At 63.2% G+C, this 369,826-nt stretch carries 313 protein-coding genes and 1 pseudogene; 135 read left to right on the top strand and 179 right to left on the bottom strand.

The window, feature by feature from the left end:
- Positions 1–105: 105 nt before the first annotated feature.
- From ABC383_RS28180 to ABC383_RS28155, 6 genes are all read right to left on the bottom strand, one after another.
- The gene (locus ABC383_RS28180) at positions 106–960 is read right to left on the bottom strand and encodes a sulfotransferase family protein (RefSeq protein WP_413018530.1); all 855 of its coding nucleotides are present in this window, start codon (positions 958–960) and stop codon (positions 106–108) included.
- Positions 938–1,453, bottom strand: coding sequence for a hypothetical protein (locus ABC383_RS28175; protein WP_413018528.1), 516 nt, complete (start codon positions 1,451–1,453; stop codon positions 938–940). Before ABC383_RS28175 ends, ABC383_RS28180 begins: the two co-directional genes overlap by 23 nt.
- Before the next feature lie 626 nt (positions 1,454–2,079).
- Positions 2,080–2,583, bottom strand: a complete 504-nt coding sequence (locus ABC383_RS28170; RefSeq protein WP_413018526.1) for a hypothetical protein — start codon at positions 2,581–2,583, stop codon at positions 2,080–2,082.
- Between the two features lie 273 nt (positions 2,584–2,856).
- On the bottom strand, positions 2,857–3,372 hold the full coding sequence (locus ABC383_RS28165) for a DUF1269 domain-containing protein (RefSeq protein WP_413018524.1): 516 nt from the start codon (positions 3,370–3,372) through the stop codon (positions 2,857–2,859).
- Between the two features lie 166 nt (positions 3,373–3,538).
- Positions 3,539–5,146, bottom strand: coding sequence for a gamma-glutamyltransferase family protein (locus ABC383_RS28160; RefSeq protein ID WP_413018522.1), 1,608 nt, complete (start codon positions 5,144–5,146; stop codon positions 3,539–3,541).
- Between the two features lie 134 nt (positions 5,147–5,280).
- The gene (locus ABC383_RS28155) at positions 5,281–6,306 is read right to left on the bottom strand and encodes a Bug family tripartite tricarboxylate transporter substrate binding protein (protein WP_413018520.1); all 1,026 of its coding nucleotides are present in this window, start codon (positions 6,304–6,306) and stop codon (positions 5,281–5,283) included.
- A gap of 308 nt (positions 6,307–6,614) precedes the next feature.
- Here ABC383_RS28155 and ABC383_RS28150 point away from each other — a divergent pair, with 308 nt between their 5' ends.
- From ABC383_RS28150 to gstA, 4 genes are all read left to right on the top strand, one after another.
- Positions 6,615–7,343, top strand: coding sequence for a GntR family transcriptional regulator (locus ABC383_RS28150; RefSeq protein WP_413018518.1), 729 nt, complete (start codon positions 6,615–6,617; stop codon positions 7,341–7,343).
- Positions 7,321–8,304 carry a Bug family tripartite tricarboxylate transporter substrate binding protein gene (locus ABC383_RS28145; protein WP_413019317.1) on the top strand — a complete coding sequence of 328 codons (984 nt, stop codon included), beginning with the start codon at positions 7,321–7,323 and terminating at the stop codon, positions 8,302–8,304. Before ABC383_RS28150 ends, ABC383_RS28145 begins: the two co-directional genes overlap by 23 nt.
- Before the next feature lie 33 nt (positions 8,305–8,337).
- Entirely contained in the window at positions 8,338–9,714 is a 1,377-nt protein-coding gene (locus ABC383_RS28140) for an MmgE/PrpD family protein (RefSeq protein WP_413019315.1), read from the top strand.
- An 82-nt stretch (positions 9,715–9,796) separates the two neighbouring features.
- The gene (gene gstA, locus ABC383_RS28135) at positions 9,797–10,405 is read left to right on the top strand and encodes a glutathione transferase GstA (RefSeq protein ID WP_413019313.1); all 609 of its coding nucleotides are present in this window, start codon (positions 9,797–9,799) and stop codon (positions 10,403–10,405) included.
- Positions 10,406–10,444: 39 nt separating this feature from the next.
- On the opposite strand, the gene ABC383_RS28130 is transcribed toward gstA, so the two are convergent.
- The 8 genes from ABC383_RS28130 to ABC383_RS28095 form a co-directional block, all read right to left on the bottom strand.
- Entirely contained in the window at positions 10,445–11,047 is a 603-nt protein-coding gene (locus ABC383_RS28130) for a flavin reductase family protein (protein WP_413019312.1), read from the bottom strand.
- Positions 11,048–11,135: 88 nt separating this feature from the next.
- Entirely contained in the window at positions 11,136–12,434 is a 1,299-nt protein-coding gene (locus tag ABC383_RS28125; protein ID WP_413019310.1) for a glycosyltransferase, read from the bottom strand.
- 160 nt (positions 12,435–12,594) lie between these two features.
- Positions 12,595–12,819: a hypothetical protein gene (locus ABC383_RS28120; RefSeq protein ID WP_413019308.1), complete on the bottom strand. Its 225-nt coding sequence runs from the start codon at positions 12,817–12,819 to the stop codon at positions 12,595–12,597.
- 513 nt (positions 12,820–13,332) lie between these two features.
- Positions 13,333–13,668 (bottom strand): hypothetical protein, encoded by a 336-nt coding sequence (locus ABC383_RS28115; protein WP_413019306.1) that lies wholly within the window; start codon positions 13,666–13,668, stop codon positions 13,333–13,335.
- Between the two features lie 270 nt (positions 13,669–13,938).
- Positions 13,939–15,501, bottom strand: coding sequence for a phospholipase D family protein (locus ABC383_RS28110; RefSeq protein ID WP_413019304.1), 1,563 nt, complete (start codon positions 15,499–15,501; stop codon positions 13,939–13,941).
- A gap of 66 nt (positions 15,502–15,567) precedes the next feature.
- Positions 15,568–15,846 carry a PsiF family protein gene (locus ABC383_RS28105; RefSeq protein ID WP_413019302.1) on the bottom strand — a complete coding sequence of 93 codons (279 nt, stop codon included), beginning with the start codon at positions 15,844–15,846 and terminating at the stop codon, positions 15,568–15,570.
- A gap of 14 nt (positions 15,847–15,860) precedes the next feature.
- Positions 15,861–16,217: a four-helix bundle copper-binding protein gene (locus ABC383_RS28100; RefSeq protein ID WP_413019300.1), complete on the bottom strand. Its 357-nt coding sequence runs from the start codon at positions 16,215–16,217 to the stop codon at positions 15,861–15,863.
- Positions 16,218–16,358: 141 nt separating this feature from the next.
- Complete coding sequence (locus ABC383_RS28095) at positions 16,359–17,633, bottom strand: MFS transporter (RefSeq protein WP_413019298.1); 1,275 nt, start codon at positions 17,631–17,633, stop codon at positions 16,359–16,361.
- A gap of 343 nt (positions 17,634–17,976) precedes the next feature.
- On the opposite strand from ABC383_RS28095, the gene ABC383_RS28090 reads away from it, so the two are divergent.
- Together ABC383_RS28090 and ABC383_RS28085 are read left to right on the top strand one after the other, a co-directional pair.
- On the top strand, positions 17,977–18,900 hold the full coding sequence (locus tag ABC383_RS28090) for a LysR substrate-binding domain-containing protein (RefSeq protein WP_413019296.1): 924 nt from the start codon (positions 17,977–17,979) through the stop codon (positions 18,898–18,900).
- Positions 18,901–19,379: 479 nt separating this feature from the next.
- Entirely contained in the window at positions 19,380–21,014 is a 1,635-nt protein-coding gene (locus ABC383_RS28085; protein WP_413019294.1) for an AAA family ATPase, read from the top strand.
- Between the two features lie 379 nt (positions 21,015–21,393).
- Here ABC383_RS28085 and ABC383_RS28080 read toward each other — a convergent pair whose 3' ends face one another.
- Positions 21,394–21,951, bottom strand: coding sequence for a dihydrofolate reductase family protein (locus ABC383_RS28080; protein ID WP_413019293.1), 558 nt, complete (start codon positions 21,949–21,951; stop codon positions 21,394–21,396).
- Between the two features lie 306 nt (positions 21,952–22,257).
- Here ABC383_RS28080 and ABC383_RS28075 point away from each other — a divergent pair, with 306 nt between their 5' ends.
- Entirely contained in the window at positions 22,258–22,452 is a 195-nt protein-coding gene (locus ABC383_RS28075) for a hypothetical protein (RefSeq protein WP_413019292.1), read from the top strand.
- A gap of 21 nt (positions 22,453–22,473) precedes the next feature.
- Positions 22,474–22,716, top strand: a complete 243-nt coding sequence (locus ABC383_RS28070) for a hypothetical protein (protein ID WP_413019290.1) — start codon at positions 22,474–22,476, stop codon at positions 22,714–22,716.
- 200 nt (positions 22,717–22,916) lie between these two features.
- On the opposite strand, the gene ABC383_RS28065 is transcribed toward ABC383_RS28070, so the two are convergent.
- The gene (locus ABC383_RS28065) at positions 22,917–23,849 is read right to left on the bottom strand and encodes a LysR family transcriptional regulator (RefSeq protein ID WP_413019288.1); all 933 of its coding nucleotides are present in this window, start codon (positions 23,847–23,849) and stop codon (positions 22,917–22,919) included.
- Positions 23,850–23,978: 129 nt separating this feature from the next.
- On the opposite strand from ABC383_RS28065, the gene ABC383_RS28060 reads away from it, so the two are divergent.
- Positions 23,979–25,211 carry an MFS transporter gene (locus ABC383_RS28060; protein WP_413019286.1) on the top strand — a complete coding sequence of 411 codons (1,233 nt, stop codon included), beginning with the start codon at positions 23,979–23,981 and terminating at the stop codon, positions 25,209–25,211.
- Between the two features lie 250 nt (positions 25,212–25,461).
- On the opposite strand, the gene ABC383_RS28055 is transcribed toward ABC383_RS28060, so the two are convergent.
- The 5 genes from ABC383_RS28055 to ABC383_RS28035 all read right to left on the bottom strand — a co-directional run bounded on the left by ABC383_RS28055 (position 25,462) and on the right by ABC383_RS28035 (position 32,544).
- The gene (locus ABC383_RS28055; protein WP_413019284.1) at positions 25,462–27,021 is read right to left on the bottom strand and encodes a Dyp-type peroxidase; all 1,560 of its coding nucleotides are present in this window, start codon (positions 27,019–27,021) and stop codon (positions 25,462–25,464) included.
- A gap of 485 nt (positions 27,022–27,506) precedes the next feature.
- Positions 27,507–28,430, bottom strand: a complete 924-nt coding sequence (locus ABC383_RS28050; RefSeq protein WP_413019282.1) for a hypothetical protein — start codon at positions 28,428–28,430, stop codon at positions 27,507–27,509.
- Positions 28,431–28,490: 60 nt separating this feature from the next.
- Positions 28,491–28,943 carry a hypothetical protein gene (locus ABC383_RS28045; RefSeq protein ID WP_413019281.1) on the bottom strand — a complete coding sequence of 151 codons (453 nt, stop codon included), beginning with the start codon at positions 28,941–28,943 and terminating at the stop codon, positions 28,491–28,493.
- A 904-nt stretch (positions 28,944–29,847) separates the two neighbouring features.
- The gene (locus ABC383_RS28040) at positions 29,848–31,407 is read right to left on the bottom strand and encodes a peroxidase family protein (protein WP_413019279.1); all 1,560 of its coding nucleotides are present in this window, start codon (positions 31,405–31,407) and stop codon (positions 29,848–29,850) included.
- A gap of 336 nt (positions 31,408–31,743) precedes the next feature.
- Positions 31,744–32,544, bottom strand: coding sequence for a hypothetical protein (locus tag ABC383_RS28035; RefSeq protein ID WP_413019278.1), 801 nt, complete (start codon positions 32,542–32,544; stop codon positions 31,744–31,746).
- Positions 32,545–33,194: 650 nt separating this feature from the next.
- On the opposite strand from ABC383_RS28035, the gene ABC383_RS28030 reads away from it, so the two are divergent.
- The gene (locus ABC383_RS28030; protein WP_413019276.1) at positions 33,195–34,022 is read left to right on the top strand and encodes a hypothetical protein; all 828 of its coding nucleotides are present in this window, start codon (positions 33,195–33,197) and stop codon (positions 34,020–34,022) included.
- 81 nt (positions 34,023–34,103) lie between these two features.
- Here the strand turns inward: ABC383_RS28030 and ABC383_RS28025 are convergent, their stop codons facing one another.
- The gene (locus ABC383_RS28025; RefSeq protein WP_413019275.1) at positions 34,104–35,231 is read right to left on the bottom strand and encodes a porin; all 1,128 of its coding nucleotides are present in this window, start codon (positions 35,229–35,231) and stop codon (positions 34,104–34,106) included.
- A gap of 359 nt (positions 35,232–35,590) precedes the next feature.
- Between ABC383_RS28025 and ABC383_RS28020 the strand changes: the two genes are divergently transcribed.
- The gene (locus ABC383_RS28020) at positions 35,591–35,818 is read left to right on the top strand and encodes a DUF3072 domain-containing protein (protein ID WP_194715214.1); all 228 of its coding nucleotides are present in this window, start codon (positions 35,591–35,593) and stop codon (positions 35,816–35,818) included.
- 101 nt (positions 35,819–35,919) lie between these two features.
- Here the strand turns inward: ABC383_RS28020 and ABC383_RS28015 are convergent, their stop codons facing one another.
- Entirely contained in the window at positions 35,920–37,122 is a 1,203-nt protein-coding gene (locus ABC383_RS28015) for a 3-hydroxybenzoate 6-monooxygenase (RefSeq protein ID WP_413019273.1), read from the bottom strand.
- A gap of 142 nt (positions 37,123–37,264) precedes the next feature.
- Between ABC383_RS28015 and ABC383_RS28010 the strand changes: the two genes are divergently transcribed.
- A complete protein-coding gene (locus tag ABC383_RS28010; RefSeq protein WP_413019272.1) occupies positions 37,265–38,164 on the top strand; it encodes a LysR family transcriptional regulator in 900 nt (299 codons plus the stop codon).
- Positions 38,165–38,211: 47 nt separating this feature from the next.
- On the opposite strand, the gene ABC383_RS28005 is transcribed toward ABC383_RS28010, so the two are convergent.
- The 6 genes from ABC383_RS28005 to epsL form a co-directional block, all read right to left on the bottom strand.
- A complete protein-coding gene (locus ABC383_RS28005; RefSeq protein ID WP_413019270.1) occupies positions 38,212–39,330 on the bottom strand; it encodes a GDP-L-fucose synthase family protein in 1,119 nt (372 codons plus the stop codon).
- Between the two features lie 7 nt (positions 39,331–39,337).
- Positions 39,338–40,423, bottom strand: a complete 1,086-nt coding sequence (gene gmd, locus ABC383_RS28000; protein WP_413019268.1) for a GDP-mannose 4,6-dehydratase — start codon at positions 40,421–40,423, stop codon at positions 39,338–39,340.
- Positions 40,424–40,506: 83 nt separating this feature from the next.
- A complete protein-coding gene (locus tag ABC383_RS27995) occupies positions 40,507–41,376 on the bottom strand; it encodes a polysaccharide biosynthesis tyrosine autokinase (RefSeq protein ID WP_413019266.1) in 870 nt (289 codons plus the stop codon).
- A 56-nt stretch (positions 41,377–41,432) separates the two neighbouring features.
- Complete coding sequence (gene epsF, locus ABC383_RS27990) at positions 41,433–42,788, bottom strand: chain length determinant protein EpsF (protein ID WP_413019264.1); 1,356 nt, start codon at positions 42,786–42,788, stop codon at positions 41,433–41,435.
- 137 nt (positions 42,789–42,925) lie between these two features.
- A complete protein-coding gene (epsE, locus tag ABC383_RS27985; protein WP_413019263.1) occupies positions 42,926–43,708 on the bottom strand; it encodes a polysaccharide export protein EpsE in 783 nt (260 codons plus the stop codon).
- Positions 43,709–44,213: 505 nt separating this feature from the next.
- On the bottom strand, positions 44,214–45,467 hold the full coding sequence (gene epsL / locus ABC383_RS27980; RefSeq protein ID WP_413019261.1) for an XrtB/PEP-CTERM-associated polysaccharide biosynthesis outer membrane protein EpsL: 1,254 nt from the start codon (positions 45,465–45,467) through the stop codon (positions 44,214–44,216).
- Positions 45,468–45,939: 472 nt separating this feature from the next.
- Between epsL and ABC383_RS27975 the strand changes: the two genes are divergently transcribed.
- Positions 45,940–47,271, top strand: coding sequence for a hypothetical protein (locus tag ABC383_RS27975; RefSeq protein WP_413019259.1), 1,332 nt, complete (start codon positions 45,940–45,942; stop codon positions 47,269–47,271).
- A gap of 190 nt (positions 47,272–47,461) precedes the next feature.
- On the opposite strand, the gene ABC383_RS27970 is transcribed toward ABC383_RS27975, so the two are convergent.
- From ABC383_RS27970 to ABC383_RS27955, 4 genes are all read right to left on the bottom strand, one after another.
- Positions 47,462–48,721, bottom strand: a complete 1,260-nt coding sequence (locus ABC383_RS27970) for a glycosyltransferase family 4 protein (protein ID WP_413019257.1) — start codon at positions 48,719–48,721, stop codon at positions 47,462–47,464.
- Positions 48,696–49,940 (bottom strand): glycosyltransferase family 4 protein, encoded by a 1,245-nt coding sequence (locus ABC383_RS27965; RefSeq protein WP_413019255.1) that lies wholly within the window; start codon positions 49,938–49,940, stop codon positions 48,696–48,698. Before ABC383_RS27965 ends, ABC383_RS27970 begins: the two co-directional genes overlap by 26 nt.
- Before the next feature lie 97 nt (positions 49,941–50,037).
- Entirely contained in the window at positions 50,038–51,408 is a 1,371-nt protein-coding gene (locus tag ABC383_RS27960; RefSeq protein WP_413019254.1) for an O-antigen ligase family protein, read from the bottom strand.
- Between the two features lie 148 nt (positions 51,409–51,556).
- Positions 51,557–52,414 carry a glycosyltransferase family 2 protein gene (locus tag ABC383_RS27955; protein ID WP_413019252.1) on the bottom strand — a complete coding sequence of 286 codons (858 nt, stop codon included), beginning with the start codon at positions 52,412–52,414 and terminating at the stop codon, positions 51,557–51,559.
- Positions 52,415–53,003: 589 nt separating this feature from the next.
- On the opposite strand from ABC383_RS27955, the gene ABC383_RS27950 reads away from it, so the two are divergent.
- Positions 53,004–54,341, top strand: a complete 1,338-nt coding sequence (locus ABC383_RS27950) for a polysaccharide pyruvyl transferase family protein (protein WP_413019251.1) — start codon at positions 53,004–53,006, stop codon at positions 54,339–54,341.
- 40 nt (positions 54,342–54,381) lie between these two features.
- On the opposite strand, the gene ABC383_RS27945 is transcribed toward ABC383_RS27950, so the two are convergent.
- The gene (locus tag ABC383_RS27945; protein WP_413019249.1) at positions 54,382–55,656 is read right to left on the bottom strand and encodes a lipopolysaccharide biosynthesis protein; all 1,275 of its coding nucleotides are present in this window, start codon (positions 55,654–55,656) and stop codon (positions 54,382–54,384) included.
- A gap of 164 nt (positions 55,657–55,820) precedes the next feature.
- Between ABC383_RS27945 and ABC383_RS27940 the strand changes: the two genes are divergently transcribed.
- A complete protein-coding gene (locus tag ABC383_RS27940) occupies positions 55,821–56,927 on the top strand; it encodes a glycosyltransferase family 4 protein (protein ID WP_413019248.1) in 1,107 nt (368 codons plus the stop codon).
- 235 nt (positions 56,928–57,162) lie between these two features.
- Here the strand turns inward: ABC383_RS27940 and ABC383_RS27935 are convergent, their stop codons facing one another.
- The 5 genes from ABC383_RS27935 to araD all read right to left on the bottom strand — a co-directional run bounded on the left by ABC383_RS27935 (position 57,163) and on the right by araD (position 64,787).
- Entirely contained in the window at positions 57,163–57,966 is an 804-nt protein-coding gene (locus ABC383_RS27935) for a WecB/TagA/CpsF family glycosyltransferase (protein ID WP_413019246.1), read from the bottom strand.
- A 51-nt stretch (positions 57,967–58,017) separates the two neighbouring features.
- Positions 58,018–59,520, bottom strand: a complete 1,503-nt coding sequence (locus ABC383_RS27930; protein WP_413019244.1) for an undecaprenyl-phosphate glucose phosphotransferase — start codon at positions 59,518–59,520, stop codon at positions 58,018–58,020.
- Positions 59,521–60,628: 1,108 nt separating this feature from the next.
- The gene (locus tag ABC383_RS27925) at positions 60,629–62,197 is read right to left on the bottom strand and encodes an aldehyde dehydrogenase (NADP(+)) (RefSeq protein ID WP_413019242.1); all 1,569 of its coding nucleotides are present in this window, start codon (positions 62,195–62,197) and stop codon (positions 60,629–60,631) included.
- Positions 62,198–62,307: 110 nt separating this feature from the next.
- On the bottom strand, positions 62,308–63,018 hold the full coding sequence (locus ABC383_RS27920) for a ribonuclease activity regulator RraA (RefSeq protein WP_413019345.1): 711 nt from the start codon (positions 63,016–63,018) through the stop codon (positions 62,308–62,310).
- 29 nt (positions 63,019–63,047) lie between these two features.
- Positions 63,048–64,787: an L-arabinonate dehydratase gene (araD, locus tag ABC383_RS27915; protein ID WP_413019240.1), complete on the bottom strand. Its 1,740-nt coding sequence runs from the start codon at positions 64,785–64,787 to the stop codon at positions 63,048–63,050.
- Positions 64,788–64,950: 163 nt separating this feature from the next.
- On the opposite strand from araD, the gene ABC383_RS27910 reads away from it, so the two are divergent.
- From ABC383_RS27910 to ABC383_RS27890, 5 genes are all read left to right on the top strand, one after another.
- A complete protein-coding gene (locus ABC383_RS27910) occupies positions 64,951–65,667 on the top strand; it encodes a GntR family transcriptional regulator (RefSeq protein ID WP_413019239.1) in 717 nt (238 codons plus the stop codon).
- Positions 65,668–65,932: 265 nt separating this feature from the next.
- A complete protein-coding gene (locus ABC383_RS27905) occupies positions 65,933–66,334 on the top strand; it encodes a GYD domain-containing protein (RefSeq protein WP_413019237.1) in 402 nt (133 codons plus the stop codon).
- A gap of 132 nt (positions 66,335–66,466) precedes the next feature.
- Positions 66,467–67,573: a glycosyltransferase family 4 protein gene (locus ABC383_RS27900; RefSeq protein ID WP_413019235.1), complete on the top strand. Its 1,107-nt coding sequence runs from the start codon at positions 66,467–66,469 to the stop codon at positions 67,571–67,573.
- On the top strand, positions 67,566–69,734 hold the full coding sequence (locus ABC383_RS27895) for an amylo-alpha-1,6-glucosidase (protein WP_413019234.1): 2,169 nt from the start codon (positions 67,566–67,568) through the stop codon (positions 69,732–69,734). Before ABC383_RS27900 ends, ABC383_RS27895 begins: the two co-directional genes overlap by 8 nt.
- Positions 69,735–69,777: 43 nt before the next feature.
- Entirely contained in the window at positions 69,778–70,053 is a 276-nt protein-coding gene (locus ABC383_RS27890) for a hypothetical protein (RefSeq protein ID WP_413019232.1), read from the top strand.
- Positions 70,054–70,208: 155 nt separating this feature from the next.
- On the opposite strand, the gene ABC383_RS27885 is transcribed toward ABC383_RS27890, so the two are convergent.
- Complete coding sequence (locus ABC383_RS27885; protein ID WP_413019230.1) at positions 70,209–70,796, bottom strand: BPSL1445 family SYLF domain-containing lipoprotein; 588 nt, start codon at positions 70,794–70,796, stop codon at positions 70,209–70,211.
- A gap of 314 nt (positions 70,797–71,110) precedes the next feature.
- On the opposite strand from ABC383_RS27885, the gene nadB reads away from it, so the two are divergent.
- From nadB to ABC383_RS27855, 6 genes are all read left to right on the top strand, one after another.
- Positions 71,111–72,700, top strand: coding sequence for an L-aspartate oxidase (gene nadB, locus ABC383_RS27880; RefSeq protein WP_413019229.1), 1,590 nt, complete (start codon positions 71,111–71,113; stop codon positions 72,698–72,700).
- Positions 72,701–72,738: 38 nt separating this feature from the next.
- Complete coding sequence (gene nadA, locus ABC383_RS27875; RefSeq protein WP_413019227.1) at positions 72,739–73,875, top strand: quinolinate synthase NadA; 1,137 nt, start codon at positions 72,739–72,741, stop codon at positions 73,873–73,875.
- Positions 73,872–74,738, top strand: coding sequence for a carboxylating nicotinate-nucleotide diphosphorylase (nadC, locus tag ABC383_RS27870; RefSeq protein WP_413019226.1), 867 nt, complete (start codon positions 73,872–73,874; stop codon positions 74,736–74,738). Before nadA ends, nadC begins: the two co-directional genes overlap by 4 nt.
- Before the next feature lie 195 nt (positions 74,739–74,933).
- Complete coding sequence (locus tag ABC383_RS27865) at positions 74,934–77,372, top strand: putative bifunctional diguanylate cyclase/phosphodiesterase (protein ID WP_413019224.1); 2,439 nt, start codon at positions 74,934–74,936, stop codon at positions 77,370–77,372.
- Positions 77,373–77,400: 28 nt separating this feature from the next.
- Entirely contained in the window at positions 77,401–78,261 is an 861-nt protein-coding gene (locus ABC383_RS27860; protein WP_413019223.1) for a PhzF family phenazine biosynthesis protein, read from the top strand.
- Between the two features lie 177 nt (positions 78,262–78,438).
- Entirely contained in the window at positions 78,439–78,678 is a 240-nt protein-coding gene (locus ABC383_RS27855; RefSeq protein WP_413019222.1) for a hypothetical protein, read from the top strand.
- A 666-nt stretch (positions 78,679–79,344) separates the two neighbouring features.
- Here the strand turns inward: ABC383_RS27855 and ABC383_RS27850 are convergent.
- Complete coding sequence (locus tag ABC383_RS27850) at positions 79,345–79,602, bottom strand: hypothetical protein (protein ID WP_413019220.1); 258 nt, start codon at positions 79,600–79,602, stop codon at positions 79,345–79,347.
- Between the two features lie 187 nt (positions 79,603–79,789).
- Here ABC383_RS27850 and ABC383_RS27845 point away from each other — a divergent pair, with 187 nt between their 5' ends.
- Positions 79,790–80,941, top strand: a complete 1,152-nt coding sequence (locus ABC383_RS27845; RefSeq protein WP_413019343.1) for a DSD1 family PLP-dependent enzyme — start codon at positions 79,790–79,792, stop codon at positions 80,939–80,941.
- A 17-nt stretch (positions 80,942–80,958) separates the two neighbouring features.
- Here ABC383_RS27845 and ABC383_RS27840 read toward each other — a convergent pair whose 3' ends face one another.
- From ABC383_RS27840 to ABC383_RS27825, 4 genes are read right to left on the bottom strand one after another with little or no spacing between them, the layout of a single operon-like run.
- Positions 80,959–81,273, bottom strand: a complete 315-nt coding sequence (locus ABC383_RS27840) for a non-heme iron oxygenase ferredoxin subunit (protein ID WP_413019219.1) — start codon at positions 81,271–81,273, stop codon at positions 80,959–80,961.
- Between the two features lie 7 nt (positions 81,274–81,280).
- A complete protein-coding gene (locus ABC383_RS27835) occupies positions 81,281–81,781 on the bottom strand; it encodes an aromatic-ring-hydroxylating dioxygenase subunit beta (RefSeq protein ID WP_413019218.1) in 501 nt (166 codons plus the stop codon).
- Between the two features lie 2 nt (positions 81,782–81,783).
- Positions 81,784–83,046, bottom strand: coding sequence for an aromatic ring-hydroxylating dioxygenase subunit alpha (locus tag ABC383_RS27830; protein ID WP_413019217.1), 1,263 nt, complete (start codon positions 83,044–83,046; stop codon positions 81,784–81,786).
- Between the two features lie 25 nt (positions 83,047–83,071).
- Positions 83,072–84,055: a 2Fe-2S iron-sulfur cluster-binding protein gene (locus tag ABC383_RS27825; RefSeq protein WP_413019216.1), complete on the bottom strand. Its 984-nt coding sequence runs from the start codon at positions 84,053–84,055 to the stop codon at positions 83,072–83,074.
- A gap of 97 nt (positions 84,056–84,152) precedes the next feature.
- Here ABC383_RS27825 and ABC383_RS27820 point away from each other — a divergent pair, with 97 nt between their 5' ends.
- Complete coding sequence (locus ABC383_RS27820; protein WP_413019214.1) at positions 84,153–85,067, top strand: LysR family transcriptional regulator; 915 nt, start codon at positions 84,153–84,155, stop codon at positions 85,065–85,067.
- A gap of 15 nt (positions 85,068–85,082) precedes the next feature.
- Here ABC383_RS27820 and ABC383_RS27815 read toward each other — a convergent pair whose 3' ends face one another.
- On the bottom strand, positions 85,083–85,520 hold the full coding sequence (locus tag ABC383_RS27815) for a nuclear transport factor 2 family protein (RefSeq protein WP_413019212.1): 438 nt from the start codon (positions 85,518–85,520) through the stop codon (positions 85,083–85,085).
- Between the two features lie 338 nt (positions 85,521–85,858).
- Between ABC383_RS27815 and ABC383_RS27810 the strand changes: the two genes are divergently transcribed.
- A complete protein-coding gene (locus ABC383_RS27810) occupies positions 85,859–86,662 on the top strand; it encodes a PEP-CTERM sorting domain-containing protein (RefSeq protein WP_413019210.1) in 804 nt (267 codons plus the stop codon).
- A gap of 22 nt (positions 86,663–86,684) precedes the next feature.
- On the opposite strand, the gene ABC383_RS27805 is transcribed toward ABC383_RS27810, so the two are convergent.
- The 10 genes from ABC383_RS27805 to ABC383_RS27760 form a co-directional block, all read right to left on the bottom strand.
- The gene (locus ABC383_RS27805) at positions 86,685–90,368 is read right to left on the bottom strand and encodes a pilus assembly protein (protein WP_413019208.1); all 3,684 of its coding nucleotides are present in this window, start codon (positions 90,366–90,368) and stop codon (positions 86,685–86,687) included.
- Between the two features lie 32 nt (positions 90,369–90,400).
- The gene (locus tag ABC383_RS27800) at positions 90,401–91,048 is read right to left on the bottom strand and encodes a pilus assembly PilX family protein (protein WP_413019206.1); all 648 of its coding nucleotides are present in this window, start codon (positions 91,046–91,048) and stop codon (positions 90,401–90,403) included.
- On the bottom strand, positions 91,045–92,220 hold the full coding sequence (locus tag ABC383_RS27795; protein WP_413019204.1) for a PilW family protein: 1,176 nt from the start codon (positions 92,218–92,220) through the stop codon (positions 91,045–91,047). The genes ABC383_RS27800 and ABC383_RS27795 overlap by 4 nt, the downstream gene beginning before the upstream one ends.
- Before the next feature lie 13 nt (positions 92,221–92,233).
- The gene (locus ABC383_RS27790) at positions 92,234–92,641 is read right to left on the bottom strand and encodes a type IV pilus modification PilV family protein (protein WP_413019202.1); all 408 of its coding nucleotides are present in this window, start codon (positions 92,639–92,641) and stop codon (positions 92,234–92,236) included.
- 12 nt (positions 92,642–92,653) lie between these two features.
- Positions 92,654–93,238, bottom strand: coding sequence for a GspH/FimT family pseudopilin (locus ABC383_RS27785; RefSeq protein ID WP_413019200.1), 585 nt, complete (start codon positions 93,236–93,238; stop codon positions 92,654–92,656).
- Positions 93,238–93,687: a type IV pilin protein gene (locus ABC383_RS27780; protein ID WP_413019199.1), complete on the bottom strand. Its 450-nt coding sequence runs from the start codon at positions 93,685–93,687 to the stop codon at positions 93,238–93,240. Before ABC383_RS27780 ends, ABC383_RS27785 begins: the two co-directional genes overlap by 1 nt.
- Before the next feature lie 148 nt (positions 93,688–93,835).
- Positions 93,836–94,276, bottom strand: a complete 441-nt coding sequence (locus ABC383_RS27775; protein ID WP_413019197.1) for a hypothetical protein — start codon at positions 94,274–94,276, stop codon at positions 93,836–93,838.
- Between the two features lie 42 nt (positions 94,277–94,318).
- The gene (locus ABC383_RS27770) at positions 94,319–94,483 is read right to left on the bottom strand and encodes a nuclear transport factor 2-like protein (protein WP_413019195.1); all 165 of its coding nucleotides are present in this window, start codon (positions 94,481–94,483) and stop codon (positions 94,319–94,321) included.
- A gap of 160 nt (positions 94,484–94,643) precedes the next feature.
- Positions 94,644–100,802 (bottom strand): hypothetical protein, encoded by a 6,159-nt coding sequence (locus tag ABC383_RS27765; protein ID WP_413019194.1) that lies wholly within the window; start codon positions 100,800–100,802, stop codon positions 94,644–94,646.
- A 319-nt stretch (positions 100,803–101,121) separates the two neighbouring features.
- Positions 101,122–101,631, bottom strand: a complete 510-nt coding sequence (locus ABC383_RS27760; RefSeq protein ID WP_413019341.1) for a c-type cytochrome — start codon at positions 101,629–101,631, stop codon at positions 101,122–101,124.
- 216 nt (positions 101,632–101,847) lie between these two features.
- On the opposite strand from ABC383_RS27760, the gene ABC383_RS27755 reads away from it, so the two are divergent.
- From ABC383_RS27755 to ABC383_RS27745, 3 genes are all read left to right on the top strand, one after another.
- Positions 101,848–103,152 carry a dicarboxylate/amino acid:cation symporter gene (locus tag ABC383_RS27755; RefSeq protein WP_413019192.1) on the top strand — a complete coding sequence of 435 codons (1,305 nt, stop codon included), beginning with the start codon at positions 101,848–101,850 and terminating at the stop codon, positions 103,150–103,152.
- Positions 103,153–103,279: 127 nt separating this feature from the next.
- Positions 103,280–105,145 (top strand): ATP-binding protein, encoded by a 1,866-nt coding sequence (locus ABC383_RS27750; RefSeq protein ID WP_413019190.1) that lies wholly within the window; start codon positions 103,280–103,282, stop codon positions 105,143–105,145.
- A complete protein-coding gene (locus ABC383_RS27745; protein WP_413019188.1) occupies positions 105,142–106,482 on the top strand; it encodes a sigma-54-dependent transcriptional regulator in 1,341 nt (446 codons plus the stop codon). Before ABC383_RS27750 ends, ABC383_RS27745 begins: the two co-directional genes overlap by 4 nt.
- A gap of 775 nt (positions 106,483–107,257) precedes the next feature.
- Here the strand turns inward: ABC383_RS27745 and ABC383_RS27740 are convergent.
- The 5 genes and pseudogenes from ABC383_RS27740 to ABC383_RS27720 form a co-directional block, all read right to left on the bottom strand.
- Entirely contained in the window at positions 107,258–107,413 is a 156-nt protein-coding gene (locus ABC383_RS27740; RefSeq protein WP_413019186.1) for a hypothetical protein, read from the bottom strand.
- Positions 107,414–107,479: 66 nt separating this feature from the next.
- Positions 107,480–108,243, bottom strand: a pseudogene (gene arsH, locus ABC383_RS27735) (arsenical resistance protein ArsH).
- A complete protein-coding gene (locus tag ABC383_RS27730; protein ID WP_413019184.1) occupies positions 108,236–108,925 on the bottom strand; it encodes an aquaporin in 690 nt (229 codons plus the stop codon). Before ABC383_RS27730 ends, arsH begins: the two are co-directional and overlap by 8 nt.
- Positions 108,922–109,422: an arsenate reductase ArsC gene (locus tag ABC383_RS27725; RefSeq protein ID WP_413019182.1), complete on the bottom strand. Its 501-nt coding sequence runs from the start codon at positions 109,420–109,422 to the stop codon at positions 108,922–108,924. Before ABC383_RS27725 ends, ABC383_RS27730 begins: the two co-directional genes overlap by 4 nt.
- 35 nt (positions 109,423–109,457) lie before the next feature.
- Complete coding sequence (locus ABC383_RS27720; RefSeq protein ID WP_413019181.1) at positions 109,458–109,799, bottom strand: ArsR/SmtB family transcription factor; 342 nt, start codon at positions 109,797–109,799, stop codon at positions 109,458–109,460.
- Positions 109,800–109,867: 68 nt separating this feature from the next.
- Between ABC383_RS27720 and ABC383_RS27715 the strand changes: the two genes are divergently transcribed.
- Positions 109,868–110,023: a hypothetical protein gene (locus tag ABC383_RS27715; protein ID WP_413019180.1), complete on the top strand. Its 156-nt coding sequence runs from the start codon at positions 109,868–109,870 to the stop codon at positions 110,021–110,023.
- Between the two features lie 102 nt (positions 110,024–110,125).
- Here ABC383_RS27715 and ABC383_RS27710 read toward each other — a convergent pair whose 3' ends face one another.
- Both ABC383_RS27710 and ABC383_RS27705 read right to left on the bottom strand, forming a co-directional pair.
- Positions 110,126–111,829 carry a response regulator gene (locus ABC383_RS27710; RefSeq protein ID WP_413019178.1) on the bottom strand — a complete coding sequence of 568 codons (1,704 nt, stop codon included), beginning with the start codon at positions 111,827–111,829 and terminating at the stop codon, positions 110,126–110,128.
- Positions 111,830–111,831: 2 nt separating this feature from the next.
- The gene (locus ABC383_RS27705) at positions 111,832–113,307 is read right to left on the bottom strand and encodes an ATPase domain-containing protein (RefSeq protein ID WP_413019176.1); all 1,476 of its coding nucleotides are present in this window, start codon (positions 113,305–113,307) and stop codon (positions 111,832–111,834) included.
- A 278-nt stretch (positions 113,308–113,585) separates the two neighbouring features.
- Here ABC383_RS27705 and ABC383_RS27700 point away from each other — a divergent pair, with 278 nt between their 5' ends.
- Positions 113,586–115,025 (top strand): dihydrolipoyl dehydrogenase, encoded by a 1,440-nt coding sequence (locus tag ABC383_RS27700; RefSeq protein WP_413019174.1) that lies wholly within the window; start codon positions 113,586–113,588, stop codon positions 115,023–115,025.
- 207 nt (positions 115,026–115,232) lie between these two features.
- Entirely contained in the window at positions 115,233–115,820 is a 588-nt protein-coding gene (locus ABC383_RS27695) for a hypothetical protein (RefSeq protein ID WP_413019172.1), read from the top strand.
- A gap of 59 nt (positions 115,821–115,879) precedes the next feature.
- Here the strand turns inward: ABC383_RS27695 and ABC383_RS27690 are convergent, their stop codons facing one another.
- On the bottom strand, positions 115,880–116,212 hold the full coding sequence (locus ABC383_RS27690) for a c-type cytochrome (RefSeq protein ID WP_413019171.1): 333 nt from the start codon (positions 116,210–116,212) through the stop codon (positions 115,880–115,882).
- Positions 116,199–117,452, bottom strand: a complete 1,254-nt coding sequence (locus ABC383_RS27685) for a PQQ-dependent sugar dehydrogenase (protein WP_413019169.1) — start codon at positions 117,450–117,452, stop codon at positions 116,199–116,201. Before ABC383_RS27685 ends, ABC383_RS27690 begins: the two co-directional genes overlap by 14 nt.
- 263 nt (positions 117,453–117,715) lie before the next feature.
- Here ABC383_RS27685 and ABC383_RS27680 point away from each other — a divergent pair, with 263 nt between their 5' ends.
- Complete coding sequence (locus ABC383_RS27680; protein ID WP_413019167.1) at positions 117,716–118,084, top strand: hypothetical protein; 369 nt, start codon at positions 117,716–117,718, stop codon at positions 118,082–118,084.
- Positions 118,085–118,177: 93 nt separating this feature from the next.
- Here the strand turns inward: ABC383_RS27680 and ABC383_RS27675 are convergent, their stop codons facing one another.
- Positions 118,178–118,591: a secondary thiamine-phosphate synthase enzyme YjbQ gene (locus ABC383_RS27675; RefSeq protein ID WP_413019165.1), complete on the bottom strand. Its 414-nt coding sequence runs from the start codon at positions 118,589–118,591 to the stop codon at positions 118,178–118,180.
- Positions 118,592–118,988: 397 nt separating this feature from the next.
- Here ABC383_RS27675 and ABC383_RS27670 point away from each other — a divergent pair, with 397 nt between their 5' ends.
- The gene (locus ABC383_RS27670; protein ID WP_413019163.1) at positions 118,989–120,080 is read left to right on the top strand and encodes a calcium:cation antiporter; all 1,092 of its coding nucleotides are present in this window, start codon (positions 118,989–118,991) and stop codon (positions 120,078–120,080) included.
- A gap of 112 nt (positions 120,081–120,192) precedes the next feature.
- Here the strand turns inward: ABC383_RS27670 and ABC383_RS27665 are convergent, their stop codons facing one another.
- The 11 genes from ABC383_RS27665 to ABC383_RS27610 all read right to left on the bottom strand — a co-directional run bounded on the left by ABC383_RS27665 (position 120,193) and on the right by ABC383_RS27610 (position 131,575).
- Complete coding sequence (locus tag ABC383_RS27665) at positions 120,193–120,585, bottom strand: VOC family protein (RefSeq protein ID WP_413019161.1); 393 nt, start codon at positions 120,583–120,585, stop codon at positions 120,193–120,195.
- Positions 120,586–120,874: 289 nt separating this feature from the next.
- Positions 120,875–121,270, bottom strand: a complete 396-nt coding sequence (locus ABC383_RS27660) for a response regulator (protein WP_413019160.1) — start codon at positions 121,268–121,270, stop codon at positions 120,875–120,877.
- Entirely contained in the window at positions 121,267–121,752 is a 486-nt protein-coding gene (locus ABC383_RS27655; RefSeq protein WP_413019158.1) for a GAF domain-containing protein, read from the bottom strand. Before ABC383_RS27655 ends, ABC383_RS27660 begins: the two co-directional genes overlap by 4 nt.
- Positions 121,753–121,841: 89 nt before the next feature.
- Entirely contained in the window at positions 121,842–123,008 is a 1,167-nt protein-coding gene (locus ABC383_RS27650) for an HPP family protein (RefSeq protein WP_413019339.1), read from the bottom strand.
- Between the two features lie 105 nt (positions 123,009–123,113).
- The gene (locus tag ABC383_RS27645) at positions 123,114–126,227 is read right to left on the bottom strand and encodes a pilus assembly protein (protein ID WP_413019156.1); all 3,114 of its coding nucleotides are present in this window, start codon (positions 126,225–126,227) and stop codon (positions 123,114–123,116) included.
- Between the two features lie 543 nt (positions 126,228–126,770).
- A complete protein-coding gene (locus ABC383_RS27635; RefSeq protein ID WP_413019338.1) occupies positions 126,771–127,184 on the bottom strand; it encodes a PilW family protein in 414 nt (137 codons plus the stop codon).
- A gap of 673 nt (positions 127,185–127,857) precedes the next feature.
- Positions 127,858–128,439, bottom strand: coding sequence for a type IV pilus modification protein PilV (pilV, locus tag ABC383_RS27630; RefSeq protein ID WP_413019155.1), 582 nt, complete (start codon positions 128,437–128,439; stop codon positions 127,858–127,860).
- A complete protein-coding gene (locus ABC383_RS27625) occupies positions 128,436–128,930 on the bottom strand; it encodes a GspH/FimT family pseudopilin (protein WP_413019153.1) in 495 nt (164 codons plus the stop codon). Before ABC383_RS27625 ends, pilV begins: the two co-directional genes overlap by 4 nt.
- Positions 128,931–128,938: 8 nt before the next feature.
- On the bottom strand, positions 128,939–129,391 hold the full coding sequence (locus ABC383_RS27620; protein ID WP_413019151.1) for a type IV pilin protein: 453 nt from the start codon (positions 129,389–129,391) through the stop codon (positions 128,939–128,941).
- A gap of 81 nt (positions 129,392–129,472) precedes the next feature.
- Positions 129,473–129,895: a hypothetical protein gene (locus tag ABC383_RS27615; RefSeq protein ID WP_413019150.1), complete on the bottom strand. Its 423-nt coding sequence runs from the start codon at positions 129,893–129,895 to the stop codon at positions 129,473–129,475.
- 777 nt (positions 129,896–130,672) lie between these two features.
- Positions 130,673–131,575, bottom strand: a complete 903-nt coding sequence (locus ABC383_RS27610; protein ID WP_413019148.1) for a LysR family transcriptional regulator — start codon at positions 131,573–131,575, stop codon at positions 130,673–130,675.
- A 142-nt stretch (positions 131,576–131,717) separates the two neighbouring features.
- On the opposite strand from ABC383_RS27610, the gene ABC383_RS27605 reads away from it, so the two are divergent.
- The 3 genes from ABC383_RS27605 to ABC383_RS27595 are packed head-to-tail and all read left to right on the top strand — an operon-like array spanning position 131,718 to position 134,378.
- Entirely contained in the window at positions 131,718–132,662 is a 945-nt protein-coding gene (locus ABC383_RS27605) for a hydroxymethylglutaryl-CoA lyase (protein ID WP_413019147.1), read from the top strand.
- 17 nt (positions 132,663–132,679) lie between these two features.
- Positions 132,680–133,849 carry a CaiB/BaiF CoA transferase family protein gene (locus ABC383_RS27600; protein ID WP_413019145.1) on the top strand — a complete coding sequence of 390 codons (1,170 nt, stop codon included), beginning with the start codon at positions 132,680–132,682 and terminating at the stop codon, positions 133,847–133,849.
- Between the two features lie 4 nt (positions 133,850–133,853).
- A complete protein-coding gene (locus ABC383_RS27595) occupies positions 133,854–134,378 on the top strand; it encodes a gamma carbonic anhydrase family protein (protein ID WP_413019144.1) in 525 nt (174 codons plus the stop codon).
- Between the two features lie 262 nt (positions 134,379–134,640).
- On the opposite strand, the gene ABC383_RS27590 is transcribed toward ABC383_RS27595, so the two are convergent.
- A complete protein-coding gene (locus tag ABC383_RS27590) occupies positions 134,641–135,618 on the bottom strand; it encodes a tripartite tricarboxylate transporter substrate binding protein (protein WP_413019143.1) in 978 nt (325 codons plus the stop codon).
- A 242-nt stretch (positions 135,619–135,860) separates the two neighbouring features.
- On the opposite strand from ABC383_RS27590, the gene ABC383_RS27585 reads away from it, so the two are divergent.
- A complete protein-coding gene (locus tag ABC383_RS27585) occupies positions 135,861–136,328 on the top strand; it encodes an Lrp/AsnC family transcriptional regulator (protein ID WP_413019142.1) in 468 nt (155 codons plus the stop codon).
- A gap of 104 nt (positions 136,329–136,432) precedes the next feature.
- Here ABC383_RS27585 and ABC383_RS27580 read toward each other — a convergent pair whose 3' ends face one another.
- Positions 136,433–136,645 (bottom strand): hypothetical protein, encoded by a 213-nt coding sequence (locus tag ABC383_RS27580; RefSeq protein WP_413019140.1) that lies wholly within the window; start codon positions 136,643–136,645, stop codon positions 136,433–136,435.
- A gap of 325 nt (positions 136,646–136,970) precedes the next feature.
- Positions 136,971–137,879, bottom strand: coding sequence for a LysR family transcriptional regulator (locus ABC383_RS27575; RefSeq protein ID WP_413019138.1), 909 nt, complete (start codon positions 137,877–137,879; stop codon positions 136,971–136,973).
- A 182-nt stretch (positions 137,880–138,061) separates the two neighbouring features.
- On the opposite strand from ABC383_RS27575, the gene ABC383_RS27570 reads away from it, so the two are divergent.
- Positions 138,062–139,051, top strand: coding sequence for a Bug family tripartite tricarboxylate transporter substrate binding protein (locus tag ABC383_RS27570; protein WP_413019136.1), 990 nt, complete (start codon positions 138,062–138,064; stop codon positions 139,049–139,051).
- Between the two features lie 44 nt (positions 139,052–139,095).
- Entirely contained in the window at positions 139,096–139,902 is an 807-nt protein-coding gene (locus ABC383_RS27565; protein ID WP_413019134.1) for a substrate-binding domain-containing protein, read from the top strand.
- 203 nt (positions 139,903–140,105) lie between these two features.
- On the opposite strand, the gene ABC383_RS27560 is transcribed toward ABC383_RS27565, so the two are convergent.
- The 4 genes from ABC383_RS27560 to hppD all read right to left on the bottom strand — a co-directional run bounded on the left by ABC383_RS27560 (position 140,106) and on the right by hppD (position 143,523).
- Positions 140,106–140,810, bottom strand: coding sequence for an SDR family oxidoreductase (locus ABC383_RS27560; protein WP_413019132.1), 705 nt, complete (start codon positions 140,808–140,810; stop codon positions 140,106–140,108).
- 41 nt (positions 140,811–140,851) lie between these two features.
- Positions 140,852–141,727 carry a phenylalanine 4-monooxygenase gene (gene phhA / locus ABC383_RS27555; protein ID WP_413019131.1) on the bottom strand — a complete coding sequence of 292 codons (876 nt, stop codon included), beginning with the start codon at positions 141,725–141,727 and terminating at the stop codon, positions 140,852–140,854.
- A 22-nt stretch (positions 141,728–141,749) separates the two neighbouring features.
- On the bottom strand, positions 141,750–142,073 hold the full coding sequence (locus ABC383_RS27550; RefSeq protein ID WP_413019129.1) for a 4a-hydroxytetrahydrobiopterin dehydratase: 324 nt from the start codon (positions 142,071–142,073) through the stop codon (positions 141,750–141,752).
- Between the two features lie 373 nt (positions 142,074–142,446).
- Positions 142,447–143,523 carry a 4-hydroxyphenylpyruvate dioxygenase gene (gene hppD / locus ABC383_RS27545; protein WP_413019128.1) on the bottom strand — a complete coding sequence of 359 codons (1,077 nt, stop codon included), beginning with the start codon at positions 143,521–143,523 and terminating at the stop codon, positions 142,447–142,449.
- A gap of 178 nt (positions 143,524–143,701) precedes the next feature.
- On the opposite strand from hppD, the gene ABC383_RS27540 reads away from it, so the two are divergent.
- The 4 genes from ABC383_RS27540 (at position 143,702) to ABC383_RS27525 (ending at position 146,338) form a co-directional block, all read left to right on the top strand.
- Positions 143,702–144,226, top strand: coding sequence for an Lrp/AsnC family transcriptional regulator (locus ABC383_RS27540; protein ID WP_413019126.1), 525 nt, complete (start codon positions 143,702–143,704; stop codon positions 144,224–144,226).
- A gap of 221 nt (positions 144,227–144,447) precedes the next feature.
- Positions 144,448–145,188 (top strand): TerC family protein, encoded by a 741-nt coding sequence (locus tag ABC383_RS27535; protein WP_413019124.1) that lies wholly within the window; start codon positions 144,448–144,450, stop codon positions 145,186–145,188.
- 79 nt (positions 145,189–145,267) lie between these two features.
- Positions 145,268–145,693, top strand: a complete 426-nt coding sequence (locus tag ABC383_RS27530) for a universal stress protein (RefSeq protein ID WP_413019122.1) — start codon at positions 145,268–145,270, stop codon at positions 145,691–145,693.
- A 48-nt stretch (positions 145,694–145,741) separates the two neighbouring features.
- Positions 145,742–146,338 carry a UbiX family flavin prenyltransferase gene (locus tag ABC383_RS27525; protein WP_413019120.1) on the top strand — a complete coding sequence of 199 codons (597 nt, stop codon included), beginning with the start codon at positions 145,742–145,744 and terminating at the stop codon, positions 146,336–146,338.
- Positions 146,339–146,422: 84 nt separating this feature from the next.
- On the opposite strand, the gene ftsH is transcribed toward ABC383_RS27525, so the two are convergent.
- From ftsH to gcl, 7 genes are all read right to left on the bottom strand, one after another.
- The gene (gene ftsH, locus ABC383_RS27520) at positions 146,423–148,297 is read right to left on the bottom strand and encodes an ATP-dependent zinc metalloprotease FtsH (RefSeq protein ID WP_413019119.1); all 1,875 of its coding nucleotides are present in this window, start codon (positions 148,295–148,297) and stop codon (positions 146,423–146,425) included.
- A 531-nt stretch (positions 148,298–148,828) separates the two neighbouring features.
- On the bottom strand, positions 148,829–149,110 hold the full coding sequence (locus tag ABC383_RS27515) for a hypothetical protein (RefSeq protein WP_413019117.1): 282 nt from the start codon (positions 149,108–149,110) through the stop codon (positions 148,829–148,831).
- Positions 149,111–149,368: 258 nt separating this feature from the next.
- The gene (locus ABC383_RS27510; RefSeq protein ID WP_413019116.1) at positions 149,369–149,584 is read right to left on the bottom strand and encodes a hypothetical protein; all 216 of its coding nucleotides are present in this window, start codon (positions 149,582–149,584) and stop codon (positions 149,369–149,371) included.
- Between the two features lie 202 nt (positions 149,585–149,786).
- On the bottom strand, positions 149,787–150,143 hold the full coding sequence (locus ABC383_RS27505) for a hypothetical protein (RefSeq protein ID WP_413019115.1): 357 nt from the start codon (positions 150,141–150,143) through the stop codon (positions 149,787–149,789).
- A gap of 116 nt (positions 150,144–150,259) precedes the next feature.
- Positions 150,260–151,153: a 2-hydroxy-3-oxopropionate reductase gene (gene glxR, locus ABC383_RS27500; protein ID WP_413019113.1), complete on the bottom strand. Its 894-nt coding sequence runs from the start codon at positions 151,151–151,153 to the stop codon at positions 150,260–150,262.
- Positions 151,154–151,209: 56 nt separating this feature from the next.
- Positions 151,210–151,989, bottom strand: a complete 780-nt coding sequence (gene hyi, locus ABC383_RS27495) for a hydroxypyruvate isomerase (RefSeq protein WP_413019111.1) — start codon at positions 151,987–151,989, stop codon at positions 151,210–151,212.
- Between the two features lie 17 nt (positions 151,990–152,006).
- Entirely contained in the window at positions 152,007–153,788 is a 1,782-nt protein-coding gene (gcl, locus tag ABC383_RS27490) for a glyoxylate carboligase (RefSeq protein ID WP_413019109.1), read from the bottom strand.
- A gap of 135 nt (positions 153,789–153,923) precedes the next feature.
- Here gcl and ABC383_RS27485 point away from each other — a divergent pair, with 135 nt between their 5' ends.
- A complete protein-coding gene (locus ABC383_RS27485; protein ID WP_413019107.1) occupies positions 153,924–154,832 on the top strand; it encodes a LysR family transcriptional regulator in 909 nt (302 codons plus the stop codon).
- 259 nt (positions 154,833–155,091) lie between these two features.
- Here ABC383_RS27485 and ABC383_RS27480 read toward each other — a convergent pair whose 3' ends face one another.
- The 9 genes from ABC383_RS27480 to ABC383_RS27440 form a co-directional block, all read right to left on the bottom strand.
- Positions 155,092–156,537, bottom strand: a complete 1,446-nt coding sequence (locus tag ABC383_RS27480; RefSeq protein WP_413016327.1) for an NAD(P)(+) transhydrogenase (Re/Si-specific) subunit beta — start codon at positions 156,535–156,537, stop codon at positions 155,092–155,094.
- A 5-nt stretch (positions 156,538–156,542) separates the two neighbouring features.
- Positions 156,543–156,887, bottom strand: coding sequence for an NAD(P) transhydrogenase subunit alpha part 2 (locus ABC383_RS27475; RefSeq protein WP_413019105.1), 345 nt, complete (start codon positions 156,885–156,887; stop codon positions 156,543–156,545).
- A 13-nt stretch (positions 156,888–156,900) separates the two neighbouring features.
- Positions 156,901–158,019: a Re/Si-specific NAD(P)(+) transhydrogenase subunit alpha gene (locus ABC383_RS27470; RefSeq protein ID WP_413019103.1), complete on the bottom strand. Its 1,119-nt coding sequence runs from the start codon at positions 158,017–158,019 to the stop codon at positions 156,901–156,903.
- A 206-nt stretch (positions 158,020–158,225) separates the two neighbouring features.
- Positions 158,226–158,963, bottom strand: coding sequence for a hypothetical protein (locus tag ABC383_RS27465; protein ID WP_413019101.1), 738 nt, complete (start codon positions 158,961–158,963; stop codon positions 158,226–158,228).
- A 28-nt stretch (positions 158,964–158,991) separates the two neighbouring features.
- Positions 158,992–159,186, bottom strand: coding sequence for a hypothetical protein (locus ABC383_RS27460; protein ID WP_413019100.1), 195 nt, complete (start codon positions 159,184–159,186; stop codon positions 158,992–158,994).
- Between the two features lie 222 nt (positions 159,187–159,408).
- Positions 159,409–160,419 (bottom strand): 2-dehydropantoate 2-reductase, encoded by a 1,011-nt coding sequence (locus ABC383_RS27455; protein WP_413019098.1) that lies wholly within the window; start codon positions 160,417–160,419, stop codon positions 159,409–159,411.
- Positions 160,420–160,436: 17 nt separating this feature from the next.
- Complete coding sequence (locus ABC383_RS27450) at positions 160,437–161,204, bottom strand: fumarylacetoacetate hydrolase family protein (RefSeq protein ID WP_413019097.1); 768 nt, start codon at positions 161,202–161,204, stop codon at positions 160,437–160,439.
- A gap of 223 nt (positions 161,205–161,427) precedes the next feature.
- Entirely contained in the window at positions 161,428–161,760 is a 333-nt protein-coding gene (locus tag ABC383_RS27445; protein ID WP_413019095.1) for an HAD family hydrolase, read from the bottom strand.
- A gap of 61 nt (positions 161,761–161,821) precedes the next feature.
- Complete coding sequence (locus ABC383_RS27440; protein WP_413019094.1) at positions 161,822–162,157, bottom strand: HAD family hydrolase; 336 nt, start codon at positions 162,155–162,157, stop codon at positions 161,822–161,824.
- 150 nt (positions 162,158–162,307) lie between these two features.
- Here ABC383_RS27440 and ABC383_RS27435 point away from each other — a divergent pair, with 150 nt between their 5' ends.
- The 4 genes from ABC383_RS27435 to ABC383_RS27420 all read left to right on the top strand — a co-directional run bounded on the left by ABC383_RS27435 (position 162,308) and on the right by ABC383_RS27420 (position 167,181).
- Entirely contained in the window at positions 162,308–163,237 is a 930-nt protein-coding gene (locus ABC383_RS27435; protein WP_413019092.1) for a LysR family transcriptional regulator, read from the top strand.
- A gap of 276 nt (positions 163,238–163,513) precedes the next feature.
- Positions 163,514–165,319 (top strand): oxalyl-CoA decarboxylase, encoded by a 1,806-nt coding sequence (oxc, locus tag ABC383_RS27430; RefSeq protein ID WP_413019091.1) that lies wholly within the window; start codon positions 163,514–163,516, stop codon positions 165,317–165,319.
- A gap of 68 nt (positions 165,320–165,387) precedes the next feature.
- Positions 165,388–166,656, top strand: coding sequence for a formyl-CoA transferase (gene frc, locus ABC383_RS27425; protein WP_413018588.1), 1,269 nt, complete (start codon positions 165,388–165,390; stop codon positions 166,654–166,656).
- Positions 166,657–166,743: 87 nt separating this feature from the next.
- Positions 166,744–167,181 (top strand): PAS domain S-box protein, encoded by a 438-nt coding sequence (locus ABC383_RS27420; RefSeq protein ID WP_413019089.1) that lies wholly within the window; start codon positions 166,744–166,746, stop codon positions 167,179–167,181.
- Between the two features lie 61 nt (positions 167,182–167,242).
- On the opposite strand, the gene ABC383_RS27415 is transcribed toward ABC383_RS27420, so the two are convergent.
- The 6 genes from ABC383_RS27415 to frc (ABC383_RS27390) all read right to left on the bottom strand — a co-directional run bounded on the left by ABC383_RS27415 (position 167,243) and on the right by frc (ABC383_RS27390) (position 177,417).
- Positions 167,243–168,445: an HPP family protein gene (locus ABC383_RS27415; RefSeq protein ID WP_413019087.1), complete on the bottom strand. Its 1,203-nt coding sequence runs from the start codon at positions 168,443–168,445 to the stop codon at positions 167,243–167,245.
- A 1,025-nt stretch (positions 168,446–169,470) separates the two neighbouring features.
- Positions 169,471–170,406, bottom strand: coding sequence for a histone deacetylase family protein (locus ABC383_RS27410; RefSeq protein ID WP_413019086.1), 936 nt, complete (start codon positions 170,404–170,406; stop codon positions 169,471–169,473).
- Positions 170,407–170,526: 120 nt separating this feature from the next.
- Positions 170,527–171,372: a formate dehydrogenase accessory sulfurtransferase FdhD gene (locus tag ABC383_RS27405; protein WP_413019084.1), complete on the bottom strand. Its 846-nt coding sequence runs from the start codon at positions 171,370–171,372 to the stop codon at positions 170,527–170,529.
- Complete coding sequence (fdhF, locus tag ABC383_RS27400; protein ID WP_413019082.1) at positions 171,369–174,263, bottom strand: formate dehydrogenase subunit alpha; 2,895 nt, start codon at positions 174,261–174,263, stop codon at positions 171,369–171,371. Before fdhF ends, ABC383_RS27405 begins: the two co-directional genes overlap by 4 nt.
- A 2-nt stretch (positions 174,264–174,265) precedes the next feature.
- Positions 174,266–175,972 carry an NAD(P)H-dependent oxidoreductase subunit E gene (locus tag ABC383_RS27395; protein ID WP_413019080.1) on the bottom strand — a complete coding sequence of 569 codons (1,707 nt, stop codon included), beginning with the start codon at positions 175,970–175,972 and terminating at the stop codon, positions 174,266–174,268.
- Between the two features lie 194 nt (positions 175,973–176,166).
- On the bottom strand, positions 176,167–177,417 hold the full coding sequence (frc, locus tag ABC383_RS27390) for a formyl-CoA transferase (protein WP_194714545.1): 1,251 nt from the start codon (positions 177,415–177,417) through the stop codon (positions 176,167–176,169).
- 401 nt (positions 177,418–177,818) lie between these two features.
- On the opposite strand from frc (ABC383_RS27390), the gene ABC383_RS27385 reads away from it, so the two are divergent.
- Positions 177,819–178,427: a Crp/Fnr family transcriptional regulator gene (locus ABC383_RS27385; RefSeq protein ID WP_217347778.1), complete on the top strand. Its 609-nt coding sequence runs from the start codon at positions 177,819–177,821 to the stop codon at positions 178,425–178,427.
- A 101-nt stretch (positions 178,428–178,528) separates the two neighbouring features.
- Here the strand turns inward: ABC383_RS27385 and ABC383_RS27380 are convergent, their stop codons facing one another.
- Positions 178,529–178,777, bottom strand: a complete 249-nt coding sequence (locus ABC383_RS27380) for a hypothetical protein (RefSeq protein ID WP_413019078.1) — start codon at positions 178,775–178,777, stop codon at positions 178,529–178,531.
- Positions 178,778–178,951: 174 nt separating this feature from the next.
- Between ABC383_RS27380 and ABC383_RS27375 the strand changes: the two genes are divergently transcribed.
- Positions 178,952–179,848, top strand: coding sequence for a DUF2272 domain-containing protein (locus tag ABC383_RS27375; protein ID WP_413019076.1), 897 nt, complete (start codon positions 178,952–178,954; stop codon positions 179,846–179,848).
- A gap of 237 nt (positions 179,849–180,085) precedes the next feature.
- Here the strand turns inward: ABC383_RS27375 and ABC383_RS27370 are convergent, their stop codons facing one another.
- Together ABC383_RS27370 and ABC383_RS27365 are read right to left on the bottom strand one after the other, a co-directional pair.
- Positions 180,086–181,018, bottom strand: a complete 933-nt coding sequence (locus tag ABC383_RS27370; protein WP_413019075.1) for a ParB/RepB/Spo0J family partition protein — start codon at positions 181,016–181,018, stop codon at positions 180,086–180,088.
- Positions 181,018–182,169, bottom strand: a complete 1,152-nt coding sequence (locus ABC383_RS27365; protein WP_413019073.1) for a ParA family protein — start codon at positions 182,167–182,169, stop codon at positions 181,018–181,020. The genes ABC383_RS27370 and ABC383_RS27365 overlap by 1 nt, the downstream gene beginning before the upstream one ends.
- Before the next feature lie 1,494 nt (positions 182,170–183,663).
- On the opposite strand from ABC383_RS27365, the gene ABC383_RS27360 reads away from it, so the two are divergent.
- Positions 183,664–185,010, top strand: a complete 1,347-nt coding sequence (locus ABC383_RS27360; RefSeq protein WP_413019072.1) for a replication initiation protein — start codon at positions 183,664–183,666, stop codon at positions 185,008–185,010.
- A gap of 51 nt (positions 185,011–185,061) precedes the next feature.
- Here ABC383_RS27360 and ABC383_RS27355 read toward each other — a convergent pair whose 3' ends face one another.
- From ABC383_RS27355 to ABC383_RS27310, 10 genes are all read right to left on the bottom strand, one after another.
- Entirely contained in the window at positions 185,062–185,589 is a 528-nt protein-coding gene (locus ABC383_RS27355; RefSeq protein WP_413019071.1) for a hypothetical protein, read from the bottom strand.
- A 299-nt stretch (positions 185,590–185,888) separates the two neighbouring features.
- Positions 185,889–187,331 carry a UvrD-helicase domain-containing protein gene (locus tag ABC383_RS27350; RefSeq protein WP_413019070.1) on the bottom strand — a complete coding sequence of 481 codons (1,443 nt, stop codon included), beginning with the start codon at positions 187,329–187,331 and terminating at the stop codon, positions 185,889–185,891.
- Between the two features lie 67 nt (positions 187,332–187,398).
- Positions 187,399–188,649, bottom strand: coding sequence for an ArgE/DapE family deacylase (locus ABC383_RS27345; protein ID WP_413019068.1), 1,251 nt, complete (start codon positions 188,647–188,649; stop codon positions 187,399–187,401).
- A 227-nt stretch (positions 188,650–188,876) separates the two neighbouring features.
- The gene (locus ABC383_RS27340) at positions 188,877–189,773 is read right to left on the bottom strand and encodes a formyltransferase (RefSeq protein WP_413019066.1); all 897 of its coding nucleotides are present in this window, start codon (positions 189,771–189,773) and stop codon (positions 188,877–188,879) included.
- Positions 189,770–190,729: a glycosyltransferase gene (locus ABC383_RS27335; protein WP_413019064.1), complete on the bottom strand. Its 960-nt coding sequence runs from the start codon at positions 190,727–190,729 to the stop codon at positions 189,770–189,772. Before ABC383_RS27335 ends, ABC383_RS27340 begins: the two co-directional genes overlap by 4 nt.
- Before the next feature lie 11 nt (positions 190,730–190,740).
- Positions 190,741–191,859 carry a DegT/DnrJ/EryC1/StrS family aminotransferase gene (locus ABC383_RS27330; protein WP_413019062.1) on the bottom strand — a complete coding sequence of 373 codons (1,119 nt, stop codon included), beginning with the start codon at positions 191,857–191,859 and terminating at the stop codon, positions 190,741–190,743.
- Positions 191,856–192,227: an SMR family transporter gene (locus ABC383_RS27325; RefSeq protein ID WP_413019060.1), complete on the bottom strand. Its 372-nt coding sequence runs from the start codon at positions 192,225–192,227 to the stop codon at positions 191,856–191,858. Before ABC383_RS27325 ends, ABC383_RS27330 begins: the two co-directional genes overlap by 4 nt.
- On the bottom strand, positions 192,224–193,888 hold the full coding sequence (locus tag ABC383_RS27320) for a phospholipid carrier-dependent glycosyltransferase (RefSeq protein WP_413019058.1): 1,665 nt from the start codon (positions 193,886–193,888) through the stop codon (positions 192,224–192,226). The genes ABC383_RS27325 and ABC383_RS27320 overlap by 4 nt, the downstream gene beginning before the upstream one ends.
- A gap of 178 nt (positions 193,889–194,066) precedes the next feature.
- A complete protein-coding gene (locus tag ABC383_RS27315) occupies positions 194,067–195,122 on the bottom strand; it encodes a bifunctional UDP-4-keto-pentose/UDP-xylose synthase (RefSeq protein ID WP_413019056.1) in 1,056 nt (351 codons plus the stop codon).
- A 461-nt stretch (positions 195,123–195,583) separates the two neighbouring features.
- A complete protein-coding gene (locus tag ABC383_RS27310) occupies positions 195,584–196,489 on the bottom strand; it encodes a polysaccharide deacetylase family protein (RefSeq protein ID WP_413019054.1) in 906 nt (301 codons plus the stop codon).
- A gap of 384 nt (positions 196,490–196,873) precedes the next feature.
- On the opposite strand from ABC383_RS27310, the gene ABC383_RS27305 reads away from it, so the two are divergent.
- Both ABC383_RS27305 and ABC383_RS27300 read left to right on the top strand, forming a co-directional pair.
- Complete coding sequence (locus ABC383_RS27305; protein WP_413019052.1) at positions 196,874–197,599, top strand: PEP-CTERM sorting domain-containing protein; 726 nt, start codon at positions 196,874–196,876, stop codon at positions 197,597–197,599.
- Positions 197,600–197,793: 194 nt separating this feature from the next.
- The gene (locus ABC383_RS27300) at positions 197,794–198,723 is read left to right on the top strand and encodes a rhodanese-like domain-containing protein (protein ID WP_413019050.1); all 930 of its coding nucleotides are present in this window, start codon (positions 197,794–197,796) and stop codon (positions 198,721–198,723) included.
- 88 nt (positions 198,724–198,811) lie between these two features.
- Here ABC383_RS27300 and ABC383_RS27295 read toward each other — a convergent pair whose 3' ends face one another.
- From ABC383_RS27295 to ABC383_RS27280, 4 genes are all read right to left on the bottom strand, one after another.
- Positions 198,812–199,204: a CBS domain-containing protein gene (locus ABC383_RS27295; protein ID WP_413019048.1), complete on the bottom strand. Its 393-nt coding sequence runs from the start codon at positions 199,202–199,204 to the stop codon at positions 198,812–198,814.
- Positions 199,185–201,650 carry a phosphoenolpyruvate synthase gene (gene ppsA, locus ABC383_RS27290; protein WP_413019046.1) on the bottom strand — a complete coding sequence of 822 codons (2,466 nt, stop codon included), beginning with the start codon at positions 201,648–201,650 and terminating at the stop codon, positions 199,185–199,187. Before ppsA ends, ABC383_RS27295 begins: the two co-directional genes overlap by 20 nt.
- A 216-nt stretch (positions 201,651–201,866) precedes the next feature.
- Positions 201,867–203,279 carry a M20/M25/M40 family metallo-hydrolase gene (locus tag ABC383_RS27285; protein ID WP_413019044.1) on the bottom strand — a complete coding sequence of 471 codons (1,413 nt, stop codon included), beginning with the start codon at positions 203,277–203,279 and terminating at the stop codon, positions 201,867–201,869.
- 107 nt (positions 203,280–203,386) lie between these two features.
- The gene (locus ABC383_RS27280) at positions 203,387–203,842 is read right to left on the bottom strand and encodes a universal stress protein (RefSeq protein ID WP_413019042.1); all 456 of its coding nucleotides are present in this window, start codon (positions 203,840–203,842) and stop codon (positions 203,387–203,389) included.
- Between the two features lie 110 nt (positions 203,843–203,952).
- On the opposite strand from ABC383_RS27280, the gene ABC383_RS27275 reads away from it, so the two are divergent.
- On the top strand, positions 203,953–205,155 hold the full coding sequence (locus tag ABC383_RS27275; RefSeq protein WP_413019040.1) for a family 1 glycosylhydrolase: 1,203 nt from the start codon (positions 203,953–203,955) through the stop codon (positions 205,153–205,155).
- 142 nt (positions 205,156–205,297) lie between these two features.
- Positions 205,298–206,521 (top strand): ABC transporter substrate-binding protein, encoded by a 1,224-nt coding sequence (locus ABC383_RS27270; protein ID WP_413019038.1) that lies wholly within the window; start codon positions 205,298–205,300, stop codon positions 206,519–206,521.
- A gap of 140 nt (positions 206,522–206,661) precedes the next feature.
- On the opposite strand, the gene ABC383_RS27265 is transcribed toward ABC383_RS27270, so the two are convergent.
- Genes ABC383_RS27265 through ABC383_RS27255 form a run of 3 tightly spaced genes read right to left on the bottom strand, consistent with a single transcriptional unit; the run spans position 206,662 to position 212,543 of the window.
- The gene (locus tag ABC383_RS27265) at positions 206,662–208,101 is read right to left on the bottom strand and encodes an efflux transporter outer membrane subunit (protein ID WP_413019036.1); all 1,440 of its coding nucleotides are present in this window, start codon (positions 208,099–208,101) and stop codon (positions 206,662–206,664) included.
- Positions 208,098–209,342, bottom strand: a complete 1,245-nt coding sequence (locus ABC383_RS27260) for an efflux RND transporter periplasmic adaptor subunit (protein ID WP_413019034.1) — start codon at positions 209,340–209,342, stop codon at positions 208,098–208,100. The genes ABC383_RS27265 and ABC383_RS27260 overlap by 4 nt, the downstream gene beginning before the upstream one ends.
- A gap of 21 nt (positions 209,343–209,363) precedes the next feature.
- Complete coding sequence (locus ABC383_RS27255) at positions 209,364–212,543, bottom strand: efflux RND transporter permease subunit (RefSeq protein WP_413019032.1); 3,180 nt, start codon at positions 212,541–212,543, stop codon at positions 209,364–209,366.
- A 258-nt stretch (positions 212,544–212,801) separates the two neighbouring features.
- Here ABC383_RS27255 and ABC383_RS27250 point away from each other — a divergent pair, with 258 nt between their 5' ends.
- From ABC383_RS27250 to ABC383_RS27240, 3 genes are all read left to right on the top strand, one after another.
- Positions 212,802–215,489 (top strand): bifunctional diguanylate cyclase/phosphodiesterase, encoded by a 2,688-nt coding sequence (locus tag ABC383_RS27250; RefSeq protein WP_413019030.1) that lies wholly within the window; start codon positions 212,802–212,804, stop codon positions 215,487–215,489.
- A gap of 395 nt (positions 215,490–215,884) precedes the next feature.
- Entirely contained in the window at positions 215,885–216,844 is a 960-nt protein-coding gene (locus ABC383_RS27245) for a TAXI family TRAP transporter solute-binding subunit (protein WP_413019028.1), read from the top strand.
- 87 nt (positions 216,845–216,931) lie between these two features.
- Positions 216,932–218,977, top strand: a complete 2,046-nt coding sequence (locus tag ABC383_RS27240; RefSeq protein WP_413019026.1) for a TRAP transporter permease — start codon at positions 216,932–216,934, stop codon at positions 218,975–218,977.
- A 738-nt stretch (positions 218,978–219,715) separates the two neighbouring features.
- Here ABC383_RS27240 and ABC383_RS27235 read toward each other — a convergent pair.
- Both ABC383_RS27235 and ABC383_RS27230 read right to left on the bottom strand, forming a co-directional pair.
- Complete coding sequence (locus tag ABC383_RS27235; protein ID WP_413019024.1) at positions 219,716–219,868, bottom strand: hypothetical protein; 153 nt, start codon at positions 219,866–219,868, stop codon at positions 219,716–219,718.
- A gap of 129 nt (positions 219,869–219,997) precedes the next feature.
- The gene (locus ABC383_RS27230) at positions 219,998–221,545 is read right to left on the bottom strand and encodes a UxaA family hydrolase (protein ID WP_413019022.1); all 1,548 of its coding nucleotides are present in this window, start codon (positions 221,543–221,545) and stop codon (positions 219,998–220,000) included.
- 143 nt (positions 221,546–221,688) lie between these two features.
- On the opposite strand from ABC383_RS27230, the gene ABC383_RS27225 reads away from it, so the two are divergent.
- Positions 221,689–222,561 carry a LysR family transcriptional regulator gene (locus tag ABC383_RS27225; RefSeq protein WP_413019020.1) on the top strand — a complete coding sequence of 291 codons (873 nt, stop codon included), beginning with the start codon at positions 221,689–221,691 and terminating at the stop codon, positions 222,559–222,561.
- A gap of 30 nt (positions 222,562–222,591) precedes the next feature.
- Here ABC383_RS27225 and ABC383_RS27220 read toward each other — a convergent pair whose 3' ends face one another.
- The gene (locus ABC383_RS27220; RefSeq protein WP_413019018.1) at positions 222,592–222,819 is read right to left on the bottom strand and encodes a hypothetical protein; all 228 of its coding nucleotides are present in this window, start codon (positions 222,817–222,819) and stop codon (positions 222,592–222,594) included.
- A gap of 224 nt (positions 222,820–223,043) precedes the next feature.
- On the opposite strand from ABC383_RS27220, the gene ABC383_RS27215 reads away from it, so the two are divergent.
- The 3 genes from ABC383_RS27215 to ABC383_RS27205 all read left to right on the top strand — a co-directional run bounded on the left by ABC383_RS27215 (position 223,044) and on the right by ABC383_RS27205 (position 224,134).
- Complete coding sequence (locus tag ABC383_RS27215) at positions 223,044–223,322, top strand: SWIB/MDM2 domain-containing protein (RefSeq protein ID WP_194714736.1); 279 nt, start codon at positions 223,044–223,046, stop codon at positions 223,320–223,322.
- 62 nt (positions 223,323–223,384) lie between these two features.
- Positions 223,385–223,708 carry a hypothetical protein gene (locus ABC383_RS27210; RefSeq protein ID WP_413019016.1) on the top strand — a complete coding sequence of 108 codons (324 nt, stop codon included), beginning with the start codon at positions 223,385–223,387 and terminating at the stop codon, positions 223,706–223,708.
- Positions 223,709–223,732: 24 nt separating this feature from the next.
- Positions 223,733–224,134 carry a DUF2784 domain-containing protein gene (locus ABC383_RS27205; RefSeq protein ID WP_413019014.1) on the top strand — a complete coding sequence of 134 codons (402 nt, stop codon included), beginning with the start codon at positions 223,733–223,735 and terminating at the stop codon, positions 224,132–224,134.
- A 45-nt stretch (positions 224,135–224,179) separates the two neighbouring features.
- Here ABC383_RS27205 and ABC383_RS27200 read toward each other — a convergent pair whose 3' ends face one another.
- The 6 genes from ABC383_RS27200 to putA form a co-directional block, all read right to left on the bottom strand.
- Positions 224,180–224,554 (bottom strand): response regulator, encoded by a 375-nt coding sequence (locus tag ABC383_RS27200; RefSeq protein WP_413019012.1) that lies wholly within the window; start codon positions 224,552–224,554, stop codon positions 224,180–224,182.
- Between the two features lie 19 nt (positions 224,555–224,573).
- Positions 224,574–227,063, bottom strand: coding sequence for an ATP-binding response regulator (locus ABC383_RS27195; RefSeq protein WP_413019010.1), 2,490 nt, complete (start codon positions 227,061–227,063; stop codon positions 224,574–224,576).
- A gap of 219 nt (positions 227,064–227,282) precedes the next feature.
- Entirely contained in the window at positions 227,283–229,508 is a 2,226-nt protein-coding gene (locus ABC383_RS27190) for a malate synthase G (RefSeq protein ID WP_413019008.1), read from the bottom strand.
- 43 nt (positions 229,509–229,551) lie between these two features.
- Positions 229,552–230,247: a haloacid dehalogenase type II gene (locus ABC383_RS27185; RefSeq protein ID WP_413019006.1), complete on the bottom strand. Its 696-nt coding sequence runs from the start codon at positions 230,245–230,247 to the stop codon at positions 229,552–229,554.
- Between the two features lie 158 nt (positions 230,248–230,405).
- Positions 230,406–230,828, bottom strand: coding sequence for a hypothetical protein (locus ABC383_RS27180; protein WP_413019005.1), 423 nt, complete (start codon positions 230,826–230,828; stop codon positions 230,406–230,408).
- A 152-nt stretch (positions 230,829–230,980) separates the two neighbouring features.
- Positions 230,981–234,682 carry a bifunctional proline dehydrogenase/L-glutamate gamma-semialdehyde dehydrogenase PutA gene (gene putA / locus ABC383_RS27175; protein WP_413019003.1) on the bottom strand — a complete coding sequence of 1,234 codons (3,702 nt, stop codon included), beginning with the start codon at positions 234,680–234,682 and terminating at the stop codon, positions 230,981–230,983.
- 159 nt (positions 234,683–234,841) lie between these two features.
- Here putA and ABC383_RS27170 point away from each other — a divergent pair, with 159 nt between their 5' ends.
- The 8 genes from ABC383_RS27170 to ABC383_RS27135 all read left to right on the top strand — a co-directional run bounded on the left by ABC383_RS27170 (position 234,842) and on the right by ABC383_RS27135 (position 243,544).
- Positions 234,842–235,300: an Lrp/AsnC ligand binding domain-containing protein gene (locus tag ABC383_RS27170; protein ID WP_413019001.1), complete on the top strand. Its 459-nt coding sequence runs from the start codon at positions 234,842–234,844 to the stop codon at positions 235,298–235,300.
- Between the two features lie 214 nt (positions 235,301–235,514).
- Positions 235,515–236,138 carry a hypothetical protein gene (locus tag ABC383_RS27165; protein WP_413018999.1) on the top strand — a complete coding sequence of 208 codons (624 nt, stop codon included), beginning with the start codon at positions 235,515–235,517 and terminating at the stop codon, positions 236,136–236,138.
- A gap of 209 nt (positions 236,139–236,347) precedes the next feature.
- Positions 236,348–236,647: a hypothetical protein gene (locus ABC383_RS27160; protein WP_413018997.1), complete on the top strand. Its 300-nt coding sequence runs from the start codon at positions 236,348–236,350 to the stop codon at positions 236,645–236,647.
- Positions 236,648–237,632: 985 nt separating this feature from the next.
- Positions 237,633–237,887, top strand: coding sequence for a hypothetical protein (locus tag ABC383_RS27155; protein WP_413018905.1), 255 nt, complete (start codon positions 237,633–237,635; stop codon positions 237,885–237,887).
- 72 nt (positions 237,888–237,959) lie between these two features.
- On the top strand, positions 237,960–238,151 hold the full coding sequence (locus ABC383_RS27150; protein WP_413018907.1) for a hypothetical protein: 192 nt from the start codon (positions 237,960–237,962) through the stop codon (positions 238,149–238,151).
- A gap of 229 nt (positions 238,152–238,380) precedes the next feature.
- Positions 238,381–239,133 (top strand): peptidylprolyl isomerase, encoded by a 753-nt coding sequence (locus ABC383_RS27145; RefSeq protein ID WP_413018996.1) that lies wholly within the window; start codon positions 238,381–238,383, stop codon positions 239,131–239,133.
- A 59-nt stretch (positions 239,134–239,192) separates the two neighbouring features.
- Positions 239,193–242,252, top strand: coding sequence for an ABC transporter transmembrane domain-containing protein (locus ABC383_RS27140; RefSeq protein WP_413018994.1), 3,060 nt, complete (start codon positions 239,193–239,195; stop codon positions 242,250–242,252).
- The gene (locus ABC383_RS27135; RefSeq protein WP_413018993.1) at positions 242,249–243,544 is read left to right on the top strand and encodes a sigma-54 interaction domain-containing protein; all 1,296 of its coding nucleotides are present in this window, start codon (positions 242,249–242,251) and stop codon (positions 243,542–243,544) included. The genes ABC383_RS27140 and ABC383_RS27135 overlap by 4 nt, the downstream gene beginning before the upstream one ends.
- A 4-nt stretch (positions 243,545–243,548) precedes the next feature.
- Here the strand turns inward: ABC383_RS27135 and ABC383_RS27130 are convergent, their stop codons facing one another.
- The 3 genes from ABC383_RS27130 to ABC383_RS27120 all read right to left on the bottom strand — a co-directional run bounded on the left by ABC383_RS27130 (position 243,549) and on the right by ABC383_RS27120 (position 245,106).
- Positions 243,549–244,322 carry a PP2C family protein-serine/threonine phosphatase gene (locus ABC383_RS27130; RefSeq protein WP_413018992.1) on the bottom strand — a complete coding sequence of 258 codons (774 nt, stop codon included), beginning with the start codon at positions 244,320–244,322 and terminating at the stop codon, positions 243,549–243,551.
- Between the two features lie 152 nt (positions 244,323–244,474).
- A complete protein-coding gene (locus ABC383_RS27125) occupies positions 244,475–244,759 on the bottom strand; it encodes a hypothetical protein (RefSeq protein ID WP_413018991.1) in 285 nt (94 codons plus the stop codon).
- A 92-nt stretch (positions 244,760–244,851) separates the two neighbouring features.
- A complete protein-coding gene (locus tag ABC383_RS27120; protein WP_413018990.1) occupies positions 244,852–245,106 on the bottom strand; it encodes a hypothetical protein in 255 nt (84 codons plus the stop codon).
- 335 nt (positions 245,107–245,441) lie between these two features.
- Here ABC383_RS27120 and ABC383_RS27115 point away from each other — a divergent pair, with 335 nt between their 5' ends.
- On the top strand, positions 245,442–245,660 hold the full coding sequence (locus tag ABC383_RS27115; protein WP_413018988.1) for a hypothetical protein: 219 nt from the start codon (positions 245,442–245,444) through the stop codon (positions 245,658–245,660).
- Between the two features lie 151 nt (positions 245,661–245,811).
- The gene (locus ABC383_RS27110; protein ID WP_413018986.1) at positions 245,812–245,970 is read left to right on the top strand and encodes a hypothetical protein; all 159 of its coding nucleotides are present in this window, start codon (positions 245,812–245,814) and stop codon (positions 245,968–245,970) included.
- Between the two features lie 65 nt (positions 245,971–246,035).
- On the opposite strand, the gene ABC383_RS27105 is transcribed toward ABC383_RS27110, so the two are convergent.
- The gene (locus ABC383_RS27105; protein ID WP_413018985.1) at positions 246,036–247,199 is read right to left on the bottom strand and encodes an acyl-CoA dehydrogenase family protein; all 1,164 of its coding nucleotides are present in this window, start codon (positions 247,197–247,199) and stop codon (positions 246,036–246,038) included.
- Between the two features lie 97 nt (positions 247,200–247,296).
- Between ABC383_RS27105 and ABC383_RS27100 the strand changes: the two genes are divergently transcribed.
- Positions 247,297–248,208, top strand: coding sequence for a LysR family transcriptional regulator (locus ABC383_RS27100; protein ID WP_413018983.1), 912 nt, complete (start codon positions 247,297–247,299; stop codon positions 248,206–248,208).
- Here the strand turns inward: ABC383_RS27100 and ABC383_RS27095 are convergent.
- Together ABC383_RS27095 and ABC383_RS27090 are read right to left on the bottom strand one after the other, a co-directional pair.
- A complete protein-coding gene (locus ABC383_RS27095) occupies positions 248,205–249,059 on the bottom strand; it encodes a DUF6920 family protein (RefSeq protein WP_413018982.1) in 855 nt (284 codons plus the stop codon). The genes ABC383_RS27100 and ABC383_RS27095 overlap by 4 nt on opposite strands.
- A 27-nt stretch (positions 249,060–249,086) precedes the next feature.
- On the bottom strand, positions 249,087–250,064 hold the full coding sequence (locus ABC383_RS27090; RefSeq protein ID WP_413018980.1) for a Bug family tripartite tricarboxylate transporter substrate binding protein: 978 nt from the start codon (positions 250,062–250,064) through the stop codon (positions 249,087–249,089).
- A 217-nt stretch (positions 250,065–250,281) separates the two neighbouring features.
- Here ABC383_RS27090 and ABC383_RS27085 point away from each other — a divergent pair, with 217 nt between their 5' ends.
- On the top strand, positions 250,282–251,838 hold the full coding sequence (locus ABC383_RS27085; RefSeq protein WP_413018979.1) for an AMP-binding protein: 1,557 nt from the start codon (positions 250,282–250,284) through the stop codon (positions 251,836–251,838).
- Between the two features lie 29 nt (positions 251,839–251,867).
- On the opposite strand, the gene ABC383_RS27080 is transcribed toward ABC383_RS27085, so the two are convergent.
- On the bottom strand, positions 251,868–252,854 hold the full coding sequence (locus tag ABC383_RS27080; protein ID WP_413018977.1) for a MerR family transcriptional regulator: 987 nt from the start codon (positions 252,852–252,854) through the stop codon (positions 251,868–251,870).
- A gap of 250 nt (positions 252,855–253,104) precedes the next feature.
- Between ABC383_RS27080 and ABC383_RS27075 the strand changes: the two genes are divergently transcribed.
- Positions 253,105–253,560, top strand: coding sequence for a fasciclin domain-containing protein (locus ABC383_RS27075; RefSeq protein ID WP_413018976.1), 456 nt, complete (start codon positions 253,105–253,107; stop codon positions 253,558–253,560).
- A gap of 320 nt (positions 253,561–253,880) precedes the next feature.
- On the opposite strand, the gene ABC383_RS27070 is transcribed toward ABC383_RS27075, so the two are convergent.
- The 4 genes from ABC383_RS27070 to ABC383_RS27055 all read right to left on the bottom strand — a co-directional run bounded on the left by ABC383_RS27070 (position 253,881) and on the right by ABC383_RS27055 (position 257,031).
- Complete coding sequence (locus tag ABC383_RS27070) at positions 253,881–254,129, bottom strand: hypothetical protein (protein WP_413018974.1); 249 nt, start codon at positions 254,127–254,129, stop codon at positions 253,881–253,883.
- On the bottom strand, positions 254,126–255,430 hold the full coding sequence (locus ABC383_RS27065; RefSeq protein ID WP_413018973.1) for a TRAP transporter large permease: 1,305 nt from the start codon (positions 255,428–255,430) through the stop codon (positions 254,126–254,128). The genes ABC383_RS27070 and ABC383_RS27065 overlap by 4 nt, the downstream gene beginning before the upstream one ends.
- Before the next feature lie 31 nt (positions 255,431–255,461).
- The gene (locus ABC383_RS27060; protein ID WP_413018972.1) at positions 255,462–255,971 is read right to left on the bottom strand and encodes a TRAP transporter small permease; all 510 of its coding nucleotides are present in this window, start codon (positions 255,969–255,971) and stop codon (positions 255,462–255,464) included.
- Between the two features lie 88 nt (positions 255,972–256,059).
- Positions 256,060–257,031 (bottom strand): TRAP transporter substrate-binding protein, encoded by a 972-nt coding sequence (locus tag ABC383_RS27055; RefSeq protein WP_413018971.1) that lies wholly within the window; start codon positions 257,029–257,031, stop codon positions 256,060–256,062.
- A 207-nt stretch (positions 257,032–257,238) separates the two neighbouring features.
- On the opposite strand from ABC383_RS27055, the gene ABC383_RS27050 reads away from it, so the two are divergent.
- A complete protein-coding gene (locus tag ABC383_RS27050) occupies positions 257,239–260,841 on the top strand; it encodes a hydantoinase B/oxoprolinase family protein (RefSeq protein ID WP_413018969.1) in 3,603 nt (1,200 codons plus the stop codon).
- Between the two features lie 641 nt (positions 260,842–261,482).
- Positions 261,483–261,809, top strand: coding sequence for a hypothetical protein (locus tag ABC383_RS27045; RefSeq protein WP_413018968.1), 327 nt, complete (start codon positions 261,483–261,485; stop codon positions 261,807–261,809).
- Positions 261,810–261,948: 139 nt separating this feature from the next.
- On the opposite strand, the gene ABC383_RS27040 is transcribed toward ABC383_RS27045, so the two are convergent.
- Entirely contained in the window at positions 261,949–262,695 is a 747-nt protein-coding gene (locus ABC383_RS27040; protein ID WP_413018966.1) for a GntR family transcriptional regulator, read from the bottom strand.
- Positions 262,696–262,920: 225 nt separating this feature from the next.
- On the opposite strand from ABC383_RS27040, the gene ABC383_RS27035 reads away from it, so the two are divergent.
- From ABC383_RS27035 to ABC383_RS27010, 6 genes are all read left to right on the top strand, one after another.
- A complete protein-coding gene (locus tag ABC383_RS27035; protein ID WP_413018964.1) occupies positions 262,921–264,138 on the top strand; it encodes a pyridoxal-phosphate-dependent aminotransferase family protein in 1,218 nt (405 codons plus the stop codon).
- A 48-nt stretch (positions 264,139–264,186) separates the two neighbouring features.
- The gene (locus tag ABC383_RS27030; protein WP_413018962.1) at positions 264,187–267,195 is read left to right on the top strand and encodes an FAD-binding and (Fe-S)-binding domain-containing protein; all 3,009 of its coding nucleotides are present in this window, start codon (positions 264,187–264,189) and stop codon (positions 267,193–267,195) included.
- A gap of 196 nt (positions 267,196–267,391) precedes the next feature.
- The gene (locus ABC383_RS27025; RefSeq protein WP_413018961.1) at positions 267,392–270,037 is read left to right on the top strand and encodes an EAL domain-containing protein; all 2,646 of its coding nucleotides are present in this window, start codon (positions 267,392–267,394) and stop codon (positions 270,035–270,037) included.
- An 80-nt stretch (positions 270,038–270,117) separates the two neighbouring features.
- A complete protein-coding gene (locus ABC383_RS27020; protein ID WP_413018960.1) occupies positions 270,118–271,734 on the top strand; it encodes a methyl-accepting chemotaxis protein in 1,617 nt (538 codons plus the stop codon).
- 340 nt (positions 271,735–272,074) lie between these two features.
- A complete protein-coding gene (locus tag ABC383_RS27015; RefSeq protein ID WP_413018958.1) occupies positions 272,075–273,940 on the top strand; it encodes a leucine-rich repeat domain-containing protein in 1,866 nt (621 codons plus the stop codon).
- Between the two features lie 367 nt (positions 273,941–274,307).
- Entirely contained in the window at positions 274,308–274,562 is a 255-nt protein-coding gene (locus ABC383_RS27010) for a hypothetical protein (protein WP_413018957.1), read from the top strand.
- Positions 274,563–274,580: 18 nt separating this feature from the next.
- On the opposite strand, the gene ABC383_RS27005 is transcribed toward ABC383_RS27010, so the two are convergent.
- Positions 274,581–275,639 (bottom strand): LacI family DNA-binding transcriptional regulator, encoded by a 1,059-nt coding sequence (locus ABC383_RS27005; protein ID WP_413018955.1) that lies wholly within the window; start codon positions 275,637–275,639, stop codon positions 274,581–274,583.
- Between the two features lie 138 nt (positions 275,640–275,777).
- Between ABC383_RS27005 and ABC383_RS27000 the strand changes: the two genes are divergently transcribed.
- The 4 genes from ABC383_RS27000 to hpaI all read left to right on the top strand — a co-directional run bounded on the left by ABC383_RS27000 (position 275,778) and on the right by hpaI (position 280,789).
- A complete protein-coding gene (locus ABC383_RS27000) occupies positions 275,778–276,782 on the top strand; it encodes a tripartite tricarboxylate transporter substrate binding protein (RefSeq protein ID WP_413018954.1) in 1,005 nt (334 codons plus the stop codon).
- A 48-nt stretch (positions 276,783–276,830) separates the two neighbouring features.
- Positions 276,831–278,381, top strand: a complete 1,551-nt coding sequence (locus ABC383_RS26995) for a UxaA family hydrolase (protein WP_413018953.1) — start codon at positions 276,831–276,833, stop codon at positions 278,379–278,381.
- Positions 278,382–278,460: 79 nt separating this feature from the next.
- On the top strand, positions 278,461–279,957 hold the full coding sequence (locus ABC383_RS26990) for an NAD-dependent succinate-semialdehyde dehydrogenase (protein WP_413018951.1): 1,497 nt from the start codon (positions 278,461–278,463) through the stop codon (positions 279,955–279,957).
- A 25-nt stretch (positions 279,958–279,982) separates the two neighbouring features.
- The gene (hpaI, locus tag ABC383_RS26985; protein ID WP_413018949.1) at positions 279,983–280,789 is read left to right on the top strand and encodes a 4-hydroxy-2-oxoheptanedioate aldolase; all 807 of its coding nucleotides are present in this window, start codon (positions 279,983–279,985) and stop codon (positions 280,787–280,789) included.
- Positions 280,790–281,142: 353 nt separating this feature from the next.
- Here the strand turns inward: hpaI and ABC383_RS26980 are convergent, their stop codons facing one another.
- The 4 genes from ABC383_RS26980 to ABC383_RS26965 all read right to left on the bottom strand — a co-directional run bounded on the left by ABC383_RS26980 (position 281,143) and on the right by ABC383_RS26965 (position 284,869).
- On the bottom strand, positions 281,143–282,339 hold the full coding sequence (locus tag ABC383_RS26980) for a JmjC domain-containing protein (protein ID WP_413018948.1): 1,197 nt from the start codon (positions 282,337–282,339) through the stop codon (positions 281,143–281,145).
- An 11-nt stretch (positions 282,340–282,350) separates the two neighbouring features.
- Complete coding sequence (locus tag ABC383_RS26975) at positions 282,351–283,709, bottom strand: ATP-binding cassette domain-containing protein (RefSeq protein WP_413018947.1); 1,359 nt, start codon at positions 283,707–283,709, stop codon at positions 282,351–282,353.
- Positions 283,710–283,762: 53 nt separating this feature from the next.
- A complete protein-coding gene (locus ABC383_RS26970; protein WP_413018945.1) occupies positions 283,763–284,632 on the bottom strand; it encodes an aKG-HExxH-type peptide beta-hydroxylase in 870 nt (289 codons plus the stop codon).
- A gap of 75 nt (positions 284,633–284,707) precedes the next feature.
- Positions 284,708–284,869 (bottom strand): hypothetical protein, encoded by a 162-nt coding sequence (locus ABC383_RS26965; RefSeq protein ID WP_413018943.1) that lies wholly within the window; start codon positions 284,867–284,869, stop codon positions 284,708–284,710.
- 211 nt (positions 284,870–285,080) lie between these two features.
- On the opposite strand from ABC383_RS26965, the gene ABC383_RS26960 reads away from it, so the two are divergent.
- Positions 285,081–285,731, top strand: a complete 651-nt coding sequence (locus ABC383_RS26960; protein ID WP_413018942.1) for a transposase — start codon at positions 285,081–285,083, stop codon at positions 285,729–285,731.
- On the opposite strand, the gene ABC383_RS26955 is transcribed toward ABC383_RS26960, so the two are convergent.
- Together ABC383_RS26955 and clsB are read right to left on the bottom strand one after the other, a co-directional pair.
- Entirely contained in the window at positions 285,728–286,726 is a 999-nt protein-coding gene (locus ABC383_RS26955) for a lysylphosphatidylglycerol synthase domain-containing protein (RefSeq protein ID WP_413018940.1), read from the bottom strand. The two genes, ABC383_RS26960 and ABC383_RS26955, sit on opposite strands and share 4 nt — an antisense overlap.
- Positions 286,723–287,961, bottom strand: a complete 1,239-nt coding sequence (clsB, locus tag ABC383_RS26950; protein WP_413018938.1) for a cardiolipin synthase ClsB — start codon at positions 287,959–287,961, stop codon at positions 286,723–286,725. The genes ABC383_RS26955 and clsB overlap by 4 nt, the downstream gene beginning before the upstream one ends.
- Positions 287,962–288,304: 343 nt before the next feature.
- Here clsB and ABC383_RS26945 point away from each other — a divergent pair, with 343 nt between their 5' ends.
- Together ABC383_RS26945 and ABC383_RS26940 are read left to right on the top strand one after the other, a co-directional pair.
- Entirely contained in the window at positions 288,305–288,634 is a 330-nt protein-coding gene (locus tag ABC383_RS26945) for a BON domain-containing protein (RefSeq protein WP_413018936.1), read from the top strand.
- A gap of 46 nt (positions 288,635–288,680) precedes the next feature.
- On the top strand, positions 288,681–290,093 hold the full coding sequence (locus ABC383_RS26940; RefSeq protein ID WP_413018934.1) for an MFS transporter: 1,413 nt from the start codon (positions 288,681–288,683) through the stop codon (positions 290,091–290,093).
- A 191-nt stretch (positions 290,094–290,284) separates the two neighbouring features.
- Here the strand turns inward: ABC383_RS26940 and ABC383_RS26935 are convergent, their stop codons facing one another.
- The 6 genes from ABC383_RS26935 to ABC383_RS26910 all read right to left on the bottom strand — a co-directional run bounded on the left by ABC383_RS26935 (position 290,285) and on the right by ABC383_RS26910 (position 299,496).
- Positions 290,285–293,767, bottom strand: a complete 3,483-nt coding sequence (locus tag ABC383_RS26935) for an ankyrin repeat domain-containing protein (protein WP_413018933.1) — start codon at positions 293,765–293,767, stop codon at positions 290,285–290,287.
- 470 nt (positions 293,768–294,237) lie between these two features.
- Positions 294,238–295,158 carry a LysR family transcriptional regulator gene (locus tag ABC383_RS26930; protein WP_413018931.1) on the bottom strand — a complete coding sequence of 307 codons (921 nt, stop codon included), beginning with the start codon at positions 295,156–295,158 and terminating at the stop codon, positions 294,238–294,240.
- Between the two features lie 141 nt (positions 295,159–295,299).
- A complete protein-coding gene (gene leuD, locus ABC383_RS26925) occupies positions 295,300–295,935 on the bottom strand; it encodes a 3-isopropylmalate dehydratase small subunit (RefSeq protein ID WP_413018929.1) in 636 nt (211 codons plus the stop codon).
- Positions 295,935–297,338 carry a 3-isopropylmalate dehydratase large subunit gene (leuC, locus tag ABC383_RS26920; protein ID WP_413018927.1) on the bottom strand — a complete coding sequence of 468 codons (1,404 nt, stop codon included), beginning with the start codon at positions 297,336–297,338 and terminating at the stop codon, positions 295,935–295,937. Before leuC ends, leuD begins: the two co-directional genes overlap by 1 nt.
- Positions 297,339–297,364: 26 nt before the next feature.
- Positions 297,365–298,303 (bottom strand): hydroxymethylglutaryl-CoA lyase, encoded by a 939-nt coding sequence (locus tag ABC383_RS26915; RefSeq protein ID WP_413018925.1) that lies wholly within the window; start codon positions 298,301–298,303, stop codon positions 297,365–297,367.
- The gene (locus tag ABC383_RS26910) at positions 298,300–299,496 is read right to left on the bottom strand and encodes a CaiB/BaiF CoA transferase family protein (RefSeq protein WP_413018924.1); all 1,197 of its coding nucleotides are present in this window, start codon (positions 299,494–299,496) and stop codon (positions 298,300–298,302) included. The genes ABC383_RS26915 and ABC383_RS26910 overlap by 4 nt, the downstream gene beginning before the upstream one ends.
- Before the next feature lie 233 nt (positions 299,497–299,729).
- Here ABC383_RS26910 and ABC383_RS26905 point away from each other — a divergent pair, with 233 nt between their 5' ends.
- A complete protein-coding gene (locus tag ABC383_RS26905) occupies positions 299,730–300,689 on the top strand; it encodes a Bug family tripartite tricarboxylate transporter substrate binding protein (RefSeq protein ID WP_413018922.1) in 960 nt (319 codons plus the stop codon).
- A gap of 462 nt (positions 300,690–301,151) precedes the next feature.
- On the opposite strand, the gene ABC383_RS26900 is transcribed toward ABC383_RS26905, so the two are convergent.
- Both ABC383_RS26900 and ABC383_RS26895 read right to left on the bottom strand, forming a co-directional pair.
- Positions 301,152–303,083, bottom strand: a complete 1,932-nt coding sequence (locus ABC383_RS26900) for an ankyrin repeat domain-containing protein (protein ID WP_413018920.1) — start codon at positions 303,081–303,083, stop codon at positions 301,152–301,154.
- Positions 303,084–303,539: 456 nt separating this feature from the next.
- Positions 303,540–303,668, bottom strand: coding sequence for a hypothetical protein (locus tag ABC383_RS26895; RefSeq protein ID WP_413018919.1), 129 nt, complete (start codon positions 303,666–303,668; stop codon positions 303,540–303,542).
- A 210-nt stretch (positions 303,669–303,878) separates the two neighbouring features.
- On the opposite strand from ABC383_RS26895, the gene ABC383_RS26890 reads away from it, so the two are divergent.
- Positions 303,879–304,220, top strand: a complete 342-nt coding sequence (locus ABC383_RS26890; protein WP_413018917.1) for a hypothetical protein — start codon at positions 303,879–303,881, stop codon at positions 304,218–304,220.
- Positions 304,221–304,268: 48 nt separating this feature from the next.
- On the opposite strand, the gene ABC383_RS26885 is transcribed toward ABC383_RS26890, so the two are convergent.
- A complete protein-coding gene (locus ABC383_RS26885) occupies positions 304,269–306,614 on the bottom strand; it encodes a cytochrome P450/oxidoreductase (protein ID WP_413018915.1) in 2,346 nt (781 codons plus the stop codon).
- A 150-nt stretch (positions 306,615–306,764) separates the two neighbouring features.
- Complete coding sequence (locus ABC383_RS26880; RefSeq protein ID WP_413018914.1) at positions 306,765–307,589, bottom strand: IclR family transcriptional regulator; 825 nt, start codon at positions 307,587–307,589, stop codon at positions 306,765–306,767.
- Positions 307,590–307,779: 190 nt separating this feature from the next.
- Here ABC383_RS26880 and ABC383_RS26875 point away from each other — a divergent pair, with 190 nt between their 5' ends.
- A complete protein-coding gene (locus ABC383_RS26875) occupies positions 307,780–308,706 on the top strand; it encodes a Bug family tripartite tricarboxylate transporter substrate binding protein (protein WP_413019336.1) in 927 nt (308 codons plus the stop codon).
- A 20-nt stretch (positions 308,707–308,726) separates the two neighbouring features.
- On the opposite strand, the gene ABC383_RS26870 is transcribed toward ABC383_RS26875, so the two are convergent.
- Positions 308,727–309,650 carry a LysR family transcriptional regulator gene (locus ABC383_RS26870; RefSeq protein ID WP_413018912.1) on the bottom strand — a complete coding sequence of 308 codons (924 nt, stop codon included), beginning with the start codon at positions 309,648–309,650 and terminating at the stop codon, positions 308,727–308,729.
- Between the two features lie 184 nt (positions 309,651–309,834).
- On the opposite strand from ABC383_RS26870, the gene ABC383_RS26865 reads away from it, so the two are divergent.
- Positions 309,835–311,511, top strand: a complete 1,677-nt coding sequence (locus ABC383_RS26865) for an alkaline phosphatase D family protein (RefSeq protein ID WP_413018910.1) — start codon at positions 309,835–309,837, stop codon at positions 311,509–311,511.
- Between the two features lie 31 nt (positions 311,512–311,542).
- Entirely contained in the window at positions 311,543–313,558 is a 2,016-nt protein-coding gene (locus ABC383_RS26860) for an alkyl/aryl-sulfatase (protein ID WP_413018909.1), read from the top strand.
- Positions 313,559–313,683: 125 nt separating this feature from the next.
- On the opposite strand, the gene ABC383_RS26855 is transcribed toward ABC383_RS26860, so the two are convergent.
- The 3 genes from ABC383_RS26855 to ABC383_RS26845 form a co-directional block, all read right to left on the bottom strand.
- A complete protein-coding gene (locus tag ABC383_RS26855; RefSeq protein ID WP_413018907.1) occupies positions 313,684–313,875 on the bottom strand; it encodes a hypothetical protein in 192 nt (63 codons plus the stop codon).
- A 72-nt stretch (positions 313,876–313,947) separates the two neighbouring features.
- Positions 313,948–314,202, bottom strand: coding sequence for a hypothetical protein (locus ABC383_RS26850; RefSeq protein ID WP_413018905.1), 255 nt, complete (start codon positions 314,200–314,202; stop codon positions 313,948–313,950).
- A 289-nt stretch (positions 314,203–314,491) separates the two neighbouring features.
- Entirely contained in the window at positions 314,492–315,253 is a 762-nt protein-coding gene (locus ABC383_RS26845) for a DeoR/GlpR family DNA-binding transcription regulator (RefSeq protein ID WP_413018903.1), read from the bottom strand.
- A 238-nt stretch (positions 315,254–315,491) separates the two neighbouring features.
- Between ABC383_RS26845 and ABC383_RS26840 the strand changes: the two genes are divergently transcribed.
- From ABC383_RS26840 to ABC383_RS26810, 7 genes are all read left to right on the top strand, one after another.
- A complete protein-coding gene (locus ABC383_RS26840) occupies positions 315,492–316,577 on the top strand; it encodes an ABC transporter ATP-binding protein (protein WP_413018901.1) in 1,086 nt (361 codons plus the stop codon).
- Positions 316,578–316,579: 2 nt separating this feature from the next.
- Entirely contained in the window at positions 316,580–317,662 is a 1,083-nt protein-coding gene (locus ABC383_RS26835) for an ABC transporter ATP-binding protein (protein ID WP_413018900.1), read from the top strand.
- A 1-nt stretch (position 317,663) separates the two neighbouring features.
- On the top strand, positions 317,664–318,533 hold the full coding sequence (locus ABC383_RS26830) for a carbohydrate ABC transporter permease (RefSeq protein ID WP_413018898.1): 870 nt from the start codon (positions 317,664–317,666) through the stop codon (positions 318,531–318,533).
- Entirely contained in the window at positions 318,533–319,336 is an 804-nt protein-coding gene (locus tag ABC383_RS26825) for a carbohydrate ABC transporter permease (RefSeq protein ID WP_413019334.1), read from the top strand. Before ABC383_RS26830 ends, ABC383_RS26825 begins: the two co-directional genes overlap by 1 nt.
- A gap of 1 nt (position 319,337) precedes the next feature.
- On the top strand, positions 319,338–319,622 hold the full coding sequence (locus ABC383_RS26820; protein ID WP_413018896.1) for a DUF2160 domain-containing protein: 285 nt from the start codon (positions 319,338–319,340) through the stop codon (positions 319,620–319,622).
- Positions 319,623–319,723: 101 nt separating this feature from the next.
- Positions 319,724–321,451, top strand: coding sequence for an ABC transporter substrate-binding protein (locus ABC383_RS26815; protein ID WP_413018894.1), 1,728 nt, complete (start codon positions 319,724–319,726; stop codon positions 321,449–321,451).
- Between the two features lie 206 nt (positions 321,452–321,657).
- Positions 321,658–322,782, top strand: a complete 1,125-nt coding sequence (locus tag ABC383_RS26810; protein ID WP_413018893.1) for an SMP-30/gluconolactonase/LRE family protein — start codon at positions 321,658–321,660, stop codon at positions 322,780–322,782.
- Positions 322,783–322,794: 12 nt separating this feature from the next.
- On the opposite strand, the gene ABC383_RS26805 is transcribed toward ABC383_RS26810, so the two are convergent.
- The 6 genes from ABC383_RS26805 to ABC383_RS26780 form a co-directional block, all read right to left on the bottom strand.
- Positions 322,795–324,168 carry a beta-barrel domain-containing protein gene (locus ABC383_RS26805; RefSeq protein WP_413018891.1) on the bottom strand — a complete coding sequence of 458 codons (1,374 nt, stop codon included), beginning with the start codon at positions 324,166–324,168 and terminating at the stop codon, positions 322,795–322,797.
- On the bottom strand, positions 324,134–326,713 hold the full coding sequence (locus ABC383_RS26800) for an FHA domain-containing protein (RefSeq protein ID WP_413018889.1): 2,580 nt from the start codon (positions 326,711–326,713) through the stop codon (positions 324,134–324,136). Before ABC383_RS26800 ends, ABC383_RS26805 begins: the two co-directional genes overlap by 35 nt.
- 10 nt (positions 326,714–326,723) lie before the next feature.
- On the bottom strand, positions 326,724–328,142 hold the full coding sequence (locus ABC383_RS26795; RefSeq protein WP_413018887.1) for an efflux transporter outer membrane subunit: 1,419 nt from the start codon (positions 328,140–328,142) through the stop codon (positions 326,724–326,726).
- Positions 328,139–330,082 carry an HD domain-containing phosphohydrolase gene (locus ABC383_RS26790; protein ID WP_413018886.1) on the bottom strand — a complete coding sequence of 648 codons (1,944 nt, stop codon included), beginning with the start codon at positions 330,080–330,082 and terminating at the stop codon, positions 328,139–328,141. Before ABC383_RS26790 ends, ABC383_RS26795 begins: the two co-directional genes overlap by 4 nt.
- A gap of 152 nt (positions 330,083–330,234) precedes the next feature.
- A complete protein-coding gene (locus ABC383_RS26785; RefSeq protein ID WP_413018884.1) occupies positions 330,235–330,666 on the bottom strand; it encodes a DUF4399 domain-containing protein in 432 nt (143 codons plus the stop codon).
- A 49-nt stretch (positions 330,667–330,715) separates the two neighbouring features.
- Positions 330,716–331,111, bottom strand: a complete 396-nt coding sequence (locus ABC383_RS26780; protein ID WP_413019332.1) for a DUF4399 domain-containing protein — start codon at positions 331,109–331,111, stop codon at positions 330,716–330,718.
- Positions 331,112–331,431: 320 nt separating this feature from the next.
- On the opposite strand from ABC383_RS26780, the gene ABC383_RS26775 reads away from it, so the two are divergent.
- On the top strand, positions 331,432–333,273 hold the full coding sequence (locus tag ABC383_RS26775; RefSeq protein ID WP_413019330.1) for an SUMF1/EgtB/PvdO family nonheme iron enzyme: 1,842 nt from the start codon (positions 331,432–331,434) through the stop codon (positions 333,271–333,273).
- A gap of 13 nt (positions 333,274–333,286) precedes the next feature.
- Here ABC383_RS26775 and ABC383_RS26770 read toward each other — a convergent pair whose 3' ends face one another.
- Positions 333,287–335,455 (bottom strand): serine/threonine protein kinase, encoded by a 2,169-nt coding sequence (locus ABC383_RS26770; protein ID WP_413018882.1) that lies wholly within the window; start codon positions 335,453–335,455, stop codon positions 333,287–333,289.
- Between the two features lie 221 nt (positions 335,456–335,676).
- On the opposite strand from ABC383_RS26770, the gene ABC383_RS26765 reads away from it, so the two are divergent.
- Positions 335,677–335,886: a hypothetical protein gene (locus ABC383_RS26765; RefSeq protein WP_413018880.1), complete on the top strand. Its 210-nt coding sequence runs from the start codon at positions 335,677–335,679 to the stop codon at positions 335,884–335,886.
- A gap of 31 nt (positions 335,887–335,917) precedes the next feature.
- Here the strand turns inward: ABC383_RS26765 and ABC383_RS26760 are convergent, their stop codons facing one another.
- Positions 335,918–338,551 carry a protein kinase domain-containing protein gene (locus tag ABC383_RS26760; RefSeq protein ID WP_413018878.1) on the bottom strand — a complete coding sequence of 878 codons (2,634 nt, stop codon included), beginning with the start codon at positions 338,549–338,551 and terminating at the stop codon, positions 335,918–335,920.
- Between the two features lie 241 nt (positions 338,552–338,792).
- Positions 338,793–339,458: a GntR family transcriptional regulator gene (locus ABC383_RS26755; protein WP_413018876.1), complete on the bottom strand. Its 666-nt coding sequence runs from the start codon at positions 339,456–339,458 to the stop codon at positions 338,793–338,795.
- A gap of 226 nt (positions 339,459–339,684) precedes the next feature.
- Between ABC383_RS26755 and ABC383_RS26750 the strand changes: the two genes are divergently transcribed.
- The 4 genes from ABC383_RS26750 to ABC383_RS26735 all read left to right on the top strand — a co-directional run bounded on the left by ABC383_RS26750 (position 339,685) and on the right by ABC383_RS26735 (position 343,809).
- Positions 339,685–340,875, top strand: a complete 1,191-nt coding sequence (locus ABC383_RS26750) for a CaiB/BaiF CoA transferase family protein (protein ID WP_413018875.1) — start codon at positions 339,685–339,687, stop codon at positions 340,873–340,875.
- A gap of 69 nt (positions 340,876–340,944) precedes the next feature.
- Positions 340,945–341,763 carry an enoyl-CoA hydratase gene (locus ABC383_RS26745; protein ID WP_413018871.1) on the top strand — a complete coding sequence of 273 codons (819 nt, stop codon included), beginning with the start codon at positions 340,945–340,947 and terminating at the stop codon, positions 341,761–341,763.
- 58 nt (positions 341,764–341,821) lie between these two features.
- Positions 341,822–342,841 carry a quinone oxidoreductase family protein gene (locus tag ABC383_RS26740; protein WP_413018869.1) on the top strand — a complete coding sequence of 340 codons (1,020 nt, stop codon included), beginning with the start codon at positions 341,822–341,824 and terminating at the stop codon, positions 342,839–342,841.
- Complete coding sequence (locus tag ABC383_RS26735) at positions 342,838–343,809, top strand: Bug family tripartite tricarboxylate transporter substrate binding protein (protein ID WP_413018867.1); 972 nt, start codon at positions 342,838–342,840, stop codon at positions 343,807–343,809. The genes ABC383_RS26740 and ABC383_RS26735 overlap by 4 nt, the downstream gene beginning before the upstream one ends.
- 18 nt (positions 343,810–343,827) lie before the next feature.
- Here ABC383_RS26735 and ABC383_RS26730 read toward each other — a convergent pair whose 3' ends face one another.
- Positions 343,828–344,748, bottom strand: a complete 921-nt coding sequence (locus ABC383_RS26730; protein WP_413018865.1) for a LysR family transcriptional regulator — start codon at positions 344,746–344,748, stop codon at positions 343,828–343,830.
- Between the two features lie 148 nt (positions 344,749–344,896).
- Here ABC383_RS26730 and sdhC point away from each other — a divergent pair, with 148 nt between their 5' ends.
- The 20 genes from sdhC (at position 344,897) to ABC383_RS26630 (ending at position 366,578) form a co-directional block, all read left to right on the top strand.
- Positions 344,897–345,307, top strand: a complete 411-nt coding sequence (sdhC, locus tag ABC383_RS26725) for a succinate dehydrogenase, cytochrome b556 subunit (RefSeq protein ID WP_413018864.1) — start codon at positions 344,897–344,899, stop codon at positions 345,305–345,307.
- A gap of 4 nt (positions 345,308–345,311) precedes the next feature.
- The gene (gene sdhD / locus ABC383_RS26720; protein ID WP_194715335.1) at positions 345,312–345,683 is read left to right on the top strand and encodes a succinate dehydrogenase, hydrophobic membrane anchor protein; all 372 of its coding nucleotides are present in this window, start codon (positions 345,312–345,314) and stop codon (positions 345,681–345,683) included.
- A 2-nt stretch (positions 345,684–345,685) separates the two neighbouring features.
- The gene (sdhA, locus tag ABC383_RS26715; RefSeq protein ID WP_413012651.1) at positions 345,686–347,464 is read left to right on the top strand and encodes a succinate dehydrogenase flavoprotein subunit; all 1,779 of its coding nucleotides are present in this window, start codon (positions 345,686–345,688) and stop codon (positions 347,462–347,464) included.
- A 22-nt stretch (positions 347,465–347,486) separates the two neighbouring features.
- Positions 347,487–348,197, top strand: coding sequence for a succinate dehydrogenase iron-sulfur subunit (locus tag ABC383_RS26710; RefSeq protein WP_413012650.1), 711 nt, complete (start codon positions 347,487–347,489; stop codon positions 348,195–348,197).
- An 84-nt stretch (positions 348,198–348,281) separates the two neighbouring features.
- Entirely contained in the window at positions 348,282–349,625 is a 1,344-nt protein-coding gene (locus tag ABC383_RS26705; RefSeq protein ID WP_413018862.1) for an NAD(P)H-dependent oxidoreductase, read from the top strand.
- Between the two features lie 190 nt (positions 349,626–349,815).
- The gene (locus tag ABC383_RS26700; RefSeq protein WP_413018860.1) at positions 349,816–350,598 is read left to right on the top strand and encodes a GntR family transcriptional regulator; all 783 of its coding nucleotides are present in this window, start codon (positions 349,816–349,818) and stop codon (positions 350,596–350,598) included.
- Between the two features lie 87 nt (positions 350,599–350,685).
- A complete protein-coding gene (locus ABC383_RS26695; protein WP_413018858.1) occupies positions 350,686–351,663 on the top strand; it encodes a tripartite tricarboxylate transporter substrate binding protein in 978 nt (325 codons plus the stop codon).
- A 5-nt stretch (positions 351,664–351,668) separates the two neighbouring features.
- Positions 351,669–352,955, top strand: coding sequence for a 3-isopropylmalate dehydratase large subunit (locus tag ABC383_RS26690; RefSeq protein ID WP_413018857.1), 1,287 nt, complete (start codon positions 351,669–351,671; stop codon positions 352,953–352,955).
- Complete coding sequence (locus tag ABC383_RS26685; RefSeq protein WP_413018855.1) at positions 352,952–353,461, top strand: LeuD/DmdB family oxidoreductase small subunit; 510 nt, start codon at positions 352,952–352,954, stop codon at positions 353,459–353,461. Before ABC383_RS26690 ends, ABC383_RS26685 begins: the two co-directional genes overlap by 4 nt.
- Positions 353,458–354,315: an isocitrate lyase/PEP mutase family protein gene (locus tag ABC383_RS26680; protein WP_413018853.1), complete on the top strand. Its 858-nt coding sequence runs from the start codon at positions 353,458–353,460 to the stop codon at positions 354,313–354,315. The genes ABC383_RS26685 and ABC383_RS26680 overlap by 4 nt, the downstream gene beginning before the upstream one ends.
- A gap of 844 nt (positions 354,316–355,159) precedes the next feature.
- Positions 355,160–355,462: a DUF4148 domain-containing protein gene (locus tag ABC383_RS26675; protein WP_413018851.1), complete on the top strand. Its 303-nt coding sequence runs from the start codon at positions 355,160–355,162 to the stop codon at positions 355,460–355,462.
- A gap of 195 nt (positions 355,463–355,657) precedes the next feature.
- Positions 355,658–355,837, top strand: coding sequence for a hypothetical protein (locus tag ABC383_RS26670; protein ID WP_413018850.1), 180 nt, complete (start codon positions 355,658–355,660; stop codon positions 355,835–355,837).
- Between the two features lie 444 nt (positions 355,838–356,281).
- Complete coding sequence (locus tag ABC383_RS26665; protein WP_413018848.1) at positions 356,282–357,547, top strand: TolC family protein; 1,266 nt, start codon at positions 356,282–356,284, stop codon at positions 357,545–357,547.
- Positions 357,548–357,552: 5 nt separating this feature from the next.
- Positions 357,553–358,755, top strand: a complete 1,203-nt coding sequence (locus ABC383_RS26660; RefSeq protein ID WP_413018846.1) for an efflux RND transporter periplasmic adaptor subunit — start codon at positions 357,553–357,555, stop codon at positions 358,753–358,755.
- A 7-nt stretch (positions 358,756–358,762) separates the two neighbouring features.
- Positions 358,763–361,885 carry an efflux RND transporter permease subunit gene (locus tag ABC383_RS26655; RefSeq protein ID WP_413018844.1) on the top strand — a complete coding sequence of 1,041 codons (3,123 nt, stop codon included), beginning with the start codon at positions 358,763–358,765 and terminating at the stop codon, positions 361,883–361,885.
- A 105-nt stretch (positions 361,886–361,990) separates the two neighbouring features.
- Positions 361,991–362,650 carry a response regulator gene (locus ABC383_RS26650; protein ID WP_413018842.1) on the top strand — a complete coding sequence of 220 codons (660 nt, stop codon included), beginning with the start codon at positions 361,991–361,993 and terminating at the stop codon, positions 362,648–362,650.
- A complete protein-coding gene (locus ABC383_RS26645) occupies positions 362,647–363,999 on the top strand; it encodes an ATP-binding protein (protein ID WP_413018841.1) in 1,353 nt (450 codons plus the stop codon). The genes ABC383_RS26650 and ABC383_RS26645 overlap by 4 nt, the downstream gene beginning before the upstream one ends.
- Positions 364,000–364,206: 207 nt before the next feature.
- A complete protein-coding gene (locus ABC383_RS26640; RefSeq protein ID WP_413018839.1) occupies positions 364,207–365,082 on the top strand; it encodes a helix-turn-helix domain-containing protein in 876 nt (291 codons plus the stop codon).
- 168 nt (positions 365,083–365,250) lie between these two features.
- The gene (locus ABC383_RS26635; RefSeq protein ID WP_413018837.1) at positions 365,251–366,228 is read left to right on the top strand and encodes a Bug family tripartite tricarboxylate transporter substrate binding protein; all 978 of its coding nucleotides are present in this window, start codon (positions 365,251–365,253) and stop codon (positions 366,226–366,228) included.
- Positions 366,229–366,260: 32 nt separating this feature from the next.
- Positions 366,261–366,578, top strand: a complete 318-nt coding sequence (locus ABC383_RS26630) for an NIPSNAP family protein (RefSeq protein WP_413018835.1) — start codon at positions 366,261–366,263, stop codon at positions 366,576–366,578.
- Between the two features lie 36 nt (positions 366,579–366,614).
- Here the strand turns inward: ABC383_RS26630 and ABC383_RS26625 are convergent, their stop codons facing one another.
- On the bottom strand, positions 366,615–367,244 hold the full coding sequence (locus ABC383_RS26625; RefSeq protein WP_413018833.1) for a pyridoxamine 5'-phosphate oxidase family protein: 630 nt from the start codon (positions 367,242–367,244) through the stop codon (positions 366,615–366,617).
- Between the two features lie 280 nt (positions 367,245–367,524).
- Between ABC383_RS26625 and ABC383_RS26620 the strand changes: the two genes are divergently transcribed.
- Genes ABC383_RS26620 through ABC383_RS26610 form a run of 3 tightly spaced genes read left to right on the top strand, consistent with a single transcriptional unit; the run spans position 367,525 to position 369,730 of the window.
- Positions 367,525–367,953 carry a DUF1622 domain-containing protein gene (locus ABC383_RS26620; RefSeq protein ID WP_413018831.1) on the top strand — a complete coding sequence of 143 codons (429 nt, stop codon included), beginning with the start codon at positions 367,525–367,527 and terminating at the stop codon, positions 367,951–367,953.
- The gene (locus ABC383_RS26615) at positions 367,950–368,435 is read left to right on the top strand and encodes an HPP family protein (RefSeq protein ID WP_413018830.1); all 486 of its coding nucleotides are present in this window, start codon (positions 367,950–367,952) and stop codon (positions 368,433–368,435) included. Before ABC383_RS26620 ends, ABC383_RS26615 begins: the two co-directional genes overlap by 4 nt.
- Before the next feature lie 47 nt (positions 368,436–368,482).
- Entirely contained in the window at positions 368,483–369,730 is a 1,248-nt protein-coding gene (locus tag ABC383_RS26610) for a cation:proton antiporter (RefSeq protein WP_413018828.1), read from the top strand.
- The last annotated feature ends 96 nt before the right edge of the window (positions 369,731–369,826 follow it).

Raw genomic sequence — 369,826 nt, 5'->3', positions numbered from 1 at the left:
CATTATTGCAAAACCGGCATCGTGAAATGCAGTGCCAAGGGGAGTCCCTCACTGCTTGCAAGGACATGCCCGGTGCAGCAGTTTTTCGAGGAGAGCTGCAGCGAGTCAAATGACCTGAACGCCATGCAGATTGGCCTGCGGGTGAAGCCAGAAAGCGTCATTGCCAAAGCGGTTGAATACATCGGGCGGGAGGACCGTCTGCCGGGGGATGGCCTCGATTTTCGAGCGGACCGAATGCAGGCCGGGCGTGCCGGCGCGCATGTCGAATTCATCGGCCTCGTAGGCCACGTTATTGAAGTCGTGTGGATAGGATGCCTGCCCCAGATGCCGGTACACCGCTTCCAGCACGCGTGCAGGGTTGGTCACCAGGGTTTCATATTGCACCAGCAGAAGCTTGTTCGCGTGGGGCCCATAAAAGGCTTCTTTCAGGGCGTTATAGGAAAAGCCGACGAGACCATCGCCATTGGCAAGCATCTCGGCGCGTGAGTACACGGTGCCGCTCGTCTGGTAATTGAAAATGCCCGACGGCGAAAGGGCGTTTCTCTGCGCAAGTCGTTCTATGCTGTCGACGATCCAGGACACGTTGCGCACGCAGGCAATCACGCGGCTTTCCGGAAACAGCGCATTGAGTTGCGGCATCCAGGCGCACCAGCCCCGGTTCGTGTCGATGATGACCTGGGCCGTGTATTCAGGGCCGTAGTAGTTTTCGACGATGCCGCGCAACACGCGCAGCCTCTGCTCCGGCTTGATGAACACCGCGTACTCGTTGGCCGCGCTCATGTCCCGCAGCATGGAAGCCGCCATGCCATGGACAGGGCTGCTCATCGAGGCGTGGAAGGCCGGGTTCTGTTTCAGCAGCGCCGATAGCAGCGTTGAACCGGAACGTGGCAGTCCCGAGATGAAATGTATGGGGCGAATGATGGTGCTCCGTGAGGAATCAGGAAGGATGGTGGCCGGCATCGAACGGCCGGTGCCAGATAGAGCGTCCGTGCTGGTCCGCGCCCAATCGCTGAAGGCCCAGGTTCTGCATGTGCCCGATCGATCCGGGCAATTCAAGAGCGGCATTTTCAATGATGGCCGCGACACCGGCCGGCGCGCCCCGCTCGGTCCGGTAGTACTGCGCAAGCTGTTCAAACGACGCGCTGAAAATCTCCATCGCAATCCGGGAACGCCTATGCGCCTTGCCGACAAAGGTCCGGTACATCCAGTACATCGCACCGGAAGGCGTCAGCCTGTCCATGAAGAAGGAGCTGACACCCACGATATTCCAGTCCTGGTCCACCGCGATGCATCCCACTTCAAAGCTGCGTCGCCATGCTTCGCTGTCGTCGGCAATGGCGCCGTTCTCCATCCAGAAGCGCTGCAGTGCGGCCCTGATGCCAGGCGTCATTGCACCGTAGGCCCACAAAAAGGAGATCTGGCCGGACCGCGCAACGACAGGGAGTGTTTGCATGAGAAGTGTCGGGATGGATAACGTTCTTCGGGCGCCCTATCCGGCGCCCATCAAAGCGGCCCATCTTAGGTATCGGCATCCAGGTCTGTCAATGCTTGTGTTTTGCATAACGCTCGACTGGTGCAGACGTGAAGTAACCACCGCAGGCGGGCCGCTGCGCTGAATTTCCCTCTGCCTTTAGAGCGCTTTCGGTCTGACTGGCTTAGGCGAGACCGAGGCAGTGGCCCCGGAACAAGGGGTAGGCAGGGGTTTCGCAAAGCATTGCTTTGCGCCTGCAGGCGCAGACGCGCCCAGCAAGGGTGGGAATGAGTCGTAGCGGTGCTACGGCGAAGAGCCACAACGCAGGGCCGGGGCACTGGCCGGTATCGACAAGCTGGTCAGGCCGAGAGCGCTCTGATGTTCAGGTCATCGATCGCCAGGTCGGCTGTCATGCATGGCCCGCAGTTGCCCGTGCACGATGCAGCGCTCCAACGGAGCGGGAAGCATCGCCGGCTTCCTTCGGCTTGCAGGTCGTTGATGTTTGAGGTTCACACCCGGTGTGGGTGCTGCCGGCATGACGATGAATGCATCAGGCGGGCAAGCGTCACGCGTCGATGTCCGCCTGCCCTGCACTACGGCTGCTACTGCTACTGCGTCAGCGGCGCACCAGGCGCCGGGTTGGCTGCCGACGCCTGCGGCTCGGCCTTGCCTCGCCGGGCATGCTTGACTGGCTCGGCCTGGATGTTCGTCGTCTCTCCCATGATCACGCTGATCAGCGGCGGATAATCGTATGCGGCGCCGGACCCCGTATCGATGGCGGCGCCGATCACGCCGCCGAAAATGATGTTGCCGAATGCCATGGGCTTGGTGGTGGACTTGACCGTGGCCATCCCGGGTTCGCTGTTTTCCTTCTCGCACCTGACCTTCATGTCGTCATACGCCCGATGCACGGTCACGGTGCCCGGCGTGGTGACGTAATACACGCCCTTGCCGTTTTCCAGCTTGCAGGAGGCGCCTGGCACCTGCTCGGTCTTGTTCCTGGCCTCCACCGACACAACCTGGTTGGTGCCGCTAACGATGGATGCGCACCCGGTAAGTACCAAAGACGCAGCAATGACGACGAGCGCCGCCAGGCGCATGGATGACTTCATGAACATCACTCCCTGATTGCGGCAAGATGGTGTGCCGTTGCACCTTTAATTATTGTCGGCAGTAAAGCATGCAGGGGGACAACAAACCATCCCATATCCGCGGTAATTTTTCCGCGACTGGCTAGGAGCGCGAGGGGGAAAACATTAGCTCAGGCCGACGGCAGACAGCCCGCCGGCAAGATGTCAGGCAGCATCCTGAGGATGCGTCAAGGATGACCGGCGGCATCCATCACATGGCTGCAATGGATGCCGCCGACATGGAGGAATACAGTGTCACGGGAATGTCGGTATATGCGCCTCCTCGCCGCGAAAATGCATTTCCGGATGCCGCTGTGCAAGCAGGGCTTCCAGTTCATCGACCCGGCCCGACGGCACGTCCACCATCAGCAGGATGCTGCCCTTCTGCAATTCACCGTCGAAGGCTGCCAGGCGCGAATTGGGCAGGGAAGCGCCCTGCATGCTGGATGCCCAGGCGCCGAACAGGATGCCGACCAGCGTCGCGGCGACCATGAATGCGGCCTTCATGCCGGCGCTGGCGATGTCGAAGTAGTACAGCAGGCCGACGCCGGCCAGGAGGCCGAGGGCGGCGCCCAGGGCCATGCCCATCTCGGCGCCGCGCACGACGTCGGTTCTCTGCATCAGGCTGGCGCCAGGCAGGTCCGGCGGCAGCGGCTGGCCAGCGCTCAGGAAGCGGATATACCGGGCCTCGATGCGCGCCAGCAGAAGGTCGTTCATCGTGGCGCGGGCGGCGGGAAGGTCGGGCAGCAGGTAGTACAGGCGATGTCTCATGATGGTCTCCTTCGCATCGTGGCCTGCGCCTGACCCTGGGCGGGCTGCCCCGGGCGGCCCAGGCTGCTCACTGTGCATGCGTAAGACCAGTATAGAAAGCGCGCCAGAAAAGTCCCGGATTCTTTCGGGACTTTCGCCAGCCTATCGCTCAGGCAACGGCTACACGCTACATGCCGACCGGATAACCGTCCTTGCGGTGGTCCGATGCCGCCACATAGCCGCCTTCTGTGCGCATGGCCACCTGGGCGCAGCCGAACTCGGTGTCGAAGCGCGGCGCCACCTTGACCGTGTGGCCGCGCTGGCGCAGCCCCTCGATCGCCTCGGGCGGGAAATTCCATTCCACCGCGATGGTGACGTTGTCGTCCATCACCCGCCAGCGCGGCGCATCGCTGGCGGCCTGCGGGTTCTGGCCGTGGTCGGCGAAGCGGGCGGTCATCTGCAGATGGCCCTGGGCCTGCATCGAGCCGCCCATCACGCCGAAGCTGGCCAGCGGCGCGCCGCCGCGCATCAGGAAGCCCGGAATGATGGTGTGGAAGGGCCGCTTGCCGGGCGCCACCTGGTTGGGATGGCCGTCCTTCAGGGTGAAGCCCCAGCCGCGGTTGTGCAGGGCGATGCCGGTGTCCGGCACCACCACGCCCGAGCCGAAGCCCTTGAAGTTGGACTGGATCAGCGAAATCATCATGCCGTTCTCGTCGGCCGCCGTGAGATACACGGTGCCGCCGGAATGCGGGTTGCCGGCGCGGGCCGGCGCCGCGCGCTGCGGGTCGATCAGCTGGGCCCGGCGCTTCAGGTAATCCCGGTCCAGCAGATGGCTGGCGGTGACGGTTTTCATCGCATCCGGGTCGGCCACGTATTCGGCCATGTCGGCAAAGGCCAGCTTCATCGCTTCCAGCTGCAGGTGGACGGTGGCGGCGGTGTCCAGGCCCGCGGCCTGCATGTCGAAATGCTCCAGCATGCCCAGCGCCATCAGCGCGCCGATGCCCTGCCCGTTCGGCCCGATTTCCAGCAGTTCGAGGTCGCGGTAGCGCATGCCGATCGGGTCGACCCAGTCGACGCGGTGCGCCGCGAGATCGGCTTCGGTGAGCGCGCCGCCGGTATTTCTGGCATGCGCTGCGATCGCCGCCGCCAGTTCGCCATGATAGAAGTCGTCGCCCCTGCTGGCGGCGATGCGCTCCAGCGTGCGCGCCTGGCCGGGGCAGATGAAGCGCTCGCCCGGCAGCGGCGCCCTGCCCTGCGGCGCGAAGGCTTCCCGGTAGCCGGGCTGCGGCAGCATGTCGGCCACCTGGGCCTGCCATTGCCGGTGCACCGTGGGCGAGACCAGGTAGCCGTTGCGGGCATAGCGCAGGGCCGGCTCGAACAGGTCGGCGAAGGGCAGCTTGCCGAACTTGTCCGACAGCGCGCGCCAGGCCGAGACCGTGCCCGGCACGGTGACGGCGTCCCAGCCGCGCATCGGCATGCTGTCGCGGCCGGCGAAATAGTCGGGCGTCCATGCGCCCGGCGCCCGGCCGGAGGCGTTCAGGCCGTGGATGCGGCTGCCGTCCCACAGGATGGCGAAGGCATCGCCGCCGATGCCGTTCATGCACGGCTCGACCACGGTCAGCGCGATGGCGGTGGCAAGGGCGGCGTCCACCGCGTTGCCGCCGCGCGCGAACATCTGCAGGCCGGCGGACGCGGCCAGCGGCTGCGAGGTGCTGACCACATTGGCCGCCAGCAGCGGCATGCGCTGCGAGGTATAGGGATAATCGAGCAGCGATGCCGCCAGGTTGTTCTGCATGTCTTCCTCCGTCTTGTTGGTTGCGCTGGCGCGGCGGCTTCATGCGGATGCATGCCGCCTGCGCCATGGGCCGGCCAGCATAGCGGCCCGCGCCGGAGTCGGCAATGGCGCCTGGCCCGAATGCCGGCGTTAGTTCAGTCGAGCTTGACCTTGGCGGTTTCCACCACCTTGCCCCAGGTGCTGAACTCCTGCTCCATCATCTTGCCGAACTCCGGGGCGGGCGTGAATTTCAGCTCGACGCCCTGCGCCTCCATCGCCTCGCGCACGCCGGGCGCGGCCACCGCGCTCTGGATCGCGGCCGACAGCGCCTTGATGGCCGGGGCCGGCGTGCCTTTCGGCACCACGAAGCCGAACAGGTTGTTGGCCTCGAAGCCCGGCACGCCGGCTTCCTGCACGGTGGGCACGTCCGGCATCGACGACACCCGCTTGCCGGATGCCACCGCCAGCACCCTGAGCTTGCCGGCCTTCACGTGCGGCATCGAGGCCGGGATGCTGTCGAACATCATCGCCGAGCTGCCGCCGATCAGGTCAGGCAGGGCCTGTGAGCTGCCCTTGTACGGCACATGCAGCACGTCGACGCCGGTCTTGATCTTGAACAGCTCCGACTCCAGGTGCGACAGCGTGCCCGGCCCCTGCGAGGCGAAGTTGTACTTGCCGGGCGCCGCCTTCAGGTAGCTGATCAGCTCGCCCACGTTCTGAGCCGGGGTCGACAGCGGCACCACCAGCATGTGCGGCACCGTGCCCACGCCCGCCACCGGCACGAAGTCGCGCAGCAGGTGGGCCGGCTGGGCCGAATAGGCCGCGGCGGCGATGGCGGCATTGGTGACCGCGCCGAGGTAGATGGTGTAGCCGTCCGCCGGCGCGCGGGCCGCGGCGATCAGGCCGATGTTGCCGCCGGCGCCGGGCCGGTTTTCAACGATGACGCTCTGGCCAAGCGCTTCCGACATCTTCTGGCCAATGGCGCGCGCCAGCACGTCGGTGGCGCCGGCCGGCGGAAACGACAGCAGCAGGTGGACCGGCTTGTCGGGGTAGGCGGCATGCGCCGGTGCGGCCAGCGCCATGCCTGCGGCGAGGGCGAGAAGGCCCGCTTTGGCCACGACGCGGGAGAAACGGTGAAATGGCTTGCGGACGGCAGGAGAGACGCTTGCGTTCAAATTCATGGTTATGCCCTGAGCGGTTGGTCGTTTGAATAAAGAGTTGATGTGAGACGGCGGCGCACGCGGCCGCCGCAAGTCATTTCCCTCATGCAGCTTTCATGCCTGCATTGCTGCGCCTTGCGCACCGTCCATAGTCAGGCGAAAAACCTTGCGCCCTGCGTTCCATGGCCGAACACGCACCACAGTGAACCATCGACTGCATTCCAGGGCAACACTCTTTTTTGCGATCTTTGCCTGCCGTCATGTTGTGCGATATTCGTACATCGTATACGATCTACGAAATTGATAACAAGCCGAAGCACGAAAACGCCATGCCCCTGACCATGCCCTGGACCGAAGACAGCCCCGCCGGCACCCTGCTTTCCCAGGTACGCGACGTGCCGCTGGCGCACCTGGTGCGGGACGAGATCCTGGCTTCCATCCTGCGCGGCGAGTTCAGCCCGGGGGAGCGGATCACCGAACCCACCATCGCCTCGCGCCTGGGCGTGTCACGGGTGCCGGTGCGCGAGGCGCTGCGCGACCTGGAGCACATGGGGCTGGTGGAATCGAAGAAGCATGCCGGCGTGCTGGTGCGCCAGCTGTCCAACCGCGAAACCCGCGACCTGTACCAGCTGCGCTCGGTGCTGGACGCCTTCGCCGGCCGCGAAGCCGCCGCCAGTGCCGACCCGGCGCTGCTGGCCTTGCTGGAACAGCGTCTGGCGGCCATGGATGCCGCGGTGCAGGCGCGCGACGTGATGGCCTACTACGAAGCCAACCTGCGTTTTCATTGGGACATCATCCATGCCAGCGGGAACCGCGAGATCTGCGACATCTATCGCGGCGTGGTGCAGAAGCTGCACATGGCGCGGCTGCGCAACCTGTCGACCGACGTCGGCATCCTCAATTCCATTAAAGAGCATCACGCCATCGTCGATGCCATCAAGAACAAGCGGGCCGACATCTGCGAAGCGCTGATGGCCAGCCACGTGAAAGCCGCCGGAGAGCGGCTCCAGAAAATACTATTCGAAGGAGACAATCATGAAAAGAAGACTAGCCCTTAAGACATTTGCGCTGACGCTGGGCGTCGGCGCGCTGGCCGCGCCGCACTGGGCGCTGGCGCAGGAAGCCTGGCCCAGCAGGCCGGTGAAGATCGTCGCGCCCGTGGCGCCGGGCGGCGGCGTGGACCTGGTGGCTAGAACCATCGCCGACCGCCTGACCAAGCCCTTCGGCCAGAGCTTCATCGTGGAAAACCAGAGCGGCGGCGGCGGCGTGATCGCTTCGCAGAACGTGACCCGCGCCGCGCCCGACGGCTACACGCTGATGCTGGGCTATGTCGGCACCCACGGCACCAATCCGGCGGTGCGCAAATTGCCCTACGACGCCATCAACGGCTTCACGCCCATCGCGATGGTGGGCGGCACGCCCAATGTGCTGGTGGTCACGCCCAACCTGCCGGTGAAGTCGGTGGCCGACCTGGTGACCTACCTCAAGGCCAATCCGGGCAAGGCCAGCTACGGCAGCGCCGGCCCCGGCACCCTGACCCACCTGGTGATGGAGCAGTTCAAGGAAAACACCCAGACCTTCATGGTGCATGCGCCCTATCGCGGCATCGGCCCGGCCATCATGGACGTGCTGGGCGGCCAGACGCAGGCGATGTTTCCCGGCCTGGCGGCGGCGCTGCCGCATATCAAGGGCGGCAAGCTGAAGCCGCTGGCCGTCACCGGCACCAGCCGCCACCGCCTGCTGCCGGACGTGCCCACCATGGAAGAGCTGGGCTACAAGGGCTTCGACGGCGTGCAGTGGTATGGCATCGTCGGTCCGGCCGGCATGCCGCAGCCCATCGTGGCAAAACTCAACACCGAGATCAACAAGCAGCTGGCCATGCCCGACCTGAAGGAAAAGCTGTCCGGCGAAGCGCTGGAGACGATGCCGATGACGCCCGAACAGTTCGGCGACTACATCAGGAAGGACATCGCTAAATGGTCTGAGCTGGTCAAGGTCCGCAAGCTCGATATCGAATAACCGTTTCAACCCATCCAATCAAGAAGGCAACACATGGCACGCAATACCACCGTCAAGGCCGATCACAACGCGCCTGCAATCACCGAGATGCTGGCGAAATTCGTCGTCAACCATCCGTCCAAAGGCTGGGACGATAACGTCGAGCGCGAGGCGCATCGCACCTTCGCCAACTGGGTCGGCTGCGCGATCGGCCCGTCCGGGCATGAAACCATGCAGGCCGCGCTGGCCGCGGTCAGTGAACTCGCGCCGGCGCCGCAGGCTTCGCTGCTGGGCCGCGCCGAGAAGGTGGACATGGCCAATGCCGCCATGCTCAACGGCATCAGCTCGCATACCTTCGACTTCGACGACACCCACCTGAAGACCATCATCCACCCGGCCGGCCCGGTGGCTTCCGCGGTGCTGGCGCTGGGCGAGCATATCGGCGCCTCCGGCCGCGCGATGCTGGACGCGCTGGTGCTGGGCATCGAGGTGTCGTGCCGCGTCGGCAACGCGGTCTACCCGAACCACTACGACCGCGGCTGGCACATCACCGGCTCGACCGGCATGCTGGGCAGCGCCGCCGCCTGTTCGCGCCTGCTGGGCCTGGATGCGGAACGCACCCAGATGGCGCTGGGCATCGCGGCCTCGCAGCCGATCGGCCTGCGCGAGCAGTTCGGCACCATGACCAAGCCCTTCCATCCGGGCGGCGCGGCCAAGGCCGGCCTGATGGCGGCGCTGATGGCCAAGCATGGCTATACCGCGTCGAAGCGGGCGCTGGAAGCGCCGCGCGGCCTGATGCAGGTGTTCTCGGACAAGACCGACTGGAGCGAGATCACCGAGCGCCTCGGCGAAACCTGGGAAATCGCGCTCAACACCTACAAGCCCTTCGCCTGCGGCATCGTGATCCATCCCAGCATCGACGGCTGCGTGCAGCTGCGCAACCAGCATGACCTGAAACCCGAGCAGATCACGAAAGTCACGCTGAAGGTGCATTCGCTGGTGCTGGAACTGACCGGCAAGAAGACGCCGGCCGATGGCCTGCAGGCCAAGTTCAGCGTCTACCATTCCTGCGCCGCCGGCCTGATCTTCGGCCGCGCCGGCGAGCATGAATATGACGACGCGATCGTGAACCGCCCGGACGTGGTGGCGCTGCGCTCGAAGGTCGAAGCCATCGTCGACGACAGCATCGACGAAGCCTCGGCTGATCTCACCATCGAGACCACCGACGGCCGCACCCTGCATGTGTTCGTCGAGCATGCGATCGGCAGCGTCGAGCGTCCGATGAGCGATGAACAGCTGAAGGCCAAGTTCGTCGACCAGAGCGCGCCCGTGATCGGCCAGCAGCAGGCCGAGCAGGCATTCGCGGTGGCGATGCGGCTGGCCGACTGCGCCGATGCGCAGGAACTGCTGAAGGCAGCGCGTCCGGCGTAATCGGTTCTGCGAGTGATGGATGGGCGGTCATTTAGCGAGTCTGCTAGCATGGCCGCCCATTCACTCATTTCAGGGAGGCTTCATGAAACTCTTCTATTCGCCAGGCGCCTGTTCGATGGCCCCGCATATCGTGGCACGCGAGGCCGGCATTCCGGTCGACCTGGTCAAGGTCGACATCCCGAACAAGAAGACCGAGGACGGCGGCGACTTCTGGCAGATCAATCCCAAGGGCTATGTGCCGGCGCTGCAGCTGGATGACGGCCGCGTGCTGACCGAAGTCGGCGTGATCTGCCAGTACCTGGCCGACCAGGCGCCGGCATCAAAACTGGTGCCGCCGTTCGGCGCCTTCGAGCGCTATGAGCAGATGGCCGCGCTCAACTTCGCATCGACCGAAGTGCACAAGCAGATCGGCGCGCTGTTCAATCCCAAGCTGACGCCGGAGATGAAGGAAGTGCAGATCGCCACCATCGCGCGTCGCCTCGACAGCCTGGAGAAGATGTTGGCCGGCAAGGACTTCATCGCCGGCGACAGCTTCAGCGCCGCTGATGCCTACCTGTTCACGGTCCTGAACTGGACCAATATCCACAAGATCGACCTGGCGAAGTGGCCCAACATCCAGGCCTACATGGGCCGCGTCGGCGCCCGTCCCAAGGTGCAGGAAACCCTGAAGGCCGAAGGCCTGGTCAAGTAATTGCGGTACGGGCCGGCCGGTTCCTCCGGGCCGGCCCGCTTATTCCTCGTCGGCAGCCGACAACGGCTCGCCTGTCGCATAGAAATGGCCGCCGGCGACATGATGCAGGCTGCGCCATTCCGGGCTGGCGTCTTCGAAGCGCCAGCGGCCATTCACGAACGCACGGGTATCGGCCCAGGCGCCGACGACTTCGCCGATGAACAGGTCATAGGCCTGCTGGTTGTGCGGCTCGGGGATCAGCCTGCATGCCAGCCAGGCCGAGCAGCCGGCGACGAAGGGCAGGTCGTATCCCTCCATGGCGAACAGTTCAGCGCCGGCATGCCGCAGCTTGTCGGGGTCGTCGGCCAGGCTGCGGTTTCCCAGCTGCTGGGTGAGCTTCAGCTGCGCCACCGTTGGCACCTGGATCACGAAGACGCCGCTGCGCTCGATCAGCTCGCGGGTTTTGGTGGCCTTGTCCAGCACCACGGTCAGCTTGGGCGGCGTGAAGTCCAGCGCGCAGGCCCATGCCGCGGCCATCACATTGTCCACGCCGTCATGCCGGGCAGACAGCAAGACGGTGGGGCCATGGTTGATCAGGCGGTAGGCCTTGGCCAGGTCCACCGGCGCGATGGATGGGGATGGTGTTGTGGTCGTTGCAGTCATTGGCTTCCTTGCCTTCCTTGTCATTCGTCGTTCGTCGGGCGTGCTCGGGCTGCATGTCGCACTGCGTTAGCTTGGTACGTCCCGTCGTTCATTGCGGCTGCGCGACGGCAAGACCTTGCAGCTGCAATTCAATCTCGTCACAGGCGCGCGCCACGCCGTTTTCCTGGCTGGCCCGTGCAGCCAGCCTGGCGGCATTCTCGTGCATGGTTTCATCGGCCAGCGCCGCCCGCAGCGCGCGTCCGAGCACGGCCTTGCCGAAGCGCCTGGCCGGAATCACGCTGGCCGCGCCCAGCCCGGCCAGCCGCCGCGCATTATCCGCCTGGTCGTGCGCCTGCGGCATGATGATCTGCGGCACGCCCGAGCGCATCGCCCGGAAGATGGTGCCGATGCCGCCGGCATGCACCATCACCGCCGCATGCGGCAGCACCGCGTCGAACGGCGCGTAATCGACCCGCATCGCCCAGTCTGGCAGCGGCGACGGCAGCGGCGCCGATGCCGACAGGCCGCTGGTCACCAGCAGCGCCCGCATGCCCTGCCCGGCCGCCGCGGCCAGCGCATCACGGTAAAAGTCGCCCGGGATCCCCGGCGCCGATGACAGCGTAAACACCGCCAGCGGCCTGTCGCGCCGCGCCAGGAACGCCTGCAGCGCCGGCGGCAGCGCCTGCCGGGCTTCCGCATGGACTGCCGTGCCGGTCTGTACTGCCGAGGCCGGCCAGTCAGGCCGCGGCCCGCCCAGCAGCGGGGAGAACATGGCCAGCACCCGGCGCGGCGAATGCTGGCCTTCGTACATCGGATGCGGCTCGCCGGCGATGCACAGTTCCTTCCGGAACGCCTCCACCGGCGCGATCCACTGCCGGGTGTGCTTGCGGACGTAATGAAACACCCTGGCATGGATCTCGGGATAGCGCTCGCACAGGTCGGGCAGCAGGGGCACCGGCAGGTAGCCGGGACGGTCATGCAGCGAGAACAGCGTCATGGGCTGGAACACGGCGGAAATCCAGGGCAGGCCCGTGCTGGCGGCCACCAGCGGCGCGGCCATCGCCATCAGCGACTGGCTGACCAGGAGGTCGGCATCGCGCGTGGCCCACATCAGGTCGGCGTGACTGTCCCTGATCGCTGGGGAAAGGTAGTCGCGGTAGACAAACTCGGCGCCGGTCTTCGGATGCATGTAGCGCGCGAAGAAGGCGGCCGCATCGGGCGGGCCGGGCGGGTCCGGCCGCATGTGGCGAAAGGCCAGGCCGGCCGCTTCCACCCTGGCGCGGTGCTCGCTGCTGCTGGCGATGCTCACCCGGTGGCCGCGCCGCCGCAATTCCACCCCGAGGGCGAGAAAGGGATACAGGTCTCCCAGCGAGCCGGCGGTGGCGAACACGACATGGTGCTGTTTCATGCATGCAGTCAGAGGCTGTTTGAGCCGGCTATCTTGCCTCGCGTGCAGCATTTTGTCGCGCCGGCGCGGGGCGCGGCTTGTCCGGGCGCATGCATGCCCGGCCTCCCGCGGCACAGCGCCGCCGGAAGGAAGCCTGCCGGCTCACTCCCCCTTCAGGCCGTCAGATTTCCCTGTCGATGTAGCGGCAGGCTTCCGCCTTGGCCGCGTCGGCCGCCAGCGCCGGCGTTTCCCAGCATGTCTCCTTGCTCGCCCTGGCCTTGGTGCCATTGACGATGAACGACCATGCCCATCGGCCGCCCCGTTTCTCGGTGAGGATTTCCACTCTGCAGCCCTTGTATTCAAAGCGTTGGGCGCGGTTCCTGAGTACATTGATTGGCGTATGCATATTGATTGTCGCCTCCGATCGTCAATGCAGCGTTACCTTGCTTTCCGGAGTCCGTTGCGGAGCCGGCCGGCCGTGGGCCTGTCAACCCGCGATGTTCCGGGAGAGCAAAGAAAACATCGTAGGCGCGGGCCTGCCGCCTGTCTGTACCCTGGATTACATAAGGCAAACAGTTTGCTGACGTGGGTCAGCCCGTGCGCTTTCCAGCGCCAAGAAAGTCGGGGCACGCTCGCGTTTGGCACGCTGCCGGGAATTGCGCCATGCGGCGGGGGCGTGAACCCAAGGCCTGGCGCGAAGGAAGGGAGAAATGGCGCCTTATTCGCAAGCTTGGCTTGCAGGAGAAAGCGGCGGACGGCTGTGGCGAGAGTGATGCAAGGCAAGCCTGAAAATAGGCTCAGGACATGGGCTGGCCGCGGCGCAACGCCCTTGCAGCGCTACCGATCAGAATGAACCTGCGCCGCGCACATGCCATCGCATGTGCGCCAGCGCGGGCCGTGGACGAATGCCGTGCGAAGCTTACTTCGCCGCATCCGCCTCGCATTTCTTCATGAACGACGTCTTCGCCGCGCCGGCCAGCGGCTTGCCGTTCTTGCCGACCGCCTTGGTTTCGCACGCCGCCGCCGCTGACGAAGCGCCGCCGCCTTCGCATTTCTTGATGAAGGACGCCTTGGCGGCGCCGGTCAATGGCTTGCCGCTGGACGACACCGCGCGCGCTTCGCAGCTCGATGCGGCCGGGGTGACCACTGCCGCTGGCGCACCGGACTTGGCGGGCGCTGCCGGGGCCGCCGTCTGTGCATGGGCGCTCAGGGAAAACAGGGCGGCGGCAAACAGGGCGAAGGACGTTTTCATCATGGGTATTCTCCTGGGTTTTTTTGTGATGAGCCTATGGCTCAGGGCGATTAACGGCTCAGACAGCTGATAGTTGACAGTTTTCCGGTGGAAGTTGTTTTAATTGCATCCGGCTTACGCGGCATCAAACGCGGGCGGGCGTCGCTGCCCGCGTGGATACCCTTCTCCATACCCACACGGCATCTGCTGTGCGGCAGGCAGGCGCGCAAACAAGGTTGGAAACATCCCGCCCGGGCTTGCAGCAGCACATCGATCCCAAGGCAGCGGGCCTGATCAAAGCAGCGAGTCGATCGGCAGCAGCGACAGGAACCAGACGGCGAAGCGCTGCCACAGGCTGGCGCCCGGCTCGGTGTCATAAAAGATCGTTTGTCCGCCGCGCTGCTCGGTCCAGAACAGGCGACCGTCCTTGCCCAGCTGCACCTGGTAGGCGCTGGCCGGAATGCGCCTGGCAAAGGCATCGTCGAGCTGGCCCGCCATCGCCGGACTGTCGATCACGAAACCGATCTCGGTGTTCAGGCGCGCCGAACGCGGATCGAAATTGAAGGAGCCGACGAACAGCCGGCTGCGGTCGACCGAGAAGGTCTTGGCATGCAGGCTGGTGGCCGATGAACTGCCGCGCAACGCCACTTCGGGCTCGCCGGCCGGGCGCGGCGCCAGGCGCTTCAGTTCATACAGCTTGACGCCCGCCTCCAGCAGCGGCTCGCGGTGCTTGGCATAACCGGCATGCACCGCCGCCACGTCGGTGGCTTCCAGCGCGTTGGTGAGGATATCGACCTCCACGCCGCGGTCAGCCAGTTCGCTGAAGAATTCCACGCTCTCCAACGGCACGAAATACGGCGACACCAGGCTGACCCGCGACACTGGGTCGCCAATCAGCGCCTTGAGCTTTTGCGGCACCAGCGCCGACGGTTCGGCCCGCCCCAGCGCCTTGGCCGGATCGTCGCTGACCATGCGCGTGACCGCCCATTCCAGCGGCAGCCTGGCCGAAGTCAGTTCCTGTACGAAGGAGGAAGCGCGCAGCGCCTGCATGTAGGCCGAGGTCGCCTCCTGCTGCCGCAATTGCGCTGCCTCCTCTGCCAGCGTAGCGAGCGCGCCGGGCACGGCCGGCGCCAGCAGCCGCGTCGCCGGATAGGCCGAGGCGCTGCGCCAGTACAGGTCGAAGTCGTCGGAGACCGCCTGCACCACCGCGCCCACCGCCATCACGTCGAGGTCGGAGAACAGCACGCCATTGGTGGCGCCGAAGTATTCGTCGCCCACGTTGCGCCCGCCGATGATGGTGACCTGGTTGTCAGCGGTGTAGGACTTGTTGTGCATGCGCCGGTTGGCGCGGCGGAAGTCAGTGAGGTAGTTGATCCAGCGCCAGTTGCGCGCCGCGAGCGGGTTGAACAGCCGCACTTCGATATTGGGATGGGAGCCGAGCGCCGCGAGCGTGGCGTCCAGACCGCTGGTGTTGTTGTCGTCCAGCAGCAGCCGCACCCGCACGCCGCGTTCGGCGGCGTCGCGCAGCGCGTCGAACAGCAGGGTGCCGGTAAGGTCCTTGTGCCAGATGTAGTACTGCACATCCAGGCTGCGCTCGGCCGTCTGCGCCAGGTGCACCCGCGCGGCGAAGGCGTCGCGCGCATCGAGCAGCGGATGGATGCCGGACTGGCCCGGATGGGCAGCCGCCAGCGGCGTGATGACCCGGCCAAGGCGAGTGTTGGCGGTATCGGTATAGGCATGCGACTGGCTGCGCGGCTCAAGCGGAGGCAGCGTGCCGCAGGCCCCCAGCACGCATAAGAGCGCCGCCAGCAAGACGCGGCGCAGGCAGTGGCAATGTGAATGCGGGAAGCGGTCCATGCTGACGGCAAGGGAAGTGAGGTAGGCGCATCATACCCCCTGTCCTTGCCGTCTCCCTGCCCTACCTCAGGGCTTGGACGTCTGCAGCGCCGGCTTGCTCGGGTCGCCCAGCGACTGCGGCGCCGCGGTGGCGTTGCCGACATTCTTCATGCAGCTGTTCAGGAAGGTCTTGCGCTGCTCGCCCTTGAGACCCTTGTCCTTGGCCTGCTGGTTGCATTCCCGTGAGGTATCGCGGGGCGCATCCAGCGGCGCCGCCTCGGTCTTGGATGGCTGCCCGACACGGTCAGCGGAAACCGCCGGTCCGGCCAGCATGGCCGCAGCAAGCATGATGATCAGTTTGTTCATGACTATTCTCCGGTTCAGTGCATGCCGTGCATCTGCGAGCAGCTTTCGGCGCAGCGCCGGCACGCCTGGGCGCACAGCTGCATTTCGCCGTCCGGATCTTCATGCTCCTCGCACAGCGCGGCGCAGGCGGCGCAGATCTCGGCGCATTCCCCGGCCAGGTGGGCATGATGCGGCGAGCGCCGCGCCATGAAGTCGGCATGGGTCAGGCAGATCTGCGCGCAGTCGAGCAGCGCCACCAGATGCTTGGCCTCGCTGTGCGGATGGCTGCCATGCATGACATGCGCAGCGGTTTCGGTGCAGAGCCGGTGGCAGGCAAGGCAGTTTTCCAGGCATTGCTTCATTTCAGCGGACATCGCCGACGTTTGTTCCATGGCTGTCTCCCAGTTCGTGGATGATGACGGGCATTGCGCCCAGGACAAGCCAGCCTAACGTCGCTGCCTGCCCTGTCAAGCCAATCGCACACCCGACCAAGATGCGGACAAGCCAGGCTGCCGCCAGGCAAGCCGCGGCGCTCACGCCAGCGCCGGCAGCTTGCGCAGGGAGAGCGAGAGCAGCAGCGTTGCGCCCAGGCAGGCGCCGAGCGCGGCCACCACGCCGGGCCAGCCGCCGGCCTCCCAGACCCAGCCCGCCGCCGAGCCGATCACGCTGGCGCCGAGGTAGTAGCAGGACAGGTAGAGCGCCGAGGCCAGCGCCCGGTTTTCCAGCGCGCGCCGGCCGACCCAGCTGCTGGCCACCGAATGGCCGCCGAAGAAGCCAAAGGTCAGCAGCGCCACGCCGAGCACGATCAGCGGGATCGCATGCGACAGCGTCAGCACCAGCCCGGCCAGCATGGTCAGCACCACGATCCACAGCACCCGGCGCCGGCCCAGCCGGTCTGACAGGCGGCCTATCCAGACCGAGCTGAACATGCCCATCAGGTACAGCGAGAACACCAGGCTGACCGCCGACTGGCTCAGGCCGAATTCCGGCCCGAGCAGGCGAAAGCCGAGGTAGTTGAACACGCTGACGAACACGCCCACCAGCAGGAAGCCGATCAGGAACAGCCGCGGCAGGCCACGGTCGTGGAAGTGGCCGACGGCGCCGCTGACCAGCGTGGACAGCCGCACCGCGCGCGGCCGGAAATGGCGCGACGGCGGCAGGCTGCGCCTGAATTCCAGCGCCACCAGCAAGGCCACGGCGCCGATCGCGGCCAGCGCGCCGCGCCAGCCCATGTAATCCGCCAAGAGCGCCGTGACGACCCTGCCCGTCATGCCGCCCAGCGCATTGCCGGCGATATAAAGGCCCATCGCATAGCCCAGCGAGGCGGGATCGAATTCCTCGCTGAGATAGGCCATCGCCACCGCCGGAATGCCGGCCACCGCAACGCCCAGCAGCACCCGCAGCAGCAGCAACTGGCTGAAATCGCCGACCAGGGCGCAGGCAATGGCGCACAGCGCCGAGGCCATCAGCGCCGAACTCATCGTGACGGTGCGGCCATAACGGTCCGACACCATGCTGGCCAGCAGCAGCGACAGAGCCAGCGCGGCGGTGGACGCCGACAGCGACCAGCTGCTGTGCGCCGCCGACACGCCGAATTCGCGGGCAAACACCGGCAGCAGCGGCTGCACGCAATACACCAGCGCGAAGGTGGCAAAGCCGCCCAGGAACAGCGCGCGGTTGGCATCGCGGAAAGCCTTGGTGCCGCGTTGCAGCCTGGGCGGCGCATCGGCGGCGGATGGAGACGGGGCTGGCGCGGGGATGGCGGCGGGTGCGGGCGGCAGCGGGATGGTGACGGGTGCAGACGGCATAGTGGCGGCGGATGCGGATGAAGCGAGACCCGGCGCAGGCATCGCGAACGCGGCTGAAGGGAGATTCGGCAGATTGCTGCCGCCAATGAACGAAGAGATAGCCGGCGCTTGGATGGCGGCTGCGGGCGAAGAGACAGCCGGCGCTCGGACGGCGGTTGCGGGTGTGGAGGGTTGGGGTACCGGCATGACTGGTGTTGCGAGACTGCCTGATGGATGCGGCACAGCGTGTTTCCTTGGTGAGTGATGACGGGCGGGCGATCAATGCACTCATCTTAGGATTGCGCTGTTATACCGTCCAATATATCTTTCTGGCTGTATTCATACTTTGAAAGTCTCACAGAACATGGAGCTGCGCCACCTGCGTTACTTCGTCGCCGTCGCCGAGGAGCTGCATTTCACTCGCGCCGCCGAGCGGCTGCACATGGGGCAGCCGCCGCTGAGCCAGCAGATCCGTCTGCTGGAGGAGGAAGTCGGCGCCCGCCTGCTGGAGCGCACCCGGCGCTGGGTACGCCTGACCGAAGCCGGCCGCCTGTTCCTGGCCGACGCCCGCCGCATCCTGGCCCTGGCAGACCAGGCCAGCGCCACCGCCCGCCGCGCCGAACGCGGCGAAGTAGGCGAACTGCGCATCGGCTTCACCGCCTCCACGCCGCTGACCGACGTCTTCAACCGGGTGGTGAACGCCTACCGCAAGCAGTATCCGCAGGTGACGCTGACGATGATCGACCTGACCACGATGCGCCAGCTGCAAGCCATCACCGACCGCGACATCGACCTCGGCTTCCTCCGCCCACCCGCCGGGGAGACGCCGCCGGACATCCGCATCATCAGCCTGCGCCAGGAACCGCTGGTGCTGGTGGCGCCGGTGGGGCATCCGTTGCTGACGCAGCGGGAGATTCGGGTGCGCGATCTGGCGAGTCATCCGTTCGTGACCTTCCTGCCTGATGCGGGGACGGGGATTCAGCGGCAGGTGCTGCAGCTGTGCCGGGAGGCGGGGTTCGTGCCGGAAGTGGCGCTGCAGGCGGGGGAAGGGTCGACGATTATCGGGCTGGTGGCGGCGGGGTGCGGGATTTCGATATTGCCGGAGTCGTTTTCGGTGATTCGGGTGAAGGGGGTGCGGTATAGGAGGTTGGTGGATGCGGGGGCGGTGACGGAGTTGATGCTGGCTTGCCGGGAGGGGGATGAGGGGGGGTTGGTTAGGGGGTTTTATGAGATGGCGACAGGGGGTGGCGGGGATGAAAAAGTTGGGGGTGGGAGTGGGGGATTGTAGGTAGGTTTATTGAGTTGCGGGTTGAGTATTTGGCGTTTCAAAGGGGTCTGGCGAAGGGCCATGCTGTTAAAGTTGCTGGCAGGAGCACTTAGAAGCGCTTTCTAATTTCTAATTATTTAGTGCCAACTTGGTAGTTGATTCTTATTGTTTTCCCATGCAACACGAGGGAAGTCCCCTACTTAAAATTTGAGTCTGTAATAGGATAGGAACGATTTACACACGATTCTACGGCTCACCTCAAACTATCATTCCCAATAGTTTTCAATTTTCAATTACTTTTAATTAAAAAATGCGCTGACGTCACCGCTTCCACTGTACAACGGAAGGGGACCGTTAGTGGAAGAATTTAAGTTCAAAAGATTGGTAAAAGCCAACAGAGTTTTGGACTGTTATCGGCTATAATCAACCAAAAAATTTTTCCCCTCAAAGGGAAAGATCGATTGAGGCCAGAAAATTAAGTTTGAACGAAAATAAGCTCAATGAATACAGAAAACACACCTTCCCCGCTTAGTACATTCTCAATTACCACACCTAGCTCGACTATAAGTGTTGAAGTTAAATCTCGCAACCCGATATTCATTCTTGGTAGAAATGGAACAGGCAAGTCAGCACTAGTGCATGACATATTTGGAAAATTAGGGCATGTGGCAGTATATATTCCTGGTTCGCGTCCCAGCTATTTTGACAATGAGAGTCTTTCACTAACCCCCGCAACTCGAAGGAATCTTACAAACAATTTACGTAGCTGGGACAGTTCACCAGATACTCGCTGGAAATCCATTTCAGGAACTTCGAGAAATGAAAAGGCGATTCACGATCTCCAGGCGGCAGAAGTTCAATACAAAATAGATGCCGCAAACGATATAAAAATTGGTGGCGCTGATTCGCCAGCGATAGCACGTCTTCAATCCAATAATTCACCTCTTGATAGAGTCAATGCAATTTTGGCACAGGCAAATTTGCCGGTTCAGGTAATAATTGAAAAGTCAGAACTAATGGCAGAGCGTTCCGGCAACGTCTACAGTATCGCAAAAATGTCAGACGGGGAGCGTGCCGCATTAGTATTTGCCGCTGAAGTGGTTGCTGCCCCTGATAAATCAATTTTCCTTGTGGACGAGCCTGAATTACACTTGCATCGTTCTATTGTTGTGCCATTGCTAAATGCACTTATAGCAGAGAGAAATGACTGTGGCTTCATAGTCAGTACTCACGAACTTGAGTTGCCCGGCGATTCACTTGCGGCAAAGATGATATTGGTTCGTGGCAGCGATTGGCAAGGAAATGCTGTGAGAGCGTGGGATGTAGATCTATTGGACAACTCCGAACTAATTCCTGAGTCACTGCGGACAGATTTAATAGGTTCTCGACGAAAGATACTGTTTATAGAAGGCACTTCCCTCAGCCTTGATAAACCTTTATATGCACTGCTTTTCCCATCAGTTTCTGTGAGATCAAGGGAGAATTGTAGAGAGGTAATGCGTGCTGTCGCGGGACTACGCTCGATCGAATCGCTCCATCGAGCTCAAGCTTTTGGCCTCATTGACCATGACGGCATGGATCATACGCAACTTACTAAGCTGGAGTCAGAAGGAATTTTTCCTCTTTCTATTTTTTCTGTCGAAAGTCTATATTACTCTGCAGAAGTTCTACTAGCAATTGCTTCACAGCAGTCACATCTGCTCGGCGTTCCGGCCGACCAGTTGTTAACAGAAGCAAAAAACCTAGCATTGTCAAAACTTAAGACGCAAAAGAGCGTTGAACACCTCGCTAGTAGGATAAGTGAACGTCAGATGCGAGATAAGCTATTGCTTGCCATGCCAGATCGACAAGCCATGATAGAAGGAAAAAGTTCAGCAATTAATGTTTCTATTTCATCCCCTTATCCGGCTGAACTAGGGAAAATCCAGGGCTTTATAGAAACGGGAAATATTGAAGGAATTGTTTCAAGATATCCTGTTAGGGAGTCCGGTGTTTTAGATGGACTTGCAAATGGAATGCGGTTTATTAGTCGACAGGATTATGAGAAGGCAGTTTTAGTTCAAATTGCTTCCAACAATGATTTAAAAAAGGCGTTGATAGATAAACTTGGAAAGTTGGCCACTTTACTTCTTTAAAAATGCAAACAATGACAGTTGATTTTTGTAGACTCATAGGGATCTGAACATTTATTAGAATGAATAGAGCTCTTACTTAGTGCTACATACGACATTGTATTGAGGCAGCTCTATGTGATGGACTGAAAAATTGCTGGCTGTCTCTTTTTGTTCAGGAAAGGAATGACTCAAGGTCGCACTTTGCCTTTACCTTTTTTGCCCGCTAACACGCTGAAGCGGTACTTTTCATTATGCATTTCGATGCACTGAAATGCCGCGACGGAGTCACTTTAGAGCCGTTAAAATTCAATGCTCACTGCAATTTCTGACGTTTAGTCTACCTCACTATCTAGAGAACTCGCATGCCACCCGTTGTAAGGCAACCTGGGTTATCTCCGACTCAGTTCCCGCGGCGGTAGTGCATGGCGACCGCGCCGTTTCTGAGCGGTCTCGCCGAGACCAGATCAAGCCGTCGCGTGCTAAGCAGCCCGCTTTCGTAAAGAGTCGGCCCGTGGCCGGCGATCCTTGGATGAACGAGGAACATGTACTCGTCGATCAAATCAAGCCGGTCCATCTCGGTTGCCAGCGTGCCGCTGCCAAGAAGCACGCCGTCTGGCGTTGCATCCTTAAGCTTCTTTACAGCGGCACGCAGGTTGCCTGCGATGTGGTGGCTGTTGGCCCAAGAAAAGTTACTTCGCTGCGATGACACCACGTACTTCCGCTTGGCCTCCAGCTTAACCGCCCACTCGCGCACCGCCGGCGGCGCCTCCGTCTCGCCGCGGGCGACTGCTGGCCAGTAGCTTTCCATCATCTCGTAGGTGACGCGCCCCCACAGCATCGCCCCGCTCTCGTCCATGAGACGGGTGAAGAAGGCGTGTGTCTCGTCGTCGGCGATGCCTTCCCGGTGGTCGACGCAGCCGTCCAGTGTGAGGTTGATGCTGAAGGTCAGGATTCCCATGGCGTCCTTTGCTGTAGGTACATGACAAGCCGCTTGCAGTCTGTCTGGAAGGGCACGAGTGTAATTCGCAAGGTGCCCAGCCTGAGTTGCCTGACTTGTCATTTATCGTAAAGCGCCAGATTAACACTGCGGCTTGTCTTTTAATCCGAACTCCGCCCGCGCCTGCCCCGCCGCGCACGGCCAATCGCGGCAAACAGATCAGCAAATTTTCATATTGCATGATTTGCAACTGAGACAGTTTGTCTAAGGGTAGTAAAAAAGCCCTCAAGTAAAATGCCTTGGGACGCGCAGCAACATCATCTGCACATGGCAGTCGCCGAGGTTTTCTGCGCTCTCCTCTGCATTCGGCGAATCACCATGCTGGGTGCGATTGTTATTTCATGGGCAGATGTAATGAAAGATGCGGATCAGACAAAGAGCTTCGCTGGCTTGAGCAAAACAAGGAAGCTGCAAAAGCAGCGTTTTGGGGCACTGCTCCTCACGATAGACACCGTCAAGTAACAGCCTGAAAATACGCAAAAAATGGAATGGATTCCTATCGTCCTGGTGACATTCAAGGTGCTCGTGCTAGGCACGGGCATGTTCTTCGCCATCAAGTGGCACTACGATCAGGGGAAGAAGCCGGATGAGGAGCGGCGCGCAGTGCTGCGTGCAGCCGGCAAGGTGGCCGCCGTCTTCGTGCTGTCGGCCCTGGTCCTGGGGCTCGCCACCTTCGTGCTTATCCGGGTGCTCGGGCTGGAATGGATGCTCGGTTCAAGCTTTTAATCGGCAAGCGATTAAGCATTGCCTTAAGGTTCTTCATAGCCGTTGCGCTGCGCACTGGCAGATTGCCGCTGGATTGGCGTTGGCGTCCTGTTTCCGGATCGGATCTGATTAATGTCAACTAATTGACGGCGTCCGACATGACGACGCGCGTTAACGGACACCGGACACGCTGATAAACGATACCGCGGCGGCACCCAACTTCAGCGCCTATCGACGCCAGCAGCATCCTGAAACTCAGCATGCTGCGCAAACACCTCGCTCACCCACGCAATAAAGGCGCGCACCTTGGGCGCCGATGACCTGCCCTGCGGATAGAGCAGCGACACCGGCATTGCTGCGGGACGCCACTGCGGCAGCACTTCCACCAGCGCGCCGGATGCCAGGTGCGCCGCCACCTGGTAGCGCGCCGCCTGGATCAGGCCCAGGCCCTGCAGGCCGCAGCTGACATAGGCGTCGGCATCGTCGACCGCGATGGGGCCTTTCATTTTGACCGGGACAACCCGGCCATCCACCACGAAGTCCAGGTCCAGCGCACGCCCGGTGCGGCCTGACAGGTGCACCACGGTCACATGCCGCTCCAGGTCATCGAGACTGGAGGGCGTGCCATGGCGCTGCAGGTAGGACGGCGCCGCGCAGCTGGCGAATTGCATCGCGCCGATCTGGCGGCCGACCAGCGATGAGTTCAGCAGGTCGCCCACGCGCAGCGCGCAGTCCACGCCCTGGCTGGTCAGGTCAACCAGCCGGTCGCCCAGGCTCAGAACGAGTTCGATTCCCGGATACAGCGCCATGAAGCGGCCCAGCTGCGGCAGCACCAGATTCCTGCCCAGCGTGCCGGGCAGGTCCAACCGCAGCTTGCCGCTGGGGCCGCTTGCAGCCTGGGAACGGAATGCGTTTTCCGCTTCGTCGATTTCGCCAAGGATGCGCAGGCAGGTGTCGAAGTATTCGGCGCCGTCGGGCGTCAGGGAGATACGCCGCGTCGTGCGATGCAGGAGCCGCGTGCCAAGGTAAGCCTCCAGGTTTTGCATGGTCGCGGTCAGCGACGCGCGCGGCAGGTTGAGGGTCTCCGCCGCCTTTGAAAAACTGTTCGCTTCGACAATCCGCACAAAAGTCTGCATCGCCTTGAGCCGGTCCACGCGCTTCTCCCGCCTATTGTTCATATAAAACGAATTGTAGGGTCGCATTATGCGGTAATTATCTTCATTGCCAACCGGCCTAGACTTGGCGTCATCAATTCAACCGTCATTTCCTCGAAAGGTCAGGCCATGTCACCGTTAACCCTTAATGCCGATACCGGCAAGCTGCTTTCACCGATCCGGCTCTTCCTGTTCGCGCTGGCAGCCGGCGTCCTCGTCGCCAACCTGTATTACGTCCAGCCGCTCACGGCCATGCTGGCGGCGTCGTTTCATATCAAGCTCAGTTGGGCCGGTTACCTGGTGACGACCACCCAGGTCGGCTACGTGCTGGGCGTGTTCCTGCTGGTGCCGTTGAGCGATGTCCTCGACCGCCGCTCCCTGCTGTCGATGATGCTGGGCGCGAACGTCGCCTCGCTGGCGCTTGCCGCGCTCAGCCCGAACTTCACGGTATTCGCCCTTGCCGGACTGTTCACCGGCATTTCGTCCAGCGCGGTGATGGTCATCACGTCGATGGTCGCGTCGTATGCGCCGGACCAGAGCCGCGGCCGCATGGTAGGCACCGTCATGACCGGCCTGCTGCTCGGCATCCTGCTGGCGCGCACCGTCGCCGGCGCCGTCGCCAGTTTGAGCGGCGGCTGGCGTTCGATGTATGTGATCGCCGCGCTCGGCGTGGCCCTGCTGCTGGTCGTGCTGCGGCAGATCCTGCCGGCGGAAGCACCGCGCGGCAAACTGGAATACGTCAAGCTGCTGCATTCGCTTGCCGATATCGTCCGCGCCGAGCCGCTGCTGCGCCAGCGTGCGCTGTTCTCGGCACTCGGCCTGGGCACCTTCAGCGTTTTCTGGACCGGCCTAACCTTCCTGCTCTCCGGCGCGCCCTACCATTACGGCGAAGCGCAGATCGGCCTGTTCGGCCTGGTCGGCGCCGCCGGTGCGCTTGCCGCCAATACCGTCGGCCGCCTCACCGACCGGGGCCATGGCAATGCTGCGACCTGGGCGCTGGCCCTGCTGACGCTGGCGTCATGGGTGTTCATCGGCTTTGGGGCCCATACGCTCGTCGCCTTGCTGGCTGGCGTGCTGTTGCTGGACATCGGCGTAATGGGCCTGCAGGTGGCTCACCAGTCCGTCATCTACCAGCTTGCGCCGCAGGCGCGCGCCCGCATCACGACCGTCTTCATCGGCTCGGGTTTTATCGGCGCGGCTGCCGGGTCGGGCATCGCAAGCGCCAGCTTTGCCGCCGGCGGCTGGTTTGGACTCACCCTCGCCGGCGCGGCCATGCCGCTGGCAACGCTGCTGCTTTGGGCGGTTTATAGCCTGCCAAGATTGCGCGGACCTGGCGTTCTGGGCGCCAGGGATCTTCCTTGATCCATGCGTATTAACAGATGCGCTTTTAAAGGTCTGCTTCCGGTCATTAAACTCCCACTCTGAGTCGGTAGTGAACGTCGGAAATCTCGCAATGATCCACAGCAGAAATGCGCTATTGATCGTAAAAAACGCGATCTCGCCGCAGAAAATCAGGAGAAATACTCAGAAAACTACTTTTCTGTTGCAACGAAATTTGATGCAATTTGAGTATCCAGGGGTGTCGAACCATGCGACACCCCGCATTTCATTTTTATAAATTTCGAAGATAATTCAGGCTAGGCGCGAAGAAATACTCCCCGCCCTTCATATGCACGAATCCCTTGAAATCGAAGCCCTTCCCACCGGATCCAGGATCATCCCATTTATTTGGATAAATTTGCCCGCCTCGTATATTCTCTCCCATCCCGATCACTGGATCGATTCCCGGCTCGGTACCGTCTTTTGATGTTGGAGGCGGAAACTTGGTATTGTTTGCCCACATTTTCTGGGTAAATACAAATTGCTCGTCGAGGCGGGAATTGTATGCCATGAATAGCAGGCCAACGTCTTTGGCCGGCAGATGGGGCCACACCTTTTCCTTAAATTCGTCAGTGGAATCAGTTTCCGGTAAACCATCCGGATGGGTCATACGCGCAACATCTTCATAGGTAATTCCGCGTCGAGCCATTATATGCAGGCGTTCCGCGTCAGCATTATCCGGTCGATTTCCCCCTCTGGGATTCGTCTTGCGGATATGGGCGTGGAAAGGGCAACGAGCTGCCTCAGTGTCCGCCTTGTAATTGAAATCGTTTCGAGGAATCTTGCGATCTTGCGGTTCCCCGGCGATTGTAACTGGCGTGCCATCCTCGAAACGACCAACGACATAAGCTCCTGCCTGTTCGCGCTCCTCTTTCTGCAAGTTAAGGGCATCCGCAAGCACTTGCTCGTGGAGCTTGAAACCGGCCACATCCTGTTCCAGTTTTCTGAAAATGAAAAAACTTCCAAAGGAATTTGGATCCTGTTGACCACCGCCATCGCGCGCAAGGGGATCCGGGACCAACACTGTGTTGAGCGGAAATGCCGGGTCCCAGCTTGCAATTCCTTCGTCTCTTGATTCCTGGTCGATATCCTCGAGCAGCATTAATGGTTGACTACGCCCATCCACATACCCGAAGTGTTCTAGTCCGTTTCCCATCGCGTTTTTGATGCTTTTTCCCTGCTGGGTATGAATGATCGTCGCCCCCGCTTTCGCCAAGATCATTTGAATCTTCAACGTGATAGAAGAACCTCGAGCGACATCGTCGTCAGCGACTAATATCAGGCCATCGATACGTTGCCTGAAAGCCTCTTCCCAATCCTCGAGCGGAGGATCATTAAGCGGGTCGCTGCCGGCAGAGTCTCGCATGCTCTTATTGAATGTATCGTTGTCTTGTGGAACTGTGAAAGATTCACCAATTGCCGAATAGCCATCCTTGCTGAGAAAAGCCGCACAGAAGGTGCCAGCATCCGTTTTTGTCGTTTTGAATAATTCTGTTCCAAGTAACTGGGCGTAAGCGCTAGTGACATGCGTGTTTCCAATTTCACGTAGTGCTCGTCTTGATTCGGCTACCTTATGCTGATCAAATACGAAAAAAATGTTCCATGTGTGGTCGCGCCCATGACCTTTCAGGATATTACCCTGGAGGTTCTGAAGCATTTTTTGCTCAACTGAATTCGCTTGTTTCCAGCGCAAGGGCTTCTCGAGATTAATTGCTTGATTTTCTTGAGCTGGTGGAATAACGGGCGCAGCAGGCGCCGGCTTCTGTGGAGAAATATTAGTGTCTTTGTCCATGATTTTGCCTCGGTGTAAGAGATTATTTATACGGATTTCCTTCAACCTCGACGGCGCAAAGCAAAAAAGGTGGCGCATTGAATGCCCGGCAATGGACAAACTAAAAGCCAAGTTCTTCAGCCATTAAAGAAAAATGATGCCCCGTCGTCCTCCAGGATATGCATGAAACTATTTTTGGAAAAATACGATTCCACCAACTGATACTCGATAGATTCGCAATATCTGACATTATGGGAACACTGAAATAACTATTTGAGAAATGTTAAAAGATTTGGTGTCCCTGTTGTACATCCGATGTGCATTGAACGCGGCCAAAATTCCGGCATTAAATGCGACGTTGAATTTTTTTGACAACTCGCAATAATTTTCTTTCGTATGTCGATCAGCAAAACTAAGGCCGTTCTTTTTTAGGCTGCATCAATGGGAAACATAAACTCGCTGGCTCAACCGCTGTCTTGCTATTAAATTACTCCGCTACTGGCGCATTATTTTATCGAGGCAATAAACCCTACTGCCTTTTTTCCGACTGAATCCGGCAGAGCCAGCTCACTGATACCGCAGAAAATACCAATCAGAAGCGCGACGATGGGTTCCGTCGCGATCTGACTTGCAGAAAAATTGCCTACTTTTATATCGATAATTTCGTACACAAAAAACAGTCCCAGAATCGTCGTAAAAATGCCGGCAAGCATTAATCTCGATACAGGAGTCAGTCTGTCGGTGTCCGTGACAATCAACTCGTTGATTGTGATAGAAGAGGACCTTATTGCGTAGGATAACCAGACGCCACAGAAGCATCCAGTCAACAGAAGCATAAAATTGGCCAGAACGGCAAGCTCGATGTTTAGTGCCTGCAAATAGGAGTCAAAAATAAACGTGAGCCACAATGCCAAATAGAAGGCGATGCAGGGAAGCGCTACCAGAACGGCTGCATACCCCAATCTTTTCATATGCCTGTTCTTGACATTGCCAGCTTCTTCAATCAGCAGATCTGCGATTATTTCAGAAAGAACAACTCTGGCCGTATCAGGTGAGGCGTTCGGGCCTTCCAGGCCTATCTGAGCCACTCTAAAAAGACGAGCATAGTAGATACGGAATTTCGTTCGTTTGGTTTTATTGTCAACCAAATAAATAGCCGTGACGGTTCTTAAAACCCTCGCTATTTCTGTCTGCAAATCGAGTTGTTCTTTGGGAAGAACAAAATCGTCTTTCTTCGACAAAGCGAAATAGATATCTACGGCATCCTCATCGGATGGATTGACCCTCTTGGGATCGTCATCCGTGCCATGTACAAGCCGCTCTCCCTTGATATCAGCTGGGTATATCTTGAATGCGCCACCAGTTGATCGACTACCAGCCCCTGACTGGTTACCTGCAGCTGCAGCTGAAGCCTCATTTCCATCGGGCATATTTTTCTCCTTGGAGGGCCTTGCCCCGACAATACGATCCGAGATTGATAAAACACAGTTTTACAAATCATCATCTGGTCCGACGATTTTTGGGGGGTCATCATCCCATCCCACTATGGACTTCGGAATATCGAAATTAAAGGGCCATTCTTCCTTGATATTTCCAGGAGACGGGAAAGATCCTGTAACTGAGCCACGCACGCCCGGAAGCTGCACCGAATTTAAGAAATCTTCGAAAACTGGTCCAGATTCATGTTTTACATTTGTGTCAAAAGAATTTTTTGCAATATCCTGCGCTTTCTTAAAATGGTGATTTATTTCTTCAATTTTCGGTTGAGGCGATTCATTCGTGTCGTAGGCGATGCTCTCTGCAGCCGCCTTGGCAAGGTCGAGATGCGCCAGGATATTCGGCCCATTCCCTTGTTGCGCAATATCGCCATACGCAGCCCTGACTGTGTCAACAAAAGTTACTACCACCTTTGCACTTTCGCTAAATCCATCTTTGGAAGTCATCGCGATTTCCTTGAAATTATGCCAATGCCAAATAGGCAATTCTTTGAAATATTATATTTCAAAATGGCAATAGGAATACTGCCTAAACTTGACATGTCAGCAAATCCCTATTGACTATTAAATGCTGATCCTATTTTCAAACTCCCTTTTTTGTGAACTTTGTTAAAAGTCAAACTTGTGCTAATCGCTGGCAAGCTCATTACATCAAAGCATCTGTCTCTTAATGTCGGTAAGAAGTGGAAAAAATACCGACTGTCATTCTTCTAATGAGAATCCATTTAGCGCAGCCTTCATGCCAGATGTTGCATCCTGAACCATATGCTATTTTTTCCAGCAGTTCGGTATCTTAACGGATGCCATTCCTAGCATTTATCCGGAGATGAACTAAAGAAATTATTATTACCTGGACCGGCTATATTTTTGCGAATCAGGGTGACATGGACGGCTGTTTTGATGCCTTTATATCAGCGACACTGACCAATGGTGATAATGGCTCGCCATTAAGCCCAAGCTGTGACCGGTATATAGGTTGTGAACGCGTGAGTTTGCTACCTCGCGCCGGAAGAAGGCGTATTAACTTGCATCGGGCAAGGTGGCGTGATCGCTGCCTTGCCCATTATTGAAAAGAAGGATCAGCACAGTTTTCCATATAGGCGATTTCTTTTTATGGACGCGCCCAGGACGCCGATTCCGTTAACGCAGGAGGAGCTTGCCGCTAATTCCGATGACATCGAGTGAACCGCGGTTCAAGAACGGTGTGGCCACCAATCTCATTGCGCGTGGCGACGGTGCCCCGCAGTGGCAACGTGCGCTTCCTCGATAGAACTGTGCGGAAGCGACTCGTTGTTTGCCTGCCTGGCCAAGGCAAGCAACGCCGAGCCAGGCACTGCCTGCACATATTGGATCAGTTGGCAAAGCTGAACTGGGCCCGGCGCACCCCCCTCACATTGCGCTTGGCGATATCGAGTACGGTGCTGGTCTGCTCGAACAGTTCAAAACCATAGGCCGTGAAAGTTTGCTCGTCATAGATCTCCGGCGCCAGCAGGGGATTGGTGTAGATCTGGGTGAAGGCATCGTAGCCCACCATCGTGTTGAGCAGGTCGCCGAAAAGGGCATTCTGGTCGGCATCCTCGGCGAACAAGCCGGGCAGAAACTCGACCTGGTCGACAGTGGCATAGAGCCGCCGCAATTCCTTTTGCAATTGGGGATCCCGCGTCAGCTCCTCGAAGTCTTTCAGCCGTTTCATACTGAAAGCGACACGGTAGTCGTTATAGGACTTCAAGCGAAAGCCGCGGGCCATTCGCAAGGCTGCCATTTCTGCATTTTTTAAAAACGCCGGTACGTTGTGCAAGCCTATCTTCCCGGCCGGAACGATGGACAGAGTGTGCAAGGCGCGCGCCAAGCCCCACTGTTCCAGCAGGCCATTGTTGTTGCGTGCGTCGTTCTCCACATCAACGACTTCCATATCGCCAGCATTGATATAGTCCGGGACAAGTGAGTGCCAGCGATACAGCAGGTTAAACTCAAGTGCGATCCAGTTGGTGCGATACCAGTCTTCCTTAAAGCCCAGGCCAGGGTCCAGGCTGAACAAGGGCGCGCCGGCGATGTGGTTGATGTAGTCCTCGATGACAACTTTCATCAGCAGCACGATGTTGATCATGCGTGCAGTCTGGAAAAGGCGCTCGTCGTCCCACTGCGTCGTCGCCGCGAGTTGGTCACAGATCCTGTTGTGCTCCCTAAGGAAAAGGGTGCTGATCGCCACATAGCCAATTGAAGAGTTGCCGCGCTCAAGGCCAGTGGCATAAGTCTTCAACTGCCGCTCCACGGGAACGCCGGTCATGAAAAGGGCCAGCGACTTCAGATAGGGAAGATTTTTGTAAATATTTTTCACCTCCGGCTTGCCGTCGGCGCCGGGCTCATAGAGATAATCAGGGAACACCTCGCCGTTGATTAACTGGCAGCGCAGCTTGCCCTGCTTTCCACTGCGAAGGATTCTGGCGGTTTCCTCAGTCAGACCGTATATCTGGCATAGGTCGATCTCATGGTTCGAGGTATTCTTGCGCCTGTCGAGCGGATCGGTCCGCAGAATGCTGTCGGTGAACCACTGCGCGAAAAAGCAGAATAGTGCTGACGATCTGCTTTTTCGCATCTTTTCCTGGCGCATATATAGCGCCAATACATCGTTTAAATCGGGCAAGGCATTCATTTCGGCCGCTGATGCAGGTGGCAGATGGCGTCCGGAATAACACCGGTTGACCAGCGACGGCCAGGCCGTGTAATCGACCACTTCGCCGACGCTGCTGGCATCATCGCCAGGCTGCGAAAGGGACGGTGTGTGACACCACAGGCTGTAGGCATGTGGCCGCGGAGAAGCGGATTGAGTGAAGTGGGAGATGGCAATCTTGTTTAACGTACCGGCCTGCCCGGTTATCTTGGCCAGGTCGCTGATCAGTTTCTGAAACATTGTATGCACCTTTCGCCGATGGCGTGATAGCCCGCTTGTTAGCGAGAAAAAATCTGTCGCTGCCTTAACCGCAGCGCACTGACAAAAGCCTGGTGGAGGGATATCAGATCGCTCAGTCCTGCCTCTGCAATGCATTCAGAAATAGGTTTAGAAAGCCGGCAGCATGAGTCCTTGATCGTCCTGGCAAACCGCTACAGTGCTGTTATTCAGGCATATACGAACGTTGCAACCACCTTTCGCCGGTACGCAATATGATGAACACCCTGAAGACGCAGACCGATATAAGCTCGGTCCATGTCAAAGAGCCATTCACACTTTCCATTGATCCAACCGGCATCATCCCTTTCGGATTGTCGGTGGTACTTCAATGCTCCCGCACGGATGCGCATTTCTGGCCAGAGCCAACGAACCGCCAAAAGACTTTTCAGGCGCATTAACGTTTTCGCGGTACAGTCTCCTGTATTCATCTGGAATTGAAATACCAGACAGATAATTGTCCAGCCAGCCAGCGTATTGCTTTAAACCTGTTATCGATGAATATGACAAAAAAGCATCCGCTATGGAGGGCGGCGTCAGTGTTCTGAGCGCGGCCGCCAAAACTTGATCCTGATCGGCTTTTTCAGGCAAAACACCAGGGGATGTCGAAGTGATCGTTTTCGTTTGATTCTCTTTACCTGTCTCGCTCGTGGTCGTCTGTTCCCTGGTTGTATTCTGGAGTCCGAGTTGAAGTATGCTTTTTATCCTGTCGGCATAATTGACGTCATCATACATCGTCGCTGAAAGCGCATCCCGGCGTGCCTCTTCAGTTGTAATAGCTATATTGGGTGCTAATTTTGACTGTATCGTTGCGAACGATAAGGGAGGGAATGCTTTTACTGACACCATGCCAACATCCGCCGCATTTTCCAATACAACGTCTGCGTCACCGAATGGAGATTTTTGAGGATTCGCGCAACCGAGCAGTCCACAAAGAAAAAATGTACCACTTGCCAAGAAAAGTGAAAAATGTGATTTCATATCGTCCTCCAGCGCACTGCAGCTATCGCGAAGCGATAAATAATAAATCATTGCCTCCAAAAAATTGCAATTCTGAAATAATGAAAAGTGGTTTTCATGAATGTCGAAAACTTTCTTCAATTATCTCAGCCAATAATCATGAGGCGGATATTTTGTGGGTAATAGACAGAGCATATAGCGACCTGCGGTTGACAATGACTGCGATTTTAATTACGAAGTTTTTTGATCGTGACATGCAAAAAATGGCCTATTTTGACAATTGTCAAACCTGATGAACATGCGTTCACCAATAAAACTTAGCTATTGGATTAGACCGAATAGTTGCTCCAAATACGTTAAACAGCCATTTTTTCACTCTGCCATTCCCTTGTTTCGCATGAATGGTGATATTTTTTTGACATGTATCTCAGGTCGGTAACGCTGCCTGTCTATCCGTTTATCTATCTCTTTAGCTTTCCTGACCCCGATAAAACCCATTTATCCACCCAGTCAATTTCATGCAATACAGTCGCGCTAACAAACTCGCCCGGTTTTGCGGCCGCTAGTATGCCGCCCGCGCTTATTAACCATATGTAGATGACCGTGTTTAACGATCAATTTCATCTACAGGTATTTTTCAGGGGTTTCTGCTGGACATAACATCAACGCCTTGATTAAACTTTCACATTTCTTTTTGGAAATATTTATTCCATGAAGGATCTGTTTATTAGAGGAACGGCATGCAGCCAGGCATATCAGTCAGCGAAAGAATCCGGATCCAGAACGCATTGATGTCGGAACTCGTTACCGCATGTCTTGGCGATAAGGCAAAAGCCATCCGGCTACTGGAATACGAGCGCCGCCGCGATCCGACACTGAAGACGCTGGATGCCCTCGACGCGGCGATCACCCGCCTATGCCGGGACCGCGGCGGCGCCATGCGTGCTACAGCCTTCCCTGCGCGTGGCAGCGCTGCGCCCGACTCGGCAGATTTCAGCACCGGCCACATGCAAGCGCGCAGGCAGGGGCCGCCGGACGTCAATGGCAGGATGGCGCTGGCTATCCTGCTGGCCTGCGCTGTTGTCTTGGGGTTTATGAACATCGCGTCGAAATCGATGCGCACGCAGGTCGCGCCTATGTTTCAGCCAGAGCTTCCGGTCGCGCCTGTCATCCAGCCGCCCCCGATGCCGGCGCAAGCGCCTACCAGTGCCATGCCTGCGCCCCAGGTCGATATGCCCAATGCGGGCCAGTCGTCCCAGGTCTTCAAATGCACTGTCAATGGAAAGACCGTGTATGCCGACTCGCCCTGCGGCGCGCCGACCCAGACCAGGCGACTGGCCCTGTCCGACGCTTCGTCAGGCTTTGCGAGCCCGCCGAAGGAGAATTTGGAGGATTTAACGGCACGGCGCATCGCGGCCGAGCAGGCATACCAGCGCAGCATGCAGACCCTGCAGGCGCCGGTCGCGGTCGATATGCGAAAGATGGAGTGCGAGGATCTTGCCAGGCGTATCCACTGGCTGGATGCCGCTGCCCGCGCGCCGCAGTCAGGCCAGGCGCAGGACTGGATAAAGGCCGACAAATCGCGCGTGCAATCGCGGCAGTTCGACCTGCGCTGCTAGTCGGGTTCGGGACTGCGCCGCGCGGCGATGGGCCGGGCCTGTCATCCGGTAGATGCGCAGGCCCTTGGCGAAGTTTTTAGCTTAGAACGTGTGCCTCACGCCCACCTGGAACGCCGTCGTGCTCTTGTCCGCCGCGCCGAGCAGCACCTTGTCATTGGCCACGCCGAACGGCGAGCCAAAGGTATAGCCGCTGCCGGCCTTCACGCCTGCCACCAGCGCATACAGCGTGGTGCGCTTGGAGAGGGAATAGTCGTCGCTCAGGATCAGGGTCCTGGAGTTGTCGTTGCTGCCCTCCTTGTTCTTTGAATAGTAGAACGCCAAGGTGGCGGCATTGTTTGGCGCGGTGCGGTAGTTCAGGCCCAGGCCGGTGACCTGGTAACGGGCCAGGCGGGCGTCGTTGGCCGGGTTGGTATTCTCGTTGTCCAGGTAGTTGGCGGTCAGGGTGGCGTCGCCCAGGGTGTAGCCGGCGCCGACGCTGTATTTCCTGGTCTGGACGCCGCTGCCGCCGGCGGTGGCGGTTCTGCGACCATTGTCGGCCTGGTAGGCGGCGGACAGGGTCAGCGGGCCGGTGTAGGTGGCGCCGAGCGCAATGGTGCGGTTCTCCGTACTGGAGCCGGCGACTTCGCCGAAACTGTAGGAGCCGTTCAGGTTCAGGTCGCCGACCTTGGTGCCGACCGAAATCGCATTGGCCACGAACACGTCGATCACAGAGGTTGAGTTGGCCGGCGCGGCGGCGGCGCCGGTGTTGAGCGGGACTTGCGTCAGCGCCCACGACAGCAAGCCGGAAAAGGTTTCCTTCAGGCCGCGCGGGTCGGTGGAAGCGTAGGCCAGCACCGCGGGGGAATACTGCTTGCCCAACGCGACGGTGCCCAGGTTGCTGGAAAACCCGACGTTGGCCTGACGGCCGAAGAGGCCGCCCCATTGGCTGCCGGCGCCGGAGTTGGAAAGAAAATGGCCTTCGAGGTTGAAGTTGGCCTTTAGTCCGCCGCCGAGGTCCTCGCTGCCCTTGAAGCCGAAGATGCTGGGGCTGATGCCGCCCGAGCTCAGGCCGGTCACGCTGCCGGTGTTGCCGGATGCGGCACGCTGGTTGTTCACCGATACGATGCCGGCGTCGACGATGCCATACACATTGACGGCGGTCTGCGCATGGGCTGCGCCGGCGCCGAGCACGAACATCGCGCATAACGATTTTTTGAGCTTAGGGTGCATTGTTGTCTCCTCTGGATGGATAAGGTCAGGCATCCGTAATCGGATGCGCCGCTCCTATCGCAAAAGCCGTGCCCGAGATTCCTTGCGGCATCAAGCACAGCGGAGCAAGGGCGCGCCGGCTCTTCCTGCTGTCTGAGAAACGGTAGGCCAGGCGGGACCGGGAGACCTTGCGCAAGGCACTAACACCGGCGAAGCACGCTGTGGCGCAACACAATCTGTATAAATTTGCATCACTTTTGAAGACAACTGTTCAGATGCCAGACTAATCATAAAAACGCATATTTCCGGAAAAACCCTGGAACTTTCACCGCCCCCACCCCTCGAATACTGTACATATAAACAGTAATCCGGAGAATCACATGGACAAGCACACCCAAGACCAAGCCGACCACAGCAATATGGTGAAAGACCCGAAGGACTGGACCACCGGCGACGAGCCCATGACTGGGGCGCAGAAGTCCTATCTGAAAACCCTGTCGGAAGAAGCCGGCGTGGAGATGGACGAGACGCTCAGCAAGGCCGATGCATCCAAGCGCATCGATGAACTGCAGCACAAGACCGGCCGCGGTCTGGAAGAAACGAAGTAAGCGCGGCGGCCAGGCTGGCGCGGGACGCCGTCCCGTGCCAGCCTGGCGGAAACAGCCTGCCGGGCAACCGCGCAGGTTCTCCTGGCCGGCCCGCCCTGCCCTTACCTGTCCGCCAGGCAGTTCCCCACATTCCAGCCGTACAGCCATTCCATCGCGTCGTAGAAGCGTTCCGGCGTGCGGCCCTTCCACAGGTCGTTGCGCACCAGGCGCTCCACGCCCTTGGCGTGGAAGATGCGGCCCATCTCCCTTGCCGACAGCACCACCCGCGCAGTGCGCGCTACCCGTGAGCGCTGATACAGGTCGAATGCCTTGCCGATGTCGTTGTCCTGCACCCGCAGCGCTTCGCCCAGCGTGACCGCGTCTTCCAGCGCCATGCAGGCGCCCTGGGCCAGGTATTGCAGCGTGGCATGGGCGGCGTCGCCCAAGAGCGTAACGCGGCCGAAATTCCATTGGGCGATCGGCTCGCGGTCTGCGGTGGCCCAGCGTTTCCAGTCCCTGGGAAGGTCGATCAGCTGGCGCGCCTTCGGGCAGATGCCCTCGAAATAGCTCTGCACCTCCTCGCGGCTGCCTTCGCGCACGCTCCACTCCTCCTTCTCCCGGCTGTGGAAGGTCACCACGACGTTGTACTGCTCGCCGCCGCGCAGCGGATAGTGCACCAGGTGGCAGTTGGGTCCGACCCAGATGCTGGCGGCGTTCCAGCGCAGGTCGGCCGGGAAGTTTTCGCGGTCAACCACGGCGCGGTAGACCACGTGGCCCGACACCCGCGCCTCGTCGCCGACATACTGCCGCCGCACCGCCGACTTCACGCCATCGGCGCCGATCAGCGCCAGGCCGCGGTGCCGGTTGCCGGCGCCGTCGTAGACGGTGACGCCGGTTTCGTCCTGCTCGACCCGCTGCACCGCAGTGGACGTCTGCAGTTCCACCAGGCCCGATTCCCTTACGCCTTCCAGCAGCGACATGTGGACATCGGCACGGTGGATCACCGCATACGGGTTGCCGAAGCGCTGGCGGAATGCCTCGCCGGTGGGAATGCGGCCGACCAGGCTTTCATCGAGCGCATCATGCATCACCATTTCGTCGGTATAAACCGCCCGGCCGCGCGCCTTCTCGCCGATGCCCAGCGCGTCGAACGCGGAAAACGCGTTCGGCCCGAGCTGGATGCCGGCGCCGATCTCGCCCAGCTGCGCCGCCTGTTCCAACACCTTGACCACAAAGCCCTGGCGCACCAGCGCCAGCGCGGCCGCCAGGCCGCCGATGCCGCCGCCGGCGATTAGTACGGGAAGAGATCCGGATCGTTGCTGCATGTTGTCTCCAATCGCCGCGGGAAGCGGCTTTGCGTTGCTGGCTGAATGGAGAGCGAGTTTCTGCCTGCCCTATTATTCCGTCAAGCGCGTGACTTAATATGCCGGATTGCATTTTTCAATAATGGTGGCGGAAGGAAGCGGCATGGCCAAGCTGGACCTGGAATGGCTCAACCTGTTCGACGAGATCTACAAGACCGGCAGCGTGTCCCGCGCGGCCGAGCGGCGCGGCATGGCGCAGGGCACGGCCAGCATCGCGCTCAACAAGTTGCGCCAGCATTATGGCGACAAGCTGTTTTGCCGCACATCGCGCGGCATGGAGCCGACGCCGTTCGCCAGCGAGATCTATCCGGCGCTGCGCGACGCGATGGCAATGCTGGAACGCACCCGTGGCGCCCGCGTAGCCTTCGACCCGGCCAGCGCGCGCCGCGTGTTCCGGCTGCTGATCACAGACATCAGCGAGATCGTGCTGCTGCCCACGCTGCTCAATCATTTGCGCAAGGCGGCGCCCGGCGTGCATATCGAGATCGAGAAGATTTCCACTGACAGCCCGCGCCGGCTGGAAAGCGGCGAAGCCGACATCGCGGTCGGCTTCATGCCCGACCTGGAGGCGGGCTTCTATCAGCAGACGCTGTTCACCCAGGACTTCGTCTGCCTGGCGGCGAAGAACCATCCGCGCATCGGTGAAAGACTGGGCAAGGCCGCCTTCCTGAAGGAAGCCCATATCGTGGTCGGCAGTTCCGGCACCGGCCATTCCATCGTTGACAGGACGCTGGCGCAGCAGGGCCTGCAGAGGGAAGTGGTGCTGCGTCTGCCCAGCTTCCTGGGCGTGGCCCGCATCGTGGCGCAGACCGAGCTGATGGTGATCGTGCCGCGGCGGCTGGGCAACACGCTGGCGTCGCAGGAAGCGATACGCCTGCTGGCGCCGCCGGTGGCGCTGCCCTCTTACGCGGTCAAGCAGCACTGGCATGAGCGCTTTCATGCGGATGCGGGCAATGTCTGGCTGCGGCGCGCGCTGGCCGAGCTGTTTGGTGGGCCGGGCTGAGCCGGTCATTTCATGGATGCACTCCACATCGGGGTTAACGCCGGGCCTCAAAGCGCCCGGGTGAGCCGGTCGGGTGATTCGCCAGCGCGCGATTGCATTTCATTAACTGACGTCTCTTGCGCAATGAAGTCCTGGTAGGCAATCGCGATGCCCTGCTCAAGGCTGGTATGAGCATTCCATCCGGTGTCGGCCAGCCGTGATACGTCCAGCAGCTTTCTTGGCGTGCCATCAGGCTTGCTGCTGTCGAACTGAAGTGAACCCTCTACGCCGATTACCCGCATCACCATCATAGCCAGTTCGCGGATGGACAGGTCAATGCCCGTACCTACATTGAGCAGCGGTCCGGCATAGCCGGTTTCCATCAGATGAACACAGCACTCGGCAAGGTCGTCGACAAACAAGAATTCCCTGCGCGGTGTTCCACTACCCCAAAGAATGATCGACGCTTTCGACCCGGCTGCGCCCGGACCGACCACAAGCTGGCTGTTGTCGCGCTCGCAGCCAAGGCTGGAGAGTACCTCGTCGGGAATCCGACCGTAACGCCGTTCATTGCGCCGGATACCCGCAATATCGCCTTCCATTGCCAGACGTGCGAGATGCACCTTGCGTATCAGCGCCGGCAGGACGTGGCTGGCCTGCAGGTTATAGTTATCGCCGATGCCGTACAGGTTGGTTGGCATCACTGCGGCATACTCACGCCCATACTGGGATTTGTAACTCTCACACAACTTGATGCCGGCAATTTTGCCAATCGCATAGGGTTCGTTCGTTGGCTCCAGCGGACCGGTGAGCAAATACTCCTCGCGAATCGGCTGCGCACAGTCCCGGGGATAAATACAGCTCGATCCCAAAAACAGCAAACGGCTCACACCCGCTTCATGCGCCGCTTGAATCACGTTTGTTTCGATCACCAGGTTCTGATAGATAAAATCAGCGCGATAGACATTGTTGGCATGTATGCCGCCTACCTTCGCGGCGGCGAGGAAAATGAAATCCGGTTTTTCCGACAGCACGAATGCCCGCACCGCATGCTGATTCAGCAAATCAAGTTCCTCGCGCCTCCTGAAGAGAAGGTTATCGTAACCTCTTGCCTTCAGTCTGCGCACGATAGCCGAGCCGACCATGCCGCAATGGCCCGCAACATAGATTTTTGCGTTCTTGTGCATGGTGGACCTATTCAAAATGATCGTATGCAGGATAGCCGTTCTTTTTTACTAGCTCGTCACGAGAGGCGCTCCTCAGGTCCTCCATGACCATCTCCGCCACCAGTTTGTGGAAACTCGTGCGCGGCGTCCATCCAAGCCTTTCGCGTGCCTTGGTTGGATTGCCGAGTAAGGTGGCGACTTCAGTAGGTCTGAAATAGCGGCTGTCAACTTTTACCACTTCCTTTCCGTGGCGATCCACGCCAGCTTCCCCAACGCCGCTTCCCTTCCAGCGGATCGGCATGTCAAGCGCCTCAGCCGCCGCGTTGACAAAGTCACGCACGCTGTACTGCATGCCAGTAGCGATGACGAAATCATCCGCCTGCGCCTGCTGCAACATAAGCCATTGCATCTCGACATAGTCCTTCGCATGGCCCCAGTCACGCAATGCATCCAGATTGCCAAGATACAGACATGCCTGCAGGCCCAGCTTGATACGGGCAAGGGCGCGCGTGATTTTGCGGGTGACGAACGTCTCCCCGCGAAGCGGGCTTTCATGATTGAACAGGATGCCGTTGCACGCATACATGCCATACGCCTCGCGGTAATTTACCGTGATCCAGTAGCCATAAAGCTTGGCGACTGCATAGGGACTGCGTGGATAGAACGGCGTCCTCTCTGTCTGAGGCACTTCCTGAACGAGACCATATAGCTCTGAGGTCGATGCCTGATAGAAGCGCGTCTTCTGCTCCAGGCCAAGGATGCGAATGGCTTCCAGGATGCGCAGTGTACCGATGCCATCGGCATTCGCGGTGTATTCGGGAGTATCGAAGCTGACTGCCACGTGGCTCATCGCAGCCAGGTTGTAGATTTCATCAGGCTGCACCTGCTGCACAATGCGGATCAGGTTGGTCGAGTCAGTCAGATCACCATAATGCAAGAAGAAGGAGCGATTTGTGACATGCGGGTCCTGGTACAGGTGATCGATCCGATCCGTGTTAAACAGTGAGGCGCGTCGTTTGATTCCGTGGACCTCATATCCTTTCTTCAAAAGGAATTCGGCAAGATAGGCGCCATCCTGTCCGGTGACTCCGGTAATCAGTGCTCGCTTCGTCATTAGCAACTCCCTTGGCTAAGAATAACAACACAGTGGAAATGGAGACGAGAACCAAGCAGGGCGCAGGCATCCGGTTCGTGCTACTAACTATCGACCAGCACCGTGCCAATCATGCGCGCTCCGGATTCGGAAATTAGTTGGGCCGCCGCCTGCGCTTCACACACAGCGGTTCGATCACGCCGGAGCACCAACAGCACACCTTGTGAACGCTCGGCAAGCGATAGCGCGTCGACACATACCGAAAACGCTGGTGCATCGAACAACACAATGTCGTATGCGCGCACGACGGTACGTTGCAATAAATCGTGCGCATCGCGGGCAAACAATTCCTGAGGATTCGGCGGCAAGGTACCTGCCTGGAGTAAGGACAGGCCAGGAAACGGCGCGATGCGCGTGATCGCGGCATGTGCACTGCGTCCCGCCAGCATGTCTGCCAGGCCCGGTCGTTCCTGGATGCCAAAGATTCGACGCTGGCTCGGCTGGCGCAAGTTCGCATCGACCAGCAGCACATTCCTGCCAAGCTGCGAAAACGCGATGGCCAAGTTGGCAACAAACAGGCTGACGCCCTCCCCGCCTGACACCCCGGCGATCGTAAGCGTCTTCCGGCTTTCGTTGAACCAACGCAGCATAAGCTGGCTGCGGATGCTACGGACGGCTTCCGACTGTCGGCTAAACGGTTCATAGGCCATGCTGAGTTGCGTAGCAAGACTGCCGGCTCCGACAGGCATGACCGGATAGCCAAACTGGCGCGCCAGTGCACGATCAACGGCAACGCTATCAAGCAGGCCCAATGCTTGTGCAGCCTCTCCAAACCGCAAGCCTGTGGATTGCTGCTCCAGAATCACCTGGTCTCTTTGCTGCGTACTGAGCTGCCCGGATTCGACCAGCACAGCGCCTATAAGCGCGTTCCGATCAGCAACGGCCTGGTGCAATATAAATGTCTGGTCATTCATCGGCAACTCCGGTTGCATTGTGCTTAGTCGGCCTTGATTGAACGACATCGCAGGAATCAGGCACCTTGCCGCCACTGCACCACACCAAGCAATGGCGCATCCATTAAGTCAGCGACATCGCGTGCGCTTCGGAAACGGCGATCACATGTCTCCAGCAACAGGGCCAGGCCCGTGCCCATTACGACACCGAGCACAGATGCAGCAGCGATATTGAGCAGCAGCATGGGCGAACTATGTAAGGCAGGTGGTACCGCGGGACTGAGTATCACGACATCGGTCTGGCTTGCACGCGCTTCGAATCCGGTCTGCGTGCGGCGCTGTGTGGCCAATTCATATCCCCGCTGGGCCGTCTCTATCTCGGCGTTCAGCATCTTGAGTTTGTCCCGGTCCCTGTTCAGTTGCAGCACCCGGGCTTTCTGCGCTGCAAGCGCGCTGCGCAGTTCGGCTTCGCGCTGTTCCAGTATGCGTGCATTACCTGATACACCCTGGGAAGCGATTTTGATCTGCGCGTTCAAATTCTCGCGCAGGCTCTCCACCTCCGAGCTTGCGGCCTGGTATTGCGGATGATTGCGTTCCAGCTTGTGCGATATGTCAGCGAACTTCGCCTCTGCGACAGCGAGGCTGGCACGGAGATTTTGGATCAGCGAATTGGATTGCACGTCCGGCGACGTGCTCCCGTTCCCTCGCGCTTGCCGTCCTCGGAAGGTCGCTTCTGCCGCCTGGGCCTGCGCTATCACCAGTTGTGTCGCCATGTCGTTCAGGCGTCCGGTTTCGAGATCGAACTGGGATTCCCCGTTAATGATGCCGTATTCCTTCTGGTAAGCCGACAGCGCGTTGCGGGCGTTCTCCACCCGCTCACGCAGCTCAAGAATCTGACTGTCGAAGTAATCGGCTGCAATCCTGGCCGGCTCTGCTTTCAGTTGCATGCTGATCTGCTGATAAGCGCTTGCAAAACCATTTGCCACGCGAGCGGCGAGTTGCGGATTTTGGGCGCTGAACCGAATCTCGACCACGCTGCTATCGCGAGCCGAAATGGCTTGAAGCTTCTTCAGCAAACGTTGAGACAACCAGTCCGTGATGCCTTCCTTTGGCTCCTTGGGTTCGTCATAAGCCCTTCTGAAAAGGGGATCGTCCGCCAGTTTTAGCGACTCTATTACCTGCATTGCAACTCTAGGACTCTTGATGATGTCGACTTGCGTGGCGAGGTAAGCCGGCAGTAGCTGACCTGACATCGTCATGCCGGTCACCTGATTGGCGCCGGTGTAATTTAGAACAAGCGATGTGTTCGCCGTGTAGGTCTTTGGCAGTAACAGACTCGTCACCACCGCAATAGCAAGCGCAGTAGCTATGGTCGCAAGGACGATGCCATAGCGCGCTTTCAACACCATGAACAATCCGCGAAGGCTCATCATTTTTCTTCCTGTTAAAGGCAATGCGGGCGCTTCATTGCCGATTTCATCGATACTTCTTTACTTGGCTCACAGCCCCGGTCTGACACCGCGTGCCAGGGGCCGTCCCTGCCGCAGAGAAAAATCTGCAAACGCGTCGACTAGAACAGCGCCTCCTGCACATGGACAACGTCCTGCGTTTGAATCACCTCATCGCTGCCTACATCCCGCGCCAGCATCTTGCCGCTTGGGTCACGGCGCTTGATACGTATGCCTCTTTCCGTGCCGCGTTGATTGAGCCCACCAGCTACCGACAAGGCCTGAAGCACTGTCATGTCCTTCTCAAGACGGTACACCCCCGGCTGTTTCACCTCCCCATAGATATAGAAACGCGGTGCCCGCTCGACATAGATCACGTCGCCGGGCCGAATCTCTATGCCGGACCCGCTATCAGGGGAACGAACCGACTCGACTAGATTGACCACTTCACTTTTCTTCTTTCCCGGGCCGTTATGAATCACGGTGACGATGTCGCCTCCTTCGGCGCTGATTCCGCCGGCAAGCGCGAGAATATCGGCAATTTCCGGGGTGCCGTCGAGCGGATACCTGCCTGGGCGGTTCACCTGTCCAAGCACCGACACCTGCTGGCTTTGCAGCAAGGTCGGAAGGATGCTTACCCTCGGGTTTTTGATAAATCCGCCCTTTTCAAGTAATTCCTCGACTTTCTTGCCCACAGCTTGCGGAGACTCACCCGCAACATTTATTTGACCGATCAAAGGAAGCGCTATTTGCCCGTCCGGTTGTACCTTCGTATCCAATGTCAGATCAGCGTGCTCAAATACCAGAATCCGCAGCAAGTCGCCGACCCCCAGTTTGAGTTCAGTGGAATTGGCGATAGAAGAGAACATCAATACTGATGCAACAATAAGGATCTTCAGAGCCATTGTCATTTCGCTGTACCTTTGAAATAAAGACGTATTACACCGGACAACGTTATAGAATATTTGTCATTCACTAATCAGGCAGAGCCAAGTCTCTTTCTCATTTAAATTTCCTGTCCCATACCGCATTTTGTATTTCGCATTTCCGGCGAATTCTCAGGTTTTCGACCACCTCAAGCGAACGCTCAATTGCGGCAAACAAGCAAAATCCAATCATATAACATCGAAAATTATTGCGTATTACTTTAGAACGATACGATACTCTGAAAAATTTTTATTTTGTCTTAATCGCGCAAGAAAACTTCGGAATTCATCTCGGAAAAATTTGCGCTTTCTTCATATTTTTTTGCAAAAAAATTTATTACAACGAAAACTGGCTATGCACCCATCACCTTTGCTTTAATTCAATTCTCTCGAATCATGGAATTTTTTGCATCTTAGGCGGAAAAACAATGGAATAGAATCATTCCATGAAATATTGCAAGAACTTCATTCTGACGTCGACACCTTAGAATTTCTGTTGCATGCTTACCATCACACCGTTATTGGAATATCTCGAGAGTTCTACAGCGGATGACTTAGTGTTGTGAAAGACTGCCATTTGAACCGTCATATTACGTAATGGACGATATGTAACCCCTACTGTGAGATCATTTAAAGTATCTTCTCTTACTCCTGTAAATGATGAAGCTCTAGCACTGGTGAATTCTCGTCTCTGATGTTTGAGCTCAACCGCGATGGCTAATTTCTCGGACACATTCCAATTCGGCGTAATGCTGATTCCTTTGTTGATTGCATAAAGCGCATCCAAATAGTCAACTGCACTGATTTCACGCCATGCCGTGATATTCATATTGACCTGACTGGTGGGCTGCCATGCAATACGGAGACGCGCGTTAGCACCATTAAAATCCTTGCCGGGAGCTGTCTCTACCTTTCGGTACACTTTTCCCCCAACAAATTGAAACGATGTTTTATATGAAAGATTCCACTTGACGTCGCCTTTTATTTCATATTGAGCATAATTATTCGCGCCTGCGGCTTCTTGTAACTGACCCCAGTTCGGCAGGCTACCCTTGGTATAGCCGAACATAATCCCTGTTTTGCTATCAGTACGCCCCACATAGTCCAGCCGTGCTTCGCCACGGTTCTCAACGCGATCCGAAAATTGTTGAGACTGAAGATCATGGGTCAGTTGATAGCGGCTGACACCGGTTTGGAATGCCCAACTTGGATGAAAGAGCCAACTGCCATCCAAATAATTGCGCTGCTCCGTTCGCAGGTTTTTTTCTAACTCATGGAAATCTGTGAAGGGCGCAAGTGTCCTCAGATAGGTCGCACCAAAGTTTCCCGAGAAATGACTACCTAGATTCCACTTCCAGTTGGCCATCAGGTCTACACCGTTAAAATCGAGTTGTTTAAAATCTTGGTATCTAGTCAGATTCTCTTTTATCCAGCCGGTGAAATTCTGGCGGCTGTAGTCGATATCGATCAGCACGCCCATTTCTAGTCTATGGCTGACATCCGAAAGTTTTTTCTGTTCAGTACCATTCTTCGAATGCAGCGTATCAGGCAGGCGTAAAACATTGTCTTGATAAAGAGTCGAATATTCAACGAATGGCTGGAATGTATGTGCCGTTTCGGCATATGCCATTCCAGCAACCGTCATGCCCGCTGTGATGAACATGACACTGATTATTTTGCAATGAAGAGAAACCAAATCCTGCTGCATGTGGAATGTTTTTAATTTTTCGATGCACATCTTTATGGTAGTAGAAGATTGGTATAAAAAGTTCCATATCACGAAGCATTGATGACATTGCAGATGCATCAGGATCAGCGTTTAATCCAAAAAAGCTCTTTTACCGACTCATGGCGTTCTGGCGGGAATACGAGAATGTTTGCGTTCTTAGCAGCGATTGAGCTGGACGTGGCCTAGTCATGGCTGCAGGCCACGTCTCTTTTCACCGACTGCAGTCCCGATTGCCTTATGGAATTTTCACTTTTTCACAGCACGCACGCAGCGAATCATTCTTCATTCCACGGTCGCTGAGATTTGTTTCTTTTTGTTTATTTTGTATGCCTGTCACCAGCTTGTGTTCCTGCATACATGAAATTGAATAGATTCACCAAGAACATTCATTTCCATAAGACCATTTTGTCACTAACCAATGGCTGGTCCGTAAATGTTAAATGGAATTTCTTCAATATTCGCCTTTCAAGGAAAGTTCTGGATGAATACGAGAAAAATCGAAACCGGTTACGTCCGCCTGGTGATGGTTGCGGGCCTTGCCGCGCTGCTCGGCGCCTCTGGAGCCGGTTCGGCAATTGATACGACTGCTCTAAAGAACGCAGGGCTCCCCAACGACACTAGCAACCACAATTCCGCTTCCAGCCTGGGCGCGAATCCAACGGGGCTGCCTTATAAAGCACCTGACTTGAGCGCTGTCGCTGTTCCGAGTCAATTCTTCGGGATGCATGTTATTGCCCAAAGTTACGTTGGCTGGCCCTCCGTGGCCTTCGGTACGCAACGTATTTGGGACAATTATCCCGGCACCAACTGGAAAGACCTCAACCCCGCCCCAGGCCAGTACAACTGGGCCAGCCTGGACACCCTGGTCGCCGACTCGCTTTCCCGAGGCGTAGAAATGGTTTATACCTTTGGGTATGTGCCAACGTGGGCATCGACTAATCCGACCGGCACGTGCAATGGCGCTGCGAACGGGACCTGTTTTGCACCCTACGCAGAAGCCTGGCTTCATTTCGTTACCGAAATCACCTCCCGCTATAAAGGCAAGATCAAGTATTGGGAATTGTGGAATGAACCCAATGCCGCCAACTACTGGCAGGGTTCCATGAACCAGATGGTGGCCATGGCGAGAGCCGCTTATCCCGTGATTAAAGACGCGGGAGGCATAGTCCTGACGCCGGCGCCACAGGGAACGAACGCGTATCGGTGGACCGGCGCCTACTTTGCCGCAGGAGGTGCCGCCTATAGTGATATCACCAGCTTCCACGGCTATCTTTACGGCCCGCCCGAATCTCTGAGCAATTTGATTGACAGCATGCGTGCGATTCAAAGCAGGTATGGCATATCCGACCAGCCGTTGTGGGACACTGAGCACAGTTGGGGCAGTTCCACGTGGCCCATGGGAGCTGATCCTAGCCAGCAGTCTGCGTGGCTGGCACGCTATATCGCCCTGAGCTACTCGAAAGGTGTCGCGCGCAGCTTTTGGTATGCCTGGGATTCCGCGGAATGGGGTGGTCTGTACGATAAGCTCAATAAACAGGAGCTTAAGCCCGGGGTCGCTTACCGCGAAGTCTACAAATGGATGACAGGCGCGCGCTTCACGCCTTGCGTAGCGAACGATGAGGTGTATCAGTGCCATATCACACGCGCTAACGGGTATCAGGCAGTGATGGTATGGAGCACGGGAGAAACCTCGACCTTCGTTGCCCCATCCGGTATGGTCCGCATGCGTACACTCAGTGGTCCTAGCGCGGCGGTTACCGGCGGCCAAACCGTGACCATCGGCATGGAGCCCGTCCTGCTTGAAAGTCGATAAGTCGCAATGGCGATCAAACCGATGGCATCGGGCCTTACTGCACGGCAGTATAGGATGCAGTACTGTTATTGGCCGGTGTAGGGACGTTACACGGAGCCGCGGTGCCAGCGGCTGCCCGGGAAGCAGTGCACCGGCACTCGCGCCGTCAGGCGCAGCCCGCAGTCCGTTCAGTGGCCCGGCTGTGTGCAAGTTAGCCATGTGAAGGAACGGTACTGGCTGGTGCGGAGGCGGGCTCTCCATTGGGTTGTCCTTGAATGAATGAGACGAGATGTGAAGCCACGGCATCGCTTTCAAACCTGCACAGAAATCCGCTTCGTGCCGCCGCGCCAGCGTCCGACATGCGTTCTGGAGAGCTCAGCCATTCAACAATGACCTGTGCAGCACTTGCCGGATCGGCATGCCCGATCAGGCGTCCATTGACGCCATCCTCCACTATTTCAGGCACACCGCCCGCGGGCGTGGCAAATACCGGCACGCCATACGCCAGCGCTTCTACCAAAGTCATTGGCAGATTTTCCTGCAGCGCGACATGGACGCATGCCCGATGGTGTGCAATCAAACCGGCAGCATTTGGAACAAAACCCGTGAAGCGCACCAGATGCGCTACACCAAGATCACGCGTCTTTTTCTGCAACATGGCACGGTCCGGGCCATCGCCAACAATGCTGACACGAAGTTCATGGCCAGCCCGCAGCGCGGCTGCCACAATATCGATCAGATAGCCTTGATTCTTGCGTGGTTCAAGGGTGCCGATGCAAATCAGATCTGCATCCGGCATGCCCTTGGCCGGTCCGGGGTCTTTTATGAAGTTTGGCAGGACCACATTCGGAATCTGGCATAGGTCCGGATAGCGAGCAAACAAGGTGCGCCGCATGAATTCCGATACGAAGACCAAGCCGTCTACGCGCTTCAGCACGGAGGCCTCGAACTGTCGTATCGCGCGGTACATCCTGTCAGAGCGCTTCATCAAGCCCTTTCCCACCCATTCTTCTGCCTGCGAGTCATTGAAATGCACCGCGAGTATCACCCGTTGTGAAGCACTGCTCCTTGCCCTGAGCGCGGCGCTGGCTGAGGAAAGGCACTGGGCGTAGATGGCCACGTCGGAACGCTTCATCAGTTCCCGACGCAGCACCCGCAGCAAAAATGCCTCGTGCCAAGTCATGTGCCACCAGACGCCCGCCGTCGCCATCAATGGCGCAATCAACTTGCGCATTCCAAAGACCGGATAGAGCTGCCACGCTGACGCCGCGAAAGGTGTCAGCACCACATTCGGAAGCCGGCGGGCATTCAAATAAGCCTCGAACGCCCGCACGTGCGTCTGCAAGCCGGTCGTGCCGTGGTAACGCATCAATGATGCAATTGCAATGGTGGACGCCGAATTTGCAGCTGTGGTGACGACATCCTCGTCTATGCCGTTCCCAGGTTTACTCATCATTGTCGGAATGGACATGCAGGGCTCGTGGGGTAGCTTTGCTTGCTGTACTTTCATTTGTCAGAGCGAAGTCCCGACCGCCTGACGTACCTTGAATGGCCTCGCGATAGATAGTCAGCAGCATTTGATGGTTTTTTTCCGGTGTGAACTTCTCAATGTATGTGTCGCGTGCGTTGCGCCCCATGTGCTGCATCTCATCGGGGTGCGTCTCAGCCCAGGCGATTACTCGAGCGAGGTCGCCGTCCGACCCGGGATCGAAAAGCAGGCCGTTGTACCCTTCCTGCACCAGTTCCTGCATTGCCCCAAGACGACTGGCAATGACAGGCAGACCACATGCGAACGCCTCGATCAATACCAGTCCGAAGGTTTCGTACCAGATGCTTGGCATCACAAGGAAAGCGGCGCGGCGCATTTCGGCTAGTACGTCTTCACGGCTCATCGCACCCAGCACAAGTACGCCAGGCTGCGCCTGCAAGCAAGCCATTCTGGGACCGTCCCCAATGACGCGAATCCGTTTGCCCGGAAGCCGATGCAATGCGGCGAGTAACACCTCGATGCCTTTTTCGGACGAAATTCTTCCAACGAAAAGCCCGCCGCTGCGGGGCAATGCAGATGGGGCTGCATCGACGTTAACAAAGTTGGGCTTAATCGCAATCCTTTCGGCAGGAAGCCCTCCCTCAATGAACTTGTCGCGGCAAAAGCCATTTAAAGCGATATAACGTGCGACCTTGTTTCGGTAAGTGCCCAAGCGTGCATGGAGCATCAGCATCCCTGTCACCACACCGGACTGCACCGTCGATCCGCGATAGCAGCGGTGCACCACGCTACGCCAGGGTGACCGCGCAAGACAAGCTTCGCAGATCTTTCCGTCCCTGAGAAACATCGCCTGTGGACATAAGAGGCGGAAATTGTGCAAGGTCTGCACCACCGGTGTTGCGCCAGCAGACCACAAGAGCGAAGGCGATATAAGCGGGAAGGTATTGTGCACATGGATGACGTCCGGTCGGAACGCCGGAAGCAGCTGGTCGATATCTTTTGTTGTCCGGTTAGACCACAGCGCCTGTGCTGCCATGCGCAGGTTGAAGATACCGCCGATTTCTTCATTATGCCGACGATAAACATGTACTTCATGGCCGTACTGGCGCAGCAGCGCAACTTCTGCCTGCACTACGGCGTCTTCTCCACCGTGCCACTGGTAGCTGTTGTGCGCGACGAGAATCCGTAAGGACATTTTCATTTGATCGCAATAAAGAAATGCGGATTAAGAACAGGCGGTGGCTAGATCTCGGTCGCGCTGACGAAGAACCTGGAGGATTCTCGCAGAAGCGCTCGGTTTACCACTGTCCGCTCTTGGACTTCCCGGGTAAGCGGTCGTTTCGGTCAACCGCACGCATGCCTGCTATCAATGTCTGCTCCGTTTCCTCACCCTTCAGAAGCAGCAGCACTGCCTGCAGCATGCCTACGAGCATCCAGTAGGCGCCCGCCAAGTTTGGCGCATTCAGTATGGGGTTGAAGGAACATGTGAATACACCGGCAAAGACCATGACAATAAGAGTATGCAGGTCGAACACCATTCCCGCATGCATGCGCGAAAGCGGAGTGGCAATATCGACGTACCGTCTTGCGAGACGCAGGTAAATAGCGCCCCAAAGCCCTAGTGCAATAACTCCGCCGTTGGCAAGGATGTCGAGGATATCGCTATGCGTGGGCAGCACCTGGGTATCGACGGCGACCTCGTAGACGCCGAACAATTCTGAGGCCGGCCCGGTGAAGCCATTGCCAACGACCGGCGAGGCCAGAAACTTGTTCCAAGCCCTCTCATAGGTGACTAGCCGGTATTCCGGGTTACCCGACGGTACGCCACCTTGTTTCGATTCCTTCAGATAGAGATAGCTGGCCGCCAGCGTAAGCAATAAGGCAGCCGCCACAATCAGACTGTTCCAGCATACGGCCCAACGGGTGACCGTGTCCCTCGTACTGTTCCTTAGCTCGCGCAGACGCAGGAGGGCCATGTAAGCGATGGAGATCAGGAACACCAGATAAGCGGTATTCTTCCGTGCAGCGATGGTGACGACGATCAGGAACACCATCGCTGATGCCTTGCCAAACCCCGATCGCGCCGCAAGGATCACAAACATCAAGGCCGGCAATACAATGTGCTCCGCGTTATGGAAACGAAAGATCACACCGTTCCCAATTTCAGCGATCTGCGTCAGCGCGGCAATGATGGCCCAGAATAAAAAAATATGGAGGACCATACGCACCATCTTGTGCGGGGCGCGGCTTCTTAGAATAAGCCACGCAGTGACCGGCGCCAACAGGGGAAACAGGCCCATCGTCGCAAATGAATTCGGGATTCCGTCCATGACTCTTGCGACGATGCTGCCGCCAAGTGCGAATGCTGTAAAGCAGAAAAGCACACGGTTATCGCGCCACAACTCCCTGATCATTACTTGCCGCACAGGACTGGAAAATAGCAGGGCGCCTGAAACGCTCAGGAGCAGGCCGGGAAAAAGCACAGCAAGCGGCACGTGCTTGACCAACGGCGTGTTGTCCAACCCAAGCAGCAGGGGATCTATTGCCCAGAAAACGAAAAACGCGACGCCGACCAGGAACCAGTACTCGCTCATGACGAGTTCGTTGCTGCCCGCAGCAGTCGCCTTTGCATACCGGGCTGTCGCAGCCAGCTGATGGTCAGTCATCATCCAGCCACATCTTGGATAAGCAGACGCTAAGCTTTATACGAGCCGGTACCCCAGCAACCTGCGCGAGAAGGCCGCTTCTTCGGCGCAGCGGCCGAATAGTCGATTCGATATCACGGGGAGTATAGGAAAACATCAGCGGTGCGCCCGCTCAAGACCAATTCGACAAAGCCGGCGTCTGATACCGCTGAAGCCACAGCAGCACATCAGCGGGCACCTGTGCCCAATAGCTGCCGGTAGCGCATTTGCTGATGATGCGCAGGGTTCTGGCGAACTCGTGCAGTACCGGTCTTAGGCAACGGTGGCGAGCAAAACGGCTGCCGCGCTTCGTCACCAGACTGCCTTCCCGACGCCCACGCTTTTTCCACTTTCCAGCCAGGGTTTTTTGCTCGGAATAATGGCGCATGCAAGACAGGTATTTGGGAATATGTCCAATTGCGGTGACTGCAGAAAACCTTTCCCAAAGGTCATTGTCCATCGCAATGCTGTAATAAGGCCTGATTCCCCCGACCTTCTTGTAAAGGCTTCTACGCCAGAACATCGAGGGCTGGGGCACATAGTTGTGGTCGTGAAGGAAAACGAAGCGGTTAAAGCCCATCTCGCGTTTTGGCCTAATTGGGTTGCCGTCGATGTCGATCCATATCGAATCTCCAAATGCTGCCTGAATTTCAGGATTTTCATGAAAAAAGGTGGCTACTGCATTTAAGGCACCGGGTAACAGCAGATCGTCCGAACACAGCCATCCGCAGATGTCTCCGGTAGCTTGCGCGAAACCCTTGATCAGCGCGTGCGACTGCCCCCGATCCCGTTCCGACACCCACCAGGAAAGCGCAGACGCATGGCGCTCTATGATCGCAAGGCTTCCATCCGTAGACCCGCCGTCAGCCACGATGTATTGAAGCTTTGGATAAGCTTGGTCAAGCACTGACCGTATTGTGGCGTCAAGAAAGCGGGCCTGCTGGTAGGAGCAGGTCACTAGAGAAATCGACGGCAGCGCCTTTTCATCCATGACACAACTTTCTGTTCGAGTGGGCAAAATACGGCATGCGATCTGTTAAATCGGAATCTCTTCAATGTAACTACCGACAGCGTGCAACTTCAGCTAAATGAATTACACCAATAATTTTTTGAAAAACTTTGCACTCAATCTATCATAGGGTTTTCATCAAAGCAATCAATAAAAGATCAGAGCATTAGCATTACAAATACGTTGCCATTTCACTTAATATACATCCCAAGTCAAGAAATACATTCGCTAAATGTCACAGAAATAGCCCGAAATATTTATCGTTTTCGTCAGATTTCGAAAGATATCGTAAGATAATTCCCTGAATGCACTCTTCATCTAAGTCGACCCGTCTTAGAATTTACAGAATATTGGACTAGACCATGGAGCGTTTAAATATATCAACCTATCTTACCTTCCCCGCCAAGTCGTTTTTTGAAACTCGGATGATATTAACAATGTAATAGTTTTACAAACGATCAGATCGTGCGTTGGCAAGAAATGCATATCTCATCATTGGACATGAAAACTTTCTTCCCGCAGGAATTGGCATTCGACTGAAGCTATATTTCAGGAAAGATAAAATAAACAGATGGAAAATTCACATGCTGTTGCCTTGCAATCAAGGGTTGTAAATCTCAAAGTGCTGATAAAAACATTCTGGGGAAAGAAAAAGTCTACATCTGATTGGATAAAATTCAAGATTATTGAAAAGGATCTAGATAATCTCCTCAAAAGCATACGCTGCCATAACGAAAGGAAAGTGCCAGAGCGCGTATTGATCATACCATGCGATCCATGGACTGTCGGCGGCTCAAAGGGCGATGAAGCGATGATCTGGTCTGCAGTCACGCAGATACGAAAGACGCATCCAAATATACTAATCGGCATTCCAACCGGGACGGATGCAGCAGACCAAAAAGTCAGGGCTTGGGGATTTGAAGCATTGCCGATCTGGGGAAAATACTGGCAACTCAAGAACATTCGAAAAGCTATTTATCAATTTTCTCCAGATTGCCTTCTAATACTTGGCGCTGACGTCCTTGATGGCTGCTACGGAGAATTGCAGGCACTGAAAATGCTGACGACCGCCGATTTATGCATCAGGTCCGGCATAAAAACCATCCTTCTTGGTTTTAGCTTCAACAGTCGGCCTAGCAAGAGATTGCTTTCCGTTTTTCGGAAATTAGACAAACGTATTTTGTTTAATCTGAGAGATATTATCTCGGTAAAGAACTTCGAAAACTTCACCCAAAGAGAGGCTCGCCTTGTGGCAGATATTGCCTTTCTTCTCGCGCCTGATGGCAACACCTGTTCCACGCGAACTATTCGAGAGTGGTGCGAAAGACGCCATGCAGAAGGCGACCTGGTGCTGGCAATTAACGTTCACCCCATGCTACTTGGCGAAAAATTTCGCTCAAGCTTGCCATTATTCATGCGCGCCGTAACTGAAGGAATTTCCTCCACAATAAAGAAAAGAAAAGTGAGCGTTTTGTTGGTTCCACATGATTACCGTGGAGAGTTAGGTGACAACGTTTATCTCAGTGAGATTGCTATAGCGCTGAACGGTAATTTTCCAGAAAAGGTTTTTTATCCGAAAGAACAGTTGACGGCAGCGGAACTCAAGGCCGTTGCCGGAATGGTTGATGGTATATTCACCGGGAGGATGCATTTTGCAATTGCCGGTTTTGGGATGGAAACGCCGGTAATGGCAGTTACGTATCAGGACCAGAAATTCCACGGTTTATTTGCTCATTTTGATATGCCCGAGTCGCTTTTGTTGCTGGCCAAAGACATCATCGAAGCTAACATCCTTGCTGCGGCGATAGACGATTTCCTTGGCAAGCTTCCCACGCTTCGCAGACAGATACAGAGCAGGCTGCCGACTGTGATGGCGGCGGCTCGTATGAACTTGGAAGGATTTATTTGAAAAATCTGATTGCGGATGCAGCATTTAGTGGCGCATGCGTTCAAGCCGCTAACTGATGCTGCATTCTCTCCATGGCATGTATCCGAACCAATATCATCATTGCCTGCACCGCCGCGGTAATTGCGGCGTTAAAAGAGGCAGCAATTGCGGCTCCATAGATACCGTATAAATAAACCAGACAAATTCCGCCAGTAAATGTCCATATTGCACCGGCCAGATTTGCAAAAAAAGAAGCGCGCATATCGAGCATTGCATAGGAATAGCAGCCTAAAACAGCTCCAAGAAAAAGAAAAAAAGATGCCGGCAGCAACAATCTCAAAATGGTACTTGATGAATCATAAATTCCGCCATAAATAATATTCATCAGTAAGGGAGTAAGAAGATATACAAGGACAACAAGTATTAAACCGACCAGCGCCGTTCGTATGACGGTGGCTTTCAAATGCTGCTTTAAATTTTCCACCCCGAATTCATTCAAAACCCTCGACGCTTGCAGAGGCAGATAATTATCTACCGCCTGAACCGGCAGATTGACAGCTCTCAGCACAATTGTGCACGCTGAATAGCTTGCAACCGCCGCCGGACCGAGAAACGAAATAAATATTGGATAAACTTGGGCAGACAACCATATTACAAAGATGCTGAGACAAATCCATTTCGACACAGCCCAGTGTTCCATCAATACATCTTTGATAGAGAATGCGGGGAAATTCCCAATAAAAACTCGCTTTTTTTTCCTTGCAATTATCAGATCAATGGCAAAAGCACCCAGCGATGTCATTGCCATGATGAGGAACACCTTTTCGGCACTGATTTCATAGTTAGCGATAAAAATCGCCGTTAAAATTGTTTGCCCGCCATAGCTGACGAGATCGGATAACAGGGCTAATTCAAGATTTCTGGTGCAATACCAGTATCGACGCATCGTGTCCTGAAAAAAACTGCATATTAAATAGACGGACCCGGAAAAAATTATTCCAAAATCGTTGAAAAGAAAAACTGCGGCACCAATCAGAAAAAATATACCTATTGGCGCAGTACCAAGGTTTGCTAACAATACGACGGCATGACGACTATGCATGCCCAACGCAGTGTCCTTTGCCGCCAGCATTTCCATGGGTCGTGTCAACATGGCCCGATGAAAATTTGAAAGAAAGTAAATGATCAGCATGGCTAGGCTGAAGAGGCCGAATTGTGTTGTCGGCAGATTTTTCCCGACGTAAATCAGCAAGATGAAATTACATCCTGAAACCAAGACCTGATCCGTGAAAGCAAGCGACTTATCTGATCCAAGGTATTTCAGGACTACTTTCATCGCGTCTCCACCGAAGTGTCAAATTTATCAAAGTAAGAATGGATCTGATTCGGATTTAGAAAGCGCCAGATCAACAGGAAAATAGAACTTTTCGTGAAGTTAATATACTGACATAGTCGACGGGTTTCAGGAATGTATATTTGATTCTTCCATCGGGAGCTTGAATGAAGATCCTTCTTTTTGGTCAGCATTTTTCAGAATATGTCTGGACTCTGGCTTCAGGCATGCCTGAGGATCAGCAGTGCATAGTGATGCTTTCACGTGACAATTTTTATGCGGAAGTTCCGCCCCGAATGCGTGATCAGCTGGATAGAGTCAATTTATTTACTATTGATATGCAAGGACCGCGACATATAAAAAAGTTTTTCCAGGGACTTTACTCTTTTTACAAATTTTTGCGTGATGAGCGTCCTGATATTGTGCATTTTCAGGAAATGCCAAAAGGCTTCTCCTTTGTTTGCTGGCTATTCAGCCAGCATTACAAGCGAATACTCACGGTGCATGACGTGGTTTCTCATCCTGGCCAAGACACGCAAACATCGTGGCGGCAGGAATTTATCAGGCGATATATGCGAGAAACGGCACAGGCCCTAATCGTGCACGGTGCCAGCCTGGCTGCCATGATGGAAAATATTGCCCCGCATCTTATGGGGAAGATAAACATCATTCCGCACCCGGCCATGAGGACGGTAAAAGTCTATAACGGCAATCTGACAGGAAGGAACACGCTGCTTTTCTTCGGCCGTATTGAACGCTATAAGGGGCTGCATGTACTGGCAGAGGCGTGTCTACGTTTGCAAGAGCGCGGCGTCCCTTTTACTCTTGTCGTTGCAGGAAAGGGAAACGAGTTCGAACAGAACAAGCCTCTACTCGACGCGATCGTGAACAAGCAAATCCATCATCGCCATATTGCTCCTGAAGAGATAGATCATCTCTTCGACGATGCCGATCTTGTACTCCTGCCTTATATCGAAGCTTCCCAGTCTGGGGTGGCAGCTTATGCGCTCGGTTTCGGGAAAGCATGCGTGGCCACCAGAACAGGAAGCCTGGACGAGGTTATCAAACATAATTTCAACGGCCTGCTTTGCAGCCCGAACAATCCAAATCAGCTTGCTGACTGCATTGAAACGATGTTGAGCAATCCTGATGTCATGCAGCAGTTCGGAAGGAATACGCACAGGTTGGCAACAAGCTCACTGTCGGCCGCAAACAGCGCACGGATGAGCGTAAAAGTTTACAGTGACGTGTTGAATAACCAGCTTCTTCACTAAGAACGCGATGAACAGGCAATAGACCGTCGACAAAACGCGTTTCTACATTTTTAGTCTGCACAACGAGATGAATATCTCAGTGTGTTAATACTCTTGCACGGCTGGCGCTTCAGCTTTTTAGCTGACCGCACCTTTAATGAGCCAGCGCCGTAAACGCAGGGCAGCCACAGTTAAAGTTGCTGGTTGTTTGGCTTGAGCACCAGAGACGGCAGGCTTCCTCAGGGAATCGCCGACCTCATCCATGAAACATCCGACTTAGGCGACGAGAAAGAAGTTGCCATGCAGCCCAGGCAATAAATAAGGAATTGGTCACGAGATAACGCTTCCAAAGGCGGCGCGGCTCGGCAGCCAGGCGATACAACCATTCGAAACCACAAGCTTGTATCCAGCGCGGAGCCCGACGCAAAGAGCCCGCATGATAATCAAATGCTGCACCAACCCCGATCATCACGGCGCAAATTCTTCCACGGTGCTCGGCCATCCATCTCTCTTGCTTGGGACAGCCCAGACCGACCCATATTGTTGCCGCTCCGGACGCGTTGATACGATCCACGATGGCGTGATCTTCTTCCGGCGTCAGCGCCCGAAACGGCGGAGACCAACTTCCTGCGATGATCAGGCCCGGAAAAGCTTCCAACAACCGCGCGTGCAGGGCTGCAAGAGTCGCAGGTTTGCCACCAAGCAGATAAATACTTTCACCCACAGCTGCTGCCCGCTCGCAATATTTCCACATCAGGTCAGGACCGTTAATCCGTTGTTGTCCCGCGTAGCCAGTCGCACGCAGCATTGCAGCGACAGGCGCGCCATCTGGCGCGGCCATGTCAGCCTGCTGGACAATCTGGCGAAATCCGGAATGGCGAGCGGCCGTCACAACGGAATGTACGTTGCAGATACAGACATAGCGCGACTGCCTGTGTGCTGCCCATTGGGCGATCCGGGAAAGCGCGGCGCTCCAATCCAACACGTCGATGGGTACTGACAACACTGAGCACGTTACACGCGTGGCATTGGCAAGGGATTCCGATTCTCTTTCCACCATAAAGCACAATTCCCTGGGAAATAACTGCACAGATCGAAGAAGAGAGGAAAATTAATACGCCGTGTCATGAAACCAAACTGTAACGGCGGTCATTAAGATAATTTTGAAGTCCAGCCAAATTGTCCAGTTCTCTATATAGTGAATGTCGTAATTCACCCGGCGGCACATTTTTTCCGGCTCAATTGTTTCGCCTCTCAGGCCATTAACCTGTGCCCAGCCAGTGATTCCAGGCTTTACGTTATGCCGGGCAAAGTATTCAACGATCATTGATTCATAATAGGCGTTATGTTGCAGTGCGTGCGGACGCGGTCCGACGACTGACATATTCCCGACAAGCACGTTAAAGAATTGTGGCAACTCGTCCAGGCTATAGCGGCGGAGGTACTTCCCGATCCGCGTTACCCGTAGATCATCTTTGCTTGCCTGCCTTACTTCTTTCTCAGGGACAGGCTCGACTTTCATCGACCGAAATTTGTAGATCTCAAAAATTTTATTGTTATATCCATGGCGTTTCTGCTTGAAGAATATGGGCCCCCTGCTGTCCAGCTTGATCGCGCATGCTATCAAAAGCATTAACGGAAAAAAACAAATGATGATGACTGAGGCAAGAAAAATATCCTCAATTCTTTTCAGCAAACCCTGCTGCGCATGGACCAAGCGATTGGCCACGGTGAGTACAGGAAACGCATCAAATTGTGCAACCTCAACTCGTGGGAATTGCCAGATCATTTCATTTGGCACCAAATCGATGCGAACTGGGACCGTGGAAAGCTTTTTCAAAAGACCGGTTATTCGATCAGAGCTCACAATTGGAAGCGTAACCAATATGCGGTCAACATGATGTTCTCTTATATAGGCCAAAAGGTCTGGGAACGTGCCGAGTGGTCTGACTAATTTAGTATTAGTTTCCCTTAGTTTTGCGCGATCGTCGAAAATTCCTAACACAGAAACTTTGGAGTTTCCTTTTCTCATTAAAGCGTCAATAACCTTGGCCGTCTGCTCATTTACCCCGAAGATCACGATGGACTGGTTGATTTTGTTTTGCTTCGCAAGCCTGCAGACATGGTAATGCAGCGTAACTCGACTGAGCAGCAGCAATGATGCGGACACCAGGATGCTGTACAGCATCCACAGACTGAGCATGTTGCCGAGGATACCTGAAAGAAAGCCACAAAGAAAAAGCAGGGCAACAGCACCGCCTGCTCCAGCAAGAAGTGAAGTCAGCTGTCCCGGTAGCGAACCTATGATGCGTCTGTCATACGAGCGCGCCATATGCAGAGATAAAACGGTGATGATGATGGCAAGATATATAACCAGATGATTATCATCCGGAATTGATTCATGAAATCCGAAATGTATAAAAAAACCGAGATAGCCTCCTGAAAGCAGAGACGCGAAGTCAGCAATTCTGAGCGTATTCACCAGGAGGGGAAGGTGCTTGTTCTGGGCAGATGCGACATTACCTGGATTACAGATAGAGAAAGCAGAATCGTTCTCCAGAGAAAACAGTGAAGTGTCATTGTCTGCGTACTTGCCTTCGACAGAATTCTCCATGGATCTCCTCTCACACCAATCAAGGTGGCGCTATGAAATAGATGCACTACATCAGAGCATTGACTCCATTGTCTCCATGGATGCTTATCTTTATTTTGGCTTAAAGGAAACCGTATTTTTCAAAGATACTGCCAGGCAAGTGGAAACCCTTAACAGGCAGTATTCAACTGAAATTCAGACAAGAAAATGTAAAAATTTAAATTATTAAGCAGGATCTTTTAAATCAAATGCCTTTTCCTGTTGTAGAGCGGGAGACGTAAGATTTAGAGGATCATTCCCGCCGGGACATTCTTCCATGCGCGAAGCGTTTCACTGATTGGAAGCATAAACTCATGACGTTCTCATTGAATTCGGTGAACGCTGAGGCTCATCAGTAAAATTCCGTTTGTTAAATCACATTGGAGCACTCTTTAACCAACAGCAAGGCATAAATGCATACCGGCTTATCGTCGGGTTGATTATAGTTTAGGCAATTTTATCGGTAAACTATTTTCGGTAATCGGATGAAATTCTTAGTTTTAATTATTACAAACTAACATTTATTGATGCTCTAATTAAGCAATGATAAAGCGCCTTCGGACATGCATTAATAATTTAAAAATAGAACGGTCTGTGCTTGATAAAATCAATGGAACTAATTTTTATTTTTCGCACTGCATTCAAATAGAAAGTGCAACAGCTTTTCTTTATAAGGTTGATATGAGGAATTCGAGTTGCAAGCAAATTTGGGGCAAAGGCCGCATCCCAATTGCCATACTGTTTCGTCAGGCTTGGTGGGCGAGTGCAAAAGCCCCATGGTTATGCTGGTAGGTATGCAAGATGCAGGGGCTGCTTCGGATTGAATGGCTTCACCGCAAGCTCGGTGCCAGGGGTGCGCTCTTGCTATAGGACCTGAGTTGCGGCCAAGGTAGGGTAATGAAACGCCGTGCCGAACGGACCGCCAACGCCGGCTTACATGTGTACTGTTGTTACCCACAGAGACCTTGACAGAGCCGCACCTCGGAAAACGCCAATGGCGTGCCCGCGCTGTTGAGCGGCCTGCACCTGAAATACGGCAGCACGGCGTTTATGCTCGCTGAGCCGGCGGGGAGCCGGCCCGAACGCAAGCTCAGCCCTGCGTCAGCGCGCCATCCTTCAGCCGCCACAGCCCATGCGGATTGGCATCACGCAGCGATTCCGGCAGCCACTCCTCCGGCAGGTTCTGGTAGCACACCGGGCGCAGGAAGCGGTTGATCGCGGTGGCGCCCACCGAGGTGCTGCGGCTGTCGGAAGTGGACGGGAACGGGCCGCCGTGGACCATCGCATTGCACACTTCCACGCCGGTCGGGAAGCCGTTGACCAGCACCCGGCCGGCCTTCAGCTCCAGCAGCGACAGCAGGCGCTGCGCCAGCGCGGCATCGGTGGCGCGTTCGGCATGCAGGGTCGCCGTCAGCTGCCCTTCCAGGCTGGCCGCCACCCGCATCAGCTCGGCTTCGTCCTGGCACAGCACCAGCACCGACGCCGGGCCGAACACTTCATTCTGGATCGCATGGTCGGCCAGGAAGGCCGCGCCCGTGGTCTCGAACACCACCGGCATGGCCTGGTGCGGCAGGCTGCCTTCCACGCCGCAGCCGAGCTGATGCACGCCGCCGGCCGCCTGCAGGTCCGCCACGCCGCGCTCGTAGGCGGCATGGATCTGCGAGGTCAGCATGGTGGCCGCGGCGCGGCCCTTGATCTCTTCCGCCACGGCGGCCTTCCAGGCGTCGGTGTCGGCGCCGGGCAGCGCCAGCACCAGGCCGGGATTGGTGCACAGCTGGCCCACGCCCATGGTCAGGGAATTGACGTACTCCACCGCCAGCTGCGGCGCACGCGCAGCCAGCGCGCCGGGCAGCAGGAATACCGGGTTGATGCTGCTCATCTCGGCATAGACCGGAATCGGCTCGGGCCGGCTGTTGGCCACGTTCACCAGCGCCAGGCCGCCGGCGCGCGAGCCGGTGAAGCCCACTGCCTTGATCGCCGGATGGCTGACCAGCGCGGTGCCGATCTGGTTTCCGGCGCCCACCAGCATCGAGAACACGCCTTCATGCAGGCCGCAGCGCGCCACGGCGCGCTGCACGGCGCGGCCGGACAGCTCGGAGGTGCCCAGGTGCGCCGAATGCGCCTTGACCACCACCGGGCAGCCGACCGCCAGCGCCGAGGCGGTGTCGCCGCCGGCCACCGAGAAGGCCAGCGGGAAATTGGAGGCGCCGAACACGGCGACCGGGCCCAGCGCCACCATGCGCATGCGCAGGTCGGGGCGGGCGTCGCTGGCGCTGTCGAGCGTGGCATTGAGCCAGTGGCCGCGACGCACCACGTCGGCGAACATGCGCAGCTGCTTGCAGGTGCGGGCGCGCTCGCCTTCCAGGCGCGGCCGCGGCAGCGCGGTTTCCTGCATGGCGCGCACGATCAGCTCGTCGCCCAGCGCTTCGATTTCTTCCGCGACTGCGTCGAGGAAGGCGGCGCGCTGCTGCGGGCTGGTGTTGCGGTAGCTGTCGAAGGCGTCCTGCGCCAGCGCGCAGGCGCGTTCGACATGCTGCTCGTTGCCGCCATGGAAAGGCGGTTCGAGCGCTTCATTGGTGGCGGGGTTCATGCAGCGAAGGACGGCTTCGCTGCCCTTGACGGCGCTGCCGCCGATGAGCATTTCACCTGTGATGGTCATGGGATGTTCCTGGATGTTCGTGATGGGAAGGCGCCGCCGGAGGCTTTCCGGCGCGGCGCGGCTGAATCGTGGAAATGCCGGAAGCCCGCGCTGGCCGCGCGGGCCGGGGATCAGCGGCCGTTGGCGGCGCGCCAGGCGGCGAAGTCGACGCGGGTCTGCTCGTCGGTGGCCGGGTACAGGCCGATGATGCCACGGCCTTTTTTCACTTCCTCCATCACGAAGTCCTCGAAGGCCGTCATGTCCAGCGCTTCATCGGCAATCTCGTCGGCAATCGCCGCCGGGATCACGATCACGCCTTCGCGGTCGCCCACTACCACGTCGCCCGGCCACACCGGCACGTCGCCGCAGCCGATCGGCACATTGATGTCCAGCGCCTGGTGCAACGTCAGGTTGGTCGGCGCCGACGGCCGGTGGTGATAGGCCGGCATGGCCAGCTCGGCGATCTCGGGCGAGTCGCGGAAGCCGCCATCGGTCACCACGCCGGCGGCGCCGCGCACCATCAGCCGGGTGACGAGGATGGAGCCTGCCGAGGCAGCGCGCGCATCCTTCCTGCTGTCTATCATCAGCACCGCGCCCGGCGGGCACTGCTCCACCGCCACCCGCTGGGGATGGTCGCGGTTTTGGAACACGGTGATCGGATTCAGGTCCTCGCGCGCCGGGATGTAGCGCAGCGTGAAGGCCTCGCCTACCATGTTGGCGCCGTTCGGGTTCAACGGACGCACGTCCTGGATGAACTGGTTCTTCAGGCCGCGCTTGTACAGCGCGGTGCACAGGGTTGCGGTGCTGACGGTCTTCAGCTTGGCGCGGGTTTGCTCGTTCATGGTCATGCTGTCTCCTGGATGGGTTCGGATCAGAAAATGTCGGGTTCACGCACCGGCGCGCCAAAGTCGGTGCGCAGGAAATCAAAGTCGCAGCCGGTATCGGCCTGGCCGATGTGGCGCGAGAACATCCAGCCGTAGCCGCGTTCGAAGTGGACCTCGCGCGGCGTCCATGCCGCCTGGCGCTGGGCCAGTTCCTCGTCCGGCACTTCCATGCGGATGCTGCGCTCGTCGATGTCGACCGTGATCAGGTCGCCGGTTTTCAGCAGCGCCAGCGGCCCGCCCACATGCGACTCGGGCGACACATGCAGGATGCAGGCGCCATAGCTGGTGCCGCTCATGCGCGCATCCGACAGCCGCAGCATGTCGCGCACGCCCTGCTTCACCAGCTTGACCGGGATCGGCAGCATGCCCCATTCCGGCATGCCGGGGCCGCCCTGTGGGCCGGCATTGCGCAGCACCATGATGTGGTTCTCGGTCACGTCCAGGTTCTCGTCCTCGACCGCGGCCTTCATTTCCGGATAGCTGTCGAACACCAGCGCCGGGCCGGTGTGCTTGTAGAACTTCGGCGCGCAGGCGCTGGGCTTGATCACGCAGCCGTTGGGCGCGAGATTGCCCTTCAGCACCGCCAGCGCGCCTTCATGGTAGAGCGCGGTGGCTTCGGTACGGATCACGTCATCGTTATAGACTTCCGCGCCCTCGATGTTCTGGCCCACGGTCTTGCCGGTGACGGTCAGCGCGTCGGTGTCGAGCTTGGCGCGGATGCGGTTCATTAGCGCCGGCAAGCCGCCGGCGTAGTAGAAGTCTTCCATCAGGTAGGTGTCGCCATTGGGCCGGATGTTGGCGATCACGGGCGTGGTGCGGCTGGCCTTCTCGAAGTCGTCCAGGCCGATGTCGAAGCCGGCGCGGCGGCCCATGGCGATCAGGTGGATCACCGCGTTGGTGGAGCAGCCCATGGCCATCGCCACCGTGATCGCATTCTCGAAGGAAGACCGCGACAGCATGCGCCTGGGCGTTAAGTCTTCCCACACCATCTCGACGATGCGGCGTCCGCATTCGGCGGACATGCGGACATGGTTGGCGTCGGGCGCCGGGATCGACGACGAACCCGGCAGCGCCATGCCTATCGATTCGGCGATCGCGGTCATGGTGCTGGCCGTGCCCATGGTCATGCAGGTGCCATGGCTGCGGGCGATGCCGGCCTCGACTTCCACCCATTCCTCTTCGCTGATATTGCCGGCGCGGCGCTCGTCCCAGAACTTCCAGGCATCCGAGCCGGAGCCGAGCACCTTGCCCTTCCAGTTGCCGCGCAACATCGGGCCGGCGGGCAGGTAGATTGCCGGATAACCGGCCGACAGCGCGCCCATGATCAGGCCCGGCGTGGTCTTGTCGCAGCCGCCCATCAGCACCACGCCGTCCACCGGATGCGAGCGCAGCAGCTCCTCGGCTTCCATGGCCAGCATGTTGCGGTACATCATGGTGGTCGGCTTGACGAAATTCTCCGACAGCGAGATCGCAGGCAGTTCCAGCGGCAGGCCGCCGGCCTGCAACACGCCGCGCTTGACGTCCTCGACGCGCTGCTTGAAGTGGGCATGGCAGGGGTTGATATCGGACCAGGTGTTGAGGATGGCGATGACGGGCTTGCCTTCCCAGTCGCCGGGCGCATAGCCCATCTGCATGATGCGGGAGCGGTGGCCAAAGGAGCGCAGGTCGTCGGGGGCGAACCAGCGGGCGCTGCGCAAGGTCTCGGGGGTTTTTCTGGGATGGGTCATGGCGGGTCCGGGTGTACCATGCGGCTCCGGAAGAGCCCTGCATGGACTGCAAACAAAGGGTGGAAGAATTAAAACACTAAAATATTAGTGCGTCAAGCTGGCTGCGGCGATGCCGCTCTGGTTTAATACGCCCTATCGCGCATTGCCGCTCCCAGACCAACAGATGAACGCTCAAATCACGCCTTTCCGACTGGAGAAGTCCCGTCACGCCGCGCCCCAGGTATTCGAATACCTGCGCGAGCAGATCATGTCGCTCGCCCTGGCGCCGGGCACGGTGCTGTCGCGCGCCGACCTGGTGGAGCAGTTCGGCGTGAGCCAGACGCCGATCCGCGACGCCCTGATGCGCCTGGCCGAGGAAGGCCTGGTCGACATCTACCCGCAGCATGCCACCGTGGTCTGCGCGATCAATATCGCGCTGGCCAGGCAGGCCCATTTCCTGCGCCGCTCGGTGGAGCTGGAAGTGGTGTACACCCTGGCCAGCCTGGCCGACGACAGCCGCGCAGCGCTGGTGGCCCGGCTGGAAGCCGTGCTGGCGCGCCAGACCGCGATGCTGGGCCTGGCGGACTACATGGAATTCTCGGCCCAGGACCAGCGCTTTCACCGGGAAATGTACGAAGCCGCCGCCGTGCCCGACCTGTGGCCGCTGATACGCCGCCAGAGCGGCCACCTGGACCGGCTGCGGCGCCTGCATCTGCCGATCGCCGGCAAGGCCGAGGCCATCCTGGCCGACCACCGCGCCATCCTCGACGCCATCGCCGTGGGCGATCCGGCGCGGGCGCAAAACATGCTGCGTTCCCACCTGTCGGGCACGCTGGCCAACATCGACGAGATACGGGCGCGTTATCCCGAATACTTCGACAAGGGCGCGATCGCGGCCTGAACCCGGTTGCAGCAACGAGTAGATGTAATACCCGAAGGGCATCGCACCGCAGTCGGTGGAACAGCGGTAAAGGCCGCGCCGCAACCAGGTGGGCGGCCCGCTGGAGTGCCCGGCCTCACGGCAGATGCCGCACATTTCCTGCCGCATGAAGGCAGATCAAGGTCCGCTGGATTTTCTCCCTTGCGCACGCCCGCGTTTTGCCTATAACGATTCAGTGCCGCCCGTTTCGCGCAGCGCACTCCAAGGGCGGCGGGAAAGGAAGCTCATGGGCAAGTATCTGCTGGAGGCCGACTATGTCGGTCCGGGCATCGCCGGCCTGATCAGGGAAGGCGGCAGCCGGCGCCGTGCCGCTGTCGCCGAACTCTTCCGGTCCATGGGCGGCTCGCTGGAAGCCTTCTACTACGCCTTCGGCGAGCATGACGTGCTGACCATAGGCGAACTGCCAGACGATGCTACCGCGATGGCGCTGGCGCTCCGGATCAATGCGTCCGGCGCCGCGTCATGCCGGGTCGCGGTGCTGGTGACGCCGGAAGCGCTGGACCAGTCGGTCCGTAAAACCGGCCGCTACCGCGCGCCGGGGGCCGATGTCGAGCAGGCCGAGCTGGCGAAATGGGACGCCGAAGGCGGCCATCCGCCGCCAGGGGATGCAGCCGACGACGGCCCCTGAGCATGCCGGGAGCCGGCGCGGCCGGCACTTCAGCCTGGCCGCGCAACGCCAATTCCCTGTCGCCACGGCAGGGATGCGGACAGATGAGGAAGGAAGCGCCGCGCCTGCAGAGAGGCGCGACGCGGGCTGGCCATGAGGATTGCACAGGTTTCGCCGCTCTTCGAGAGCGTTCCGCCCAAGGCCTATGGCGGGACGGAACGGGTCGTGTCCTATCTCACCGAAGAGCTGGTCGCCATGGGCTGCGACGTGACCCTGTTCGCCAGCGCCGACTCCACCACCCGCGCCAGGCTGGTTCCCGCCACCGGCGCCAGCCTGCGCGCCACCGGCCAGAATGCCACGGCGCTGGCCTGCCACACGCTGCAGCTGGGCATGCTGGCCAGCATGGCACGCAGCTTCGACATCGTCCATTTCCATACCGACTACCTGCAGTTCCCGATGGCGCGCGGCCTTGCCACCGCGCATGTCAGCACGCTGCACGGCAGGCTGGACCTGCCCGAGCTGGTGCCGCTGTACCGGCACTTCCTCGACATGCCGGTGGTGTCGATCTCCAACAGCCAGCGCGCGCCGCTGCCCTGGATCAACTGGCAGGGCACCGTGTACCACGGCCTGCCGCCCGACCTGTACGACTTCAACCCGGCGCCGAACAACACCCTGCTCTTCCTCGGCCGCATCTCGCCGGAAAAGCGGCCGGACCGCGCCATCGAGATCGCCGTGCGCAGCGGCATGCCGCTGACCATCGCAGCCAAGGTGGATGCGGCCGACGGCGACTACTTCGCCGCCCGCATCGCGCCGCTTCTGCGGCACCCGCTAGTGCATTTCATCGGCGAGGTCGGCGAAGCCGGGAAGCGGCGGCTGCTGGGCAGCGCCCGGGCGCTCTTGATGCCGATCGACTGGCCCGAACCATTCGGCCTGGTGATGATCGAAGCCTTTGCCTGCGGTACGCCCGTGATTGCCTACCGTCGCGGCTCTGTGCCCGAGATCGTGACCGACGGCGTGACCGGCTTCATCGTGGACAACCAGGAACAGGCGGTGCAGGCCGTGGCGCGGCTGGCCGGGCTGGACCGGCAGCGCTGCCGCCAGGCATTCCTGCAGCGCTTCACCGCCCGCCACATGGCGCAGGCCTACCTGCAGTTGTATGGACGGCTGCGCGAGCAGGCGCTGCACAAGCGCGCCGCGCACCCTTCGCGCCCGGCAGGCGCTGCGCGGGCGGCGGCAATGCACCAGGAGCATCATGGCTGACCGAATCCGACTGGGCGAAGAGTGGTACATCCTCGCCGCCTCCTCGCCACCCGATGAACGCCGGCGCGTCCTGAAGGAAGGCAAGGTGTTCGCCACATTCAATCGCTTCGGCGACATCCAGCCGATCGGCCTGCACGAGGACGGCATCTATCACGGCGACACCCGCTTCCTGTCGCACCAGGAACTGCGCATCAACGGCGTGCGGCCGATGTTCCTCAACTCCACCGTGCGCGACGACAACGGCCAGATGGTGGTGGAGCTGATGAACCCGGACCTGAATGTCGGCACCGGCGACCTGATCCAAAAGGGCCTGCTGCATGTGTTCCGCGCCAAGCTGCTGTGGAACGACACGCTGCACGAGCATATCCGCATCGCCAACTACGGCCTGGAGCCGGTGAACGTAACGCTGTCGATGGACATGGATGCCGACTACGCCGACATCTTCGAGATCCGCGGCGTCGAGCGCAAGCGCCGCGGCGCCATGCTCGCGCCGGAGCTGTCCGCCTCCGAACTGACGCTGGGCTACCGCGGGCTGGACCAGGTAGTGCGCCGCACCCGCATCCGCTACGATCCGGCGCCCGACACGCTGACAGCCGCACGCGCCGAGTTCAGGCTGTTGCTGGCGCCCAAGCAGGACGCGCATGTCTACCTGGCGGTGGCCTGCGAGCCCGACGCGGCGGCCGCGCCGGCGCCGGAGGACTATTTGTCGGCCTACACCCGCATGAACGGCGCGCTGGATGCCCGCATGCATGACCTGTGCCGTATCGTCACTTCCAACACGCTGTTCAACAACTGGATAGACCGCTCCACCGCCGACCTGGTGATGCTGTCGACCGCGCTGCCCGGCGGCCGCTATCCGTATGCCGGCCTGCCCTGGTATGCCACCACCTTCGGGCGCGACGGTATCATCACCGCGCGCCAGCTGCTCTGGCTGGACCCCGGCCTGGCCAGGGGCGTGCTGGCGGTATTGGCCGACACCCAGGCCGCCAGCCAGGACCCGGCGCGCGACGCCGAGCCCGGCAAGATCCTGCACGAGGCGCGGCTGGGCGAACTGGCGGCACTGGACGAGGTGCCATTCCGGCGCTATTACGGCACGGTGGACGCCACGCCGCTCTTCGTCGGCCTGGCCGGCGCCTATTTCGAGCGCACCGGCGACCTCGACTTCATCCGCGGCATCTGGGGCAACATCGAGCGCGCGCTGAACTGGATAGACCAGTATGGCGACCGCGATGGCGACGGCTTCGTCGAATATGCGCGCCGTACCGATGTCGGCCTGATCCAGCAGGGCTGGAAGGATTCGCATGATTCGGTGTTCCACGAGGATGGCCGGCTGGCCGAGGCGCCGATCGCGCTGTGCGAGGTGCAGGGCTATGTGTACGAGGCGAAGCTGCAGGCGGCCCGGCTGGCCGACTGCCTGGGCAAGGAGGCGATGGCGGTGGAATTGCGTCGGTCCGCCGAACGGCTGAAGCAACGCTTCAACGAGGCGTTCTGGTGCGAGCGCATCGGCAGCTACGCGCTGGCGCTGGATGGGGACAAGCGCCAGTGCGCGGTGCCCTCCTCCAATGCCGGGCACACGCTGTGGAGCGGCATCGCGCTGCCGGAGCATGCCGGGCGCATCGCGGCGCAACTGCTTTCCGACGAATTCTTCTGCGGCTGGGGCGTGCGCACCCTGGGCTGCGGCGCGGTGCGCTACAACCCGATGGCCTATCACAACGGCTCGGTCTGGCCGCATGACAACGCCATCATCGCCGAGGGCATGGCGCGCTACGGCAATACCGCCGGCGCGATGAAGATCTTCGAGGCGCTGTTCGACGTCAGCATGACCATGGACCAGCACCGGATGCCGGAGCTGTTCTGCGGCTTTGCGAGAAGGCCGGACGAAGGGCCGACGCTGTATCCGGTGGCCTGCTCGCCGCAGGCCTGGGCCGCAGGCAGCGTGTTCTACCTGCTGCATGCCTGCCTGGGCCTGTCATTCTCGGCGGACAAGCCGGAGATCCGCCTGCGCAACCCGCGCCTGCCGCCCTTCGTCGACCAGATCGAGATCCGCGCGCTGTCGATCTGCGGCAGCACGGTCGACCTGCTGCTGCAGCGTTACCCGAACAATGTCGGCGTCAACATCCTGCGCAAGGATGGGCCGGTGGAAGTGGTGGTGGTGGCATGATGGCCGGCGTGGCCGAACGGATGCAATTCAAGGGGAGAGCGACATGGATGCGAGACTGGATGAACTGGAACGGCTGCTGGCGGAACTGACCGACCTGGGCGCGGCGGCCGAGGAGCGCGGCATCATCGCCGCGCCGCCGCTGGAAGGGCTGGCGCAGAGGGCGCGCGACCTCGGCGTGGCGCTGCCGCCCGGCGCCAGCCTGGATGAGCTGCGCGACGCGGTGGAGGCGACCTGCGCCGGCGAGGGAAACATGCCCGGCCACAGGGTTGCCCGCGAGATCCTGGGCAACGAGCGCGGCGTGCCGGGCGAAGGACCCTGAGAGCCGACGCCGGCGGCCTTGCCGCATCGGCTTCAACGACCAGGCGGCGCGCCATCATGGCGGCGCTCCACCAACGCATGCCGGCGCTCATCAGCCGTGGGAGGACTACGGCCGACGGTTACCCGATTTCGTGGCGGCCCTTCCTGCCCCGGCCGCTACACGTCCATCCGGGTGATCTTGGTGCCTTCCAGCGTCAGGTTGGCCATCAGGCCGGCATTGGTCATCACGAAGGCCGCGACCGGCGCGGTGACGGCGTTGACGTCGATCTGGCCATTCGCGCCGGCGCGCAGCACCGCCACCGAGGCGTCGGCGCCGACCGACCAGCCCTTGGCGTTGCGGAACTGGTCCAGGCTGTCCTGGGTCAGGAACAGGAAGACGATGGCCTTGGACTGCGCGCCGATCTGCAGTCCCACCGACACCGATGCCAGGTTGTAGTAGCCCAGCACCGACCTGCCCGAACGCAGCACGCCCTCGCCATACTGGCCGCCAACGCCGAAGCCTGCCGCGATGACGGATGGGAAGATCAGCATGCCGCGCGACTTGGCAACCAGTTCGCGCGCGCCCGGCGTGGTGCCGTACAGCCTGGCCAGCGTGTCGTTGGCGCCGACATCGATCTTCTCGGTGCGCGGCGCGTTGCCGCTGCCAGGCGTGGTGCTGGCGGTCGATACGGCGCCGCAGCCGCCCAATGTCAGTACGCTGGCCGCGCCGGCGGCGGCGGTGAAAAGGAATGCGCGTCGTTCCATGATGTTCTCCTCGATCAGTGGGAATAGTGATATCAGATGACAGCTGCACGCGGGCATATTGAGCAGCATTAATGCCTTGGCGCATGCCGCAGAAAAACGCCCAGCCAGCGCTTAGGAACGGTTGTGTTGGAACAATTGCATCTTTTTTTGGCGCCATCCCGCCCCGTCCGCTGCCGCGCCCTTGATAAGCCATCCAGCCGCCCGATATGGGGCGCAAGGCGCGCCGCGCTTGCCACACAGGACAGCGCCGTTACAATGGGCGTCCTTTTTTGCCCGCAAGGGCATGGCAAACCGACCCGCGAGGCATGCTGACCATGAACTTCGATGTCGCCATCATCGGCGCCGGCCTGGCCGGCCTTTCCGTCGCGCTCAGCCTTGCGCAGGGCCGCAAGGTCGCCGTCATCTGCAAGGGCCGCCTGCCCGATGGCGCCAGCAACTGGGCGCAGGGCGGCATCGCCGCCGTGCTCGATTCCGGCGACAGCACCGCCAGCCACCTGGCCGACACGCTTGATGCCGGCGCCGGCCTGTGCGACGAGGCAATGACGCGCGATATCGTCGAGCACGGCCGCGAGGCCATCGGCTGGCTGATCGAGCAGGGCGTGCCCTTCACCCGCGATGCCGGGGCCGAGCTGGGCTTTCACCTGACCCGCGAAGGCGGCCACAGCGCGCGCCGCATCATCCACGCCGCCGACGCCACCGGCCACGCGGTGCAGGCCACGCTGGAGCAGAAGGTGCGCAGCCACCCCAACATCACGCTGCTGGAGCAGCATATCGCGGTGGACCTGATCCGCCTGCCGGATGCGCGCGGCCGCCAGCGCTGCGCCGGCCTGTATGCGCGCGACGCCGCCAGCGGCACGGTGATCGCGATTGCCGCCAGCCATACCGTGCTGGCCACCGGCGGCGCCGGCAAGGTCTATCTGTACACCACCAATCCGGACAGCGCGACCGGAGACGGCATCGCAATGGCCTGGCGCGCCGGCTGCCGCGTGGCCAACATGGAGTTCATCCAGTTCCATCCGACCTGCCTGTACCACCCGTATGCCAAGTCCTTCCTGATCAGCGAGGCGCTGCGCGGCGAGGGCGGCCTGCTGAAGCTGCCGGCCGGCGCTGGCGCGGCCGCCGGCCAGCGCTTCATGCCGGCCCATGATGAACGCGCCGAGCTGGCGCCGCGCGACATCGTGGCCCGCGCCATCGACTATGAAATGAAGAAGCGCGGCCTGGACCATGTGGACCTGGACATCAGCCACCAGAGCGCCGACTTCCTGCGCGAGCATTTCCCCACCATCCTGGCGCGCTGCCTGGAGTTCGGCATCGACATCACGAAGCAGCCTATCCCGGTGGTGCCGGCGGCGCACTACACCTGCGGCGGCGTGGTGACCGATGGCGCCGGACGCACCGACCTGCCCGGCCTGTACGCGGTCGGCGAGACCGCCTGCACCGGCCTGCACGGCGCCAACCGGCTGGCCAGCAACTCGCTGCTCGAATGCGTGGTGCTGGGACGGGCGGCGGCGCAGCACATCGCCGCCCAGGCGCCCGGCGCGCCGGCGCCGGTGCCGCAATGGGACGAAACCCGGGTCACCGATGCCGACGAGGAAGTGGTGATCGCGCAGAACTGGGACGAGCTGCGCCGCTGCATGTGGAATTTTGTCGGCATCGTGCGCACCACCAAGCGCCTGCGCCGCGCGCGCGAGCGCATCCGGCTGTTGAAGAGCGAGATCGACGAGTACTACGCCAGCTTTCGCGTCACGCCCGACCTGCTGGAGCTGCGCAACCTGGTGGATGTCGCCGCGCTGATCGTCGACAGCGCGCTGCAGCGCCATGAAAGCCGCGGCCTGCATTACAGCCTCGACTATCCGGACACCCTGCCCAAGGCCTTGCCCACCGTGCTCTCTCCGGCGGCATGAGCCCTGCCCTTTCCCTTACCTGACCTTTCGGATCCGCCATGCCCACTTCCGTGATCAAACCCGTTGAATTCGACGCCCCGTCGCAGGGCGGCGCCTGCTCCACCGCCTCCGCCTGGGCCCGCGTGCCGGACAGCCCGACGCTTCAGGAGCGCGCCGCGCTGAAGGAGCGCGCACGCCGGCTGCTCAAGGAGCGCGGCGCGGTGCTGGTGGCGCACTACTATGTCGATGCCGACCTGCAGGACCTGGCCGAGGAAACCGGCGGCTGCGTGTCGGATTCGCTGGAGATGGCGCGCTTCGGCCGCGACCATGCTGCGCAGACCCTGGTGGTGGCCGGCGTGCGCTTCATGGGCGAAACGTCGAAGATCCTGAGCCCGCACAAGACGGTGCTGATGCCCGACCTCGACGCCACCTGCTCGCTCGACCTGGGCTGCCCGGCCGACGACTTCGCCGCCTTCTGCGACGCCCATCCCGACCGCACCGTGGTGGTCTATGCCAACACCAGCGCCGCGGTGAAGGCGCGCGCCGACTGGATGGTGACGTCCTCGATCGGGCTGGACATCGTGGCCCACCTGCATGCCGAGGGCAAAAAGATCCTGTGGGCGCCGGACCGCCACCTGGGCAGCTACATCCAGCGCGAGACCGGGGCCGACATGCTGATGTGGCAGGGCTCCTGCCTGGTGCACGATGAATTCAAGGGCGTGGAGCTGGAACTGCTCAAAGCCGCGCATCCGGGCGCGAAGGTGCTGGTGCATCCGGAGTCGCCGGCGGCGGTGGTGGCGCTGGCCGACATGGTCGGCTCCACCTCCCAGATGATCGCCGCCGCGCGCGACATGGACGCCGCAGAATTCCTCGTCGCCACCGACAATGGCCTGCTGCACAAGATGCGGCTGGCCGCGCCGGGCAAGCGCTTCATCGAGGCGCCCACCGCCGGCAACAGCGCCACCTGCAAGAGCTGCGCCCATTGCCCGTGGATGGCGATGAATGGCCTGCGCAACCTGGTGCGGGTGCTGGAAGAAGGCGACAACGAGATCGTGATCGACCCCGAGACCGGCCGCCTGGCCTATCGCTGCATCGACCGCATGCTGGCCTTCGCCGCCGCGAAGAAAGCCAGCGTACGGCCCGGGCCGGACCTGGCGCGCGAACAGGCGCTGTTTGCCGGCGTGGGGCCGGCATGAGCGGCCTGGTCAATCCGCATGCGCCATTCGATGCCGCGCTGCAGGCCGCATTCGAGGCCAATATCGCCGCCGCGCTGGCCGAGGATATAGGCAGCGGCGACCTGACCGGCCTGCTGGTGCCGGCCGGTCATGACGTCGAAGCCCGCGTCATCGTGCGCGAGGAAGCGGTGCTGTGCGGCGCGCCCTGGTTCGAGGGCGTGATGACGCGGGTCGATCCGCGCATCCGCATCCGCTGGCAGCATGCCGAAGGCGATCTGATGCAGGCCAATGACACGGTCTGCATGATCGCCGGCCCGGCGCGCGCTATCCTGACCGCCGAGCGCAGCGCGCTGAATTTTTTGCAACTGCTGTCCGGCGTGGCCAGCGCCACCCGGCGCCATGTGCAGGCGGTGGAAGGCACCGCGGCCCGCATCCTCGACACCCGCAAGACCCTGCCCGGCCTGCGCCTGGCGCAGAAATATGCGGTGCGGGTGGGCGGCGGCGACAACCAGCGCCTGGCGCTGTATGACGGCATCCTGATCAAGGAAAACCATATCGCCGCGGCCGGCGGCGTGGCGGCCGCGCTGCGGGCCGCGCAGGCGCTGGGCAGCGGCGCGCCGGTGCAGATCGAGGTCGAGTCGCTGGAAGAATTGAACGAAGCGCTGAATGCCGGCGCCACCTCCATCCTGCTGGACAACTTCAGCACCGCGCTGATGCGCGAGGCGGTGGCGATCAATGCCGGCCGGGCGCTGCTGGAAGCCTCGGGCGGCGTCAGCATGGCCACCCTGCGCGCGATCGCGGAAACCGGCGTGGACCGGATCTCGATCGGCGCGCTGACCAAGGATGTGCAGGCCACCGACTACTCGCTGCGGGTGGTCGGATAAGGGAGTCGGTTGCGCCACGGCGCCGCAGTTGTTTACCGGCGGTTAATTGTCCAGATAGAGGGTTGGTGTAATGCATTGATTGCAAGCAATCGATGCGGGAAAATCCCGTCCGGGCGGAAACAATGTGTCCGAATTTTAGTAATGTTCGAAACACATGTGCTTACGCGCTCACGTGTTTCGCAACGGATCGGATCGATGGCCCAATACAGTCTGCGCACCCTGCTTGCCTTCTTTGCCACCGCGCTCGCGGTGGCGCTGACCGCCGTCCTGGTCGCCGTCATCCAGAACGCCGCCACCACCGACCTCAAGCAGGGCATCGGCGCGCGCCTGGCGCAGACATCGGCGGAACTGGCCGCCACGCTGGACCGCGCGATGTACGAGCGCTATCAGGATATTTCCCTGTATGCCGACAGCCTGACCGACTTCGACCTGCTGGACCGCCCGACGGCGATCCGTGCCCATCTCGACGACCTGCTGGATGCCCGCGAAGGCTATGCCTGGATCGGCTATGCCGACCCGGCCGGCACGGTGGTGGCCGCCACCGGCGCGCTGCTGGAAGGTCAGGACGTAACCAGGCGGCCCTGGTTCGGCGAGGCCTCGAAAGCCGCCTTCGTCGGCAACCTGCACCGCGCCGTGCTGCTGGAAAAGAAGCTGCAGGCCGATGGCGGCGAGCCGCTGCGCTTTCTCGACGTGGCCATGCCGGTGACCATGGGCGAAGATTTTGCCGGCGTGCTGGGCGCGCATATCGACTGGCGCTGGATCATGGGCCTGACCCGTTCGATGGCGTCGGCCGCGTCGTATGAAGCGCTGATCGTGGCTGCCGACGGCACCGTGCTGTTCGGCCCGGCAGCGCTGCAGGACAGGCAGCTGGCGCTGCAAAGCATACGGCGCGCGCAGCAGGGCCAGTCCGGCTACCTAGCCGAGACCTGGCCCGACGGCAAGACCTGGCTGACCGGCTTTGCCCGCAGCAAGGGCTACCAGGACTATCCTGGCCTGGGCTGGATCATCATCGAGCGCCAGCAGATCGATGCCGCCTTCGCGCCGGTGGCCGCGCTGCGGCGGCAGGTGCTGCTGTCGGGCGTGATCATTGCCGCGCTGTTTGCGCTGATGGGCTGGCTGCTGGCAAGCCGCATCTCGCGCCCGCTCAATGCGATCACCCGCGAGGCCGAGCGGCTCGACCGCGGCGAGGCCACCACCGGCATTGCGCTGCAGCGCGGGTACCACGAGGTGCAGGTGCTGTCGCGCACGCTGGCCGGCCTGATCGCCAACCTGCAGCAGCGCGAAGCGGAGCTGGAGCACCAGGCCACCCACAACAGCCTGACGCGGCTGCCCAACCGGGCGCTGGTCAAGGCGCTGCTGGGCCAGATGATCGCCGGCAGCGACGGCGAAGCGCCGCAGATCGCGGTGCTGGCGCTGGACCTGGACCGCTTCAAGACCATCAACGACACCCTGGGCTATGCGGCAGGCGACGCCGTGCTGCTCTGCGTGGCCGAGCGGCTGCAGGCCTGCATCGGCCCCGGCGCGGTATTGGCGCACCTGGGCAAGGATGAATTCGTGATCGTGCTGGAGCAGCGCGAGTCCAAGCTGGCGCAGACCGAGCTGCTGGCCGCGCGCGCCAGGGAAAGCCTGGCCCGGCCCTTCCACCGGGAAGGCACCGAACTCTTCATCAGCGCCAGCATCGGCATTGCCTTTTTCCCCAGGGACGGGCGCGACGCCGACATCCTGCTCGGCCGTGCAGTATTCGCCATGCAGCAGGCCAAGGCCGGCGGCGGCAACCGCATCGAGTTCTACCAGACCGAGACCAATGCGGCCGCGCTGGAAAGGCATGAGACGGAACGCGAGCTGCGCCATGCGCTGGAGGCGCGCCAGTTCGAGCTGCACTACCAGCCGCAGGTGGCGCTGGCCAGCGGCATGGTGGTGGGCGTGGAGGCGCTGATCCGCTGGCGCCATCCGCAGCGCGGCATGATCTCCCCGGACAAGTTCATCCCGGTGGCGGAGGCAAGCGGCCTGATCGCCGCCATCGGCGACTGGGCGCTGAAGGAAGCCTGCGCCCAGGCCGGGGCCTGGCGCGAACAGGGCCTGCCGCCGCTGGTGATGTCGGTCAACGTCGCGGCACAGCAGTTCGAGGACGGCAGGCTGGTCGACACGGTGTCGGCGGCGCTGGCCGCCAACCAGCTGGAACCGGGCAGCCTGAAGCTGGAAATCACCGAAGGCACGCTGATGCGCGATATCGACGGCAGCGTATCGATCATGGACGAGATCACCCGGCTGGGCGTGCATATCGCGATCGACGATTTCGGCACCGGTTATTCCAGCCTGGCCTACCTGAAGCGTTTCCCGCTGAGCGACCTGAAGATCGACCAGTCCTTCGTGCGCGACCTGCACAGTCATGCCGGCGCCGGCGCCATCGTGCGCGCCGTCATCGCGCTGGGCCGCAGCCTGCGCCTGTCCGTGATCGCCGAGGGCGTGGAGACCGATGCCCAGGCGCGCTTTTTGGCCGAGGCCGGCTGCGACGACATCCAGGGTTATTACGTCAGCATGCCCCTGCCCGCCGGGCAGCTGGCTGCGTTCCTGCGCGAAGGCCAGCCGCTTGCCACGCGGCGCTGGCAGGGCGCGGGCGCCGGGATAGAATGAGCGCCCGTTCATTCTTCCTGTTCGCATCATGGCCAGTTACCCGTTCCGGCTCGTCAACGTCTTCGCCGACACCACCTTCGGCGGCAATCCCCTGTGCGTGTTCGAGCATGCCAACGGCATGGACGACGCCACCATGCAGGCGCTGGCGCTGCAGTTCAACCTGTCGGAAACCACTTTCATCCTGCCGTCGCAGGAGGCCAGCGCCCGGGTCAGGGTATTCACCACCGGCTATGAGATGCGCTTTGCCGGCCACCCGACGCTGGGCACCGCTCACGTAGTGCGCGACCTGCTGGCCACTGGCGACGCGCTGACGCTGGAATTCCAGGCCGGCATCGTGCCGGTGACGGCGCAGGGCGACGTCTGGACCTTCACCGCGCCGCATCGCGGCGCGCCGCGCACCGCCGCCGCCGGCCTGCCGGATGCCGAGGTGGCGGCGCTGCTGGGCCTGCAGGAGGACGACCTGCTGTCTTCGCCAATGTGGGTAGACACCGGCGCCGACCAGTTGCTGGTGCCGCTGCGCAGCCCGGAGGCAGTGCGGCGCACCTGCCCGGACGGCGCCCGCATCGCCGACTGGCCCGTCAGCAGCCTGGGCCGCAAGACCGCCTATGTATTCGCCTTCGACCCGGCGCAGCCCGGGCAAGTGGAGGCGCGCTACTTCTTCACCAAGCAGGGCGGCGGCGTCGCCGAAGACCCCGGCACCGGCTCGGCCTGCGCCAACCTGGGCGGCTGGCTGCGCGCCACCGGCCATGCGCTGCCAGCGCGCTTCCAGGTCAGCCAGGGCGACGCCGTCGGCCGCCCGAACCGGCTGCACCTGGACGTGGCAGCCGACGGCGCGATTTGCGTCGGCGGGCGGGTGATCGAGATCGGGCGCGGCGTGGTGGAGGTGTAGAAGGCTGGCAGGATGGAAGGTGGGCAAGGGGAGGCTGTCTTTCAACCTTGCCTGAATGCGCCATCAGCACTTCACTACAAGCGCACGAAGAACTTTATCTATCAAACGCGATAGTTCATGCGGAGTGCGTGGGTCAATTAATTACGTTGGCGGGCCATGGCATCCGGATGCGTAACGATGCGGATGCAGTTGCCGTTGCAGTTGCAGTTGCCGTTGCAGTTGCAGTTGCCGTTGCAGTTGCAGTTGCCGTTGCAGTTGCAGTTGCCGTTGCAGTTGCCGTTGCAGTTGCCGTTGCAGTTGCCGTTGCAGTTGCCGTTGCCGTTGCCGTTGCAGTTGCAGTTGCAGTTGCTTTTAAGTCCCGTTGAGCGCGCCGTGACGTCGGTGCGTGGAGCGGGAAAAGGTGCGGCGTCTGTCTGAGCCAAGCGCAGCTTGGCGAGTTTAGCCGCGCCCCGCTCCATGCATCGACGGCACGGGGACCCTCGCGCAGCGAGGGCGCGATCACCGGGTCGCCTTTTCTTGCCTACTTCTTTTGGCGAAGCAAAAGAAGTAGGTCGCCTGCCGGGGCGAACTCCCGGCCTGGTCATGACGACAGTGCAGTCGGCTTGTTTCACCAGGGGTAAGGCGTCACTGCGAAGCAGCAGTTGCTCTTGAAGTTGAAGTTTGAAGTTTCAATACGGACGTCAACAACAACACCGACAGTGCTGCCCGGGCGTCGCCGGGTGACGCAAGACGGCTGCACTGCCGTGGAGACAAGCCGGGAGTCCGTCCCGGCGGCCGGGTTACTTTTTTGCTTCGCCAAAAAAGTAACCAAAAAAGGCGACCCGGTGATCGCGCCCCCGCTGCGCGGGGGTTCCCGTGCCAGCGGTACCCAGAGCGGGGCGCGGCTAAACTCGCCAAGCAAAGCTTGGCTCAGACAGACGCCGCACCTTTTCCCGCTCCGGGCACCGCTGACACGGCGCGCTCAACGGGACTTCACTGCAACGGCAACGGCAACTGCAACTCGCTGCATGCCAATCACATTAACGTAATGACGGCGCGTCAGCCCGCCCATCAAAAATATTCAGCCCACGCAAGCCGCTCAGGCTACGAAATCCACTTCGGCAATCCAGCTTGATCCCCCCGATCCGCATCAAACAGCGCATCGAGCTCCTTGGCCTTGATCGCCTTCATCGAAGCGATTGCCCGCACCAGCGTGCACATCAGCTCGGACTGGCTGGCGGTGTCCTCATCCGACGCCGCCATCTCGACGATCAGCTCCCTCAGCGCATCCAGCCGCTGCTCCAGCTCCTCGATATGGCGGTCGATCAGCAACAGATAGGCGTCGTCGTCGGCATGCGTCATCGGGCGTCACCATTTCCACTGGTTAAACACCGATCCTAGTCCCTTGCAGGATGCATGTCTGTATTGACGCTGACATATGGATGAGTTTATCGGGACGCGACCCGAGCGCAGTGCGTGCCAGGGCAGTGCGACAAACCTGCGCGGGGCGACTAGAATGGCCGCTCCATACGCTCCCATCCCGACCTTCATGACCTTGCACACCCATGCCGGCATCGACCTCGATCTGCCGCCCGCTGCCCAACCCGGCCAGGCATTGGCCGATGTCGATACGCCCTCGCTGATCCTCGATCTGGATGTCTTCGAGCGCAACCTGGAGCGCATGCAGTCGCTGGCCGACCGCGCCGGCCTGCGCCTGCGGCCGCACGCCAAGGCGCACAAGTGCCCCGACATCGCGCTGGCCCAGGTGGCGCGGGGCGCGGTCGGCGTCTGCTGCCAGAAGGTCAGCGAAGCCCTGCCCTTCGTGCGCGCCGGCATTGGCGACGTTCATATCAGCAATGAACTCGCCAGCCCGGCCAAGGCGCGCATGCTGGCTGCGCTGGCGCGGCATGCCCGCATCAGCGTCTGCGTCGACGATGCGCGGCAGGTGACGGCGCTGGCGCAGGCCTGCGGGGAGGCAGAGGCTTCGGTGACCGTGTTCGTCGAGATCGATGTCGGCCAGGGTCGCTGCGGCGTGGCCGATGCCGACGCCGCGCTGCGCCTGGTCGAACAGATCGCCATGCACCCCATGCTGCGTTTCGGCGGCCTGCAGGCTTACCATGGCGGCGCGCAGCACCGGCGCACGCGGGCCGAGCGGCGCGAGGCGGCCGCGCAGGCGGCCGGACGCACCGGCGCGGTGGTGGCGCGGCTGCAGGCGGCCGGCGCGGCCTGCGAAGTGGTGACCGGCGGCGGCACCGGCAGCGTCGAGTTCGACCTTGCCAGCGGCGTCTATACCGAAATACAGCCCGGCTCGTATGTCTTCATGGACGGCGACTATGGCCGCAATGAATGGGACCCGGCCACCGGCTTCGGCCACAGCCTGTTCATCGCTTCCACCGTGATGAGCGTGGCGCCGGCGACGCGGGTGGTGCTGGATGCCGGCCTGAAGTCGATGGCGGTGGACTCGGGCCTGCCTCTGGTCTGGCAGGGAGAAAGCCGCGCACTGCGCTATGTCGCCGCCAACGACGAGCACGGCATCGTGGAATGCGACGACGCCGCGGCCCGGCCCGGGCTGGGCGATCAGCTGCTGCTGGTCCCCGGCCACTGCGATCCGACGCTGAACCTGTACGATGAACTGGTCGGCATCCGCGATGGCAAGGTGGAATGCGTGTGGCCGGTGGCGGCGCGCGGATTGAGCCGCTAGAGCGGCCTGGCCTGCCTTCAGCCGAGGTCGACGAACACCCGGCCGCCTTCGATCTTCACCGGGTAGACCTTGATGTCTTCCGTCACCGGCGCGCACATGGCGCGGCCGTTGCGGATGTCGAAGGTACCCTGGTGCAGCGGGCATTCGATCTCGAAGCCATCGAGGAAGCCATCGCACAGCCGCGCATGGCCATGGGTGCAGATGTTGTCGCTCGCATAGACCTGCCCTTCCACGCTGTAGAGCGCGATGTCGCGGCCTTGGGTTTCCACGCCGATCACATCCTCCTGCGGCACGTCATCTTCTGCGCTTACGTCAATCCAGTTTTCTGCCATGGTGACCTCAGATCGGGTAAATCAGTGAATTGGGAATCATCTCGGTGTCATAGATGCACAGGCGCGATGCGAGCTTCAGTCCCTCGGGCGTGATCCGGATGCGGTCGATGTAGCGGCCGACATTGAACACGGTGGTCTCCTGTCCGAGCTTGGTGCGGAACACCGAGTAGTTGGCCTCGGCCTCGATCACGTCGCCATCGGCCTTCAGGATGCGCGGCAGGCCGACCACGTGGCGCTGGTAATACGGATCGTGGAACAGGGTCTCCTTGATGCCGTAGGCGCGGTCCTTCAGCATGTTGCGGCTCAGGAGCGCCAGCGTGGCAAGCGGAAAGCCGCGCTCATGGTTCTCGCGCGGCTGCACCTTGTAGACGCAGTCTTCCGTGAAGAAGTCCACCCAGGCATCCCAGTCCTCGCGGTCGACCGCTGCCGCATAGTCGGCATGCAGCTGCACCAGGGCCAGCCAGACCTGCGTCGTGATCGCCGGGTTTTCCATCATCGTGTTTTCCATCGTCAGACCTCCATCACCTTGCGCCAGTAGTGGTACATGCCGCGGATCAGCGTCTCGGTCACCATGTGGTCGGTGTTGCCGCAGTCGTAGCCGCCCAGTTCGGCCAGCGCGCGGTGGAAGGGTTTCTGCTCGAAGCCGCTCTGCGAAAATTCGATCACCTCGCCATCGTCGGCCGAGACGAAGCCGGCCGGGCCGAACAGGTTGGCCTGGATCAGCCGGCGCTCGGTCATTTCCGGCGTGTCGTCCTCGAAGCCGAAATGGGTCCAGACGAAGTCGAAGGAGCCGGTGCCGTTGGGCTGGATGTGGCGGGTCGACACGCTGTTGACCTGCTGCTGGAAGATCACGCTCGGAAACAGCGTCATCATCACCGCGGTCGGCCCTTGCCACCAGGGCTCGGGCACGATGTCGAGCAGGCGCTTGTCCTGAATCTCCATGCTTTCCTTGAAGCTGGTGACGCCGGCCGTGACCTCGGACTTGGCGCCGCCGCTGCCACGGGTGGAGATCATCGCGGCATGGCGGTACTGCTCATCCATGATGAGCTGCGACTTGTTATCGGCGCGCCACAGGCCGTAGGTGATGAACCAGGTATGCAGCAGGCCGGGATGATACGGGTCCTTGATGTTTTCCTGCATCAGCTTCCAGTTGCCCGGTATGCGCTGGCGGTTATAGCCGAGGATGGTCAGCTTGCGGCCGTTGAACAGGCGGTCGAAGTAATGCAGGATGTCCGGCCCGAGGAAGTCTTCCAGCGTCTCGATGTCGTGGTCGAAGGAAGCGAACACCACGCCGCCGCGGGCAGCCACCTTCAGCTTGTTCAGGCCGTGCTCCGCGGTGTTGAACTCCTTCGGCATGCCGCCCTGCACCTTGCCGTCCTGCTTCACGCCACGCCGGAACGGCACGCCCTGCAGGTCGCCCTTCAAGCTGTAGTTCCACTGGTGGTAGGGACAGACGAATTCGGTCTGGTTGCCGTGCCGCTTGCGGCAGAACTGCATGCCGCGATGGGCGCAGACGTTTTCCACCACATTGATGCCGCCATCGGCATCGCGCACCATGATCACCGAGCGCTCGCCGACCACGGTGCGCTTGAAGTCGCCCGGGTTCGGGATCTCGGCCTCCAGGCCGACATAGCACCAGTGTCTCTGGTAGAAGAAGCGCTCCAGCTCCTTCCTGTACAGCGCTTCATCGGTGTAGGCCCAGAACGGGATGCGGCTGCTGCCATCGCCTTCCCAGGTCGGGTCCGTTGGAAATACCGCCGGCATGTCGCCCATGCTGTCTCCTTGTTGATGGTCTGTTCTAGTCGAGCGCCGGGTAGAACGCGTCGGCATGCAGCTTGTCTGCAGTGATGCCACGGGCTTTGACCAGCAGCGCCGCCGCTTCCACCATGGCCGGCGCGCCGCACAGGTAGGCGCGGAAGTCTGCCAGGCTGGCCCAGTCCTGCGCCACCGCCTCGGTGACCAGGCCGCGCCGCACGGTACCCTCGCCGCCGCTGGCAACCACGACATGCACATGCAGGTTGGCGTGGTTATCGGCCAGCGCGGCCAGCCGGTCGGCGTAATACACGTCCTGCGGCGTGCGCACGCCGAAGTACAGGTGGATCGGATCGCGCATGCCGGCAGCGATCGCGCCGCGCACGATGGACAGCACCGGCGCGAGGCCCGTGCCGCCGGCCACGCACAGCATCGGCCCCCGATGCTTCGTGCGCAGGTAGGCGGTGCCCAGCGGGCCGCTGACCCGCACCGCGTCGCCGGGCCTGAGTTCGGTGGCGATATGACGGGTCACCCGTCCGCCCGGCACCAGCCGCACATGGAATTCGAGTTCATCGTCCTGCGGCAGGCCGGCCATCGAATAGGGCCGCACATGGGCCGGCGTGAACTGCAGGCTGGCGTACTGGCCGGGCGAGAATGCCAGCGGCTTGGCCGGCTTCAGGCGCAGCCGCAAGATGTCGTGGGACAGTGCATCGATCGCCAGCACGGTGGCCTTCAGGATGCGGGCCGGATGAGTCACGATCTCGTCCGGCTCCGGTATCTCGATCGTGCAGTCCTCGCTCAGCACGCTGGTACAGGCCAGCACGTACTCGCCTTCGCCGGGACTGGTGATCCTGGACTGGCGCCCGGTGTCCTGCACGCTGCCGGCGCTGACCCTGCAGCGGCAGGTGCCGCAGCGGCCGGCGGTACAGCTGTAGGAGACAGCGACGCCGTGCTCGCGCAGCGTGGCCAGCAGGTTGGCGCCAGGACTGGCTTCGATGACTCGGTTGGCTGGCTGCACGAGCAGTTTCATGGACGATCCCCTGGCTTGCGTTGGGCGATTATAGGCAGGGAAGTAAAATAAACGAATAAAATCCGGTGAATCCATTGTATTGATTTCATGAATAGCCATGCAGCTGAAAGACGTCGACCTGAACCTGCTGATCGTGTTCCACCAGCTTTTCACCGAGAAGAGCGTGTCAGCGGTTGCCGCGCAGCTGGGACTGACCCAGCCGGCGGTCAGCAATGCGCTGTCGCGACTGCGCCGGCTGATGAATGACGAGCTGTTCCTGCGCACCTCGCGCGGCATGGAGCCCACGCCCTACGCCATCGAACTGTCCGAGCCCGTGGCCTATGCGCTGGGCGCGCTGCATGACGCACTGAACCGCAAGACCGATTTCGACCCGTCCGCCAGCAACCGGAAATTCACGGTGGCAATGACCGACATCGGCGAGATCTACTTCCTGCCGCGCCTGATGACACGGCTTGCGCAGCTGGCGCCAGCCGTCACCGTGAGCACGGTGCGCAACCGGGAAACCAACCTGGCCGATGCGCTGCAGGCAGGGCATGTGGACCTCGCGCTGGGGCTGCTGCCGCAGTTGAAGTCAGGATTTTTCCAGCGCGGCCTGTTCCGGCAGCGCTATGTCTGCATGTTCCGCAAGGGCCATACGCTGGACCGGGAGGCGATCTCGATGGAAGCATTCGCCGCGGCCAGCCATGTGGTCGTGGTGGCCGATGGCACCGGGCATGCCACGGTGGATGAATCGATACAGCGGCGCGGCATCGCCCGCAAGGTGGTGCTGACCGTGCCGCACTTCGTTGCGCTGGGCCACATCCTGTCCAGCACCGACATGGTGGCCACCGTTCCGGAACGATATGCGCAGGCCTGCCTGGCGCCGTTCGACCTGCGCTACCTGCCGCATCCGGTGCCGCTGCCGGACATCGGCATCAACCTGTTCTGGCACGCCAGGTTCCACAAGGACCCGGCAAACATCTGGCTGCGCAACGTGCTCTTCGAACTGTTCTCTGACCAGGCGCAGCCATAGAAAGCAGCCTCGCATTCAGACCGCGCCCGCCATGTCTTCGTTGTTGAGCATCGGCGCCGACAGTGCGGCGACATAGCTTGCCGAGTTGTTGTATTGCTCGAAACGGGCGATCTTGCCGTTTTTCATCGTGAAAATATGCACCCAGGCATCGTCGAACTTCGCGCCATTTCCCAGCACCTTGCCGCGCGACATGCCGCTCACGGCAACCTTGTCGCCGTCAGCAATGAAGCACTGCGGCTCGAAGCGCTCGAACTCAATGGTTTCGGACATCAGCTGGAAGAACCGGCCAACTTCCGCCTTGCCGTGAAAGCTGCCTGAAAAGGAAATCGGTTCGGTTTTCGGGCTGACCCAGGCAACGTCCTCGGCGCAAAGGCCAATCACGCCTTCGATGTCGCCCTTCATGAACATGTCGTAGCCGCGCCTGGCCAGTTGCCGGTTCGCTTCGGTGCTCATCATCGTCTCCTTGCGCCGCGTCGACAAATCCGGCAATCGGCCGGATTCGCGGCGACGTGGATAGACATTAGGCTGGCATGCCGCGTTCGGACTGAGAGAAGTCAAACTTGGGGCGAGTTGCAGAATAGCAACGCTGTGGTCAGCGGACCAACTGGATTAGTGTCAGGAAACTTTACAATTGTCTAAAAGAAACTTAGTTACAAATTTGTAATATTTACTTAAATCATTGTTTTTAAATAACTTTAATTTCCTGGCATAAACGTTGCTCATATACAAATGATTCGCCAGTATCCAACCAAACCACTCAAATCGACGCATAACGACATCAGGAAATGACAATGAAAAAATTGACCGCCAGCTTCGCCAAGACAGCCTTCGCCGCTACGATCGCGATCGCCTCCGCCGGCGCCGCCCATGGCGCCATCATCACCCAGACCACCACCACCGGCACGATCTACTCCACGCTCGCAGTCGACGCCGATGTGAGCGGCAGCGACATGGCGGGAATGCGGGTGACCGCCACCTGGATTCAGAGCAACGGCGCCGAGGGCGGGAGCGGTGCCAAGACCTGGACTGACACCACGTTCTGGATCTACAGCAGCGGAAGCGCGACCCTGTTCAACAATCCCGGAGCCAATTCCGACTTCACTCTTTCCGTGAGCGGCAACACGTCCATTAGCAATGCCTGGGATCTGAACTTCAACATCTCCGGCGGCAATTATGGCCTGCTGAGCCTGACACTCGACGGTCGCGAAGGCGATACCGTGTTCGACATCTGCGGCACCAACAATGCCTTCTGCGGCACCCGCATCGGGACCGCGGGTTCGAGCACCGGCCTCAATTTCGCCGGATTCAGCAACTTCAGCGGCGCCATCACTGCCAATTACTCCAACGCCGTGGCGCTGGGCAATGCAGCCCCGGTCGGCGACCTGTTCACCAATTTGACCCTGACCTTCGGCGACGGCACCTACGGCAAGGCGCTCGGCGAAGGCAGCTATTCCTTCACCACCGACACCGACCAGGCCAGGCTGGCGGCCCGCGCCGCGCAAGTGCCGGAGCCGGCCACTGTCGCGCTGCTGGGCATGGGCCTCGTGGGCGTGGCGGCCGCGCGCCGCCGCAAGGCGCAGGGCAAGCGCGCCTGAAGGGCATGGACCGGGCGCGGGCTCAATCGGTCAGTTCGCGCCACGATACCCGGCGCGCGACACGGTTGCCGGCGCCCGTGCCCGGGTTGTCCACCGTGGAAATGCCGCCGCCGGTGTCAGTGACGACGGTCACTGTCTTGCCGGTGGTGAGCCTGGTCACGCGCACGCCGGCCGCCAGCGCATTGCTGCCCAGACGCACCCCCACCGCCTCATTGACCGCACCCTTGGCGAAGGAGCCGGTGCGGTTGTCCAGGTTGTACAGCCAGGCATAGCCGCCCAGTGTGCAGGCGTCGTTGCTGGGCACGTTGCCCGCGACGGTCAGCAGTCCGAGTTGCTGCTGCATGTCGACGCTGACGCGTTCCCCGGGGGTGAGCAGATCCATGTACCAGCCCGACTTGACCGACCAGTCCAGCGCGGCCGAAGCGTTGGCGACGGTGCGAGTGCTGCCGTCGGCCGATGCACGCGCCGTGCGGTTAAGCAGCTTGCCGCCGCTGCGCACCAGTCCCAGGCCGGCGTCGGACAGCGTATCCTTGAGCGCATAGATTGACTGCACGCTGGTGTCGGCCAGGTCGCTCTCGCCCAGATAGCGGCCGGTGCCGACATTGACGATCATGTAGCGCAGCCCGCCCACCGCCACCTCGGCCAGTTCCGGACGTGTGGTCACGGGCTGGATTCCCGCTCCGTTCACCAGCCCCAGTTCCGCCAGCAGGAAAGCCTCGCTGCCCGCCGGCGGCGTGGTGTCGTCGATGTCGAAGCGCCACACCTTGCCCAGCATGTCGCCGCCATAGAAGCGGTCGGCGCTGTTGGACGTGGTGGTCGGCACCCATGCATTGATCCTGGCAAGGTTGCTGGGCGTGGCGGTGTCGCCGGCGCCGGTGGCCAGCTTCTTCAGCAGCTCGCCGGTATGGGCGTTGAGCACATACAGATAGCCGCGGCCGTCGCCCGGCGACACATTGTTGTAGCCCGACGTGAACACAACCACCCAGGTGCCGTTGCGGCGCTTTGTGATGACCGGGTTGCCGAAGGTCAGGCCCAGGTTCTGGTCGTTGGCCACCGAGAAATTCCAGAGCGCCCTGGGATTGGCCGGGTCGGTTACATCCAGCGCATAGTAGCCGCGGCCGCCGCTGTTCATGCCGCCGACCAGGATGCTTTTCCACTCTCCCGCCGCGCAGGCGCTGGCCGGGGCGTTCGGGCAGATGTCGCCCACTGTCGGCGAGCCGTCGACGAAATAGGCATGGTTGGCGCTGTAGTTCTGATCGGCCAGCCGGTACAGGCTGGGCAGCGCCATGGGCGGGACATAGGCCCAGCGTTCGCGGCCGGTGTCGCCGTCGAACGCATGCAGCATGCCGTCGTTGGCGCCGACGTACACGGTCGCCGCGCGATTGCGGTTGTCGGCGCGGAAGGTTGCATAGTTGTCGTCGGCATAGGCGAACGGCGGCGCCTTCACATAGACCGGCTGCGAACCGACGATGTCGCCCAGCGCATGCTCGCGGCTGCGGTAGAGCCGGCTTTCATTGCTGGCGATGTTCTCCCTGCCCTTCTGCCCGCGCAGGAACGCCACCAGGTTCGCTCCCGAAAGCGCGGCGCGCTCGTCGCTGCCCAGCGTCGCGCATTGCGACAGCTTGCCGGCCGCGCACAGGTTGCTGAAGTGCTCGCGCTCGGCGCCGGACAGCCTGTCCCAGGTGAAGGGCTTGAGCCGGGTGGCGCTGCCGGCGTCGAAGGTATGGATGGTCCTGGCGTCGGCGAAGGCGGACACGTTGCCGTCCAGCAGGGCCTGGGCCGACCAGAGCGGCGTGGCGGCGACCGCGCCGGTGGCGGCGTTGATGGTCCTGGCCTGCAGGTCGCCGTCCCAGCTCACGGTGCGGTACAGCGCGGAATACACGAAATTGTCGCCGGACACCGGCTCGAGGTTGCTGGTCGCGGCCGCCGACGAGGCGCCGGTGCGCGCGCTGACGCCGGCCAGCGCCTTGCGCAGGCCAAGGTAGAGGCTTTCGGGACTGGCGGCATTGAAGTAGCTGCCGCGTCCGTTCACCGCGGCATGCCAGAGGTCGTCGATCCGCGCCGGCCCCTCGTCGGCGACCGGATCGGGCCAGCGCCGGGTTCCCTGGACCAGTCCGTTGAAGTCGGACGAGCCGCCGGACAGGTAGTCCTCGCTGTACTGCAGCGTGCCGTTGACGCCCAGCCCCAGCGTGAAGGTCGTCATGTGTTGCTGCGAAGCAGTGTCGGCGCCGGTGCCCGGCACATTGTCGGCACAGACCGGCGCCGCGCCCGCGCCGAGCGCGCCGGTGCAGTTCTGCAGCGCCGGCGTGCGCAGGTCCTGGGTGTAGTAATACATGGCGACGTCGGCCAGGGTGTTGGCCTTCTTCAGGCTGTCCTGCAGTGGGCGCGGCACCGTGGAAGCGCCGTCCTGGTCGCCGACATCGCTGCGCCGGTCCAGCATGCAGCCGCTGCCGCCCTGGCCCGAGCAGCCGCTGTCGTTGCCGGTGTTCCAGTAGCCGTCGGTGGAAAGGATGGCGAAATTCTGCTGGCAGGAATACTGGATCGGATCGGTCACCCGGCTGCCGTTGAGGCTCTCCCCGTTCATCCTGCCGCCATAGATCAGCCCTGCGGTCGACAGGGCCGACCGCAGCGGCGTGCCGCTGTAAGGCACGGCGGCGCCGACGCGGGCGAACCAGGATTGCTTCTGGCTGCCGCTGAAGTCGCCCAGGTTCAGGAAGTCGGCGCCGGTATTGTTGTTGATGCTCAGGTAGCCGACCCGGTAGTTGCCGCTGACCGCAGCGAAGGCGCGGGTAGCCGCGGTCTTCATCGCCAGCATGCGGGTGCGGTAATAGCTGTACCAGTTGGCAAAGTTCTGGCGCTCGTCGGTATTGCCCGGCCCCGAGGTGGCGCCGACGGTCTTGAGGGTAAACAGCGTCCTGACCCGCACGCCGTTGACCCGGTCGTCGGCATTGATGGCGGTGGCGCATTCCTTGTAGAAGGCCGAGCGGGTGTCGTTGTAGGTCCTGGCGGTCTGGCTGCCGGAGTAATCGTAGTAATAGGCTGCGGTGGCGCCGTAGGAATAGCGGGTGTAGGAACCGTAGCTGGCATACCAGCCGTTCGCGGCTTCCGGCACGAAACGGTTGACCACGAACCTGCTGCCCAGGTCCACCACCGGCGAGCTGGCGTCGAAGCCGTCGGAATACGCGGCGTTGAAGCGGGCATTCGGATAGCTGGCGCCGCCGGCGTCGAGCGGCGGCAAGTAGGTCACCGTCGGGTTGTAGTAGGCGCTGTTGCACTGGCTGCTGGCGTAGCCGTAGGCGCCGCGGAAGTCGCCGGCGGCGTCCGGCATGTAGGTCCAGGACATGCTGCCCGAATCGTCCATGATGAACAGGATGTTGGGCTTGACCGACGACGGCGACGCCGCCGCCATCGGCACGCTGGCCAGGTCGGCCAGCGCGGCCGCGCCCGGCACGGGAATGCATAGCGCCAGGACCAGCAGCAGGGACGGCCGCGGCCAGCCGCGGGCATGGCGCGCGCCACGCGCCTCAGGCGCCTGCGCGGCAGATTGGCCGGCAGCTGCAACGCGCGAGTAAACGGTCCAGTCCGGTATGGCGGCCTGCGCCCAGGAGACCATCCTGGGCTTGTCGGTGCTACCGGACTGGCCTCGCTTTTCGCACGTTTCGCTTCGCCGCCTTCCGCCGCGCAGGCTGCTGGTCAGTTTCATCATGGGTTATTCCTGTTTCCGGCGGACGGGCCGCCTCAGAAGTTGACGACGGTTTCGATCAGGCTGACCGTGTTCTTCGGTCCCTTCACCCGCGCGGTGATGCGGTAGTACTCGGCAGGCTGTCCGCCGAAGCGCTTGTCGTCGCCGTATTTCAGTTCGCCGCGCTTGGCGCTGGCGTCGCCGGACTGCAGGGCATTGGCGCAACTGTTCTGCGTGCCGTTCGGATCGAGCGGCTGCGCGCACAGGCGGTGGATCACGGTGCTCACCGTATTGCCGTTGCCGGCGTCGATGGGCGGCGACGGCGTGATGCAGCTGGCCGCCGGCGCGCCCTGGCAGCCGTTGAAGTCCCAGTCCACCCGCGCCGCGGTCGGATCGTTGGCGCCGCCGCTCATGTCCAGCGCATCCATGCTGGTGGCGTAGTAGCCGCTGGCGGCGGCATCCTGGTACAGCTCGGCGCTGCCTATCCTGGCTTCCAGCCAGGCAATCGCCGCCTCGGCGCCGATGTCGCCGGCGGCGGTCGCGCCCTGCTTGAACGACAGGTTGCCGGCCACCAGGTTGCCGGCGTCGATCGAGCGCACCATGGCCAGCGTGCCCATGGTCATGATGACCAGCACGATCATGGCAATCGCCAGCGCAATGCCGTGCTGATTCCGCGGCTGCGGCCTGCGAGGGAGCCGCTTCACGGCTTGCTCCAGACCAGGTTGCGCATCGGGACGATGGTCTGGAACACCGCATAGCGGTAGCACTGCCAGGCAGTATTGGCCGAGCCGTCGGGATTCCTGCTGACATCGATGGCCAGCTCGGCCAGCGCGCCGGTCCGCGGATCGGCGGCAGTCCATGTCGGCCGTCGCAGCGCCGCCGGGGTACGGGTGTAGTGGTCGCAGGCGCCGCCGGCGCCCGGCCGTTCCGCCTGCGCGTTGCGGGCCACCAGCGCGATGCGGGCCGCGTAGAGGCGCGCGATGTCGCCGCTGTCGCCGGTTACGCCATTGCCGTCGGCGTCCATCATCACGTCGCTCCAGGTATCGACCTGCGCGTCGGCGCTGACGGCGCGGGTGTCGAAGCCGTACTGCGCCTTCAGGCTGACCACGTTGCCGAACAGCTGCTGCCGCTGGCTTGCGTTGTCGGCGGCGCTGAAGCGGGCCAGCTCGAGGGTGTTGCCGGCCCCGATCGAATAGGTGTGGATGGCGAGGCTGCCGAGGTTGAACAGCATGCCGCCGGTGGTGTAGCCGCCGGGCGGAAAGATGTTCTGGCCGCCGGGCGGATTCCATGGGCTCTTGCCGCTGGCATGGTGGATCTGCACGCTGCCGGTCTGGCCGCCGTTGCCGGGCACATCGGTCACCTGCAGCAGGGTGCAGTCCTTGCCGGGCTCGAACGCGATCATCATGTCGCCCGGCGTGATGCCGAGCACGGTGTTGAGGAAGAAGTTGGCAGCCTGGGGCGGATGGTCGGTCACGATGCGGTACGGTACGCCGTAGCGTTCGCCATAAAGGACCTGCACGGTGTCGGGCAGACCGCCGGCGCCCTTGACGATGCGCAGCGGCTGCAGCGCCGGTGGCCCGGCAAGCGGCGACGGCGCTGCCGGCGCTGCGCCCTGGTAAGCGCTGTTGAGCCTGCATCCCAGCGCGGCGGGCAGCGCCAGGCCATGCCCGGCCATGCGGATCTCGCGCTCCACGCTGAACAGGGCCAGGGCGCCGCTGGCCTGCATGTCCGAGCCGGCCGTCAGCGCGCGGCGCGGTCCTTCGAACATGCTGAGCGACTGCAGGATGGCCGCCACGGCGAACATGCCCATCGCAAGCCCGACCATGATTTCCACCGCGCTGAATCCGCGCTGCGCTGCAACGCCATACGAATGCATAAGACCTTTCGCGCTAGGGATGGATGGAGGCCGACACCGTGTAGCGGTTCGCGACGGCCTTGCCGGGCAGGCGCCATTGCACGGTGACGGTGACGAGGTTGTCCGCGCCCACGGCCACGGTGGGCGCATGCTCGGCGGCCTGCGGCAGCGTGCCCGCCACCGCCGAGCGCCAGGCAAGGAACTTGGGTCCGTCGGGGCTGGCATAGTTGGCGCGCAGCGCGGCGTTGGACTTGTCGTCCAGCCACATCTGGCCCAGCACCTGGTTGGCGAGCATGCTTGCCTCGTTGCGATGCCTGGCGTCGGCGACCTGCTTGTAGGCCACGCCCAGCAGGCCGATCATGCCCATCAGTCCAGCCGAGAAGATGAGAAGGGCCACCAGGTTCTCGATCAGCAGACCGCCCTGCTGTTTGCGCATCGCCATTTGCCGTTCTCCCTAGCAGCCTTGCGCGCTGCTGGCGGCGCTGAGCGCCGGGTCGCACAGCCGGAACTGTCCGCCTCCGACCGCGATCACCAGGCGCCGCGCGGCGCCGGAAACCGCGCTCATGATGTCGATGCGGGCGATGTCGACGCCGGCGGCGGATGCCGGCATGCGGCCGAAGCCGTCGAAGGTGACGTCGCCGGGCAGGCCGGCGCCCGCGCGCAGCGCGACGACAAACGCCGAAGCCGGCGGCGGGCTCGATACCGGCGTGGCATCGGCGCCGAGGCGCACCCCGCCACCGCCCTCCAACGGCCGGCTCTGTATCTGGGCCGGGCAGTCGGGGCTGACGTTGACGCAGCCGACGCGCCAGACCGGATTGCCGTCGCTGTCGCCCAGCGTCAGCCGAACCCGCGCATTGCGCTTCAGGGCTTCGGCCCTGGCGATCTGCAGGCCGCTGATCACCGACTCGGCAGTGGCGCGCAGCCGCATGCCCTGGATCCAGGCCTGGAAGGAAGGCAGGCCGCCGGCCAGCAGGATGGCCATGATGGCCACACCCATCATCAGCTCGATCGAGGAAAGCCCGCGCTGCCGGCGCCGCATCAGCAGCCTCCGCCCTTGCGCACGATCCAGCAGGCCGCGGGCGTGCTGCCCCAGCCTGTATTCGGCACCCGGGTGGTCTGCCGCGCATTGGATTCATTGACCGTATAGACGAAGTTGGCCATGCTGCCCGTGCCGCTCGCCTGGGCGGTGAAGGCGGTCGCGGTCAGGGTCGGGCAACTGAAGGTGAAGTTCACGCCGCCGGGCAGCGGCGCCACCGTGCCGCTGGCGCAGGCGCCGACATAAGTGCGGTTGTCCTGGTAATACTGCTCGAGTTGCACGCGCAGGGCGCTCAGGCCGTTGGTCGCCTCGGGTATCCTGCCGCGCATGACGTATTCACTATAAGAAGGCACGGCCACCGCCGCAAGGATGGCGGCGATAGCGACGGCAACCATCAGTTCGATGAGGCTGAAGCCGGCACCGCGGCGCGGCGCATGGTGTGCGTGAGACAAGGTCTTCCTCTTTCCTCTCGGCCCGGCGCGGGCGGGCAGGCCGCCCTGGATGGCGCCTGTAGCGTCGGGGGAACAGCGTCCCGAGGAACATAGTAATCATGAGAAACATTACTCTCAAGCACGCATTCAAAGCAACCAAGTTTATTTCTCATAGGAAATAAAATGCATAGGCATGTGCCCTGCCCTCGGCTGCCGCCAGGGCCGGCCCGCGCCGGTCGGGCACGTCCGCAACCAGGGACTTGGTCGGTTGACACCATCCGGATTTTCGAATGCAGAGACGGTCCATTAATCGTAAAAACCAGACAATGCCGAGCCTGCGTAATTTTTTTCTCGAAAGATTCAATGCCTTGGAGGCGCCCTCCTGTGCCGCGTCCTGGCACGCCTCTCGCCGGCCACCGACCTGAAAACGAACGCACTGAACCTGAAGCAGTTCGTGACCCACGTCTTCACCAAGAGCATCGTCGAGTCCATGGCCAACAACGAGATCCCGTAGATCCTGGTGTTTGCGCTGTTTTTCGACGTGGCGCTGGGCAAGCTGCATGACAGCACCGCCCGCAGCCTGTTGAAAACCACGCAGGAATTCGGCCATGTGATGTTTCAATGGTCTCAAACATCAGCCGGAAAAACCGGCCTACCTCGGCCTTGCCGTGAAAGCTGCCTGAAAAGGATATCGGTTCGTTTTCGGGCTAACCCGGGCAATGTCCTCGGCGCAAAGGCCGATCACGCCCTCGATATCGCCCTTCATGAACATGGCGTAGCCGCGCCTGGCCAGTTGCCGGTTCGCGTCGGTGCTCATCATCGTCTCCTTGCGCCGCACCGACAAGTCGGGCAATCGGCCGGATTCGCCGCGACGTGGATAGACATTGGTCGGTGAAACGCCGTCCGGACTAAGAGACCTCAAACTTGGGGCAGGTTACGAGCTTGCAAACAGCAGCATTTAGCTGCGCCACGCAGCCTTACTGCTGCTGCCTAGCTGACAGCGCACGGCTGTTCCCGGCACCCGCATTTGCGGCGCGCGGCGCGGCAGTTCCGTCGGTGTCAACGCGCTGGCGTACTCGGTGTTCCTCGGGCTCTTCCCGTTTGCGCTTGTTCGCGCGCGGCGCACTGTCCGCCCTCTCATGGACGCGCTCCCGCCCATGTTCCCGCGCTTCTCGCTGTGCCAACGCGCGCCCCGTCTGCGCCCCCGTATCCGGCGCAGCTTCCCTGTCCAGCCACTGCCCCAGCATTTCCCGCATCACCACGCCTGCCAGATTGGGCGTCTCGCGCAACGCCTCCCGATACTGCCGCGCAGTGGCGCCATCGAACTGCCCGCGCGCCAGCAGCCCCATCGTTGCCCTCGAATACGGCACCAGCGCCGATACCTGGTGCTCGCCGTACAGCCGCTCAAGCTTTCGAGCGATACGGTCGAACAGCCGCACCCCCGTGTCGGACTTGTAGGCATCCTCGCCTGCCTTGATCCCTAGCATCAGCAGCCGTTCCAGGCCCGTGCGAGCGTCGCCATTCAAATACGCCTGCACTATTTCCTCCGGCAAGGCCGGCCCGGCCCAGGGCAGATGCGCCAGCCACAGGCTTAGCCGCTCACTGGCCTCGCCAGGCACGGGCCGGGATGGCAGCAGCATGGCCAGTGCATCGGGCTGTGCCCTTGACACGGCCATGCCAACGAGCCGACGCACATCCTCTGCCAGGCCGCCAAACCACGCCCTGGCCTGCTCGGTATGGCTGGTCGCGGCGCGACTGTCGAGCACCCCCAGCAGCGTTTGCGCTTCGGCTTGCGCTGGCTGGTGCTTCTCCAGCAGTGTCTCGATCTGCCCTGCCAACTCCTTGTTCACGCCTTCCTGGCACAGTGCTCCCAGCACCTGCTGCGCCAGCGCCTGTTGCTGCGCTTGCGGCAGCAATAGCAGCCGTCGCTGCAGCACCGTGTAGCGGCCCAGCACGTTCAATCGCGTGGCTGCAATCTGCGCCGCACGGCCCAGAACATAGCGCCCCTCCCGGTACGCCGGCGTGTGTGTCTTGGGCAGCTTGAGTTCCGGCGCCACATGGCCGGCTTGATGCTGGCTCACCAGCCCATGCAGCGCAGGCAGGCCCGACATCACCAGTACATCGTCGCCGTCATAGTCGCCGCCCATGGCTTTTTGCAGCGCCAGCGGCACCGCCACGCAGGAACCCGGGCCAAAGGCTTCGGTAATGGCCAGCATCGCCGGACAGTCCAGGTGCGCTTCTTCACGATGACGCGCCTTGCCGTCGCGCCAGCCGCTGCGGCTTTTTTCATCCTCGGCCGAGAACACCAGCTCGCGCTCGGCATATTCAGTAGGCCACTGCGCATCCGGCACCACCAGCAGACCGCCCTTGAAGAACGACAGCGCCTGTTGCGGGCCACGGCACACAAAGCTGTATTGCAGCCAGGGACTGTGGTCCAGAAAGCGCGCGGTGGCATCGTCTCCGCGCCGAACCTGCCCGTCGGCCACCGGCTGCAGCTTGGCGCTTTCATACGGCGCGCGGCCCAACAGCACATGGTTGGCCACCGGCTTGCTGGCCGGCAGCACCACCTGGCTTCCCGCCGACGGCACCGCCTTGGCGATCTGGCCCTTACCTTTCTCGCCCTGGGTCAGCGCCCGGTACAGCCGCACCTGGTCGCCGTCATCAGGCAGCTTGCCGGCCAGTTCCCTGGCCACATTCGGTTCGCCGCGATAGTGCTGCAATGCGTCCGGCGGCAGATTAGCTCGCGACTCCCGGCCGCCGAACGGCTGGCGCTGCGCATCGGTCAATTCCGCATACCAGGCAAAGCGTCGCGCCACGCTTTCGCGGATGAAGCCCATGCCGTCGTGGGGTTGCAGGGCGATCGGGTTGCCGTCCCTGTCGCGCAGCCGGAATGGATGTTCGCCTGCCCGGCAATCCGGCAGCACCGCCATGCGGAAGGTGCCTTCCAGCACATGCGCTGCCGGCCCATGGACGGCGGCGATGGCGGGGGGCGAGCTCATCAATGCGCGCTGGAAGTAGTAATACGCTTCCGTGTAGGGAAACAGCGATTCCATCAACCGCGCGAAGTCGGTGCCGGCGCCGGTGTCGGTCACCCGCAGCGCGTAAAGCCGGCCCGGCGTATCCTCGCGCCGCTCTGCCTGGCCCTCTTCCGTGCTGGCGAAGGCTTGTTCGATGCGGGCGCGTTGCGGCTTCATGCCGCTGCCGCCGGTGACATCGACCCGGTAGGCCACGCCCTGGTGATGCACGGCGCGGCCGAGCAGGAAGGGCGTCAATGTCGTCGGCAGGTCAACCTGCAGCAGCGGCAGCGCGCCTGCACTCAACCGCGCCAGGATGCTGTAGCGCGCCTCTGGCACCGGCCCGGACGGCGTCCTGCCGGCGAAGTCGCTGCGCGGCACCGTGACGATGCCCTTGCCGGGTGACGGCGGACCAGGTGGGCCGCCCAGTTCGTCGAATACGCGGTGCCAGTCAAAGCGTGCCGCCGGCGGCTGGTCCTTGATGGCCTCCCAGTGCCGGGTGACGAAGTCATCCAGGATGGTGGACGGGCTCTCGACCTCAAGCTGGGCAATCATCTTCCAGCTTGCGCGCGAGATATCGCCATTGTTGATCGCGCACAGCCGTTCCCACACCATGCGGCTTTGTGTCTGCAGGCGCTGGCGCCGGGCCGCCAGATCGCGGCGGTCATTGCCTTCGGTATTGCGCCGGGTCCAGTGGCGGGCTACTTCGGCGCCAGCACGCGCGATGGCGTAGTAGCTGTATTCGGGATAACGTGTGCCGGTTTCGTCGGTGTGGGCCGGGGTGCCGGGTTTAGGTGGCAATGAACGCAGTTCGATCTTGCGCCAGGCGACGGGCAGCACGGTGTTTGCCAGCATGGACAGCGCCTTTTTGCGCAGCGCCGGTTCTACGCGGCCGTGCGTCAAGTCCAGCAACGCCATGCTAAGTGACCCGACGGTCTCCATATCCGTGCCCTTTAGCCTGTCGCTGTCAACCAGATGCTGCAGGTGGTTCCAGCCGTGTGAAGCGAGGGCTTGGGTTTCCGTGGCCAGGCCGACGACATGCATCGCACGCAACAGCAAGGCCAGGCTCAGGATGGGTGGCTTGAAGTCCTGGGCCGGCAGAGACAGCAGGCAGGTGGCGATGTGTTTGAGTGCGGCGATGCAGGGTTCGGCATTAAGTGCAGCGTTCTGGAATGTGGGGGAGAGCTCATGCTGCGCACAATGACTTAAGCCATGGCACAGGCAACTGGAAGACCGTAGATCGGTGCAGATGTCAAGCAGGGTCGGTTTATCCACCCGAATGAGATAATGCGCAACATGGCCGATCGCTTCCCGGCATTCTGGCTCCAGAGTCAGTTTGCTCAGGCCATTGACCAGATTGCTCAAGGTAATGCTGTCAAACTGCCGCTCGCCAAGGTCACGCCGGGTCACCTCCTGCGCCAGCCGCGACAGTGCCTCGTTGCATTCCCTGTCTCCCGACTCTCCCACGCGCTTGCTCACGCCGTTGACCAGGTTAGACAGATGATGACCTTCAAACTGCCGCTCGCCAAGGTCACGCCGGTTCACCTCCCGCGCCAGCCGCGACAGCGCCTCGTTGCATTCTCTGTCTCCCGACTCTCCCGCGCGCTTGCTCACGCCATTGATCAGGTTAGTCAAGGCAACGCTGTTGAACTGCCGCTCGCTAAGGTCCCGTCGGTTCACCTCCCGCGCCAGCCGCGACAGCGCCTCATTGCATTCCTTGTCCTCCGACTCACCCACGCGCTTGCTCACGCCATTGACCAGGTTAGTCAAGGCAACGCCGTTGAACTGCCGCTCGCCAAGGTCACGCCGGGTCACCTCCCGCGCCAGCCGCGACAGTGCCTCGTTGCATTCCTTGTCGCCCGACTCTCCTACGCGCTTGCTTACGCCATTGACCAGGTTGGACAGATGATGACCTTCAAACTGCCGCTCGCCAAGGTCACGCCGGCTCACCTCCTGCGCCAGCCGGGATAGCGCCTCGTTGCATTCCCTATCTCCCGACTCTCCCACGCGCTTGCTCACGCCATTGACCAGGTTGGTCAGTTCCACACCGCCAAACTGCCGCTCGCCAAGGTCACGCCGGTTCACCTCCTGCGCCAGCCGCGACAGCGCCTCATTGCATTCCTTGTCGCCCGACTCTCCTACGTGCTTGCTCACGCCGTTGACCAGGTTGGACAAATGATGACCTTCAAACTGCCGCTCGCCAAGGTCACGCCGGCTCACCTCCCGTGCCAGCCGGGACAGCGCCTTGTTGCATTCCTTGTCTCCCGATTCTCCCGCGCGCCTGCTCACGCCATTGACCAAGTTGGTCAGTTCCACACCGCTAAACTGCTGCTCGCCAAGGTCACGCCGGTACACCTCCCGCGCCAGCCGCGACAGCGCCTCGTTGCATTCCTTGTCTCCCGACTCTCCCGCGCGCCTGCTCAGGCCGTTGACCAGGTTGGACAGATGATGACCTTCAAACTGCCGCTCGCCAAGGTCACGCCGGCTCACCTCCCGCGCCAGCCGGGATAGCGCCTCGTTGCATTCCTTGTCTCCCGACTCTCCCGCGCGCTTGCGCACACCGTTGACCAGGTTGGCCAGTTCCACACCGCCAAACTGCCGCTCGCCAAGGTCACGCCGGTTCACCTCCCGCGCCAGCCGGGATAGCGCCTCGTTGCATTCCTTGTCTCCCGACTCTCCCGCGCGCTTGCTCACGCCATTGACCAAGTTGGTCAGTTCCACACCGCCAAACTGCCGCTCGCCAAGGTCACGCCGGTTCACCTCCCGCGCCAGTCGGGATAGCGCCTCGTTGCATTCCTCGTCTCCCAATTCTCCCGCGCGCTTGCTCACGCCATTGACCAGGTTAGTCAAGGCAACGTTGTCAAACTGCCGCTCGCCAAGGTCCCGTCGGTTCACCTCCCGCGCCAGCCGCGACAGCGCCTCGTTGCATTCCTTGTTCCCCGACTCCCCCGCGCGCTTGCTCACGCCATTGACCAGGTTTGTCAAGGCAACGCTGTTGAACTGCCGCTCACCAAGGTCCCGTCGGTTCACCTCCCGCGCCAGCCGCGACAACGCCTCATTGCATTCCTTGTCTCCCGATTTCCCCGCACGCTTGCTCAACGCATTCACCAGCAATGAAACCTCGACGCCGCTGGCTTGCGCAGGGCCGTCGGCATCGCCCCGTGAACAGATTGCGATCGCAATTGCAGACTGACCTTTGCCCGCGCGGCTCTCATTGACGAACTTCGACAAGCCATTCGCCAGGCCCGCCAGGTCGCGCCAACTATACCGGGTCAGCCGTGCATCGGTTTCACCGACCTCCAGTAGAAACGTCACCAGCGCCTCCATATCGCGCTGGTTTGCCCGATCTTGTGGTTGCTGGCCCAGCCGCTTCGCATGCCAGCTCAATTGCTTTCCGCTCATTGCTGACAGGCTGTTGTCCTTGCCTCGATCGTTACTCGCATCGCGATTGGCACAGTCGCGCTGCTCTGTTGTTCGTCTCTTCTCCTGATGCGGCTGCCGCGGGTGTGCCTGTTCCAGCATTCGCTCAAGCCGCAAGATCGCTTCGGCCTGAAGCGGATCCGACCGATTCAGGCCTGACAGCAAATCCCGGTTCTGCTCCACGGAAAAATAGTTGGCATCACCACGCAGGCGGTGGCATGCCTCGTCCGCCAGCTCCCGCAGCGCCCGGCCCACATGCGGATCCGTTGCATCCGCATGGCCGAATGCCCAGGACAGGTCCGACAGCAGGTCAGGACTGACCACATCGAATTCGGACAGCCTGACATCGAGACCGGCAAATTCTTCCGCCAGCTTTGACACCGCGGCCTGGCAACCGTGTCGCGCGAAGTCCACCGCCAGGCTGCGATTGGCCAGCAGACTTGCCGCATCGCGCACCGGTGCCGACGGCCGCTGGGCATAACGCCGCCCGGCCCGGATCAGCGCGTCTTTCGAGCAGGCGACCTCATCAGCCGACTTCGCCTGCGACAGCAAGCGGGACAGATGCAAAACATGAGCGAGCCAGGTCTCGATCGGTGCGTCGAGCGCCGGCTGCAGTCCATGCTCATGGTCGCCGGGGACAACCGGGACCGGCTGACGCCGCGCTTCATAGGCTGGCGGGCCACAACGATCACACGGGTTCATATCGGTCCTTTCACAGGCGGTTTGGGGAAAAAGCGCGCCATGAGTAGAAACAACCGACAATGCGTTCCGTTTCCGAGCAAGGCAGACGAACATACGAAAAGCGCTTGCACAACCGCCGCCAGCGCGTCGCCTGCCGACGCAGCACATTGACCAACTGAATTGCGGCTTGGAAAAAAACGTGCGACGACGCTACATTGCAGCCTGATCCGGCCTTTCGGAACGTCCTGACTTGTGCGCCGGGCTGAGCCAGACGGAAACCGCATTGCCCGACCCATCACGCGCAGGGATCAATGGGAGGGAGAAATATCGACGTAGGCAGCTAATGCCGCTGCAGCGTGACTTCCTTTTGCGCCTCTCGCTCCTGCGCCGGCCAACCACTCTTGATATACGCCAGCACTGCCAGCACGTCGGCGTCCGACAGCAGCCGTTCAAAGGCCGGCATGTCGCTTTGGTAAGCGTCGGGCGCGGTTTTTCCCGGTACCAGGCCGTGCTTGACGATATCCACCAGCACCGCGTCCGGGTGATGCCAGGTGTGGCCGCTGGCATCATGGGGAGGCGCCGGCAGGCGGCCGTCCGGCCGGCGCTCCCGCCAGTTCGGCTGGCCTTCCATGCTGGCGCCATGACAGGCAGCGCAATGTTGAGCATAGACAGGCTTGCCCCGCGACACCAGGGCCGCGTCGGACGGATCGATATACGCTGCCGCGGCGCCCGACCGGCCAAGGAAAAGTGCGGCGGCGGCCGCCACGGCCAGACCCGCCGCCGTTGCAATAACAATGCCTTTGTTCAACTTCCTCTCCTCACCTGCGACGCCGTTCCGGCACAAAGCCATCCGGATTTCCGAACGACTTGAGGCCGCATTATCCGGGAATCCGGATAGCGTATCGCTGACCTGAATTTTTACCCTTTTAATCAATAACTTACATTTCCATTAAGGCACCCATGACTGGCACGTCTCGTGCTGAACAGAAGGGCGGTCAGCAAACGGCCTTGACGGCCGGGCGCCGCCCATTCGTCCCAATCAGCCAGAAGCAAAAGGAACCCTCCGATGAAAAGGAACAAACTTACCAGCTGGATCGCCATTGCCATGGTGTCCGGCGTTGCAGTCGGCTATCTCTGCCACTCGCTTGCCGCGGATGCGGCGGCGGCCAAGGAGATAGCCAGTTATTTCACGATGGTCACCGATATCTTTCTTCGGCTGATCAAGATGATCATTGCGCCCTTGGTGCTGGCCACGCTGGTCGGCGGCCTGGCCGGCATGGGCGACGCCAGCGCGGTGGGCCGCATCGGCGGCAAGGCGCTGGGCTGGTTCATTACCGCTTCGCTCTGTTCCCTGATGATCGGCCTGGTGATGTCCAACCTGCTCCAGCCCGGCCATGCGGTCAATGTGCCGCTGCCCGACGCCGGGACCGCCACCGACCTGAAAACGAACGCACTGAACCTGAAGCAGTTCGTGACCCACGTCTTCCCCAAAAGCATCGTCGAGTCGATGGCCAACAACGAGATCCTGCAGATCCTGGTGTTTGCGCTGTTCTTCGGCGTGGCGCTGGGCAAGCTGCATGACAGCACCGCCCGCAGCCTGTTGAAAACCACGCAGGAAATCGGCCATGTGATGCTGCAGGTGACCGACTACGTGATGCGCTTTGCGCCGGTAGGCGTGTTCGCCGCGGTGGCCGCCGTCATCACCACCCAGGGCCTGGGCGTGCTTTTGGTCTATGGCCGCTACATGGCCAGCTTCTTCGCCGCGCTGGCAGTGCTGTGGATGGTGCTGATCTTTGCCGGCTACTGCGTGCTGGGCCGCGACGTCTTCCGCCTGCTGAAGCTGATCCGCAATCCGATGCTGATCGGTTTTTCCACTGCCTCCAGCGAGTCCGCCTATCCGAAGCTGATGGAGCAACTGGACAAGTTCGGCGTGCAGAAGAAGGTCACCAGCTTCGTGCTGCCGCTGGGCTATTCCTTCAACCTCGACGGCTCGATGATGTACACCGCCTTCGCCGCGCTGTTCATTTCCCAGGCCTACAACATTCCGCTGACGCTGGGCCAGCAGATCACCATGCTGCTGGTGCTGATGGTGTCGTCCAAGGGTATCGCCGGCGTGCCGCGCGCCTCGCTGGTGGTGGTCGCCGCGGTGCTGCCGATGTTCAACCTGCCGGAAGCCGGCCTGCTGCTGGTGATGGGCGTGGACCATTTCCTCGACATGGGCCGCACCGTGACCAATGTGCTGGGCAATGCGATCGCCACCACCGTGGTGGCCAAGTGGGAAAACGCGATCGACCCGGTCGACCCTGCGCTGGCCGAGTCCGAGGACGTTCTGCCCCTGCCCGAGGAAGAACGGGAAACCACCCCGGCATAGCAGCCAGGGGCCGGCAAGGAGCAGCATGCGCAAACCGACACGGGTGCAGCAGGGTTTTTCCGGCGTAAATGACGCCGGAATGCCTGGGGGCCGGCATAATCCGGAAATCCGAACGGCCCCCGATGTCATGCTCCCTGCCCTTTCCCTGTCCCGCGTCGCCGCCCTGCTGCTGTTGTTTGCGGCGCTGACGCTGGGCGCGTCGCAGCTGGCCTTCCGCTACAGCCTGTCGGCCGGCATGGCCGAACTGGAATCGACCGGCCGGCACCGGCTCGACCTGTACGCCGCCAGCCTGGAACGGGAAATCGACAAGTACGGCTATTTCCCGGCGCTGCTGGGCCTGGACCAGAGCGTGCTGGAGATGCTGGCCGCCCCCGACGCCGCCCGCGTGGCGCGCATGAACCATTACCTGGAACAGCTCAACGCCCGCGCCGGCAGTCTCTCGATCTACATCCTCGACCGCGAAGGCCGCGTGGTTGCCAGCAGCAACTGGCGCCAGCGCGACAGCTTCATCGGCGAGAACCTGTTTTTCCGGCCGTATTTCCGGCAGGCGCTGGAAACCGGCGCCGGCCGGTTCTTCGGCATCGGCACCACCCAGGGCGAGCCCGGCTATTACCTGTCCTCGGCGCTGGCCAGCGGGCAGGACGTGGCCGGGGTGGCGGTGGTGAAAGTCGGGCTGCGCCAGCTGGAACAGTCCTGGGGCGCGGTCGAGGCGCCGGCGCTGGTGTCGGATGAAAACGGCGTGGTGATCCTGTCCTCGGTGCCCGACTGGAAATTCACCACGATCAAGCCGTTGGACAAGGCCACGCTGGAAGCCTTCGAACGCACCCAGCAGTACAACCGCCAGGCGCTGGCGCCGCTGGGCGTGAAGGAGCTGTCGGTGCTGGAAGACGGCGCCCGCCTGGTGCGCCTGCCGGCCGCCGCAACCTCGGCGCCGGTGTTCCCGCTGGCCGGCAACTTCCTGGCCCAGACCCGCAACCTGCCCGGCACGCCATGGAACATCACGGTGTATTCGCCGCAGGCGCAGGTGCGCACCATCGCCGTCAACCGCGCCGCGCTGGCCGGCGCCTTCGCCGCCTTCCTGTTCATCCTAGCGCTGCTGCTGAACCAGCGCCGGCGCCATCTGCAGGACCAGCTGGCGGCGCAGGCTGCGCTGCAGCGGGCGCATGACGAGCTGGAGCGCAACGTCATCGAGCGCACCGCGGACCTGTCCTCGGCCAACGAACGGCTGATCAAGGAAGTGGCCGAGCGCACCCAGGCCGAGCGCACGCTGCGTTCGGCGCAGGACGAGCTGGTGCAGGCCGGCAAGCTGGCCGTGATCGGCCAGCTCTCTGCCGGCATTGCGCATGAACTGAATCAGCCGCTGGCCGCGCTGCGCACCCTGTCCGGCAATGCCCGCAAATTCCTGGCGCGCGGCAACCAGGAGACCGCCAGCAGCAACCTGGAACGCATCGACCAGCTGGTCGACCGCATGGGCCTGCTGACGTCGCAATTGAAGTCCTTCGCCCGCAAGTCGTCCGGCAGGCCGCAGGCCGTGCCGGTGCGGCGCGCCATCGAGAATGCGCTGTTCCTGCTGGAGCAGCGGCTGAAGCAGGCCGGCACGGTGGTCTGCGTCGACCTGCCGCCCGACGAACTGGAAGCCTGGTGCGACCCGAACCGGCTGGAGCAGGTGCTGGTCAACCTGGCCGGCAACGCGCTCGACGCGATGGAAGGCCAGCATGCGCCGGTAGTGGACATTTCCGCCAGCCGGTGCGACGGCCGCATCCTGATCCGGGTGCGCGACCGCGGCCCCGGCATCAGCGAGGAAGCCAGCGGCCGCCTGTTCGAACCGTTCTTCACCACCAAGGAAGCCGGCGGCGGCCTTGGACTGGGGCTGGCGATTTCCGCCGGCATCGTCGCCGACTTCGGCGGCGCGCTGTCCGCCCATAACCAGCCCGAAGGCGGCGCGGTGTTTACCGTCGACCTTCCCGCCGCACCGCAAAGGCCCGCTTCATGACTGACAAACTGCAGGTATTGATCGTCGAGGACGATCCCGATGTGCGGCTGGGCTGCACCCAGGCGCTGGAGCTGGAGGACATCCCGGTGACGGCGGTCGACAACGCCGAACTGGCCTGCCGCCGCATCGCCCGCGACAACGCCTTCGTGATCGTCAGCGACATTCGCCTGCCCGGCATGGATGGCATGGCCTTGCTGGCGCAGGTGCGCGCCATCGACGCCGACCTGCCGGTGGTGCTCATTACCGGGCATGGCGACGTGTCGCTGGCGGTGCAGGCGATGAAGAACGGCGCCCACGACTTCATCGAGAAACCGTTCTCGCCGGACTACTTGGTGGAAGTGGTGCGGCGCGCGCTCGACAAGCGCCGCCTGACGCTGGAAGTGCGCCGGCTGCAGGCAAGGCTGGAAGGCCGCGACCGGCTGGAGAACCTGCTGATCGGCCGTTCCGCCAGCATGGTGCGGGTGCGGCAGCTGGTGGCCGAACTGGGCAACAGCGCCGCCGACATTCTGATCGAGGGCGAGACCGGCGCCGGCAAGGAGCTGGTGGCGCGCAGCCTGCACGAGGCGGGCCCGCGCCGCAGCGGCAATTTCGTCGCGATCAATTGCGGCGGCCTGCCCGAGACCCTGTTCGAGAGCGAGATCTTCGGCCACGAGGCCGGCGCCTACACCGGCGCCGGCAAGCGCCGCATCGGCAAGATCGAGCATGCCAGCGGCGGCACCCTGTTCCTGGACGAGATCGAGTCGATGCCAATGGCGATGCAGATCAAGCTGCTGCGGGTACTGCAGGAGCGCACGCTGGAGCGCCTGGGCAGCAACACGCCGGTGGCGGTGGACTGCCGCGTGGTGGCCGCCACCAAGGCCGACCTGAAGCTGCTGTCCGACCAGGGCCAGTTCCGGGCCGACCTGTATTACCGGCTCAATGTCGCCACCCTGCCGCTGCCGCCGCTGCGCGAGCGGCGCGAGGACATTCCGCTGCTGTTCGAGCACTTCCTGCTGCAGGGCGCCGCGCGCCACCAGCGCCCCGTGCCGGAACTGGCGCCGGCGCAGATGAACCGGCTGATGGCCTACGACTGGCCGGGCAATGTGCGCGAGCTGCGCAACGTGGCCGAGCGCTGCGTGCTGGGCATCGCTTCCGGCTTCGCCCCCTTCGCCGACAATGCCGAAGCCTCCGGCCCGACGCCGCTGCCGGAAGCGGTGGCGGCTTATGAGCGCGCCCTGATCGTCGACGCGCTGGCCCGCAACGGCAACAGCCTGGCGCGTGCGGCGGAAGCCCTAGGGCTGGCCAAGACCACGCTGCATGACAAGATCAGGAAGTACCGGCTGGGGGAGCAGGGGTAAGGGGCAGGACGGTTGTCCGTTGGGTGGGGGGTGCCGTTGCAGTTGCTTCTGCCGTTGCTTCTGAAGTACGCGCAGCGACAGTTGCGGTTGCTTTTGAAGTGGCTTCCGCCGTTGCCGTTGCCGTTGCCGTTGCTTCTGCCCTTGCCGTTGCTTTTGACGTGGCAGTGAAGTCCCGTTGAGCGCGCCGTGTCAGCGGTACCCGGAGCGGGAAAAGGTGCGGCGTCTGTCTGAGCCAAGCGTAGCTTGGCGAGTTTAGCCGCGCCCCGCTCCGGGTACCGCTGGCACGGGGACCCCGCGCAGCGGGGCGCGATCATCGGGTCGCCTTTTTTGGTTACTTTTTTGGCGAAGCAAAAAAGTAACCCGGCCGCCGGGACGGACTCCCGGCTTGTCTCCACGGCAGTGCAATCGCCTTGCGTCACCCGGCAACGCACGGGCAGCACTGTCGATGTTGTTGTTGACGTTCGTATTCAAACTTCAAACTTCAAACTTCAAAAGCAACTGCTGCTTCGCAGTGACGTCTTTACGGCGGGTGAAGCAACACCATCACACTATCGTCATGACCAGGCCGGGTGTTCGCCCCGGCGGGCGACCTACTTCTTTTGCTTCGCCAAAAGAAGTAGGCAAGAAAAGGCGACCCGGTGATCGCGCCCTCGCTGCGCGAGGGTCCCCGTGCCGTCGATGCATGGAGCGGGGCGCGGCTAAACTCGCCAAGCTGCGCTTGGCTCAGACAGACGCCGCACCTTTTCCCGCTCCACGCACCGACGTCACGGCGCGCTCAACGGGATTTAAAAACAACGGCAACGGCAGCTTCAAAAGCAACGGCAACGGCAACGGCAAAGGCAGAAACCACTTCAAAGGCAAAATCCACGGCAACTGTCGCTGCGCGTACTTCAAAAGCAACGGCAACGGCAGAAGCACCTCCCCTGCCCATCCAACTTCCTTAAGCACCGCCCACCAATCACGCACCAGCCCGCCGGCAAGGCCAAAACCCCACAGACTATTCCAGGTCGTCCTTGGTCTCGTCCGCCTCCGTCTCGTGCCGCATCGCCGCAGCAGCAAGCGCCTGCGCCGTCACCGGCATGGCGTCCTTGCGTTCGCTATACCTGCTGGTCAAGTAATCCGATCGCTCACGCACCAGCAATGTGAACTTGTACAGCTCTTCCATCACGTCCACCAGCCGGTCATAGTAGGCCGACGGCTTCATGCGGCCGCTGTCGTCGAATTCCTGGTAGGCCTTCGCCACCGAGGACTGGTTCGGGATCGTGACCATGCGCATCCAGCGGCCGAGCACCCGCAACTGGTTCACCGCATTGACGATTGGGAACCGCCACATACCTGCATCAAGGCCAGCGTGCGGCCCTGGGTAGGCCGTACGCTGCCGATCTCCAGCGGCAGCCAGTCGATCTGCGACTTGAAGATGCCGGTCATCGCGCCATGGCGTTCTGGGCTGCACCAGACCTGGCCTTCAGACCATGCCGACAGCGCGCGCAGTTCCTGCACTTTCGGATGGTCGGGCGCGACGCTGTCCACCATGGGCAGGCCGTGCGGGTCGAAGATGCGGGTCTCGGCGCCGAAATGCCGCAGCAGCCGCTCGGCTTCCAGCGTCAGCAGGCGGCTGTAGGACTGGGGCCTCAGCGAGCCGTACAGCAGCAGGATGCGCGGCGCATGGCTGAAGGCTTGCGCCGGCGACAGCTTGTCCAGGGTGGGAAGATCGAGATGCGGGCCGCTGATGTTGGGCAGGTTCGACAGATCGCTATTCATGTTGATGTCCAGGGGTGACTGGCTGGCCCTGCGCGGAAAACAGCCATTTGAAGGTGATGACGGCCGCGGCGGCGCCCAGCAGCTGGGCCGCGATGAAACCCGGCGTGTCCTGCGCACGGATGCCGGCAAAAGTATCCGACGCGGCGCGCGCCAGGGTGACGGCGGGGTTGGCAAAGGAGGTCGAGGCAGTGAACCAGTAGGCTGCCGTGATATACGCCGCCACCGCGAACGGCGTGGCCGCCGGCCTGGTGCGAGAGCAGCTGATGATTACGGCAAGCAGCCCGAAGGTGGCGACGAATTCGCTCCACCACTGCGCCGGGCCGGTGCGGGCATGCTGCGAGGCGAAGAACAGCGCTTCGCCGAACATGCCGTGGGCGGCCGCCACGCCGGCGAAGGCGCCGGCAACCTGCGCGGCGACATACAGCAGCGCATGCGGCCAGTGGATATGGCCGAAGTACACATCGCCCAGCGTCACGGCGGGATTGAAATGGGCGCCCGAAACAGGGCCGAAGGTCAGGATCAGCGCAATCAGGCCCGCGCCCGTTGCCAGCGTATTGCCCATCAGCGCCACGGCGACATTGCCGCCCGCCAGGCGCTCGCCCATGATGCCGGAACCGATGACGACCGCCAGCAGGAACGCGGTGCCGAGGAATTCGCCGACCAGCCTGCGCGACAAGCTCATACCGGGCTCGCGCCTATCCGGGCAAGCGCATGAGCGATGGCCGGCGTGTCCAGCATGTCCGGCGGCAGCGAGAGGAATGCCGCCATCCTCTGCCTGATCTGCGCATATACCTTGCCGAACGCGGCGCGCTTTTCCGCATCGCTGCCTTCCACCGCCGCCGGATCCTCGAAACCCCAGTGCGCTGTCGCCGGACGGCCCGGCCAGTACGGGCAGACCTCGCCGGCGGCGTTGTCGCATACCGTGATGATGAAGTCCATCCGCGGCGCATCCGGCCCCGCAAACTCGTCCCAGCTCTTGCTGCGCAGCCTGCCTACCGGATAACCGGCTTTCTCCACCAGTTCGGTCGCATACGGGTTGACCCGGCCACCGGGCCGGCTGCCGGCGCTGTAGCCCTGAAAGCGGCCCCCGCTCATGGTCGTGACCAGCGCTTCGGCCATGATGCTGCGGGCGGAATTGCCGGTGCACAGGAAAAGGACGTTACGGGTTTTTTCGGACATGGCGGTATCGGTGGATGAAGGGATGAACGAACGGTTCAGGAAGCGGCGCCGGCATCGGCGGCGCAGGCGGGCGCACAGTCCGGCAGGCACGGCGTGCCGCCGCAGCAGTTCTCCGTCAGGTATTGCACCAGGCCGTTCATGGTTTCGAAGCGGGCCGAATAGAAGATCTGCCGGCCCTCATGCCGCGGCTGTATCAGTGCGGCGCGCACCAGGTCCTTCAGGTGGAAGGAGGTGGCGGCGGGCGACATGCCCAGCCCGGCCGCGATGGTGCCGGCGTTGAGCCCGTCCGGCCCGGCCTGCACCAGCAGGCGAAAGGCCGCGAGACGATGCTCATGCGCCAGCGCGTTCAGCGCGGCAATGATCTCGGTGGAATTCATGGCCGCGATTATATAAGGTTTATTGAAATATTAAAGAACTCTTTAAATTTTTGAAGGAATGCTTGGTGATGCGAAACAAGGCCGCCCGCTATCCCGCGTTTGGAAAAACAGTTTCCAGCCGCGAAGCCGAACCGCGATCGGCTGTTCAGCATGTTTCAGCCTGTTTTACGCCTGCGATGGACCCCGGCAAGAGCCTGAAAGCCGGCGTCAACGCCGGCAGATGAAAAACCGCCTATTGATTCGCGCACGCTCCACCGATCGGTTTCTTTCATCCGGCGTCGCTGGCCGGAATCCGCGCCATAGCCGCCCCGTGCAGCCAGTCACCGTCAGCTGCGGCCTTGACTCGCCACTGCACCGCCGCGCCGCGTGATCGACTCCGCAATCGCTGCCTGCAGTTCACCCATGGTGTAGGGCTTGGCCAGGAACACCGCGCCTGCATGCTCCAGCCGCTCGGGCGCGATCATGTAGCCGCTGCAGAGCACCACCGGCAGGCCGGGATGGCGCCGTGCCAGCAAGGTCGCCATGTCGATGCCGTCGATGCGGCCCGGCATCGACACATCCGAAAACACCAGGTCGAAGCGCGACAGGTCCTGCACCAGCGCCTCTTCGGCGCAGGCCGCCCGCTCCACCTGGCAGCCAAGCTGCTGCAGCACGGTGGTGGTCGCTTCGGCCAGGGCGTCGTTGTCTTCCACGCACAGCACGCGCAGGTCGGACCAGGCCGGCGATGGTGGCGGCGATGCGGCATCGGTGTCCGTCATCGAGGCCGCCGACAGGCTGCGCGGCAGCGCCAGCGACACCGCGGCGCCGGCCGCCGTCGCGCCGATCCACACGGCGCCGCCCGACTGGGTGGCGAAGCCATAGACCTGGCTCAGGCCCAGCCCGGCCTGGCCGCTGTCCTTCCGGGTGGTGAAGAAAGGCTCGAACGCCTGGCTGGCGATCTCGGGCGGCATGCCGGGTCCGGTGTCGCTGACCGAGACGATCACGAATTCGCCTTCCAGGGAAGACGCTTTCGGAAATGCCGGCGACGGCAGGCAGGCATTCTGCGCGTGGATTTCCAGCGTGCCGCCTTCCTGCATCGCCTCCCTGGCATTGATGGCCAGGTTCAGGATGGCCGCTTCCAGCTGCGTCGGATCGGCGCGCACGTTCCACAGTTCGCCGGGCAGGTCGAGCGACAGCCTGATCCGTTCTTCCAGCGCCTGCTGAAGATCGTCGCGCATGCCGAGCAGCTTGCGCCGCACGCTGATGTCCTGCGGCTGCAGCGGCTGGCGGCGCGCGAAGGCAAGCAGCTGGTGGGTGAGCTTGGCGCCGCGCTGCGCCGCCCGCTGGATGGCCTGCACCGCACGCTCGCGCCGCGACGTATCCAGCGCCGGCGTCTGGCCCAGCAGGGTGGACGACAGCGAGATCACCTGCAGGATATTGTTGAAGTCATGCGCCACGCCGCCGGTCAGCCGGCCGATCGCTTCCAGCCGCCGGGCCTCGGCCAGGGCCTGTTCCAGATGCTCCCTTTCCTCGATGGCCGCATACAGCGCGTCGGTGCGTTCCGTTACCCGCTGTTCCAATGCCTCGGTGGCGGCCCGCAGCTCCGCCATCTGGCCGCATACCACCCGCTGCCATGCACGGCCGCGCAGCGCGGCGCGGATGGCGATCAGCAGGCTTTGCTGGTGCAGCGGCCGCTCCAGCACGGTGGCATTGCCCAGCTCGTTGAACAGCGACCAGCGCGCGCTGCTGCCGGCCCTGCCGCGGCTGCCGCTGAGCAGCACGATCGGTATGTCCGACCACGGCGGCTGGTTGCGCAGGCAGGCCATCAGCGCCGGCAGATCCGCTTCCAGGGCTTCCTCGACCAGCACCATGGCGGAGACGTCGTCGCCAAAGCGCGCGCACAGCGCCGCCACGTCGTCGCAGACCAGCGCCTGCACGCCGGCGCCTTCGATCACGCCGGTGATCACCTGGGCATCCTGGCCGAACGGCGCCAGCACCTGCACCAGCGGCGCGGCTTGCGGCGCGTCCGGCGGCAACGGCGGCGAACTCATGCTCAGGGCGCCCGCGCAGCGACCGCCGCGGCAGCCCGATGCACCGCGCCGGTATCGGCGTCGACGAAGGGCGTCTGCTGCTGGACCCGCTCGCCCAGCCCGATGCCGGTGGCGGAAAGCAGATATTCCCGGATCGCGCATTCATGCTGGCCAGGGCGCTTCTTGACCACGGTGATGCCTTTTTTCACGATGCCGTCGCGCACGAAGAAATGCAGCAGGATCACCGCGTCGCTGATCAGCGTCACGCCCAGCGGGTCGGTGCCCTTGTCCGATCCGGAAACATGGCCCAGCACCAGGATGCATAGCACGCCCTGGTGATTCAGATAGGTAAACAGCTCGTGCAGCTGCGGCAGCAGCGCGTCATGCTCCTCGATGGTTTCCAGGTAGGAGTTCAGGCTGTCGATCACCACGATCCTGGCATGCCGGTGCTCCACTTCCTGCCGCACCTTCCAGATGAATTCGCCGGGCGAGATGCGCGACGGGTTGATGCGTTCCCACTGGATCACCTGGCTCTCGATCGGCGCATGCACGTCGAGGTTGAGCCCGCGGGCGCGGTCGTACAGGGTTTCCAGGGTTTCGTCGAACGAAAAGTAGGCGACGTGCTCGCCGCGCTTGGCGCCGGCGATGGCATATTGCAGCGCCAGCGAAGACTTGCCCACGCCGGTCGGTCCCTGCAGCACCGTGGTGGTGCCGCGCATCAGGCCGCCGCCCAGCAGCGCATCGAGTTCGTCGATGCCGGAAGACACGCTGCCGCGTTCGTAGTCGCGATGGTGCTCGTCGGCGATCAGGCTGGGAAACACCAGAACCTCGCTGCGGACGATGGCGAAGTCGTGCCAGCCGCTCTGGAAATCGCCGCCGCGCATCTTGACCACCCGCAGCCGGCGTCGCGCCGACCCGAAGGCGCGCTCGCGCTGCTCCAGCGAGATCACGCCATGCACCGAACCCTGCAGGTCATGTTCCCTGGGCTCCGAGGTCAGGTCGTCGAGCAGGAGCGCGGTGCAGTGCTGCTGCAGCAGGAACTGGCGCAGCGCGATGATCTGGCGCCGGTAGCCCGCCGGCTCGGTGGCCAGAAGCCGCAACTCGGTCATCGAATCGATCACCACCCGGTGCGGCTTGTGCTCCAGGATTTTCCTTGAAATCGTTTCGATCGTGGCATTGAGTTCCACCTCGCTGGGAAACAGCACGCTCTGTTCCTGCCCCAGCCTGGCTTCGGCGGGAATGAGCTCGCAGATCTCGATGCCGTCGGTCGACCAGCCATGGCTGTCGGCGCAGGCCAGCAGTTCCTTCCTGGTCTCCGACAGCGTGATGTAGAGGCAAGCGTCGCCGCTCTGCACGCCGCTGAGCAGAAAGCGCAGGCCGAAGGTGGTCTTGCCGGTGCCCGGCAGGCCCTCGATCAGATGGATCCGGTCCGCCAGCAGGCCGCCGCGCAGCACCACGTCGAATTCGGGAATGCCGGTGAGTATTCTTTTTTGGTCCATTGCAATTCCCAGCCCGGTGCCCTGCCCCACGCGCAAAGGCAAAGGCAGAGGCAGCGGCCGTAACAGTCGAGTTAAAGTGCTGTCAATGTAGGGCAATCGGGACGGCGATTCGTTATATCTGCGCAAGGGAGACGCCGATTCAGTCGGCGGCATTGCCCTGTCGCCGCCGCAACGCGCACTTGCATGGATGCTGCGCAAGCCGGAGGCGCCCGGGCCGCATCCGGACTATGATGCCCCGAACCGACACGCCCATTGGGCCGCGAAGAACAGGAGAATCCATGAAAAGAATTGAAGTCGATGTTGCCGTCATCGGCGCCGGCAGCGCCGGCATGACGGCTTACCGTGCCGCGCTGGCTTATACGCAGAAGGTGGTCGTGATCGAGTCCGGCATGTACGGCACGACCTGCGCCCGGGTCGGCTGCATGCCCAGCAAGCTGCTCATTGCCGCCGCCGAAGCGGCGCATGCGGTGGCGCGCGCACCGCTTTTCGGCGTGACCGCCGGCGCCTGCCACGTTGACGGCCGCGCCGTGATGCGGCGGGTGCGCGAGGAGCGCGACCGCTTCGCCGGCTTCGTGGTCGATTCGGTCGAGGCATGGCCGGCGGAGCACCGGCTGCGCGGCGCGGCGCGCTTCCTTGCGCCCCACCTGCTGCGGGTGGGCGAGGACACCGAAGTGGAAGCCGGCCGCATCGTGATCGCCACCGGCTCCAGCCCGGTGGTGCCGCCCGGCTGGCGCGAGACGCTGGGCGACAGGCTGATCGTCAGCGACGACGTGTTCTCCTGGGACGACCTGCCGCGCTCGGTGGCCGTGGCCGGCGCCGGCGTGATCGGCCTGGAACTGGCGCAGGCGCTGTCGCGGCTGGGCGTGCGGGTGCGCCTGTTCGGCCGCAATGGCAGCGTCGGCCCGCTCTCCGATCCGGCGGTGGTGGACGTGGCGCGCAGCATCTTCACCAGCGACATGCCCTTTTCCGCGTATGCCGAGCACCTGCAGCCGACACTGGCCGACGGCCAGGTGAAGATGGCCTATTCCGAACAGGGCGTCGAGCGGGAAGAGTCGTTCGACCGCCTTCTGGTGGCGGTGGGCCGCCGCGCCAATCTGCACGACCTGCATCTGCAGCACGCGGGCCTCGGGCTGGAAGAATTCGGCGTGCCGAAGTCCGACCCCAACACCGGCCAGATCGATGGCAGCCACGTCTTCATGGCCGGCGACGCCAGCGCCAACATGCCGCTGCTGCATGAAGCCACCGACGAGGGCGTGATTGCCGGGGCTAACGCCGGCCGCTATCCGCATGTGCAGAGCCGCCTGCGCCGCGCGCCGCTGGGCATCGTCTTCACCGATCCGCAAATGGCCATCGTCGGCGGCGGCCATGCCGCGCTGGCCGCGCGCGGCACCCGCTTCGAGACCGGCGAGGCCAGCTTCGAGGACCAGGGACGCAGCCGCGTGATGGCGGAAAACCGCGGCCTGGTGCGGGTGTATGGCGAGCCAGGCAGCGGCCGCTTCCTGGGCGCGGAAATGGTGGGCCCGGCTGCCGAGCATATCGGCCACCTGCTGGCCTGGGCGCTGCAGCAGCAGCAGACCGTGCAGCAGATGGTGGACAGCCCTTTCTACCATCCCACGGTGGAGGAAGGCCTGCGCAGCGCGCTGCGCCAGCTGGCGCGCAAGCTCAAGCCGGTGGCGCTGGACCTGGAAAAATGCCGCGACTGCACGCCGGGGACGTGAGCCTGCGTGGCCGGTCCCGGCCGTGACCGACCCGTCATTGCCGCCCGGCGCCGCCTTTGCCAGCCAGCGCAAGGCAGGCCGCGCCGGTGCGGCAATATGACCTGCCTCAAGAAGTCCATCCGGGAACGGGCAACACTCTGCATGACTGTCGATCAGGGAGCCAAACAAAAACCATATGCCTATTCCTTGCAACTGAAAGGATGCGATATGTTCAAGGTTCCAATAGCAGCTTGTGTACCGCTGGCGGCGATGGCGCTGTCCTTGCCGGCCACCATGCAGAGCGCGCATGCAGACCCGTCCGTGAAGAAAGGCGTCGATCCCCTGGCCGAGCTGGAGCAGGTCAAGCGCGGTTATGAAATCGTCCCGCCCGGCGTCCAGCTGAACCTGACAGGCAAGAATCGCCTGCTGGTCGGCCTGGGCAGTTATGTGGCCAACACCTCGGGCTGCAATGACTGCCATACCCATCCGTCGTACCTGCCCACGGGCGACCCGTTCAGGGGCTTTCCCGAACTGGTCAATTACCAGCAGTATTTCACCGGGGGCCGGACCTTCGGACCCACACTGAAGGCGCCCAACCTGACCCCGGACGCCAACGGCAGGCCGGCCGGGCTGACGCTGGTGGAATTCATACAGACCCTGCGCACCGGACATAATCCGCAGGACGCGCCCGGCGAGATTTTGCAGGTCATGCCATGGCCGGCGTACGGAAAGAAGACCGACCGCGATCTGACGGCGATGTATGAATTCCTGCGGGCCCTTCCCTCGCTTCCGGATAATCCCAACCCTGGCCCCTAGGAGCCTGGATGCGGCATGCACGGCCGACAAGGCGTGCATGCCTGCAGCGCACACCTCCCTCAGGGCGCCTTGACCGTGATGGCGATGCCGCTGAAGTAGGCCGCCACCAGCGCGATGTCCTGGTCGGACAGGTTCTTTGCCATGGTGTTCATCATTTCATTCTCGCGCTTGCCCGACTTGTAGTCCTTCAGCGCCTTGACCAGGTAGCCTTCGTTCTGGCCCGCCAGATTGGGCGCATCCGGCACCTTGGCCAGGCCGTCGGCGCCATGGCAGACGAAGCACTGGCCCGCCTTCGCCTTGGCGGCCGCCATGTCCGCCGCCAGCGTCGGACCGCTGCCGGCAGCGGCAAGCGCTGCCAGCAGCAGGGCAAAGGCTTGCTTATTGCCCCGCATAGGACACCCGGTAAATCGCGCCGGCATAGTCATCCGACACCAGCAGCGATCCGTCCGGCAGCATCGCCACATCCACCGGGCGGCCGAGGTATTCCTTGTTCGGCGTCAGCCAGCCTTCGGCGAACACTTCGGTCTTGTCGGCGGTGCCGTCGGCCTTCAGCGAGGTGTACAGCACCCGGGCGCCCACCGGCGTGGTGCGGTTCCAGGAGCCATGCTGTGCGCTGAAGATGCCGCCCTGGTACTTGGCCGGGAACATGGAGCCACGGTAGAACGTCATGCCGAGGTCGGCTGCATGCGCGGCCGTTTCGACCTGCGGGAAGACGACGTTGGCCGGCGGATTGTCATCCTTGTACTCCACCGTGCGCACCTTGCCGCCGCCATACCAGGGGAAGCCGAAATGCTGGCCGGCCTTGGTGGCGCGGTTGATCTCTCCGGGCGGCGTATCGTCGCCCATGCCGTCGACCTGGTTGTCGGTGAACCAGAGGGTCTTGTCCTTGGAGTTGAAGTCGAGGCCGACGGAATTGCGCACGCCCTGGGCGAATACTTCCCGGTTCTTGCCGTCCCGGTCCATGCGCAGGATGCCCATCATGCCCGTCTTCGCATAGATCGGCAGCTTCTCCTTGGCCGGCACATTGAACGGATTGCCCATGGTGATGTAGAGCTTGTTGTCCGGGCCGATGCGGCAGGCGCGGGCGCCGTGGTTGAAGCTCTCCTCCTCCACCGGGATCAGCTGCCCCTGCGGCACCACGGTGGCCGCGGCGACGTCCGGTCCTTCATAGAAGAATTCCGCGGCCGGGAATGCCAGCACCCGGTTATGCTCGACCAGGTACAGGATGCCGTCGGGCGAGAAGCACACGCCGTTCGGCACCTTCATGCTGATGGAAGGCGAGAACGGTTTCACCTCGTCCGCCACGCGGGTCTTGGCCCGGTCGGTGACTGCCCAGACCTGGGTCTTGCGGGTGCCGACGAACAGGATGCCGGTCGATGGCCCGACCGCCATGTGGCGCGCATCGGGAACGATGGCATACAGGTCGATCTTGAAGCCGGGCGGCAGCTTGACGTTCTTCAGGTTGTTGCGGATCGCCTCGGCCTTGGCGCCCGTCTGGGGAATGGTTTCCATGTTCAGGTTGGCGCCGGTGGACTGGAAGTTCTCCAGCTTCTTCATGTTGTCCTGCGACATGGCAGCCAGCGGCATAGAGAAAGCAACGACCGATGCGACTACATGGGCCTTGATGTTCATCTTGTCTCCGTCTAAGTATTTGAGAGTTTGTTCTGAGGTCATGGTTGACTGCAAGTCAGCCTAATCTGTGTCTTCCGCTCAAGGTTTGAAGAAAATCAATGGCGTCTGCTTGTTATTGCAGATGGCGCGGTTCAGCCACAAAACTTCTCCCCTGCTTGCCCGTCTTACAAGGGCCGCAGTGTCGTTTTGCTGTGCCGCTCCGCGATGTGCATGGGGATGGCGGCAGCGCGGAAGACCGTCACTCGTTCTTTCAGGAGGTTCGCATGAATACGTCACACCCTGTCACCGCGGTGGCAGCCTTGCTGCTGCTGGGATCGCTTGCCGGCACGGCAGCAGCGCAGCAATCGCCGTCGACCACCGGGCAAACTCCCAACACCGTGACCGGCGGCGCCGAAGCGGCACCGACTGACAAGGCAACACCAGGCAGTGCCGGCGCCAGCGCCGGAAGCAGCACGAAACCGCAGACGTCGGGTTCAAGCACGGGCGGCAGCACCCTCACGGGCGGCGCTGAAGGCACAACGACCGACCGTGGCACGCCGCCGGGCCAGGCCACGAGCGGCAGCGCGGCCGCGCCGGCCGGCAGCGGCGCGGGCGGCATGCGGCAGGAAGGCATGGGCACGCAGCGGAAATAGCCTCATGCAAGGCGCAGCGCCAATACGCCGGCCTGCTGCGGCGCGGCAGACGCCGGACTTGCACGGACCGGTCCGCAAGCCGGATGCAGGCCTTCAGCCGAGCACGGTGACGACCACGCGCCTTCGCTGCGCCCCGGTGCGATGCTCCCATAGATAGATGCCCTGCCACGTTCCCAGCAGCAGGCGCCCGGCGCCGACCGGCACCGTCAGGCCGGCGCCGGTCAGCACGCTGCGGGCATGCGCGGCCATGTCGTCCGGCCCTTCGGCATCATGCCGGTAGGCAGGATCGCCGTCGGGCGCCAGCCGCGTCATCACGGTGTCGAGGTCGCGCAGCACGTCGGGATCGGCATTCTCGGTAATGGTGAGGGAACAGCTCGTATGCTGGACGAAGACATGCGCCAGCCCGACCTGGACGCCCGACGCCGCGACGACGCCCGCCACCGCATCGGTGATGTCCCGCAGGCCGCGCCTGGAGGTGGAAAAGCTGAGGATGGACTGATGTGCCATGGAAGAATGCTCCCGTCGATGTGTTCGGCCAGCCTGCTTCATACCCGAATAATGGACTGATGGCGAGGCCAGCCGCCTTCCCCGGCATGACCCTGAACCCATGCGAGCGAAAGTCGGCGCGTTGACCCGGTTGAATGGCTCGCATCGGCAAGGTGCGGATTCCCGCAAACTGTCGCGTCAGCTGGACAGCTACAATCGCGAAGCGATCGGAGACCTCGTCGTCCCGGATGCCACGCGGATGCGGTCCAGGCGGGGACCCAAGTTCAGCCCGGGCGCGCCCCGCACCGGGCCTGACACGATGGGGAAGGCCGCGGCCCACGTCCGATCGCGCTGCCTGCCCCGCATCTCCCTGGTCGCCGGCGTCTCTCCATCCCTTCAACCTTTTAGAAAGCCGCCATTGAAACTGAGCGCCACCCTGCCTGCATGGTCCATCGCCGCGCCGGCCCTTGCCTGGAGCCTCCTCGCCGCATCCTATTTCGGGCTGGGCCAACTGCTCGGCGCATTCTTCACGCTCCTGCTGGTCCTTGGCCTGTTCGCCGGCGTGCTGGCCGCGGTGTTCCATGCCGAAGTGGTGGCGCACCGGGTCGGCGAACCGTACGGCACGCTGGTGCTGGCCATTGCCGTCACGGCTATCGAAGTCGCGCTGATCGTCTCATTGATGATTGCCGGCGGCCCGGAAACGACGGGCCTGGCGCGCGACACCGTGTTCGCCGCGGTGATGATCATTCTTAACGGCATGGTCGGCCTGTGCCTGCTGGCGGGCGGGCGCAAGCATGGCGAGCAGACCTTCGGCTTGTATGGCGTCTCGGCCGCGCTGGCCACCCTGACCGCGATCTCGGTGCTGACGATGGTGCTGCCAAACTACACGACCACGACGGCGGGACCGGTCTACAGCAACAGCCAGCTGGCCTTCATCGCCATCGTGTCGCTGGTGCTGTACGGCACCTTTGTGCTGGTGCAGACCGTGCGTCACCGCGACTACTTCCTCCCGGAAGCGGCGGCCAACGAGGAAATTCATGCTGCGCCGCCGACGGCAAGGATGGCCGCCACCAGTGCGGCGCTGCTGTTTGCCTGCCTGGTGAGCGTGGTGCTGCTGGCGAAGTCCCTGTCGCCGGCCGTGGAGGCGGCGGTGGCGGCCGCGGGCGCGCCCAAGGCGCTGGTCGGCATCATCATTGCCGCCGTGGTGTTGCTGCCGGAGAGCATTGCCGCCTATCAGGCCGCGCGCGCCAACCGGCTCCAGACCAGTCTCAACCTGGCGCTCGGCTCGGCGCTGGCCAGCATCGGGCTGACCATACCCGCCGTTGCCATCGTGTCGCTCGTGACAGGCTGGACGCTGTCGCTCGGGATCGACATCAAGTCCACCGTGCTGCTGGTGCTGTCCATCATCGTGGCCACGCTGTCGCTCGGCACCGGCCGCACGACGGTGATGCAGGGCACGGTGCACCTGGTGATTTTTGCGGTCTATCTGTTCACCACGATCGTGCCGTGAGCCGCATGGCGCCGCCGCGGCGGCTGCGGACGCAGCGCGCCGTGGGACAACCGCAAGGCCGCGGCGGCGCTGCGCATGACGCTTCGCACTGCGGCCAAGCGAACGGCGCTGACTATTTGCCGCGGTAGATGGCGCAGAGCTTGTGGCCGTCGGGGTCGCGCACATAGGCCAGGTGCAGCGGTCCCATGCTGCCGTCGCGCAGTCCCGGCGGATCTTCAATCGACTTGCCGCCCTGGGCTACTGCGACGTCATGAAACTGCTTGACCTGTTCCGGCGAGCTGCACTTGAAGCCGATGGTGGCGCCGTTGGCCGGCGTGGCTTCCTCGCCGTTGATGGGCTCGCTGATGGAAAAGGTGCTGCCGTCATGCCGGTAGAACAGCCGGGTATGGCCGGAATCGGCCTTGTGGCGCATCGGCTCGCTGGCGCCCAGCACGCCCAGCACCGCGTCGTAGAAGCGCTTCGAGCGCTCGATATCGTTCGAGCCGATCATTACGTGATTCAGCATTCCTTATCTCCTCTTGTGCACCGGTATCGCACCGGGCTGATTGATGATCGTTGACTGCGACTTGCCAGGCCGGCGCGTGACTGGCTTCATCCGTGGTTGGAGGAAGGGGCATCGGGTGCATTCGTTCTTGTGGACCGACAGGCCGCGCCGTCTCCGGCAGGCGGCCCAGTGTAAGGAACAATGTGCCAAGTTGCAATGAATGCCTGCCGCGCATGCGATCCACCAGCCAGCGCCGGCCCGGCCCCGGACGCCTTGCGGGGCGCTGCATCGGCGCTGCGGTTCTCGCGGGCTAGGAGGAAATGCTCGACAGCGCCTCGATCAGCAGGCGCGCCTTGAACGGCTTGATCAGCACGCGCTGCACCTCCAGCGGATGCAGCTTCTCCAGCAGGGCGCGGCTGCAGGCGCTGGCAAGCACATACACCGGCATGTCGGCAGCGCTGGCCAGCTTGCCGCCGCGGATGGCTTCAATCAATTGCAGGACGCCGTCGGTGCTGCCTTCGTCTTCGTCGACAGCCACCACCGCGCCGGCAAACTGCCGCGCCAGCAGCAGTTCCTGCGCTTCCCTGACATTGGAGGCTTGCCAGACCGAGCCGGCGCCGATGGAAATCGCGGTCAGCGCGACGGTCTGGCGCAGCAGCGCGCTGGGTTCGAGCAGCAGCAGGGGCAGATTACGGGACCTGTTCATGTCGTTTTCAGCTCGCCCACGGCCAGGTCCCGCAATGTGCCGAGAATGGCAAGATCGAGTGCGTCAAGCGTGCGCGGCCTGATATCGAGCAGGCAGAGCGTCCCGAGCCGGTGCCCGTCCTCGAGCGCGAGCGGCGCGCCCGCGTAGAACCGGATGCCCGGTTCGCCGGTGACGAGCGGATTGTCGCGAAAGCGCGGGTCCAGTGTCGCATCGGGCACGATCATCGTCTCGTGCGAGCGGATGGCATGGGCGCAGAACGAGGTGCTGCGCGGCGCCTCGCAGACATCCAGGCCAATTCTTGCCTTCAGCCATAGACGATCGCTGTCCACCAGCGAGATCAGCGCAATGGGAACGTCGAACTCCCCGGCTGCGAACCCGACAATCCGGTCGAAGCGTTCTTCCGGGGGCGTATCCAGCAGCAGCAGGCGGCGCAGCGCGGCCAGTCGCTCCACTTCGTTCTCGGGCACTGGAGCAGCAATCATGGGAAACGGTGTCGGAATTGGTGAAGGCAGAATCCTACCTCTAATATTTCCACTAAGCAACTGACTTTGCGCGGCGCCAGCGGGCTGGCCTAACGCCCCGCCAGCCGGCTCTCGTACAACGCGGCCACCAGGTCCGACTGGGTGACGATGCCCACGAAGCGGCCGTCGTCGTCCACCACCGGCATGTGATGCAGGCCGAGGTCGGCCATCAGCGGCACCAGGTCGACGATGGGAAGGTCGGCCGGCGCGGTCTGCACCGGCCGCGCCATGATCTGCCCTGCCACTTCCGGCTTTTCCGAATGCAGCATCGGCACCGGCCGCAGCAGGCTGCGCAGGCTGTCGCGCAGGCGGTGGAAGTCGGCCGGGTCGCTGTGGCGCAGGAAATCGGAATGGGTGACGATGCCGATCACCCGGCGCGCCCGGTCCAGCACCGGCAGCGCATGCACCCGGTGTGCCTGCATCAGGTGCCAGGCCTCGGCCAGCGGCGTGCCGAATTCCACCGTGATGCCGTCGCGCGACATGATGTCGGCGCAGCGGATGATGCCGAAGCGCCGGCTGTAGGCCTGCATCTCGGTCTGCACGAACAGGGCTTCGAGGTCGTCGCGGCTCACGTCCAGCACCTGGTTGTAGTTGCGCAGCACGGTGTCGAGGTCTTCGGCGGTGAAGCCCAGGCGCTGGGTCGGCGCGATGTCGGCGGTCTTGTGCGGATGGGCCGGCGCGGCGGTCTGGCGATGCGGGTAGCGCCTGCCGGTGGCATTGTTGTAGAACAGCGCGGTGGCCAGCATCAGCGCCGAGTTCAGCGCCACCGGCGTCAGCGCGAACTGGTAACCCATCGCATGGATGGCCGGGCCGCCGAGCACGGCGGTCAGCGCCACCGCGCCCGCCGGCGGATGCAGGCAGCGCAGGATGAACATGGCCGAGATCGCCAGGCAGCCGGCAATGGCGGCGGCCAGCGCGATGTCATCCACCAGTTTCACGCAGGTGATGCCGATCAGGGCCGATACCAGGTTGCCGCCGATGACGGACCAGGGCTGGGCCAGCGGACTGGCCGGCACGCAGAACAGCAGCACCGCCGAGGCGCCCATCGGCGCGATCATGAAGGCCGCGCCGCTCTTGCCCAGCAGGCCGTAGCTGACGATGGCCGTCAGCACCAGGCCGAACAGTGCGCCGAGCGCGGCGCGCATCTGCTCGAAACGGTTGCCGGCATTGGGCGCGGGCAGGAAGTGGGCCAGGTAGGAAAGCAGGCGGCTGATCATGGGCATGGACGGGTGAGGCCCGTGGCTGGGCGCGTCATTAGACCATGCCCGGCGGTGACTTTCAGTTAGCCGGCCGGGCAGAAGGTCCTTGCGGCTCGGTCTGGCTCAGTCGATCCCGCGGTGCCAGTAGGTGCGGTAGCGGCGGTTCAGGCCGGGCGAAGGCGGCGTGATCACCTTGGTGCCGCTGATGGCCGCCTGGTAGCTCTTGCCGCCTATCCTGACCGAGATCGGAATCGGCGTCGGCGGATAGCCGCCGCCGGCGCGCACCTGGTAGCGGTCCACCAGGGTCATGGTGCCGCTCTGGTTGACGTCGAAGGTGGACGAACCGTCGAGGTAGCTCAGCATGTAGAGCCGGGCTTCGCCCAGGCTGGCGGTGCAGCTGTTGGCCACCGTGGTGGCTGGCGTGTTGGTGCCGAAGATGACCGAGCCCGACAGCGTGGTCGAACCGCTGACCACTTTTTCGCCGGCGGCAAGCCGGATGTACCAGCCGCTGGCCGTCTGCAGCGCCGCCTTCGCCGCCGCCTGCTGGGCGGCAGTGCCGACCTGCACCAGGTCGGCACTGGCGTCGTAGAGCTGGCCTGCGACGCCGGTCGTGCTGTCGACCGCGCCTTCGACAATCGATGTGGCGCGCACCGCGTTGAGCGCGTGGTCGTCCTTGATCATGTAATAGCGGTTCTGAACGCTGGTCTCGAAGGGATGCTCGCGGTCGCCCGAGCCGAGCAGCAGGGTGTCGAAGGAATTGGTGGACGACGCCGGGATCACGTCGGGCGCATACAGGAACTTGCGGGCGTTGACGCCGCTGCCGCCGAGGGCGGCCAGCCTTGTGACGGTCCAGTTGGCTGGCGAGGGGTCGTCGACATTGATGCGCCACAGGTTGGCGCCGGTATCGGCGGCGTAGATGCGGTCGACATAGCGGTCGCCGTTCGAGTCCAGCGTCACCACGTTGGCCGGGATCGCATAGCTCATGCCGGCCACGGTGCTGTTGTACAGAGCGCCGGAAGGCGCCGGGCCGGCCTGCCAGATTGGGTTGCCGGTGGCGGCGTCGGCCACCATCACGCCCCGGCCCATGGTGGCCGTGCCCTGTATGGTCGGGTCGTTGGCGGCGGCATCGTAGCCCAGGCCAAAGACCAGCACCGGATTGGCCTGGTAGCGCAGTTTCGCCACCTTCAGGTCGGACCAGCTTTCGCCCAGCTCCGCATAGCCGCTGCTTGCCTGGCTGCGCTTCCACATGAAGCGCGGGTCGTTCGGATTGCTGATGTCGAGCGCGTAGATCAGGCGGCCGCCACGGCGCATGGTGATGAACAGGTACGCCTTGTCGCCGCGGGTGTAGTCGATGATGCCGTCGCTGGAGGTGGACTCGGTGTAGACGGTGGTCGAGCCATCGACGAAATACGGCTTGGTGCTGCTGCTGGTGATCACCGGCGCATGGTCGCGCATGCGCTTGAACTTGCCGAAATGCTCGGAGGGAATGAAGGTCCACAGTTCGTTGCCCGAGCCGGTGGCCACATCCTGCCCGCCCTTGACCGCATGCAGCATGCCGTCATTGGCGCCGTAGAACACCACGATGTCGTTTGCATTCCTGCCATAGTTGATCACCGCCGGCCGCGAGTGCAGCACGTCGCCGTGGGCAAAGCCCCTGACCGCCGCCGTGGAGAGCGGCAGCACCGGATTGTCGTCCGACATGGTGTTGGCGCCGCGCACCCAGTTGATGATGGCGTCGCGCTCGGTTGCATTGGCGGCGCCCAGGAGCGCGGTGGTGATGCCTGCATTGCCGGTGGCAAAGGGCGTGGTCGACAACTGCGTGCCGCTGGCGCAGCTGCCGGTACAGGTGTAGACCTTGCGCCCGTCCAGGCTGGAGGGGAAGGTGGTGCGGATGTATTGCGCGGCGCCGCCCTTTTCCACCAGCTGGCCGTCAGGCGAGTCGGAAACGCCGCCGGCTTCCTGCGAATCGACGTAATAGCTCGGGTCCCAGAAGGTCGAGGCCTTGCTCCAGAAGCTGACCGCGGTCGGCAGCACGAAGCCGTTCAACGGGTTTTCGGCCGGCTGGCCCAGGCTGTCGGCGAGGAATAGGCTGGGCGGCGTGGTGGCGCTGTCCACGCCCAGCTGGTATTGCTTCAGGTTGCCCACCCAGTTCGGCGCGGCCGCCGCGTCCGGGCGGAACAGGCCGAGGTAGACCTGGTTCAGATAAGTGCCGCGCACGCTGACCGACACCGGCAGCGACGCCGACGCGAAGACCGAGTTCACCGCCTGGATGCGGTAGAGGATGTTCTGCAGGGCCAGGGCGAGCGCAGTATCGCTGCCGGCCTGGTAATACTCGCCTCCGCCGTTCCTGGCCATGTTCTTCATCATCGCGGTGAAGTCGGTGTTCTGCTGCGCATTCCAGGCATCGATGGTGAAGGTGGTCACCGAGCCGGCCGCGGCGGCGGCGCTGCCGGCCGCGAGGTCGGGCCTCAGATGCAGGAAGCGGGCCCAGGCCGACTGCACGTCCGGCAGCGAGTTGTAGCGGTAGGTGGTGAGCGTGGTGGCGGCAGGGTCGGTCGCCGCCGGCACCGGCGGCAACTGGCCCTGGCGATTGTTGCCGATGAAGATGATGTAGGTTTTGCCGCAGCTGCCGTCGAGTATGGGGTTGTTGTAGCGCGAGCGGTTGGCTGAACCCTGGTAGGCAAAGCCGCTCGACAGGCCCTTGGCCGACGCGGTCAGGCTGGCGCGGTTGCCGGCGTAGTCGGCGTTGTCAGCCATGCCGGCCCAGCTTTGCTGCCCGGTGATGTAAAGCCATGCCTCGTACAGCGTGTTGGCATAGTTGCCGGATGACTGGTTGATCTTCTCGTCCGGAGAGTTGACGTCGATGGCGCCGACGATGCCCCGCAAGGCCAGGTTGTTGGCGGCCACGCTCATGTCGCGCATGCCGAAGCGCACGTAGCCGCCGTCGCGGGTCTTGGTGTCGAACATCATCAGCGACACATTGGCCGGCTTGGTCAGCCCGGCCACGAAGTTCTTGATCGCCAGCAGTTCCGCCTCGCCCTGGGTGTCCGAGCCCGACCAGTGCTGCGACGCCTTGGACCAGTTGGCGGTGTTGTCGAGAATGAAGATGATGTTGGGCGCCGGCGCAGCGCTGCCGGTCGGCACGTTGAAGATGTCGGTGTCGTCCGCCGCGCAGGCGAGGGACAGGCCGGCCAGGATGGCGCATGCCAGCAGGTGTATCAGCTTGATCGATTTCATGAATGCTCCGGAATGCTCAGTGCGGACTTGATGTGATTGCCGTGGCGGCCCGTGCCCGGCCGTGCTTTCAGCCGGGACAATTCGCGGTGGAATCCAGCCGCACCTTGACGCCCTGGTGCGCCGTCGCCGACGCCCCGGTGCGGGTGTCGGTGACCTGCACCGCGATATCCCAGTAGGAATCCTTGGGTGCGGAATCGGCGAAGTCGACGCTGTAGCCGTCCACGGTCACCAGCTTCAGGCATACCGGCGCGGACACCACCACGGTGTACTCGGCGCTGCCGTCGCCGTCGGCATCGACGGACAGGTTCTTTTGCACCGGCGTATAGAAATTGTTGACGTCGCTGAGCATGTCTTCCAGCGCCCGCTGGGCCTGGGCCGCCGCCTCGTCCCGGGCCTGGACATTGCCGACGATCTTCAGGTTGGCGTTGCTGGTGCGTATGCCCGACACCACCAGGAGCGTGAGCACCACCAGCATGATCAGGCCGACCAGCAGGGTGGCGCCCTGCTGCCGGCGCGCGGTGTCGGGTCGGGTTGACGGCGCCATCATTCCCTCCGGCTGCTCGGGTTCACCACGCGCGCCAGGGCGGTATAGACATGGCGCTTGTAGGCATCGGAAAACGGGCCGACCGAACCGGCCACGCCCATGCTGTAGGTCTTGGCGTCGACCTTGCCGGCGCTGGCTTCGCTGGAACGGGCCAGCAGGTTGACCTGCACCGCCATCACATTGGGCCAGTCGGCCACCGCCGGCGCGGTCGCGTAGGTGTCGCCCGGCACGGCGCTGGTGGCGCTTGCCACGCCATAGTCCAGCTGCATGTTCTGGATGCCGTCGACCAGCGCTGTCTCGGTGGCGACCACCACGCCGCCCGACACGCCCAGGTCCAGCCGCTTCAAAGTGGGCACCGGACGGCCATTGTCGGCGCCGGCGGTGCAGGCGGTGGCGCCGGCCGCATAGAACATTGCACGGGCTGATGTAGAAGATGCGGGCGACGTAGCGGCGCAGCTCGGCCGGCGTGGTGTTGTTCTTCTGGACCAGGGTGTAGACCGTGGGCGTGGCCGGCGTGGGGTCGGGGCCGACGCCGGTCTTCAGGGCATCCGGCGTCGTCTGCAGGTAGATTTGTCCCGCCTGGGCGGTGGCCACCGTGGCCGGCGAATTGGTCGCTTCGGCGCGGCGCACCACCAGGATGTCGGTGCCGGCCACGAAATTGGCGGCGGGCAGGCAGTTGGCCAGCTCGGTCGGCACCGTGGCCGGCGCGTTATAGCCCTGCAGCGGCATGGCCAGCGACGATTGCAGCAGCGTCAGGGTGGCGGCATTGGCGGCGCTGTTGCAGGGCAGCGCGGGCAATGCCGACAGCGCCGTCATCGCGCCGGAGAACTGGCCGAAGTAGCCGGCATGCTGGATCTCCTCCTGCAGCAGGGTCAGTGCATAGCGTCCGTTCTCGATCTGCCGGGCCGACTTCTCCAGTTCGCCGCGGGCGCCGCTTTGCGCCGCGATCAGCGAGCTGATGCCGGCCAGCAGCAGCAGGCCGATCACGATGGAGACCATCAGTTCCACCAGCGACAGGCCGTGCTGCCGCCGGCGGGCCAGGGGAAGGCGGGTCTCGGTGAAGGTGGCGGTCATGGCGGCGTGCATTTAATTGAGGTTGGCGATCTTCAGCGATGCGCTGACCACGCGCCGCTTGGCTTCGCTGCCGTACAGGCCGGCGCCGCAGTTGAGGCTGGCCGCCGGCGCGGCGCTGTCGGCCAGGCCCTGCCAGGCCACGCTGACCAGGTAGACGCCGGTGGCGGCGGTATAGGTGACGCAGCCGCGGGCGCCGATCATGGCGCCTACCAGGTTGCCGCTGCTGGTTTCGGCCGCGCCCTTGAGCAGGTTGTCCCAGGCGGCAAGATCGCTGTTGGCGGTGGTATAGGCCTGCACCGTGCCCAGCGAGCAGGCTGGCAGCGTCGACGATCCAGTGCCAATGTAGGGCGTGCCGGCGGCGGCGTCGGTAATGGCATAGCAGCCGGCGGCGGTGCGGTTGGCATTGATGCGGCCCACCATGTCCTGCAGCAGCACCAGCGCCTGGCCGCGTTGGTAGGACTCCATCTCGCCGCGCTGGCTGTGTGCCATCAGCTTGACCAGGCCGAGCAGGCCGGTCAGCAGGATGAACATCGTGACCAGCACCTCGATCATGCCGAAGCCGCGTTGGAGGCGCGAGCCGCGCGGCGCGCTCATGAACAGGCTCCGCTGCGGCTGGCCGGCAACCCGCCGAGGCTGACGGTGATGCAGCGGCTGGCCGTGGCGGCAGCGCCGCTGGCGCTCAGGGAAAACGAGGCGGTGCTGGTGCCCGGGCGGCCGTTGCCGCGATAGACCAGGCTGTCGGCCGCCGCGGTGACGGCGAGGCCGGGAAATGCCTCGTGGCTGCTGACCACGGTGGCGCCGACGGTCATGGTCCAGCCGTTCTGCCAGCCGCCGGTGGCGGCGCTGACGGTGACATCGGCATTGCGCTTCAGGGCCTCGCTGCGCGCGTGGTACAAGACGGCGGTGAGGTCGAAGGCCGCGGTCTTGATGCGCTGGGCCGAGACGAAACTGCGATAGGAAGGCAGCGCCACCGCCGCCAGGATGCCGGCGATCACGATGGTGATCATCAGCTCGATCAGCGTGAAGCCGCCGTCCGCACGGCGCGGCGCGGGCTTGCACTGGCCGGGGAAGATGGCAGCCGTCATGGTTGCGCCTACCAGCAGTCCGCCACCGAGCCGGTGCCGCTCTTGCCCTTGACGCCGGCCTGGGTGTAGGTCAGCGTGCCGCACTTGCCGTCCTGGCTCAGTTGGCTGCCGATGGGGGTGGCGGTGACGACATGGGTCGGCGGGGTCTGCGCATTGTCGGCGGTCACGGCCACGGTGTAATAGGAAGCGACCTCGGTTGGCGTGCTCACGCCAAGCGCGGTATTGCTGTCGGCATAGCGCCGGGCGTCGAGCAGGTACTGCTCCTGCCGGCTCGCCAGCTCCAGCATGAAGCTCTCGGCGGCGGCGCGGCGCGCCTTGACAGTGTGCTGCATATAGGACGGATAGGCGACGGCGGCAAGGATGCCGGCGATCACCATGGCAATCAGCAGCTCGATCAGCGTAAAGCCCGCGTGCGGCATGCGGGCGCGGTGGGCTGGTCGGCGGCGAGGGAGCTGGGCCATGATAAATGTTTCTCTACGTCATTGTTTATTTGCGGAAATATACACCAGATAAAGGCCAAGCGCGCAATAGTTGCGTACTCTTCAACGAGAAATAGGGGGGAAGTGTCGGAAAGCGGTGAATGGCGAGGCGCAGGCAGTCCGGGGTTTGCCTGGCTTGCGTGATGTCGCCATGGGCACGATCGGCTGGGTGGAGGGGCCGGAGGGCGTGGCACCGCGATCGGCGAGGAAGGGGACGTGATCGAGGGTTTCGGGATAGGCGGATGGTGCGATGACGGTTTGGGTGGAGGTTGCGCGGTGCGCGGGCTGCAGTTGCCGTTGCAGGCACGCGTAGCGACAGTTGCCGTTGCCGTTGCAGTTGCAGTTGCAGTTGCAGTTGCAGTTGCCGTTGCCGTTGCCGTTGAAGTTGCAGTTGCAGTTGCAGTTGCAGTTGCCGTGAAGTCCCGTTGAGCGCGCCGTGTCAGCGGTACCCGGAGCGGAAAAAGGTGCGGCGTCTGTCTGAGCCAAGCTTTGCTTGGCGAGTTTAGCCGCGCCCCGCTCCGGGTACCGCTGGCACGGGAACCACCGCGCAGCGGGGGCGCGATCATCGGGTCGCCTTTTTTGGTTACTTTTTTGGCGAAGCAAAAAAGTGACCCGGCCGCCGGGACGGATTCCCGGCTTGTCTCCACGGCAGTGCAATCGCGTTGCGTCACCCGGCAACGCCCGGGCAGCACTGTCGATATTGAAGTTGACGTTCTAATTGAAACTTCAAACTTCAAACTTCAAACTTCGAACTTCAAAAGCAACTGCTGCTTCGCAGTGACGTCTTTACGGCGGGTGAAACAACACGATCACACTACCGTCATGACCAGGCCGGGTGTTCGCCCCGGCGGGCGAGTCACTTTTTTGCTTCGCCAAAAAAGTAACCAAAAAAGGCGACCCCGACTGTGCCGCCCCGCTGCGCGGGGTTCCCGTGCCGTCGATGCCCGGAGCGGGGCGCGGCTAAACTCGCCAAGCAAAGCTTGGCTCAAACAGACGCCGCACCTTTTCCCGCTCCGGGCACCGCCGACACGGCGGTACACAGACGGGGACCCCAACGTCAAATGCAACGACAACTGCAACTGCAACTGCCACTGCAAAGGCAAAGGCAAAGGCAACTGCAACCGCAACCGCAACTGTCGCTGCGCGTACTTCAAAGGCAACAGCCCCATAAAGACAACCTCTATCGCCAGCACCTCCGCCACAACAAAAAAACAGCGCTTCACGATTCATGGCCGAAGGCACGAAAACCATCGCCCGGACAGATCAGCCATCCGCCATGGCGGCAAGGTATTCCAGCATCCGCAGCGCCGCCGGCTGCAGCAATGCCTCGTCGCGCAGGCAGACCGCGAAGCGCCGGCTGGCCCAGTTGTCCGTCAGCGGCACCAGCGTCACATTGGCGAACGCGGCATAGACCGAGCCGACCTGCATCGGGATCACGCTTACGCCCAGACCCGCCGCCACGGCGCGAAAGGCGGCATCGAAATTGGACACGATCACGCGGTAATCGAGGTTGCCGCCAGCCTGGGCCGCGGCGCGCTGCAGCATCCGGTGCACCGCGGAATTGGCCTGCAGGCCCACGTGCTCCAGGTCCAGGGTCTCGCACAGGGCGATGCTGCCGCGCCCGGCCAGCGGGTGGCCAGCCTGCACCGCCAGGGCCAGCTGGTCGCGGCGGTAAGGGCGCCGCTGCAGGCCTTCGAAGTCGGCGGTATCCCACAACACGCCGAGCGCGGCGCGGCCGTCGCGCACCGCCAGCACGATATCGCGCGACAGCGCCTCCTCGATGTCCACCTTGACGTTGCGGTTGGATTCCTCGCGCATGAAAGCGGCGACATCGTCCAGCAGCGCTTCGGCAATCGCCGAGGCGCTGGCCACCAGCCGCACATGGCCGCGCACGCCGCCGCTGAAGGCGGCAATGTCGCTCTCCATGCGCTCCATTGTGAAGAGCACGGTGCGCGCATGCTCCAGCAGCGCCACGCCGGCCGGCGTGGGCTGTACGCCGCGGCGGCTGCGCACCAGGAGCGGCGTGCCGAGCGTGGCTTCGAGCTGGGCGATGCGCTTGCTGATGGCCGACGGCTCGATATGCTCCTGGACGGCGGCGCGCTTGATGTTCTGCAGGTCGCACACCGCCACCAGCAGGCGCAGCGTCTTGATGTCGATATCGCGCATGGCGGTCTCCAGTATCCCGGCTGAGATTCCAGAATGGAATCTGAAGGCTGGCAATATACCACTTGTGATCCGGATGCGAATCTCTAGAATCCAGTCATCCGGAGGCCGCGCCATGCGGCCCCTCCCAGCCAAGGACAACCCCATGAGCCAGTTACCCCAGCGCGTCGCCGTGCGCGAAGTCGGCCTGCGCGACGGCCTGCAGAGCATTGCCGTCGTCCTGCCCACCGAACGCAAGATCGAATGGATACGCCGCGAATACGAGGCCGGCGTGCGTGAAATCGAGGTCGGCTCCTTCGTGCCGGCGCGGCTGCTGCCGCAGCTGGCCGACACCGCCGAGCTGCTGGCCTATGCCCGCACCCTGCCCGGCCTGTCGGCCTCGGTGCTGGTGCCCAACTACAAGGGCGCAGAGCGCGCCATCGAAGGCGGCGCCGACCTGATGATCGTGCCGCTGTCGGCCAGCCATGCGCACAGCCTGGCCAACCTGCGCAAGACACCGGACGAAGTGGTGGCCGAAGTGGCGAAGATCCGCGCCGCACGCGACGCCGCCGGCGCAAAGACCCTCATCGAGGGCGGCGTCGGCACTGCCTTCGGCTGCACGCTGCAGGGCGAGGTCAGGGTCGAGGAAGTGCTGCGCCTGATGCAGGCCCTGTTGGACGCCGGCGCCGACCGCGTCAGCCTGGCCGACACCGTCGGCTATGCCGACCCGCGCATGGTGCGCGAGCTGTTCGGCAAGGCGGTGGAAATCGCCGGCGAGCGCCTCTGGTGCGGCCATTTCCACGACACCCGCGGCATGGCGCTGGCCAATGTGTATGCCGCGCTGGAAGCCGGCGTGAACCGCTTCGACGCCTCGCTGGCCGGCATCGGCGGCTGCCCCCATGCGCCGGGCGCGTCCGGCAACGCCGCCACCGAAGACCTGGCCTACATGCTGGCCAGCATGCGGCTGGACACCGGCATCGACCTGCCCGCGCTGCTGGCGCTGCGCGCCGACGTGGCCGGCTGGCTGGAAGGCCAGTCGCTGCACGGCACGCTGTGGCGCGCCGGCCTGCCGCAGACATTCGACACCCACCAGGCCGCACGCGCGGCATAAGGACAAGGAAGCAAGCAATGAACGACACCAATACCGCCGCCGCCCTGCCCCTGGCCGGGCTGCGCGTGATCGAATTCACTCACATGGTGATGGGGCCGACCTGCGGCATGATCCTGGCCGACCTCGGCGCCGAAGTGATCAAGATCGAGCCGCCGGAAGGCGACAAGACCCGCAAGCTGCCGGGCCTGGGCATCGGCTTCTTCCGCAGCTTCAACCGCAACAAGAAGAGCGTGGTGCTGGACATCGGCCAGCCCGAAGGCCTGGCCGCGGCGGTCGAGCTGATCGGCGGCTGCGACGTGATGCTGGAGAACTTCCGGCCCGGCATGATGGCCTCGCTGGGCCTGGACTACGCCACGCTGTCGGCGAAGTATCCGCACCTGATCTACGTGTCGCACAAGGGCTTCCTGCCCGGCCCGTATGAAAAGCGGCTGGCGCTGGATGAAGTGGTGCAGATGATGGGCGGCCTGTCCTACATGACCGGGCCGGAAGGCCGTCCGCTGCGCGCCGGCACCTCGGTCAACGACATCATGGGCGGCATGTTCGGCGCCATCGGCGTGATGGCGGCGCTGCGCGAGCGCGACCGCACCGGCCGCGGCCAGGAGATCCAGAGCGCGCTGTTCGAGAACTGCGTGTTCCTCGCGTCCCAGCACATGCAGCAGTACTCGATGACGGGCGAAGCGCCGCCGCCGATGCCGTCGCGGGTCTCGGCCTGGAGCGTCTACGACGTGTTCACGCTGGCCGGCGGCGACCAGCTGTTCATCGGCGCCGTCAGCGACAAGCAGTTCCGCACCCTGTGCCAGCTGATGGAGCGCAGCGACCTGCTGGACGTGCCGGAGTATGCGACCAATGCGCAGCGGGTGGCGGTGCGGCCGCAGCTGCTGGCGCAGCTCGGCGAAATCGTCGCCAGCCACCGCATCGATGAACTGTCGGCGAAGCTGGAAGCGGCCGGCCTGCCCTACGCGCCCATCGTGCGCCCGGACCAGCTGCTGCAGGACCCGCACCTGAAGGCCAGCGGCGGCCTGGCGCCGATGCAGACCGACGAAGGCGGCAGCACCGACGTCGTGCTGCTGCCGCTCCTGATGGGCGGCCGCCGCCCCGGCGTGCGCCAGGCCTTGCCCCGGATCGGCGAACACACCGAGGAAGTGCTGGCCACCATCGGCCGCGGCAGCAAGGGCGAAGGGAAATAAGCACATGGCGATATACAGCATCGGCGAGCGCGCGCCGCAGATCGACGGCAACGCCTTCGTGGCCGATGAAGCCACGCTGATCGGCGACGTGCGCCTGGCAGCCGGCGCCAGCGTGTGGCCGGGCGCGACGCTGCGCGGCGACAACGAGCCCATCACGATAGGCGCCGGCAGCAATATCCAGGAAGGCGCGGTGCTGCATGCCGATCCGGGTTTCCCGCTGACGCTGCACGAGCATGTGTCGGTAGGCCACCAGGCCATGCTGCACGGCTGCACCGTGCAGGAAGGCACGCTGGTGGGCATACAGGCGGTGATCCTGAACGGCGCCGTCATCGGCCGCAACTGCCTGGTCGGCGCCGGCGCGCTGGTCACCGAAGGCAAGGTCTTCCCCGACAACAGCCTGATCATCGGCACCCCGGCCAGGGTGGTGCGCGAACTGACGCCCGAAGCCATCGCCGACCTGCGCCGCAATGCGGCCGATTATGCGGAAAAGGGCGCTTACTACCGGAAGGCGTTGAAGCGCATCGGCTAGGAGCTGGCGGCAAACCGGCAAGGGCCGAGCTTGCCCTCCCGTTCAACGTCCAATGGCACTACGCCCTGCGGGTGATGCGCCCACGAATTTCCCATCATCCTCATCATCGCCAGCGGCAAAGCAAGACAGGCATGCGCCTGTGAGCGCGCTCCAAAAAACATGGTGCCGGCTCCTGATGAGCCGGCACCATGCGATGAGGCGAATGCGACGGCAGCCGCACTTCAACCAGGCATTGCCCTGGCCGGGCAATGCGCCTTTCCCCTCACTCCATCGTGGCGCCCGACTCCTTGACGATCTTCGCGTAGCGCGCCACTTCCTGCTGGAAGAACTGCGCGGTGGCCTCGGGCGTCGTGCCGCGCGGCGTCATGCCCTGCTGCGCCATCGCTTCCTGCACTTCCCTGGTCTGCAGCGCACTGCGCACGTCCGCATACAGCTTGTCCACCACCTGCTGCGGCACGCCGGCCGGCGCGATCAGCGCGATCCAGCCTTCCATGTTGTAGTCGGGCAGGCCCTGCTCGGCCAGCGTCGGCACATCGGGCAGGATGGCCGAGCGGGCCTTGGTGGTCACGCCAATGGCGCGCAGCTTGCCGGCCTTGATGTGCTGGGCCACGCCGGTCACGCCCAGCACCGCCAGCTGCACCTGGCCGCCGAGCAGGTCGGTGGTCAGCTGGCCGGTGCCCTTGTAGGGCACATGCCTGATATCCAGGCCGCCGGCTTCGCTCTTGAAGGCTTCCGCCGCCAGATGCAGGATGGTGCCATTGCCCGACGAGCCGTAATTGAGTTCGCCCGGTTTCCTCTTGGCCAGCGCGATCAGTTCCTTCACGTCCTTCGCCGCCACCGAGGGATGCGCCACCAGCACGAACGGCGAGCCGCCGACCACCGAGACCGGCTTGATGTCCTTCAGCGTATCGAACGGCATGGACTTGTAGATGCTGGGATTGACGGCATGGTTGTTCGACACCATGCCGATCACGCTGCCGTCCCTGGCGCCGCGCACGATCTGGCTGGTGCCGGTCACGCCGCCTGCGCCTGGCAGGTTCTCGATCACCACCGGCTGGCCCAGCAGTTTGGCCAGCGGATTGCCTATGGTGCGCGCCAGCGCGTCCACGCTGGAGCCGGGCGCATTGGGCACGATCATCCTGACCGGCCTGCCGTCGGCCAGGGCCGGCAGCGCCGGGAAAACCAGGGAAAGGGCCAGCGCGGCGGCCGTGGCGCGCCGCTTCGGATTGCAAGTGTTCATGTCGTGTCTCCGTGAGGGAATGGACCCCGCTGTTGCGCCTGATGCGGTGCGGCGCACAGCGTGCGGCGCAGGGGTCGGTTTTATCGGTGGAGGCGATTCTTGAACATTCCCCAAAGGCAGGCAAGTGATATCTCGGCAGCCTTCCGGTTCCGGCCCGGAATTCCTGCGCCATGGACAAGCCGGCCGGAACGATGTTAGGGTCCGGGCCATCGTCCATAGACATGACATCGACATTGCTCCCCGTGGAAAACTTTTCTCTCGATGCAAGCGCAAGAAAGATCCTGCGCGCCTTGCAGGAAAACTGCCGGATCTCGGTGGCGGAACTGGCCGGCAAGCTGGGCATGTCCACCACGCCCTGCTGGCGGCGCCAGAAGGAACTGGAGGAACAGGGCTATATCAAGCGCTACGCGGCCATCGTCGACCGGCGCAAGGTGGGACTGGATGTCTGCTGTTATGCCAGCATCTCGCTGGCGCGGCATGCGGAAGGCGTGGTGGCCAACTTCGAGGCGGCGATGAAGATGCGGCCCGAGGTCGTAGACTGCTACGAAACCACCGGCACGTCGGATTACCTGGTCAAGATCGTCGTGGCGGACATGGACGCCTATCACGACTTCCTGCACAACGTGCTGTTCCGGCTTGATGGCGTGGCGCAGGTCAGCACCAGCGTGACGCTGCGCGAGGTCAAGAGCGATACGGCGCTGCCGTTTTGATCGCCCCGAACCCGTCGTGGACAGGACTGGCCTGGGATCCACGGCGGGCTTCAGCGGCGCGCTGCCACGTGGTGGCAGCAGGCGCCGCGTTTGCTGCTTATGCCTTATCGGTTGTTCTGACGGCCCTTGGTTCCACGGTCCGGCCTGGCCGAACGGTTCTCGGAACTCTGCTGTTTATTGAGGCTCCTGGTGGTCATGCCGTTGGGCATGGACTCATCTTCCATTTCAGCGCGGTAGCTGCTGCCATACAGTTCATCGTCCTTGCTTGCAGCCGCAGCCGCCACTTTATAGCCTCGGTGTCCAGCACTATGGGTCATGTCTTTCTCCTTGATGGTTATGCAAAGGTGTAGGCATGCAGAGCAACGGGCGCACCCTTGCGGACACCCGCTGATTCTTCGGTGAAAAACGGCGCAGACCGCCACGCCACGGCAAAGGTGCCTGGTTTGACCCTTAGGGAATCATCAGTTGCAAACGGCTGCTCGGCAGTACGCAGCGAGCTTGATCAGGATCAAAGCCAGGGCGCTTGCGGGCCCTGTCCATTGTAAAAAACCTAACGATAAATGATCTGCAACAAGCTGCTGCTCTGCTTGCGGCTTTCAAAAAAGCCAAGAGTGTGAAGTTGGATACGCCAGCCCGGTCGCGTCATCCTGCATCCGCACGCGCCAGGGCCGAGCGCAGCATGTCCATCAGTGCGGCCGCGACCGGATGCAGCTGGCTGCCCTTGCGCTTGATCAGCCCCATGGTCCGGCTGATGCGCGGACCGTGCAGCGCGATGCTCGCCAGGTCGGGATAGGTGTCTCCGGCGAAGGCCAGGCCGGGCACCGCGGCCACGCCGAGGCCAGCCCTGACCATGGCCATGGCGCCGGCGATGTGGCTGGCCTCGTAGAAAATCGCCGGTCGTTTGGACGCCTTGGCCAGCGCATTGTCGATCAGGGCACGGTTGCCGCTGGTGCCCGCCACGGCGATGAAGCTTTCGCTCGCCAGGTCATCCCAGCTGACGGCGGACCGGGTCGCCAGCCGGTGTCCGCGCGGCACCGCCAGCCGGAACTGCTCGCTGCGTATGCCTTCGAACTCGATATCGGCCTCCTGCGCGCCGGTGAAGCTGACGCCGAAATCGGCAATGCCCGACACCACGCTGTCGAGCACCTGCGCCGCGCCCTCGTCGATCATTTTCACCCTCGCATTCGGATGGGCGGACGAGAAGGCCTTCAGCACCGAAGGCAGCAGGTGTGACGCCACGGTGGGCACGCAAGCCACCGTCACCAGCGCGCCGCGCTGGACCGTGGTTTCCGACACGCTGCGCATGGCCAGTTCCAGCGCTTCCAGCGCCGCCTGCGCATGCGGCAGAAACTGTTCCCCTGCCCTGGTCAGCGAGACGCGGCGCGTGGTGCGTTCCAGCAGCTGGGCGCCAATGGCAGCTTCGAGCCGTTCGATGCGGCGGCTCAACGCCGGCTGCGAAACGAACAGTTCCTCGGCTGCCGCCTTGAAGCTGGACTTCTCGGCGATACGGAGGAAGGCAATGATTTCATCAATCTGGAGAGCGATGCGCATCGTGCATGAATTTATGAGAATTAATCAATTTACTTATCAATGCACATTGTGCATGATGCGCCCTCGTTCCGCCTGCACAACGCATATGCCCTCATGCCGGGCACGGATATTGGCCATCGGCATGTGCAATACGGCTATGGCAGGCAGGCATAACCGCCCACGTCAAATTTTCCAGGCTCATCATGAATCCAAGCAAGCGACTCACCCTTTACGCCGGCCTCCTTGCCGTCGTTGCAGCCATTGGCGCCATGCCGTCCGCGCACGCCGACCAGTGGCCGGGCAAGCAGCCGATCAGGCTGGTGGTGCCCTATGCGGCGGGCGGCTTCGCCGACCTGCGCGCACGCCAGATAGCGATCAGGCTCGGACACGCTCTCGGCGCGAATGTGATCGTCGACAACAAGCCGGGCGCCGGCGGCGTGATCGGCACCGACTTCGTGGCCAAGGCGGCGCCGGACGGCAATACGATAGGCATGGGCAATCTCGCGCCGCTGGCAGTCAATCCGACGCTGATGAAGACCGTGCCCTACAACGTGGCGAAGAGCCTGCAGCCGGTGGTGCTGATCGAGAAGGCGCCGCTGTTCCTGACGACCCAGCCCGATTCGGGCTTTTCCAGCGTGGCCGACGTGATCGCCAAGGCCCGCGCCAATCCCGGCAAGCTGACCTTCGCCTCGTCCGGCGTTGGCGGCGCGCATCACCTGTCGGGCGAGATGTTCAACATGCTGGCCGGCATCCAGCTTACCCATGTTCCCTACAAGGGCGGCGCGCCAGCCACCACCGACCTGCTGGCTGGCCATCTGCCGCTGATGTTCGAAATGGGTTATTCGGCGCTGCCCAACCTGCGCTCGGGCAAACTGAAGGCGCTGGCTGTGAGCAGCAACAAGCGCCTGGCGGTGGCGCCGGACGTGATGACCATGCAGGAAGCCGGCGTCAAGAACTTCGTCTCCTATAACTGGCAGGGCCTGGTCGTGCCCGCAGGCACGCCGGCCGCCATCGTCAGCCGGCTCAACAAGGAGGTCAATGCCATCCTGGCTGCGCCCGACGTGAAGAAAAGCATCGAGGACACCGGCGCCGAAGTGGGCGGCGGCAGCCCGGAAGACTTCGCCAAGCTGATCCAGCAGGAAACCGTGACCTGGGCCAATGTGATCAAGGCCGCCAAGATCGAACCGCAATAAATCCGGGCACCTGCTCGATACGAACGATAACGGGAGACAGACAAATGATCCGTACCATGGTGAAGGGCCTGCGCCAGGCAGTGGCGTTTTCCCTGCTGGCCTCGACGCTGGCGACGGCGCCGGCCCATGCCCAGGCGGCGCAGGAAGTGAAGGTGATGATTTCGGGCGGCTTCAGCGCCGCCTATGACGCGCTGGTGCCGCAGTTCGAAGCCGGCCACGGCTACAAGGTCGTCACCGTGCACGGGCCGTCGATGGGCACGACGCCGCAGGCCATTCCCAACCGCCTGGCGCGCGGCGAAGCGGCGGATGTGGTCATCCTCGCCGACTCGGCCCTGGGCCAGCTGATCGAGCAGAACCGGGTGCTGCCCGCCTCCCGCACCGATCTGGTCCGCTCCGTCATTGCGATGGCCGTCAGGGAAGGCGCGCCAGTGCCGCCGCTGCAGACCAGGGACGATCTGATAAAGGCGGTGCTGAACGCGAAATCCATCGCGGTGTCGGATAGCGCCAGCGGCGTCTACATCTCCAGCCAGATGTACAAGAAGCTGGGCGTGGAAGAGCAGGTCAAGGACAAGAGCCGCATGATCCCCGCCGAGCCGGTGGGCAAGGTGGTGGCGCGCGGCGACGCCGAGATCGGCTTCCAGCAGCTGAGCGAACTGAAGCCGATCAAGGGCATCACCATCGTCGGCCCGATCCCGGCGGAAGCGCAGAAGGTGACAGTATTTTCCGCCGGCATCGTCAAGGGTGCGCAAAACGAGAAAGGCGCGCAGGAGCTGATCCGTTTCCTCGCTTCCGGTGAAGCGCATGCCACCATCCGCGACAGCGGGCTGGAGCCGGCTGCCGCCGGCAAGTAAGTCGTTTTCCCGGGCCGGAGACTAGAGCTTGTTATGGATCTCGGAAGGTGTCTGGGAGCTGTCAGAACTGGCTAGATGCAAGGCGCGGCGACGAGGCAGTAACGAGTTACGGCGAGGAGCCGCAACGCCGCAGATGGCCAGTTATGGCGGCTTCCAGGCACCGTCCTGAGGTTCATAACAGGCTCTAGGCTAGCATTTCAGGCCTATCCCCGCCCCACTACCGGGATCGCCGCGCCATTGATGGCGCGGGCGCCCTCCGATGCCAGAAAGGCGATCACCTCGGCGAGCGCATCGGGGCTGACCCAGCGTCCGGGGTCCGCATCGGGCATGGCGGCGCGATTTTCCGGCGTGTCGATCACGCTGGGCAGTACGCAGTTCACATTGATTCCCTTGTCCTTCAGTTCGGCAGCCATGGCCTCGGTGATGCGGATCACCGCATCCTTGGACGCGCAGTAGGCCGCCATGCCCGCCACGCCCTTGAGCGCGGCATTGGCGGCGACGCTGACGATCCTGCCGCCGCCCGCGGCAATCATGCCCGGCACCACCGCCCGCACCGCATGCACCACGCTTTTCGTGTTGAGGTTAAACAGGAAGTCCCAGTCCTCGTCCGGCGTTTCATGCACCGGCGGCCCCATGCGGAAACCGCCGGCGATATTGCACAGCACGTCGATGCCGCCGAACCGTTCCTGCGCTGCGCTGACCGCGGCATCGACCTGGCCTTGCACAAGCAGGTCGGCTGCCAGCAGCATCTGGCGCTCATTGTCGTCGCCATATAGCTGGCGCAGATGCGCGGCGTCGCGCTCCAGCAATACCAGCCGGGCGCCGCGCCGGGCAAACAGGTGTGCCAGCGCGCGGCCGAGATTGCCTCCCGCGCCTGTCACCAGCACGGTCTGATTACTGTGGTCCATGGGGTCTCCTCGATGAATGATGGGACGGCATGCCGCTGCCGTCACGCGCCTGCGCCGCGCCTGGCGCGATGGTAGGCGCCCGTGCCGCGGACCAGCACGCGGTCGCTGGGCAGCACGGTGCCCGGCTCCAGTTCGGGCTGGCCGCGCACGGCCTCGTACAACGGCGCGAAATCGATCTTCGCCAGGTCCAGCAGCGCGTCGAAGCTGGGAATGACGAAATAGCTTTCCTGGAAGTCGTCGATGCGGTAGCGGGTGCGCATCACCCGCTGCAGGTCGAAGCCGATGCGGTTGGGCGACGGATCATCCACCGCAAACAGCGACTCCGAATGGGAGGAGGCAATGCCTGCGCCGTAGATGCGCAAGCCATCGCCCTGCTGCACCAGTCCGAACTCGACGGTGTACCAGTAAACCCGCGCCAGCTGGTCCAGCACGCCAAGCTTCTGTGCCTTCAGTCCGCCCTCGCCGTAGGCCTGGATGTAATCGGCGATGACCGGGTTCATCAGCATCGGCACGTGGCCGAACACATCATGGAAGATGTCCGGCTCCTGCAGGTAATCGAGCTGGTCGGCGCGGCGTATGAACTGGCCGGCGGGAAAGCGCCGGTTGGCCAGATGCTCGAAGAACACTTCATCCGGCACCAGGCCTGGCACCGCCACCACCTGCCAGCCGGTATGCCGCATCAGCACCTCGCTCAATGCGCGGAAATCCGGAATCTGGTCCGCGCCGATCGGCAGCGCGCGCATGCCGGCGACGAACTCATCGCAGGCCCGCTCGGGCAGCAAGGCGGTCTGCCGCTCGAACAGGGTCTTCCAGACGGCGTGTTCCTGCGCGGTGTAGTGTTCCCAGCCCTGGTCTATCACCCAGTCGGCCCGCTGCGGCTGGGCTGCAACGGCTTGCTCCATCGTTTCCATTGTCATGGTCTCCTCTGACGGGCTGCGTTCAGGCGCCCTTGAGCGGTTGCGGCTGCGCGGCGAAGCCGGCATGGACCGCGTCGGCATAGGCTGCGAGGTCGATGTCGTTCTGCGTCAGGCCATTGGCGTCGTGGGTAGTGTAGGTAATGGTCACCCGGTTGTAGACATTGGACCACTCGGGATGATGGTTGCGCCTTTCCGCCATGATTGCCAGCTGCGTCATGAAGGCAAAGGCCTGCGGGAAATCCCGGAAGTGGAAGGTGCGGCTGATGGCGTCGCGCTGGCTATCGTGCGTCCAGTCGGGCAATGTCGCCAGCAGGGACGCGGCGCGGGTCGAATCGAGTTTTTCCATGGTGCCTCCTTGTCGGGCAAAACGGCGGCGCCGGTATTGGCGTCGTGCGCATGCATTGGGATTCGTTGTCAGATCCGTTTTCCGGCCCGGCGTTGCAGGCCGGGCAGCAAGCAAAATCATATGCCAGGCATACCGGAATATTATTCCCGCTTCTTCCGTAAATCCTGCCGCAGAGTGCGGCGCATTCCTGCAATGGATGAATGCCGGAAGATTTTTCCTTCGCCCTCCCATTAACGCGTTTCCACGCAGGATTCCGGCTGCGGCCTGCGCCTGCCTCCTGCCATGCCAGGCTGGCACGGGCTGCCCTCGCGTCCAAGGCGGCGGGCAAAAAAAAACGCGCCCGAAGGCGCGTTCAGGCTGGCGGCATGCCGGGCTACTGCACTTCCAGCACGCCGCGGCGGATCTGGTCGCGTTCCAGCGATTCGAACAGCGCCTTGAAGTTGCCTTCGCCGAATCCCTCGTCGCCCTTGCGCTGGATGAACTCGAAGAACACCGGGCCAAGCACCGGCTGCGAGAAGATCTGCAGCAGCAGGCGCTTCTCGCCGCCCGTGGTGCTGCCGTCGAGCAGGATGCCGCGGGTCTGCAGTTCCGACACCTGCTCGCCGTGGCCCGGCAGACGGCTCTCGAGCATCTCGTAATAGGTCGCCGGCGGCGCGGTATTGAGCGGCACGCCGGCCATCTTCAGTTGGTCCAGCGTCGACACCAGGTCGTCGGTGATCAGGGCGATATGCTGTATGCCCTCGCCGTTGAACTGCATCAGGAATTCCTCGATCTGGCCGCCGCCCTGCTTCGATTCCTCGTTCAGCGGAATGCGGATCTTGCCGTCGGGCGCGGTCATCGCCTTGGACGTCAGGCCGGTATATTCGCCGGAAATGTCGAAGTAGCGGATCTCGCGGAAGTTGAACAGCTTCTCGTAAAAGCCGGCCCAGTACGACATGCGGCCGCGATAGACATTGTGCGTCAGGTGATCGATCAGCTTCAGCCCGTGGCCGCGCGGATGGCGGTCCACGCCTTCCAGGAATTCGAAGTCGATGTCATAGATCGACTTGCCTTCCTCGTAACGGTCGATCAGGTAAAGCGGCGCGCCGCCGATGCCCTTGACCGCAGGCAGCCGCAACTCCATCGGTCCGGTCGGAATGTCCACCGGCTGGGCGCCGAGCGCCAGCGCTGCCTTGTAGGCCTTGTGCGCATCCTTCACGCGAAACGCCATGCCGCAGGCGGACGGACCGTGCTCCGCTGCGAAATACGAGGCGATGCTGTTGGGCTCGTTGTTGATGATGAAGTTGATCTCGCCCTGCCGGTACAGCACCACATCCTTGGAACGATGCCGGGCAACCCTGGTGAAGCCCATCATCTCGAATACCGGTTCCAGCACATTCGGCGTGGGCGAGGCGAACTCGACGAATTCGAAGCCCATAAGGCCCATGGGATTGTCAAACAGATCGGACATGGCGGTTTCCTGAAAAGAGAGTTGGTCGGTCGGGCGCGACGGTTTTTGCGCATGCCCGGCGGCGGCGATCAATCCCATAAGTGTAGGATGTATACCGCGCATTTTTTGCGCAATTTTGCTGCTATATTGGCTTGTTGATGCACAAATTTCGCGCCATTATTGATATTCAGGAGAAATTTTGACGACAATCACCGTAGACCGATTCGATGTCGAATTGCTGGCCAGCCTGCAGCGCGACGGCAAGGCCACCAACAGCGCGCTCGGGGAAAAGGTTCACCTGTCGACATCGCAGGTCAGCCGCCGCATCCAGCGCCTCGAAGAATCCGGCGTGATCAGCCAGTTCGCCGCCATACTCGACCCGGACATCCTTGGCTTGGGCGTGATCGCCTTCACCTCGGTGACCCTCGAGCGGCATGGCGAAGCGCGCAGCGAGGCATTCGAAAGCGCGGTGGCGGACATGCCGGAAGTGCTGGAATGCCTTTCCGTGACGGGCGAGGCGGACTATGTGCTGCGCGTGCTGGCGCCCGACCTGGCCTCGTTTTCCAGCTTCATGATGAAGCGCCTGCTGCGCCTGCCGGGGGTGGCGAACGTGAAATCCAACATCGCGCTCAAGAAGATCAAGCAGACGCATGTGCTGCCGCTGGACCATATCAAGCAGCCGGAACAGGCCAGTCCGAAGCTGGTTTATTCAAGCCAGGGGTAGCCGGAGGACGGTGGCCTTGCCTAAACATAAACAGGCTTAAACAGGAGCGGTTACGGTAAAACTACGCTTTTTCCGCAGAAACCTCTCGAAAAAACTGATGTTGTCTAGTGCTATAGTCGGCCCCATTGGCTCCTGGCGCACGCTGGAGCGGCGCTTCCGCGCGGCGGTGCTTCCGGCATCGCGCCATCCTCCTCCAACCCTTAACAGTCAGGCTAGCAAACATGGACTTCACCAATCCCGCATTCTGGATGGCGGTGCTGCAGATCGTCGCCATCGATATCGTTCTCGGCGGCGACAACGCCGTGGTCATCGGACTGGCATGCCGCCGTCTCCCCGAACGCCAGCGCAAGCTCGGCATCATCTGGGGCATGGCCGGCGCCATCGGCCTGCGCGTCGTGCTGATCCTGTTCGCAGTCACCCTGCTCGCCGTGCCTTATCTGAAGCTGGTCGGTGCTGCCCTCCTGCTCTGGATCGGCATCAAGCTGCTGCTGCCCGAGCAGGAAGATGGCCATAACATCGAAGCCGGCACCACGCTTGCCGCGGCCATCAAGACCATTATCGTGGCCGACGCGGTCATGAGCCTGGACAACGTGATCGCCATTGCAGGCGCCGCCGGCGACAGCAAATTCCTGATCATCTTCGGCCTGCTGCTGAGCATCCCGATCATCATGCTGGGCAGCCAGTTGGTGATCAAGCTGATGGACCGCTTTCCCATCGTCATCGTGCTGGGCGGCGCCCTGCTGGGCTGGATCGCCGGCGGTATGGTGGTCACCGACGTCGCCACCAAGGACTGGGTTGCCGCCAACATGCCGACCGCCACTTGGATCGGACCGGTAGTGGGTGCGATACTGGTGGTCGTTGTCGGCAAGATGCTGGCGGCGCGCGCCCAGGCCCGCGTCCCGGCAATGGAAGACCTGGCTGCATCGCACGACAAGCCTTCCGCCAGTTCCGGCAACAAGTAAGACAACGTAAGAACATGACAAGGCGTGCGACAGCACGCCTTTCCTTGCTTGTAACGACTCACTACTGCGGAGAAGATCGATGCTGAAAATACTGTTGGCCATAGACGGATCGGAAAATGCCCTGCGCGCCGTTTCCTACCTCATCAAGCGCGCCACCGCGGCCAAGGACCAGTACCAGGTGTCGCTGGTCAATGTGCAGTATCCGCTGCATGGCACCGTTGCCTCCTTCATCAACGGAGCGCAGGTCAAGCAGTATCACCACGATGAAGGCACGAAGGCGCTGGCGCCTGCGCAAGCCCTGCTGGACGGCGCCGGCATTGCCCATACCGAGCACCTGTTCGTGGGCGAGCCGGCTGAAGTGATTTCCCGCTTCGCGCGCGAGAACGGCTGCGACGAAATCGTGATCGGCAATCGCGGCCTCGGCAATATCGGCAGCCTGCTGGTCGGCTCGGTGGCAAGCAAGATCATTCACCTGTCGGAAGTGCCGGTTGTGCTGGTGAAGTAAAATCCCGCCGCAGCGGCCGGTTTCCCGGCCGCATCACCGGAGATTGCCATGCAAGCCAGCCCGCCCGAACCCGCTCGTCTCATCGTAGGCATCAGCGGCGCTTCCGGCGTCATTTACGGCGTACGCATGCTGCAGATGCTGCGAACGCTGGGCGTGGAAACCCATCTGGTCATGAGCAAGTCCGCCCAGCTCACCCTCACCCATGAAACCGATTTGAGCGTTGCCGAGGTCAAGGCCCTGGCCGACGTCACCTATTCCAATACCGATATCGGCGCCGCCATTGCCAGTGGCTCGTTTCGCGTCAGCGGCATGGTCATCGCGCCGTGCTCGATCAAGACCCTGTCGGAAATCGCCAGCGGCATCACCGGCAGCCTGCTCTCCCGCGCCGCCGACGTGACCCTCAAGGAACGGCGCCGCCTGGTGCTGATGCTGAGGGAAACCCCGCTGCACCTAGGCCACCTGCGCAGCATGGTGGCAGTCACCGAAGCCGGCGCCATCGTCAGCCCGCCGGTGCCGGCCTTTTACGCCAGGCCGGCATCGATCGACGAGATGGTCGACCACAGCGTCGGACGGGTGCTCGACCTGTTCGGCATCGAGTCGGGCGCGGTGCGGCGCTGGAATCCGGGCAGCGACACCGTTGCCTGATCGCGCAGGAAAACCCCCATGAAAAAACCCCGCCTCCGGTAAGGAAGGCGGGGTTTTTAATTTGCCTGTGCAGGCTTGCGTGCCTTAGACGGTGGCAGGCGCGCTCGGTGCGATCGGGCCGGAAGTGGACTGTCGCTTCTCCGGCACGCCGTATTTCGGCGGACGCGGCTCGCCGCCGGACATGATGTCCTTCACCTGGTCGGAATCCAGGGTTTCCCATTCCAGCAGCGCGTTGGTCATCACTTCCACTTTCTCGCGATTGGCTTCCAGCAGACTGCGGGCCAGAGCGTACTGGCGGTCCAGGATGCTGCGGATTTCCTCGTCCACCTTCTGCTGGGTTTCCTCGGAAATGCTGGGCGCGGACATACCGCCCATGCCCTGGTCGTCGTCCACATACACCATGGTGCCCAGCGCCTCGGACATGCCATAGCGCGTCACCATTGCGCGCGCCAGCTTGGTTGCACGCTCGAAGTCGTTGGAAGCTCCGGTCGACATCTGGTGCATGAACAACTCTTCCGCGATGCGCCCGCCGAACAGGATGGCGATGTCTTCCAGCATCTTGTCCTTGTACATGTTGACGCGGTCATGCTCGGGCAGCTGCCAGGTCAGGCCCAGGGCAAAGCCACGCGGCATGATGGTGACCTTGTGGACCGGGTCCGCCTTCGGCAGCAGGGCGGCGATCACGGCATGGCCGGACTCGTGGTAAGCCGTGTTGCGGCGCTCTTCCTCGCGCATCACGGCCGACTTGCGCTCCGGACCCATGATGATCTTGTCCTTGGCGTCCTCGAAGTCCTGCATGTCGACGATCTGCTTGTTGCGGCGTGCCGCAAACAAGGCTGCCTCGTTCACCAGGTTTGCCAGCTCGGCGCCGGAAAAACCCGGCGTGCCGCGGGCCAGCACATGGGCCTGCACGTCCTTGGAGATCGGCACCTTGCGCATGTGCACGTTCAGCACCTGCTCGCGTCCGCGTATGTCCGGCAAGCCGACCATCACCTGGCGGTCGAAACGCCCCGGACGCAGCAGCGCCTTGTCCAGCACGTCCGCGCGGTTGGTCGCCGCGATCACGATCACACCCGAGTTGGGCTCGAAGCCGTCCATTTCGACCAGCATCTGGTTCAGCGTCTGCTCACGCTCGTCATTGCCGCCGCCCATGCCATTGCCGCGCTGGCGGCCAACGGCGTCGATCTCGTCGATGAAGATGATGCAGGGCGCATGCTGCTTGGCATTCTGGAACATGTCGCGCACCCGGGAAGCGCCGACACCGACGAACATCTCGACGAAGTCGGAGCCCGAGATGGTGAAGAACGGCACCCGCGCCTCGCCTGCAATCGCCCTCGCCAGCAGGGTTTTACCGGTGCCCGGCGGGCCAACCATCAGCACGCCGTGTGGCACATGGCCGCCGAGCTGCTGGAAGCGGCTGGGGTCGCGCAGGAAGTCGACGATTTCGCCGACCTCTTCCTTCGCCTCATCGCAGCCAGCCACGTCGGCAAAGGTCACCTGGTTTGATTTCTCATCCAGCATGCGGGCCTTGGATTTGCCTACCGACAGCATGCCGCCCATGCCGCCCTTGCCCTGCGACTTCTTCATGAAGAAGATCCAGACGCCGATCAGCAGCAGCATCGGGAACCAGGAAATGAAGATCTGGGCCAGGAAGGAAGGCGGTTCCGGATTCTTGACATCGAACTTCACGTCGTTGTTCATCAGGTCGCCGATCAGGCCACGGTCCAGTTCCGTCGTGGTGGAACGCAGCACCGCGCCGCTGTTGGTCACCGCGGTAATCTTGCGGCCCTCGATAGTGGCTTCCTTGATATTGCCTGCCTTGATCTGGGCCAGCATCTCCGAATAAGGCGTGGCCTTGCCGGCGCCGACCTTTTCATCGCTGTCGATCTGGCCAAACGCGATGACCAGCATGAACATGATCGCTGCCCATATCGCGCCTTGAGAGTAATTTCTATTCACTCGGATTCCTTGTCGTAAATAATTTACCGGCTTTCCCAAGGCACGCCGTCATGAAAGACGGTATGAGCCCAGGCACTTGCCAATACACGCACCATAAGGGAATGAAGCCCCTTTTAAAACCGATGTTTTCAGCGAGATACCTTCGAAAAAAGCGCTGCAAAACATGTCGACCCGCGTCAGTGGCCCGGTTGGCAAGCAACACCGTGCCCTTGGTCGACGTCGTTACACCGCAATTACACCAGAATTTGCGCCGTATGCTTTGATCTGTGGTCGCTACCCGCAATTTAAAGAGCGATTACGCTGACTTTTATGCGTTTTAGATGCCAATTAACGGAAAAAGCATTGGTCTTTTTATAAAAGACGCGCCAATTCGGAAAAATGCTTCGTGGGCGAGCGCGAAGGTGGACCCGAATGCTGGCCGACAGAATGGCCAACGGCCACCGATTTCGATGCCAGCCGCCGTGTTGCACTGGATGGCGCCGTTGCAGCGCGCGGATCGGTGGGGAGTTGCTTCAGGCAGCGCTTGCAGGCTTACCAATGCCTTGGCGATACCTGGAACGATTCCCTTTCCAGCCGCCCCATCAGTTCGGCAGCGACATCGGGTGGTGCGACCGCGCTTTCCTTCCGGATACGGTAGACATCGCGCGGCAGTGCGCCTCCGAATGCGGGATTGGGCGTGACCAGCCAGCGTTCCAGCCAGGCCTTCGCATCCAGCCTGTCTGCACAGCCGGCCGAATCGATCCTGGCGCGAACCTCGGCCAGCAGCTGGAGAAACCGGACATCATCCTCAAGTACAACCGAAGCTCTGTTCACATCAGTCTCCTTAGAATCGCAACGAACCAGGCCAGGGCGTCGAGCGCACATGGCCAGAGCAAGCGGATTGAGGCAGCCTGTGGGGTTCGTTTGTCTCCCGCCAGCTGGGTGTAGCAACCGTTGGCGTTATTAAATTAAAGATGATGCAAGCGCAATGCCTTATCAAACGTGGGCATTGCAGTCGGCTGTTCGGCTGCGCGGCAGTGACAACCGTTTCTGGTATAGCCGGCGCCTGGCAGGCAGGTCGCCGGCGGCAAGTCAGTGCAGAGTAGGCATTCTGTCGTCGGTGCGGGGCAGTACGCCCTGCTCGTTCAACATCAGCAGGGGCGTGCCGTCGAGGTCGCAGCCATCGCTCAGGAAAGCCATCAGTATTTCGTCATCGCTCAATTGCGCGTCATAGATGTCGTCGTCAACTTCGTCGATCACGCGGTGGTCGGCAAAGGGGAAAACAGCAACGGTCTCATTTGTGTTCATGCCAGATCCGGGTAAAAACGCTTTTAAACAGAATAGCGATTTTCATGAATCCCCGCCAGCGTACACGCGCCAAACATGGCACTGAAACGCGCTCACTGTTGTATATCCGGTGAAGCTTTCCAGCAATCATTAGCGACAGGAAATTATGCATTAACTATGGGTTAATAATTTATTGTTACCTTCTCGATAGTGCCTTTGGAGCCTATGCCCTGGCCCGCACTTCCATGATCTCGTACTCGATTGCTTCCCGATAAATATTCTTGTCCCGCGTGGCGAGATGCAGAAGCAACTCCGGGGCACGCCTGCGTATGAGTCTTGGAATCAGCACGCCAATCAGCACGAGACCTAGGCCAGCCCATAGGTAGCCGGAAATGCCGAGCGCCACGCCAATGCCCAGCACCGGCAGCAGCAAAAGCTTGATCCAGAGCCGATGCTGAACATACTTGGGGGCGAGCGCCGGGTTGATGATGACGCGAAAGCGTCCATGGGGAAGTCCGGCGCGGAATTCTTCATGCGAGACATTGACCGTCTCGAATGTGGGTTCATTGTTGTCGCTCATGCAGCGTGTCTCCTGTTGTCCGCAAATGCTACCTGCTTTGCGTAACGAGGTCGAGACTGCACGGGGATGGGTAGGCGGCGGACGGGGGCTGCCTGCACCCCGTCCGCGATGCAGGCTCAGGACTGCGATTGCGCAATCTGATGATTCGACATCATTTCAATGGCCTGGCACAGGGCCGAGTGATCGAGTCCGCTCATGCCATGCGCGGCGCAGGAATTCATTAGCTCCTGCGCAGTCGCGGTATTGGGCAATGAGACGCCCAGGGCCTTGGCGCCCTGCAGTGCCAGGTTCAGGTCCTTCTGATGCAGCTCGATGCGGAAGCCCGGATTGAAGGTGCGCTTGACCATGCGCTCGCCATGCACTTCCAGGATGCGCGAGGAGGCAAAGCCGCCCATCAGGGCCTCGCGCACCTTGGCCGGGTCGGCGCCGGCCTTGGACGCGAACAGCAGCGCTTCGGCCACCGCCTGGATATTCAGCGCCACGATGATCTGGTTGGCAACCTTGGTTGTCTGGCCGTCGCCGTTGCCGCCGACCAGCGTGATGTTCTTGCCCATCAGTTCAAAGAGCGGCTTGACGATGCCGAATGCCTCCTTCGAACCGCCGACCATGATGGTCAGCGTCGCCGCCTTTGCGCCGACCTCGCCGCCCGACACCGGTGCATCGAGGTATTCGCAGCTCAAGGCATTAATGCGCTGGGCAAAGGTCTTGGTGGCGATCGGCGAGATCGAGCTCATGTCCACAACGATCTTGCCCGGCGTAAGGCCCTTGGCCACGCCGTCCTCGTCAAACAGTACCGCTTCCACATGCGGCGTGTCCGGCACCATCACGATGATGACGTCCGCGCGCTTGGCCACCTCGGTAGCCGACGTGCACACCGTTGCGCCGCCTTCGATCAGTGAGGCCGGCGGATTCTTTCTGTCGTGCAGGTAAAGCTTGTGCCCGCCAGCCTGCAGGTTGGCCGCCATTGGCGCGCCCATGATGCCCAGTCCGATGAATCCGATTTTTGTCATGCTCATTCTCCGTGTTCGTGTTCAGTATGCAATCCGTCCCGTTCGTGCAGCGAGGGTCACAGGCCGTGTTCGGCGCGCCAGCCCAGGCCTTCCAGGGTGCCCGCCCTGGGCTTGTATTCGCATCCGACCCAGCCGTCGTAACCCATGGCATCCAGCCTCGACAGCACCACCCGGTAATTGATCTCACCGGTGCCGGGCTCGAAACGTCCGGGGTTGTCCGCGAGCTGCACATGGCGTATCAGCGGCAGGTTGGCCTGCATGGTGTTGATCAGCTCGCCTTCCATCCGCTGCATGTGGTAGATGTCATATTGAATGAATACATTATCCGAGCCGGTGTCGCGAATCAGCTTGGCCGCCTGCGCGGTGCGCGACAGGAAGAAGCCCGGAATGTCGAAGGTATTGATCGGCTCGATCAGCAGGCGTATTCCGGCTTCCTGGAGCTTGCCGGCCGCATAGCTAAGATTGTCCACCGCGGTCTCGTGCGCCTGCTCCCGATGCACACCTGGCGGCGTGATGCCAAGCAGGCAGTTCACCTGCTTCACGCCGAGCCCGCGGGCATAAAGCATGGCTTCGTCCACACCCTCGCGGAATTCACTGACCCGGTCGGGATGGCAGGCGATTCCGCGCTCGCCGGCGTCCCAGTCGCCGGACGGCAGGTTGTGCAATACCAGTTCAAGCTGGTACAGCGCGAGCTTGTCGGCCAGCTGGTCGATGTGGAACGAGTAGGGCGACAGAAATTCGACGCCGCGAAAGCCCGCGCGGGCGGCAGCTTCGAAGCGGTCCATGAAGGGATATTCATTGAACAGCATCGTCAGGTTGGCTGCGAGTCTTGTCATTATTAGTCTCCTGTCCTTCATGCGTCTTCGAATGGCACCGCGGAGGTTGGCGCATGCCGGCGCTCGGTCGCGATCTCTTCGAATTCATTGACGTTGTTCAGCTCGGTGCCCATGGCGATATTGGTCACGCGCTCCAGGATGATCTCCACCACCACTGGCACCCTGAATTCCTCCATCCATTTCTGGGCCTGCTCGAATGCGGCCGGGATGTCATCCGGCTGCGTGACACGCACCGCCTTGCAGCCCAGGCCCTCGACGACCGCGACATGGTCGACGCCGTAGCCGTTCAGTTCCGGCGCATTGATGTTCTCGAAGGAGAGCTGCACGCAGAAGTCCATGTCGAAATTGCGTTGCGCCTGCCGGATAAGGCCAAGATAGGAGTTGTTGACCACCACGTGCAGATACGGCAGGTGGAACTGGGCGCCAACGGCAAGTTCCTCGATCATGAACTGGAAGTCGTAGTCGCCGGAAATGGCGACCACCTTGCGTTGCGGATCGGCGGCGCAGACGCCCAGCGCAGCAGGGATGGTCCAGCCCAGCGGGCCCGCCTGTCCACAGTTGATCCAGTGCCGCGGCTTGTACACGTGCAGGAATTGCGCTGCTGCGATCTGCGACAAGCCGATGGTGCTGACATAACAGGTGTCGCGGCCGAATGCCTTGTTCATCTCTTCATAAACCCGTTGCGGCTTGATCGGCGCCTGGTCGAAATGGGTGCGGCGCTGCATGGTGCGCTTGCGATGCAGGCACTGCTCGACCCAGGCGCTGCGGTCACGCAGCTTGCCCTGTGCCTTCCATTCCCTTGCCACTTCGATGAACAGCTTCAGCGCGGCGCCCGCGTCGGAGACGATGCCATAGTCCGGGCCGAACACGCGGCCAATCTGGGTGGGCTCGATATCGACGTGAACGAACTTGCGGTCCTTGGTGAAGACGTCGACCGAACCGGTGTGACGGTTGGCCCAGCGATTGCCTATGCCCAGCACAAAGTCCGACGCCAGCATGGTGGCGTTGCCATAGCGATGGCTGGTCTGCAGGCCGGCCATGCCGGCCATCAGCCGGTGGTCGTCCGGAATCACGCCCCAGCCCATCAGGGTAGGAACGACCGGCACGCCGGTCAGCTCGGCAAATTCCACCAGCAATTCGGATGCATTGGCATTGATGATGCCGCCGCCGGCCGTGATCAGCGGCCGCTCGGCTTCGTTGAACATGGCGAGCGCCTTCTCGATCTGTGCGCGACTGGCTTTCGGCTTGTAGACTTCCAGCGGCTCGTAGGTGTCGGGATCGAATTCGATCTCGCCCATCTGCACATCGAATGGCAGATCGATAAGCACCGGGCCCGGGCGGCCTGAGCGCATCAGGTGAAAGGCCTGCTGGAACACGCGTGGCACCAGCGCCGGCTCGCGCACGGTGACTGCCCATTTCGTTACCGGCTTGGCGATGGATTCGATATCGACGGCCTGGAAGTCTTCCTTGTGCAGGCGGGCGCGTGGCGCCTGGCCGGTGATGCAGAGGATCGGGATCGAATCGGCCTGTGCGGAATACAGGCCGGTGATCATGTCGGTTCCGGCTGGACCAGAAGTGCCTATGCACACCCCGATGTTGCCGGGCACGGCACGGGTATAGCCCTCAGCCATATGGGACGCGCCCTCAACGTGGCGCGCGAGATGATGCGCTATGCCGCCCTGCTTTTTCATTGCCGCATAAAACGGATTGATTGCGGCGCCCGGTACGCCAAACACCTGGGTGATGCCTTCCTTCTCAAGCACGTGAGCCGCTGCCTGTGCTGCCGTCATCCTTGCCATGATTAGTCTCCAATGTTTTAGCTTGCATGCGAAATCGAAAATCACTGAAAGGCATGGTAGCCATAAAGGCACGTCGCGATAAGACGACGAAACGTCGCTTTACTCGATACTCACGGTATGGAACAATCCTCGGCCATGGACAAGCTAAAGCAGATCGAAACGTTCATCGAGGTCGCCGAGAAAGGCAGCCTGGCACGCGCCGGCCTTGCGCAGAAGATCAGTCCCGCGATGCTGGGCCGGCGCATCGATGCACTTGAGAAGCGATTGGGCGTCAAGCTGATGCACCGTACCACGCGGCATCTGACGCTGACCGAAGAAGGCAATGCCTACTTGGAACAATGCATACGCTTGCTGAGCGATCTCGACAAGGCGGAACAGACGATCGCGGAAGGCAGGCACAAGGCCACCGGGCATCTGGTGGTTTCCGCGCCAGCCGCCTTCGGGCGCAAGCATGTGGCCTCGCACGCGCCGGAATTCGTGCGCACCAATCCCGAAGTCAGGCTCTCATTCAACCTCACCGACCAGGTCGTCGACCTTGTGCGCGAAGGCTACGACCTCGGGGTACGCATCGGCGGCACTATCGACCCGAGCTTCGTGGCTATCAAGCTTGCCAGCAACCGGCGAGTGGTATGCGGCACGCCCGAGTACTTCGCGCGCCATGGCACGCCAACCACGCTGGAAGACTTGGCCAAGCACAACTGCCTGGCATTCAACCTTCAGGGCGGACAGAACCGCGGCTGGTATTTCCAGAAAGGGGGCAAGCCGGTGACGGTCAAGGTAGACGGCAATCTCGACTGCAATGACGGCGAGCTGCTGCACAGCTGGGCCAGCGAAGGCCTGGGCGTGGGCTGGCGCTCCACATGGGAGATACAGTCCCAGCTTGCCAGCGGCCAGTTGATCACCGTGCTGGATGAGTTCGCGCTGCCGGATTACGACATCATGGCGGTGTATCCGCAGCAAAGGCATCTGCCGATCCGGGTCAGGCTGTTCATCGACATGCTGAAGCAGAAATACGCGCAGCCGGATTACTGGCTGCGCGTGTGAGGCTGGCATAAGCGTCGGCTTGGCCGCATCGGCATGCGCTGTCGAAGCAATTGCGAATGGCTCGAATTCCGTAGGGTGCAATCCCCGAAGGGCATTGCACCATGCCTGCAAGAACCGGACGGTAGCTAATGCCCCTGATCCACCGCCCGGCGCTGGTCGACGGTCCGGTGGAAGCCCCCGGGGTATTTCACCCTACCAGGTCTACAAACAAAAACGCCGGCCCGTTTTGCGGACCAGCGTTTTTTCTTGAAGAAGACGCCTACTCCACCGCCTTGACCATGTCCTCGATCACCTTCTTCGCATCGCCAAACACCATCATGGTCTTGTCCATGTAGAACAGCTCGTTGTCCAGGCCCGCATAGCCCGCCGCCATCGAACGCTTGTTCACGATTACCGTCTTGGCCTTGTACGCCTCCAGGATCGGCATGCCCGCGATCGGCGACTTCGGGTCCTTCGCCGCCGGATTCACCACGTCGTTGGCACCCAGCACCAGCACCACGTCGGCCTGACCAAACTCGCTGTTGATGTCCTCCATCTCGAACACCTGGTCGTACGGCACTTCGGCTTCGGCCAGCAGCACGTTCATGTGCCCCGGCATGCGCCCCGCCACCGGGTGGATCGCATATTTCACCGTCACGCCCTTGTGGGTCAGCTTCTCGGTCAGCTCCTTCAACGCATGCTGCGCCCGCGCCACCGCCAGGCCGTAGCCCGGCACGATGATCACCGTCTCGGCATTGCCCATCAGGAAGGCCGCATCGTCCGCCGAGCCCGACTTCACGTTGCGCTGCTGCTGCGCGCCGCCGCCCGCCGCCGCTGCCTCGCCGCCGAAGCCGCCCAGGATCACGTTGAAGAACGACCGGTTCATCGCCTTGCACATGATGTAGGACAGGATCGCGCCGGAGGACCCCACCAGCGAGCCGGCAATGATCAGCATCGAGTTGTTCAGCGAGAAGCCGATGCCCGCCGCCGCCCAGCCGGAATAGCTGTTCAGCATCGACACCACCACCGGCATGTCCGCGCCGCCGATCGGGATGATGATCAGCACGCCCAGCACGAAGGCGATCGCCGTCATCAGGATGAAGGGCGTCCAGTCCTGCGTCATCGTGAACACGATGCCCAACCCGATCATCAGCACCGCCAGCACCAGGTTGACCATGTGCTGCCCCGGAAAGCTCACCGGCGCACCCTGGAACAGCCGGAACTTGTACTTGCCGGCCAGCTTGCCGAACGCAATCACCGAGCCCGAGAAGGTGATCGCGCCCACGAAGGTGCCGATGAACAGCTCGATGCGGTTGCCGATCGGGATCGGCTGGTTGTGCGCCGAGATGCCGAAGGCCCAGGGCTCGGAGACCGCCGCCACCGCAATGGCCACTGCCGCCAGGCCGATCAGCGAGTGCATCGCCGCCACCAGTTCCGGCATCTTGGTCATCTCGACCCGCCTGGCCAGGGTCGCGCCGATCACGCCGCCGGCCACCACGCCCACCAGCACGCCCCACATGCCCAGCCCGGTGCCGGACGCGGCTTCCTGCTGCAGCTTGATCATCAGCATGATGGTCGTGAGCGTGGCAATGGCCATGCCGGTCATGCCGAAGGTGTTGCCGCGGCGCGCCGTGGACGGATGCGACAGGCCCTTCAGGGCCTGGATGAAGCACACTGATGCGATCAGGTACAGCATTGTCACCAGGTTCATCGATACGAAGGCCATGTTCATCATTTCGCGCCCTCCTTGGCCAGCGCCGGCGCGGCTTCTGCCGTCTTGACCGCCTTGGGCTCCTTCTTGCGGAACATCTCCAGCATGCGCTGGGTCACCAGAAAGCCGCCGAACACATTGACCGCGGCCAGCGCCACGGCCAGCACGCCCATGATTTGGCCAAGCCGGCCCTCGGTCAGGCCGGCCGCCAGCATCGCGCCGACGATGATGATGGCCGAGATCGCATTGGTGACGGCCATGAGCGGCGTATGCAGCGCCGGGGTGACCGTCCAGACCACGTGGTAGCCGACGTAGATGGCCAGCACGAAGATGATGAGGTTGATGATGGTGTGACTGACTTCCATGATGTCTCCGACCTTATTGTTTGCGAAGGATGTCGCCGCCGTGGCACAGCAGCGTGGCAGCAACGATTTCGTCTTCCCGGTTGATGGCAAGGCCGGCGTCCTGGTCGACGATGAGCTTCAAAAAGTCCAGCACATTGCGCGCATACAGCGCCGAGGCGTCTGCCGCGACCAGCGTGGCCAGGTTGGGCTCACCGATGATGTGCACGCCATACTTGGTCACCGTCTTGCCCAGCTCCGACAACGGGCAGTTGCCGCCCTGCTCGACGGCCATGTCGACGATCACCGAGCCGGGCTTCATCGCCTTGACGGTGTCTTCGCCGATCAGCACCGGGGCGCGGCGGCCGGGAATCAGGGCGGTGGTGATGATGATGTCGGCCTGTTTGGCGCGCTCATGCACCAGCTCGGCCTGGCGGCGCATCCAGTCGGCCGGCATCGGGCGGGCATAGCCGCCGCTGCCCTGGGCGATCTCGCGCTCCTCGTCGGTGAGGAAGGGCACGTCGATGAACTTCGCGCCCAGCGACTCGACCTGTTCCTTGACCGGCGGGCGCACGTCGGAGGCTTCGATCACGGCGCCGAGGCGCTTGGCCGTGGCGATGGCCTGCAGGCCGGCCACGCCCACGCCCATGATGAGCACGCGGGCGGCCTTGACGGTGCCGGCGGCGGTCATGAGCATGGGCATGAAGCGCTGGTAGGTATTGGCGGCGAGCATGACGGCCTTGTAGCCGGCGATGTTGGCCTGGGAAGACAGCACGTCCATGCTCTGGGCGCGGGTGATGCGGGGCGCGGCTTCGAGCGCGAAGGCGGAGAGACCGCGCTGGGCCATGACGGCGATGTTCTCGGCGTCGAAGGGATTCAACATGCCGATGACGACGGTGCCGGGGCGCAGCAGGCCGAGTTCCTCGGGGTTGGGGGCACGCACCTTGAGCACCATGTCGGCGCCGAAGGCATCGGCCGCGCTGCCGATCCGGGCGCCGGCGACGGCATAGGCCTCGTCGGTCACGCTGGAGCGGATGCCGGCGCCGGCCTCCACCACCAGCTCATGTTTGGCCGCCACCAGCTTCTTGACGGTCTCGGGGGTGGCGGCGACGCGCGTCTCCCCCTCCCTTGTTTCGATGGGAATGCCTATACGCATACAATCTTCCTGTAATTAAAGTAAAACCTTTACGCAGGCGCTAGCCAAGGCCCGGCAGCCGCACTCCATCTGCAACGCTCGCAGGAAGGACGCAAGTCGCCTGACTGCCTTGGCGCGGCGACGCTTGGCTGCCCATGCAGGCGCGGACGATGCACACCAGACATCAAGCCGGCGCATGGCACCGGCGATGTTTCCTGGGGCGCGCTCTAATTCCTGTCAGCCGCAAACGTGGCGCCGCTCAGATAAGCATGCTCGGATTCCGGATCCTGCAGATGCAGCGCATGGACCAGCAGCGCCGTATGCGGTGGCAGCATGCATGCCGCTGACATCTGCAGCCGGTATTGCACCGCTCCTTCCTGGTCAAGCTGGTCAATCTCTGCCCGCCCTTGTGCCATTAACCGGTACACGGTGCCGCTTGCGGCGCCGCATACATCGAAGCAGGCGCACTCGCGCAGGCTGCGCCGCTGGGCATCACTGAGCATGCCAAGCAGCATGCACAATGCCTGCCGTTCGCCGCGCCGCTTCGAGTCCTGCTTCGTTGCCGAAGCGCCCCCTGCGGCAGGCTTTCTTCCCGTTATGTACGCGAGCGCCGACCGTAGCAACCCTTGCGCATCCATGACAGAAGCCTGCCATGCCGCAACATCACAATCCTCCCAGCTCTCACCGTGCCCCGGCGTCAATATCACATCGCCCAGGGCAGGGCTGAAACCATCGATGCGCCGGGCGCTATGTCCGCCACTGACGGCAAATGCGTGATAACCCTTGCTGCACAGCTCCGCAAACAGCCTGGCTGCCACGCGGCTGTCATCATGGCTGCCGCGTCGCCAGACAAGCTGTGCGGACACGCCTTCTTCCCCCAGCACCGAGATGCGCCCCGCCAGCCGGTTTCTTTTGCGCGGTACAGTTTTCTCCTTGCACTGCAGGCTGGCAAGCATCGCGGTCATTGGCGGGCCGAAGGTCGACGCGGTTTCTTTAATGCATGCGCAAGAACTGGCATGGTGCCGAATGGTCCTTCTTGTTCTTCGCAACCGGCGTCACCTTGCCGGCGGCCGCTACCTCGCCCACGGTGCGGGCATAACGCAGAAACTCCCGTGCCCGCGACTCGCTCGAAAACTGATAGACGGTGCGCTCGGTCTCGACAATGCGTCCGTTTGAAAAAGCATTCATGATCCACCTCGACGTCGTTCATTGACGCTTTCAGTATCGACGCCGATGTTTCGATTACAAATGACTGCGGTCAATTTTCGCGCAACTGCAGCGCGGGGAAATGGCAATCGGTCCTTGCGGGCCGGGCAAAAAAAAGACCAGTTTCCAGAAAGGATACTGGTCTGCTTGCGGCGGCAACAATTGCCGCCGATATCGGGCCTGCTCAGCTTGCCGCGGGCCTCCTCATGCCGCCTTTTGCAGGCGGACCTGCCCTGCTTCCTCCGCCACCGTACGATCGAGCAGCTTCACCAGCGCATAAGCCGTATCGATATGGGGTGTCGGCGTATCGGTAAGCCGCCCGAGTTCAACCACGGAGCCGACCAATGCGTCCACTTCCGACTCGCGCCCGGCCTCCACATCCTGCAGCATGGAAGTCTTGTGCTTGCCCACTTTTTCAGCGCCGGCGATACGTTTGTCCAGGGTGACCCTAAACTCGATGCCGAGCTTGTTGGCGATTGCCTGCGCCTCCGTCATCATGTTGGCGGCAAGGTCGCGGGTCAGCGGGAACTGGCAGATATCCACCAGGGTGGAATGCGTCAATGCGCTGATGGGATTGAACGTCAGATTGCCCCAGAGCTTGAGCCAGATCTCGGAACGAATATTGTCCAGCACCGGCGCCTTGAAACCGGCATTGGTAAAGCATTCCGATATCCTGGTCACGCGCTCGCTGACGGAACCGTCCAGTTCGCCAAGCGGGAAACGGTCGCCTTCAATGTGGCGCACCACGCCCGGCGCGATCAGCTCCGAAGCGGGATAGACCACGCAGCCTATCACCTGCTCCACCGGGATCTTGCGGGCCAGTGTGCCGGTCGGGTCGACCGTCTGTACCTGGCGGCCTTCCAGTTCGCCGCCATGCTTGTGGAAGTACCAGTACGGGATGCCGTTCTGCATCGTCACGATGGCGGTATCCGGCCCAACCAGCTTGCCGACCTCATCCGCCACCGCATCGAGCTGATGCGCCTTCAACGCCAGGATCACAAGATCCTGCACGCCCGCCTCGCTGTAGCTATCCGTTGCCTTGACATTGGACGCGACATGCTCGGAGCCATCCTGCATGATGAGCTTCATGCCGTTGCTGCGTATGGCTCGCAGGTTGGCGCCCCTGACGATGAACGTCAGGTCCTCCCCTGCCAGGGCGAGTTTCACGCCGACATAGCCGCCGATGGCGCCTGCCCCTATGATTGCTATCTTCATTGCTTTTACCCCATGGTCTACTCGAAACGGTTACGCAGCTTTCCTATGCCGCCGATCTCGACTTCGACGATGCTGCCAGGCTTCATCGAGCCTACGCCGACAGACGTGCCGCACAGGATCATGTCGCCGGGATAGAGCGTCATGTCGCGAGAAATCATGCTGACCAGTTTCTGCACCGGAAACACCATGTCATTGACCGGATAGTCCTGCCGGACCTCGCTGTTGAGCATGGTGCGCACGACCAGCATCGCGGGGTCGAGGCCAGTGGCAACCACCGGGCCGAACGGACAGAAGGTATCAAAGCCCTTGGCGCGCGCCCACTGGGGAAAGGTGGGGTCGCGCTGGATGATGTCGGCCACGGTGACGTCGTTGGCGCAGGTATAGCCGAACACATGATCCAGGGCGTTTTCCTCGGCGACGTCGCTGCAGGTCTTGCCGATGATCACGCCCAGCTCGCCCTCATAGACCACCTTGCCTTCATCGCGCGGCTTCCTGATGGTCTCGCCGGGATTGAGATAGGAGTTGGAAGACTTGATCAGGTAAAGCGGTTCCTTGGGCGGCTGCAGTTCGAGCTTTCGGCCAAGCGCATGGAAGTTGTTCCACAGGGCGATCACCTTGCCCGGCACAACCGGAGTGAGCAGCTTGACGTCGTTCATCGTCGTCGATAGATCGGTCGGGATGGGATCGACCATCATGTCGCCCTCGAAGATCCGGATCTTTTCGCCTTCCAGCGTACCGAAGCAGACTTGACCTTGATGCTGAAACCGCAGCCAGCGTTGAATCATTTGATTGTCCCCTTATGAGTCGGCAGAGCGCCGCGCATGGCATTGAGGCGATGCGCTCTCCCTTATGATGGTGCTGGGCGCGGAGCGGATTCAGGGTCCGCTGCGACAGGCCCAGGCATGAAATAGCATGCTTTTATTGTGTGAGAAGGCCCTGTCCAGTGCCTTGACCACGGTTAAGTTTCCAAATTTCCTTACCGTGAGGCGGCGGTGGACAGGCGTCGTCTCAATGGCCGACCTGCGGCTGCTGCATTTCGGCCCAGTTGACGTTGGGCCTGGCGCGGCCGGATCCCAGCAGCGTCTCGTAGCAGCGGCCCTTGGCCGTGGTAATGGCGTCGACCAGAAATTCGGCGTCATATGCCTTGAGCAGATGCGCCTGGTGGTTACGTAGATAGGAAAGCAGATGGGCCTTTTCCTGGCTGGCCGGCAGCGCGCTTTCGTAATGGTCTGCATCCCAGTGCCATCTGAGGCCGAGTTCATGGAACGCCGCATTGTAGGCACTGCGGTGGATGTCGGCGGCGTCCTGCGCCGTGGTGTCGCTGATGTGAGATGCAAACATCGAAGTCTCCTTATTGAATGCTGTTCAAGCCGTGGCCTGCACAGGCCCGGCGGCAACGGTGTCAGATGCCGATCTCGTGCTTGTGCACTTCGGCCCAGTCGACCATGCAGGCATCCTGGCGGCCACAGGCGAGAATCAGCTCGACCCGGCGGTCCTTTGCCGCCTGGATCGCGTCGACCAGGAAATCGACGTCGTAAGCCGTCAGCAGATGCGGCTGGTGGCTCTCGATATAGCGGCGGATATGCGCACGCTCTTCGTCGCGCGGAATCGGCGCATGGTAGATGTCGGCATCCCAGTGCCAGCGCAGGCCCAGTTCGTAGAAGGCGGCGTTGTAGGCGCTGCGTTGCACCTCTACAGGGGTAGGCATGGCAACGTTGCTGCAAGTGATATCGGTCATGGCTTGCTCCTTGTAATCTGCAATGCGTTATGGGAAACGTCGCGATGTCGACGTCGTTGAAGCGCATCGTAGAGGCAGCAATGCATTAGGTATAGTTAAAGTTTTTATGCATAATGATTACGTATCATTTATACATGGACTTGGCCCGCTATGAAGAACGCCACCCTGCGCCAGTTAAAAATCTTCGAAACGGTGGCGCGTCACCTCAGTTTTTCGCGTGCCGCTGAAGAACTGCATCTGACGCAGCCGGCCGTATCGACTCAGGTCAAGACGCTGCAAGGCCATGTCGGCCTGGTGCTGTTCGAGCATCTTGGCAAGCGCACTTACCTCACGCCTGCCGGCGAGGAGCTGCTGCGCTATAGCCGCGAGATCATCCGTCAGTTCGAGGAAGCGGAAGAAGCGCTCACCCAATTCAAGGGCGTCACAGGAGGCAAGCTCAATGTCGCCGTGATCAGCGCGGGCGACTATTTTTTCCCACGCCTGCTGGTTGAATTCGCGCGGCGGCATGCCGGCGTAACGCTCAACCTCAGCGTTCACAACCGGGAAAAGCTGCTGGGTGATATCGCCAACAACATGACCGACCTGGCGATCATGGTCAGGCCGCCAGAAGACATGGATACCTTGAATGAAGCGTTCGCGCCGCATCCCTACGTCATCGTGGCGCCGCCCGACCACCCGTATGCGAAGCGCAAGCGGATCACGATGGCAATGATCAAGCGCGAGCCTTTCGTGGTCCGGGAAAAGGGTTCCGACACCTGGAACTCGATGGTGGAAAGCTTTGGCCAGCACATCGACGACCTGAACATCGCGATGGAAATCCAGAGCATCGAGACCATCAAGCAGGCAGTGATTGCCGGCATGGGCATCAGCTTCCTGTCCGCGCATACGATCAGCCTGGAGTTGCAGGCGGGCAGTCTCACAGTTCTGGATGTGCAGGGCTTTCCGATGATGCTGAACTGGTACGTGGTGCATCGCCGCGGCAAGCGCTTGCCTCCGGTGGCACAGGCCTTCCGCGATTTCCTGATGAGCGACGGTGCAGCCCTGATACAGCGATTCATCGGCTACGCGCCCGGCCGCTGAAGACATGCCGGGCAGCAGCTTTTGCTGCCTACAGGCCACGATGCTGCCTGCGGGAAGCTGCCAATTTATTCATCTTGTGGAAATTGACCTCGGTCAATGAGAAGGAAATGCCCTCATCGCTATGATGCGGCTACTTAATCGGGGCATGCAGGCAGCAAGTGCAAGGCCTGCACCGACGAGTCGACACGGGCATGCGTTCAAGAATAGCCTGCGAACCACCAGTGCTCGACCTTATCGAGCGCGCCAAATTTTCGACCGAATCCCACAGGAGCAAGCATGTCTTCAGTACTGAAAACGACCGAGACCGACGAGAGCACGCTGCTGCGCGAGCAGAGCCAGCAGGCAGGGCAGGCGCAGGGCGCCGAGCCAGCCGAGCAGACCGACGGCTTCCACGTGCTGCTCGACGCATTGAAAGCCAATGACGTCGAGACCATCTACGGCCTGGTCGGCATCCCCATCACCGACCTGGCCCGCCTGGCGCAGGCCGAGGGCTTTCGCTTCATCGGCTTCCGCCATGAAGCCAACGCCGTCAACGCCGCCGCCATCGCCGGCTACCTCACCAAGAAGCCCGGCATCGCCATGACCGTTTCGGCCCCAGGCTTCCTGAACGGCCTGGTCGCGCTGGCCAATGCCACCGTCAACTGCTTCCCCATGATCATGATCTCCGGCTCTTCCGAGCGCGAGATCGTCGACCTGGCGCAGGGCGACTATGAAGAGCTCGACCAGCTCAATGCCGCCAAGCCCTATGTCAAGGCTTCCTACCGCATCAACCATATCGAGGACATCGGCATCGGCGTGGCGCGCGCCATCCGCGCCGCCGTCTCCGGCCGTCCCGGCGGCGTCTATCTCGACGTGCCCGCCAAGCTGCTCGGCCAGGCCATGGAAGCCGCCGCCGCCCAGCGCTCCATCGTGAAAGTCGTCGACCCCTCGCCGGCCCAGATCCCCGCGCCCGACGCCATCGCCCGGGCGCTCGACGTGCTGAAGAAGGCCAAGCGCCCGGTCATCATGCTCGGCAAGGGCGCAGCCTACGCCCAGGCCGACGCCGACATCCGCGCCTTCGTCGAGCGCACCGGCATCCCCTATCTCGCCATGTCCATGGCCAAGGGCCTGCTGCCCGACAACCATCCGCAGGCCGCCATCGCCGCCCGCTCCTATGCGCTGAAGGAAGCCGACTGCGTGATGCTCATCGGCGCGCGCCTGAACTGGCTGCTCTCGCATGGCAAGGGCCCGACCTGGGGCGGCAAGGACCACAAGGACTGGGCCCAGAAGACCTTCGTGCAGATCGATATCTCGGCACAGGAAATGGATTCCAACGTGCCCATCGACGCGCCCCTGGCCGGCGACATCGGCTCCACCGTCTCGGCGCTGCTGGCCGCCATCGACCAGACCGGCTTCGACAAGCCCGATGCCGGCTGGACCGGCGCCATTGCCGAGAAGCGCGACGCCAACATCGCCAAGATGGCCAAGACCCTGTCGGCCAAGTCCGCGCCGATGAACTTCATGACCGCGCTGTCGGCCATGCGCGATGTGCTGAAGGACAAGCCCGAGGTCTATCTCGTCAATGAAGGCGCCAACACGCTGGACCTGGCGCGCAGCGTGATCGACATGTCCGTGCCGCGCAAGCGCCTGGACTCCGGCACCTGGGGCGTGATGGGCATCGGCATGGGCTATGCGATCGGCGCGGCCGTCACCAGCGGCCAGCCGGTGGTGGCGCTGGAAGGCGATTCGGCCTTTGGCTTCTCGGGCATGGAAGTCGAGACCATCTGCCGCTACAACCTGCCGGTGACGGTGGTGATCTTCAACAACAACGGCGTCTACAAGGGCTGCGACGTCAACCCTACCGGCGGCGCCGATCCGGCGCCCACCGTGTTCGTCAAGGGCGCGCGCTACGACATGCTGATGCAGGCATTCGGCGGCGAGGGTTCCACCGTGAACACGCCCGAGGAACTGTCGGCGGCGCTGGCGCAGGGCATCAGCTCAGGCCGGCCCACGCTGATCAACGTGGTCATCGATGAAAAGGCCGGCACCGAGAGCGGGCGCATCACGCACCTGAACCCGCAGAGCGCGGCCAAGAAGAAGTAAGCACGCAACGTATCGAAGAACATCCGAGAACATCCGGGAACAACCGAGACCAACAAGGAGAAAGACACATGGACAAACCACTGCAAGGCCTCAAGATCATCGACTTCACCCACGTCCAGGCCGGCCCGGCCTGCACCCAGATGCTGGCCTGGTTTGGCGCCGACGTGATCAAGGTCGAGCGTCCGGGCGCCGGCGACGTCACCCGCAGCCAGCTGCGCGACATCCCCGATGCCGACGCGCTGTACTTCACGATGCTCAACTCCAACAAGCGCTCGCTGACGCTGGACACCAAGAAGCAGGAAGGCAAGGAAGTGCTGGAGAAGCTGATCCGCGAGTCCGACGTGATGGTGGAGAACTTCGGCCCCGGCGCGCTGGACCGCATGGGCTTTACCTGGGAACGCATCCAGGAGCTGAACCCGAAGATGATCCTGGCCTCGGTCAAGGGCTTCTCCGAGGGCCACCACTATGAAGACCTGAAGGTCTACGAGAACGTGGCGCAGTGCGCCGGCGGCGCGGCCTCGACCACCGGCTGGTGGAAGGGCGAGAACTCCGAGCCGACCATCTCGGCGGCGGCGCTGGGCGACTCCAACACCGGCATGCACCTGGCCATCGGCATCCTGACGGCCTACATCGGCCGCCAGAAGACGGGCAAGGGCCAGAAGGTGGCGGTGTCGATGCAGGATGCGGTGCTGAACCTGTGCCGGGTGAAGATGCGCGACCAGCAGCGCCTGGAGCGGGTGGGTTATCTGGAAGAGTATCCGCAGTATCCGCACGAGATGGAAGCGTTTGCCGACAAGGTCACGCCGCGTGGCGGCAATGCCGGCGGCGGTGGCCAGCCGGGTTGGATCCTGAAGTGCAAGGGCTGGGAGACCGACCCGAACGCGTACATCTACTTCACGGTGCAGGGCCATGCGTGGGAGCCGATCTGCGACGCGCTGGGCAAGCCGGAATGGAAGACCGACCCGGCCTACACCACGCCGAAGGCACGCCAGCCGCACATCGACGAGATCTTTGCCACGATCGAGGACTTCATCAAGGACAAGACCAAGTTCGAGGCGGTGAACGTGTTCCGCAAGTTCGACATTCCGTGCGCGCCGGTGCTGTCGATGAAGGAACTGCTGGTGGACGAGTCGCTGCGCAAGTCGGGCTCGATCGTGGAAGTGCAGCATCCGGTGCGCGGCTCGTACTACACCATCGGCAGCCCGATCAAGTTCTCCGACCTGAAGCCGGAAGTGACGGCCTCGCCGCTGCTGGGCCAGCATACCGACGAAGTGCTGGAAGAGCTGGGCTACAGCTCGCAGCAGATCGCCGCGATGCACGAGGCCAAGGCGGTCTAAGCAGCTTCCTGGCTTAATTCCGGAATCGCGTCCGGCTTCCGACAAGGGGCCGGACGTTTTTTTTGATCAGTACAAAGGGAAGGAATCATGGAGGCATCGATCGACTTCGAACAATTGCTCAGGGCCATAGGCGACGGCGTGGTGGTGGCAAACGCCGCTGGCAACATCATTTTCTGGAATGCAGCAGCCGAGCGGATATTCGGGTTTAGCGAAGAGGAAGCCATCGGCAAGTCGCTCGACCTGATCATTCCGGAACGCCAGCGCCAGCGTCATTGGGACGGCTATCACAAGACCATGGACACCGGCCAGACCCGCTATGGCCACGACCTGCTGCGGGTGCCCGCCCTGCACAAGGAAGGACGGCCGCTATCGATTGCTTTCACGGTGGCGATGCTCTACACGCCGGACCACCAGGTGTCGGCCATCGTTGCCATCGTGCGTGATGAAACTCAGCGCTGGACGGATGAACGCGACATGCGCAAGCGCATTGCGGAACTGGAAGCAGGCCAGAAGCAGGCAGTGTGAAGAGCAGCCTGGAAAACAAACACCCGCGGCAAGCGGGCGTTTTCTTTTATGCAACGGAGGATCAGCGTCCTGAACCCGATATCGCGGCCAGCCTGGCGCCGCGCACTGGCGCGCCAAGGTTCTTCTCGTACAGGGTCGCGATCATGTCGGACTGGGTGATCATGCCAACCAGCCGGCGCTCCTCGTCCACGACGGGAATGGAATGCAGGCCGGCGTCGGACATCAGCGGCACCAGCTCGACCACAGGCTGTTCCTGATAGGCAGTACGCACGTCCGTGTGCATGATCTGTCCGACGACTTCAGGCTTGATTGAATGGGTATGGCGTATCGGCTGAAGCAGACGCTTCATGCCGCGCCCGAGCAGCGCGTACCGGTCGGCCCTGGCATGGGCGATGAAGTCCGCCTTCGTGATGATGCCCACCACGCGGTTGCCGCGATCAGTCACGGGCAGCGCAGTCAGCCGGTGCTTGTGCAGCATGTCCCACGCCTCCTGCAGCTCGCTGCCGAACATGACGCTGCGCACGTCGCGCGACATCACGTCGGCGCAGCGGGTGATGCCGAAGCGTCGCTGATAGGCCTGCATCTCGGTTTCGACCAGGATGGCCTGCAGGTCTTCACGGCTGATGTCGAGCACCTGGTTGTAGCGCGCCAGCACGGCGTCCAGATCCTCGCTCGTGATGCCAAGGCGAGCGGTCGGGATCGGGTCCCTGGTCTCGTGCCGGGTCGCCGGGTCGGCCTGCACCCGATGCGGATAGCGCCGGCCGGTGGCATTGTTGTAGAACAGCGCCGTGCCGAGCAGCAGCAGCGAATTCAGTGCAACCGGATAGAGGATGAACTGGTAGCCCATTGCATGGATGGCGGGACCGCCCAGCACCGCGGTCAGCGCCACCGCGCCGCTGGGCGGATGAAGGCAGCGCAACATGAACATGGCGCCAATGGCAAGCGAGGCGGCCAGTGCGGCGGCCAGCAGCGGCGTGCCGATCAGCTTGGCGCAGGTCACGCCGATGAAGGCGGCGACCAGATTGCCGCCGATGATGGACCAGGGCTGCGCCAGCGGGCTGGCCGGCACGGCAAACAGCAGCACGGCAGAAGCGCCCATCGGCGCTATCAGCAGCATGGCATTGGCGGGATCGGGAAGGACCGCATAGGTGCACAGGCCGGTAAGGATGAGGCCGAACAAGGCGCCTGCGCAGGCGCGCATCCGTTCAAAGCGGTCAGTCGTTCCCGGAGCGGGCAGAAGGCTGGACAGGAATTCGATTTTCATTCGTATTCTTCGAAAAAACAGGCGTCAGCCGCTCGCGGACGAGTTGAAGATGTCGTGCCGCCCGGCCGCAGCTTGTCGCCGATGGAAATCCTGCGCACAGGCAGCGGCAGGTTGCGTTGGCGGCCGTTGCAGTCCGCGAGTTTCGCGGTTACGCACCCTTAGCTGGAACGCGGGCGTCGCCCAGCGAGGTGCGGCCGTTTCCCTTCGCTGGCGGAAATCATTGTATGAAAACAGGGCTGTTTGTCACATTGACCATGGTCAAGCATGAAAAAATTGGCCAATGTCCGCTGCTCCTGCTGGCGGCAAACGGGTCCTGACCGCGACAGCAGCGTGCGGCGGCAAGCAAAAAGCCCACGCCGGGAAAGCGTGGGCCTTACCGTGCCCGAGTAGAGTGCTTTTGGCCTGCCTGGCTTAGGCGAAACCGAGGCAGTGGCCCTGGAACAAGGGGTAGACAGGGGTTTCGCAAAGCACTGCTTTGCGCCTGCCTACCGGTCTGCGCCTGCAAGCGCAGACGCGCGCTGCAAGCGTGGGGATGAGTCGTAGCGGGCTACGGCGAAGAGCCGCAACGCAGTGCCGGGGCACTGGCCGGTATCGACAAGTTAGGCAGGCCAAAAGCGCTCTATTGGGCACAAACCTCGATGGACCAGTGCTGGCTTGCTGCTCTTTCGGCTCATGCCTGCAGGCGAAAACTGCGACCGCTGCGCCTTGCGGCCGAATGCCCGCTAGCAGTGAACCACGCCAGATCCGTCGCAGCGCGAACAGGGCTCGGTGCCGACACCGTGGCAGGAAGGACACCTGACCGGTTCCGGGTTGGCGCCGGGTGCCATGTTGACGATCGCCTCGCTGTTTTCCTTCGCGACCTTCCCTGTCCCCTTGCATCTGTGACACTGAAGTATGCCGCTGCCATTGCATTTCGGACATGCCGCCATGATCGTCTCCTTTAATCTAATGTCTGACTACAAACGTCTGATCGCATTCGATGCCGGCATGTTCCCCGACATCGCTCCCAGCCTTTCATGGGCGGGCTAAGCCGCAGCCATCAGGCGCCGCACATGCGCGGCTGTGCCGTTGGCCAGCCCTTCCATGCTATATCCCCCTTCCAGTATCGACACGACGCGGCCCTTGCAACTGGCATCCGCAATCCGCATCAGCTCATCGGTTATCCAGCGAAAATCGTCGTCCTGCAGTTCGAGCGCGGCCAGCGGGTCCAGGTGGTGGGCATCGAAGCCGGCGGAAATGATCAGGAATTCCGGTGCAAAGTCGCGCAATGCCGGCAGGATCTCGGCCTCGCTCCTTGCCCTGAACTGGGCAGAGTCGCAGCCGCGCGCCAGCGGCAAGTTCACGATGTTGTGGTCGACGCCGGTTTCATTGCGGCTCCCGGTGCCGGGGTAGAACGGCGACTGATGGCTCGACGCGTAGAACATGCCCGGCTTGTTGAAGAAGGCGGCCTGGGTGCCGTTCCCATGGTGAACATCGAAGTCCACTACGGCGACCCGTGACAGGCCATGGCGCTCGGCTGCATGCGCCGCCGCGATCGCGGCCTGGTTGAAGACGCAGAAGCCCATTGCACGGTCCGGCTCGGCATGGTGGCCGCATGGCCGGGTGGCGCAGAAGACATTGTCCACTTCGCCGGCCATGACGGCATCGACGCCTGCGCAGGCAGCGCCAACGCAGCGCATCACCGCTTCCAGCGAACCGGGCGACATCACGGTGTCGCCGCCGTCCAGCACCAGGTAGCCCCGGCTCGGCGCATTGTCCATGATCTGGTCGATGAAATCGGCGTCGTGGATCAGCGCCACCTGTTCCCGCGTCCCCAGCGGCGCATCCTGCCACTGCAGGGCTTCGAAGCCCGGCGCCTTCAGCGCCGCCAGCACCGCGCGCAGGCGCTCCGGCGATTCGGGATGCCCCGGGCCCGGCTTGTGTTCCATGCACGCGGCATGGGTATAGATACGTGTGGTCATGGCGATTCATGCCGGCGCTCGCGCAGCCGACATTGCCTCCTTTCAGCTAACAGGGCCAGAACATCCGGCGCCGGCGCGGCTGGCCCCGCTGCTGGCCGGCGAAAACGGAAAACGCGTGTGTCAATGGGCATGCGCAGCCAGCTCCAGCAGCTCGGGCTCGAACACCATTCTTTCCTTCCCGGTCAGCAGCAGGAAGTGCTTGCCGGTGCAACGGGTCAGCAGCGACATGCCCAACTGCTGCGCCACCATGTGCCCCATCTCGGTCGTCCCCGAGCGCGACAGCAGGAAGGGAATGCCCATCTGCGCGCCCTTGATCACCATCTCGGAAGTGAGCCGGCCGGTGGTATAGAACACCTTGTCATCACCATCGATGCCATCGAGCCACATCAGCCCCGAAATTGCATCCACCGCGTTATGCCTGCCCACATCCTCGACGAAATAGATCAGTTCGCCGCTTGAGGAGAACAGCGCGCAGCCGTGCACCGAGCCGGCCTGCTTGTAGATCGACTGCTGCAGCCGTATCGTATTGACGATGCTGTACAGCACCGACTGCCGCAGGCGGGCATGCGGCGACAGCACGATGCGGTCGACTTCATCCATCAGGCCGCCAAACACCGAGCCCTGGCCGCAGCCGGTGGTGACCACCTTGCGGGCGGTACGCTCCTCGATATCGGCAATGCCTTTCACCGTTGTGACGGCCACTGCATCGACCGACCAGTCGACCTGCACCGAACGGATTTCCGATATGTCCTTCACCAGCCGCTGGTTACGAAGGTAGCCCAGCACCAGCGCCTCGGGCGCGCCGCCCAGCGTCATCAGTGTCACCAGTTCGCGCTTGTCGACATACACCGTCAACGGCCGCTCGGCCGGTATCGCGATGGTGCTGGCCCTGCCCCGCTCGTCCAGCACCTCGATGTCGTGGGTCAGCGTCGCAGCGGCGCTGGACAGGAAGGGAAGATGCTTCATATCAGTGAAAGCGGATCCGCTTCCCGGTTCCGGACCAGCATTCCTTCAAGCGGACGGCCCTGCCGGTTGGTTTCCACCGCTTCCAGCGCCTGTCCACCGCCATAGCTGCTCTGAGCCGGCGCCTCGCCGCCCGGCGTGATCCGGATCGCGCAGTACTTGAACTCCGGTATCTTGGCAAAGGGGTCCAGGGCGGCATTGGTGAGCCGGTTGATCGCCGCCTCGTAATAGCAGAACGGCACGAACACGCCGCCGCGCGGCGAGCCTTCATCCGCGCGTGCATACAGCGATACCTTGCCGCGGCGCGACTCGATCGTGATCAGGTCGCCGGGCAGGACATTCATCTGCGCCAGGTCCAGCGGATGCACCAGCGCCACCGGGTCCGGCTCCAGCGCGTCCAGCACGGTTGCGCGCCGGGTCATGCTGCCGGTGTGCCAGTGCTCCAGCTGGCGGCCCGTGATCAGCACCATCGGATAGTCATGGTCCGGCCGTTCCGCCGCAGGAATGATGTCGGCCGGCACGAAGCGCGCCCGCCCCGATTCACGCGGGAAGCTGTCGATGAACACGACCGGGTCTCCCGGATCGCCTTCCTTGCGGCAGGGATAGGTCACCGCATTGTCGCGTTCCAACCGCTCCCAGGTAATGCCGGCGATGCTGGGCATGGTATGGCGCATTTCATCGAAGACTTCCGATACATGGCCATAGTCCCACTGCAGCCCGATGCGGCGCGCCAGTTCCTGGATGATCCACAGGTCAGGCTTGGCCTGGCCCGGCGGGTCGATCGCCTGGCGTCCCATCTGCACCAGGCGGTCGGTGTTGGTGAAGGTGCCGGTCTTTTCCGAAAAGGCCGTGGCCGGCAGGATCACGTCGGCAAGGTAGGCGGTCTCGGTCAGGAAGATGTCCTGCACCACCAAGTGGTCCAGCGCGGCCAGCGCTTCCCGTGCATGGTTGGCGTCGGGGTCGGACATGGCCGGGTTTTCGCCCATTACATACATGCCGCGGATATCGCCATGCTTGATGGCATGCATCACTTCCACCACGGTCAGGCCAGGCTTGCCGTCCAGCGTACCGGCAGGCAGCTTCCAGGCCTGCTCGAAGCTGGCCTGCACCGCCGGGTCGGACACATGCTGGTAGTCCGGATACATCATCGGGATCAGGCCGGCGTCAGACGCGCCCTGCACATTGTTCTGCCCGCGCAGCGGATGCAGGCCGGTGCCTGGACGGCCGATCTGACCCGTCATCAGCGCCAGCGCAATCAGGCAGCGCGCATTGTCGGTGCCATGCACATGCTGCGATACGCCCATGCCCCACAGGATCATCGACGACTTCGAGGTCGCATACAGCCGCGCCACATAGCGCAGCGTCTCGGCATCGATGCCGCAGATCGGCGCCATCTTCTCCGGGCTGTATTCCGCCACGTTGGCCTTCAGCTCCTCGTAGCCTATCGTGCGGCTCTCGATGAAGGCCTGGTCCACCAGCCCTTCCTCGACGATCACATGCATCATTGCGTTGAGCATCGGCACGTCGGTATCGGGCTTGAACTGCATCACGCGATGGGCATGGCGTGCCAGGTCGGTGCGGCGCGGGTCGCAGACGATGAGCTTGCTGCCATTGGCCACCGCGTTCTTGATCCAGGTGGCGGCCACCGGATGGTTCACGGTCGGGTTGGCGCCGATGATCACGATGACTTCGGCCTTGGTCACATCCATTACCGGATTGGACACCGCGCCCGAGCCGATCCCTTCGAGCAGCGCCACCACCGAGGAGGCATGGCACAAGCGTGTGCAGTGGTCGACGTTGTTGCTGCCAAAGCCGGTGCGCACCAGTTTCTGGAACAGGTAAGCTTCCTCGTTGCTGCCCTTGGCCGAACCGAAGCCGGCCAGCGTGCCCTTGCCATGAGTGTCACGGATGTCGCGCAGGCGGCCGCCGGCAAAATCCAGTGCTTCTTCCCAGGTGGCTTCGCGGAACACGTCCATCACCCGGTCCGGGTCCATCGTGAAGTCGCCGGTCTTAGGCACGCCTTCGCGGCGAATCAGCGGCACGGTCAGCCGATGCGGATGATGCGCATAGTCGAAGCCATAGCGGCCCTTCACGCACAGCCGGCCATGGTTGGCCGGGCCGTCGCGGCCTTCCACATACAGGATCTTGTTGTCCTTGACGTTATAGGTCAGCTGGCAACCGACGCCGCAATACGGGCAGACCGAGTCGACCTGCTTGTCCGGCACCGACAGCGCGGCCTCGCGAGCCGGCATCAGCGCGCCGGTCGGGCAGGCCTGCACGCATTCGCCGCAGGCGACGCAGGTGGAGTTGCCCATCGGGTCGTCCATGTCGAAGACGATCTTTTCCGCCTGGCCGCGCAGCGCCAGGCCAATCACGTCATTCATCTGCTCGTCGCGGCAGGCGCGCACGCAGCGGGTGCACTGAATGCAGGCGTCGAGATTGACCGCAATGCCCGGGTGCGACAGGTCGGGCGCGACACGTGCCCGCGGCTCGAAGCGCGGCTTGCCTACCGCCAGTTCCTCGGCCCATTCATCGACTTCATTGTGCAGGGTGTAATCGGCTTCCGGCATGTCCGACTGCAGCAGTTCCAGCACCATGCGCTGCGAATGCTGCGCCCGCTCGCTGTCGGTGCTGACCTGCATGCCGGGCGTGGGGCGGCGGCAGCAGGACGGCGCCAGCGTACGTTCGCCATTGATCTCGACCATGCAGGCACGGCAGTTGCCGGCCGGGTCCATGCCGGGCTTGTAGCACAGCCGCGGGATTGATACGCCTTCGCGGTCAGCCACTTCGATGATGGTGTCGGTTGCAAAGGCAGTGACAGGCTGGCCATTCAGCGTGAACTCGACCACGGGCGCGTCGAGCTGGGCAATTTCATTACGGGTAATGGCATTCATGTTCAGTTCCCGGTCAGTTCATGGGGGAAGTAGCGGACCACGCAGTCCACCGGATTCGGCGCGGCCTGGCCCAGGCCGCAGATCGAGGCGTCGCGCATCACCTGCGACAGCTCCGCCAAGAGCGGCACATCCCATACTGGCTTTTCGATCAGCGTCAGCGCCTTGGCCGTGCCCACGCGGCACGGCGTGCACTGCCCGCACGACTCGTCCTTGAAAAAGCGCATCAGGTTGCGCGCCGCGCCCTTGGCGCTGTCGGCGTCCGACAGCACCACCACCGCCGCCGAGCCGATGAAGCAGCCATGCGGCTGCAGCGTGTCGAAGTCCAGCGGAATGTCGTTCATCGTCGCCGGCAGGATGCCGCCCGATGCGCCGCCCGGCAGATAGGCATAGAAGGCATGGCCCTGCTGCATGCCGCCGCAGTATTCGTCGATCAGCTCCTGGATCGTGATGCCCGCCGGCGCCAGCTTCACGCCCGGGTTCTTCACCCGGCCCGACACCGAGTACGAGCGCAGGCCCTTCCTGCCATGCCGGCCATGCGAGGCAAACCAGTCCGCGCCCTTTTCCAGGATGTCGCGCACCCAGTACAGCGTCTCGAAGTTGTGCTCCAGCGTGGGCCGGCCGAACAGGCCGACCTGGGCCACGTACGGCGGGCGCAGCCGCGGCATGCCGCGCTTGCCTTCGATGGACTCGATCATGGCCGACTCTTCGCCGCAGATATAGGCGCCGGCGCCGCGGCGCAGCTGGATGCGCGGCATGCCGGGCATCGGCGGCTGGGCCTGCAGGGCCGCCAGCTCGCGCTGCAGCAGCGCGCGGCAGCCGTGATACTCGTCGCGCAGGTAGATGTAGATGTCCTCGATACCCACGGCCCAGGCGGCAATGAGCATGCCTTCGAGGAAGCGGTGCGGATCGGTTTCGAGATAGACCCGGTCCTTGAAGGTGCCGGGCTCGCCCTCGTCGATGTTGACCGCCATCAGGCGCGGGCCGGCCTCGGCGCGCACGATGCGCCACTTGCGCCCAGCCGGAAAGCCGGCGCCGCCCAGGCCGCGCAGGCCGGACGATTCCATCGTGGCCAGCACGCTGTCGACATTGCGCTCGCCGGAGAGGCACTGGCGCAGCAGCTGGTAGCCGCCCTGCTGCAGATAGCCGGCATGGTCGAGATAGCCGGATGCGGGCGTGTCAAGGACTTCGCCTGCCTGCACGGCGGCCTGCACGGTCTCGCATTGGGCTTGCGGAATCGGCTTCTGGCCGACCACGGCCACCGGCGCCTGCTCGCAGCGACCGACGCAGGGCGCGGCCAGCACGCGCACGTCGGCGCCCAGGATGGCGGGCAGGCGCTCGATCAGTTCGCCGGCGCCGGCCAGTTCGCAGGCGATGCCGTCGCAGACGCGCACGGTCAGCGCGGCCGGGACGGCATCGCCTTCGCGCACGATGTCGAAATGATGATAGAAGCTGGCGACTTCATAGACCTCGGTCTGGGCCATGCGCAGTTCCTGAGCCAGCGCGGCGAGATGCTGGGTCGACAGGCAGCGGTGGCGGTCCTGGATCAGGTGCAGGCACTCGATCAGCAGGTCGCGCCGGCGCGGCATGTCGCCCAGGAGCGCCTGCACTTCGGACAAGGCCTGCGGATCGACCCGCCGGCCCTTGGGCGCCTGGCGCTTGCGCTGTTTGCTTGCGCCTTGCACCGCGATCGGAATGATTATCTTGTTCATCGTTTTCCAGCCAGCTCAGGGTTTAATGAATTAAAGCCTTCTTCCATGAAGTCACAAGGCTGCAGCGGGGTCACCCGCGGCATCAGGTGCAACAGGTATGCATTCAACAGTTGATGGATGGGGTGGCGGCGTCGAACCGGCCGGGAAGGATAGGCCGGCATCCGGCCCCTCCCCTGCCGTCCGCGCCTTCCGGCTCAGATCACGCGCTCTTCCCGCAGCGCCGCGATCTGCTGTTCCGAATAGCCCAGCTGCGTCAGCACTTCCTCGGTATGTTCTCCCAGCAGCGGCGAACGCGTCACTTCGGTCGGGCTGTCCGACAGCTTGATCGGATTGCCCACGGTCAGATACTTGCCCCGCTTCGGGTGATCGACCTCGACCACCGTGCCGGTCTTGCGCAGCGACGGCTCCTCGGCGATTTCCTTCATCGACAGGATGGGACCGCAGGGAATGTCGTACTTGTTGAGGATGTCCATGGCCTCGAACTTGGTCATGGTCTTGGTCCACTCCTCGACTGTGGCAAAGATCGTCATCAGGCGAGGCAGGCGGGCGCGCGGCGTCGCATAGTCGGGGTCGGTGATCCACTCTTCCCGACCGATGACCTGGCAGATCGACTTCCATACCGGCGCCTGGGCGATGAAATAGATGTAGGCATTCGGATCGCTTTCCCAGCCTTTGCATTTCAGGATCCAGCCCGGCTGGCCGCCGCCGGAGGCATTGCCGGCGCGCGGCACCGCATCGCCGAATTTTCGGCCGTCGGAAAACTGCGGATATTCCTCCATCACGCCAGTGTGCTCGAGGCGCTGCTGGTCGCGCAGCTTGACGCGGCACAGGTTCAGCACCGCATCCTGCATGGCGGTCAGCACCTTCTGGCCACGCCCGGTGCTGTTGCGCTGATACAGCGCGGTGACGATGCCCAGCGCCAGGTGCAGGCCGGTGCCGCTGTCGCCGATCTGCGCGCCGGTCACCAGCGGCGGACCGTCGTCGAAGCCGGTGGTGGACGCCGAGCCGCCCGCGCATTGGGCGACGTTCTCGTACACCTTGCAGTCTTCATACGGGCCCGGACCAAAACCTTTCACCGAAGCCACCACCATGCGGGGATTGAGTTCCTGGATACGCTCCCAGGTAAAGCCCATGCGATCCAGCGCGCCAGGCGCAAAGTTTTCCACCAATACATCGCATTGCTTGATCAGTGTTTCAAGCACTTCCTTGCCGGCCTGCTTCTTGGTGTCCAGCGTGATCGAGCGCTTGTTGTGATTCAGCATGGTGAAGTAGAGGCTGTCGGCGTCGGGTACGTCGCGCAACTGGCCGCGGGTGGCGTCGCCTTCACCGGCACGCTCAACCTTGATCACGTCTGCGCCGAACCATGCAAGCAACTGCGTACAGGTGGGCCCGGACTGGACATGAGTGAAGTCGAGAATGCGGACGCCGTCGAGGGCTTTACTCATTGATGTCTCCTGATGATGTGTATATACCTGTCAGCATCGGCCGCCTCTTCGGGCTGGCTCGTTGGAATGTACTTGCGGCAGTGTTTCCAGCCGGGCGGCATGTGATGCCGCTAGCCTTGCTGGCCTGCCGTCATTGGAACACTGATAGTGCTGTCCCTTATTGACGGTATTTAATGCACTGCTACAGTAAATTCCATTGCTTAATCTTAATAAACTTTTCCGGTCAATGCGCTTGTAAAGTCATTTCATTTATCACATCATGCACGATATCTTGCATGCGACTCAGCCTGAACACTGTGCGTCACGTTGAGGCCATCATAGCGAGCAGGCCTGCTTTTCCTCATTGACCGGGGTCAATTTTCGCCGCATAGTGCCCTACCGACCTGATAACGAAACAAGACATGTCATCTGTTGCAAGCCATCCAGAAAAAAACATTATTCGCGTCCAGTTAAAACAGAATAAAGTCCTGAAAAGTCTCAGGGAAAGCGAAATGGCTGCGCTTGAGCCCTATCTCACTGTAGTGGATTGTCAGAAAGGCGATGTGCTGCTGCATCAGGGCATTTACGAGATGGAGCAGTACTTCATCCTCGATGGCATTCTCAAACGGGCAGTGACCAATCAAAACGCAAAGGAAATGATCTTGCGCTTTGCTGCCGAGCGCGATATCGAAACCAGCTATGCCGCGTGGAGGCTGAAGACACCCACGCCGTACAGCATTGTGTCAGTCACCAAGGCGCGCGTGGCCAAGCTGTCTTTGCCGCAATGGGTGATGTTCATTGAAAGCCATTCGGAAGTGAAGCAAACCTTCGAGTTCGAAGTGATGCAGTTGATGAGTGAAATCATGGCCCATACGATCACCCTGCATTTGCTTAACGCACCTGGCCGTGTGCATCGATTTGTGCGCAAACATGCAGACCTGTTTGAACGGCTTCCGAAGAAGGAACTGGCGTCTTATCTAAACCTGTCGCCAGAGACATTGAGCCGCTTGAAAAACCAGGGAAAGATCTAGGAGGCTGCGATAGCAGACGGAACGGCTTAGAAGCGCTCAATGAAAAATGCCGGCTCTCAAGCCGGCATTTCGTTTTACGATCAAGTGATGCAATAGAAGGATCAGATGCTGTCCGCCATTGCGCGCACTTTTGCCAGTTGGCGCGGGCTGATGCGGCCGCTGTCCGGGATCGCTTGCATCATGCTCATGCTTTGCTGCAAAAGGCTGAGCAGGCGGCTGAAGGGTAGCATCGGAGGACGGCGTACCGTCTTCAGTACATTGCTGTTACGTGGCAGCGTTTCGGTAAAGGACAGCGTGGAGGTACTCATCGAAAATTCCTTGAATTCAAAAAGTGCAAGATAGGTTTCCAAGAAATGTATTCTTTGGTGAAACCAATTTCCAATTCCCACTGGTGTTATCTGATATATCGATTCTGAATGAATGCCTTACGTGTTTTGGTTCTTTCAGGTGCCCTAGTTGGCGTGCTCTGCAGCGCAGGTTTGGCGACCGCGAACGATTGCGTTAAAAGTCGGGGCATAAATGCAATGAGCGAACAAATTGTCGCGCCCGCCTTGAATGAATATGCGGTATTCAACGGGCATCGAATCGACGCTAATGGTCGCCTCTGGAAGTTTGGGTCGACGGAAACGGAAAATGAGCTGTTGCTCGACCCCGAAACTGGCCTGCCGGCTTCCTCCGGCGGAGCGATGCTGGCATGGCGGCGGGTATGGGAATACTGGCTTGTTCTGGACCAACATGTTCCGGGAATCGCCCTGTCACGCAAGGTAGTTGCTTTCCCAGGTGCGCTGGCTGACAAGGCCGAGGATGTGAAGTCAACTGAGAAGACCTTGCGCGAGCTATTCTTCCTGTTGGACCAATATCCAACCGATGGTAAGGAAAATCTGAGCCAAGCCGCAGTTCGCGCGGCGCTAAGTGATTCTCCCTGGTCGGCTGCGTTCATTTCCTACGTCATGCACCAAGCCGGACTCAACGACGCACAGTTCCGTTACTCGGCGGCGCATTGGCAGTATGTGAAGCAGGCTTTTATTACAGATTCACAGCATGCTTATCATGCGTGCGACCCACGCCGCACGCGGCCCGACAAAGGCGACTTGCTCTGCTATTCCCGCGGCACACTTGGGCCAAATGACTTTGCCGGGTGGCGTGAAGCAGTTGACCTCCCGGGATTTACTGCGGCCTCTCATTGCGAGATCGTTGTAATGGTTGATCGAGCAGCCAGCAAGATGGAAACAGTCGGGGGAAATGTGCTGCAGTCGGTGGCAATGCGCAGGTTGAAGTTGGACGGAAACGGCTTTTTGTCTTCAGCCCACTATATTGGAAAGAGTAAGGGGCAATCGTCGGCAGCGTGTGTGCAGGACAAGAGCTGTCGTCAGCCAGACCTGAACCTGCAAAGGTGGAGTGTTTTGCTTCGGCTGCGGTGAGGGAATCCGGTAACGAGTGAGTAGATAGAAGTAAGCGAATTATCAATATAGTGATTTGTTGGGCGCAAATGCACGCCTCTGTTTTTGCGCCGACGGACAAAAGCAGGAAAGTTTCGTCTTTTCAACGACTTGCACTAGTGGAAAGCTTATCGTGGAAAGTCATTGGCCGGCAAATTCCTATTTTCACCGTGAAAAATTGCCTGCATTTTTCACGGTGAAAATTCCGCAGCTTCTCAGTTATTCGTCCAATTCCAGGAGACGGGACAGAATTTCTTCAGGGGTATAGCCGTTTTTGCAGTTAATGATGAGCCGACTGCCATCCACTACGACATCACCAAAATGCTGTCCTTTAATCTTCAATGCCACGACAGCTTGAGTGGATTTCGATATCCGATTCACTTCACTAGTTGCCCAATTGACCGCGCCCTGCTCCGAAGCGCCATCCTGACTTATGCGCCTTAGCGCCTGAATCACGATTCGAGCATGCCCCTTCTTGGAAAGCGTTACCAGGCTGGCCGCATTCTTAGCACCAATCAGATTCGGCTTCTCGTCCAGCATCGTGATTGCTTCTTGCGGTAGATCGAAGAACGCCAAACAGCGGCTTATCGTGGCGTCAGAGACGCCGATACGCCTTGCCAAGGTTCCCTGGGTTAACGGTTTACCCGCTTCGGTGGACATTGACAACGTTCGCTTGTACGCCTTCCCACGCTCGTAGTCACATAGGGAACGCTTGGCTTCATTGTCGGCAAGGGCGCCAATTGCGGCGTCCGTTACCGAAATATTTTCAAGCACGAATGCAGGGATCTGTTGCTTGCCCAGAATCTGGTGCGCCCGCAGACGGCGCTCGCCACCGATCAACTCATATCGTCCATCCTCTTTTGTCTTGACCGTGATGGGAGACATCAGCCCCGATTCGCTAATCGAAGCCGCTAATGCATCGATCGCTTCCGGATCGAAGATCAGCCGTGGCTGGTGTGGACTCTTATCGATCAACGCAATCGGGATCGCCGCCGCGGGACTATGCCCTTGCGCGGACAATGGCTGAGCTTCAGTTATGGAAGTCGAGCTATTGGCCGATCGCTTGCCATCATTTGCTACGGTCTCAGATTCCGGTTGATCGAATGTCTTCAAAGAAGCCAGCGGCATCCGTGGCGCCAGTCGTTGCTTCATTATGCTGCCTCCGTATTAACGCTCGGCTGTTTTTTGGCCAGCTTGCCAGCTGTGGACAGGACGAATTCTGTAAACAAACGGTATTCCCCGACGGGTGCGGCAGTTGGCTGCTGCAGCGTCAGCGGAAGGTAGTTTTCCTGGGTTTTTGGGAACAGCTCACTGGAAGAAATGACTGTTGGCGAAAGATTGGTCTTATAGGCTTGAAGCTGCTGCTGCATTCTCGACACCCGAGTGATGTTCGTCGAGTAGTGGGTAGGCAATATCATCAGCTGGGGACGTACCTCCGGCGAACGTTCGGCGAGACCGTTAATTTCCGAAACGAGCCGGGAGAGGCCCTTGACTGCAAACGAGTCCATCCGGATCGGAGCAATGACCAGGTCCGCGGCTGCGATCGCGTTCGTTGACGAAAAGGAAATCGAGGGTGGACAGTCGAAGATAACGAAGTCAAATTCCGATACATTGAGTCCCGGAACATGACCTGCTGCCGAGTCCTTGAAGAGGTTACGAAAAACCAGCTCCCGATTGCCCTTGGCATAGGTGAATGCCTGCTCAAGGTCGCCCAAGAAGGTATCTGACGGGATTAATGCGGGTCCCTGCATTCCGAATGGACGTTTAATCAGATTCGCAACGTTTTCCATACGGGTTCCCCGGCCGCTCTTGCTTTCCATATACTGCGTGCAGACGGTTGCAAAGGTGCCAGTGACGATCCCGTCCTCGTTCAGATCATGCTGGGCTGCTTCGTCCACGGTCAGGTCACTCTCATAACCCATCAGTTGTGTCAGGTTGGATTGCACATCCAGATCAATCATCAGCACCCGGTACCCTAATAAAGAGAGCTGAATGCCCAGCTCTCCGGCAGTAGTCGACTTGCCAACACCTCCCTTGATCAGATCGACCGCAATCACGGTGGGGCCGGATGACAGGCGCTTCACCAGGTCCTGTCCCCGCCGCCACTGGGCCAGCCGAAAGATATCGGCAATGCTAAATAATCTGACCGCAGGCGAAGCCGGATTTTTCTTGTTTGCTCTCTGTATTTCCATGCCGCTGTCGCGCAGATGATTACGCAGCGTGTTCTCGGAAATATTCAGCAGCGCTGCGGCGGCCTTAAGCCGATAAACCACATCATCCTGCAATGCAAATGTCGAGCGCATTAGTCTCCCCTGATTAAAGATTGAAGCACGCATTGTCTGTATGCCACCACTACGTGTCAACTAATTTGGTAGGTTAGATCTTGTTTTTAGGAAAAAAACCTACCAAACAAGCAAGAAGCGTTGAAAAATTCAGGGGATGTAAAGCTTGCGTGGTTTTGAAGTAACGTGCCTTCATCAAAACACGGCCGATGCCAGTTCAACGTCGCTAAGGTGAGGTGCCACAGGGACCACGGAAGGTAGATGCGTGTCGTCAGGCTCGATCAGATTGGCGAGGCGCCCTCCCAGGCGCTGAACGCGTCGAAGCTGACCGAATCACCCCAAGCCCGACTCGTTTTGCCCCTGTAGGGCTGACGCGAGAAAAGAATGGTGAGCTTCTACAGGCAGATGTCGATTACGCCTACTCGATTCCTCTGCGCAGATAAACGGTGAGCCTTTACAGGTATTGCATTGTGTCTAAAGCCTACAGAGCCCCTCACAGCTTCATCTATAAGAACCGGATGCGTCGAAAAAAGGGAAACGGGGCACGTTCGAGCCTACAGAGGAGCGGTTTCTCCAGGGTTTGCCGGGTTCCGATCAGGCGCGTATACAGCCATTCCCCCACCGCTGCAGCGAAAGGTGAGACTCCGCAGGGATTCAGTACGTCCCACCGGTATGTAAGGTGAGACTCCACAGGAACCCACTTCCAATGATCCCCGTAGAATCTCACCATTAAAGTAAAACAAGCGGTCTTACCGATGCACGCGGGAAATACTGCAAGCATTTTTCTCTTATGGTGAGAATTTACGGGGATTCAACTCGTCGGTGAGTCCCCGTTTATCCTCACCATAGTTGTTCTCAAGTTGACGGCCAGACTATAGGTGAGCTTTTACAGGCAGCATTTCAGCCAAAAATCTGGATGGGGGTCTACTTACGGTTTTACCTGGCAGTAGAAGTGCCTGAATTGCAGGGCTCCAAGGCAGGCTCCAAGCACATATTCGCATTTGTCCAGTGAAAATCTTCCTATGGTGAGGCTTTACAGGTACTGGTTTCCTCTTGCTTTGCCTTTTTTGTATGTTGTGTACTCTTCAAAGTACAGCGCTGCCCGTTTTGCTTGTGCCGTTCTTTGCCAGAGGCACTCCAATCCGATGCTCTTGAGAGTTTGAATAAGTAAACACCTTAAAGCTTTGTAAACCTTGAAAATTCGGAAGTGCAATGCCAGTAAGGCCAAGCGCGGATTGAGGTGAGGCTTTGCAGGGATCTTGGTGAGGTCCGGCAGGGACTAAGGTGAGACTGCACAGGTTTCAAGCTGCACCTGGGTGAGCCCATACAGGGATCTCGGTGAGTGGAAACAGGAAGAGAATGCCCTTAAAGGTGAGAGCCTACGGGGACTCGGCGTTTTTAGTGGGAGCGCGGAGGTAAATATCATGCAACAACGGTGATTGCGTTCTTCTCACTTTTCGGGCACCATCCTCGCGGTGAGCCTGCCTGGTAGGCCGCTTCTCACCATATGACGCTATGACAGCAAAAAAGAAAGCAGGCAAAGCCAGCAGTGGCGGAAGCACCGAACTCAAGGAATTCCGCAAGACAAACGAGGCAATCGGCCTGCGGGTGTCGGAGGGGCGCTTATCGCTGCTGTCGCGCAAGATATTCAATGTCATGGTGTATCACGCGCAGCGAATCCGGCATAAGGGAGAGAACGCGCCGATCGACACCGAGGCGGCCAAGAATTACTACTGGATTCCCTTGGCTGAACTGGCGCGCGATGCCGCTTACGACAGCCGCGACACCGAGCTGTTCAAGGAACAGGTGCAGGAACTGCAGAACATCCGGATCTTTTCCGAGGATGCGATCCAGTGGACCAGCGAGCGTCTGGTCTCGTCGGTGAAGCTGGTCAATCCGCGTGGCCTGAAGAAGCAGGGCGGCATGCTCTGGTTCGGATTTGCCTTTCCACCCGAGGTGGAAAGCATGGTGATGGCGCCGGGGTCCTATACCAAGCTATCGGTGTACTACCAGGCCTTGCTACGTTCAGGCGCAAGCCTGGCCCTGTATGAGATCTGCAGGCGCTATGCCACCAATCCTTCCAAGCTCACCAACCGGGCCGAGTGGGCATGGTGGTATGGCGCGCTGACGGGAAATCCGGTCAGCGACGCGATTCCGGAATACAAGTACTTCAAACGCGACGTGCTGAAATACGCCATCAGCGAGATCAACATGGTCACCGACATCAATGTCGAACTGATCGAGCACAAACAGGGTCGCAAGATCGTCAGCCTGCAGTTCAAGGTGGAACCGGCCCAGCAGGAATCGTTGGCCCTGTCGGCGCCGCCCATCATCGATGGCGACCTGGTGCAGCGCATGATGGCGCTGGGGCTGTCGCAGGAGGATGCCTGCAATACCCTGGCAACCACCGAGGATGGCAAGCTGCGCGCCACGCTGGAACTCACCGAAAACCGCGTCAGCAATCCGCGGGCCGGGGCGATCGGCTCGCCGGCAGGTTACTTCAAGCAGGCCTTGCGGGATGGTTATGCGTCGAATGTGGATATTGCAAGAAAGAATATCCAGAAGATGGAAAAGCCGCCCAGTATCGAGGCATCGATCAATGCGATCCGCGAGCGTTTTCTTGCCGATCGGGCCAAGGATGCGCTGGGTATGTACAACGAGTTGCCTGCCACCGATCAGAGCGACTGGCTGTTCCGCTTCAAGGAGAGTGCCGCTGCCAAGGGCTTGAACCTGTCACGCGGCTTGTCGACGGCGAGCGCGCGCTCTGCCTTCAGCATGTGGTTTGCCGAGCAGCAGTGGGCAGAGCCCACCGACACCGACCTGCTGGCCTTCGCCGCCGTCAACAGCATGCAAAAGGCTTGAGTCGTTTCCAGGCCGGCGTGGCCAGCCGGTAACGGCTGGCCGGGGCTACGGTCAGAAGTATTTCTTGACTACTTCGGCGAAGGCTTCCTCGACCGGCTTGCCTTTCTTCAGCAACTGGTCGATTTCGCCGGAATATTCGGCAATGCGCGCCGGCAGCGTCGCCCGGTTGGCTTTGAAATAGGCATAGCGGGCGGCCGCAACCTGCTCGTCCAGGCGCGCCGCCGCCGTCTTGGTCGGCCCGCTGGCGCTCTTCACCACGCGGCCTGTGCGGCTGCCGCCGCGGGCGCTGGCGCCATAACCCGACAGGGCCGTATTGAGCTGTTCAGCGTTCATCACCGGCGTTGCATTGGCGCCGGCGAACAATTCTTCCTGGCCCTGCAGCAGATGATGCTGGCGGTCGAAGGCGATTGCCTTGCCCATGTTGTTGATGACCTGATAGCTGGGCTCGGCGCCGCCGCTGGTCAGTGAAAATTGTACCCGGTCGCCATAGGCGGCCATTTTTTCAAGCACGCCCTTGGCGTAATCGGCTGGCAGGGTGGCAATGTCGCCATTCCAGCGCTTGGTTCTGGTTGCACTCAATGTTCAGGTTCTCCGAGGGAATAAGCAGCAGGCTTGAAGGCTGGCATGATGCCAGCCGCCCGCCGTCGATCAATTTATGACACGGCAGTTGCCGCTTCGTTCTGGCGCCGCTTCAAACCGTTGCAGCAGGAAGGGTTGCCGGTACGCAGTCACGGAAGCTGGCCAGGCTGCCTGGTTGTCGCGCCAGGAATCCGGGCCATCGGCCCGGCATGGCAGATGTCTGCTTTCACGGCAGCCGTGTCAGGAGCGTTATTGTACAGCGCGCCCCGGCCCGGCCGGAAAACGGCGCCGTCATGCGCTCAGGGCGCACGCAGCGTGCCCGCCTGCACCGCATCCAGCACCGCCTGCAACTGGCTGTTCAGTTCCACCGCATGCCGCGCCCGGGTCAGGGCGACGTAGAGCAGGTTGACCTCCTGCTCGTAGGCCTGTGCATCCATTGCGCCGAGATTGGGCCGGCCTTTCTTGTCGACCAGGTCGTGGAAGTCGTCGTCGAGCAGCACCTGGTCGAACTCCAGGCCCTTGGAGCGGTGCGCCGTCATCAGCAGCAGGTTGGCTTCGCCTGGCTGCGCGCAGGCACTGGTGCTGACCTGGTCGATCAGGCGGGGCAGGGCGGCGCCGTACTCCTTGACGACCGACACCACCGACAGGATGTCCTTGTCCGCGGTCTCGCGGCCATACAGCGCCAGCGCATCGAAATCCTCGAAGGCCCGGTAGAAACCATCCTTGACGAGGTCGGCGCGTCCGCTCCAGAGATGGTGCACATCGGTCAGCTTGCCCAGCAGATAATTCTGCACGCCGCCGATGAAATGGATGCGGCTGCGCTCGACCGCCTGCACCGCCTGCGAGAACACCGAGGCGTTGGTGCGGCAGATGACCGCATGCGGACGGCTGCGGTCGATCCGGAACGGTGAAGCCGCCATGACGCCGCTGCCCCTGATCGACTGGCGTTCTCCCTTGAGCGCATGCAGCAGCAGGCTCGCGATTCTGGCAACCGGTTCGCCGAAGCGCATCGAATGGGTCAGGTAGTGGACCTCGCCTTCAGGCAACCTGTCCATGGCATTGATGCTGCCGCGGAATCCATAGATGGATTGATGGCGGTCACCCACCAGCACCTTGCCGCAGCGCTGCGAAAAAACGATATCGGCGGTCACGGGATTGGTGTCCTGCGCCTCATCCAGCAGGATGATGTCATGCCGTCGCGTAAGCAGCGGGCGGGACAGCTGGTACAGCTTCAGATAACCGTCATGCGGCAGCGGCACGGCCTTGTCGGCGTCGGTCATGTCGTTCCACAGGCGCCGGGCCGCCGCCGCAAACTGCTGGCGGTCCGACATCGCCAGTTCGAACGGCACATGTTCGATGCCGATGGCCGCGTCGGCGGAGACCATGAAGCTCTCCACCGTACGCACCAGCAGGTCGGCCATGGCCGCGGTGACGCCCTGGTAGAGCTGCATGATGTCGTTGGGACGCAGCTGCGACAGCTTGTGGCGATAGCGGTGGCCCAGCGCAGTGTAGGCCAGCGAATGGATGGTGCGGCAGGTGGCGTTGGGCGGAAAGCTGAGCGCGGCTTCGCTCGCGGTGGCCTTGTTGAATGCCAGGTACAGGATGCGCCGATCGGGACGCGCCAGCGCGTATTCGCGCAGCGTGGTGGTCTTGCCGGTGCCGGCATAGGCATTGACCACCAGGTTGACGGCAGTGCTCTGCACCACCCCCGCCTGTTCTCCTGTCAGGACGATGCGGTTCACGCTGCTTTTTCGCTTTTACGGCCGGCGCCAGAGCCTGTCAGGGGTCTTGGAAGGGCGCTGTGAACTGTCATGACCGGGCCTGGGCAGTCAGGAAGTCGAACAGGGTCATCGCAACGACCTTGGTGGCGGCGCGCAAGTCGTCCAGCACCAGATGCTCGTCGGCCTGCTTGGCATTGGATTCCAGCACGGTGCGCGGGCCTGCGCCGTACAGGACGGCCGGAACGCCGTGCTCGCTGTAGAGCCGCGCATCGGTGTAGAGCTGCGAGCCGAGCACGGTGACTTCCTCGCCGAGCACGTCGCGCGCATTGCGGCGCAGGCTGTCGACCAGCTTTTCCTGGCCGGGCAGGGGCCGCAGCGCACGGGCCAGCAGCAGCCGCCGGATCTCGACCCGGATGCCGGGCAGGCCCTGTACCGATTCTTCGATCAGTCGACGCACGCCTGCTTCGACCTGCGCCGGGTCTTCTTCCGGAATCATGCGTCTGTCCATCTTCAGCACCACCTTGCCTGGCACCACATTGGTATTGGTGCCGCCGTCGATGCGGCCGACGATCATGGTCGGATGGCTGATGCCGGCAATCGCCGAACGGATGGCCTTCAGGCGCGGTACTTCCGCATAGATCGCGTTGAGGACCCGGGTGGCGGCCTGCAGGGCGTCATGCCCGGTCTCGGGGATCGATCCATGCGTTGCCTTGCCATGCACCGTCACTTCGAACTGCAGGCAGGCATTGTGCGCATTGACCACGTTGTAGCTGAAGCCGGCGCCGATCAGATAGTCGGGCCGGGTCAGGCCCTGTTCCAGCAGCCAGCCCGGCCCCAGGTTGCCGCCAAACTCCTCGTCATAGGTGAAATGCAGTTCCAGCGCGCCGCGCAGCGGCAATTCCAGCGCCTCGAGCGCGCGCGCGGCAAACAGGTAGGTCGCGAAATCCGACTTCGACACCGCGGTGGCGCGACCAAACATCCTGCCGTCCTCGATCACGGCGCCATAGGGCGGCCTGGTCCAGCCTTCGCCGGGAGGCACCACGTCGCCATGCGCGTTGAGCGCCAGCGTCGGTCCGCCATCGGCATAGCGCCGCCGCACGATCAGGTTGGTGATGCTGGCCATGCCATAGTCATGCACCGTCTGCTGCGGCACGGGATGCTCTTCGACCTGCCAGCCCAGTTGCCCGATCATTGCAGCGACCGCCCTGGCATGGGGCGCATTGTCGCCGGGCGGGGTGTCGGTGGGAATGCGCACGATGTCGGCCAGAAAGCCGACTTCCTCATCGAAATGCGCATCTATCCAGGAAGCCAGCCGTGCGTGGGGAGAAGAGGAAGTCATTGGTTTTTCAGGCTAGCGATGGGCGGCAATGGGCGCCGGCGGTGAAAGGAGGAAACAGAGGAGGCCATTATATAAAGTTTGCCGCGAGCAGGTCTTGCGGATGCCGGACTGTAGCGCCGGACCGCCGCGGTCGGGACTGCGGGCATGCATGCTGTTTCGCCAAGGGTCGCCGGTCCGCGCGGGAGCAGGCCCGCACCGCCATGCAGACTGTCGCGGCGCCGCAAGATCTACAGCAGCGGCAGGTCCTGCTCCGGCAGCGCGCCGCCATCGATATCGGCCTCGAGCACGCGCAGGCAACCGCCGCCGAGCGGATAGAGGACGTGCACGCCGTCCCGGAATTTAAGCATGCCGGGTTTCCCGGCCGGCGCTGGCTGATCCATCACCCGGGTGCGCCAGACACGCAGCCTGCCGCCGGGAATGTCGGCGAAGGCGCCGGGGAAGGGGTGGGTGACGGCACGCACCAAATCATGGATGCGTCGCGCCGGCTGATGCCAGTCGATGCGGCCGTCTTCGGCGCTGCGTCCACCGAAATACGCGCCTTGCGACAGGTCTTGCGGGGTCAGCGTGGCGCTGCCGGCGATGAGCCTGGGCAGCGCGCGGTCCAGGCAGATTTCGCCTGCGACCATCACTTTCGTGAATACTTCCTGCGCGGTGTCGTCCGGAAGTATCGGCACGGCCTGCTGGTCCACCAGCGCGCCGTTGTCGGGCTTGATGTTCATCACATGCAGGCTGGCGCCCGTTTCCCGTTCGCCATGAATGATGGCCCAGTTCACCGGCACCCGGCCACGGTACTTTGGCAGCAGCGAGCCGTGCAGGTTGAAGGCGCCCAGCCTGGCCGCGGCCAGCAGCGGCGCCTTCAGCATCAGCCGGTAATAGAAGCTGAACAGGAAATCGGCTTTAAGCGCGGCCACCCGTGCAACGACGTCGTCGGCGTTGGGGTCGGCCGGCGTGATGCAGGGTATGCCATATTCGCGGCAGACTTCCCGCACCGAGGCAAACCAGATCCGTTCGCCAGGATTGTCTTCATGGGTTATCACGAGCCGCACGTCGACGCCGTGGGCCAGCAGCACCTTCAGCGATCGCACGCCGACGTTATGATAGGCAAACACCACGGCGGAGGTCATACCTTCCGTTCCTCCTGCAGAGGGGATTCCTCAAGCACCGCGGACACCATGTAGCGTGGCCGCTTGCGCACCTCGAAATAGATGCGGCCGACATATTCGCCCAGCAGCCCGAGTCCGAACAGGGCCAGCCCGATCAGGAAAAAGGCAATCCCGAACAGGGTGAACAGGCCGCCTTCTTCCGGTCCCACGATGAGCCGGCGCAGCAGCAGGTAAGCGACCAGGAATCCCGAACCCAAAGACACCACCATGCCGAGCAGGGAAAACAGCTGCAGGGGCATTACCGAAAAGCCGGTCATCAGGTCGAAGTTCAGGCGCACCAGCGTGTACAGCGAATATTTCGATTCGCCGGCGTAGCGCTCCTCATGGCCCACCACCACCTCGGTGGGGTTGCGGGCGAAGGTATAGGCAAGCGCCGGTATGAAGGTATGGCTTTCCTGGCACTGGTTAATGGTGTCCACGATATGCCTGCCATAGGCCCGCATCATGCAGCCCTGGTCCGTCATCCGGATGTCGGTCGTGCGCTCCCGCACCCGGTTCACGAAGCGGCTGGCCGAGTGCCGCCACCAGCTGTCGTTGCGCTGGCGCCGAATCGAGCCGACATAATCATGCCCCTGGTCCATGGCTGCGAGCAGCAGCGGGATGTCTTCGGGCGGATTCTGCAGGTCGGCGTCAAGCGTGATGATTCTGCTGCCGCGCGAAAAGCTGAAGCCGGCGAGGATGGCGCTGTGCTGCCCGAAATTGTTGGTGAAGAGGACGACGCGCGTCACGTCCGGCCTGCGGCGGAACTGATCCGCCAGCAGGGCGGCCGAGCGGTCGCGGCTGCCATCGTTGATGAACAGGATCTCATAGGAGGCGCCCAGCCCATCCATCACGGGGTAGAGACGGTCGAAGAGTCTTTCCAGGCAGGCTTCTTCGTTATAGACGGGGATGACGAGCGAGATCTGTGGGCTTTGCATAGGGCAGTTCATCAATAGCCTTTGATGATGGCCAGCAATGCGGCGCAGACGCGCTCGACATCGCCTTCATTCATCTGGGGAAACAGCGGCAGCGTCAGGATACGCGATGCCACCGATTCGGTGTGGGGCAGGTCGCCGGTGCGCCACCCCAGGTTGCGATACAGCGTGGTGGTATGTATCGCCGGGTAATGGACGCCCGAGCCGATGCCGGCTGCCTTGAGCGATGCAATCACCGCAGGGCGGCGCGAGGCAAGCGTTGCCGGCAGCAGCACCTGGAACATGTGCCAGTTGGTCTGCGCGAAGTCCGCGGGCGGCAGGCCGAGGCCGGTGTCATGCAGCTTTTCCAGGTAAAGGCGCGCGAGGTCGCGGCGGCGGGCATTGGCTGCGTCGAGATGCGCCAGCTGGCCCAGGCCGATGGCGGCGGCTATGTCGGTCAGGTTGGCCTTGCCACCCAGGATGTCGCAGTCATAGGTGCCATCCGGCGAGCGGGTCACGCCCTGCAGCCTGAGCTTCTCGAACAGCGCGGCTTCGGCGGCATCGTTGACCATCAGGCAGCCGCCTTCGCCGGTCGTCATGTTCTTGTTCGGATGAAAGCTCAATGCCACCAGGTCGCCGGTGCTGCCGATTTCCCGGCCCTTCCAGTTTGCGCCCTGCGATTGCGCCGCATCCTCCAGCACGCGCAGCCGGTGACGGCTGGCCATGTCGTAGAGCTTGTCGCGGTCGACGGGAAATCCGGCCAGGTCCACCGGGATGATGGCCGCGGTCTTCGGGGTCACGGCCGCGGCGGCCAGATCGAGATCGATCAGCCGGGTGGCCGGATCGATGTCGACGAACACAGGCGTAGCGCCGACGGCAAGGATGACATTGGCGGTCGCCACCCAGGACAGCGAGGTGGTGATCACCTCGTCGCCGGGCTTGACGCCCGCAATGCGCAAACCGAACTCCAGCGCCGCGGTGGCGGAGGAAGCCAGGCGAACCGGCCGGCCGCCGGCGCGTGCCGACAAGGCCGCTTCCAGCGCAGCGCATTTCGGGCCGGTGGTGAGCCAGCCGGAGCGCAGCACGGCGGCGACGCTTTCGATGGTGGCCTCGTCGATCGAGGGGCGGGTAAAGGGAAGAAACTCAGGATTCATGATCGAGCCACGATAATCACGCCGATGATAATGACGCCGATGCCGGCAAGCCGCTGCATTCCCACAGCTTCGCCGAACAGCCACCAGGCCAGCGCCGCATTGATGACATAGCCGATCGACAGCATCGGGTAGGCGACGCTGACCTCGACGCGCGACAGCGCAAGAATCCACACCACCACGCTGACAACGTAGCAGGCCAGGCCGCCGATGATGGGCAGGCTGCCCGCCACTCGCAGCAGCACATTCCAGCTGTTGGCCAGAACGAAATCGAAGTGGCCGATCTGCCGCACGCCTGCCTTGAGCAGCAACTGGGCAAAGGCATTGAGCAGGACGCCGGCCAGGATCAGCGAGAACTCCGCGGCCTTCATGGCTTCACCACCACCAGCCGCCGCGCATCACGGTAGACGACCTGCATGGGCAACTGGTTCTTGGAAAGTTCGTCATAGGTTTCCGGATGCATCATGGCCGTTGCCCTGGCTGCCTTGCGCCAGCGGCTCTCGAATTGCGCGAGCGATGGGATCCACCGCGTCGGCTCGATATCCTGGCCGAGCGCGAATTCGTCACGATAGTCGACAAGGGTGACCGGCCGCCGCATATAGAAGGGGAAGGTCTGGTCATGCATTCTGACTGAAAACAGTTCGGTGTCATCGTGCACGTATTGTCCCATGGCATGCACGATGCGTTTGCTGCTTTTCAGCTGGCCATAGCTGTCGTGGCCGGTCATGGCCAGCGTCATCGCAACGATGCTGGTCAGCGACAGCGCTGCCAGACCGGTGGTCAGTTGCCCGCGGCTGATGGCCCGCCAGGCCAGCCATGTGCCGAGCAAGCCCGTCAGGCCGGCGACGGCCATGAAGCCCAGCATGTGCTGCCATACTTCCAGCGGCGCTTCCGGCGTGACGGCCCTGCCGGCGAAGGGATACAGCCCGACCAGCGCGGCAAACAGCAATGCCGGTACGAGCAGATGCCATCTCCATGCCTTTTCGGTCACCTGACCGATGCCGAGCGCAAGCAGCATGCCAAGCGCAGGGAACATCGGCAGGATGTAGGACGGCAGCTTGGAGCCGGACACGCTGAAGAACGCGAAGGTGAATATGCACCAGATCAGCAGCACCTGCCGGCCCTGGAAACCGGCGCCGTCGCTTTTCCAGCCTTCCCGCAATGCCCTGCCCAGCAGGGTCGTCCATGGGAAAAAGCCCAGCAGCAGGACCGGGACGAAGTACCAGATGGCGCCGGTGCGCTTGTGCTCGGTGGTGAGGAAGCGCTGGAAATGCTCGTGAACGAAAAAGAAGTTCGCAAATTCCGGGTTGCGGCGCGAGACCACGATGAACCACGGTGCGGCAATGCAGAAATAGACCAGCAGGCCGCTCAACAGATGCAGCCGTTTCCAGATTGCCCAGCGCATGCCTGCCAGGGAATACAGGATGATGGTCATGCCCGGAATGAGCGGGCCAACCAGCCCCTTGGACAGGGTGGCGCCGGCCATTGCGGCCCAGCACAGCCACATCAGCCAGCGGCGCGCGCGGGGCGTGCTTTGCTCATCCTGGGCGAGCAGGAAACTGAACAGGGCCAGCGTGAGAAAGAAGGTGGCGCCCATGTCCAGCGTAAGGAAATGCCCGTTTCCCACGATCCACATGGCGCCGGCCACGATCAGCGCCGCCTTGCCGGCAATATCGCGGCCATAAAGGCGCTTGCCGAAAGACCAGACGACGAGCACCGTGAGGAAACTCGTCAGGCCGGGCCAGAAGCGGGCGGCGAATTCATTGATGCCGAACAGGGAAAAGCTGGCGGCGCCTGCCCAGTACTGCAGGGCCGGCTTCTCGAAATAGAGCAGGCCGTTGAGCCGCGGCGTGATCCAGTCTCCCGACTGCAGCATGGTCAGCGAGATGTCGGCATACCGGCCTTCGTCCGGATGGATCAGTGCCCGCAGGCCCAGGGAGGAAAACCAGATGACGGTGACGACGGCCCAGAACAGGAAGACATGTACGCGGCGCTTTTGACCCGGTTCCGAGTCCAGCGATCTTTTGATCATGAGATGATGCCTGACAGGTAAGGGCCGACATGCGATGCGCAGTGCTTGCCAGGGCATGTCGGCTCGGAAGAAGAAACGCAACGACAGCCGGCGGATGACTTGACCCGGCACCGGCTGAGGCCGGCCCGGCAGGCGCCGGACCGGGTGCAATCGTGGAATGCCGCAATCAGCATCCGCGCTACTGAATCAGCGCTTTGGCCTGTGCGACTTCGCTGCGATAGGCCTCGAAGATATGGGCCAGCGCGTCGGCCATCGAGGTGGCTGGTTTCCAGTCGAGTTCGCGGCAGGTCCCGGTGATCTTGGGCACCCGGTTCTGCACGTCCTGGTAACCGCTTCCGTAGTAAGCATCCGAACTGGTTTCGATCAGTTGTACCTTGCCCGCCATTTCCGCGTATTCCGGATAGTCCCTGGCGCGGGCAAGCATCATTTCAGCCAGTTCGCGGATCGAGAAATTATTGTCCGGGTTGCCTATGTTGTAGATCTTGCCGGTTGCCACGCCATCCTGGTTCGCGATGATTTTCATCAGGGCGGCAATGCCGTCGTCGATATAGGTGAAGGCGCGCTTCTGCCTGCCGCCGTCCACCAGCGAAATGTTTTCGCCGCGCACGATATGGCCCAGGAACTGGGTCAGCACCCGGGAACTGCCTTCCTTGGCGGTGTGGATGGAGTCGAGCCCGGCGCCGATCCAGTTGAACGGCCTGAATAGGGTGAAGTTCAGCCCCTGTTCCGCGCCATAAGCCCAGATGACGCGGTCCATCAGCTGCTTGGAGCAGGCATAGATCCAGCGCTGTTTCGAGATCGGTCCGTATACCAGATTGGACTCAGCCGGATCGAATTCCTCGTCGTCCACCATGCCGTAGACTTCGGATGTGGAGGGAAACACCAGGTGCTTCCCATACTTCGCCGCAGAACGGACGATGGGAAGATTCGCCTCGAAATCCAGCTCGAAGACGCGCAGCGGTTCCTTGACATAGGTGGAGGGCGTTGCAATGGCGACCAGCGGCAGAATGACGTCGCACTTCTTGACGTGGTATTCCACCCATTCCTTGTTGATCATGATGTCGCCTTCAAAGAAATGCAGGCGCGGCTTGAAGGCCTCATTGTCCAGCAACTCGGTAATGCGGTCGGACATCATGTCCATGCCGTAGACATGCCAGTCGGTCGTTTCCAGGATACGCCGCGACAGGTGGTGGCCAATGAAGCCGTTGACGCCAAGAATGAGGACTTTTTTCATCAGATCACTGCCAAAATTAAAGTGTCGAAAAGATTAACCACGGATCGGTGGCAAGGCGGCATCCCCGACCGCAGGGCGTAGACGTCCGCTGGGCTGATGGTGTCACGAACGCAATGACGGCCCGGAACGAAAATGCCGCTCCAGGCCTAGCCTGTCGTCCGGGAGCAGTTGCAGCCCTTGCAATCAACGCTTGACTGGACCGGGTACGGATCCGGCCGTCGTCAATGTCTGGCCTGCAGCGGCGTGCAAACCGCACCAAGAACAGTACCCGCATAGCCTGCGGCAGACCGTGATCTGCCGCAGAACGAACAATTGTAGAAATAATCCCTTGCATGGAACTGAAGAAAGCCTGACAAATTGCTGACAATTGGTAGCAACATGAAAAATATCGCCGGTATATACACTGGCTGGGTATCCGGCCAGCATACCGGGCCCAAGCCATGCGCTACCGGACTTGCCGGTCAGGCGGCCGCACCCTGTATGCCCAGTAAGCCCGAGCGCCCCGGAACTTCTCCGCTATCGATGCGGTGACATGGCAGGCGTTCAGGATCGAGGCTACTGTAGAGCTCGCCCAGGGACATGATCCGGTAGCCCATGGCCTGCCAGGCGTCGAGCATGCGTTCCATCGCTGGGAGCAGGCGCATTCCTTCCAGTTCCGCGTGCAGGGTGTAGACGTGCCCGAATTCCCTCTCCGCGCTGCTTGCCGCGATCAGATGATGGTGGACGTTTTCCGGCACGATGTCGCCGATGCCCAGCAGCTCATCCAGCGTGGGCAGGGTGGTCGGAAGCTGGACGCACGCCAGCGCCTTCTCATTCACCACCGGGCGAAAAGGCGAGCTGCCGCGAACGTCGGACGCATACGCAAGACCCAGCTTTTCCTCCTCGAGGTAGGCGGCTGCATTCATCTGCCACCCGGCTGCGCCGTGGGTTGGCGCGGCATGCCCGAAGATTTCCCTGAAACGGTCGACGGCGAGATGGAACTGCCGGCGCGTCCATTCCGGATCGGCGCCGGCCACGCCATCCTGCCAGCGGATATGGTCCCAGCAATGGATGCCCGTCTCGAAGCCCGCCGCTTCGGTCATGCGCAGGACGTCGGCCAGCGAGCGGCCAATGTCCGGCCCCGGCAACAGGGTCCCGTACAGCAACGTCTTCAGGCCGTAGTGCTCCAGCACCGAGGTGCGGGACACCTTCTTCATGAAGCCGGGACGGAACACCCGCTTGAGCGCCCGGCCGGTATGGTCCGGACCCAGGCTGAACAGGAAGGTCGCATTCACGCCGCGCGACTGAAAGAGGCGCAGCAGCCGGGGAACGCCTTCCCTGGTGCCGCGGTAAGTGTCGACATCGACCTTGAGAACAATCGTTTTCATGATGGATCTGGAAGTAAGGAGGGCCGCGGACCGGTCACTGCTAGGCGACCGGCTGCCTGCGGCGCCAAGGAAAAGGCCGGACCGCGCATTCTAATGCGGGCCGTTAATGATTGTCATGGTTGGCCGGAAATCGGCCGTAACCAGCGTAAGCTAATAAGAAAATGTCAAGATTCTTCAAAGAATTGTTAAAACGATATGACATTTGCGTCGAGGTTTATTACACAATTCCTGGAAGATACCATTTTTTACAAGCAATACGCTTTAAAAACAAGCGTTTAGCAGAGGTGGCATAGTTTGTGCGAATGTTTGGTCTCGTACAAGGGAGATTGTCACCAGAGAGGCCGCAGAACCTGCTCGCTGACACAAAATCTTATGAGGCTTTTCATGACCAAACTGACTTTTTGCATGACGCGCACATTGGCTGCGATCGGGCTGGCGGTAGCCGCCTCGTCGAGCCACGCGCTTGTTCTGGCAGGACCGGGTGATTTCCAGGGCACGGGACTGGGAGCAGTCAATACCATCCTCACGCTCAACAGCCCTGCCAATTCCACGACCGAGACCGGTACCGTGTCCTGGAGTGGCAGCGCTGCCACGACCACGGGCGATGTCCCAAATGGCGCCTCGCAGTTCGGAACGCCTACCCTGGGTAGCCTGGGCGTAACCAGCCCGTCGTCGCTGCGCATCGTTTTCAATCCGAACGAGCCGGCCAATGCGAGCAGCCTGACGCTCACCGATCTCTCGCTGCGCATCTTCGGCCCGAGCGGTGGTAATGCCCTGTTCACTTCCAATCCGTTCACCGCGCTGCCGCTGGACGCCACCGATCGCGGCATAGGCAATGCCGGCTTCGTGTTCCAGTTGACCGCCGATGAGATTGCGCGGGCGAGCAGCGCGTTTGGCTCTGCCAATAACCGTATCGGCCTGTCTGCGACGATTAACAATGTCCAGGGCGGACCAGACACCTTCTTCGCCGTGAACTTTGCTGCAGGCGGCGGAGGAGGGACCGGCAACGAAGGCGGCGGCGGTAATGCCGTTCCCGAGCCGAGCACCGTGGCGATCTTTGGCCTGGGCCTGGCCGCGCTGGGCTTCATGCGCCGTCGTAACAAGGGCTAAGCATGACAGCGCCTGAGGGCGCTGCTTTTTCCTGTCCTGCGCAGGGCTGGCGATTCCAACGCCAGCCCTGCTTGTTTTTGTCCCATGGACTCTGCCGGCGCCGCGCAGCCTCCTGGGCGTGAACAAGCGCGAGCCGTTATGCTTGCGGTTTGGCGCAATCGGCGCCGCAACGCAGGCAGAGCAAGGGAGGCGCCATGTCATGGCTGCTGCAAATGATCGAGCAGTACGGCATCGCCGCTGTATTCGCCAATGTGCTGGTGGAACAGGCCGGCGCGCCTATACCGGCCTATCCGACGCTGGTGCTGACCGGCGCGCTCGCCGCTGACGGCCGGTATGCCGCGTCCACCCTGCTGCTGGTGGCCGTGCTGGCCGCGCTCATCGCCGACACCGGCTGGTATCTCGCCGGCCGCCGTTATGGCCGCGGCATCCTGGCCTTGCTGTGCCGGCTTTCGCTGTCCGCCGATTCCTGCGTGCGCCAGACCGAAGGCGCCTTCGTGCGCTGGGGCGCGGCCTCATTGATGGTAGCCAAATTCATTCCGGGCTTTGCCTCGCTGGCCAGCGCACTCGCCGGCGCAACCGGCACCAGCGTGCTGGCCTTCCTGCTGTTCGACGCGATCGGCGCCGTCCTGTGGGCCGGTTCGGCGCTGTACCTGGGCACGCTGTTCAGCTCGACCGTGGATGACTTGCTGCGGGTGCTGGAGCAGCTGGGCCGCGGCGGCCTGTTGCTGCTGGCCCTGGTGCTGGCGGTGTTCATCGCCGGCAAGTGGTGGCAACGCTATCGCTTCATGCGCTCGCTGCGCATGGCAAGGATCTCGGTCGACGAGCTGTACCAGATGCTGCAGCAGGGCGAAAAGCCGTTGGTGGTGGATGTGCGGGCGCCGCAGTCGCAGGCGCAGGGACGCATTCCCGGCGCCATCACCATCGGTCCCGACTTCAGCGAATTCGTCGCCGGCGACATTCCGCTTGCCGACGAGGTCATCGTCTATTGCGCCTGTCCGAATGAAGCCTCGGCGGCGCTGGTAGCCAGGGAACTGCTCAAGCGCGGCTATACCCGCGTGCGTCCGCTGCAGGGCGGCATCGATGCCTGGCGCGAGGCCGGCTATGCCACCGACGGCACCCCTTGATCGATCGAGATTGCATGGCGACGCATGCCTGAGCCGCCGCCAGGCCCCTTGTCGGCATCCTTTACAGGGCGCGACGGCAACAGGCTGGTCAGGCCGGGTTTTCCGCAAGAAAGCGTTTGACGAAATCCAGCGCTGAAATCACGCCCAGCAGGTCATGCTGGCGCATTACCACCACGTGATGCACCTGCCGCTCCAACATCTGCCGCGCCACGTCGGTGGCCGGCGTATCGGCATCGACCGCCAGCGGCTTGTAGGCGCAGACCTGCCAGGCCTTCAGGCGTTCGGTATCCTGGCGCGCGGCTTCCAGGTGAAGGATGTCGGCGGCACTCAGGATGCCCAGCACCGTGCCGCCGGTTTTTTCCGTCACCGGAACAAAGGACAGCCTGTGCTGGTGCATCATGGCAGCCACTGCGGCGACGGTCTGGTCCGCCTGTGCCGTGATCACCGGCGTTGTCATCAGGTCAGCGGCGCGTAGCGTCATGGTCTTTCTCCTTGTGCATGGGCAAGGCCGGCGGCCGGGGCGGGATGCCAAGCTGCCGCTCCACCTCCAGCAGTGTCCTGATCGTGCGGATCACCGAGTCCGGGTTCAGGCTGATGGCGTCGATGCCATGTTTCACCAGAAAGGCGGACACCTCCGGATAGTCCGAAGGCGCCTGGCCGCAGATGCCGACATGGCGGCCATTGCGCTTTGCGCCTTCAATCGCCAGGCGCAGCATTTCCAGCACGCCGGGATCGCGCTCGTCGAAATCGAAGGACACGATTTCGGAGTCGCGGTCCACGCCCAGCACCAGCTGGGTCAGGTCATTGGAGCCGATGGAAAAGCCATCGAACAGGGTGGCAAAGGCGTCGATCTGCAGGATGTTGTTCGGGATCTCGCACATCACATGGATTTCCAGGCCGTCCACGCCGCGCGCCAGTCCCATGGCTGCCATCGCATCCAGCACCCGTCGCGCTTCCTCCACCCGCCGGCAAAAGGGGATCATCAGCCGCACATTGTCCAGACCCATGTCGGCGCGCACCCGTTTCATTGCCTGGCATTCCAGCGCGAAACCATCCGCATAGGCCGGGTGGGTATAGCGGGCCGCGCCGCGAAAGCCTATCATCGGGTTGGACTCGGCCGGCTCGAACCAGCGGCCGCCGGGCAGGCTGGCATATTCATTGGTCTTGAAGTCGGACATGCGCACGATCACCGGCTTGGGATAGAAGGCCGCGGCGATGGTGCCTACGCCTTCCGACAGCCGGGTGACGAAATAATCGGACGGGCTGGCGTAGGCGCCGGCCAGCGCCATGATGCGCTCGCGCTCGGCCGGGTCAGCGACCCGTTCCGGATGCGCCAGCGCCATCGGATGCGCGCGGATATGCTCGGCCACGATGAATTCCATGCGCGCCAGGCCGACGCCGTCATTGGGCAGGAAGCTCAGCTGGAACGCGAGATCGGGATTGCCGATGTTGATCATCAGCCGGGTGCCGGGCATGGGCAGGGCGGAGAGGTCGGTGCTGGTCTTGTGGAACGGCAGCATGCCGGCATAGACCCGGCCGGTGTCGCCTTCGGCGCAGGAGACCGTGACCTCGTCGCCGCTGCGTATCTTCTCGGTGGCGTCGTCGCAGCCGACCACGGCGGGAATGCCCAGTTCGCGCGCAACGATGGCGGCATGGCAGGTGCGCCCGCCGCGGTTGGTCACCACGGCCGCGGCCTGCTTCATCACGGTGCCCCAGTCGGGCATGGTGGTGTCGGCCACCAGTATCTCGCCGCGCTGGAAGCGGCCGAGTTCGGACACGTCGGCCACCACATTGGCGCGCCCCGACACCACCCCGCCGCCGACCGCGCGGCCGCTGGCGATGGCGGCGCCACGGCCCCCTCCCTCCAGCACGTATTCATCGAGCATGGCCGCCGACTTGCGCGAGGCCACGGTTTCCGGCCGCGCCTGCACGATGTAGAGCTGGCCGTCGACGCCATCCTTGGCCCACTCCACATCCATCGGCGTGGGCTGCCCGGCGCGGTCGCTGTAGTGGGCCTCGATGCGCATGGTGGCCTCGGCCAGCTCCAGCACTTCGGCGTCGCTGATGCAGAAGCGCTGCCGCTCCTGGCGTGCCACCGGCATGTTGCGGGTGGTGTCGCGGCCGGCGGCGCGGGCGTAAACCATGCGGATTTCCTTGCCGCCCAAGGCGCGCCGCAGCACGGTCCGCCTGCCTGCCCGCAGCGTGGGCTTGAACACATAGAATTCATCGGGGTCGACCGTGCCCTGGACCACGTTCTCGCCCAGGCCATAGGCCCCGGTGATGAGCACCACGTCGCGAAAGCCGCTTTCGGTGTCGAGGGAAAAACTGACGCCGCTGGCGGCGAGGTCGGCGCGCACCATCTTCATCACGCCGGCCGAGAGCAGCACCTTGAAGTGGTCGAAGCCGTGTTCGATGCGGTACATGATGGCGCGTTCCGTGAACAGGCTGGCATAGCAGCGGCGCACCGAATCCAGCAGCCTGGCCTCGCCGCTGACGTTGAGAAAGGTTTCATGCTGGCCGGCAAAGCTGGCGGTGGGCAGGTCTTCCGCGGTGGCGGAACTGCGCACGGCAACCGTGAGGGCCTCGCCGTATTGCTGGCGCAGGGCCTTGTAGGCATCGACGATTTCTGTCGCCAGCCCGGAGGGCAGCGGCGTGCCGTACACGATCTCGCGCGCCTCGTGGGCACGGCGCGCGAGATCGTCGACATTGCCCGGATCGAGCCCGTCCAGCGCCGCATGCAGCCTGCTCCATGCGCCGCCCTGTTCCAGCGTGACGCGGTAGGCCTCGGCCGTGACGGCAAAGCCGTTCGGCACCCTGACGCCCTGGGCGCCAAGCTCGCGGAACATTTCACCGAGGGAAGCGTTCTTGCCGCCGACCAGCGGCACGTCGCCCACGCCAAGCTCGGCAAACCATCGTATGAAAGTCATCGCACCGGCCCTCCTTGCTGGTCCGAAGGCGGATGCGATGCAGGGCCTGCCGGCCCGCGCGCATGGTGTGCGCCTTGTCCGGCTTCAGGATAGCCGAGCCGCTGGCGTCGCCAGCGTTTCGCGCAGCGGCGCTTGATGTGCGTCAGAGCGCGTGAAAGGCCATGCGCCAACGGCTGCCGACCAAGCATGGACCTGATCGGCAGCCGTGCTCATGCCTTACTGCGACAGCGCCTTCACCATGCGGTACATGAACTCGCGGCCGTCGTACAGCCGCGGTATCGCGACCCGCTCGTCCAGGCCGTGAGCGCGGGCATCGCTGGGTTCGCTGAAGATGCCGGAGACGCCGTACATCGGGATGTTGGCGTTGCGCATGAAGCGGCTGTCGGTGGCGCCGGTGCTCATCGCCGGTATCACCGGCACGCCGGGCCACATCTGCTCGGTCAGCTTCTCGATCACGCCGGTCACGTCGGGACGCAAGGGCGAGGCCGGGCTGCGCAGCGGCGGATTGCTGGCGACCATGGTCAGGCGCTCGCCGCCAAGGACCTTCTTCAGCGTGGCATCGACTTCGGCCGGATCGTCATGCGGCAGGATGCGGCAGTTGACGACCGCCTTGGCCGATTGCGGCAGCGCGTTCTCGGCATGGCCGGCGTTGACCTGGGTCACCACGCAGGTGGTGCGCAGCAGCGCGTTGTACAGCGGCGTGGCCGAGAGGCGGTCGATGGCGGCATCGCTGCCCCTGCCGGAGGCCACCGCGCGCATGTCCTCGGCGCGCTGGCCGGTTTCGAACTGTGCGCTGCGCTCGAAGTAGGTGCGGGTCACTTCCGACAGCTTGGCCGGGAAGCGGTAGGCGCCAAGCCGGTTCAGCGCGGCGCTCAGCTCATACATCGGATTGGTGGCGGTGGGCAGCGAGCTGTGGCCGCCGACATCCTTCACCTCGATCTTGTAGGTGGTGTACATCTTCTCCGCCACCTGCACCCGGTGCAGGATGGGCTTTCCCTGGTTGAGCTGGCCGCCGCCGCCTTCATTGATGCCGAACTCCGCGTCGATCGCGGGACGCTGGTTGTTGACCAGCCAGAAGGCGCCGTTGCTGGGAACATCGCCCAGTTCCTCGTCGGCCGTCAGCGCCAGGATGATGTCGCGTTCCGGCGTGAAGTTTTCGCGCTTCAATTGCGACAGGATGGAGACAAAGGAGGCCGCCATCGCCTTGTCGTCGGACGAGCCGCGGGCGGTGAAGTAGCCGTCGTCTTCCTTGAGCTTGAACGGGTCGGTCTTCCAGTCCTCGCGCTTGGCTTCCACGACGTCGATGTGGGCCAGCAGCAGCACCGGCTTCTTGCTGCCGGTGCCGCGGTAGCGCACCACCAGATTGCCCTTGCGCGGGTAGGGCTCGAACAACTGGATGTCTTCCGCCTTGAAGCCGGCCGCCAGCAGGTGCTTCTGCATGGCCTTTGCCGCTTCGGTATTGTTGCCGCTGGAATTGGTGGTGTTGATCTCGACCAGCTCCTTGTAGATGTCATGGAAACGCTGCTGTTCCGCGGTGAGCGGCGCGCCGTCGGGCAGGTTCTGGGCGCCGGCCCAGGCGCTGCCGGCCAGCGCGGCGGCGATGGCGGCGTTCATGAGGACTTTCTTCATTGATTCTTGTCTCCGTGGTGATGGCTGATGCCAGGGCGCGAAATGCGCGCGGCGCAATACTTTAGCCCAAAGCCGCTGTTGCCGTCAGGGACGTCGCCGCCTGCGCTTCAAGCCGGGAGATCGCGATAGACCAGCACCGGCACGGGCGAGGCCGACACCACCTTCATGGTCACGCTGCCGAGCAGCGCCTGCTGCCAGCCGCCACGGCCGTGCGAACCGATGAAGATCAGGTCGCACTGGCGCTGGCGCGCGGTGTCTAGCAGGGACTTGGCGACCGCATCGGAAAACAGCATCTCGCCGGAAAACGCAACGCCTGCCTCGGCTGCTGCCTTGCGCATTTCGTTCAGGTAGGTCTCGCCGACGGTATGCATCGAAAGCCGGTATTCGTCGTCGCTCAGGTAGCAGGGCGGCATGGTCTGGATATAGATCGGATAGCGGAATTCCGGCGCGACGAAGACGCCCACCACCTCCGCGCCGAGCTTGTGCGCAAAGCGCATGCCGGCCAGCGTGGTGGCGGCGGAAGCGGCCGAGCCGTCGGTAGGAATCAGGATCCGGGAAAACATGAAGCGACCTTAGCAGTCGTCTTGAGCGCGGTCTTGACTTCGCGCAATCCGGGAAAACCACCGACCTGATTACATGGCGCGAGGGGAGACCAGAAACACCAGGGACCGCCATGCATGGATTTCTTTTCGCAACCGGCATTGAGAACAGCTATCCGACCATACGCCAGCCGGACGGCAGCGCCAGGCGGGTGGACGAGATGCAGAAGACCGACCACTACGCCAGGTACCGGGAAGACTTCGCGCTGGCCAGGGAGCTGGACGTGGACCTGCTGCGCTATGGGCCGCCGTACTACCAGGTGCATCGCGGCGCCGGCCGCTACGACTGGGAATTCACCGACCAGGCTTTCGATGAAATCAGGCGGCTGCAGATCACACCTTGCGTCGACCTGTGCCATTTCGGCCTGCCGGACTGGCTGGGCAACTTCCAGAACCCGGAATTCCCGCGCCACTTTGCCGACTATGCGCGCGCCTTCGCCATCCGCTTTCCATGGGTGAGGCTGTACACGCCCATCAACGAGATGTACGTGACCGCGCACTTTTCCGCCAAGCTCGGCATATGGAATGAATGCCTGACGGACGACCGCGCCTTCATCACCGCCAGCAAGCACATCGCCAGAGCCAACATCCTGGCTACCGAAGCGATCCTGGAAGTGCAGCCGGCGGCGCGCTTCATCCAGAGCGAGTCGTCGGAATACTTTCATCCCTCGCATCCGGACGCCGTGAAGCTGGCGCGGCACTTGAACGAGCGTCGTTTCCTGTCGCTGGACCTATGCTATGGCTACGACCTGTGCGCCACCATGTACGAGTACCTGCTCGACAATGGCATGACCCGCGAGGAGTTTCATTTCTTCCTCGACCATAATATCCGGCCGGTGTGCATCATGGGCAATGACTACTACGCGACCAACGAGCATGTCGTCCATCCCGACGGCAGCACCCAGCAGTATGAAATGCTGGGCTATTACGTGATCACCAAGCAGTACTACGACCGCTACCGCCTGCCGGTGATGCATACCGAGACCAACAACCGCGACTATGCGCTCAATGAGAAGGACGCCCGTTCCTGGCTGGAACGCCAGTGGGGCAACCTGGTGCGGCTCAAGGAAGACGGCGTGCCCATCATCGGCTTTACCTGGTACAGCCTGATCGACCAGGTGGACTGGGACAGCCTGCTGGTGAAGGACGATGGCCAGGTCAACCGCTATGGCCTGTACAGCCTGGACCGCAAGATCAGGCCGGTGGGCGAGCTGTACCGCGACCTGATCCGCACCTGGCGCGGGCGCATCTCCAACGGCATGCTGTCGATGTACTAGGCCGCGTGATGGAAAGCGTAATGCCTTCCGGGCCCGGCAGCCTGCAGGCAATCAGGGCAGACCCCGCGGCATTGCGCCGGCTTGACATGCCCTGTCTTCCCATGGGTACCATGAAGCACCCATAACAACAGAAGGAGACACCATGCCACGCAAGATGCTTGCGGCAATGATCGCGCTCGGCTTTGCAGCCGGCGCCCAGGCGCAGTCCCGGCCGGCGGAGGCGATTTCCAACGACGTCGTCAAGATCGGCCTGCTACTCGACATGAGCAGCCTCTATGCCGACATCACCGGCACCGGCAGCGTTGCCGCCGCACAGTTGGCCATCGAGGATTTCGGCGGCAAGGTGCTCGGCAAGCCGGTCGAACTCATCCATGCCGACCATCAGAACAAGGCCGACATCGCCGCTTCCAAGGCGCGCGAATGGTACGACCGCGACAAGGTGGATGCGATCCTCGATGTTGCCGCCTCCGGCCCGGCGCTGGCGGTGGTGCCGATCGCCAAGGAAAAGAACCGGATCGCCGTCTTCAGCGGCCCCGGCTCGGCGCGGCTGACCAACGATGCCTGCACCGCCGTCACGGCGCACTATGCCTACGATACCTATGCGCTGGCCAATTCCACCGCGCGCGCCGTGGTCAAGAACGGCGGCGACAGCTGGTTCTTCCTGACCGCCGACTATACCTTCGGCACCACGCTGGAAAAGGATGCGAGCGATGTGATCCGCGCCAATGGCGGCAAGGTGCTGGGCTCGGTGCGGCATCCGCTGAATGCCTCGGACTTTTCTTCCTTCCTGGTGCAGGCGCAGGGCTCGGGCGCCAAGGTGATCGGCCTGGCCAATGCCGGCGGCGACACCATCAGCGCGATCAAGGCGGCGCGGGAGTTCGGCCTCACCACCTCGGGCAAGCAGAGCCTGGCCGGCCTCCTCGTCTACATCAACGATGTCCATACGCTGGGCCTGGACGCGGCGCAGGGCATGCTGCTGACCACCGGCTTCTACTGGGACCATGACGACGAGAGCCGCAAGTGGTCGCGGCGCTTCTTCGAGAAGACGAAGAAGATGCCGAACATGAGCCAGGCCGGCCTGTACTCCTCGGTGATGCATTACCTGAAGGCGGTGAAGGCGGCCGGCACCGACGAGACCGGCGCGGTGATGCAGAAGATGCGGGAAATGCCGGTCAACGACATGTTTGCGAAGAACGGCCGTATCCGCGAGGATGGCCGCATGGTGCACGACATGTACCTGTACCAGGTCAAGAAACCGTCGGAGTCGAAAGCGCCCTGGGACTACTACAAGCTGGTGGCAACGATTCCCGGGGAGCAGGCTTTCCAGCCGCTGAGCGCGTCCGCCTGTCCGCTGGTGAAGAAGTAACTGGCCAATGCTGGCGGGTCAGGCATCGGGGCGGGAAGGCCGCCCCGATGCGGGCCTGCTTGCACGGCAAGCCGCGCTGCATCCATCCCCATCGGCCAGGCCCGAGACCGGTAGGTCCGGGCTGATCGACGCGCCAGCGGTCAGCCACCGGCGGCGGCGCGCTGGAAGTCGCCGCCCAGCGCCTTGATCAGGAACACCGACGACAGCAGCCGCTGGCCTGCAAGCTGGGCCACCTGGCGCTGCGCGGTCAGCAGGTTCTGCTGCGCGCTGATCAGGTCCAGGTAACTGGCTACGCCGCCCTCATAGCGTGCCGTGGCCAAATCCAGCACCCGGGCCGCGCTGTCGCCGGCGCGCAGCGCTTGGGCATGCGCGCGTTCCAGTGTAGCCATGCCGCTGATGCCATCCTCGACTTCCTGCATTGCCGTCAGCACCACGCGCCGATAGCCCGCCACCGTGGCTTCATAGCCGGCCTGGGCGCCGGCCTGGTTGGCGCGGATGCGGCCGGCATCGAACAGCGGCTGGGCCAGCGATGCGCCGAGCGACCAGAGCAGGCTGGGCGCATCGAACAGCGCCGGCAGGGCGCGCGATTCCACGCCGCCGGCGGCGCTCAAGGAAATGCTGGGATAGAAGGCCGCATTGGCCACGCCGAGCTGGGCATTGGCCACCGCCATCGCGCGTTCGGCGGCGGCGACGTCGGGCCGGCGTTCCAGCAGGTCCGAGGGCAAGCCCAGCGGCACCGTGGGCACCGGCGGCGACTGCGCCGGCAGCACCCGCGACGCTAGCAGGAAGCCGGGCGCGCCGGCGCCGGTCAGGGTGCCCAGCGCATGCTCGAACTGGGCGCGCTGGCGCTTGAGCAGGTCGACCTGGGTCAGGGTGCTGTCGAGCAGCGCCTGCTGCTGCGCTACGTCCAGGCCCGACACCGCGCCGAGATCATGGCGGTCGCTGGCCAGCTCCAGCGCGCGCCGCTGCAGCGCCACCGAACGCGCCACCACGTCCAGTTCCGTGTCGACGGTGCGCAGGTTGAAGTAGGCGGTGGCCACGTCCGCGGTCAGCAGCAGGCGGGCGTTTTCCAGGTCGATGGCGGACTGCTCGGCCGACGCGGTGGCGCCGGCGATATTGCTGGCGATGCGGCCGAACAGGTCGGCTTCATAGCTCACGCTCAACTGGGCGATTGCGTCGTTCTGCACGGTGGAGAAGTTCTCCGACCTGTAATTGGTGAGCGGGCGATTGGCCGAGATGCGCTGGCGCGCGCCGCGCAGGTTCAGGCCCAGCTGCGGATAGCGCGCAGCCAGCGCCGCATCCAGCGCGGCCTGGGCCTGGGCCAGGCGCGCGCCGGCCAGCGCCAGCGTCGGGCTGTTGTCCAGCGCGCGCCGCTGCAGCGCATCGAGCTCGGCATCGCCGAAGCGCTGCCACCACGGGCCGCGCGCGGCGCCGTCATCCGGGCGGGCTTCGCGCCACGGCGCCTCCAGCGTCCATGCGGCGGGCAGGTTCAGCGCCGGCTTGCGCATCTCGGGCGGCGTGGCGCAGCCGGCCAGCAGGGCGGCGGCGAGGATGCCGGCCAGCCGGTAGGGCCGCGTCATGGGGCGGGCCGGGTCTGGCTGCCGTTGCCGGCCTTCGCGGCCGGGGCATCGGCAACCACCTCGACCAGGTCGTTTTCGGCCAGCGCATCCGGCGGATTCAGCACCAGCCGGTCGGCCGGGTCGACGCCTTCCAGCACTTCCACGGTCTGGCCGAAGTTGCGGCCGATGCGCACCGGCTTCAGATGAACGCGCCCGGCCTGGTCCACCGCGGCCACCTTGGGTCCGGCGCTGCCGAAGATCAGGGCATTGGTCGACATCGTCAGCGCCGAACTCGTCACCGGCAGCGCCACCTGCACATAGGCGCCGGGCAGCAGCGCATTGTCGCGGTTGGGCAGGCCGATCTCGACCTGCATGGTGCGGGTTGCGCTGTCGATCGCGGCTGCGGTGCGTTCCACCTTGCCTTCGAAGTTGCGGCCGGCCAGCTCGGGCTGGCTGACGGTCACCTTCTGGCCGGCCTGCACCAGCTGCGAATAGGACTGCGGCACGTTGACATAGATGCGCAGCGGATCGGTCTGGGTCAGCAGGAACAGCGCGCGGCTGGCGCCGCCGCCGGCGTCGATCAGGTCGCCGACGTCCACATTGCGGCGCGTGATCACGCCGGCGAAGGGCGCCGTCACCCGCTTGAAGGCTCCCAGCTGGCGCAGCCGCTCGATGTTGGCATCGACCGCGGCCAGGTTGGCGCGCGCCTGCGCATGGGCGCTACGCTTTTCATCCAGGTCCTGCTGCGACACAGCGTCCTTCTTGCGCAGCGCTTCCCAGCGTTCCATCGTGCTCTGCGCCAGCATCAAGCTGGCCGCGGTCTGCGCCCGCGCGGCAACCGCCTGCGTCAGCTGCTGGTCGATTTCCGGGGTCTCGATCTCGGCCAGCAGTTCGCCCTTGGCCACGCGGCTGCCGATGTCCCTGGTCCAGCGCTTCAGATAACCGCTGGCGCGCGCCGCCACCGGCGACTGGGTGTAGCCCTGCAAGGTGCCGGGCAGCACCAGCGGCTGACCCGCCGCGCCGGCCTTGGGCGAGGCCACCCGCACATGCAGCTTGCCGTTGCTGGCGGCCACCGCCTCCAGCGCATGGGCATTCGACATGCGGCTGACCATGGTGCGCGCCGCGCCCACGCCCAACAGCACCAGCACCACGGCCGCGCTGATCTTCGCGCGCCGCAGCAGCTGCCTGCGCTTGTGCATATCGGCGGCCTCATCCTCGTGCGGCAGATGCTGCGTCAGGCCGGAATGGCGTTGCTCGGACATGTAATGCGTCTCCTGTTGCGTTTAGTGGGCTGCCGGCTGCATGCCGGCGCGTGCCGCGTGGCGCACGGCCAGGCGCTGGTGGACGGCCGCGTAGACGACCGGCACGAAGAACAGCGTCGAGACCGTGGCGAACAGCAGGCCGCCGATCACGGCCAGTCCCAGCGGCGCATTCTGCTCGCCGCCTTCGCCGATGCCCAGCGCCATCGGGATCATGCCGATGATCATGGCCAGCGCTGTCATCAGCACCGGCCGGATGCGGGTTGCGCCGCCTTCCAGCGCCGCGGCAAGAATCGGTATGCCGTCGGCCCGGCGCTGCCGCGCGAAGTCCACCAGCAGGATGCTGTTGGCGGTGGCCACGCCGACCGTCATGATGGCGCCGGTCAGCGCCGGCACGCTCAACGTGGTGCCGGTGATGAACAGCATCCAGGCAATGCCAGCCAGCGCCGCCGGCAGCGCCGCGATGATGATCGCGGCGTCGATCCATGACTGGAAGTTCACCACGATCAGCAGGTACACCAGCACGATGGCCATGGCCAGGCCGGTCAGCAGGCCGGCAAACGATGACTGCATGGTTTCGACCTGGCCGCGCACCGCGACCTGGCTGCCGCGCGGCAGCCTGGAACGGATCTTCTCGACTTCGGCATTGACCTGGCGCGCCACGCTGGCGAGATCGGTGCCCTGTACGCTGACATAGAGATCAATCACCGGCGTGATGTTGTAGCGCGAGACGATGGGCAGGCTCTGTCCCGGTTTGGCTTCGGCCAGGTTGCCCAGCAGCTGCGGGGTGGCGCCCGGCGCGGCGGCGCTCGCGGCCACCGGGATGTTGAGCAGCGCATCGAGCGAATCGACGCGATATTGCGGCGCCTGCACCGCAACGTTGTAGACCACGCCGTTCTGCGGATTGAGCCAGAACGCGGGGGCGGTCTGGGAGCTGCCCGACAGCGCGATCAGCAGATTCTGGCCCACGTTGGCGACGCTGAGCCCGAGCTGCTGCAGGCGCGAGCGGTCGACCTGCAGTTCCAGGGTCGGGTTGTCCAGCTTCTGGTGCACATGCACGTCGACTGCGCCCGGTATCTTCCTGATCGCCTTCGCCAGCTCGCCGGCCAGCGCGGCATTGCCGGCGATGTTGTTCCCCGACAGTTGCACATCGATCGCGGCCGGCAGGCCGAAGTTCAGGATCTGCGTGATGATGTCGGCCGGCTGGAAGAAGAACTCCACGCCGGGAAAGCGGCGTGGCAGCTCGGCGCGCAGGCGGCTGATGAATTCCGTGGTGGGCCGGTGACCTTCATGCAGCGACAGCAGGATCTCGCCATCCATCGCGCCGATGGTGCCGGCATTGCTGTAGGACAGGTTGATGCCGCTGTTGGGCACGCCGAGGTTGTCCAGGATGGTGTCGAGCTGGTCGGCTGGAATGATCTCGCGTATCGCCGCCTCGACCCGGTCGGCCAGCAGCGCGGTCTCCTCGATGCGGGTGCCGGTGGGCGCGCGCATGTGCAGCCGGATCTGCCCGGCGTCGACGGTGGGGAAGAAATCGCGGCCGAGGAAGGGAAAGAGGAGGGTGGAGAGCAGGCAGAAGCCGAGGAACAGCATCAGGAAGCCGCGCCGGCGCGACAGCAGCGTCGACAGGATCAGCATGTAGGCGCGCCGCACCTGCTCGAAACGGCGGTCGAAGGCGCGGTACAGCCGTTGCAGCAGGCTGGGCTTGGCGCCATCCTGCGCGCCATGGCCACGCATGAACAGCATCACCAGTGTCGGCACCAGGGTGCGCGATAGCAGGTAGGAGGCCGCCATCGCGAACACCACCGCCTCGGCCAGCGGCACGAACAGGAAGCGCGCCACGCCTGAGAGGAAGAACATCGGCACGAATACGATGCAGATGCACAGCGTGGCCACCAGCACCGGAATGCCGATCTCGCCGGCGCCTGTCAGGATCGCGTCTTCCAGGCTGGCGCCGAGCTGCATGTGGCGCTCGATGTTCTCGATGGTGACGATGGCCTGGTCGACCAGGATGCCGACCGACAGCGCCAGCCCGCCCAGCGTCATCAGGTTCAGTGTCTGGCCCATCAGGTACAGCATCTGGATGGACGCCAGGATGGACAGTGGGATGGTGGCGGCAATGATCAGGGTGCTGCGCCAGTTGCCAAGAAAGAGCAGCACCATGGCCGCGGTCAGGCCGGCCGCGATCACTGCTTCGGCCACCACGCCCTTGATCGCGGCCTTGACGAACACCGACTGGTCAAACAGCGGCGTGACCTTGATGTCAGGCGACATGGTCTGCAGCGCAACCGGCAGCATCGCGCGCAGGTTCTCGACGATGTCCAGCGTCGAGGCGCCGCCGTTCTTCAGCACCGACAGCAGCACGCCGCGCTCGCCGTCGCGCCGCACCACATTGGTCTGCGGCGAGAAGCCGTCGCGCACCTGGGCCACGTCGCGCACATAGGTGGTGGCGCCGCCGGCGGTGCGCACCGGCATGTCGTTCAATCCGGCGATGGCGTCGGGCGAACTGTTCATGCGCACGTTGTACTCGGTCTCGCCGAACTTGGCGGTGCCGGAGGGCAGGATCAGGTTCTGGGTATTGACGGCATTGACCACGTCGATCGGCGCCATGCCGCGCGACTGCAGCGCCTGCATGTCGAGGTCGACCGAGATCAGGCGAATCTTGCCGCCGTAGGGGAAGGGGATGGCCACGCCCGGTATCGTCACCAGCTGCGGCCGCAGCTGGTTGACGGCGGCGTCGAACACGGTCTGCTCGGGCAGCGAGGTGGACGACAGCGCCAGCTGTATCACCGGGATGCTCGAGGCCGAATACTTGATCACCAGCGGCGGCGTGATGCCCGGCGGCAGCTGCCGCACCTGGGTCTGCACCGAGGCCACGGTCTGCGCGATCGCGGTCTGGATGTTGGCGGTGGGCTGGAAAAAGATCTTGATGACGGTCACGCCCGACAGCGACTGCGACTCGATATGCTCGATGTCGCTGACGGTGGTGGTCAGCCCGCGCTCGGTCTGCGCCGCCACCCGCTGCCCCATCTCCTGTGCCGACAGGCCGTTGTAGTTCCAGATGATACTGATGACCGGGATGTCGATCTCGGGGAAGATGTCGGTGGCCATCTTGCGCAGCACGAACGGCGTGGCAAGCAGGATCAGCAGCGCCATCACGATGAAGGTGTAGGGCCGGCGCAGTGCAAGTTGGACCATGGACATGATGGCGAGGCGGGCTGAGCAAAAATGGCTTTGATTATACTGAGTGCAGGCAATGTTGATCGTGGCCTTTTGCAGCAGGCATGGAATGCGCGCGCCAATCGTGGAATGGGTTTTAACTAATGGTGACGGGCCATTTTTGAATGTAGGTTGGGGATCGATCGCCCGCGCCGTTCGATATCGATGGGGGCGCAAAAAGTAAAACGCGCCGGCTTGCAGCAGCTTACAATTGTCGGGCCCATTGCCGATGCGCCGACGACATTGACTTCCACACCACCGCTGCCGTTCAGTTCCGCCGAAAAGCTGCGCTATCTGAGCAGTAACCTGCGCGCATTGCTGGTCTGGCCGCTGGTGCTCGGCGCTGTAGCCACGGTGCTGTGGGGCGGCGCCTACTGGATCATGGAGAACGAGAAGCGCGCCCTCAGCCAGCGCGCCTTTGCCGATGCCTCGGCCCAGGCCAGGTCCTATGCCGAACAGCTGGACCGCATCATCGGCCAGATCGACTACATCATGCTGAGCCTGAAGTACCACTGGCAGAAGAGCGCCGGCGACGTGCTGCTGGAAGAGCAGGTCAAGCAGGGCCTGGTGCCGGCCGCGGCCGGGCTGTCCATCACGATCGTCGACCGGCGCGGCATGCCGGTCACGAGCACGCTGGCGCTGGGCCGCAATGAGCCGTCGATACGCGAGCGCGACTATTTCAAGGCGCACCGGGCAAAGGACCAGGGTCTGCTGTTTTCCAAGCCGGTCGACGGTTTGCGCATGAAGCGCCCGGTGCTGATTCTTTCCCGCCGCCTCGACGATGCGCAAGGTGCGTTCGACGGCCTGATCGTGGTGGCCATCGAGCCCGCCTACCTGACTTCGATCGCTGATTACACCGGCCTGGGCAGGGGTGACTTCATGGCGGCGCGCCGTGCCGACGGCGTGTTCCTCGCCGCCCGGATGATCGGCGCCGAGCCCGCCGCCGGGCCGGTGCTCAAGGAGGTCCCGGTCCTGCCGGCGCCTGCGGGTCTGCAAAAGATGACCGGCGCCCGCTTCGTGGATGGGCGAGTGCGCTATGTCGGCTGGCATCATGCCCGCAACTACCCCATGGTCGGGCTGGTCGGCCTGGCGGAAGAAAACCTGATGGCCGTCTATGAAGACCGGCAGCGCGAATTGCAGCTGATTGCGCTGGCAGGCAGCGTTCTCCTTCTGCTGGTGGCGGGGACCGGGATGGGTTATTCCGCCCTGCGCGTGCTGCGCCGGGAATATGCGCGGGAAGTGGAGGCGGCATACCGGCTGGCCACCGAGAGTGCGCGCGAAGGCTTTTACATGCTGCGCCCGCTGTACGACGGCCAGCGCCAGATCGTCGACCTGCTGATCGAGGACTGCAACGAGCGAGGGGCTCTCTATCGCGGCCTGCCGCGCGCTCAATTGCTGGGCAAGCGCCTGTCGGCCACCGCGCCCCTGCTGTTCCGGTCCCATATGCTGCCGGCCTGCCGGCAGGCGATGGAAAACGGTTTTTATGAGGACGAGGTGTATGTGCCGGCGCATGAGAGCCGCGAGCCGCAGTGGCTGCAGCGCCGCCTGGAGCGCTCTGGCATGGGCCTGGCGGTGACGCTGCGCGATATCACCGATGCCAAGCTGCAGCAGGAAACCATGCATCGCCTGGCCAATGCCGACCCGGTGACCATGCTGCCCAACCGGCACTGGCTGATGCGCCATTTGCCGGAGACGCTGGAGCAGGCCCGTGCCGCCGGCATGCTGGTGGCGGTGATGTTCGTCGACCTCGACGACTTCAAGAACGTCAACGACACGCTGGGCCACGCCGCCGGCGACGAGCTGCTGCGCGCGGCCGCGCTGCGCTTCAAGGCCCTTGTGCGGCCCGGCGACAGCATCGCCCGGCTGGGCGGCGATGAATTCACCATCATCCTGGCATCGGCCAGCAGCGAGGAGGATGTGCTGCATGTGGCGGGCCGCCTGATTGCCGCGCTGCGCGATCCCTTCACGACCGGCGGCGGCACCCGGCATACGGTGCAGGCCTCGATCGGCATCAGCCTGTTCCCGCGCGATGGCGACGACGGGCCGACCCTGCTCAAGCATGCCGACATCGCGATGTATGCAGCCAAGACCGCCGGCAAGGGCAATTATTGCCTGTACCGCGCCAGCCTCTCCGAAACCCTGATGCAGCGGGTGACGCGGCAGGCCGAGCTGCGGCAGGCACTGGAAGGCGACCAGTTCGAGCTGTACTACCAGCCGCGCGTCGATGTCGCCAGCGGCGAAATGACCAGCATGGAGGCGCTCGTGCGCTGGCGCCATCCGCAGCGCGGCCTGATACCGCCGGACGATTTCATCGGCTTGGCCGAGGAGAACGGCCTGATCGTGCCGCTGGGCGAGCAGGTGATCGCCAAGGCCTGTGCCCAGCTGGCGCAATGGCGCGATGCGGGCCTGCCGGTGGTGCCGCTGTCGGTGAACGTGTCGGCACGGCAGATCGACCGTGCCAGCGTCAGCGCCTGTCTTGCCCGCTGCATGGCGCGCCACGCCATCGAGCCCAGCCAGATCGAGGTCGAGATCACCGAGTCGGCCACCGTGGCCCAGGAAGGCATGGCAGGCGCGGAACTGGCCGCAATCCGCGCCCTTGGGGTGAAGCTGTATGTGGATGACTTCGGCACGGGCTATTCCTCGCTGTCGCAGTTGAAGCGGCTGGACATGGACGGCCTGAAGGTGGACCAGTCCTTCACGGCGCAGATCGCCAATGGCCCGGAGGATCTGGCCTTCTTCACCGCCATCCTGGCGATAGCCCATGCGATCGGCATGCGGGTCGTGGCCGAGGGCGTGGAGACGGCCCAGCAGCTGCACCTGCTGCAGCAGCTGCAATGCGACGAGGCCCAGGGCTATTATGTGTCCGCCCCGGTGCCAGCCCATGAGCTGGCAGTGCTGCTGACCAGGCGCTTCCTGTTCCCAGAGCCCTGACCGCTCCCAGGCCCGCATGGCGATGCCAGCGCGGCGATGCCGGGCCGCGCTACTGATGAGCTTGGCCTTATCTACAGTCTCTTCAAGGCGTCGTAGCAGTTGACGGTTTGTTGGAAGCATGTTTCCATGTGACGACTTCGACCATATCGAAGCGCAAGCGCTAAACGCTTGACGAGTGCCGGGCCGACAGGACCTGGTGCCTATAAAAGGAGACAGCAATGCACCCAATCACAGAAGGCGTTGGCACGCCGCAGGCATGGCCATGCCGTTTTCCACCGTCGCCCCAGGCGACGGACACGCTTTCCGGGCAAGTCCCTTGACGACGCCCGCCATTCCCGTCAAGAAGTGCTGAAGCACTCGACAATCCATCTATCCATCCATCTGAGGAGACAAGCATGATGACGAAATTACTGCGGGCTTGCGTGGCCACATTGGCGATTGGCCTTGCCGGAGTGGCAGGCGCCCAGAACCTGTCCATTGCCACCGGCGGCACCGGCGGCGTGTACTACCCGCTCGGAGGCGGCCTGGCGGCGGTGCTGTCCAAGCATGTGCCGGGACTGCAGGCCACGGCCGAAGTCACCGGCGGCTCGGTGGACAACCTGAAGCTGGTCGGCTCGGGCCAGCCCTATGTCGGCTTCAGCATGGCCGACGCGGCGCAGGATGCCTACAAGGGCGAAGACAAGTTCAAGTCCAAGAAGGTGCCGGTGCGAACCATTGCCGTGCTCTATCCCAACCGCATGCACCTGGTGACGGTGGAAGGGCGCAACATCAGCAAGCTGTCCGACCTGAAGGGCAAGCATGTGTCGACGGGCTCGCCGGGCAGCGCCACCGAAGTGATGGCGTTCCGCATCCTGGAGGCGGCCGGCTTGGACAAGGACAAGGACGTCAAGCGCGAACGCCTCTCGGTGGCCGAGTCGGTCAATGCGATCAAGGACAACAAGATCGATGCGTTCTTCTGGGTTGGCGGCCTGCCGACCGCCGCCGTGACCGACCTGGCCAACACGCCCGGCACCAAGCTCAAGATGATCGACCATGCCGAGACGGTGCCCGTGATGAACAAGAAGTACGGCAACCTGTACGTGACCGACACCATCCCCAAGTCCATCTACCACGGCATGACCGCGGACAACCAGCAGGCGACCGTGATGAACATCCTGGTGGCCAATGAGAACATGGACGACAAGACCGCCTACAACATCGCCAAGACCATCTTCGAGAAGCGCGACGAACTGATTGCGGTGCATAAGGAGGCGGAAAACTTCAAGCTGGAAAACCAGAAGACCAGCGCCACGCCGATCCCCTTCCATCCTGGCGCAGCCAAGTACTACGCTGAAAAAGGCATCAAGCTGAACTGATCGCCTCGATGCCAGCCTGCCCGGCTGCCCGCTGCTGCATGCGGCCGGCGGGCGGCAAGCCGCATGCTTAACGACACCGGAAACCTTATGACTGAAAGTAGCAAGCCGGACCCGGCGCTGGCCGCCGGCGTGGACGACGAGGCATTGAAAAAGGCGGAAGCCTATATCGAGGAAGAGGAAGGCGCGGCCAACCGCATGACCGGCTGGATTGCCGGCTTCCTGACCCTGACCGCGGTGGTGATGTCGCTGTTCCATCTCTACAGCGCCTATGCGATCGTTCCGACGCAGGTTCTGCGCCCGGTGCATCTGGCCTTCGTGCTGTTTCTGACCTTCCTGATCTTCCCGGTGGCGCGGCGCTTTCGCCATCGCATCATGTGGTGGGACTGGATCGCGGCGCTGCTGTCGCTGGTGATCATCGCCTATGCCATCATGGGCGGCGACGACTTCAACGACCGCAACACCATGCCCGAAACCTGGGACATCGTGCTTGGCGGACTGTTGATGGTGCTGGTGCTGGAAGCGATGCGCCGCACCGCCGGCTGGATTATGCCGGTAGTGACGATCGGTTTCGTGCTGTACGCACTGTACGGCGCCTACCTGCCGCAGCCCTGGACCCACAAGGGCTATACGCTGGGCCGGCTGGTGGGCCAGATGTACATGACGCTGGAGGGCATTTTCGGCGTGGCGCTGGACGTGTCTTCCTCGCTGATCATCCTCTTCACCATCTTCGGCGCCTTCCTGCAGTTCTCCAAGGCCGGCAAGTTCTACATTGACTTTTCCTTCGCCGCGATGGGCGGCAAGCCGACCGGCGCCGGCCGCACCGTGGTGCTGGCTTCCTTTCTGCTCGGCGGTCCTTCCGGCTCGGGCGTGGCGACCACGGTCACGCTGGGTTCGGTGGCCTGGCCAATGCTGCAGAAGGTAGGCTATGAACGCAATGCCGCCGGCGGCCTGCTGGCGGCGGGCGGACTGGGCGCGATCATCTCGCCGCCGGTGCTGGGCGCGGCGGCCTTCCTGATCGCCGAGTTCCTGAAGATTTCCTATCTCGACGTGCTGCTGATGGCGGCCATCCCGACGGTGCTGTTCTACCTGGCGCTGTTTTTGATGGTGGAAATCGATGCGCGCAAGTACGGCATGGGCAATACCGTGTTCGCCAAGGCAGACAGCCTGTGGAACCTGACGCGGCGCTACTGGTTTCATTTCGTGTCGCTGATATCGATCGTGGTGTTCATGCTGCTTGGCTATTCGCCGGTGCTGTCGGTGTTCTGGGCCACCATCGTCACCTTCTTCGTCAGCTTCCTCGACCGCGACTGCGCGCTGCTGTCCTATGACCTGTTCCGTGGCCGGGGTTCGGTATGGCGGCACATCGTCGATTCGCGGCTGGTCAAGGCATTGGAAGCCGGTTCGGTCGGCATGCTCAACGTCGCCGCCACCTGCGCCGGGGCCGGCATCATCGTCGGCGTGGTGACACTGACTGGCCTGGGCCTGAAGTTCAGCTCCATCGTGATCAACTATGCCGGCGGCTCGCTGCTGCTAACGGCGGTCTACACCGCGCTGGTGGTCTGGATCGTCGGACTGGCGGTGCCGGTGACGGCGTCCTACATCATCTGCGCGGTAATCACCGCGCCGGCCCTGACCAAGCTGGGCGTGCCTGACTTCGCGGCGCACATGTTCATCTTCTATTACGCGGTGCTCTCGGAAGTCTCGCCGCCAACGGCCCTGTCGCCGTTCGCCGCGTCGGCCATTACGGGAGGCGATCCGTACAAGACCACGATGCAATGCTGGAAGTACACGGTACCGGCTTTCCTGCTGCCCTTCATGTTCGTGCTCGACAGCAGCGGGCAGGGCCTGCTGCTGATGGGGTCGACCAAGGCCCTGGCCAGCGCGAACTGGTGGTCCATCGCGCAGGTCAGCCTGACCGCGGCGGCCGGCATCGCGGCACTGGCGGCAGGTTTTCAGGGCTGGATGTTCATCCGGACCAACTGGCTTGAGCGCACATTGCTGCTGGTGGCGGGATTTACCCTGGCCTATCCGGGGACGTTCTATGACCTGCTGGGATTGGGGCTGTTGATTGCTGCGGTGGTGATGCAGCAGTTGCGGGGGAAGGGGTTGGTGGCGGGATCACGGGTTGGGTGATGGAGTGGGGGCAAGTGCGGTGCCATTGCAGTTGCAGTACGCGCAGCGACAGTGGCAGTTGCAGTTGCAGTTGCTTTTGAAGTGGCCGTTGCCGTTGCCATTGCTTTTGAAGTTGTCGTTGCAGTTGGGTCCCGTTGATCGCGCCGTGACGTCGGTGCGTGGAGCGGGAAAAGGTGCGGCGTCTGTCTGAGCCAAGCGCAGCTTGGCGAGTTTAGCCGCGCTCCGCTCCATGCATCGACGGCACGGGCACCCTCGCGCAGCGAGGGCGCGATCACCGGGTCGCCTTTTTTTGCCTACTTTTTTTGGCGAAGCAAAAAAAGTAGGTCGCCCGCCGGGGCGAACACCCGGCCTAGTCATGACGACAGTGCAGTCGCGTTGGTTCACCCGGCGTGACGGCGTCACTGCGAAGCAGCAGTTGCTTTTGAAGTTTGACGTTTGAATTTTCAATACGAACGTCAACAACAACACCGACAGTGCTGCCCGTGCCTTGCCGGGTGACGCAAGACGGCTGCACTGCCGTGGAGACAAGCCGGGAATCCGTCCCGGCGGCCGGGTCACTTTTTTTGCTTCGCCAAAAAAAGTAACCAAAAAAAGGCGACCCGGTGATCGCGCCCCGCTGCGCGGGGTGCCCGTGCCAGCGGTACCCGGAGCGGGGCGCGGCTAAACTCGCCAAGCTAAAGCTTGGCTCAGACAGACGCCGCACCTTTTCCCGCTCCGGGCACTGCTGACACGGCGCGCTCAACGGGACTTCACGGCCACTTCAAAAGCAACGGCCACTTCAAAGGCAAAGGCAACGGCAACGGCCACTTCAAAAGCAACCGCCACTTCAAAAGCAACCGCAACTGTCGCTGCGCTTACGTCAAAAGCAACGGCAGAAGTAATGGCCACCACAACCGTAACTGCTCCAGCCGACATCCATTAGTTCGCCGCGCGTCATCCATGCTTCCCCGTTCAACAAGGTTGTGAACGACAATGCCCGCACCCAAAGGCCCGCCGTGCGCTACGTCCTGGCTTCCACCCTTAACTCATGATCCCGATCTGCCAGGGCACGAACTCGTTGTCCCCCAGCCCCAGCAACTCACTTTTGCTGGCCTCGCCCGAGGCCGTGCGCAGCATCAGCTCGAAGATCCTTTCGCCCATGGCCTCGATCGACATCGAGCCGTCAAGGATCTCGCCGCAGTTGATGTCCATGTCTTCCTCCAGCCGCTGATACATCGGCGTATTCGTCGCCAGCTTGATCGAAGGCACCGGCTTGGCGCCGAACATCGAGCCGCGGCCGGTGGTGAAGGCGATCAGGTTGGCGCCGCCGGCGATCTGGCCTGTGGCCGATACCGGGTCGTAACCCGGCGTGTCCATGAACACCAGGCCCTTGGCCGTTACCGGCTCGGCATAACGGTAGACCGCCATCAGCGGACCGGTGCCGCCCTTCATCGATGAGCCCAGCGACTTCTCGAAGATGTTGGCCAGCCCGCCTGCCTGGTTGCCGGGGCTGACCTGGCCGTTGATCTGCACGTCGCGCCCGACTGAATAGACATCCTTCCACCAGCGGATGCGCTCCAGCAGTTGTTCGCCAACTTCGCGGCTGGCGGAACGCCGAGTCAGGGTGTGTTCCACGCCATAGATCTCGGGCGTTTCGGACAGGATGGCGGTGCCGCCGTGCCTTGCCAGAAGATCCACCGCCGAACCCAGCGCCGGATTGGCGGTGATCGAGGAAAAGCCGTCCGAACCGCCGCACTGCAGGCCCACGCACAGGTGGCTGGCAGAAACGGTTTGTCGGTGTACCTGGTTGGCCGCCGGCAGCAGTTCGCGGACCGCCGCCACGCCGGCTTCGATTGTCTTCCTGGTGCCGCCGGTGTCCTGCATGACGAAGGTGCGTAGCAGCGGGCCGGCTTCCAGCTGCTCGTCCGCCAGCAAGCCGTTCAACTGGTTGCGCTCGCAGCCCAGGCCCACCACCAGTACCGCCGCCAGGTTGGCGTGGCGCGCATAGCCGGCCATGGTCCGACGCAGCAGCGCCATCGGCTCGCCCGTCATCTCCATGCCGCAACCCAGCGAATGGCTGAAGGCCACCACGCCATCCACGTTCGGATAGTCGGCCAGCCGCTCGGGCGAAAACCAGTCGGCAATGCGGCGCACCGCGGTGGCAGAGCAATTGACCGTGGACAGGATGCCGATGTAGTTGCGGGTGGCGACGCGGCCGTCGGCGCGGACGATGCCCTGGAAGGTCGCGCGCTGGCTTGCTGGAAGATAGTCGATGGGCGCGAACTCGGACGCATGCGCATAGTCGCGCTGGAATTCGCGGAACTCGGTGTTGTGGCCATGCACCAGCGTGCCGGCCGGGATGTCAATGGCGGCAAAGCCCACCACCACGTTGTATTTGCGGATTGGCTCATCCTTGCGGATCAGGCGCGACGCGATCTTGTAGCCGGCCGGCACCTGGCTGCGGCTGACGAAGCGCTCGGCCGGCACTTCCGTGCCGATGCCGATGTCGGTGCGGGCGACCACGACGTTGTCGCCGGGATGCAGGCGGATCACGGGGCCGAGAAATTGCTTGTGCGAGGTTTCTATCATTGATCTCTCCGGGTTAGGCATGGCCATATGAATTTCCGCTGGCCGCGATGCCGATTATTTGCCAGCACGACCTGAAATAAAAATTGATAATTCGGATGAACCTATTCGAACTCCGAATCAATCAGTCGCCTACCTGACAATCCATGGATATTTCGACCCGCCACCTGAAGGCGTTTCTGGCCCTTGCTGAAAAAAGGAATTTCACGCGCGCCGCGGAAGCCGCCCACCTGTCGCAGCCCGCATTCAGCATGCTGATCCGCAGCCTTGAACAAAATCTGGGCGTGCGGCTGTTCGACCGCGGCACCCGGCGCGTCGAGCTGACGGTGGAAGGCGGCGCATTCGCCAGGTCCGCCACCCGGCTGCTGGCCGAGTTCGATGGCGCGCTGGCCGAGATGCGCGACTACACCGCCTTGCGCACCGGCCGGGTGTCGATTGCAGCGCTGCCTTCGATCGCAGCCTGGCGGCTGCCGCCGGTGATTGCCCGGTTCAGGGCGCGCTATCCCCAACTGGAACTGGTGCTGCGGGACGTGACTGCCGATGATTGCCTGGATCTGCTGCGGCGCGGCCAGGTCGACTTTGCACTGACGGCTGCGTTGCCGTCGACCGAGTTCGAGGCCGAGCCGGCATGGCCGGACTGCTTTTTCGTGGTGTGCCCGCCGGACCATCCGCTGGCGGGCAGGGCGGCGGTCCATAGCACCGATCTGCTGGATTACCCGCTGGTGCAACAGGACCGCTACAGCAGCATCCGGCAGCAGGTCGACGCGGTGATGTTTCCGCAGCGGCTGAAAACGGCGATGGAAGTGTCGACCATGGCAACCGCCGCCGGACTGGTTGCCAGCGGCGTCGGCATTGCGATTGTGCCGGCGGTGGCGATGTTCCATTTCCAGCATGCGGACGTGGTGAAGATCCCGCTGTCCGACCCGGCATTCCAGCGTCACATCTGCATCGTGCGCCAGCGCGGCCGGCAGGATTCGATCGCCGCCGCGGCCTTCCTGGCGATGCTGAAGACGGACTGATTGCAGGCGGCCAGGCCGGGCTGAACGCAATCAGACTTCGGCGCTGGTGCGGATCACGGTGACACGGCTGATCAGGAATTGCCCGTCCACCACGACGCGATGCGGCACCCCGGCGACGTTGAAGCCCGGCCCGCCATCATCCAGCCATTGTTGTGCCAGCCTGTCGAATTCCTCCGGCTTCATGCGCAGCATCTGGGCACTGACGACGAATTGCGCGCCCGGTTTCTGCTTTCTGACAAATGCATCGATGGATGTCATCGCTTTTTCCTCTTTCATGAAGTTGAATGCCAGTGTAACGGCCATGCCGCAGTGGTGTTGATGTCCTTCAAGGAATGGCCAATCCGTGGCGGTTATGCAGCCCGGAGGAAGTAGGATAGAATTCGCGACGTTCCGGCTTTTCCGGCGCTTGAAGCGCAAAACCCCGCCTGATCCATTGCATGCGGGGTTTTGCGCTTTTATATGACTGAACTTTGGAGTAATTCATGGCAACAGCAGCAAAAAAAGAGAGCAAGCCAAACGCGGCGTTCATGAAGCCGGTGACGCCTTCGAAGGTGTTGGCTGAAGTGGTTGGTGCCGAGCCGATGCCGCGCACCGAAGTCACCAAGAAAGTATGGGACTACATCAAGAAGCATGATCTGCAGGATGCGGCCAACCGCCGCATGATCAACGCCGACGCCAAGCTGGAAGCTGTCTTCGAAGGCAAGAAGCAGGTCTCCATGTTTGAAATGACCAAGCTGATCTCGGCACATCTGAAGGCCTGAGTCACTGCCGCCGCTGTGCCGCCCTTCGCGCGGCATGCGGCCCGGCCTTCACAAGAGGCTGCATGAAATACCCTGTCACGCCCGATGGGCGTTACTTCGTGGTGCGCGGCAGGCTATGGCGCACCAGCAATCCGGCATTGCCTCCCGAGCGCCGCAGCACGCTGACCAGCGAGCTGATGCGCGCGCGCCGGGCCGTGGGTGTCGCGCTGCGCGCCGACGATGCCCACGCGCTGCGTGACGCGAGAGCGGCAGTCGACGCCGCCAAGATAGCGCTCGGCGAACGCGGCCCCGTCTGGTGGACCGATGGCGCGCCCGACTACAATCGCCATCTGGTCAAGAATTCTCCTTACAGCGACTGGCACGACAGCCTCGCTGCACCGGCCTGATCGTCCGTCTCCTCCATCTCGTCCATGTCTCATTCCGTTCTCGCCGACATGGTGCTGACCCTGCATGCCGCAGTGGTGCTGTTCATCGTCGGCGGGCTGGCGCTGATTTTCGCAGGCAACCGGATGGGCTGGCGCTGGGTCAATGGCTGGCGGTTCCGGCTGGCGCATCTTGCGGCAATCGGCATCGTGGTTGCGCAGGCGTGGCTGGGCCTGGACTGTCCATTGACCACGCTGGAGGCCTGGCTGCGCGGTCCGGATGAGATGGGCGGCCAGGCGGACGGATTCATCGCCTACTGGCTCGGCAGGCTCCTTTACTATCGGCTTCCGGCCTGGGTTTTCGTGCTGGCCTACAGCTTCTTCGGCGCGCTCGTCATGCTGGCATGGTGGCGTTATCCGCCCGTGCGCCGGCGGGCGGGCAGCGACTAGCAGGCTGTTGAAAAACGGATTCAGGGCGACCCATGCGAACGTGCGCTAGCAGAGGTCGCAATGCGCATGGGCAAGGGCGAACAGACGTTCCAGGCTGACCGGTTTCTTCAACACGCTGCAGCCATAATCGCGCTCGACATCGGCGACGTCGGCTGCGGCCGACACCACCGCTACCGGCGTTTGCGCCAGCGTCATCGTCGGTTCCCGGCGCAGGGTTTCCAGGAATTCCCAGCCATTCATCACCGGCATCATCAGGTCCAGCAGAATGAGGCAGGGCTGGCCGTTCTGCTCGATCTGGTGCAGGCCTTCCCGACCATTGCTGGCGGTGACGACGCAGAAGCCCTCCATTTCAAGGAGGTCCTTCAGCGTTTCGCGCAAGTCGGTGTCATCTTCAATTACAACGATGTGATTGCAAGGCATCCGTTTCTCCGTTTCATAGTCATATCGGCTGCGTTGATGTTTCATGGATGCCGCGACTGGGAAGGTGCACGCAAAAGCAACTGCCTCGTCCCAGGCGAGAACTGACTGTAATGCTGCCGCCAAGTGCCCGCACGATCTGGTCAACTAGGGCCAGGCCCAGGCCCACGCCGGGCAGGCTCTTGTGCTGCACCGGTTCAAGCCGCTCGAATGGCTGGAAAATGCGCGTGGCATCCGCTTCCGAAATGCCCTGACCAGTATCAGTCACTTCAAACACATGTTTGTCATGTTCTGTTTTCAGCCGGACCGTTACCGAGCCCTGGCTGGTGTATTTCAACGCGTTCGAGATCAGGTTGGCCAGGACGATGCGCAGCAGGCGGGCATCGCTGACGAGAGGCGGCAGGGCCGTGTGCTGCGGCTCCAGCGACAGCGTGACGGCGTGGGCGGCCTGGTCCATGTGGGCCGCCAGCACTTCATGCACGATCGTCGCAGCATCGAGCGACTCCGGATACGCCTCGATCTTTCCGCTTTCCAGCCGGGTGTATTCCAGCAGGCCTTCGACCAGGCCGGCCAGCTGGCGCGTCGCGCGCGCCATGCGCTGCAGGCGGGTGGCGGCAGCGGCGGGCAGGCCATCGCTGCGTTCCAGCAACTGCACGTTCATGTCGATGGTGGCGATGGGCGTACGCAGTTCGTGCGAGACCATGCCGAGAAACAGTCCCTTGACCTGGTTTGCGCGTTCGGCCTGTTCACGCGCCACCTCGGCCGCGTCGCGCGTGGCCTCGAGTTGTTTGTGCCTCGTGACCAGTTCCGATGCCAGCGCCTCGATGTCGAGCGAGGCGCTGGCCAGCGCGCCGCGCAACTGGTCGCCGGCCCGCTTGGCCGCAACCAGGTTGGCTGCGCGCGCCAGCAGTTCTTGGGGCAGAAACGGTTTGGTGAGATAGTCCTGCGCACCCTCGCGCAAGAGCCTCACGCGCAGCGCGTCGTCGGCCTTGGCGCTGAGCAGCAGGATGGGCGTGGCGGCAGGCATGTCGGCGCTGCTGCGTATTGCCTTTACCAGTTGCTCCCCGCTCATCAGCGGCATCATGATGTCGCTGACGACCAGGTCGGGCTGCAGGCTCTGGAAACGCTGATAGCCGTCCTGTCCGTCGGCCGCGGTGACGACGTTGTAGTGCCGCGCCAGCGTCTCGGCCAGGAAGCGGCGCATGTCCTGGTTGTCTTCCACCACCAGCACGCAGGGCCGCTGCGGCAATGGCGTGTCGGCTTGCCCGGTGGTCGCGGCCGGGACCAGCTCCTCCAGCATGGTCGACAGCGCCAGCCTGGTGGCGGGGCTGGCTGCGGGCGGGGCATCCTGCGCGGCGGCATCGGTATCGGCGCCAGCGCTCAGCGGCAATTGCACCGTGAAGCGGGCGCCGCCGGCAGGGCTGGCATCCACCTTTACCGATCCGCCATGCAGGCCGATCAGGTCTTTTACGATGGCCAGGCCGAGCCCGGTGCCGCCGTATTGCCGGGTGATGCTGCCATCGGCCTGGCGGAAGCGCTCGAACACCAGTTCGCGCGCCTCTTTCGCGATGCCGGGGCCGCTGTCGTCCACGGTGAGCAGCAGGTGGCCAGCGTCGCGCGCAAGCCGCAGGGTCACTTCACCGCCCGCCGGCGTGAACTTGAATGCATTCGACAACAAATTGATGACGACGCGCTCGATCATGTCGGCGTCGGCTTCGATCAGCATGGCTTCGTCGGCCACGACCTCGAAGCGCAATTGCCGCTGCCTGGCAACCGGTTCGAACTGTGCCGCGAGTTGTTCGATCCATGGCTGCAGTTCGAACCTTGTCCGGTGCGGCTGCATGTCATGCGATTCCAGCTTGGCGATATCCAGCAGGTCATTGACATGGCGCAGCAGGCTGCGGCCATTGCGGCTGATCAGGTCCAGTTCATGGCGCTGCTGCTGGTTCAGGGTGGCATCTTCGCGCATGCGCTCGGCCGGGCCCAGCATCAGAGTCAGGGGCGTACGCAGTTCGTGCGACACGTTGGCGAAGAACTGGGTCTTGAGTTCATCGAGCTCCTTCACCTTGCGGTACAGGGCTTCAAGTTCCGTATGTGCCCGCTCCAGCTCCACCCGGCGTTCTTCGGAGAGACGGGCTGCCGCCACGGTCTGCTCGATTTGCGGCCGGATGTACAGCAGGCCGATGGCGGTGGCAACCGATGCGGCCGCGGTGGCAAGCTTGATCACGCCGTCCAGCAGGTAGTCCGGATGCCATACCGTCCATATCTTCATGAAGTGGGTGATGCCGCACAGGCCGATGAACAGGCCGAAGGCAATGAATACCGGGCTGAAGGGCAGCCTGATTTTTCGCACCAGAAGGTAGAGGACGAAGGAGATGCCAAGGTAGGCAACGCCGATCAGCGCGTCCGACAGCACATGCATCCAGAGCAGGCTGGGTATCCAGAGATAGCAATGCCCGTGGGGCATGAATCCGCTGCTTTTTTCGGAAATTTCGCTAAGCCAGTTTGCCATGGATTCTCCGCGGGAATTCGTGGGGGCGTACAAGCTTCGTGAGCCCGGAGGGGCGTCGGGCGTTGATTATACGGCTTGGTGCGGCTTGGCAAGAGAAGGCAACGCAAACAGCGTCGTGCCTTCTTCAATAGAAAAACCCGCTTGCCAGTGGGTACCAGGGCAAGCGGGTCAGGTCGGCAGCATGCCGCGGCAGGCTGCGTGGAGCTGGTCAGCGGCGGCTCAGCGACGCGCCGCCTTGACCTTCAGGCGCCATGCATGCAGCAGCGGCTCGGTGTAGCCGCTCGGCTGGGTCAGGCCCTGGAACACCAGGTCACGCGCGGCGCGGTAGGCATAGGAAGCCTCGAAGTCCGGCGCCATCGGCGTATAGAACGGATCGTTCTCGTTCTGTCCGTCCACCACGCGCGCCATGCGCTGCAGGGTTTCCGTCACCTGCGCCTCGTTGACCACGCCATGCAGCAGCCAGTTGGCAATGTGCTGGCTGGAGATACGCAGCGTGGCGCGGTCTTCCATCAGGCCGACGTTGTGGATGTCGGGCACCTTGGAGCAGCCCACGCCCTGGTCGATCCAGCGCACCACATAGCCCAGGATGCCCTGTGCATTGTTGTCCAGTTCCTGCTGGATTTCCTCGGCGGACCATTTCGCTTCCGCTACGACCGGGATCTGCAGCAGCTCATTGCGCAGGCGGTCGATCTCGCCGGCGTTGGCGGTCTTTTCCAGCTGCTGCTGGATCTCGGCCACGTTCACCTGGTGGTAATGCAGCGCATGCAGCGTGGCGCCGGTTGGGGAAGGCACCCAGGCGGTGTTGGCGCCGGCCTTGGGATGGTTGATCTTCTGCTCCAGCATGGCCGCCATCATGTCCGGCATGGCCCACATGCCCTTGCCGATCTGGGCGCGGCCGCGCAGGCCGCAGGCCAGGCCGATCAGCACGTTGCTCTTCTCGTAGGCGGTGAGCCAGGTGCTGGTCTTCATGTCGCCCTTGCGCATCATCGGGCCGGCCTGCATGGCGCTGTGCATCTCGTCGCCGGTGCGGTCCAGGAAGCCGGTGTTGATGAAGGCCACGCGGCCGGTGGCTTCGCGGATGCAGGCCTTCAGGTTGACGCTGGTGCGGCGCTCCTCGTCCATGATGCCCAGCTTCACCGTCTCGGCCGGCAGGCCCAGCAGCGTCTCGACGCGGCCGAACAGTTCGCTGGCAAAGGCCACTTCGGCCGGGCCATGCATCTTGGGCTTGACGATGTAGACCGAGCCGGTGCGCGAGTTGCCGATCTTCTGGTCGGGCTTGCGCTTGAGGTCATGCAGCGCGATGGCAACGGTGACCACCGCATCCATGATGCCTTCCGGGATTTCCTTGTCGCCGTCATACAGGATGGCCGGATTGGTCATCAGGTGGCCGACATTGCGCAGGAACAGCAGCGAGCGGCCATGCAGCGTGACCACGCCGTCCTTGGCATCGGTGGCGCCGACGCCGGCGGTGTATTCGCGGTCCGGGTTCAGGCTGCGGGTGAAGGCGCTGCCGCCCTTGGTGATGGTTTCCGACAGGCTGGCCTGCAGGATGCCCAGCCAGTTCGAATAGGCCAGCACCTTGTCTTCGGCATCGACCGCGGCGACCGAGTCTTCCAGGTCGAGGATGGTCGACAGCGCGGCTTCGATCACCAGATCGGCCACGCCGGCGGCGTCGCCCTTGCCGATCGGGGTGTTGCGGTCGATGATGATGTCGACATGCAGGCCATTGTTCTTCAGCAGCACCGAGGTCGGCGCACCGGCGTCGCCGCGGTAGCCGACGAATTTCGATGCGTCGGCCAGGCCGGTGGTAGCGCCGTTTTTCAGCGCTACGGCCAGCTTGCCGCCGTCGACGGTGTAGCCGGCGGCGTCATGATGGCTGCCTTCGGCCAGCGGCGCGATGCGGTCGAGGAAGTCGCGCGCAAAGCCAATTACCTTGGCGCCGCGCACCGGGTTGTAGCTTTCGCCGTTCGGGCCGCTGCGGGTGGCGCCGTCGGTCTCGGCGATGGCATCGGTGCCATACAGCGCGTCATACAGCGAGCCCCAGCGCGCATTGGCGGCGTTGAGCGCATAGCGGGCGTTGAGGATAGGCACTACCAGCTGCGGGCCGGCCTGCACCGCCAGTTCGGCGTCGACATTCGAGGTGGTGATGGTGAAGTCGTCCGGCTGCGGATTCATGTAGCCGATCTTTTCCAGGAAGGCGCGGTAGGCGGCGGTGTCCTTCAGCGGGCCGGGGTTGGCGCGGTGCCAGTCGTCCAGCTCGGTCTGCAGGCGGTCGCGCTCGGCCAGCAGGGCGATGTTCTTGGGCGCCAGGTCGCGCACGATGGCGTCGAAGCCTTGCCAGAAGGCGGCGCTGTCGACGCCGGTGCCGGGCAGCACGCGGTCTTCGATGAAGCGGTAGAGCGGGGTGGCGATCTGCAGTCCGTGGCAGGTGGTGCGGTCAGTCATGGTTAAGCCTCGTGTTGTCGTTATTTAAATCGGGAAAGAAAAATCATCGGGTGGCGCCGCGGCGTGCATCTGCGTCGATGAAGGCCGGCAGGTCCGACAGCAGCGGCGCCTGGCCGCTGGGCGTGACGCCCAGCTCTTCCATCGGCGCATCGGCGCGGTTGACCCAGAATGTCTTGTAGCCAAACCAGCTGGCGCCGCAGATGTCCCAGCCATTGCTGGAAACAAAAAGGATGTCGCGCGCAGCCAGGCCCAGCATGTCGGTGCCCAGCTGGTAGGCCTCCGGCGCGGTCTTGAACTTGCGCACCGCGTCGGCGGAAAGCACATGGCTGAACAGGCCATCCATGCCGGCATTCTGCACGGCGGCTGCCAGCATTTCGGGATTGCCGTTGGAAAGGATGGCCATCTTCATGCCGGCTTCCTTCAGCTGGCGCAGCGCGGCCAGGTTTTCCGGGAAAGCCTGCAGCTTTGCATACTGGCCCATCATGGTGTTCTGCGCTTCCAGGTCCAGTTCCAGGCCCAGCTTGCGGCAGGCAAACACCAGTGCATCCTGCGTGATTTCCCAGAAAGGCTTGTAGGTGCTGCACAGGGTGCGCAGCTGGCTGTACTGGATCTGCTTGTCGCGCCACAGCTCGGCCAGCAGCGCGCCCTTTCCAGGGTAAAAGCGCTCGGCCAGCGCGCCGATGGAATAGACGTCGAACAGGGTTCCGTAAGCGTCGAAAAGAATGGCCCGCACTGTCATTGGCTAATGGACTTGGTTGGCTGAAGTCCGGGGAGTATAGCCAATCTAAAAGTCAATAGCGCTAATGTTTGGTCGAATCACTTGTGCATTTCAGTTAAAGATGAAGGGCTTTCGGTGACGGCGGTTGCTGGGGGAAGCACCGCCGTCCGAAAGCGCGCCTAGCTGGCGGGCTGGTCCTTGATCGAGGCCAGCAGCGCATATTTCTCACGGTCTATCTCGCCGCGGGTGCGCACGCCGAGGTGGCGCAGCACCGGCAGCGGCGGGCACCAGCCGCGCAGGCCATGCTGCAGCAGGAAGGGCAGCACGATGCCGGGCAGGATCAGCCACTTCTTGTTTACGGTGGCGCCCAGCACCAGGCCGGTCAGGGCAAGGGTGGAGGCATTGACTTCCAGCATGCGCTCGATATCCCACTCATGGTCCAGTTCCCCGACGCGCTCGCGGATTACCTCCGGCGTGGCATTGAGGTAATGCATGATGTTGGCTTCGGTCTGGCGGTCGATCTGGCGGTTCACGTCGAGTGCGGTGGAGCGGCGCACCCGGTCAGCATCATCATCCTGGACAGTGGTCAGGGCATGGCTCATCGGTTTCCTCCTCTGGGTTGATTAATTGGCAAGCTTCGTTTGACGTTGCTTGCCGCAAAAAGTGCCCGAGCCGGGGCCAGGCAGGAAAATAGCGCCTTGGACAGTGCTGCCGGCATGGCAAGCGCGACGTCGCCGCCGCCCATCGCTGCGGCTCAGGCCGGCTCCAGCGTCATCAGGCTGGCATTGCCGCCGGCCGCAGTGGTGTTGACCGACACGGTCCGCTCGGCTACCAGCCGCCATAGGGGAATCGGTTCGCTGCCCTGGGTTTGCGCCACTGACGTCAGCGCGCCCTCGCGGGCCGCCAGCACCGGCAACAGCGCCGCGCAGCAGGCCTGGTCGCACAGGGCCATCGAAATAGCCGGATGGCCGGTGACGTCGGCCACGATCACGATTCTGGCGCTGACCGCCTGCGGCAACCCGGCTGGCAGCAGGGCATAGGCAGCGGCGCTCATCAAGGCCTGGTTTCCCGTCGCCAGCACGGCTGCCAGCTGGTTGATGAGCGCGGCACGATCCGATGCCGCGCACAGCACCGCGCCTCGGGCGGCGAAGCGCAGGATATTGCTCTCCCCGGTCGGACCCGGCAGGCGCAGCGCGCGGCCGAGCAGGCTGTTCTGCGCATAGCGTTGGGTCAGCGCGATCAGCACCGCGTCGTCGTTGGCTCGCGCCCAGTCCTGCAGCGCCTGCAGTCCGGCATCCTTCGCGGGCGGCTCCACGCCCAGGTCGGCAGCCGCGATGCCGCTGTCGGCGGCGTGCTGAAGACGGCGCAGGTACAGCGGCCCGCCCGCTTTCGGGCCTGTGCCCGACTTGCCCTCGCCACCGAAGGGCTGCACGCCGACCACCGCGCCTACCATGTTGCGGTTCACATAGATGTTGCCCACATGCGCCCGGTCCACGATGCTTTCCACCGTTTCATCGATGCGCGAGTGGATGCCCAGCGTCAGGCCATAGCCGCTGGCATTGATCTGCGCCAGCAGCTGCGGCAGCTGGTCGCGGCGGTAACGCAGCACATGCAGCACCGGCCCGAACACCTCATGCCGCAGCCGGGAAAGATCGTCGATCACGATCACCGTGGGCGCAACGAAGCTGCCGCGCCGGCAGGCGTCGGGCAGCGGCAGCTGGATTATCTCCAGCACATGGTTGCCGGCACGGTCGATGTAATCCATCAGTGCGCGGCGCGCATCCTCATCGATGACCGGGCCAATGTCGGTGGCAAGCCGGTCCGGCACGCCGATCCGCAACTCGCGCAGCGCGCCCCTGAGCATGCCCAGCACATGGTCCGCGACGTCTTCCTGCAGGCACAGCACCCGCAGCGCCGAGCAGCGCTGGCCGGCGCTGTCGAATGCCGATGCCAGCACGTCCTGCACCACCTGTTCCGGCAGCGCCGAGGAGTCGACGACCATTGCGTTCTGGCCGCCGGTTTCGGCAATCAGCGGCAGCGCGCAGCCTTGCGCCACGCCGCGCGCGGCGAGCTGGCGGTTGATCAGCGCAGCCACCTCGGTCGAGCCGGTAAAGAGCACGCCCCGGATGCGCGCATCGGCCACCAGGGCTGCGCCCACGGTGTCGCCGGGTCCGGGCAGCAATTGCAGCGCGGCGCGCGGTATGCCGGCCTGGTGCAGCAGCGTGGCGGCCAGATGCGCAATTAGCGGCGTCTGTTCGGCCGGCTTGGCCAGCACCACGTTGCCTGCCGCCAGCGCGGCGCTGACCTGGCCGATGAAGATCGCCAGCGGGAAATTCCACGGGCTGATGCACAGCACCGGCCCCAGCGCCGGCGCGGCTGGCGCCTGGCTGGCCTGGGCCGCGTAATAGCGCAGGAAATCAACCGCTTCGCGCACCTCGGCCAGCGCATTCGGCAAGGACTTGCCGGCTTCGCGCACCGCCAGCGACATCAAGGGCAGCCGTTCCCGTTCCAGCAGGTCGGCCGCGCGCAGCAGCAGCGCCGCGCGCGCTGCCGGCGTCATTGCCTGCCAGCGCGGGGCCTCTTCCGTCGCGGCCGCCAGCGCGGCTTCCCGCTGTTCCCCGGAAGTGTCGTGCACCAGGCCGACCTGGTCCGAACGGTCGGCCGGATTGGTGACGGGCAGGCCGACATCGCCCGCGGCCGGGCCTGGCTGCGCCAGCAGCGGCGCGGCATGCCAGAAGCGTTGGCCCAATGCCTGCAGCGCAGGCGCGATCTCGCGCAGCACGTTGCGGTCATTGAAGTCCATGCCGGTTGAATTGCGCCGGCCGGGGCCATACAGCGCCGCCGGCAGCGGGATCGCCGGATGCGGCGCGCCGCCGGACTGCGCCGCGGCCTGCACCGGGTCGGCCAGCAGCCGCTCCAGCGGTATCTGCTCGTCGACGATCTGGTTGACGAAGGAGGTGTTGGCGCCGTTTTCCAGCAGCCGCCGCACCAGGTAGGCCAGCAGGGTCTGGTGCGAGCCGACCGGCGCGTAGATGCGGCAGGCGTGGCCAAGGCCATCCTTGCCCACCACCTGGTCGTACAGGGTTTCGCCCATGCCGTGCAGGCACTGGAATTCATAGTCCGTGACGCCCAGCCGCTGTGCGTGGGCATGCACCGTGGCCAGCGTCAGCGCATTGTGGGTGGCGAACTGCGGATAGATCACGTCGCTCGCCGCCAGCAGCCGTTGCGCGCAGACCAGGTAGCACAGGTCGGTGTGCGCCTTGCGGGTATAGACCGGATAGTCAGGCATGCCGTCCACCTGGGCACGCTTGATTTCGGCATCCCAGTAAGCGCCTTTGACCAGCCGCACCATCAGCCGGCGCCCGGCGCGCCGGGCCAGGTCGACAATGCAGTCGATCAGCGCCGGGCAGCGCTTCTGGTAGGCCTGGACCACGAAGCCGATGCCGTCGAAGCCGGCGGTGTCGGCGTCGACGGCCAGTGCTTCCAGCAGGTCCAGCGACAGTTCCAGCCTGTCGGCTTCCTCGGCATCGATATTGATGCCGATGTCGTAGCGCCTGGCCAGCATCACCAGCTCCTTCAGACGCGGCAGCAGCTCGGCCATCACCCGCTCGCGCTGCGCCACGCTGTAGCGCGGATGCAGCGCCGACAGCTTCACCGAAATACCCGGACCCTGGCGTATGCCGCGCCCCGCGCTGGCGCGGCCGATGGCATGGATGGCCTCTTCATACAGGCGGTAATAGGCATCGGCATCGTCCATCGTGAGCGCAGCCTCGCCCAGCATGTCGAAGGAGTAGCGATAGCCGCGCGCCTCGTTGGCGCGGCCATGCGCCAGGGCTTCGTCTATGGTCTGGCCGGTGACGAACTGGCGTCCCAGCATGCGCATCGCAAGGTCCACGCCGCGCCGGATCAGCGGCTCGCCGCCGCGCGCAATCAGCCGGCCCAGCGCAGTACCCAACCCATGATGGCTGGCATCCTGCGGCGCCACCAGCTTGCCGGTGACCACCAGCGCCCAGGTGGCGGCATTGACGAACAGGGAAGGCGAGCCGCCCAGGTGGCGCTGCCAGTCGCCGAGGCTGATCTTCTCGGCGATCAGGCGGTCGGCGGTCTCGGGGTCGGGAATGCGCAGCAGGGCCTCGGCCAGGCACATCAGCGCAATGCCTTCCTGCGAGGACAGGGAAAACTCGTGCATCAGCGCATCCACGCCCGAGGCGCGGGCGCGGCGGCTGCGCACGTTCTGCACCAGTCCTGTGGCCAGCGCCTGCGCCTGGCTTGCAACGTCCGAATCCAGCGATGCTTCGGCCAGCAGGTCCTGCACCGCATGCCTCTCGTCGCGACGGCAGGCCGCGCGCAGCGCCTGGCGCAACGGGTCCGGCTCGGGGCCCGCCTCCGCTGTCAGCGCGGCAAACGCGGGCAGGGCGTCGGCGGGAGTGAGTGCGACGGCATCGGGCTTGTTCATCGGGATCTTCCTCGGGCTCGGGGAGCAGGCCGGGACGCCTGCATGTTCTGCCATTCTAGGAGAAAGAAACCTATATTAATTCTGGGATTTGGCCTGATATTATTAAGAAAATTTGCCTTAAGCTCGTAAAGCAAAATTAAATTTACCAATAACAATGCCATGCTTGACAAGACCAACAAGAAAATCCTGGCCGAACTCCAGCAGGACGGCCGTATCTCCAACCTCGAACTGGCATCGCGGGTGAACCTGTCGGCGGCCGCCTGCCTTGAGCGCGTGCGCAAGCTGCAGGAAGCCGGTTATATCCTGGGCTATACGGCCAGGCTGAACCCCGAACTGCTGGACGTGGCGCTGCTGGTGTTCATCGAGGTGGTGCTGGACCGCACCACGCCGGATGTGTTCGACGAGTTCAAGCGCGCAGTCCACAAGGTACCCGAGGTGCTGGAATGCCACATGGTGGCGGGCGGCTTCGATTACCTGATCAAGGTGAGGGTGAAGGACATGGCGGCTTACCGGACCTTTCTCGGCAAATCGCTGTTGCAGCTCAAGGGCGTGCGGGAAACCCACACCTATGCCGTAATCGAGGAAGTGAAGAACTCCAGCATCTTCCCGATCCGCTAATGACCCGGACCATGCAATCCTTGCATTTGCGTGGCATGACGGGTGCGCGCCGGACGGCAGTCATCGAAAACCGGACATCGTCGGCGCCAGCCTGAAAGCCAAAGCGGCAGCGCGATAGGGTTGGAGAAATGCATTTGGAAATTGCCTTGCCGGATAAGCACCGGTCATTTCCATTCCGGTTTGCCATTTGCCTTATTGATGTATTGCCCTGCAATTGAATTACCAATCCGGCGCTGGAAAAAACAAAATGCCAGCGACCCGGCTGGCATTTTCAATTCAGCTTTTAATCCGCTGCCGCGGATTAACCGGCATTCAATCAGATGCTTGCAGCGACCTTGCGGAGCTGGTCGACCTGCTTGCTGCTGATGCGGCCAGTGGATGGCACGGAGGAAGCCATCGCCAGTGCGCCTGCTGCAATTCCCAGCCAGTCACGCAGCGACAGGGCAGGACGGGAAGCGCCTTCTTTGGCGAAAAAGGAAGGAATGGCGGCGCCGGAATAGGTCATCATGGAACTGGTCATTTTCTGCCTCGACTTTGTGATTTGTTTCGATGGTTCCAATATAAGTGTTCACGCCGCCGCTTTCCAATTCCGGTTTGTGTTACCCATTATCATCACAATGAATATGATGCGGTCGTTGTTAATGCCATTTCGGAAATGATGAAATGGAAAGGGCAATCAGGCGCGCAATTGCGCTATCGACCAGGCAGTTATTTCTACCCGTTGCGGGCAGTAGTACGTTCCCTGCAAACAGACGTGACCGGCTTGTATGGCCCGGACATACAGCCGGGCTGCCTGGTCTTTGACAAGATTGCAAGACAGCGCCGGCGCGGATTGTAAAACCGTCGGAACCGAGGGATTTTTGCTGCGTTTTCCCAGCCAGGCGGCGCTGGCACGCGGTATGCAATGACTGGCATGAGCCCGGCTGGAACAGCGTGGCTCGAAACCCCGGCATCCATGCCTGTGCAGGCGTCAAGCGCGCCGCAGCCGTTGCGAGCACGGACATTAAGCCGGTTAACAAGCCTTGTTCCTTACCTTAGGAGACGATGATGAATGTCAAACACCTGATCGCTGCCGCCGCCCTGCTGGCCGCTGCTGCTTCCTCTTACGCCGGCCAGTCCGAGTTTGTCGCGCCGGACGCTGGCTTCACGCCGGCGTTGACCCGGGCCGAGGTGCGCCAGCAGATGGCGCAGGCCTACGCCAGGCACCAGATGGTGATGCAGCAGCACACCGGCCAGGACCCTGTCTACGCAAGGGGCGAGCGCACCCGGCAGGAAGTCCGCATGGAAGCCAGGGAAGCGGCGCGGCAACGCCATGCAGGCGACGTGAAGGATATCTACTTCGGCTGACTACGTCGGCTGGAGCGAAATACGGCCCGACTGTGTCGGGCCGTTTTGTTTGCCGCTAGCTTTTTGCAAGTGCGCCTGAAAAACGGGCGTCGATGTCGTCGTATCCGGCAAGGCAGCTTCGACCGCCTGCAGCCGGCCCATCCTTCCATCCGATCCACCCTGAGCAAGCGCCGACACCTGGCCAAGCGTCGGGAAACCGATCACGCCATAAGCCGGAAACCCATTTGGATGAAGCGCTGCCGCGATACCCCGCGGCCGCAATCCTCCGAAAGCTTCTCGCCTTCAGCTCCTGCCATGCTTGCCGTTCTCCTCCTCCCGGCCGGCCTGTTGCCAGCCTAGCTGCCTGCGGATTTCATATGGATCCGGCGGTGGCCGATGCAAAGCGATTTCATGCCTGAGCCACTGGCGGACCTGTTCCCTGTCTGGCTTGCCTGACTGGTACATGGCGAACTCCTTGCCGATGCTGAACCTGCGTTGCAGTGCGTTCAATATCAGCTTGGGAAATGGTGAACCGTTTGCGCAAGATCAGTCCCGCTGACGGCGGACACCGCGTTGTCTGGCAAACGCAACGGTCCTGCAGGCTGCGGTGGTAGTGGCTGTTGGACTAACGAATCGACTTCCAAGGCAAGGCAATCGCCGGCTCCGGGTGCACTGTCTGCAAAAAACCGACATTGCCTTGCCGGTGCGTTTTCAGGCTTTCAATAAAAGCCGAAACAGCGTTGCCATAGCGGCCATAAGCCGGTCGTCCTGTATGTCTTTACACAACAGCGCCCGTGAAAGTGTCTGTCCATGCCATACCGGGCGATGGCCGACATGGCGCATTCATGCCGGGTTTACCCCGCTTTTGATGTCAGCCCATCAAGGTTTTGCCGCGCCAGCAGGGCTTTTCCCGCGATTTCGCGGCCTGGCACGGCCTATGCAATAGGGAATGCGAGCCCAGACAAAAGCTCACCAACCCAACCAACCACCTTCAAGGAGTTTCATCATGCTGACCATCAAAGACCTGGCTGTCGCCACTTCCCTCGACGCACAACAAATGGCTGCCATCAGCGGCGGCTTCAATGCCAACCTGTCCCAGATCGGCGACTTCAACCAGGCCGGCGTCCTCGGCGGCAAGGGCGGCGCCAACACCCAGGTGGGCGTGTTCTCACCGGTCGTGACGCAGTCGAACCTGGACGTGGCCGTGGACGCCAGCAGCCATTCCACCAGCTACGGCAAGCACTATCCGAAGTGGATGTAAGCAGCGCCATGCCGGGCGCTGCGGCGCCCGGCGCAGCAACCAAGCCGACGTAATGACCGACAAGGAGACATCATGAACACCCTGACCATCAAGGACCTGCAGCATGCCGACGAACTCGATGCCAGCGCCATGGCGCGCGTGGTCGGCGGAGAAAAGACCCAGGCCACGCTGCCCAAGGAAAAGCCCATCAAGCTGACCTATGTGAACGGCGACATCATCGGCACCTGGGCCAACGGCACCACCATGTCCATTCCGATGCTGTGAAGCGCGGCAATGCCGCGGCAGCAAGACAGATCGCCGCCGGGCGGAGATCGCGTCATGCCCTACGGGTAGGACGCCCTGCGCCCGGAGCAACACTCAAGCACCATGTCGCGCCGGTATTGAGCGATATCACGCGAGCCGCATGCGCAAGTCATAGACTTGCGGGAACCGGCTTGCGATGTCTGTCCCGATGCCGGCGCCAACCCGCATTTCGCCCTCAGGAGAGGATGCCATGGCGACGATCGTGCGTATCGACGACGAAGTGATCAGCACCGAAGAATTCATCCGTACCTTGAAGCTCACCGGCCAGTTCGAAGGCCTGCTGGACCAACTGGTCCGCGACAAGGTGGCCGCGCTGTCGGCCAGGCAGCATGAGGTTACGGTTACCCAGGAAGAAATCCAGGAACGCGCCGACCAGTACCGGCGCGTGCGCGGCCTGCACCGTGCCGCCGACATGAACCGCTATCTGGATGCGATTAATGTCAGTCTCGATGAATTCGAGAAATTCATTACCGACAGCCTGTACCAGGACAAGGCGCTGGCCAGGGTGTGCAGCGAACGCGCGGTGGAAGACTATTTCAAGCTCAATTCGCCACGCTTCGATGCGATGGAGGTCGGTCATATCGTGGTCGACGGCGAAGGCAAGGCGCGCGAGCTGATGGCCTACCTGGCGGACGATCCGGACAGCTTTGCCGAGATGGCTGCCGAGCACTCGATGGCCGACAGCCGGGAGCGCGGCGGCATCATCGGCCGCGTGCTGCGCGGCTCGCTGCGCGGCGACATCGAGGCCAAGGTATTCAATGCCGCGCCGGGCGACCTGCTGGGGCCGTTTCCTTCGGCCGATCGGGGCAGCCATGAAATCTTCAAGGTATGCGCGCGCCATCCGGCACGGCTGGACGAGGACACCGCCACCGAGATCAGGCGGCTGCTGCGCGAGCAGTGGCTGCTGGCAAGGGCGCAGGAGCATGTGATCGAAGTGCAGTAACCCGGGCGGCGACACGCCGGGAAAGTTCGGCCGGAGAGTTTCGGAAAGGCAGGCGCGTATTGAATACCCCTTCCGTCCAGCAGTCCCTTGCAGGCGTTCTGGCGTCAGCCGAGATACTGACGCCGCTTGCGCCTGCCGAACTGGAAGCGCTGGCTGCGCAGGCGGAAATACGGACCTACGGTTTCGGCGACACGGTCTGCAGCGCCGGCGATCCCGCGCCGGGGCTGATGCTGGTGAAATCCGGCTCGGTGCGTGTGTTCACCGTGGAAGCCGGCAAGGAAATCAGCATGGGGGTGAAGAAGCAGGGCGACTTCTTCGCCGAGCTTGCCATGCTGCGGGAATACCGGCATGAGTCGTCGGTGCGCGCTTCGGGCAAGACCGAACTGCTGGTGATACCGCGCGAGGCCATCGCGCCCGTGATCGCCGGCAACCTGCCTGCGCGCGACTTCATCACCAGCTACGTCGCCATCAGCTCCGCCGGCGGCTTTGTCACCCGGCTGTTCGACCTGCGCGGCAAGGTCGGCAAGGAGGAACTGGAAGAGCTGGTGCGCAGCGTCGGCGTCAAGCGCATTGCGGCCGGCCGCGAGATCCTGAAGCAGGACAGTCGCGAGGACCGCCGGCTGTACGTGATCCGCAGCGGCGAGGTGCGGCTGGTGCGCAGCGATGGCGGCAGCGAGTATCCGCTGGCGGTGCTGGGACAGGGCGAGCTGTTTGGCGAGAAGGCCTGCCTGATGCGCCAGGAACAGATGGCCTCCGCCATCGCGGTGACGGATGCGACGCTGCTGGTCATCCCGGAAAAGACCATCCACCAGGTGCTGGAACGCAACCCGCGGCTGCGCGAGGTGCTGGAAGAGCGCATGCACCACATGGAGCGCGAACTGGAACGGCAGAAGCGCCTGGCCGAGCGCCGCAAGCGGCCGGTGGTGCTGGATTTGCAGTCGCGGGCCGGCCTGAACGAGCGGCTGATCCGGCGTTTCGCGCTGGTGGAACAGGCCGAGGAGATGGATTGCGGCGCCGCCTGCCTGGCCATGCTGTGCCGCCATTACGGCATTCCGATTACGCTCGGCAAGCTGCGCGAGCTGGCCAACGTCACCACCGAGGGCGCCACGCTGGACAGCCTGGCGCGGGTCGGCGAAACCCTGGGCTTCACTAGCCGGGGCATGCAGTGCACCTACGATTCGCTGCTCGGCTTCGAGCTGCCTTTCATCGTGCACTGGGAGGGATATCACTACGTGGTGGTGTACGGCATATCCCGCGAGCGGGTCTGGGTGGCCGACCCGGCGCTGGGCTTTCGCAAGATGAGCGTCAGGGAATTCGAGCGTGGCTGGAGCGGCACCTGCCTGGTCTTCACGCCGGGACAGGACCAGGCGCAACTGGCCGCCACCCGCTCCCCTTGGATACGCTTCGTCGGCTACCTGAAGCCGTACAAGAAAATCCTGCTGCAGGTGTTCATCGCCACCTTCGTGATCCAGATGCTGGGCATCGTGCCGCCGCTGATCATCCAGAACATACTCGATGGCGTGATCGTGCATCAGAACCTGAGCCTGCTGCACCTCTTGATCGTGGGCCTCATCATTTCCAATGTATTTACCCAGATCATGGCGACGATCCGCGCCTACCTCGCCAACTTCATGGTTCGCAACATGGACTTTGCGATGATGTCGCAGTTCTTCAAGCACACGATGTCGCTGCCCTTTTCCTTCTTCGCCAAGCGCAAGACCGGCGACATCCTGGCGCGCTTCCAGGAGAACCATACGATACGGTCCTTCCTGACCGAGTCCACCGTCACCACGCTGCTGAACCTGCTGATGGTGTTCATCTACTTCAGCATCATGTTCGTCTACAACGTCAAGCTCACGCTGCTGCTGATCGGCTTCGTCATTCCGATCATTGCTTTGACCGTGATCGCCACGCCGCGCATCAAGGCCTATGCGCGCGAAGTGTTCACCGCGTCGACAGACGCCCAGGCATTCCTGATGGAAGCGCTGGGCGGCGTGGAAACCATCAAGGGCATGGGCATGGAACGGCCGGTGCGGCTGAAATGGGAAAAGAAATACGTGAAGGCGCTGGAAACCCAGTACCGCGCGCAGGCCTTCCATATCTGGGTGGGGCTTGCCAGCCAGCTGCTCAATGCGGCGGTCACCATTTCCATCCTCTGGGTCGGCGCCAACCTGGTGCTGGCGCGTGAGTTGACGATAGGGCAGCTGATTGCGTTCAATGCGCTGATGGGCAGCGTGCTGGCGCCGCTGATGGGCCTGGTGGGATTGTGGAACCTGCTCAACGATGCCGGCGTGGCGATGGAGCGGCTGGGCGACGTGCTGGACATGGAGCCTGAACAGAAACCCGGCGACGTCGCCTCACGCGTCGTGCTGCCGGACCTGAAAGGCCAGATACGCCTGGAAAACCTGTACTTCCGCTATGGCGGCAACGAGACCGCCTATGTGCTGGAAAACATCAGCCTGGACATCAACCCCGGCGAGCTGGTGGCCGTGGTCGGACGCAGCGGTTCGGGAAAGACCACGCTGGCCAAGCTGCTGGTGGGCTTCTATCCGCCCAGCGAAGGCAAGCTGGTGGTGGACGGTTACGACATGAGCGTGATCGACAAGGACAGCTACCGTGCCCAGGTCGGTTATGTCATGCAGAGCAACCTGCTGTTTTCCGGCACCATCGCCGCCAACATCGCCAGCGGCGAGGAAAGCCCGGACCGCAGGCGCATCGAGGAAGTGGCGAAGATGGCCGACGCCCATCCCTTCATCGCCAAGCTGCCGCTGGGCTATGAGCAGGTGGTGGGAGAGCGCGGCATGGGCCTGTCGGGCGGGCAGGTGCAGCGGCTGTGCATCGCGCGCGCGCTGTACCACGACCCGCGCCTGCTGGTCTTCGACGAGGCGACGTCGGCGCTGGATACCCAGTCCGAGAGCAACATCATGAGCAACATGAACGAGATACTGAAGGGCCGCACCGCCGTCATCATCGCGCACCGGCTCAGCACCATCATGCGGGCCGACAAGATCCTGGTGCTGTACGAAGGCGCTGTGGTGGAGCAAGGTAGGCACGAGGAGCTGGTGGAGCGGCGTGGCATGTATTACCAGCTGGTGCAAAAGCAACTGGGAAGCCAATGACCCTACGCAACGATGACCTCCCCGGCGCCGCCGCGCTGTCCCATGCGGGCGTGATGGAAAAGATCGAGATCCTGCGCTCGGCGCTGCGCTGGGCCAGCCGGCTGGAGCGCGCCGACATCGAGAAGCTGCTGCGCCAGGTCACCGCGCTGCGCGACGAGGTGATGCAGCTGTCGACCACCGAGCGCTTCGTGACTGCTGCGGCCGGCAGCGCGCCGCGCAAGCAGGCCGCGGGCGAGCGCCGCCGCGCGTTGCTGGAGCGCAGCTTCGTGTTCGAGGGCACATTCGGCGACAATCCGCAGCTGCTGGATGCGCTGGAGGTGGCGGAAAAGGCGGCGCCGACCGATTTGCCGGTATTGATCGACGGCGAAAGCGGCACCGGCAAGGAGCTGATGGCCAAGGTGATCCATGCCAATGGCGCACGCTCGGAGCGGCCGTATATCTCGGTCAACTGCGGCGCCATCCCGGAAAACCTGCTCGAGTCCGAGCTGTTCGGCCACAAGAAGGGCGCCTTCACCGGCGCCGCCGGCGACCGCAAGGGCAAGTTCGAAAGCGCCCACCACGGCACCATCTTCCTCGACGAGATCGGCGAGCTGCCGCTGCCGGGCCAGGTCAAGCTGCTGCGGGTGCTGCAGTCCCACGAGATACAACGGGTGGGCTCGGATGAAACCATCTCGGTGGATGCACGCATCGTCGCCGCCACCAACAAGAACCTGCGGCAGCTGATCGAGCAGGGCACCTTCCGCGAAGACCTGTTCTACCGGCTCAGCGTGATCCATGTCACCCTGCCGCCGCTGCGCGAGCGCAGGGACGAGATTGCGCTGCTGCTGGCGTACTTCGGCGCCGAGGCGGCCGAGAACCTGAAACGGCAGCCGCTGCGGATGACGCCGCGCCTGCGCGACTTCCTGCATGCCTACCGCTACCCCGGCAACATCCGCGAGTTGCGCAATCTGGTCTATCGCCTGTCCTGCCTGGCGGGCGACACCGCCGACCTGATCCATCTGCCGCACGACCTGCGGCCGGCCCTGGCGAGCGTACCGGAAGTCCGCGAGGAAACACGCATCAGCATGGCGCCCGGCGTGCTGGGCGACGTCAAGCGCGCCGCCAGCGACCAGGCGGAACGGCTGTTCCTCGAACAGGGGCTGCGCGAGGTGGGCGGCACGGTCGCCGAACTGGCGCGCCGCTGCGACATCAACCGGCCCTATCTGCAGATGCTGCTGAAGAAGCATGGCCTGCATTCGCGCGACTTCCGCGTTGCGCGCAATGGCGGCAACGGCTCCGTACAGGAGCCATGACTGGTCAGGCCAGCGCCGGATTCAGCGCGGTGGAGTCATCGTGCTCCGGCGATATGGCACGTACGGTGACCACCGAGATGTTGTCGCGGCCGCCGTGGGCAAGGGCGCGCTGCACCAGTTGCTGCGTGGCGGCGCTCACGTCATTGCCCGTCAGCAGCGCCGCGATTTCCTCGTCGCCGGCTTCATTGCTGAGGCCGTCGCTGCAAAGCAGGAAGATGTCGCCGTGCATTACCTGCAGTTCGATCTGGTCCATGTCGAACTGGTCGGCCACGCCGACGGCGCGGGTGATCAGATTGCGCGCCGGATGGCGCCTTGCCTCGTCGGCCGACAGCAGGCCGCGCGACACCAGTTCTTCCACATGGCTGTGGTCGCGGGTGAGCTGCTGCAGGGCGCCGTCGCGGTGGAGATAGATGCGGCTGTCGCCGGCCCACAGGCAGATACAGCGCGCATCGCCGGCCAGCAGCACCGCCACCGTGCTGCCTATGGTCTGCACCTCGCGCATGGCCGCCTCTGTCATCAGCCGCCGGTTCACGTCGGCAAGGCAGGCACGGACCTCGGCGGCGCGCGTAGCCAGCTCGCCGTCGCCGCTCACGCGCGCCAGCGCATCGACCACCATGCGGCTGGCGACGTCACCCAGCGTATGGCCGCCCATGCCGTCGGCCACGGCCCACAGGCCGCGTTCCGGCTGCTCCAGGCAGGCGTCTTCGTTGACGCTGCGTACGCGGCCCACGTCGGATAGGGAAGCGGATTGCCAACGAAACAGGGATGCTTGCGCCATGGCGGTCTCCGGGGCGGGCATGGCCAGGCCGGGCGTGCCATGCAACGGTGCGGAAGCACAGTATAAGGTGGCGCGATGCCGCTTCCAGCGCGGCGCTGGCGCGCGATTTCAACCTGGGTCAATGTTTCGGCGCAGCGTGCCAGCGGGTGGATTCATTTCTGCGTGAGGCCCACCATGGTCGGCACCACGTTCACCGTGGAACCCGGCGCCGACGGCCCGACTTCGACGTTGAGCGCCTGTATCGTCATCTGCTCGGCGGTATAGATATTGTTGGTCTGGAAGAAATTGACGATGGCGCCGGGCACCCTGGCCACCGACTCGATGAAGGGCCGGAAGGAAAATACCCATGGCGCGCCGTCGCCGCCGCGCACGGCGCGCATCGATGCGCTGTCCAGCGCGGCAAGGGTGGCAAGGTCATGGATGGTGATGGTGGCCATGTCGGTCTCCTCGATTCGAATTCGTTGCAACAGCAGGAAGCCGGGCGGCGGAATTTTGTGCGATGCCGCCGCGCCGGGCTGGTATCACTGCATCAGAACCATTTGGGCATCATCTTGCCGTAGCTGGTCGCGTGGCTGCTGGCGTCCACATTGATGTCCAGGTTGGTCTGCGTGACCACCGGGGTAAATACGCCGACCTGGGTGTTGGGGTTGCCCTTGCCGCCCAGAATGCCGGACTGGTTGAATTCGCCTATCCTGGACAGGTTGGCATTGAAGCCGCCGGAGATGCAGGACATTGCCTTTGCATCCAGGGTTTGGGAAACGGCCAGGTCTTTGATGATCAACATGATGATGCTCCTTGATTCGGTTGGGTTGGTTGGGTGAGCTTTTGTTCGGGCTCGTCATCCCTATTGCATCGACCGTGCCAGCCCGCGCAGCGGCTTCAAACGCGGTAAAAAGCCCCATATCGTTGATGAACCGGAAAGGAATCCGCTCCATAAGGCGTATTTGGCGCCTCGCGCTGTACGGCAGCGACAGACACCCCGCCGCCTGGTGTCGTATGCCACGCGACATTGCCTGCCTGCAGTGCTGGCGGCGCGGTATCTGATGCCAGCAGGCTGGCCTGGCATGTTCCCTGCGTGAAGGATTGCAAGCCGGACAGGCGGCGATACAGGAGAACGCCATGGGTACCGTGATACCGATCGACTTCAGGCAAGGTCGCCACAAGCATACGAGCCCGACCGATGAGGTCACGCCTGGTATGCACGGACACGCCGTGGCGGCCATTTGCGTGGCATGCCTGGCCTGTCTGCAGGCGCCGCTCTTGATGTTGTGGACATTATGGCTGCCATCGGTGCATCCGCAGGCCGGGCGCTGCGGCGAAGGCGTGGAAGAAAGCTGAGCGCTCCCTGCGCCGTAACACACTGAAACAGTAAAAGCCTTTCCTTGCAGCCGCCAGACACTATCTTATGGTCAGGTGCCACGACAAGCCGGCGTTCATGGCAGTACCGGACCGTCCGGCTTGCATGGTGCTGCACCGATGGAGGTGTGAAATGGTCAATACCGTAAAACCGAGCAAGGAACAGGTCAGGGAGTACATGGCGCGCCGGCAGGCCCAGCATCAGCCACCGCCGAGTTGCCAGGAAATCCGCCGCCAGCTGGGCTGGGAACTGGTGGAGGCGGAACGGGAGGAAAGAAGCAGGCGGCGCTGATGCGCCTGCTTGCCTGCACCGGAAATCCTGCCCGCTCACGCCTTGCGCTTCGGGTAAGGAAGAAGCTAGGCCCGCAGGATTTCCTTCGCAATCGTATTGCGCTGGATCTCGCTGGTGCCGGTGACGATGCGGTACAGCCGCAGCCGGCGGAAGATGAATTCCACCGGATGGTTTTTGGTCACGCCCACATTGCCGTGGATCTGCATGGCCCGGTCGGCGATCTCGAAGCAGCGTTCCGAGACGAACAGCTTGCACATCGAAGCTTCCTTGCGGACGTCCCGCCCCTGGTCGGCCAGCGCGGCCGCCGCCATCACCATGCTGTCGCAGGCGAACAGCGCAGTAGCCATGTCGGCCAGCATGTGCTGGATCGCCTGAAAGCGGCTGATCGGGCCGCCGAACTGCTGGCGGTGTTGCGCATACTCGACCGACATCCGGTAGGCTTGGCGCGCCAGCCCGGTCATGGTGGGGCAGTGCAGCAGCCGGTTGACGCTGATGCGGTCCATCGCGATCCTGAAGCCCGCGCCTTCGCCGCCGATCAGGTTGGCCGCAGGCACCCGGACCTGCTGCATGTCGATGTCGGCATCCACATGCTGGCCCGTCATCGGCAGATAGTCGTAGGACAGGGTCACGCCCGGCCGGTCGAGGTCCACCAGGATGGCGGAGATGCCGTCGGCGCCCTTGTCCGGGTCGGTGACGCACATCACGATGGCGAAGTCGGCGAAGGCGGACGCGGTGATGTAGTGCTTGCGCCCGGTGATCACGTAGTCGTCGCCGTCGCGCACCGCGCGGGTCTGGATGCTGGCGGCATCCGAGCCCGAGCCTGCTTCGGTCATGGCGAAGCAGGCGCCCTTTTCGCCGCGTATGCAGGGGAGGATATAGTTTTCCACCTGATAAGGCGTGGCATGTTTGACCAGGTTGCCGATGCGGGCCGGTCCGCCCCAGTCGCCCAGCACATGGGGAAACAGCACCGCGCCGGAAGCGGCGACATCATCCTTGAGCAGGCATAGCTGCGACACCGACAGGCCGGCCCCGCCGAGCGACCGCGGCAACTGCGGGCCATACAGGCCGAGTTCGCGCGAGCGCTGCCACAGGGCGCGCACGGTGTCTTTGGGCAGGCGGTCTTCATAGCCGATGCCATGCCGCTGTTCAAACGGCAGCAGTTCGTCCTGCAGATACGCGTGGAGCCGCTGGCGCAGGGCGGCAAAGTCGGGCTGGGCGGTATCGTTCATTCGAAGCTCGCATGATGGTTGGGATGTCCCATGTTGACACTGCCAAAGGCAGCGTGTGATGATGGCCCGCGGCATGTCGATAACGGGCGGGAATGAAGTGAGACTGGAAGACCTGGATTATTTTCTTGCTGTTGCCCACGCCGGCCATGTGGGCCGCGCCTCGGAAGCGGTGGGCGCCACGCAGCCGGCCCTGACCAAGGGCATCCAGCGGCTGGAACGCGAACTGCAGATCCCCCTGTTCGAGCGCACTGCCAAGGGCATGGTATTGACCGTTGCCGGACAGGCCTTCTACGAGCGCGTCAGGACAGCCCGCTCGGGGCTGGATGAAGCCGTCAAGGAAGCCAATGACCTGTACCTGGGCAAGGTGGGCCTGATCAGGGCCGGTATCTCGCCCAACTATGCCGAGCATTTCTTTGCCGGGGCCTGCGCGGCGCTGCTGCGGCAGCGGCCGGCGGCACGCATGCAGGTGACGGTCGGCCTGAACGACAAGCTGTTCGGCGCGCTGCGCCTGGGGGACCTGGATTTCTGCATCAGCGCGCTGATGCATGTCGAGGACAGCGACTTCGAGCAGCAGCCGCTGTTCACCGACGACCTGCGGGTGGTGGGGCGCGAGGGCCATCCGGTGTTCTCGGCGCCGCATCTGTGCTTCGACGACCTGGCCAGGCAGTCCTGGATACTGGCTGGCCCGAATGTGATGGCGCGGCGCGCGGTGGAAGCCCGCTTCGCCGAGCACGGCCTGCCGCCGCCGAACGTGGTGATCGAGTCGAATTCATCGATCGCTTCGCTGATGAGCGTGGTTCGGGCAACCGACCTGTTGAGCGTGACGGGGGAATCGACCCTGAAGCAGCACTTCGGCCAGGGCTTGGCGAGCCTGTCGCTGAGCGAGGCGCGCTGGCCGCGCGTGGTGGGCATCACCACGCGCCGCGGCGCTTACCTGTCGCCGCTGACGGTGCGCTTCATCGAATTGCTGCGCCAGCATTGCGCCGCTGACCAACTGCCGGCGTCCTAGCCGGCGGCCTGGTACTTGATGTCCGTGATGCTGCCGCGCCAGTAAGGCAGCGCGCCCTCGGCCGTCAACCATGCCACTTCGCCTTCCAGCGGCACCAGCATGCCGGATCGCCTCTGGTAGTTCCAGAACCGTCCCTGCCACGGCGTCGGGACGATGCGCTTGCCCACCGTGCGGCCGCGCGCTTCGGCTCGCACGGTGTCGATCAGCCCTTCGGCATTGAAGCGGAACTGCAGGGCCACGCTGACCGAGCCGTCTGTCAGCGTTGCGCGCGCCTCGCTGGCATCGACCGCTTCCCAGCGCACGCCCTGGCCGGGAAGCAGCGCCGTCGGATACCAGGCGGCTTCGGCCAGGAAGCGCATCAGTTCGCCCTGCGCGATGCCGGCGCCGCCGCGCATGTCGGCCAGCGAAACAAGTCCGAGCAGGGCGGCATGCAGCACGCCCTCGCCGGCAGCATAAGCATCGTGAACATGGACAGGCAGCCCCGGCATCATCATGATCCGTGCATCCCAGTCAAAGCCCGGGCGACGGGTGACGACCAGCTGATCCGATCGGAACGGTTTCCAGCTGGCGGCCTGGCCGCCCATGTTGAACATGCCGCGATGCTGCATCCGCACGCTGGCCACCATGGGCATACCCTGCTGCAGCACTGCGCGGAAATAGCGCTGTACCAGCGCGGGCAGCGCATCGAGCGCGTCGAGATCAACGGTGCCCGGCACCACAGGCAGGCGTGCCGCTTCAATGCGCTCGCGCAGCATGCTCGTGCCTTCTTTCCAGCGGCGCTTGCCCAGCGCCGTGCCAGCCAGCGAAACCGTGGCAAGCATGCCTGCCGCAATCAAAAGCTTTCCGGGCATTGCCGCATCCTCCTGGCCGGGGCGCAGCTACTGCGCCATGATCTTGTTCTCCCTCACGACCTTGCCATACGCCTCGACCTCGCTGCGCAGCTGCTTGCCGAATTCGTCCGGGGTGGAAGGCCAGAGCCTGAAGGCCATCTCTTCCAGCTTGCGGCTGCTGGCCGGGTCGGCCAGGAAGGCATGCACGATGCCGTTCCAGCGCTGCACGATCTCTGGCGGCAAACTCTTCGGCCCTGCCAGGCCCATCCAGCTGCCGGCATCCAGCGCAGGATAGCCCAGCTCCGACAGCGACGGCACATCAGGCAATGCCGGCGAGCGGGTCTTGCTGGTTACGGCGAGGGGCCGGATGCGGCCGGTGCTGATGAATTCCTTTGCGGGCGCCAGTGCGACGATGCCGGTCTTGATCTGGCCGGCGGCGAGGTCGGCCAGCATGTTGGCGCCACCCTTGTAGGGAACATGCAGGATGTCCAGCCCGTAGTTGGCCTTGATCATCTCGAAGGTCAGGTGCATGGAGGTGCCGATGCCGGGGCTGCCGTAGCTCAGCGTGCCCGGGCTGCGCTTGGCGAGGCTGACCAGTTCCGGGAAGGTGTTGACGGGCAGCGTGGCGTTGACCAGCACCACATGCGGCGCGACCGTGACCATCGAGATCGGCGTGAAATCCGTCTCGATGCGATAGCCCGGCTTGGCATAGAGCGCCTGGGCAATGGTGTGGTTGCCGCCCAGCGTCAGCAGGGAATAGCCATCGGCCGGCGCGGCCGCGACCTTGGCGGCGCCGATGTTGCCGCCGCCACCGGGCACGTTCTCCACGATGACCGCCTGCCCGAGTTCCTTCGATGCGAACTGGGCCAGCATGCGGGCGGCAATGTCGAACTGCCCGCCCGCGGAAAAGGGCACTACCAGCTTCACCGGCCTGTCCGGGTATTTTCCGGCGGCGCCGGCAAGCGCGGCGCATGACAGCATGGCGCCGGCGGCGAGCATGCGGTTGAGTCGTTTGAATCCGATCATCTTCAGTCTCCTTGGAATCGTTATGCCGGGATCAGCAGGTATTTTCCGCCAGGGCTGGCGAAGCATCATTCCGCCATGCCGCCCGGCGATGCCGCCGCGTTATTGCGTCGTGGCAGCGGGCCATTCCGCAGAGTTATGAAAGCCATGCAGGGCATTATCAGCCTGCCGGCATGCCGCTCCTATCATCGTTTCCATCGATGACCAACAGGAGACTTTCATGAATCAAGGGCGCTTCATCACACGCTGTGCGCAGTACTGGCCGGACCGGCCCGCCATCATCTTCAATGATGCAGTCACCACCTTCCGCCAGCTCGACGAGCGTTCCAGCCGCCTGGCCAACGCCCTGCTGGCATTGGGCGCCAGCAGGGGCGACCGCATTGCGGTGCAATCGTGGAACCGGCCGGAACTGATCGAGCTGGAATGCGCGCTGTACAAGGCCGGCCTGGTGAAGGTGGCGCTCAATGCGCGGCTGTCGCGCCCGGAAGTGGTCGATACCGCCGGCAATGCCGAGCCGGTACTGATGCTGGCCGGGCCGGCGCATGCCGCCGCCATCGCCGAGCTGGCGCCGTCGCTGCCCAGCGTACGCAGTTTCATCGTCTTCGGCGCGGCCTGCGACGGCTTTCTGGACTACGAGGCGCTGCTGGCGCAATCCGGCACGACCAGCCCGGATGCCGACATGTCGCCGGACGAACTGGCCGTGCTGCATTACACCTCGGGTTCGACCGGCAAGCTCAAGGCGGCGATGCAGACCGTGGGCAACCGCATGGCCTCGCTGCGCAAGGTGGTGATGAACCGCCTGCGTGCCGAACCCGGCGACGTGCTGGCCCTGGCCGGGCCTATCACCCATGCCAGTGGCATGTTCATCCAGCCCTACCTGTTCCAGGGCGGCGCGATCCTGCTGCATGAGCGCTTCGAGCCCGAGGCTTTCCTGGCGTCTATCCAGCGCTACCGGGTGAGCGCCTGCTTCCTGGTGCCGACCATGATCAACATGCTGGTGGCGCATCCGCGCGTGAAGGACTATGACCTGGGTTCCCTGAAGCAGGTGACCTATGGCTCGGCGCCGATGGCGCCGTCGCGCATCCGCGAGGCCTGGCAGGTATTCGGACCGGTGCTGTCGCAGGGATACGGCGCCGGCGAGACAACCGGCGGGCTGGTGGCGCTGAGCACGCAGGACCATCGCATCGCGCTGGAGCAAGGACGCGAGGCGCTGCTGTCATCCTGTGGCCGCATCTTCAGCGAATCGGAACTGCGGCTGGTCGATGATGACGGCAAGCCGGTGGCGCAAGGGGAGGTCGGCGAGATCGTGATCCGCGGCCCGGATGTATTCGCGGGCTACTGGCGTGAACCGGAACTGTCCGCCGCGGCGCTGAAGGACGGCTGGCTGCATACCGGCGACCTGGCGCGCATGGACGCCCAGGGTTATCTGTACATCGTCGACCGCAAGAAGGAGATGATCATTTCCGGCGGCTTCAATGTGTATCCGTCGGAGATCGAGCAGGCGCTGTACCGCCATGCCGCCGTCTACGAGACCTGCGTGGTCGGCGTGCCCGACCCGGTGTGGGGCGAGGCGGTAAAGGCGGTGGTGGTGCTGCGGCCCGGCCACGCGGCAAGCCAGGCCGACCTGATGGCGCACTGCCGCGACCTGCTGGCCGACTTCAAGAAGCCGCGCTCGATCGATTTTGTCAGCGAGCTGCCGAAGAATGCGAACGGCAAGCTGTCGCGCAAGGAAGTCAGGGAGCGCTACTGGGCCGGGCAGGAGCGGCGCGTCGCGTAGCGACAATGCCCTGTCCCTTCCCGTCCGGCTCAGGCCGGCGGCAGGGGCAGGCCTTCGGCCCGCGCCAGCCTTTCCATGGCGCCCTCGAGGATGGTGAGCGCCTGGCCGGCCGCTACCTGCAGCGCCTGATGCAGCTGCGCATCGGCCTCGTTGCGCGATGCGCATTGCGCGCTGTATCGCTCGAAGCTGCCTATCGTCATCATGATGTCGACGAGATGGCGCGGACATTCGCAGTCCACGCGGCTGGCCGCGGCGGCCATGTCCAGCAGCGCCTCGTCGCTGAACCGGCGCGGACGCGGCGCTTCGGCGGCGGGGCCGCGCTCGCGCAGCGGCGGCCGGGCATTCGCCAGCGCCGCCCGGCACAGCAGCAGCAGCTCGCCCAGTTCGGGCGGCACCCGCGCCACCAGGCAGCCCTGCGCGCGCAGCTGGCGTATCGTCGCGCTGGCGCAGAACCGGTAAAGCACCACCACCGCCACGGCGCCGCAGGCACGCCGGGCGGCGACGATCCGCGGCACGGCACTGTCATCGAGTTCGGACAGCTCCACCAGCAGCAGGTCGGCATCCGCACCCTGCAATACCGTGTCAGCTTGCGCCAGCTGGGCGCAACTGGCGCGCACCACCAGCCCCAGGCTGGCGCGGCCGCCGGCGGCGAGCCGCCGGATCAGGCTTTCCCCGAGCAGCGCCACCCGCATCAGCTGCTTGGTCGCAGTCGCGGGCAATGTCTGCGACGCCGTCATTTCCTCCAGTTGCCGCATCGGCAGGCCGGCCAGCACGCCGATCGGGTGGCCCTGATCCACCAGCTGCTTCAGCAGGCCAAGGCGGCGCACCTGTTCCGTCGAATAAAGCCGCTGCCCATGCACGGAGCGGTCGGTGTCGGAGAGGGCATAGCGGCGTTCCCAGACCCGCAAGGTTTCCACCGACAAGCCGGCCAGCCGCGCCGCCACGCCCGTTCGATGCATGCCCTTGCGCTCGGATTGGTCTTCGGAAACTTCCTTGATTTTAATCGAATCTGCCATGTGTGAACCGATATTGAACCGTTAATGTGCCGATTATAACGGGACAAAGTCTGGACGCATAGGATTTTTCCGCCTAACTTGCAGGCTCAGCGGTTCAGCATCACCAGCACGCCGGTGCAGCAGGAGCAGCGGCGAGCCTGGCAGGCAGTGGCCATCCGCCGGTCGGAACCGGCGGACGCCGGCTGATCCGCATGGTTCCGTTTGCAGCGCTCTTTTGCGCTGTGCTGTCGTCCACATGAAGGAGTAGACAATGAAGAAAATCATCATCGCAGCTGCACTGACTATCGCAACCGGCCTGTCCCAGGCAGCCGACATCGTCGACACCGCCAAGTCGGCGGGATCGTTCAACACGCTGGTGACGGCGGTGCAGGCGGCCGGCCTGGTCGATACGCTCAAGGGACCGGGACCATTCACCGTGTTTGCGCCCACCGATGCGGCCTTCGCCAAGATCCCCAAGGACAAGCTCGACGCGCTGCTGAAGGACAAGGCAGCGCTGACCAAGGTGCTGACCTACCACGTGGTGCCGGGCAAGGTGATGGCCAGTGATGTGAAGGCCGGCAAGGTCAAGACCGTTGAAGGCAGCCCGATCACGGTGAGCATGAATGGCGGCAAGGTAGGCATTGACAATGCCACCGTCGTCAAGGCGGACGTTGCCGCCGACAACGGCGTGATCCATGCGATCGATTCGGTGATCATGCCCCAGTAAGCTTGCAGCAAGCCAGTGCGGGTGGGCATCCCGGCCTCGAGGCCTGCCCGCGCTGGTCCCCTTCGCGCTGCTGGCCTGACTGGCTTGGCGATACCGGTCGGATTGACTCTGGCACCGCGCTGCGGCGCTTCGTCGTAACCCGCAACGACGATCGCCGTGCCTGGGCTCGGGTCAATGTGCCCCGGTCTTGTCCAAGCCAGTCAGGCCAGCAGCGCGCCACCGCTCACGCCAGCCTGCAAGAAGCTGCGGATAGCAAAGGCAAAATGCTACTGCCTGCACCCCCAGGGGCGCGGACGAGCGCCAGCATGAAGGCCGGCACGCTACCCAGCAGCATCACCGCCATCCCCACGGGTGAAGCAGAAAGCGCTGAAGGCATACAGCTCGCCCGCTACGCCGCCACGCAGGCGGATTGCATGCGTCGGGCCGGCATGCCGGTGCGAGAACACCGTCGGCACCAGGCTCATTGCCGAATAACCTACCAGGATGCCGCGGACATGCGGTCCGGGCGCCGCGCCAGAAAGGCGACTGCGGCCACCATGGCCGCGCCGGCCAGCATGCGCTGGCGTCATCCGCCGGCGCGCATCGAGCGAGGCAGGCCCAATACCAGGTCGGGAAACGCGTAGATCAGCACCAGTGCGGCAACGATCAGTAGGAACATGGGCACGGTCACCCTGGCGATCCAGGGAATCTGCTTGCTGGTCATGCCTTGCAGCACGAACAGGTTGAAACCCACCGGCGGCGTGATCTGCGCCATCTCCACCACCAGCACGATGAATACGCCGAACCAGATCAGGTCGATGCCGGCCTTTTCCACCGTGGGCAGGATCACGCCCATGGTCAGCACCACCATCGATATCCCATCCAGGAAGCAGCCGAGAACGATGAAGAACACGGTCAGCATGGCGATCAGCATCGCGGTGGACAGGCCCAGCGAGGCAATCCACTCGGCCAGGTGGCGTGGCAGGCCTAGGTAGCCCATTGCCAGCGTGAGGAACTGGGCGCCGGACAGGATCAGCGCAATCATGCAGAACAGGCGGGTTGCGCCCATCAGGCTGTCGATGAAGGTTTGCCGGTTCAGCGACCCTTGCGCGGCTGACAGCGCCAGCGCGCCCAGCACGCCCACGGCTGCCGCCTCGGTCGGCGTGACCCAGGGCGAGTAGACCGCGCCCAGCACCAGAACGATCAGCAGGCCCACCTGCGCCAGGTGGCGCGATGCATGCAGCTTCTGCCGCAAGCTCAGCTTCTCGGTCGCCGGCGGTATCGCGTCCGGATGCCCAAGCGCCCATACCACGATGTAGCCGGAAAACAGCGCCGCCAGCAGCAGCCCGGGCACGATGCCGGCAATGAACAGCTGCGCGATCGAGACATTGGCCGAGACGCCGTAGACGATCATGATGATGGACGGCGGGATCAGCAGGCCCAGCGTGCCCGCGCCGGCCAGCGTGCCGATGATCTTGTCTTCCGGGTAGCCCCGCCGGGTCAGCTCGGGAATGGTCATCTTGCCGATGGTGGCGCAGGTGGCCGCAGACGAGCCGGACACCGCGGCAAAGATGGCGCAGCCGATCACGTTGGTATGCAGCAGCCGGCCCGGCACGTTTTCCAGCCACGGCGCCAGGCCCTTGAACATGTCTTCCGAGAGCCGGGTGCGAAACAGGATCTCGCCCATCCAGACAAACAGCGGCAGCGCGGTCAGGGTCCAGGAAGAGGATGCGCCCCAGATGGTGACGGCCATCGCGTCCCCGGCGGGACGGGCAGAGAACAGCGCCATCGCGATCCAGGCCACGCCCGACAGGGCGAGCCCGATCCAGACGCCGGAAGCGAGTATTGCAAACAGCACTGCGATGAGCAGCGCGGTGATCAGGATATCCATGGAAGCCTTGCCCTTACTTGGTTGCCAGCGTTCATTCGTTACGCAATTGCTCGGCGCTTGCCCGCAGCACCCGCTTGCCACGCAACTCCAGCAGCAGTTCGTCGAGCAGGGCAATCAGCAGCACGACCGCGCCCACTGCCATCGCCACCTGGGGAATCCACAGCGGCGTGGCATCGTTGCCGGTGGAGATGTCCTGGAATTCCCAGGACTGCCAGGTCAGCTTGATGGAGTAAAAGCTCAGGGCGGCGGCCAGCAGGCTGGCCGCGAGCAGCGACCAGATTTCCATGGCCCGCTGCATCCGCGGCGACGCCGCCTGCAGCAGCAGCGATACCCGGATGTGCTCGCCGCGCTTGAAGGTATGCGCCAGCGCCAGAAAGCCGCAGGCGGCCATCGCATAGCCGGCATACATGTCGGTGCCGCGCCAGCCCAGCGCCAGCGCGCGGTCGGCGATGCCGGCAACCACCATCAGCAGCGTGGCCACCATGAAAAAGGCCGCGGCGTAGCCGGCGGCCATATAGAGTCTGTCGAGTAGAGCGCGCATGGTGGTCCGTGATCAGGCCGGTTTTCAGGAAAATAAAAAGCCAGCAAGGGCCATGCCATGCATGCTCCTTGCTGGCCGTCGGCGCCGCTCAGTTCTTGCGATAGGCGTCCATCACGGCCTGGCCTTCCGGCCCTGCCTTCTTCAGCCAGTCTGCCTGCATCACCTGGCCAACCTGCTTCATGTCGGCTTGCAGCTTGGCCGATGGCTTGTGGATCGTCATCCCCTTTTCCTTCAGCGCATTCAGGTACCACTCGTTCTTCTCGGCCGACACCTTCCAGCCGCGCGCCTCGGCCGTTTCGGCCGCCTTCAGCAGCGCGTCGCGGGTCGGCTGGTCAAGCGCATCGAATGCCTTCTTGTTGACGATGACCGCGTTCTTCGGCAGCCACGCCTGGGTGTCGTAGAAGTTCTTGACCTGCTCGTAGACCTTGGAGTCGTAGCCGGTGGAGCCGGAGGTCATGAAGGACTCGACCACGCCCGTGGCCAGCGCCTGCGACAGCTCGGACGCCTGCACCGTGACCGGCTGCGCGCCGACCAGCTCGGCGATCTTGCTGGTCGATGGGCTGTAGGCGCGCCATTTCAGGCCGCGCATGTCGGCCGCCGACTCGATCGGCTTCTTCGAATAGATGCCCTGCGGCGGCCAGGCCACCGCATATAGCATCATCATGCCCTGCTTGCCCAGCAGGTCGTTCTGGGCCTTCTTCGACGCCTTGTACAGCTTCATCGATTCCTCGTAGGAGGTGGCCAGGAAGGGAATGCCGTCGACGCCATAGAGCGGATTCTCGTTCTCGAAGTTGGCCAGCAGGATCTCGCCGATCTGCGCCTGGCCGCCCTGCACCGCGCGCTTGATCTCGGGCGCCTTGAATAGCGACGCATTCGCATGCACCGTGATCTTGAGCTTGCCGCCGGTGGCCTTGTCGACATCGGCGGCGAACTGCTGCACGTTCTCGGTATGGAAGTTATTGGCGGGATAGGCGGTTGGCATGTCCCACTTGGTCTGGGACTGGGCCGCGGCGCAAAGGCCGATGAGGGAAAAGGCGACTGCAAGCTTGCTCAAACGCATGGGTGATCCCCTGTTGACTGGCATGTTAAGGAAAGAATCGCGCGGCAAGAGTAGCGCTAACGGCTGCTTTTCTCAAGGGCAAGCGTGTTTATGCAGCTTGTGCCACCGCAAGCCGCTTTCCAGTTTCGTGCGGCTACCGCTATCATGGCCGGTGCCGGGCAGAAGACGATGGCCTGCCCGCCAACCAAACTGAAAGGGTGGTCTCGCATGCAACGCTGGCAATTCTGGGTAGACAGGGGCGGCACCTTCACCGACATCGTCGCGAAGCGGCCGGATGGCAGCCTGACGACGTACAAGCTCCTCTCCGACAATCCGGAACAGTACCGGGACGCGGCGGTGGCCGGCATACGGCACCTGCTCGGGCTCGGCGCCGGCGAACCCATTCCTTCCGATCTGGTGGAAGCCGTGAAGATGGGCACCACGGTAGCCACCAATGCACTATTGGAGCGCAAGGGCGAGCGCACCGTGCTGGCCATCAGCCGGGGCTTCCGGGATGCGCTGCGCATCGCCTACCAGAACCGGCCGCGTTTGTTCGACCGCCATATCGTGCTGCCGGAACTGCTCTACAGCCGGGTCATCGAGATCGACGAGCGCATTGGCGCCCATGGCGAGACAGTGCTGGCGCTGGACGAGGCCGGCGCGGCGTCCGCCCTGCGCGCAGCCTACGACGAAGGCTACCGCGCGCTGGCCATCGTCTTCATGCATGGCTACCGCTACACCGCGCACGAGGCCGCGGTCGAGCGGATGGCGCGCGAGATCGGCTATACCCAGGTATCCGCCTCGCACCAGACCAGCCCGATGATGAAGCTGATCTCGCGCGGCGACACCACCGTGGTCGACGCCTACCTGTCGCCCATCCTGCGGCGCTATGTCGACCAGGTGGCGCATGAAATGCCGGGCGTGCACCTGCAGTTCATGCAGTCCAGCGGCGGCCTCACCAACGCCCATGCCTTCCAGGGCAAGGACTCGATCCTGTCGGGGCCGGCAGGCGGCATCGTCGGCATGGCGCGCACCAGCGAACTGGCCGGCTTCGACAAGGTGATCGGCTTCGACATGGGCGGCACCTCGACCGACGTCTCGCATTACGCCGGCGAGTTCGAGCGGGTGTTCGAGACCCAGGTCGCCGGCGTGCGCATGCGCGCGCCGATGATGAGCATCCACACGGTGGCCGCCGGCGGCGGCTCCATCCTGCATTTCGACGGCGTGCGCTACCGGGTCGGGCCCGACAGCGCCGGCGCCAATCCCGGTCCGGCAAGCTACCGCCGCGGCGGACCGCTGACCGTCACTGACTGCAACGTCCTGCTGGGCAAGATCCAGCCGGCGCATTTTCCGAGCGTGTTCGGCCCCAACGGCGACCAGCCGCTGGACCTGGATGCGGCGCGCACCGGCTTTGCCCGCATGGCCGCCGAAATCGGCCAGGCTACCGGCAGGACGCCCTTGCCCGAGCAGGTCGCGGAGGGCTGCCTTGCGATCGCGGTCGCCAGCATGGCCAATGCGATCAAGCAGATCTCGGTGCAGCGTGGCCACAACGTGACCGAATACGTGCTCGCCACCTTCGGCGGCGCCGGCGGCCAGCATGCCTGCCTGGTGGCCGACGCGCTGGGCATGACGCGGGTGTTCTGCCACCCCTTGGGCGGCGTGCTGTCGGCCTATGGCATGGGGCTGGCCGACCAGACCGCGATGCGCGAAGCCGCGGTCGAAGCCAGGCTTTCGGATGACGCGATGGTTGAAGTGGAAGAGAAGCTGGCGCAGCTGGCGGAGGCGGCCAGTCAGGAACTGACGGCACAGGGCGTGCCGGCACAGCGCATCATTGAACTGCGCCGGGTTCATCTGCGCTATGAAGGCACCGATTCGGCGCTGGTAGTGCCGTTCGGCACGCTGCCGGAGATGCAGTCCGGCTTCGAAGCAGCCTATCGCAAGCGCTTCTCCTTCCTGATGCAGGGCAAGGCCCTGATCGTCGAGGCGGTGTCGGTCGAGGCGGTCGGGCCGTCGGATGCACCGCGCGAGCGGCCGGCATCGCGCCCGGCGCGCCAGGGGCCGCTGCGTGCGGCGCAGGCGCTGCGCTTCTACTCCGGCAGCGCCTGGCATGAGGCCGGCATGTTCCGGCGCGACGACACCCGCCCCGGCGACCTGATCCGCGGTCCGGCCATCATCGCCGAAGCCAATGCCACCACCGTGGTGGAGCCGGGCTGGCAGGCCGAAGTCACTGCGCTGGACCATCTGGTGCTGACCCGGATCGAGGCGCGTCCGGAGCGGCGCGCGCTGGGCACCAGCGCCGACCCGGTGATGCTGGAGATCTTCAACAACCTGTTCATGTCGATCGCGGAGCAGATGGGGCTGCGGCTGCAGAACACCGCCTACTCGGTAAATATCAAGGAAAGGCTGGACTTTTCCTGCGCCATCTTCGACGCCGCCGGGCACCTGATCGCCAATGCGCCGCACATGCCGGTGCACCTGGGCTCGATGGGCGAGAGCATCAAGACGGTGATGCAGGAGAACCGCGGCGCAATGCGGCCGGGCGACGTGTTCATGCTCAACGATCCGTATCACGGCGGCACCCATCTGCCGGATGTTACCGTGATCACGCCCGTATTCGACGAGGCCGGCAACGACATCCTGTTCTACGTCGGTTCACGCGGCCACCACGCCGACATCGGCGGCACCACGCCGGGTTCGATGCCGCCGGATTCCACGGTGATCGAGGAAGAGGGCGTGCTGATCAATAACTTCAAGCTGGTGGAAGCCGGCCGCCTGCGCGAAGCCGAGACCCGTGCGCTGCTCTGCGGCGCCCGCCATCCGGCCCGCAATCCCGAACAGAACATGGGCGACCTGCGGGCGCAGATCGCCGCCAACCAGAAGGGCGTGGAAGAGTTGGGCAAGATGGTGGCCCACTTCGGGCTGGACGTGGTCCAGGCCTACATGGGCCATGTGCAGGACAATGCCGAGGAAGCGGTGCGGCGCGTGATTACGGCGCTGCATGACGGCGCCTACACCTATGCGCTCGACAACGGCGCGGTGATCAAGGTGGCGATCAGGGTAGATCAGACAACGCGCAGCGCCGACATCGATTTCACCGGCACCTCGCCCCAGCTGGCCAACAACTTCAATGCGCCTTCGGCGGTCTGCATGGCGGCGGTGCTGTATGTATTCCGCACACTGGTCAACGACGACATACCGCTCAACGCCGGCTGCCTCAAGCCGCTGAACGTGATCATTCCGGAAGGCTCGATGTTGAACCCGCGTTATCCGGCGTCCGTCGTGTCGGGTAACGTGGAGACCTCCACCTGCATCACCAATGCGTTGTATGGCGCACTGGGCGTGATGGCTGCGTCACAGGGCACGATGAACAACTTCACCTTCGGCAACGATCGCTACCAGTACTATGAAACCATCTCCGGCGGCTCCGGCGCCGGCGAGGGCTTCGACGGCACCGACGTGGTGCAGACCAACATGACCAACTCGCGCCTGACCGACCCGGAGATCCTGGAGTTCCGCTTCCCGGTCAGGCTGGAGAGCTACGAGATCAATCCTGGCACCGGCGGCGACGGCAAATGGCATGGCGGCAACGGCGGCATTCGCAAGGTGCGCTTCCTGGAGCCGATGACGGCTTCCATCCTGTCGAATAACCGGCTGCATGCGCCGTTCGGCATGGCTGGCGGCGAGCCGGGCGCGAAAGGGCGCAACTACGTGCTGCGGGCCGATGGCGGCACGGATGAACTGCGGCACGTGGACAAGACCGAGATGCAGTCGGGCGATGTGTTCGTGATCGAGACGCCGGGGGGCGGGGGGTATGGAAAGGTTGGAGAATAGCGGTCCCGTTTTTTGGATGGGTAATTGAGTTGCTGGCGCCCGGGGTTATTTCCGGGAATAGCGGGGGAATGTGGTTTGGGTATTGCGGTGGTGCGGGAATAGAGGCGACCGTTGCGGTTGCTTCTGCTTCTGCTTCTGCTTCTGCTTCTGCAGTTGCAGTTGCCGTTGCAGTTAGGGTCCCCGTCTGTGTACCGCCGTGACGGCGATGCCCGGAGCGGGAAAAGGTGCGGCGTCTGTCTGAGCGCCGCGCAGCGGAGCGAGTTTAGCCGCGCCCCGCTCCGGGCATCGCCGTCACGGGAACCCCGCGCAGCGGGGCGGCACAGTCGGGGTCGCCTTTTTTGGTTACTTTTTTGGCGAAGCAAAAAAGTGACTCGCCCGCCGGGGCGAACACCCGGCCTGGTCATGACGACAGTGCAGTGGGCTTGTTTCACCCGGCGTAAAGACGTCACTGCGAAGCAGCAGTTGCTTTTGACGTTAAGCCATGTTCAACGAACACGTCAAAGACAACACCGACAGTGCTGCCCGGGCCTTGCCAGGTGACGCAAGGCGGTTGCACTGCCGTGGAGACAAGCCGGGAGTCCGTCCCGGCGGCCGGGTCACTTTTTTGCTTCGCCAAAAAAGTAACCAAAAAAGGCGACCCGATGATCGCGCCCCGCTGCGCGGGGTGCCCGTGCCAGCGGTACCCGGAGCGGGGCGCGGCTAAACTCGCCAAGCTGCGCTTGGCTCAGACAGACGCCGCACCTTTTCCCGCTCCGGGTACCGCTGACACGGCGCGCTCAACGGGACTTCACTGCAACGGCCACTTCAAAAGCAACGGCAACGGCAACGGCAACGGCAACGGCAACGGCAACGGCAACGGCAACGGCAACTGTCGCTGCGCGTATGGCAAGGACAGCTGCAACGGCTGCTTTCATAACGTGTACTTCCCTGAAGGGCATTGCACCGATGTCTGGACCAACAGAACCTGAAGCCACTATTTTTATTAAGCCGCCTACATGTAGCACGCCGCTTGCCTGGCAAGTTTCTTTGTTTATCCGGATGACATCAACGAAAACCGCCGGTCCAGAACCCCTGAACCTTGCTGTATTGACGTTCTGCGGCCGCGAATTAGGCCGCTGCGGGCGATGCCTTGGCTTCCTGCTCGGCCCGCGCCGCTCCCGGCGCCGCCAGGCCCTTGATTACCGCGTCGCGCTTTTCCAGCAGGTGCTGGCGCAGCAGACTGCCCAGGCGTACGCCGTCCCGAGCTTCCAGGGCCTTGATCATTTCCTCGTGTTCCTGGATCGCGTTGTCCCATTTGCCTGGCTGGAAATTGGACTTGAAGCGCAGCGCCAGCAGGCGACGGTTCATCGACAGGTACATCTGGCGCAGCACCGAATTGCGGGCGGCTTCATTGATCTTGTTGTGTATGGTCTGGTTGCGGCTGTAATAGCCGGGCAGGTCGTTCTGCGCGCGGCAGGCCAGCATCGCATAATGCAGCGCCTTGATGTCGGCAATCTCCATCGGCGTGATGCGCGCGGCGGCCAGTTCGCCTGACATCGCTTCCAGGCCGCTCATCACTTCGAAGGTTTCCCAGATCTCGTTCTCCGACATGCGCGAGACGAAGGCGCCGCGGTTCGGGAAGGTGTCGATCAGGCCCTCGGCCGCCAGCACCTTCATCGCCTCGCGCAGCGGGGTGCGGGAAATGCCCAGGGTTTCGCAGAGTTCGCGTTCGTTGAGCTTCATGCCGGGAGCCAGCGCACCCTCGATGATCAGGTTGCGCAAGTGATTGACTACCGTATCGTGCAGCCGCTGGCGTTCGACCCTGGTGACCAGCACGCGGCCTTCTTCCATCCCATTGTTCTCTGTATTTTGCATACTAAACCTCCGATAGGCGGTATTTTAACCGAAGTACCTGCAAGTCAACCTCGGCCGCCGGTCTGCGGCTTGCCTGCCTTCCCGATGGAAACAATCAGTCAAGGAAATCGCCCGAACTTTCCAACACGCCAGTAGATGCCTAGTGCATAAAGCAGTTTACGCAAGTGCGACTCGCTGTTAAAGTATTTTGTATTCAAAATTCAAAAGAAGAGACAAAGGACACCCATGCTGACCCTCGACTTCCATCCCGCCGGCCGCCACTTCCTGCAGATCCCTGGCCCGAGCCCGGTACCCGACCGCATCCTGCGGGCGATGAGCTATCCCACCATCGACCATCGCGGTCCGGAATTTGGCGCGCTGGGTCTGAAGGTGCTGGAAGGCATCAAGAAGATATTCAAGACCGAGCAGCCGGTCATTATCTATCCGGCTTCCGGCACCGGCGCATGGGAGGCGGCGCTGTCGAATGTTTTGAGCCCTGGCGACCATGTGCTGATGTACGAGACCGGCCATTTCGCCACGCTGTGGAAGAAGATGGCCGAGGCGCTTGGCCTGAAGCCCGAGTTCCTTGGCTTGCCGGGCATCGAGGGCTGGCGCCGCGGCGTTCAGGCCGACCAGATCGAGGCGCGCCTGAAGGCCGACCCGGATCATCAGATCAAGGCAGTCTGCGTGGTCCATAACGAAACCTCGACCGGCGTCACTTCCGACATCGCCGCGGTGCGCCGCGCCATCGATGCCGCCGGCCATCCGGCGTTGCTGCTGGTCGACACGATCTCCGGCCTGGCCGCGGCGGATTACCGGCACGATGAATGGGGCGTGGACGTCACGGTGTCCGGCTCGCAGAAGGGCCTGATGCTGCCGCCCGGCATCAGCTTCAATGCGGTGTCGAAGAAGGCCATCGCGGCCAGCAAGAATGCAAAGCTGCCGCGCGCCTTCTGGGACTGGACCGACATCATCGAGATGAACAAGACCGGCTACTGGCCCTATACCCCGAACACCAACCTGCTGTACGGCCTGCACGAAGCGCTGGAGATGATCCTCGGCGAAGGCCTGGACAATGTGTTTGCCCGCCACCAGCGCCTGGCCGCCGCCGCCCGCGCCGCCGTGCGCGCTTGGGGCCTGGAGATCCAGTGCGCCGACCCGAATGTGTATTCGCCCATCCTGACCGGCGTGGTGATGCCGGAAGGCGTCGATGCCGACCAGGTGCGCCGCATCATCTACGACAACTTCGACATGTCCCTGGGCACCGGCCTGGGCAAGCTCAAGGGCCGCATGTTCCGCATCGGCCACCTCGGCGAAGCCAATGACCTGACGCTGATGGCAACGCTGTCGGGCTGCGAGATGGGCCTGAAGCTGGCCGGCGTGCAACTGGCCGGCAGCGGCGTAAATGCGGCGATGGAGCAGCTGATGAGCGGCAAGGACCAGGCGCGCAGACAGGCGGCCTGACAGGCGGCCTGAAACGCCGCCGCAACGCACAGACCAGGAAACGCAGACATGCATACCAAGCCACTCCATTTCATGCCACCCGGCGCTGCTGCTGCGGCCAGCCCGCTGGAAAGGCAGTTGCGGCAGGAGCTGCGCGGCGACGTGCTGTTCGGCCGCGCCGACCGCGGCCGCTATGCCACCGACGCCTCGATCTACCAGATCATGCCGCTGGGCGTGGCGGTGCCGCGCGACCAGCAGGACCTGCTGCGCTGCCTGGACGTGGCCCGTCATCACGGGGCGGCGGTGCTTGCACGTGGCGCCGGCACCAGCCAGTGCGGCCAGACCGTGGGCGAGGCGCTGGTCATCGACAACAGCAAGTGGCTCAACCAGGTGGTTGCGTTCGACCGCGAGGCGCGCACGGTGACAGTGGAGCCGGGCATGGTGCTGGACCATCTGAATGCATGGCTCAAGCCGCATGGCCTGTGGTTTCCGGTTGACGTGTCTACCGCCGCGCAATGCACCATCGGCGGCATGACCGGCAACAATTCCTGCGGCTCGCGTTCGATCGAATACGGCAACATGGTGCACAACGTGCTGGCGGTGGACGCCGTGCTGGCCGATGGCACCCAGGGCTGGTTCGGTCCGGAGGCAGGCATGGCACGCGATGGCCGCATCGGCGCCATCATGGCCGGCATCGAGCACATCGCGCGCCGCGAGCGCGACGAGATCATCGAGCGAGTGCCCAAGGTGCTGCGCCGTGTGGCGGGATACAACATCGACCTGTTCGACTGCCAGAATCCGCGCGCCTACACCGACGACGGCAGCGCCAACCTGGCCCATATCCTGGTGGGCTCGGAAGGCACGCTGGCCTACAGCCGCCAGATCACGCTCAAGCTGGCGCCGCTGCCCACCCACAAGGTGCTGGGCGTGGTCAACTTCCCGACCTTCTACCAGGCCATGGACATGACCCAGCACATCGTGAAGCTGGGTCCAACCGCGGTCGAACTGGTGGACCGCACCATGATCGACCTGTCGCTGACCAATCCCGCCTTCGAGCCGGTAATACGGCGCGCGCTGGTGGGCCAGCCGCAGGCCATCCTGCTGGTGGAGTTCGCCGGCGACGATCTGGCCGCGCTGACAGTGAAGCTGGCGCAGCTCGACGAACTGATGGGCGACCTGTCATTGCCGGGCTCGGTGGTGCAGATGCCTGACGCGAACCAGCAGAAGGCGCTGTGGGAAGTGCGCAAGGCCGGCCTGAACATCATGATGAGCATGAAGGGCGACGGCAAGCCGGTGTCCTTCATCGAGGACTGCGCGGTGCCGCTGGCGCACCTGGCCGAGTACACCAGCCAGCTCACCGAGGTGTTCCACAGCTATGGCACCGAGGGCACCTGGTATGCCCACGCCAGCGTCGGCACCCTGCATGTGCGGCCCATCCTCGACATGCGGCGCAATGGCGCGAAGGACATGCGGGAGATTGCCGAAAAGGCTTCCGCGCTGGTGCGCAAATACAAGGGCGCCTATTCCGGCGAACATGGCGACGGCCTGTGCCGCGGCGAATGGGTGGCGTGGCAGTACGGCCCGCGCATCAACCAGGCCTTCTCCGAGATCAAGGACCTGTTCGACCCCGACAACCGCTTCAACCCGGACAAGATCGTGCGGCCGCCGAAGATGGACGACGCCGTCAATTTCCGCTTCGCGCCGGGTTACCAGGAACAGCCGCTGGAAACCCGGCTGGACTGGTCGGCATGGAACGTCACGCGCAACCCGCTGACCGGCGAGGAAAGTGCGCCGGGCACCGGTGGCGACCGCACCGGCGGCCTGGCCAAGCTGGTGGAGATGTGCAACAACAACGGCCATTGCCGCAAGTTCGACGCCGGCACCATGTGCCCGAGCTACCGCGTCACGCGCGATGAAAAGCACGTCACCCGGGGCCGCGCCAACACCCTGCGGCTGGCCATCTCCGGCCAGCTCGGCAATGAAGGCCTGGCCAGCCCGGAAGTCAAGGAAGTGCTGGACCTGTGCGTCTCCTGCAAGGGCTGCAAGCGCGACTGCCCGACCGGGGTCGACATGGCCAAGGTGAAAGTCGAGGCACGCGCCGCCTGGACAGCCAAACACGGCACGACGCTGCGCGACAGGATGGTGGCGACCATGCCGCGCTATGCGCCGCTGGCCAGCCGTTTCGGCCGGCTGCTCGCCGCGGCCGATGGCGTGCCGGTGCTGTCGGGCTGGGTCAAGGGCAGGCTGGGCCTGGCCAGGCAACGGGCCTTCCCGCGCTTCAAAAAGTCCTTCCTGTCCGGCGCAGTGTCACGCCCGGCGCAGGCTGGCGGCAGGGAAGTGCTGCTGTTCGTCGACACCTTCAACAACTACATGGAGCCGGAAAACGCCGCCGCCGCGCGCGACGTGCTGGAAGCGGCCGGCTACACGGTGCACTTCAACGCCCGCGCCGGCGAACGGCCGCTGTGCTGCGGCCGCACCTACCTGGCGGCCGGCATGGTCGACGAAGCCAAGGCCGAGGCGCGGCGCAGCCTGGATGCGCTGCTGCCCTATGTGGAACGGGGCGTGGCCGTGGTGGGCCTGGAACCGTCCTGCCTGCTGTCGCTGCGCGATGAATTCCTGAACTACGGCTATGGCGAAGAAGCGGAAAAGCTCGCTGCCTCTTCCTTCCTGTTCGAGGAATTCCTGGTGCGCGAGAAGGCGGCCGGCCGCCTGGCGCTGGCGCTGAAGCCACTGGCCACCGGCAGCGCGCTGGTGCATGGCCACTGCCACCAGAAGGCGTTCGACGCGGTGCGGCCGGTGCAGACCGTGCTGGGCTGGATACCGCAGCTGCAGGTGTCCATGATCGAGTCGTCCTGCTGCGGCATGGCCGGCAGCTTCGGCTACGAGGCCGAGCACTACGAGGCCTCGCAGGCCATGGGGGAGCTGTCGCTGTTCCCTGCGGTGCGCAAGGCCGCTGCGGATACGCTGCTGGTGGCCGACGGCACAAGTTGCCGGCACCAGATCGAGGACGGCACCAGCAGAAAGGCCATCCATGTCGCCCGCGTGCTGGCCTCGGCCCTCGATCCTCTCCGCCCGTAACCTTGGGTTAAAAACGAAACCTCAAGTCAACTAAAGTCACCCTGTCTCGGCCACTCATTGCCGGGACAGGGCGGTTTACCCTTCACGGCATTCGTCAATTCAAACTGTCCAGCCTGCATTTCGCTTACCATGCGGGATGTCTTTTGGTAACGACGATCCCGAGCAGGGGCGCGCATGGCGCTGCCCGGCATACCGCATGCAGCAGCCTTTCGACAACAAGCCCGACCCTTCGCTCCAGCCGGCACTGGCGGGCCTGACCGCGCGCGCGGCGATGTGGCTGCTGGTCCTGCTGACCGCAGTGCTTGCCGGCCCGGCGCGCGTTGCGATCGCACGCGACGTCAGGCTGGGCGTGTATGACAATCCGCCCAAGATCTTCATGCAGCAGGGTGACAAGCCGGGCGGTATCTTCATCGACCTGGTACAGCGGATCGCCTCGCAAGAAGGGTGGCAGCTGCAATTCGTGCCATGTCAATGGCAGCAGTGCCTCGCCGCGCTGGAAGCCGGCGAACTCGACCTGCTGCCGGACGTCGCCTATTCCACTGAAAGGGCAGAGGTACTGGATTTCCATGCGACGCCGGCGCTGTTCAGCTGGTCGCTGATCTACCGCCGCCGCGACGTGACGATCAATTCGCTGTTCGACTTGAACGGCAAGCGCGTTGCCCTGCTGCGCGGCAGCGTGCAGCAGGCGTACTTCAACGAACTGCTGCGTCATTCCAGTATCCAGGTGACCTTCGTGCCTGCAGACGACCTGGCCCAGGCCTTCCGCATGGCCGGCAACGGGGAAGCGGATGCGGCCATCGCCAACAAGTATTTCGGCGATTTCAATGCGCATGACAACGGCCTGCGCGACACGCCCATCGTGTTTCAGCCGGTGCGGCTGTTTTTTGCGACGGGCAAGGGCCGCAACGGCGATGTGCTGGCCGCAATCGACCGTCGACTGGTCGAATGGCAGGCCAATCCGCATTCCTTCTACTTCGACACGCTGCGCCACTGGCAGCAGGGCGGCGAGACGCGCATCCCGCCCGGGCTGTGGTGGGCCATGGGGGGCGCGATGCTGCTGCTTTGCGCATTCGGCGCAGCCGCCTATCTGCGTCGGGAGGTGGCGGCACGCACGCTGGCGCTGCGCAGGAGCGAGCAGTCGCTGCGCATAGCCGCGGCCGTGTTCCAGTCGCAGGAAGCCATGTTCGTCATCGGGCCGGACCGCAAGGTCATCGAGGTCAACCAGGCTTATACCGACATGACCGGCTATGTTCCGGACACCCTGCCGGAGCGCATGATTCCGCCTTTTACGCTGGAGGACAGCGTGCTGGACCAGAGCGCCTCGATGTGGGAGACGGTGCAACGAAGCGGCCGCTGGCAATCCGAGATCTGGACCAGAAAACAGGGAGGCGAACATTTCGCGGCCTGGCTGACGGTGACGGCGGTGCCGGCGCCCGACGGCACCATCAGCCATTATGTCGGCACCCAGACCGACATCACCGAACGCAAGCTGGTGCAGGACCAGGCCATGCGGCTGGCCTTCTACGATCCGCTGACCGGGCTGCCCAACCGCCGCCTGCTGCTGGACCGGATCCAGCATGCGCTGGCGATGAATGCGCGCCACGGCCGCCTGGGCGCGCTGCTGTTCATCGACCTGGACAACTTCAAGGACCTCAACGACACGCTCGGGCATGAGGTCGGCGACCAGTTCCTGCAGCAGATTGCCCAGCGTCTCTCCCATAGCAGCCGGGACGCCGACACCATCGCCCGTCTCGGGGGCGACGAGTTCGTGATCCTGATGGAAGACATGGGCGCGAGCGAAGAGGCGGCAACGCAGCAGAGCCATGTGGCCGCGCGCAAGGTGCTCGCCGCGGTGACCCAGTCCTATGCCTTGTCCGGCGGCAGCCACCACACCACCTGCAGCATCGGGATTGCGCTGTTTTCCGGCGCCGGCCTGTCTGCGCAGGACCTGCTGCGACGCGGCGATCTGGCGATGTACCAGGCCAAGAAGGCAGGCCGCAATACCCTGTGCTTCTTCCAGCCGGAAATGGAACGCGCGCTGAACCTGCGCACCTCGCTGGAACTGGACCTCCGGGAAGCGGTGGCAAGCAAGCAGCTGATGCTGCATTACCAGCCGCAATTTGACGGCGAGAACCGGATGATAGGGGCGGAGGCGCTGTTGCGCTGGCACCATCCGCAACGCGGCGCGGTGCCGCCCGGACTCTTCATCCCGGTAGCCGAATCGTCCGGCCTGATCCTGCAGATCGGTGCATGGGTGCTGCGCGAGGCATGCCTGCAACTGGCCGAATGGAGCGGCGATCCTGTGCTTGCGCAACTGCAGATATCGGTCAACGTCAGCGCCCGCCAGTTCCGCGACGCCACGTTTGCCCAGCAGGTAAGCGATCTGCTCGGGCAGACGGGCGTGCAGCCGTCCAGGCTCAAGATCGAGTTGACCGAGACCATGATGATCGAGGACATCGAGGACACCATAGCCAAGATGCGCCTGCTGCGCGACCTCGGCGTGTGCTTTGCGCTGGATGACTTCGGCACCGGTTACTCGTCGCTGTCCTACCTGAAGCGGCTGCCGCTCGACCAGCTCAAGATCGATCAATCCTTCGTCGCCGACATCCTGACCGACCCGAACGACGCCGTGATCGCCAGAAGCGTCGTCGCGCTGGGCACCGCGCTGGGCCTGGGCGTCATCGCGGAAGGCGTCGAGACTGCCGAGCAGCGCGACTTCCTGGCGAGCATCGGCTGCCACCGCTACCAGGGCTATATGTTCGCACGCCCCGGGCCGGCCGCCATGGTCAGCGAGCTGGCCCACACCGGTCGCGCAATTGTTGTTGATATAAAGAATGTCTGAACGTTGCCGTTATAGGAAGGATGGGCGCTGTCCGCGGCCGGCGCCTCCCTTTCACGCATCAGACTTATTACAACAGAGACATGGCCATTCACGATTTATCCGTCGCCAAGCGCGTGGCGCTGGTCGCCGGCACCGGCATCGCAGCAAGCATGATCATCGGCGTTTTCGCCATCAGGCAACTGGCCAGCATCAATGCCGCCGAAGTCCAGCTAGCCGAAGGCACGCTGCCAGGGATGCAGATCATCAACGAACTCAATGACGGCCTGAACAACCTGCGCGAGCGCGAGCTGAGCTATGTGATTGCACAGACGCCGGAACAGCTTGCCGAAGAAGAGAAGTCCGCCGTGAAAGTGCGCGCCCAGGTCGAGCGCAGCATCGCCGCCTATACGGCGCGCGCCAAGGGAAATGAGGAAGCCAAGGCGCTCGATGGCCTGCTGCAGCAGATCAAGCGCTACCAGGCCGACCATGACAAGACGCTCAATGCCACCAAGGGCAATCTGGGCGGACGCGATATCGACCTCGCCAAACAGGTGCGCGTGGTGTCGGGCAAATCCTTCGATGCCGTGGTCGCGCAGAGCAATGCGCTGCTGCGCTTCAACAGCGAGGCCGTCGCAGCCAGTCACAGGGAAGCCGAACGCGTCTACGGGCAGGCGCGCAACTGGATCATGCTGCTGATCGCGGCGGCGCTGGCCACGGCCGGCGGCCTGGCGGCGTGGATCGCGCGCGGCCTGCTGCGGCAGTTGGGCGGCGAACCGGCGCAGGCGGCCGCGGTGGCGGCCAGCATCGCCCGCGGCGACCTCGCCGCGCGTGTCGCGGTGAAGGCCGGCGACCGTTCCAGCCTGATGTACTCGATCGGTGAAATGCGCGACAGCCTGGTGCGCATCGTTGCCGAAGTGCGCAGCGGCACTGATGCCATCGCCGCCGAATCGGGCCAGATCTCGGTCGCCAGCAGCGACCTGTCCGCCCGCACCGAGCAGCAGGCCGGCTCGCTGGAGGAAACCGCTTCATCGATGGAAGAGCTGACTTCCACCGTCAGGCAAAACGCCGACAACGCGCGCCAGGCCAGCCAGCTCGCGGTGGCGGCATCGGACGTGGCCGTCAGGGGCGGCGCGGTGGTGGCAGAAGTGGTCGATACCATGGGCGCGATCGACGAGTCGGCACGCAAGATCGTGGACATCATCTCGGTCATCGACGGCATTGCGTTCCAGACCAACATCCTGGCGCTCAACGCGGCGGTGGAAGCGGCGCGTGCCGGCGAGCAGGGCCGCGGCTTCGCCGTGGTAGCTACCGAGGTGCGCGGCCTGGCGCAGAAGAGCGCCGCCGCCGCCAGGGAAATCAAGGAACTGATCGGCGACTCGGTGGAAAAGGTCGACGCCGGCAGCAGGCTGGTGGCGCAGGCCGGCAGCACGATGCAGGAAGTGGTTGGCAGCGTCAGGAGGGTAACCGATATCATGGCCGAGATCAGCGCCGCCAGCAGCGAGCAGAGCGCTGGCATCGAGCAGGTCAACCAGGCGATCAGTCAGATGGACCAGGTCACGCAGCAGAACGCGGCCCTGGTGGAGGAGACGGCGGCGGCGGCCGAGTCGCTGAAGATGCAGTCGGGCCGGCTGGCCGAGACGGTCAGTGTGTTCCGGCTGGATGGCAATGCGGCTGGGGCAGCGTTGCCGGTGCCGGCGGCGTCGCCGCGGCTGCAGTAAGGGGGCTGGCATGGCACAGGCTGCCGGGCAATAAGCTGCAACGGTATTGCCGCCTGGGCTAGCGAGGCAAGCTGCAGTTGCAGCATCCCGCGTCGGCCATGCCTGGATTGCGCCCGGCGCGTTGGCTCAGGGCGCCGATCCAAGCCCATCGTCCCACGCCATCGCCGGCGCATGCTGTTTGTGGATGCCTTACCGCGGCCGTAAACAGCAGCTCCCATCATGTTGGGCAACTGATCCTGGCGCCTTTTCCATCGTGGCTTGAGAAGGAACGGATTACGGTGTGGTGTTGCTAACGCTCTCAGCTTCACGGTAGTCCTTTATCCACCTTGCGGAGTGAGCCATGAGTGAACCGTCTTTCAATACTTTGCGTTCAAGTAACAACCCAGCTTTGTTCAATGGCGGCGCGCCGCCCCTTGCTGACCCGGGACAAGGAGAACACGTGCCGGCTGCACAGCCGACTCAACCTGTGCTTGCGTCGCGCGACACTGCCAGCGCAGTGTCCAGCCAGTTCGCTGCGATGCAGGGCGAGTCTCAGGGAGCGACGATTGCGGAAAGTACCTGTCCGGTGATGATCGGCAAAAGGACGGCGAGCGAGGCGGGGCTGGAATCGAAAGCCGCCAAGCGGGCAAGGTACGATGGCGAGGAAGTGCAGACCGAGGTGCGTCGGCTGAGGGAATTGGTTGTGGATGGCCGCCTGGAATTGAAGTGTACGGTGAGTAGGGAGACGCTTCAGGCGCTCACGGCATGGTTGCAGGATCCTCAGTGTGAGGTACAGGATCTTTTTATATCGGGCGAGCATAGCGACTCAACGGCATCCGACACCGCAGTTTTTTTTGGCCCAGATCTGGCGGCTGCCCTCTCAGAAGCGCTGAAAGTCAATCGTACCCTGGCCACACTCAGCCTCAAATCCAGCGAAATCGGCAATGCCGGTGCGGCTGCGCTGGCGCGGGCGCTGAAGGTCAATGGCACCCTGGTCGCGCTTTATCTTAAATCCAACAACATCGACGATGCTGGTGCGGCTGCGCTGGCGGAAGCGCTGAAGGTCAATCGCAGCCTGCGCACGCTTGCTCTTCAACAAAACTACATCAAGGGTGATGGTGCCACCGCTCTGTCGGAAGCACTGGAGGTTAATCGCACCCTTGTCACGCTTAATCTGAGAGAAAACGCTATCGGCAGTGCTGGAGCAGCTGCGCTGTCAAAGGCGCTGAAGGTCAACAGTACCCTGGACATTCTTAACCTCTTCAGCAACTGTATCGGTGATGCCGGAGCAATTGCGCTGTCAGAGGCACTCGAGGTCAACTGCACCCTGGGCACCCTTAATCTCATCAGCAACGAGATCGGCGCCGATGGAGCGGCTGCCCTAGCAGGGGCGCTGAAGGTCAACCGTACCCTGGGCATGGTTCTTCTCGGCTACAACGCGATCGACGATGCTGGAGCGGCTGTTCTATCGGAAGCGTTGAGGGTCAATCGTACCCTGGTCACGCTTGCTCTCGCAAGAAACCGCATCGGCGTTGCTGGAGCGGCTGCCCTGGCGGAAGCACTGAAGGTCAACGACACTCTGGCCGAGCTTGATCTTCATTACAACCTAATCGAAGATGCCGGGGCAACGGCATTTTCGGAAACGTTGAAGGTCAATCGCACCCTCGCCACTCTTGATGTCGGAATCAACTCGATCGGCCTTGCTGGAACGGTCGCCCTGTCGGAAGCGTTGAAGGTCAACTCCACTTTGGGCACGCTTGCTGTCGTCGGCAACGAAATCGGCCCTGCTGGAGCGGCTGCTCTGTCGGAAATGCTGAAGGTCAACCGTACTCTGGGCAGACTGAATGTTGGAGCCAACTCGATCGGCAGCATTGGAGCAGCTTTCCTTTCGGAAGCGCTGAAGGTCAATCGCACCCTGGTCGATCTTGGCCTCCAAGGCACCAGCGTCGGCGTTGCTGGAGCGGTTGCCTTGTCGGAAGCGCTGGAAATCAATCGCGCCTTGCTCACCCTTGATCTCAAACTCAATGACATCGGCAATGCTGGGGCGGCTGCCCTGTTGGAAGCGGCGAAGATGAATGTCGTTTTGACTGCACTGCATCTGGACAAGCACAAAGTCAACGATGACCACCGCAGGCAAGTCGCTTCAATTCTTGAACGGAATCGGCAGTTACGGAGGCGCAATTCAAGCGCAACCGTGACGCCGGAGCTTTTCAGCAACCGTCATTAACTGAGGCAGTTCATGGCTGGCATCATTGGACGGCTGGAAGCACTGCTTCCTGGCAGGGCGGCGGATAAGCGCGTGACGATGGAGGCATCGAGCCGGATGATAGGCCATCCGCCAAACCGCAATCAAGGCTGCACTGAACAAGCCTGCGTTAGGCCGCTTCCATGGGATATGCAACGGCCCGACGGGCGCCATGGTCCCGCCACGGTGTCCAGAGCGCCGGGTAAGCACAATCTCCTCTGCCTGCGCGGGGTGGTCCTGAGACCGGCTGTCCCCGTGCAGCTCGTCGGCCTGGCTTTTTCGCCGCCAGACAACCCGCCGGCGGGCCAGCGTGGTATGGTCGGAGCACCTTGTCAATGAAGAATGATCCATGGCGCCTGAAAACCTGCTCTGGCTGATTTCGTCCATCTTCCTGGCCGTCATCTCGTTTCTGAAAGCAATGCAGGGGCCGCAGCGCATCGGCGCCTTCGTGGTTGGCGCCGCCATGTCGGCCCAGGCGCTGGCCATCGTCACCGGCCACGACAGCCTGGCGATGTGGTTCGGCGCGCTTGGCGTCGGCATCGTGTTCCTGCTGTTCGTCGGCGAACTGCTGTGGAGGAAGCGCCATGGCAAGGACCTTGAGTGATCCGGGCTGGGCAGCCCGCTATGTGCTGTCCCGCTCCACCAGCTCGAAACCCACGTCCACGCTCTTCTGCGCCACCGCGCGCCCCTCGATGCGATCCACCAGCATGCGCGCGGCCAGCTTGCCGATCTGGGTGCCGTCGATGCGCATGGTCGACAGCGGCGGGTCGGTATGCCTGGCGAAATTCTGGTCGCCATAGCCCAGCACCTTGAGCTGGCCGGGCACGGCCAGGCCCCTGGCGCGCGCCTCGATCAGCGCGCCCAGCGCCAGGCTGTCGGCGCCGCAGAACACTGCATCCGTCTCCGGATGCTCCCGCAGCAGCAGCGCCAGCGCCTCACGGCCATTGCCGAGGTGGGTCGGGGAGGGCATGGGATAGACCGGCACCGGCCGGCTGCAGAGCGCCTGCATGGCCTTGCCGAAGGCGGCGCTGCGCACCAGCGCGCGGGCGTCGCCGGGCGTGATCGCCGCCGCATGGCGGGCGCCGCGCGCATGCAGGTAACGCGCCGCTTCCTGGCCGACCGCGGCATGCGAGAAGCCGACCAGCATGTCGACCGGCGTGTCGGTCAGGTCCCAGGTCTCGACCACCGGCACGCCGGCGCCGCGCAGCCGCTCGCGCGATACCGGCGAATGCATCACGCCGGTCAGCACGATGCCGGCCGGACGACGGCCGATCACGGCGTCGATCAGCGCATCCTCGCGCGCCTTGTCATAGCCGCTCTGGCCGATCAGGAGCTGGTAGCCGGCCTCCGCCAGCGCGGTGGTCATGGCCTCGGTGGTTTCCTGGAATACCGAGCCGGCCAGCGAAGGCACCAGCGCCATCACCAGCCGGCTGCGGTTCGACGCCAGCGAGCCGGCCACCAGGTTGGGCACGTAACCGGTCTGCCTTACCGCTTCCTGGATTTTCTGCAGGGTCTCGGGCGACACCCGCTCGGGCGTGTTGAGCGCGCGGGAGATCGTGACCTTGGTCACGCCCACCATCTGCGCCAGTTCACGCAAGGTGATACCGCCCGAGCCGCGGCGCGCCCGCTTTGCCGGCATGGGCTCGGCTGCCGGCGCTTTGCCAGTCGGATTGTTATTCAAGGGAAATTCCAAAATAATTTTGGCTCCGATTGTAGCAATGTAAAAAAATTTGGATTACGATACGCTCCGTATGTTACCGGTAACATAAAGATTGCCGGAAAAATCACAGCCAGCCCCCGGGCGCTACAGGAGACCAATATGGATACACCCCGCATCAACATCAAACGCCGTCAACTGCTGCTGGGCGCGGCTTCAGGCCTGGCCGGCGCCGCGCTGCCGCTGGGCTCGGCACTGGCGCAGTCGGATTATCCGAACCGTCCGATCACCTTTCTGTGCCCATGGCCGGCAGGCGGCACCGCCGACGTGACCATGCGCGCGCTGGCCAAGGTGCTGTCGGACCACCTGGGCCAGCCGGTGGTGTTTGAGAACCGCGCCGGCGCCTCCGGCATGATCGGCGCCCGGGCGTTGGCGGTGGCCAAGCCGGACGGCTATACCATCGGCCAGATCCCGATCTCGGTGACCCGCTTTGCGCAGCTCGGCACGGTGACCTTCGACCCGCTGAAGGACTTCACCTACCTGGCCCGCACATCGGGCCAGACCTTCGGCATCGTGGTGCGCGCCGACTCGCCCTACAAGACCCTGGCCGAACTCGTGGCCGCCGCCAAGGCCAATCCCGGCAAGCTGACCTTCGCCAGCGCCGGCGTGGCCGGCGCCACCCACGTCGGCATGGAGGAGTTCCTGCTGGCCGCGGGTGCGAAGATGAACCATATCCCCTACAAGGGCGGCGCGCCGGCCCTGACCGACCTGATGGGCGGCCAGGTCGATGCGCTGGCCGACTCCAGTTCCTGGGCGCCGTATGTGGAGCAGGGCAAGCTGCGCCTGCTGGCGACCTGGGGCGAGCAGCGTCCGCCGCGCTTTGCCAAGGCGCCGACGCTGAAGGAAGCCGGCTACAACCTGGTGGTGGATGCGCCCAATGGCATCGGCGCGCCGGCCGGGCTGGAGCCGCAGGTGGCGGAGAAGCTGCGCTCGGCGCTGAAGAAGGCGATCCTGAGCCCGGAATTCAAGCAGGCGTGCGACCGCATCGACGCACCCGTGATGTACCAGGACGCCGAGGAGTACCGCAAGTACGTCCTCTCGCAATATGTGCACGAGAAGCGCCTGATCGAAAAGCTCAATCTGAAGGAACAGATCAAGAACGGTTGAGCATTGTCACGCGATCCACACCGTTAACCGCATCTCATGAATAGCCAGATGAATACCGTCACCGACAACCATTACACCCGCAGCCTGATCCGGCTGCACGATACCGACAACGTGCTGATCGCCAAGGCCCAGCTGTCGCTGGGCCAGCAGATCAACATTGACGGCGCCGCCGTGCGGCTGCGGGCGCAGGTGCCGGCCGGGCACAAGGTGGCTGCGCATGCGATCGCCAAGGGCGCGCCCATCCGCAAGTACGACACCATCATCGGCTTCGCCGCGCGCGACATCGAGGCCGGCGAACATGTGCACTCGCATAACATCGAGCTGCGCGAATACGAGCGCGACCCTGGCTTCGGCCTGGATGTGCGGCCGGTCGACTATGTGCCGGAAAGCCAGCGCGCCACCTTCATGGGCATCGTGCGGCCGGACGGGCAAGTCGGCACCCGCAACTTCATCGGCATCTTCTCGTCGGTGAACTGCTCGGCCACCGCCATCAAGAAGATCGCCGAATGGTTCACGCCGGAGCGCCTGGCCGACTATCCCAACGTGGACGGCGTGGTCGCGTTCGCCCAGACCAGCGGCTGCGGCATGTCCTCGCCCAGCTACCATTTCGACGTGCTGCGCCGTACCATCGCCGGCTATGTCCGCCATCCCAACCTGGCCGGCGCGCTGATCGTGGGCCTGGGCTGCGAGCGCAACCAGGTGGCCGACCTGGTTGCGTCGCAGGGCCTGAAGGAAGACGGCCTGCTGCGCACGATGGTGATGCAGGAAATCGGCGGCACCCGCCAGACCATCGAGGCTGGCATCCAGATGATCCGGGAGATGCTGCCGGCCGCCAATGCGGTGCAGCGCCAGAAGGTGCCGGCCAGCCATATCAAGGTGGGCCTGGAATGCGGCGGCTCGGACGGCTTTTCCGGCATCACCGCCAATCCGGCGCTGGGCGCGGCGATGGACATCCTGGTGCGCCATGGCGGCACCGCCATCCTGTCCGAGACGCCGGAGATCCACGGCGTGGAAAACATGCTGACCCGGCGCGCGGTATCGCCGGAAGTGGGCCAGAAGCTGCTCGACAGGCTTGAATGGTGGAAGGAATACACACGTGGCCAGAACGCCCAGTTCAACGGCGTGGTGGGGCATGGCAACCAGCAGGGCGGCCTGGCCAACATCTTCGAGAAGTCGCTCGGCTCGGCCATGAAAGGCGGCACCACGCCGCTGCAGGGCGTCTATGAATATGCCGAGCCGATCGACCGCGCCGGCTTCGTGTTCATGGACTCGCCCGGCTATGACCCGGTGGCCGCCACCGGGCAGATCGCCAGCGGCGCCAACCTGATCTGCTTCACCACCGGGCGCGGCTCGATGTTCGGCTCCAAGCCGGCGCCGACCATCAAGCTGGCCAGCAATACCGCGATGTACGAGCGCCTGAAGGAAGACATGGACATCAACTGCGGCCTGGTGATCGACGGCGAGGCGACTATGCAGCAGATGGGCCAGATCATCTTCGACGAGATCCTGCGCGCCGCCTCGGGCGCACAGACCAAGAGCGAGCTGCTGGGCCTAGGCGACCATGAATTCATCCCCTGGCATCTGGGCGTCGTCAGCTAATCGCCATGCCGGCATTGCCCCACGGGCGTCTATCGCTTAGGATCGACGCCGTTCCATCCCTTTTCCTTTTCGATAGGCCATGACCCTGAACATCGACAACCCCGAGCTGCTGTGCAGCCAGAGCCTGATCAACGGCGAGTGGCGCCATGCCGCCGACGGCCGCCGCCTCGCGGTGACCAATCCCGCCAGCGGCGAGCTGATCGCCGAGGTGCCCGACTGCACGCCCGAAGACGCGCAAGCCGCGGTGGATGCTGCGCAGCAGGCCTTTGCCGCGTTCCGCCATGTGGTGGCGAAGGAACGTGCCGCGCTGCTCAGGCGCTGGCATGGGCTGGTCATGGCCAACCAGGAAGACCTGGCACGGCTGATGTCGCTGGAGCAGGGCAAGCCATTGGTGGAAAGCCGCACCGAAGTGGCGTACGGCGCTTCCTATATCGAATGGTTCGCCGAGGAAGCCAAGCGCGCCGATGGAGACATTATTCCGCAGCAGAGCCAGAATCACAGGCTGCTGGTGATCAAACAGCCGGTCGGCGTGGTGGCCGCCATCACGCCCTGGAACTTCCCGATGGCCATGCTGGCGCGCAAGATCGCGCCGGCCATTGCCGCCGGCTGCGCCGTGGTCTGCAAGCCGGCCGAAGACACCCCGCTGACCGCGCTGGCGATGGCGCGCCTGCTGCAGCAGGCCGGCGCGCCGGCCGGCCTCATCAATGTGCTGACCACCTCGCGCGAGCGCGCCGGTCCGCTGGCCGACGTCTGGCTGGCCGATGCCCGGGTGCGCAAGATTTCCTTCACCGGCTCCACCGCGGTCGGCAAGCATCTGGCGCGCGAGAGCGCCGGCACGCTGAAGCGGCTGTCGCTGGAACTGGGCGGCAATGCGCCCTTCATCGTGTTCGACGACGCCGATGTCGATGCCGCGGTGGCCGGCCTGATGGTGGCCAAGTTCCGCAATGCCGGCCAGACCTGCATCTGCCCCAACCGGGTCTATGTGCAGCAGGGGGTGTATGAACGCTTCATCGGCAAGCTGGCCGAGAAGGTCGGCAGCCTCGCCATCGGCCCGGCCGCAGGTGGCAAGGCCGAGATCGGCCCGCTGATCAATGCCCGCGCGGTGGAAAAGGTGGAGCAGCACGTGAAGGACGCGCTGGCGCAGGGTGCGCGGCTGGTGGTAGGCGGCCAGCGCCATGCCTGCGCCGAAGCGCCCCACGGCCACTTCTTCACCCCCACGGTGCTGGCCGATGTGACCGCCGCGATGCGCATGTCGTGCGAGGAGACCTTCGGCCCGGTGGTGCCGGTCACGCCGTTCGCTACCGAGGCGGAAGTGGTGGAGATGGCCAATGCCACGCCGTTCGGCCTGGCCGCCTATTTCTATTCGCGCGACATCGACCGCATCTGGGAAGTCGCCGAGGCGATCGAGGCCGGCATGGTGGCGGTCAACGACGGCGCATTGTCGACCGAGATCGCGCCGTTCGGCGGCATCAAGGATTCCGGTTATGGCCGCGAAGGATCGCGCTATGGCCTGGATGAGTACATGAACATCAAATACATCCGCCACGGCAGCCTATCGCGCCGCCTGCCCGGCTGAACAACACCAAGAAACCGGAGACAACATGAGCTACGACAACCGCTTCAAGGCCGCGCTGGCCGCCAAGAACCCGCAGATCGGCCTCTGGCTATCGCTGGCCAATTCCTACACCGCCGAGCTGTGCGCCAGCACCGGCTTCGACTGGCTGCTGCTCGATAGCGAGCATGCGCCCAACGATGTGCGCGCCATCCTGCAGCAGCTGCAGGCGGTGGCGCCGTATCCCTCGCACCCGATCGTGCGCCCAGTCACTGGCGACGTGGCATTGATCAAGCAGCTGCTTGATATCGGCGCCCAGACCCTGCTGATCCCGATGGTGGACACGGCCGAGCAGGCCGCCCACATGGTGTCGGCGGTGCGCTATCCGCCAGAGGGCATACGCGGCGTCGGCGCCGCGGCCGCGCGCGCCTCGCGCTGGGGCCTGCGCACCGACTATCTGGCGCGTGCCAATGACGAGGTATGCCTGCTGGTGCAGGCCGAGACCCGCACCGCGCTGGACAACATCGAGGCCATCTGCGCAGTCGATGGCATCGACGGCGTCTTCATCGGCCCGGCCGACCTGTCGGCCTCGCTCGGCCATCGCGGCAATCCGGGCCATCCGGAAGTGCAGGCCGCCATCGAGGACGCCATGCGCCGCATCATCGCCACCGGCAAGGCGGCCGGCACCCTGGTGTCGGACAATGCGCTGGCAAGGCGCTACCTCGACCTTGGCTGCACTTTTGTTGCGGTGGGCCTGGAAGCGCGCCTGCTGGCTGTCGCCGCGCGCGAGTTGCGCGCCGAGTTTGGCGGCGCCGCGCCGGTAGCCGCGGCGGATGGGGTGCCGGCGATTTATTAGGGCGACGCTGTAGAATTAACGCATCTCTTCAATCGGCCGGGCGGCGAGCTGGCATAGTTCGCCGGCGTTTAGAACGGAGAAGTCGAGTGCAGAAGTCATGAGCGGCACTGTGCAAGAACAACTGCCGCGTAGGCACAGAACCTTTATCCGTACTGGCGTTAAATCACCGCAATGGCATGATCAGCCGCCAGCGTGCTCGCTGGGAGCACGGTGACCAGTGCCTGCAACTGCCCGGTATTGAGGGCTACGGTCACAGCTGATCCCGTATAGTCCAGACGATATGGCCGTCATTGACTGCGGCGAGTTAGCCCGCAATACATGGCACCGATGGCTGCATGTGATCTTTAGACCGATCACTGCAAAGTGGATGCTCGTATCGATTTCGATATAAGGCCATAGTCGAGCAGCTTTTCTAGTGCGGTGTTGATATCGGACCAACCCATATCAACCTCTGCTAAGCCTAATAGGTCGTCTGTAGATACGTTCCGGTCATGATAGAGGTTGCTGAACACTTTAAACTCGCACCGGTTTAGAGTATGTTTTTTTCCTAGCGCAAGGATAACGTGTTCTTTTGAGGAGTCGTCGATCAATGTCACTTCCCTCGCTGAGAATGGAACTCGTCTGAAAAAATCGCCAACCTGGGGTCGATTCAGATGCGGAAATGAAGGTTGAACTCGTAATGCAGCGTATTGCGCATAGTACGAGTCCAAGAAAGTCGCTATCGATTCCGCGTTAATTGCGGTCGCGAAGAATCCAGCAGATTTCTTGGCTAGAGAGTCGAGAACATCATTGCTTAATTTTATATCCTGGTATGGTAATTCGTATTTGTGTTGAGCTAGCAACCACTGCACATAGTCGGCCACCGTCGGATAAACAACGCTAATTGTCAAATGGAGGCTAGGCTCGTTAATTGCCGCCACATCATGCCAAGTCCCTTTTGGTACAAATAGGACATCTCCTTCGTTTAGAATAAGTATTTCAGAGACGTTTTCCTCGATCGGTTGCTTGATATCGTCAACTGTTGCCATAGTTGACTTCTCTTTTGTTCCAAAAAAGCGCCAGCTTTTTCGTCCTTCAATCTGCATGACGATGACGTCATGATCGTCGTTATGCGGGCCAAATCCAGAGCTCGACCCAAATGAGAAATAGGCATTCGCTGTGGAGCGTGCATAGTATCTAGCACCAATCACTTCAGTAAAAGCGCCGATGTCTGGAAACAGTTCGTTGGCGGCTTCGAGAACACCTGTAATTCCTTGCGCCAGCAATCGGTGAAGCTCATTAATTAAGAGAAAGTCAGTAGGGCGGCCGAACGCATCGCGAACCTTGCGGAATGCTTGTTTGTTAGGTTGTTCGTAATCATTTTCTATTGACAAGCGTAGGCGATCATTCGTTATTCTGTTTGTCGCCAATGCATGGTTTAGGTGTTGCCAAGAGAACAGGTTGAGCATTTGCGCTCTAGGAATTTTGCTTTTCCAAAACTGTGAATTACTATAAGCATTAGTAAATTCGCTATTTGCTAAAAGTTCAGCTGCTAAAGATTGGCCATGCATAGAAGTCTCTTTTAATGTCTGATCTCGATGACGACAAGCTTTGAGGCAATTTCGTCCAAAAGTTGATTGACTGCTTCCCTATTGTAGTGATCAAGATTAGCGTCCCATTCATCAAATAAAAGGACTCTGACATCATTCCCGCTCACTATCTCGCGTATTTGTTGCAAAGTTCTTTGTCCGGTTGAATGATTGGGGTTGCCATCTCTCCATATAAGTCGCCCGTGATGTGCGGGCAGCATAATTGCCGGCTCGCCGAAAAATTTCTTTAAAACCAGAAGTAGTGTACTTTTCCCAGAGCCATTTCCGCCGCGAATCGTAAATCTACCCCGCTGGACGTGTTTAAGTGCTTCCACCACGGATTTATAATCGTTGATCGGTTGAGCATTAAGGGTGATTTTTGATAGGGGTTTCGCAGGCAAATCATCTTCTGACAACAAAATATTCTCCGCCCTGAACATGACTTCGAGACGCGCATTCATAGACGGCCATTCCAATAGTTGACTGACCAAGGAACTGAGGGAATTTAGAATATGGAACACACGGGTGAGATTGACAATAATTGCCGCAACCAATGCGGGCTGGGCTACATTGTTTTCCACAGCGCTCAATACTAAATAAATGGTAGGGCCTAATGCGGCTGCCGCCAGAATGAGATTTCCGCATTGTTTTAGCGACTGGAGATCATTGGATCCCTTGTAATAATTTTCTCCTAGGTCCTGGCTTTGAAATGCCCAATTATTATAATTAAGTTTGTTGCCAAGTGTAGTATTGTCCCAAATCGACGACAAGCTGTCGCTGTAGCTGATAAAGCGACTCTCATTCTCTGCTGAGTAGGTGCTGATCGCCTTGTTGACCAAAAGAATGAATGCGGCGCAAAGAATCACACTAAGAAAATAGCCGCCGAATAGATTGCCAGGAAGGAGCAATCCAAGTACGAGCATACTCAGTGCGCTATTCAAGACAAAGCCTAAAAATCCATGAACAAATGACAAATATTCTTTGATAGTAATGAACGAGTTCCGGGAAACTATCGATTCAACCTGTTCCCGAACGATCGAATTACGAAATTTCTCTGTCCGTCCATAGGCAGTCTGCGCAATCCCATAGATAAGGCTTTTATGTGCCTGATTAATCCAGCGTTGGAGAGATATAAAGGAAAGACACCCAGGAAGATAGGGAATTAACATCGCGGCGAGATATAAATACAGGTAATGACTGTACTCACCGCCTTGTTGAAACAATTCAATCAGCCTTGTCAGAAAATAGGATGACGAAGCGATTATCGACTGATGGATAGTTATAAGGGCTATAGTCAATAATGCAGATGGATGGCTGAATACTGTAAGCCATCTTTGCCAATTCAGGCTCATAGTTGTCCTTTTTTTAGAATGATAGGCATTGATAGCCTGTACGCGATCAATATTCAGGCAGCTAACGCCTTGACCTGCTGTTGTACGTTATCGAAAATTTCGTTCGCGCGGTCTGTGAGTACCTTCTCGGCTCCTTTGTATTGCAAAAGCACCTTTTCAGTGGAAGCAATCGCGTCCTTCAGCTGAGTCAGCATGATATTGGTAGGCGGGTGGACTTTGCTCAGCACAGGATGGCCTATGTAATTTGCTCGCATTAGTAGTATTTCTGTTGCAACAACTGCGCTGTGCAGCACTTTATCGAGTGGCCGTGGTACGTTGAGAATCGCCGATCGTGCCCATGTAGATTTATCCATTACATCGCTATAGGAATAATGGACGTAACGCAATTCATCGATGAACATTGCATGATGGGTCATTTCATGCACCAGAATCTCTACCATGTCATGCAGGGAGTACGTCGTTTTGGGATTGGCCCAAATTACGCCAATCGCTTGGGAAGTTGAACCGGCTTTAGCCCGTGAGGATGGCAATATGAAAATATCGGTAATTAAAGTATCGAACAGCGCCTTGTGTACTTCGGAGTAAATTCCCAACTCATGGATGGCGCGAAGGATAAGAGCCTTTTTATCAGATGTTTCGTCATCTTTCGTTTCAGTGATGACATCTGCCTGCATTTTATCGTCTAGTAAAGAATCATTAACGAACAGCGGTCGGAGTGTTTTTGCCTTCTCAAAATCGGTAATAACGTTCACCGTGCCTGGCGTGCCGCCGGGAGTTCTCCTTTGCATTTTCTGGATTAGTGAATGGTACTCACTTTGGACTTCTTTCAAAGTAGTAATCTTCTTAACCCCCTTGAAATCAATCGTTCCAATTAACGTTAATATATTATCGATTTGTGATTCAAATCCGAATTGCAAAATCATTGATATCTTCCTAAGCTGCTTCCTTGAACGGTCTTTTTTACACGTTCCCTTTGATAGGGAACGTGTAAAAATTATTTACTTCTGATCTTCGTAGGCGATCATGTTCAGTGGCTGGTTCATGTTCCAGGCACGTCCTTCGATCTGACTAGCGACTTCTTGACTAGCAATAGCGACGTCTTTTTCGTTCACATTCGAGGCGGCAGATTTTACGATCGAATCAAAATTGATCTTATTCATGCAATGGTCCTTTGAGTTAAATGCCATCAATTCGATGGCGAAAGAATTATTGCAAATCTCTGCGACGCATTTAACTATTATTAAAGTCGGATTGGCTTGTTTGTACAGGGCGTCCTGGCTTAGAAGAGATTTTTCAAAAGGCATAAAGAGGGTCTGTTAACTTCTGATCAATTTCGTTCCTCTTTGCGGCCAAGAAATTCAAGATGCGGAGATGGGAAAGCGAATCTTTTGTGACGAATTACAGGCACTAAATCAGACACTTCCGCCGCCGCCGAAGCCAAGGCGGTTCAGCTCTTCCAGCCGGATACCTCGATCACACCATGCCGCGCTTACGGTAATTCTGCCTATGCTCAGAAGCAGCCTTCGCTGGACCGGGCTACCGAGTGAAATGGATTACGGTGCAAGCGCGAACTGCTGGCCTTGGGTACGCGACTGGCAGGAAGCCGGCGCATGGGAGCGGTTGCGAAGCGTATTAGTAGCCAAGCTGTGCGTTGCCGACTACCTCGGCTTTCCTCGCGTCGTCGTCAATCATGATTCGGTCATCAGTTCTCTTGGACGGCTCAAACAGGTCTACACCCCACTGATCGTGCGCACCCGAGGTTCAAGCATCATCCCACCACCGAAGACACTGGCACACCGCCTGCCGCGATTCCAACTGTTACCAATCGCCATGACGTCACCCAGCTTACGCCGGTGGTGGGCGCGATCCTGCTCCTGGTGGGCGACCGGACTCTTGCGCTTCAATTGCGCCAGTCCCAGAAATTGGGCGAAGCGGTGTTGCTTTATTAAGCCGCATGTGGCTATGGAACACGCAGCTGGGCGCAAAGCACAGTACTGTAAATACCGGTATTGTCAGCACTAGCACTCGCTGCGCCGCTTAGCTTTCGCCTCGGTCACGAAATACACCACGCATGCCAGCAGCAGCGGCGCCAGGTAATACAGGAAGCGGTACAAAATCAGCGCGGCCAGCAGCTCGTTGCGGCCGACTTGCTGCGACAGCAGTGCAATGAACACCGCTTCCAGCACACCCAGGCCGGCCGGCACATGGGTGATCACGCCAGCGATGGCGGCGGTGAGCAGCACCGCCACCACCGTGGGAAAGTCGATCTTCCGCTGCAGCAGCAGATACACCAGCCCCGACATCAGCAGCCAGTTAATGCAGGAAACCAGCAACTGCACCACCGCCAGCCTCCATGGCGGCAGCGTGATGCCGTGGCCGCGCAGCGTCCAGTCGCGCTGTTTCGCAAAGGCGCACAGCAGCACATAGGCCAGCGCCGCGGCCACCATCGCCATGCCCACCAGGCGCAGCCCGCCGCTGTCGAGCTTCCACTCGGCCGGCAGCGGCAGGGGCCGCCACCAGAATGCCAGCCCGGCCAGCAGAAGATAGCCGCTCCAGTTGGTCAGCATGCTGTTGGCAGCAATGCGGGTAATGACCGTGCTGTCGAGGCCAAAACGTGAATACAGCCGGTATCGCATGGCGACGCCGCCGATCACGCTGCCCAGGTTCAGGTTGAAGGCATAGCAGACGAAGGTGATGCCCATGACTGTCTTGGCTGGCAGCCGGTGTCCCGTGAGGTGCTTGCCCATCAGGTCGAAGCAGGCATAGAGCAGGTGGCTGGCAGCTGCCAGGCCGGCCGCTGCCAGCAGCGCTGGCACACTGCGCTGGTAGATCGCTGACGCGACCTTGTCCCATTCGATCGACCTGGCCTGCCTGAAAAGCAGGTAGGCAATCAGGGCAAGGAAGCAGATCTTGAGCAGGCGCTTGGTCCAGTGCCACCAGGGCCGTGCCTGCTGCACTGATTGTTTCCCCGCCGGCCGCTGTGCCCGGAGACTCGTGGCGTCGCCGCTGGCGCTCATTGCATCGCCGACTGGTTCAGGTCGCCGGCATGGTCGGTGCTGCCCGGCGCGCGCAGCGAGGCCAGGCGCGGCGTGTGCGCCGGCAGGAAGCCGGCCCAGGAGGGATAGCGGCGCAGCAGGTGGAACAGGAAGAAGGTGCGTATCGGCCGCCAGGTATCGGACTCCTGCAGATCCTTGATATCGATCCGGGTGCAGCTGTGCTGCATCAGGTTCTCCAGGCTTGCGCTCAGCTGCGCATTGAAGGCGGGGTCGTGGATCATCACATTGGCTTCCAGGTTCAGCGACAGGCTGAGCGGATCGAGATTGCTGGAGCCGACCGTGGCCCAGGTGTCGTCCACCAGCGCGACCTTGCCGTGCAGCGGACGCTTGCAGTACTCGTAGATCTCGACGCCCGAACCGAGCAGATGGTGATACAGCATCGATGCCGCGGTCTTGACGATGGCCATGTCCGGCGTGCCCTGCAGTATCAGCGCCACCTTCACGCCGCGCCGCGCCGCCTTGCGCAGTTCGCGCAGGAAACGGTAACCGGGGAAGAAATACGCATTGGCCACGATGATGCGTTCCCGCGCAAGCCGGAATGCCAGGCGGTACTGGCGCTCGATGTCATTCTTGTGCTCCTGGTTGTCGCGCCAGACAAACAGTGCGCGGGCTTCGCCGGCGGGCGGCAGGGAAGCAGGTTGCGGCCATCTCGGACGTCGATGAAACCAGCGGCGCTTCGGGGTTTCGCCGGCCACGGCGGCCAGCGCGAAGCTGTGGATATGGGCCACGATCGGACCTTCCACTTCGACCGCATAGTCCTGCTTGGCCTCGGGACCGAAATCGGCCAGGTGGTCCGCCGAGTAATTGATGCCGCCGATGAAGGCGCGCGTGCCGTCCACCACCACCAGCTTGCGGTGCATGCGGCGAAACACATGAAAGCGGCGAAACAGCCTGGGCGCCGGCTGGAACACATGGAACATCACGCCGGCCTCGATCAGCGAGCCGATGAAGCCGTCCGACAAATCCGGAGAGCCCCAGCCATCGATGGTGAGTTCGACGCGCACCCCGCGCCGGGCCGCAGCCAGCAGGGTCGACTGCAGCTCGCGCCCGACCTTGTCCTCGAACAGGATGAAGGTCTCGATCAGCACTTCGCGTTCGGCTGCCGCGATCACTTCAAAGACACGCGGAAAGAAAGCCTCGCCGTTCTCCAGCAGCGTGAATCGGTTTCCGCTTATCCAGTTTTCTTTCACGTGCATTGCTTTCGGTGGGTTGTTGTCCGGTGAAGCCGCTGCGACTGGCAGCCTTGACGCAGTGCAGGCTGCACGGGTCATGGAAGGCAATGTGCCTTAAAACGGCGGATAACGTCGTGCATTTGATCAACAATAAGGCAGATGGTCCCTGTTGCTCCGCCGATGCCCTTCAACGCGGAACGGAAAGCCGGCGAAAACCCGGCGCCATGCACGAAATAAATCATATGCGGGGCACGGAAGGTTGAAGGCGCAGTGCTTAGGCAGTAGACTCTGGCCGGGACTTGCCGGACGCCGCATTGCAGCGCGCAGCAGCATCTTCCTGCCTATAAATATCAATAAGGAGCAACACATGCAGACCCCCCGCCTCATCGCCGTTATCGCCGCCGCCCTGATCGCCACTGGATGCGCCGGAATGAAGAACATGGCTGACACCAGCAAGGCTTCCCAGCAGGGCGCCGGCCAGGCGATGGACGACAGCGCCATCACCGCGCGCGCCAAGGGCGCCTTGCAGGCAGACCCGGAACTGAACGCATTCAAGATCGACGTCAGCACCAGCGCCGGCGTGGTCAAGCTCAAGGGCGACATCAAATCGCTGGCGCTGCGCCGCAAGGCCGAGGCGCTGGTGAAGGCAGTGCCCGGCGTGAAGTCGATCGACAACCAGATGATCATCACCGGCTAATCGGCCCATGGGCCGCCGCCGGCGGCCCGCTTCTTCTCTCTTTATCATGAAATCATCCGCCGCCAGCGACATTCCGGGCCGGCTTGACCGGCTGCCCTGGTCCGGCTGGCACTGGCGCGTGGTCATGGCGCTGGGCATTGCCTGGGTGCTCGACGGCCTGGAAGTCACGCTGATAGGCTCCATCGGCAGCGTGTTGGAGCGGCCTGACACGCTGGCCCTGAGCGCTGAGCAGGTTGGCTGGACCGGATCGATCTATATTGCCGGCGCCGTGCTGGGCGCGCTGGTCTTTGGCCGCCTGACCGACAGGCTGGGCCGCAAGAAGCTGTTCATGATCACGCTGGCGGTCTACATGCTGGCCACCCTGGCCACCGCGTTTTCCACAAGTTTCCTGTTTCTTTCCGTCTGCCGCTTCATTACCGGCCTGGGCATAGGCGGCGAATACGCCGCCATCAATTCCGCGATCGACGAACTGATCCCGGCGCGGGTGCGCGGCCGGGTGGCGCTGTTCATCAACGGCAGCTTCTGGATCGGCGCCGCATTGGGCGCGGCACTGAGCCTGGTCATGCTGGACGCACGGGTACTGGGGCCGGCGCTGGGCTGGCGCGCCTGCTTCGTGCTGGGCGCGGTGCTGGCGGTGGCCATTGTTCTGATCCGTCGCCATGTTCCTGAAAGTCCACGCTGGCTGCTGATGCATGGCCGGGAGGAGGAAGCGCGGCGCATCATCGACGACATCGAGGCGCAGGTGGAACGCCAGCACGGCGCGCTGGCGCCGGCGGCGCCCGGCCTGCATGCCACCGGCCGCGGCACGCCGCCATTGCGCGAAGTGTTTTCGCTGCTGCTGCAGGACTACCGCATGCGCAGCCTGGTGGTGTTGTCCATGATGGTGGCGCAGGCCTTCGTCTACAACGCCATCTTCTTTACCTACGCGCTGGTGCTGACCCGCTTCTTCCATGTGCCGGACAACCGGGTGGCGCTCTACATCTTTCCCTTCGCGCTGGGCAATGTGCTCGGTCCCTTCGTGCTGGGCCCCTTGTTTGACAGCCTGGGCCGGCGCCGCATGATCTCGCTGACCTATATCGCCAGCGGCATAGGCCTGGCGCTGATAGGCTGGGCCTTTCTTTCGGACTGGCTGAGCGCCACCGGCCTGGCGGTCTGCTGGAGCGCGGTGTTCTTCATCGCCTCCGCCGCCGCCAGTTCCGCCTACCTCACCGCCAGCGAGGTCTTTCCGCTGGAAATGCGGGCGCTGGCCATCTCGATCTTCTATGCGATCGGCACCGGCACGGGGGGCTTCATCGCACCGGTGCTGTTCGGCTGGCTGATCGACAGCGGCGACCGGGCCTCGGTGGCTGCGGGCTATGGGCTGGGCGCGGCGCTGGCCATCCTTGCCGGCCTGCTGGCGATGCGGCATGCGGTGCATGCGGAGCGCAAGACGCTGGAGGAGGTGGCCAGGCTGGGATAGAGGCTGGAATGGGACTTGCCGGGTGCAGGAACGGGCATCCCATGCTCTGGTCCGGATGGTGTCGTAACTGGAAACTCGGCAGTGGCGCGGAGCCCATCGACGCTGTGTCGAACACCGCCATGATCCGTAGCTTTAATCGAATAAGTGCCTTGAACGGGAAGACGCGATCGGGACAAGTCTTTGCGCCACGGCTATGAGACGGTGCATTCCATTTCTTTAAATTTGTCCCGAATTCTCTCCAGCTCCTTGCAAACCTGTGCCATCTCTGACCGGAACCAGTGAAGAGTCAGTTCGGATTCAATACCTGGCGCGTCAAAAAGCATTTGCTCTGTCTCGAATAATAATTTGTCGAGTTCGCACCGGTCTGCTGGTAAATTGAGGTGACCGCGTTTTGCCTGTTCTTCAAGTGTCCGGGCTCGGGTAAGGGCAGGCATGTTCAGTTTCAGCGACATGTAAGTCTTGCTGGACCTAATGATTGCCTGCGCCTGCGCCTTGCTCGCCTGTTGATGCTGGTTCTGTGCCCATGCCATGTATCTGTTCGCCAGTGAGGAAACTGGCGGTTCAGCAATCTGATTCAGCGGCTCATTTCGCTCAAGCTCACAGGCTAAAAGCATATCCTTGAGCCGGATGTTATCGGCGGATACCTGTTTTCCGGCCTCATCGGTCAAGCTAAATTCTCCCTTACTGTTTGCCAGAACTTTGCGGAGTTCCGTGGATGCTTGCATTGCCTTGTCACTGGCATCACGTACAAGAGCGGTGATTTTGCTGCGCCATCCCGCTTTGAGCATGGGGTCCATATCCCATTTCCAGCAAACCTTAGGTGTCTGATCGAGAAGACTGCTTATTGCGTGGCGATAGTCATGGTTGTCCGTGATGATGTGATTCAGCTGAGAGTGGTTTTCGTGTGCAGACGGATCCAATCCGAGAGGATTGCCTGGGGAGCTTATTGGCCTATTGATGAGCTGGTCCGCGTAACTGTGTTTGCCGGCCCGGAGAGCATCGCCGATCCGGGATGCTAGTGGGTATTGCCAACCTACATGGAGGGTTGCCAGGTAAGTTTCGTTTTTCCTAATCACCTCGGATTCCCGTCTGAGGAGAAGAAAATCTTTTCGTTGAATGCTTAATCCACCGGCCGCTAGCGCAAGGAGTTCGTTTTTTATTTTGAGATTTATATAGCGGGCACGCCAATCTCCTCTATTGAGGACATCTCTTATGGCCGCTACGCTATCGAGCTTATTCTTCTCGGAGTCAAGCCATGCGCGGATGATGACGCTTGTAACCGCTGGCTCATTCCAGTTAAGAACCGACCTCAACACCTCGCATTGGTTCACGCCACTTTCAATGAAAGTGCTGACTATGTCTCGGTGGCCTTGGTTTGCTGCGTTCAGCATTGCAGCGATCTCTTCGATATCTGCGCTCCTTCTGCCATCCTGGTTTTGTGCAGCATTTTTTTTGAGTTTGGCGGTTTTGTATGCGAGAAGTAACCCCACCACATCAGCGTGTCCCCCGTATGCTGCTAACGTCAGAGCAGCCGCGCGTTTAACGTTGACTGTGTTGGTGGAAGCACCCTTTTCAAGCAGTAGCCTAACCACGTCGACGTGTCCGTGGCGAGCGGCCAGCTTCAAGGCATTCCAGCCATCCTTGTCTTCCGCGTCGATGGGAGCACCCTTTTCAAGCAGCACCCTAACCACGTCGACGTGTCCGTGGCGAGCGGCCAGCTTCAAGGCATTCCAGCCATCCTTGTCTTCTGCGCCGGTGGAGGCACCCTTTTCAAGAAGCAGCCCAACCACGTCGACGTGCCCGTTGCCAGCGGCCCACTTCAAGGCATCCTTGCCATTTTTGTCCACTGCATTAATGTCAGCACCCTTTTCAAGCAGCAGCCTAACCACGTCGATGTGTCCTTTGCTAGCGGCCCACTTCAAGACATCCTTGCCATTTTTGTCCACTGCATTAATGTCAGCACCCTTTTCAAGCAGCAGTCTAACCACGTCGACGTGTCCTTTGCTAGCGGCCCACTTCAAGGCATCCACACCATCTATGTTCACTGCATTAATGTCAGCACCTTTTTCAAGCAGCAGCCTAACCACGTCGATGTGTCCTTTGCTAGCGGCCCACTTCAAGGCATCCACGCCATCTATGTTCGCTGCATTAATGTCAGCACCCTTTTCAAGCAGTAGGCTAGCGATGTCAATGTGTCCGTTGCACGCCGCCCGCATCAAGGCATCCCAGCCATCCTGATCTACCGCGTTAACGGAAGCACCTTTTGCAAGGAATAGCTTGACTGCATAGGTGTCTCCCCTCGTGGCTGCCATCATTAACACATTGTGGCCGGCTTTGTTTACTTTCCCCACGGAAGCACGTCTTTCAAGAAGTAGCTTCACTAAATCAGTGTGCCCATTACTCACTGCAATCATCAGAGCATTCCAGCCATCCTTGTCTACTGCGTCAATGGAAGCACCGCGGTCAAGAAGTAGCTTCACTACATCGCTGTGCCCGTGACTAGCTGCCAGTTTTAAAGCAGTCGGACCTTCCATGGCAATCGGATCTGTGGAAGCACCATATGCAAGAAGTTGCTTGACTATCTCAATGTGGCCGTGCATGGCTGCCATCATCAGGACATTCCAACCGCTTTTATCTTGTTCATTAGCGGATGCACCTTGTTTGAGAAGTAGCTCCATTATCTCGACCTGCCCGTTTCTTGCTGCCAGCGAGAGGGCAGTCGGACCTTCTTTGGCAGCGGCCGTCATGGAGGCACCATCCGCAAGAAGCAGTTTTACGACACCAACGTGTCCGTTATTGGCTGCAACCATCAGGGCATTCCAGCCGTCCTTGCTCACTGCGTCCACGAAGGCGCCGTGATCAAGAAGCAGTTTTACTACGCTAACGTGTCCGTTTTTAGCTGCCGCGATCAGGGCATTCGTGCTGTCTTTGAGTGCTTCGGTCTTGAAGGCCTGCTTTTGAAGCAGTAGCTTGACGATTTTCTGGTGTCCATTACACGCTGCCCACGTCAAGGCAGTCCGGTCCTTGTCGTCAGCCTGGTTGATGGAAGCGCCGTGCTCAAGAAGTAGCTCTATTAACTCTTCGTTTCCCTTGTCGGCTGCAAACATGAGGGCGGTCAAACCCTTGCTGTCTGTCTTTGCGACATCAGCTCCCCACCTGATCAGGTATTCAACAACGTCGGCATGCCCGCTTAGTACAGCCATCATCAGCGCGGTTTTGCCCTGTTCGTTGGCTGCATTGATTCTGGAGCCGGCCACAACGAGCGCTTTGATGATGTCAAGATCACCGCGTTCGGCTGCATACATAGTGGCATTCATGCCTTGTTGGTCGACACGATGAATGTCAGCAGAGGAACTGATATGCTTCTTCACCGCTTCAACAGTGCCTGCTTTCGCTGCCGTCAGCAGCTCTTCGCTCGGAACGACAGCGGTTTTTACGTCCTTGTCGGAGACTAGGCATCCTGTGATGAAGCGTATAAATCCGGTAACTCGTCTTTGAGCGGTGTTCAAACTGATTTCTGTGCGCCTGACATCAGCCAAGGGCAGCAACGAAAAAAACCATGGGCGGTAAGATAAGGCTGGCGGTTGCCGATCGCAAGAAGGTCTATGGCCTTGGTTAGCGTTTTCTCCGCCTGCAGGCGAGATCTTTGCGGGCAGTCGATTGGAAACATCCATGTCTTAACCTCAGTCTGATAGCCGCCACGAGAGCAAGACTGGCTTCATTGAGGCGGCTATTTACTTGCTAACAGCGTTGGCCATCTTGCAGGGTTGTTTTTGAACGAAAAATCCGTGAATAGGCGGTGCGCAAATCATCCGGGCCTATGGCCACGGCGTTATCGTGATTTATTTAACCCCGGAGCAACTAAACGTTCCGGCAACCGAATGAATTCTTCCTGATCCAGATTTCGCGCAGCGTTCAGTCGAATGCGCATGGCGGAGGAGCGGGTTCATTGGCCGAGAACATTCACTCTCTGGCAAAAACTATCCCAGGCAAAAAAGATGGCATCTAGCCTACGGGGCAGGGGAAGAGCGTGGCGGCACGCTGTGATCGATAGCCTGTATACCTGATGTACGTGCTGAAGCCCATGCCGGAATGGCAAACAGCTGCCTGCATGCCGGCAGTGCCTATCCCTTGAACCGGAATGCTATTTTCCCTCGCCCAGCGCCCGTTCCGCTTCCCCACTCAACTTCCCCGCGAGCAGCCGCACCGGCAAGGGCAGCGCCTCGATATCACGCAGACCCAGCAGCAGGGTGCGCTGGGCCCAGGCATCCGTCAAACGTATCATCTTCAGCCCCATCGATTTCACATGCGGCTGTGCGGCCAGTTGCGGCAGCACGCCGATGCCCAGGCCTGTCCTGATCATGCCGCAGACAGCGTCGAAGCTGCGCACGTGTATCCTCAGCCGCAGCGGCTTTTCCAGCCGGCTGCTTTCCGCATGCAGGCGCTCGGCCAGCGAGGTGGCGTCGGCCAGGCTGACGAAGTCATAGTCGAGCGCATCGGCCAGCGACAGGCTCTTGCGCTGTGCAAGCGGATGGTCCCTGGGTGTGACCAGCACAAGCTGGTCGCGGCGGTATTCAAACACCGCCACGCCTTCGGTCTGGGTGCGTTCGGCGAAGATGCCGATATCAGCGCGGTTCTCGCGCAGCGCCGCCACGACTTCAATGCTGTTGCGCTCTTCCAGCGTGATGCGGATGCCGGGATGGGCGCGCATGAAGGCGCTCAGGTCGCCCGGTAGGAACTGGGTGATGGCCGAGGTGTTGGCCCAGATGCGGATCTGCCCGCGCAAGCCGGCCGCATAGTCCGACATCGCGCCCGACAGGCGCTCCACGCTTTCCAGCACGTCCAGCGCATGCTGGAAGCAGACATGGCCGGCTTCGGTCAGCCTCACGCCATTGGCATGGCGGTAGAGCAGCGATACGCCAAGATGCTTTTCAAGATCCGAGATGCGCTTGCTGGCTGCCGCTACCGCCAGATGGCACTGGCTGGCGCCGCGGGTAATGCTGCCGCTGCGGGCAACGGCAACGAAGAGCTGGAGGCTGACGAGATCGAAGCGGGCGAGATTCAAGGCGGGTTCCTGGCGACTGGCTGCCGGTTGCGTGGGCAGCGGCGGCGCTGTCGGGTGGCAGGCGCCGGGTCGCATTCTGCCACATGGGCATGTGGCCTGCACACCGCTGCTGCAGCATGCCGGCCCGGCCGGCACACACGCTCAGACCGCCCAGGGCTCCTGCTTCCTGCGGACGGCCTCGTAGGTCCGCACCTTGTCCGCATGCTGCAGCGTCAGGCCAATGTCGTCCAGGCCATTGATCAGGCGGTACTTGCGGAACGGGTCGACCTCGAAGCTTATCGTCGTGCCATCGGCAAGACGGATCACCTGGTCCTGCAGGCTCACCGCCATCCGAAAGCCGGGCGTGGCCGTCACCGCCTGGAACAGCGCATCGACTTCCCGCTCCGGCAGCACGATGGGCAACAGGCCGTTCTTGAAGCAGTTGTTGAAGAAGATTTCCGCGAAGGAGGGCGCGATGACCACGCGAAAGCCGTAGTCCGCCAGCGCCCACGGCGCATGCTCGCGCGACGAGCCGCAACCGAAGTTCTCGCGCGCCAGAAGGATGGAAGCGCCCTGGTAGCGTGGCTCGTTCAGCACGAAGTCCGGATTCACGGGCCGGGCGCTGTTGTCCTGGTCGGGCTCGCCGATGTCGAGATAGCGCCAGGCGTCGAACAGGTTGGGGCCGAAGCCGCTGCGCCGTATCGACTTCAGGAACTGTTTCGGAATGATCGCGTCGGTGTCGACATTGGCCCGGTCCAGCGGCGCCGCCAGGCCTTCATGGGCGATGAATTTTTCCATTACTGCCACTCCCTCACATCCACGAAATGCCCCATGACCGCGGCGGCGGCCGCCATCTGCGGGCTGACCAGGTGGGTCCGGCCGCCGGCCCCCTGCCGGCCCTCGAAGTTGCGGTTCGAGGTCGACGCGCAGCGCTGGCCGGGCTGCAGCTGGTCGGCATTCATGCCCAGGCACATCGAGCAGCCGGGTTCACGCCATTCGAAACCGGCATCGATGAAGATGCGGTCCAGGCCTTCTTCCTCGGCCTGGCGCTTGACCATGCCGGAGCCGGGCACTACCAGCGCCTGCTGCACATTTGGCGCCACCTTGCGGCCGCGCACGATCTGCGCCGCGGCGCGCATGTCCTCGATGCGGGAGTTGGTGCAGGAGCCGATGAACACCACGTCCAGATGAATGTCGGTGATGGGCGTCGATGGCGACAGTCCCATGTAGGCCAGCGCCCGCGCCATGCCCTCGCGTTTGACCGGGTCGGCTTCCTGCGCCGGGTCGGGCACGCAGCCGTCGACCGTGGTCACCATCTCGGGCGAGGTGCCCCAGGTCACCGCGGGGCTGATGCGGCTGACGTCGATGACCACCTCGCGGTCGAATGCGGCGGCGTCATCGCTTTTCAATGTGCGCCAGTAGGCAACTGCCGCATCCCATGCCGCGCCCTGCGGCGCGCCGGGCTTGCCGCGCAGGTAGGCGATGGTCTTGTCGTCGACAGCCACCATGCCGCAGCGGGCGCCGCCTTCCACCGTCAGGTTGCACAGCGTCATGCGGCCTTCCATCGACAATGCTTCCACCGCATCGCCCGCGTATTCGATCGCATAGCCAGTCGCGCCGGCGGTGCCGATCTGGCCGATCAGGGTCAGCGCCATGTCCTTGGCGGTGACGCCGGCCGGCAGCGTGCCGTCGAAGCGTACCAGCATGTTCTTCGACTTCTTGCCCAGCAGGCACTGGGTGGCCAGCACATGCTCCACTTCCGAGGTGCCGATGCCGAAGGCCAGGCAGGCGAAGGCGCCGTGGGTACTGGTATGGCTGTCGCCGCAGACCACAGTCAGGCCCGGCAGCGTGACGCCCTGCTCGGGGCCGATCACGTGCACGATGCCCTGGCGCGCGTCGCGCATGCCGATCTCGGTGACGCCGAACTCGCCGCAATTTTTGGTCAGCGTCTCGACCTGCAGCTTCGACACCGGGTCGGCGATGGCCACCGAGCGGTCCGTGGTCGGGATGTTGTGGTCGGCCACGGCCAGGTTGGAACGGATGTTCCACACCTTGCGGCCCGCCAGGCGCAGGCCTTCGAAGGCCTGCGGGCTCATCACTTCATTGAGCAGGTGGCGGTCGATGTAGAGCAGGGTGGTGCCGTCTTCCTCGACATGCACCTCATGCCGTTTCCACAATTTGTCGTAAAGCGTTTTGTCCATGTCTCCTCCGTCTCGGTCGGCCGGTGTCAGGCGTGCGGGAATTTCTCTGCCAGCCAGGCGGGTGGCGCATAGCGGCGCAGCCGGGTGCCGGCCTGCGCCAGCTGGCTCGTCACCGGGCGGCCTACCAGGCCGGACAGCGTGCCCACCACTTCCAGCAGCTTGTCGACATCGACGCCGGTTTCACAGCCCATGGAGTCAAACATATGGACCAGTTCTTCGGTACTGACATTGCCGCTGGCGCCGGGTGCGTAAGGGCAGCCGCCCAGGCCGCCGGATGCGGCGTCGAAACGGCGGATGCCCGCGCCGTAAGCCGCCAGCGCATTGGCAAGGCCCATGCCCCGGGTGTTGTGCAGGTGGATGGTCACCGGAATCTGCAATTGCCGTTGCAACACGGTGCTGAGTTGGCGCACCTGCTCCGGATGGGCCATGCCGGTGGTGTCGCAGGCGGTAATGCCGGCCGCACCGGAATCAGCCAGCGCCTGCGCCAGGCGCAGCACTTCGGCCTGCGCGATCTCGCCTTCGAAAGGGCAGCCGAAGGCGGTGGACAGCGATACATTGCACGGCAGGCCGAGCTTGCCGGCTTCGCGCAGCACGTCCTGCAGGCCGGCCAGCGACTGCTCGCGCGTCATGCGCAGGTTGGCGCGGTTGTGGGTCTCGCTGACCGACATCACCAGGTTGATCTCATCCGGCCGGCCTTCCACCGCGCGCTCCATGCCGCGCAGGTTGGGCACCAGCGCGGTATAGCGCACGCCGGGCACGCGGCGGATGCCGGCCATCACCGCGTCGGCATCGGCCAGCGTCGGGATCGCCTTGGGCGAGGTGTAAGACGTGACTTCGATGCGCGCAAAGCCGCAGGCCGACAGCGCATCGACATAGGCGATCTTGTTCTCGGTGGGCACGAAGGCCTTTTCCATCTGCAGGCCGTCGCGCGGCGATACCTCGTTGATCTCGATACGCTCGCTCATGACACGATTCCCTTCGCTTTCAATGCAGTGATGTCTTCGGCGGTAAGGCCGGCCTGGTTGAGTACGGCGTCGGTGTGCTCGCCCAAGGTCGGGCCGCGCGCATGGATCGCGCCGGGATTGCCCGACAGCTTGGGGATGATGCCCGGCACGTCCACTTCCAGGCCATCGGCGGAACGCACCTTCTCGATCACGCGGCGCGCGCGGTAGTGCGGGTCCTCGGCGATGTCTTTCGCGGAATAGATGCGGCCGGACGGCACCGATGCCGCGGTCAGCTTGTCGAGCGCCGCATCAAGGCCCAGCGTGCTGGTCCAGGCCTCGATGGCGCCGTCAATCTCCTCCACGCGCGCGGCGCGGCCGTCGTTGCGTGCCAGCGCCGGATCGTCGGCCAGGTCCTGGCGGCCGATCAGGGCCATCAGGCGCTTGAAGATGGAGTCGCCATTGCCGGCGATCAGAACGTATTCGCCATCGGCGCAGCGGTAGGCATTCGAGGGAGCGATGCCGGGCAGGGCGCCGCCGGCCGGCTTGCGGATGGCGCCGAAGGCCGAGTATTCCGGCAGCAGGCTCTCGCTCAGGTTGAAGATGGATTCATACAGCGCCACATCGATCATCTGGCCAACGCCGCCGCGGGCATCGCGCTGGTACAGCGCCAGCAGCACGCCCAGCGCACCATGCAGTCCGGCGACGGTATCGCCCAGCGACACGCCGGCGCGCACCGGCACCCGGCCCGGCTCGCCGGTGATGTAGCGGATGCCGCCCATGGCCTCGGCAACGGCGGCAAAGCCCGGCTCGTCGCGCTTGGGGCCATCCTGGCCGTAGCCCGAGATGCGCAGCATGATCAGCTTCGGGTTCAGCGCATGCAACTCTTCCCAGCCCATGCCCCATTTCTCCATGGTGCCGGGGCGGAAGTTCTCGATCAGGATGTCGGCGGACTCCGCCAGGCGGCGTACCAGCGCCTGGCCTTCCTGCTGGCGCAGGTCGATGCAGACCGACTGCTTGTTGCGCGACTGCGCCTGCCACCAGACCGAGGTGCCGTTGTGCAGCATGCGCCATTTGCGCAGCGGGTCGCCGTCGCCCGGCGTTTCCACCTTGATGATCTCCGCGCCAAAGTCGGCCAGCGTCTTGGCGGCGAAGGGGCCGGCGATCAGCTGGCCCAGCTCCAGTACCCTGATGCCGGAAAGAATCTGCTTGTCCATGTCCATTCCTGATGCTGAAAGAATGGCATGGAGTGTGCAGTGCGTCACGGCCCGTCCAAAGTCGTATTTCGCTAAGCCGGCTTTCGCCAATCACGAAGGCCGGGTATGCGCCGGCATGGCAGAACGAATATATGATCCGCCAGCCACTCCCCGCCGGATGACGCCGTGATCTGCAAAGACCGGGGCAGCGGTGCCCGCACTTCCCTGTGACCTCAGAATGTTGGAGACAAACCATGTTACGCAAACTCGCCTGCGCCGCACTGCTGGCCGCATCCGTCGCATCCGCCTACGCGCAGGATTTCCCGAGCAAGTCCATCACCATCGTAGTGCCTAATCCGCCCGGCGGCCTGGTTGACACCTCCGCCCGCCTGGTCGGCGATCCGCTGGCGAAGGTGATCAAGCAATCCGTGGTCATCGACAACCGTCCGGGCGGCAGCGGCAACATCGCCTACCAGGCGGTGGGCCGCGCCAAGCCTGATGGCTACACGCTGCTGGCTTCCTATTCCGCCTACCACACCGGCAATCCCTGGCTGATGAAGGACCTGCCCTGGGCGCCCAAGGACTTTGCGCCGGTGGCGCTGGTGGCGGTGGCAACCAATGTGATCACCGTGCATCCGTCGCTGCCGGTCAACACCCTGAAGGAACTGGTGGACTACCTGAAGAAGAATCCGGGCAAGGTCAACTACGCATCGCAGGGCAATGGCTCGCTGTCGCATCTGGGCACCGAGCTGTTCAAGCAGCAGACCGGCACATCCATCATCCATGTGCCCTACAAGGGCTCGGGACAGGCGATCCAGGATGTGCTGGCAGGCCAGGTACAGATGTTCATCACCACGCCGCCTTCGGTGATCCAGCATATCCAGTCGGGCAAGTTGAAGGCCCTGGCAGTGGCCGGCAAGTCGCGCCACCCGAACCTGCCAAATGTGCCCACCACCGCCGAGGCCGGCGTGCCAGGCTTCGAGCTGGAAGCCTGGGTAGCGCTGTTCGCGCCGGCCGCCACGCCGCAGCCCGTGATTGCCAAGCTGACCCAGGACATCAAGCTGGCGCTGGACCAGCCGGAGACCAGGACCCGCGCCGCCACGCAGGGAGTGGAAGCGCGTTATATGCCGCCGGAAGCGCTGGGCAGCCTGGTGAAGAAGGAACTGGATTACTGGGGTGATGTGATCAAGAAGGCGCACATCACGCTGGATTGATGGTTGTAATGTGCTGCTGGGTTACAGCGTGGGCACATGGAAGAAACGTAGCCTGGGTGAAGCGTGGAGGCTGTGAAAATATTCGGTTTTGCCATGCTCAAGAAGGCAAAAATACCTCCCTGTCTTGGCTACGAAAGCGGCACTCCATAGGGCGTTCAAAGGCAAAATGGATTACCGCTTGCGCTGCGATGCCAAGCTTTGGCAGCTTGCGAGAATACGTTCACAGTCTCGCAGCGAAACCCGGGCTGATACTTAACCTACCCGCTCTTGTTGTAGCAACCGGCAAGACAGGCAATTCAGCAATGCTGCGGTAAGCAAACGACTTGCCGCAGCGATAAAGTTGCTGTGATAGGTGGTTGCCTGTTTTTTAGGGATCGGAACTGCCGGTTATTGGGTTAACTTGGGTTCCGGTCCACCTACCTAGGCGACGCTGGCTGCTGTGGGGATGTCAGCTGCCGAGTATCAGGCTAACCCGACTTGCGCTGACCGCAAATAACTGGCAAGCAGGTTATCTATTTTTTCACTGCAATGTTTCTTGGAATAATTCAGTGCCCGCTCGATTGTAGCCTTGTTTGCCTTGCCTTGATTAATGAGTAACTTAATCATCACCACATCCTCTCTATGAACAGCCCATACGAGAGGTGATGCCTCTTTCGCGTCTCTTGGATCTGTATTTACCTCGGCTTTGCTTTCGACAAGTAGTTTAATAATAGTAAGCTCGTTGAACTCAGTCGCCACCTTGAGGGCCGTAAAACCAGTCCGATTTTTTTTGTTGACATCTGCACCAGATTTGATCAGATCTTCGGTCAGTTTAAGGAAGCCATTTTTTGCGGCCAGCATCAATGGAGTCCATCCATTATTATCGACTAAGTTGAGGTCTTGCTTTTCTGTGAGAAGCCGTGCGGCAATTTTGTCTTTCTCATTACGTATTGCAATGTTAAGGGCATTTTGGTTGCGAATATTTGTCTTATTAACGTCTGCTTTATTCTCGAGGAGCAGATCGACGATTTTCGAGTTGCCATGCTCGCAAGCAAGATGCAGAGCGGTTTCACATTTGCTGTTCGGGAAATCAACCAATGCTTCTTTTTCAATAAGGAGGCTGACCATTTCATAATTCCCCTTTTTCGCAGCGTGTGCGATGGCCGTGTCGCCGTGCTTATTGATTGAATTGACGTTTACTCCTTTTTCAATAAGTAGTTGAACGAGATTGCAATTTCCTTTGTCGACAGCCGCCAAGAGAGCATTGCTGCCAAATTTATCAATGAATTGGCCGACTTTTAATTTCTTAGTAAGCGTATCGATGATGTCAATATGACCATTTTGGACAGCTAACGTGAGCGGATTTTCGCCATTTCTGTTGGTAAAGGTCACATTTGCGCCTTTTTCGATAAGCTTATTGACAAGCTCTAAAGACCCCTTTTTTACAGCGAGCATTAGGGTGGAGAATTCTTGATTATTATATACCCCGACCTGCGCCCCTTTTTCAATGAGCAGCCGAGCAATTTTGTCATGCCCCCCTTCGATCGCATACATCAAGGCAGTAGTGCCATTTTCATTCTTTCTGTCTATGCCTATCCCATTTGAAAGCAGCTTTTCGACGACTTTTTCGGAGTTGTGTTTGATTGCAATATTCAGAACGGTACAAGCATCTTTTACTGATAAATTTTCACAGATAGTTTTTGAAAAAAGAGCATCGATGGCGCCTGCCTGGTTGTTTTTGCATGCATACTCAAGCGCATCCAAGCGGTGCTTGCCCTTCGGATCAGTGTAGATGTTTTCCCGAAGCAGTTCCTCGACCGCTTCCTTCTTGCCATTTTCAGCGGCAAGGATCAGCGCCTTGCTATCCGTTATTTCAATCTTGGCTCCCCATTGAAGGAGGCTTCGCATCACCTCGGCGTGGCCGTTTTTTGCAGCCAACGACAGCGCAGTATTGCCGTCCTTGTCCGGCATGTTCAAGCCGGAGCCGGCAGCGATGAGTGTATGAATCGCTTGCAGGTTACCGTTTTCAGCTGCGTGCATGATGGCAGTTTTGCCGTTGCTGTCGGCACTGTTGATATTGACGTTGGTCGCCAATTCTTTTTTCCACTGGGCAATCTTCTCTTTGTCTTTTGCGTATGTGAAGAGGTCATCATGAACGCCTTTGCTGCCGGAATCTAAGGCAAAGCAATTGCTGACGTAACGAATAAAACCGACAAAGTGCCTTTTCGCAGCGTTGAAGCCGACGTCTTTGGATGGCGCATCTGCCTGCAGAAAAAAAGAGTTGGAACTTGGGAGGGTTTTCACTGCTGGCTGTGAACCTGAGGAACTTTTAACCCGCTGGGGTGCGGTCTTAGGGAGATTGACGGTTGCATCGGGTTCAACGCGATGGTATTGGGTAGTAAGGGTGGTATCCATGGCTCTCTTTAACCTTTCTGGTAATCGTTTGGCGGCGATCCGCTGCATCAAGCCGGCGCACTTTCGGGTTTATAAAAATCTGGCACCGCCGGCTGCCTTAATTGACACGACTGACTGTCCTGTCGCGCATCTTTAAATGACAGTGTCTGTTACTGCGCAGTATCGCTTCCTGATTTAATTAACCCTGAAACGAAACCAGGTTCCCTGTCGCGAAAGCAAATTGTCCTGGCGAGACGCGCTGGTATTGGGCGTCGTACTTCGGATGGCATCATGTCAGCGTAAGCGTCATTGGACCCGTGTCCGACACACCGCCCCAAGCACGCCCACCGTGTCGTTAACCAGTACATAAAGCCGGGCGTATGAGCCTGTGATGTCTTTACGTGCCCTCACGCGTCAGACATCTTCGAATCGATCTTTGCAAGCGAGCGACTTATCCCGCCCAGCAGTCTTTGAAATTCATTCAGAAAAAGTGCTGCACCAGGTCTTGTCGGCCTCCATGAGCCTTTCAAGCAGCTTTTTGGTCTCCGCGAACAATGCCTGTACCTCGGCAAATGCAGCAGGTACGTCGGTTCGCTTGCCATTCATTCATTCGGCTCCTATCGCCTCGGTCCTCGATAACAAGGGCATTGCCGATGACGGCATATGAAGCCTCAACGACACATGGGTTTTGTTAAGTTCAAGAATAGCCTGTGCCTGAACCGGCATTGCGAGGCAGCGATGTCCTGCGTCCTTTGTCGCTTCGGCGGCTGCTGCTTCCCGTGCGCCACCAGGCGCCGTCCCTGGGGGTGCAGCCAATTGATTGAGATGCTTGTTGCATCCAAGCTGGAAGGCAAACAGGGTTTCCCTGAACTGAATGCTGTTGGTCGCCGCGATGTTGCCGCGTGCGTCAGTCAACACGAGGCGACCTTGCTGGCCGCTCCCGACGTCACCCTTTCCGCATCCTCCTGTGTTTCATTGATCAACCGGCTAATCCTGCTGCGTCAGCCCATCAAGAGCATGCCGTGCACGGGAAAGAGGAGTTCGGGCCTGGACGGCGTCTGGCTGAGGAAAGCGAAGCGACGCTGTTTTCAGTGCATTGGCGCGGACGTTAAATGCGAGCAGGTGTCTCGACATGCCGGGGGCAGCGATGGCATTTGAACGTGGGGAGCCGGCGCCAAATGCGGCGCCTGGCTTTCCCCGACGTCATTACAACTCCAGCACAATCTTCCCGCCCACTGCCCGGCTGCAGCAGGCCATCATCTTGTTGTTGGCCTCGCGCTCGGCGCGGGTCAGCACCACGTCCCGGTGGTCGACCGCGCCAGACAGCACCCGTACCTCGCAGGAGCCGCACAGGCCTTCGCAGCAGTCGCTCTGCACGTCGATGTTGGCCGCGCGCAGCGCCGTCAGCAGGGTCTGGTCGGGCGCCACGCTCAGGGTCAGGCCCGAATCCTTCAACTCCACCTCGAAGGCGTGTTCCTTCGATGGGTCCAGCGCCGTCTTGCCGGCGTGGAAATGCTCGATGCGCAATGCATCCTCCGGCCAGCCGGCGCAGGCCTGCTGCAGCGCGTCGAGCATGCGCACCGGGCCGCAGGCGTAGACCTGAGTGCCCGGCTGTGGCGTGCCCAGCAGCGCCGGCAGGTCGAGCCGGGTGCCCTCATCCTTGCAGTAGAAATGCAGGCGCTCGCCATGCAGCGCGGCCAGCTCATCAACGAAGGCCATGGTGGCACGCGACCTGCCGGCGTAGTGCAGCGCATAGTCCATGCCCAGCTCCCTGGCGCGGCGGGCCATCGCAAGGATGGGCGTGATGCCGATGCCGCCGGCGATGAAGATCGCCTTGCCGGCGCTTTCATCGAAGCGGAAATGGTTGCGCGGACCACGGATTTTCAACAGATCGCCCGGGCGTACGTTCGCATGTACCCAGCTTGAGCCGCCGCGGCTTTCCGGGTCGCGCAGCACCGCGATTTCCAGCGCGTTGCCATCGGCCGGATCTCCGCACAGCGAATACTGGCGCGACAGTTCCGGCCCGCCGCATTCGATGTCGATATGCGAGCCCGGCGTCCAGCGCGGCATGGCCCGGCCGTCCGGCGCCACCAGGCGAAGCCTGGCAATGTCCTGCGCGACCATGGTCACGCTTTCCACGCGGACGGTGCGGCCCAGCACATGGTGCGACGTCTCGCCGATGCGCACCGGCGAGGTGGCCTGCAGCAGCGCCGCATCGTGCCGCTCCGGATTGGCCTGCGGGTCCCATTCCACCCACAGATGCTCCGGTCCGCGGAAGGACGTGTTGGGCACATAGGAGAAGCGCTGCTCGGCCAGGCGCATGTGCGGCAGGCGCCTGGTCAGCTCCTCGAGGAAGATCTGCAGTTCCATGCGCGCCAGGTTCTTGCCCATGCACTGGTGCGCGCCATAGCCAAAGGTCAGGTGGTCGCTGGCATTGTCGCGGCGGATGTCGACCAGGTCGGCGTCGGTGAAATGGCGCTCGTCATGGTTGGCCGACGACATCACGATCAGCAGCTTGGCGCCGGCCGGAATGTCGACATCGCCGACCCGCGCCGCCTTCGTGGCAAGGCGGCGCCATGCGGCCACCGAGCCGTTGTGGCGCAGGCATTCCTCGACCGCGTTCGGGATCAGGCTCGGGTCCTGGCACAGCTCGTGCCATGCGCCCGGATGCTGCAGCAGCAGCTTGACCGCGTTGGCGGTGGCGTTCGCCGTGGTTTCATGGGCGGCCACGATGCCGGCCATCATCATCGAATGCAGGTAGGAATCGGTGACCACGTCGGGATAGTCGGCCTGCATGCGGATGCCGTATTTCATCCAGCCGGGGCCGGACGGGTCGCGCCGCATCTTTTCCAGGATCTGGCCGGCCAGCTGCCAGAAGTTGCCCACCGCATGGGCCACCGCCACCTGTTCCTCCGGCCTGGGGCGGCCCCAGGTATTGACCGTGTGCGCGATCGAATACTTGCGCAACAGGTCCATGTCTTCCTCGGGCACGCCGAGGAAGTGCAGCGCAATGGTCAACGGCACTTCCCACAGCATCTGGTCGACCAGGTCGGCCCGGCCGTCGTCGATGAAGCGGTCCACATACTCGCGCGCCAGCCGCCGCACCAGCGGCTCATGGTGCTTCAGCGCCTCGGGTGTGAAGGGCTCCATCAGCACCCGGCGCCGCGCCATGTGGGCCGGCTCGTCCTCATTGACCAGGGTGCGGTTCATTGCATAGTTGTAGGACGCCAGCACGGCATTGGCTTCGTCGCCGGTGGGCGTGATCTTTTCCAGCGCGATCGACGGGCTGAAGGTGATGTTGTCGCGAAACACCGCCTTGATGTCGTCATAGCGGCTGACCACCCAATAGCCCAGCTTCGGGCTATAGAACACCGGCTCCTGCTCGCGCGACCAGCGCAGGTAATCGGGCGGGTCCTGCTGGTAGGCATCGTCGAAGGGGTCGAATTGCGCGGCCCGCTGGCTGACGGGACAGCCGGTCGGCGAGCTGGCGGCCAGCGCCTGATGGTCGATCGGGCAGCCGGCCGCGCCGGCAGGGGAGGAAGGGGTGTGCATGAGTCGCTCCGCATGATGCATGGCTGGAACCCGGCCTGGCGTGCTTGCCGGCGCTGGGGCTGGCGGTCCGGCGGCGCTTTGAACTTCACTGCCGTGCCGGACCGTTTTGCGTAATCATACTACGCTTTGCGTAACAAAGAGCGGAACGCGCTACGCGTTTGCGGCGACTTCCCCGGCGCCGGTGTAGCCCATGGTGGCGCTGATGATGGCCGCTTCGCGCATCACTTCGGCGACGATGCCGCCATCGGGCGTGATGTCGAATCCGCCGGACGCACCCAGTGCAGTCAGCACCGCGCAGAGATGCCCGGTGTGGTCGAAGACGGGCGCGGCCACCGCGCTGATGCCGGGCAGCAGGGTGCCGCTGATGGTTGCGCAGCCCTGGCTTCTCACCCGGCGGCGCATTGCCTCGACCGGATTTCTTCCGGTAAGCAGCGCGCGCTGCGCCTTGCCGGCCGCGGCCAGTTCCCGTTCCACCTGGTCCATGACGGCAGCGTCGTCGAGATAACTCAGGAAGACCTGCCCGGTGGCTGACCAGAGCAAGGGCATCACTGAACCGGCGCGCACATTGATGGTAACGGGCAGGCCGGGCTCCTCGAAGCGCAGGATGGTCGGTCCCTGGTTGCCCATCACGGCCAGGAAGCAGGTGACCTGCAGTTGCTCGCGCAGCCGCACCAATGCCGGTTCACCGAGGCGGATCGGATCGCATTGCCGCAACGCGGCCAGGCCGATCGCAATGGCCTGCTGCCCGAGGTAGTAATGCTGAGTGGCCGGGTTCTGCGCCACCATGCCTTCCTGTATCAGGCTAGCCATGTAGCGATGCACCTTGGCCGTGCTTTCCTCCACCTCGGCAGCTACGGCTGTGAGGCTTGCTGCGCCGCCCAGGCGGCACAGGGCCTTCAGTATGCCCATGCCGACTTCGGCGGATTGCACCCGGCGGCGGCGCTCTTCGGATTGCTGCGGCGGCTTCTTGGTCACTTGGCTGGTCTTTCGGAAAGGTAAGAGGAGTGCGGAGAGGCGCCATGCGGCGACGGCTTCGCTATTTTACGCAAGGCGTAGTAGCATTACGCAAAAATTAAAAACCTCGATCACGTCAGTCAACCATCCCAGACAGGAGCACACCTTGAAAAAAATCCTGGCAAGCTGCCTCATTGCATTGCCCGTCCTGATGTCCGGCGCTGCCGCGCATGCGCAATCCTATCCTTCCAAGCCGATCCGCTGGCTGGTGCCGTATCCGCCGGGCGGCGGCTCCGACTTCCTGGCGCGCACGGTGGGCCAGGCGCTGTCCGAGCAGGTCAAGCAGCCGGTCATCATCGAGAACAAGGCCGGCGCCAATACCGCGATCGCGGCATCCGAGACGGCGCGCGCGCCGGCCGACGGCTACACCATCCTCAATGCCGACAACGGCACCATGGTGTTCAACTCGGCCCTGTATTCCAAGCTCAGCTATAACCCGGAGAAGGACCTGACGCCGGTCACCCTGATCGGCCGCTTCCCGATGATCCTGGTGGTCGGCCCCGGCTCCGAAGCCAAGGATGCAAAGGACTTCATCGCCCGTGCCAAGGCCCGTCCCGGCAGCATCAACTATGGCTCCGCCGGCGCCGGCAGCCCGCACCATCTGGCCATGGAGCTGCTGAAGGTGTCGGCAGGCGTGGACATGCAGCACGTGGCCTACCGTGGCGCCGCGCCGGCGCTGTCGGACCTTGCGGGCAACCAGATCCCCGCGATGATGGTGGACCTGGCGGCCGGCGGCGGCTTCATCAAGGCCGGCAAGATCCGGCCGCTGGCCGTGGCCAATGCCACCCGCCTGCCGCAGCTGCCCGACGTGCCGACCTTTGCCGAACTGGGCTACAAGAACATCGAAGCCGCCGCGCTGGTGGGCGTGGTCGCGCCCGCCGGCCTGCCGGCCGATGTGCTGAGCACGCTGAACCGCCAGCTGGTGACAGCGGTCAATCAGCCGGCCGTGAAGCAGCGCCTGATCGACTTCGGCGTGGAGCCGGTGGCAAACAGCCCGCAGCAATATGCCGACCTGCTCAAGAGCGAGACGGTGCGCTGGCACAAGCTGATCCGCGACCAGAAGATCACGCTGGATTAAGTCTTCAGGCCTTCAAACCCTCATGCCGCGCCATCCGATGGCGCGGCATTTTCTTTTGCGGCGGCAGCGGTGCGCAGCAGCTCCACCGCGCGCTGCGCAATGGGAGACAGATAGCCGCCCCGGCGCAGGATGCCGATGCGCCGGTCCATGCCCATCAACGCAAGCGGCCGCACCACCACGTTGCCGGGCAGGCCCCCGGCCTGCACATTGCGGGTATTGATCATGCTTATCAGCCCGGTGCGCGCCACTACCAGTATCAGCGCATTGAGCGTGTCGGCCTCGACCACGATGCGCGGCAGCGCCAGGCCGCGCCGGCTGAAGGCGCTGCGCACCTGCAGCCGGGTGAATTCATGCTGGCCCGTCGCAGCCCAGGGATAGCGGGTGATGTCTTCCAGGCTGATCGTCTGCTGTTGCGCCAGCGGATGGCTGCGCTGCATCATCAGGCTGCACGGGTCTTCATACAACGTCTCGCATTCCAGCGCCGCATCCAGGCGTTCAGGCACCGGGCAGACCGCCAGTTCGACATCGCGCCGGCCGACCTTTTCCATCATGGCGTTGCTGAAGGCGGTGGTGAAGGCTACGCTGGCCGCTGGCCGTTCCACGGTCAGCGCCGGCAGCAGCGCTTGCAGCGTGAAGTCCGTGGTGGCGGGCGTGATGCCCATGCGCAGCAGGCCGGCATCGTTGCCGCCGAGATTGCGCGCTTCCTGCACGGCGTCGTCCATGTCGCGGCTGGCTGCCTGCAGGCGGGCATGGAACGCCTTGCCGGCCTCGGTCAGCTCGATGCCGCGCGCGGTGCGCGTCACCAGCCTGGCGCCCACCTTGCGCTCCAGCCGCTGCATGGCCTTGCTCAGTGCGGGCTGCGATATGCCCAGGTGCTCGGCGGTGCCGGTAAAGGTGCCGGCATGGGCCAGCGCCAGGAAGTATTGGAGGTCATCGCCCAGCATGGCATTCCGGGAAGTTATGGATTGAAGCGTGACGGTTATTTTACTTTATGGGTTGGCGGCCCGATAGTTGGCAGCTGCAAGCCGCGCGGCACCAGCCTGCGGCTTGCAGCTGCCATAAGGGTCCGTTATCCAGGGCGCGCAGATGCCGCCGGACCCATGCATTCGATCACACGATGGAGACACCATGCCCAACCGCCTTTCCCGCCGCCAGTTCCTGCAGACCGGCGCCTTGCTTGCCGCCGGCATCGCGCTGCCGGCGTCCGACCTGCTGGCCAGCGACGACTGGCAGGCAGGCGAACTTGCCCACCTGCTGCCCGCCGCCAGCCATGAGCGCTTCCTGATCAAGGCGTCATTCCTTTCGCCGCTGACGGAAGCGCCGCGGCTGTCGGTCAATGGCAAGAGCGTAGTCGGCCAGCGCACCGATACCGCGGGCAAGTTCTGGCGCTTTGACGCCGCCGGCCTGAAGAGCGATACGGTGTACACCCTGCAGATACTGGGCGCCAACGGCCGGGCGCTGTGCGCCACCTGGCCGCTCAAGACATTCCCGCTGCCGGACGCCGCGCCGCAACGGGTGCGGCTCCTGGTCTATACCTGCGCCGGCGGCAATCCGGATGCCAAGGGTCCGGGCGGCATGGAAGCGTTCCGCTCGCTGGCCATCCGCCATGCGCTGCTGGAGCGCGGCCTGTCCTACCGGCCGGATGTCGTGATCGCCAATGGCGACCATGTCTACCAGGACCAGCGCACCTGGCTGGAAAGCGCCAGCCCGACGATACGCAAGGCCGCCACCGACTACTACAACCAGGTCGGCATGTTCGACACCACACAGGCGGTGCTGGGCACGGCCAACGAGCCGCTCTTGAAGAAGATGGTGGACCCGCAGATTGCCCATCTGTATGGCACCCGGCTGCGCTCGACGCCGGTGTTCTTCCTGATGGACGACCATGACTACTTCGAGAACGACGAGGCCGAGGAAAACTTCATCACCTTCCCGCCCGACAATTTCGACCTGACGCTGGCGCGCACCGTGCAGAACATGTACTTCCCCGAATTCCTGCCCGAGCGCAGCCGCTCGCTGATCCTGCCGGGCAGCAATGCGGCCGACCGCGCCACCGGCGCGTCCGAGTGCTTCGGCACCCTGCGCTACGGCAAGCTGCTGGAAATGCTGATGTACGATTGCGGCCGCTATCTGTCGCTGAAGGACAGGCATGCCGGCCTGGTGCCGCCCGAAGCCGAGAAATGGCTGCTGGACCGCACGCGCGGCTCGGATGCGCGGCACATGATCCACATGCCTTCCACGCCCTTCGGCTGGTCGGCCGGCAAGTGGCGCGAATGGTATCCGGATGTGGTGGTGTCGGACGAGATCATGGCGGCGCCGCCTGCGGTGCTGTCGCAGCGCTTCGGCAGCGTGCGCGGCACCAACATGCGGCTGTCCACTGCGCGCCAGAAGTACATGTGGCAGTCGGGCTGGTTCGGCCAGCACCAGCGCATCGTCGAGGCGATGGCGCAGCAGAAGCGGCCCGCGGTGATGATGTCCGGCGACCTGCATGCGACCGGCTGGGATCGCATGACCAGAAGCGGCGACATCGACCTGCGCGCCAATCCGCTGCACATCATCCTCAACGGCCCGCTCGGCACCGGCATGGCAGGCTGGCCCAGCGGTCCGCGCGGCCTCGGCCCCGGCGCGCCCGGCGCGCTGACGCTGGAACGCAATGTGAAGCCGATGGAGAAGAATGGCTTTTCCATCGTCGACATCACGCCCGAGCGCATGGTGTGCCAGCTCTTTGCCTGGCGCGAGCCCGATCCCTTCGATGCCATCAGCCGGCTCGAACCGTATGATGTGCTGGAGATTCCACGCGGCTGATCATGCCGCCATTCCGACGATGCCGATGACCATGAAGACAAACCCACCGGCGCGTCGCGCGCCTCGCCTTGCCGCATTGGCCGCGGCGCTGTCGCTGTGCGCCTGCGCCGGTCCCGGCATCAAACCGGAAGCGCTCAACGCAGGACCGCTGCCGGCCGAGCCGGCCACGGTGCAGTCGCAGCAGGACTGGCTCGGGCGGCTGCCCTTCGCAGACCGGCAGGACTTCGAGGATGCAGAGCGCGGCCGTATCGCCGGACTGGAGCAGCCGCAGATTCGCAGCGCCGACGGCCGCGTGGCATGGGATGCGCAGGCCTATGCCTTCGAAAGCGGCGACGAGGCGCCGGCCACGGTCAATCCCAGCCTGTGGCGGCAGGCGCGCCTGAATAACGTGTCGGGCCTGTTCAAGGTGACCGAGCGGGTCTACCAGATCCGCGGGCTGGACCTGGCCAACATGACCATCGTCGAAGGCGACAACGGCATCATCGTGATCGACCCGCTGCTGTCGGCGGAGACCGCCCGCGCCGGCCTGGACCTGTATTACCGGCACCGTCCGGCCAGGCCGGTCAGCGCGGTGGTGTACACCCACAGCCACATCGATCATTTCGGCGGCGTCAGGGGCGTGATCAGCGAGGACGACGTGAAGGCGGGCCGGGTGCAGGTGATCGCGCCGTCGGGTTTCATGGAAGAGGCCATCAGCGAGAACGTGCTGGCCGGCACGGCGATGAGCCGGCGCGCGCAGTACATGTACGGCGCGCTGCTGCCCAAAGGCGCGACCGGGCAGGTCGACGCCGGCCTGGGCAAGGGCCTGTCACGCGGCACGGTCACGCTGATTGCGCCCAGCCTCTTGATCGAAAAGCCGGTGGAGACGCGCCGCATCGATGGCGTGGACATCGAGTTTCAACTGACGCCCGGCACCGAGGCGCCGGCGGAGATGAACCTGTACTTTCCGCAGATGCGCACCCTGTGCATCGCCGAGAATGCGGTGCGCACCCAGCATAATCTGCTGACGCTGCGTGGCGCCAAGGTGCGCGACGCCAAGCAATGGTCTTACTACCTTGACGAGACCCTGGCCCGCTATGGCGCCAGGTCGGACGTGCTGCTGGGCCAGCATCACTGGCCGACCTGGGGCAGGGAGCGTATCAACCGCCTGCTGGCCGACCAGCGCGACATGTATGCCTACCTCAACGACCAGACGCTGCGGCTGATGAACCAGGGCTATACGCCGATGGAGATTGCCGAGCGCCTGCACAAGCTGCCCGAGCCGCTGGCCAGCCAGTGGTATGCGCGCGACTACTACGGCTCCATCAGCCACAACGTGCGGGCGGTGTACCAGCGCTACCTCGGCTTCTACGACGGCAACCCGGCCAACCTCAACCCGCTGCCGCCGGTGGAGACGGCGCGCCGCACGATCGCCTGGATGGGCGGCGCCGACGCGGTGCTGGCCAAGGCGCGCGAGGCCTACCGGCAGGGGGATTACCGCTGGGTCGCGCAGATCGGCAACCAGCTGGTGTTCGCCGAGCCGGAGAACCAGGCAGCGCGGCAGTTGCAGGCCGCCGCCCTGGAGCAGCTGGGTTACCAGAGCGAGAACAGCACCTGGCGCAATGCCTACCTGAGCGGGGCGCAGGAGCTGCGCAAGGGCGTGGCGGTTCCGCCTACGCAGGGAGCGGCCTCGGCCGACCTGGTGAAGGCGCTGACAGTGCCGATGTTCTTCGACTTCCTGTCGGTGCGGCTCAATGCCGACAAGGCGGGCGGCAAGGCCATGCGCATCAACTGGGTGTTTCCTGACCTGGACCAGCGCTATGCGATGACGCTCAACAACAGCGCGCTGACCTATCGCGCCGACGCCGCGCATGCCGCGCCCACGGCCACCATCACGCTGCGCAAGCCGGTGCTCAACGCGGTATTCAGCGGGCGGACCAAGCCGGGCGACGCGATCCGTTCGGGGCAGATGCAGGTAACGGGTGACCAGCAGGCGCTGGCGGCGCTGTTCGGAATGCTGGACAGCTTCACGCCGTCGTTCAATATCGTGACGCCAGCGGCGCGCTGATGGCGCAACATGCTGCTTGGACATGGGCGTGAAGTGGTGACCAGGCGTAGGGCTTCATACCCGAAGGGCATGACGCCATCGGCGCCCGACAGCGATCGGCCTTCACGCCACGGCATCGCCTACCATCACAGCATCGGAATGGACATGGTGGTGCCGTTGGCCCAGGTGCCGATGATGTCGCCGTTCACATAGGTCAGCTTGATGGGTTTTTCCTTGGGCAGCGTGGCCTGGGTCTTTTCTCCGCCGACCACGCGCGCCATGGCGCTGGCATCGAGTTCGTCGGCATGCTGCAGGTCCTTGATGGTCAGGGTGTTCATGATGTCTCCTTGTAGTCGATTAAGCTGGTTTGATTGCTGCGCCGGGCGCCGCAGCGCCCGGCATGGCGCTGCTTACATCCACTTCGGATAGTGCTTGCCGTAGCTGGTGGAATGGCTGCTGGCGTCCACGGCCACGTCCAGGTTCGACTGCGTCACGACCGGTGAGAACACGCCCACCTGGGTGTTGGCGCCGCCCTTGCCGCCGAGGACGCCGGCCTGGTTGAAGTCGCCGATCTGGGACAGGTTGGCATTGAAGCCGCCGCTGATGGCAGCCATTTGTTGTGCGTCGAGGGAAGTGGCGACAGCCAGGTCTTTGATGGTCAGCATGATGAAACTCCTTGAAGGTGGTTGGTTTGGGTTGGTGAGCTTTTGTCTGGGCTCGCATTCCCTATTGCATAGGCCGTGCCAGGCCGCGAAATCGCGGGAAAAGCCCTGCTGACAAGCCAAAACGATGGCTGGGTGACATTAAAGGCGGGGTATTGACGTGCTGAGGCGCTCATGCCGCCTGGCGCGGCGTATGGTCCTGGCGAACACTTTCCCGGGCGCTGTCGCATATAGCCATACAGTGGCCACGCTTTCCTGTACTCCGTACTGTCCGCAGGCTGATCTGCCTGCCTTAAGCCGCCACCACCACCTGCACCTTCGCTTCCTTCAGCGCCCGCGCCAGCGCTTCCGGCGGCTTCGCATCGGTGAACAGGCGGTCGATCTGTGATGCATGCGCCAGCCTGACCAGCGCCTGCCGGCCGAACTTGTCATGGTCGGCCACCAGCCATACTTCGCGCGACTGCTCGATGATGGCTTGCGCGACCTTCACCTCGCGCGGGTCGAAGTCGCGCAGCGTCCCGTCTTCTTCCAGTCCGGAAATGCCGATGATGCCGATGTCCACCTTGAACTGGCGGATGAAGTCGATGGTCGCTTCGCCGACGATGCCGCGGTCGCGTGCGCGCACCACGCCGCCGGCAATGATGACTTCGCAGTTCGGGTTGTCGGCGAGGATGGCGGCAACGTTGAGATTGTTGGTCACCACGTGCAGGTCGTGGTGATGCACCAGCGCCCGCGCCACTTCCTCGGTGGTGGTGCCGATGTTGACCAGCAGCGAGCAGCCGTGCGGCACCTGGCTGGCCACCGCCGCGGCGATGCGACGCTTGGCATCCCGGTTGAGCGCCTGGCGCTGGTCGTAGTCGATATTCCTGACCGAGGAGGGAAGGCCGACGCCGCCGTGGTAGCGCGCCAGCAGCTGCGCATCCTCCATCAGCTTGATGTCGCGGCGCACGGTCTGCGGCGTGACGGCCAGTTGCTGCGCCAGTTCGTCCACGGAGACAGTCCGGTGCTGACGGACCACATCGAGCAACTTTCTCTGGCGCGGATTGAGCGTCATCCCGTTCTCCTTCGGCCCTTTTTTGCTGCCTCAATATAATCCAAAAAGAACACAAACGAACCAAAAGTTTAAACAATTCGCTTGCGTTTATTTTCAAACCGGGCGTAATCTAATGCCCAGATTGCCTTTCGTCTTATTGTTTTTCCAAGCGCGCACTATATGAGCACCGGCATCGCCGGCGCCAAGATCCGCAGCACAGGCTGATACCGGACGTAGCAAAAGTTACAAGGAGACACCCTTGCATCTGGCACTTGAGAACGTGAGCAGGAAGCATGGCGCGGAAGACCACATCTACCCTCTTTCCATGCAGCTGGCGTCCGGCGCCATCAACGTGCTCCTGGGCACCACGCGCGCCGGCAAGACCACGCTGATGCGCCTGATGGCAGGCCTCGACCAGCCGAGCACGGGCCGCGTGATGGCAGAGGGGCGCGATGTGACAGGCATACCGGTGCGCCAGCGCGACCTTGCCATGGTCTACCAGCAGTTCATCAACTACCCTTCCTTCACCGTCTTTGAGAACATCGCCTCTCCGCTGCGCATCAAGGGCGTGCCCGACCAGGAGATCAGGCGCCGGGTCGGCGACATGGCGGAGCGGCTGCATATCACGCCTTTCCTGCAGCGCTACCCGGCGGAACTCTCGGGCGGACAGCAGCAGCGCACCGCACTGGCGCGCGCGCTGATCAAGGATGCCGGCCTGCTGCTGCTGGACGAGCCGCTGGTCAATCTCGATTACAAGCTGCGCGAGGAGCTGCGGCGCGAACTGACCGACCTGTTCTCGGAAGGCAAGACCACCGTCGTCTACGCGACCACTGAGCCGCTCGAAGCGCTGCAGCTGGGCGGCCAGCTGAGCGTGCTGCATGAAGGCCGGCTGCTGCAGTACGGGCCGACGCTGGACGTCTTCAACGCCCCCGCCTCGGTGCAGGTGGCGCGCACCTTCAGCGACCCGCCCGTCAACCTGATGCCGGCAACGGTTGCCGCCGAAGGGATGGCCATGGCTGGCGACGGTCTCGCGCTGCCTTTGAGCGCTGCGCAGGTGCAGGCCATCGGCAGCGAACGGGAACTGGTGCTCGGCCTGCGCGCCCACAGCCTGCGCCTGGCGCCCAATCCGGGGGACGTGCCTATCCACGCGGTGGTCGACCTGGCCGAGATCAGCGGCTCGGAAACCTATATCCATGTCCACCGCGGCCCGCTGTCCATCGTGGCCCAGCTGCCCGGCGTCCATGTGCAGGAACTGGGCGCGCCCTGCGTGCTGTACTGCCAGCCCGAGGCGCTGCTGCTGTTCGCCACCGATGGCCGGCTGCTGCACGCGCCGGCGGGGAGCTGACCATGGCGCGCATCGACCTGCAGGACTTGGCGCATGCCTACAAGCCCAACCCGTCGGCGCCGTCGGACTATGCATTGCGGCCGATGACCATGCAGTGGGACGACGGCGGCGCCTATGCGCTGCTGGGTCCGTCCGGCTGCGGCAAGACCACCCTGCTCAACATCATTTCGGGCCTGGTGCGGCCCAGCCATGGCCGGGTGCTGTTCGATGGCGTCGATGTGACCGACCTGCCGCCGGAGCGGCGCAACATCGCGCAGGTGTTCCAGTTCCCGGTGATCTACGACACCATGACGGTGTTCGACAATCTCGCCTTCCCCCTGCGCAACCGCGGCTGGAGGCCGGCCGATATCAGGAAGCGGGTCGAGCAGATCGCGGCCATGCTGGAGCTGAGCGCCGACCTGCGGCATCGCGCCAGCGGACTGGCGGTGGACGCCAAGCAGAAGATCTCGCTGGGGCGCGGGCTGGTGCGCCCCGACGTGGCCGCCGTGCTGTTCGACGAACCCCTGACCGTGATCGACCCGCACCTGAAGTGGCTGCTGCGCCGCAAGCTCAAGGAAATCCATCACGAACTCAAGCTGTCGCTGATCTATGTCACGCATGACCAGGTCGAAGCGCTGACCTTCGCTGACAAGGTGGTGGTGATGACGCAGGGCGAAGTGGTGCAGGCCGGCAGCGCGCAGGATCTGTTCGAGGAACCGGCCCATACCTTCGTCGGCTACTTCATCGGCAACCCCGGCATGAACCTGATCCCGTGCACCGTGGAGGATGGCATCGCGCAGATCGCGGGCGGCAGCGTGGCCCTGTCGGCCGCGGCCGCCGAGGCCCTGCGCGGGCAAGGCCAGGCCATGCTGGGCATACGGCCCGAGTACGTCGAAGTGGCCGGCGCGGGAGAGGCCGGCGCCATCGAGGCGAGCGTAATTTCGGTGCGCAATCTCGGCACCCACTACCTGGCCGAGTTCATGGTCGGCGGGCAGCCGCTGGCGGCCAAGCTGCGCCGCATGAGCGGCAGCGCCGGCGAGCGCGCATGGCTGCGCCTGCCGGCCAGCCATACGCTTTACTACGTCAACGACAAGCGGGTGGCGTGACATGAAAACCCAGAACAACCGCGCATGGTTCCTGATCCTGCCGGTCATCATCGCGGTGGCCTTTTCCGCCATCCTGCCGCTGATGACCATCGTGAATTATTCGGTGCAGGACATCCTGAGCCCGACGCAGAAGGTCTTCGTCGGCACCGAGTGGTTCCAGACGGTGATGCGCGACAGCGAACTGCATGAAGCGCTGTACCGGCAGCTGCTGTTCTCGCTGTCGGTGCTGGCGATCCAGATCCCGCTGGGCATCCTGATCGCGCTGTGCATGCCGGCCGAGGGCTGGCGCGCATCGCTGGCGCTGGTGCTGATCGCGCTGCCCCTGCTGATCCCCTGGAACGTGGTCGGCACCATCTGGCAGATCTTCGGTCGTGGCGACATCGGCCTGCTGGGCTACTCGATCAATGCGATGGGCGCCGACTACAACTACACCGGCAACTCCTTCGATGCCTGGGCCACGGTGCTGGTGATGGACATCTGGCACTGGACGCCGCTGGTGGTGCTGCTGTGCTATGCCGGGCTGCGCGCGATACCGGACGCCTACTACCAGGCCGCCCGCATCGACGGCGCCTCGCGCTGGGCGGTATTTCGTTTCATCCAGCTGCCCAAGCTGCGCAACGTGCTGATGATCGCGGTGCTGCTGCGCTTCATGGACAGCTTCATGATCTATACCGAGCCCTTCGTGCTGACCGGCGGCGGTCCCGGCAATGCCACCACCTTCCTGTCGCAATACCTGACGCAGAAAGCGGTCGGGCAGTTCGACCTCGGCCCGGCAGCGGCCTTTTCACTGATCTATTTCCTGATCATCCTGCTGTTCTGCTTCGTGCTGTACAACTGGATGCAGCGGGTCGGCACGGGAGACGGAAAATGATGAACAAGCGCATCACCGCGCCGCTGCTTGCTCTGTACCTGCTGCTGTCGCTGCTGCCGATCTACTGGATGATCAACATGTCGTTGAAGAGCAACGAGGAGATCGTCAGCACCCTGTCGATGTGGCCGCGCGAGCTGACGCTGGACAACTTCAAGACCATCTTCACCGATCCGTCCTGGTACAGCGGCTACATCAACTCCATCATCTATGTCGCCATCAACATGGTGCTGTCGGTGGCCATCGCGCTGCCGGCCGCCTATGCGTTTTCACGCTATACCTTCGTCGGCGACAAGCACCTGTTCTTCTGGCTGCTGACCAACCGCATGACGCCGCCGGCGGTGTTCCTGCTGCCGTTCTTCCAGCTGTATTCGACGGTCGGCCTGATGGACACGCACCTGGCCGTGGCGCTGGCGCACATGGTCTTCAACGTGCCGCTCGCGGTCTGGATACTGGAAGGCTTCATGTCCGGCGTGCCCAGGGAAATCGACGAGACCGCGTATATCGACGGCTATACCTTCCCGCGTTTCTTCGTGCGCATCTTCCTGCCGATGATCAAGTCGGGCGTCGGCGTCACCCTGTTCTTCTGCTTCATGTTCAGCTGGGTCGAACTGCTGCTGGCGCGCACGCTGACCTCGGTCAATGCCAAGCCCATTGCCGCCACCATGACCCGCACGGTGTCGGCGGCCGGCATGGACTGGGGCGTGCTGGCGGCCGCCGGCGTGCTGACCATCGTGCCGGGCGCGCTGGTGATCTGGTTCGTCAGGCATTACATCGCCAAGGGCTTTGCCATGGGGAGGATGTGACATGGAGAACCTGTTCTCGTGGATGGCATGGACCACGCCGGTCGCCATCTTCTTTACCGCCATCGTGCTGATGCTGGTCGGCATGACCATCTGGGAGCTGCGCTCGCCTTCCATCATGCGCCGCGGCTTCCTGCCCATTGCCACCACGCGCGGCGACCGCCTGTTCATCAGCCTGCTGGCCGCCGCCTATATCAATCTCGCCTGGACTGGCCTGACCAACCTGCCGCAGTGGCTGGGCGCAGCCGCCAGCTTCGTGGTTCTGCTGATCGTGATGCGCTGGGGATAGGAGCCTGTGCGGCAGAAGGCTCCGAAGCGCATCCGCAGTCGCGCATTCCTTCCCGCGCGGCTGTCGTCCATACCAGGGAAGGCCTACAGAAAGGTGGAGATATGAGACGCAAACTGATGGCAATCGCGATTGCCGCGACGATGGTGCCGGCGGCAGCCTGGGCTGACATGAAAGCCGCCGAGAAATGGGTCGACCAGGAGTTCCAGCCATCGACGCTCAACCGCCAGCAGCAGCTCGATGAAATGAAGTGGTTCATCGACGCGGCCGCCAAGTTGAAGGCGGCGGGCGTCAACGACATCAACGTGGTGTCGGAAACCATCGACACCCATGTCTATGAATCCAAGACACTGACCAAGGCCTTCGAGGAAATCACCGGCATCAAGGTCAAGCACGACATCATCCAGGAAGGCGACGTGGTGGAGAAGCTGCAGACCTCGATGCAGTCGGGCAAGAGCATCTATGACGGCTGGATCTCGGACTCCGACCTGATCGGCACCCATTACCGCTACGGCGTGATCGAGCCGCTGTCGGACTACATGGTCGGCAAGGGAAAGGAGTACACCAATCCGGGGCTGGACCTGAAGGACTTCATCGGCACCAGCTTCACCACCGCGCCGGACGGCAAGCTGTACCAGCTGCCGGACCAGCAGTTCGCCAACCTCTACTGGTTCCGCGCCGACCTGTTCGGCCGCAAGGACCTGCAGGACAAGTTCAAGGCCAAATATGGCTATGAACTGGGCGTGCCGCAGAACTGGTCGGCCTATGAAGACATCGCCGAGTTCTTCACCAACGACGTGAAGGAAATCGATGGCAAGCGCATCTATGGCCACATGGACTACGGCAAGAAAGACCCGTCGCTGGGCTGGCGCTTCACCGATACCTGGCTGTCGATGGCCGGCACCGCCGACAAGGGCATTCCCAACGGCCTGCCGGTCGACGAGTGGGGCATCCGCGTGGCCGACGACAAGTGCACGCCGGTTGGCGCCTCGGTGTCGCGCGGCGGCGCCACCAATTCGCCGGCCGCCGTCTATGCGCTGACCAAGTATGTCGACTGGATGAAGAAATATGCGCCGCCCGAAGCGCAGGGCATGACCTTCTCCGAAGCCGGGCCGGTGCCGGCCCAGGGCCAGGTGGCGCAGCAGATCTTCTGGTACACCGCGTTTACTGCCGGCATGACCAAGACCGGCCTGCCGGTGGTGAACGCCGACGGCACGCCGAAATGGCGGATGGCGCCCGGACCGCACGGCCCGTACTGGAAGGATGGCATGCAGAACGGCTACCAGGACGTCGGCTCGTGGACCTTCTTCAAGTCGACCCCGGACAACCGCAAGGCCGCGGCCTGGCTGTATGCGCAGTTCATCAACTCCAAGACCGCGTCTCTGAAGAAGTCCATCGTCGGCGTGACCTTCGTGCGCGACTCCGACATCCGGCATGAGTATTTCACCAAGAACGCCGCCAAGTACGGCGGCCTGATCGAGTTCTATCGCAGCCCCGCGCGGGTTGCATGGACGCCGACCGGCAACAACGTGCCCGACTATCCGAAGCTGGCGCAGTTGTGGTGGAAGAACGTGGCGGTCGCCGTCACCGGCGAGAAGACGCCGCAGGCCGCGATGGACAACCTCGCCGAGGAAATGGACCAGGTGATGGCCAGGCTGCAGCGCGCCGGCATGAAGAACTGCGCGCCCAAGCTCAATGCCAAGAGCGACCCAGGCAAGTGGCTGTCGGACACCGGCGCGCCCTGGAAGAAGCTTGCCAGTGAAAAGCCCAAGGGCGAAACGATTGCCTATGAGAAGCTGCTGCAGGCATGGAAGGAGGGAAGGGTGAAGTAAGGCAGGCAAGGCGCAGGGAGGTGCTGGGCCAGGGCCGGTTTCCGGCTCTGGCCTGTTACGCCAGATCGGGCGGCTTGTGTTTCGACAAACAAGAAGCGGAAAACCGCCGGGCGCCGGGAGCGGCGCAAGAACTCTGCCGGCTCAATAACTCTAATCCGGGAAATGCGCGGGCGTCCCGCCCGCCTTGAACCGAATTGGAAAGTCAGATGAGCTTACTCAAATCGACATTCGCCGTTCTCACCGGCGCCTGTCTCTGCAGCATGGTTTCCGCACAATCCCCATCGAAGGAGCACGGCGCGCAGGCGCGCCTGCAGCAGGTGGCGCAATTCGACCACCAAGTGACTGGCGTCACCGTGGCGAAAGACGGCCGCATCTTCGTCAACTTCCCGCGCTGGACCGAGGATGCGCCGGTATCGGTGGCCGAAGTCGCCAGCGACGGCAGCATCAAGCCCTACCCCGACCAGACCTGGAATGCGTGGCGCAATGCGAAGCGCGATGAAATGGATCCGGGGCAGCATTTCGTCTGCGTCCAGAGCGTGGTCGCCGATCAACAGGGCAACCTGTGGGTGCTCGACCCGGCGGCGCCGGCGCAGAGCACGCTGGTGCCGGGCGGTCCCAAGCTGGTCAAGATCGACCTTGCAAGCAATGCCGTGAAACAGGTCATCGCGTTCGACCAGACGGCGGCGCCGCAGGGCAGTTACCTGAACGACGTGCGCTTCAGCAGCGACGGCCGGCTTGCCTACATCACCGATTCCGGCGCCAGGGGCGCGCTGCTGGTGGTGGACCTGACCAGCGGCAAGGCGCGCCGGCTGCTCGACGGCCATTCCAGCACGCAGCCGGAAAAGGGCGTGGTGATCAAGACCGACGGCAAGCCATTGCGCCGGCCCGACGGCCGCGGCGTGGAGTTCGCGGCGGACGGCATCGCGCTGTCGCCGGATGGAAAGTACCTGTACTGGCAGGCGATCAAGGGGCGCACGCTGTACCGCATCGCCACCGGTGCGCTGGATGATGCCGCGCTGCCGGCAAAGTCGGTCGAGGACAAGGTGGAGAAGGTAGGCGAAAACGGGCCAGCCGATGGCCTGCTGTTCGACCGCAAGGGACGCATGTATATCAGCGCGGTCGAGGAAAACGCGATCAAGGTCAGGGAAGACGGCAAGGTGTCGGTGCTGCTGCAGGACAGCCGCCTGCGCTGGCCGGACACCTTCGCGCTGGGGCCGGACGGCGCGGTCTATGTGACCAGCTCGCGCATCATGGACATGCACTGGTTCAAGCCGGAAAACCCGCCGGCGTTGAAAACGACCTTGTTCCGCATCGAGGGCACGCCCCGGTAGATACGGCGGCGCTCAGCCGCCGACCTGGCGGAAGGGATCGAGCGCCAGGTCGATCAGCCTGCGTTCGCGCACCACCAGCTCGGCGGTGGCCACCATGCCGTAGTGCAGCGGGTATCGGCGGGGGCCGACCTGGTAGTAATCCTGGCTCAGCCGGATGCGGCCTTCATACACCAGCTGCTTGGACTGGGCCGATGCCTTGGCGGCCGGCGCGATGAATTCCAGCATGCCGTCGATCAGCCCGTAGCGCTGGTAGGGAAAGGCGTTGAACTTGAGCTTGGCCGCCAGCCCCTCGCGCAGGAAGCCGCGGTCTGCTTCTGCGATTTCGATCTTCAGCACCGGCCGCGCGCCCTTGGGAGCAATGCCGCCCAAGGGCGTGTTGGCCTGCAGCTTGTCGCCCGGCTGGGTCGAGGTGACGTCGGTGACGACGCCATCCACCGGCGCCAGGATCAGCAGGAAGTTGTCCTTGTCGATGTTCTCGAAGCGGATCCGCGCCGCCGCTTCGGCCACCAGCCGGGCGGCCTGGACCTGCAGGCGCAGCTTGTCCTCGGTGCTGCCGATCTCGCGCACGGCGGCTTCGTACTGCAGCCGCAGCCGGCCCAACTCCTGGCCGCTGGTTTCGAGCTGCGCACGGGCCTGGCCGAATTCGATCGCCTGGCGGGCAGTCAGCTCGGACAGGCGCGACTGCGCGACCCGCAGCGCATTGTCGGCCGCCTGCAGCGCATTTTTCTTGGCTTCCACCTGCACCTGCGACACGCCGCCGCCGCCGGGCAAGGCCAGCAGACGGGCGTACTTGTCGGCTTCCTCGCGCGCGGCGTCGCGGGCGCGGCGGGCATCCTCGACATTGGTGCGTGCTTCCTGCAACTGCGCGCGCTGGGTTTCGGCCAGCCGCCCGGTGCCTTCGGCCATGCGCTTTTCATGCTGGAACTCTTCCAGCTCCATCTGCTGCTTGAGCGTGGCGGCGCGCCGTTCCAGCAGCGCGCGGCGCTCCGGAAACTCTTTCCATTCCCGCTCGGCGGCTTCCAGCTTCAGCTGCGCTTCCAGCGCGCTGGTGGCGGCCTCGATCGCGCCGCGTGCATTGAGCCTGGCCACCACGTCGCCGGTGGAGACCGGCTGGCCCTCGGCCATGTAGAGGTTGGCCAGCTCGCCATCCACCGGCGCATACATGCGCCTGACCTCCGACTCCGGCGCCAGCGCACCCTGCGCGCTGACGATCACATCCGCATGGCCGAAGAAGGACCAGAGCAGGCCGGACACCACCAGTCCCAGCAGGGCCATCACGATCAGCCGGGTGAAGCGCCACGGCTCGGCGGTGAGCACCGCGATGCCTTCCGCGCTGTGGTCTTCCAGCGCTTCAGCGAGCGGTTTCGGTGTTGCGTCTTTCGCCATTGTCCTGCCCTCCCAGCAATGTCAGCTTGGCCCTGAGCACGCCGGGTTCCAGGGTGCCGCGGGCTTCCTGGAGCAGGGCGCGCTGCAGCCGCGCCTCGGCCAGGATCTCCTGCTCGGTGCGGCGCCACGGCTCCGGTATCGGAAGGCGCAGCTGGCCGGCCCGGCGCCGTCCCTGTTGCGCCGCTTCCTGCGCGGCCGCGAGCAGGCCGGCCTGGCTGCGGAAGCGTTCCGATACGGCGGCTTCCAGCCGCTGTCGGCCCTCGATGCCGCCGCCGTCGCGGTACTGGCGCCACAGCGTTTCGGCGCGCGCCATGTCCTGCTGCGCCTGCCGGCTCGCCGCGGCGCGGTCCAACTGCAGATCCTGTTCGGCCGCCCTGACGAAATAGCGGTCGTCGAGCGGATCGAGGCTGGCGTAGAAGGCCAGCACGCGCTCGTCCTGCCCGGGGCTGCCGCGGGTTTTCTGCAGTGCGCTGAATTGCGCCATCACCGACTTCTTGCGGGCCAGCTCGGCGGCCGCTTGCGCCGCCCATGGCCCATTGGCGAGCTTGGCCAGCGCGGCATAGGCTTCCTCGGCCCGGCCGGCCTGCCAAGCCGCCGCCACGGGGCCATAGGCCTTCTGCACTTCGGGCGGCGGCAGCGCGCCGCCGGCGGCCAGCGACTGGTACTTCGCCTGGAATAGCGGCGTGGCAAAGCGGGCCGAGGCCAGCAGCGCGGCCAGCGGGCCGAGCTGCCGCCGGTGCGCCGCGTCCTGGATGCGCTGGTACAGCTGCAGGTCGTCCCGCACCGCGTCCAGCCCGCCCAGCCGCGGATATTTCTGCTGCGCCTCGGCCAGCAGCGGCTCGATCGCGTCCGGCCGGTCGCGCCCGAGTTCGGCGGCGATCGATGCCTTCAGGCGCTCTATCGCCGCCATGTAGACCGCGTCGTCGCTCTGCAGCCGGCGCAGGTGGCTCAGGGCAGCGGCGTAGGTATCGCCGAATTCCGGCACAAGCGACGCCACCCGGCTAAGCAGGCGCTGGTGCGCGGCGGTGTCGTCGTTCCACCATTGCAGCAGCGACTGCATCTGCTGCTCGTCGGCATAGATGCGGATCGGCGCGTCGGCTGCGGCGCGGGGCGCCATGTAGCGTTCAAGCTTGTCTATCCAGCCCAGTTCGGCCGCCATCGCGCGCAGGTCGGGATTGCCTGCGGCCGCGCCGGCCAGCCTGGCCAGTGCCGCGTCGGCGCCATCGAAGTCGGCGCGCTTCAGGCTGGCCAGCCAGGGCGGGACATGCGCCTTCAGCGCCGCTTCGGTGGCCATCGCGGCCAGCGGCGCATTCGCTGGATGCCGCTGCAGTTCCGCGCTTGCCAGCGCGGCGGCCCGTGCCGGATCGCCGCCGGCCAGCAGGTCCCTGACCTGCTGTTCCGGCCCTTCGCGGCTCAGCAGCACCGCCAGCGCGATGCCGCCGGCAATAGCCAGCGCGGTGAACCAGAGCAGCGGGCGCCGGCCCTTCCGCGGAGCATCCTCGCACAGCGCCGCGGCCATGCCGGCTGCCAAGTGTCCGATGCGGCTGCGGCGCCGGCCGTCCGCTCCCGGCTGCGGCCCGGCGTGCGCGGCCGGCTCGGCGGCGGCATCGGGCGGCTGCTGCTCCGCCACCGGGCTGCAGAAGATGTTGAGGAAGGATTCGGCGGCGGCCACGAAGGTGGTGCGCTCGGCATCGCCCTCCGGCGCGGCGGACGGCAGCGAAGGCGACGAGGCCGGTGTGGATGCTGCCGCCGAAGAGGACGCGGCCGTCAGCCCCTGCGGCGCCAGCATCGTCACCGTTGGCTCCAGACTGCCGGCGCCGGCTGCGCTGCCCGGCCGTTCGATGCTTGTCGTGTAGACGAAATGGGTGCCGCCGAAGGCCAGCAGGTCGCCGTCGTCCAGCCGCCGCGCATGTTCGTCCAGCCGTGCGCCATTGACGAAGGTGCCGTTGGTGCTGCCCAGGTCTTCCACGAACGGCGCGCCGCCGCGCAGAAAGATATGGGCATGCCGGCGCGACAGGTAGTCCAGCTGGCGCGGATGGCTGTCGCGGTACTGCGCGAACGCGGCTTCGGTCTTGCCAACCAGGAAAGGAAACGCCGTCACCACGATGGCCTGCAGCCCGCTTTCCAGCTGCTGCGGCGTCAATGTCAGGCTATTGGGCGCTGCCGCCTGCGCCGGCCGCCGCGCCGAGCGGCGCAGGCCCACCCGGTAGGTCAGCGCGCCGCCGAGGACGATCTCGTCGCCTTCCTGCAGCAGGCTGGTCTTCTGGCGGATGTCGGCGCCGTTGACGGTGGTGCCGTTCTTGCTGCCCAGGTCGGCGATATAGGCGCTGCCATGCTCAAGGAAAATGCGGGCATGGCGGCGCGACAGCCTGTTCGAGAGCGCCGCCGGATAGCTGCTGAACGGCAGCTCGTTGCGGCCGATCGCAAACAGCGTCTCGCCGATCACGATCTCGCCCAGCGCCGGCTCGGACAGCGGCGTCAATACCACGTCCAGCTCCTGCGCCGCGGGCTGGGCCGGGTTGTCGTCTATCAGCGCGTCCGCCATGGCTGCCCGCTCAGCGCTGTGCTGCGCCGACCTGCACCGCCGGCCAGCCGCCGCCCAGCGCCTTGTACAGCGTTACCGTGTCGGACAGCAGCTGCTGGTGGTTGGCAAGCAGCGCCAGCTGCGCCGCCAGCAGCGAACGCTCCGATTCGAATACATCGAGCTGCGACACCACGCCTTCGCGCAACTGGCCGGCGAACTGGCGGACAACGACTTCCAGCTGCGCCACCTGCTGCTCCAGTTCGGCGCGCTGCCTGCGGTGGGCATCGAGATTGACCAGCGCGTTTTCCACTTCCTCGAAGGCGCCGATCACGGTGCGGCGGTACTGCTCCTCCGCCACCTTGGTCTGCGCCTCGCTGGTCCTGATGCGCGCCTTCACGCCGGGGTCGAACATGGGCAGGTTGATGCTGGGCATCAGGCCCACGGTAAAGGTCTTGAGCAGATCGGTGAGGGCGAAGCTGGCGCTGCCGCCGCGCCCGGTCAGGCTGATCGACGGCAGCTGCGCCAGCTTGGCCTGGCCCACCAGGTTGTAGGCTTCCAGCACCCGGTATTCGGCGGCGACGATATCGGGCCGCCGTTCCAGCAGTTGGGAAGGCAGGCCGGCCGGCACCGGCGGCAGCTGCACGGTCTGCTGCAGGCGGCCGGGCGGCACCGTCCATTCGCCTGCCGGCCGGCCCAGCAGCGTGGCCAGCGCGTTGGCGGCCAGGTCGCGGGCGCGGCGCAGTTCCAGCAGGTCGCTGGTGAGCCGGTTGATCTCGGCGCGCTGCTGCAGCACCCGGGTATTGGGCAGCAGCCCGGCCGCATGCATGGCCTCGTAGGTGGCGAGGATCTGGCGGCCGCGTTCCAGCGCCTGCTGCTGCCGCGCCGACTGCTCGTCCAGCTGCAGGATCTGGAAGTAGGCGCTCGACACATCGGCCACCATGCTGAGATAGCCGGCGCGCCAGTCGGCCTCGGAAGCCTGGAAGCCGGCCTGCTGCGCCTGCACGCCTTTTTCGAACTTGCCCCAGATGTCGATATCCCAGTTGACCTGGGTGCCCAGGTTGAAGGTCTGGGAAAACTTCTGCCCGGTCACCTTTTCGAAGCTGGCGCCGGCCCCCGCATCCAGCGTGGGCAGCGCGCCGGCGCGCGCCTCGCCGATCTGGGCCTGGGCCACGCGGCTGCGGGCGGCCAGTATCCGCAGGTCGAGATTGCCCTCGATCGCCTGCACCACCAGGCGGTCGAGATAGGGATCGCGGAATTCCTTCCACCAGTCCGGCCGTATCGTGTCGCTGGCCGACACCGGCGCCGCCTCTTTGGTCGAGAATGCCGCCTTGGCCGGCGCATCGGGCCGCTGGTAGGGCGCCATGCTGACATCGGCGCAGCCGCACAGCGCCGCGCCGAGCGCGCAGGCGGCAGCGCCGGCGCGGCAGGAAAACACGAACAAGGGCTTCATAGCGGCTCCCAGGCGCGCGATTGCACGAATACGTCGAACAGCTGGCGGTCCAGATGGCCAGCCCGGCATTCCAGCGCGATCAGGTCCAGCGCCCGCTCCACCGGCACCTGCTTCTTGTAGGGCCGGTCGGCAGCGGTGAGCGCATCGTAGATGTCGCAAATCGTCAGGATCCGGGTCTGGATATTGATCTGCGGCTCGCGCAGCCCCATCGGATAGCCGGAGCCATCCAGCTTTTCATGGTGGCCATGCGCAATGGTCGGCACGCTGGCCAGGTCGCGCGTCCAGGGAATCAGGATCAGGAAGGAATAGGAGTCGGCCACATGCGCCTCGATCTGGCGCCGCTCGTCCGGCGTCAGGCAGCCGCGGGTCACGCCCAGCGCGGCGTACTCGTCTTCGGTCAGCAGCTTCAGCGGCGCGCCGTCCGGCTGATCGTGCTGCCAGCACAGCGCCGGCGACAGGTCGGGCAGCGCCAGGTCCGGGCTGACCGCCGGCTCGTTGGCCGCGCGTATCGTTTCCAGGAACTGGTCGAGCCGCGCGAACTCCAGCCGCAGCGCCTGTTCGATCTCGCGCTGGCGCTGCCGGAAACCATCGGGCGACAGGCCTTGCGCCGCATGCTGCTCCACCAGCGCATGCCAGGCCTGGCGCTCCAGGCAGGCCCGCACATGCAGGAAGCGCTGCTCCACCACCCGCATGTCGGCATGGTGCAGCTTCTTTTCCTTGCGCAGCACATGTTCGCGCACGCCGACCTTGCCGAAGTCGTGCAGCAGCGCCGCATAGCGCAGTTCACGCACCTGTTCCTTGCTGAAGCGCAGCTGCGCCAGGCCAGGCGCGTCGGCGCGGTCCACCGCGGTGATCAGCCGCTCGGCATAGCCCGCCACCCGGAAGGAATGGCCGGCGGTGACCGGGTCGCGTTCCTCGATTGCCTGCACCGAGGCGCGCACGAAGCCGTCGAGCAGCCGTTCTATGTCGGAATACAGCTGGAAGTTCTTCAGCGCCACCGCGGCTTCGGCGCAGACGCCGGTCAGGATCTCCAGGTCGGCTTCGCGGAAGGCATACGGGTCGGACGAGGTGTCGACCTGGATCAGGCCCAGGCATTCGCCCTCCAGCAGCAGCGGCACGCACATCACGCTACGTATGGCCTGGGAAATGATGGACTCCTGCGCGCCGAAATGGCGGTCGGCCAGGGTGTCGACCGACAGCACCGAGCGCTTCCTGTCCAGCACCTCGCCGACGATGGTGCGCGACATCACCACCTGGCCCGGGTCCACCACGGTGCCGTCGCGCCAGCGCGCCGCCGCCGGCACCGGCGCCTCGCCTTCCTTCTTGCGCAGCAGGATGAAGGCCCGTTCCGCCAGCGGAAACAGCTGGAAGATGAAGTTCATGATCTTTTCGGTCAGGGTTTCGCGGTCGGTCACGGCGCCCAGCGCGATACCCACCTGCGCCATTGCATGGAGCTTCAGCATCAGGCGCTGGTCCCCGGTCTGGCTGGCGTCGGGAGCGGCCAGCCGGGTCAGGTCCTGGGCGTCGATCGAGCGGGTGATGACGGTGGGCAGGCTGTCGGCGGCCGGCACCATCAGCGAGTGGAAGCCCAGCGCAATGGCGGCAATGGCAATCTCGTCGCCGTCGCGCAGCGGGTACCACACGCCAGGCTGCAGCCGCTTGCCGCGCACGAAGGTGCCGTTGAAGGAATGCAGGTCCTCGATGTAGTAGAGCGCGCCGCGGCGGCGGATGCGGGCGTGGCGGCGGCTGACGGTATGGCCGGGCAGGCGGATCACCCGGTCCTGGGCCAGCGAGTCCTGCGCGGCCCTGCCGATCACGGCTTCGTCATGCAGCGGAAACACCTGCGCCTTTTCCTCGCCCGCGCCGGGCAGTTCGAGGTAGGCTGTGACGCCGCCCGAGCCGGGAAAGCCGGAGGCGGCTGCGGTTTCGCTGCGATCCATTTCATCATTCCCGATGGCATGAATGGCGCCGGTGCTTGCCGGGGCGGGCCGGGCGGCCGAGGCGGGCCTGTTAGCGCCTGGGCCCGGCCGGGGCCTGCACAGTGGCAGCGGCAATGGCCATCTTCATCGCCGCCGCAGGCCGGGGACAGCCTTCATCGCGCCACCACCGTGATCTTCCTCGACACCACCGGCGGGTTGTGCGGAATATGCCGGTCGTCTCCCATCAGCAGCTGCAGCGTATGCCGGCCCGGCGGCAGTTCCAGCATGGTTTCGGTTTCGCCGGCGCCGAAATGGAGATGGTTGCGGTCGTTCGGGATCTCCTGGTCCGGCGGCGGCAGGCCGACATCGATCAGCAGGTGATGATGCCCGGTGTTCGGGTACTTCACGCCCTTGGGCGCAACGCCCATGTTGCGCAGCCCGAACCACACCCGGAACGGCTTGTTGGCGGTGACCACGGAGCCGTCCTGCGGCCAGCCGATATAGAGCCAGGTATCGGGCGCCGACGGCGTCTCGCCGGCCCGTGCGGCGCCGGCGGCCGCGGCGGCGATGGCGCCGATGGCTGCCATGAATAACCGTCTGTCCATGTTCTGCTCCTTTGATGCCGATGCCGCACACATCAGCCGGCGCGGCGGTTCAGCGCACCGTCACCGTGATCCGGCTCGAATAGATCGGCGGCTCATGCGGCACATGGTCCTGGTCGCCGAGCAGCAGTTGCAGCGTGTGCTTGCCCGGCGGCAGTTCGATGCGCGCCTCGGTCTCGCCGGCGCCGAAGTGGAGATGGTTGCGGTCGTTCGGGATCTGCTGGTCCATCGCCGGCAGTTCGGTGTCGATCAGCAAATGGTGGTGGCCGACATTGGCCATCTTCACGCCCTTCGGCGCCACGCCCATGTTGCGCAGGCCCATGCGCAGCCAGAAGCGCCCGCCGTCGATCACGGCGCCATTCGGCGGCCAGATGATATAGACCGACGCATTCGGCGGCGCCGGCGTGCGCGGCGCCTGGGCACGTGCCGGCGACATCGCTGGCAGCATGGCGGCCAGTAAGGCAATCATCAGCAGCTGGCGCATCGCATTTCTCCTTCGGACGCCTGGTCCACGACTGGCCTACTTCCTTTATTTTTCCAAGTTACTCGCCCAGGCGGCGCAACCCCTGAGATAGAGCAAGCTCGCTGCGATAAACGCTGGACAAGGCCCTGCCTCGTGGGCCAAGGTCAGCATGAGGGCTCAGTCGGCCGGCCTGACCCGGCCAGGCCGGCCATGCTCCGGCATGGCTGGCACGGGCAGCGCGCCCGCGGCGCGGCCCTTGCACTCGATGGCATCCGGACGGAGGCGCTGTGTGGCGAACATTCTTGATGACGGGGCTGGCCGTGCTGCTCGCCGCCCAGGCCGCGCTGGCGCAGCCGCAGCAGGCGAGGGACGTCGCGCTGGTGATCGGCAACGGCGCCTATGCGCAGCAGGCGCTGCCCGGCCCGGTGCGGGACGCCGGCGCGGTGGCGGCGGCGCTGCGGCAACAGGGTTACAGCGTGCTGTTGCACGAGAACCTGGACCGGGAGGGCATGCAGCGGGCGCTGCATGAATTCCGGCGGCGTCTGCAGGCCGGCGGGGAAGGGCTGTTCTATTTCGCCGGCCACGGCATGCAGGTCGGCCAGCGGGTCCTGCTGCTGCCGGTGGACGCCGGCACCGCGAAGCCGGCGCATTTGCTGGCCGATGCGCTCGATCTCGACGCGGTGCTGCAGCCCATGGCCGGCAGGCCAGGCGGCAAGCCCATGCTGGTGCTGCTCGATGCCTGTCTTGACAACCCGTTCGGCGCATCGGCGTCGGTCAGGCCGTCGCCGCCTCCCGACATGCTCATCGCCTATGCCGCGCAACCCGGCCATGCCGCCTTCGGCAGCGCCGGGCAGGGGTGGTGGACGGCGGCCTTCCTGCGCGCGCTGGCTGCGGGTGGCGATGCGGGCATGCTGCTCGCCGATGCCGCCGCGCGGCTGGCTGCCGACAGCGGCGGGCTGCAGCGGCCATGGCTGCAGTCGACCTTGTCCGGCCGGTCGGCGCCGATGGCGTCGATGCCGCTGCTGGCAGCGGCGGACCTCGGCGCCAGCCCGGCGGACCATGCGCCCTACCGACGCGGCGTGCTGCCCAAGGACAGCGCCGAGCAGTACGAGCTGACGTTCTGGGATTCGATCAAGGACAGCACCCACGCCAGCGATTACGAAGCCTACCTGCAGGCCTATCCCAACGGCCGCTTCGCCGGCCTGGCGCGCGCTCGCGTCGAACGCCTGAAAGCCGCCGCGCCCAGGCCCGAGACCGGCAAGCCCGAAGCCACCCGGCAGGAGCCGCCCAGGCCGGCGCCGGAGAAGGCCCAGGCGCCACGGCCGCCGGCGAAAAAGCCGGCCGACAGCGTGCCCGCAAGCGCCGCGCCGGCTTCCGATGCGGCCCGCCCATCGACCCCGCCAGCGCCCACGCCACCCTCTGCACACAAGGCCGGCGCCGATATCCAGGACTGCCCGGCCTGCCCGGTGCTGGCCGCCGTGCCCGCGGGCAGCTTCACGATGGGCAGCAACAGCAGCGACCCCAGCGAGAAGCCGGCGCGCCGGCTGACGATCGCCAGGCCGTTTGCGATCGGCCGCACCGAAGTCACCGTGCAGCAATGGAACGCCTGCGTCGAGGCCGGCGCCTGCCCGCGCGTGGCCGACACCCAGCGCGCGCCCAACCTGCCGGCAGGCGATATCAGCTGGGACGATGCGCAGGTCTATGTCAAGTGGCTGAGCAAGGTCAGCGGCAAGCCCTACCGGCTGCCCACCGAGGCCGAATGGGAATATGCCGCGCGCGGCGGCGGCGCCAGCCGCTACTGGTGGGGCGAGGACATGAAGCGCGGCGCGGCCAACTGCCGGGAATGCGGCGAACCCTGGCAGGAAGCCGCGCCGGCGCCCGCCGGCTCCTTCAGCGCCAATGGCTACGGCCTGCACGACATGAGCGGCAGCCTGTGGGAATGGGTGCAGGACTGCTGGCACTCGTCCTACAAGAACGCCCCGGCCGATGCCCGGGCCTGGGAAGAGGCGTTCTGCCGGCAGCGGGTGATACGCGGCGGCTCCTGGCGCGACGGCGCCAGCTACATGCCGGCCAGCACCCGCTTCAAGTACGACGCCAGCGTGCGTCATTCGCAGAACGGCTTCCGGGTCGCGCGCGACCTCGATTGAATCGGCCCTTCCTTCAAGGACGGCGCGGCCGCGTGGCGACCTGCAGCAGGTCCACCGCGATGCGCTGGCGGCCATGGTCGGCGCCCAGCCGCGCCAGGCGCTGCTCCAGCGCCTTCAGGTAGGCGGCCTTGGGCTCGGATTCCGGGCGCATCGCATCGAACAGCGGCGCCGGGGTGACGATCAGGGCGATCAGCTCGGTGCCGAACGGTTTGGCGATCACCCAGCTGCCGTTGCCGCCGATGGTGGCGGCATAGCTGGGCGGCGTGCGGTTCTCCCGGGCGCGCGGACTGGGCACCATGTGCAGCACGCTGCCGTCCAGCGCGAAGTAATCCACCGTCACGTACGCATCATAGGGCGGCGTGGTGAGGTCCAGCACCAGCGTATCGCCTTCCACCAGCGGCGCCGGCTGCATCGCCTGCATCGACGCCGCCGATGCGCCCCTGGGCCGCAGCGTGGCCGGCGTGCCCGCCTTGCGGTTGGCCAGCCAGTAGGGCGCCAGCAGGTTGACGACGCCGCACTTGTCTTGCGCGAGTGGCCCGACCTGCAGGTCCAGGCTGCCGACACCGGGCACGGCCGTCAGCAGTTCCCGCAGCCGGGCCGCGCCGACCGCATCCGACAGCAGGCCCCGCACCTGCAGCGTGTCGCCGCGCACCGCCGGCGCAAGCAGCGCGCACGGCTGGGCGGCGAGCACAGGTTCGACCGCTGACAGGGTCAACGCCGGCGCGGGAGGCTGCGGCGGGGCCGTTGCCGTGGCCTGGGAGGCGGCCGGAGGAGAAGGCTTCGATTCAGCCGGCGCGGCTGGGGTGGCTGTTGCAGGTGGCGCTGCGGACGTTGCCGGCGCCGCGGCGGTCCGCGCCGGCGGCTCGGCAACGGTCACGGCAGGCGCGGGCGCAGCGGGAGCCGTCACCGCGGCCGCCTGCTCGCCTGCGCTGCCATCGCGGAACTCCAGGTAGTAGCCGATGCCGGCGCCCACCAGCAGCGCGGCCGTCACCGCGCCCGCGATGACGGCCGCATTGCGGGCCGCGTGGTTGTCGCCGGCGAAGCCCTGCAGGAAGGCTTCCACGCTGGGCGTGCGCTTGGCACGCTCGAAACAGAGCCCGTTCCTCAGTGCCTGCCACTGGCGGTAGCCAAGCTGGCGCGGCCGTTCCGGCTTCATGCCGGCATTGCGCGCCTCGGCGCCCGAGAGCCGGTTGAACGGATGATGGCCGCTGACCATTTCATAGGTGATGCAGGCCAGGCCATAGATGTCGTCGCGCGGATCGGGCTCGCGGTGTTCCACCATTTCCGGGCTGGCATAGGCCGGCGTCAGGCCGCCCAGGCTGCCGGGGTCGAACACGGTGGCTTCGGCATCGTCCTCGGGCTTGTGGAAGGCGCGCGAAATGCCGAAGTCGATCACCTTGACTTCGCCCTTGTCGGTCAGGAACACATTGGCCGGCTTCAGGTCGCAATGGACGAAGCCCTGCTGGTGCGCATAGGCCAGTCCGCGGCCGATGCCGGTGACGATGCGCAGCGCCTCCGGGTACGGCATGCCGCTGAAGCCGGGGGCGCGCAGCACCTGGCTCAGCGGCTTGCCGGCCAGGTACTCCATGGTCAGGTAGACCACCGGGCCTTCGCGGTCGAAGTCATAGACCCTGACGATGTTCGGATGCGCCAGCGCCTGCGCCTTCTTGGCTTCCCGCTGCAGCGTGATCAGCGACTTCGGATGGCCGCGGAACTGCACGTTCAGCACCTTGATGGCGATATAGGGCTTGCGGTCGGACGCTTCCAGCTTGCGCAGGTCGAGCGCCTTGTACACCGTGCCCATGCCGCCGAAGCCCAGGCATTCCTCCAGCACGAAGCGGCCATTGATGGTGTCGCCGATGCCTTTCATGCGGTCCGGATCCGCCACTTCCATGTAGCCGCCCGCCCCGGCCGGCGCTACCGCCAGCGACTCGGTGCGCAGCCGGGTCTCGCCGGCGCCGGCATCGGCGTCCGCATCCGGCGCATGCTCGACGCGCCGCTGCAGTTCGGCATAAATGTCCGGCGGCAGCATGCCGCGGGTATTTTCCTCGCTCAATATTTCCCGGAGGCGCTGCCAGTTGCTGCGTTCCAGCGCAAGGGCGCGGTCGATCTGGGCAAGGAATTCATTGCGCGACAGATCGCCCCTGTGGAATGTCTGAATCGCCTGCGCCAAGCTGGCCATGGTTGTTCATTCGGATGGCGCGCGCACGCCGCGCCGATGCTCTCAATGTGCATGTTCGGGCGCACCGCATCTTGATCTTTTCGGGGTTTCATCGCGATGGCGCCGCCTATACTGGGATGACGCCGCCGCCGCGCCACACCGGCAGACGGTACACGACAGACGGCAGACGGCAGACGACAGGCCCGGGCGCCGGCGGCGCCCTTTCATGGAGGAGTGCATCCGTGGCCAAGATCACCATCAAGGACTTAAGCGACAGCACCGAACTCGACCGTGCGGCAATGCAGGCCATCGTCGGCGGCGCGCGCAACGGCGGCCGGCCCTGGCAGCCTGAACCGGCGCCGTCGGGCCCGGTTCGCATCATCGACTATCCGCCGGGCTTGGCAAAGGCCCGCGCCGCAGCCAAGGCGCCGAAGCGCAATACCAGGGCCTGAAGCTGCAGCGGGCGCATGCCGGCGAGCCCCATCATTCCGCCGGCCGCCGCGACGGCGCGCTGCCGTTGCCCTGCGGCCGGGCGGCCGACACCAGCCTGCCGTTGTCGGTCTTGGCATCGTTGCTGAACTCGCCTTCCCAGTAGTCGCCATTGGCCCAGGTATAGCGTCCCTGGCCCTGCGCCTTGCCGCGGCTCCAGGCGCCGCTGTAGACGTCGCCGTTGGCGAAGCGGTTGACGCCGGTGCCGTTGGGCAGGCCGTCCCTGACTTCGCCGCGGTAGCGGTTGCCGTTGGCGAAGGTCAGGGTGCCGTTGCCGTTGGGCAGGCCGGCGCGCATGTCGCCGGTGTAGCGGTCGCCGTTGGGATACCGGATCGTGCCCCTGCCGTTGGGCTGGTCCCGGGCCCAGTCGCCGCTGTAGCGCTGGCCGTTGGCCCAGCGGAACTCGCCGCGGCCTTCCTTCTGGCCGCGCACCATGGTGCCGTCGAACTGGTCGCCGTTGTCCCAGATGATGCGGCCCCGTCCCGATACCAGGCCCGTGACCGGGTCGGGCGTGAAGTCGCCGGTCATGATCTGGTTCGGCAGCCTCAGCGTGCGCGTCCTGGACGGCGGCGGCTCGGGCGCCTGCTCGCGCTCGCTGTCGGCTTCCTGCGCGGCGCCGTTGGCAGGCTCGCCGCGCGGCGCGGCAGTCGCTGCCGGCGGTGTCGCCAGGGCCACCCTGTCCGATGGCGCCTGGGACGGTTGTGACGGTGCCGGCGGCTGCGACGCAGGCGGATTGCTTTCAGCACCCGGCCGGGCGGACGAGGGCGCCGGTAGTGCGGCGCTTGTTCCGGCGCTGGCGCCAACCGACGGACCAGGGGCCCGGCTTTCCGTGCCGCCGGCAAACGTCCCGCCGGCGGCTTCCTGCCGGGCCTGGCTTGGCAGCGGCCGTGTTTCCGCCGGCGCCGGCCGCAGTCGCGCCAGCCTGGCGCGCGCGTCGGCCGCATGGCGGCCGTTCGGGTATTTGCCGAGGAAGGATTCATAGACCAGCGGCATGTCGATGTTGCGCACGGCTTTCCACAGGGTTTCTTCTTCCGAGGCTGCGGTCACGGCAGGCGCGGGCGCCGGCGGCGCTTCCTGCGCCAAAGCGCGGATGCGCTCGAGCGCGGCGCGGGCGATCGGCGCGAAGCGGCCATCCGGATACTCCCGCAGATAGGCTTCATAGGCGGCCGCATTGTTGAGGCTGGATGCCAGCAGCCATTGTGCTTCCTCGCGGGTGGCGCCGGTGGGCGCGGCAGCGGGGGCAGTGGCAGCCGGCGCAGTGGCAGTGGCGGGCGCGGCCGGGGCCGGCGCAGCAGGGGCGGCCTGTGCAGGCGCCGGCGCGGGTTCGGGCGCTGGCGTTGCAGCGGCGGCTGGCGCGTCGTCAGCTGTCCCGGCGCCGGCCGTGGCGGCGGCGGGGGCCGCAGGCTCGCTGCGCACGACGGCCTGGTCCGGCCGCCGCAGGGTCCAGAGGCCGGCGGCGGCCAGCACCAGCAGCCCGGCCAATACCGCCACCCAGGTGGTTCGCCGCGACCGGGCCGGGTGGCGCGTCATCCGGCCATCCGGCGCATGCGTGCCGGCGCCGGCATAGGCGCCGGGCTGCCGCATCGTCGACGTATCGCCGCCGGCGTGGCCGATGCCGGACGGTTCGTGCCGGTCCGGCCCGGGCCGTGCCGGCGGCATGCCCTGCCTGGCGCCGGGCTTGATGCCCAATGCCTGCCGGAATGCGCCGATGGACTGGAACCGGTGCTCGGGCCTGACCGCCAGCGCCTGGTCCAGCGCGGCAAGAAAGCCGGCGCTGTAGCGCCCCGCGCCGGCCTGCTGCGCCGCCGTCATCGCATCGCTGGCCACCCGCGACGGCGCCGGCGGCGGCAGCCTGCCGGCCACCAGGAAGTAGGCGACCGCGGCCAGCGCATAAATGTCGGTCCACGGCCCCTGCTTCAGGTTGGGGATGTCGTCGTATTCCTCGATCGCCGCAAAGCCGCTGCGCATATCGGCGGCCGGGCCATGGCCGCCGGCGCCCAGCACCCGCTGCGCCGCGCCGAAATCCAGCAGCAGCGGCCGGCCGTCGGCCAGCAGCAGGATGTTGCCTGGCGCGATGCCGGGGTGATAGCAGTGCGCCGCATGCATCATCTCGAGCGGCTCGAACAACTGGGCCAGCAGGGACTTGATCCAGTCCTCGTTCGGCTGGATGCGGCCGCCTTCCACCGCTTCCTGCAGCAGCATGCCCTGGTAGAACGGCATGACCATGTAGCCGGTGCCGTTGGCTTCCCAGAACCGCACTATCCTGACCAGGAACGGCGAATCGAAACGGCACAGCACTCTCGCCTCGCTGAGGAAGGCCGCAAGGCCCGCGGCAAATGGCTTTCCGTCCGCATCGCGCTGCGGCGTGACATGGCCGGAACGGCCGCGCGTAGCCAGTCTGGCCGGCATGTATTCCCAGACGGTAACGTCACGCCGCAGCGCGTTGTCGTAGGCCAGATAGGTGATGCCGACTTCGCTCTCGTCGATCAGCCCGACGATCTCGAACTCGCCCAGGCGGGTGCCGACGGCAAGCACCCTGCCGCCGGCCTGTTCCAGCCTGGACCTGAATGAACCGCTTTCCCGCATTGTGCGTTCGGCAGCGGTGTTGCCGTAGTCGTTGCTTTCCATGGGATCAGTCGATGTGGGTAATCGGGCCGGCACGGCGGCGGGCGTTGATTCAGCATACGCCGCATCCCGCCATTGCCAAGCCGGTCGTGGATCGGGTGCCGGCCGGCGTCAACAGCCTGGCCGCGTCCGGAAGAGTTCGATGCATTCCATCACTGATCGTTCGGCCGCGCCGCCATTCTGGTGCCGCAAGGCATGCGGCCGGCTGCCGCCGTGGGCGGACAATGCGGCGACGGCCGGCCGGTCAGACCTGCCGGTCCAGCGTGGCCAGCAGCCGCTGGCGGCCGGACCAGACATGGCGCTCCGCCATGGTCTTGGCGCGGGCGGCCGAGCCGCTGGCGATGGCGTCATAGATCAGCCGGTGCTCGGCATTGGACTTGCGCATGTTGCCGGGCGCGTTGAAATAGCGGCGCCGGAACAGGTGCAGCTCGTTTACATAGTCGAAGTAGGCCTGCTGCGCCCGGTTATTGCCGGACAGCCGCAGGATCAGCGCATGAAACGCCAGGTTGAGGTCGTAGTACAGCGTGCCGTCATTGCTTTCAGCGGCCTGGTCCATCTGCGCCAGCAGGCGCTCGAATTCGGCGCGCTCGGCGTCGGTGATGTTTTCGGCGGCGCGCTGGGCCGCGAAGCCGAACACCAGCGCCCGCAGTTCATAGATGTCCAGCATCTCGCGCACCGAGATCTTGCGCACGAACACGCCCTTGTTGACCACCGCCGTGACGATGCCCAGGCCGGTCAGGATGCGGATCGCCTCGCGTATCGGCCCGCGGCTGGTGCCCATGCGCAAGGCCAGCGCCGCTTCGTTGATGCGTTCGCCTGGCGCGATCTCGCCGGTAAAGATCAGCTGCTTGAGTTGCTCCGCGATGGACAGCGAGAGTCCCTGTTCGGGCCTGGTTTGCGGCGTGGTCATGTGCCTGGTCATTCCCGGTAACTGGTGAGGGCGGTTCGCCGATGGCCGCATCCGCGAATCGCTGCGGCCGCATAGGGGCGAAAGTATATCACCGGGGTAAGCCGGGGCATTCGTAGGGCTGTCGCAGGCCATGAAAATGGTAGACGATCCTGCTTAAAGTGTTGACACTTTGCGGGCCGCGCGGTGATACTGGCCGTGCTGACAAAAAAATCCAGGAGACCTTCCCATGCCGCACATGCCCGCATCCAGCGCGCTTTCCCGTTTCCGCGTGATCGACCTGACCCAGGTGCGCGCCGGCCCCACTGCCTGCCGCCAGCTGGCCGACTGGGGCGCCGACGTGATCCAGGTGCAGATGCCCGAACACATGCGCGGCGATGACACGCTGGGCGGCCAGGAAGGCTCGGACTACCAGTACACCCATCGCAACAAGCGCTCGGTGACGCTGAACCTGAAGCAGCCGGAAGGCATCGCTCTCTTGAAGCGCCTGATCGCCGGCGCCGACGTGGTGGTGGAGAATTTCCGGCCGGACGTGAAGTTCCGGCTCGGCATCGACTACGACACGCTGGCCGCGGACAACCCGGGCCTGGTCTACGCCAGCATCTCGGGCTTCGGCCAGACCGGTCCGTATGCGGCGCGTCCCGGTTTCGACCAGATCGCGCAGGGCATGGGCGGCCTGATGTCCGTGACCGGCCTGCCCGGCGACGGCCCGGTGCGGGTCGGCATCCCGATCGCCGACCTGTGCGCCGGCATCTTCGCCGCGCAGGGCATCCTGGTGGCGCTGCTGGAGCGCGGCGCGTCCGGCAAGGGGCAGTGGCTGCATACCTCGCTGCTGGAATCGATGGTCTACATGATGGACTTCCAGACCTCGCGCTGGCTGATCGACGGCGAAGTGCCGACCCAGGCCGGCAACTATCATCCGACCAGCATCCCCACCGGCGTCTACAAGGCGCGCGACGGCTACCTCAACATCGCGGTGTTCGGCTCCAAGATCTGGGAACGCTTCTGCGAGATCCTGGGCGCGCCGGAATGGATCGCCGACGCCCGTTATCACGACAAGGCCGGGCGCTCGGTCAACCGCGACAGCCTGAATGCGGAGATCAACCGCCGCCTGGCAGACCAGGACTGCGCCTACTGGATCGAGCAGTTCAACGCCGGCGGCGTCGCCTGCGGCCTGATCAACGACGTGCGCGCCGTGTTCGAGGAGCCGCAGGTGCAGCACCTGGGCATGGTCAAGGAAGTCGAGTCCAGGCACCTCGGGCACCAGCGCCTGGTGGGCCAGCCGGTGCAGCTGGAACGCACGCCCAGCACCATCGCCCGCGCCGCGCCGCGTCGCGGCGAGCATACCGAGGAAGTGCTGGCCGAACTGGGCCTGGATGCCGCCGAGATCCAGCGGCTGCGTGCCGCCAGCGTATTCTGAAGCGCCGGGCTGCTCTGGCCCGTCCCTGTTAATCCATCCGATTCGCACCACACCTTTGCAGGAACCCCTATGCCAGTTGAATCAAGCACCGCCTACCAGTCCCCGACCGATCGCGTTGAAGTCTGGGTCGACGCCGCCACGCTGCACATCCGCTTCAACAACCCGGCCCGCCACAACGCGCTGTCGGTCGACATGTGGCAAGCCATTCCGCCCCTTTTGGCGCAGGCCGAAAAGGATGACGCGATCCGCCTGGTGGTGTTCTCCGGCGCCGGCGAGAAGGCCTTCGTGTCCGGCGCCGACATCTCGCAGTTCGAGGACATGCGGGCCGCGCGCGAAGCGGTGAAGTTCTATGAGGCGATGGCGGAAGAAGCGCTGATGAGCATTTACCAGTGCGCCAAGCCGACGCTGGCGGCGATACGCGGCTACTGCATCGGCGGCGGCGTGAACGTGGCCATCAGCTGCGACATCCGGATTGCCGCCGACGATGCGGTGTTCTCCATCCCGGCGGCGCGGCTCGGTCTCGGCTATCGCTATTCCGCGTTGAAAAACCTGGTGGACCTGATCGGCGTCGGCGCCGCCAAGGACCTGTTCTTCACTGCCCGCAGGATCGCTGCGCAGGAAGCGAAGTCGCTGGGCCTGGTGAGCCGCATCGCGCCGCCGGCGGAACTGGACGCGCTGCTGGCCGAGTACACCGGCGCGATGGCGGCCAATGCGCCGCTCACGGTGTATGCCGGCAAGCGCATCATCGCCGAGATACTGAAGCCGTCGCCCGACCTGGACCGCGAGCTGTGCCAGTCGCTGATCCGCAACTGCTTCGAGAGCGAGGACTATGCCGAGGGCCGCCGCGCCTTCATGGAAAAGCGCAAGCCGGTCTTCAAGGGCAGGTAGTCGGTACGCAATAAACACTAGACAGGCGCGCAAAGCGCCGGGTGGAGGAGACAACCTGATGGAAATGCAATCCTGGTGGATGGATACCGCGCCGGCCGAGCCGCGCATCGAGATGCGAGGCGTGCCCGTGCCCGAGCCGGGGCCAGGCCAGCTGCTGCTGAAGGTGCATGCGGCCAGCCTGAACCGCGGCGAGTTCATCGTCGGCCACGGCCTGACCAAGGCCGGCAGCGCCAAGGCGATCGGCCTGGACGGCGCCGGCGTGGTGGTGCGCGCAGGGCCGGGCGCGAGCGCCTTCCTGCCCGGCCAGCGGGTGATGGGCCGCTTTCCCGGCGCGCTGTCGGAATATGCGGTCATCAACGAGGTCGAAGCGATGCCGGTGCCCGAGCGCCTGTCTTGGGCGGAAGCGGCCGGCACGCCGATCACTTACCTGGTCGCGCATGACATGCTGATGACCCAGGGCCGGCTTGCCGCCGGCGAATGGCTGCTGATCGCCGGCGTGAGCTCGGGGGTGGGCACGGCCGCGCTGCAGCTTGCCCATGCGCTGGGCGCGCGCGTGATCGGCACCTCCGGCGCCCAGGCCAAGCTCGACGCCCTGGCTGCGCAGGGGCTGGACGTGGGCCTCTGCACCCGCGGCCCAGACTTCCATGATGCGGTGATGCAGGCCACCGGCGGCGCCGGCGTCGATCTGGTGATCAACACCGTCGGCGGTTCGGTATTTGCCGAATGCGTGCGCTGCATGGCCTTCGAAGGCCGGCTTGCCACCGTGGGCTATGTCGACGGCGTGCTGCATGCCGACATCGACCTGCAGGCGCTGCATGCGCGGCGACTGGTGCTGTTCGGCGTGTCGAACAAGCAGGTCGGCGGCGCCGCGCGGGCCGCCGCCGCGGAACGCTTCCGGCAGGAAGTGCTGCCGATGCTGGCCGACGGCCGGGTGCGCCCGCTGATCGGCAAGGTCTATCCCTTCGGCCAGCTCGCCGCCGCGCGGGCCGCGATGGAATCGAACGCCTATCCGGGAAAGATCGTGATCGCCGTTGAACATGCCGACGAGCATGCCCATGCCAACCAGGAGACAACATGAACACCGCAACACGGGCCGCAGTTTCCATGCTGGCGCTTGCCAGCCTGTGCACGAACGTCGCCGCGCAGTCCTATCCCGACCGGCCCCTGCGGCTGGTGGTGGGCTTCACGCCGGGCGGCGCCGCCGACTATGTCGGGCGCAACGTCGGCGAGGCGCTGTCGCGCGCGCTCGGCCAGCCGGTGGTGATTGAAAACAAGCCGGGAGCGGGTTCCAGCATCGCCGCCGACTTCGTCTCCAAGGCCGCGCCCGACGGCTACACGGTGCTCATCGCCAGCCCCAGCAGCATCTCGGTCAACCCGGCGCTCGACCCCAAGCGCCTGCCGGCGGTGCAGTCGCTGGTGCCGGTGACGAAGGTCACCAATTCGCCGCTGGTGATCGCGGCCAATCCATCGCTGGGCATCAACTCGATCGCCGAGCTGATCGCGGCGGCGAAGAAGGCGCCGGGCACGCTCAACTTCGCCTCCGCTGGCAGCGGTTCGGCGCCGCATCTGGGCGGCGTGCTGTTCAACCAGCTTGCCGGCACCGAGATCACCCATATCCCGTTCAAGGGCGGCGCGCCGGCGATACAGTCCGTCATCGCCGGCGACACCCAGGTCACCTTTGCGACGCCGCCGTCGGTGCTGCCCTTCATCAAGGCCGGCCGCCTGCGCGGGCTGGCAACCAGCACGCTGGAGCGCTCGCCGCTGGTGCCGGACCTGCCCGGCATGAAGGAAGCCGGCCTGCCGGCCTACCAGCTGGACTTCTGGTATGGCTTCTTCGTGCCGGCCGGCACGCCGGCGGATGTGGTGAAGAAGCTGTACGACGCCACCGCGGTGGCGGTGCAGCGGCCCGAGGTCAAGGCCGCGCTGGCGCGCGAGGGCACCGATGTATCGCTGTCGTCCTCGCCCGCCGACTTCGCTGCCTTCCTGAAAAAGGACAACGCGTTCTGGGCCAAGCTGTCGCGGGACTCGGGCGCGAAGATCGAGTAAGCCCGGCCGCGGGCGGCCCTAGCCGCCTGCGCCGCCTGCCATGTCAGCCTTGCCCTCGCGCGCCTGCCTGACCACGTTCAGAAAATTCGCCGTCTTCGCCGAGCCGTCGTTTTCACGCGAGGCCAGCGCCAGCCTGGTCCTCACGCTGGCCCCGGCGATATCGATATACACCACGCCTTCGGCCCGGATCTGGCTGACCGACGCCGGCACGATGGAAATGCCGAATTCCGCCGACACCAGGCTCACCACCGAGGACAGCTGCGGCGCCGGCTGGCCCAGCCTGGGCTCGAAGCCTGCCTCGTGGCAGGCCGACAGGATCTCGCTGTGCAGCGTGGGGCTGGCTTCGCGCGGCATCAGCACGAACGATTCCTCGGCCAGCTGCGACAGCGCCAGCTTGCGGTGACTTGCCAGCGGATGCTTGGCGGGCAGCACCACCTTCATCGGCTCGTTGACGATCTGGTACAGCGCAATCCCGGTGAAGGAATGCAGGCCGGGGCGCAGGAAAGCCAGGTCCAGCCGCCTTTCCTCCAGGTGTACCAATAACTGGGTGGTATTGCCTTCCATCAGGGTCAGCCCGACGCCAGGGTAGGCATTGCGGAAGTCGCGTATCAGCGCCGGAACGGCCGGGTTGAAGGCCGAGGACGCGGTAAAGCCCAGGCTCAGGTGCCCGGTCTCGCCACGGCCGGCGCGCTGGGCATTCTGTACCGCGTGCTGCGCATCGTCGAGCAGGCGCTTGGTATCGGCCAGCAGCGCCGTCCCGGCTTCGGTCAGCGTGACGCCATGCCCGGTGCGCCGGAACAGCGGCACGCCCAGTTCCTTTTCAAGCGCCAGAATCTGCTGGCTCAGCGGCGGCTGGCCGATGCCCAGCTTTTCCGCCGCGCGCGTCACATTGCCTTCCTGCGCGACGGCCAGGAAATAGCGTAAATGCCTTAATTCCATCGTGGTATCTCTAAAAGATATATCAGGCAGACCATCCAGATATTGGACAGTATAACGCGGTTGTATGACAATACGGCTTCCCGAATGAATCACCAACAGTCCCGATGCCGGCAGCGCTGCCAGGCGTGCGGGGCCTATGAGGTTTCCCATGTCAGACACTGCAAGCAAAAGCCGGCCGCAGTACAGCAACATCCATGTCACGCAGCTGATGCACTACAGGCTGCCGCTGGCCGGCGTGGTTTCCATCCTGCATCGCATCAGCGGCGCGCTGATGTTCCTGCTGCTGCCTTTCGTGCTCTACCTGCTGGAGCAAAGCCTGAGCTCCGACGCCGCGTTCGCCAGCATGAAGTCCTTCGTCGCGCATCCGCTGGCCAAGCTGATCATCCTGGCCTTGTCCTGGGCCTACCTGCACCACTTCGCCGCCGGCGTGCGCCACCTGTTCATGGACATGCACATGGGCCTGAGCAAGGAAGGCTCGCGCCACTCGGCCGCCAGCGTGCTGGCCATCAGCCTGTTTTTGACCCTCCTGGTCGCACTGAAACTGTTCGGAGTGTTCTGACATCATGGCCATCAAGCACAACAACATCGGCTCCAAGCGCCTCGTCGTCGGCGCCCACTATGGCTTTCGCGACTGGCTGGCCCAGCGCGTCACCGCCATCGTCATGGCCCTCTATACCGTCATCATCCTGGTGACCTTCCTCACAGGCAGCAATTTCAGCTATGAAGGCTGGGCCGGCATGTTCGCTCGCCAGTGGTTCAAGATCGCCACCTTCGTCACCCTGCTCGTGATGTTCTATCACGTCTGGGTCGGCATGCGCGACATCTGGATGGACTATGTCAAGCCCGTCGTCGCCCGCCTCTTGCTGCAAAGTGCCACCATCGTGTGGCTCATCGGTTGCGCCGGCTATGCGGCGCAGATTCTCTGGAGAGTGTAATCGTGGCAGCAATCAAATCTTCCATCCCTTCCCGTCGCTTCGATGTGGTCATCGTCGGCGCGGGCGGTTCCGGCATGCGCGCCTCGCTGCAACTGGCGGAGGCCGGCCTGAACGTGGCGGTGCTGTCCAAGGTCTTCCCGACCCGCTCCCACACCGTGGCCGCGCAGGGCGGCGTCGGCGCCTCGCTGGGCAACATGTCCGAGGACAACTGGTACTGGCACATGTTCGACACCGTCAAGGGCGGCGACTACCTGGGCGACCAGGACGCCATTGAGTTCATGTGCCGCGAAGCGCCCAAGGTCGTCTACGAGCTCGAGCACTTCGGCATGCCGTTCGACCGCAATCCGGACGGCACCATCTACCAGCGCCCGTTCGGCGGCCATACCGCCAACTTCGGCGAGAAGCCGGTGCAGCGCGCCTGCGCCGCGGCCGACCGTACCGGCCATGCGATGCTGCACACGCTGTACCAGCGCAACGTGCGCGCCAAGACCCACTTCTTCGTCGAGTGGATGGCCATCGACCTAATCCGCGACGCCGACGGCGACGTGCTGGGCGTGGTGGCGCTGGAGATGGAAACCGGCGACGTGATGATGCTCGAAGCCAAGACCACGATTCTGGCCACCGGCGGCGCCGGGCGCATCTGGGCGGCATCGACCAATGCCTTCATCAACACCGGCGACGGCATGGGCATGGCGGCGCGCGCCGGCCTGCCGCTGGAAGACATGGAGTTCTGGCAGTTCCACCCGACCGGCGTGGCCGGCGCGGGCGTCTTGATCACCGAAGGCGTGCGCGGCGAGGGCGGCATCCTGATCAACAGCAATGGCGAGCGCTTCATGGAACGCTATGCGCCCACGCTGAAAGACCTGGCGCCGCGCGACTTCGTGTCGCGCTCGATGGACCAGGAGATCAAGGAAGGCCGCGGCTGCGGTCCCAACAAGGACCATGTGCTGCTGGACCTGCGCCATATCGGCGCCGAGACCATCCAGAAGCGGCTGCCGTCGATTCTGGAAATCGGCCACAAGTTTGCCAACGTGGATGCGACCAAGGAACCGATCCCTGTCGTGCCGACGATTCACTACCAGATGGGCGGCATCCCGACCAACATCTACGGCCAGGTGGTGGCGCCGAAGAACGGCAACCCCAACGAGATCGTCAACGGCCTGTACGCGGTGGGCGAATGCGCCTGCGTGTCGGTGCACGGCGCCAACCGCCTGGGCACCAACTCGCTGCTGGACCTCTTGGTGTTCGGCCGCGCGGCCGGCAACCATGTGGTCAACAGCAACCTGAAGGCGCGCAGCAACAAGGACCTGCCGGCGGATGCGGCCGATCTGGCGCTGTCGCGCCTGGCCAAGCTGGAAACCTCCACGGGTTCGGAGCGGGTGCAGGACGTGGCCAACGACATCCGCGCCACCATGCAGCACTACTGCGGCGTGTTCCGCACCGACGAGCTGCTGCAGCAGGGCTACAAGGAAATCATGGTGCTGGACGAGCGCAGGAAGCATGTGGCGTTCAAGGACAAGTCCAAGGTGTTCAACACGGCGCGGGTGGAAGCGCTGGAACTGGACAACCTGATCGAGACGGCCAAGGCCACCATCACCTCGGCGGCGGCGCGCAAGGAATCGCGCGGCGCGCATGCCCACCGCGACTTCGAGAAGCGCGACGACGAGAACTGGATGAAGCACACCCTGTTCTACTCCGAGGGCAACCGCCTGGAATACAAGCCGGTGCAAACCAAGCCGCTGACGGTCGAGACCTTCAAGCCCAAAGCCCGCACCTTCTGAACGCTTACAGAGAACACAGACCATGCCACGCACAGTCAAATTCAAGATATACCGCTACGATCCGGACAAGGACGCCAAGCCCTACATGCAGGACCTGACGGTCGAGTTGAAGGACACCGACAAGATGCTGCTGGACGCGCTGCAGCGCATCAAGGCCGATGTGGACGATTCGCTGGCGCTGCGCCGCTCGTGCCGCGAAGGCGTGTGCGGCTCGGACGCGATGAACATCAACGGCAAGAACGGCCTGGCCTGCACCACCAACCTGAACGAGCTGAGCCAGCCCATCGTGCTGCGCCCGCTGCCGGGCCTGCCAGTGATCCGCGACCTGATCGTGGACATGACCAACTTCTTCAAGCAGTACCACTCGATCAAGCCGTTCCTGATCAACGACACGATCCCGCCGGAGAAGGAGCGGCTGCAGTACCCGGCCGAGCGCGAGGAGCTGGACGGCCTGTACGAGTGCATTCTGTGCGCCTGCTGCTCGACGTCGTGCCCGTCGTTCTGGTGGAACCCGGACAAGTTCGTCGGTCCGGCAGGTCTCCTGCAAGCCTACCGCTTCATCGCCGACAGCCGCGACGAAGCCACCGGCGAGCGCCTGGACAACCTGGAAGATCCGTACCGGCTGTTCCGCTGCCACTCGATCATGAACTGCGTCGACGTCTGCCCCAAGGGCCTGAGCCCAAATGCAGCCATCGGCAAGATCAAGGAACTGCTGGTCCGCCGCGCGGTGTAAGCGCCGGGGAAAGTCCCTGGCATGAAAAGACGATCGAGGTGATATAAAGAGCGCTCCCGACAACAACGACATCAAGGAGACCTCGTGAATCTTTTCGCCAAACTGGAAGCCCGCGCGCGGCAGGGCAAGCCGCTGCGGGTAGGCCTGATCGGGGCCGGCAAGTTCGGCTCCATGTATTTGTCCCAGGTGCCGCGCACGCCCGGCGTGCACCTGGTCGGCATCGCCGACCTTGCGCCTGCGCGAGTCAAGCAGTCACTCGCCAACCTTGGCTGGACGGCCGAGCGCTACGCTGCTGCCACGCTGGAACAGGCCGCCGGCAACGGCGCCACCGCCATCATCGAAGACAGCCAGGCGCTGATCGCTTCCCCGCATATCGACATCATCATCGAGGCCACCGGCAACCCGGCCGCCGGCATCGGCCATGTGCTGGCCTGCTGCGAGCACGGGAAGCACATCGTGATGGTCAACGTCGAGGCCGATGCGCTGGCCGGCCCGCTGTTGAAGCGCCGTGCCGACGAGGCCGGCATCGTCTATTCCCTGGCCTATGGCGACCAGCCCGCGCTGATCTGCGAGATGGTGGATTGGGCGCGCACCGCCGGTTTCGAGGTGGTGGCCGCCGGCAAGGGCACCAAGTACCTGCCAACCTATCATGCCTCCACGCCCGAGACGGTATGGCAGCACTACGGCCTGTCGGCCGAAGACGCGCGGCAGGGCGGCATGAATGCGCAGATGTTCAACAGCTTCCTCGACGGCACCAAGAGCGCCATCGAGATGGCGGCGGTGGCCAATGCCACCGGCCTGCATGCCCCGGCCGGCCTGGCCTTTCCGGCGGTGGATGTCGACGATCTGCCGGCGATCCTGAAGCCGCAGGCCGATGGCGGCATCCTGGCGCATCGCGGCCAGGTGGAAGTGATTTCCAGCCTGCAGCGCGACGGCTCCCCGGTGCCGCGCGACCTGCGCTGGGGCGTGTATGTGACGTTTGCGGCCGGCAGCGAGTACGTGAAGCGCTGCTTCAGCGAGTACGGCCTGAAGACCGATGCCAGCGGCGAATATTCCTCGATGTACAAGCCTTACCACCTGATCGGCCTGGAACTGGGCCTGACCGTGGCCTCGGTGGGCCTGCGCGGCGAGCCGACCGGGGCGCCGGTGTGCTGGAACGGCGACGTGGTGGCCACCGCCAAGCGCGATCTCGCGGCCGGCGAAATGCTGGACGGCGAGGGTGGCTTCACCGTCTACGGCAAACTGCTGCCGGCCCGCGAATCGCTGCGCTTGGGCGGGCTGCCGCTGGGCCTGGCGCATGGCGTGCGGTTGAAGAATCCCGTAAAGGCGGGCCAGGCGGTCGGCTGGGGCGATGTCGATGTCGACGCATCGTCGCTGGCGGTGCGCATCCGGCGCGAAATGGAAGCGGTCTGTGGCCGGGCTGACTGAACGGTAATTCTCCGGGAAGCGGTTCGACGCCGCTTCCGGCTGTATCCGTCTCTTGTTAAACAACCCCGATTGACGCCTGAATCACGCCTGCGAGCCGGCATCGGGGCAAATGTCTCATCAAATGTCCTATTGACAGGACAATAGGTCAAGACTAGCATCCCCGCATTCAAGCCACTCAGCCTCTCTTCCCATGCACGCGGTTCCCGGTTCGGTTGTGCCCCTGTACCACCAGATCTACCTGGTCCTGCGCGACCGCTGCGTGGCCGATTGCGACGCCACCCTGCCATTGCCCGGCGAACTCGATCTGGCCCGGCAATACAAGGTGTCGCGCATCACCATGCGCAAGGCGCTGGACCAGCTGGTGCAGGAGGGCCTGGTAACCCGCCGGCGCGGCGCGGGCACCTTCGTCAACCCGGCGGTTGCAAGGCAGGCGCAGGAGCAGCGGCGCTCCGCCGGCCTGCTGGAAAACATCATCAGCTCGGCGCTGGACACCTCAGTGCGCGTGATCTCTCTGGAACGCGCCGTGCCGCCGCAGGAGATCGCCGCCGAACTCGGGCTGGCCGCCGGCGAAGCCGCGGTCAGGACGGTGCGGGTGCGCAGCATCGACAAGGGGCCGGTGTCGCATATCACGACCTACGTGCCGACGGCGTTCGGCGGGCGCCTGCATGCCGAGGCCCTGAGCGCGCGGCCGATGCTGACGCTGCTGGAGGAGCAGGGCGTGAAGGTGGGCCACGCGCGCCAGACGATCACGGCGCGGCTGGCCGATACCGATATCGCCGCGCTGCTGGACGTGCCGGTCGGTGCGCCATTGCTGGCGGTCAGGCGCCTGGTGCTGGACGTGGAAGGCCGGCCGGTGCAATGGCTGCAGGGCCTCTACCGGCCCGACCGCTACGAATACCGGATGGACCTCTGGCGCGGCGGCGACGAGGAAGCGCGCGTCTGGGTGCAGAAGGACGAGGCGGCGCGGCCCTGAGCAAAGGCGCCGCGTGCGACACGGGAGCAGCCAGGCCGGCACAGACCGGGCGGCAATCATCATGAACCGAACATCAAGGAGACACAGATGCACACCATTCCAACCCGCATCGGCCGCGTCGCGGCGACCCTGGCGGCCGCGCTTGGCCTGACCGCCGCGCCCGCACTGGCCCAGGACAATTCCCGGCCGATCAAGATCGTCGTCGGCGCGCCGGCCGGCGGCACCACCGACACCCTCGCTCGCGCCGTTGGCCGCGGCATGGAAGTCAGCCTGAAGCGCCCGGTCATCGTCGAAAACCGCGGCGGCGCCGGCGGCAACATCGCCGCCGAGGCGGTCGCCAGGAGCGCGCCCAACGGCGAGACCATCCTGATGAGCTTCACCAGCCACACCATCAATGCCTCGCTGTACCCGAAGCTGCCGTTCGACCCGGTCAAGGATTTCACGCCGATCACCATGGTCGCCACCGTGCCCAGCGTGCTGATCGCGAACCAGAACCTGCCGGCCAACACGCTGGCCGAACTGCTCGATTATGCGAAGAAGAACCCGGGCGCGCTCAATTTCGCCATTGGCGGCAGCGGCTCCTCGCTGCACCTGGCGGGCGAACAGCTGAAGATGATGACCGGCGTCAATATCGTCAATGTCGCCTACAAGGGCACCAACCCGGCCATCACCGACGTGCTGGCCGGCCATGTCGAACTGATGTTCGCCAGTGCGCTCAATGTGCTGCCGCATGTCCAGAGCGGCAAGATCAAGCTGCTGGGCGTGACCAGCGCCGCCCCGATGCCGCAGTTCCCCAACGTGCCGCCGATCGGCAAGACGGTAAAGGGCTTCGAGTCCAATGCCTGGTTTGGCCTGTTCGGCCCGGCGAAAATGCCGGCCGAGGTGACGCAGCGTCTGTACGAAGCCGCGAAGAAGGCGATCGAGGACCCGTCCTTCGTGAAGAAGCTGGAAACCGACGGCGGCACCCCGAGCGCGATGCCGCCGCAGCAGTTCAGCGAGTTCGTCGCGCGCGACGTACAGCACTGGGCCAAGGTCGTGAAGTTTTCCGGCGCCGTGGCGGAGTAACGCCGATGAAGACGCTTGCGCAGAAAATCATCGCGCGCGCCGCCGGCAGGGAGTCGGTGCAGCCGGGCGAGATCGTGACCTGCAGGGTGGACCTGGCGATGTCGCATGACTCCTCCGGCCCGCGCCGCGTGGCGCCCATGCTCGATGCCCTGGGCGCGAAGGTATGGGATCCAGAACGCTACGTGATCGTCACCGACCATTACGTGCCGGCCGAGGATCCCGACTCGCAGCAGATCCTGCGCTTCACCCGCGACTGGGTGCGGCAGCAGGGCCTGCGCCACTTCCATGACGAACAGGGCATCTGCCACGTGGTGCTGCCGGAGCGCGGGCATGTCCGGCCCGGCATGCTGATCGTCGGCGGCGACAGCCACTCCAGCACCGGCGGCGCCTTCGGCGCCTACATGTTCGGCATAGGCGCGACCGAAATGCTGGGCGTGCTGGTGACCGGCGAGATCTGGCTCAAGGTGCCCGGCACCATCCTGATCGAATGGACGGGACGCTTTCCCGACGGCGTCTCGGCGAAGGACGCAATGCTGTTCCTGTGCGGCAGGCTGGGCATGGATGGCGGCCAGTACCAGGCGGTCGAATTCGCCGGCGAGGCGGTTGCCGCGCTGGAGATGCAGGAGCGGATGACGCTGGCCAACATGGCCGCGGAGCTGGGCGCGCAGGCCGGGCTGGTGGCGCCGGATGCGACCACGCGCGGCTGGCTGCAGGCCGCCGGCGCATTGGGCCAGCCGGATGCCGTGACCGACCTCGCCGACTGGCGTACCGACCCCGGCGCGCCGCTGCTGGCGCGCCATGCATTCGACGCATCCACGCTGGCGCCCCAGGTGGCCGCGCCGCATAGCCCGGCCAATGCCGGGCCGGTGGACGGCGCCGCGGGCCAGGAGATCGACACCGCCTATATCGGCGCCTGCACCGGCGCCAAGCTGGCCGACCTGCGCATGGCCGCCCGCGTCCTGCGCGGCCGCCAGGTGGCGGCGGGCAAGCGGCTGCTGGTGGCGCCCGCCTCGCTGCGCGACCAGCAGGCGGCGCAGTTGGAAGGAACGCTGCAGGCGTTGGCCGATGCCGGCGCGCAGATCCTGCCGATCGGCTGCGGCGCCTGCGCCGGCTACGGCCAGTTCCGCTTTGCCGACAACGAGCGCGTGATTTCCTCGACCGCCCGCAACTTTCGGGGCCGCATGGGCGCCGACAGCAGCCGGGTGTGGCTGGCCTCGCCCTATACGGTGGCGGCGTCGGCGGTGGCGGGCCGCATCGCGGACCCGCGGCCATTGCTGGAGGAAAGCCGATGAGCGCGCGCGTCTGGAAATTTGGCGATGGCGTCGATACCGACGTGATGGCGCCCGGCCAGTACATGAAGCTGCCGATCGCGCAGCTTGCCGCGCATTGCCTGGAAGCGGTGCGGCCGGACTTCGCCGGCGGCGTGCGCGAGGGCGACATCCTGGTCGCCGGGCGCAATTTCGGCATCGGCTCCTCGCGCGAGCAGGCGCCGCAGGCGCTCAGGGCGCTCGGCATCCGCGCGGTGGTGGCACAGTCCTTCGGCGGCATCTTTTACCGCAATGCACTGAACCTGGGGCTGATGGCGCTGGTATGCCCCGATACCGGCGGCATACCCGACGGCGCGACGATCGAGGTCGACCCGGTGGCGGGCCGCATCCTGCTGCCGCAGCAGGGCCTGGCGCTGGCGTGCGAGCCGATTCCCGGCTTTTTGATGGCGATGGTGGAAGACGGCGGCCTGCTGCCGCATCTGAAGAAACGCCTGGCGAACCAGCAGAAACACGAGGAGGAGACGAAATGACCCTGAAACAACGGCTGCAACAGCAGCAGATCCTGATCGCGCCCGGCGTCTATGACGCCTTCTCGGCGCTGATGGCCGAGCGCGCCGGCTTCGAGGCGCTATACCTGTCCGGCGCCAGCATTGCCTACACCCGGCTGGGCGCGCCCGACATCGGCCTGGTCAGCTTCGCCGAAGTCTGCGACACCATGGCCGCGATCCGCGAGCGCACCGCGCTGCCGGTGATCATCGATGCCGATACCGGCTTCGGCAATGCCTTGAACGTGCAGCGCACCGTGAAGCGCTTCGAGCGCGCCGGCGCGTCGGCGATCCAGCTGGAGGACCAGACCAGTCCGAAACGCTGCGGCCACCTGGATGGCAAGCAACTGATCGGCGCTGGCGAAATGGCTGGCAAGATCCGGGCGGCGCTGGATGCGCGGGCGTCGGACCAGACCCTGATCATTGCCCGCACCGACGCCGTGGCGGTCGACGGTTTCGACGCGGCGCTGGACCGCGCCGAGACCTATCTCGAGGCCGGCGCCGACGTGCTGTTCATCGAAGCCGTGCGCGACGTGGCGCAGATGCGCATCGTCACCGAGCGCTTCGGCGCCAGGGTGCCGCTGCTGGCCAATATGGTCGAGGGCGGCAAGACGCCGCTGAAGGGTGCCCGGGAACTGCAGGAGATCGGCTACCGGCTGGCGATTTTTCCGGGCGGCACGGTAAGGGCGGTGGCGCATGCGCTTGATGCCTACTTCAGGCAGTTGCATGACGCTGGCAGCAACCAGGGCAATGCGGGGAGGATGCTGGACTTTGATGCGCTTAACGGGGTGCTGGGGACGGCGGGAATACTAGAAGGGGCGCGGCGGTATCAGGGATAGGGCGGCGGCCCTCGCTGTCTTGAATTAAATTGCTCTAAGCGAAACGTGCCCGCCTATAGCGTAGGGCAGAATACCCCGAAGGGGCATTCCGCCGCCTCATCCAGACGGCAAAGTGGTCGAATGGGGTGACCTAGCGAGCCACCGTTGCTCTTGCTGGGTTTTTAAATTAAGGCTGACTGCTGCTTCGCAGTTACGTCTTTACCCTGGTGACCCAATGCGCATGTCCTCCCATCATGACCAGGCCGGGAGTTCGCCCCGGCGGGCGACCTCCTTTTTTGCTTCGCCAAAAAAGGAGGCAAAAAAGGCGACCCCGGTGATCGCGCCCCGCTGACGCGGGGTCCCCGCACCGCCGACACCTGAAGCGGGGCGCGGCTAAACTCGCTCCGCTTCGCTCCACTCAGACAGACGCCGCACCTTTTCCCGCTTCAGGCATCGACGGCACGGCGCGCTCAACGGGGAATTAAAAGCAACTGCAACTGCAACGGCAAGGGCAACGGCAACGGCAACGGCAACGGTAACGGCAACGGCGGAAGCCGTGCTTCCCTGCATTGTTCAGGCAGTTGGTACGGGCGGGAGCCGGACGCAGTCCTCCACACAGCGCGGAACGCATCCTGGCCCGGGGCGAATCTGCCTCCCAGGCCAGCTAACTCAGATTTATTCCTAAAAACGAAATAGTTTATTGTTTTCAGTGTTGTTTATTCCAGGCGGAAGGGTGAGTACACTGTGTCCATCGATGAACGCACTAGCAAGTGCGGATCACCGAAGCAGGACCCGACGGGCAGACCCGCTTCATGAATGCCTTGACCGCCGTGCCCGCTTCCTCAACCTTTATTTGGAGAACACCATGAACGTCAAGAACCTCATCGCCGCAGTTGCCGTCTTCGCCGCCGCCGGTTCGGCCTTTGCCCAGCAGACCGAATTCGTCGCTCCGGACGCCGGCTTCCAGTCCCGCCTGACCCGCGCCGAAGTGCGCCAGGACCTGGCCCAGGCCGCCTCGGAAGGCGCGTTCGTCCAGCGCCAGCATGACGGCCAGGACACGGTCTACGCCGCCAGCAGCCGCAGCCGCCAGGACGTGCGCGCCGAAGCCATCCAGGCCGCTTCCAACCGCCACTACGGCGATGTGAACGACACCTACTTCGGCGGCTAAGCAATAGCCAGTCCGCTCTGAAGCAGCACCCGGCCGCGCCCTGCAGGACGGCCGGACCGAAACAGCAGCAAACAACAAAAGCCGGCGCACGCACGCCGGCTTTTGCTTTATCTGAGGCACCCTGCATTGCGCAGCGAACGTCGTGTCAACTGCGCTGCCTAACACAGGCGATGAAGCGCAAACAAGGAGCTTGCGATGGACACAGGGTCAGGAGTGGTGCGAGGTGTGATCATCGTGCTGGCGGCGATCGGCGCGCTCGCCGTGCTGGGCAGCTTTGGCATGCTCCTCATGCACGGCGCCATGATGGGCGGCCTGCCGTTTCAGGGCGCGTTCTCCTCAATGCTGGCGGCGTGCAGGGGCATGATGGGCGGCTGACTGCAAGGCCGACTGCGCCATGCCTGCAGCCGGCTGCCATTCGTCAACCTTTGCCGCAAGCCAGCGTCGGCACCTCTCACTACGTCACCCACGAAACATGACGTGCACTTGCAGGGCAATTGGTCTTTTTCCAGATGAAAGAGTGTCCGGAAAGGCTGCCTTCGCGGTGAATGCGGCATGCCACCGTCCTTTCGGCTCCAGGTGATTGCCCCTGTACGTGCCATCATCCAACGCGGCCTCAATCCCGCCACAACCGCTTTTCCAGCCGCCCGCACGCCCGGCCAGAGATCGCTGCGGGCATTTCTACAGACGCTCTAAGTTCCCCCTAAGTTTTCATCATTACCATGCGCAGCGTCGGGAGCGCGCCCGGTGGCAGGTAGCCGCGGCGCATCGATCCCTTTCTTGCAAAGCTGCATAGCCAGCGCATACGGAGTGCCAACAACAATGTCAGGCAATGACCAACCCCTGGCCGCGCGGCGCGCGGCCGCTTCCCTGTTGCGGCTGACGCTGTGCGTCGGCGCGCTGCTTTGCCTTGCCGCGCCGCTCCAGGCGCAGGAAAAATATTCGCTGTCACAGCTGGTGGGACTGGCGCAGGAGCAGCATCCGCGGCTGCGTGCCGCCGTCGAAGGCGTCAACGGCGCGGCCGCGGCCATCGACACCGCCCGCGCTTATCCCAATCCGGAACTCGAGTGGTCCAATGGCTCGCAGCGCGCCCGGGTGCCGACCGCGATCGCCGGCAACACCCATGGCCTGACGCTGGCGCAGCGGCTGGACTTGCCGGGCCAGCGCAATGCCCGCATCAATGCCGCCACCGCCGGGTTGAGCGCGGAGCAGGCGCAGCTGCGCGTGTCGCGCCAGGAACTGGTGCGCATGGTCAAGCTGCGCTACTACGATGTGCTGAGGCGCGAGTCCGAGCTGGAGGCCGCGGAGCAGGACCTGAGAACCTCGGAACAGGTGCGGGAACGGGTCTCGGTGCGGGTTTCCACCGGCGAGGCGCCGCGCTACGACATCATCCGCGCCGATGCCGAGCTGCTCAATGCGCAGAAGCAGGCGCAGAGCGCGCGGCTGCGGGTGGAACAGGCCAAGGCAGCGCTGCGCAACAGCGTGGGCAATGTGCTGCCGCCGAACTTCGGGGTCAATGCCGAGATCGAGCCCCTGCCCGAACTGCCGCCGCTGGCCACCCTTGAATCCCAGGTGCTGGAGCGCAATGCCGGCCTGGCGCGGGCACGCGCGCTGACCCTGCGCGGACGCGAGCAGCTCGGGCTGGAGCGCTCGCTGCGCACGCCGGCCGTGACGCTGCGCGCCGGCTATGACGAAGACCCGGAAGTGCGCAGCACCCGCTTCGGCGTCACGGTCACCATTCCGCTGTGGGACCGCCGGCGCGGCCCGGTGGCGGAAGCCTCGGCCCAGTTGTCACGATTGCAGTTCGAGCAGGAGCAGGCCGAGTTCGACCTGCGCCAGCAGCTCTCCAACGCCTACCAGCAATACCAGATCGGCACCAACCAGGTCAGCGCCCTGGAGTCCGGCATCATCCGCCAGGCCGAGGCCGCGCTGCGGGTGGCGGAGGCGGCCTATCGCTTCGGCGAGCGCGGCATCCTCGACTACCTCGATGCGCAGCGGGTCTACCGCGGCGCCCGCAACGAGCTGATCGCCGCGCGCTTCGAGCGCCGCGCCGCGCTGATCGACATTCAAACCCTGAATCAGGAATAACGACAATGAACGCTTTCCCATTCCCGATAGCACGCGGCAGGGCCGGCCTGCGCGCCGCCGCGCTGCTGCTGCCGCTGGCCCTGCTTGCCGCATGCGGCGATTCAAAGGACGCGGGCACGGCAAAGGCCGCCGCGACCAAGGACGCCCAGCCGCAGCGCAAGGACCCGACCCTGGTCACGGCCAGCGCCGAGATGCAGCGCGAGCTGGTGGTCAAGCAGGTCGCGACCGCGCCGATCAGCCACACCGAGCGCATCGCCGGCCATGTCGATTTCAATCAATACCGGATGGCGCGGATAGGCGCCAACGTGACCGGCCGCGTGACGCAACTGAACGTGACGCGCGGCGAAACCGTGAAGGCCGGCGACCTGCTGGCCCAGCTCAACAGCACCGAGCTCGGCACCTCGCAGCTCGCCTACCTGAGCGCCGATGCCCGCGCCAGGCTGAACCAGCGCAATGTCGAGCGCGCCAGGCAACTGCTGGCGGCGGACGTGATCGGCTCGGCCGAGCTGCAGAAGCGGGAAAGCGAACTGGCCATTGCCGAGGCGGAGAAGCGCGCCGCCGCCGAGCAGCTGCGGGTGCAGGGCATGAGCGCCGGCGCCATTCGCGCGCTGGGCAAGAGCGGCACCATCAATTCGACATCGCAGATCATCGCCACCGCGCCCGGCGTGGTGGTGGAGCACAAGGTCGCGCTGGGCCAGGTGACCCAGCCGGCCGACATGCTGTTTACCATCGCCGACCTGTCGCGGGTCTGGGTGGTGGCCGAGGTGCCGGAACAGCAGATCAATGGCATCAAGGTCGGGCAGAGCGTGCACATCGAAGTGCCCGCGCTGGGCGACCAGCGCCTGGAAGGCAAGCTGGTGTATGTGGGCGCCACCGTTGACGCCGAACGGCGCACCGTCACCGTGCGCACCGAGATCGACAACCCCGAACGCATGCTCAAGCCGGCGATGCTGGCCACCATGCTGATCGCCAGCCGCCCGGTGGACAAGCTGGCCGTGCCGGCCGGCGCGGTGGTGCGCGAGGACGACGAGGACCATGTGCTGAAGGACGAGGGCAACGGCCGCTTCCGCATGGTGAAGGTCAAGCTGGGGCCGGAATTCGCCGGCCTGCGCCCGGTGGAAAGCGGGCTCAAGGCGGAAGACCGGGTCGTGGTCGAAGGCGCCTTCCATCTCAACAACGAACGCAAGCGCATGCTGCTGAGCGAGTGACCACACCATGATCCAATCCCTTATCAGAGGCGCTTTGAACCAGCGCCTGGTCGTGGTCGTCCTGGCGTTCGTGCTGATGGCCTTTGGCCTCAATGCGGCCAGAAAACTCTCGGTCGACGCTTTTCCCGACGTGACCAACGTGCAGGTGCAGATCGCCACCGAAGCGCCGGGCCGCTCGCCCGAGGAAGTCGAACGGCTGGTGACGGCGCCGATCGAGATTTCCATGACCGGCCTGCCGGCGATGACCGAGATCCGCTCGCTGAACAAGGCCGGGCTGTCGCTGATCACGCTGGTGTTTACCGACCAGACCGATGTCTATTTCGCGCGCCAGCTGGTGATGGAGCGCCTGATCGAGATCGGCCAGCGGCTGCCGCAGAATGTCACGCCCATACTGGGGCCGGTGTCCACCGGCCTGGGCGAGGTGTATCAATACACGCTGGAGCGCGCCGACGATGGCGACCGCACGCTGTCGGTGGAGGAGCTGACCCGCCGCCGCAATACCCAGGACTGGGTGGTGCGGCCGCTGTTGCGCTCGATACCGGGCGTGGCCGAGATCAATTCCCAGGGCGGCTATGTAAAGCAGTACCAGGTATTGGTAAACCCGGACCGGCTGCGCCACTACGGCATCACGCTGCAGGAAGTCTACCGTTCGCTGGCGCTGAACAATGCCAACTCGGGCGGCGGCGTGCTGCCGCAGTTCGCGGAGCAGTACCTGATCCGCGGCCTGGGCCTGATCAGCGACACTGAAGATATCCGCAATATCGTGCTCAAGGAAAGCGGCGGCGTGCCGGTGATGATACGCAACGTGGCCGACGTGCAGATCGGCCACGACGTGCGGGTTGGCGCGCTGGTGAAGAACGGCGTCACCGAGTCGGTGGGCGGCGTGGTGATGATGCTGCGCGGCGGCAATGCCAAGGAAGTCGTGTCGCGCATCCAGGAACGGGTGGCGGAAATCAATGACAAGGGCATGCTGCCCGAGGACCTGCGCATCGTCTCCTATTACGACCGCTCCGAGCTGGTCGATTCGGCGCTGCAGACTGTCATCAAGGTGCTGATCGAGGGCGTGATCCTGGTGGTGGTGGTGCTGTTCCTGTTCCTGGGCGACGTGCGTTCGTCGCTGGCGGTGGTGGCCACGCTGGTGCTGACGCCGCTATTGACCTTCATCGTGATGAATCATTTCGGCCTGTCGGCCAACCTGATGTCGCTGGGCGGCATGGCCATTGCGATCGGCCTGATGGTGGACGGCCCGGCGGTGGTGGTGGAAAACGCCCACGTCCACCTGGCGCGGCCGGCGGGCCAGCAGAGCCGGCTGCAGCGCATCCTCCCCGCGGTGATGGAAGTGGCCACGCCGGTGATCTTCGGCATCAGCATCATCATCCTGGTGTTCCTGCCGCTGATGACGCTGTCGGGCATGGAAGGCAAGATGTTCGCGCCGCTGGCCTACACCATTGCGATCGCGCTGTTCATCTCGCTGCTGCTGTCGCTGACCCTCACGCCGGTGCTGTCGTCCTACCTCTTGAAGGTCGAGCCAGGCCAGGGCGAGCATGATACCCGCCTCATCTCGGCGATGAAGAAGCCTTATCTGCCGCTGCTGCGGGCGGCGCTGAATTCGCCGAAGAAGACCTTCATCGGCGCGCTGGTGGTGTTCCTGGGCTCGCTGGCGGTGGTACCGCTGCTGGGCACGGCCTTCATCCCGGAAATGAAGGAAGGATCTGTCGTGCCGGGCATTAACCGCGTGCCCAACATCTCGCTGGAAGAATCGATCCGGATGGAGCAGAAGGCAATGGCGCTGGTGATGACGGTGCCGGGCGTGAAGTCGGCGGTGTCTTCGGTCGGCCGCGGCGAATCGCCGGCCGATCCGCAGGGCCAGAACGAGTCCACGCCCATCGTCAGCTTGAAGCCGCGCGACGAATGGCCGGACGGCTGGAACCAGGACGACATCGCCGAGGAGATCCGCAAGAAGCTGCTGCAGCTGCCGGGCGTGCAGATCGTGATGGCACAGCCGATCTCGGACCGGGTCGATGAAATGGTGACCGGCGTGCGTTCCGACGTGGCCGTGAAGGTGTTCGGCGAGGACATCGACATGCTCAAGAGGAAGGCCGACGAGATCGCCCGCGTGGCGCGCGGCGTGGCCGGCGCCTACGACCTGCGGGTGGAACAGGTGGCGGGCCAGCAGTATCTGTCGGTGGACATCAACCGCCAGGCGATTGCGCGGCTGGGCATCAACGTGGCCGACGTGCACGACGTGATCGAGACGGCCATTGGCGGCAAGGTCGCCACCGAAGTGTATGAAGGTACCCGGCGCTACAACGCGGTGGTGCGCCTGCCGGAATCGTTCCGCAACAATGTCGCGGCGATCCGCTCGCAGCTCATCACCACCGCCGACGGCGCGGCGGTGCGGCTGGAAAACGTGGCCAACATCACCGTGCATGACGGCCCGGCCCAGATCTCGCGCGAGGCGGCGCAGCGCCGCATCGTGGTGGGCGTGAACGTGAAGGACCGCGACCTCGGCGGCTTCGTGACCGAACTGCGCGCGGCGGTGGAGAAGCAGGTGGCGCTGCCGGAAGGCTACCGGCTGGAGTGGGGCGGCCAGTTCCAGAACATGGAGCGGGCGCTGGGCCATTTGTCCATCATCGTTCCGGTGACGATCGCCGCCATCTTCTTCCTGCTGTTCCTGCTGTTCGGCTCGCTGAAGCTGGCCACGCTGATCATTATGGTGCTGCCGTTTGCCTCGATTGGCGGCATTTTCGGGCTGTTCATCGCCGGCGAGTACCTGTCGGTGCCGGCCTCGGTGGGCTTCATCGCGCTGTGGGGCATTGCGGTGCTCAACGGCGTGGTGCTGGTGTCGTATATCCGCAGCCTGCGCCAGGCCGGCACGCCGCTGCGGGAAGCATCCCAGCTCGGCGCGACCTCGCGCTTTAGGCCGGTGATGATGACGGCCACGGTGGCGATGCTGGGCCTGGTGCCTTTCCTGTTCTCGACCGGCCCGGGCTCGGAAGTGCAGCGGCCGCTGGCCATCGTGGTGATCGGCGGGCTGGTGACATCGACGCTGCTGACGCTGGTGGTGGTGCCGGCCCTGTACCAGTGGTTCGACGACACCGGCAACCACAAGGGCGACGACGGCGTCTGAGGACGGGCGTAGGCCGGCGCCGGCAGCCATGGTAAGGTCGGCGCCATGGATCGCCGCGCCGGCCCGGCGCACAGGGAGCAGGACGGCACGAGAAGCGGGGGAGCAATGAAGATACTCTTGGTGGAAGACGACGAAATGATCGGCGAGAGCATCCAGATCGCGCTGGAAGGCGAGAATCTGTCGGTCGACTGGGTCAAGGACGGCATGCAGGCCGAGGCCGCGCTGGCGACCCGGCCGTATGACGCGATGCTGCTCGACCTCGGCCTGCCTTACCGCGACGGCGTCGACATCCTGCGCAAGCTGCGGGCCGAGGGGAATGCGATGCCGGTGCTGGTGCTGACCGCGCGCGACACCGTGGCCGAGAAGGTGCATGGCCTGCGCAGCGGCGCCGACGACTACCTGGTCAAGCCGTTCGACCTTGATGAGCTGATCGCCAGGCTGGAAGCGCTGATGCGCCGGGTGCGCGGCGGCTTCGAGCGTGTCTACCGCAACGGCGACGTGGTGGTGCACATCGACACCCGGGAGGTGCAGCTGGCGGGCCGGCAGGTGATGCTGTCGGCGCGCGAATGGGAAATTCTGGAAGCGCTGGTGTTGCGACCGGGCGCGATCCTGTCGCGCGAGCAGCTGGAGAAACGGCTCTACGGCTGGTCGGGCGAGGTCGAGAGCAATGCGATCGAGGTCTATATCCACGGCCTGCGCAAGAAGCTGGGCCAGCAGATCGTGATCAATGTGCGCGGCCTGGGCTACATGGTTGGCAAGACATGATGCGTTCGCTGCGGGTGCGCCTGCTGCTGCTGCTGGGCGCGGAAATCATCGTGGCGGCCGTGATCCAGTTCGCCACGTCCTACGGCGCCGCCCGCCACGAGGCCAACAAGCTGTTCGACTACCACATGCAGCAGATGGCCTCGGCGCTGCAGGACAGCGACTTTCAGGAATGGGACTGGTACCGGCATGGCGTGGGCAATGACGATGCCTACGACTTCGCGATCCAGGTCTGGGACGAGAACGGCAACAAGCGCTACCAGTCGTCGGTGGCGCACTTTCCGCCGAAGCAGGAAGCGCCGGGCTTTTCCACCATGGCGCTGGCCGATGGCGACTGGCGGGTATATGCGCTGATGGCGCATGGCCGGACCATACAGGTGGCGCAGAACATGGAGGTGCGGCGCGACCGGGCGACCAGCCTGGCGTTGAAGACGCTGTCGCCGACGATACCGACCTCGCTGCTGCTGCTGCTGGCGACCTGGGGCGTGGTCAGCACCGCGCTGTCGCCGCTCAAGCGCATTGGCGAGGACCTCACCAACCGCGACGTGGGTTCGCTGGCGCCGGTCTCGGAGCGCGGGGTGCCCACGGAAGTGTCGGGCCTGACCTCGGAACTCAACTCGCTGCTGACGCGGCTGTCGCATGCGCTGGAATCGCAGCAGCGCTTCGTGGCCGACGCCGCGCACGAGCTGCGCTCGCCGCTGACTGCCCTGCGGCTGCAGGTGCAGACGCTGATGCGCGCCAAGGACGAGGAAACCCGGATGCAGGGCGTGCAGCGGCTGCTGGGCGGCATCGACCGCGCCTCGCGGCTGGTCGAGCAGCTGCTCAACCTGGCGCGCCAGGACCCGCCGCTGCAGAGCGGGGTGGTCAAGCGGGTCGATATCCCGGCCGGCCTGGAACTGGCGACAGGCGACGCCGCGCGTTTTGCGCTGGTGAAGAATGTGGAGATCCAGTACGAGGGCGTGCGCGACATGGAAGTGGTGGGCGATGCCGAAGGCTGGCAGATCATGCTGCGCAACCTGCTCGACAATGCGGTGCGCTACACCCCCGAAAACGGCACGGTGCGGGTGACGCTGCAGGCCGAGGGAAACATGGGTGTGGTCACCATCGAGGACAGCGGCCCTGGCATTGGCGAGCAGGACAGGCAGCGGGTATTCGACCGCTTCTACCGCGTTCCTGGCTCGCCCCCCGGCGGCAGCGGCCTGGGCCTGGCCATCGTCAAGGCTATTGCCGACCGTCACGGTGCATCGGTGACACTGGACAGGTCCGATCTTGGGGGGCTGATGGTGCGGATTCGGTTTGCGTTGTATGACGGGAGCAGGGCTAATGGGGGTTCGGGGCAGCAGGCCGGGTGAGGCGGGGGCAGGTTGCTTCTGCGGTCGCGGCTGCTTTGGCGGTTGCGATGCCTTTGCCGTCGCCTTTGAAGTGGCCGTTGCCGTTGCCGTAAAGTCGCGTTGAGCGCGCCGTGACGGCGATGCCTGGAGGGGGGAAGGTGCGGCGTCTGTTTGAGCGCGGCACATCACCCGTGCGGGCCGCGCCAATTTCGGGCATGATCCGCCACCATGCGCAACATCGATACTTTGCCCAACTTCCCGGTGTCGAGCTTCAATGCCGATACCGATACCTTCCTGTTCGACCTGGTCCGGCTCGATGGCCGCGATGACGTGCCGCGGCCTTTCCTGCACCGGCATGGCTACTACCACCTGCTGTGGATTTCCGATGCGCGCGGGCAGCACCTGCTGGATTTCGAGACCCTGGAAGTCAGGCCGCATTCGGTGTTCTTCATCGCACCCGGCCAGATGCACGCCTGGAAGTCCGACATCGCCCCCGCCGGCTATGTGCTCAACTTCAGCGCCGAATTCTTCCTGCAGATCTATCCGCGCCCGGAAGACATACCCTTCTTCCATGTCGCCAATGCCCATCCCGCCCTTTACCTGACGGCGCAGCAACATCGCGAACTGCTGCCGCTGCTGGAATCCATCGCGCAGGAATTCGACGGCAACGCGGCATGGCGCACCGACGCCATCCGCGCCCTGACCCTGATGCTGCTGACGCGCCTGCGCCGTCTCCAGCCAGAACGCGCCGCGCCCGAGACCGCGCCCCGGCATGTCGTCCTGGCCAGGCGCTTCAAGCTGCTGGTCGAGCAGCACTGCCTGCAGGCGATGCCGGTGCGCGATTACGCCGCGGCGCTGCGGGTCACCGAGCGCCGCCTGAACGAGGCAATCAGGCAGGCCACGGGCAAGACGGCGTCGGCGCTGATCCAGGAACGGATACTGCTGGAAGCAAAGCGGCTGCTGACCCAGTCCGAACTCGGCGTGTCCGAAGTGTGCTACCGGCTCAACTTCGACGACCCGGCCTACTTCTCGCGCTTTTTCAAAAAGCATACGGCGTCCAGCCCGCTCGAATTCAAGAAGCGCTACGCCGGGCCGGTGTTCTGACGGACCGGCAAGCCTGCCGCCGCGCGGAAAAGTCCAAGCAAAACACGCTTGCGTCCTAACGTTCCGCGGAAAGCATCCCTTACGCTTCCTGCACAAGAGCCGATGCCGGCCGCATGCCAGACGCATGCAGCGGCACAGGCCGCCGACAATCCCTGTCCAGGAGACGCGATGAAATACCTGACCCGCCGCATGGTGCTGGCCCTTGCGCTGTGCGCAATGCCATTCGCACACGCCCAGCAGAAAGCCGATGACTTTCCCAACCGCCCTGTGCGCCTGATCGTGCCCTTCGCGCCAGGCGGCGCGACCGACGTGATCGCCCGCACGGTGGCGCAGAAGCTGTCGGAGAAATGGGGGCAATCGGTCATCGTCGACAACCGGGCGGGCGCCAACGGCAATATCGGCGCGGTGCAGGCGGCCAGGTCGCCGGCTGACGGCTATACCCTGCTGATGGCGACCTCCAGCCATGCGATCAATACCTCGCTCTACCGCAAGCTGGACTATAGCCTCAGCAAGGATTTCGCCGCCATCTCCAACCTGGCATCGGTGCCGCTGATCCTGGTGGCGCATCCGGATGTGCCTGCCAGCTCGGCGAAACAACTCGCCGCCTATGCCGCCAGCCAGCCCGGCAAGCTCAATTTCGGCTCCGGCGGCGTCGGCACCGCGGCCCATCTGGCGGGCGAGCTCTTCAATACTGCGTCCGGCGCCGGCATGGTACATGTGGCCTACAAGGGCGGCACGCTGGCCATGAACGACCTGCTCGGCGGCCAGATCCAGGTGATGTTCGCCAACCTGCCCGAGGCCCAGGCGCAGGTGAAATCGGGCCGGCTGCATGCACTTGCCATCACCGGCCGGCAGCGCAGCCGCCAGCAGCCCGAGGTGCCGACCTTCGCCGAGTCGGGCTTCAAGGAGATCGACTTGCAGTCCTGGTTCGGCATGTTCGCGCCGCGCGCCACGCCGCAGCCGCTGGTCGACAAAATCAGCCGCGACATTGCCGCCGCGGTAGCGGATCCGGCGGTGCAATCGCGGCTGCGCGACCTTGGCGCCGATCCGATCGGCAACCAGCATCAGGAATTCCAGACCTTCGTCAATGCCGACATCGAACGCTGGCGCGCGCTGGTGCAGAAGTCGGGCGCAAGCGCAGATTAACCACAACCCATCACAACAGGAGCAACACGCAGATGATCATCGATTTACGCACTTACACCATGGTGCCGGGACGCCTGAAGGCCTTTCTGGAGCTGTACGAACGCGAGGGCCTGCCGGTGCAGCGCCGTCACCAGGGCGACCCGGTCGGTTATTTCGTGACCGAGATCGGCACCAACAACCAGGTGGTGCATCTGTGGGGCTATGAAAGCCTGGCTGACCGCGAGCAGCGCCGCGCAGCCCTGGAAGCCGATCCGGAATGGGCGGCCTACCGCGCCAAGAGCGGCGCCGCCGGCAATGTGCAGCATCAGGAAAACAAGATCCTGAAGTCAGTGTCGTTCTCGCCGATGTAAGCAGGCCCGGCCGCCGCCGCAAGGGCGGCCGGCCGCTCAGTACATGCTGTCCCTGAGCCGCGCCGCGAGCCCGGCGTCGTACTGTTCGCCATCGATCTCCGCCCGCGACAGCGCGGCCAGTATGGTGCCGGTGCTGGGCAGGCTGGCCCGGTCGACGTGCGCCGCCGGGTCCCACAAGCGGGACCGGAGTATCGCGCGCGCGCATTGGAAGAACACCGTGTCCACCACGATCTTGAGCACCGTGCGCGGCGCCTTGCCGTCGATGGCGAAGCCAGACAGCAAGTCCGGATCGGCATGGATGCTGGCGCGTCCATTCACGCGCAGGGCTTCGCCCATGCCAGGAAGCAGGAACAGCAGCGCCACCCTGGGGTCGTGCAGGATATTGCTCAGGCTGTCGATGCGGTTGTTGCCGCGCCGGTCGGGCAGCAGCAAGGTCTTCTCGTCATGCACCCGGACGAATCCCGCCGGGTCGCCGCGCGGCGATGCATCCAGCCCGCCCGGCCCCGCGGTGGCCAGCACCGCGAAGGGCGATGCCTCGATCAGGCGCCGGTAATGGGGATGGACATGGTCGGCCTCCTTCGCCAGGCTGGCTGCGATGGGCGCGCCATACAGCGCTTCAAGGGCTTCCAGGGTATCGATGCGATGCGCCGGGTTCAGGTCGTTCAAGGAGATGCTCCGTAGTCAGCTATCGGGTCTTGCGCCGCGCCGCATGCTGCCTGCGCGTGGCGCGCCGGGCAAACAATAACAGACCTGCCACGGTGGCGGCATGCCATATCCCCGTTACCACGGTAGCGTGGGCGCTCTCTGCGGCTCTATTGCTGCCTTGCGCCGGCTCAACGCGCCTGCCCATTGCCATCGGCGCAGCGCACCTTCCCGGGGCGAGGCACGATTCTGCGCAAGGTCTTCTTCCCGATGCCGGATTAGCCTGACCGCGGTGCAGGCAGCCGTGAGCGCCGCCTTCTCCGGCCACCATGCATTGATCGAGGAGGAACCTGCTTTGTTCGCTCAAGTCGAGGAAACCGTACAGTCCAGCGTTGAATGGCTGCGCCTGCTGGTGGAAACCCTGGGCGCCATCGTGATTGCCGTCGGCGTGGTGGTTGCCGTGATCGGGCTGCTGCGGCAGATGCGCAATGCGCAGTCGACCGGCTTCGGCGCGGTAAGGCTGTCGTTTGCCCGTTACCTGACGCTGGCGCTGGAACTCCAGCTGGCGGCCGACATCTTGTCGACATCGGTGGCGCCGACCTGGGAGCGCATCGGCAAGCTGGCGGCGATCGCCATCATCCGTACCGCGCTGAACTATTTCCTGAGCAAGGAAATGGAACAGGAAAGCAAGGTGTCCCGGCCGATGGAATCCAGGCCGGCAGCCCCGCCATGAGCGCGCGCCGCAAGCGCATCGGCCTGAAGGGCGAACTGCTGCTGGCCTTCATGCCGATGGCCACCGTGCTGCTGGTGCTGGCGCTGGTCGAAGCGCTGAGCAGTCAGCGGCTGCTGTTTGCGTCGCTGGCCTCCAGCGCCTTCCTGATCTATCTCGATCCGGAACATGCGGTCAACCAGATCAGGACGCTGCTGCTCGCGCAGATCGGCTCGGCCGTGATTGGCCTGGTCTGCTACCAGTGGCTGGGGCCGGGCTATCTGTCCGGCGGACTGGCCATGGTGCTTGCCATCGGCCTGATGATCGTCAGCGATGCCATGCATCCGCCTGCCGTCTCCAGCGCACTGAGTTTTGGCCTGAGGTCTGGCGATGCCAGCAATCTGCTGCTATTTTGCATGGCGGTCGGCATTACGGCGCTGCTGGTGGTCATGCAGCGCATGGCGCTGTGGACCCTGCGCCGGGTCAGCCGCCGCGACAAGGCCTGAGGCCCTGCACATCCCGTCTGGCGCACCAGAAACAACCAAGGAGCTGCATGCTTGATATCGCCGCGATTTTTCTGACGCTCACTGCCGTACTGGCCTATCTGAACCGCAGGTTCATCGGTTTTCCCGCCACTATCGGCGTGATGATCATTGCACTTGCGCTGTCGCTGGTCACGATCGGCCTGGATGCGCTGGGCTTCGGCGTATTGCGCGACTTCGAGGAATCGCTGCTGCATCGGGTGGACTTCTCGGACCTGCTGATGGAAGGCATGCTGTCGCTGCTGCTGTTCGCCGGCGCCCTGCACGTGGACCTGAGCGAACTGCGGGCCTACCGCTGGCAGATCGGCCTCCTGGCCATCATCGGCACCATGGCCTCCACGCTCGTCGTTGGACTGCTGCTGTGGCTTGGCCTGTCCTACACGCCGCTGGCAATGCCGCTGACGTATTGCCTACTCTTCGGCGCACTGATCTCGCCGACCGATCCGATCGCCGTGATGGGCATCCTCAAGTCCGCCGGCGCGCCGAAGAACGTGGAACTGGTGATCGCGGGCGAATCCCTGTTCAATGACGGCGTTGGCGTGGTGCTGTTCTCGCTGCTGCTGTCCGTGGCCCACAGCGGCAGGGTTCCCGGCTTGGCGGAAGGCGCGCTGCTGCTGCTGGAGGAAGCCGGCGGCGGCATTTTGCTGGGACTGGTCATCGGCTATGTCACCTATCGCATGCTCAAGAGCATCGACAGCTACCAGGAAGAAGTGCTGGTCACGCTGGCGGCGGTGATCGGCGGCTATGCGCTGGCCAGCAAGCTGCACGTATCGGGGCCGCTGGCGATGGTGGTGGTAGGCCTCATCATCGGCAACCATGGCAGGGCGCTGGCCATGTCGGAACAGACCCGCCGCCATGTCGACATGTTCTGGGAATTGATCGACGAAATACTTAACGCGGTGCTGTTCGTGCTGATCGGCCTGGAAATCATCGTGATCACCAGTGCGCAGGGTTTGCTGACGGCCGGCCTGATTGCCATCGGTGTCACGCTGCTGGCCCGCGTGCTGACCGTGGGCCTGCCGATCCGCCTGCTGCGCTTCATGTTCCGCTTGCCCACAGGCGCCTGGAAAGTGCTGACATGGGGGGGCCTGCGCGGCGGCATTTCCGTGGCGCTCGCCCTCTCGCTCCCGGCTGGACCGCAGCGCGACATCATCGTCGCGCTGACTTACATGGTGGTGGTGTTCTCGATCCTGGTGCAGGGCCTGACGATAGGCAAGGTGGTGCGCAGCAGCATCGAATGCGCCTCTTCGCCGCACTAGGGCGCCCGGCGTGAGTCGCCTGGCGATACCGGTGTGGTTTGCGCGGGCGGCACGCCGGCCGTGAACGACTCGCTGGGCGGGCGCGTTGCGGTTTGG

It is taken from the genome of Noviherbaspirillum phoenicis (assembly GCF_047237965.1).
In the GTDB taxonomy this organism is placed as follows: domain Bacteria; phylum Pseudomonadota; class Gammaproteobacteria; order Burkholderiales; family Burkholderiaceae_D; genus Noviherbaspirillum_A.
Note: the sequence above shows the minus strand (reverse complement) of the source record. Positions and strands in the feature narration are given on the sequence as shown.

What these genes read in the sequence shown, in the direction of transcription:
- ABC383_RS28070 (WP_413019290.1), top strand. Translation starts at nt 22,474, where the DNA reads ATGGAATGGATTCCTATCGTCCTGGTGACATTCAAGGTGCTCGTGCTA.
- ABC383_RS28125 (WP_413019310.1), bottom strand. Translation starts at nt 12,434, where the DNA reads ATGAAACAGCACCATGTCGTGTTCGCCACCGCCGGCTCGCTGGGAGAC.
- ABC383_RS27375 (WP_413019076.1), top strand. Translation starts at nt 178,952, where the DNA reads ATGAGCGAACAAATTGTCGCGCCCGCCTTGAATGAATATGCGGTATTC.
- ABC383_RS27180 (WP_413019005.1), bottom strand. Translation starts at nt 230,828, where the DNA reads ATGAGCCATGCCCTGACCACTGTCCAGGATGATGATGCTGACCGGGTG.
- ABC383_RS27300 (WP_413019050.1), top strand. Translation starts at nt 197,794, where the DNA reads ATGTCATGGCTGCTGCAAATGATCGAGCAGTACGGCATCGCCGCTGTA.
- ABC383_RS27965 (WP_413019255.1), bottom strand. Translation starts at nt 49,940, where the DNA reads ATGAAAATGTCCTTACGGATTCTCGTCGCGCACAACAGCTACCAGTGG.
- ABC383_RS27960 (WP_413019254.1), bottom strand. Translation starts at nt 51,408, where the DNA reads ATGATGACTGACCATCAGCTGGCTGCGACAGCCCGGTATGCAAAGGCG.
- ABC383_RS28025 (WP_413019275.1), bottom strand. Translation starts at nt 35,231, where the DNA reads ATGCACCCTAAGCTCAAAAAATCGTTATGCGCGATGTTCGTGCTCGGC.
- ABC383_RS27360 (WP_413019072.1), top strand. Translation starts at nt 183,664, where the DNA reads ATGACAGCAAAAAAGAAAGCAGGCAAAGCCAGCAGTGGCGGAAGCACC.
- ABC383_RS27295 (WP_413019048.1), bottom strand. Translation starts at nt 199,204, where the DNA reads ATGACGCTACGCGCCGCTGACCTGATGACAACGCCGGTGATCACGGCA.
- ABC383_RS27130 (WP_413018992.1), bottom strand. Translation starts at nt 244,322, where the DNA reads ATGGCGCAAGCATCCCTGTTTCGTTGGCAATCCGCTTCCCTATCCGAC.
- ABC383_RS27475 (WP_413019105.1), bottom strand. Translation starts at nt 156,887, where the DNA reads ATGGAAGTCAGTCACACCATCATCAACCTCATCATCTTCGTGCTGGCC.
- ABC383_RS27805 (WP_413019208.1), bottom strand. Translation starts at nt 90,368, where the DNA reads ATGATGAAACTGACCAGCAGCCTGCGCGGCGGAAGGCGGCGAAGCGAA.
- ABC383_RS28080 (WP_413019293.1), bottom strand. Translation starts at nt 21,951, where the DNA reads ATGGGAATCCTGACCTTCAGCATCAACCTCACACTGGACGGCTGCGTC.
- hyi (WP_413019111.1), bottom strand. Translation starts at nt 151,989, where the DNA reads ATGACAAGACTCGCAGCCAACCTGACGATGCTGTTCAATGAATATCCC.
- ABC383_RS27920 (WP_413019345.1), bottom strand. Translation starts at nt 63,018, where the DNA reads ATGAACGAGCAAACCCGCGCCAAGCTGAAGACCGTCAGCACCGCAACC.
- ABC383_RS27560 (WP_413019132.1), bottom strand. Translation starts at nt 140,810, where the DNA reads ATGGACCACAGTAATCAGACCGTGCTGGTGACAGGCGCGGGAGGCAAT.
- ABC383_RS27535 (WP_413019124.1), top strand. Translation starts at nt 144,448, where the DNA reads ATGGACTTCACCAATCCCGCATTCTGGATGGCGGTGCTGCAGATCGTC.
- ABC383_RS27340 (WP_413019066.1), bottom strand. Translation starts at nt 189,773, where the DNA reads ATGACCTCCGCCGTGGTGTTTGCCTATCATAACGTCGGCGTGCGATCG.
- ABC383_RS27945 (WP_413019249.1), bottom strand. Translation starts at nt 55,656, where the DNA reads ATGAAAGTAGTCCTGAAATACCTTGGATCAGATAAGTCGCTTGCTTTC.
- ABC383_RS27065 (WP_413018973.1), bottom strand. Translation starts at nt 255,430, where the DNA reads ATGGATATCCTGATCACCGCGCTGCTCATCGCAGTGCTGTTTGCAATA.
- ABC383_RS27860 (WP_413019223.1), top strand. Translation starts at nt 77,401, where the DNA reads ATGGCCAGTTACCCGTTCCGGCTCGTCAACGTCTTCGCCGACACCACC.
- ABC383_RS27995 (WP_413019266.1), bottom strand. Translation starts at nt 41,376, where the DNA reads ATGAATGACCAGACATTTATATTGCACCAGGCCGTTGCTGATCGGAAC.
- pilV (WP_413019155.1), bottom strand. Translation starts at nt 128,439, where the DNA reads ATGAGCGCGCCGCGCGGCTCGCGCCTCCAACGCGGCTTCGGCATGATC.
- ABC383_RS27455 (WP_413019098.1), bottom strand. Translation starts at nt 160,419, where the DNA reads ATGAAGATAGCAATCATAGGGGCAGGCGCCATCGGCGGCTATGTCGGC.
- ABC383_RS26755 (WP_413018876.1), bottom strand. Translation starts at nt 339,458, where the DNA reads ATGACCACGCCGCAAACCAGGCCCGAACAGGGACTCTCGCTGTCCATC.
- ABC383_RS27010 (WP_413018957.1), top strand. Translation starts at nt 274,308, where the DNA reads ATGGCGCCTGAAAACCTGCTCTGGCTGATTTCGTCCATCTTCCTGGCC.
- phhA (WP_413019131.1), bottom strand. Translation starts at nt 141,727, where the DNA reads ATGACAATGGAAACGATGGAGCAAGCCGTTGCAGCCCAGCCGCAGCGG.
- araD (WP_413019240.1), bottom strand. Translation starts at nt 64,787, where the DNA reads ATGACCCATCCCAGAAAAACCCCCGAGACCTTGCGCAGCGCCCGCTGG.
- ABC383_RS27450 (WP_413019097.1), bottom strand. Translation starts at nt 161,204, where the DNA reads ATGATTCAACGCTGGCTGCGGTTTCAGCATCAAGGTCAAGTCTGCTTC.
- ABC383_RS26945 (WP_413018936.1), top strand. Translation starts at nt 288,305, where the DNA reads ATGCAGACCCCCCGCCTCATCGCCGTTATCGCCGCCGCCCTGATCGCC.
- ABC383_RS26760 (WP_413018878.1), bottom strand. Translation starts at nt 338,551, where the DNA reads ATGGAAAGCAACGACTACGGCAACACCGCTGCCGAACGCACAATGCGG.
- ABC383_RS26750 (WP_413018875.1), top strand. Translation starts at nt 339,685, where the DNA reads ATGCCGCACATGCCCGCATCCAGCGCGCTTTCCCGTTTCCGCGTGATC.
- ABC383_RS27685 (WP_413019169.1), bottom strand. Translation starts at nt 117,452, where the DNA reads ATGAACATCAAGGCCCATGTAGTCGCATCGGTCGTTGCTTTCTCTATG.
- ABC383_RS27070 (WP_413018974.1), bottom strand. Translation starts at nt 254,129, where the DNA reads ATGACGCCAGCGCATGCTGGCCGGCGCGGCCATGGTGGCCGCAGTCGC.
- ABC383_RS27330 (WP_413019062.1), bottom strand. Translation starts at nt 191,859, where the DNA reads ATGAATCCTGAGTTTCTTCCCTTTACCCGCCCCTCGATCGACGAGGCC.
- ABC383_RS27695 (WP_413019172.1), top strand. Translation starts at nt 115,233, where the DNA reads ATGTTCAAGGTTCCAATAGCAGCTTGTGTACCGCTGGCGGCGATGGCG.
- ABC383_RS27385 (WP_217347778.1), top strand. Translation starts at nt 177,819, where the DNA reads ATGTCATCTGTTGCAAGCCATCCAGAAAAAAACATTATTCGCGTCCAG.
- putA (WP_413019003.1), bottom strand. Translation starts at nt 234,682, where the DNA reads ATGAACAAGCCCGATGCCGTCGCACTCACTCCCGCCGACGCCCTGCCC.
- ABC383_RS26785 (WP_413018884.1), bottom strand. Translation starts at nt 330,666, where the DNA reads ATGGACAGACGGTTATTCATGGCAGCCATCGGCGCCATCGCCGCCGCG.
- ABC383_RS26735 (WP_413018867.1), top strand. Translation starts at nt 342,838, where the DNA reads ATGAACACCGCAACACGGGCCGCAGTTTCCATGCTGGCGCTTGCCAGC.
- leuD (WP_413018929.1), bottom strand. Translation starts at nt 295,935, where the DNA reads ATGGAAAAATTCATCGCCCATGAAGGCCTGGCGGCGCCGCTGGACCGG.
- ABC383_RS26655 (WP_413018844.1), top strand. Translation starts at nt 358,763, where the DNA reads ATGATCCAATCCCTTATCAGAGGCGCTTTGAACCAGCGCCTGGTCGTG.
- ABC383_RS27930 (WP_413019244.1), bottom strand. Translation starts at nt 59,520, where the DNA reads ATGGAGAATTCTGTCGAAGGCAAGTACGCAGACAATGACACTTCACTG.
- ABC383_RS27590 (WP_413019143.1), bottom strand. Translation starts at nt 135,618, where the DNA reads ATGAACACTTGCAATCCGAAGCGGCGCGCCACGGCCGCCGCGCTGGCC.
- ABC383_RS27750 (WP_413019190.1), top strand. Translation starts at nt 103,280, where the DNA reads ATGCTCCCTGCCCTTTCCCTGTCCCGCGTCGCCGCCCTGCTGCTGTTG.
- ABC383_RS27055 (WP_413018971.1), bottom strand. Translation starts at nt 257,031, where the DNA reads ATGCGTTTGAGCAAGCTTGCAGTCGCCTTTTCCCTCATCGGCCTTTGC.
- ABC383_RS27715 (WP_413019180.1), top strand. Translation starts at nt 109,868, where the DNA reads ATGCGAAACAAGGCCGCCCGCTATCCCGCGTTTGGAAAAACAGTTTCC.
- ABC383_RS27185 (WP_413019006.1), bottom strand. Translation starts at nt 230,247, where the DNA reads ATGACAGTGCGGGCCATTCTTTTCGACGCTTACGGAACCCTGTTCGAC.
- ABC383_RS27835 (WP_413019218.1), bottom strand. Translation starts at nt 81,781, where the DNA reads ATGGAAAACACGATGATGGAAAACCCGGCGATCACGACGCAGGTCTGG.
- ABC383_RS26650 (WP_413018842.1), top strand. Translation starts at nt 361,991, where the DNA reads ATGAAGATACTCTTGGTGGAAGACGACGAAATGATCGGCGAGAGCATC.
- ABC383_RS27610 (WP_413019148.1), bottom strand. Translation starts at nt 131,575, where the DNA reads ATGCGCGATATCGACATCAAGACGCTGCGCCTGCTGGTGGCGGTGTGC.
- ABC383_RS27840 (WP_413019219.1), bottom strand. Translation starts at nt 81,273, where the DNA reads ATGGCAGAAAACTGGATTGACGTAAGCGCAGAAGATGACGTGCCGCAG.
- ABC383_RS27415 (WP_413019087.1), bottom strand. Translation starts at nt 168,445, where the DNA reads ATGAAAATCGAATTCCTGTCCAGCCTTCTGCCCGCTCCGGGAACGACT.
- ABC383_RS27150 (WP_413018907.1), top strand. Translation starts at nt 237,960, where the DNA reads ATGAACACCCTGACCATCAAGGACCTGCAGCATGCCGACGAACTCGAT.
- ABC383_RS27655 (WP_413019158.1), bottom strand. Translation starts at nt 121,752, where the DNA reads ATGATTGCTGCTCCAGTGCCCGAGAACGAAGTGGAGCGACTGGCCGCG.
- hppD (WP_413019128.1), bottom strand. Translation starts at nt 143,523, where the DNA reads ATGTCCGATCTGTTTGACAATCCCATGGGCCTTATGGGCTTCGAATTC.
- ABC383_RS26700 (WP_413018860.1), top strand. Translation starts at nt 349,816, where the DNA reads ATGCACGCGGTTCCCGGTTCGGTTGTGCCCCTGTACCACCAGATCTAC.
- ABC383_RS27635 (WP_413019338.1), bottom strand. Translation starts at nt 127,184, where the DNA reads ATGTTCTATGCGGCCGGCGCCACCGCCTGCACCGCCGGCGCCGACAAT.
- ABC383_RS27790 (WP_413019202.1), bottom strand. Translation starts at nt 92,641, where the DNA reads ATGGCGATGCGCAAACAGCAGGGCGGTCTGCTGATCGAGAACCTGGTG.
- ABC383_RS27435 (WP_413019092.1), top strand. Translation starts at nt 162,308, where the DNA reads ATGAAGAACGCCACCCTGCGCCAGTTAAAAATCTTCGAAACGGTGGCG.
- ABC383_RS27605 (WP_413019147.1), top strand. Translation starts at nt 131,718, where the DNA reads ATGAGCCAGTTACCCCAGCGCGTCGCCGTGCGCGAAGTCGGCCTGCGC.
- ABC383_RS28045 (WP_413019281.1), bottom strand. Translation starts at nt 28,943, where the DNA reads ATGACTTCCAAAGATGGATTTAGCGAAAGTGCAAAGGTGGTAGTAACT.
- ABC383_RS27125 (WP_413018991.1), bottom strand. Translation starts at nt 244,759, where the DNA reads ATGGCCACCATCACCATCCATGACCTTGCCACCCTTGCCGCGCTGGAC.
- ABC383_RS28100 (WP_413019300.1), bottom strand. Translation starts at nt 16,217, where the DNA reads ATGGAACAAACGTCGGCGATGTCCGCTGAAATGAAGCAATGCCTGGAA.
- leuC (WP_413018927.1), bottom strand. Translation starts at nt 297,338, where the DNA reads ATGGACAAAACGCTTTACGACAAATTGTGGAAACGGCATGAGGTGCAT.
- ABC383_RS26870 (WP_413018912.1), bottom strand. Translation starts at nt 309,650, where the DNA reads ATGCTGGGCGATGACCTCCAATACTTCCTGGCGCTGGCCCATGCCGGC.
- ABC383_RS28130 (WP_413019312.1), bottom strand. Translation starts at nt 11,047, where the DNA reads ATGACTGCAACGACCACAACACCATCCCCATCCATCGCGCCGGTGGAC.
- ABC383_RS26990 (WP_413018951.1), top strand. Translation starts at nt 278,461, where the DNA reads ATGACCCTGAACATCGACAACCCCGAGCTGCTGTGCAGCCAGAGCCTG.
- ABC383_RS26665 (WP_413018848.1), top strand. Translation starts at nt 356,282, where the DNA reads ATGTCAGGCAATGACCAACCCCTGGCCGCGCGGCGCGCGGCCGCTTCC.
- ABC383_RS28165 (WP_413018524.1), bottom strand. Translation starts at nt 3,372, where the DNA reads ATGAGACATCGCCTGTACTACCTGCTGCCCGACCTTCCCGCCGCCCGC.
- ABC383_RS26905 (WP_413018922.1), top strand. Translation starts at nt 299,730, where the DNA reads ATGTTACGCAAACTCGCCTGCGCCGCACTGCTGGCCGCATCCGTCGCA.
- ABC383_RS26640 (WP_413018839.1), top strand. Translation starts at nt 364,207, where the DNA reads ATGCGCAACATCGATACTTTGCCCAACTTCCCGGTGTCGAGCTTCAAT.
- ABC383_RS28105 (WP_413019302.1), bottom strand. Translation starts at nt 15,846, where the DNA reads ATGAACAAACTGATCATCATGCTTGCTGCGGCCATGCTGGCCGGACCG.
- ABC383_RS27975 (WP_413019259.1), top strand. Translation starts at nt 45,940, where the DNA reads ATGAATACGAGAAAAATCGAAACCGGTTACGTCCGCCTGGTGATGGTT.
- ABC383_RS28055 (WP_413019284.1), bottom strand. Translation starts at nt 27,021, where the DNA reads ATGGACAAAGACACTAATATTTCTCCACAGAAGCCGGCGCCTGCTGCG.
- ABC383_RS27210 (WP_413019016.1), top strand. Translation starts at nt 223,385, where the DNA reads ATGAAATACCCTGTCACGCCCGATGGGCGTTACTTCGTGGTGCGCGGC.
- ABC383_RS28160 (WP_413018522.1), bottom strand. Translation starts at nt 5,146, where the DNA reads ATGCAGAACAACCTGGCGGCATCGCTGCTCGATTATCCCTATACCTCG.
- ABC383_RS27530 (WP_413019122.1), top strand. Translation starts at nt 145,268, where the DNA reads ATGCTGAAAATACTGTTGGCCATAGACGGATCGGAAAATGCCCTGCGC.
- ABC383_RS26670 (WP_413018850.1), top strand. Translation starts at nt 355,658, where the DNA reads ATGGACACAGGGTCAGGAGTGGTGCGAGGTGTGATCATCGTGCTGGCG.
- ABC383_RS27215 (WP_194714736.1), top strand. Translation starts at nt 223,044, where the DNA reads ATGGCAACAGCAGCAAAAAAAGAGAGCAAGCCAAACGCGGCGTTCATG.
- ABC383_RS26680 (WP_413018853.1), top strand. Translation starts at nt 353,458, where the DNA reads ATGACCCTGAAACAACGGCTGCAACAGCAGCAGATCCTGATCGCGCCC.
- ABC383_RS27650 (WP_413019339.1), bottom strand. Translation starts at nt 123,008, where the DNA reads ATGATCAGCCGCCTGCTTTCCTACCTGGCCCACTTCCTGCCCGCGCCC.
- ABC383_RS27865 (WP_413019224.1), top strand. Translation starts at nt 74,934, where the DNA reads ATGGCCCAATACAGTCTGCGCACCCTGCTTGCCTTCTTTGCCACCGCG.
- ABC383_RS27190 (WP_413019008.1), bottom strand. Translation starts at nt 229,508, where the DNA reads ATGACTGACCGCACCACCTGCCACGGACTGCAGATCGCCACCCCGCTC.
- ABC383_RS26630 (WP_413018835.1), top strand. Translation starts at nt 366,261, where the DNA reads ATGATCATCGATTTACGCACTTACACCATGGTGCCGGGACGCCTGAAG.
- ABC383_RS27845 (WP_413019343.1), top strand. Translation starts at nt 79,790, where the DNA reads ATGACCTTGCACACCCATGCCGGCATCGACCTCGATCTGCCGCCCGCT.
- ABC383_RS27440 (WP_413019094.1), bottom strand. Translation starts at nt 162,157, where the DNA reads ATGACCGATATCACTTGCAGCAACGTTGCCATGCCTACCCCTGTAGAG.
- ABC383_RS27285 (WP_413019044.1), bottom strand. Translation starts at nt 203,279, where the DNA reads ATGAAGAAAGTCCTCATGAACGCCGCCATCGCCGCCGCGCTGGCCGGC.
- ABC383_RS27320 (WP_413019058.1), bottom strand. Translation starts at nt 193,888, where the DNA reads ATGATCAAAAGATCGCTGGACTCGGAACCGGGTCAAAAGCGCCGCGTA.
- hpaI (WP_413018949.1), top strand. Translation starts at nt 279,983, where the DNA reads ATGAGCTACGACAACCGCTTCAAGGCCGCGCTGGCCGCCAAGAACCCG.
- epsL (WP_413019261.1), bottom strand. Translation starts at nt 45,467, where the DNA reads ATGTGCATCGAAAAATTAAAAACATTCCACATGCAGCAGGATTTGGTT.
- ABC383_RS27525 (WP_413019120.1), top strand. Translation starts at nt 145,742, where the DNA reads ATGCAAGCCAGCCCGCCCGAACCCGCTCGTCTCATCGTAGGCATCAGC.
- ABC383_RS27955 (WP_413019252.1), bottom strand. Translation starts at nt 52,414, where the DNA reads ATGGATGAAAAGGCGCTGCCGTCGATTTCTCTAGTGACCTGCTCCTAC.
- ABC383_RS26935 (WP_413018933.1), bottom strand. Translation starts at nt 293,767, where the DNA reads ATGGATGTTTCCAATCGACTGCCCGCAAAGATCTCGCCTGCAGGCGGA.
- ABC383_RS27075 (WP_413018976.1), top strand. Translation starts at nt 253,105, where the DNA reads ATGAAGAAAATCATCATCGCAGCTGCACTGACTATCGCAACCGGCCTG.
- ABC383_RS27740 (WP_413019186.1), bottom strand. Translation starts at nt 107,413, where the DNA reads ATGGGCAGGGGAGGTGCTTCTGCCGTTGCCGTTGCTTTTGAAGTACGC.
- ABC383_RS27015 (WP_413018958.1), top strand. Translation starts at nt 272,075, where the DNA reads ATGAGTGAACCGTCTTTCAATACTTTGCGTTCAAGTAACAACCCAGCT.
- ABC383_RS27730 (WP_413019184.1), bottom strand. Translation starts at nt 108,925, where the DNA reads ATGAGCTTGTCGCGCAGGCTGGTCGGCGAATTCCTCGGCACCGCGTTC.
- ABC383_RS27705 (WP_413019176.1), bottom strand. Translation starts at nt 113,307, where the DNA reads ATGGACCAAAAAAGAATACTCACCGGCATTCCCGAATTCGACGTGGTG.
- ABC383_RS27310 (WP_413019054.1), bottom strand. Translation starts at nt 196,489, where the DNA reads ATGAAAACGATTGTTCTCAAGGTCGATGTCGACACTTACCGCGGCACC.
- ABC383_RS27365 (WP_413019073.1), bottom strand. Translation starts at nt 182,169, where the DNA reads ATGCGCTCGACATTTGCATTGCAGGATGATGTGGTTTATCGGCTTAAG.
- ABC383_RS28060 (WP_413019286.1), top strand. Translation starts at nt 23,979, where the DNA reads ATGTCACCGTTAACCCTTAATGCCGATACCGGCAAGCTGCTTTCACCG.
- ABC383_RS27240 (WP_413019026.1), top strand. Translation starts at nt 216,932, where the DNA reads ATGACTGAAAGTAGCAAGCCGGACCCGGCGCTGGCCGCCGGCGTGGAC.
- ABC383_RS27565 (WP_413019134.1), top strand. Translation starts at nt 139,096, where the DNA reads ATGATCCGTACCATGGTGAAGGGCCTGCGCCAGGCAGTGGCGTTTTCC.
- ABC383_RS27575 (WP_413019138.1), bottom strand. Translation starts at nt 137,879, where the DNA reads ATGCGCATCGCTCTCCAGATTGATGAAATCATTGCCTTCCTCCGTATC.
- ABC383_RS27785 (WP_413019200.1), bottom strand. Translation starts at nt 93,238, where the DNA reads ATGCGGCGCCGGCAGCGCGGGCTTTCCTCGATCGAGCTGATGATGGGT.
- ABC383_RS27815 (WP_413019212.1), bottom strand. Translation starts at nt 85,520, where the DNA reads ATGAGCACCGAAGCGAACCGGCAACTGGCCAGGCGCGGCTACGACATG.
- ABC383_RS26615 (WP_413018830.1), top strand. Translation starts at nt 367,950, where the DNA reads ATGAGCGCGCGCCGCAAGCGCATCGGCCTGAAGGGCGAACTGCTGCTG.
- ABC383_RS27645 (WP_413019156.1), bottom strand. Translation starts at nt 126,227, where the DNA reads ATGAAATCGATCAAGCTGATACACCTGCTGGCATGCGCCATCCTGGCC.
- ABC383_RS27940 (WP_413019248.1), top strand. Translation starts at nt 55,821, where the DNA reads ATGAAGATCCTTCTTTTTGGTCAGCATTTTTCAGAATATGTCTGGACT.
- ABC383_RS26915 (WP_413018925.1), bottom strand. Translation starts at nt 298,303, where the DNA reads ATGAGCGAGCGTATCGAGATCAACGAGGTATCGCCGCGCGACGGCCTG.
- ABC383_RS27160 (WP_413018997.1), top strand. Translation starts at nt 236,348, where the DNA reads ATGAATGTCAAACACCTGATCGCTGCCGCCGCCCTGCTGGCCGCTGCT.
- ABC383_RS26995 (WP_413018953.1), top strand. Translation starts at nt 276,831, where the DNA reads ATGAATACCGTCACCGACAACCATTACACCCGCAGCCTGATCCGGCTG.
- ABC383_RS27105 (WP_413018985.1), bottom strand. Translation starts at nt 247,199, where the DNA reads ATGAACGATACCGCCCAGCCCGACTTTGCCGCCCTGCGCCAGCGGCTC.
- ABC383_RS27000 (WP_413018954.1), top strand. Translation starts at nt 275,778, where the DNA reads ATGGATACACCCCGCATCAACATCAAACGCCGTCAACTGCTGCTGGGC.
- ABC383_RS27205 (WP_413019014.1), top strand. Translation starts at nt 223,733, where the DNA reads ATGTCTCATTCCGTTCTCGCCGACATGGTGCTGACCCTGCATGCCGCA.
- ABC383_RS27675 (WP_413019165.1), bottom strand. Translation starts at nt 118,591, where the DNA reads ATGGCACATCAGTCCATCCTCAGCTTTTCCACCTCCAGGCGCGGCCTG.
- ABC383_RS27110 (WP_413018986.1), top strand. Translation starts at nt 245,812, where the DNA reads ATGGTCAATACCGTAAAACCGAGCAAGGAACAGGTCAGGGAGTACATG.
- ABC383_RS28110 (WP_413019304.1), bottom strand. Translation starts at nt 15,501, where the DNA reads ATGGACCGCTTCCCGCATTCACATTGCCACTGCCTGCGCCGCGTCTTG.
- ABC383_RS27480 (WP_413016327.1), bottom strand. Translation starts at nt 156,537, where the DNA reads ATGGCCTTCGTATCGATGAACCTGGTGACAATGCTGTACCTGATCGCA.
- ABC383_RS28140 (WP_413019315.1), top strand. Translation starts at nt 8,338, where the DNA reads ATGGCACGCAATACCACCGTCAAGGCCGATCACAACGCGCCTGCAATC.
- ABC383_RS26815 (WP_413018894.1), top strand. Translation starts at nt 319,724, where the DNA reads ATGAGACGCAAACTGATGGCAATCGCGATTGCCGCGACGATGGTGCCG.
- ABC383_RS27505 (WP_413019115.1), bottom strand. Translation starts at nt 150,143, where the DNA reads ATGAGCGACAACAATGAACCCACATTCGAGACGGTCAATGTCTCGCAT.
- ABC383_RS26685 (WP_413018855.1), top strand. Translation starts at nt 352,952, where the DNA reads ATGAGCGCGCGCGTCTGGAAATTTGGCGATGGCGTCGATACCGACGTG.
- nadC (WP_413019226.1), top strand. Translation starts at nt 73,872, where the DNA reads ATGAGCGGCCTGGTCAATCCGCATGCGCCATTCGATGCCGCGCTGCAG.
- ABC383_RS27335 (WP_413019064.1), bottom strand. Translation starts at nt 190,729, where the DNA reads ATGCAAAGCCCACAGATCTCGCTCGTCATCCCCGTCTATAACGAAGAA.
- ABC383_RS27690 (WP_413019171.1), bottom strand. Translation starts at nt 116,212, where the DNA reads ATGCGGGGCAATAAGCAAGCCTTTGCCCTGCTGCTGGCAGCGCTTGCC.
- ABC383_RS27950 (WP_413019251.1), top strand. Translation starts at nt 53,004, where the DNA reads ATGGAAAATTCACATGCTGTTGCCTTGCAATCAAGGGTTGTAAATCTC.
- ABC383_RS28095 (WP_413019298.1), bottom strand. Translation starts at nt 17,633, where the DNA reads ATGCCGTCTGCACCCGTCACCATCCCGCTGCCGCCCGCACCCGCCGCC.
- ABC383_RS26825 (WP_413019334.1), top strand. Translation starts at nt 318,533, where the DNA reads ATGAACAAGCGCATCACCGCGCCGCTGCTTGCTCTGTACCTGCTGCTG.
- ABC383_RS27280 (WP_413019042.1), bottom strand. Translation starts at nt 203,842, where the DNA reads ATGTTTTCCCGGATCCTGATTCCTACCGACGGCTCGGCCGCTTCCGCC.
- ABC383_RS27230 (WP_413019022.1), bottom strand. Translation starts at nt 221,545, where the DNA reads ATGATAGAAACCTCGCACAAGCAATTTCTCGGCCCCGTGATCCGCCTG.
- ABC383_RS28040 (WP_413019279.1), bottom strand. Translation starts at nt 31,407, where the DNA reads ATGTTTCAGAAACTGATCAGCGACCTGGCCAAGATAACCGGGCAGGCC.
- ABC383_RS27135 (WP_413018993.1), top strand. Translation starts at nt 242,249, where the DNA reads ATGACCCTACGCAACGATGACCTCCCCGGCGCCGCCGCGCTGTCCCAT.
- ABC383_RS26835 (WP_413018900.1), top strand. Translation starts at nt 316,580, where the DNA reads ATGGCGCGCATCGACCTGCAGGACTTGGCGCATGCCTACAAGCCCAAC.
- gmd (WP_413019268.1), bottom strand. Translation starts at nt 40,423, where the DNA reads ATGACGAAGCGAGCACTGATTACCGGAGTCACCGGACAGGATGGCGCC.
- ABC383_RS26800 (WP_413018889.1), bottom strand. Translation starts at nt 326,713, where the DNA reads ATGGCGGACGCGCTGATAGACGACAACCCGGCCCAGCCCGCGGCGCAG.
- ABC383_RS27910 (WP_413019239.1), top strand. Translation starts at nt 64,951, where the DNA reads ATGAACGCTCAAATCACGCCTTTCCGACTGGAGAAGTCCCGTCACGCC.
- ABC383_RS28170 (WP_413018526.1), bottom strand. Translation starts at nt 2,583, where the DNA reads ATGAAGTCATCCATGCGCCTGGCGGCGCTCGTCGTCATTGCTGCGTCT.
- oxc (WP_413019091.1), top strand. Translation starts at nt 163,514, where the DNA reads ATGTCTTCAGTACTGAAAACGACCGAGACCGACGAGAGCACGCTGCTG.
- ABC383_RS27850 (WP_413019220.1), bottom strand. Translation starts at nt 79,602, where the DNA reads ATGACGCATGCCGACGACGACGCCTATCTGTTGCTGATCGACCGCCAT.
- ABC383_RS27220 (WP_413019018.1), bottom strand. Translation starts at nt 222,819, where the DNA reads ATGACATCCATCGATGCATTTGTCAGAAAGCAGAAACCGGGCGCGCAA.
- ABC383_RS27595 (WP_413019144.1), top strand. Translation starts at nt 133,854, where the DNA reads ATGGCGATATACAGCATCGGCGAGCGCGCGCCGCAGATCGACGGCAAC.
- ABC383_RS27485 (WP_413019107.1), top strand. Translation starts at nt 153,924, where the DNA reads ATGGACAAGCTAAAGCAGATCGAAACGTTCATCGAGGTCGCCGAGAAA.
- ABC383_RS26860 (WP_413018909.1), top strand. Translation starts at nt 311,543, where the DNA reads ATGAAGACAAACCCACCGGCGCGTCGCGCGCCTCGCCTTGCCGCATTG.
- ABC383_RS27900 (WP_413019235.1), top strand. Translation starts at nt 66,467, where the DNA reads ATGAGGATTGCACAGGTTTCGCCGCTCTTCGAGAGCGTTCCGCCCAAG.
- ABC383_RS26980 (WP_413018948.1), bottom strand. Translation starts at nt 282,339, where the DNA reads ATGCATGGCCAATCTTTAGCAGCTGAACTTTTAGCAAATAGCGAATTT.
- clsB (WP_413018938.1), bottom strand. Translation starts at nt 287,961, where the DNA reads ATGCACGTGAAAGAAAACTGGATAAGCGGAAACCGATTCACGCTGCTG.
- ABC383_RS27045 (WP_413018968.1), top strand. Translation starts at nt 261,483, where the DNA reads ATGATCGCGCCCCGCTGCGCGGGGTGCCCGTGCCAGCGGTACCCGGAG.
- ABC383_RS27195 (WP_413019010.1), bottom strand. Translation starts at nt 227,063, where the DNA reads ATGGCAAACTGGCTTAGCGAAATTTCCGAAAAAAGCAGCGGATTCATG.
- ABC383_RS27120 (WP_413018990.1), bottom strand. Translation starts at nt 245,106, where the DNA reads ATGTTGATCATCAAAGACCTGGCCGTTTCCCAAACCCTGGATGCAAAG.
- ABC383_RS27095 (WP_413018982.1), bottom strand. Translation starts at nt 249,059, where the DNA reads ATGCCCGGAAAGCTTTTGATTGCGGCAGGCATGCTTGCCACGGTTTCG.
- ABC383_RS27720 (WP_413019181.1), bottom strand. Translation starts at nt 109,799, where the DNA reads ATGAATTCCACCGAGATCATTGCCGCGCTGAACGCGCTGGCGCATGAG.
- ABC383_RS26975 (WP_413018947.1), bottom strand. Translation starts at nt 283,709, where the DNA reads ATGAGCCTGAATTGGCAAAGATGGCTTACAGTATTCAGCCATCCATCT.
- ABC383_RS28120 (WP_413019308.1), bottom strand. Translation starts at nt 12,819, where the DNA reads ATGCATACGCCAATCAATGTACTCAGGAACCGCGCCCAACGCTTTGAA.
- epsF (WP_413019264.1), bottom strand. Translation starts at nt 42,788, where the DNA reads ATGATGAGCCTTCGCGGATTGTTCATGGTGTTGAAAGCGCGCTATGGC.
- ABC383_RS26795 (WP_413018887.1), bottom strand. Translation starts at nt 328,142, where the DNA reads ATGAAGCCCTTGTTCGTGTTTTCCTGCCGCGCCGGCGCTGCCGCCTGC.
- ABC383_RS28175 (WP_413018528.1), bottom strand. Translation starts at nt 1,453, where the DNA reads ATGCAAACACTCCCTGTCGTTGCGCGGTCCGGCCAGATCTCCTTTTTG.
- ABC383_RS27830 (WP_413019217.1), bottom strand. Translation starts at nt 83,046, where the DNA reads ATGGGCGACATGCCGGCGGTATTTCCAACGGACCCGACCTGGGAAGGC.
- ABC383_RS26810 (WP_413018893.1), top strand. Translation starts at nt 321,658, where the DNA reads ATGAGCTTACTCAAATCGACATTCGCCGTTCTCACCGGCGCCTGTCTC.
- fdhF (WP_413019082.1), bottom strand. Translation starts at nt 174,263, where the DNA reads ATGAATGCCATTACCCGTAATGAAATTGCCCAGCTCGACGCGCCCGTG.
- ABC383_RS26740 (WP_413018869.1), top strand. Translation starts at nt 341,822, where the DNA reads ATGGAAATGCAATCCTGGTGGATGGATACCGCGCCGGCCGAGCCGCGC.
- ABC383_RS27665 (WP_413019161.1), bottom strand. Translation starts at nt 120,585, where the DNA reads ATGCTGAATCACGTAATGATCGGCTCGAACGATATCGAGCGCTCGAAG.
- ABC383_RS27200 (WP_413019012.1), bottom strand. Translation starts at nt 224,554, where the DNA reads ATGCCTTGCAATCACATCGTTGTAATTGAAGATGACACCGACTTGCGC.
- ABC383_RS26820 (WP_413018896.1), top strand. Translation starts at nt 319,338, where the DNA reads ATGGAGAACCTGTTCTCGTGGATGGCATGGACCACGCCGGTCGCCATC.
- ABC383_RS28155 (WP_413018520.1), bottom strand. Translation starts at nt 6,306, where the DNA reads ATGAATTTGAACGCAAGCGTCTCTCCTGCCGTCCGCAAGCCATTTCAC.
- ABC383_RS27145 (WP_413018996.1), top strand. Translation starts at nt 238,381, where the DNA reads ATGGCGACGATCGTGCGTATCGACGACGAAGTGATCAGCACCGAAGAA.
- ABC383_RS27090 (WP_413018980.1), bottom strand. Translation starts at nt 250,064, where the DNA reads ATGATCGGATTCAAACGACTCAACCGCATGCTCGCCGCCGGCGCCATG.
- ABC383_RS28180 (WP_413018530.1), bottom strand. Translation starts at nt 960, where the DNA reads ATGCCGGCCACCATCCTTCCTGATTCCTCACGGAGCACCATCATTCGC.
- gcl (WP_413019109.1), bottom strand. Translation starts at nt 153,788, where the DNA reads ATGGCAAGGATGACGGCAGCACAGGCAGCGGCTCACGTGCTTGAGAAG.
- ABC383_RS26900 (WP_413018920.1), bottom strand. Translation starts at nt 303,083, where the DNA reads ATGGATACCACCCTTACTACCCAATACCATCGCGTTGAACCCGATGCA.
- frc (WP_413018588.1), top strand. Translation starts at nt 165,388, where the DNA reads ATGGACAAACCACTGCAAGGCCTCAAGATCATCGACTTCACCCACGTC.
- ABC383_RS27795 (WP_413019204.1), bottom strand. Translation starts at nt 92,220, where the DNA reads ATGCATTCGTATGGCGTTGCAGCGCAGCGCGGATTCAGCGCGGTGGAA.
- ABC383_RS27465 (WP_413019101.1), bottom strand. Translation starts at nt 158,963, where the DNA reads ATGACCGCGATGCTTGCCAGCCTGCAGTGCAAGGAGAAAACTGTACCG.
- ABC383_RS28015 (WP_413019273.1), bottom strand. Translation starts at nt 37,122, where the DNA reads ATGCAGCAACGATCCGGATCTCTTCCCGTACTAATCGCCGGCGGCGGC.
- frc (WP_194714545.1), bottom strand. Translation starts at nt 177,417, where the DNA reads ATGAGTAAAGCCCTCGACGGCGTCCGCATTCTCGACTTCACTCATGTC.
- ABC383_RS26675 (WP_413018851.1), top strand. Translation starts at nt 355,160, where the DNA reads ATGAACGTCAAGAACCTCATCGCCGCAGTTGCCGTCTTCGCCGCCGCC.
- sdhC (WP_413018864.1), top strand. Translation starts at nt 344,897, where the DNA reads ATGTCAGACACTGCAAGCAAAAGCCGGCCGCAGTACAGCAACATCCAT.
- ABC383_RS27060 (WP_413018972.1), bottom strand. Translation starts at nt 255,971, where the DNA reads ATGCGCGCTCTACTCGACAGACTCTATATGGCCGCCGGCTACGCCGCG.
- ABC383_RS26965 (WP_413018943.1), bottom strand. Translation starts at nt 284,869, where the DNA reads ATGAATAAGATCAATTTTGATTCGATCGTAAAATCTGCCGCCTCGAAT.
- ABC383_RS26635 (WP_413018837.1), top strand. Translation starts at nt 365,251, where the DNA reads ATGAAATACCTGACCCGCCGCATGGTGCTGGCCCTTGCGCTGTGCGCA.
- ABC383_RS26910 (WP_413018924.1), bottom strand. Translation starts at nt 299,496, where the DNA reads ATGGACAAGCAGATTCTTTCCGGCATCAGGGTACTGGAGCTGGGCCAG.
- ABC383_RS27810 (WP_413019210.1), top strand. Translation starts at nt 85,859, where the DNA reads ATGAAAAAATTGACCGCCAGCTTCGCCAAGACAGCCTTCGCCGCTACG.
- ABC383_RS27680 (WP_413019167.1), top strand. Translation starts at nt 117,716, where the DNA reads ATGAATACGTCACACCCTGTCACCGCGGTGGCAGCCTTGCTGCTGCTG.
- ABC383_RS27035 (WP_413018964.1), top strand. Translation starts at nt 262,921, where the DNA reads ATGCTGACCCTCGACTTCCATCCCGCCGGCCGCCACTTCCTGCAGATC.
- ABC383_RS27040 (WP_413018966.1), bottom strand. Translation starts at nt 262,695, where the DNA reads ATGCAAAATACAGAGAACAATGGGATGGAAGAAGGCCGCGTGCTGGTC.
- ABC383_RS26770 (WP_413018882.1), bottom strand. Translation starts at nt 335,455, where the DNA reads ATGGCCAGCTTGGCGCAGGCGATTCAGACATTCCACAGGGGCGATCTG.
- ABC383_RS27765 (WP_413019194.1), bottom strand. Translation starts at nt 100,802, where the DNA reads ATGAACCCGTGTGATCGTTGTGGCCCGCCAGCCTATGAAGCGCGGCGT.
- ABC383_RS27395 (WP_413019080.1), bottom strand. Translation starts at nt 175,972, where the DNA reads ATGAACAAGATAATCATTCCGATCGCGGTGCAAGGCGCAAGCAAACAG.
- ABC383_RS27225 (WP_413019020.1), top strand. Translation starts at nt 221,689, where the DNA reads ATGGATATTTCGACCCGCCACCTGAAGGCGTTTCTGGCCCTTGCTGAA.
- ABC383_RS26940 (WP_413018934.1), top strand. Translation starts at nt 288,681, where the DNA reads ATGAAATCATCCGCCGCCAGCGACATTCCGGGCCGGCTTGACCGGCTG.
- ABC383_RS27970 (WP_413019257.1), bottom strand. Translation starts at nt 48,721, where the DNA reads ATGTCCATTCCGACAATGATGAGTAAACCTGGGAACGGCATAGACGAG.
- ABC383_RS27405 (WP_413019084.1), bottom strand. Translation starts at nt 171,372, where the DNA reads ATGAAGCATCTTCCCTTCCTGTCCAGCGCCGCTGCGACGCTGACCCAC.
- ABC383_RS26955 (WP_413018940.1), bottom strand. Translation starts at nt 286,726, where the DNA reads ATGAGCGCCAGCGGCGACGCCACGAGTCTCCGGGCACAGCGGCCGGCG.
- ABC383_RS27260 (WP_413019034.1), bottom strand. Translation starts at nt 209,342, where the DNA reads ATGTCCGAGCAACGCCATTCCGGCCTGACGCAGCATCTGCCGCACGAG.
- ABC383_RS26690 (WP_413018857.1), top strand. Translation starts at nt 351,669, where the DNA reads ATGAAGACGCTTGCGCAGAAAATCATCGCGCGCGCCGCCGGCAGGGAG.
- ABC383_RS27855 (WP_413019222.1), top strand. Translation starts at nt 78,439, where the DNA reads ATGCGGATGCAGTTGCCGTTGCAGTTGCAGTTGCCGTTGCAGTTGCAG.
- ABC383_RS28145 (WP_413019317.1), top strand. Translation starts at nt 7,321, where the DNA reads ATGAAAAGAAGACTAGCCCTTAAGACATTTGCGCTGACGCTGGGCGTC.
- ABC383_RS27470 (WP_413019103.1), bottom strand. Translation starts at nt 158,019, where the DNA reads ATGCGTATAGGCATTCCCATCGAAACAAGGGAGGGGGAGACGCGCGTC.
- ABC383_RS26805 (WP_413018891.1), bottom strand. Translation starts at nt 324,168, where the DNA reads ATGGCGAAAGACGCAACACCGAAACCGCTCGCTGAAGCGCTGGAAGAC.
- ABC383_RS27725 (WP_413019182.1), bottom strand. Translation starts at nt 109,422, where the DNA reads ATGTCCGAAAAAACCCGTAACGTCCTTTTCCTGTGCACCGGCAATTCC.
- ABC383_RS26855 (WP_413018907.1), bottom strand. Translation starts at nt 313,875, where the DNA reads ATGAACACCCTGACCATCAAGGACCTGCAGCATGCCGACGAACTCGAT.
- ppsA (WP_413019046.1), bottom strand. Translation starts at nt 201,650, where the DNA reads ATGACTTTCATACGATGGTTTGCCGAGCTTGGCGTGGGCGACGTGCCG.
- ABC383_RS27155 (WP_413018905.1), top strand. Translation starts at nt 237,633, where the DNA reads ATGCTGACCATCAAAGACCTGGCTGTCGCCACTTCCCTCGACGCACAA.
- ABC383_RS27745 (WP_413019188.1), top strand. Translation starts at nt 105,142, where the DNA reads ATGACTGACAAACTGCAGGTATTGATCGTCGAGGACGATCCCGATGTG.
- ABC383_RS27050 (WP_413018969.1), top strand. Translation starts at nt 257,239, where the DNA reads ATGCAACGCTGGCAATTCTGGGTAGACAGGGGCGGCACCTTCACCGAC.
- ABC383_RS27550 (WP_413019129.1), bottom strand. Translation starts at nt 142,073, where the DNA reads ATGGAAAAACTCGATTCGACCCGCGCCGCGTCCCTGCTGGCGACATTG.
- ABC383_RS28085 (WP_413019294.1), top strand. Translation starts at nt 19,380, where the DNA reads ATGAATACAGAAAACACACCTTCCCCGCTTAGTACATTCTCAATTACC.
- ABC383_RS26610 (WP_413018828.1), top strand. Translation starts at nt 368,483, where the DNA reads ATGCTTGATATCGCCGCGATTTTTCTGACGCTCACTGCCGTACTGGCC.
- ABC383_RS28010 (WP_413019272.1), top strand. Translation starts at nt 37,265, where the DNA reads ATGGCCAAGCTGGACCTGGAATGGCTCAACCTGTTCGACGAGATCTAC.
- sdhD (WP_194715335.1), top strand. Translation starts at nt 345,312, where the DNA reads ATGGCCATCAAGCACAACAACATCGGCTCCAAGCGCCTCGTCGTCGGC.
- ABC383_RS27820 (WP_413019214.1), top strand. Translation starts at nt 84,153, where the DNA reads ATGCAGCTGAAAGACGTCGACCTGAACCTGCTGATCGTGTTCCACCAG.
- ABC383_RS27570 (WP_413019136.1), top strand. Translation starts at nt 138,062, where the DNA reads ATGAATCCAAGCAAGCGACTCACCCTTTACGCCGGCCTCCTTGCCGTC.
- ABC383_RS26830 (WP_413018898.1), top strand. Translation starts at nt 317,664, where the DNA reads ATGAAAACCCAGAACAACCGCGCATGGTTCCTGATCCTGCCGGTCATC.
- ABC383_RS26850 (WP_413018905.1), bottom strand. Translation starts at nt 314,202, where the DNA reads ATGCTGACCATCAAAGACCTGGCTGTCGCCACTTCCCTCGACGCACAA.
- ABC383_RS27905 (WP_413019237.1), top strand. Translation starts at nt 65,933, where the DNA reads ATGGGCAAGTATCTGCTGGAGGCCGACTATGTCGGTCCGGGCATCGCC.
- ABC383_RS27115 (WP_413018988.1), top strand. Translation starts at nt 245,442, where the DNA reads ATGGGTACCGTGATACCGATCGACTTCAGGCAAGGTCGCCACAAGCAT.
- ABC383_RS27660 (WP_413019160.1), bottom strand. Translation starts at nt 121,270, where the DNA reads ATGAACAGGTCCCGTAATCTGCCCCTGCTGCTGCTCGAACCCAGCGCG.
- ABC383_RS27885 (WP_413019230.1), bottom strand. Translation starts at nt 70,796, where the DNA reads ATGGAACGACGCGCATTCCTTTTCACCGCCGCCGCCGGCGCGGCCAGC.
- ABC383_RS27370 (WP_413019075.1), bottom strand. Translation starts at nt 181,018, where the DNA reads ATGAAGCAACGACTGGCGCCACGGATGCCGCTGGCTTCTTTGAAGACA.
- ABC383_RS27620 (WP_413019151.1), bottom strand. Translation starts at nt 129,391, where the DNA reads ATGGCCCAGCTCCCTCGCCGCCGACCAGCCCACCGCGCCCGCATGCCG.
- ABC383_RS27255 (WP_413019032.1), bottom strand. Translation starts at nt 212,543, where the DNA reads ATGTCCATGGTCCAACTTGCACTGCGCCGGCCCTACACCTTCATCGTG.
- ABC383_RS27895 (WP_413019234.1), top strand. Translation starts at nt 67,566, where the DNA reads ATGGCTGACCGAATCCGACTGGGCGAAGAGTGGTACATCCTCGCCGCC.
- ABC383_RS26865 (WP_413018910.1), top strand. Translation starts at nt 309,835, where the DNA reads ATGCCCAACCGCCTTTCCCGCCGCCAGTTCCTGCAGACCGGCGCCTTG.
- ABC383_RS28075 (WP_413019292.1), top strand. Translation starts at nt 22,258, where the DNA reads ATGGCAGTCGCCGAGGTTTTCTGCGCTCTCCTCTGCATTCGGCGAATC.
- ABC383_RS26790 (WP_413018886.1), bottom strand. Translation starts at nt 330,082, where the DNA reads ATGGATCGCAGCGAAACCGCAGCCGCCTCCGGCTTTCCCGGCTCGGGC.
- ABC383_RS27085 (WP_413018979.1), top strand. Translation starts at nt 250,282, where the DNA reads ATGAATCAAGGGCGCTTCATCACACGCTGTGCGCAGTACTGGCCGGAC.
- ABC383_RS27825 (WP_413019216.1), bottom strand. Translation starts at nt 84,055, where the DNA reads ATGAAACTGCTCGTGCAGCCAGCCAACCGAGTCATCGAAGCCAGTCCT.
- ABC383_RS28115 (WP_413019306.1), bottom strand. Translation starts at nt 13,668, where the DNA reads ATGATGAAAACGTCCTTCGCCCTGTTTGCCGCCGCCCTGTTTTCCCTG.
- ABC383_RS27445 (WP_413019095.1), bottom strand. Translation starts at nt 161,760, where the DNA reads ATGTTTGCATCTCACATCAGCGACACCACGGCGCAGGACGCCGCCGAC.
- ABC383_RS27760 (WP_413019341.1), bottom strand. Translation starts at nt 101,631, where the DNA reads ATGGCTTTGTGCCGGAACGGCGTCGCAGGTGAGGAGAGGAAGTTGAAC.
- ABC383_RS27265 (WP_413019036.1), bottom strand. Translation starts at nt 208,101, where the DNA reads ATGACGCGGCCCTACCGGCTGGCCGGCATCCTCGCCGCCGCCCTGCTG.
- ABC383_RS27700 (WP_413019174.1), top strand. Translation starts at nt 113,586, where the DNA reads ATGAAAAGAATTGAAGTCGATGTTGCCGTCATCGGCGCCGGCAGCGCC.
- ABC383_RS26660 (WP_413018846.1), top strand. Translation starts at nt 357,553, where the DNA reads ATGAACGCTTTCCCATTCCCGATAGCACGCGGCAGGGCCGGCCTGCGC.
- ABC383_RS27345 (WP_413019068.1), bottom strand. Translation starts at nt 188,649, where the DNA reads ATGACTTCCTCTTCTCCCCACGCACGGCTGGCTTCCTGGATAGATGCG.
- ABC383_RS26845 (WP_413018903.1), bottom strand. Translation starts at nt 315,253, where the DNA reads ATGACGCTCAATCCGCGCCAGAGAAAGTTGCTCGATGTGGTCCGTCAG.
- ABC383_RS27580 (WP_413019140.1), bottom strand. Translation starts at nt 136,645, where the DNA reads ATGACCCATAGTGCTGGACACCGAGGCTATAAAGTGGCGGCTGCGGCT.
- ABC383_RS27510 (WP_413019116.1), bottom strand. Translation starts at nt 149,584, where the DNA reads ATGAACACAAATGAGACCGTTGCTGTTTTCCCCTTTGCCGACCACCGC.
- ABC383_RS27600 (WP_413019145.1), top strand. Translation starts at nt 132,680, where the DNA reads ATGAACGACACCAATACCGCCGCCGCCCTGCCCCTGGCCGGGCTGCGC.
- ABC383_RS28030 (WP_413019276.1), top strand. Translation starts at nt 33,195, where the DNA reads ATGTCGGAACTCGTTACCGCATGTCTTGGCGATAAGGCAAAAGCCATC.
- ABC383_RS26745 (WP_413018871.1), top strand. Translation starts at nt 340,945, where the DNA reads ATGCCAGTTGAATCAAGCACCGCCTACCAGTCCCCGACCGATCGCGTT.
- ABC383_RS26875 (WP_413019336.1), top strand. Translation starts at nt 307,780, where the DNA reads ATGTCCGGCGCTGCCGCGCATGCGCAATCCTATCCTTCCAAGCCGATC.
- epsE (WP_413019263.1), bottom strand. Translation starts at nt 43,708, where the DNA reads ATGGCTCTGAAGATCCTTATTGTTGCATCAGTATTGATGTTCTCTTCT.
- ABC383_RS26645 (WP_413018841.1), top strand. Translation starts at nt 362,647, where the DNA reads ATGATGCGTTCGCTGCGGGTGCGCCTGCTGCTGCTGCTGGGCGCGGAA.
- ABC383_RS27625 (WP_413019153.1), bottom strand. Translation starts at nt 128,930, where the DNA reads ATGACGGCTGCCATCTTCCCCGGCCAGTGCAAGCCCGCGCCGCGCCGT.
- ABC383_RS26895 (WP_413018919.1), bottom strand. Translation starts at nt 303,668, where the DNA reads ATGAATGGCAAGCGAACCGACGTACCTGCTGCATTTGCCGAGGTACAG.
- ABC383_RS28020 (WP_194715214.1), top strand. Translation starts at nt 35,591, where the DNA reads ATGGACAAGCACACCCAAGACCAAGCCGACCACAGCAATATGGTGAAA.
- ABC383_RS27325 (WP_413019060.1), bottom strand. Translation starts at nt 192,227, where the DNA reads ATGAAGGCCGCGGAGTTCTCGCTGATCCTGGCCGGCGTCCTGCTCAAT.
- ABC383_RS27270 (WP_413019038.1), top strand. Translation starts at nt 205,298, where the DNA reads ATGCCACGCAAGATGCTTGCGGCAATGATCGCGCTCGGCTTTGCAGCC.
- ABC383_RS26885 (WP_413018915.1), bottom strand. Translation starts at nt 306,614, where the DNA reads ATGCACACCCCTTCCTCCCCTGCCGGCGCGGCCGGCTGCCCGATCGAC.
- ABC383_RS27935 (WP_413019246.1), bottom strand. Translation starts at nt 57,966, where the DNA reads ATGGTGGAAAGAGAATCGGAATCCCTTGCCAATGCCACGCGTGTAACG.
- ABC383_RS27030 (WP_413018962.1), top strand. Translation starts at nt 264,187, where the DNA reads ATGCATACCAAGCCACTCCATTTCATGCCACCCGGCGCTGCTGCTGCG.
- ABC383_RS27305 (WP_413019052.1), top strand. Translation starts at nt 196,874, where the DNA reads ATGACCAAACTGACTTTTTGCATGACGCGCACATTGGCTGCGATCGGG.
- glxR (WP_413019113.1), bottom strand. Translation starts at nt 151,153, where the DNA reads ATGACAAAAATCGGATTCATCGGACTGGGCATCATGGGCGCGCCAATG.
- ABC383_RS26695 (WP_413018858.1), top strand. Translation starts at nt 350,686, where the DNA reads ATGCACACCATTCCAACCCGCATCGGCCGCGTCGCGGCGACCCTGGCG.
- ABC383_RS27755 (WP_413019192.1), top strand. Translation starts at nt 101,848, where the DNA reads ATGAAAAGGAACAAACTTACCAGCTGGATCGCCATTGCCATGGTGTCC.
- nadA (WP_413019227.1), top strand. Translation starts at nt 72,739, where the DNA reads ATGCCCACTTCCGTGATCAAACCCGTTGAATTCGACGCCCCGTCGCAG.
- ABC383_RS27890 (WP_413019232.1), top strand. Translation starts at nt 69,778, where the DNA reads ATGGATGCGAGACTGGATGAACTGGAACGGCTGCTGGCGGAACTGACC.
- ABC383_RS27245 (WP_413019028.1), top strand. Translation starts at nt 215,885, where the DNA reads ATGATGACGAAATTACTGCGGGCTTGCGTGGCCACATTGGCGATTGGC.
- ABC383_RS27410 (WP_413019086.1), bottom strand. Translation starts at nt 170,406, where the DNA reads ATGACCACACGTATCTATACCCATGCCGCGTGCATGGAACACAAGCCG.
- ABC383_RS28050 (WP_413019282.1), bottom strand. Translation starts at nt 28,430, where the DNA reads ATGCCCGATGGAAATGAGGCTTCAGCTGCAGCTGCAGGTAACCAGTCA.
- ABC383_RS27080 (WP_413018977.1), bottom strand. Translation starts at nt 252,854, where the DNA reads ATGGCAGATTCGATTAAAATCAAGGAAGTTTCCGAAGACCAATCCGAG.
- ABC383_RS27775 (WP_413019197.1), bottom strand. Translation starts at nt 94,276, where the DNA reads ATGGCCGAATTCCTGCGTGGTTTTCAACAGGCTGCGGGCGGTGCTGTC.
- ABC383_RS26780 (WP_413019332.1), bottom strand. Translation starts at nt 331,111, where the DNA reads ATGCTGCCAGCGATGTCGCCGGCACGTGCCCAGGCGCCGCGCACGCCG.
- nadB (WP_413019229.1), top strand. Translation starts at nt 71,111, where the DNA reads ATGAACTTCGATGTCGCCATCATCGGCGCCGGCCTGGCCGGCCTTTCC.
- ABC383_RS26960 (WP_413018942.1), top strand. Translation starts at nt 285,081, where the DNA reads ATGGGAAAGCGAATCTTTTGTGACGAATTACAGGCACTAAATCAGACA.
- ABC383_RS28090 (WP_413019296.1), top strand. Translation starts at nt 17,977, where the DNA reads ATGGAGCTGCGCCACCTGCGTTACTTCGTCGCCGTCGCCGAGGAGCTG.
- ABC383_RS27025 (WP_413018961.1), top strand. Translation starts at nt 267,392, where the DNA reads ATGCAGCAGCCTTTCGACAACAAGCCCGACCCTTCGCTCCAGCCGGCA.
- ABC383_RS28005 (WP_413019270.1), bottom strand. Translation starts at nt 39,330, where the DNA reads ATGCACAAGAACGCAAAAATCTATGTTGCGGGCCATTGCGGCATGGTC.
- ABC383_RS26775 (WP_413019330.1), top strand. Translation starts at nt 331,432, where the DNA reads ATGACGGGGCTGGCCGTGCTGCTCGCCGCCCAGGCCGCGCTGGCGCAG.
- ABC383_RS27170 (WP_413019001.1), top strand. Translation starts at nt 234,842, where the DNA reads ATGCTTGACAAGACCAACAAGAAAATCCTGGCCGAACTCCAGCAGGAC.
- gstA (WP_413019313.1), top strand. Translation starts at nt 9,797, where the DNA reads ATGAAACTCTTCTATTCGCCAGGCGCCTGTTCGATGGCCCCGCATATC.
- ABC383_RS27770 (WP_413019195.1), bottom strand. Translation starts at nt 94,483, where the DNA reads ATGAGCACCGACGCGAACCGGCAACTGGCCAGGCGCGGCTACGCCATG.
- ABC383_RS26970 (WP_413018945.1), bottom strand. Translation starts at nt 284,632, where the DNA reads ATGATTTTGCAATTCGGATTTGAATCACAAATCGATAATATATTAACG.
- ABC383_RS27710 (WP_413019178.1), bottom strand. Translation starts at nt 111,829, where the DNA reads ATGAGTTCGCCGCCGTTGCCGCCGGACGCGCCGCAAGCCGCGCCGCTG.
- ABC383_RS27275 (WP_413019040.1), top strand. Translation starts at nt 203,953, where the DNA reads ATGCATGGATTTCTTTTCGCAACCGGCATTGAGAACAGCTATCCGACC.
- ABC383_RS26730 (WP_413018865.1), bottom strand. Translation starts at nt 344,748, where the DNA reads ATGGAATTAAGGCATTTACGCTATTTCCTGGCCGTCGCGCAGGAAGGC.
- ABC383_RS27460 (WP_413019100.1), bottom strand. Translation starts at nt 159,186, where the DNA reads ATGAATGCTTTTTCAAACGGACGCATTGTCGAGACCGAGCGCACCGTC.
- ABC383_RS28150 (WP_413018518.1), top strand. Translation starts at nt 6,615, where the DNA reads ATGCCCCTGACCATGCCCTGGACCGAAGACAGCCCCGCCGGCACCCTG.
- ABC383_RS27020 (WP_413018960.1), top strand. Translation starts at nt 270,118, where the DNA reads ATGGCCATTCACGATTTATCCGTCGCCAAGCGCGTGGCGCTGGTCGCC.
- ABC383_RS27315 (WP_413019056.1), bottom strand. Translation starts at nt 195,122, where the DNA reads ATGAAAAAAGTCCTCATTCTTGGCGTCAACGGCTTCATTGGCCACCAC.
- ABC383_RS27925 (WP_413019242.1), bottom strand. Translation starts at nt 62,197, where the DNA reads ATGACCATCACAGGTGAAATGCTCATCGGCGGCAGCGCCGTCAAGGGC.
- ABC383_RS26710 (WP_413012650.1), top strand. Translation starts at nt 347,487, where the DNA reads ATGCCACGCACAGTCAAATTCAAGATATACCGCTACGATCCGGACAAG.
- ABC383_RS27420 (WP_413019089.1), top strand. Translation starts at nt 166,744, where the DNA reads ATGGAGGCATCGATCGACTTCGAACAATTGCTCAGGGCCATAGGCGAC.